This window comes from Gracilibacillus caseinilyticus (assembly GCF_022919115.1).
In the GTDB taxonomy this organism is placed as follows: domain Bacteria; phylum Bacillota; class Bacilli; order Bacillales; family Amphibacillaceae; genus Gracilibacillus; species Gracilibacillus caseinilyticus.
On record NZ_CP095072.1, the window covers coordinates 3,227,747 to 3,689,119 of the forward strand.

The following is a 461,373-nucleotide window of genomic DNA, read 5'->3' on the forward strand; positions in this document are numbered from 1 at the left end:
AATTAAGGAGGAAAAAGTTTTGCACGAAACGGTAGAGAATGGTAAAGTAAAATTAACTTTATATTTTACTGTACTAGAGGATATTGCAAAGAAACAACCATTGAGTCAAGGAGATTGATTATGACAGAAGACCTAAAAATGATTGATTTACAAATAGAAAATCCGAATGAGGCGTTAAGTCTTTTTGGCACGGAAGATCGTCACTTGAAACAATTAGAAGAACAATTACAGGTATCTATTACATCACGTGGCGAGCAAATTAGTGTGTCAGGAACCGATACTGATATATCCATCATACAGGATGTATTAAATGGGCTGCTGGGTATTATCCGCAAAGGAATTTCCATTAGTGAGCGGGATGTTATTTATGCCGTTGATTTAGCAAAGAAAGGTAAAATCAATCAATTAGAAACTTTATTTGAAGATGAGATTACCAAAACAGCTAATGGAAAATCCATTCGAGTCAAGACACTGGGACAACGACATTATTTGCAAACGATGAAACAGAATGACCTTGTATTTGGTATTGGCCCTGCAGGTACAGGGAAGACATATTTAGCTGTTGTAATGGCTGTACATGCTCTTAAGAACGGAAAAGTAAAACGAATTATATTGACAAGACCAGCTGTCGAAGCGGGTGAAAGCTTAGGCTTCCTGCCTGGTGACTTAAAAGAAAAAGTAGATCCATACTTACGTCCCTTATATGATGCATTGCACGATGTTCTTGGAACAGAACACACTTTGCGTTTGATAGAAAGAGGTACTATTGAAATAGCGCCGCTTGCTTATATGCGTGGAAGAACACTTGATGATGCTTTTGTCATACTTGATGAAGCTCAAAATACAACCAACGCTCAAATGAAAATGTTTTTAACAAGGTTAGGCTTCGGTTCGAAGATGGTTATTACAGGGGATGTTACTCAAATTGACCTACCAAAAGGCGTACTATCAGGGTTAACAGAAGCAAAAGATAAATTAGCAGGTTTGAAAGGGATCGGTATCGTCTACTTATCACAGTCTGACGTAGTTCGGCATCCTATTGTCCAAAAAATTATTGAAGCATACGAGCATTAAGAAGTATATGGGCCATAAAAGCTTGCGCATACATTCGTAAGTTTTTATGGCAACTATTGATTTTATAAGATAGGGGGTCGAAGGTCTTGAAACGAATTTCGGTCTGGAAACAATTTGTCACCTCTCTTTCTCAACACCGCATTCATCAACTGATAGCTAACTGCTCGGTAATTGCAGTTGTTTTTTTGCTTGTCAGTTTTCAAAACGTGCAATCCGAAACCTACGATTTTGAGAAATTAGCTGTTGCGAAAGAGACGATTCGATCCCCTATCACGATAGAAAATACAAAAGAAACTGAGAGACGGATTAGAGAAGTGGTTCAGTCAGTTGAGGATCATTATGAAATATCAGAAGAAGTCGTGGAAGAGCAAGTTACATATATTAATGAAATGTTTGATGCTATTAATAAAATAGAGAGTGGACAGGTTGATATCGATGAGGAACAATCTAATTTGGCCGACATATCTGATAGAATTACTTACCTCGAAGGACTCGTACAAGACGATATAATGGAAGCGGTAGACACAGATTCGCTTACAACGTTGTTCCAAGCTTCACATGAAGACCGTGTATTGGCAAAAGAATTAATCTCAACAGGGCTATATGATGTTTATCATAGTGGGATCAAATCAGAAGAAGTCGAACAAGCGATACAAACTGTGCAGCAAAAGCTTTCATTCTCCACTTTGGATTATTCTTTTGTACAGGCATTAAATCCATTAATAGCCGTCAGTATCAAGCCAAATTCTTTCTTCTCAGCAGACGAAACAAATCAGGCACAGCAACAGGCGAGAAACAGTGTAGAACCTGTTATGATACAAGCAGGAGAAGTACTGGTGGAAGAAGGTCAATTAATTACAAATGATATCTATGAACAGTTAGAGGTTGCAGGACTATTACACGAAGAACGTAATTATTATCCGCTAATCGGCTTGTGTTTATTAATACTATTAATTGGTTTATTTATTTTTTTAGAATGTCGCTATCAGGATATTCAGTCCAGTTTAAATGCTCGTAAATTAATGGCAATTGCAGCTTTGAGTATTTTTATCATGGTAATGATGAAGGTAGTCAGTGTGTATGCCACTTCAACCAATCCGTTATATTATGTGACGCCAGTTGCTGCGGTGTCCATGTTACTAAAAATATTAATAAATGAACGAATGGCACTAGTCATGTCCATTTATTATGCTATTATGGGCTGTGTTATTTTTAATTCGAATATTCCAGGTTTGCTGAATATGGAAGCTGGAATTTATATCTTATTTTCTCAATTGGCAGGGACGTTTTTTCTATCCGAAATTAAGGATAAGAGCTCTATTATTAAGAGTGGATTAGTTACCTCTGTCGTAAACATGGTTTCAATCTGTTTATTTTTATTCTTGTCATTTGAAAAATATGCATGGATAGATTACGTAACATTTAGTGGTTACGGCTTTTTTTCAGCAATGTTAGCAACCATATTAACGATTGGAATGTTGCCGTTTTTTGAATCAGGTTTACGAATATTATCTGATACAAAATTATTGGCTTTATCAAGTCCAAATCAACCATTATTAAGGAAATTATTAATTGAAGCACCTGGCACTTACCATCATAGTATCATGGTTGCGAATTTAAGTGAGGCATCCTGTGAAGCAATCGGAGCTAATGGACTGCTTGCAAGAGTAGCAGCCTACTATCATGACTTGGGTAAAACGATACGTCCTCATTATTTTATCGAAAATCAGATGGGGATGAAAAACCCGCATGATTATTTGGACCCTTATCAGAGTGCGGAAATCATTTTACATCATCCGTTAGACAGCGCAAAATTATTAAAGCAAAATAAGCTGCCAGTAGAAATCATCGACATTGCACAACAGCATCACGGAACGACGCTGTTAAAATATTTTTATTATAAGGCTAAAGAGCGTAGCGAACATGTCAAGGAAGAAGATTTTCGCTATGAAGGACCAAAACCATGTACGAAGGAAGCAGCAGTTGTATCCATTTGTGACTCGATCGAAGCGGCAGTTCGTTCGTTAGCGAATCCAGCACAAGAAGAAATCGAAAAGATTGTAACCTCTATATTCGAAGATCGATTATTAGATGGACAATTAAACGAAAGCACATTGACCTTTAAAGAATTAGAACAAATGAAATTAGTCATATGTGAGACACTAAAAGGAATTTATCACTCAAGAATTCAATATCCTAATGATTCGAAGATGAAGGAGGCGAAATAACAATGGAGATAGATTTTCAAGATGAAACCGGGAAAGTAAAGGAGACACACATGGATTTGATTCAGCAGTTGCTATTATATGCTGGAGAATATCAAAGCATATCACCTGATGCGGAGCTTTCGGTAACATTTGTTGATAACAATGAAATCAAGTTACTTAATAAACAATACCGGGGATTAGACAAGCCAACTGATGTATTATCATTTGCTTTGGAGGAAGAAGCAGAAGAAGAAATAAAGATAAAAGGAGCAGATATCCCCATCGCTTTAGGAGATATAATTATATCTGTAGATAAGGCTGAACAACAAGCTCAAGATTATAATCATTCCTATGACAGGGAACTTGGCTTTCTGGCTTTACATGGCTTCTTACATCTGCTTGGATATGACCATATGAATCCGGATGATGAGAAAAAAATGTTTTTAAAACAAGAGGAGATCTTAAATGGTTTCGGATTATCGAGGGAAAAATAAATTTCACATCGGTGCTAAATATGCATGGAATGGCTTAAAGGTTGCTGTACAAACAGAGCGGAATATCAAAATACATTTTGTCGCAGGCATTATGGCTTCATTGCTTGGTATGGCTGTGTCGATTTCTGTTATAGAGTGGGTACTTCTAATCCTAACGATCAGTGCAGTAATAAGTATGGAATTAATGAATACAGCATTAGAGCGAGCATTGAACCATCTTGAACCAGATCACCAGCCAGCGATCGGCATCGCAAAGGATTTGGCAGCAGCTGCAGTATTTATTACAGCAATCGCGGCTTTTCTAATCGGATGCCTTATTTTTATCCCTTATTTTTTCGAAATTTTTTAGAGAAACACGCATTTTTAAACTTTCTCACTAGTTTTGTCGAATGTATGAAATTTCACGGAAGATATAGTATCATTGAGGTACAGAATAAATCACAGCAAGATATATATAGCGGAGGAAAAGTTATGCATAACCAATTCAAATCAGGATTTGTAGCAATTATTGGAAGGCCGAATGTAGGTAAATCTACCTTTATGAATCACGTGATAGGTCAAAAAATAGCTATCATGAGTGACAAAGCACAGACAACAAGAAATAAAATTCAAGGTGTTTATACAGATGACACTAAACAGATTATATTCATTGATACGCCAGGTATTCATAAACCAAAGCATAAATTAGGCGATTTCATGGTGAAAATAGCTGAAAACGCGCTTAATGAAGTAGATGCTGTTCTGTTTATGATTAACGCTGACGAAGGGTATGGCAGAGGAGATCAGTTTATTATCGATCGACTGGAAACGATCAATAAACCTGTTTTTCTTGTCATAAACAAGATAGACCTTGTACATCCTGATCAGTTGTTACCTCTTATTGAGCAATATAAGGAAAAATATTCTTTTGAGGAGATCATTCCTATTTCTGCTTTAGAAGGTAATAATGTCAATCATTTAATGGATGTATTTACGGAGCATTTACCTGAGGGCCCTCAATATTATCCAGAGGATCAAATCACGGATCATCCGGAACGTTTTATTATTAGTGAATTAATACGGGAAAAGGCATTACATTTAACCAGGGAAGAAGTTCCGCATTCGATCGCGGTGATTATCGAAAAAATAGACAACCGTGGTGAAGATGAAAAGATTTTAGTCCAAGCTAGTATTATTGTGGAAAGAAAATCACAAAAGGGGATTATTATTGGAAAACAGGGAAAAATGTTAAGAGATATCGGAAAACGGGCGCGACAAGATATCGAACGTTTATTAGGTTCAAAAGTCTATTTGGAATTGTGGGTAAAGGTACAGGAAAACTGGCGGAATAAACCACATCAGTTATTCGAATATGGTTACAAACAGGATGAATATTAAGTAATTGTAACAAACGTCTCAACTTTAACAGATAAGTGCTAAGTTTGCAGATTCATACATGGTAAATATTTTTACTAATTGAATGTAGATTTTCAGGAAAATCTAATAATGAACACAATGAAAGATTACCAAAAGGAAAGGTGAGGTTTATTGTGATCGATGTACCATGGAAAATATTTAGTCAAACAGGAAATATTGAAGCTTATTTATGGATGAAAGAAGTTGAATCAGACGTTTATCAAGAGCCGGAAGACGAAAATGACCATACATTGTTTGAGGACACACATTTTTAGTTTGTAAAGGATAGGTGGAGCTTGTGTTTGAGAAAGTCGAAGGTTTTGTTCTGAAAACACAAGATTATGGGGAGACACATAAAATTGTGACATTGTTGACTCCGTCTTTAGGAAAAGTAGGCGCCATAGCAAGGGGAGCAAAAAAAACAAAAAGTCGAATGGCTGCTATTACGCAGCCATTTATTCATGGTTCTTATTTAATCCAGCCAAGTTCAGGGCTGGCAGTGATACAGCAGGGAGAAGTACTATCATCGTTTCGAAAAATACGTGAAGATATATTTAAAACGGGTTATATCAGCTATCTAGCAGAATTAACAGATAAATTACTTGACCCTAAGCAATACAATCCCTTTATTTATCAGCAGTTGCTACATACCGTTAATAAAATAAATGACGGTCAAGACGCCGAAATTCTAACCATGATTTATGAATGGAAAATGTATAAAGAAGCTGGTTTTGCACCAGTTGTAACCCAATGTGTTTCTTGTGGCAAGAAAGACCAGCTTAAAGCGTTTTCTATTTCCAACGGTGGATTACTTTGCCGGCAGTGCTTGTCCATTGACCCGAATGCGATGGCAGTCCCGGAGAAAGTAGCGAAATTAATGGCAGTATTCGCTTGGGTAGAAGTGGAACAAATCGGAAATATATCAGTTAAACCCGAGAATAAAATTATTCTTCAGCAAATTATGGAGCAATATTATGAGGAACATGGAGGATTTTACTTGAAATCCAAGAAGTTTTTAAAACAAATGAACAAATTGCAAGATAATTTTTCAATTGACAAGTAAGCGAATGTTTCGTATTATGGTTAAATGAAAAGAATATCTTGTTGCAATGAAAGAGAATAGTACTGTTTCGAATGTCTTACAAGCGAGTTCAGGATGGTGTAAGCTGAACAAGAATAGAAACAGGAAGGCGCTCTAGAGCGATAGTTCTTGAAAGTGGTCACCTGTACCGGTGACAAGTAGGGTGGAACCGCGGATGAACCCGTCCCTATGTCTTATCGTTGGTGATAAGACATAGGGACGGGTTTTTAATATTAGAAAAAGGTTCTATGAAAAATGTATATAAGAATTACCTTGGCTGGGCTCTACGTGGTACAGGTGCTCATAATACAGATTAGTCAACTAGCGTAGAGGTCATTTTGAAATGCAGTTAGTGATATGATTCCGCTCCGGCCAACCTCTTCGCGTCCTGCGGGAAACTACGTGGTTGGCCTACGCTATTTACGGGTTCCACAACTTATACAAGAGCTAGCACATTGAGCTGATTAATAAGATAGCATTCAAATTCTACATAACACAATACGCCTAGCACCACTGCTTTTAGCTGTTTCATACGTTGTAGCATTTCCTTAAGCGTAGGAAAACTCCGCATGCGTCAGCGCGAGCTGAAAATCCACTTTGTCTGTGCGTGTGTCTACAAGTATTGCTTCGAAGCGGAATTCCTCGGCACAAGGCAGCAAAGAAGCCGTGCTCCACAGGACGCGGAGCATATTTCCGGAGCTTTGTTCCAGCATAGTTAATACAGTATATAGTTCACATAATCTGTATTATACAAACCCTGTAACTTAGCAATTATTGGACGATTTTCGTAAAAGACAGGTAATCAAATAAATCAAAGTCAAGTAAAAAAAACTGTATAGGAGGATGAAAAGATTGAATATTCAAGAGATGATTTTAACGTTACAGAAGCATTGGTCCGATCAGAATTGTATTTTAATGCAAGCCTATGACGTCGAAAAAGGTGCAGGAACAATGTCACCAATGACCTTGTTGCGCAGCTTGGGTCCAGAGCCGTGGAATGTTGCGTATGTAGAACCGTCAAGACGACCTGCGGACGGGCGCTATGGACAGAATCCGAATCGCTTGTATCAGCATCATCAATTCCAAGTGATCATGAAGCCATCGCCAGACAATATCCAGGAATTGTATTTGCAATCATTAAAGAAGTTAGGAATTGATCCGGCTTATCACGATATCCGTTTTGTTGAAGATAACTGGGAAAACCCAACGTTAGGTGCAGCAGGTCTTGGTTGGGAAGTATGGCTTGACGGTATGGAAATTACTCAATTCACTTATTTTCAACAAATTGGCGGTCTTGAAGCGAAGCCAGTTGCAGTTGAGATTACGTATGGTATCGAGCGTTTAGCATCCTATATTCAAGATAAAGAGAATGTATTTGAATTGGAATGGACCAATGGCGTAACTGTTGGAGATATTTTCTATCAGCCTGAATATGAGCATTCAAAATACACTTTTGAAGAATCTGATACAGAGATGTTGTTTGAATTGTTTTCTACATATGAAAAAGAAGCAAAGAGAGCAATGGATAAAGATCTCGTATTTCCAGCTTATGACTACGTGTTGAAATGCTCGCATACTTTTAACTTATTAGATGCGAAAGGTGTTATTTCGGTCACGGAACGTACGGGCTATATCGGGAGAGTACGTAATCTGGCAAGGGAAATTGCTAAATTGTATGTGGCAGAGCGTGAGAGATTAGGCTTCCCAATGTTGAAAGGAGATATCGATCATGAAAACAACTAATGTATTATTTGAAGTTGGTCTGGAAGAAATGCCGGCTCGGTTTATGGACGATACCGAGAAACAATTAAAAGACAAAACAACTGCATGGTTAGAAAATATAAGACTGGATTATCAAAACCTTACAACTTATATTACTCCAAGACGCTTTGCTGTTTTAATCGAAGAGTTAGCATACAAGCAAGCTGATCAAGAGGAAGAAGCAAAAGGACCTGCATTAAAAATCGCTAAAGATGCAGCAGGTAATTGGTCAAAGGCAGCAATCGGATTTTCCAAAGGGCAAGGGAAATCAGTCGATGATCTATATACCAAAGAATTGAATGGAACAGAATACGTATTTGTTAATAAATTTATCGAAGGACAAACACAAGAACAGTTATTGCCAGGGTTTAAAGACATCATTTTAAGCCTTCAATTCCCTAAAAATATGCGTTGGGCTAATCAAGAATTACGCTACATACGACCAATCAAATGGCTGGTTGCATTGAAGGACGATCAGGTTATCCCATTTGACATTACTGGTGTGAAAACCGGGAATACAAGTGAAGGGCATCGTTTTCTGGGAGAGCAACTTACAATCACGAATCCATTAACTTATAAGGAACAGTTAAAAGCACAATATGTGATTGCTGAAACAGCTCAGAGAAAACAAATGATTGCCGATGGAATTAAAGAGCTTGAAAAGGAAAACGGATGGGTTATCCCGATAGACCAGGATTTATTGACAGAGGTCACACATCTGGTGGAGTATCCGACGGTATTCTATGGTCAATTTAGTGAAGCATTCTTGCATATACCGAAGGAAGTATTAATTACTTCTATGAAAGAGCATCAACGTTACTTCCCGGTACAAACGACATCAGAGAACTTATTAGCTTACTTTGTAGGTGTACGCAATGGTACGAAAGAACATATTGATTCCGTCGCCAAAGGAAATGAAAAAGTATTGCGTGCAAGGTTACAGGATGCACAATTCTTCTATGAAGAAGATCAAAAACAATCGATTGACGAGAATCTCAAAAAATTACACCGAATGGTATTCCAGGAGCAACTTGGAACAATAGCAGATAAAGTTAGTCGTGTTACAGATTTTAGCAAGATGATTGCAAACGAATTGCATCTATCCGGTCAAGTTCAGGAGAAAATTGAACGTGCTGCTCAAATTAGTAAGTTTGACCTGGTTACCAATATGGTGAATGAATTTACGGAATTACAAGGGATAATGGGAAGAAAATATGCGCTTATATTTGGGGAGGACGAAACTGTAGCAAAAGCGATTGAAGAGCACTATATGCCACGAAATGCACAAGATCAACTTCCTGAGAGCAACGTAGGATCTGTTGTGAGTATTGCTGATAAATTAGATACGATTGTAGGGTGTTTTGCTGTCGGTCTAATACCGAGTGGTTCACAGGATCCATATGCATTAAGAAGACAAGCGCTAGGTATTATGCAGATAATTCAAGAGCAACAGTGGGATTTAAATATTAATTCGTTAATTCAGAAAGTATATACCATTTTTGATGCAAAAAACATACCAACAGCAGAAAAATCAAAAGTGATCGATCAATTAGAATCATTTTTTAAACAGCGTACTGCATATATTATGAAGGAAGCGAATATTGAATCAGATATTATGGAAGCTGTTCTAATTAATCAACTATCAGATATCTCGTTCCTTTTAGAAAAAGCACGTTGGTTAAAAGACAAGAGGTTGGATCCTGCTTTTAAGGCGGAGCAGGAAGCATTTGTTCGTGTTATGAATCTTGCTGAAAAGGCGGAAGGGGATCACGAAGTAAATACTAATTTATTTGAGAACGAACATGAGAAATTATTATATGATACCTTTTTACAAATACATGATCGCTATAAACAAGCATTGGCTGATAAACAAGTGGGTAAAGCAATGGAACAATTCACTGTTATGGTCCAGCCAATCCATCAATTCTTTGACCATACGATGGTAATGGATAACAATCAGTCTATTCGACAAAACCGTCTGGCCTTATTAAAACTAGTAGCCACCGATCTTAATCAATTTGCAGATCTAACTAAAGTCCAATGGAAGCAGCAGACACAATCATAATGGACTTAGGAGGTCTAAACATCTATGGAAAAAAAGGTAATTTATGTCGTATCTGATTCTGTCGGTGAAACAGCAGAATTCGTAACAAAAGCTGCTCTTAGTCAATTTATTAACGAAAACGAATATGACATCTACAGAATACCCTATGTGGAAAATACAGAAGTTTTGCGTGGAGCAGTTTATCACGCAAAACAATTAGGAGCTATGATTGGTTTTACGTTAGTAAACAAAGATTTAAGAGCATTTCTGACAAAGGAAGCATTTGAAAAGAATGTGGAGTGTGTCGATATTTTAGGTCCAATGATTGAAGCGATGGAAAGAAAATTCAATCTGCAGCCCAAACAAGAACCTGGTTTAATCCATAAGCTAGATGAAGATTATTTTAAACGAGTGGAAGCGATCGAATTTGCCGTCCGTTATGATGATGGAAGAGATCCGCGAGGAGTAGCACAGGCTGATATTGTATTAATAGGGGTTTCAAGAACATCGAAAACCCCTTTATCACAATATTTGGCACATAAGCAGCTGAAGGTTGCCAATGTACCAATTGTTCCAGAAGTTGAACCACCGAAAACGTTATTTGAAATACCTTCTTATAAATGCATTGGACTGCGAATCAGCTCCGAAAAATTAAACGATATTCGTAAAGAACGCCTTAAAAGTCTAGGATTAGATGATAAAGCCTTTTATGCTAATTTGGATCGTATTGAAGCAGAATTATCTTTTTTTGATCAAATTATTCAACGGCTTAATTGTCCCGTTATCGATGTGTCGAATAAGGCGGTCGAGGAAACAGCTAATAGTATTATGAATATGATTAACCAGCCTTATTGGGATTTTCATGAACATCAGGCAAATAAATAAATCATCCCAAGCAAATATGTTGGAATTCTAATCATGTTTGTATTATAATAATAATTTGTGAAAATGTTTATATTATAAAGAAAATGTATATTACTGAGTAATAGATTGCTTTATTATTTAAAATTAACCAATAAATTCTGCTTTTTAGCCAACATTTTTTGAAAATTATTAGTTTTAAGCAGGAATTTGCTGATTAATGTAGAAATATTTATGCATGGACCTTTTGTAATGATAAGTATGAAACAATTACCGGAGGATTTTTCACAGTGTTTATTATCTGGTGTTAAGAGGTATTATGTTAACAAGAGGCTATCTGTTTTATAACACTCAGTTACTTACTAGGGTTATTAATGAGAAAATTGTCGAACTTTTAAAGAAGTATATGGTAGAAATGGTGATAAACAGTGGCTTACCAGGTTTCGGATGAAACGATTGAGTCGTTACGCAAGGCTAATGACGTCGTTGATATCGTTGGAGAGTATGTGCAATTAAAACAGCAAGGACGAAATTATTTTGGTCTTTGCCCGTTTCACTCTGAAAGTACACCATCTTTTTCTGTCAATCAGCAAAAGCAGATTTATCATTGCTTTGGTTGCGGTAAAGGTGGTAATGTGATCACCTTTGTAATGGAGATGGAAGGATACAGTTTTCAACAAGCTATTCGTTATCTAGCGGAAAAATCCGGCCAGTCGTTGCCTGAATTAAAGGGTATGACAGATAGAAAAACAAATAGTGAAGAACAGTCGAGTTTAGAAGCTTATCAATGGCTTGTGAAGCTGTATCATCACTTATTACGCCATTCCAAAGATGGTAAAGAAGCGTTGGAATATCTTTATAACCGAGGGTTTAATGATGAAGTGATCAACGAGTTTCAAATTGGTTACTCCCCCTCATCGCGAGATTTTGTTCCACAATTTCTTGAGAAAAAAGGATTCCATAAGCAAAAAATGGCAAATGTTGGTCTGTTAGCTACATCAAATGACGGACAGTATTATGATCGATTTCAGGGAAGAGTAATTTTTCCGATTCGAAATCATCTTGGTAAACCTATCGGATTTGGTGGAAGGTCCGTTCAGGGACAAGAACCAAAATATTTAAATAGTCCTGAATCAGCTTTATTCCAAAAGAGTAAACTGTTATATAACTTCGATCTAGCAAGAGCTGAAATTCGAAGGAAAGGTGAAGCAGTGCTGTTTGAAGGATATGCAGATGTCATTGCATCATACCAGGCTGGTGTAAAGAATGGTGTAGCATCATTAGGAACATCATTAACAGAAACGCATGCGAATTTATTAAGACGTTATGTTGACACTGTAGTCATCTGTTATGATGCTGATTCAGCTGGGCAGAATGCTACTTATAAGGCGATTCAGCTATTAAAGAAGGTTGGATGTCATATACGGGTTGCATCATTACCGTATAAATATGACCCAGACCAATATATTCAGGAATTCGGAGAAGAGTCATTCCGTACGAAAGTAATTGAATCAGCAGATACGGAAATGGTTTTTTTTCTACAATATTTAAAAAAAGATTTCAACTTATCACTCGAAGGAGATCGGCTGCAATATGTAGAGAAAGTAATAAGTGAAATTGCAAAATTGTCAAGTTCCATAGAACGGGATCACTATATTAGAGAAATTGCAGATGAGTTCAATCTATCCTACGATGCTTTATCACAAGAATTAATGTCTCGGATGCGAAATATCGAAAAAAGTAATGATAAGCCTAACAGGTTTGGTAATACTAATGATGGAAATCAACATAAACAAACCGTTCAATCATTACAAGTGATTCCTCCAGCTTTTCAAAATGCGGAACGCCGCTTACTCGCATATATGCTGCAAAATACGCATGTTGCTGAAAAAGTAAGAGAAATGATCGGGTCCCAGTTTAATCTCGAACAACACCAAATTATTGTAACCCATTTGTATGGATATTATGAAGAAGGTAATGAACCGGATCCAAGTCACTTCTTATCCTATTTAGATGATCCTGACTTGCAACGAATTGTGGTGGAATTGTCAATGATGGATAGTTCTTGGGAGATGTCCGACAAAGAATTGCAGGATTATATTTATTTTATACAATCTGAACAAACTGATAAGGCTAGTGTAAAACAACTACAACAAAAAATGAAACAATTAGAAAAAACAGACCCGAAAGAAGCTGCTAAAGTGGCAATGGAGATATTAAAGATAAAACAGAAATCGAAAAATTGGAGTTAGTCTTTGGAAGGAGGGGCACTCATGGCAGAAAATAAACCATCACGTTCAAAGGACCCTGAATTAACAATCGATCAGGCAAAAGATCAATTGCTCGAGCTAGGTAAAAAGCGTGGTGTCTTAGCATATGAGGAAGTAGCAGAAAGGTTATCAGGTTTTGATCTTGAATCAGATCAAATGGACGAATTCTATGAGTACTTAAATGAACAGGGAGTAGAAGTAATAGGTGATTCGGAAGAAGATCCTACCATGCAACAGCTTTCAAAAGAAGAGGAATTCGACTTAAATGATTTAAGTGTTCCTTTAGGAATTAAAATCAATGACCCTGTTCGTATGTACTTAAAGGAAATCGGTAGAGTAGATTTATTATCTGCTACGGAAGAGATAGAGTTAGCCAAGAAAATCGAAGATGGCGATGAATACGCTAAGAAACGATTAGCAGAAGCAAACCTTCGACTCGTTGTAAGTATTGCAAAGCGTTATGTTGGTCGTGGCATGTTATTTCTGGATTTGATTCAAGAAGGAAACATGGGATTAATTAAAGCAGTTGAGAAATTCGATTTCCGTAAAGGATTTAAATTTAGTACGTATGCCACGTGGTGGATTCGTCAGGCAATTACGAGAGCAATTGCCGACCAGGCGAGAACGATTCGTATTCCCGTACACATGGTGGAGACCATTAATAAATTGATTCGTGTACAACGTCAATTATTGCAAGATCTAGGGCGGGAACCGACGCCAGAAGAAATTGCAAAGGACATGGAATTGACTCCAGATAAAGTACGTGAGATTCTTAAAATTGCACAGGAACCAGTTTCATTAGAAACACCAATTGGTGAAGAAGATGACTCACATCTTGGTGATTTTATTGAAGATCAAGAAGCTACATCTCCTTCTGATCATGCAGCATATGAATTACTAAAAGAACAATTAGAAGATGTTTTGGACACATTAACAGACCGCGAAGAAAATGTGTTGCGTTTGCGTTTTGGACTTGATGATGGACGTACGAGAACATTAGAAGAAGTAGGTAAAGTGTTCGGTGTAACCCGTGAAAGAATTCGTCAAATTGAAGCAAAAGCTTTACGTAAATTACGTCATCCTAGTCGCAGCAAACGACTTAAAGATTTCTTGGAATAAGTCTCTGAGTGGTAACTGAACTGTCTGAAGTAACTTCAGATGGTTCAGTTACATTTTATTCATGATTATTTTAAAGGATATCATGATGAAGCCGATATAATTAGAAACGTGACTTATTCTTGGAGATGGTATGAATGAATCAAAGTCGAAAACAAATAATTGTAAATGAAATTCATTATTGGAAATCACACAAGCTGTTACCTGATCATTACTGTGATTTTTTGTTAGCTTTATATACGGAAGGGCATGGAGACGGGGAGAATCAAAAGTTAAAAAAGCAATCAGCATACATGCTGCTTTACTATTTCTTTGACTCTATATTGATTTTATTACCTATTCTGGTCTTTTTAGCAACAGATGAACTTTTTATACGAATGATTGGTATCGTTATCATTTGCACGCTAGCTTTGCTTATGAAGAAACAATTTTTCCGTTATCCTGAATTAAAATCAGCTTATGCGGTCATGATATTTTTTGTTGTCTGTCTGTTTAGTTCTCTTTTAATATTAGATGAATATGTAGGCAACAGTTGGATGACGTATTCATGGATGTTACTCAACAGTTTAACCTGGATTATAATCGGTAAAAGAAAGCAACAGCATTTCTTGCAAATCGCAGGTATTTTCGTCCTTATTATCATTTGTATCATGTTAGGATTTAACTTTTTATAATAATTTTATCGAATTTTAGTAGTATCACTTTTCTATTTGCTGATTTTGAAGTAAAATAGAGATGGTTTTCTTAATACATATATCTATGATTAGTTGGAACATTACTAATAATAACAACACTTGTCATTGAAGGAGGAACTAAAAAATGAAAAAAAATCCGATCATCCCTTTTGCTCTTATTGCTGTTCTCGGAATTATAGCCATGATTATTATATCTGCGGTAGGTGTAAATGAACAGGATAAAATTGCAAATGGTGGAGGTGAAACAGAGGAAGCTGCTGATCCACAAACACTAATTCAAAACTGTACAGGCTGTCATGGTGGTAATCTTGAAGGTGCTACAGGACCAAGCCTGCAAAATATCGGTGATACGTATTCAGTAGAAGAAATACAAGAAATCATTGTTAACGGTAGAGAAGATAAAGGAATGCCTGGTGGACTTGTTAGTAATGAAGAAGCCGCTGTATTGGCTGAATGGCTTGCAGAAGGTCAAGGTGGCGAATAAACAGATGAAAAAGCTTTCTGTGCAGACAGGAAGCTTTTTTGTTGGTTTAATCAAATTAATTGAAAGTATTCAGGAAAGGGACGAAAAGAATGTTATCCAAACGACTTCAAGTGTTAGCAACGTATTTACAGTCACCGGTACATTTTGCAGATATCGGCTCAGATCATGCCTACTTACCATGTTATGTCTGTTCAAAAGATCTTCAAGCAAAAGCTGTGGCAGGAGAAGTGAATCAGGGACCATATGAAAGGGCAATTCAAACGGTAGCTGATCAAGAGCTAGCAGACCGGATTTCTGTTCGTAAGGGAGATGGCTTAGCTGTCATCAGTCCAGGAGAAGTTAGGCAGCTCACCATTGCCGGTATGGGTGGTAAACTGATTTGTCAGATATTAAATAATGACAAAGATAAATTACAGGGTGTAGAAAGATTGATCTTACAGCCTAATGTTGATGCTCCTTTAGTAAGAGAATGGCTACAAACGCATCAATATAAGATTGTGGCAGAAGAGATCATTGAAGAAGACGGTTATATATATGAAGTGCTGATCAGCGATTATACGGGAGACAATCTATATTTAACGGATAAGGAAATTTTATTCGGTCCATTTTTGCTGGAAAAACAAAATGATGTGTTTAGACTAAAGTGGAAAAAGGAAATGGATAAACGTAACTATTTGATCAATCAAATGAAACTGGCGACAACTGCTCCAGAAGCAAAGATAACACAATTACAAAAAGAATGTCGATGGATTCAGGAGGTTTTAGCAGATGACAACGGTTAAGGATGTAATCAAACTGTTTGAGAAATGGGTTCCAATAACCCTTGCAGAATCATGGGATAATGTCGGGCTCCAAATAGGTTCTAAAAACCAGCCCGTACATAAATTAATGATCACACTAGACGTTGTTGAAGAAGTGGTGGACGAAGCGGTTGAAGGTGGAGTCGATATGATTATTGCACATCATCCTCTTTTGTTTAAAGGGATTAAATCTATTGATTTTTCCAGTCCGAAAGGGAGAGTCATTCAGAAGTTAATCCAACACAACATTTCCGTTTATGCTGCTCATACCAATTTGGATGTAGTGGAAGGTGGCGTGAATGATTGGTTAGCAGAAAGACTAGAATTACAATATACAAAGGTGTTAGTACCAACAACAGAAGAATCATTGCTCAAATTTGTTGTTTATGTACCACGTACACATGTGACAGAAATGTTAGCGGCACTTGGTGAAGCTGATGCGGGACATATTGGAAATTACAGTCACTGTTCCTATAGAGGAGAAGGAACCGGTGCATTCAAACCATTAGAAGGGTCGGATCCATTTATTGGAAAAGAGTATAAAATGGAAGAAGTAGAAGAGTCGAAGGTCGAAACCATTATTAAAAAAAGTCAGTTGTCTCAAGTGCTGCAAGCTGCTCAGAAGGCACATCCTTATGAAGAAATGGCATATGATTTGCTTCCACTTGCTAATAAAGGTGAGAAAAGGGGACTAGGACGTATCGGAACAGTCAAACAACCAATAACTTTAGCAAACTATGCATCATTAGTGAAAGAACAGTTACAGGTGCCAACACTGAGATATGTTGGTGATCCTGAACAGCTTATTAAGAAAGTTGCCGTACTAGGAGGAAGTGGAAAGGGTTTTATAGATGCCGCTAAACATGCAGGTGCGGATGTTTACGTTACCGGTGATTTGACTTTTCATGACGCGCAGGATGCTGAGCAAGCTGGTTTTTCCTTAATTGACCCAGGTCATCACGTTGAGGAAGTGATGAAGCAAGGTGTGAAACGATTTTTTTCTGACCATATGGAACAGTTGCCAAATAGAATCGAGATAAAAGCGTCCAAATTATCAACCGAACCATTTCGGTTTATCTAATTGATAAGAATAGGCAGCAGCATAGGTTAAAACGATACTGGGAAAAATAGACCTGTGTAAGTTGTTTTTTCTTCACAATTATCTGAACATGAAGATGGGGTCTTTATAATACGGAATATGTAAATTGGAACTGTCTGACATTGTGGACAATTTTGATAGATTCCATCTGCTTAGCAAAGCTCCGGAAATATGCTCCGCGTCCTGTGGGGCACGGCTTCAGCTAACAGTGGAAAGAAAATTCTTTTCTTTCCACTGTGGATCTTCAGCTCGTACTGATCCCACGGTCTCCACATGTTTTCTACGCTTAAGGGAAGTTCTACAACGTTTAAAACAGCTAAAAGCGTGATTCTAGGCATTATACGTCATTAGAATAAGGTATAAATCCTGCAGATAATGCTCCCTATCCTACCTGCCGCAATAATTGTAGCTAAACATGAGCGTAGGCCAATCACGTAGACTCGAGGTCACTGAAAAACATATTATGGAAATTTATTCTCCCACTAAGATAGCTATAAACAGGTTTAAAGTGGTTTCAATCCACCACTTTTATATGATATTTTGCATGAATTTTGGGATTCGATTTTCCTGTCGCAAATTTTTATGGACTTATTCAGTGGCCTCCGTAGACTCCCGCGGGACATGCAGGTGCTGAAGATCCACTACATCTGCACCTGTGTCTACTAGTATCGCTTCGATTAAGCTTCTTCGGTGCAAGGCAGCAAAGAAGTAATTCGAGTAGTAGCCTAGCTTCAGCCGTGCCCCGCAGGACGCGGAGTGGTTGGCCGGAGCGGTATGTCAGCACACTAAGCAGTTCAAAATGACTTCAACGCTAGTTGACATAATCCGTATTATAGGTAGTGTATATTATTTTTGTTAGTTAGGACCGGGAGAGCTTTCCCGGTTTTTCCTAAAACATATTAGAAAAGCCGAACATAACAGAAATCCTTTTTGATGAGATTTCAAGTTATGTTCGGCTTTTTATATTAGCTAACTTTATGTCGTGGACTCTTTTATTTTGCTTTTACTTTTGGCAAGATCTTATCTTTTTTAACTTTGGAAGTAATATCCCACGTTTCTTGATTGTTCGCATTGAAATTCTCAATAAATCTAATCACTTCTTTAGCAATTGGTGTTGGCGTTGATGCGCCTGCGGTTACAGCTACTTTCTCTACACCTTCTAGCCAATCGAGCTGGATCTCGGACACGTCAGCGATACGATAAGCTTGTGTTCCTGCCTTCTCAATGGAAACCTGTGCCAGGCGGTTTGAGTTATTACTTCTTGGATCGCCGACTACCAGCGTTAGATCTGCATCTTTCGCTTGTTCTGCAACAGCTTCCTGACGAACTTGTGTTGCCATACAGATTTCTTGTTCTAACTCAGTCTGTGGATACTTCTCTTGTACTTTCAACATGACATCGTGGACATCCCACTGACTCATTGTTGTCTGATTGGTAACTAATATTTTATCTGCATGTAATTCCAGAGTGTCAACATCTTCCATATTTTGAATCAAATGGACGTGTTCAGGAGCAACACCTACAGCACCTTCAGGCTCTGGATGTCCTTTTTTACCGATATAGACAATTTCATAATTATCTTTGACTTTTTCGCGGATCAAGTCATGTGTCCGGGTAACGTCTGGACAAGTTGCATCTAGAACTGTCAGACCCTTTTGTTCTGCACGTTGTTTCACTTCTGGTGACACACCGTGTGCGGTAAAAATGACAGTTCCGTCATTAATTTCTTCTAACAGCTCTGCTCTGTTTTTCCCATCTAAAGTATAAACGCCTTGTTCTTCAAAAGCGTTGGTTACATGCGAATTATGAACAATCATACCAAGAATATAAATAGGACGAGGTAGATTGGGATCCTTCACTGCATTTTGTGCAATGACCATTGCATCGACAACTCCATAGCAATATCCTCTAGGAGCGATCTTAATTACTTCCATTATGGTTCCCCCTCTGTACTTTCTACTAGAGATCAAGTAAAATGTGTAATAGTGGACGTATATATGTCCAATACTTATATTATAAAGGTATTTGCTGTAATTGACAAAGATATTTCATACAATGAAGGAGATTAACATGGAAAAGCACTTATTCAGACAATATGCATTGAATGACTGGATGTATGACGTCATAGGAGAACTTGATTTTTATGAACCGACAGCCATTCAAGCTAAAGTCATCCCTGAGGCATTAAGAGGTAAAGATATTATTGGACAGTCAGAAACAGGCTCCGGTAAAACACATGCTTTCTTAATTCCATTATTAAATAATATAGAGACAGATCGGTCACAAACACAAGTAATACTGACAGCACCTACGCGTGAGCTTGCTATTCAGATTTACGATGAAGTAAAGAAAATCACCGAATTTTCGGGGAAACAGGATCAATGGCGTGCCAAATTAATCATTGGTGGTACTGACAAGAAACGAATGGTAGAAAAAATGAAACAACCTCCGCATATCGTAGTCGGAACACCAGGGCGTATTCTGGATTTGATTAAAGATGGTGTGCTCGATATTTATGAGGCTAAATCATTTGTAATAGATGAAACGGACTTAATGCTTGAACTCGGTCTAATTGAAGAGATCGATAAAATATTGGTCCATGCTGATCGTGATATACAGCTGATGGTATTTTCCGCTACAATCCCGGAGAAATTACAGCCGTTCCTAAAAAAATATTTACATGCTCCAATATATGTGAAGATTGATGATCGATTGGCTCCAGAAAAATTAGAACATCGTTTAATAGACCGGAAACATCGAGATCCGGCATCCATTATTGCTGAAATCTCAACATTAATTCATCCTTATTTAGCAATTATATTTACGAATGGCAAGGAGAAAGCTAATCAATTAGCTGAGGAACTGCAAGCAAAAGGATTAGAAGTAGGTCTTATTCACGGTGGACTTAATCAGCGTGAACGGAAGCGGGCGTTAAAAGAAATTCAACAGTTGAAATATCAATATATTGTTGCAACAGATTTAGCTGCAAGGGGAATTGATATTAAAGGTGTCAGTCATGTCATCAATGCAGAGCTCCCTAAGGAAGAATCCTTCTATTTGCACAGAGTCGGCAGAACAGCTCGAGCAGGTATGGAAGGTACAGCAATCAGTATTTATCATGATGATGATATTGATTTGATTAAGATATTAGAGAAAAAAGGTTTAACCTTTACCTATTATGATGTAGTTAAAGGAGAATGGCGTGAAGCGAAAGCGTGGAATATCAGACAAAAAAGAGAAAAACAAGAATCAGAAATTGAAAAGAAAGCATGGAAGCAAGTGAGAAAACCGAAAAAAGTAAAGCCAGGTTACAAAAGAAAGATGAAGTATCAACAAGAGAAAGCGAAAAAGAAAATTAAACGAAATCAATTCAAGAAATAAAGAAAAGGTGAGAGGTAAAAATGTTAAAATTAGGTTCCCATGTATCAATGAGTGGAAAAAAAATGTTGTTAGCGTCAAGTGAAGAAGCGGTATCGTATGGTGCCAATACATTTATGATCTATACTGGTGCTCCACAGAACACAAGAAGAAAACCGATTGAAGAGCTTAATATTGATGCAGGAAAAAAACATATGAAGGATAATGGTATTGAGGAAATTGTTGTACATGCCCCTTATATTATCAATATAGGTAATGCTAAGAAAAAAGAAACATTTGATTTAGGCGTACGTTTCCTCAAAAATGAAATTGATCGGACAGAATCCCTTGGAGCCAAACAGATTGTGCTTCACCCAGGTGCACATGTAGGGGAAGGTGCCGAAGTAGGAATTGGCAAAATAATTGAAGGGCTAAATGAAGTACTTGACCCAAATCAGGATGTCCAAATTGCTTTAGAAACAATGGCTGGCAAAGGATCTGAAATCGGCAGAAACTTTGAAGAATTGGCAAAAATTATTGATGGTGTCACACACAACCATAAACTGTCAATTTGTTTCGATACTTGCCACGTCCACGATGCAGGATATCCGGTCGTAGCAGACTTTGATGGAGTACTCAATGAATTTGATAAAATTATTGGTTTGGACCGGCTGAAAGTAGTGCATATTAACGATAGTAAGAATGAATGCGGTGCAGGAAAAGACCGTCATGAAAACATAGGCTTTGGACACATTGGTTTCGATGCGATTCATAAAATTGTGCACCACGACCAATTAAAAGACCTGCCAAAGATTTTGGAGACACCTTATGTAGGCGAAGATAAGAAAAATAAAAAACCGCCATACCAATTTGAAATTGAAATGCTAAGACAAGGTTCTTTCGTTTCAGATCTCAAAGAAAAAATCGTTCAGCAATAATGCTAAAAGTTAGAACACTGATATTGTAAAGATATACTACGAAGTAAATTCATAAAAATACCATACTTTCCTCTTATATTTGGCTATTTTGAAATGATTTAAATGTGTAGCAAAGCTCCGGAAATATGCCCCACAGTAAGCGGAGTGGTTGGTCAGAGCGGTATTTTAGCACACTAAATCTGTCAAAACCAACTCAACGCTTGTTAGCATAAAGTTGTCATTACTTCGTAGTATTCTTCAACTTCATATTTCTTTAGTGACTTTCAACCATCAGTAATATCTCAAGAGAAAAGTCGAATCATAACTCGAATCTTACTTGATGACGTTTTATGTTCGGCTTTTAATTTGACTAAAATCCACTTTTCCCAGACTCTTTCCTGTCGTATGCATATTTTTTATATTTAAAATAAAACTATTACTGGAAATAGTGCTCCAAACCGTATTCTTTAATTAATTGTTGAAATAACTGCTGGCAAGCTTTTGCTGTTTTCAAATCGGTGAGCTGCGCTAATTTCTTGATCATTCTAGTTCGATCTTCAGCTTTTGTCGGATCGTAATTACTCGTGTTTAAATGAGCGGTAATGGAAGTTGCTTGCTCTGGTGAAATAGAAATGTTGTATTGTCGAGCGTATTTTAATACTTCATTTGTATCCAAATTTTTCAGCTTATTCATCATAAGTCGTTTCGTAAGTCCATTCATGAATATGGCTCCTTTCCATTCGATATTTCTATTTTATGCATCGATGTTTAGGTTTTGTGCATAAAGGTTATTAGTAGTGAGTGTTTATTATTTGCATTTCTCGACAAATTTAGCTAACATTATCCGCTGTAGGTAAAATGGCAACGTCGTGGTTGCATGCATTTACAAAGAAGGAGTGTACAATAAGGATGACGAAAAGAATACAATGGATTGGCATTGTATTGATTTTAGTGTTTGTAGCTTGGAGCTATTATCAAATAAATTCATATCAATCAAAAGTACAGACACTAGAAGAGGAAAATATTGAATTGGAACAGGATTTAAAAAAAATGGAATCCCAATCTCAATATATATTAAGCCAATCCACTCAAAAAGATGTTAAAATGACAAGAGAAAATTGGCCGAAATTCTTTGACTTAGCAGAGGTAATGGTCGAAGATAGTGAAGGGAAATTCTTACGACCATGGGCCATCTATCTTGTGAAAGAAGCAGAGGAGTATGATATAGATCCGTTTATTGCTTACGAATTGTTGAAGGTCGAATCCGGAAGCAGTTTTAATACAAAGTTAGTTGGCCCAGAAACAAAATATGGACATGCATACGGCATGGCGCAGTTTATGAAAAATACGGCACCATGGATTGCAGATATGGCGGAAATGCCCTATGATCAGGAAATGTTATTTGACCCGTATTATTCGATAAAATTGTCATTAGTGTACTTGGATTTTCTTTATGATCAATATAATAACTGGGATGAGACATTGACAGCTTATAATCGAGGGATGGCAGGATTAGAGCAGTACAAACTGCACAATGGGCATGCGAAAAGTTCGTATGCAACAAAAATCCAAAATAATGCAGGTGAATATCAAGAATTTGTTGCATTTGCCCAGTAGTTCCAAAGTAGAATTTACCACGTAAGTGCTAAGTCGAATGAGACATACTATGTTTGTACCTCTAAAAGAAAGGGAGGGTATATAGTATGCCAAATCATCAAGATGAACAGCATGTAGAGAATGCACCAAAGATTGATAATGGACACATCGATGAATCCCCGCAATCCAAACAATTTGTGGCGACGGATGAGTTATATGCAGTAGATGAGGCATATAAGAGAGAAGCAGAGACCTCTGCTGAATTATCAGCAAGTGAATTTAACCGTCCGGTCGCATCCGATGAACAAGAAACAGAGATGCAAACAAATGTTAATCCTGTTTATGGTTGGATCGGTTTAATTGCTGCCATTGCATCATTTTTTGTATGGCCACTTATAATGGCTATTGGTGCCATTGTTTTAGGATTTATATCCAAAAAACAAGGTGCAGATACACTTGGTAACTCTGCTATCGCAATCGGGATTATCTCGATTATATTATCGATGATTCTGATACCATTTTAGATAAGAATTAAAAAAGGCAAGCCTGTTACAGGCTTGCCTTTTTATTTATACTTCTTGAGCTTCTTCTTTTTGTTTTTGAATATATTCTTCTGCGATTTTGTCGACTTCTATTTTTAATTCTTCTACCATGGTTTCTTCTGGTACTTTACGAATAATTTCACCATGGCGGAATAATAATCCTTCTCCTCGAGCACCGGCAATGCCAATATCTGCTTCTCTAGCTTCACCTGGACCATTTACTGCACAACCGAGCACAGCAACTTTAATAGGAGCTTTGATGGTGGAAATATATTCTTCGACTTCATTCGCAATCTTAATTAAATCAATTTCAATTCGTCCACATGTAGGACATGAAATAAGTGTTGCAGCGTTAGACGCTAATCCGAATGTTTTAAGCAATTCTTTTGCAACTTTAACTTCTTCTACAGGATCAGCACTTAGTGAAATACGCATTGTACTTCCGATCCCTTTACTCAAAATAGCTCCCATTCCGGCAGCACTCTTTATACTTCCGGCAAATAGTGTACCAGACTCTGTGATACCTAAATGTAGCGGATAAGGAATAACTTCTGCTGCTTTTTCATAAGCCTCGATCGCTAAATTAACATCCGATGCTTTTAATGAAACGACAATATCATGGAAATCAAGATCTTCTAAAATTTTAATATGGTGTAATGCACTTTCAACCATACCATCAGCAGTTGGGTAACCATATTTTTCAAGAATATGTCTCTCTAACGAGCCAGCGTTAACACCAATCCGCATTGGAATCCCTTTTTCTTTCGCTGCATTGACCACAGCTTCTACTTTATCTCGTTTTCCGATATTACCAGGGTTGATACGAATTTTATCTGCTCCACCTTCAATGGCTTTCAAAGCTAATTTATAATTGAAATGAATATCAACAACGAGCGGTATTGAAATTCTTTTCTTTATTTCAGGAATAGCATTAGCGGCACGCTCATCTGGACAAGCAACTCGCACAATCTGACATCCCGCTTCTGCAAGACGTTCTATTTCTTTAACGGTTGCTTCGACATCGTGTGTTTTTGTCGTAGTCATCGACTGAATGACTACTTCATCTTTGCCACCAACCATTACATTCCCGACTTTTACCGGTCGCGTATCTTTTCGATGTATTAAAGCCATAAATAAAATCGCTCCTTTATTCCGATTTACAAAAAAACTCATGTAGAAAATTTTACGTTTTTTTAATTGATTTTAGACTTCATTATAAAAATATGGTTTTAGGTAACTTTATTACCACATTCCATTATAAAGGTTAAACCAATAAAAGAGAAGTATCAAACCTTATACTTCAATAAAAAATCATGAAAAAATAATATTTTGAAACGAAATAATTTCTTCATACGTATGATATGATAAGTAGAAAACAGAACGAGGTGAGGATAATGTTTACATTATCGGCAGATTGGATGAGTTTTGTCGTTGTTGGTTTGGCAACCCTCTTTCTAATAGGGGAACTTTTGGTAAATGCAAAAGGTATCTTTAGCTTGTTAGGTATCGGATTTATTTCGATATATTTTGCGTCTTATCTTGATCCGGCAATGTTTTTTGTCATGTTGGTGATATATTTTGTTGGTATTATATTCATATTAATTGATGGCAAAGTATTAAATGATGGTACACTGGCTGTTATTGGACTTGTATGTATGATCGTATCAGTCGGTTTTACAGCACCTAATTGGATTTCAGGACTCTATGCAGTCATCGGTGTATTTATTGGCGGGATTGCTTCCTTTGGATTTTTAAAAGTATTTCCTAAGCGTAAGATGTGGACAAAAATAACACTATTTGATCAATTAACAGAAGAAGCTGGCTATTCCAGTATGAACAGCACTCATCAATCCCTAGTAGGAAAGCAAGGACTTACTACAACGGATATGCGACCAATTGGAACAATATTAATTGAAGACACAGAGTATAGTGCCATATCGCAAGGAAAATGGATCAGCAAACAAACAGAAGTAGAAGTGGTCAAAGTAGATGGAACAAAAATTTTAGTGCAAGAAAAAAGAAAGTCTGCCGGATAACACCAGCAGACTTTTTCTTTTAAAAGTAAAGAACGCAACATAGAAGTCAGTCATAAAGCCGAATTACAGATTCATACTGAAGAAATATGGATTCTTATAATACGGATGATGTAAAGTGTAACTGTCTAACAATTAGGCTATTTTGAAATGTTTTATGGAAATATGCTCCGCGTCCTGTGGGCACGGCTTCGGCTCGCACTGACGCATGCGGAGTCTCCGCATATTTCCTACGCTTTAGTGAAGTGCTACTACGTACGTAACAGCTAAAAGCAGTAGTGCTAGGCATTACGATATTTAGAATTAGAATGGCATGACAATTATGGATATGCTCTATATGCTAGTTCTTGCAAAAGTTGCAGAGTTTTATCCTAGCGTAGGCTAACCACTTAGACTCCCGCGGGACTGCGGTGACCCCCATTTATTGGACAAGTTTTTAGCCTATCTCTACAAACTGATTTCAAAATTACCATTAAGCCAGTTGACACAATCCGTATTATAGATAGCTTAAGCCGGTGGGGGAAGCTCGTTTTTTCTTTATCTAGATCATATAGCCAGATTATATTTAATAAGGTGGTAAAGCAATATTGTTATCCTATAAAAAAGCAACCTGATTAATTTTACATTTCATAACCTTACAGGGAAAAGAATGTAACTAAAATTTCGTTAAACGCTTTCAATCATGGAATAACTTGGTACAATAAAAATAAGTGTTAATCTTTTGTAAATTTTATATAAAAAGCCTTTACAAAATATATACCTATCATTAATAATGAATTGGTGTGTGCGGAAAGTTTGTCAACTTATGTCGGAAATAAAAATGGATAAGAATTTTAAGCAATACTTTCGGCACAATGGTCATAATAAAAAGAAAGAAAAAGTTTTGTGAGAAGGGATGAACACTTTTGGATTTAAATGTACAAGCTATGATCTTGGAGTTTGTTGCTGGCTTAGGTATTTTTCTATTAGGTATTAAGTACATGGGCGAAGGATTACAAAAAACAGCCGGTGACCGATTACGAGATATTCTAGACAAATTCACCAGTAATCCTTTTATGGGTGTACTTGCCGGGATTATTGTAACCATCTTAATTCAATCCAGTTCGGGGACAACTGTATTGACGGTAGGATTGGTAAACGCAGGATTTATGACGTTGCGACAGTCAATAGGTGTTATTATGGGGGCAAACATCGGTACTACAGTAACAGCGTTTATTATCGGTTTTGACCTGGGTGAATACGCGCTGCCAATCATGGGTATCGGCGCACTACTTATATTCTTTATTAAAAATAGTAAAGTAACGAATATTGGGATCACCATTTTTGGTTTTGGATCATTATTCTTTGGACTGGAACTAATGAGTTCAGGCTTAAAACCATTACGTGATTTGCAAGCATTTCATGAATTAACGGTTGACATGTCCAATAACCCGATACTCGGTGTTATTATTGGAACAGTATTTACAGTTGTCGTTCAAAGTTCAAGTGCTACCATCGGTATATTGCAAAGCCTCATGATGGAAGGTGCTATCGAAATAAAAGCAGCCTTACCTGTATTATTCGGGGATAATATCGGGACAACCATTACTGCTGTGTTAGCATCTATCGGTGCAACAGTAGCAGCCAAACGAGCAGCATTAACTCATGTAATATTTAACGTAATAGGGGCTACAATAGTTATCATTTTCATCGGTGCTTATAGTAACTTTATAAGCTACATTCAAGGAGCACTGGAGTTAAATCCGTCGATGACTATTGCCTATGCACATGGTATATTTAATATGCTAAACACTGCCGTACAGTTTCCGTTTATCGGTTTATTAGCATTACTTGTAACAAAAATCATCCCTGGTGAGGATGTAGAAATAGAATATAAACCAAAACATTTAGATCCAATTTTTATTGAACAATCTCCTTCTGTCGCATTAGATCAGGCAAAAGCAGAAGTAATCAGAATGGGTGAGTATGCGACCAAAGGATTGGAAGAAACAAGTCTGTTCTTAAACAAACAAAATCCGAAGACCTCTGAACTTGCTATACAAATTGAAGGGGCATTAAATAATCTGGATAGGGAAATTACTTCTTATCTGGTAGACTTATCTAAGAAAGATTTCTCGGAATCAGAAATTAACAAACATTCAGCTTTAATTAATTCAGTTCGTGATATTGAGCGAATTGGTGATCACTTTGAGAACATTATCGAATTAGTCCATTTTAAAATGTCCAATAAAGTTGATATTACTGAGCAAGGAATGATCGATTTAAATGACATGTTTGATTTAACAATCATTACGGTTAAAGAGGCTATCAGAGCTCTGGACACTATGGACAGAGAAGCAGCCTTAAATGTTGTGCAAAAAGAAAATGAAATTGATAAAATGGAAAGAACATACCGTAAAAAACATATTATTCGGTTAAATGAAGGTGCATGTTCGGGTGCAGCAGGTATCGTGTTTGCTGATATTATCAGTAACTTGGAACGAATCGGTGATCATGCTGTGAACATTGCAGATGAGGTATTGGGAGAACGTTATAAACAATAAATAGTGGGAAATAGTCTGGGTGATTCCAGACTATTTTCATCTCTTATCGACAAAAAAATAAAAAATGCAATAAAACTATTGACGATCTAATATGGATATGGTAAATTATTAAATGTCGCTTCAGTAATTACATAATTTATTCCACAGTAGCTCAGTGGTAGAGCTATCGGCTGTTAACCGATCGGTCGTAGGTTCGAATCCTACCTGTGGAGCCATGGCGGTGTAGCTCAGCTGGCTAGAGCGTACGGTTCATACCCGTGAGGTCGGGGGTTCGATTCCCTCCGCCGCTACCAAACATAATGGCGGTCGTGGTGAAGTGGTTAACACATCGGATTGTGGTTCCGACATACGTGGGTTCGATCCCCACCGGTCGCCCCATTATATAATATACGTAACATAGGACCCTTAGCTCAGTTGGTTAGAGCTATCGGCTCATAACCGATCGGTCGCAGGTTCGAATCCTGCAGGGTCCACCAACTACATTCGGAGGAGTACCCAAGTCCGGCTGAAGGGAGCGGTCTTGAAAACCGCCAGGGGCTTCACGGCCCGCGGGGGTTCGAATCCCTCCTCCTCCGCCATATACATATTAGTTGGTTGAATTTCATAAAGGATTGGCTCGGTAGCTCAGTCGGTAGAGCAACGGACTGAAAATCCGTGTGTCGGCGGTTCGATTCCGTCCCGAGCCACCATTTCTAAACAAGCATTAGATAAAGCTTGTTTTTTTATTTGGCTACCCTTATTTTCCTCAGTGGCATTTTTCATATTTCAAGCTTCAGCTAGATAAAACTACATCGATTCTTGTATAAAATATATACAAAAAGGAATGCTAAATAGTTGCATTTCAATAAAATGATTTGATACCATTCTGAATAGAGAGATTTTTATACTTTCTAATTAAAAAATAGGAGGAATTAAACATGGCAAACTTTACATTACCAGAATTATCTTATGGATATGATGCATTAGAGCCTCATATTGATAAAGAAACAATGAACATTCATCACACTAAACATCACAACACTTATGTTACAAAATTAAATGCTGCACTTGAAGGTCATGATGATTTGGCTAGCAAATCAATCGAAGACATTCTTGCAAATCTTGACGCGGTACCTGAAAATATCCGTACAGCAGTGCGTAACAACGGTGGCGGACATGCTAATCACAGCTTATTCTGGACATTGCTATCTCCAAATGGTGGCGGTGAACCAACAGGTGAATTAGCTGACCAGATCAATGCGACATTTGGTAACTTTGATAAGTTCAAAGATGAATTTGCAGCTGCTGCAGCAGGTCGTTTTGGTTCAGGCTGGGCTTGGTTAGTAGTAAACAACGGTAACCTTGAAATTATCAGCACACCAAATCAAGACACTCCTATTTCAGAAGGTAAAGCACCAATCTTAGGATTAGACGTATGGGAGCATGCGTACTACCTTAAATACCAAAACAAACGCCCTGATTACATTGCAGCATTCTGGAATGTAGTGGATTGGGATAAAGTAGCAAGTCTATATAGTGAAGCAAAATAATCTCCATTAACATTAAAAGGACTATAGTTTGATACTATAGTCCTTTTGTTGTGTTTCCTTCTTTTCTCTATGATTCATATGTATAACTCCGCCTTTCTAGATCAAAATAAAGATTAGATTGTAGTGAGGTGTATACGATGAATCATAAGCCGAAATCTTCGACAAACCGATTACCCAACAGTAAAGATTTAAAAATACTCTTAACAATTGGCGGACTGTATTCGTTAGCTACTTTTTTATCGAATGCATTCGTAAATGTTTTTTTATGGAAACAATCAGGCAATTATGTAGATATAGCGGTATACAATTTATTTATTTACATATTACAACCGATTGCGTTCGTGATTGCAGGTAAATTTACTAAGAAAGTGGATCGAACTCTTATTATCCGTTTTGGTGTAACATTTTTATCTATATTCTACGTCACTGTATTGTTAGTTGGCGACCAAGCCTCGAAAATACCTTATCTTCTAGGGGCTATTTTAGGAATTGGATATGGTTTTTACTGGCTAGCATTTAATGTTTTAACGTTTGAAGTAACTGAGCCGGAATCTCGTGATTTTTTTAATGGTATTTTAGGGGTCTTACAATCATTAGGCGGCATGATTGGCCCCTTCGTTGCGGGATATATTATTTCGAAGCTGGATAATTTTCAAGGATATAGTATTATTTTCTTTATATCCTTTTTTTTATTTTTATTAGCAGTGGTTTGTTCGTTTTTCCTCAAAAAGCGAAAAGCAACTGGACGATTTCTGTTTCGGCATGTTGTAGAGGAAAGAAAATCAAACAGTAACTGGCGATTTATTCTTAATGCGCATATTTTTCAAGGTTTACGGGAAGGATTATTTATTTTTATTGTAGCAATTTGGGTATACATTGCTACGGACAGTGAATTTGCTTTAGGATCCTTTAATCTTCTTTTTTCTTTTTGTTCATTTGTTGGTTACTATGTGATCACGAAGCTAACAAAAAAAAGCAATCGAAAAAAGACAATATTTTTCGGTGGTTTATTGCTATATCTGGGAGTAGGTATCTTTGTATTTCAACCTGGCTTCTGGATGTTGTTATTGTACGGAGTGGTAGTAGGGGTGGCTTACCCAGTCTTTAACGTGCCGTTTATTTCCCTTACGTACGATATTATAGGTAAAGCCAAGGGAGCAAAAGAATTAAGAATAGAATATATAATTTTCCGAGAATTGTTTGTTAATATTGGCAGGGTATCCGCCATTTCACTATTTATTATTGGCGTATTAGTATTTGACCCGGAATTTATTATACCAATATTGCTGCTGACAATCGGATCTGGGAACCTTATTGCGTATTATTTTGTGCGCAAAACAGATTCTTCTATATATAACACTCCATCATAGTAAAAGCACAGATTTTCGTGTTATACTATAAAGGATGTTTTCATCAGGGGGAGTAGAACATGAAACTACATCTTAAATGGAGAAAAAAGAAAAAATTGAAAAAGAAAAAGGCGCAATTGCCTCTCCGGTTAAATATTTTATTTGTATCGGTTTTTCTTGTCTTTTCACTATTAATTATTCAACTTGGGGTCGTTCAGATCCTGAATGGAGAAGAGGCACAGCGGAAAATAAATCAGACTGATAATACACCTTCAGAAAAACCTGTGCCAAGAGGGAAAATGTATGATAGTAACTTTGATCTGGTAGTGGATAACCAGGCAGTTAAATCCATTATATATACACCTCCAAAAAATGGTGAATCTGCAACGGAAAGATTAGAACTAGCAAGGAAATTAGCTAAATACATCATGATTATTAAAGATGATGAAGCGTTACGTGATGAAATTACAGAACGAGATAAAAAAGAATATTGGTATTTAAACAATCAGGAGACGATCACTGATCGGTTGACCGAAGAAGAAAAAACATTGACTGCGAGTGAGCGGTATCAGATTGAATTGGACAGTATTACAGAGGAAGACCTTTCAACAGTTGATTGGACAAGCGAACTTAACAACATAATAGCTATTAAGAAGGAATTGGACTCTGCCTACGAGTTGTCACCACATGTTGTTGTAAATGAAGGCTTAACAGATGAAGAATATGCTAAAGTGGCCGAACATTTAACGGATTTACCTAACATTGATGCGGTAATTGACTGGGAACGTGAGCGTGAATATGAGGATACATTTAGCTCATTTATTGGTAATCTGACTTCTTCTGAAGAGGGCATTCCTCGTGATAATAGTGACTTCTATTTAGCAAATGGCTATACCTGGAATGACCGTGTTGGTACAAGTGGACTGGAGCAAGAGTACGAAAGTGTGTTACGTGGAAGAAAAGAACAAGTTCAGTACACGACTAATTCAGACGGAAATGTGGTCAATTCAGAAGTCGTAGTAGATGGGCAAAGAGGAAAAGACCTTGTGCTAACCGTAGATATGGAATTTCAGCAGGAAGTTGATAAGATTGTCCAGGAAGAGTTAGAAAAAGCCATTAACAATTCCGCTAGTAATAACGGTTATTTAAAGGATGCGATGGCTGTCGTCATGAATCCGCAAACAGGTGATATATTAGCTATGTCTGGTTACCGTTATGATAAGAAGAATGATGAATATCTAAATCAGGCATATCGCACAATTTATGATTCTCATGAGCCTGGTTCTGCAATAAAGGGTGCGACATTGCTAGCAGGTTATCAAGAGGGTGTAGTAGATATTGGCTCAAGGCTGAGTGATGTTCCGATTAAAATTAAATCGACACCTGAATTTGCATCGCACGCTTTTTTAGGTAGCAGCATTTCTGATCTTACTGCCTTGCAGGAATCTTCAAACGTTTATATGGCACGAATTGCTATTAAAATTGCCGGTGCAACCTATCGGTTAAATGAACCATTATACAACTTTGATTATAGCGCTTTTAATACGATGCGAAATTATTATAACCAGTTTGGATTAGGTGTTAAAACTGGAATTGATTTACCTTTTGAAGCAACAGGTGTGACTGGAGCGAACCCCGTACAGGGTAATCTGCTGCACTTGGCAATTGGCCAGTATGATACGTATACGACATTACAATTAGCGCAATATGTTTCAACTATCGCTAATGATGGCTATCGTATGAAGCCACGTCTTGTAAAGGAAATCAGAGAACCTGACAATAGCACAACTGGGACACCAGGAAAAATTATCGAATCATTCGAACCCGAAGTCTTAAATCGTGTTGAAATGGACGAAAAATATATTGAACAAGTCCAAGAAGGATTTAGAAGGGTTTATGAAAGTGGAACGGCTTCAACTCAATGGAGTGGGTTCCCTTACGAAATGGCAGGGAAAACAGGTACAGCAGAAAAACCACAGTATGAAAAACAGGAGGATGGGACCTATAAGAAAGTCGAGGATACGGATAATTTATCTCTGATCGGTTATAGTCCGTTTGAGAATCCTGAAGTCGCATTTGCAATCGTTGTTCCGGAAAATGGTACAGCCAATGGAAGACACCAGATTCATCATGCCATTGGTAAACGTATCATCGAAATCTATTATGAGTATAAAGAAGAGAAATCGGACGAAGAAAAAGAAGCCGAATCGGAAGAGAACTAGTCTTACTAGTTCTCTTTTTTTATGAGAAAGTATATAAGTACAGTCATAGAAATAATCATGCTAAACATGAAGGTGTGTCTGTATAACGATGTGCTAATATTGACATTTTTAGTGTGCGTAGCAAAGCTCCCGAAATATGCTCCGCGTCCTGTGGGGCACGGATTCAGCTAACTTAGGAAAGAAAATTCTGTTCTTTCCTAAGTGGATCTTCAGCTCGCGCTGATCCCACGGGAGTCTCCGCATATTTCCTCCGCTTAAGGGAAGTTCTACAACGCTTGAAACAGCTAAAAGCAGCGGTGCTAGGCATTATGATACATCAAAATGAGGAGGTCTAACTCATGCGATAGCTCTTCAAATACTTCCCGTAACATCTGTTGTATAGCAAACACCCTAGCGTAGGCCAACCACGTAGACTCGAGGTCACTAAAAAAACATATTATGGAAATTTATCCTCCCACTAAGATAGCTATAAACAGGTTTAAAGTGGTTTCAATCCACCACTTTTATATGATATTTTGCATGAATTTTGGGATTCGATTTTCCTGTCGCAAATTTTTATGGACTTTTTCAGTGGCCTCCGTACACTCCCTCGGAACATGCGGGGTGCTGAAGATCCACTACGTCTGCACCTGTGTCTACTAGTAACGCTTCAAAGTAGGCTTCCTCGGTGCAAGGCAGCAGAGAAGTGATTCGAGTAGTAGCCTAGCTTCAGCCGTGCCCCGCAGGACGCGAAGTGGTTGGCTGGAACGGTATCCCAGCACACACAATATATCAAAATAGTCCCAAGGTTAGTTGACATAATCCGTATTAAAGGAAGTTATATATAATTACGTTAGTTATGGTCGAACGAGGTTTTGCCCGGTTTTTCTTAGTTGTAAAGAAAAATTACCATTGCTTTTATTAAATATTTGCAAAATGAATGCTGCAATGAATTAAAACATAAGTGGAAGGCTTTTTATAATACGATAATGTAAACTATATTTACTTAATGTAGATGGAGGATTTGTTCGGTAATTGTTATTCGAAAATAGAACGTTTATTGGTGATAGATTGCAAAATATGTAGTATTTCATGTTAATTTCTATCAATCTGTCGAATTTACAATGTCTTTACAATAGGTTAATAGTACCTTAACAGTTGTGCGTTACGATGTAGTAGAAGCTTTCAAAGAGAGCTGAAAATTCTTAGATTGTAATAGGGGGAAGAAAGAATGAACAAGTGGAAGTTAATGATGTTAGTCGCGATTGCCGTACTAACAATGGGTGTTCTAGCTGCATGCGGTAATTCACCAGCAGAAGACGAAGAAGGCACGGGTGAAGAAACAACAAACGAAGCAAGTGCGAATGAAGGTTCTGACAATGCAGAAGAATCTAGTGATTCAGAAGAAGTTTCTGGTCCAGTAAATTTAGATGGTTCTTCTACTGTATTACCAATCATGGAATACTTGACTTATGAATATAATCAAGTTCAACCAAACGTTGAAACAGCTCTTAACTCTTCTGGTTCAGGAGGAGGTTTCAAAAAATCTACTGTTGGTGAAATTGATTTCAGTAATGCTTCCCGTCCAATTAAAGACGAAGAGAGAGCAACAGCAGAAGAGAACGGTATTGAGTTACTTGAATTAGAATTAGCATACGATGGTTTATCAGTAGTAGTTAGCCAAGAGAATGATTTCGTTGAGAACTTAACCGTTGATCAACTAAAAGAAATCTTTTTAGCTGATGGTTCTGCTACAAAATGGTCTGATCTAAATCCAGAATGGCCAGAAGAAGATATCATCATCTATAGCCCAGGACATGATTCTGGTACATTTGATTATTTTAATGAAGTAATCTTAGAAGAAAACCCAATGCGCGAAGGCGAAAACACAACATTATCTGAAGATGACAACACACTAGTTACAGGTATCAAAAATGATCCATATGCAATTGGTTACTTTGGTTATGCTTACTATTTAGAAAATCAAGATTCATTAAAAGTGCTAGGTATTGACAACGGAGATGGTAACCCAGTAAAACCTGATGGTGATACTATCCAGGATGGCAGTTACTCTCCGCTATCTCGTCCGTTATTCACATACGTAAACGTGGATTACATGAAAGAAAAACCACAAGTATTTGATTTCGCTAAATACGCACTAGAAAATGCAGGAGCAGCAGCTGAAGAAGTTGGATATGTTGCACTTCCTGATGAAAAATACCAAGAGCAAATAGATAAAATTACGGAAATGGTATCTGAGTAAGATAAAAATAATGTAATATGGGACAGACCCGCTTCTAGCGGGCAACTGTCCCATCATCTTTGTGAAGAAAGTGTAGGGGATTATCATGGCGAGCAATCAGATGAACAAAAATTTATCCGTTCAAGACATGATTAAACAAAATAAACAGAAAAAGAATCTAGGTAATGCCATTGAAAAAATAGTACCGATATTTTTATTATTATGTGCCGTTGTATCGATTTTAACGACAATTGGTATATTATTTACTTTGCTACGAGAATCTATCTTATTTTTTACGAAAGTACCATTGACTGATTTCTATTTTGGAACGAATTGGTCTCCTTGGACAGAACACTTTGGTGTGGCGCCATTAATTGCAGGAACATTATTAATTACAGCTATTGCTATATGTGTTGCTGTACCTATAGGTATTGCATGTGCTATTTATTTGAGTGAATATGCATCAGAACGAGCAAGAAAAATCATTAAACCAATATTGGAAATCTTAGCTGGTATTCCTACTGTTGTTTATGGTTTTTTTGCATTAACATTTGTGTCTCCGTTATTGATGAATATCTTTCCAGACATGCGAATCTTTAATGCGATGAGTGCAGGGCTAGTAGTTGGTATTATGATCATTCCGATGATTGCGTCATTATCAGAAGATGCAATGAGTGCTGTTCCGAAATCACTAAGAGATGGTGCACTTGGTTTAGGGGCCACTCGTTTTGAGGTTTCGATGAAAGTGGTATTACCAGCAGCATTATCTGGGATTATCGCATCAATTGTATTAGCCGTTTCTCGAGCGATAGGGGAGACGATGATCGTGACGATTGCAGCAGGAGCTACACCTAACCTGACGTTTAACCCGACTGAATCGATTCAAACATTGACAGCATTTATTGTACAGGGTGCTACAGGAGATACTTCTTATCATTCTACTATTTACAATAGTATTTATGCAGTAGGTATCACACTGTTTATCTTTACATTATTGATGAATATTTTATCACAATATATTTCGCGTCGATTTAAGGAGGATTATTAATGTCACAACATGTTAATACAAGTCAAATTAAAAGTCGTGTAAACATTAATAAAATTTTTAAGTATTTGTTTATATTTGCTATGGCTTTAGCGATGCTTTTTCTTGCTGCTCTAATCTACAGGATTGTTAGCCAAGGGATGGATTATGTAAGTATAGATTTTCTCAAGAATTTCCCTGCACCTTATATTGAGGAAGCGGGAATATTTGCAGGAATAATGGGTTCTATTTTTATGATGGCAATCACTGCGCCGGTATCGATTATCATTGGAGTATCTACAGCATTGTATTTGGAAGAATATGCGAAACAAAATAAATTTACACGTTTCATTCAAATAAATGTTCAGAATTTAGCAGGTGTCCCTTCTATTGTTTTTGGTTTATTAGGATTGACATTCTTCGTTTACATTATGGGATTTGGATATACATTGATCGCTGGTGCATTAACAATGAGTTTACTCGTATTGCCGGTTATCGTTGTTTCATCACAAGAAGCAATTCGTTCGGTGCCACAGGAAATTAGAGAGGCTTCAATTGGAATGGGGGCTACCAAGTGGCAGACGATTTGGAGGATCGTATTGCCAGCATCTATACCAGGTATTATAACGGGGGCAATACTTGCTTTATCCCGGGCAATAGGGGAAACAGCGCCATTAATTATTGTTGGGGCAGCGACTGCGATATATACTATTCCAGACTCGTTTATGTCGAAGTATACAGTGATGCCAATTCAAATTTACAGTTGGACAGCAAGACCGCAAGCGGAATGGCAATTTGTTGCTGCAGCAGGAATTATTGTTCTATTGGTAATATTACTATGTATGAACGCCGTAGCAGTGTGGATTCGTAACAAATTCCAAAACAGATATTAGAGAAAGAAGGGCTATTTATGACAACAGCAAATGCATTTAATATTGAAGATTTTAATTTATGGTATGGTAATGATCAAGCATTGTATCAAATAAATATGGATATTCCTAAAAAAGAAATTACAGCCGTTATCGGACCTTCTGGATGCGGTAAGTCTACACTATTAAAGACATTAAATAGAATGACAGAAACCATTCCGATCGTGAATACTTCTGGTATTATTAAATATAATGATAAAAACATCTTTGATAAAAAACAGCTCGTAGAAGAATTGCGTACACACGTGGGAATGGTCTTCCAAAAACCGAATCCATTTCCGAAATCTATCTATGAAAATGTTGCTTACGGACCGAAGATTCACGGCATAAAAAAGAAGAAAGTATTAGATGAAATAGTAGAAAAAAGTTTGCGTGGTGCGGCTATTTGGGACGAAGTGAAGGACCGTTTGAACCAAAATGCATATGGCTTATCTGGTGGTCAGCAACAAAGAATTTGTATTGCAAGATGTTTGGCTGTAGAACCGGAAGTAATATTAATGGATGAGCCAACGTCTGCTTTGGATCCTATTTCGACTCTTAAAATCGAAGAGTTAATAAAAGAGTTGAAAAAAGATTATACGATTGTTATTGTGACGCATAACATGCAACAAGCAGCACGGATCTCAGATAAAACAGCCTTCATGTTAAACGGTGAATTAGTTGAGTTTTCAGAAACAGATCAACTGTTCTCTAATCCAGGCGACAAACGTACTGAAGATTACATTACAGGTCGCTTCGGATAATTATTTTGTGGGAGGAAATGCAGTATGGTAGGTAGAGAGATATTTCAGAGTGAACTGAAAAAGGTTGAAGAATTAATTATTGAACTAGCGAGGAAGACGAAGGAGCAATTGCGTTCTGCAGTGGAAGTTTTGCATTCTAGTGACACAGAACAAGCTAGAGAAATCATTGAAGCAGATCGAAACTTGGACAAACTTGATTTCAAAATTAACGAAACGGCAATTTTATTAATTGCACGTCAACAACCGGTTGCAACTGATTTGAGAAGATTAGTTGTTGCAATTCGCATTTCTTCAGATTTGGAACGGATGGCTGACAATGCAAAAAACATCGCTAAATCTGCCATTCATCTGGGAGACAATCATGGGATTGAAATTCACAGCGCTATTAAAGAAATGCAGGAAATAGCTATCAAAATGATTGATCTAGCTATCAGTGCTTATGAAAATGAAGATATAACTCTGGCAAGGAAATTAGCAGATCTTGATGATATTATCGATGGTATGTATTCTTCCATGTTACAGGAATTACTAGAAGAAACAGCTACGAATCCACAAAAAATTCAGCATATTATGCAAATGGCTTTCAGTGGGCGTTATGTGGAAAGAATTGGCGATCATGCAACAAATATCGGGGAAGATGTTATGTATCTCGTCAAAGGTGAATCAGCAGATTTAAATGAATAAATTTAAAGAGTGAGCTATAATCAAGCTCACTCTTTTTTATCTTGAAATACATGTTCGATGCCATTCGACTGACAACATAACGAAACTGCAAATTCTGTTCCGTTTCACTTTACATATTGTATATGATCAAAGTTAGTATGTGATCAATTCGTAATCAACTTCGCAATATCTGATATTTTCATTTGATTGGAAAGTGTGAATTCTCCAATTTGAATGGAAGTCGATAGATCGTTATCTTCTACATATGTAATAAATGCCTCGCCGTCATTGATAATTCCATTGTCTACTAATACATCAGCAATTTCTTGCAGTGTCATACCCGACTCAATGCTAACGTTTGTAGTAATAACTTCTTGTTGTTGCGTTTCGTCAGATTCTTGATTGTCTTGTTGTGTTTGTAAGTTTGTCAGTTGTCCCTCTAATTTTTCAATTTCTAGATTTTTATTTTCCTGATAGACGAAATAGCCTTCTTTTTGAATTGCTTCGATACTATCTTCCGTCGATGTAGCGGAAGTGGAGCTGTTTGCAGCAGGTGATTCGATCCAATATGTAACTCCAATAATAATTGCAGCGGTGAGCAAACCTAAAGAGAAAGCTCTGATAGTTTGTTTCAAGATTATCCCTCTTTTTAAAATTGTTTAATCATTGTCATCACATCATATTCATTTAGTTGAACCTTTTCTGCAATATATGCTGTGTGATGGCCTTGTTGATGCAATTCCTTCACTTTTTGCATTACTGGTGTTTCGTTTTTAGAATAGGACATGGTTTGTTCGACTGTGACGTCATTAATTAAAAGTTCTTCTTCCAGAATACTTACTTTCTTTTTCAATTGATAAGTTTCCTGGAGGGTGGAGATAGAGAATTGCTCCAACTGATCTTCTAATTGTTTAAATTTATCCTGTGTAAAAAACGATAAAATCCATAGTATAATTGCTATAATGATAACTGCTCCAATTGCAAAATACATGCTTTTCCTCCTATTCCTTTCCATATCTAAATACAGTTATATCATAATTAACAGAACAATAAAACAGATACTTGAAATTCTTGTTTGTTTTTGCTATGATATTGTAGGTAATGATTCGATATGAATGATGTTATGATTTAGTTTGGAGGGAAAACCATGCGCGTTAACATTACTTTAGCTTGTACTGAAACAGGCGATCGTAACTATATTACGACTAAAAATAAACGTAAGCATCCTGAACGTTTAGAGCTGAAAAAATATAGCCCACGTTTAAAACGACACACGTTACACCGTGAAACAAAATAATGAACGGATAAAGCTCTTACCATCCATTGGTAAGGGTTTTTCTATTATGTACGGTCAATCAATTGAGATAAAGGGGGGGGGACAGGATGGAGGAGCTGAAAGCAAAACAAATGATTAGATCTGCAGTCTTTCATGCTTGGCGACAAATTAACAAGAGAAACGTGATAGAGAACCGTCTCCAAAAGCAGCTGTTTCAATCTTCAGAATGGCACCAATCCGATACGATTGCTATTACAATCTCCACTGCATTGGAATGGGATACCATAGAGATTATAAAAAAAGCTTGGAAGGAAGGTAAACGGGTAGCGATACCGAAGTGTTTTCCTCTAACGAAGGAAATGTGCTTTTATCAATACAATCCAGGCGATAAATTGCTTCCAATTTGGAAAGATATGCTGGAGCCAGTTGGTAATGCCAGATCACTAATAAAGAAATCAGAAATTGATTTAATTGTTGTTCCTGGCATTGCTTTCGATAAAGCTGGCTTCCGCATCGGATATGGAGGCGGATATTATGATCGATATTTACAAGGTTATCAAGGAATTTCAATGTCAATAGCTGCAGCTTTTCAATTATATTCATCGATTCCTACACAATCGCATGATGTACCCGTAGACATCATTATAACCGATTACTGCAAAGTCTATCAGCCAATACATAAAAAAGCGGCGAAAGGAAAAACTTCTTATATATAAGATAAGGAGTGATGGATATGAAAGTTGCAAAAATTCTCTTGTCATTCGCGACTCTGTTTTCCACTGTCTATTTTTTTCGCCATAATATAGCAAAGGGCTTAATAAATATTCCCTTCATACGAAGGTTCGGAGTGCGATCGGTTATGAAGATCCCATACTTCCGAAAAAAATTTATGCGTTCGATGTTTCAATAGTGAAAACACTCATTACTATTCCAATCATAAGGAAACATGATATGATTGGAATAGTAATAGGGTGGGTGAGTGAAAATGTATTTAAAAAACCAATTTGTTCGTCATCGATTAGTATTACATTTATTAGAGCATGAAGGATATGAAACGATTACTAAATCCTCTAATCGGGACGAAATTTTGTTATGGCGTAAAATGGATCGGACGACAAACATCGTTAGAATTGCATTAAAACAGTTTGATTGGGCTCGAGAGCTTGATCATTCTATCGAACAAATAGAGAGAAACTTTAGCAAAAACGTGCAGTTGCCATTGTTCCAGAAAGAAATCAATTTTCATCATGTTTGCATAGCAGATTATGTACCAGTAGATAGTTGGCAGCGACAAAAAGCTCCAAACATGAAAGCAATTGACCATACATATGTTTATATCTGGACGCCAGATCAAGATGAACAATTTGCCCGCTTTTTTAATAACGCAGGTATTGAGCAACCTTTAAGCTTTTCCATTCCGGAACAGCTTATGGAATTAGAGCAGCATACAAACTATTTAAAACAAAAAATTGATCAGATCGACTATCAAGCAAAAAAAGAAGTAGCTGACGTATTTAACAAGGCTAAACCAATTCTGTCCTACGTACTGATCGCAATTAATATTGCTGTTTTTGTACTGGTTGAGTTGATGGGAGGCTCCACTGATCCCGAAACATTAATAAAATTCGGCGCCAAATATAACCCGGCTATGATGGACGGTGAATGGTGGCGTATCTTATCGTCAATGTTTTTACATATTGGTGTTTTGCATATTGGTCTTAACATGATGGCCCTCTACTTTGTAGGAACCTTGGTGGAACGGATTTTTGGCAATTATCGTTTTCTTATCATCTATTTTTTAGCGGGTATCAGTGGAGGAATAGCTAGTTTCGCCTTTAATGCAAATGTGGCAGCAGGAGCTTCAGGTGCTTTGTTTGGTCTATTTGGAGCACTGTTATTATTTGGGTTAAAGAATCCTAAGATTTTCTTTAAAACTATTGGAATGAATGTTATTTTTCTAGTCATATTGAATATCATTTTTGGACTTTCTATTCAACAAGTAGACAATGGTGCTCACTTAGGCGGATTAATCGGTGGCTTCCTCGCAGCTGGAGTGGTTCAGCTGCCAAGCATGAAAAAGAACTGGAAGCAAAGTTTGTTTTTTTGCGCGTATTTGGTATACAGTGTTGGTTTATTGTTTTATGGTATCCAAAATGATCAGGTTCAATATAATGAAACAGTGCAGTTGCAGCATATTCAGCAATTAATAGAAGAAGAACGATATCAGCAAGTAACAGAGTCTGCGTCAAAATCTTTACCATATGCGGAGTATTATCAAGCAGAACTTTTGTTTTATCGATCTTTTGCCAATATCCAACTAGCGGAATATGATCAAGCGGAACAGGATTTAGAAGTAGCCGTTGATAAGAAGCCGGATTTCAAAGAAGCACTTTATAATTTGGCATTGATATACCAACAGGAAGAAAAGATGGAGGAAGCTCTGAAAATCTCCGAAAAACTAATAGAACTTGATCAAGATAATACGACTTATCAGACGTTATATCAGGAATTAACAAAAACGACGAATTAATGCCTTACTCGTCGTTTTTATTTTTATCTGTAATGGATAATTTTTGATACAGTTGTTCAAGTTGGTAATTTTCATTTTCAAATAATACGATTAAGTGATCATGATTTTTATCGATTAATATAATTGGCATCGTCTGGTTTTTTGTATTGGATTGATTGGAAATAGGTAAGATGTAATTTCTATACAACCCTTCCCATAATTGTCCCATGATACGATCCGTTTGTTCCTGAGTCAAGCCCTCCATAGGTGTATTCTCAAATTTACTGATTGAGGTTAAAGGATAAGCGGTGTAATGATTTATATCCAAATTTGACTCATTAATCCATTGTTTCCAGGCGAATTGTAATTGTTGAGTTGTGGTATGATCAATGGTTTCTTTCCACTCCTCTTGCATCGATGAATTCGGTTCTCGAAAAGATTCTAATGCAGTATAAGGTGAGTCAATTACATAAAGCTGATCCACAGTCATTCGTTGAATGCTTTTAATTTCATCATTGGGATAATGAATTTCACCATGATGAAAGCTGATTGCCTGGAAATGACTACTGTCACTTTCTTCAAAAAGTACTTCTAATGCAATATCCTTTTCATTTTCCTTCCACAGTCCTTTCATTCCCTTTAACTGCCCGTCCATATAAAGTAATGATACATCCTGTCTTAAATAGATTTCGTTATCCAAAGTGCTGCTAGCTGTCCACTTTATTCGATATTGATCATTACCGGTTTCATCTAAGAGTTGTAAATTAGTCTTGGCATCAACAAATGACGTATCCGTATCCAGTGGGAAATATTTAATCGTCTCTTCCGCAGAGTGTTTAGATAACAGTAACAACAACATACTTAGCATCATTAATATACATATAATAATATGTAATTTTCTTGATTTAATCATGAGTCATCCCTCTTTTGGTTAAATTCAACTTGTCCACCTTTCTTCCTGCATGAAACGATTGAAATGGAACAGACTATCCATTAATGGGATGATGAAGGAGGAATCGCATGGAACAAGAGAAACGTTTGTATCATAATTATGAGAAGAATGTCCAATATATACATGATTATTTGGCAGTAGATAAAAGCTTTGACCTTATACATTTAGATGTCAAGTATGCTGGAAAGAAAATGGCATTGTTTTTTATTGATGGTTTAATAAAAGATGAAATGCTTCATTATTTGATGCGTTTTCTCGCTGAGTTAGAAGAAGGTGATCTTGAACCAGAAACACTGCAAAAATTAATCAAGCGCTATATTCCCTATGTAGAGATTGATGTAGAAAAAGATATAAATAATGCAGCTGATTTTGTATTGGCAGGTCCTACAGCTTTAGTAGTAGAAGGACTTGATCATGTGATAATGATCGACGCAAGAACGTATCCTGTCAGAGGACCGGAAGAACCAGATTTGGAAAGAGTGGTGAGAGGCTCTCGTGATGGATTTGTGGAAACCATTATTTTTAATACGGCGTTAACAAGACGAAAGGTCAGAGACAGGTCACTGAGAATGGAATACATGTCCATTGGTCGCAGGTCAAAAACCGATATCTGTATTTGTTATTTGGAAGATATTGCAGATCCGAGGAGAGTAGAGACACTCAAAAATCACTTAGATAGTATTGATACCGATGGATTACCGATGGCAGAAAAGACGATTGAGGAATATTTGAGTGGAAAAACATGGAATCCTTATCCGACCATCCGTTATACCGAAAGACCCGATACTGCCTCTGAACATCTGTATGAAGGACACATCTTAGTGATTATCGATGGTTCACCAAGTGTCATGATTACACCAGCGACATTCTGGCATCACTTACAGCATGCAGAAGAGTATCGACAAAAACCATTTATCGGCGTCTATCTACGTATGGTTCGTTTTCTAGCGGTATTTGTGTCCTTATTTCTGCTGCCGTTTTATTTCCTATTGTCAACGGAGCCAGAATTATTGCCAGATGCAATAGCGTTCATTGGACCAAAAGAAGTTGGCTTAATTCCATTAATCGTTCAATTCCTGTTGGCTGAAGTTGGAATTGATGTATTGAGGATGGCAGCTATTCATACGCCATCGTCCCTGGCAACCGCTCTTGGACTTGTATCAGCTATTATCATCGGGCAAATTGCCGTGGAAGTAGGCTGGTTTTCTAATGAAGTAGTGTTGTATTTGGCAGCAGTTGTGATGGGTACTTTTGCCACACCAAGCTATGAATTAAGCCTGGCAAATCGAGTTACGCGGATTATACTGTTACTTGCTACAGCTATATTTGGTGTAAAAGGGTTTATTATATCCATAACAGTCTACATTTTGTATTTAACCAATTTAAAGACTTTTTACATCGGCTATTTTTGGCCATTCATGCCATTTGAACCGAAAGCTTTATTAAATGTTATCGTGCGACAGCCTATTCCATACGATCATCAGCGTCCATCTTTCTTAAACCCGAAAGATCCAGATAGATAAAAATAGTTTTTTATTTCCTTTTAGTATTCACTTTGATATAATGTTTTAGGTGATATCGAATGCAGAGTGTTTATGATATACGAAAACTATTATTGAAATTTGGAACGATCATCTATTTAGGTGATCGTTTAGCTGATTTAGAAATGATGGAAACAGAATTAGATGAACTTTTCCAAGTGAATATCATCACAAAAGAAGAATATTTAGAAGCTAAGCTGATACTCAGAAAAGAGAGAGAAAAAACTAAATAAAAGGGTGGAATACAATGGAGAAAGATTTGATGATTGGAATTGATATTGGTGGAACAACTGTAAAGCATGCAATCATTACGAGTAATGGGGAAATGGTTTCAAGTTGGGAAATTCCTACAAACCTGCAAAACGCAGGAATCAGTATTCCAACTGAAATTTGGGCTTCCATTGATTTAAAACTTAAAGAGTTAGACATTACTAAACAACAAATTTTAGGTATAGGAGTAGGTGCTCCAGGTTTCATTGAACCAGAAACGGGTATAGTTGCAATAGCAGTAAACATCGGTTGGAAGGATTTTCGCCTGAAAGACTTACTGGAAGATCTGTCCGGATTACCTGTTTTAGTAGATAATGATGCAAATATTGCTGCATTGGGTGAAAATTGGCAAGGTTCTGGTGATCAAGTTGACAACATGCTGGCTGTTACACTAGGTACTGGTGTCGGCGGGGGCATAATTGCAAATGGTCACATTCTAAGTGGAGCAAATGGTACAGGTGCAGAGATTGGCCATATGATCGTAGAACCTGACGGAGCACCGTGTAATTGCGGCCGTAATGGCTGTCTCGAAACTGTAACATCTGCTACAGGAATCGTAAGACAAGCAGAAGAGCTGATGGATGAAGGGAAAGCTGTCAAGCTGCAACAACGAAAGGCTAGATTGTCCAGTATCACAACGAAAGAAATATTCGAATGTGCTAGTGAAGGGGATCCAGATTGTCAGGCATTACTGCAGTATGTCTTCGATGTACTTGGTTTTTCACTAGCGAATGTAGCTGCAACTGTGAATCCTGCTAAAATATTAATTGGTGGTGGTGTATCAAAAGCAGGAGATGCTTTGTTGAAACCTGTAAAAGCTGCATTTGAGAAATATGCACTTGCTAGAGCAAATGAGGCTTGCACATTCGGAATTGCAGAACTAGGAAATAATGCAGGCGTGTACGGTGGTGCATACCTTGTGTTACAAAACAATTAAAAAAATGCATCTGACGTGAAATTCGTAAATTAATTGTAACTTTTTTTAAGATTTATGAAACTTTTATGTGATATCTTTCGTCTATAATAAATAGATATAGAAAAATAGAGATAGAGATTCAGGGTAATCATTTTGAGGAGGATATAGAAATGAATATGAAAAAGCTGCACATGCCATTATATATAATCGCAGCCTTATTATTTGGTCTAAAAACGTATATCATTTATCGATTTATATTCGATATAACACTTGAGAACACAATGCAGGAATTCATTTTAATAATCAACCCGTTTGTTACGGCGTTTTTTATTTTTGTTCTTAGTATATTTTTCAATGAGAGAAGACAATTAAAATACATTAAGTATGCTATGTTACTAGGGTCATTGATTCTGTTTTTCAATATTGTATTTTTCCGGAACTTCTCAGATTTTATAACAATTCCATTATTATTTCAGGGAAGCAATGCTGCTGACTTAGGAAGCAGTGTATTAGGTTTAATCGAAGGATGGGACATTGCCTTATTCCTGGATGTCGCTATCGTATGGATATTAGCGAGAAAATATGGTACAACATTAACATCATCATTCTCTAAACGGTATAAGCGACTAGCGATTGTTTTGTCTTTACTAATGATGGCGGGTAATTTTACTTTAGCTGAAATTGAGCGTCCTCAGCTGTTTCAACGTACGTTTGACCGAGAATATTTAGTGAAGAACATTGGTATTTTTAACTACCATATTTATGATGCAATCTTGCATTCAAAGTCCAAAGCACAGCGTGTTTTTGCAGATGGAAATGAGTTAACGGAAATCTCTGATTATATGAAAGAAGAAACAACTACTTCAGGTAGTGAAGAAATGGAAGGTATTGCAAAAGGTAAGAACGTTATTTTTGTCTCTTTGGAATCCTTGCAAAGTTTCGTGATTAACAACAAGATGAATGGCGAAGAAGTAACACCTTTCTTAAATGATTTAATTGGAGACAGTTATTATTTTGAAAACTTCTACCATCAGACAGAGCAAGGGAAAACGTCTGATTCAGAGTTTATTGTTGAAAATTCACTTTACCCATCACCAAGAGGGGCAGTTTATTTCACACATTCATCTAATGATTTTCATTCTTTACCAGAAATTATTGGTAACAATGGATACTATTCAACAGTATTTCATTCGAATAATAAAAGCTTTTGGAACCGAGATGTAATGTATGACAACCTTGGATACGATCATTTTTATTCTGAAACAGCTTTTGAAGTAACAGAAGAAAATTCAGTGGGCTGGGGCCTAAAAGACAAACCTTTCTTTAAACAGTCGATGAAATATTTACAACAACTGAACCAAAAGGAACAACCTTTCTATGCTAAATTTATTACGTTAACAAACCACTATCCATTTGAACTAAGCGAAGAGGATGCTACTATCGATCCATATGATTCTAACTCAAATACGTTGAATCATTACTTCCAGACAGTTCGTTATATGGATGAAGCAGTAGAAGAATTTTTCAATCATCTGAAGGAAACAGGTGTATATGAAGATTCAATCATCATTTTAATGGGGGATCACTATGGTATTAGTGATTTTCATAAGAAAGCAATGAGTCAATATCTAGATAAGGAATATACAGATTTTCAGCACGTACAGTTACAACGAGTACCGTTTATTGTCCATATTCCAGGTGAAGAAGGCAAAACATTTTCGAAGGTTGCTGGTCAAATCGATGTAAAACCAACTATTCTTAACCTATTAGGAATTGATGATAGTAATGACCTGTCATTCGGTACTGATTTATTCAGCGACGATCGTAAAGATTACGTAGCATTACGTGATGGTAGCTTTATTACGGATGATTATGTCTATACCAAAGATCAATGCTATAACAAGGATACTGGTGAATTAATAGAAGGTAACATCGAATCCAGTGACGACGAAGAAGCCAGTGCGTGTGGACCATATATGGAACAAGTAAATAAGGAACTTAATTATTCAGACCAAATTGTGTTTGGGGATCTATTCCGCTTTTATGACTTTGGTGATGAAGAATAAACAATAAAAAAAGGATGAACATAGCGTTCATCCTTTTTTGTGGCTCTATTATATATGTTGGGGTTTGAAAAAATTAAGCATAATAAAACACGCAAGCTCCTATATCCTTTACACTTGAATGGACTAGAAACAAACCAAAGGGATAGGAGATGCGTGTACATGCAGTTTAACATGAATTTACCAGGATTAGAAAGTGTTATTGTTACTAAGATGGAGGAGTTGGAGGGGGACTTTTACTTACATATAAAGTTGCCTGTTAAGAAACACCGTTGTCCTGCTTGTGGGGAAAGAACAAGCCACGTCCATGACTATAGAATACAAAAGGTACAACACTTAAAGCTCTTTGAACGAACATCTTATCTGTTTTATAGGAAGCGAAGATACGTTTGTACTTGTGGAAAGAGGTTTCCTGAGAAAAACCAAGTTGTAGGGCGATATCAAAGACATTCAAAGGAATGGAATCAAGCCCTAGGGCTTCGTGTTATCCAGGGGAAAAACTTTAAAGATACTGCTGGTCAGTTCAGAACTTCTCAAACAACAGCTATTCGTCGATTTGATCAACTAGCAGCTACTAGTTTAAAAGAAGTGGACACGTTACCACCAGTAATAGCTATCGATGAATATAAAGGGGATACAACAGAAGGTAAATACCAAGTAATCATCGCAAATGGAGAAACAGGTGTCCCGCTTGATATATTACCGAATCGCTCTGTACGTACGATTAAAAAGTACTTAGCCAAAAAAGGATCTCAAGTAAAGATGGTTGTCATGGATATGAGCTATAGCTTTAAGTCAGCAGTTCAAAAGGCTTTGGGGAACCCCATCATCATTGCAGATCGCTTCCACTTTTGTCGGTATATTTATTGGGCTTTAGAACGAGTGAGAAGACGTGTTCAAAAAGAATTCCATGATTACGACCGCAAAAAGTGCAAGCGTATGAAACACATTTTTTATAAACGATATGAAGAACTGAGTAGTAAGCAACACTGGTATTTAGACAGATATTTAGGCTTGTCGGAGGATTTACGACAGGCCTATGGTTTAAAGGAAGCATTCCGCTCCTGGTTTGAAGGAGCGAAAAAGGTTGGAACAAAAGATTTAGGTGAAGTAAAACAAGGACTGTATAACTATTACAAACAGGTAGAAAAAGCAGGACTAGATGAGTTCATCAAAGCCGCTGGTACACTCAAGAACTGGCAAGCAGAAGTTTTAAATAGTTTTTGCCTTTGACTACAACACTGGATTTGTGGAGGGCCTAAATAACCAAACAAAGGTTATTAAACGTAATGCATTTGGCTTTAAACGATACGATCGATTAAGGTTACGTGTATTACTGCATCATCAATTTAAAAACCTAGATTTTCAAGTTGGTTAAGGGATAGGAGCAAAGATTCCTACCCCAACATTTGACGCAGAACCTTTTTTGTATGCAAAGAAAGCACATAATCACAGTCATTAGGGAGAATTTCAGTAGTGCATCGCGCTCAAGCTTGAAAAGAATTCTTATAAAATGGATTATGTAAAATGGTACTGAATAACACTGTGGTAATTTTGATATGTGTACAGTGGTTAGTAAAGCTCCTGAAATTCGCTCCGCGTCCTGTGGGTGTGGGGCGCGAATTCAGCTAGGCTACTACTTGCAATGCTTCCCTGCTGCTCCTAGCTTCACAGCACATGAATCATTTCAAAATTACCGCTAAGCAGTTAGTTGACATAATCCATATTATACGTAGCATTCTTTATATACACTAAAGTTAGTAAGGGGTTGGCGGATTTGGCAAGTAATATGTTGCTGATGCTCAGCCCGAATGATATGAAGTGATTTTTTAATAAAAAAGAACAAGCTAGACTATTGTCGAACTTGTTCTTTTATGTAGGTGCATTCATAAGAAAGTAAATTGCTTAAGAATGCGTTTTAATTTTGAAATAATGGATGAATCAATTCCCAATATAATGTTGCAATGGAAAAGAATCCAAATACCAGTGTGGCAAGACCCGCAAATGCGACACCGAACATATTTTGCTTTTTCAATTCACGAAAAACTGCTAAAGCACAAAGGATTGTAACTACTAAAATAATAAATCCTAATTCCATTTTTTCCCCTCCTTACATCCAGTCCATCATTTTCATTCTACAACTGTTAACGTTATAATATGTATTAATAGATAATTCATACTTATTTTAAAACATAAAATGGATTTTGTCTATTAAAAGATGGGTAAGAGAAAGGATGTAATCGTAATGAATGTTGAACAGATGCCACTAGGCCCACTATCTACTAATTGCTATTTGGTTGTACAGGACAAAGAAGTAGTGATCATCGATCCATCTGGAGATGCCGAGCAAATCATCAATCAAATTGAGCAATTAGCAGTCGCTCCTGTAGCAATTTTGCTGACGCATGCACATTTTGATCATATTGGGGCATTGGATGTCGTGAGAGATCATTATCATGTGCCCGTTTACTTACATACAGCTGAAAAGGATTGGTTAGAAGATCCTGAGTTGAACGGTTCATCATTGTTTGGGATGGGGGAAATTATTGCTAAAGCTGCTGATCATTTGATAAATAACGGGGATGCGGAACTGCAAATTGGAAGCTTTTCGATTGAAGTTTGTCATACACCTGGACATTCACCAGGTGGCGTTGCGTATATATTTCACCATAATCGTCTTGTCTTTGGTGGAGATAGCTTGTTTGCTGGTGGTATCGGAAGGACCGATTTAATGGGCGGCAGTTTTGAACAGCTGGAACAAAGTATTAAAGAGAAGTTTTATCGTCTGCCTGATGACTATATTGTGTATCCTGGACACGGACCAGAGACGACGATTAAACTAGAAAAGGAATCTAATCCATTTGTACAAGGATAGCCAAAACGCTCTGATCGATTGTGATCAGAGCGTTTCCATTTTAATGTCCAAATCCAGGAACAAGAATAAAGTTGGTGTAGAATGTAAATCCAATAAAGAAAATGGTACAATAAGCTCCAAATAAATACATATACATTCTTTCGGATAATTTTAAATATCCAACACCTAGAAAGAATATTGTTTGTGCTAAAAATAAGTATGCCATCGTCATCATGTCTCCAACATAAAACATGACGGTAAATATAGCTGTCCAGAAGGCTAGCATGCGGAATACTCGATCCATTGTTCCCCCTCCTTTATTAATCAATATGTATCATGACTATTATAAACGACTCTTACCTAAATGTAAATTATTCTGGTAAAAAGAGCTAAATAATTGCTTACTCTTCATTATTTTTTCATAAAACCATCAATAATATGCATTAATCCGCTAAATTTGTTTTTATAAGACGATAGCCGCCATTCTTTGACTGAAGTTCAAAGCTGTAGATCGTGGTATTTTCGATCTTCTCAGCTGTAATTATTACAGTACCATCTGGAAATGAATAATGGATAGGAGGTGTCTGCGTCTCTTGAAGTAATTGTTGATAGCTTTTTTGATATAGCATTTCAAGCGTGAACTGCTGTTCATGAATTTGATGAAGGGCGACTAAATTCCTGTTCAGCATGATGAGATGAGTTGTAAATAGTAATAAAAGGACAATGACAATAGACGTTAAAGGAAACATAACTCCTTGCTGGTTACAGACCTTTTTTAAATAAATATTTTTCAAACGCTTCACCACTTTGTGTTTTAATTCGAATGACAATATCAAATTTACGATCGATTATTTCAAAATCTGAAATATCTCGTACTATTTCTTCTTGCCCTTTGCTATCTACCTGTCTGCGGATTTTGTAATTGTGATAAGAAATCGTTACTCTCTCTCCTGTGGTTTGAATAAAATAGAGCTGGTTGTGTTGAACTGATATGGATTCTGCTGTCTCAGCTTCCAATTCAATCAGATGATGAAAATGATAAACCTGTGGCAGACTGTCATTTTCATTTTGGTGCCATAAGATCAGAATTTGACCAAGCCAAATTAACATCATACTCAAGCAGATAGTTGAAAACATGACTTCGAATATCAGGTAGCCTTTTTCATTTTTGCTTACCATATAAGCATGTGGTTGTTTTTTGTTGTTTAACATTCGCCCACGATACACATCCTTCGAGTAAATCATTCGTTTGCTTCCAACTTATAGTTAGAGGAGAGCTGATGACATTGTCATACGTTTTATCAGAGGGAACGTCGGGTTGCATTATTGCTTCATGCATTTGATTCATAAGAAAATAAATTGCTTTATCTTCCTCATAAATTCGCTTTTTTTCTAGCAGTAATTGGTACTGAATTGGGAGAAGTGTGACACAAACGATGGAGAATAACAGAAAAGATAGCAAGGTTTCTATTATATAGAAACCTGCTTGCTTATTCTTTTTGTACATAACAACGCCCCTTTCCGAACGGACATTTAAACAAATATAAACGATACTGTGTTCTTATTTTCATGGTTCCAGGTCTTTTTAAATTGCCGTTATGGGAGAATTCGATTGGTTGTATAAGGGTGTTTGTGTCAATTTCCCAATCCTTACTATATACACGCTCCAGGACTTTCGTGCCCAATCCCCTTTTTCGAATCGTATATCGATGCAGGGATGTATCGATTTGTAAATAATAAGTTTCTTCTCGAGATAATGCTAATTGTTGCAAATAAAGTAGGTCACGATTAAATTGTTTTATAAATTGTTTGTATTGAACTGTATCATGTAATCTTAACCATGCACTGCCACTTATAAGGAGCAGTAGTGAGGTGATCGTTAATGCAATGAGAAGTTCAGGTAATGTAAATGCCAGATCATTCTTCTTCATCATTTTTATTACTGATCGTTAACTCGCCGGTTGTATTTTTGGTAATTTCTTTCTTACCGTTTGCGCATTCTGTAGTTTCCAGGTAATCATTATCGACCAGACTTTGGAGTGTTGCGGGTTCTTCGCCTTCTTCTAATTCATAACTGGCGAGTTGGTTTTCAGTCATTTGCAGTAAAGCGTCACAGCCTTTATTATTAATCGTTTGGCTTTTATCAGCTAAGTTTGGAATAAAGAGCAGCATTAAAATACTGATGACCGCCAATACAATAAGCATTTCAATAAGAGTAAAACCTTTTTGATTTTTCAATTTGATCTTCTCCTTTTTACATGGTTTGAATATAATCAAACATCGGCAACATAAGGGACAGATAGACGAAAACGATAAACAGAGCTAGAATACTTAATAATAATGGTTGTAAGAAACTAAGCCAGCTCTTAATGAATCGTTCCATAGCTGCAATTAAGTGTTCTGCATATAATGAGAATTCTTTTTGTAATTGATCTTGATTTCTTTCTTTGGTCATGATGCGATCTAACTGTGGTTCTAATAACTTACAATGAGGTAATATGGTTGAATATTGATAGCCATTTGCTAAGTGACTACTTATATGGGTAGCATAGTAATGAACGATATCTTCTTTCTGATTGTGTTTAATTATTTCTAAACATTCCTTCATTGTCAATCCACTCTTTAACAAGCTTGATAAGTGGGTAATTAGCAGGTAAGTCGTCTGCATTCGTTTGTATCGAAAGTAGATAGGGATTTTTTGGATTACTGCTATTTTTGTTTCTAAAGTGATGGAACGTTGGAAAGAGAAACGGAACAAAAATAGAAGCAAAAGGATCACTGAAAGAGTAATAATTCCATAGTAAATGATATTAATGACTGCTATTGCTTGTTGAAACACACCATTTTGGGAAGTTTGCAAAAGTTGTAATAAGGCTGGGAAAATGGAGGTTTTTAACAAGTGCAATAGGATAAAAAAGAAAATAAACAGAAAGAGGGGATATCTGGTTAAAGATCGCAGTTTTTTAGTGAAATTCATCCGTTGTTGTAAAAGATTGCAGCACTGAGTTAATCCGTCTGCTAAATTACCATGTTCAATTGCTGTTTCAAGAAATCGGACAATGTCATCATGAAAATGAGCACGGGATAATGCCGTAACAAAAGATTGTCCTAGCTCTAGCTGACGCTTAATAGTTCGTGCTGGCTGAACCATTTGTTTCTCCCATAGCAGAACATCAAGGGCATCATTTAGCATGTAGCCGTGTCTAAACAACAATTCTAAGCGATGCAGTAATTGATATTGGATCTGCAGTGACAGTGTTTCATGTCGCTTAAATGGAAGCAAGATATCCAAATGCATATGCTTTTCTCCTCAATTGTTCAAAACAGCTCGGATTTGTAAACGATTGATCATGCAGGATTTTTATAATATGTTGTTTTTCTAAAATATCTAAAATAGCTGCTCGTTGTTGTGCGAATTTACGTATGTGTAAGGTAACTAATTGAATAGAGGCAACTGCTTGCAGATTTTGTTCAATATCTACTGAGCTGATACCCATTTCCAATAACCGGTGGATCGTACCTTGCGCATGATTTGCGTGAAGCGTAGACAAAACTAAGTGACCGGTGTTGGCAGCATGAAAGGCAAATTTAGCTGTTTGTGCATCTCTGATTTCACCTATCATTAATATATCAGGGTCATGTCTCAGAGCTGCTTTCAGTCCCGCATCATAATTGATACCAGCTTTTTCGTTTACTTGTACTTGAACGATATTGTCTAATGGTTTTTCGATTGGATCTTCGAGCGTAATGATCTGTTTGTGCGAATTTTTGGCAAAAGCTTGCAGTAATGCATAAAGTGTCGTAGATTTACCGGAGCCTGTTGCACCTGTCAGAAGAATGAGTCCTGTTTTCATGGTTAACCAGGTTTCGACAGTTTGAAATTGATGATGGAAGAGAAATAAGCGTTGCAGGTCCTGTATATCTTGTTGAGGCAGGATACGGATCGCAAAACTTTCATTGTGTCGAACGGGTAATGTAGAAAAACGTAAAGAGTATGACTTTGTCCGGAAGGCATATGACAGTGCACCTTGTTGTGGAGAACGATTTTCACCAATGTCCATTTGACCTGCGAATTTGTAGTAGGCTAACACTAATGCGTACTGTTCTTTGGTAATGGAGGAGTGATAAATACGTGACCCGTTACAACGGAAAAAGATCTGAATATCTTGTTGACGAGGAATAAAGTGGATATCAGAAGCATGCGCCTCAATTGCTGCTTGAAGTATGTGGTTGGAAATTGCTGAGGCTTTGTTCAACTAATCATTCACCTCCTATTTTTATCATGGTACAATATTTATATTCGGCATCTATTCGCAAAATCCTGCAAAAAATACAATTTTTTTAAAAAGGGGGAAAAGGTAAAAGATGAAGAGCATTTATTTAGTTGGCTTTATGGGGAGTGGTAAAACAAGTATCGCGGAATGTTTGCATAAGGCATTAGGATGGGGACTTCAAGATACTGATCAGATGATTGTCGATTATTATCAAATGAGCATTCCTACCATTTTTGAACAAAAAGGGGAAGCTGTATTCCGTAAATACGAAGCGAACATGTTACATAACACAACTGCTGAAAATACGATCGTTGCAACAGGCGGTGGAATTATTGAGAATGAGGAAAACCGTCAATGGTTAATAAATCAAGGCAATATTATTTTTCTTCAAACATCCTGGGAAGAGATCGAGCGCAGATTACAGCATGACAGCTCCCGACCGATTTGGAATAATCAGTCACGTGATAAACAAAAACTTCTGGAAGATCGTACACCAAAATACTTAGAGGTTGCAAGTCATGTTATCCAAACAGATAATAAGACAGAAGAAATGATCGCATCTGAAATAATATCAAATATACATGCATAAAAAAAAGGTGGTCGGAAAAAATAACAGTAAATGATTAAAAAGGTGTGAGTAATATTGTCCAGTAACGATTATGTAAAGTATATGACTCAACGTATCGTTAAGTATATGGATACACCAAAGAATGAACGAAAGAAACAGAAGGCGGACAACAAGCCTGCAGCTGCTCATTCCAGCAAATGGTTTGGTGTGTTACCTTTCGCATTTCGTTTACTCATCCAAAAACGCAAAGATTCCTAAGGCATCCTGTATGAAGGCTGCGTCCATGATATTGGACAGCAGCCTTTTCATTGTCAGCAAAAAAATCTGTAAGAACGCAACGAAAGCATTGAATAGTTAAAAAAGTAATAAGTTTCTTAAAATACAGATTATGTCTAGCTTAGTGCTCATTTTGAAATGTTGTTAGTGCAAGGATATCGCTCCAGCCAACCACTTCGCGTCCTGTGGGACCGCGAACCTCTTTTTGCTTAATGATTGATCACTTGTTTACTTGTCTGTTCTGTTAAGTAGAAGAGTCCTGCATTAATTACTTCTAAATTAATTCTAGGTTCTAAACGATCAGTAAGTCTCTCTCTTTCCTTCTCTAGTAATTCTACATTGTCCTTCTGCTGATAGAAGTACTCCAATAAGTCAAGTTCTTCCTGTAACGTTTCTTTCGCTTCTTCAACCCAACTGAAATCCTCGATGAATAAATGATTCTCTACATACTGATAAGCACGTCTGAAGCCGCTGACTGGTTTAATAATAGGGGAGATCGTATAACTATAATCAGTCATTTGCCGGCTGAAAGAAAGTTGGTCAAAACGTTCCATCATGTTTGTCTGAATGACGCCGTTTATTAAATGAACACCAACTGAATATATGGCATCTCGTTTTTGTTTTCCGCAGTAATGAATCATCACATTAACGATCAGCCATGGCATCAGTGATGTCTTAGTCTGACCATTCGTTTCTTCATACAATATAGTAAATTTCGCATTTTGCTGGATGTGCTGAAAAATCTGATGGAGACGTGGACTGCCATAGTGAATCCATTCCTTTTGGTTATCCTTCTTTTCTAGACTTGTATCCAGATGAATGGACATAGGGTCTCCTTCACGGCCTAATTTATCCATATAATGCCAGTAAAAAGGCCGGTTCATCAATACTTGATCTAACTCCCGTGTTAATTTCACTTCCATCTCTGTAGTATTTTCTTGTATTACTTGACAATCATGTAATTCGAAGTATTCTGTTAAAAATGAATGTAGGTTGGAAATCATATTTGATTCTCCTTCAACTGATCGTCTTGCTGATAAGATTGGATTACAGATGTTAAATTATTTAATTTAATTCTTGATTCACCGATAGAATGAGATTGTTCAAATATTTGCTCTACTTCTTTTTCTAAATTATTCACATTTAAATCTGTTAAAATTTGTTCCAGGTGTCCTATTACGTTTTCAAATAGATGTATTTTATCATATAACAACTTCATGACATGCTCTTCAACAGTGTTCTCTAATGCGAAATTGTAAATCTTCACATCATTTTGCTGACCGAAGCGGTGTATTCGACCGATACGTTGTTCTAAGCGCATCGGATTCCAAGGTAAATCATAGTTGACAAGATGATGACAAAATTGCAAGTTAATCCCTTCACCCGCAGCTTCTGTCGCAATCATTACTTGTGCATGATTTTGAAATAGTTGGCGCATCCAGTCTTTTTTCCCTTTCTTAAAGCCGCCCCGATAGATAACAGAGGGAATTTGTTCCTGCTGCAATAGCCATTGTAAATAAATTTGTGTAGCGCGATATTCTGTAAACACAATAAATTTCTCATTAGATTGTTTGATTAATTCTATTAATTTTAATGCTTTTGCATGGTGAGGGAGTTGTTCAATAACTGATAGTATATCTTGAACATCCGTTTGTTCTGATTGCTCCATCCACTTTTTAATAGAAAGATAACAAGCTTCTCTTGAACTGCAAAATTCGCGAACATAGGTAATGGATGATATTGCTCGGTTTTGTTTGAAGTACTGATCGATTTGCTGATATGCATCCAATTCCTGCTCTGTAAAAGGAACCCAAATCGTTTCAATTTCACGCTTTGTCCACTCAATCCCGGTATCACCCCGACGGTTTCGTACCATCACTTTACTGATAAGTTGTTTTAGATAAGGGTCTTCATCCATTGTTTTATTTTGTTCTCGATATCGTTGCAGAAAATCTTCATATGTTCCAAGGTACCCAGGACGCAGTAACGTTATTAAGTTGAATATATCCGTTAATTTATTTTGAACTGGTGTAGCAGTTAAAAACAGACAATATTTTTTAGATAATTGTTGTACGAAATCAAAATTTTTTGTTTTATGGTTTTTTAATTTGTGTGCTTCATCTACAATAACAAAATCATAGTCTTGTTCTAAGATTGCCTGGCGATGACGAGCAGATTTGGCTGTATCTAAAGTTGTGATCAGAATATTAGTATTTTGCCAGTCCACACGTTTACCTGATGGAATTGCAGGTATTAGAAATTTTTGATTTAATTCTAATGCCCATTGGTTAACAAGAGAAGCGGGGACGAGGATTAGTATTTTTTGAGCCAGACCTCGCAGCATATACTCTTTTAAAATTAATCCCGCTTCAATTGTTTTGCCAAGCCCTACTTCATCTGCTAACAGAGCTCTTCCATTCATATCCTGAATAACTTTTTCTGCACTTTTCATTTGATGAGGCAAAAATTTAACATGTGGAAGAAAATTAGGTGCTACTAGTTCTTTGAAACTAGGGATTTGTAGTGTTTGAGCTACTTGATAAGATTTTTTGAATAACTGCCAATCAGCCATTTGCGAAGGATTTGCTGCAGCATCCTCGAATGTTTGTATAAATGTTTCATCTCTATTAATCGGGATATTGATCATATGGCATACTCCATCCTATCATGAATACAATTTGTTATGTTATTGTAATCAAATTTAAGGAGTTTATACATATTCTAAGCAGACAAATAACAGTTTTACTAAATCAATTCACACTTCCAAATGTTTTTTATTCAACTGAAAAAAACGAGTGGCAGTTGTTCCACTCGTTTTGTCTTGATTATTCTATTTTTTTGTTTTCTTAATTTTACCTGTCCACTTTTTGTAGCCACCTTGCAGTTGGTACAAATCTTTGTAGCCTTGTTTATCCAGGATTAATGCAGCTCGCATCGATCGTGATCCGGATTGACAGTAAAGATAAACTGGTTTATCTTTTCGAAGTTCTGTCAATCTTTGTTTCAGCTGGGTTAACGGTATGTTCCGGGCTCCAAGAATATGACCACCATCGAATTCTTTCGGTTCACGAACATCGATCAGCTGTGCTTTACGGTATCCTTCGCGAAAATCATTTTCGGAAAGCGCCTTTAAAATTCTTTTTTGTTTAAAGTATCGATACACGCTAAACAGAATAAAGGCAGCTAGGATAGCTAGTAAGATGTATAATTGTGTCATTTGTAATCCCCCATTGCTTTCTAATAAATCCTCTAAAAAGGATTATACCATTTAATATGCTGAAATAAAGCAAAAAATATTGAATTTGATATTTTAAGCAGGATGGCTTGTTTCATGTACCATTCTATTGTATGCTTTTATTTACATTATTAATTAAGGATGGGGGATTTATGATGCCTACACCTACTATGGAAGATTACATAGAACAAATATATATTTTAATGGAAACAAAAGGATATGCTCGTGTATCTGCGATTGCTGAAGCTTTACAAGTTCAGCCTTCTTCTGTTACGAAGATGGTTCAGAAGCTTGATAAAGATGATTATTTAAATTATGAGAAATATCAAGGTTTGATACTAACACCAAAAGGTAAGAAGGTTGGGGAAAGATTGGTTTACCGCCATGAATTATTGGAGAAATTCCTGCAAATCATTGGCGTGAATGAAGAAAATATCTATACAGATGTAGAAGGTATTGAGCACCATTTAAGCTGGAACTCTATAGATCGTATCGGGAGTCTTGTTCAATTTTTAGAAGATCCAGAAAGACTGGAGCAACTGAAAAACTTTCAAATGAATAAAGAATAGCCGTTTGGTTCTATCTGCTGGTTTTGATGTATATATATATTCTGAAACCATTCAGATAGGGTGATAGAATGAAAATAGATGGAGTTTTCTCTGGTGGTGGTGTCAAGGCTTTTGCGTTTATCGGTGCATTGCAAGCCTTAGAAGAACATAATATCCAGTTTGAACGTGTCGCTGGTACATCGGCAGGTGCGTTGTTCGCGACTTTTATAGCGGCTGGGTATTCCGCGGAAGAACTGCAAGAATTGTTCTTGGATTTACCATTAGAGAATTTTCTTGATCAGTCGAAGTTCGGTGCTGCATTTCCGATTATTAAATGGATAACGCTTTACCGGACAATGGGCTTGTATAGAGGAAACTATTTTCAATATTGGCTTGAAGAAAAGCTTCAAGAAAAAGGTGTAAAAACATTTTTCGATTTACCTACAGGAAAGCTGAAGATTGTATCTGCGGACTTAACCTTGAATCAGGTTGTTATTTTTCCGGATGATCTAGCTAAATATTATCACATTGATTCCACTTATTATACCGTTGCTAAAGCAGTACGAAGCAGTATTTCCATTCCATATTTTTTTCGCCCCTTTAAGCTAAATAATCCCCAAACAAAACGTAAAAGCTATATTGTAGACGGGATGATCTTGAGTAATTTTCCTTTGTGGTTATTTGACAGAGGGAAGCATACGAGAGTACGTCCGATTGTTGGTATGCAGTTATCAGATCCGAGGCAGAAGCAGCCGAAACATAAAATTAATAATTCGCTCGATATGTTGTTTGCCATGATGAATACAATGCGGAATGCTTATGATACACGTTATATAGCGGAGAATGTTGCGAAAGATATTATCTTTTTTCCGATTGAAGACATCAGTGCGACCGATTTTCAACTTTCACGTGACGATAAACTAAAATTAATTGAAATTGGCTACCAACGTACGAACAAATTTCTGAGAAAATGGTCAAAATAAAAAAGAACAGAGCGGTTTATAACGACGCTCTGTTCTTTTTATTTTTCTGTTTATTACCTTCAATGACGCGTAAATGTGTTGCAGATCGATTTGATGATTTCAGTGGGCGGATGGCTTTTTTGGTAGAAAAATTTGGTTTTAATGCTGACGATTTCGTTTTGAAGTTGCTTTGTTGTGTTTTGTATCTTTGCTTGGATTGTTTGACTGCTTTTCGGTATTTTTTTAGTTCGTCCGTTGAACGTTTTCTCATTAAGAAGAAATAAACTAATCCAAAAATAGCTGCACCTATTAATAAAGAGATTAGTAGTGAAGAAAGTAATCCAACTGTGTCATTGATTAATGCTGTTGCGAAACCCACTACGGCTAATCCTATTAAGACATAGACGAGACTAGAACCTATTTTTCGATTCAATTGTGATTCCTCCTTTAGTTCAAGTTTTTCGAAAAAAATGTTCTTTCTATAGTTATACCCGTTTTGAATTGGTTTTTATACAAAATATTTGAAATTGATGTTTACAAAGAGTTGTTAGTTCTATTGTATAAAAAAAAGAGTAAAATAACTAGGTCGTTTTTTACCAAAAGCATGAAATAGTGGAAATTGGTTAGCCTAATGCTGAGGTGATAAAAAGATGCGACGATTAAATACAGATGATGACAAAAAACAGAAAGTATCCTTACTGCCAAAAACAATTAGCATCGGTTTTTTTGGGGGGTTAATCTGGAGCACAGTAGCTGCTTTTGCAGGATTCTTTCACTTTACAACCATTACACCTAAAAGCTTTATACTACGTTCATGGCTGCAAAATTCCTGGTCTGATCAGTGGACGGGGGAATTAGTGTCCATTTTAGTGATCAGTTTGTTGTCGATTGGATTTGCGTGCTTATATTATCTTATGTTAAAAAAGTTTAATGGGATTCTGCCAGGTATCATTACTGGTATAGCTCTGTGGTTTGTTGTTTTTTGGCTGATGAAGCCGCTCTTTTCTAATATTCCAGCTTTCTTTGAACTAGATAGCGATACAATCGTTACAACTATGTGTTTGTTTATCTTATATAGTGTATTTATTGGATATTCGATTTCTTTTGCCTATCAGCAGCATTATGGTGAAAATAATTAATCAATTGTGTTACTATGGTAAAGAAAGCATGTTCAATGGGGTGAGTCGATGGGGAAGATATTATTGTTAAATGGTCCCAACCTTAACCGGTTAGGAAAGAGAGAACCTGAAGTTTATGGTCACGAAACATTGAAGGATGTTGAAGAACAGGTAAGACAACTCGTTGAAACGAAGCACTTTCATCTAGATGCGAAACAATCTAATCATGAAGGAGAATTAATCGATTGGATCCATGCAGCAGAAGGAGAATATGCTGGCATTATTTTTAATCCAGGTGCATATACACATACCAGCATCGCTATCAGAGACGCGATCAGTTCTGTTACTGTACCCGTTATTGAAGTACATATTTCCAATGTACATAAAAGGGAATCATTTAGACATATATCTATGTTAGCACCAGTCTGTGCTGGCCAGATCGTTGGATTAGGAACAACAGGATACCAATTAGCAGCAACCTATCTGTTAGAAGAAAAAGAACAAAAGGGGTGAATAGCGCATGAATCGCTTGGAGAAATTACGAGAAGTTTTAAATAATGAACAGTTAGATGGGTTATTAATTACCAGTCCAGTTAACAGAAGGTATATGACAGGTTTTACTGGAACAGCAGGAGTTGCACTAGTTACCGATAATGAGGCTATTTTTATTACAGATTTTAGATACACAGAGCAAGCAGCTGATCAAGTTAAAGAATTTACTATTAAAGAACATAAAGGACCAATTCAGGAAACCGTTGCAGCACTTGTGGATTCGTTACAACTGAAGAATCTTGGTTTTGAAAAAAAAGATTTGACTTATGCTCTATTTGAAACATATCAAAAAGCAGTAGCAACAAAGCTTGTGCCATCAGATGGATTGATTGAGAAATTGCGCTTGATTAAAGATCAAGATGAGATTAATATAATAAAGGATGCATGTAAAATTGCAGATGATGCCTTTGATCATATTTTACAGTACATAAAGCCAGGCGTAAAAGAGATCGATATTGCCAATGAATTAGAGTTTTTCATGCGAAAACAAGGTGCTACTTCATCTAGTTTTGATATGATTGTAGCTTCTGGCTATCGATCTGCATTACCTCATGGTGTAGCGTCATCAAAGGAAATAAAAGCAGGCGAATTAGTGACATTGGATTTCGGAGCATTATATAAAGGGTATGCTTCAGATATTACAAGAACGGTTGCAGTCGGAGAGATTTCAGAAGAGTTACAATCGATCTATCAAACTGTTTTGGATGCTCAGTTAAAAGGTGTAGCTGGAATAAAAGCTGGTATTACTGCAAAAGAAGCAGACGCCTTAACTAGAGACCATATCGGCGATAAAGGCTATGGAACATATTTTGGACACTCTACTGGCCACGGTTTAGGCTTGGATGTTCATGAAATGCCAGGGTTGTCTTTCCGTTCGGATGAGGTGTTACAACCAGGTATGATTGTAACTGTTGAACCAGGAATCTACATTCCAAATGTCGGAGGATGTCGTATCGAAGATGACATTCTTATTCAGGAAGATGGTAATGAGAGATTAACCAATGCACCAAAGGAACTAATTCAGTTGCCTGTATCGTAAATTACAGAGGAGGAATAAGATGATTTCAGTAAATGATTTCAAAACAGGTTTAACCATCGAAGTGGATGGTGGAATCTGGCAAGTAATGGAGTTTCAACACGTAAAACCAGGTAAGGGTGCTGCATTCGTTCGTTCAAAATTGCGTAATTTGCGTAATGGAAGTATCCAGGAGAAAACATTCCGTGGTGGTGAAAAAGTAAATAAAGCACATATTGAAAACCGTAAAATGCAATATTTATATGCTTCAGGTGATATGCATACCTTTATGGATACGAATACGTTTGATCAGACAGAACTGCCAGCTAATCAAATAGAACGTGAGCTTCAATTTATTAAAGAGAACATGGAAGTTAATATTTTAACGTATGAAGGGGAGACGATCGGTGTAGATCTTCCAAACAACGTTGAATTAACAGTAACTGAAACAGAACCAGGTATTAAAGGTGATACAGCAAGCGGTGGAACAAAGCCTGCAATACTAGAAACAGGGTTATCTGTACAAGTACCATTCTTCGTCAACCAAGGCGACGTACTGGTCATTTCAACAAACGACGGAAAATACGTTTCCCGTGCATAGTTCTATTTAAACTACTAAGTGATTGCACTTAGTAGTTTTTTTTGAATGAAGAAAGTATTTATAAAGGTGAATTCCAGAAGCAATCATGCTCAAAATGAAGTATAGGTTCTGATATTACGAGTGGTTGACCGGAGCGGTATCGTACCACTAACAGGATTTCAAAATAAGCACAGTGCTAGTTGACATAATCCGTATTATAGGTAGTTATATATACTTAAGTTAGAGGGTGGGTGTTTCTTTTAACATTCTTGAATCTTCCCCTCTAGTATAGGAAATATTGATATAGAGACAAGAGGACTGCACGCTTCCGAGCATAGCTACTTCGTCTTTCCAACTCAACTCATATCACCAAACTCAAAATTATACTGAAAGTCGTGTAGTTAACATATTCTATATTATCAAACATAGTATTTAAACTAAGAGAACCGGGCTGGCTATGCTCGGTTTTTGTTTGTCACTATTTTTACAGAGCTCGTACCTATCTATGGTTATATCTATCACGGAGTCGCATAGAATGTTTATAGAAAAAGCTTATGGAAAAGAGGAATATGTGATGGAAAGTGTTCTGCAAATTCTGCCCAATCATATTACAGACCATATCCATGCCGTACTTGAGGATAAAGACTTCGATGTTCAAGAAATCAGACTTAGAGTCAATCAGCCTGTTGAACTGAACAACGGAAGAGATGTTCGCTGGTTACAACAAACACACTTTAGCCAATCAGACGCAACCTTGTTTCTCAATAAAATAAGTGACTTTTCGTTATATCGGTTAGAGGAAGAATTACGTCACGGTTTTATTACCATTCAAGGCGGACATCGCATTGGCATTTCAGGTTCAGTTGTAGTCGAAAATAGACAAGTGAAGGCCATTCATCATATCAGTTCCTTTAACATTCGAATTGCTAAACCTCAATTCGGAGTTATCCATGCGTACACACCTTATCTGATCACAGATACAATTCAAAATACACTGATAATTGGTCCGCCACAATCAGGAAAAACGACATTGCTTAGAGATATAGCCAACTATTGTGGCAGCTCGAAGTTGCAGCTAAAAACCGCAATTGTGGATGAGCGTTCAGAAATTTGTGCATCTATTAACGGTGTCCCGCAACATTTATTTGCACCTAGAATTGACGTACTCGACCGCTGTCCTAAGGCAGAAGGTATGATGATGTTTGTCAGATCGATGTCACCGGAAGTGGTTATAGTCGATGAAATAGGCAGTGAACGAGATGCGGAAGCAATTGATGAAGTCATACATGCTGGAGTGCAAATAGTTTGCACCGTTCACGGGAAGTCGCTTGAAGATATTATGAAAAGACCAACGATGAAGAATATCTTAGAGAAAAATATTTTTCAGCGCTTTATGATTTTATCGAATCAACAGCGTGCAGGAGAAGTGACGGAGATACTTGATGCATCAGGACAATCTCTTTATAAAAGCCGTGTTAAAGTATGGTGAAACTATTGGCAAGCTTATTAATTGTCGGTTCTCTAACGTGGATTGGGCACGAATATGCTAGGAATCTAGCAAATCGTCCACGGATTATACGGATGTTGAAAAGTGCTTTGCAAATTCTTGAAGCTGAAATTGTCTACAGTCAATCTACCGTACAAGAAGCGCTATTCGCGGTATCTAAACAAATACCTCAACCAATATCGAGTCTGTTTCATGATTTGGCATCTGATATTGCACAAGAAAAAGAACAATTATACCCTGTGTGGGAGCTTCACATCAACCGTTTTCACCAAAAACAACCATTACAGGCAGAAGATAGAGAAATTCTCCAGCAATTTGGTCGAACGCTTGGCCAACATGATGTAACACAACAGCAAAAATATATTCGACTAGGGATTACTCATTTAGAAAGAAGCTTAGTGGAGGCAGAAGAAAGAAATCAACAATTTGGTAATATGTCTAGAAGTGTAGGCTTTTTGATTGGTATGTTTATCGTTTTACTCTTGCTATAGAGAGGAGTTATCGCGTGATTGGAGATACGAGTGTATTATTCCAGATTGCTGGTATAGGCATTATTGTAGCTATGATTCATACAATTTTAAAACAAATGGGAAAAGAAGAGTATGCACAATTCGTAAGCTTGGTAGGGTTTATTATCGTACTGCTTTTCGTTCTGAACAGCATATCTGAACTGTTCCAGCAAATCCAAGCTGTATTTTTTCTAAAAGGATAATGGTTTATGGAAATATTTGAAGTGATCAGTGTCGGAATTATTACCTCTGTACTATTCTTATTGCTGAAGGACAAGCAGCCTAGCATTGCTTTTCTAATAGTTGTGCTCACCGTTCTATACTTCTTTATATATGTGATGCAATATGTCCATGAAATCTTAAATCTGATCACATATTTGGGTGAACAAGCTAATATTGATGCGGTATATATTAAAACAATTTTGCAAATTATAGGTATTTCGTACATTACTGACATAGGCGCAAACATAGTAAAAGACGCGGGATTAGAATCGATAGCAGTAAAAATTGAAATGATCGGAAAAGTGTTTATTCTTATTTTGGCCATACCGATATTTAAGTCATTAATTGAGACCATCATAAATATTTTTCCAATCGCTTAGTTAGGAAGGATATACATGAGCTGGACAAAACTATGTACGATGCTGGTTCTCTTATTCATCGTCATTCCGGTACCGCTGCACGGCGATGCGAACACCAATCAAACCGAAGCCTACCGTTCTTTAATCGAAGGGAGCGAGATAGAAAGTTATTGGGAATACCTGGGACAAGAATACCAAGAGGCATTACCAGATCTGAACAAAAAAAGTTTGTGGTCGATGATAAAAGGAGATGGAAACGTCAGTGTGCAAGACTGGTTAAAAGGTTCACTACGTTACTTCTTCTACGAATTACTCGAAAATGGTAAATTATTAGCCACTTTAATGTTACTGACATTATTCTGTCTCCTACTGCAGACGATTCAGAATGCATTCGAAAAACAGGTTGTAAGTAAAGTTGCTTACGCCATTGTCTATATTATTTTAATTATAATCGCTTTGCAGAGTTTTCAACTCGCAGCTACTTATGTCGTCGACACAGTCAGAATGGCACAAAGCTTCTTGCTGGCGATTTTACCATTATTATTAGGGATTCTTTCTTCATTAGGACAATTGGTCACTATCTCTTTTTTTCATCCAATAATTATTACGCTAATACCAACTAGTGTATTTGTTATTTCTAAAATTGTCATTCCGTTGATTTTGATTTCAGCGATTTTACAAATTGTCAGCACGATCAGTCCTGAATACAAGGCCACAAAGCTTGCCAATTTAATAAAAAATGTTGCCATCAGTATTATGGGGATTCTGCTTACTGTATTTCTAGGTGTAATATCTGTCCAAGGAGCCGCAAGCGCCATTCAAGATGGAATTGCAATGCGGACAGCGAAATTTGTAACAGGTAACTTTATACCTGTTATCGGCAGAGTATTTACCGATGCGACGGATACCGTACTAAGTGCAACCATCCTGATAAAAAACGGGATCGGCATTATCGGTGTCGTGATTTTGATAGGAATTGTATTATTTCCAGCTATTAAAATTTTTGCTATTTCACTTATGTACAAAATTGCAACAGCTGTATTGCAACCTATTGGTGACGGTCCTGTGATTGAATGCTTAGATGTCATTGGCAAGCATATACTCTATTTATTTGCTGCATTGTTATTAGCTACATTTATGTTTTTCTTTACCATTGTTATTTTAATCATTTCCAGTAATTTAACGATGATGGTGAGATAAGGGGGGGTTGATCATTGAGTATATATCGAATTGGATATTACAAGTTATTATTTATATCATTTTAGCTATGCTTGTCGACCTGCTTCTCCCAAGTAATGCATTAAAACAATACGTAAAATTAGTGGTCGGTCTTCTTTTAATCCTGATCATCTTACAACCAATATTATCCGTATTTTCAATTGATGTATCACGCATAGTAGATAATTTGTTCCAAACTAGAGAAACGGCTTCTGTTGAAACTTCGATAGAAAATCAAATGAATCAGCAGAAAAGTGAAATAGAAAAGGTGCAAGCTGCATATGTATTAGAAGAGATGGTTGTCCAAATGGAAAATTTAGTAGAGGAGGAGTTGCAGCAGACCTATCAATATCAAATCGTTGATCTAGAAGTGAATTGGGCAAATGAAACTGCATCTCAAGCAAGCGAAATAGAGCATATAGATGTCCAGATCGCTGATGCGGAAGACACTTCCAACGATGTCCAAGAAGTGCAAATTCAAATTGGTGAGACACTACCTCAAACTTCTGAACCTCCAAGTGATCAGGATGAAGTGAAGCAATTTTTGGCTGATCAATGGGGTGTAGAGAAAGATGTCATTCAGATTGGATGGAAGGAGGAATAAGGTGCCTGGATGGATGGAAAAGTTTCTTTCAAATTTAAAAGCAAAAGATAAAAAACCTACAAAAATGCAGTATATTGCATTACTTGTATTAATAGCGGTTTTTGTTTTGTTAGTTAGCAACATTTTTAGTGATAATGATGAAAATCAATCATTAAATCAGCCACAAACCATGATTGAATCGTCAAACAATAATGATAACAATAGCACACCATCACCAGTTGAAGGCTCTAATGCTAGCTCTAAAATCTCGGATCTGGAAACGTCTTATGAAAAAGATTTAGTACCTTTACTTGAGAAAATAAACGGGGTATCTGAAGTAGAAGTAATGGTCAATCTCGATGCTACCAACGAACAAGTCTATCAAAAAAATTTAGTAATCGGATCACAAATCACCAGCGAAACTGATCAAAATGGTGGAACAAGAAAAATCGAAGATGAATCTAGAGAACAGACAGTAGTCGTTATTCGGCAAGGAGAACAAGAAGTACCATTATTAGTTCAGACGAAACGTCCGGAAGTTCGAGGGGTATTAGTGGTTGCAAATGGCGTGGACAATCTCGAGGTGAAGAAGTGGGTATTAGACGCAGTATCCAAAGTATTAGATGTTCCAGCACATCGGATATCGATAATGCCCAAAAGTAAATAAACAAATTTTTTAGGAGGGGATTTCATGTTAAGAAAACAAACTGTTTGGTTATTGACTATGTTAAGTTTAATGATTGTATTAAGTGTGTATTATTTGAATGCACCGAATGAAGGGGATTTAGCTTATAATATTGAGGATCAATCAGAAGATCAAACAACGTCTCTTGATCAAGTAAGCAATGAGACAGAGTCCGGTACCGAAGGAGCAAATGTTACAGAACAGTCGAGTGAAGAGCTAGATACATCCTCTATTAGTACGGATGAATATTTTGCAGCTGTGAGAATGGAGATTACGAATCAAAGAAGCTACGAAAAAGAGAGATTAGAAGATATTGTCGCATCGAGCGAAGCTACTTCTGAGGAAAAAAATGAAGCGTATGAAGCGATGAAAGAAATCGAGACATTAGACATGAAAGAATCCACTTTGGAAGAAGAATTAAAATCAGCAAAAGGTTATGAAGAAGTATTGGTTCGTAATATGGAAGATAACAACCTTGTAGTAACAGTCCAAGCAGATAGTTTATCAGCTGCAGATGCAAATGATATTATCCAACAGGCAAAAGAGGAGTTTGGTGAAATCAAAATTGATGTTGTCTATCAAGCCCAATAACATCCTTAATAGAAGACAGTATAAGCCCTTGAGTAAAATCGAGGGCTTTTTTTGCCAAGTTGGGAAGGATAGTTATGAATGGTTTAAAGCGATAAAGATGGTAACAAAGTATCGCAATTAAAATACTCCAAGTTGTAAAATTGGTTCTATCACTTATTACTTTTCATTAGCTGGCCATATTTGTACAATAAAAACAAAGGTTGCAGTTTCTCATTGGATTGCGTAAAATATTAGAAGGAGTTATTAGTACCTGTTATTAAATGTAACAAATATGAAGGGGTGCAGAAATGTTATCTGTAGAAGAAATCAATCAACTAATCGACAAATTAGATCAATCATCCATTGATGAATTTTCGTATGAAGCAAATGGTGCAAAAATTAAAATGAAGAAAAATACAGGTGTAGCTACTACCAATGTAGTCTCACAGCCAGTACATACACCGCAGCCGGTAGTACAGCCACAAACTGAAGAAGCACCGAAACAAGTGAGCAGTCAGGAAGAAGAGAGTAAAGAAGTTGCAGAGAATGTGTCTACGCCTGATTACGATCATGAAATTGTATCACCGATGGTAGGGACTTTTTACAGCTCACCATCTCCCGACAAACCAAACTATGTACAAACAGGTGACAACGTACAGGAAGATTCTATTGTCTGTATCGTAGAAGCAATGAAATTATTTAATGAAATAGAAGCAGATGTGAAAGGAACGATCACAGAAATTTTAGTGGAAAATGGTGAACTAGTGGAATATGGTCAGCCATTATTCCGAATTAAGAAGGCATAAGGGGATGAAATTGTGATTAAGAAACTGTTAATTGCTAACCGTGGAGAAATCGCAGTAAGAATAATTCGTTCTGCAAAAGAAATGGGCATTGAAACGGTAGCAGTATATTCAGAAGCTGATAGTGAAGCATTACATGTGCAATTAGCAGATGAAGCATATTGTATTGGTCCAAAATTAAGTAAAGACAGCTATTTAAATTTTACAAATATTATGAGTGTGGCTACATTAACAGAAACTGACGCGATTCATCCTGGGTACGGATTTCTTTCCGAGAATGCAGATTTCGCGGAGATTTGCGATGCATGCAATGTAACCTTTGTAGGTCCGAGCGCTTATGCCATTCAAAAAATGGGAACGAAAGATGTGGCCAGAGAGACGATGCGCGAAGCAGGTGTACCAGTTGTTCCAGGATCTAATGGTATTATTGATAATGAAGAAGAAGGTCTGGAAATCGCTCAACAGATCGGGTTCCCTGTTATCATTAAAGCAACTGCTGGTGGAGGCGGTAAAGGAATCCGTGTGGCTCGCTCTGAGGAAGAATTGCTGAAAGGTATCCGCGTAACACAAAATGAAGCGGAGAAAGCTTTCGGAAATCCGGGTGTGTATCTAGAGAAATTTATTGAAGACTTTCGTCACGTAGAAATTCAGGTGTTAGCAGATAATCACGGGAATGTCATTCACCTAGGTGAACGTGATTGTACCGTGCAAAGAAGGCTGCAAAAGCTTATCGAAGAAACGCCGTCTCCAGCTATTGATGACGCGATGCGTGCAAAAATGGGAGAAGCTGCCGTGAAAGCAGCAAAGGCTGTTGATTATTCAGGCGCTGGAACCATTGAATTTATTTTCGATAAAAAAGAAAATAAATTTTATTTTATGGAAATGAATACACGGATTCAAGTGGAGCATCCAGTTACAGAAATGGTGACAGGTGTAGATTTAATAAAAGAACAACTACACATAGCGAATAATGAGACATTACGTTATAAACAAGAAGATATTACGTTCCAAGGCTGGGCGATGGAATGCCGGATTAACGCAGAGAATCCAGCAATGGACTTTATGCCATCAGCTGGAACGATCGACATGTATCTGCCACCTGGAGGTTTAGGAGTAAGAGTTGATTCTGCTGTATATCCTGGATATCAAATTCCACCATACTATGATTCAATGATTGCGAAGTTGATTACGTATGGAAAAACAAGAAAAGAAGCGGTAGACCGAATGAAACGCGCACTAGATGAATATGTCATTGAAGGTGTATTTACTACAGTTCCTTTCCACCGTAAGATGATGACACACCCAGTGTTTGTTGAAGGCGATTTTAATACCAGTTTTCTTGATAAGTATAGTATAATGGAAGATAGTAAAGAAAAAAATTAACTAAAGGGGGTTCATCATGTCTGACAATCAATTATTGAATGTTGGTGAATCAACTCCGTTAGGGAAAGTAGAAATTTCTCCTGATGTCCTAGAAGTTATTGCAGGTATTGCAACAACAGAAGTTCCTGGTGTTTCAAGTATGCGTGGCAATTTTGCAACAGGCGTTGCAGAAAGACTTGGAAAGAAAACACACGGAAAAGGGATAAAAGTAGAACTGAAAGACGAAATGGTGCTAATAGATGTCTTTATAGTGGTTGATTATGGTCACACAATACCGACTGTAGCACAACAGATTCAATCGAATGTGAGACAAGCGATCAAAAATATGACAGCTATTCAAATTAAAGAAATCAACATCCATGTCGTAGGTGTCCATATGGAACAAATGAACGAAGACTTAGAAATTTAATCTCGTTTAAATGATAAAAGCCCTTCAGCTATAAGTCTGAGGGGCTTTTCGTTATCTGAATGATAATAATTCAGAAACGGAATGGATATAACTGTTGCAGGATTTTTACTAAATTTTTCTGATGACATTTGCTAAATTAATGCACAATTAAACTTTTTTTTGGTAATCCTATAGATAACGTGGTATCATTTGAAAGTGAAGAATCTGATCGTGATAAGGAGAAGTAATACGTAATGAAACGAAGAATCGCTCGTGAGAAAGCACTACAAATTTTATTTTCGTTAGATAACGAAGAATATGATGTAACGACAACGCTTGAGAACACATTATCGGAAGAGGAGCATGATCCTTTTTTATTTGACTTAGTACATGGGGTCGTGGATAAAAAAGTAGAAATAGATGAAAGAATCAAGCAACATTTGGTAAAATGGTCATTGACAAGATTGGCGGTAGTGGAAAGAACATTGCTCCGCATTGCAACATATGAATTATTTTACTTAAAAGACGCACCCGAAAGCGTTGTAATAAACGAAGCAATTGAAATTGCACATGTTTTCGGTGATGATAAATCAGGGAAATTTATCAATGGTGTATTGTCTAAAATGCTTTAAGGGGGAAATATCATGACTGCAGAAGTAATCTTTGGAAGTGAATTAGCGAAATCACTAAGAGATGAGATGAAGGAAGAAGTTACCGGGTTACGGGAGAAAAATATCGTACCTGGTTTAACCGTCGTATTAATAGGGGATGATCCTGCATCCAGGTCGTATGTGAAAGGGAAACAAAAAGCATCGGATTATGTAGGGGTAGACTCTGACTTAATAGAGCTCCCAACTGATACTACACAGGAGCAATTATTAAATTTGATTGATGAACTGAATCATAAAGATACGGTTCATGGTATTTTAGTTCAATTGCCATTACCAGCACATATCGATGAGCAAGTGATTATTGAAGCAATTTCACCAGAGAAAGATGTTGATGGTTTTCATCCGATCAGTATCGGCCGGATGATGACAGGTAAGGATACTTTCTTTCCTTGTACACCGTATGGGATTATCCAGATGATGAAATCAAAAGATATCTCATTGGAAGGAAAACACGCGGTAATTATCGGAAGAAGTAACATTGTTGGAAAACCAGTAGGCCAATTATTATTAAGTGAAAATGCGACGGTGACCTATTGCCATTCCAGAACAAAAGATATGGAAGCATACATAGCACAAGCAGATATTTTAATTGTTGCGGTCGGAAAAGCTCACTTTATTAATGGTGATCACATTAAGGACGGAGCGATTGTAATTGATGTGGGTGTCAATAGAGTGGAAGATGGTTCATTAACGGGAGATGTAGATTTTGATTCTGCGAAGGAGAAAGCCAGCTACATTACCCCAGTACCTAAAGGGGTTGGACCGATGACCATTACAATGCTCATGCATAACACGATTAAATCTGCCAAGAAAGCAAACGGACTAAGCTAGTTGCGTTTATACAGTTAATAATTAGGTCATTCTTTAAATAGGATGGCCTTCTTTTAAAGTATTAGCAAAAACAGATGGCAAATACTATATAAAATCGTCGGACAATGATAAAGAGGGATGGACACGTGGAAGATAAATATTTATCCGTTACAGCATTAACAAAATATATTAAGAAAAAGTTCGATGTGGATCAGCACTTAAATCATATCCTGTTGCGAGGAGAAATATCGAATTACAAGCATCATTCCAGAGGGCATATGTACTTAACCATCAAGGATGAACAAACCAGTATTCGTGCGGTGATGTTTCAACGCCAAAATCAAACGCTTAAATTCCGACCTGAAGACGGGATGAAAGTATTAATAACTGGGTATGTCAGCGTGTTTGAATCACAGGGGCAATACCAGCTCTACATACAGGAAATGGAGCCGGATGGCATTGGTGCACTGTATTTAGCTTTTGAGCAATTAAAAGAGAAACTTGCACAAGAAGGATTATTTGATCCAGCTTACAAAAAAGAGTTGCCTACCTATCCAAAGAAAATAGCAGTATTAACATCACCGACAGGAGCGGCGATTCGAGATATTCTTACTACATTGGAAAGGCGCTACCCGATTGCAAGTGTGTTAATTATTCCTGTACTTGTACAAGGAAAGCAAGCCGCTGCCTCTATCGTTTCTGCCATCGAACAAGCAAATGAGTTAAATGATCTAGATGTCATTATCCTAGGTCGCGGTGGTGGTTCACTCGAGGAATTGTGGAGTTTTAATGAAGAAGTGGTAGCAAGAGCAATTTTTCATTCAACTCTGCCGGTTATTTCGGCGGTCGGTCATGAAACAGACATTACAATCAGTGATATGGTTGCTGATTTAAGAGCAGCAACACCCACTGCAGCGGCAGAATTAGCAGTTCCGACTCAGGCAGAATTATTAGAACGTATTCACAAAATAGATCAAGGGATGGAGTCGATTGTTCATCATCAAATCAGACACTTAAACGAAAAATTGCAAAGGCTGCAAGGATCTTACGTCTTTAAATATCCAGGAAGGTTAGTCGAGGAGAAAGAGCAACGGTTAGATCGTGCCGTTGAGCGTTTATCCAACCAGTTAGTGACGATCTATCAAACGAAAAAAGATCAATATACTTATTTAGAAAAACGTTATGCTCGTATTCCTCTTCAGCGAAACATGAATCAGCGGCACCAGTCCATTCTGGAAATCCAAAAAAGGATGGATAGGGTGATTGCTCAGCAAATAGATCAGAAGAAGAATCAATTTACAAAGCACTTAACTCAGCTCGACTTGTTAAACCCTACCCGTATTATGAGTAGAGGATATTCGATAACATATAATGAAAATAACGACATTCTCCGATCGGTTCAGCAAATAGATCCAGAGGATGAATTACATATTCAGTTAACCGATGGCATCGTAAAGAGTAAGGTCCAACAAATCAGAAAGGATGAATAACCATGTCAGACCAAAAAACAGAATGGAGCTTTGAAGAAGCTTTGCAACAATTAGAAGAAATTGTAGAAAAAATGGAAGAAGGGGAGGTTCCTTTGGAAAAAGCTATGGAATATTATGCAGAGGGATCGAAATTATCAAAAATTTGTCATGATAAATTAGTGAATGCGGAAAAACAAATGAAAGAAATCTTAAATGAAGATCAGGAACGGGTAGGTTTTGAGATACAGGAGGAGAAATAATTGCAAAGATCAATTGACGATATTTTGAAGAGTGAACAGGATAATATCAATAACACCCTCCTGAAATACATTCATCAACTAGAGGTACCAGCTCGTCTGAAAGAATCTGTTCTATATTCCATTGAAGCTGGCGGAAAAAGATTGCGACCACTTTTAATGAAATTAACCTGTGAAGGACTTGGTGGAGAAGTTGACAAAGTATATCCGGCAGCCGTTGCATTAGAAATGATTCATACGTATTCATTAATCCATGACGATTTGCCGGCAATGGATGATGATATGTATCGTCGTGGTAAGCTAACAAACCATAAGAAATATGATGAAGCTACTGCGATCCTTGCTGGTGACGGTCTTTTAACGAATAGTTTTCATCTCATCAGTACGACCAAGGCCTATACAGATGTACAAAAAGTAAAGGTCATTACTGCTTTATCCAAAGCTAGTGGATTAGAGGGGATGGTAGCTGGTCAATATTTGGATATGGAAGCTGAAAATAAGTTAGTGTCAGTGACAGCTCTCGAACATATTCACCATTTAAAAACAGGAAGATTGATTTCTTCTGCCATTGAAATTGGCGCCTATCTTGCAGATGTGACCGAAGAGAAAAGAGAAATAATGAAACGATTTGGTGATTGCCTTGGACTTATTTTTCAAATTCAAGATGACATTTTGGATGTTGAAGGAGATCAGGAGTTAATTGGTAAACGCGTCGGAAGCGATATAGACAATGATAAGAGCACATACCCAGGGTTACTTGGGATTGAAGGGGCAAAGCAATATAAAGCAAGGCTGATGGTTGAAGCAGCAGATTGCTTACAAGAAACGGGTTTGGAAAATACAGATTTAGCGGTAATCAGCACATATTTGAGTGAACGTGATCAGTAAATATTGAGAAAAAATATAATTCATGTTATATTAAAGGTATGTTAAGGGATGGTGCAGTATTCTAGTCAATCCCCCGTTTCTGAAGGCGGGCCTAAAAATCCGCCAAAGGGCACATCGATGAAGTTCCTTGTGTTGGCTTGAGGCGCCCAGCCTTGGGTCGATGCTGGGAGTTAAGGTTGAAGGGCGATCCACAAAGGCATGTGGGCGACGACCCTTCTTCCGCGGAGGCCCATCTCTGTATAGAAGACTTAGCCAAGTATTCTGTATGGAATGGGGTATGAACCTATAAAATAAGGATCAGGGAATCCTTATTTGTAGCGTAGCCTGCCTTGAGTGGTACGAAGGGGATTATAGGCAACAAAGTATCTAAACTGGATGGCCACTAGCTTGGATATGTTTATCTATATGAAATTCGTACTGCAAAAGAGGCTAGGAAACGGCGAAAGATTGTCGAGGAAATCTCCTAGACTGTTCCATAAGGACATTTAAAAGGGATTATAGTGTGGACTAAGTGGTAATCCAGTCTAGCGTCGGGTGACTGCGCTAAGGCAGGTTTAAAGGGGAACCGCCAGAATGGCAACATTCGGTACCTGTTTGGGAAAACCTACTGGACCTAAGCCGCAGTTTTTACCTTTTAAATGACCATTCCATTTCCTTATACATAATGTAACCAATTGATGAGGTTTTTATATGGATAAAAAACAATTACAAAAGTCGATAAAATTTAGCTTAAGCATTGCCGTTATCACGTTTGTGTTAGCGGCTATTTTTTCCGTGGTGTCATCTTCTATTTTAAGCGGGGTTTCTTCCATAATTGGATTAACTATTGTGCTTATTATTGTATTTACTGGTGTGTTTTTTGATATGCTAGGAATAGCGGCTACAGCTGCAGATGAAGTACCATTTCATGCAATGGCAGCAGAGAGGGTAAGCGGTTCCAAGCAGGCGATTCTGGTTGTGCGTAATGCGGACCGTTTTGCGAGCTTCTGTAATGATGTTATTGGTGATATTTCGGGTATAATAAGTGGTACAGCCTCTGCAATTGTAATTCTGCAAATTGCCAATAATTTCGGATACAGTGAGGGCAGCACATTTCAATTAACAATTAACGTAATACTGACCAGTCTTGTTGCAGCACTGACAGTTGGAGGAAAAGCACTTGGGAAATTTTTAGCAATTAACTCTTCCACGAAAATTATCTTCTTCGTTGGTAAAATAATTGCATTTTCTGAAGAAAAATTTAAAATAAAGATATTGTCGAAATAGACAAAGTTTTGAAAAATAGTAGGGAGGATTCCTTTATGGATCTAACCAAGATGAAGAATCCAACATTTCTAAAAGAATTAAACAATGAAGAACTTGAGGTACTTGCACACGAAATCCGTCAATTTTTAATTCAAAAATTATCGGTTACGGGTGGTCATTTGGGAGCGAATTTAGGTGTCGTTGAACTTACATTGGCATTGCATAAGCAATTCAATAGCCCAACAGATAAATTTCTGTTTGATGTAGGACATCAATCGTATATCCACAAAATGCTAACAGGCAGAACGGACCAGTTTGATACGTTAAGACAGTATAAAGGTTTGTGTGGCTTTCCTAAAATGAATGAAAGTAAACACGATGTGTGGGAAGCTGGACACAGTTCCACTTCGTTGTCAGCAGCAATGGGAATGGCGATTGCCAGAGATATGAAAAATGAAAATTATTCAGTGATACCCATTATTGGTGACGGTGCTTTAACTGGTGGTATGGCATTAGAAGCATTAAACCATATTGGACATGAACAAAAGAATCTTACAGTAATTTTAAACGATAATGAAATGTCTATAGCAGGAAATGTCGGTGCGTTACATAATGCTTTAGGCAGAATGCGCAGTGCAGGCAAATATAACCGAGTAAAAGATGAATTAGAAGTACTCTTAAAAAGAATTCCTGCAGTTGGTGGCAAGATCGCACAAACTGCTGAGCGTGTAAAAGATAGCATGAAATATTTTATGGTTCCAGGCATGTTGTTTGAAGAATTTGGATTCACCTATTTCGGTCCTGTTGACGGACATGACTTTAAGGACTTAGAAGAAAATATTGCATACGCAAAAAAAACAGAAGGTCCTGTGATTGTTCATGTCATCACACAAAAAGGAAAAGGTTACCAGCCAGCTGAAACGGATCAGAAAGATAAATGGCATGGGGTTGGACCATATAAAATTGATTCTGGTGAGAAAATTAAACCGGCAAACGCTGCTCCTGCATGGAGTCAGGTAGTCAGTGATACCTTAGAAGAAATAGCAGGGAAGGATGATCGATTAGCCGTTATTACCCCTGCTATGATTTTAGGATCTAAGCTGGACAAGTTCCAGGAGAAATATCCAGACCGTTTGTTTGATGTCGGTATTGCGGAACAGCATGCCACCACTTTATCAGCGGGCCTTGCTACACAAGGAATGAAGCCATTTTTAGCAATTTATTCTACCTTCCTGCAACGTGGGTATGATCAATTGGTGCATGATGTTTGCCGTCAGAATTTAAATGTTGCCTTTGGGATTGACAGAGCAGGACTTGTTGGTGCAGATGGTGAAACGCATCAAGGTGTGTTTGATATTGCCTTTATGCGACACTTACCGAACATGGTTATTATGATGCCCAAAGACGAAAACGAGTGTCAGCATATGGTGTACACTGCTATTGCTTATGACGATGGTCCAATTGCTGTCCGCTTTCCTAGAGGAAATGGTTTAGGTGTAGAAATGGATCAAAGTCTGTCAACTATCCCGATTGGAAAATGGGAAGTATTAAGCGAAGGAACAGATGCAGTCATAGTAACTTTTGGTACGACTATAGAAATGTCTTTAGCCGCAAGTGACTATCTAAAAGAACAAGGGATTAACGTAGAGGTTGTTAATGCACGTTTTATAAAGCCACTTGACGAAGAGTTATTACATGATCGTATGAGTAAGAACGTTCCGATTCTAACAGTAGAGGAGGCAGTGCTGCAGGGTGGCTTTGGCAGTGCCGTACTTGAATTTGCTGAAGAGCATAATTATAAACCTACAATGAAAAGAATGGGTATTCCGGATAAATATATTGAGCATGGAAGTGTCAAAGAACTACTAAAAGAAATTAACTTAACAGAGGATCAAATTATCTCTGAATTACAACAATTGGTAACAATTAGTAATGATAAGCAAAAAAGGGCTTGAAGATTATGACAAAAAAAATCAGGTTAGATCAATTAATTGTGGATAGAGGGTTAAGCGAATCAAGAGAAAAAGCAAAAAGAACCATCATGGCAGGACTGGTATTTTCAGAGGGCCTCTGTTTGGACAAACCAGGTACTAAAGTAGCAGATGATATAGCGATTGATATAAAAGGAAAAGCTATTCCATATGTTGGCCGAGGAGGCTTGAAATTAGAAAAAGCGCTCGACTATTTCTCTTTGGATATACACGGTAAGGTAATGGTAGATGTTGGCTCATCTACTGGTGGTTTTACCGACTGTGCCTTGCAAAATGGTGTGAAACGCAGTTATGCGATCGATGTCGGTTATAACCAGTTAGACTGGAAATTACGCAACGACCCTCGAGTAATTGTTATGGAAAGAACCAATTTTCGCTATGTGACACCTGACATGCTGACGGAAGAAGTTCCTAATTTCGCTACTGTTGATGTTTCCTTTATTTCGTTACAATTGATCTTAGCACCACTTTATGAGTTATTAGCAAATGAGAGTTTTGTGGTTGTTCTTATTAAACCACAATTTGAAGCAGGGAAAGAACAAGTAGGCAGGAAGGGAATTGTTCGTGATCCTGCCGTTCATTTGCAAGTGCTGCGAAAAATATTGACTTTTGCTGAAACAACAGGTTTTCATATTATTGACGTAACTTTTTCACCAATTACTGGTGGAGATGGCAATATTGAGTATTTAGGTTTGTTAAAAAAATCTGCTGTGCAACAAGAAACACAAGACCTTTTAGCACTGTCAGAAAGCGTCGTGGCAGGTTCTCATCAGCAGCTAAGCAAATAAAATGGGGAGGACTACTTTTTTTGTAGTCCGTTTTCATATGAGAAATGATTGATGGAGGATGTTGAAATGAACAAAGCACAACGGCATATCAAAATACGAGAAATTATTACAGAGAACGAAATCGAGACGCAGGATGATTTAGTTGAAGAACTGCGTAGTCAAGGTTATGGAATAACCCAAGCGACTATTTCTCGCGATATTAAGGAATTGCACCTCGTAAAAGTACCAACACAAGATGGTCGCTATAAATACAGCTTACCTGCAGATCAGAAGTTCAATCCATTAAATAAGTTAAGACGATTTATTATGGATGCATTTATCAGTATAGACACTGCCACTCATTTTATAGTGATGAAGACTCTTCCGGGTAATGCGCAAGCAATGGGTGCTTTGATTGATAATTTAGGCTGGGAAGAAATTGTCGGATGTATATGCGGTGATGATACGATCCTGATTATTTGTAAAACAGTGGAAGATGCAGAAGCATTGAAAGACAAATTCTTAGACATGTTGTAAAAAAAAGGCGGTGGGTAGATGTTAACGGAATTATCGATAAAAAATTTTGCGATAATAGAGCAATTATCCATATCGTTTCAATCTGGATTGACAGTTTTAACCGGAGAGACTGGTGCTGGTAAATCCATTATTATTGATGCGCTTGGTTTACTGATTGGTGGAAGAGGATCGGTTGAATATGTACGTCATGGTGAGAAAAAAGCAGAATTAGAAGGGCTTTTTATTATAGAAGACCGTAGACACCCTGTTTACCAGAAAACAAAAGAATTAGGAATTGATATCAATGAGGACCAAATGCTTGTTATTCATCGAACTATTTCTCATTCAGGCAAGAGCATATGCCGTATCAACGGTAAACTAACGACATTAGCCATTTTAAAAGAGATAGGACAAAGTGTTCTTGATATCCATAGTCAGCATGAAACACAGGCATTATTAAATAAAGAGAAGCACTTGGAACTGTTAGACTTTTTTCATCAATCGAGTCATCCAGATTTCAAAAAATCCTATCAACACCTGTATAATCATTGGAAACAGCTGAAAGATAAGTATGAGGCAAGTAACAAAAATGAACAAGAATTGGCTCAGCGTATGGATTTATTGGATTTTCAATTAAAAGAAATCCAAAATGCTGATTTGCAGCCAGATGAAGATCAACTTCTGACAGAAGAACGAAATGAATTACAGCATTTTGAGAAAATCCACAGCAATTTAAATGATGCGTATAATGCTCTTCATGGAGAACAACGCGGTCTGGATTGGATGTCACATGCAGCCAATCATCTTGAGGAAGCTGGAGAACATCATCAAGCCGTTAAAAAAATGCATCAAGATTATATTGATCATTATTATTTAATGGAAGAGATCTCATACCAAATACGGCAACAACTTGAAAGTATGGATTATGAACCAGGTCGCTTAGAAGTGATTGAATCCCGTTTACATGAAATCGATCAGCTGAAGCGTAAATATGGGCAATCAGTGGAAGAAATTATGACGTACAGCGCAAAAATTGAAGAAGAATTGGATGAGATCACACATCGGGATCAGCATCTTGAGAATCTTTCTAATATGTTACAGGAAGCAGCTCATGATTTATTACTAGAGGCAAAAGAATTGTATCTGCTGAGAAAAAAAGCAGCTAAACAGTTAGAAAAAGCAGTTTTAGCGGAACTAAAGGATTTATATATGGATAAAACTGCGTTTGAAGTAGATATCTCTATACCTAGTCGTGAAAATGGTATTTCATTCGAAGGCAAAAAAGTTACGCCACATCCCCATGGGATCGACCAGGCAAGATTTTTAATTTCTACGAATCCAGGAGAACCTGTCAAGGATTTAGACCGTATTGCATCAGGTGGGGAAATGTCTCGGATCATGCTTGCTTTAAAAAATATTTTCTCAAAGCACCAAGGCATTACGAGTGTTATTTTTGACGAAGTTGATACCGGTGTAAGTGGCCGTGTTGCGCAATCAATGGCTGAGAAAATTCATAACATATCCAGTGGTTCCCAAGTACTTTGTATCACCCATTTACCTCAGGTTGCCTCAATTGCCGATACGCATTTAAGAATAGAAAAGATTGTAGAAAATAATCGTACCCATACAACATTGCAAGAACTAAGCTTTGAACAACGAATAGATGAAATAGGTAAAATGATAACCGGAGAAGAATTAACAACTGCATCCAAAACACATGCACGCGAACTTATCGAGATGAATCACAAACATAAATAATATTCCGAATAATCATTTCTTGAAGTGGAAAAGTTCACCCGATTTTGTTATGTTTAACGGGTTTAAAAAGCCCTCCTTAAGGTCAAATTAATGATACAGATCAAAAACAGTCTGTAAAACAAGGAGGGTCAAAACCAATGAAGAATAACTACGTAAGAAAATGTATAGGATTAATACTCCTTGTCATATTATTTGTACTCCCATGGTATTCACCATTTCAGATATACCTCTCCATCCCGAACCAAATCAAAACTTTTACACAGTCAAATGCAGTGTCTTTACCTACATTAGGTGATGACATTTCAATATCAGCAATGAACGATGATGCCGTTCAATATGCTACAGACTTAATGAATTACTCGCTTGAAGAGAGCGGTCAAGATGAAGTTACCTATACATTTGCCAATGTTCCGGTCAAAAAAGTGGATGTGGAAGTGTACGATGATTTCCGTCTTATTCCTGGTGGTCAATCGATCGGTATAAACCTGCAAACACAAGGTGTTCTGGTTGTAGGACATCATCTTGTGACCACGGAGGAAGGAACCAGTTCTCCAGGCGAAGATGCCAATATTCAAGTAGGGGATAATATTATCTCCATTAACGATAAAAAAATTACGAAAATGCAAGAAGTTGCTCCTATTGTGAAGAAAGCTGGGGAACAGCATGAATCATTAGATGTAGAGCTAAAACGTGGTGGTAAAACGATTGATACAGAGTTAACGCCGCAATATGATGTCAAAGAAGAAGACTATCGAATAGGCGTTTATATCCGTGATTCTGCAGCAGGAATCGGAACAATGACTTTTTACCATTCAGATTCAAAAAAATATGGCGCACTTGGACATATTATTTCAGATATGGATACAAGAGAGCCAGTAAAAATTGATAATGGAAGCATTGTAAGATCGCAAATCACTGATATTAAAAAAGGTGAGCATGGCGTTCCAGGTGAAAAACGTGCCGATTTCGTATTAGATGGAACAGAGATGGGTGATATTACGAAAAACTCTCCGTTCGGTATCTTTGGAACCCTCCATGAACCATTAAAAGGCGACAACTGGGCGAAACCAATGCCAATAGCCTTACCGAATGAAGTGGAAGAAGGACCGGCTAAAATTTTAACGGTTATTAATAAAGAAAAAGTGGAAGCATTTGACGTGGAGATTGTAAATGCTGTTAATCAATCTGCACCCGCAACAAAAGGGCTAATATTAGAAATAACAGATAAACGTTTATTAGATACTACTGGTGGAATAGTACAAGGTATGAGCGGTAGTCCCATCATTCAGAATGGAAAAATAATTGGTGCGGTTACACATGTATTTGTCAATGATCCTACAAGTGGTTATGGCGTTCATATTGAATGGATGCTGAACGAAGCAGGAATAGATATTTATAAATCAGAGAACAGAAAAGCAAGTTAGCGTAGAAAAGAAACAGCTATTTTAGCTGTTTCTTTTACATTATTAGTCACTAGGAAAATAATGGTTGCAGGTTATCTGATCTTTTGCTAAACTAAAAACAAAGATTTTTCGACAAACCGTGTAGAACGAAATTTTGTATATTTTTTGAACGAAAAGAAGGAATTCTATTCCTTTTGTCGAAAGTATTAATTAAGGTCAAAATAGTTAGCATAAGGTGAAGGAGGAACTTTTTGTGAAGAATTCGAATGTAATGTTGGTGGATGACAACCGTGAACTTGTTGATTTAATGAATGATTATTTAGAGGATCAGGATGATATTGCTGTGGTTGGGAGAGCATATAATGGAAAAGAATGCCTGGATTATGTAGAAGAGGTTAATCCGGATGTAATTATATTAGATATTATTATGCCTCATATTGATGGTTTAGCCGTACTATCTAAATTAAAACAAAATGAACGTACCAAGCACATAAATGTGATCATGCTCACGGCTTTCGGACAGGAAGAAGTGACGAAAAAAGCTGTCGGTTTAGGTGCGTCATATTTTATTTTGAAACCATTTGATTTAGAACACCTTGCGGAACAAATCAGGCAAGTACATGGTATCCAAACCTCTGTACATAATGATAAAAGATCTTCAGTGACAAACAGCAAAAGGTTTGATTTAGAAGCAAGTATTACGCATATCATTCATGAGATCGGTGTACCTGCTCATATTAAAGGCTATATGTATTTACGCGAAGCAATTACAATGGTGTACAAAGACATTGAATTATTAGGATCGATCACCAAAGTTCTATATCCAGATATTGCAACAAAATTTAACACAACTGCTTCGAGAGTAGAACGTGCCATTCGTCATGCTATTGAAGTAGCTTGGAGCAGAGGAAACATGGATTCTATATCATCCCTGTTCGGCTATACGGTCAGTGTATCCAAAGCAAAACCGACTAACTCAGAATTTATCGCAATGGTTGCAGACCGATTACGCTTAGAACATCGTGCTAGCTAACTAATATAATGAAACCCCCGAATTATATTCGGGGGTTTCACAATTATTGTTCATCGTCTTGTAAAGTATGCATATTGTGCATACTGCCTTGTTCAAAATATACTGAACGAGAGGGGAATGCAACAGATACATCTGCCTCTTCTAAGATCTCCATTATTTTATAATTAACATTTTGTTTTACTGTTAAATATTCATCCCAAACAATCGACTTCGTGAAAAAATAGAGCATAATATCAAGGCTGCTGTGATTATATTCGGTAAACCGGACAAATATGGTCTCTTGGTGTACGTCCTCATTATTCTCCAAATATTCTTGAATTTCATGAATGACATGCTGAATTTTCTCTTTAGATGTGCTGTATTCTACTCCAAGATTGAAGAATATTCTTCTTTTGTTCATTTCACTCCAGTTTGTAATCGGTTCATTTGATAAAGTTGAGTTCGGTATGGTAATGAGTGAATCAGCAAAGGTTCGAATGATGGTACTTCGGAAATTAATATCCTCTACAACTCCTTCAATACTGGGTGACTGGATCCAATCTCCAATTGTAAATGGTTTCTCGGTAATAATCACGACACCGCCAAACAAGTTTTTGATTACTTCCTGGGCAGCGAGTGCAAATGCTAGTCCACCTAAACCTAAGCCTGCTACAAATCCACTGACGTTATACCCGAATTCCTCTGCAATAATACTGATACTGATCATTACGATAATTACTCGTACTGCTTTGGATAAGAATGGAATTAGTATAGAATCCATTTCAAAATTTAATTTATTACTTATTTTCATGAACAAAAGTGACGTGCTTGATGACAGGTTAAACAGCCATGAAGAAATAGCGAGTATGATCGATATCTTCAATAAATGTTTATAGATATCCTTGTTTGCATCGATGTACGGAAAATAATGAATGGCGATGTAAACACCTATTATGACAAATAAGAAACGCAATGGGTGTTCGAATGCTTTTAAGGCATGATTAAGCAGTTCCGTTTTTCCTTTATTGGATAACTTTAAAAACAAGTAAAAAATGTATTTAATAAACAATTTTCGTAAAAGGATAGCCAGAAATATGACGCCGATACTAATGCCGATATTAATATAATCCTCATACGTGATAGCTTCCCAGAATCTCCAGTCCAACGTGTTACCCTCCATTTTTAGCGTTATATAAATACTTTATCATGATCAATATGTATTTCCAACTATTTATATATAGTTTCCTGCAGGTTGGACAATTTAAACACGTATAAATTTGGAGAGGACTGTTGAACGTGAGAAGAGTATTATTTGTGCTATTATTCGTTGTGTTATTTTTATTGCCGATGCAAACTGTATTTGCAGCCAGTACTTATACTGTGCAACCCGGTGACAGTTTGTGGAAATTGCTGTCAAATATCAGAAAGGATTATCCGAAATCATTGAAGCAAATGAACAAATCACAAATCCTGATTTAATTTATCCAAACCAACAAATTACGATTCCGACGATCGATGAAATTAAAAAAATCGAGCATCAAGTTATCCAATATACGAATGAGGAAAGAGAGAAAAATGGTCTTCCTAGCCTGCGAGCCGATTGGGAACTATCTCGTGTAGCACGATACAAATCGCAGGATATGCTGCAAAACCAATATTTTAGCCATACAAGTCCAACATATGGTTCACCATTTACGATGATGCAGAATTTCGGTATTTCATATTCATCTGCAGGAGAGAATATTGCGAAAGGCCAAAATACAGCATATCAAGTTGTGCAAGCATGGATGAACTCAAGTGGCCATCGCGCTAACATTCTAAATGAAAAATATACACATATAGGTGTAGGCTATGTAAAAGATGGAAATTACTGGACGCAAATGTTTATTGCGAACTAATCCAACAGACTCAAATACGCTCAATGCTTATTTGACAGTCTCTCGTCTTGAATTTTAATAAATGTACCATTGTATACATTCAAGCGCTGATATTCTCCGATATTTTTGCTTTTAGATGCTTATTTTGTTTAACAATTCAGACAAAAGTATGATAATATTTTTATGGTAGCAAAATAATTAATGGAGAGGTTAAACATGAAAGTAGCTAAATTTGGAGGAAGTTCAGTAGCAAATGCTGAGCAATTACAGAAAGTAGCATCTATTATTCAAGACGATAAAGATAGAAAAGTTATCGTCGTATCAGCACCAGGTAAACGATTTTCAGATGATATTAAAGTAACAGACATGCTTATTGAGCTTGGGGAAGCATTCTTTAATAAGCAACCGTACGACCAAAAATTACAAGCAGTATTAGAGCGGTTTCAATCGATAACAAATGAGTTAAACTTATCTGACCAGATCATCAAGGAAATTAAAGATGGGGTAGAAGGTGTATTGCATTCTGAAGATAGTGATGCTTTAAAGATGGATGCATTAAAAGCTACAGGCGAGGATTCCCTTGCAAAGGTTTTGAGTGCTTATTTACAATCGTTAGGGATTGAAGCAACATACTTAAATCCACAGCAAGCAGGAATTTTTGTAAGTGATCATCCTGGAGGCGCACAAGTGCTTGAAGAAAGCTATGATCATTTGTATCAGTTAAGAGGGCGTACAGAGATCGTCGTAATTCCTGGATTTTTTGGTTATTCCAAAGCAGGTAAATTAATAACTTTTTCACGTGGAGGATCTGATATAACAGGATCTATTGTTGCTGCAGGGGTAAAAGCGGATTTATATGAAAACTTTACAGATGTAGACTCTGTTTATTGTGTGAACCCGACAATTGTGGACAATCCAAAACAGATCACATCCTTAACGTATAAAGAGATGCGTGAATTGTCTTACGCAGGATTCTCTGTTTTTCACGATGAAGCATTGATTCCAGCATTTAAAGCAGACATTCCAGTTTGTATTAAAAATACGAACAATCCGAAAGCAATGGGAACGATTATTGTATCGAAAAAGGAACCACAACCGAATCCAGTAGTGGGTATCGCCAGTGATACAGGATTTATCAGTATCTATGTTAGTAAATACTTAATGAACCGTGAGTTAGGGTTTGGTCGTAAGCTGTTAACGATTTTAGAAGATGAAGATATCTCATTTGAGCACACGCCTTCTGGTATTGATGATATATCTGTCATTATCCGAGAGTCTAACATGACTCCTGAAAAAGAAGAACGTGTTATTACCAGAATTAAAAGAGAGTTAGATCCAGACACTGTCAGCGTTGAACGTGATCTTGCCTTGATCATGGTTGTTGGCGAGGGAATGGACAGTACAGTAGGCTTAGCAGATAAGGCAACGCATGCGTTTCATCAGGCAGATGTCAACATTGAAATGATGAACCAAGGGTCTTCTGAAGTTTCCATGATGTTTGGAATTAAAGCAGACAAAGTAAATGATTCTGTTAGAGCACTATATCGTATGTTTTTCGAATAATGGAAAAATACTTGACTAATTCTTAGTCAAGTATTTTTTGTGTTTTTAGAAGCTCTTTATTTTTTGTTTTAAATTTCTCGTTATGAGAGGATACCATGGCACTTTCATGGGACGAAGGATCAATAAATTGCTTTGCTTTATTCACTGCATTACAAGCATCTTGAAAGCATCCAGCAATTAAATGTAATTTGCTCTCGTGTTTCAGTATATCCCCAGCAGCATAGATGCCGGGAATATTCGTAGAACTGTCTGTGTTACCTTGAATTAATTGGTATTCATCCAATGCGATATTGATCGAACTATTTTCAAACAGGGAACGATCAATGACATAACCGTGGTTAATGATTACTTCGTCTATCTCATGCCACTGCTCAGTTTGGTGTTTTTTATTGTATAATAATGCTTTGCTGATATGGTCATTGTCTTGTTCGCTTACTAATTTTTCAATTGTTGTGTCCAAATGTATTTCTATGGAACTAGATAAGACTTTGTTAACTTCTGCCTCATGTCCTTTTAATTGTTCACTACGATAAACGAGAATGACTTTTTCAGCAATTGGCTCTAATTCATTTGCCCAGTCAACGGCTGCATTACCACCACCTGAAATCAACACTCGTTTGTGCTTAAATTGCTGCAACGATGGAACTATGTAATGGAGATTCGTTACCTCAAACTTATCGATTCCATCCAATTTAAGTTTTTGCGGATTTAATATTCCGCCACCAATAGCTACGATAACGGTTTTGGAATAATGTGTTTCTTTATTAGTGCTTAAGATAAAATAGTCTTCTTCTTTACGAATATCGGTAACCTTTGTATCTAAGGCAACAGTTGGAGAGAAAGTATGAGCTTGTTGTACGATTTGCTTTATAAAATCACCACCACTGATCGGTGGTTGACCACCTACATCCCAGATCATTTTTTCAGGATAGACATGAACCTTACCGCCTAAGTATGGCTGGTATTCAATTATTTTTGTCTTTAGGTCACGTAGACCGCTGTAAAAAGAGGCAAATAATCCTGCAGGGCCTCCGCCGATTATCGTGACATCATATATATCTTTCATACCTTGCACCTCCGAAAATGAAAATCATTCTCATTCAATAATACTGTAACCGCTAGTAATTTGCAACAACAAAAATCGCTCGATTCAAACTAACTTCGAAGAGCTAGCATATACTGTATGTCAACATAACTACATTTATATAAATCGTCTTATGAGCACACTTACTTTTTCAAGGTTAGGCGCGATTGATTCAGCTGAACATAAAAAAACAGATATTCATTAAGAAGAATATCTGTTACGCTTGCCGCCTTTATTTAATTGTCGTTTTTTATCGCGATGCAGGATAAAACCACCAATAAAATATAAACCGCCGACAAAAAGAACAAGTCCGATAATAAATTGAATCACAATATGAAAAAAGAGGAGATTCAATTCACCGAAGAAGGCATCTCTCATTAATTTAATACCATATGTTGCCAAAACAGCTGGTAAGACTAGTAACAATAACGCAATCAGTCTCAAAAGGTTTCCTCCTATAGTGTGGAAATACTTAAAGTATAGCAAAAAAGCTCGATAATTGAAAATAGCTTTATCTTGCAATATCTTGCAAGAAATTATACACTAGAAGCATGAAAAATAATGCAAGGTGTGATGAAAATAGCTTCAATTACGTCAATGAAATATGATCATGTGTTGCAGCAATTGCCAGTGGGTATTATGTTAATCAATAAAGACGATCGCATCGAATTTGCCAATGCAATGGCGCGAGAATTATGCGAGTTAGCCAATGACAACGATCTGCAGTCCTTGTCTGAAATCATTGATCATCCAGCTACGATCAATGTGAAGCAACTCCATCAACATGTTGAATCGATTGATACGATAAAAATTAATCAACAAAAAGTACTATCTGTTTATCGCCCATTTTTTAGCGAACAAGGGACATTAATGGGTATCATCTTAATGTTTGAGTCTCTACATACTTTTGATAAACAGGTACGTGAGTTTACTGACAAAAAGATGCTTGAAAGTATTATTGAAGAAAGTATGAAACATCATCATTATGATTTTCGAGTAGTTATGCCAGATAAGACGGAGTGGTTTGTTAGTCAAAAATGGCAACAATTAAGTAAGAAAGAAAAACAGTGGGTGGATCTGCTAGCTACAAAAGCTATCAATGCAAGACGAGAAATATCAGACCGTGTACAAGTTTCCTCTAACAGGGGCGGATCTTTAGAAATTATCTGCAAGCCTTTGTGGAATCATGGGAAAATAGCAGGCTGTATGCAATTTGTTAATAAGAGCAGTGAGCAGGAGACGGATGAAGAGTTAACAATTGCACGACAATTGATTCGTAAACTGGAATCCTCTTATCGAATGTCGGATATCATTGCTGTTTCCCCTGCAATGAATATAGCAAAGGAGCAAGCAAAGCTATATGCCAAAATGCATACCCCGATTATGATTAAAGGGGAAGTGGGAACAGGTAAGCAAATGATGGCACGAGCGATACATGATTTAAGTGAATGGAGAGACTATCCGTTTTATTTTATTCGTTTTTCTGAATTGCAAAACGCTATAACAAAAAAACTGCCTATTAAACAAAAAGGTACTTATTATATATATATGGATTCAAAGTTGACTCAGGACAGACAAGAACAACTGTTAGAAATAATGACCAAGCAGCACCATATCCGAATAATATTCGGTACTGCCACAGCCATCCATGCAACTGACTGGCTTGATGGTCTCTATGATATGTTGCAAAGATATGTCATGGTCTTGCCTAATCTTAAGGAGAGAAGCGAGGATTTTCAACCACTTATTATGTCAATAATAAATATGTTGAATCAAAAATATCAAAAAAATGTATCTGCTATCGATGATCATCTGCTCACGCATTGGATAAAGCAGGATTGGCCAGGAAACGTCATGCAGCTGGAACGAACGTTGGAAAAACAAGTCTTGCGTGTTAGTTTTGGGACTGAGGTACTTACGTTGGATCAGTTGGAGCAAGCAGATATCGATTCCCCAGTTCCATCAGTCACATTCCAGAACAGAAGCTTACAGGAAGCAATTGATCAATTTGAAAAAGATTATATTTTCTCTGCACTTAAACAGAATCAGTTTAATAAGTCTAAGACAGCTAGAGAGCTAGGTGTATCTGTGCGCAATTTATATTATAAAATGGAAAAATATAATATGGAAAGAGGTGCAAATTCATGACGTCAGAACTCTTTCGTATATTAGTTATTAATCCATTAGTCGAAGGAACAAGAATTGCCGTTTATGAAAATGAAGAATGCCTTTATGATAAAATGATTCCATTGCTAAACGAACAGTATGACCTGGAAACTCTCCAGCAGTTGAAAGATCGAAAAAAGGACATAACCGATACCATTCAAACAGTAGGATTTAATATTGCTCACTTTGATGCTGTTTGTGGGCGTGGTGGCCTGTTACGACCAATAGAAGGCGGTACTTATCAGATCAATCAACAGATGATTGATGACCTCAACAATCAAATAAATGGGGATCATGTATCCAATCTAGGTGCGTTACTTGCAGATGAAATAGCGCAGGACTGGAACTTACAAGCCTATATCGTTGATCCGGTTGTGGTAGATGAAATGTTTGACATTGCCAGAAAAACCGGAGTACCATCAATCGAACGTAAAAGTATTTTTCATGCATTGAATCAAAAATCAGTGGCAAGATCATTAGCAAGACAGTTACAGGCAAATTATGAGGATCTCTGCCTGATCATTGCACATATCGGTGGTGGTGTCACGGTAGGGGCGCATCAATATGGTCAAGTGATTGATGTGAATAATGGTTTTGATGGTGACGGTCCTTTATCTTTTGAAAGAGCTGGATCGATTCCTAATAAAAGCTTGATAGATCTCTGTTTTGAATCAGGTTTATCAAAGGGAGCAATCCAGGATAAAATTATCTACCAAAGTGGACTGAAATCGTATTTGGGTATCGAACGCAAAGCGGATCTCGATTGGTTATGGCATACATCACCAGAGAAAGTCGAAGAAGTATTTGATATATTAGGTTTTCAAATTGCAAAAGAGATTGGTAAGATGAGTACTGTGTTATCGGGTAATGTGAACGCAATTGCCTTAACAGGTGATTTGGCTGCTTATCCATATTTGAATGAAAAAATTATTCAGCAGGTCAGTTGGATTGCTGATACATATGTATTCCCAGGTGAGAATGTCATGCTTGCCTTAGCGCAGGGGACATTACGTGTATTAAACGGGAAAGAAACAATAAAGCATTATGATAAAGGAAGGAATGGCAAAAATGGCTCATAATTATGATCTGGTTATCCTAGGTGGCGGGACGGGAGGTTATATGACGGCAATCCGGGCCGTTCAGCTCGGCCTGAAGACAGCTGTAGTGGAAAAAGAGGCGTTAGGCGGCACTTGTCTGCATAAAGGTTGTATTCCTACGAAAGCATTACTGAAAAGTGCGTCCGTTTTTCAACAAGTTAAATCTGCCGCAACATTTGGTGTGGAAACCTCTGAACCGACATTTAATCTCATGCAAGCAATCGAGCGGAAAGACAACATAGTAGCTTCTTTACATGAGGGTGTAACACATTTGATGAAAACTAATCGAATAGATGTTTACGAAGGATATGGACGAATTTTAGGTCCTTCAATTTTTTCACCAATAGCAGGGACGATTTCTGTTGAGTATGATGATGATCGAGAGAATGATCTTTTAATTCCAAAGAATGTGGTTATTGCTACAGGTTCTTCCCCAGCTGTACTGCCTTCTATCAAATCTGATCACGAAGATATTCTCACGTCAGATGACTTAGTCAATTTAACTGAATTACCTGCTTCAATTGTTATCGTTGGCGGTGGTGTGATCGGAATCGAATGGGCCTCTTTTCTACATGATGCAGGGGTTGAAGTGACCATTCTGGAAGCACAGGAACACATTTTGCCAATGTTTGATCAAGAGATAACGAAGCAGTTGAAACGATCTCTTGAGAAAAAAGGAATCACTATTGTAGAGCAAGCAAAGATTGAAAGTGCAACGAAGACAGAAGCGACGAAATTACAGGTTCAGTATCAGAAAAAGGATCAAATACATCAAATGACAGCAGATAAACTATTGCTGGCAGTAGGAAGAAAGGCGAATACCTACAAAATAGGGCTTGAAAACACAGATATCCAAGTGGATCAAAAAGGTTTTATAAGTGTAAATCAAGATTTTCAAACAGAGGAAAGTCACATTTATGCAATTGGGGATGTTATAGGTGGCAGACAACTTGCTCACGTTGCCACTTACGAAGGAAAAAAAGCGGTGGAACACATTGCGGATGTTACAACCAGTACATTATCTGATCAGGAAATACCTTCTTGCATATACAGCAATCCGGAAGTAGCGATGATAGGATTTACGGAACAGGAAGTAAAGCAAAAAGGTTATGATTACCAAACAGAAAAAATATCACTTCAAGCCATTGGAAAAGCACATGTGAATGGTCATACGGATGGTTTTATGAAAATAATAATAGATACAAAAACAGATGATATATTAGGCATCCATTTATTAGGTGAACACGTAACCGAATTAATAGGACAAGCAAGTATCGCAAAGTACTTTGATAGTTCAGCACTAGAATTGTCAGAGGTTATGTACCCGCATCCATCCGTGGGTGAAATTTTTGGAGAAGCTGCACAAGCAGTACAAGGGAGGAAAATTCATGGTTAATCAAACAGTCGATATTAAGTCCGATAAAGAAACATTATTAAATATGTATCGGGAAATGTTATTAGCAAGAAGAATTGATGAAAGAATGTGGCTGCTAAATCGTTCAGGAAGCATCCCGTTCGTTGTATCCTGTCAAGGTCAAGAAGTGATGCAAATTGCAGCATCTTTTGCTTTGGATAAAGAACAAGATTATGCATTGCCATATTACCGGGACTTAGGAGTAGTTGTTCACTTCGGAATGACAACAAAGGAAATATTCCTGCAGGCTTACGCTAAAGCAGAAGACCCGAACTCAGGCGGTCGTCAAATGCCAAGTCACTTTAGTCAGAAGAAAAATCGAATTGTAACAGGCTCATCACCGGTAACGACTCAGGTACCACATGCAACTGGCTTTGCTCTAGCCAGTAAAATGGAGAAAAAGCCAGCGGTATCTTTCGTCACTTTAGGGGAAGGATCATCTAACCAAGGTGATTTTCATGAAGGGTTGAATTTTGCAGGAGTCCATAAATTGCCAGCTATTTTTATGGTAGAAAACAACAAATATGCGATTAGTGTGCCGCTTCATAAGCAGGTAGCTTGTGACAATATCTCTGATCGTGCCGTCGGTTATGGAATGAAAGGTATTAAAGTCGATGGTAACGATGCATTTGCTGTATACGAAGCAGTGAAAGAAGCACGGGACCGTGCTATTAATGGCGAGGGGCCAACACTGGTTGAAGCTGTTTCTTATCGCTTAACACCACACTCTAGTGATGACGATGACATGACATATCGAACAAAAGAAGAAGTAACGGAAGAAAAAACAAAAGATGGTCTTGCTGTCTTCAAAAAACACCTGGTAGAACAAGGATTTTTAACGGAAGCATTAGAAGAAGAGATCGAATCATCCATCAAAAACGAAATCAATGAAGCGACTGAATACGCAGAAAACGCACCATATGCAGACGCATCTACACTAGAACGCTATGTCTATCATGAAAAGGGGGCTAACTGATGGCTGTAATGACATATATTCAAGCTGTGAATCTGGCTTTGAAAGAAGAAATGGAACAAAACGACAAGGTTTTTGTACTAGGGGAAGATGTAGGAAAGCGAGGAGGAGTATTTCTTGCTACTGCTGGTTTGTACGATCAGTTTGGGGAAGAGCGTGTCATTGACACACCACTCGCAGAATCTGCCATTGCAGGAGTAGGGATCGGTGCAGCGATGTACGGTATGCGTCCGGTTGCGGAAATGCAATTTGCCGATTTTATATTACCGGCAGTTAATCAAATTATTTCGGAAGCAGCGAAAATAAGGTACAGATCGAACAACGATTGGGATTGCCCGATAACCATCAGAGCTCCATATGGTGGCGGCGTCCATGGGGCATTGTATCATTCACAGTCTATTGAAGCGATTTTTGCTAATCAGCCTGGACTGAAAATTGTCATGCCTTCAAGCCCGTATGATGTAAAAGGTTTATTAAAGGCAGCGATCCGTGATGATGATCCGGTATTGTTTTTAGAACATAAACGTGCTTATCGGCTACTGAAAGAGGAAGTACCGGAAGAAGATTATACTGTTGAGATCGGTAAAGCAGACATCAAACGTGAGGGAGAAGATGTCACTGTCATAACTTATGGCTTATGTGTCCATTTTGCGAAACAAGCTGCTGAAAAACTGGAACAGGAAGGTATTTCTACAGAGATTGTTGATTTGAGAACTGTATATCCACTAGATCAAGAAACGATTAAGCGGGCAGCATCCAAAACTGGAAAAGTATTGCTCGTTACAGAAGATAACAAAGAGGGAAGCATTATTGGTGAAGTAGCTGCTATTATTAGTGAGCATTGCTTATTTGATCTAGATGCTCCAATTAAACGGTTAGCTGGACCGGATGTACCAGCAATGCCATACGCACCGCCATTGGAGAAGGAATTTATGATGAATGCCGACAAAATCGAACATGCCATTCGAGAGCTGGCAGAATTTTAAGAAGGAGTGAGTAGTGTGACGGTCCAACGAATTAATATGCCCCAGCTTGGGGAAAGTGTCACGGAAGGGACTGTAAGTACCTGGCTTGTGAAACCAGGCGATTATATTGAAAAATACGATCCTATCGCAGAAGTCATGACAGATAAAGTAAATGCAGAAGTGCCATCTTCCTATTCAGGGGTGATTCAAGATCTGGTGGCAGAAGAAGGACAAACAATCGAAGTAGGGCAGCTGATGTGCTACATAGAAGTAGAAGGAACCCAGACAGAACAGGCTGCTCAGCCAGAAACTGCATCAGCACAGAAGAATGAACCTTCATCTGCCTCGTCTGATATGAAGCAACGGTATTCACCAGTTGTGATGCGTTTAGCTCAAGAAAATCAGATTGATTTAAATACCGTTAACGGTACAGGAAAAGGTGGCCGCATCACGAGAAAAGATATCGAGAAGGTTATCGCGGATGGAGCATCAAACAAAGAGGTATCAAATCCTGTGAAAGAAGAGCCAACAAACCAATCAGAGCAATCAGACGAGGAATTCACACCACCAATTATCCGCAGAAAGCAAGTGGAGGCCAACCCAGGTGACAAAGAAATTCCAGTAACGGGTCTGCGGAGAACGATTGCTCAGAATATGGTGCGCTCTAAAACAGAAATTCCACATGCATGGATGATGATTGAAGTGGATGTAACGAACCTTGTAGCTTATCGTAATGCCGAAAAAGACAGATTCAGGGAAAATGAAGGGTATAACTTATCATATTTTGCTTTCTTTTTAAATGCGGTGGCTAAAGCATTGAAGAAATTCCCTGAGTTAAACAGTTGCTGGGCAGGAGAGAAAATAATCCAGCGTAACGACATCAATTTATCGATTGCGGTAGCGCATGAACATGAACTATATGTACCAGTCATTAAAAATGTAGATGAAAAAAGTATCAAAGGGATTGCGAAGGAAATTGCACAGCTTTCCCAGAAAGCAAGAACGAATACATTGACACAAGAAGACATGGAGGGTGGTACCTTTACTGTCAATAACACAGGCTCATTTGGATCAGTGGAATCGATGGGTGTAATTAACTATCCGCAATCTGCTATTTTGCAAGTCGAGTCGATTGTGAAACGACCGGTTATTATTGATGATATGTTTGCGGCCCGAGACATGGTGAATCTTTGTTTATCACTGGATCATCGTGTGCTGGATGGTGTTATTTGCGGCGCCTTCATGTCCCATGTCAAAGCGATATTGGAAAATATTTCGAGCGACACAACGCCTATATACTAGACAACCTGTCATACCGATTATGCTCACAGAAGAATATAGTAGGTATGATAGAAATTTGGATATTAATATCTTTATCATTCTTGGGATAGATGGTAAAAAAACTGTTCCCATTTTCTGCGAAAAACAGTATACTAATAAAAGCAAGGGAAACCTACGATTAAAAACTGCAGGTTTCCCTTTACTTATTCTGAATTGGTGATGAGTATGCAACGTGTTACGAAAGTGATATATGATTTGATCATGATCGTGCTGGTCATGGTTACCATTTTGACGTTATGGGCAGAGAATGAAATTAATTCGGTCATCAATCTGATTGTCTGGCTGATCTTTTTAGTAGATTATATTGTACGGATTATAATGGCAGAACAAAAGTGGCAGTTTGTAAAACAAAATCCATTTCTGTTGATTGCTGTTATCCCGTTTGACCAGTTTTTTCAAGTTGCCAGAATTGTAAGATTATTATACCTGTTTCGTATCAAAACGATTACGAAATATTATATTTCACCTTATTTGAAGAAGTTATCCAATATTACACTTGTCCTTTTTTTTGCACTTATACCGATTTTGCTTAGCTTGGAAGCTGTGTTTATTTGGAAAATGGAAAATCAATTAAGCTATCTTAGTGCGTCATTTGCTGCCGTATTCAAACATTTGTTTATTTTTGCTGGAAGTATGGATACGATAGAACATTTTCCTACCATCGTCGTATTGACAATTACCTCATTTTTTGGTGTGATTATGCAAGGTGTCGTACTTCAATGGTTCTTTGAGAAGTTCGAAACGATGTGGATGAGGAGATGCAAGTTATTTTCTACATCACGAAATGGAGGGTAACCCATGTTATTGATTGAAACATTTGTATATATAGGTACCATTGCATTTGCTATTTCTGGTGCATTAATTGCAATAAAGAATAATTTAGATATTTTTGGAGTCATCTTACTTGGTTTAACCACAGCTTTAGCAGGTGGAGTCATCCGCGATATTATGATCGGTAATATTCCACCTACTAATTTAGCGGATCCGCAATATTTCTTGGTTAGTTTATTAGCGTGCTTGATCACTATACTATTTTTTGACAAGTTAAATAGATTTGAACACGCCATTGTATTTTCCGATGCAATTGGTCTAGGGGTGTTTACCGCTGTTGGAGCCAATGCTGCCATCTCTTTGGATTACTCGGAGCCATTCCTGATTGTTGCAATGGGTCTTGTCACAGGTATTGGCGGCGGGGTGCTGCGTGATGTTTTTGTGCGTGAAATACCACTCGTATTTCGCAAAGAGATCTACGGGATTGCATCGATTGCCGGCTCAATCAGTTTGATTCTAATGTATGAATTTGTCACGCCAAGTATTAGCTTGTATATTTGTTTAATTGTTACAGCTACTATTCGAATGTTGGCAGTAAAGTGGAAATGGAATGTTCCAATTGTACACAAGAATTCTGTTGTTAAGTAGTTTTAATGACTGCCGGAATAGTTTTCGTTGTTGGAAACATAGGCAGATACGACAACACCAATGGTTAGGATGAAACTTAGAATAATAGTTATCATGCCGGATTGTAATTGAAAAAAGTTAAACACGAAAGGTTCATGAATCATCATATCAACACCGGTGTACACTAAAATAGCCGAACCGATATACATGAGAAATGGATATTTCTTCAATAACAATACAATGAATTTGGCACCGAAAATCATTAATGGAATACTTACCATTACACCTAAGGCTAGCAGGGTGACACTTCCTTTCGAAGCGCCGGCTATCGCAACAACATTGTCCAAGCTCATGATCACATCCGCAATAATAATGGTCATCACAGCTTTATACAAGGATTGGTGGGAAGCGATATCTTGTGCTTCTTCTTCTTTTAACAGAATCTTGTATCCTATCCAAATTAATAATATACCACCAATCAAATAGATTAGCGGAAATTTAAGCAAGAAAATAATTCCGCTCGCAAAAGTAATACGAAGCAAAATAGCCCCCGCAACTCCAAATAATATTGCTTTGTTTTGGTGCCTTTTGTTCAAATTCTTCGTCGCCATGGCAATAATAAGTGCGTTATCACCTGACAAAATAATATCAATTGATATTACTTGCAACAAACTGATCCAGTCCAACTCTGCCCACAAATTACTGATCACCGAAATATCCTCCTTTTTAACCTCTGTCTTTTAACTATATGCTTGTCTATCTTATCAATATTCCAAGTATCAGGTAAAAATTTTGTCGAATTCGAAAGAAAATTGGAAAAGTATGTTCAAAACTTGTCTTTTTATGTATAATAATATTGTCAGTATTTACTAAGGGAGATGTTTTATGGGGACAAACAAACAACTAAAATACATCATTGCCTTTACATTAATTGTCTCATCTATTTTTATTATTTTTCTCATTTTTAAGGCTTCTCATATTTTAGAAAATTTAAATGCCTCTGCCAAAAAGGATGCTAAAGTACTCATACTCACTTCCGATAATTTGAACGATCAAAGCTGGGGTGGATTGGCATATAAAGGAAAAATATTAATTGAAGACGAATATAACATTTCCGCTGAAGTAATAGGTAGTGTGAACGAAAATAAAGATACCGCAGATTTGGTAAAGACATATGTTAACAAAGGCTATCAGTTGATTATTGGACATGGCAGGGAGTTTTCTGAACCATTTTACCGCTTGATGAATCAATACAAAGATGTACAGTTTGCAACAATTCATGGGCAATCTACAGGTGAGAATCTTTCTGTATATACGTTTAATCAGAATGAAGTTGAAGTTGTTGCGGGAATGGCGGCAGCTATGAAAACCGAAACAAATAGAATAGCAATAATTGACGCGGTAGATAATTATCATAAAGACTGGGGTTTTCCTGACGGTGTAGAAAAGATTAATCCTGACGTTTCTCTAACCTATAAATTGGTACCTGAACGAACAAATAAACAAAAAGCGAAAGAAGTAGCAGCATCATTAATTGATTCTGGCGTTGATGTGATCTATACGAAGGGTAACAGCTATAATCAAGCGGTTATTAATTACGCCAAAGAACAGGGAATTTATTTAATCGGCTATTTGGAAGATCAATCATATATGGCAGAAGAACTTATGCTTACCAGTGTTACAAATGATGTTCCAATGGCTTACAATGCAATTATAAAAGACTATCTAAGCGAGAAAGGATTGCCTCACAGTAAAAAAATGCTGAATGAGAGTGATGGGGTCTATGGTCTTGCTCCACTCGGACCGATGTTCACGGAGTATGAGATTGAACAAATGCAAACTGTAACAGATGTAGAGATCCCTTATTAATAAGGTCAAACGATGATAGGAGATATACCGAATGATAACGTTCTTTAACAACTTCTCACTTCGGAATAAGCTGTTATGCATTCTCCTCGTTGCGATTGTAATATTCAGTGGCTTTTCACTGCTGCTCATTCAATCGATTGAGAAAGTCAGTTCAGTGTCTAACACAATTCAAAATGAAAACATTCCGGAGATAGTCTGGTATAACCAATGGGAGAAAGAATTAGCCATTAAAAAACAAATCGTATTAAAAAGTATAGAGAATGGTTTTCAAAATGACTTTCAACAGGAATTTCAACAGTACAGCAGCAGTTCAGAAAGTGAAGAATTGAGTCAAGTACTAAAAACTACCGAAAAAGCAGAAGGGTTACATACCGAACTTATGTTACTTGAATTTATCATTACGAATAAAGTTTTCGGATTATTACAATATAACGATACAGAAGCGGCAGAAAATGTACTCCAACAGGAATATTTACCTGCATTGGAAGATTTGAGCGAGCGACTGCTTGCACAACGAAACGAGGAATTAAATGCCTTACAAAAGAATACGAATACATATCCAGAAATAATTGAGCAATCATTATATTTTTTAATTATACTTACCATTATAGGAATTCTACTTGCGATCTATTTTTCTTATAGACTTAGCAGAAGTATTACCAATCCAATTGAGAAAATGGTTGCGAAAGTTGATAATATCTCCAACGGGAGTTATGGAGAGACCGTAACAGATTTTGTTCAAGTCGAATTTAAAAGCTTGGCCAATTCAATCAACCGTATGTCGATGAGGTTACAGCAATCATTTCATCAGATTATGTCTGACAAAATTAAACATGAACAAATATTAAATTCGTTGCCTATCGGTATTATTACAAATGATTATAATGAAAAGACTTATTGGGTAAACTCCTGTGCACGCTATTTGTTCGAATTTGATCAAGATATGATATCGGATCGTGATTTAATCGAAAAACAAAAGCAGTACCCTATATTAAATATGCTATTGTCCAATAAAGTCGTTCATAATCAAAAGTTTCAATTTACTAGTCGTAACGAAGAATATGTTCTGCTGGCGTCACATACGAATCTCAAAGATTTAGATCGTCAAACAACAGGGAAGATTCTCTATTTTGTAAATATTACGGAATCTGAGATGCTTGAAAATCAAATTGTGCAGTCAGAGAAGCTCGCGCTAGTCGGGGAAATGGCTGCAAGTTCAGCTCATGAAATCAGAAATCCGTTGACTGTTATCCATGGTTTTCTGACACTGATGAAAGAGTCTATGTCTAATGAGGAAGCTGAAAAATATCATTTCCACTTGATGATGAAAGAAATCGATCGATTATATTCCATCGTGGAACAAATGCTTCTTATGTCGAATCATAAAAAGCCGGAAAAAGAAATGGTATTACTTTCGGAACTTCTACAAGAATTATTGCCTTTAATGTATAGTTCCTTAGAAGCAAAAAATATTAACTTAGTTACTGAAATTGCGGAAGAGTATATTCTAGCTGATCAGAAACAGTTGAAGCAAGTATTTCTGAATCTGCTCCAAAACAGTAAAGATGCGATTGGCGATAATGGAACGATAATAATTGAAAGTACGCTTGAGTTTAACCAATATGTCATCTATATTCGTGATACCGGTTCCGGCATTCCGGATACAATCAGACAAAGTTTATTCGAGCCTTTTTCAACATCTAAAGACAGTGGTACCGGTCTAGGTTTGAATGTAGTAAGAAGAATTATTGAAAATCATAATGGGTCTATTTCTATTTACAAAAGTGATCACAACGGTACCACCTTTAAAATGGCTTTACCACACGTGAAACAAAAAAGTTCAGTTGTTTGAAAATAACGACTTTTGTTGATATTATGAACAGAGAATTAATTTTATCATGGTAGTCATCGTCTGTAAGAACTCTCTACTGGAAATGAAAGTTAGTAGGAGGACTAGGAGACTGATGTCTATCGAAAGGGTTTCGAAACCTAAGGTGGGAGAATTACTTTATTAAGAGAGGGTTGATATATATGGATTTCAATTTATTTATGGGTGATATCGTCGAGTCCGCACGTAATGAAATTACCCAGGCGGGATACGATGAACTTAAAACACCAGAGCAAGTACAAGAAGCATTAAGTAAAAAAGGAACGACATTAGTGATGGTGAATTCTACCTGTGGTTGCGCGGGCGGAGTAGCACGTCCTGCAGCTGCTAGTGCAGTACATTATGACAAAAGACCAGATCAATTAGTAACTGTTTTTGCTGGTCAGGATCGAGAAGCAACGGAATTAGCTCGACAATACTTTGAAGGATATCAGCCTTCATCACCTTCCTTCGCTTTATTGAAAGATGGTCATATCATTAAAATGGTGGAGCGACATGAAATTGAAGGTCACAGCCCTGTAGAGGTCGTGAACAAGCTACAGGGATTATTTGAGGAATACTGTGAGGAAGTATAAAGTGTGAAAAGACACCCAACTGAACTGGGTGTCTTTTCCTGTGTGGTATTCATTGCTATACACATTTCAAAGAGTCAAAATTGATTTCATTCTTCTTTAATTAATAAACATTGCCAATCCAGCAGTAAAAGTAGATAAGATCATAGCTACAATCATTATATATACGATAATTTTTGTTCTTTTTTCACGTTTTGAAGCCATACTAAAATCCTCCTTTATGGGCGATACTAACATATATTTTACATGTAATTATAGAATAGGACAAGTGAAGATTTCACAAAAAAGGAGTTAGCAAATGAACAATCAAGATAGAATAGTCAAACAATTTATTGAACTAGTTCAAATCGATTCAGAAACAACGAAAGAACGTAAGATAGCAGATTATTTACTGCAATTATTCGAACAGTTAGGTTTAGAGGTGAAAGAAGATAATACCCATAAACAAACAGGGCATCAAGCTGGGAACATTATTGCCCGCCTCCAAGGAACTGATTCTGACATCCCAGCGATTTATTTCACTGCACATATGGATACAGTTGTACCAGGAGAAGCAATCAAGCCTGTGATCAAAGACGAATTCATTTATTCAGATGGGACTACAGTATTAGGTGCAGATGATAAAGTAGGGATTACTGCGATAGTTGAGCTTATCCATCTGTTGAAAGAACAGCCTCTGGTACATGGCGACATTTATTTTGCCATTATGAGCGGGGAAGAATCAGGACTTGTAGGTTCACAATACTTTGATGAGTCGCAATTACCAGTTTCTTTTGGCTATGCTCTCGACAGTGACGGAGAAGTTGGATCCATTATTACAGCAGCACCTTCACAAGCAAAACTATTTGCAACTATCAAAGGTAAAGCAGCTCATGCTGGTGTTCAACCGGAAAAAGGAGTGTCTGCGATCAGTATGACTGCAAAAGCTATCACAAAAATGCCGTTGGGTCGCATTGATGAAGAAACGACTGCCAATGTAGGTAGCTTTGAGGGAAAAGGTCCTACAAATGTGGTGTGTGACCGAGTCTTGTTAATTGCAGAAGCTCGATCATTGTCGAAGGACAAACTAGAAAAACAGGTGGAAGCAATGTGCACTGCGCTAAACGAAAGTACAGCGAATATGGGTGGAGAAGTAGACATTGAGATAAAGCATATGTACCCAAATTATCAATTTGATGAAAATGATCAAGTTGTTCAAGTAGCAATAAAAGCTGCATCTGCTCTTGGTAAAAAGTCTGCATTGAAAGTGAGTGGTGGGGGAAGTGATGCGAATCATCTGTCCGGTAAAGGCATTCCAACCGTTAATTTAGCAGTCGGCTATGAAAATATTCATACGAAAAATGAACGAATCAGTATTGCCAGTTTAAAGGAAGTTCCATTGTATATGTATGAAATTGTAAAGCAATTATCAAAATGAGTGTGATTACATGAAAGCATGGTATCCCAAAAACGGCCGGGTGATTTTACACGTTGACATGAATAGCTTCTATGCCTCTGTCGAAATCGTTGATCATCCGGAGTTAAAAGGCAAGCCATTAGCTATAGCGGGTAATCCTGATGAGCGAAAAGGTATCATCGTTACAAGCAGTTATGAAGCACGAAGTAAAGGTGTAAAGACCACGATGTCATTATGGGAAGCAAAAAAACGATGCCCTGATTTGATTGTGAAACGGCCGAATTTCCCACGTTATCGAGAAGTTTCGAGCCAATTATTTCGAATTTTAGAAGATTATACACCATACGTCGAACCGGTTTCAATCGATGAAGCATTTATGGACATAACCGATAGCTATGATATAGGAAGTCCGATTGAGATTGCCGAAGCCGTGCAACAGCATGTAGCGAATGACTTACAGTTACCCTGTAGTATTGGTATTGCTCCTAATAAATTTCTAGCAAAAATGGCATCGGATATGAAGAAGCCAAATGGCATTACGATTTTACGAAAAAGAGATGTAGCATCTAAATTGTGGCCATTACCTATTGATGAAATGTATGGTATCGGTATAAAAACTGCAGAGAAATTACGACGTTATGAGATCAACACAATCGAGGATCTAGTCGAAACCGATACCATGATGCTAAAGAGTATGTTAGGTGTAAATGGAGAAAAGTTAAAAACAAGAGCATTAGGGGAAGATCCACGTCCTGTCGATCCAGAGCGTGCGAGCAGTTTTAAAAGCATTGGTACTTCCAAAACATTTCCACAAGATATCGCGGATTATGACGCATTATCAGCACAGTTACATCAGTTGGCAGAAAGTGTGACGAAGCGGTTAAGGCGTAAATCTGCTTTAGGTAATACCATTCAGCTAACGATTCGATACAATGACAGAAAAACAATCACCAGAAGAACTAAAATAAATCAATATATTGAAAATGCTACAGATATTTATTTTTATAGCGAGCGTTTGTTAGAAGATCATTGGAACGGCACGCCTGTCCGTTTGCTTGGCATAACGGTTCAAAATACCGTAAAAAAAGATGATATGACGTATCAGATGAATTTGTTTGAATATATGAAAGGATTAGATTAGGAGAAGGGATTCTCTCCTAATCTTTTTCTTTATTGGTTGAAGCGGTATCACAACAATCATTTCAAAATTACCACTCTGCTAGTCGACATAATCCATAATATAGGTAGTTATATAAATACCTAAGTTAGTCAGATTCGGGCGGGGCTATGCCCGGTGTTTCTTATAAGCTAAGAAAGTATTTAGTAAGTCATTAAGAATATGCAGAGAGAATCATCTTTGTTTTAATCTATCGTTGCCTGGTAGAAGTCATGGGCGATTGTTGTATTGCTAAATAGTTGTTGAGCTTCTGTTTGCAGGACCTCCATATCTTCGTTTTGGAATCTGGAAGATATATGCGTCAAAATTAGCTTTTTAGTGCTAGCTTGTTGAGCTATGGTAGCAGCTTGGACTGTTGTCGAGTGAAAGTATTCATGTGCTAACGTTTCCTGATCTGCCGCGAAGGTTGCTTCATGAATTAGCAAGTCTACTCCCTGAACAAAGGGTATTATGGCGTCATGTGCTCTAGTATCACCTATAATCGCTAACCGTTTACCTGGTTTTGGTTTTCCGATATAGTCCTCAGATTTAACTGTATTTCCGTTTGCCAGATCAACGGTTTCATTTGACTTAAACTCTTGATAGATCGGTCCTGGTTCAATACCCTCTGCTTTTAATTTATCTACCAGTAACGGCCCAGGACTTTCCTTCTCCTCCATTAGAAAGCCGAAGCATTCGACACCATGCTGTAACTTCTTAGCAGAAACAATAAATTGCTGATCTTCAAAAATCACACCTTCCGTCAGTTCAATAATTTTAATAGGATAGGACAATTTTGTACAGCTAATCGTTAAACTCGTCTCTATAAATGCTTTAATACCCTTCGGCCCATATATTGTCACAGGATCAACACCACCTTGAAAGGAACGGCTGCTTAGCAAGCCTGGTAATCCAAATATGTGATCTCCGTGTAAATGTGTGATAAAGATTTTTTCTATTTTTCTCGGCTTGATCGACGTATGTAAAATTTGATGTTGCGTTGCTTCCCCACAATCAAACATCCAAAGCGCATTGCGTTCCTGTTCCAAATGAAGCATGATTGAGGTTACATTTCTATTTTTGCTAGGAAGTCCGGCCCCTGTTCCTAAAAACTCAACGTGCATGTATACCTTCCTCTCTATCGTGTGTTTTTTCTTAAATCGACAGCTAGTTTTGGGATATCAGTAAACATGGCATGACATTTCATACGAATAGCCCGTTTTATCGATAGTGGCAAATTAACTGTATATACAGCCACATATAAATTATGTTGTTGTGCTTCTGCTACCAGTCTATTGGAGAGTAGGCGGTTTTGAATATGAATACCTGCTGCATGAATAGATTGTGCAAACGGAACTAAATTTCTATCTCTCTTACTTGTTAGAAAAGCGTAATCTAGTTCATTTGACCATTGTTTTAGTTTAGCAATACTATCATGATTGAAGCTCGAGATCACAGTTTGTTTTACCATACTGTATTTTTGTAGCAGCTGATAAACAGTTTTCTCTAATCCAGAATAGGCGATTACATTATTTTTTAATTCGATATTCAGCTTTAGCTGCTTATCCTGATTCCAACGTAGTAAATCCTCTAAAGTTGGTATGACTGTGTTAGTGAACTTAGGAGATTTCCAGCTGCCAGCGTCTAGCTGGATTAATTCATCGTAAGTGTAGTCTTTGACAAACCCATATCCGTTGGTTGTGCGTTGCAGCTTTTCGTCATGGATCAAAACAGCTACACCATCCTTCGTTAACTGGACATCTGTTTCAATTCCATCAGCTTCATGTTTATACGCTAAATCAAATGCTGGCATCGTATTTTCTGGTGCATGTTTACTTGCTCCACGGTGTGCATAAATGATCATCCGTCACTTTCACCTCTCTTAAATAACCTCCTCATGATTGTCTAGAATATTATTGGAAAAGTCAATGGAATCGTACTAACATTTACTAATTCTTTAAAACTGTCACACTCAATGATACATTCTCGGTGCAAACAGCAAAATGTTCTGCCACATTTTCAAAATATGATATCATGAAGATGGAGTTGATCACATGAACAGATTACAAGATAAACATGTTTTAATAACAGGAGCGTCAAGTGGGATAGGAGAAACGTTGGCACATCATTTGGCAGCAAAAAGAGCTATACCAATCCTGGTGGCACGTACGGAAAGTAAGCTTGTACAAACAGTGAATGAAATCGAACAACGATATCACATAAAAGCTTATTATTATGCTGTTGATATCACTGACAGACAGCAGTGGAAAGAAACCCTTGATGAGATGTTGATGGAAATTGGAGAATTGGATGCGGTTATTAATAATGCAGGTCTTGGGTTTTTTGAACGCTTTGATCAATTGGATTGGTCAGAAATTGAAAAAATGATTCAACTCAATTTAAAGTCTTTATTTTTCACTACCTATCATCTGCTTCCGCATTTATTAAAAAATAAACCGGCGCATATTGTTAATATCGGTTCACAGGCGGGTAAGGTGCCTACTCCTAAATCATCCATCTACAGTGCAACCAAAGCTAGTGTTATTAGCTTCTCTAATGCGCTGAGAATGGAGTTGGAGGATAAGGTTTCTGTGACATCTGTCAATATCGGTCCAGTTAAAACGGCTTTCTTTGATCAAGCGGACCCGGATGGAACCTATCAAAAAAGTATACAAAGCATCATGCTAGATCCGAATGACGTAGCCGCTAAAATCACCACTGCTTTGTTCACAAAGAAAAGGGAAATCAATTTACCAGTATGGATGAATGCAGGGGGGAAGCTGTATCAAACCTTTCCTCGATTAATGGAGAAACTATTAAAACCTGCTTTTAATAAAAAATAACGAACGGAGGAATAGTATGAAATTAACCATAACAGAACAAGCACTAGAAAAGTTAAATACACTCGCAGCATCACCTTTTATTCTGGCATTAACATATGATACAGAAGGGTGTGGTTGTGGTGTTAATGGGATGCCGACGATTGCCATCAAAGATCAGCCGGATGACTATGATCAACCTGTAGAATGTGATCAGCTGGAAGTCGTGATCCATAAACAGCAAGCAACTTTCTTCAGCAATGAAATGAAATTGGATTATAACGGCACGACATTTCGACTATCAAGCCCAAATGAAATGTTAAACCCTTTTATCCATGTACATTCCGTAACAGCGTGAAGTTTTTACCTGTTTGCTATTCCATTTCATATGATTCATGGTGGAAAAACAGGCTGTCACATAACAAATGTGAGAATGTTGGATAACGAATAATTAATAAAAATAATAAATAACTACTGTTTTGGATACAAATAATATGAAGTTAAGGGAACTACGAAATAATGACAAATAGGTTAGGCTGCTTCATGCTAACTAGCGTTGAGACCATTTTGAAATGGAGTATGTGCTAGGATGCCGCTCCAGCCCAACCACTCCGCGTCCTGCATGTCCCGCGGGAGTCTACGTGGTTGGCCTACGCTAATGTGTAGGTTTTACAACTGACGCAAGAGGGAGCGTATTCACCAGTGCCCATACGTGATTCTAATGATGCATAATACTTAGCGTTTAGCTTCACTGCTTCTAGCTGTTCCAATCGTTGTGGAGTTTCACTTAAGCGTAGGAAATATGCGGAGACTCCGCATGTGTCGGCGCGATCTGAAGATCCACTTTGTCTGTGCCTGTGTCAGCTAGTATCACTTCGAAGTAAGCTTCCTCAGTACAGGGCAGCAAAGAAGCAGTTCAGTAGTAGCCTAGCTGAAGCCGTGCCCCACAGGATGCGGAGCATATTTCCGAAGCTTTGCTTAGCACTAATTACATTTCAAAATGGCAAATTGCTATATAACTGTAATTCATATCAGTTTAAATTAGAGTACTTTCGCAAGAATTTACTTCACAGAATATACATACTGCATCAGAATACGGCTGAATATAACGTGAATGTTTTTGATGCATTTAATGTTATATTCGGCCATAAATTTGACTAATATGTTGTCTTAGCTTCCATACTATTTTTATTTATCTGTGCTGATGATAAGTGTTTGCCAAGGCAATAGATTTTGTTTTGTCCAATTGTTCTTGATTAAAAGATTGATTTATTGCTTCTACATTTTCTCTCAGCTGTTCTGTACCGCTTGCCCCTGATACGACGGAAGTAACCGCTTGGTTATTTAATACATAATTCAACGCTAGTCCATTTAACGTCTGATTCGGTCTAAGCAATTGTTGCAATTGGGATACTGTATCGTTGAGATTTGACTGGTCATAGTCTAAATAGCCTTTATGAGCTTTCTGTTCAATAATGTCTGGTCCGTTTTGACTTAACATTCCTTTGGCTAGAGAGCCACGAGTGACGACACTGATCTGTTGATCTGCGAGCTCTTTTAGCATTATTTCTTCAGGTCTTCTGTCCAATATACTGTATTGCATCATCACACTTACAATATTGGATTTGTTCATGAATTCACGGATAACATTTGGTCGAATCGATGAAATGCCATAATAACGGATAACACCTTCTTTAACCAATTCCTCAAACGCCTCAATTGTTTCAGGAATAGGATCTTCGATTGTTCCACCATGTAACTGGTATAAATCAATATAATCAGTACGTAATCTTTTTAGGCTTTTTTTTACTTGTTCTTTTATATAAGATTTGCTAGGATCCCAGAACCAGCTGCCATCTTCTTTCAAATGATTCCCTACTTTAGTGGCTAGAATAATATCTTTCCGTTTGTTCTCTATCGCTTTTCCGACCATTTCCTCGTTTAATCCTTGATCATATAAATCAGCTGTATCAAGGTAATTGATGCCAAGATCGAGTGCCTCATCTATCACATTTACAGCTTGTTTAGAATCAGTTCCTAACGACATGCATCCTAGTGCAATGGAGGAGACCATTAAATCCGATTTACCTAGTTGTTTTTTTTCCACATTCGACACCCTTTCAAAAATAGTCTATATTTATTGTACAAATCACCATAAAGAAATACAATGAATGTGACTGTGAATAGAAAGGAAGAATTATGAATGACAAATTTCGAAGAAAAAACATTTCATTCTGAAACGATTTTTAATGGGAAAGTAATCAGTCTTCAGGTTGATGACGTATCTTTACCTGATGGAAAAACATCAAAAAGAGAACTGGTTAAACATCCAGGAGCTGTTGCGATCATTCCGGTTACAGAAGATAATAAAATCGTGTTTGTTAAACAATATAGAAAAGCATTAGAAAAAACAATAATCGAAATACCTGCGGGTAAATTGGAGCCAGGTGAAAAACCCGCAATTACTGCTTTAAGAGAGTTGCAGGAAGAAACAGGCTATACGACAGAGCACTTAACTTATGTTACATCATTCTACACCTCACCTGGTTTTGCAGATGAAATTATTTATCTGTATCAGACCCAATCGTTATCAAAGCTCGAACAGCCGTTGGAAACAGACGAAGATGAATTTGTTGAATTAATGGAATTGACGATGGAGGAAGCTGAAGCATTAGTCGAAAGTGAAGAAATTCATGATGCAAAAACGGCATATGCACTTCTTTATTTAAAGCTTAAAGGACTATTATAAAATGCTTAAGGATTATTATGCAGATTTACATATTCATGTTGGAAGAAACCAGTATGGTGGGCCAGTAAAAATAACAGCTTCGAAACACCTGACGATTGAGAATATTTTATTAGAGGCAAGTGAACGTAAAGGGATTGATATCGTAGGTGTGATTGATTGCCAGGCGCCGGCGGTTTTGGAAGAATTACAGCAATTGCTGTCTGATTCCAAAGCTGTTGAAAAAAAGGAAGGTGGCATTCAATTCGGCAACACGACATTGATGCTTGGTAGTGAAATCGAAATCTATGATCAAAACTGCGCAGGTCCGATCCATGTGCTTTGTTATTTTCCTTTTTTAAAGTCCATGACTATTTTTTCGAATTGGTTATCTGATCATATGAAAAATAGTCAACTAAGTTCACAACGTTTCTATGGAAGTGCAGTTGCTTTACAACAGAAAACCAAGGAGCTAGACGGGATTTTTATACCGGCACATGTATTTACACCTTTTAAAAGTTTGTTCGGTAAAGGTGTCAGACAATCATTAGAGGAAGTGTTCAATCCTGAATGGATAGATGCAATCGAACTCGGATTAAGTGCTGATACACATATGGCTGATCAGATTGCAGAGCTACACCGCTATACGTACGTTACCAACTCGGATGCCCATTCACTGGCTAAAATAGCTAGAGAATATCAACTTATTCGCATGGCAGAGCCGACTTTTAAAGAATTACAGATGGCATTCCATCAAATAGAAGAACGAAAAGTTATCAAAAATTTCGGAATGAATCCGAGATTAGGGAAATACTACACAACCGTTTGTCAAAAGTGTTTAAGACCCTATAAGGAATCACCGTGTCCACAATGCGAATCCGTCACATTTATAAAAGGAGTTGCTGATCGGATCGCAGAATTAAAAACATCTTCTCAGCCTCTATCCAACAGACCAGCCTATCTATACCAAGTGCCGTTGGAATACATACCAGCTTTAGGTCCTAAAACGTTAGATAAACTGATTGATCATTTTGGTAATGAGATGTCGGTGATCCATCATGTGAATAAAGAAGCTTTGATTCCTGTTATCGGGAATAAAATAGCAGAGATGATCATTCAGCTTCGAGAAGGAAAACTTTTAATAGAGTCTGGAGGTGGTGGGAAGTACGGTAAGATAGCTCATAAATGATTGTATTGGAAAACACATCTAGTTTAGTTCTATTTCGATCTAGCAATTCATAGATTGAAACGAGAACAAAATTAGAGGATGTGAAGCGATTGAAATTACCAAAAAATAAACACACCATCACCAATCATATTACGAAATACCATACCATCTATATATTTACGATTATTTTATTTATTACAGGTATCATTTTTGGTGCGATCATCGTGAATAGTATGACCTTTGTCCAAAAACAAGACTTATATTTCTATCTGGAACGCTTCTTTCTAGGATATTTACAAGATGAAAATCTGTCGAAACATGAGCTGTTAAAAAATGCAGCATTTTACCATATACAGTTTCTCTCATTACTATTCTTCTTAGGGTTAGCTGTCATTGGTTTACCTATTATCTGGGTTTTATTGTTTGTTAAGGGAGTCGCAATTGGATTTACGGTTGGTTTTTTTGTAAATCAGCTAGGCATGCAAGGTTTGTTATTCTCATTCTCAGCAATTGCACCGCAGAATTTGATAATCATTCCAATCTATATCATTGCGAGCAGTTTGGCTATGGTATTCTCATTATCATTGCTACAGAGTATTTTTTCCAAACGGTTTAAACATCCTGTTATGCAAATTTTCTTTCGCTATACCGCCATATTTATTGGTTTGATGGTGGTGGTAAGCCTAGCTGCTATTCTGGAATCAGCGGTATCCTTTGAGGCGATGAAATTAATATCGGACAGACTTATCAATTAATAATCATTATTAACTGATAATTATATATTCACTCTATTTATAATTATTTTAATTGACACCTTACATGGGACTATTTATAATGAGAATGTAAGGAGGTCTTCATATGGAACACCGATTAGATCGTATTAAAAAAGAATTACACGCACAAAGCTATAAATTGACTCCTCAACGAGAAGCGACTGTTCGTGTTTTATTGGAAAGAGAAGAAGATCATCTAAGTGCAGAAGATGTTTATTTGTTAGTAAAAGACAAAGCACCAGAAATTGGTTTAGCTACTGTGTATAGAACATTAGAACTGTTAACAGAAATAGAAATTGTAGATAAAATTAATTTTGGTGATGGAGTATCACGCTACGATCTTCGCAAAGAAGGAGCAAAGCATTTCCATCATCATTTAGTTTGTACAGAGTGTGGTTCTGTCGAAGAAATTACCGATGACTTATTAGAAGACGTGGAGGAAATTGTACAGACGGATTGGGGCTTTATCGTAAAAGATCACCGTCTAACCTTCCATGGCATTTGCCAAGTATGTCAAGATCGAATTTGCCGAAATTGTGAAGCGAAAAAATTGGCAGCAAAATAGGTATATTTTTCTCTAAAACTGGTATAAATTCTAATAGAATGTTTTCTATTAGGAGAATGCCATATGTCTTCCGTTTTTAAAATGTTAATGGAAATGATGAAGTTTTTTGTGATATTCGTTTTGTGTACAATGCTATTTTATTACGTTATTAAAGCGTTGCATCATGAATACGAAGATTTGCATCGTTACGAATATCCACAAGGTGACGCAGTAAAAGTATTTCAACCTCAAGAAGAAACAGATGTATGGGAAAGGCTTAGTATTTTTTTTCGATTGGGAGAATAGAAAATGAATGAGATGCAATATCCCGTGGAAGAATTTTTTCATTTTTTGAAAATTGAAAGAGGATTATCTGATAATACTTTGCAAGCCTATAAACGGGACTTGCTGAAGTATTATCATTATCTTCATACCGAACGGCAATTAACGGAATGGAATCAAGTCAGCAGAAACGACATCATGCAGTTTTTATACAGCCTGAATGATCAGGGGAGATCCTCAGCTACAATTGCTCGCATGCTATCAACGTTACGACTGTACCATCAATTTTTGATACGGGAATACCAAATAAAAGAAGACCCTAGTTTACATATAGAGACACCGAAAGCAAATCGAAAGTTACCGAAAGTATTATCAACCTCTGACGTTGATAAATTATTGAATATTCAGCCATCTGATAAATATACCGTTCGTAATAAGGCGATGTTAGAAACTCTCTATGCAACAGGATTGCGAGTTTCAGAATTAATCGACTTAAAGATGAATGATTTACACCTCACGATGGGCTTTGTACGATGCTTTGGAAAAGGATCGAAAGAACGAATCGTCCCATTAGGAGAGATGGCACGAGATGCTTTAGACAGATACATTCACACGGCCAGAAGCGATTTCGTTAAGAAAAAGTCGACGGAGACAGTGTTTGTTAATCATCACGGTAATCCATTGAGTCGACAAGGGTTTTGGAAGATTATGAAAGAACTTGCTAGAGAAGCGGGCATTGAAAAAGAATTATCTCCTCATACGTTGCGGCACTCCTTTGCAACACATTTGCTGGAAAATGGAGCAGATCTGAGAGCAGTTCAGGAAATGCTTGGTCATGTTGATATTTCCACAACACAAATTTATACCCATGTCTCCAAGTCACGTTTGAAAGATATTTATAAAAGTCATCATCCGAGAGCATAAAACGTCACGATCTGATCGTGGCGTTTTCTATACACGTAAGGAGAATTTTAGCAATGATGAAGCGCGAAGTAGTTAAAATTTAAAGAGGACCATTATAAGAAAATTACCTCGTTAATGTCGAATCACCAAATTTGCGCTTAAGCATAAGAAAATAAAAGTGCGGGTTCTTATAATATGGATTATGTCAAGCGTTGAAGTCATTTTGAAATGTTTAGTGTGCTGGTATACCACTCCGGCCAACCACTTCGCGTCCTGCGGGGCAAGGCTGAAGCTAACTTTGTGAAGAAGAACGCTTCACAAAGTGGATCTTCAGCACCTGCATGTCCCGAGGGAGTCTACGGAGGTCACTAAAAAACATATTTTGGAAATTTTTTCTCCCACTAATATAGCTATAAACAGGTTTAAAGTGGTTTTAATCCACCACTTTTATATGATATTTTGCATGAATTTGGATTCGATTTTCCTGTCGCAAATTTTTATGGACTTTTTCAGTGGCCTCGAGTCTACGTGGTTGGCCTACGCTCATGTATAGCTACAATTCATGCGACAGGTAGGATAGGGAGCATTATCTGCAGGATTTATACCTTATTCTAATGACGTATAATGCCTAGAATCACTGCTTTTAGCTGTTTCCTACGGTGTAAAACTTCCCTTAAGCGTAGGAAATATGCGGAGACTCCCGTGGGATCAGCGCGAGCTGAAGATCCACTTTGTCTGTGCCTGTGTCTACAAGTATCGCTTTGAAGCGGGCTTCCTCGGCACAAGGCAGCAATGAAGTTATTCAAGTAGTAGCCTAGCTGAAGCCGTGCCCCACAGGACGCGGAGCATATTTCCGGAGCTCGGATACACAGATAAAACATTTCAAAATTACTACATTGCAGTACAGTTTTTATTTTACATATTCCATATTATAGGTAGTTGTATATTATTTATGTTAATTAGGGCCGGGTGGGCTTTGCCGGTTTTTCTTATCTTTTAGATAACTGGAGATAAATCATTTCAATATGTCAAAAAAGTTATAATACAAGTTTACATAATGCAGATTATCTAATTCTGTTAAGTAGCTTTCCCTGGATCTTTAATTAAACGTTTTTCCATTAATCTAGTCAAGTTAGTACGGATATCATATAAACGGTTATATTACAATATTTTTGAAGCATATTAACAAGGTAGAAAGGGTATGGATTATTAGGAGGGATCGTAATTGACAACTTTTAATCGTATTTTTTTAATTGTAATGGATTCGGTTGGCATTGGTGAAGCCCCTGATGCGGCCGCTTTTAACGACAGTGGAGCAGATACACTCGGGCATATCGCAGCTCATCGAAATGGACTAAATATGCCAACAATGGCTCAACTTGGACTCAGTAATATACGACAAATAGAGGGGGTTGAAAAAGCTGAACATCCTAGAGCATATTATACAAAAATGCAGGAAGCATCTAATGGTAAAGATACGATGACAGGACATTGGGAAATCATGGGCTTGTACATCGATACACCTTTCCGTACATTCGAACAGTTCCCAAAAGAATTAATTAATGAAATAGAGAAAAGAACTGGACGAAAGGTTATTGGGAATAAACCTGCTTCCGGTACCGAAATTATTAAAGAACTAGGACCGCGCCATATCGAAACTGGAGATTTAATCGTGTACACATCAGCGGATTCTGTATTGCAAATAGCTGCACATGAAGAGGTTATCCCTGTGCAAGAACTATACGAAATTTGTAAAATTTGCAGAGAACTGACACTGGATGAAAAGTATATGATCGGTAGAGTTATTGCTAGACCGTTTGTGGGAGAACCCGGACATTTTGAACGGACAGCACACAGGCATGATTATGCATTGAAGCCATTTGGTTATACAGTAATGAATGCACTGAAAGATGGAGGCTTTGATGTACTTGCGCTAGGGAAGATTTCTGATATATACGATGGAGAAGGTGTTACGGAATCGATTCGGACAAATGATAATAAAGATGGTATGGACAAATTTATCGAATCGATGGAAAGTGAATTTACAGGTTTAAATTTTCTTAATTTAGTCGATTTTGATGCAAAATATGGTCATCGGAGAGACCCGGATGGGTATGGCGATGCTTTGGAGGCATTTGATCAACAATTGCCAGAAACTCTTGCTAAATTAAAGGACGATGACTTACTGATCATTACAGCAGATCATGGTAATGATCCAACCCATCATGGAACTGATCATACGAGAGAGTATGTACCATTACTTATCTACCATAACGGGATTGACAAAGGAGAAGATTTGCCACTTCGACAAACATTTGCTGATATTGGTGCAACTGTTGCCGATAATTTTGATGTAAAGATGCCAGAATACGGTGTTAGTTTTTTACAAGAAATTAAACCTTAAGGAGCGTATTCACGATGAGAATGGTAGATATAATTGCAAGAAAGCGTAATGGTAGTGAGTTATCTGAAACTGAAATTGACTATTTTATTTCGCATTACATGAAAGATGAGATTCCTGATTATCAAGTGTCCGCTCTGATGATGGCAATTTATTACAAAGGGATGTCAGGCACAGAAACGGCTTCGTTAACAAAAGCAATGGTTGAATCAGGTGATACCATTGATTTAAGCCCGATCAAAGGTCATAAAGTGGATAAACATTCTACTGGTGGAGTTGGTGACAAGACTACTTTTATCGTCGGTCCTTTAGTTGCTGCAGCAGGCATTCCAGTAGCCAAAATGTCAGGAAGGGGACTTGGACATACAGGGGGAACAATTGATAAATTAGAAGCCATTCCCGGTTTTCAAGTAGAGTTATCCAATCAGCAGTTCATCGATAATGTTAATCAGTTCAAGCTGGCAGTAGTCGGGCAAACCGGTAATTTAGCACCAGCAGATAAGAAACTGTATGCATTACGTGATGTTACTGCTACAGTCGATTCCATTCCGTTAATTGCCAGCTCGATTATGAGTAAAAAAATTGCATCAGGAGCAAATGGTATTGTACTTGATGTCAAAACTGGTTCTGGAGCATTTATGAAATCATTAGAAGATTCCAAACGATTAGCGAAAGAAATGGTGACAATCGGTAGTCAATTAGGACGCAATACAGTTGCTGTTATAAGTGATATGAATCAACCACTTGGTTACGAGATAGGCAATGCTAATGAAGTAAAAGAAGCGATAGAAGTGTTACAAGGTAGGAGAGTGGAGGATCTAAGGGAATTAGCTATTGAGCTTGCCGCCCACATGACGTTGATTGCTGGTATTTATCGTGATTATAATGAAGCAACAGAAGCTTTGGCAAAGTTACTGGATAACGGTAAAGCCTACGAATCCTTCTATCAGTTTGTCAAAGCACAGTCTGGTGATACATCCTATATTGAGGATCTGTCAAAATTATCAAGTGCATCTCATCAAATTGAAGTGAAAGCAGAGGAAGATGGATATGTGCATGAAATGGAAGCAGATGAGATAGGATTAGCAGCGATGCACCTTGGTGCAGGAAGAGCAAAGAAAGAAGACAAGATTAATCACGGCGTCGGTATCACGCTTCGTAAAAAAATTGCCGATCAAGTAAAAGAAGGTGACACATTAGCGATATTATACAGTGATCATGACGATGTAGAAGATATTGCAGGAATGGTAAAACAGGCGTATACAATCAAAAAAGAGTCAATAAATCAGCGGAAAATGATATATGAAGTGATCAAATAAGGTAGCAGATTTTCTGCTATCTTTATTTTTGTTTACAAGTTAAGAAAGCATATAATTCATCGTTAAAGTCGAATTGCAAAAGATATCGCTTAAGGTAAAGAAACGGGTTCTTATAATACGGATTTTCCTAAGTGGATCTTCAGTTCGCGCTGACTCCTCGGGAGTTTACATGGTTGGCCTACGCTATTGTTTCAGCTCTACAACTAATGTAAGAGCTAGTATATGGAACGGTATCTATAAGTTTCTAGAAGTGTTACCACCTGCTGCATGTAAAATATAATACAAAGCACAGCTGCTTTTACATGTACCAATCGTTGTAGAGCTCGTAGGAAATATGCGGAGACTCCCGTGACTCAGTCGTGTCCGGAAATGCCGCAGGAAAGTGCTTTTCTTTCAAAGGAAATTGAGGCCAACACCACAGGACGCGGAGCATATTTACGGAGCTTTGATAAGCAAATATAATATGTAAAAATTACCACATTGTTATACTGTTCCACTTTACATAATCCGTATTATAAGTAGCTATCATTAGCACCGAACGGGTTTATGCTCGGTTTTTCTTAAAAATATCTGCGCAAATGGTTATACCTTTGAATTTTTTTGGAAAAAATAGTGATGTTATTAATCGGAGGTGACGTTTGTGAAAAAGTTAAGTATTATTTCAGTTTTTTTATTATCAATGTTGATGAGTCAAAGTGTTGTGTTTGCGCAACATAATGACCAGCATATCTCAATGGAAGTTAATGAGAGCAGTTCACTTGACTTGGCTAAGAATTCGAAATCAGCCATTTTAATCGAACGAGATACAGGCAATATTTTATATGATAAGAATTCTGATGAAAAATTACCACCCGCTAGCATGACGAAGATCATGACGATGCTATTGATTATGGAAGCAATTGAAAAGGGAGAATTAACATTAGATGAGAAAGTGAAAGTCAGTGAAAAGGCCTCTTCTATGGGTGGATCGCAAATTTTTCTGGAAGAGGGCGAAGAAATGACAGTGGACGACTTGTTGAAGGGGATAGCTGTTGCCTCTGGAAATGATGCGAGTGTAGCTATGGCAGAGAGAATTGCAGGCAGCGAAGAAGCGTTCGTTGAAATGATGAATAAAAAAGTAAAGTACTTAGGTTTGACTTCAACAAAATTTCAGAATTCCACTGGATTACCTGCTGAGGATCATTACAGTACCGCTCATGACATGGCAGTTATGGCGAAAGCATTATTAAAATATGAAGCCATTACGAATTACACCAGCATCTATGAAGATTATTTACGAAAAGGAACCGAAAAAGAATTTTGGTTAGTTAATACGAATAAGTTAGTTCGCTTTTATGAAGGTGTGGATGGCTTAAAAACTGGTTTTACCAATGAGGCGAAATACTGTTTAACTGCGACAGCTGAGAAGGATGGAATGAGGACGATTGCAGTTGTTATGGGAGCGAAAACACCGAAAGACCGTAATAATGAAATCAGTAAGCTGCTTGATTATGCCTATGCCAAATTTGATACAAAACCACTATATGAAAAAAATCAAGTAGTAACTTCTTTTGAATGGTTAAAGGCTAATCAACAAAAAGTTGATGTCGTAACAAGTGATTCGGTATCGATCCTTTATCCAAAAGGTACAGATCTAGATAAAGTAGAGACCAAAATTACGATTTATAAGGATATTACGTTGCCATTGGAAAAAGGCACCGTCGTCGGAAAATTACAAGTGACAGATGGTGAGCAGGTAATGAGTGAAACAGATCTAATGATTTCGGAAGACGTAGAACATGCCAATTTGTTGCAGTTATTCAAACGAACATTTCAATCGTTTTTTTAAATGTTGATAAATACAGAATATTTTTGTTTTCGTCAATCGAAGTCGAAAATCGATTTATTTAGGCGATTTCGTTCTACTTTTGTCATAAAGCAGGAATATGCCCAACAAAAATAGAATTTGTAAGACAGAAAAGAACAGGGAGGGAAACTTTATGCAATTACAATCACAGTTTACAGTTGTGCAAAACGTTCTGATTGTCAGGCTAGATGGAGAGTTGGATCACCATTCTGCTGCTCGATTAAAAATTGAATGGCAGGATCAGCTTCAAAAGCAAGGAATTCAACACGTGATCCTGAATTTGAATGCACTTCACTTTATGGATAGCTCAGGGCTAGGTGTTGTATTAGGAAGATATAAAGAAGTAAAACAATTAGGTGGAGAAATGATTGTATGCTCTGTAAACCCAGCGGTGAAAAGACTGTTTGATATGTCCGGTTTGTTTAAAATTGTCCGTTTGGAATCCGATGAAGACTTTGCACTTTCCAGTTTGGGGGTGGCATCGTGAATAATGCCGTGGAATTAAAATTTAAAAGTGTCAGTGAAAACGAGGCTTTTGCCAGGGTTTCGGTCGCATCCTTTGTTTCTCAGCTTGATCCGACAATGGATGAATTAACAGAAATTAAGACAGTAGTATCTGAAGCCGTGACGAATGCGATCATACATGGTTATGAAGAAGACCCGGATCAATTTGTATATATTTCTTGTACATTAACGGATCGTTCCTTGTCTTTAGTTATTAAAGATGAGGGATCAGGCATTGACAATATTGATTTAGCGAAAGAACCCCTTTATACATCGAAACCGGAATTAGAACGTTCCGGAATGGGATTTACCATTATGGAAAATTTCATGGACAAGGTCGAAATATTATCACACCCAGGAGAAGGTACACAAGTGAAAATGACGAAAGATTTTCAGACAAGCAAAAGTATGAGTCATTAGGTGATGCCTATGAAAACTAAAATTTCGAACGCTTCACCATTGGATGATAAAGAGGTAAAAAAATACATTCAACTCAGTCAGCAGGGAGACGAAGAAGCTAGATCATTGTTAGTGGAAAAGAATATCCGTTTAGTATGGTCCGTTGTACAAAGATTCTTAAACAGAGGTTATGATCAAGACGATTTATTCCAAATCGGCTGTATCGGCCTATTAAAGTCGATAGACAAGTTTGATCTGGAGTACGAAGTAAAATTCTCTACCTATGCTGTTCCCATGATTATTGGTGAAATTCAGCGGTTTATCCGTGATGACGGAACCGTGAAAGTAAGTCGGTCATTAAAAGAGATCGGCAATAAAATTAGAAGAGTGACAGATGAACTAACTAAGGAATTATCAAGAGCTCCGACAATACAAGAAATTGCTGATAAGTTAGAATTATCACCGGAAGATATTATCCATGCACAAGAGGCAACCAAAAAACCACAATCCATTCACGAAACTGTTTATGAAAACGATGGGGATCCCATTACATTACTGGATCAAATTGCGGATGTGAATGATAACTGGTTTGACAAGCTCACGATGGAACAAGTCATTAAAGATTTAGATAAGCGTGAGCGTCTGATTGTATATTTGAGGTATTACAAAGACAAGACACAAACAGAAGTCGCCAATCGTTTGGGCATTTCACAAGTACAAGTATCGCGAATTGAGAAAAAAATATTGGAGAAAATAAAAGAAGAGATCATGAATTAAGGCTGCCTTAACAGGTAGTCTTTTTTTGTTGGCAAGGAAAATATCTAACATGTCCACACAAACCAAAAAAAGCCGACGATAGGTTCTTGAATATGGTAATGTCGAAGCTACCCTTACTTTCACATTATTTTTTGATGATCAAGTTCTTTTGGACGCTTTTCTTCTGAAACTAGCTTAAGTATTCATAAGTACTAGCTAACTATAAGCGCATCCGAATTTCGTCTTTTCTACCACAAAATGAATGAAAACTCCATTTCCTCTCATACTAAGAAAAACATTTCCTCTAAAGCCTATTAAGAAAAGGGATGATGAATATGAAGGAGGAAAAAGTATATCTTCGCCTGAAAAAGAAAATCGCCGTTAAAAAGCAGCATTTGATCCGACTTAGAGACCTTGCACATATTACCGGTAATATCGATTACCTGGAAAAACTGAAAGAGTTAAAAATTTATCAGATTACCGAAAAGGATAATAATGTTTCGGTCATTGACGGTTTTCAATTATTAGAAAAACTTGTTGCGCAGTATCCATTTTTAACTATTGAATTATTAGATTCGAATCAAACGATTATTGAGATTAAAAAAGAAGAGAAGAAAGCAAACTTGCTCCTCATTCTTGTGGTATGGCTACTGTTATGTATTGGCTCCGCGATGGCGATAATGAATTTTCATTATGATGTAAGTATGGAAGAAGTACATCAAGGTCTCTTCTATCTGCTGACCGGTGAAAAGCAAGAAAAGCCTTTATGGATCCAAATTCCCTACTCGATTGGTTTAGGTTTAGGTATGATCCTTTTTTTTAACCATATTTTCAAAAAAAGATTCAATGAGGAACCTAGTCCGCTCGAAGTTGAAATGTTTAATTACCAGCAAGACCTTGATCAATATTTAATCTATCATGAAAATGCTTTGAACAAACGCGATGAGTCTTGACATCCTTCATATTATTGCTGAAATTGCAATTGGCTTTGGATCAGGGTTAATGGTAGGGACTGGTTTTGTAGCATTTTTAACCGTGTTAGGAATCATTCCTCGATTAGTGCAACTCAGTAAATCAAATCATTGGCTGAAAAATTATCAAGCAAGCGTCATAATTGGTGCAATGATTGGAACGTACCTGACATTTACAGACAAGGTATTACACATACCAGCGATCTTTTTAGGGGTTTGGGGGTTATTACATGGCATTTTTATCGGAATGCTTGCAGCTGCTTTAACGGAAGTATTAAATGTTTTCCCGTTACTCATGAAAAGGCTGGGAATTGATAAAGAATTATTATGGTTATTGATGGCCATTGTGATCGGGAAAATTGTTGGCTCATTATTTCAATGGCTCATTTTTGTGGATATTATATAGTGAAGGAGTTCGTTATGGCTAAAAAGAAACAAGCAATTAATCGTTCCATAGAAAAGAACCAGGAATTTCTTAAAACAAAGCTGGGAATTGGTGTATCCTTTGATGTCGGTTTCCGAGAATTAACGATTTTAAAGAAAAAAGTGCAACTGTATTATGTTACAGGATTAGTAGACACCCAATACGTCATCGAAGTAATTAAGAAACTCATCTCTGTGAATGATAACGAGAATGTACATTCTGATCTATATGATGAAATAAATAATCGCATTGTTCACCAGCAGGTCGAGAAGAAGAAAACGATGGATGAAGCTGTTGATCAGTTATTGTCTGGCCTGCTGGTAGTATTTGCTGAAGGAGAAGAAGAATGCTTTATTGTCGATGTTCGTTCGTATCCTGGAAGACAACCGCAAGAACCGGATACCGAAAAAGTAGTCCGGGGGTCTCGAGATGGATATACCGAGAATATAGTAGAAAATACTGCATTGACAAGAAGAAGGATACGAGATGAACGACTGAGAAATGAGATGATGCAAGTTGGGGAACGTTCAAAAACGGATGTATGTATTTGTTATTTACAAGATGTTGCTGATCAAAATCTTGTAGATTTATTGAAAAATGAATTAGATCAAATTGATGTAGATGGGATTTCGATGGCAGATAAAACGATTGAAGAATTTTTAGTTCATCAAGGGATAAATCCTTATCCGCTCGTACGCTATACGGAAAGACCGGATGTTGCGGCAACTCACTTGTTTGAAGGTCATGTTATTATTATGGTGGATACGTCTCCGAGTATGATAATTACGCCGACTACATATTTTCATCATGTGCAGCATGCAGAGGAATATCGAGAATCTCCGTCGGTTGGAACGTTTGTACGATGGATTCGGTTTGTTGGGATTTTTGCATCATTGTTTTTGTTACCACTTTGGATGTTACTCGTGCTAGATCCATCACTGCTGCCGGAAAAATTACAATTTATTGGACCGAATGAAACGGGTAACGTCCCCATTATTGTCCAAATTCTACTTGCGGATATCGGGATAGAGTTTCTGCGAATGGCCGCTATCCATACACCGACACCTTTGTCAACAGCTATGGGCTTAATCGCGGCTGTATTGATCGGTCAAATAGCCATTGAAGTGGGGTTATTTAGTGCAGAAGTTATTCTTTATGTATCAATAGCGGCGATTGGTTCTTTTGCTACTCCCAGTTATGAATTAAGTGTTGCCAATAAAATGATGAGAATATTGCTAGTAATCATCACTTTTATATTCCAAATTAAAGGGTTTGTTATTGGCAGTACTGCTTATATCTTATTGTTGGCTGCAACAAGATCGTTACAGACACCTTATTTATGGCCGTTCATCCCATTTAATGATAAAGCTATTTGGCAAATTCTATTTCGTGTTGCAGTACCTTTATCGAAGACACGGCCAAGTATTGTAAAGCCGCAGAATAATCGAAAACAAACTTGATCTTGTAGAAATAATACTTGAAGAAATGACTTCCCTGTGATAAATTATCTTTATACTTTGTTACATTTTGTAGAAATGGGAATGGTCTCATCCCTTGTCTACCTGTCTTGCAGAAAAGACGGGGATAAGGGATTTTTGTTTGACAAATGGCTATAGCAGCTAATGGCAGGTGAGGTGAAAATGATGATACAACCGTTTACAGCAATTCATAATAATCAATTAACCATCGCTGGTATTGATGCAGTGGAATTAACGAAGAAATATGGCACTCCATTATTTGTGTATGATGTGGAAAAAATCCGACAAAATGCTAGAGCATTTGTAAGTACATTTAAAAAACATGGGATTAACGCACAAGTTGCATATGCGAGTAAAGCCTTCTCTTCTGTTGCGATGGTGCAAATTGCTAAACAGGAGAATTTAAGTCTTGATGTTGTTTCACAAGGTGAATTGTATACGGCAATTCAGGCAGAATTTCCTGTAGAAAAAATACATATGCACGGAAATAATAAAAGTTTCGATGAGATATCGATGGCAGTTGAATACAATATTGGTTGTGTAGTAGTTGATAATTTTCATGAAATTGAATTATTGGCACATATTTTAGAAGAACAACAACGTGAAATGGACGTTCTCATTCGAGTTACACCAGGAATCGAAGCACATACACATGATTACATTCTGACCGGCAATGAAGATTCTAAGTTTGGTTTTGATTTGACGAATGGGCAGGCAGAAGAGGCGCTTCAACGGTTACGTCAGATTGACCGCATTCATGTTAAAGGATTACATTGTCATATCGGTTCACAAATATTTGAAACAGACGGTTTTACAATGGCTATTGAAAGGTTATTTCATACGCTAAAGGTTTGGAAAGATCGTCATCATTTTGAATCAGAGGTTGTCAATCTGGGTGGTGGTTTTGGCATTAGATATACAAAGGAAGATGATCCACTTCCGCACCCAGCATACGTAGAAGCCTTAATTACCAAAGTCAAAGAAGAAATAGACCAGTACGATATGGCTTTCCCGGAAATTTGGATTGAACCAGGCAGATCGATAGTAGGAGACGCTGGAGTAACCTTATATACAATCGGATCTATTAAAGAAATTCCAAACGTCCGTAAATACGTTTCCGTAGACGGTGGGATGACTGACAACCTGCGTCCAGCGCTATACCAGGCTAAATATGAAGCCGTTATTGCCAACAAAGTAAATGGAACAGATGAAGAGGAAGTTTCGATAGCGGGTAAATGTTGTGAGTCGGGTGATATGTTAATATGGGATATAACCTTACCAAAGGTAGAGCCAAATGATATTTTGGCTGTTTTTTCAACAGGTGCCTATGGGTACTCCATGTCCAACCATTATAATCGATTTCCAAAGCCGGCTGTTGTTTTTGTCGAGAATGGTGAGGATAAATTAGTTGTACAACGAGAATCATATAAAGACATGACCCAAAATGATTTATCATACGAATAGGAGGAAAGAATAATGAAACAGGCAGTAATTGAATTTGAAAATGGAGAAAAAATTGTAATTGAAATGTATGACGAGGCAGCTCCGAATACCGTTGCAAACTTTGAAAAACTTGCGAATGAAAAATTTTATGATGGGGTTGTTTTCCACCGCGTAATCCCTGGATTTGTTGCACAAGGCGGAGACCCAACTGGAACAGGTATGGGTGGACCAGGATATACGATCAAATGTGAAACAGAAGGAAATCCTCATAAGCATGTTGCTGGTACATTATCAATGGCACATGCTGGAAAAGATACGGGTGGAAGTCAATTTTTTCTTGTTCATGAACCACAGCCGCATTTAGACGGTGTACATACTGTATTTGGCCAAGTAATCGAAGGTATGGATACGGTTCTTCGTATTCGTCAAGGTGATGCGATGCAGACTGTTCGAGTGACAGAAGTATAAAATCAGTATGATTTGTCTAATTCTGATAATGTTTGACAATGTATGACGTTTATACTATTGTAAAGTGGAAAGTGGCAATTGATTATATCATTCAAAGGAACGATACATATGCAGAAAAGAAACATTCTTCTTTTTGTGATATTGTTAGTCTTGGCTATTGCTTGGGGCTGTTTTTACTGGTTTGGAATTGTATTTTCTTCCTAGTGATTGGAAATAATAAACAGTAACGACTTTTGAATGAAAACATAACATATCAATAAATGAATTTGTTATGAATAATGAGGGGTTCAATATGTTAATTCGTTATAAAAAAAGGTTTGAAAAAATCGCTATGGGTTTACTATCCTTAATGCCAGATGAGAAAGAAGTAAAAAAGTTGCAGGATACCATCAAAGAGTATGAAACAAATGATGATTGGCAATTATTTTTATGGAAAGAAGAAGAGGACATTTTGGGTGCGGTTGGTGTATTCTTAAATCAAGAAACGAAGATAGCTGTTCTCCAGCATATAACAGTAAATCCATCACATCGTAATATTGGATTTGGAAAGAAAATGGTTAATGCGCTAAAGAATCATTATGGTACATCGTTTGACGTAGTCCCAAATGAATTAACGGATAGATTCTTGAAAAAATGTAATACAGAAGAGGATCAATAATACGTAAGAACCTTTGCTGATCAAATACTGGCAAAGGTTCTTTTCAATAACGGGAAAACAAGTCGACAGTTATTTTGAACACGGTGCTGTCATGATGAGTATTTATAGAATAATTTGGACAGGTAGTTTTCAAAAAATGAAATATGTAGACAGTCAGATTAATGAGAAAGCTTACCGCCTTTTACAGACGATAAGCTTTGATTAGGTTTGATCCTAGTACCAAGCTGCACCTACGATGATTAAAAGAATGAACAACACAACGATTAAAGCAAATCCACCGCCATATGAATATCCCATTTTCAAACCTCCTAAAGATTAATTAATCAATTATAAGAATTGATCTTTCTAGATTAATGTATGCAAGAATTGGATACGCGTATAGGCGTTTGTAATAAATCGCCCATAAAAAATGTATTTTTTAGGAGTTTTTTTATGCCGAACCATTACCAAGTGAAGTTAGAAAGCTTTGAAGGCCCTTTAGATTTACTCTTACACTTAATTAATAAATATGAAATCGATATATATGATATTCCAGTGGCTGAAATCACTTCTCAATATATGGTGTATATACATACTATGCAGCAGTTAGAATTGGATATTGCTAGTGAGTATCTGGTGATGGCTGCTACCTTGCTAGAGATCAAGAGTAAATTACTTCTCCCTAACCCCTCGATAGAAATTGAGGAAGAATATGAAGAAGATCCTCGTGAAGAATTAATGCGACGTTTAATAGAATATCGAAAATATAAAGAAGCTGCAGAGCATCTGAAGGATCGAGAAGTAGAACAGAGTCAGGTTCATACAAGACCTCCAATGCAATTTGAAGAAGAAGACCGTCAATTACCGGAAGGCGCTGCGAATATCTATGATATGATTGAAGCAATAGGTAAAGTGTTGGAGCGAAAGAAATGGAACCGGCCATTGGAGACATCCGTTCAGCGTCAGGAAATACCTATTGAACAGCGGATGGAAGAAATCATGGAGACAATCGATCAGGTAAATAAGCCGATTTCGTTTTTTGAATTGTTTCCCAGTAAAACAAGAACATACATCGTCGCAACCTTTATTGCGATTTTAGAGTTAATGAAACAAAAACGAATTCATTGTAAACAAGAGAAAAACCTGGACGAGTTGATCATTTCTCGTTACGAGTCGCACTGATGTTGATGGAGGTATAGAAGTTGGACATTAATGATATTAAGGCGATATTGGAAGGATTAATTTTCGCTGCTGGAGATGAAGGAATTCATAAAAAAGAACTAAGGAAGGTTTTGGATCTAGATAAGGATATGGCAGATCACCTGATCAATGAATTAAAGTTCGAATATGAGCATGCCAAACGGGGAATCATGCTGATGGAGTCACAAGATGTGCTTTTTTTAACAACAAAGCCAGAACATAGCGAATACTATTCTAAGCTGAAAGAGGCTAAGGTACATGCCAAATTGTCACAAGCTGCCCTGGAAACATTAGCAATTATAGCTTACTTACAACCTATTACACGAACGGAGATAGAGCAAATACGTGGGGTGAAGAGTGAAAGACCTGTACAAACCTTGACCTCGCGTGCGTTAATAGAAGAGGTGGGAAGGAAGGAAGGGGTTGGACGTCCGATCTTATTCGGTACCACTATTGAGTTTCTAACGTATTTCGGTTTGAGCTCAATCGATGATTTGCCACCACTGCCAGAAGATATTAATGAATTGGATATCGAACAAGAAGCAGATTTGTTTTTCGATCGTTTACAGAATATGAGTGATTAACCTTGTAGCATAAATTGTTACAAGGTTAATTTTTTTGGCATAAGGGTGGCTTGTCTGCATAAAATGTTACAAACGTATCTGGAAAAGTAGGAAGAGGTGTATCATGCGAAAAATAGGATATTGCATTATTGTCCTCATCAGTATTTTTCAGTTTATACCTGCTCATGTTATGGCGACAACTGATATACAGGTATCTGCGCAAAGTGCGATATTAATGGACCAGGAAACAGGCAGAGTATTATTTGAAAAGAATGCGGATGTACCGAGTCTGATTGCAAGTATTACAAAAATTATGACAGCCATTATAGCAATAGAATCAGGAAAAATGGACGAAAAGGTTAACGTAACTGATAATGCTATTAAAACAGAAGGTTCATCGATTTATTTAAAAAAAGAGGATGAAATTAGCTTAGAAGACCTTGTATATGGACTAATGTTACGTTCAGGAAATGATGCAGCTGTCGCGATCAGTGAGTATGTGGGAGGAAGTGAGGAAGGCTTTGCTTATTTAATGAATGAAAAAGCAAAGTGGATTGGCATGACTAACTCTCATTTTGATAATCCGCATGGCCTTGATTCCGACACACATTACTCCACTGCGTATGACATGGCATTATTAACGAAGTACGCGATGGATAATGAAGAGTATCAAAAGATATCCGGTACCACCTCCTACAAATCATCTTCCCGTGACTACCCTTGGAAGAACAAAAACAAGTTGCTTACGCAGATGTATAAATACAGTAGTGGAGGAAAGACGGGTTATACGAAAGCTGCAGGGAGAACCTTGGTCTCAACAGCTGAAAAAAATGGACAAACATTAATTATGGTTACATTAGATGCACCAAATGATTGGCAGGATCATATGCGATTATTTGAATGGGGGTTTGAAACCTATCCGCTTCAAAATATTCAAGATGAATCTACATTTGAACTTCAACTGGATCAGGATCAACGAATTACAGCGAGTATAGATGAAACGATTGATTATCCATTAACGAAAGCAGAAGCGAAAGCAGTAGACTATAAAAATTATTTGAGCGATACAGTCGGGGCTTTCGACCGGATCGGTAAAAGAGTATTCTATTTGAACGATGAGCCAATTACAACAACAAGTATATACCTGGGAGAGCCCCCTAGTAAGAAAAACTCTAATCTATGGACAAGTATTTGGCAGCAATTTCAACATTTTTTAGGTGATCAACGTGATTAATGTTATATGGGCATTAATGGCTGTTATTGGCATTGTATATGCAATGTTTAACGGAACGATGGAAGAAGTGAATCAAGCGCTGTTTGATGGGTCCAGTGAAGCTGTAACACTTGTAATCAGTTTATCCAGTGTCTTGATTTTCTGGCTGGGAATGATGAGAGTGGCAGAACGTGCAGGTATACTGGAAGCCTTCGCAAAATTAGCACGTCCTATAGTGAGACGGTTGTTTCCCGAAATTCCTGCAGGTCATCCAGCAATGGGTTATATCTTAGCTAATTTCTCGGCAAATTTATTTGGTTTAGGGAACGCGGCGACACCAATGGGGATAAAAGCGATGGAAGAAATGAAAAAAATAAGTCAATCGGACAGGGCAAGTAATGCAATGATTACATTTCTGGTCATTAATACATCAAGTATAACGTTGATTCCAACGACCGTTATTGCTATTCGGTTACAATATGGTTCCCAGGCTCCAACAGAAATTGTCGCCAGTACCATATTAGCAACAACGATTACAACTGTTTCAGCCATCTTCATCGATCGATTATTGCGCCGTTCACGAAGCCATTAAGCTATAGGGGGGGAAAGCCGTGGTCGAAGCAATGACAGTCATCAGTATATGGATTGTACCGGTGACAGTTATGTTTATCTTATTAGTAGCAATCATCAGAAAAGTACCAGCATATGAAGTGTTTGTGGAAGGTGGGAAAGAAGGGTTAAAAATGTCCGTTTCTCTTCTTCCTTTTTTGTTAGGAATGCTCGTAGCAATTGCGATTTTAAGAAGTTCTGGTGCGCTAGATGCCTTTATCCAGTTGTTAGAACCTATTCTTGTAAAAGTTGGCATACCGGCAGAAATAGCACCACTTGCTATCCTGCGTCCGATATCTGGTACTGCAGCATTAAGCGTAACATCGGAGATTATACAAGTGTATGGACCGGATTCTTTTTTGGGAAGATTGGCATCGACTATGCAAGGCAGCACAGATACAACTTTCTATATTCTCACTGTCTATTTTGGGGCTGTAGGTATTAAAAAAATGGGAAATGCTTTAAAAATTGGACTGATTGCGGATTTTATTGGTATAATAGTATCTGTGATAATAGTGACATGGTTATTCATGTAGTAGCGCTAAGGCAAGGTAAGCGCTACTGTTTTCATTTGGAAGCAAAAAACTACTTATAGTGCGTATTTAAAAAGGAGGACAAAAAGCGCAAAGGAATTCAAGGCGGCGTAGTTTCGAGTACTGGAATGTATGCTTATTAATACATGAGGAACGGAGAAGCATGCCAACGCAGAAATTCACAGCGATTTTTCCCGGACTTTTTGAACGACCTCTTATAAATTATAAAAAAGAAAGTGTGTGTATATGATGGAACGTCTGCAGAAAGTGATCGCTCAAAGTGGTATAACATCACGCAGGAAAGCGGAGAAACTAATTGAACAAGGCTTAGTAGAAGTGAATGGCACAGTTGTAACAGAATTAGGTACAAAGGTATCTTCTGAAGATGAAGTGAAAGTACAAGGTGTACCGATTGAAAAAGAAAAAAAGTTATATTTTCTTTTGTACAAGCCACGTGGTGTCATAACGAGTGTGTCGGATGATAAACATCGCAAGACCGTAGCGGACTTTTTTGAACAATATCAAGAGCGTCTGTTCCCAGTAGGGAGACTTGACTATGATACGTCAGGAATCCTGATCATGACGAATGATGGTGAATTTACGAACTTATTGTTGCATCCAAGTCACCAAATTAATAAAGAATATATTGTAAAGACGCAAGGAATTCCGGATAAAGAAAAATTACAATTATTTAAAAAAGGCATTAAATCAGATGGTGACGTGCTGAAGGCGAAATATGTCAAAGTAATGTCCGTCGACACCAAAAAGAAAACAGCAATAGTGAAGATCGTGTTGCACCAAGGGAAAAATCGTCAAATCAGAAGAATGTTTGAATGGTTAGGAACACCAGTTCAAAAGCTCAAACGCGAAAAATTTGGCTTTTTGACGTTAGATGGTTTAACAGCAGGTGAACACCGCGAATTAACACCTCAAGAAATTGCCGAGTTAAAAAAATTAGCTAAATAATTGTTGAATATCTGTCACATTTTCGACATGAAGTAAATGGTACAATGAGCGAAGGGAGTGAGTCGGATGAGTAAGATTGAACAGGCAAAACAAAACAAGAAATCAAAAAAACGAAATCGTTTTATTTTTCGGACGTCCATCCTGATTGTGTTGTTTGGTGCGCTTCTTTTCGCAGTTGTTTCCAATTTAACAGCAGAAGAAGACGCTGTTGTAGAAGTGGGTGATCAGGCACCAGATTTTCAATTAGAGCAGATAGCAACAGATGATTCATCAACGATTCAGTTGTCTGATCTAAGGGGAAAAGGTGTCATGCTGAATTTCTGGGGAACCTGGTGTAAACCATGTGAAAAAGAAATGCCTTACATGGAGCAATTGTACCCGGAATACAAGGAAAAAGGCGTCGAAATACTTGCGGTGAATTTAGATTCAACGAAGTTACCGGTACAGAATTTCGTCGATCAGTATAACCTTACTTTTCCTATATTATATGATGAACATACCGAAGTATTAGATACTTATGGAATCAAGCCTATACCGACAACCTATTTCATTGACGAAAATGGTATCGTTGTCGAACGCGTATTAGGTGGACTGACAGTAGAAAAATTACAAGGGTATCTAGATCAGATAGTTCCAGAAGGATCGTGAGGGGTTTGAATGAATACATTAAAATGTACTACATGTGGTCATGTTAATAACGAAGGGACGACGATTTGCGAAAAATGTGGAAAACCGTTAGATAATGACCAAAATGGAAAGTTATTAAATATGCGCTATGATGGAACAGCGATTCGTTCAAAGACGAGAAACCGGTCAATTGTTGATAAGATTTGGAATTTCTTTTCGTCTGTTAAAGTTGGGGTTACCTTAATTGCGATTACGCTCGTTGCATCCGCTTTAGGTACGATCTACCCACAGCAGATGTACATTCCACAAAATGTGGATCCTGCTGTTCACTATGAGGATCAGTATGGAATTACCGGGCAAATTTACTATCAGTTAGGGTTTCATAACTTATACGGGTCCTGGTGGTACCTTATCCTGGTAGCGCTTATTGGTATTTCTATTTTTATCGTCAGTATTGACAGAGGTGTGCCGTTATTTAAAGCGTTAAAGAATCAGGCAATAAAACGGCATTTGCACTTTTTGAAAAGACAAAAGTATTTCGTGGAAAACACTGATGTATCAGAACAAGATAGAACAGCTTTTATTCAAAACTTAAAAAAACATCGTTATAAAATAACGGAAAAGAACGGCCACCTTTTAGCGGAGAAGGGACGTTTTTCCCGCTGGGGTCCGTATGTCAATCATTTAGGACTTATTATTTTTCTAATTGGGACGTTATTTCGATTTGTACCGTTTATGTATGTCGATGATTTTGTGTGGGTTAGAGAAGGGGAAACAGCTGTTATTCCAGGTACAAACCAGCAATATTACATAAAAAATGAAGAGTTTATCTTTGAAACATATGGAGAGTCAGATGAAGACGATATCTTTCAGGCTGCATTAGATCGAACCAATGGTCCAATACCAAAACACTTTGAAACGAGGGCGACACTTTATGAAAATGTGTCAACAGATGTGGTTGGTTCAGAACCAGAGCTGAAGGAGGTTAAAAGCGGTGAAATCATCGTAAATGAACCGATGAAAATCAATGGTCTTGGCCTATATCAGGACAGTTATCAAATGAACGAATTTCAGACAATGACTTTTAAACTTCATCGAGCGGATGATGAAGAGGAAGAAGCTATTGTTGAATTTACGGTTGATTTAACCGATCCTCAGCGAGAATACACATTTGATAATGGGTATACGATAGAGTTAAACAAATATTATCCAGAATATGAACTTAATAATGGACAGCCACGCTCTGTATCGAATTATCCACGTAATCCCGGTTTTGTCTTTTTTGTCAAAGGGCCTGATATAGAAGAACAAGAAGCTAGTTTCCTTGCAATTGGACAAAATATTCCTTCTGGGGATAATCAATATAAGTTAGGTTTAGCAGATTTCACGGTACGTGATGTTAGCGGATTAAATGTAAAGAAAGATTTAACTTTACCAATACTAGGAGTTGGCGCTTTCATATTTATGATCGGTGTAATCCAAGGGATGTATTGGCAGCATCGCCGAATTTGGATTCATCCGGATGATAATAGTTTATATGTTGCCTGTCATACGAATAAGAACTGGTTTGGTTTTACAAGAGAGTTCGAGAAAATGATAAACGAAACCAACCTGAAAATGATTGAGGACCAAGAAACGAAAGAAAAAGAATAACTTCAAAGGGAATGTAAGGAGGAAAAAGCATGGATTTATTGTCGTTAAGCAGCGGCCTGTTATATAGTGCGTTTGTTATTTATTTGATCGCAACAGTACTCTTCGCAGCAACGATTAGAGACAAGCGGAAAGAAAAAGAATTCCGGTTCATAAACAAACTCGCGATCGGAGTTACGATATTGGGTTTTGTTGCACAAATCGGTTATTTCTTCACGCGTTGGGTAGCCAGTAAGCATGCACCAGTTAGTAATATGTTTGAGTTTGTTACATTTTTTGGTATGATGCTCGTCTTGGCATTTATTATCCTGTACTTTATCTATCGTATTGATTTATTAGGATTATTTGCATTACCGATAGCTTTACTGGTTATCGCCTATGCAAGTATGTATCCGAGAGAAATATCGCCATTGGTACCTTCCTTAAAGAGTCATTGGCTTTATATCCATGTTACAACAGTTGCGCTAGGGGAAGCGATTCTAGCAGTCAGTTTTATTGCTGGTATGATCTACCTGATTAGACAGATAGATCAAACAAAATCTACTGCAAGAACCAAGTGGCTCGAAATCATCATGTACTCCATTTTTGCCACTATAGGATTTGTAATGATTACTACTACTTTTTCAGCAATGGACTATCATGCGTCATTTTCCTATGTTGTTGATGAAAATGAAACAACCTTGGATTATGAATTACCAGCGTTGTTTGGACCTGGAAACGGAGAGCTATTAACTGAAAATCGAATGGATGCATTATTACAGACACCGGAATGGATGCATGGTGCAGAAGCGCCACGAAAATTAAACACGTTAGTCTGGTCATTGTTAATTGGATTAGTCTTATATTTATTGGCTAGAATAATATTACGAAAACGAGTAGCTGCGGCAATACAACCTCTTCTTAGAAAAGCAAATCCTGAATTATTAGATGAGGTTGGTTATCGCGCTATCACCATCGGTTTTCCTGTCTTTACACTTGGTGGATTGATTTTCGCATCCATTTGGGCACAAGAGGCTTGGAATCGTTATTGGGGATGGGATCCGAAAGAGGTGTGGGCACTCATAACCTGGTTCTTTTATGCTATATTCTTGCATCTCCGTTTGTCTCGAGGCTGGCATGGTGAGCGATCTGCATGGTTAGCTGTGGTGGGTTTTGCAATAATTATGTTTAACTTAATCGTGGTTAATCTCGTACTAGCTGGTTTGCATTCTTACGCATAACAAGACAGATGAAGGCCATTCATTTGTTAGTTCTGTCATTTACTTATATACTGTAGGTAGTGACAGGGGGGAGGTAAAGATGGAAACAGAAGGTAACAAAGTATTAGTAGTAGATGATGAGGAAAGAATTCGTCGTTTATTAAAAATGTACCTTGAACGAGAAGGGTATGAGATAGAAGAAGCAGAAGACGGCGAACAAGCATTAAAATTAGCTTTATCAAATGATTATGATGTCATATTACTCGATTTGATGATGCCTGGCAAAGACGGGCTTGAGGTTTGTAAAGAAATACGATTGCATAAAGCAACACCGGTTATGATGTTGACGGCAAAAGGTGAAGAGTTAAATCGAATTCACGGCTTTGAAGCTGGTACTGACGATTACATTGTCAAGCCTTTTAGTCCACGTGAAGTAGTATTACGTGTTAAAGCGTTATTAAGAAGGTCCTCTGCTTCAACGAATATCAATCAGTCGACTCGCTCGAAAGACTTGATTGAATTCCAACATCTCCTCATAGATAATGATGCACATCGTGTGCTAGCAGACAATCAAGAGGTAAGTTTAACACCAAAAGAATATGAATTACTCTTATTTCTAGCAAAATCACCGGATAAAGTATTCGAACGAGAAGCTTTATTAAAGGAAGTGTGGAAATATGAATTTTTTGGTGATTTACGAACAGTCGATACTCATGTAAAGCGACTACGTGAAAAATTAAACAAAGTATCTGCAGAAGCGGCAAAAATGATTGTTACTGTATGGGGTGTCGGTTATAAATTTGAAGTAACAAAACCGTAATAGAAGATTGTTTGATGGTGAGTATACTTAATAGGGAATCTGGTGGAAATCCAGAACTGTCCTCGCAACTGTAAGTGCAAACGAAACAGCAACAACCACTGTACGCAATATTTGATGTATGGGAAGGTGCTGGAGTAGAGTAAAGCACAAAGTCAGGAGACCTGCCATCTGACATGTATTCATGCTTCGGGGATTAAGCATGTAAAGTAGTGTTTTTCCATATATACATACTTGCAAAATGCTTGGATCCTCAAAGAGTTTACTATTGAGGAGAGAAGAATGTGAAACAGTTTAAACAACTATTAATAGTTATCATATTAGCGGTAGTAATGACAGCTTGTGGCAATACGGGAACCAATGTGGCCGAAGGAGATATTAACGTATCGCTAACGATAACGGATCAAATTACGAATAAGACAATTAGTGAAGAGTCCTACACGGTAACATCCGGAACAACATTAGAAGACCTTCTGCAGGATAATTATGAGGTAGAAGTGACGGAGGATGGATTCTTAACTTCCATTAATGGACATGAGCAAAATGTTGAAGAAAATGAGTATTGGACATATGAAGCAAACGGTGAAATGGTAAGCGAAGGAATTGCAGATTATGAAGTGCAGGATGAAGATGACATTACTTTTGATCTTCAAATAATAGAGTGATTCGTTGAATATCTATAAACTGACATTAATATCCTTATTGGCAGCAGTATGTGTGGCAGGCCGAATTTGTTTTCAATTTTTGCCGAATATTCAGCCGGTTACTGCAATTATTATTGTGGCAGGAGCATTACTCGGGGTGGTTCCTGCCATTTGTATCGCAATCGTTTCGACTTATGTGACAAATTTGTTTATGGGAATGGGTATATGGACGATTTGGCAGATATTTGCATGGTCTATCATCGGTTTACTAGCTGGACTGATCGGGAGGTATGTGCCTGCCAGATATCATCTGGTTATTCTCACAGGATTTAGTGTGCTGGCGGCTTTTCTTTATGGTTTGGTTCTTAACTTAGGCACCTTCACTTTCTCAGGCAGCTTTTTTGCCTACATGCTGGCAAGCATACCGTTTGACTTGATGCATGCAATTGGCAATCTTGTTTTTATGTTGATTTTATATCCCGTAATAAGAAGAGTTTTTCAGCAAAATTTAGAAAAAATAGAGCGATAACCTACCACAGTGTAAATGACTGTGGTATTTTTATTTTATAGTATAAGTTTTTGTAACTTTTGCTAGCGTTTATTCGACAAATAAAGTATCGGTGAGGGGGTCTTATGATGAAGACCACATTTGAGGATCTTTATGACAAATACCATCAAGATCTCTTCCAATATATCTTCTACCTGGTTAAGGACAAAGCACAAGCGGAAGACCTTATTCAAGAAGTTTATATTAAAGTGCTCAGTGCCTATTCTAGCTTTAATGGAGACAGCGCTGAAAAAACCTGGCTTTTTTCCATTGCCAGGCATACTACATTTGATTATTTTCGAAAGTTGAAGCGGAAACGCATGAAGATACAAGATTTTTTTAATTGGGAAGATGATGGTGAAAAGTTAACATCAACAATGGAGGAACCGGAAGATTCCATACTTCATAATGATGAGATGCATCAAGTCTATCATTGTTTGGATCAATGTACCGTGGATCAGAAGCAGGTCGTTATTCTACGGTACATACAGGAATTCTCTATTAAAGAAACAGCAGAAATATTAAAGTGGTCTACCAGCAAAGTGAAAACAACACAACATCGTGCATTAAAAGTTTTGCAAACCTGCATGATGACATCTAGTGAAAAGGAGGATGTTAATCATGAATAAAGACAAGGATTATGAAACACGTTTAAAAGAGCAGTTACGTTCCATGCCTAAAATTAAAGATGAGCGCACCAAAGAAGAAATATATCGGCAAATACAGCTACAAATGATAGAAAAAGAAGAAGCGAAGCAAAGAAAAAAACGATGGTTTTGGATACCTGCTATTTCAGCTGTCACTTGTGCACTTCTGGTATTTATAGTGTTTCTTTCACAAGACAGGTTGACACAGTTTGAACAATCTTCTTCACCTTCTGCCTCTGACGAAGCTCAAATAAGATTTGAGAGTCAGGAAAATTCTATTGAAAGCCGTGATAGTGAAGAAAGTGGACAAATGGAGGAAGCGTCAGAGGAATCAGATAACACGACAGAGGATAGCGTGCTTCAATATCAGTTGGAAATACTGCCGAAGGAGAAGATTAAAAAACTTGGTTTATTGACCACACCTCCGCAATATGTAGTGCCAATTACTATTTCAGAACAAAAAATAAAAGAACCATTCTCATTTAATAAGCTGGGGGACGAAATTGATCTAGCCGTAAATGGCTTACAGGATATCGGATTAAAGCATATGACGTTTACTAAAAAGGAGCAAATCGTTGTTGCTTCTGTTCAGCATGATTTTACAATTGAACCTGATACTGCAAGTCAACAGCTGTTCGACCAGTTAATGAACCTTATTTTTCAACCATTTAGGGTCAAACAGATACAGTTTGATCAGACAAACGATTTTATCGACCAAATTAATATGGTCGATAACACATATATATTAAAAGGCTCTGGCACTGTAGTCTATAAGCAATATCGATACAATGCACAAGCTTCAGGCTGGCTCGTTGCTACGAAGGTAGCGCAATTTGATTCAATCGAAAAAGCGTTGAACGAGATGAAAAAAGCAGAGCCACAGTATCATGTGAAGTCAACTATCCCAAATGATGCAGAAATAAAGGTTAAGCAAGCTGAAGATGATACACTAGAATTACAAATTGTTTCAGCGAAAACAGGTCAAAATCAGAAAACAGTCAACATGATCGAAGCAATTATTGCAACAGCATATTCTTTTGGTTTTCAAACCGTACAATTTGATATCGGCTATGAACAAGTGGGCAAATATGATTTAACAAAGCCAGTGCAGACAGACCAGCAAATTAACGTTATTTATCGATAAGTGGTAAGGAAAAAAATTGTCCAACGTAGATCATTCGACGTTGGACATTGGTTTAGGGGATGGAGGATAATTTTCTCTATTTTGCTTTCATTATATTGACGTATAGCATGTGCAAGAGTAGTTCCTGATCTTCGCTTTGTTTTGGGACCTGCTTAGTCAGAACTAACGCTTTGCTCACAACATGTGTCAAACTTACTACAGTAACACTATTTATAATTCCGGAGCTGTGAAAAGAATTTTTCCATTTATTTTTGCTTTTTCCTGTTTACTTTGACTGATTCGGTTGGGCAGCTCTCATGGGCGTCCAATAAATCATCGATGAGGTCAGAGGGAACTTCTTCATCGCCTTTGTTATCATCCCTGAGACCAAAGGCGATACCTTCATCATCATAATCAAACAATTCAGGAGCCGATGCTCCGCAGACTCCACAAGCAATACAAGTTTCTTTATTTATCCACGTAAAATATGGCATAAGCCACTTCCTTTATTGTTCGTTCTTCTGTTCTAGATTATCAGATCCTCCCGTTTCTGACAAATACCTAGTATCCAAATTCGACAAATCTTGTTAGAATAAGATTAGATAGATCGAGGTGTTGAAATGTTTGAATTTATATTGTTGGATTGTATGTTGAAATTAAATGGCGAACGGACGATGTATAATATATATCATTTATTGACAGCCAAAAAATCAACACAAACGATTCAGGACAGTAATATTTTTGGATTGACTGCTTATTTTGGTATATATAAATCAATGACCAGGAAACAGTTTGATGAAGAGGTGCAACGACTAGAAAAAAAGAATTGTATTGTAATGGAAGCAAGAGATACAGTAAAGCTTACAAATAAAGGGATGACGTTACATAAGCAGCAGGGGCAACATTATCTCCCTCTTCTAACATTAAATGGAATAGAGTACGAACAGCATGCGGAGAAGCTCTTGCAACATGTGATATTATTCGTGCAGACCATCACACATTTACATATGCGAAAACATAGTTTCATACCGATTGTTGACGATATAGCCACACAGCGATTTGTGAAGACAGTCTGGCGTAACAATCAGGTGCATGGAACTCAAAGGATGTTAGACCAGCTTTATGAAGATTTGTACCGATTATTGGAATTTTTCCCTAGTGATCATGCTGCAATATTTGTTGATCGTCTCTCAACCGATCAAAGAATAGGATTAAGCAGGTATCAATTAGCGGAGAAATTCCAAATGACTATCCACGATATTTCCATCATCAATATGAATATTATCCATAATCTATGCAGGATGATTGTCGCTAACGATAGTACATCGTTGTTAAAACAGCTCTATCCTGTACGCACGAAACAGCTTTTAATCAGTGATTCGGCCAATCAAACCTTATATTATGTAAAAAAAAAGCTATCTATTTCGGAAATATCAAGCATCAGGCGTTTGAAAGAAAGTACGATTAAAGATCATCTTATCGAAATCGCCTATGCCGCAAAGGAGTTTCAATGGCAGCATTATGTAAATCATCACGATTATCAACTGATCCAATCTGTAATTATTAATACAAATTCCAAAAAGTTAAAAGACTTAAAAGTACAATTGCCTACTAATATTAATTATTTCCAAATAAAGCTCGTACTAGCAATGGAACAACAAGGAGAGAGGAGGAAGGACGATGCATGATCATAAGTTAGAACAGTATTTACAGTATTATTTTGGATATAGCTCATTTCGAAAAGGGCAAAAAGCCATCATACAATCCGTATTGAATAAGGAACATGTATTTGCTGTTCTGCCTACTGGTACGGGAAAATCGATCTGTTACCAACTGCCAGCCATGATGCTGGATGGTACTGTCATCGTTGTTTCTCCATTACTCTCTTTGATGGAAGATCAGGTGAAACAGCTGAAAGCAAATGGTTTTAAAAAAGTTGCCGCATTAAACAGCATGTTAACGTATCAGGAGAAAGAATCAATCTTAAGCAGGATCGGCAGTTATAAATTAATTTATGTATCACCTGAAATGTTACAGAGTAATCGAATCATCCGAAAAATAAAACAACTGCAGATAAATTTATTTGTCATTGATGAAGCGCATTGTATTTCACAATGGGGGCATGAATTCCGACCAGATTATTTACGAATAACAGCTATACATCAAACGTTGGGAAACCCACCACTTTTAGCACTTACTGCAACGGCAACGCCAGATGTACAGCGTGACATTATAAAGGTTTTACAATTGGAGCAAGTGAGTACTTTCATCTACCCAATGGATAAACCAAATATCTCGCTAGTGTTGGAATCCGTCACGCAATTACATGAAAAACAAGAGCGTATCGCCGAATTAGTGAATACGTACCGAGTCCCAACTTTAATTTATTTCTCAAGCAGAGAAGAAACAGCAAAGGTTGCAGCCTATTTACAATCTGCGGTTAAAGATCGAAGTATTGCATTTTACCATGGTGGTTTGGATAATCAGGATCGCCTTTTAATTCAGCAACAATTTATGAACAATCAAATTGATATTGTTTGTTGCACAAATGCATTTGGTATGGGAATCAACAAGAAAGATATTCAACTTGTTATTCATTATCATATTCCAAGCCAAATTGAATCATTTATTCAGGAATTAGGAAGAGCCGGCAGAGAAGGCCAGGAAGTGGTAAGTCTTACATTGTTTCATGAAAGTGATGCTTTTATTCCGAGGCGATTAATAGAATCAGAACTTCCATCCTTATCATTGATTAAACAGCAACTTGACATCATTTATCAAACAGAACCAACATTTGAAGAAGTGAAACAATCATTTTTATTACAGGCAAATGGTGTAGAAAGCCAGTGGCGTTTCTTTCAATATCAATTAGAGAGATTAGGCCTATTACGACAAGCTAACTGGCAAGTTAAAACTATATCGCAACAGGATGTATTAGAAGCTTTAGAAATAACAATGACAGAGAGAATGGGATATAAAGAACGAAAACTGTCTGAAATGCTGCAATGGGTTTACACTGATCATTGTCGAAGAAATGCATTGTTCCGTCATTTCCAAAACGATGTACAAGAACCGACATTCATGTGTTGCAGTTTCTGTGATTTTAAGTGGGATCATTGGCAACCTGAAGAGATGGTGAGAGAAAAGACTGTTCAAGAGTGGCACCAACTGTTATACGAATTATTATATCAAGGAGATCAAAATGAAAAACAGTCAAGAACAACTGATTAAAAAACTTTCAAGTAAACAATTGAAACAACAGATTTGGCTTTCACAGGGATTACTGTTATTACTGGCCATTACATTAATGTTTATCTTTTTTGACAGTGCAGCTGCATTTTTTAATCTCTTATCCTGGTCATGGTCTCAAATTGTCTTCTATAGTCTGTTTTCTGCATTGATCATTGTGGGTATAGATATAATGACGATGTATATTTTTCCGAAGAAATGGTGGGATGATGGGGGAGTTAACGAAAAAATATTTAAACAAGGTTCCTATATCGAAATTATAGTCCTTTGTTTCTGTATTGCCTTGGTAGAAGAATGGCTATTTCGTGGTATTGTTCAAACACAGTTTGGACTTTGGATAGCAAGTATTATTTTTGCATTAGTTCACACAAGATATTTAGCGAAACCCTTTTTATTTATTGCTGTCATCTTGTTAAGTTTCTGGATTGGACTTGTTTATCAGTGGACGGGCAACTTAACAACCGTTATCGCTTTGCATTTTTTTGTCGATTTATTTTTAGCATTGTTAATTCGGACAAGGGGGGTTCAGCATGCGCGATGATAATATGAATGAAGATCAAGCAGCATCACTCAGAGACCAAATAGAACGGCAGCAAGGTCAAGAAAACGATGCATTGCCACCTAGAAGTGAGGTCCACAAAAATAAAAAACAAAAATCAAAATGGAAAATCTCCTTTCCTTTAATCCGTTTTATGCTTATTTTATTTATTGCAATTATTGTATTAATATGGACGATGCGTTACTGGGGAGAGGAGTATTTATCAAAAGCCGTACAAGAGAAGAGTGATCATAGCGTGGAAGAAGTAACGATAAAGAGTAAGTCCTCTACCGTTGAGCAGCTACATCAAGAAGTGGATTTAGTTACACATGTTGTCCGGAAGATGGATAGTTTATTTTCAATATCTGAACAATACTACGGGACGAGTGAATATGTTGATATTATTATCGAAGCAAATGATATTGAAAATCGTACATTGATTGTTGGTCAAGAAATTACTATTCCTAATATAAATGCAGATTCGATCAGTAGCAGTTTGACAGACTAAACGATGGTTAGCCCCGCCTCCATGAACGAGACGGGGTTTATTAATATCTAAAAAATTTTTTTTCGGTCTCGCTCTTCTTTCAAAATTTCTACAGCTTCATGGAATCGTTGCGAATGGACAATTTCCCGTTCGCGTAAAAACTTCAAGGAATCATTAATAAACGGGTCGTCAGAAATATCTATAATCCACTGGTACGTGGCACGCGCTTTTTCTTCAGCCGCTATATCCTCATATAAATCAGCAATCGGATCCCCTTTTGCTTGAATGTATGTTGCTGTCCAAGGTGAGCCAGCAGCATTTTGGTAATAGAGAGCGTGATCATGATTAACAAAGTGCGCACCAAGTCCAGCAGCCTCTAACTCTTCTGGCGTGGCATCCTTTGTCAGTTTATAGATCATCGTAGCTATCATTTCAAGGTGGGCGAATTCTTCGGTGCCAATATCGTTTAACAGTCCGACTACTTTGTCCGGAATCGTATATCGTTGATTTAGATAACGTAATGCAGCAGACAGCTCTCCGTCAGCACCACCATATTGTTCGGTTAAATATTTGGCTAACTTTGGATTACACTTACTAACTTTCACCGGATATTGTAATTTCTTTTCGTAATACCACATTTCTAACTCACTCCTCGCTTCTTAGACTTGCCATGGCCATGGAGCATCTTTCCAATTCCAAGGATAACCGGAATAGCTTTGGCCGAATTGCATTAACGGACCAAATTCTTCTTCGAACTTATTCTTTAATTGACGGCTCTGAAAAGCGGCTTGATTAAATTGATTGATTGCATCAACGTCATCAGGATGGGTGTCCAGGTACAAGGTTAATTCCACTAAAACAAAATCAATTGCCTGAATCTGTTCTAGTTGCTGATAATAACTATCTGGCATTGATCGGGAATGGGTCATGAATCACTACGCTCCTTTCTTGGTGGATAATCATCATACAAACAAGGCCACAAAGTTCCGGCAAAAAGTGCTTCTCTTGCAGTTGGAAATTGTTCTAGATTTTTTGGCTGGAATCCTATATATAAATTCGGCGGCGTGGAATAACATTTTGTTTTGATTGGCTTGCAAGGATCGAACTTACTCACATACGGTGAATAGCATTTCGTTGTTGTAAATGACATAGCGAATAACTCCTTCCTCATAAAAATCATATTTGCGCTTCAAAATTAGTTTATGGGCAATAGAAGTTGTCCTATGACGGAATGTCGATAATAATGAATGATTTCACATTTATGCTTACGATTGGGTATACTATAAACATCCAACAAATTTCGATTTTATAAACAAGCTAGTTAACGTTCTTTGAACAAACATGTTAATATATTATTGGGTAAAATTTTCCCTCGATATCGTGATCTTCTAAGGGAATTATACATAATAGCATCGTTTATTAAGATTGGGTGTAGAATTGAAGGAGTGTATCAAACCATGCAACAGGAAAAAGCTATTGTTATCGGTGCAGGACCTTGTGGAATGTCTGCAGCGATAGAACTGCAAAATATTGGAATAGATCCATTACTCATTGAAAAAGGTAATATCGTCGATGCGATATATCAATATCCAACACATCAAACCTTTTTTAGTTCCAGTGATAAATTAGAGATTGGAGATGTCGCATTTGTCACAGAAAAAAACAAACCCGTACGAAATCAGGCATTAGCATATTATCGTACGGTTGCGATAAGAAAAAAGCTGCGAATTAACAGCTTTGAAGAGGTAATCGCAATCGAACATGTCAACGATCAATTCGAAATAACAACGACAAATCAATACCAGGAAAAGAAAACTTACCATGCAACTTATTGTGTTATAGCAACCGGATATTATGGTCAACCAAATTACTTGGGTATTAAAGGAGAAGAGCTTGATAAAGTACACCATTATTTTAAAGAAGCTCATCCATTTTACCAGCAAAATGTAGTCGTGATTGGCGGAAAGAATTCGGCAGTAGATGCAACGATTGAGCTGCATAAAGCAGGTGCAAATGTAACAGTGTTATATCGAGGAAGTGAATATTCGAAAAGCGTGAAGCCCTGGATATTACCAGAGTTCGCATCGCTGGTGAACCATGAAAAAATAACAATGGAGTTCAATGCAGAAGTGGAAGAAATCTCCACACACCATATTACGTATCACGTTAATGGAGAACGAAAGAAAATAGATAATGATTTTGTCTTTGCGATGACTGGTTACCGACCGAACCACCCCTTCCTGGAAAAAGCAGGAATTTCTATTGAGGAAGATACAGGAAAACCAGCATATCAACCTTCGACAATGGAAACGAATGTGGAAAACATTTACATTGCAGGTGTCATTGCTGCTGGTTTTGACAACAACGGTATATTTATTGAAAATGGTCGTTTTCATGGAGGATTGATAGCGGCATCTGTTCAGGAGAAAGAAAATAGTTAACTGCTTTAATGGAATTCCTTATCAAGGAAATATATGGAAGGATAAACAATCCCCACGAAACTTTAAGTTTGTCGTGGGGATTGTAGATGATGATCAGTCTTTAAATGCATGGATCATTTCATGATGTGATGCATGGTTTTCCAGTAATAACATGAGTTTCAGCCTTGCTTTTGGACCATTTAAATGGTTGGCAAAGATAACTCCCTTGTCAACTAAGGTACGACCACCACCTTCATATTGATAGGTTGGCTGTACGATGCCTTTATAACATCTAGATACCAGCAGTACCACTACGTTATGCTGTAATAAATGCTGGATTGCTGGCACTATCGTTGGCGGGACATTACCTTGTCCTAAACCCTCAATAATCAGCCCATCCGTCTTAGCCGGATCCAACATTTCGATTAATTCTTTAGGCATGCCAGCATATGCTTTCAGTAGCAGTACATTTTTACTTACAGCTGATATATCAAAAATTTCTTCGTGATACGTCTTCTGATAATAATAGACATCTTGCTTCGTTACCATACCGACAGGTCCAAACTGAGGACTCTGGAACGTCGCCACGTTACTGGTGGATGTCTTCGTTACATATTGGGCTGTATGTATTTCATCATTCATGACAACGAGTACACCTCGTTGTTTGGATTTATGATGTGACGCGACACGAATGGCACATATTAAATTATATAAACCATCAGAGCCGATTTCATTGCTTGATCTCATTGCACCGGTAAAAACAATGGGAACGGTGGTGTTGACACAAAGATCAACGAAGTAAGCTGTCTCTTCCAATGTATCTGTTCCGTGTGTGACAACAATTCCTGCATACGTACCATTGCTTGCTTTTTCCTTAATATAATTGGCTAAAGTCAGCATATGTGGTGGTGTAATATGTGGTGATGGCAGATGAAAGACGTTCTCTTCTTCAATGGAATGAGTTTTTAATAAGTCTGCGTTGGACAATGGGTGTGAATCTGTTTCTACGACACTGCCATCTGGGTTCTCTTTCATAGAGATTGTTCCACCTGTATGGATCACTAATGTTTTTTTCATTTTCCATCTTCCTTTTTTGATTCTTTTAACAAATACATTAAATATTATGGCATAATTGATTGGAGGTAGAAAGTAGGTGACAAGTTTGTTTGCTCTTATTTCCGTTTCAATTGCACCGGCTTTTGCACTAATGTCGTTTTTCTATTTAAAAGATAAATACGAACTAGAGCCGGTTTATGCAATTTTTAGAACATTTATCTACGGAGCACTATTAGTATTTCCAATTATGTTTATTCAATATGCATTTCAGGAAGAAGGAATAGGGCAAACGCCTTTCTTTCAATCCTATTTCATATATGGCTTATTTGAAGAGTTCTTTAAATGGTTTATTTTCATGTTTACTACTTATAAATATTCGAAATTTGATACTGTTTATGACGGTATTGTTTATGGTGCAGCGATTAGCTTAGGTTTCGCGACATTAGAAAATATTCTTTATTTGTTTGCACATGGTATCGAATTTGCAATCGGCCGCGCCTTATTTCCGGTGTCATCACATGCTTTGTTTGGTGTAATCATGGGATATTATCTCGGAAGAGCGAAGTTCGCGAAGCGTTATACACCTCTATTAATCTGCTTGGCATTTCTGATTCCAGCATTTCTACATGGCACATATGATTTCATCTTAGAAATCATACAGAAACGATGGATATACGGTTTAATGCCATTTATGGTAATACTCTGGCTGTTAGGTCTTCGAAAAGTAAAAATTGCAAATGAAATCACACAACATCAAATTAATTGAAGAAGTCTTTAAATGAGACTTCTTTTTTTATGAATAAATTTTCTTTTTTATTAAAAGCTATCCATATCATCAATCCATTTTGACTAGTTATGGAGGGTCAACGAAAATGAAAAATAAAATATTAATATGTCTTTTCATACTTACCATTAGTTCGTTTGGTTTCATTAATTCAGAGAAAGATCAGCTGGATGCTTTTTCGAATCAAGTCATTCAACAAGGGGCAACAGGTGATGACGTAATTGAACTACAGGCAAGACTTCAATATTTAGCTTTTTATAATGGCAAAATTGATGGTGTATTTGGTTGGGGTACGTATTGGGCACTACGTAATTTTCAATATGAATTCGGAATGGAAATTGATGGTCTGGCAGGTGCAGCCACCAAGCAAAAATTAGCGGATGCGAGTGAATTTGACAGGGACTATGTATATGAACAAATTAGGAAAGGTAATGATTTTACTCATTACGGTGGAGTCGATAATGACAAACAGTCCAAACCTAATAACAACAATACATCGTCAGGATCTGGAAGTTCTGGAGGAACAAGTGGATCTGACTCTGGATCAGGTGATTCCGATCAGCAGCAGGATACGAATGAAACAACGGATGAAGACCTTGAACCAAGTGCTGTCAATATGCCACAAGGATTCTCGCAGAATGATATTCAAATCATGGCTAACGCCGTATACGGTGAAGCAAGAGGGGAGCCGTACGAAGGTCAGGTAGCAGTTGCTTCTGTTATTCTTAATCGCGTAGAAAGTCCAAGTTTTCCTAATACGGTTTCAGGTGTCATTTTTGAACCAAGAGCATTTACTGCTGTAAGTGACGGGCAAATATGGCTAACGCCAAATGATCAAGCAAAAAAGGCAGTACTTGATGCGATTAACGGATGGGATCCAACGGGAGAAGCGATCTATTACTTTAATCCAGATACTGCGACTTCGGCATGGATATGGTCGAGGCCACAAATAAAACGGATAGGTAAGCACGTATTCTGTATGTAATTTTTCGGAGGTGAAAACATGTTTCGATGGCTATTTATTACCGTATTGAGTATAGGAATTATCGGTGTCTCCGTATGGGGATACCAAGAACATCAAGAAAAAAATGCTGTATTAATCCAGGCAGAAAATAATTATCAACGGTCATTTCATGATCTAACCTATAATCTGGACTTGCTTCATGACAAAATCGGTTCCACGTTAGCGATGAATACAAGAGATCAATTATCTCCACAATTAGCAGAAATTTGGAGATTAACATCCATGGCACATAATGATGTTGGACAATTGCCACTAACGTTAATGCCATTTAACAAAACGGAAGAGTTTCTTTCCCAAATGGGGAATTTTAGTTATCGAACCGCTATTAGAGATTTAGAAAGCGAACCATTGTCAGAAGATGAGGTAGGCACACTAGAATCTCTCTATGAAATGTCAGGTAATATTGAATCAGAATTGCGAAAAGTACAAAACATGGTGTTAAATGATAATCTCAGGTGGATGGATGTACAGCTTGCATTAGTAAATAATGATGAGCAAGCGGACAACACCATTATTGATGGCTTTAAAACAGTAGAAAAAACAGTTGAAGGCTTTGAAGAAGGTAAGTTAAATGCAAGTATGATGGGAACTTCCAGCGATAAAGATGGATTTTCGATGTTAGGTGAATCGAAAATAACGGAAGAAGAAGCGAAACAGAAAATGAAGGATTTCCTGGAACTAAAGGATGATACAGAATTAACCATTGCTGCTACTGGTAAAGGAGCAAACGTCCCAATGTACAGTGGTTCATTCAAAGAATCGGAACGCTCCGGATATATAGATATTACTCAGCAAGGTGGTTACCCAGCCAGTCTCATGATTAACCGGGAAGTAAGTGACACTAAAATCAGCTTGCACGAGGCAATGAATATTGCCAAGGACTATGTGTCAAAATTAGACCTTGCTTCTGAGGTTGCAATGGTCGAGAGTAATCAGTATGACAATGTCGGTGTTTTTCAATTTGTTCCGAATGTAAATGATGTCTGGATATACCCAGATGCTATTCAGGTAAAGGTTGCCTTAGACAACGGCGATGTCCTAGGATTTGTAGCAAAAGATTATTTGGAGAACTATCATGAAAGAGATATTGCAGAACCTGCGATAACAGAGGAAGAAGCAAGTGATAAAGTAAATCCTAACCTGGAAATCCAGGAAAATCATATCGCGATTATTGAAGATGATATGGGAGAGGAAGTTCTCACATACGTATTTTTAGGGACGTTAAATCAGGACACGTACCGGATTTTTATCAATGCAGAAAACGGCAGTGAAGTTAGAGTAGATAAATTAAAGCAAGCTGAGATAAAATATTAAGAAAAGTGCAAGCGTCCGTTTAGAAACGTAGCGACTGGACGGCATTAACTGAGATAAAGGAATCATGGTGAGCAAGTGATGTAGATGATGACTTTCGCCCAAAGGCATAAGGGTGACTAGGCCTCTGGTTATTACCAATCGGCAAGTCTTCTTTATCGCAGGGCGATGCAGGAAGTCGCCTAGTTTCTGGGCGCCGGAGTGGACATGGCTGTTCATGTTAGAAAGTGATACAAAACCTTAAAATTTTATACTTTCTGGTAAAAAAGAAAGAAGGTCTTTTCCTTCTTTCTTTTTTTTGCGATAATAGGGACAAAGGATTATTCTCTAATTGCGTGTTTTTTAAATAATACATAGAAAGAGGTAAAAAATTGGTTAGAATTGGTTCCTTTATACAACTTGAAGAAGTAAAAAATAAAAATAAAACGTATAAATGCCGGGTGATTGATCGAAAACAAGATAAACTGTACATCGATTATCCAATTGATGTGCAAACAAATCGGACGCAGCTATTCCCGGTCGGCAGCGAATTCCAGGCACTTTTCACCGAAAATTATTCTCTGTTTAGTTTTCCATCACAAATTATCGGAAAAGCTAATATCAATAATATTCCAACCTTAATTATGAACTTTGATAAAGAACAATTGAAGAAGATCCAGCGCCGTGAATTCGTAAGGGTTGAATCACTGCTCGACATATCTGTGCGCAGCAGGAATCAGGAACCTTCATTTGTACCGTTTACATCGGTCACCCATGATATTAGTGGTGGTGGATTATCAATCTTAATTAAAAATAATTTGGTCATAAATGAAGGCGAAATGTTGGATATTATGTTAGTATTACCTTTAGATAATGAGATAGAATATCTTCATCTTATTGGAACGGCAATTCGTATACATAGCATTTGTGAAAATAACAACATACTATCGGTTAAATTTGTGGAAATTGATAAGAAGGATCAACAACATATTATCCGGTACTGTTTCATCAAACAACTAGAGAATCGCCGTAAAGGATTTATTCAGTAGGGAAGGAAGAAAAAAATGAACGAAAATAAGAAATTAGCCATCGCGATAGATGGACCTGCAGCTGCGGGAAAGAGTACCGTTGCAAAGCTGGTAGCCAAGCATCTCGGCTATGTTTATATTGATACAGGCGCTATGTACAGGTCTTTAACCCACTCTGTACTAAAACATAAAATCGATGTAAACAATCATGTACAAGTGGTGAACCACCTACATGAAATATCCATCGATATCGATCCAAAGCAGCAGGTGTATCTGGATCAAGCGAATGTGACAGACGATATCCGTACCGAAGAGGTTACCAATAGCGTTTCAGCTGTTGCTTCTATTGCGAAAGTAAGAGAAGAAATGGTATTACGACAAAGAAAGCTAGCAGAAAAGCGTGGAGTCGTGATGGATGGCAGAGATATTGGTACTCATGTAATACCAGATGCGGAGGTAAAGATATTTCTGGTAGCCAGTGTACAGGAAAGGGCACTGCGAAGACATGAAGAAAATCAGCAGAAAGGTTTCCATTCTGATTTGGAACAAATAAAAACTGACATTAAACAGCGGGATAAGATGGATTCTGAACGAGAAGTGTCTCCATTAAAAAAAGCATCAGATGCCATTGAAATTGATACAACATCATTATCTATTGAAAGTGTTACAGATCAAATTTTATCAATAGCACAACTAGCACAACAGAAAAAGAGGAATGACAAATGAGCTTTTATCAATTTGCTAAAACTGCAGTAAAAATATTTCTAAAACCGAAATATAAAGTTCAAAGCTTCGGAACGGAGAATATTCCAAAAGAAGGGCCTGTAATTATTTGTTCCAATCATATTTCCAACTATGATCCTCCGATTGTAGGAATAACGAGTCCAAGACCAATTCATTTTATGGCGAAAGAAGAATTATTTGATAACAAAGTCTTTGGATTTATATTACGCCATGTAAATGCCTTTCCGATCAAGCGAGGGATGAGCGATCGAAATGCATTACGAAGAGGGTTAGAAGTTTTGAAAGATGGACATGTTTTAGGTTTGTTTCCAGAGGGTACTAGAAGTAAGACAGGGGAAATAAAGCGTGGTCTTGCGGGAGCTGGTTTTTTTGCTTTACGCTCTAAAGCTACGATTGTTCCGTGTGCGATTATCGGGCAATATAAAAGCAAGAATCCGTTAAAGGTTGTGTACGGAAAACCAGTAAATATGGAATCGATGAGAGCAAATAAATCTTCTGCTCAAGAAGTAACGGATGCAATTATGGAAGAAATTAAAAAAATCAAAGAAAATCATTAAGTTTTGATTATATAACTTGACAAATCACGCTAAATATTAGAAGTTAGAAAAAAGCACATTTTATTGTTTTGTGTTGGAAATCGAAGGAGGTCTTTGTCATGGATGAAATGAATCAAGAAATTTCTGAGATTAACGAGCTTTCCGTAGGTGATATTGTACGGGGAAAAGTAGTTAAGGTAGAAGAGAAACACGTCCTAGTCGATATTGGATATAAAGTAGAAGGTATAGTACCGATTAGTGAACTTTCTCCACTGAGGATCGAGACTGCAAGTGATGCAGTCAATGAAGGTGACGAACTAGAATTGCAAGTGAAGAAAGTCGAAGAAGAAGAGGTAGTATTATCTAAAAAAGCAGTTATTGCTGAAAAAGCTTGGGAAGACTTACAAGCTAAATTTGATAATAGCGAAATCATTGAAGCAACAGTTCGCGATATTGTAAAAGGTGGTCTAGTTGTTGATGTAGGCATTAGAGGATTTATTCCTGCCTCATTAGTAGAAACACACTATGTAGAAGATTTCTCTGATTATCAAGATAAATCACTTGCATTAAAAATTGTGGAACTGGATAAAGAACAAAACCGAATTATTTTATCCCACCGTGCAGTGATTGAAGAAGAAGAGCAAAATAAAAAACGTTCTCTGTTAGATAAAATAGAAGAAGGGCAAGAAATTGAAGGAACTGTACAACGTATTACAGACTTTGGTGTTTTTGTGGATATAGGCGGATTGGACGGGCTTGTACATATATCACAACTTGCTCATACCCATGTAGACAAAGCTTCTGACGTAGTTTCAGAAGGAGATTCATTGAAAGTAAAAGTTCTATCAGTAGATAAAGATAATGAACGAGTATCTCTATCTCATAAAGCAACTTTACCAGGTCCATGGGATAATATTGAAGAAAAAGTAGCTATCAATGATGTTGTAGAAGGTACCGTAAAACGCCTAGTAAACTTTGGTGCCTTTGTCGAAGTACTTCCGGGTGTCGAAGGTCTTGTTCATATTTCACAAATCTCGACAGAGCATATCGGAACTCCTGGTGAAGTATTAGAAGTTGGTCAAACTGTACAAGTCAAAGTACTTGATGTCAGCGAATCCGATAAACGCATTTCTTTAAGCATCAAAGAGATTGAAGAAGAAAAAAGTCAACAAGAGATCAAACAATTTGAAGCGGACGATGAACAGTCCGGCTTTCAACTTGGTGATATGATTGGTGATAAATTAGATAAATATAAATGATTAATAGAAAGAAAAGGTTCATGTTCCTGCATGAACCTTTTTTTATTATTAGCAAAGGAAGTAGATAATAAGGCGATTTGCTGAAGTGAATAGCGGTTAAGATTGAAATAATGACTTATTATAATACAAATTATGTTAACTAGCTTAGTGGTCATTTTGAAATAATTCATGTGCTGGGATATCGCTTCTGCTATTGCTTAAGCTGTACAACTGTTGTAAGAGGTAACATATAAATCGGTATCTTTTAGTGTTCAGAAATGTTACCACCCTACGGCAAGCAATTCATAATGCAGAGCAACACTGCTATTACTTGACGCTAACGTTGTAGGACTTCCCTTAAGCTTAGGAATATGCGGAGACTCCCGTTGGATCAGTCGCGTCCGAAAATCCCGCAATAATATGCCTGTTTCTTCTAGGATCGCTTCGAAAGTAGGCTTATTAGACACGAAGCAGCGAAGAAACATGTTCAAGTAGTAGCTAAAAGATCGACGCTCCACAAGACGCGGAGCATATCTACGGAGTTTGCTTAGCAGGTAAATTATGTCTTAATTATCATATTCTGAAAAAGGTTTCCCAGTTAACATAATCTGTATTACAATTAGCTATTATATATTTAAGGCAGTGGTAGGGTAAGGAAACGTCTTTTTTCTTAGCAGTATTTTCTTTTAAATTTCTCGACTAAAGTTGTTCTTTTTCGTACATACTGTTAAAGGTGATGCAGATGTATTTATATATAACGGTGTATTTATGTTGGATTTTATGGTGTTTTGTTACTTTTTTTATGCGTAAGAACAGGAATCGATTAAAATATATGGTCTTACTTTATCTGTGTTTAATTCTTTTACCCATAAAACTAATAATAGGAGATTTACCCGTTAACGGTTTGTTTTTATTTTTGCTTATGTATGCAGTAATGATGGTAATATTGACTAAATTTCCTGTAAAAAGATATTTACTCGTTCTGTTTATAAGTTACCTCTACGCTGTTTACTTTATTTGGCGCATCACAAGTCCTGTTCTCGATGAAAATACTTTTATTATGATTGCCATTATTAGCGGATTTCTACTGATTCATCTATTCACGAAGAACAAAGATGAGCAAATCACGATAATAATAGCTGGATGCAGCTTTGGCCAATTGTTTTATCTGATCATTTGTAACAGTTATCACTTACAGTATACGGTCAATTATGAAACATACTTTACGATAATATTTGCCATTCTGTTCATTATCGCTATTCAATCTTGCTGGGAATATATAATGATAAAGATTGAAAGCTTTATCAAATCACTCGAGTACAAAAAGAGGTGGAATACGTGAATCCATTCATATATCCGATTCTATTCGGTATTATTATTGGGACGCTTGCTAGAATGGTTATGTTGAAAACGGATTACCGACAGTATCCTACCTATTTACACGGTAAAATCATTCATTTAGCATTAGGGTTTATCGCTGCCAATTTAGGTGCGGTAGCGGTACCTGCAATATTAGAAAAAGAATATACAGCCGTCACGTTTCTCACCATTGCTGCTTCACAATTTCGAGAAGTGCGTAACATGGAACGGAATACGCTGACAGAAATGGATAGTTATGAATTGGTGCCGAGAGGGAAGACATATATAGAAGGTATTGCCATAGCATTTGAAAGTCGAAATTATTTAGTTATTTTTACTTCGTTGCTTTCAACATTAACATACATAGCCTTAAATATATATGCAGCTGTTATTGTGGCGTTCATTTGTTATTTGCTTATTCACAAATATATGAGCGGATCAACGATGAAGGATATCGTTGACATTGAACTTTCTAAAATTTCCTTCGATGGAGCAGGTCTTTATGTAGACAATATTTACATTATGAATATCGGGTTACCAGAACGACAGGAGGAAATATTAAAATACGGAATGGGATTCGTCATGAAACCAAAAAACTTCGATGTCCGCTCGACCATTGCTAATTTAGGGCAGCGACAGGCCATCTTGCATGATATTTCCGTTTCATTGGGAGTTGTACGAGATTCGGGTACACCCGCACTGGTTCCGTTAATTAAACGTGATTTAGATGATGGCAGAATTGGTATTTTTATATTACCACAAGAGAAAGACAACAAGAAAGCCTTAAAAGTATTGCAATCCGTTCCTGTTCTCGAGAATGCTATTCGTATGCCATCTGAATCCAGTGCTGATAAAAGGAGTGGTGCATAATGGTGTTAGAGAAAGCGATATTAGCAACCATTACAACTGATGCCAGCAAAGTAACGGCAGGAGCATCCATTTTCATTTGTGAATCAAAAGAAGAAATGGACAAAGTAGCTGCAAACTTGGAAGCAATCTTGGATGGAATCAGTCATGCGTTAAGTGATGAAATTTATATTATAGTCAAACATTGATAGTTAGTAAACGATAATATTATTATGTAAACTAAATGAAATAAACTTGTTTTCATTGGTACAGTTGTGGTAATTTAGTAAAGTGATAATTTACACAAATTTAGCAGAAAATTAATTAGTAGGAAGGATGTGCCTTCATGAGAAGTTCTGTAGTAGCAATTGTAGGAAGGCCAAATGTAGGGAAATCTACCATCTTTAACCGATTGGTAGGAGAAAGAATTTCTATTGTAGAAGATATTCCAGGTGTAACACGGGATCGGATATACGCCAAAGCAGAATGGCTCAATTCCACTTTTCGTTTAATTGATACAGGTGGTATTGAAATTGGTGATGAGCCATTATTAATACAAATGCGTGAACAAGCAGAAGTTGCAATTCGTGAAGCGGATGTCATCATTTTTCTTGTCAATGGAAGAGAAGGGATTACAGCTGCAGATGAAGAAGTTTCCAAAATATTATATAAATCCAATAAACCAGTTGTACTGGCAGTAAATAAAGTTGATAATCCTGATATGCGTGAGCAGATTTATGAGTTCTATGCATTAGGATTTGGGGAGCCATACCCGATTTCTGGTACTCATGGACTAGGTTTAGGCGATTTATTAGATAGTGTCGTTAATTTATTTCCAGAACGGGAAAATGAAATAGTGGATGATGATATTATACATTTCAGCTTGATCGGAAGGCCGAATGTCGGGAAGTCATCTTTAGTCAATGCACTTTTAAATGAAGAACGTGTAATTGTCAGTGACATTGCGGGAACGACAAGGGACGCAATCGACACTAATTTTGAAAAAGATGATCGAGAGTTCGTGATCATAGACACAGCAGGAATGCGAAAACGAGGAAAAATCTATGAAACTACCGAAAAATACAGTATTCTCCGTGCTTTGAAGGCCATTGAACGGTCTGATGTTGTATTAACATTGATCGATGCTGAAACAGGTATTATTGAACAAGATAAAAAAATCGCCGGTTATGCTCATGATGCTGGTAAAGCAGTCGTAATTGTAGTCAACAAATGGGATACTATTTTGCAACATGATCAGGCGATTAAAGAATTTGAAGAAAAAGTACGAGCGCATTTTCAATTTTTAGATTATGCTCCCATCATTTATTTATCGGCAAAAACAAAAAAACGAATTCACACATTATTACCTAAAGTAATCCAGGCAAGTGAAAACCATACAAAACGGGTGGAAACAAACGTATTAAATGATGTAATCATGGATGCACTAGCGATTAATCCAGCACCATCTAAGCATGGAAAGAAATTAAAGGTTCTTTATGCGACGCAGGTGGCCGTAAAACCACCAACATTTGTGGTATTCGTCAATGATCCAGAGCTTATGCACTTTTCTTATGAACGCTTCCTAGAAAACCAAATTCGTGAAGCATTTGGATTCGAAGGTACCCCGATTAAAATCTATGCGAGAAAACGTAGTTAGAGGTGATCAGCATGTCAAAAGTAGCTGTAATTGGTGCGGGTAGCTGGGGAACAGCTTTAGCAATGGTGTTATGCGATAACCATCACGACGTTAGGATTTGGACACATAATACGGAGCAAAAGCAACGAATGGAGCAAGAAGGGAAGAACCAGAAATATCTTCCCGACATTCCATTACCGTCCTCTTTAACTATCCATGACGATTTAGCATTGGCAGTTGAAGAAGTAGAAGCAATTGTATTAGTTGTTCCAACAAAAGCTATTCGTGAAACATGTCAACGATTAGATCAGGTTCTGCGTCATCAGGTTGTTATGATTCATGCAAGTAAAGGTATTGAACCTGACAGTCATTACCGTATTTCTGAAATGATTAACGAAGAACTGGATAGTACTCATTATCAGGAAGTGGCCGTGCTGTCAGGGCCGAGCCATGCTGAAGAAGTAAGCTTAAAACATCCAACCACTGTAACAGCAGCTTCTGAAGATGAATCGTTAGCTTCGTTTACACAGGATTTATTTATGAATCAATATTTCAGAGTGTACACGAGTACGGATGTGATAGGAGTAGAATTGGGAGGCGCTTTAAAAAATATTATAGCTTTAGGTGCTGGTATTTCCGATGGGCTTGGCTATGGAGATAATGCGAAAGCAGCGCTCATTACAAGAGGGCTTGCTGAAATCACACGATTGGCATCTGTAAAGGGTGCTAATCCTTTAACTTTTATTGGATTGACAGGCGTTGGCGATCTCATCGTAACTTGTACAAGTTCACACAGCAGAAATTGGCGAGCTGGTAACTTACTCGGCCAAGGATTATCGTTAGATGAGGTCCTCAGTAAGATGGGGATGGTTGTAGAAGGAATTCGTACGACTGAAGCAGTGACTCAACTAGGCCAAGAAGAGAAAATAGAAATGCCGATTACGACAGGAATTTACGATGTCATTCACCAAAATAAGTCGCCAAAAAAAGTAGTAGATGAGTTAATGGCGAGAGACAGAACGACAGAAATTGATGATATTTCTGATATTCTCTTCAATCGAGATAAGGATTAACTGTTTAACTCCTCCCTGCATACTATAGGAATGACTATAGTAGTTAGGAGGAGTTATTTTGAGTGATTTTAAACAAAATATGTTCGATCAGATCCAGAAAAAATCAAATATTCAACCAGATCAAATCATGAAAGTGGCCCAATCGGTTCAGAGTGCTGATTTTTCTGATGAAAAAACAGTAAGAAAATTAGTGAAGCAATTGGCTCGCCTCTCCGGTAAACCTGTATCAAAGCAAAAAGAGGATAAAATTGTCAAGGCCATTATCAATAATAATATGCCTAAGGATATTGGTACTCTAAGTAAATTATTTAAAAATTAGTATTCATAGGCACATGAGGATGCAAGGTAATATTGCTTCGCATACAATAAACCGCACAAGCATTCACTTTCAGGGTGATAATGGGTATTTATTTAGTCATTAACCGGAGTAGATCTTCCCCTACTGCTTCGGTTTTTTTATTATTTATTAGTTGAATAAGCCCATTTATTGCAAGTTTGTCAGACTGCTAACATATAGTTATCTCTCTTTGAAAACTATGTTATAATATGTAGCGAATCTTTATCGAATTATGCCTAGAGAGGATGAAAAACAGTTGTCAGCTTCATTAATGAAAATGTGGATATCCTTTGGAGGGATGGGTGCACTCATTCTTGCAATGGTGTTAATATTATTAAGCAGATATAAATTGAAAGGTATACTATCCATCATAGTAGCAGTTATTGCATACGTTTGCTTATTCTTTGGTGGGATCATTATTGCCTTAGTTGTTTTAAGTGGACCTACGGGTGCCTGATAAGGAGGATGAGAAACGTAATGTTACATAAATTCACAGCGCTTTTATTAAGTGTTATTTTACTGGCCGGCTGTATGTATCCGGAAGAAAACCTAAGTGAAAATCAGATTTCAAATGATACTCAGCTTCAAACTGTACAACAAGCGATAAATCAATATTCGGAACAAACGGGAGGATTATTACCAATTCAGACAAAAGAAAATGACACGCCATTATATCAAAAATATGTGATCGATTTCAGCATGTTAAAACAAAACGGACTAATTCAATCGATTCCTGCCACTGCTTTTGAAAATGGCGGTAGTTATCAATATGTACTTGTCGATGTTGAAGAAAACCCTACGGTTAAAGTGATTGACTTGCATTTAACGGATGAGATTCGAACAATTCAACAACGACTTTTCATTTATCGTAGCGATCATACATATCCTCCATTCGGTAAGAAGGTAGCAGAAGGTATTTACGAACTGGACTATGAGAAACTAAACCTGGATGCAAAACCACAAGTGCACAGTCCCTATTCTGAAAACACGTTGCCTGTTTATATTACCGCTGAAGGTGAATTATTGATCGATTACCGGATTGACCTTTACCAAGCACTTCAAAGTAAAGAACACCAATATAATAACGGAGACGATATTCGTCCTATATTAATAAAAGATTATCCGGTTGTTCCTGCTTACAGTATTCCGTATACAATTAAAGATGGAGAACCAGTCTTTGCGCCTGATCTCGAGGAAGGCTGGTAATCAACGAAAAAAACTTATCCGATTGGGTAAGTTTTTTTCTTATATACGCAAAAGAATTGCCATTCTGATCGATTAAACAGGAGGTAACGTGGTTCATCTCATTCTGCGTTTAGAAAGCTTAAAGGCGAATTGCAGAAACAATCAGATATCGCTCAGGCAAATCACTTCGCGCCTGTGGGGCACGGCAAATCCCACGGGAGTCTACGTGATTGGCCTGCGCAAGAGTGCAGGCTCTACAACTGATGTCACAGGAAAGTATATACTCATTCAGATAATACATAATGTCTAGCACCACTTAACATAATCTGTATTATAGGTAGCTTTGTACATATTCAAGTTAGTTAGAACGCTCGGAGGGAGCAAATTTTTCTTTAAAAAGATAGTGAAGTATAATGCTTCATGTATCATATTGAAGTCATAACGAATTGGCCAAGTTTCAAATAAATGGGCATATTCAATGTTCCACTTTCATACCTTGTCATTAGTACTGGATAACTGAGTTGACGTATATTCCATGAAAGTTTATTTATTATGCGAATATCTTGCATAAAATAGTAGGACAACATCATAGAATAGAATTGTCAAAGATTCGAATGAATGATGAGGTCGAACAGATCGGGAGGGGATCATTTGGAAAGGGTAGATATCTTCAAGGATATTTCAAAGCGAACGAATGGTGATATTTATTTAGGAGTCGTTGGTGCAGTTCGAACAGGGAAATCAACATTTATTAAGAAGTTCATGGAAAAGACGGTCTTGCCTAATATCGCAAATGAAAGTGATAGACTAAGAGCGCAAGATGAATTACCACAAAGTGCAGCAGGAAAAACTATTATGACAACAGAGCCAAAATTTGTTCCAAACCAAGCTGTATCGTTAACAGTAGAAGAAGGATTAGAAGTAAATGTCCGATTAGTAGATTGTGTTGGGTATACGGTAAATAGTGCACAAGGGTTCGAAGATGAAAATGGTCCACGGATGATTCACACACCTTGGTATGAAGAACCGATTCCTTTTCATGATGCAGCGGAAATCGGAACTCGAAAGGTCATCCAAGAACACTCTACGATGGGTATTGTCGTTACGACAGACGGCTCGATTGGCGAGATCCCTCGTGAAGATTATGAAGAAGCAGAAAATCGTGTGGTGGACGAACTAAAAGAAGTAGGAAAGCCTTTCATCATGATCATTAACTCTGTCCAACCTTATAATCAGGAAACTGAATTATTAAGACAAGAACTATCTGAAAAACACGATATTCCAGTGTTGTCCATGAGTGTTGAAAGCATGTCAGAACATGATGTTAATAATGTTCTGCGTGAAGTTCTTTATGAGTTTCCAGTACTTGAAGTGAATGTTAATTTACCAAGCTGGGTACTAGTGCTTGATGAATCACATTGGCTTCGACAAAATTATCAGCTTGCAATCGAAGAAACGGTAAAAGATATTAGACGTTTACGAGATGTAGATCATGTTATCGGCCAATTTGACCAATTTGATTACATTCAGCAAGCTTCACTAGCAGGGATTGAAATGGGTGAAGGTGTAGCAGATATCGATCTTCACGCACCGGATGAATTATATGACCAAGTATTAAAAGAAATTGTAGGCGAAGAGATCCGCGGAAAAGATCACTTGCTTCAACTTATGCAAGAATTCACTAATGCAAAGCGAGAATATGATCAAATTTCAGATGCATTAAAAATGGTGAAGCAAACAGGCTATGGGGTAGCAGCACCTGCTTTAGCGGACATGGCATTAGAAGAGCCAGAGATTATTCGTCAAGGACCTCGCTTCGGTGTTAGATTGAAAGCTGTTGCACCTTCTATTCACATGATCAAAGTTGATGTGGAATCAGAATTTGCTCCTATTATCGGTACGGAAAAACAAAGTGAGGAATTAGTTCGTTATCTAATGCAAGATTTTGAAGAGGACCCGCTTTCCATCTGGCAATCTGATATTTTCGGACGCTCTTTAAGCTCTATCGTAAGGGAAGGAATCCAGGCTAAACTGTCATTAATGCCTGAAAACGCCAGATTTAAATTGAAAGAAACATTAGAGCGCATCATCAATGAAGGATCAGGCGGACTAATCGCCATCATATTATAACCATTTAGAAAAAAAGCGTTAATGTAGAGACATTACGCTTTTTTTGTTTGTGTATTCTTAGACACTTCCAAATGAATGTTAAGCAAGAATTTCGAAGAAAACCGGGGCATAAATTCCCGGTTTTTATTTTTGGATAAGTATAGTATATTAGCAAATGTTTTACTGGAACGATTTGCTATTTTCAAGAGGGACTTTAAAATAAACGAGAGATAGCGCTTATTCTCACGTTTTTACTGTATATTCAGCTAGTTATATGGCAATAATAGGTAATAGGAAACAATAAATCAGCAAAAGATTATTATATCAACGTTTGAAAACACTTGCATCGTAGAATTACATGTGATAACATTCAGGATAACTTAACAATAAATAGACAAAATATTATTTTTTTCTTGCTGAATAGCTATAAATTGTTGAATTATCTTTAAATCTCAGTTATGATAAGCCTTGTCATCCTTTAAAGATGGCAATTAGCTATAAATATTCCATTTGTTAAAAATTTATAGCTTACATTGGGAGGAGGTGAATATCATGAACAAAACAGATCTAATCAATGCAGTTGCTGAAAAAAGTGAACTATCTAAAAAAGATGCAACAAAAGCTGTAGATGCAGTTTTTGAATCTATCATGGATTCACTAAAAGATAGCGAAAAAGTTCAACTAATTGGTTTTGGTAATTTTGAAGTACGCGAGCGTGCTGCACGTAAAGGGCGTAATCCACAAACTGGGGATGAAATCGAAATTCCAGCAAGCAAAGTGCCTGCTTTTAAACCAGGTAAAGCCCTTAAAGATATCGTAAAATAATATGGTATTACATATGGGCAATAAAAAGGGTGCATACCGCACCCTTTTTTCTTACCTCTAAGCAATTGACCCCTCTATAAATATCCTTCCATCAATCGTAACATGTTTAATCTGGTCAGGATGATGTAAACTTATGTTATACTATGTTAAAATAGAATAGGATTTTGAAGAATTGCGGTGAGTATAATGACATATACAGAAACGATAAAATACTATACAAATTTAATACATCAGACCATCCAGCAAAGTTTTCTGAGCAAACACCTGAATAGTCCGGAACTGGATATACATAAAATCGTCGCTATCGATAACCTGGTAAAAGACAAACCGAACCAGGATGAATTAGTCCGGACTACAATGCTTGTGCAGATTGCCTTAAATACGCATGATCAAATCAATGTTCATTTTAACGAAGAAAATGTGATGGAGCAGCAATTAACTGTACTCGCTGGTGATTATTATTCTGGCATCTATTATCATCTTCTAGCTAATATTGAAAACATCAGCTTTATTCGACTACTTGCAGATGGCATCAATGAAATGACACAAGCGAAGATGACGTTTTACTACAGTAAATATCGTGACTTTAATCATTTTATGTCGGATTATAAAGAAATTGAATGTGTATTAATTGATAAGGTGGCGCAATATGTGAACAAATCGGATGATAACCATTATCTTAACAAATGGATCATTCTTAAGCGGCTTGAGTTTGAACTAGTCTCGCTTCAAAAAGGAAACAACAATTTCTTTCACCGCCTGGCAAAAGAAAATATCGCCACGATACAGGACAATCAGCAGCTTGCGAAAGCATTGAAAGAGTATATAAAAAAGGTATCTCATGAATTAGACACACTTACTGTTAATAATGAGCAAGTTATCATTCCTAAAGAGATTGATTTGTATCAGCTTAGATCAGAAAACACATGGAATTTGGTGCTGGAAGAAGGATTATCACAATGACAAAACAATCAAAAGAAGAAAAAGTACATCAAGTATTTGAAAAAATCTATAGTAATTATGATCATATGAACTCTATTATCTCTTTTCAACGCCATAAAAAATGGCGACAGGATGTAATGAAAAAAATGCAAGTTAAAAATGGGGAAAATGCATTGGATGTTTGCTGCGGGACAGGTGACTGGTCATTTGCTTTGTCAGAGGCAGTAGGTGAAAATGGGGAAGTAATAGGCCTTGATTTCAGTCAAAATATGCTATCAGTGGCAGAGGAAAGAAAACAGCAACACCCTCTCGAAAATGTTAAGTTTGTTCATGGTAATGCGATGGATCTGCCATTTGAAGATAATTATTTTGATTACATTACAATCGGTTTCGGGTTACGTAATGTTCCTGATTATTTACAAACTTTGAAGGAAATGCACCGCGTAGTAAAACCAGGTGGAAAAGTAGTATGTTTAGAAACTTCTCAGCCTACCGGTAAATTATTTCGCAAAATCTACTATTTCTATTTCAAAAATATCATGCCTTTATTTGGGAAAATTTTCGCAAAAAGCTATCAAGAATATGTATGGTTACATGAGTCTGCTAAAGATTTTCCAGGTAAAGAGGCACTGAAAAAGCTATTTGAAGATGCAGGCCTTATCAATGTGCAGTATAAAAGTTATACAGGCGGCGTAGCAGCCATGCATCTAGGTGAAAAACACGAAAAGAAATAAAGGTGACATTATATGAAGCTTGCAAAGACATATGCATTTATCAAAAAAGATTTATCCGTAATTGAAGATGCACTAGAAAAAACGGTACACGCAGACCAACCTGTCCTCCACGAAGCCTCTATTCAATTATTGAAAGCTGGTGGGAAACGTTTAAGACCGGTATTTGTTGTATTAGCCTCTAAATTTGGAGAATACAATCTAGACCATATAAAAAATGTGGCTAGTTCTCTTGAATTGATACACATGGCATCACTGGTGCATGATGATGTGATTGACGATTCCAATATGAGAAGGGGAAAACCCACCGTCAAAGCAAATTGGGATAATCAAGTTGCGATGCTGACTGGTGATTACATTTTTGCTAAAGCATTGCAGCAATTTACCGATATTAATAAGCCCAGAGCTCATCAAATCTTAGCAAAAACAATGATGGAACTGACCGTAGGCGAGATTGAACAAATTAAAGACAAATATAATCTTCAACAAAATTTGCGAACATACTTACGCAGAATCAAGCGCAAGACAGCACTGTTAATTTCATCAAGTTGTCAGTTAGGTGCCATCGTGGCGAATACGGATAAGCATACAGAGAAGGTTTTATTCCGGTATGGCTACTATATGGGGATGTCTTATCAAATTATTGACGACATATTGGATTTTACAGCATCTGAGAAAGAACTGGGTAAACCTGCGGGCAGTGACTTGATTCAAGGAAATATTACCTTACCCGTTCTCTATGCATTAGAAAATGATTACATAAAAAAAGATTTAGAAAAGGCATTTGAAAACAAGCATGAAGTAACACCAGAAAGAATGCGACCAATTATCGAGCAAATTGCTAACTCTGATGCTATTTCACAAGCAAGAACCGTAAGTGATCTCTATCTCAGAAAGGCGTATGATTCTTTAGAATTATTACCAGCCAATCAGGCTAAAGATGCTTTAGCTAGAATTGCAAATTATATAGGCAATAGAAAATTATAATGAGGTGATAACATGGAAAAAACGTTTTTGATGGTAAAACCAGATGCAGTACAACGAAATCTAATTGGGGAAATTGTAAAAAGATTTGAACAAAAAGGATTTAAACTATTAGCAGCTAAGCTTATGACAATCCCGGAAGAAACAGCAAAGAACCATTATGCAGAACATGAAGAAAAGCCTTTCTTTGGGGACTTAGTATCTTTCATCACTTCAGGACCAGTATTTGCGATGGTCTGGCAAGGGGAGAATGTAATTGAAACTTCTAGAAAAATGATGGGGAAAACAAATCCTCAAGAAGCTGCGGTAGGAACGATTCGTGGAGATTTTGGTATTATGACACACCGAAACATCATTCATGGGTCCGATTCACCAGAAAGTGCCGATCGAGAAATCCAATTATTTTTCAATCCTGAAGAAATACAGGACTATGCGAAAGATATAGATAACTGGTTGTCATAAATAGAAAAAAGCTATTGAGGGAGACGGAAGATGTCGGATTATCAAGTCTTTACTAGTCAAGTCTACAAAAAAACAGGCCTTGATTTGTCTTTATACAAAGAAGCACAAATGAAAAGGCGATTAACATCCTTGCGTAATAAATTGGGATTTCATTCATTTGATGACTTTTTTCAGGCGATTAACACAGATCAGCAAGTAATGAATGAGTTTCTTGATAAAGTGACGATCAATGTTTCCGAATTTTTTCGAAATCCTTCTCGATGGGAAGTGTTGGAGAATGAAATTTTTCCTCCGCTTTCCAAAAGGAAGAAACGAATTAAAATTTGGAGTGCTGCTTGTTCAACAGGGGAAGAACCGTACACCCTGGCAATCATCGCCAATCAATTCTGGAAAGTATCTGATATTGAGATCCTTGCAACCGATATTGACCAGAATGTTCTGGCAAGAGCAAAACAGGGCATTTACAAAGAAAGAGCATTACAGGAAGTGCCCCCCCATCTAAAAAAGCAATATTTTCACCGTGAAGGCGATACATATAAGATCGATGAAAAATTAAAGGAATCCATACGTTTCAAACAACATAATCTATTAGCAGATCCTTACCCAAACCAAGTGGATCTTATCGTTTGCAGAAATGTATTGATCTACTTTACGGAAGAGGCAAAGCGTACGATTTATCAGCAATTCAGTCAATCGTTGGATATAAATGGAATCTTTTTTGTTGGTAGTACGGAACAAATATTTTCACCAGATCAATATAGCTTGGAAGTTCTGGATACTTTTTTTTACAAAAAAATTAATTAACACAAAAATCAGAAAATTTACATACAATACTGATTTGCTATGGTATATTAATACAAAATTAATCATTAAGGGGGATATTCATGCGTTATTTAACAGCAGGTGAATCACATGGTAAACAGCAAACTACAATTATAGAAGGTTTACCGGCACGGATGCCATTGACACAAGATGATATTAATGATTCTCTTCTCCGCCGTCAGAAAGGACATGGAAGAGGGAAACGAATGCAAATAGAGAAAGATTTAGTAGATATTGTGGGAGGGGTTCGCCATGGCTACACGCTAGGTTCACCAATCGCCCTCGTTGTGCATAATGATGACTTTAAGCATTGGATCGATGTAATGGGAGAAGACCCTGTGGAGGAGGATCAAAAGATTCGCCGTGTTGTAACAAGGGCACGACCTGGTCATGCTGATTTGAATGGTGCTTTAAAATACGGTCATCGTGATATGCGTAATATACTGGAGCGTTCTTCAGCACGTGAGACAACTGCACGTGTTGCTGCTGGTGCAGTAGCTAAAACATTGTTAAAACATTTAGGGATTGAAATTGTCGGCTATGTAAAGGAAATTGCAGGTATAAAAGCAGAAGAAAAGCCTGATCTATCCATTAAAGAAAAGATTAAAATCTCAGAAGAATCACCAGTTCGTTGCTTGGATGAAACGGTAGGCAAGCAAATGATGGATGCAATAGATCTAGCGAAGAAAGATGGAGATTCTATTGGTGGTGTTTGTGAAGTTGCAATAGAAGGACTTCCGGCGGGAATTGGTTCATATGTACATTATGATCGCAAACTTGACGGACGTATCGCCGGTGCTGTACAAAGTATAAATGCTTTTAAAGGGGTAGAATTTGGAATCGGCTTTGAAGCGGCTCGTAAGAACGGAAGTGACGTTCACGATGAAATATTATGGTCAGAAGAGCGAGGTTTCTACAGAAAAACAAATCGTCTTGGCGGTTTCGAAGGTGGTATGACAACAGGAATGCCAGTAATTGTGAAGGGTGTTATGAAACCAATTCCGACCTTGTATAAACCGTTACAAAGTGTAGATATTGAATCAAAAGAACCTTTCAATGCAAGTATTGAGCGATCTGACTCCTGTGCTGTTCCTGCTGCTGCAGTTGTGATGGAGCATGTCGTAGCATTTGAAGTTGCCAAATCGATTCTAGAACAGTTTCCAAATGATCAATTCCCTAAATTAAAAGAAGCGATTGATCAATACCGTGAGGAAATCAGGTGCTTCTAATGCATAAACAGACAATCAAAACGGATACCAACGAATATGATGTGCTTGTCGGCAAAGCTATTATTAATCATATTGATCAATACTTGCCCAGGAAGTATTCAAACATTCTCGTGATAACAGACTCAGAAGTCCATTCCTTATATGCAGATAAAGTGGTTCGCCACTTATCTGCTGATACAAAGGTCCATGTCAGTGTTGTGCCTGCAGGAGAATCCTCCAAGAGTATAGAACAATACTATCAATTATTGACCGATGCAATTCAATATCAGCTTGATCGTAAATCATTAATAATCGCATTAGGTGGAGGAATGATTGGTGATTTAGCCGGATTTGTAGCAGCGACCTATATGCGAGGAATTGACTTTATTCAAGTACCCACTACAATTCTAGCTCATGATAGCAGTGTCGGAGGGAAGGTGGCCATAAATCATCCAGAAGGAAAGAATTTAATTGGCAACTTCTACCCACCACAAGCTGTTCTGTATGATATAGATACACTACATTCACTGCCAGATAAAGAAAAACGATCTGGTTATGCAGAGGTTGTGAAACATGGGTTTATTAGTAATGAGGCCTATTTGTCTGATATTCTAAAAGTTGATTTAACGAAAGAACTTCGACCAAAAGTATTGTCTGATCATATTCAAAAAGGTATCGCGGTAAAAGCAAGTATTGTTGAACAAGACGAGAAAGAATCAAATATAAGAAAGTTCTTGAATTTCGGTCATACATTGGGACACGCCATTGAATCAGAGTTAGGTTATGGACGAATTACCCATGGTGAAGCTGTCGCAATCGGAATGTTATTTGCCATTAGAGTAAGTGAGAATAAACTGGCTAGTAAACTACCATATAATGAATTGTTCTGTTGGCTGTCAAACAATCATTATCCACTTACTTTACCTCCACTGTCAGTGGATGATTTGATAAAGCGGATGAAGAAAGATAAAAAATCAGAAAATGCCAAAGTACAAATGGTTCTTTTGAAAAATATTGGTCATCCGATAACTGTAAACGTGGAAGATACGGAACTGACAGAACTACTTGAAAAATTCTTGAGAGAGTTGGATTCACGATGATACGAGGAATACGAGGAGCCGTTACGGTTGAACATAATGACGTAGATGAAATTATTCAGTCAACCAAACAATTAATTGAAGAAATGGCCTCACATAATGATATAGATCCTGAGACCATTGCACAGGTTTTGATCTCGGTAACAACAGATCTTAACGCAACTTTTCCTGCTAAAGCATTAAGGCTTTTGGAAGGGTGGAAGTATGTACCCGTTATGTGCATGCCTGAAATTGAAGTTCCAGGTAGTTTGCCGAAATGCATTCGTGTGATGATGACGGTGAATACAAACATGGCGCAGAAAGAAGTAGAACATATTTATTTAAATGATGCAGTGAAATTAAGACCAGACCTAGTAGAAAGCAATCATACGAAAGAAAGGAGATAAACCAGTGAAAGCAAAACAAGTATTTCAACAAATGTCACCATACACACCTGGAAAACAAATCGAGGATGTAAAAAAAGAATATGGCTTAACAAAAATAACAAAGCTAGCTTCTAACGAAAATCCCTTCGGCTATTCGCCAAAAGTGAAAGAACTTATTCCTACCATTATCGATCATCTAGAAATCTATCCTGATGGTTATGCTACGGAACTTCGCATAACTCTTGCTGAAAAATTGCAAGTTGATGAGAAACAACTAACGTTTGGCTGTGGCTCTGACGAAGTTGTGGATTTGATTTGCCGAACTTATCTAGAACCTGGTACCAATACGGTTATGGCCACACCGACTTTCCCGCAATATAAACATAATGCTGTGATTCAAGGAGCAGACATTGTTGAAGTGCCACTAACAGATGGTCACCACAATTTGGATGCAATGCTATCGGAAATTAATAATCAGACGCGAGTAGTATGGTTATGTTCACCTAACAACCCAACCGGTTCATTAATTAACCGAGATCAATTAGTATACTTCTTAACTAATTGTCCAGCAGATGTAATGGTTGTATTGGATGAGGCGTATTATGAATATATCGAATCAACCAATAACCCAGATAGTATCGACCTGCTTAACGATTATCCAAACTTAGTAATCTTACGCACTTTTTCAAAGGCATATGGTTTAGCGAACCTTCGTGTTGGTTATGGTGTATCTTCAGAAGAGATTGCTACAAACTTGAACATTACCAGAGGACCATTTAACACAACATCCGTTTCGCAAATTGCAGCTCGTTGTGCATTAGAAGATGAAGCATTTCTAATACATACATATGAAGAAAATTTACGAAACAAACAAGCTTTTATGGAAGCTTGCTCTAATTTAAATTTGAGTTACTATGACTCAGAGGCCAATTTTCTATTTGTGAAATTACCGTCATCAGGGGATGCACTGTTTGAATATTTGTTAACCAAAGGATTTATTGTTCGTTCTGGTGAGGCATTAGGTCATCCAAATGGTGTTCGTATAACGATCGGTTCTGCGGAACAAATGAAAGAATTAGAACAACATCTGAAAGAATTTTTAGCAACATTATAAAAGGAGAATAATCGTGAAGCAAACGGTTTTGATTGCGGGGCTCGGTCTAATCGGTGGCTCGCTCGCTTTAAATATAAAAGACACGGAAGGTATTACATTATTAGGCTTTGATACAAATCAAACCACCTTAGAGTATGCCAAAATGAATAAAATGGTGGATGATGTGTATGACGAATTTAAAGAGGCGGTTGTGCAGGCAGATATTTGTATTTTTGCAGCACCCGTTTCGGTGACTGTCGATTTAATTCACCAATTAAATCAGTTATCATTCGATAAGCACATTATTATGACAGACGTTGGGTCTGTTAAAGGGCCTATAATGGAAGCTGCAACACAAATTGAGTCTGATAACATTGCATTTATAGGCGGTCATCCAATGGCTGGCTCTCATAAAAGAGGTGTACAGGCAGCCAAAAAGCATTTATTTGAGAATGCCATTTACGTACTATCTCCAACAGGAAGCAGTTCTAATCAGGATCTTGATGTATTGCAAGCATTACTGGCACCGACAAATTGTAAATTTTTAATTTTGGAACCCGAAGAACATGATGAGATGACTAGTGTTATTTCTCATTTTCCCCACTTAATTGCATCTTCTCTCGTTCATCAGGCAAAAAATTGGCAAAAAACGCATCCATATATTCCTAAGCTTGCAGCTGGTGGTTTTCGTGATATTACAAGAATAGCGTCCAGTAATCCGTTAATGTGGAGAGATATATTTTTTCAAAACCGTTCGAAAATGAGTCGGTTACTTGGTGACTGGATCGAAGAAATGAAAGAATTAAAGACATTGATTGATACTAGTGAAAAAACACAAATTCAAGAATACCTCGAACAGGCAAGAGATTATCGCGACGGATTAGACAGCAGAAAACAAGGAGCGTTACTTTCATACTATGATATATATGTAGACATTTTTGATCAACCTGGTGCATTACTAAAGGTGATAGAACTATTGGCTAAACATGATATCAGTATTAATAATATTGAAATACTTGAAATAAGAGAAGGAATTACTGGAGTATTACGATTAAGCTTCCAAAATAAAAACGATCAGGAGCTTAGTCAAGCAATTCTAACAAAAAACCAATATGATACGGTTATTGAAGAATAGGAGAGGTGTAATTTGTCTCATAAAGTGTTAGCTTTTCAAAATCAAAAATTGTCCGGAAAAATTCGCGTACCTGGTGACAAATCAATATCCCACCGCGCAGTAATGTTCGGTGCATTGGCAGAGGGAAAAACAACCATCACCAATTTCCTTGTCGGAGAAGACTGCCTGTCTACTATAGGAGCCTTTCAAGCGATGGGTGTATCGATTCAGCGTGATCAACATACGGTCTGGATTGAATCAGCTGGATTTGAAGGATTAAATGAGCCGGTAGAACCGATAAACCTCGGTAATTCTGGTACAACTGCCCGCTTATTGATGGGCATTTTGGCTGGGTTACCACATCATTTCACACTATACGGTGATGCTTCCTTATCAAAAAGACCGATGGATCGTATTGCTGACCCATTGCGAGAGATGGGGGCTAAAATTGATGGACGTAACAACGGTCGTTTGTTACCAATGGCAGTTCGTGGTGGCGGTTTAAGTCCAATTACGTTTTATCCTGCTGTCAAAAGTGCTCAGGTTAAATCTGGTGTTTTGCTTGCTGGACTTCTGACAGATGGAGAAACAATCGTTGTAGAAGAAACAAAAACGAGAGATCATACAGAAAATATGTTAAAAGCATTTGGTGCAGATCTTTCGGTAGAAGGAAATGAGATAACTGTTCGAGGTAATCAAACGTTAAGAGGTTGTGATATCGAAGTACCAGGTGATATTTCCTCTGCTGCATTCTTCCTGGTTGCAGCATCCATTGCGCCTGACAGTGAAATTACGATTGAAAATGTCGGACTGAACCCGACTAGAACTGGAATTATTGATGTATTAGAATTAATGGGCGTTTCAATTATGGTGGAAGAAAAGAAGAATATCGGTGGTGAACCGATCGGTGATATTACAGTTCGTTCTTCAGAGCCAAAAGCAGCTGTTATAGAGGGAGATATCATTCCGCGTATCATTGATGAAATACCAATCATTGCGCTTTTAGCCACCCAGGCAAAAGGGCAAACCATAATAAAAGATGCGGAAGAACTGCGTTTTAAAGAAACGGATCGGATTGATTCTGTCGTTAAGACGTTAACGAAGCTAGGTGCTTCCATCACGCCGACGAATGATGGTATGGTAATCGAAGGTGGCACTTCCTTAAATGGTGGTGTAACTGAATCATTTGGCGACCATCGAATCGGTATGATGATCGCTATCGCGTCACTACTAATAGATGATAAGGTAGAATTACACGACGACGAATGTATTAATATATCCTATCCAACCTTCTTCGAAGACTTACACACACTATTAAACCAAGGACAATAATACAAAGATCCATGTTCGCTGCGAACATGGATCTTTTATGCCTTTCTCGTCACAAACTTCAGTATAATATATAGATTAGCAGCCGTGCCCCGCAAGACGCGAAATGGAGTGGTTGGCCGGAACGCTATCCCAGCAGTTGAATCATTTCAAAACTACCCCTTAGCTAGTTGACATAATCCGTATTATAGGAAATATTAATGCGCAGTATACTTTCAACATTCATCAGTTAGGCAAAATGATAGGATTTCTCTCGATTGTATAATAGTCGAATAAGTTTTCTAGTTGCTCGAACGGCTTGAATTAGATAAGATGAAAGGGAAGAAGTAAATGAGAAAGGTTGAATGGATTGAATAATACGATAGAACAAGCAATAGAAATGATTCATGCAGGTGAAGTTGCTGAAGCGTTGACGTTACTAAATGAAACAGCTACTTCCGCTGATGCAGATACAAAATTAGATATATGCCAAATATTTATCGAACTAGGTAATCATGATTTAGCCAAGAACCTATTAGAAAATATGCTGCTCACAGACCATAACAATAGTGAAGCAAAACTCTTGTTAGCCGATATCATGATCGACGACGAACGAGATGAAGCAGCTATCGAGCTACTAAATGAAATAGAAGAAAGTGACGGAAATTATTTGCAAGCCTTAGTCCAACTGGCTGATCTCTACCAAGCACAGGGACTTTTTGAAGTAGCAGAACGAAAGCTGTTAGCAGCAAAGAACATTGCACCAGAAGAACCGATTATCGATTTCGCATTAGGCGAATTACTATTTTCCTCAGGTGAATATCATAAATCAACGATCTATTACGAAAAATTAAAAAGAACATCCGATGAATTTGCTGGTGTGAATATTGCCAGCCGTTTGGCAGAAGCCTATGCCTTAAACGGAGAATTTGAAGAATCACTCGAATATTACCAGACGATTGAAACCGATGATCCTGAAACTCTGTTTCGATACGGCTTTCTAGCTTTCAAATCAGAGCGATACGAAATAGCTATCCAAATTTGGGAGCAGCTATTAGAGAAAGAATTAGAATATCCATCTGTATACTTGTATCTTACAAAAGCATATGAAGAAGAAGGATTGCTGGACGAAGCGTATCAAACAGCGAATCAAGGCGTAGAAATGGACCCGTTTAATAAAGAAATGTGGTTCCACGCTGGACGAATCACATTGAAATATGGTGACAGTCCAAAAGCGTTCGAATTAGTCAAAAAGGCTATTTCATTGGATAATGAATACCAGGAAGCATTACTATTTTTAGTCGAGTCTTACAAACAGCAGGAAATGTATGCTGAAATTATTGAACTGCTTTCGGATGATGTGGACATCGAACAGTTAGATGGTATTTTTGGCTGGGAGCTTGCGAAAGCCTATTATGAAGAAGAAGCGTATAAACAGGCATTAAATGCTTACCAAAATGCATACAATAAAATGAAAGGAGATATTGATTTCCTTAAAAATTATGGCTATTTCCTTGTGGAAGAAGGGAGGATTCACACCGCTATCGAAGTGTTCGAAGCATATTTATCCATTGATCCTTCAGATTTCGATATCGGTCAACATGTAGAACGTTTGAAAGAACAAAGTGATGATACTCTCTTTTAGTATGGGGGGAGGGATATAAACCTTGGAAACGTCAATTAAAATTGAGGATAAGAAATCTTTTATACAGTGGTTTCTTGGTAATTTTCAACTAAAAAAGAGAGAAAGTGTCTGGATTCTTAATTATTTGTTAAACCATGATCAATTGCTGGAACATGTCCATTTTGTATTGGAAGCTAGGTTTTGCCCACGAGCGATGATCATTTCCACGCATTGCTCCAAAGAAATCGCCTTTCGATTTTACAAAAAACATATCGTGACGACAGATGCAGATAAATCATTTCACGATATTCGGCTGCATGCACAGGAGCCTATCTATATTCAGCTCAATTTCAAAGATTCGAAGCAGAGTATACCTTACATGAAAGTGTTAGAAGATAATCCATTCATTCCGGATGATTATTTTCTAACCAAAAGTGATAAAAGGATGGCGGATGAATGGTTACAACATTCATTATATGAGTACAAAAAAGAAATGTTACTGCAACAAATCAATGAAGCGTTAGACGAAAAGAATCAAGAGCTTTTTGTATATTATTCAGAGCAATTGAAAAAATTAGAAACCTCCTATATTATTAAAAGTGAGTAGCTTGAAGAACGGAAGACCTTTAAGAGAGGTAAATTCCGTTTCTTTTTGTGGTTAGCTCGATTTTTTTCTTATATATAACAGAAGGTATAATGATACTAAAAAAGGAGACGGAAACAATGAAATGGACAAGTACTGACTTAGAGGTTTTTTATCAATCCAAAGAATTTATCGATACATTATGTATCCCATTAATACCACTTGACTTAGCTAATTCAGCTGATGTTCATAAATTAGCCAATCAAAAAACGTCTTTACAAATAATATCGGATGAATTAGAACGAAATTATACGGGCAGAATAATGTTGAGTCCCACTTATACATATGTACGGGGAACAGACTTTCAAATAGAATGTGATCGTGTAAACCAGTGGACAAGCAACCTTTCTGGAGATCACTTCCAACATATTTTTCTACTTTCATATGATGTGAATTGGAAACGATTTGAAAGAGATCTTGCTGGCAGCTTCGTTTGGTTAGCAGCTCCTTCAATCGATGATTTTAAGTCTGAGCACGCTCAAAAAGCAATTTCAAACCAGACGAATCAACTTAGTGAATTAATTGAAAGTTATTGGAAATAACTAAATTGAATAGAAAATAATAGATATTATAGAAGAGATTATATTGACCCTAGCAAAAGTTTGCGCTATCATAGTAATGTCCTAGTAATATAAGAGATAATGATCCATGAAGTCGGAATATGTGTAGAGGGGGGTAAATGATGGCAGAGAAAAGGCAACAAGTGTCCCGTCGCCAATTTTTAAATTATACGTTAACAGGTGTTGGGGGATTTATGGCTGCAGGTATGCTTGCACCTATGGTACGTTTTGCGATTGATCCAGTATTGCAAGCTTCAAGTAGTGAAGAAATGCATGCGGTAGTGGATGTGTCCGAATTAACGAATGAACCACAGCGGTTCGATTGGACGATCGAGCAGGTTGATGCGTGGTATACATCAAACGTAACTCATAGTGCCTGGGTTTATAAGGATGAAAATGATGAAATAATTGCTTTATCACCAACTTGTAAACACTTAGGTTGTGCGGTTAACTGGAATAGTAATCCAGATTTTCCGGAAGAATTTTACTGTCCATGTCATGGTGGGCGTTATTACAAGAGTGGTTTAAATGTACCAGATACACCACCTAATGCAGCACTTGATACATTCCAAATGGAAGTAAAAGAAGGAACTTTATATCTTGGAGATACAGTTCCAAATCCTGTCCAGGAAGGAGGAGCAAATTAGATGTTACAGAAAGTTTATGACTGGATTGATGAACGTGTAGATATTACTCCGATCTGGCGTGACATAGCAGACCACGAAGTACCGGAGCATGTAAACCCTGCACATCACTTTTCAGCTTTTGTATATTGTTTTGGTGGGTTAACTTTCTTTGTTACAGTAATCCAAATCTTATCAGGTATGTTTTTAACCATGTATTATGTTCCTGATATTGAAAATGCATGGCGTTCTGTTTATTACTTACAAACAGAGGTGGCGCATGGTCAGATAGTTCGAGGAATGCACCACTGGGGAGCTAGTGTAGTTATAGTAATGTTATTTTTACATACGTTGCGTGTTTTCTTCCAAGGGGCATATAAGAAGCCACGTGAATTAAACTGGATGGTAGGGGTATTAATTTTCTTCGTTATGCTTGCCTTAGGCTTAACCGGTTACTTATTACCATGGGATAACAAAGCATATTTTGCAACAGTTGTTACGCTTCAAATTGTGGAAGGGGTTCCTTTTATAGGCGAATTTGCTAAAACGCTTTTAAATGGTGATCCATCCATTGTCGGTGCTCAAACACTTGCAAGATTCTTTGCCATTCACGTATTTTTCTTGCCAGCTGCATTATTTGTTTTAATGGCTGTGCACTTTATAATGATCCGAAAACAAGGTATTTCTGGTCCATTGTAGAATTCAGACAGATAAGGAGGGATAGCGTTGAAACGAGGTAAAGGGATGAAGTTTGTCGGCGACTCACGTATTCGTGCTGACAAACCAAAGTTTATTCCAAAAGATTATTCAGAATATCCTGGTAGAACAGAGGCTTTTTGGCCAAACTTCCTGCTTAAAGAATGGTTAGTTGGTGCAGTATTCTTAGTTGGTTTCTTATGTTTAACAATCGCGCACCCGGCTCCATTAGAGAAATTAGCTGATCCAACAGATACAGCATATGTACCATTACCGGACTGGTACTTCTTATTCTTATATCAATTATTGAAATATAAATTTGCAAGTGGTGCTTTCAACGTACTAGGTTCCGTTGTTATTCCAGGTCTTGCTTTTGGTGCCTTATTCCTAGCACCTTTCTTAGACCGTGGAAAAGAACGCCGTCCTCATAAGCGTCCAATTTCAACAGGATTAATGCTACTAAGTATTGTGGCTATCTTCTGGCTAACATACGAAGCTGCTCATCATGTTGATTGGGAAGCAAAAGCAGAAAATAATAAACCGGAATTACCGGAGGAAAATGCGGTTGAAATTGATCAATCTGATCCCGGTTATGAAGTATATCAAGCGAACAGCTGTATTCAGTGTCACGGTGATGACTTATCAGGTGGTGCTGCAGCTCCTTCCTTAATTGGAACTGAGCACGGTGTTGATGAAATTAAAGATATCGCGGTCAATGGTATCGGAACTATGCCAGCAGATCAGTTCGAAGGTTCAGATGAAGAATTACAGCAGCTTGCTGAATTTATTGTGTCTGTCAACGAACAGGCTGCAGAAGGTGAATAACACATATTCGAAAAACCCTCGCTCTCACATATCGGGCGAGGGTTTTTATCACGGTATAAACCGGTAGTAATACATGTTTCAAAGATTACTGTGAGGTTCATTCATGATCTTACCAAATGTTAGGGGAAAAAAGATGATTAGAAAATTTTTATTTCAACCGAATATCATAGCTTTGTTGTTCATCGTAAATTTATTAGGGACAATCTATGGCTATTATTGGTATGGCAACCAATTGGCAGATACGCCGATTCCATTTCTGCTATTTGTTCCTGACAGCCCGACAGCAAGTTTATTCTTTACTATTTTCTTGTTTTTTATCTTAAAAGGAAAAAACGTCCCGCTTATTGAAGCGCTCGCCTTTACCACTCTAGTAAAATACGGCATTTGGGCAGTGATTATGAACATTCTGACATTAGTCGTTACTGGGGATTTAAGTTGGCAAGGGTATATGTTAATCGCTTCTCATGGTGCAATGGCTATTCAAGCGTTTCTCTATGCTCCACTGTACAAAATAAAATTAGTCCACTTAACCATCGCAGGAATTTGGCTGCTGCATAATGAAATGATTGATTATGTTTATGGAATGATGCCTGTATATGGCAGTTTATCGGATTACCAAACACATATCGGCTACTTTACGTTTTGGTTATCGGTTGTTACCATCCTAGCTGTTTATTTCTGGTCTGTTCATCGCAATGATCCATACCAAAAATTGGGTAACAAGCTTTAAAGCAAAACGGTTGCATATCTATCCACACTCCATCATACATTTTTAAAAAGAAAGATGGAAGAAGGGGTAGCTGTGCGTATTCGCGTGATGATCGTATTTTTTTTCTCTTTAATGATTATACAAGCATTTGTGCATAGTAATGTGTTGGCGCAGCAAGATGCACGATATATGTATACATTCGAAAGACTAGTGCAGGAACAGCGATATCATGTTGCACTGCAATTGATTGAGAATAATAAATCAACGATATTGGAAACTGCTGCAAGAGAAAAGAATGCATATAAAGATGTCATGCAGCAATATTTGGAAAGTGGAATCGACATTTTACAAGAAGACTCAGCAAGCTATACCGAAAAAAGAATTGCTGCACAGCAGATTTTAATTTTGTGGGATGCCATTCAGAATGAAAATGCTCCACTCTGGACGACATGGAAGCAAGAATTAGATAGAAAAATGGATCTTATTCTGTCTAAAGAATCAGTTAGTACTGAAGATGTGGAAGAAATTGCATACTATGTGCAGGTGATTTCTCCAGTTGCAAAATTGCATCTTGACGAGGAGCAATATCAGGATTATCAAGCATCCATCTCATTATTGACCAATGATCAAAAGGTATCTAATGAAAAAGAACTAGAGGAGACATTCTCACACATTTCCCAACTAAATAGTGATACGATGAATAAGGCGAATGCAGAATATACAAAATGGTTAATTTTTATCGTATTCGGTTTTATTTTCCTTAGTTTATCTTATGTCGCCTGGGCAAAATACAGAGGAGAAGCGGTATAATCATTACAATTGACACGTTGTCGGATTTTGACTAAAATTAATGTTATAAATGAATAAACTAATGGAGGATTGTACATGTTAGGGTATTTAATATATCTGGTTTTATTAATTGCTGTACCACTTTGGGCCCAATCCAAAGTAAAGAACACGTATAAAAAATATTCTCAAGTAATGAATGCAAACATGATGACCGGTGCAGAGGTTGCCCGTAAAATATTAAATGATAATGGGTTGTTTGATGTCAGGATAGAAGAGACAAAAGGTACCTTATCAGACCATTATGACCCCCGTAAAAAGGTCGTTCGATTATCGAGTGATAATTATCATGGTTATTCAGCTGCTGCTTCTGCGATCGCAGCCCATGAGGTAGGACATGCGATTCAGGACGCCGAAGCTTACGCATTCTTACGGTTTCGCCATACTTTAGTACCAATTGCAGGACTTGGTGACAAGATGTCCTTTATTTTTATCATTGCAGGAATACTGTTAGGGGCAATGAACTTAGTACTTGTTGGGGTTATTTTTATGTCATTCGCAGTATTGTTCCAACTAGTCACGCTGCCAGTTGAATTTGATGCTTCCAACCGGGCAATGAACCAATTAGTCTCAACTGGTATTATTCGCAATAATGAAGAACGTCAAACGAAAAAAGTGTTAAATGCTGCCGCGTTAACATATGTTGCAGCAGCACTGGTGGCAGTAGCGGAGTTAATCCGCTTTGCATCCATGTTTTTCCTTGCGAGTGATGAATAAGTTTTATTATGATGAAAGACAGATGTATAAACATCTGTCTTTTTATTTAACAATGGAGGGTGTTGAATGTATAATAAAGAAAGTATGGCGAACATGCAGCAACGAGTCGATCAATATATCTCACAATTCAAGGAAGGTTATTTTTCGCCATTAACTATGATGACTCGTTTTACCGAAGAAATCGGAGAATTAGCTCGCGAAGTCAATCACCTTTATGGTGAAAAACCGAAGAAAAATACAGAGAAAGACAATTCGATTGAAGCGGAGTTAGGAGACTTACTGTTCGTCATGATTTGCTTTGCTAACTCTCAAGGGATTAGCTTAGATGAAGCATTTGACCGAACAATGAATAAGATCGAAACAAGAGATAAAAATCGTTGGACAAGGAAAAACAGTCAGGAGGATCAGAATGAGTAAAGTGAAAGTTATTGTTGCTGGCCCGCGAGGAAAAATGGGCAGTGAAGCATTACGTATGATCGAGAAACAAGATGATTTAGAATTGATTGCCTGCTTAGATCATAAATTTGAAGGAAAGAAAGTTAGCGAATTCGAAGAGTTGCCCAATTTCGATGTAGACATTTACACAGATATTGAGCAATGTTTTCAGGCAGTCGATGCGGATGTATTAGTTGATCTTACCACTCCTGAATTCGGGTATTTACATACTAAAACTGCAATTAAATACGGAATCCGACCTGTTGTAGGTACAACTGGCTTTAGCGACGAACAACTTCAGGAGCTAACAGACCTAGCAGAAGAGAAAGGGATTGGTGTCATCATTGCACCTAACTTTGCTCTAGGAGCTGTATTGATGATGCAGTTCGCCAAATGGGCAGCGAAATACTTTCCAGATGTAGAAATTATCGAAAAGCATCATGATCGTAAATTAGATGCGCCTTCTGGAACAGCTGTCAAAACAGCACAATTAATTCAAGAAGAAAGGGAATCCAAAACACAAGGACACCCTGATGAAAAAGAAACGATTGCAGGAGCACGTGGAGCAGATGTGGATGGCATGAAAATTCACAGTATGCGGTTACCTGGTCTTGTAGCACATCAGGAAGTCGTATTCGGTTCCGCTGGGGAAAACTTAACGATTAAACATGACTCCTTCCATCGTGAGTCTTTTATGACTGGTGTGAAGCTTGCAATTGATCATGTGATGAAGTTGGACCTGCTTGTATATGGATTGGAAAACATTTTAGAATAGGGGAGATCATCTTGAAAATTGCCTTAATTGCACATGATAAAAAGAAACAGGATATCGTAAATTTTACTATTGCTTATACAGAAATTTTGAAGCATCATACCTTATTGGCGACTGGAACAACTGGGAAGAAAATCAGTGACGCTACCGGCTTGGAAATTCATCGCTTCCAATCAGGACCGTTAGGCGGTGATCAGCAGATTGGAGCGAGAATTGCTGATAATGAAATGGATTTGGTCATTTTCTTCCGAGATCCGTTAACTGCTCAACCACATGAGCCAGACATCAGTGCGTTGATGCGCCTTTGTGACGTCTATCAAATTCCATTAGTAACAAATCTTGGTGGTGCAGAAGTTATGATTAGAGCACTAGATGCAGGCTTCTTTGATTGGCGTAAATTATAAGATTAAAAATAAACGAGGTGGGTTGCCATATGCTTAAAATCGGAATTACATGCTATCCATCTGTCGGTGGATCTGGAATTATTGCGACTGAACTTGGAAAAATGCTGGCCAAACAAGGTCACGAAATCCATTTCATTACATCTAGTATCCCGTTTAGACTGGACTCATTTTATCCTAATATATTTTTTCATGAAGTGGAGTTAAATCATTATCCAGTGTTCCAATATCCACCATACGATTTAGCGCTGGCAACAAAAATGGCAGAAGTAATCGATACGGAACAGATAGATATTATTCACGCACATTATGCTGTGCCACATGCGATTTGCGCTATTTTAGCAAAACAAATGGCAAAGCATCCTGTCAAAATAGTGACAACGTTGCACGGTACGGATATTACCGTACTTGGTATTGATCATAGTTTGAAGAAAATGATTCAATTCGGTATTGAACAATCAGATGCTGCTACAGCAGTAAGCGAAAGTCTAGTTGGACAAACGAAGGAAATGCTCGGAGTTAAGTGTCCATTACATGTTATTTATAATTTTGTGAACGAGCTCGAATACGTGCCGAATCAAAAACATCATTTGAAACAGAAATACGGAATGGCGGATGATGATAAAGTACTGATCCATATTTCTAACTTCCGCAAAGTAAAGCGGCTGGAAGATGTAATTCATACGTTCCAAAAGGTCCATGAGAAAGAACCGTCCCATTTACTGCTGATTGGTGATGGACCAGAGTACGGACAGATTTATGATCTAGTGCGTGCATTAGGTCTTGAAGAGGTAGTTCACTTTCTCGGAAAACAAAAAAATATTCCGGAGTTACTTTCGATTGCAGATATTAAATTACTGTTATCAGAAAAAGAAAGCTTTGGGTTAGTTCTGCTTGAAGCAATGGCTTGCGGTGTGCCCTGCGTGGGTTCGAATATAGGTGGAATCCCAGAAGTAATTGCTGATGGCGAAACAGGTTTTATTGAAGAATTAGGAGATACAGAGGCGTTTGCTTCGAGAGTATTAGAACTGTTACAAAACAAGCAAAAATGGCAGCAATTCTCAGAGAATGCCATCGAAAGAGTGACACATCGTTTTTCATCGGAAAAAATCAGAAAACAATACGAAAGTCTATATTATCAAGTATTAGGTGAATAAGATGACAGATCCGTTATTTCTATTAGCACAGGAAATCGTCAAAAGAATAGAAGCACACCACTACCAGGCCTATATTGTCGGTGGCGCTGTACGCGATGCACTACTTCAACGACAAGTGGATGACATCGATATTACAACGTCTGCTCTGCCTCAAGAAATTCAACAAATTTTTCCGAAAGTGATTCCTACGGGGTTACAGCACGGGACTGTTACTGTAAGATTTCAACAAACGTCCTTTGAAGTGACGACATTTCGTACAGAAGGTAAATACAGCGATTTTCGACGACCGGACCAGGTTCAATTTGTTTCTGATTTGAAGGAAGATTTAGCTCGAAGAGATTTTACAATGAATGCTATCGCGATAGACTCATCCTTTAGGCCAATTGATCCATTTGCCGGGAGGAAGGACATCGAGGCTAACCTGATCCGAACGGTTGGCGATCCGAATCAGCGTTTTCTGGAAGATCCATTACGTATGATGCGAGCAATCAGATTTCAAAGTCAGCTAGGTTTTCTGATTGATGAATCAGCTTTGCAAGCGATCAGTGAGCACCGGAAGTGGCTTTCCAAAATTGCTGTCGAACGTATCTCTGTTGAATGGATGAAAACAGTCACTGGCAGTCATTTTCCTCGAGCAAAGCAAAGCCTAGTTGATACTAGGCTGATCGACTGCCTCCCAGTTATCGGAAGAAATGCAGCTATCCAACAAGTGATGGAAGAATTAGATTATTCCTATACAAGTATCGCTGCTTTTGTCGCCTATATGGAATTGCAGGTCCAGACTGTCCCGTTTTCTACCTGGAAAAGGGAATGGAAGCTTTCCAATCAAATCAAAAAAGATTGTGAAATACTATATAATAGTGTACTCGCCTATCCTGCGAATTCGCTAAGCTGGATTATTTATCAAGTAGAAGATCGTTTACTCACTGACTTTCAATTTCTCTGTCAGCTCTATCATCAGCAGCAATGGTCGATTTCTTTTTTGCAAAAGCAGAAAGAAAGATTACCAATACTAACACGTTCAGAGCTTGCTGTGAACGGGAAAGACATCATTACTTTATTCCCGGACAAGGAAAGAGGCGTCTGGATTCAGGAGATGTTGTCTGCAGTTGAAAAAGCTGTCGTTGAGAAACAAGTGCATAATAACAAAAATGATATAAGAGAGTGGTTGCAAAATTATGGTTTCCAGTAAACGTTATCAACTTATTTCCATATTAGCAGAGCAAGGCGATAATTATATTTCCGGTCAGATGCTTTCAGAACGCTTGAAAATTTCACGTACTGCAATATGGAAGCATATGAACGAATTGAAGAAAGATGGCTATCAATTTGAGTCGGCACCAAAGAAAGGCTATCGTTTAATTAAAAAACCTGACAATTTGAATGAGAGCACGATCAAGTGGGGGTTAAAAACAGATTGGCTCGGAAAACAGATTGAGTTTCAAGAGTCGATGACATCTACTCAGGATATTGCCCATGAATTAGCAAGAAAAGGCGCTGCACATGGTACGGTTGTTACCACTAACAATCAGCTGCAAGGTCGCGGCCGAATGGACCGAACGTGGCATTCGGATCACGATGGCGGTATTTGGATGAGTCTTATTTTACGTCCAGACATTCCTCCACACCAAGCATCCCAGATAACTTTATTTGTTGCAGTTACCTTAGTCGAATCATTAGAGAGACATACAGGGCTTGATATTCAAATCAAATGGCCAAATGATCTGTTTATTAATGGGAAGAAAATATCAGGCATTTTAACGGAAATGCAAGCTGAATTAGAATCCATTCAATATTTAATTATCGGATTTGGTATCAATGTCAATCAATCGATCGAACAACTTCCATCTGAGATTAACAAACTTTCCACCTCATTAAGAATTGAATCTGATCATAATTGGGATAAGCTGACATTAATCCAACAACTATTACAAGATTTTGAGAAAGCTTACGAAGTGTATTTAGAAACAGGCTTTGAGCCAGTTAAACAAAAATGGTTGAATCATGCGTATAAATTACACGAGATGGTTCATATAAAAACGTTTCAGGAAGAATATGATGCAGAGATTAAAGGGGTTTATGATGATGGAGCGCTAATCGTTCGCAAGCAAAATGGAGAAGATAAACGTATTTACAGTGCAGATATTACATGGTAAGGAAGTGTAATGATGAAAAACACGTTACAGTTGCAAAAAATGAAGAACAACAGCGAAAAAATTTCGATGGTGACAGCTTATGATTATCCGTCAGCAAAGATTGCAGAAGCTGCCGGAATCGATATGATCCTTGTAGGTGATTCACTAGGAATGGTAGTACTAGGCTATGATTCAACCATTCAAGTCACTGTCGATGATATGATTCACCACGGGAAAGCGGTACGTAGAGGAGCACCGGATACTTTTACTGTTATTGATATGCCCTTTATGTCTTACCACTTATCGTTAGAGAAAGCCTTAGAAAATGCACAATGGATCATGCAGCAAACCAATGCACAAGCATTAAAAGTAGAAGGAGCATCAACGGATACGCTACTGCTGGTTCAGTATCTTACTGAAGCAGGTGTGCCGATTGTTGGCCACCTTGGACTAACACCACAGTCCGTCCATGTGTTAGGTGGTTATCGAATTCAAGGTAAAGATAAACAAACTGCCGAGAAACTAATCACTGATGCTAAGCAATTAGAACAGTATGGAGCTGTTGCAGTAGTATTAGAGTGTGTGCCTGATCGATTAGCCAAACATGTTAGTCAGCGGTTATCTATCCCAACAATCGGTATCGGTGCAGGTAAAGATTGTGATGGTCAGGTTCTGGTTTATCATGATATATTACAATATGGTGTTGATTTTAAGCCGTCATTTGTTAAGGTATATAGTGAGATTAGTCCTATAGTTACAGATGCACTGGCAAAATACCATCAAGAAGTAAAGGAAAGAAAGTACCCTGATGACACTCATACATTCAAAATGGACGATCAATTAGCAAAGGAATTGAATCTGGAGGAATAACACTGTGAATGTAATACGTACTGTTAAGGAATTAACTTCTGTTACGAAAGAGCTTAAACAAAAACAGCATTCTATCGGCTTTGTACCAACAATGGGTTTTTTACATGAAGGACATACTACGCTGATGAATGAAAGTAAAAAATATGCGGACATATTAATCGCGAGTATTTTTGTCAATCCATTGCAATTCGGACCTGATGAAGACTTTGAACGCTATCCACGTAATGAAGAACGAGATCTACAGATAGCAGAAGCACATGGTGTCGACTATTTATTTATGCCAACTGTAGAGGAAATGTATCCAGACAGAGCAACAGTGACGGTAACAGTCCAAAATCGCGCAGATGTACTCTGTGGTAGAAGCAGGACTGGTCATTTTGACGGGGTAGCGACGGTCCTGACTAAACTGTTCCATCTTACGAAAGCAGACTTTGCTTTCTTTGGTTTGAAAGATGCACAACAAGTGGCCGTTGTAAAAGGTTTAGTTGATGATTTTAATTTTGATACAACCATTATCGCCGTTCCAACTGTAAGGGAGAAAGATGGGTTGGCAAAAAGCAGCAGGAATGTTTACCTTTCTGAGCAAGAACGGAATGAAGCTGTTCATTTGAACCAATCCTTACAAATCGGAAAACAATTAATCATTGACGGTGAAAGAAATACTGATATGATAAGAGAGAAAGTAAAAAAGTATATTTACGCCAATACAAGTGGCCAAATAGATTATGTAGAGGTATTAGCTTTCCCGTCGTTAACAGAAGCTGCTCCAATAAATCAACAAATCATTATTGCTGTAGCTGTTCAGTTTTCGAAAGCAAGATTGATTGATAATGTGATTGTCGATCAACAAGGGTCTTTGCCTAAAGCTAGTGTTTAGGAGGAACATACATGTTTCGTACTATGATGAAATCAAAAATTCATCGTGCACGCGTTACCGAAGCGAACTTGCAATATGTTGGCAGTATCACCATAGATGCGGATATTATCGATCAGGTTGGTATTCTACCACACGAAAAAGTGCAAATTGTAAATAACAATAATGGAGCACGGTTAGAAACATACGTAATCGCAGGTGAAAGAGGAAGTAAGGTCGTGTGTTTAAATGGTGCGGCTGCTCGATTAGTGCAACCGGATGATATTATTATAATTGTTTCCTATGGTATTTTCTCAGAAGAGGAATTATCGAATTTCAAGCCGAAAGTCGCCGTGATGGATGACAATAATAATATTCAGGAAATGTTAGAACAAGAACCACCATTAACTCGCGTATAGCACTAGATAACTCTTATCCCTCTTAGGTAAGAGTTTCTTTTATATAGAGGTGTTTTCCGGATTGAATTGGAATTTTTAGTATCGGAGATGATCGTTTTGCAAAAATATGTCGTATTAGATGTGGAAACAACAGGACAATCAGCAGCCAAAGGCGATCGAATCATAGAAATAGCAATTGTAATAATCGAAAATAATCAAATTACAGCACAGTATAATCAACTGATCAATCCGGAAAAGCCAATTCCCGCTTTTATTTCACAACTGACCTCGATAACGGATGAAGATGTAGCAACGATGCCGATTTTCGCTGAAGTTGTAGCAGATTTTATACATATGTTCGACGATGCGGTTTTCGTGGCTCATAACGTTTATTTCGATTTGACATTTTTGAATGAAGAATTAGAGCGGAACGGACATTCACCTATCAAACCAAAAGTTTTGGATACGGTCGAATTAGCAAGAATTCTATTACCGAAGGCTTCCAGTTATAAATTAAACGAATTAGCAGAATATTTGTTAATCAGTCATGAGAATCCGCACCGTGCGATATCTGACGCTCTAGTCACTGCAGACCTGTTCATCTTGCTGTTGCATAAATTACAATCATTGCCTCAGGTTGTAAAAGAACAATTACGCTACTTATCGAGACGGCTACGGTCAAATATCGATCAATTAGGAGAATTGCTCGATTCTCCAGTCCATCGCAATGATATTGATATTTTTCGTGGTTTTGCATTGAAAAGCACTGATTCGTATACACAACAACAAGATGACATATGTGACACATATGGTGATTTTCTGGAGAAGATGTACGGTGAAGATGGGCAATTAGCTTCTCTGTTTACCGAATATGAGAAGCGACCATCTCAGCAATTCATCAGTGAAAAAGTCTATGACCATTTTCGCACACATGAACATGCTCTCATTGAAGCGGAGACTGGACTGGGCAAAACAATCGCTTATTTAATACCAGCCGTATATGAATCATTGCATCACAATCAGCGTGTTGTCATCAGTACGACAAATACGAACTTGCAATCGCAATTAATTGAACAGGATTTAAAGAAGCTTCAGGTACAGGTACCAACTGTAATTGTCAAAGGGAAAAATCATTACTTGAGTTTGCAGAAATTTGAACAATATTATCATGATACCAGCTATTTTTCGTACCAGGATGTGTTGTTTAAATCGATGATCTTAGTTTGGTTGACGGAAACAACGACAGGAGATTTGGACGAAATTCAGTTTGCTGTTGATAAGCAACCCATATACCATCAGATTATTGTTAATCATGAAAGAACTTCGACTCCGTGGAAAGATTATTGTTTCTATCGAAGAATGCTCAAAAAAGCGGCTTCTGCATCGATCATCGTAACCAATCATGCATTATTGACGATTGACAGCAAGGCAGAACGTCCTATTTTGCCCAGCTACCATCGGTTAATTGTAGATGAAGCGCACCAGTTGGAACAAGTGGCGACAAATCATTCCGGTCTATCTTTGAGTTATTTCGAATTAACATCGTACCTACAGCTGCTGGAAAAGAATTACGGCAACCTAAGTGATATACCAACGAAGATTGAACATGTGAAATACGAAGCTGATATTTTATTTCGACAGCTGTTTCAAGTAGTAAAAGATGAGAATCAAAAACAAAAAGCAGTAACTGAAATTGGCAGGTTTAAGGCAGTATGGGAACCGAATGAACAAACGAAGGATAGTGTTGATCGAACAGTATTGATGCTTACAGAATTATGTGAACGATTGGAACAAATCGACGAGGAAGAACAAAAACAATTGATCCAGATAAAACAAAAGATGCATCGTTTGTTAGCTGTGGAAGACAACGCATCAGTTACTTGGTTGGAAATAGATCAAAATGGTGCAGAGAATGCGGTTTTTGTTCACCAGGAACCTTTTTCCGTTCAACAGCTTCTTCATGATCAATTATTTAACCAAAAAGAAGCGATCATACTAATTAGTGCAACATTAACCATGAATAAATCTTTTCAATATATTCGCAATAAATTAGGTATGAATACTTTAACGGCAAAAGAATATATGGTGGAACACCACTTTGATTACAAACATAATGTCGAGCTGTTAATTCCTGATGATTTACCAGCAATCCAATACCCGCGAAATGATGATTTTATTTACGCTGTCAATGAAGCGATCATTTCACTTTCTGAAAAAACAGATGGCAGAATGCTTGTACTGTTTACATCGTATGATATGTTACGCAAAAGTTATTATTTGTTAAAGGAATCAGATTATTTGTCTGATTACATGATCATTGGTCAAGGTGTTACTTCTGGAAGCAGAAATAGACTAATCAAACAATTTCAAGGATTTGATAAATCTATATTGCTCGGTACCAATGCATACTGGCAAGGCATTGACATACCTGGTGAAGACCTTTCATGTCTGATGATTGTTAAACTACCGTTTCAATCACCACAAGATCCCGTATATAAGAAAAAAGCTAATTATTATCAGGCCAAGGGAATTAACCCTTTCATGGAAATTGCACTTCCACAGGCTGTCCTGCAGTTTAAACAAGGGTTTGGAAGATTGATTCGCAAAAAGTCAGATCGTGGAGTTATCTTTGTGATGGATGACCGACTGATGACGAAGCGATACGGCAAAACATTTATGGGATCGATCCCTGAAATTTCAGTTCATTATGACCACTTTGAAAAATTGTTAAACCGAGTCAGTAAATGGTTATGATAAACTAATACATTTTGTGAGAACCTATCTAGTACAAATCATCGAAGAGGTAGGTGGGTTCTCCATGAAAATACGGTTGATGTGTAGCATGATTTTATACGTTATCATACTGGCTGCGTTCTCTCCAGTATATGCCATACCAGATGTTGAGATTCCGCAAATGAGTACAAATCAAATGGACATGGTGTTTTTCAATGTGCCTCACGGAGAGGCTAGTTTATTAACCAATTATCAAGGCGAACATATTTTAGTCAATACTGCCTCGAAAAAAAGTCAAAAAACTTTATTTGAAAATTTGTCCAAATTACAAGTAGATAAAATAGAAACCATTATCATTACCAATCAATCAGAAGAATATACAGGAAATCTGTTGTATTTTATCGAACATTACCAAGTAGAGAATGTCATTGTACCATCTAATATGAATGTCCAATCACTAGAAGAAGACGTGACGATACAGAAATGGAAACTAGATGATCAATTTCAATTGTGGGATGAATTGGCTTTGCGAACACTAGACGAAACAAAAGATGGCGACATTTCTTTCCTAATGGAGTATGGCCAGGAATCAATTTTGTTTTTAAATGATAAGGACACTGCTATCGAGCGAAAATTAATGAACCAGACAGTTGACGTCGATATCTTAAAAGTAGCAGCATTTGGAAGTGGAAATTCTCCGTCTCAGCGTTTTTTAGAGAAAATTGATCCTTATATGGGCATTATTTTTCCAAGTCAGACACATAGGATAAATGAGTCATTGATCGAACGATTAAATGCAACATGGATAGATGTTTATTTTTTAAAGCAGTCTGGAACTGTTTTTGTCCGTTTAAACAAGGATGATTACGAAATTCTAACCGAAAACAGCTCTGTAAGCTCCTTACACCGTTAAATTCGTAAATATAATTAAAAATCTGCCAAGTTTTCAGTTGAAAAATTACGGCATCTGCATCAAAATAAAGAAAGAAAAGAATTCTCTTAATCATCTCTGTCCAGATTACATCCCACATACATGAATTTATTACTGGAGGTGCTAACGTATGAGCCAATCAAAAATCACAACATTATCGACAGTGAAAATTGATCATGCCGATGATCTGTATAAAATAGTCGATAGCTTAAACAGGACGCTAAAAGAGGATAATTTGATGTTTGGATTAACATTAAGCGAGGATAATTATGAAAAAGCAATCTTTACCATTTATCGGACATAACAAATTATGGTTCACTGTGGCACTTATTGCCATTGTTGCACTGATCGCCATCTATTATTTTGTCTCACTGTATCAAGATGTAATCGAAAGTAAAACCAATCAATTTGAAGAAGTTCGGCAGTATACATTAAGTAACACCTCACTTGATCAAATACATAGTGTGGAAAGATATCATGGTGACCAATTGTACTACGTGCTAGAAGGGGAGAATGAACAACAACAAGATACCTTAGCATATGTTTTCCAAACGGAGGACGGTCAGTGGGATTATCAAATGTATAAAGAAGAATCGTTTTACTCAGAGAAAGAACTATTAACAGAATGGCGAGATCGTTGTACGGAATGCGAGTATTTAGGATCTGCGATTGGCATAGATGAAGAAATGCCAATTCTGGAAATTAAATATATGGATACGTCTGATCGTTTAGTTTATGAACATGTCTTACTAGAAGATAAAACACATTATCGATTAACATTAACTCCATCATTTCAATATTAGAAAGGTGATTAATTAATTATGGATTTAGCAAACAGAGTGCAAACACTAACCCCGTCATCAACCTTAGCCATTACGGCGAAAGCAAAGGAATTGAAACAGGCAGGCCATGATGTAATTGGCTTAGGAGCAGGTGAGCCGGATTTCAATACACCTGAACATATTCTTGACGCGGCATCGAAATCAATGTATGACGGATTTACAAAATATACACCATCAGGTGGTACCGTAGAATTAAAAAAAGCAATTCAGCAAAAAATGCAAGATGACCAAGGCTTGGCATACGACCTTGATCAAATCATTGTTACCATCGGTGCGAAACATGGTCTTTATACTTTATTTCAAGTACTGTTAAACAAAGGGGATGAAGTAATTGTTCCTGCACCATACTGGGTAAGCTATCCAGAACAGATTAAATTAGCAGAAGGAAAACCAGTCTTTGTTGATGCAAAGGAAGAAAATGAATTTAAATTAACCCCTGAGCAGCTAGAACATGCGATTACAGACAAAACAAAAGCAGTAATCATCAATTCACCAAGTAACCCAACAGGTGCTATGTATGATAAAGAAGAATTAGAAGCATTAGGAGAAGTTTGTTTAAAACATAATATTTTAATTGTTTCAGATGAAATCTATGAAAAATTAACTTATACATCAACAAAACATGTATCGATTGCCGAGCTTTCTCCTCAGTTAAAGGAACAAACGGTTGTCATTAATGGTGTTTCTAAATCCCATTCGATGACAGGCTGGAGAATTGGGTATGCAGTGGGGAACAAATCGATTATTAAAGCAATGACTAATCTGGCATCTCATTCTACTTCCAATCCGACATCAATCGCACAAGTAGCAGCAGAGGCTGCTTATACTGGTGATCAACAGCCGGTAAATATAATGAGAGAAGCTTTTGCCGATCGATTAGAAAAACTGTATGACTGGCTGGTAGCTATTCCAGGCATTGATTGTGTCAAACCTAAAGGTGCTTTCTACTTATTTCCAAATGTGAAAGAAGCAGTCGAAATGAACGGATTCGAAACAGTAGATGAATGGGTCACAGCTTTATTGGAAGAGGAAAAAGTAGCATTAGTTCCCGGAACAGGATTCGGTGCACCGGATAACGTCCGTCTTTCTTATGCCATTTCATTAGAGCAACTAGAAGAAGCTGCAAATCGTATTAAACGCTTTGTGGAAAATCACAGTTAAGTATGGATAGTGGAGGCAATAACATGAAAACAACTATTAATCAGGCAGCATCCAATGTGAATCAGGTAGTGACAATTGGAGCATGGCTTGCTAATAAACGTTCCAGCGGTAAAATCGCATTTTTACAACTTCGTGATGGAACAGGTTTTATCCAGGGTGTTGTCGTAAAAGCGGACGTATCAGAAGAAACGTTCCAATTAGCAAAATCGATAACACAGGAAACGTCTTTATACGTTACGGGTACGATTGTAAAGGATACGCGTTCACCGTTTGGCTATGAAATGCAAGTAAAAGAATTAGAAGTGATCCATGAGGCAACTGATTACCCCATTACACCAAAGGAACATGGTACAGAGTTCTTAATGGATCATCGTCATCTATGGTTGCGTTCGAAGAAACAGCATGCAATTATGAAAATTAGAAATCAAATCATTCAATCAACCTATCAGTTTTTTCAAAAAGAAGACTTTATGAAGATTGATCCACCTATATTAACAGGTGCAGCGGCAGAAGGAACGACAGAATTATTCCATACGAAGTATTTTGACGAAGAAGCTTATTTATCTCAAAGTGGTCAGTTATATATGGAAGCTGCTGCAATGGCATTCGGTCGTGTATTTTCATTCGGTCCTACATTCCGTGCCGAAAAGTCAAAAACACGTCGCCATTTAATTGAGTTCTGGATGATTGAACCTGAAATGGCTTTTGTAACACATGAAGAGAGTCTGGAAATTCAGGAAAATTATGTTGCATATGTAGTAGAGCAAGTTTTAGAGCATTGTCAATTAGAACTAACGACTTTAGAACGTGATGTTGATACATTGAAAAAGATAAAGGCACCTTTTCCACGTATTACGTATGATAAAGCAATCGAAATGCTGAAAAAGAAAGGCTTTACTGATGTAGAGTGGGGAGAAGATTTCGGTGCACCTCATGAAACTGCAATTGCCGAAAGCTTTGACCAACCAGTGTTTATCACGCATTATCCGAAAGACATTAAAGCATTCTATATGAAACCAGATCCTGAGCGTGATGATGTCGTGTTATGTGCGGATTTAATCGCACCAGAAGGATATGGAGAAATCATTGGTGGTTCGGCAAGAATCGACGACTTAGCTTTAATGGAACAACGATACCAGGAACATCACCTGTCAGGAGATGCTTATCAGTGGTACCTGGAATTAAGAAAATATGGAAGTGTTCCGCACGCCGGCTTTGGTCTGGGCTTAGAAAGAACAGTAGCCTGGATCAGTGGAGTCGAGCACGTTCGTGAAACGATTCCATTCCCACGATTGTTAAATCGTTTATACCCGTAATGGAATGATAATCCTTTGCATTCTCAATGCAAGGGATTATCGTATTTTACACGTTAAGAATAATAAACGGGCCCAAAAGATATATATCATAAAATTGTTTAGAAGGTGGTGATTAGATTTATGCGTGAAAAAATGCAAACAATATTATTTGATCAGGTCAATCTTCCAGCCCTCTTGATTGAACGATTTGCACAGTTAGGAATGAACGAAACACAACTTGCGATTATTTTACAAATCTATACCGCGCAACGTCGGGGAAATAATTTTCCTACACCAGAAGAACTGTCCGGACAGCTGACGATCAGTAGTGAATCTTGTTCTACTTTGTTACGTCAGCTCATACAGAAAGGGTTTCTTACGATTGAAGAAGACAAAGAAGACGATCAGATTATAAAAGAGACGTATTCATTTGAGCCACTGTGGGAAAAACTGTATCAAGCAGAAGAAAAACCAAAAAAACAGTCTGAAGACAAAGTGGGCGAGGTTTTCCAAAAGTTTGAACGCGAATTTGGCAGACCACTTTCTCCATTTGAAATTGAGATGATTAACAATTGGCTGGATGAGGACAGGCATGATAGGTCACTGATATATGCTGCTTTACGAGAAGCGGTATTAATGGGCAAAGTGAATTTTAAATATATTGATCGGATTTTAATGGAGTGGCACAAAAAAGGAATCAAATCTCTCCAGCAAGCTCAGCAGACGAGCCGCTCCTTTCATCAAAAACAATCGAACACAACTGCAAAGAAATCACATTCATATGATAAGTCGCTTTATTATAACTGGCTAGAGGAGTAAGATACATGTTAACAAAAAAAGATATAACCATTGTGCGGAAGGAATTAGAGAATATGTTTCCTGATGCCGAATGTGAGTTGATACACGAAAATCCATTTGAATTAGTAATAGCTGTTTTATTATCTGCACAATGTACAGATGCCCTTGTAAACAAAGTAACAAAAGATCTTTTTCAAAAATATAAAACACCAGAGGATTACTTGGCTGTTACACTAGAAGAGTTGCAGTCAGACATTCGATCCATTGGTTTATATCGCAATAAATCGAAGAACATTCGTAAGCTGTGCGAGACATTGATTGAAAAATACGATGGTATTGTCCCTAATACAAAAGAAGAGCTAGAGAGCTTAGCAGGAGTGGGGAGGAAGACAGCGAATGTAGTAGCTTCTGTTGCTTTTGGTGAACCGACCATTGCTGTTGATACCCACGTAGAACGTGTTTCTAAGCGACTTGGTATATGCCGCTGGAAAGACAGTGTTCTAGAGGTGGAAAAAACACTGATGCGGAAGATTCCAAAAGAAGAGTGGAGCGATACCCATCATCGAATGATTTTCTTCGGCCGGTATCATTGTAAAGCAAAAAGCCCGCAATGTGAGACCTGTCCATTATTAGATTTATGCCGGGAAGGTCAAAAAAGAATGAAAAAAAGCAGCAAGGTTATCGTATAAGCCTTGCTGCTTTTTTTGCTAATGATAAGCACTTATTTAAATATCTCTTATGGACTTAAAAGTAAAGGACCGGGTGTTTCCCGGTCCTTTACTACGATGCTTGATCTTGAATTGCGTTGTCTTCACCAGAATCACTATCTCCGTTATCTTCTGTTTGGTCATCTTCGACATTGTCATCTCCGGTGTTATTGCTGTCATCTTCTCCACCGGTCTCACCATCATTATTATTTCCTTGGCCATTACCGTTTCCTGATCCATCTTCACTACCGGATCCATTTCCATTACCTGTATCTCCGGTATCACCGCCGTCTTCTGGTTCTGCACTTTGTGTCGTTACTTGAATACTGGCAGCAGGACCACGTGCGTCATTATTCTTTTGAATAGGTGATACATGAATATTATAGGTCTTATCTGCCTGTAACTGACTAATATTTACTGATTTTTTATTAGTCGTAAATTGATCAACCGTTTGACCACCTTGTTCTACGACAACCTCATATTCAATTGGTCCTTGCTGGTCGTATTGCCAGCTGATTAATGCGGATCGATTGGCTGGGTCATACGTTTGCTGCAGCCCTGAAACCTGTGGTAATTCCTCAGGCTCATCGTCTGCCACTTCGACAGTTACTGTTTGAGGTTCACTTTCCATATCCTCATTTGCTGCAATGACTTCAATCGTATATGTTTTGCCTTTCTCCACATTCGAGATCTCAACTTGTTTGTCCTCAGTAGTCGTTAGATCCTTGAGTGATCCACCTGTTCCGGCCGATACTTTAAATTGAACGCCATCTTCATCATATTCCCAGTTCGCTGTTATCGTATCATTCTCTTTATCATAGTTAGCCGAAAGATTTGCGACTGGATCCAGTTGATCGTATTTCTCTGATACTGAATCTGGTTCTGTACCTTTGACAAATAGTTCTGTTACGATATTTGAGCTTGGTGTATATTCACTAGGTAATTTAGCTGGATTAGAACCTTTTTCAATTTGTACTTCAACGACAGAATCAGGTTTTGTGAAATCTTTTGTCTCTACACCCTCTGAAATATAGGACATCGTCTCTTTGAACAGTTGCTTCGCGATACCTGTTTCCTGAATTTCAGCCGGGTTAGGATATCCCGTCCAGACGGAGACGGTATAGTTAGTCGTATAACCGACAAACCAAGAGTTTGTATCGTCATTCGTTGTACCAGTTTTACCTGCCATCGGAAGCCCTGAGATATTAGCAGCTGTTCCTGTACCTTCTTGTACAACAGATTTTAACATATCCGTTACCATGTAGGCTGTAGAATCAGCCATTGCTACTTCTGATTCGGAAACCAATTCTTCTGAACGTTCATCAGAGTATTCAATTTTCTTCACAGCATATGGTTCATGATAAATTCCTTCGTTACCAAACGCAGAATAAGCACCCGCCATTTGCAATGAGGTAACGCCATTAGCTGTACCGCCAATCGCATCCCCAACCGCGAGACTTTGCTGGAATGAAATACCTAATCCTTCTGCAAATTCTTTAGCAGCACTTGCTCCAACTTCATCGAACGTTTTAACGGCTGGTACGTTTAATGATTGTTCCAATGCATATCTCGCTGATACCCAGCCATTGTAACTGCCATTCCAGTTACGGATAACTTTGTCAGTACCCTCAATAGGATAAGGTTGATCGTTATTAATCTGTTGATAAGTTGACCATTGTAAATTCTCAATTGCTGGTCCATAGGCCATTACAGGTTTCATAACAGATCCACCTTGACGGCCATCGCCATCTATAGCATAGTTCCAGCCATCATTTTCACGATTACGTCCACCACCAATCGCACGAATAGCACCTGTTTTCGTATCAACCACCGTTAAACCTGCTTGTAAGTCAGGATCCTGACTAAATGGTATAGGATTATCCTCACTGTCACTAAGCAGAAATTCAACTTGTTCCTGTGCATTTGGATCTAGTGTTGTATAGACAGTTAAACCATCTTTATAAATATCTGCACCTGTTTTTTCCTGAACTTCTTTACGGACTTGCTGGATAAAACCTTCATATTTAACATAGTCTTTTTTCTTGTCTGTCAGCAATTCTTCGATGTTTACATTTCTAGCTTCTTCTGCTTCTTGTTCACTAATTTTATTGTGTTGCACCATTAGGTTCAATACAGTATTCATACGTTCCTTCGTCAATTCAGGGTTAACAAAAGGATCATAGGCGCTTGGTCGTTGAGGGAGACCAGCTAATATGGCTGCTTCTGCTAAGGTTAATTCACTTAAATCTGTTTTACCAAAATAAACCTCTGCAGCAGTAGCAACACCATAGGCGCTAGCGCCATAATAAATTTTATTCACATACATCTCGAGTATTTCTTCTTTACTGTATTGACTATCTAATTTTAATGCTAGCCATTGTTCCTGAACCTTACGTTTTAATTTCTTGTCATTGCTCAGGAAGGATCCTTTTACGACTTGCTGGGTAATGGTACTGGCACCTTGAGAACCAAATCCATTCTTAAAATTGGCGATAACAGCGGCACCGATTCGTCTAAAATCGATTCCAATGTGATTGAAGAATCGAACATCTTCTGTCGCTAATATCGCATCTTCTAATTGTTGTGGTATGTCCTCATACGAAATTTTTGTTCGTTTTTCAGATCCTAATTTTGCAAATACATCACCATTCACATCTAACAGATTTGTAGAAGCTGGATCAGACAGCAATTCTGCATCGATATCTGGTGCTGTTGCAACATAATAGGTAAATAATGCTCCGACACCGAGGCCGATTAATAATACGGCTATTAGTGCGTATTTCATGATTTTCTTCCACGTAGAATTATTGTTCGTTTTCTTTTGTTTTCCTTGTTTTCTTCTTTCCATTCTTGACTGGCTTTTATCTGCCATGATGTCTTCCTCCGTTCTCCATATAATACTGGTCGATAACTGCTAGATAATCAACTTTAGCCTGATAACGAACCGGTACTATATAACCTTGCTTTTTCACAGTTTCATAACGAATAGATTTTCTGCCACCAGTAAATTGTTGTTCCCAATGTGTAATCAGATGTTCAGCAGGAAACAGATACGTTTCCTGATAAAGTGTGAAACGAATTAACAAAAAACAGATACCTCCATGCTCCACAATTTGTTTCATATGATCAATCTGATGCATATGTATGTTGCTAAGCGGAAATGACTGTTTATTTTTTGTTTCTTTTGCTTCAAAATCAACATGCTTTCCTTTGTAAATGCCATTATAATCTGTTGTTGATGCTTGTTTAAAATAAGCTTCCTTTATCACTGCTGCACTTCTTTTTGGATAATCGACATGTACGATTTGAACAGGAGTAGGTTTCTTATGGATTATCGCTATTTGCTGCGCGAGATAATAATGGTTGGTATCATTGATCTCTTCTTCTAGCGTCATTCCCCTGTTCGAATAAATTGTTTGACTGATAGATGGACGATAATGCTTCGCTGATGACTTTTTTCCGTTCGGATATTGCATCTGACTCCCTCCTATATCACCAACAACTCCATCATAACATCTTATGATGGATAGATACATCATACGTCAAGCGACCAAAATCTTCAATCAAAATGGCTAATAATCCCTGTGAACATAGGAAAGTCCTAACCTAACAATTCGAAAAATCGTAACATTTCATGGGGGTATCCAGAAGGTTCTCACTATGGATCCGTAACATACCTACATACTTGACGAATGTGGAACCTTAGATGTTTCTTAATTTCTTATAATTCCTGAAAAAGTCGACATCACGATGCCAGCGATGTCGACTTTTGTTCTAAGTTGCAGGACGGTTTGGCCCATTTAATTTTTTGTCATTTTGAGTCGGTATCTCTTTGTCATGCTGTTTTTCCCTTTGATTATTTAGTTTTCGCTTCTTGTTTACACGCATTAATATCCCTCCTTTGTCTGTTAGTTTGGCTATTTTTGTATAAAAAATACGTATTTTTCGTTGTTGTGTCAGCTTACTTCTAGTTTTGTCAAAGACAAAGGATTCCAAACATAAATATCGAATAGATAATATTAAAAGGAGGGAATGACATGAAAAATAATCATGTTGTTGTAAAGAAAGAAACCTGCGAACGTAAAATGGAGCATCTAATTGATATTATTGATCGTATCGAACAAGAATGGAATACACGACCTGCCAACCGGGAAAATAGTCCACATTGGCCATTTAATCTCCAATACAAACAAGAAGGTGCATAATAGAATATTAAAGGAAATCATGTTACAGTAATAATGGAACGCAAGGAGAAGAAAGGCGGTACTGCTGTTGTTACTGTTAGCATATATAGAAGAACTGGAACAAGAATTGAACGAATTAAAATCTTATTATCTGACACATGAGAAACCGGAAAACAAACGTGACCCCGAGTTTTTCGCTTTCGTTAAAGAACAAACAGCGCCAGTTTTCAAAAAAGTGGAAAACTGGTATCAAGAAGCATTACAGTTTGTAAAGAACCGACACGTAAATGTTCATCCACAGCAAATTGAATCGACTGAGGAAAATATTAAATTATTGTTATTACACAGCTATTATGTAGATGTTAGGCGGAAACGATACATGGAATTACATCAATCTGTAATCTATGTCTTCTCATTATTAAGAGATGATATCAAAAAAAATTAAAAAATATGCCAGTAATAGGTAGTTGTCTTAGACAAACTTCACTAGGTAACATACGCTAATATTGAATACAAAATAGTGAGGTGACTATGAATGAGACATCGAAGACCTTTTGGTTGTGTAAGTCCAGCTAACACCATTGTACACCCGACAAAATGTAAAGAAGTGCATACTTGCAGTGAAAGTGAAGTAAATCATATCCATCCGACACATACAAATGTAGTAAATCATCACTTAGTGAAGAACACACACTACTATCCGCAGACTACTTCATATCAAAACACAGTGGACCAAGTAAATACAGTTGGTAATCCCAACGCTGTAATGGGTGCTATGGATCCGGGTATGGGCAACGGAATGGGCAATGGTATGAATAATGGAATGGTTGGTGGAGCAGTAGATCCTGGTTTTAATCAACCACCTGCTGGTCACTGCTGCAAACCAAAAAAAATGTGGTAATAAGAGCTGGATCTATCTATTACTGTCATGTTACGATAAAATAAGCTGTCACAGAGCTTTCTGTGATGGTTTATTTTTTGTTTATCTAGATGATTCATTACTAGAAACTCGCAAGCATATCCTTTATACTAATACATACAGTTTCATCTGATGGAAGGTAGTGGAAACAAAGTGAAAGTAATAACGATAACCGGTAATAAACCAATGGAATTAAATATACGAAATGAAAAGGATCACCGGATTTTTTTCATTAAAGAAGCATTAAAGCAACGTCTACTTTCCTTAATTGATGATGGATTAGAATGGGTTATCGTGTCCGGCCAAATGGGAGTGGAATTATGGGCTGCACAAGTCGTTATCGATCTCAGAGAAGATTATAATATTCAATTAGGCATATTTCCACCTTTTTTAGAATACGAATCTAGATGGCCGGATATTTATCAGGAACTCTTTCTGGAAATAAAAGAACAAGCCGACTATTATCAACCATTATATGAAGAAACCTATAAAGCACCTTATCAATTAATAAACAAAGATCACTGGTTAATTGACAAAACAGAAGGATGCTTAATCCTTGCAGATGAAGAGTATCCTGGAAGTGCTGGATACATGTTAGACAAGCTAAAAAAAGCAGCATCTGAATCCAGCTATTCTATTTTATTTATCACACCAGAAGATTTAGAGGAAGTAGTAAGGTCGCATCAAGACTCCATCGACGGTTATTCGTAATAAAAATTGACAACTTCAGACTTTTTTGAAAAAATGAATTTAATGATTAAATGAGGTGGAAAGCATGGCAAATCAATTAAATGGAAAAGATATTCTAGAAAAAAACTTTAAAACCGCAATGAGAGGATATCATCAGGAAGAAGTCGACGAATATTTAGATGTTATTATTCAGGATTATGAGTATTTTCAGGATGAAATAGCACGATTACAGCAAGAAAATGAACGATTAAAAAGACAGGCAGAGCACACTCGTATTCGACCAACAACATCCAATCATCAAGTAAATTACGATATTCTTAAAAGACTGTCTAATTTGGAAAAAGCAGTGTTCGGTAAGAAATACGAAGAATAAACTTATCCGTTAATCTTTACCATTGACTATTGTTTTATTCGTGATACAATAATGAAGGCTTAAATAATTGCAATGAATGTTGTAGTAATCGCTGCACAGTTTCTGTGTAGAGGAAAGTCCATGCTCACACAGGCTGAGATGCTTGTAGTGTTCGTGCTTGACGAAATCATAAGTCAAGGTAACCTGAATCAGGTTAACGGCAGGAAAAACACCTAAGTCTGTTGATATGGTGTGACTACCTTGAAAGTGCCACAGTGACGTAGCTAAATAGGAAACTATTTAGGTGGAACGAGGTAAACCCCTCGAGTGAGCAACCCAAATATTGGTAGGGGCATCCTCTAGTAGGGAATTCAACCGAACGAGGGACAAGTATTCGTTACTTGTAGACAGATGATTACACCTTTGGTACGAGGCTGACCACCGTTTGCAGTACGAGAAGGACAGAACATGGCTTACGGACATTCATTCAGGTCGTAATGATGACGATAGACCCCTTTTCTTGGTGAAAGGGGTTTTGTTATACATATAAGAAAATGGTTCATTCTAAATAGTAATAACATTGAAAGGAATTTATAAGCAATGGGAAACTCAATTACATTAATAGCAACCGCTGCAATGGGCCTAGAAGCAATTGTAGCCAAGGAAGTACGTCAATTAGGCTACGAAGATGTCACAGTAGAAAATGGAAAGGTAATCTTTCAAGCCGATCATCAAGCTATAGCTTGTTGTAATCTATGGTTGCGTACAGCGGACCGTGTAAAATTACTGATCGGTGAATTTGAAGCGACGACATATGATGAGCTTTTTGAACAAACAAAAGCTTTACCGTGGGAACAATATATTCCGGAGAATGGGAAGTTTCCTGTAAATGGTAAGTCACACAAATCGAAGTTATACAGTGTCCCAGATTGCCAGGCCATTGTGAAGAAAGCGATCGTTGAACGATTAAAGCAAAAACACGGAATTGCTAACTGGTTAGAAGAGACAGGAGCGGAATATAAAATTGAAGCTGCTCTATTAAAGGATAAAGTAACGATTACATTGGATACATCCGGAGTCGGCCTGCATAAAAGAGGATACCGGACAGGACAAGGGGATGCACCGTTAAAAGAAACATTGGCAGCAGCTTTGGTTCAGTTAACCAATTGGCGCGGTGATCAGCCTTTTTATGATCTATTCTGCGGATCTGGAACAATTCCGATTGAAGCAGCACTTATTGGTCAAAACATCGCCCCTGGCTTTAACCGTTCATTCGCAGCAGAAGAGTGGGATTTCATTTCATCTGATATATGGGATAAAGCATTAGAAGAAGCAGAGGACTTGGCTAATTATGATCAGCCGCTATACATTTATGGTTCCGACCTTGACCCTAAAATGATTGATATCGCTAAGGAAAACGCCATGGAAGCAGGGCTTGCCGATCTTGTACAATGGAAGCAAATGCAAGCAACAGACTTTCATTCGACGCATGAGGGCGGTTATATCGTCAGCAATCCTCCTTATGGTGAGCGATTAGGTGATAAAGAAGCAGTAGAAGAGATGTATCGAAAGCTCGGAAGTGTATTGCGAAATTATCCGAGTTGGAATGTGTATATATTAACTGCAAATGAGAAATTCGAAGCGTTGTATGGTAAAGGAGCGTCGAAAAAACGCAAACTGTTCAATGCGTTTATCAGAACGGATTATTATCAGTATTTCGGTAAAAAACAAAGGTGAAAGGCAAGTACATACTTGCCTTTTTCCTTTTCCATTAGTTGGATCGCTTTGGATGGAAAAAGTTATATAGCAATTTAATAATAAATTTTATACACCAACTTAACAATGCTATGGTAACCCAAACATTAGATGAGATACTTTGTTCACTTGAATATAAAAGAGAAATGATTAACATAAATCAGTTGTACTTAATCTCATTTATATAAACGGAAGTGTATAATAAAGAAATTAGACTACTTTTCCGATGCCATCCGTCTATTAAATTATTTGTCTGCCGAATGTTGTAATTGAAAAAAGAAAACTAGACGATTGGTATAAATAAATCTATACTAGCCTTAGAGTATCTATACATAATTAGACAGAGAGAGAAGGACAAGCGGGGGATTAATGTGAAGGAAAGTGAACAGCTGGCATATTTTTTAGAAAATTTATGGACAAAAGGATTTAAATTAACCGATGAAGAGGTTCATTTTATTTATTTTGGCCATAAATATACCAATACTTCTATTATCCATGCCAAATTAGCGATTTCATTCACGTTGCAGATTCAAATGACGTTTGATCGCAGTTTTTATATTAGTTTGCTAGAATTGTTTGAGCGTCATCAAATCCAGACAAAAAAAGAAGCCATCTTGCTTTTAAAGCAAAATGACTTAATGCGTTAATACCGGTCGTTGGCTATTGCGTTCCGGGCTAATACATCTGCATGCTTATTTTGTTTCTCTGGAATCCATTTCATAAAGAAATAGGGGAAAGCAGCAGCTAACTGTATAATCTGATCGACATAAGGCTGGTACTGACTGTTTCGTACCATCTCTTTTTCAACCGAGTCAACAACCACTTTTGCATCCGATCGACAAGATACAATCTCATCCGGAAATTGTTGCTGGCACCATTCTAATGCTTTGATGACAGCGATAAATTCTGCCTCATGATTAGAGTACTTTCCGATAAAGTGTGACTGTTCCCAATGTTGTGTACCTTTTTTTATATAAATACCAACCCCGCTAGGACCAGGATTTCCTTTGCTTGCACCATCTGTGTATACTTCAATCATCCCATATACTCCTTATTCATCAAGTTTTGGTTTGATTCTCTTTGCTATATATAAAAACGGTGTGTCTAATGCTGCGACAGCAAATTTAATAACATACGTCGTCAATAAAATCTCTAACCAGACATCAAAGTCATGTAAATCATAAAATGCGATCGAACAGAATACTAACGTATCGACAAACTGGCTAATCATCGTACTACCATTGTTTCGTATCCAGAGCATCCGCTCAGAAGGCAGTAATTGCTTAATTTTACTGTAAATCCAAACGTCCAAGTATTGACTGATAACAAATGCAGCCATACTTCCCAGTGCAATGTTTGGCACAATTTCAAAGATAGTTTCTAACGCATCTTGAGAGATGTCGCTTGCGTGTGGCGTAAATCGCAATACGACCTGCATGACAATGGTCATGATGAGCAACGAAGCAAAGCCCAGCCAAACCGCTTTTTTTGCTTCTTTTTTACCGTGATTCTCATTCAGAATATCGGTCGCTAGAAAAATCGTTCCATAGGTGATGTTACCTAAAGTAGCAATAAGTCCAAGCATTTCTACTGTTTTGATTACTTGAATATTGGCGATGACGGTAGACATCCCAATCCAAACAAATAACCCAGCTTTGCCAAAAATTCTGTACATCACGATCAGTATGGCAAAATTTACGAGGGCAAATAATATCCATAACAATTCATTAGTCAAATTCGTTTCCAACCTTTCATTAATAACTGCTTGAAGTTGTGAGGAACTTATAGACGATTAACACTTGATAATCAGTATCGTCAATTAATAAAAATACCACATTTAATAGAAGAAAGTAAATGGAAATGTTCCGTTATGACATCCTTACAAGAGAACAGATCGCGTATATAGAACAGTTAACTATCTGCCTGACAATGGATCGATACCGGTACGAACTAATAAAGCAAATGTATCCATTTTCACCATAAGAAAAAGCGAGCATAAACCCGCCAGATCCGTAACGAACTTAAAAATATATAGGTACCTATAATATGGATGATGTAAAGTGGAACTGTGCTGTAATGTGGTAATTTTGTCATGTATTATCTGCGTAGCAAAGCTCCGGAAATATGCTCCGCGTCCTGTGGGGTAGGGTTCAGCTTCTTCGGAAAGAAACCAACTTTCCTGCGGGCTCTTCACACACGACCTGCGTCATGAGGAGTCTCCGCATATTTCCTACGCTTTAGAAAGTGTTACAATTTTTGAAACAGCTAATAGCAGTGGTGCTATGCATTATTTTGTAATTACATGTTTATTTTCTCAATCTTAAGCGTTTAGTAATGCGGCTTTATGAGGTAACTATACTATCGGCTTATTATAAAAGGCGATGATCATATCGGGATCATCGCCTGTAGTATATTTATTTTATTTTTTTTCTACGTTAGCTGCTTGTGGGCCTCTTTCACCTTCGACGATTTCGAATGTGACTTCTTGGCCTTCTTCTAATGTTTTGAAACCTTCTTGTTGGATAGCGGAATAATGTACAAAGACATCATTGCCTTCTTCTAATTGAATGAAACCGTAGCCTTTCTCAGCATTGAACCATTTTACTGTACCGTTTTCCATGTTATCTTTCCTCCTAAAAGCTTTCACGTATAACGTGGTAATACAAACAAGATGGGGAATAATGAAAAAGGTAGCAACCACAGAAGTATAGGATCACCATTCCATTTACTTCTATAGAAGCTACCAGATAATAATGAACCCAAAACATCTTCTTTGCTTGTCATTTACTATAGCTTATTTTTCCAAAAACGTCAAGATATAGATAGATGAAAATTCCTTTAGCTGCAACGATTAAAACCTTTTCATCACTCAAAAAAAATGGTAATGTATAGAACGAGAGGTGACAGAAATGACTGTTTTAATAGGCTTAACAGGATGGGGAGACCATCCATCTTTATATAAATCTAGTAAAGAAAGAAACCAGAAATTGAAAACATACAGTTCCCATTTTCCGGTAGTAGAAATCGACAGTTCATTTTATGCTATTCAATCTCAAGCTAATTACCGGAAATGGGTAGAGGAAACGCCCGATAATTTCTCCTTTGTGATTAAAGCATTTCAAACCATAACCGGCCATGATCGAAAAAAATTAACAAACCGTGAAGCAAAGGAATTAGTCGAAGCTTTTATCACATCCATTCAGCCTGTAATCGAAGCAGGGAAATTAAATACCGTGCTTTTTCAATTTCCACCTTGGTTTGATGTCAAACAACGGCATATTGATAAACTGAAAAAAATTAAACAGTGGATGGGGGATATTCCGATTGCGATCGAATTTCGTAATCGCTCTTGGTATGAAGCACACCAGCAAGAAACTGCAGATTTCCTTAAACAATTGCAGGTAACTCATACAATCTGTGACGAACCGCAAGCTGGACAAGGATCGATACCAATTGTTACCGACACGACAAATGACCGTGCATTAATTCGTTTTCATGGAAGAAATGTCCATGGATGGAATAATCACGGTCAAGAAGATTGGCGTGCCGTTCGTTTTCTTTATCGATACAATGAAGCAGAGTTACAGGAATGGATAGAACGCATTCAAACAATTAAAAAGCATGTAAAAGAAATAACGATCCTATTTAATAATAATTCCGGTGGAGACGCAGCTGATAATGCCAAACAGCTGTTAGCACTATTAAATATTCACTATAAAGGACTACATCCTAAACAAATAGACTTTTTTGACCTACTGTAACTGTATTCGCTTTGCACCTAAGTATCGCGGAGACCAATAACTGTTATCCATCTCACTTATTGCTACACCGTTGGACTCGCCGGCATGAATAAATTGACCATTTCCAATGTAAATACCAGCATGAGATGGACCAGGCTTATATGTTTGGAAAAAAACTAAATCACCAACAGCCGGCTGATCAACGGGTTTCGTAGCGTTCCACATGTCGCTGACTGTTCGTGGTAATGATACACCAAGCTGTTGGAATACGTATTGTAAATAACCGCTGCAATCAAATCCGGAAGTAGAAGTACCACCCCAAACATATGGAGTTCCCATGTAGTTTTTAGCCGTAGCCACAACGCCGCTGACTGTAACGGTTTTTTTAGCAGGAGTTGCTTTCTTCGTTGTTTTCGCTTCGCCTGGCTCTGAAGCAGCCTTAGCAGTTTCCGTAGATTGTGCTTGATCATTAACTACTTCTACTGCTGCTATTTGCCTTGTTTCGACCTTTTCTTCCTTTACTTCTGCTTCGATATGGTGAATTTCAAGTCCTTTATCCTGCTTATACGTTTCGATAGCTGCTTCGGTTTTTTCACCATATATTCCGTCAAGGTTGGCGCGATAATAGCCGAAGTACAATAAAGCTTCCTGTATTTGCAATACTTGCTGGCTACTTTCACCCATCGAGAATTCAAGGTCACTTTGATTCAATCGTTTCTGGTAAAAGTGCTCTTCTTTGTCCAGTATTGCTTGAATCGTCTTTTTATCTGATTTGCCTGTCTGTTCAAGGAAGTTGTCTTGCTGAAATTTCTTTAACGCATATTCTGTTAAAATGCCGAATTCTCCATCAACTGATGAGTCATAGTACGATAATTTTTGCAATTTATGCTGAAGCATGCGAACAGCCTCATGCTGCATACCATACTTGATGTCAGCCTGTTCCAACACATCATTTTGCATCATTGGGTAAGCATCAATATAAAAGATAAAAGGCTGGCTAAATGCAAAGCTGTATGCGACGGAGTGTTTTACTACCCGTGCTAATTGATCCTGTAACATCATAAAACCACCCCTTGCGAAATTATTACTTACGAAAAATTTATGTTAAAATAGGGGAAATATGATTTTTCGTGATGTTTGTTACGAATTTGTAATATATGTATCCAGGAAGGAAGGAAGACGACTGATGTCAAAAAGTGAACAACAATATTTAGATTTATGTAAAAAAGTATTAAAAGAAGGTACATCCAAAGAAGATCGTACTAATACCGGAACATATTCGATTTTCGGTCATCAAATGCGCTTTAATTTAGCGGAAGGTTTTCCATTATTAACAACCAAAAAAGTTCCTTTTCGCTTAATTGTTAGCGAATTACTATGGTTTATGAAAGGCGATACGAACATCCGGTACTTGCTGCAGCATAATAATAATATTTGGAATGAATGGGCTTTTAAAAACTGGGTCGAGAGTGAAGACTACCAAGGTCCTGACATGGATGATTTTGGCCACCGTTCTCTAACAGATCCAGCCTTCAAGCAGCAATATGACGAACAAATGGCGGTGTTTAAGAAGCAAATATTAGAAGACGATCAATTCGCTGCAACCTATGGTAACCTTGGATCTGTATATGGAAAGCAATGGAGACAGTGGCAAACATCGCAAAATGAAACGATCGATCAATTAAAAGAAGTGGTTGAAGCCATAAAACAAAATCCCTATTCAAGAAGACACATTGTTTCTGCCTGGAACCCGGAGGATGTGCCAACGATGGCTTTACCACCTTGTCATACGATGTTTCAGTTCTATGTAGCAGATGGTAAGTTAAGCTGTCAGCTCTATCAGCGCAGTGGTGATATTTTCTTAGGTGTTCCGTTTAACATTGCAAGCTATGCATTATTAACACTTCTAGTAGCACAAGAATGCGGTTTGGAGTCAGGTGAATTTATTCATACGTTCGGTGATGCACACATTTATTCCAATCACATCGAACAGGTGAAAGAACAGCTATCACGCGATCCGAAAGCCTTACCTTCTGTACATATTAAGGAAGGTGTATCGATTTTTGATATCGAGCTAAATGATATTACATTAGAGAATTATCAACCGCACCCGGCGATTAAAGCACCAGTCGCTGTATAACGTAAGGAGGAATGACGATGATTTCACTATTATTTGCTATGGGAAGTAATCGAGTAATTGGTAAAGACAATGATTTACCTTGGCATTTGCCAAAGGATCTGAAATTTTTCAAAGATGTGACGATAAACCAAACCATTATTATGGGACGCAAAACATTTGAATCAATGAATGGTCCATTGCCAAAAAGGGAAAATATTATTGTAACAAGAGATAAAAACTATACTGCTACAAACAGTCAGGTGATTCACTCGATTGCAGATATACAACAATTAAATGAAGAACAACCTGACAAAGAATGGTTTGTCATTGGCGGGGAGTATATCTTTGAACAAGTATTACCATTCGCCGATCGTATCTATATGACCTACATTGACGAAACGTTTGACGGTGATACGTTTTTCCCTGAATTTGATGAGTCAGACTGGCACCAGACGAAGAAAGAAAAAGGGATAAAAGACGAAAACAATAACTATGATTACTACTTCATTCAGTATGATCGGAAAAAATCGTAATATTTTTACTGTTAATAAAGACAAGGCATGCAAATCGTGATAAGATAAGAAATAAAGTGAGATTGCCATCAATAAAGGATTTACGGTGAAACACTCCAAATATTTTTAGATTTTAATTAAAGGGGCGCATTTTATGCTATCTCAAATTGGCTTTCCTGGACTGATATTGATCCTGATCATTGCTTTAATCATCTTCGGACCTAAGAAATTACCCGAGATTGGCAAAGCAACAGGGGACACGTTACGGGAATTTAAAAAATCAGCACGTGATTTGACAGATGATGAGAAAGAACAGAATGATACGGATACAACGAAGTAATCCTATAATGAGGTGAACGACATGTTTTCAAATATTGGCTTTCCTGGGCTAATTTTAATATTAATCATTGCCTTAGTTATTTTTGGACCTTCTAAATTACCGGAAATCGGTAAAGCAGTTGGCAGTTCACTGCGAGAATTCAAGAAGGCGACCAATGATATTATGAACGATGACAAAGACAAATCAGAAAAATAAGAGCAACAGCGTGGTACAAACGTGGCCGAAGCATTTTCGGTTACCTACATAGGAAATGCAGAATCCCTGTTTCTTCTTTTGAAACAGGGATTGCCTTTGGTACACTGTCTGACGATGAAGGGACGTTGAAAATGGAGGAAGATAAATCATTACCAAATGAAAAAGAGATGGGTTATCTCGAACACTTTGCCGAATTACGAAATCGTTTATTATGGACAGCCTTTATTTTTATATTATTTTTTATGGGCGGTTTGTACTTTGTGGAAGATATTCGTAATTTCTTTCTAAACGATATAGATATAACACTCAATCTTATTTCACCTGAAGAAATTATTTGGGTTATCTTTATGATTGCCTTTATTGTGGCACTTGCTGGAACATTACCTTTTCTCTGCATCCAAATATGGTTTTTTGTCAGACCTGGTTTAACGAAGAGGGAACAACAACTTTCCTTAATTTATATTCCAGTTGTTTTTCTATTATTTTTAGCAGGACTTGCGTTCGGCTATTACATTTTCATTAAACTGATCTTACCATTTGTTCTGTCACTAAATGACGGAATGTTTGAAACGATGTTTACGGTCGAGAATTATTTCCGTTTTATCTTTCGAGTGACTTTACCATTTGCGGTATTCTTTGAAGTGCCGGTAATCACGATGTTTCTAACTAGTTTAGGCATCGTTACACCTCAATTCTTATCGAAAACACGTAAGTACGGGTATTTCATACTGATCATTATCGGGACGATGATTTCACCTCCAGATTTTATTTTGCAAATCATCGTAGCAATCCCGTTAATTATTCTTTATGAAATCAGTATTATGTTATCACGGATGGTTTATCGAAAAAAACAAGACAAACATCGTGAATTCATGGAAAATGAATAAAGAGGATGAGCGAATACGATGAAATCTTTCTATCACTTTATGATGCGTTATCGGGGGAACAAACAATTAGATAATGCTAGAAAATTGGCAGATTGGATGTTTTATGAGCACGATTTCCCAAAACATTCCAATGATTATGATGACATCAGCCGTTACTTGGAATGGCATACACCGTTCCCAGAAGCTATATCAACATTTGATAATCTCTGGGACAGCTATATAGAAGAAGAAAAGCCATGAGTAACCTCATGGCTTTTACTTATGGTGAAAACGAAGCGATACGATTTGATCAAACCGTAACTTTAGCTTGTTATTTTGTGCTGTAAGTAAGTTCAATTGTCGTCCTATTAAATCAGCTTTTATAATAGTACCGACAGTTTTTTTATATGTTCCGTTATCCTTAAAGTCTATTTCGATAGCAGCTGATGTGTGTATGGCTTCCTGAATGGTATGCTCCATCTCTGCTGAGTCATCCTCGCTTAATATGGAAGGATCTACCGTATCTTCTTCTTCAAAAAAATCTTGCAACATCTTGACATGCTCCGGTAACATTAAAGATGCCCATTTTATATTACCTCGATCATTCATCAATGTAATCACCTCAATATACAGTGTACACAAACGGACGTTCTGTTTCAATGGACTTCGATCATTTGTTCGTGTATAATTATAAGTAAAATATGGAAAGGATGGTGCGTGTTAGGTGAAAATTATTCATACAGCAGATTGGCATTTAGGCAAAATCGTTCATGGTTTACATATGACAGAGGACCAGGGAGAGGTGTTAAGAGAGCTTCTCACTATTTTGGAGAAAGAAAAGCCTGATCTTCTGATTATAGCAGGTGACTTATACGATCGTGCTGTACCTCCGCGCGAAGCAGTAGATATATTAAATGCATTCTTAACGAAGGCATCCGTTGAATTAGAGATACCGATTGTAGCGATCTCAGGAAATCATGACAGTCCAGACCGTCTTGGTTTTGGTGCGAGCTTGTTTCGTTCCAAGCAATTATATGTAGCAACCACGATAGAAGATATTTTTCACCCTGTTCATTTACAGGACTCTGATGGTGATGTGTATATTCATATGGTCCCATATGTCGAACCAGAGCAAGTGAAAGCATATTTCCAGGATGCCACCATTCAAACGCATCAAGCTGCTATGGAATGTATTATTGCCCAATTGAGAGAAAAGATGACAGAGCACCCGGACGCACGTCATCTACTAGTTGGCCATGCATTTATCGCAGGAGGGATGGAGTCAGAATCAGAAGAAAGACTGACCATGATTGGAGGGACTCCCTATATCGACGCAAGCCTGTTTGATGCATTCGATTACGTAGCATTAGGGCACTTACACCAGCCACAAAAAATCAAAAGCGAGTATATCCGTTACAGTGGCTCTCTAATGAAATATTCTTTTTCTGAAGCCAATCACCGTAAATCCGTTACCTTGCTTGAACTCACAAATGAGGACAAGCAATTATCGACCATACCACTAAACGCGCCAAGAAATTTACGTGTGCTCGAAGGCTATTTTCAAGATCTGTTAGATGGAAAAATTGCAGAACCAACAGAAGATTATTTACAGATACGCTTGCTGGATGACGGACAAATCATGGATCCAGTCACTAAGCTCCGCAAACTCTATCCGAATATTCTTCGACTAGAACGAAAAAACCCATACGTACATCAATCGTTACGAGAGCTGCAATCCATTAAAGAGAAGCAAGAAATGTCGCATGAGCAATTATTTGCTGCCTTTTATAAAGAAATCAAAAAAACAGAACTGTCTGAAGAACGAGAAACGTATATAAAAAGAGTTATTCATCAAGTCATGACGGACGAAAGGAGGAAATAAGATGCGTGCGTTACAATTGGAAATGACAGCATTTGGTCCTTATCGTGAGAAACAGCTTATTGATTTTACCGAACTGGGTGCTGAACCGATCTTTTTAATTACTGGTCCTACAGGAGCGGGAAAGACGACGATCTTTGACGCTATCTGTTTCAGCTTATACGGCAGGGCAAGTGGTGCTGATCGAGATCAGGAAGCATTTCGAAGCCATTTTGCAGAGGTTGATAATCAAACGAACGTTCGCTTCACTTTCTTATTACACGGAAAAAAATATCAGGTAACGAGAAGTCCCAAACAACTTAAACCTAGGGCACGAGGAGAAGGATACACAGAAGAAGTAGCAAGTGCCAGTTTATATGTGTCTAATCAGCAGGAAGAATGGGAACTGCTTGTCTCCAAGATTAAAGAAGTGAACGAAACTCTTGAACAGATGATCGGATTGGATTATGAACAATTCAAGAAAATGATCATGATTCCACAAGGAGAGTTTCGCAAATTAATTTCTGAAAATAGTAAAGAGCGGGAGGAAGTATTACAAAAAATCTTCCGCACGTATCTGTATCGCAATATTACTGAAAAATTAAAAGAAGAATCTGCCGAAATAAAAGAACAAATAAGCAAGTTAGAATGGCGGCGTCAGCAAGAATTAGACAAGCTCCCTGAAGGAACAATAGATGAGCAATCAGACGCAAAGACAAAGGAACAACTAGAAGACCACCTCCTTAGCCTTGATGAACAAAAAGAAAATGGTAATCGCCAGTTAGAACAAATGACAGATCAATTAACGAATTTGCAAGAGACGTTCTACCAGCAAAAACAATTAGTAGACTATTTCACCGAATATGAGCAACTGAATATAAAACAACAGCAATTAGCAGAAATAGAGCCTGAAATAAAGCAACGGACAGAGCGGCTGGAGCTTGCGAAGACCGCTGATAAAATAAAACCAGTAGAAACATTACTGCAAACACGAAAACAAGAATGGCAGCAACACCAACAATCATTAACCACTTTGAAACAGCAATTAGAAACGAATCAGTCTCGTTATACACAAATCAAAGAAACTTATGAACAGGAACAAAAGAAGGAACCCGAACGAGAATCATTACAATTTCAGTTGAAAGAGCAACAAAAACTGTTAGATATGATGGATGAACTTGAAGCTATTTCTGAGAAACGTCATCAACTCGAGCAACAACGACAACAGGCATCTAAAGAATTAACGAATTCCGAGAAAAAAGTGACAGAACTCGAGCAACTAAGAGATGAGCATTATCGATTGAAGGATGCGATGCATGAGACTTCAGCAACTTTGCAAAATTTCGAGCATGAATTGGAACAAAATGTCCGTCAATCTCAGGAAATCCAAGAGTTAAAAACAGAATATCAGCAACTGCAAATCTTAAGAAAAGATTATCAGCAATATCAGCGCGTACAACAAAAATTACAGGATAAAGTTAACGATCAGACTAACCGTTGTGACCGTTTGGAACAAGAGCGAAAAGCGCACGTTGCCAGTGACTTAGCCTCATATTTGGAGACTGGACAAGCGTGTCCAGTCTGCGGTTCAGAACACCATCCGTCACCTGCTGCAAATCGTCAGCAAGGTATATCGGAAGAACAACTGGAGATGGAAAAGAAACAGTTGACAGATTTGCAGAATCAGACGAACGATATGCAAATGAAACTGTACCAAATAAAGGAACAAGGCGAAGCAAAACGACAAATTGTTAATCGTTTGTTAAGTACAATTGGAGCGGAAACAACACAAGATATAACGCAGTCAGAATTACGGAAACTTGAACAACAAATAATGGACAACCTGCGCAAACGAAGAGAAACTCAGAAGCAGGCAAATTCAATATGGCAGCAACAGCAGAAGGAAGAGGAGAAGATTTCCAACACACTAGCAGATTATACCCGTATCAAGCAACATACTGCCGATCTCCAAACCAAGCAGAAACAACTAGAAAGCGAGTATCAACAAATCCATGCTAAATACGCTCAACTAATGGAGCAATTACCAAATGATATTAACTCTGTTTCAGCATTTAAACAGCAGTTGAAGCAACTAGAAGAGCAGATGCAAAGTATGCATAACTCTTGGAAGCAAGTACAAGCAGATTATGAACAAGCTTTAGCAGATAAGCATAAACAAGAAACAAAATATAACGAGGCCATTGCTTACAACCAGCAATTAGAAGAGAAATACGAACAACAGCAGTCTGTTTGGCATCAAACTCTAGCAGACTATCATTTTGAAAATGAAACAAGCTTTAAAGAAGCTTTACTGTCAATAGACAAACAGCAAGAAATGGAACAAGAAATCAACCATTTCTATGAACAAAAGAATGTACAAGCAAATCGGTTAAATAGTCTGAAGGAATGGATCCGTGATCGTGAAAAACCAGATCTCGCCATTATACGTGAACAAATTGCGACGATGCAGCAGCAAAAGGATGAACATTCGAAGCATCTGCAATCAATTGATTTGTACCGGAAACAGCTTATCGAAGTCATCCGGAAAACAAATGAACTGACGGTGGAAATAGAAAAATTGCATAAAGATTATTACCATATTGGTGAACTAGCGGATCTTGCTAAAGGAGATAACACAGCGAGGTTATCATTTGAACGATTTGTACTGTCGACCTTCCTCGATGAAATACTGCTGCAAGCGAACATAAGGTTAGATAAGATGACCGATCATCGTTATCAGTTAATTCGAAGTGAAGAATTAGCAAAACGAGGTGCACAGAGTGGATTAGATCTGGAAGTGCTCGATCATTATACGGGTAGAAAACGATCGGTCAAAACACTCTCTGGTGGAGAAGGATTTAAAGCAGCATTAAGCTTAGCTTTAGGTATGGCAGATATTGTTCAATCCTATGCAGGAGGGGTCCAGCTAGATACGCTGTTTATTGATGAAGGATTTGGTACGTTAGACGAAATATCACTCGAGCAAGCGATCGCCTGCTTAAAAGACTTACAACGTGATCACCGCGTCATCGGGGTAATTTCCCACGTAGCACAATTAAAAGAGGAAATTAAAGCAAAATTAATTGTCGAATCCTCACCTGACGGATCTGCTGCAAGCTTCAAAATCGACTAATATCACGTTTTTTCACACAAAAACAACAGTTCACCTTGTATCTGTTGTCAAAACATGCGCTTGCCCAGGAAATAGTATAACCGTAATTCAGTATATTTCCTTTGCGCATGTGATAAAAAGGGCCTTGATCAGATAAGATCAAAGGCTCATTTTTATACATTAGGTATAAAATTTTTAGCGGTGAAGAAGCTCAAGGTGTTAAAAATTTAGAAATTCAAGAAAAACTTCAACACTCACTAAAAGACGAGGCGAATACCAGCTTTTCTACTATTTGAACAGCAGCATTTCACAAGATATCTTTAAAATATGATCGCAGCCTATAACAAGATTGTGCGAATCACATATACTGTATCACGAAATGATATCGAAAAGGAGGATGTTTATGTTTCGCCCACCAAATCAACCACCGCAATTCCCAATGCAACAAATGCCACCAGGCGGCGGTGGTGGTTATTTTCCAGGTTTTCAGTCAAGAGGACCAATGCCACCTATGGCAAATCAGGCGGCTAATAGCCAAAGCGGTTTACAAGGGCTGTTACAACGTTTCTTGCCTTCACAAGCATCATCTGCATCTCAAGTCTCCAACTTGGCATCGAGTGCAGGAGCTGGCGGCGGGAGTAATTTAATGGGAACATTGAATAATGTGCAGCAAGTATTGAAAGTAGCTCAACAAGCAACACCTCTAATAAAAGAATACGGACCCATGATAAAAAATGCACCGAAACTCATCAATATGATGAAAGCATTAAGTGAAATTAATGATGAGGATGACGAAGAATCAACAGATGTAGCAGTCGATGCGCAAGCAGATGAGGCCGATGAACTCAATATCGCTGGATCAGCGGATGATAACATGCAGTCAAATGCGAACAGAAGGCGAACAGCATTAAAATCACAACCAAAGTTATTTATCTAAATATAGGCTTAAAACAGACCACTTGCATTTTTAAGATTCTAGGAGCAAAATGAAAGTAGAATCGATGTGAACAGGAGGCTTTTACATGGCAGAGCAAGCGAATGAAAAAGCAATTTTTGCAGGTGGCTGTTTTTGGTGTATGGTGCAACCATTTGATGAACAACCTGGGATAAAACAGGTGGTTTCAGGCTATACAGGTGGAGACAAGCCCAATCCAACATACGAAGAAGTTTGTACCAACACGACAGGACATCGTGAAGCTGTCGAGATTACGTATGATCCCGACGTATTTCCTTATCAGAAGCTTTTAGAACTCTTTTGGCAACAGATAGATCCAACAGATCCTGGCGGCCAATTTAATGATCGTGGTGAATCGTACAAAACGGCGATCTATTATACGAACGAAAAACAAAAAGAATTAGCAGAACAATCAAAGCAAGCATTAGAAGCAAGCGGTAAATTTAAGCAGCCAATCGTAACAGATATCCTGCCAGCCAAACCATTCTATCCAGCCGAGGAGAAGCATCAGGATTATTACAAAAAGCAAAACTTTCACTATCAGCTTTATAAGAAAGGGTCCGGACGAGCGGATTTTATCAAAAAGCATTGGGGCACACACTATTCCAATGATGAACTAAAAAAATTCCTTTCACCAATCCAGTACCATGTAACCCAAGAAAATGGAACAGAGCGTCCATTCCAGAATGAGTATTGGAATAACGAGCAGGAAGGGGTGTACGTTGATATTGTAAGCGGAGAACCTTTATTCTCCTCAAAGGATCAATACGATGCAGGTTGTGGCTGGCCAAGCTTCACTAAGCCGATAAATCGACATTCCATTAACGAAAACATGGACACCTCACATGGTATGCGTCGAATTGAAGTAAGAAGTGATCAAGCTGATTCGCATTTGGGACACGTATTTGATGATGGCCCAATGGATAAAGGCGGTATGCGTTATTGTATTAATTCCGCAGCATTACGGTTTATTCCGAAAGACCAGTTAAAGAATGAGGGACTGGAAGAGTTCCTGCCATTATTCGAATAGCTTCCCGTGGACTAACGGGAAGTTTTCTTTACTAGAAGGTTGATAACATTGTACAAACAACTTATTCAATTATTTATCATGTATTTGCTGTCATTTCTTGGAGCAACTATGTTTTATTTCGCTCACATTCCGTTGCCGTGGATATTAGGGCCGTTACTGGCAACTTTCATTTACAACACCTATACCACGACAACATTAAGTCAGAATAAGTTCATATTAAATATCAGTTTTCTATTCACCGGCTGCCAAATAGGGGCTACTTTCACGACAACAACATTAGAAAAAGTGATTCCCTATTTCGTTCCTTTTTTTATCATAACTGTTTTGCTGATTTATGCATGCATGAAAAGTGGCGAACTACTTGCTAAATATGCCAGTATTGGCAAAACCACAGGTGTATTAGGAAGTATACCGGGCGGCTTGTCCGTAATGGTAGAAATGAGTGACTCATTGAAAGCCAATACTGGCTTGGTGGCAATCTTTCACACGATTCGCTTAATGGCGGTATTGATGATCGTGCCATTGCTTGCGTCGTTTATGTTTACACAAACCGACACTGCTACAATGGTATCTGATCGGATATCATTTAACGTTTGGACAGCTATACTGTACGGTTTACTGTTTATCTTGGCCTATTTATTACGTCGCAAAATACCAGCGCCATTCGTACTAATACCGATGATAATCATTGCTTGCTTCAAAATTAGTGGTATCGAAGTAGGAAATGTCCCGGTTAGTTTATATCATTTTGCACAAGTTTCAATTGGTATCCACTTAGGATTGTCCATCACCATGTCTGATATTAAAAAAGCAGGTAATTTTTCTTGGGTCTTCTTTTTATTTACTTGTGTGATTATCATGCTATCAGTCGGCTTAGGTTATATTTTCGCCTCGATGTCTAATCTAAGCTTCGCGACAGCAATGCTTAGTCTGGCACCAGGAGGATTAGTGGAAATGGCTATTACAGCAGGAGAGGTTAATGCAGATCCTGCAATCGTTGGTTCCTTGCAATTGGTTCGACTGTTATTTATTATTTTGATTCTTCCGTTTGCTTTGAAAAAATGGACCAAGTTTGACAGTTAACCATAATCATATTATGTAAACTATAGATAAATATCTTGTATAAGCTGTCATAAATCGTTATGATAGGAAAGAAGGAGGGGGTAATCATGATACATAAGAATTGGGAAAACAACCCAACTATTAAACAACTAAAATGTGTGCATACCAATGCAAAAAAATATAAAGTAAACTCCGTACTAACAGAAGGAAAAGTGTATGACGTAAAAAATGAAACCGAGGAATTTTATTTTGTGATTGATAATACGAACCGAATTGCTGGTTTAAAAAAAGACTATTTCGAAACCGTCTAAATATGTTTAAAATCGGGAAAACATGGGTAAAAATATAAGATAGGCTGATAGACTAAATTATCTACGCTTTTAACGATTCTCCATAGGAGTGATAAAATGAAAAGAATTCTTCTAATTCGACACTGCCATGCTGAAGGACAGCATCGTGACTCTCCACTTTCCAAAAGAGGCATTCAACAAGCCTACGAGCTAGCCAGAAAGTTGGAGCAGCTAAGCTATCCTATTGACAGAATCATTACCAGTCCATATATGCGGGCAAATGAAACAATCAGACCGTTTGCAGCAAGGCAGCAAATAAAGGTAGAAACAGATGAACGCTTAAAGGAACGATTATTAAGCGAACAGCCTGTTGATGATTGGATTGACATTTTGGAAGAGTCTTTTGAGAATTTCCATTTCAAACTGCCAGGTGGAGAATCTTCGAATGATGCATTTAAACGGGCAGATGAAGTGTTAGAAGAATGCTTACAGGATCCATTACATGAAAATATTATCGTTGTAACACATGGAAACTTATTAGCATTGATGCTGCAAAAATTCCATGTGGATTTTGGCTTTCATGAATGGAAAACACTTACGAATCCTGATGTGTTTTTAATTCAGAGAATTGGGGGAGAATATATTTCAGAGAGGATTTGGGAAGATTCAGAGTCCTATCATTACTGAGATATAACTTGAATTCTCTATCAAATCAGCTATAATGGTATTCGTGCATATAAAATTATGATAGAATGTTTTGTATAGAGACATAACGATTAATCGTTAAAGGAGGGGACCATCTTGGCATTTGTTATTACTTCACCTTGCGAACAAGAAAAGGCAGGGGAATGTGTAGAAGTTTGTCCAGTAGATTGTATAGAAGAAGGAAAAGATATGTTTTATATCGATCCCGACATTTGCATCGATTGTGGTGCATGTGAGGCGGTGTGTCCAGTAGAAGCAATCTACATGGAAGACGAAGTACCTGATGAAGAAAATGAATACATCGCATTAAACCGAAAATTCTTTGAAGAAGATTAATCATAAACAAAAACCGCTATGTAAAAATAGCGGTTTTTTAATACTTCACTTTAATACTTAATTTCGAATTTATTGAATTTATCAGATACGTTCTCTTCAGTAATCTCTAAATTCTTTACTTTAGCAAAGGTAGATGGGCCTTTTCGGATTTGATCTATAAAAGATTCTGTATCGTTATCTTCACCTTGTGCTTTAATCACAACCGATCCATCTTCTTGATTTTTTACAAAACCGACTATACGGTGCTCTGCAGCAGCCTGTTGGGCAAAAAACCGAAATCCTACCCCCTGAACTCTTCCTGATACAATGACATGAATCTGTCTCAACTTGATCACCTCTTACAGTCAATAGTAACATCGCCCATTTTCATTTTCAAAAGTTTGTTATCATACGTTTCTTAACCATTTTAATAATAATTCGGTCATTATTCCTAGCAATAAATTGCATTTGGTCACATACCTATAGTAAAGGATGATAAGTGTGTGCAAAAAATAACTGGAGTGGGGAACATGGAATGGAAAAAATACGTTATTTTATTAATACCATTCGTTATAGCTGGATTAATTCTAATATATGTATTGCCACGAAGTGACAGCCAGTATAGTCTGTTAACCGCCATTATTCTCTGGATTGTCTATTACGTATGGATTTATAAAAATAAAAAAGAAAAGGACAACAACTGATCGATGTGTTAATCTCTTCTATTTTGGTAATGCTACAACTATGATGGAAGAAGGAAGGGATTTTATGCATACACCGATCTGGTTAGAAACGGAAATGAAATCATTTGAGCCATTACACGATAGCCTCCAAACGGATGTTACCATTATTGGCGGTGGAATTACCGGTGTTTTAACAGCTTATCATTTAGCTAAACAAGGCGTTAAAGTCGTACTATTGGAAAGAGATCGTCTTTGTCAATCTACCACAGGCCATACAACTGCTAAAATAACCGCACAGCATGATCTTATCTATGATGAATTAATACAACATTTTGGTGAGGAAAATGCTGCACTTTACTACAACAGCCAAAAAGAAGCTATGGCATTTTATCGTAAAATAATAAGTTCATATCAGATAAACTGTCACTTTCAGCAAGAGCATGCGTATTTGTATACAAATCAGACGCAAAATCAGGAGAAATTGGAACGAGAAAGAAAGGCTTATCAGAAATTAGCAATCGAAGGAGCCTTAGTTGATCAAATTCCGTTTACATTTCCACATACAAAAGCGCTGAGAATGGATAACCAAGCACAGTTTCACCCGAGGGCCTTTTTAAAAACGATTGTACCCGAAATTGAAAAACATGATGGCCAAATCTATGAACAAACAACTGCTGTAGACATTGACTATCAACCCAAAACGATTGTAAGAACAGCTAGAGGACATAATATTATTACAGATAATGTTATCATAGCAAGTCAATTTCCGTTTTACGAAGGACAAGGATTTTACAGTACGAGAATGTATCCATCGAGATCGTATGTAATAGGATTCACATCTTCCGAATCCTATCCAGGAGGTATGTATTTAGATGTGGATCAGCCGGTTCGATCCATTCGACACATTCAAAACGAGGATCAGACGATCTGGTTACTTGGTGGTCAAGCCCATAAAACGGGACAACAGCAGCAACATACAGATCCATATGCACAACTAACCCAATTTGCAATTCGGTATCTGAACAGTCAAGCGTTTTATTACCAATGGTCAGCACAGGATTATGAAACACTTGATAAATTACCGTATATCGGACCGTTAAACAAGCGACATCCGAATGTCTTTGTTGCGACAGGTTATCGAAAATGGGGTATGACGAATAGCGCGGTAGCAGCACAGTTACTTGCGGACTTGATTATTGGAAAAGAAAATCCATATAAAAAGCTATATCAACCGCAGCGTTTTCACGCAGATCCTGATTTGAAGGCTTTTATGCGAAATAATTCAGACGTTGCAACAGAATTTGTTAAAGGAAAACTAAGTCCGACAGATCATATAAAACATTTAAAGCCGGATTCTAGTGCAAAGATTAAACAGAATGGTGCAACGGTTGGCGTGTATAAAGATAATGATCATCAACTACATGCAATTGATCCAACTTGCACACATTTAGGTTGTGAATGTAATTGGAATCAATCAGAAAAAAGCTGGGATTGTCCATGTCATGGATCAAGATTTAACTATGATGGAAAAGTAATCGAAGGTCCAGCAACGAAAAATTTAGATAAACTTAGCTTATAAAATTTTATTCCATCTCAATATCTTAAGTATACTTTGTGTATGAGATATTGAGATTGTTTTGTCCACAACTTCCCATAATATATATTATGTAAACTAGAAAAATATTTAGAAAATAAGGTGGATTTATTAGACTCCTCTATTCAGGTAAATTCTATCTGCTTCTTTACCTAATTCCAATTTGAATTCTCGTAATTCGTGTAAGAATTTCTATTGCGTATATTTCTTCCTTTACAGACTTTACAATAGAATCTGCTGCTAACTTGATTATTTTCGGCATCTCCCATGCACTTCGCAAGGCAAATGATACATAAAAACCGTATTTAGGTAACGTAGCATCCCCATTCCAACCAGATTCTCTAAGACCATCAATATAACTTGTAAACAGTACTTCCTTATAATATTCCCCTTTATCAATCGGAATATCTAGTAACACATTCATTTAAAGTGGATATGTTTAAGGCTTTTTGAATTTCAGGTAATGATTGGGTTCATTTCTACACCTCAGTTATTATAAATCATATATACTACTTCTTATTAATGAGCTAAGAGACTCTAGCTAAAATTCAATTGCTACCAATTCTTCACTTATTAATAATTGTGCATTCGTTAACAAGTTAGTGTTTTCTATCCCTTGACACTAACTTGATTGTAATTATCTATATGAATCATGGGTGGGAGAGAACAATTCTTCGTCAGCATTTCTGACAATAGAAAAGTGATCAACGTTATAATGACCGTGAAGTGTAGCATTATTATGTTCAATAGTGTCTGGTTCACATTATTTTCCCCTTCCGGCTATACAATTTATGAATCTGCGTTAGATTCCCAATCAATTTAATAGTAGCATAAAAAGTGTTTAATTCCTTTTGATTTTCCACAAATGTAAGAAAAACCTTACTAAATAGGAAATGTTATCTTAATATATCAAAATGGAGCCAATACTAGCGAACATTTGTAAGTAAATCGAATTAAACATCCAGATTATAAGAGCCCATACTTCATCTTGAGCATGAGTACTTCTGTAATTCGCCTTTATGGGGTCTCGGCAGAAAAAAGCGGAAAATATACGCTAAGACAATATTTGGAAATGAAAAGCCGATTTTCATTACTCTAAGGTATGAAAGCCGGCTTTTCATTTCATGTTAAGTGCGTAACTCTCTTAATTCCTTCTTTGTGTTTAAATTAAATTTGTATTCACCTAAAAGGTTGATATGTTCCCATGCTAATGGTGATACATGGGGAATTAGATCTTCTCGAAAAGTACCGTTCTGTTTTTGTACTTTAATTGCCTCTGATAAATAAACTGTATTCCATACACTTACAGCATTTATTAAAATATTAAGTGCACTCGCTCGTTGTAATTGCTGGTGTATACCTTTTTCACGTAATTCCCCACGTTTCCCAAAGAATAAAGCCCTTGCTAGTCCATTCATAGCTTCCCCTTTGTCTAACCCTTTTTGTATACGATGACGCAATGCTTCACTAGAAATGTAATCTAATATAAAAATAGTTTTTTCTATTCTTCCCATTTCTCTTAAAGCTGCTGCTAATTTATTTTGGCGAGCATAGGAACCTAGTTTCCCCATTATAAGTGACCCTGAAACGGTACCTTCTCGAATCGAATGAGCTAATCGTAATACATCGTCATAGTTATTTTCAATTAGCTTTAGGTTGATTCTTCCCCGAAGAATCTTTTCTAGATTGGGAAACTCATTTGGCTGATTGATAGTAAAAAGTTTAACATCTTAAGGGGTAGCATCAGAAAAATGGGCATAAAGTTGTAAATCCGCATTTTTCCTGACGGTACCTCAATAATGAATGGAAAAACAATGAAATTACAGTTGTTGTTGCTATGGAAAGAGCAAACATGTCTAAACCCACATTTTATAGAAAATATGAAAAAAGTTGCAACTTATAATCAATTTTATTCGACTGATAAAGAAAGGAGTGGTTATGTGAAAAAGTTATTTATTTTACTTTCAGTATTATTATTAATTACCGTAATATCCGCATGTCAAAGTAATAGCAATCAAGAAAGTTCATTTGATGGATCTCAACAAGGAGATTGGCCATCACTCTCATTAGATGAAATGATTGAAAGAGCAGATCTAATTGCTTTTGTAAAAGTTAAAGACACAAAAAAACAGAAAAAAGAGAATCAATTAAATGTTCAAATCTCAACATTAGAAGTGATTGAGACTATATATGGAAGTGTATCAGGTGAAATAAAACTAGATCAAACGAATGATTTTGTAAAACAAAGAAAAGAATATCTTGTTTTTCTTGAAAAGGATAAAAATGGATATCATTATTCCTTGAGTCCTTCTAGTGTTATCCAAGAACAAGACGGAAAATATATTAGTGACAAACTAGGAAGTAAAGGTGCATATACTAAGGCAGAAGTAAGAGAACTCATTTTAAAGTAACATTAAAAGCGTTAAACTTTCTCCTTCTCTACTCAAGTGAAGGGGTTTATTTTTTTTGAAGTATATATTGAATATATCAATCTATTGGCAATATCATAACAACACACATGGAAATCTAATAGAAAAAATGTAAAATCTAAGATAATAATAGCATGAGTTAGATATATCGATTATGATAGCGCTTACTGACGCTATTTCTATTCCTATCGTTTTCACACATATTACTCATCAATAGTAGAATTCTTGAAAATGGAGGTAGAAAATTGAAGAAATATAAAAACAAATTAATGATTGCAGTTGTAGCTTTATTGTCAGTATTTTTCCTTTCAACACCAGTATTTGCTCATTATTTGTCAACTGGTTATAGTGTGTATTCAGTTAATTATGATGTTGAAGCCGGAAGCTATTCAGTTTTTGATGATCCAGCATCTTGGTGGGAAGATGATGTAGGAACTAATTTTTATCGATCAACCTCTAGTCCAAATGATGTTTATTTACAGAGCTTGTCTTATTCATGGTTCGGGTTATATTCACCTACTGTAGGAAGTGATGGTAATACTGATTTTTTCGACATATATGTTAATAGTGAATCAATAAGAGAAGATCCTGATCATTATAATTATGTAGCTGCATATAAAAGTTCAGCTACCCATGAATTTGGACATGCATTATTCCTAGATGATTTAGAGAGTGGCTGGGGTAATAACTCTATTATGAGTTATGAGAGAAATCGAAATATTATTACACATCCACAGCCCCATGATATATCTGATGTTAAGTCTTATCAATAATTATTCGTTTTTCAGTCAGCTCAACAATATAAATAAGAGGTGATAATTTTGAAATATATATTAGGTACTGTGCTTATTACATGTATGATTATTGGTGGTGCGCTAACAACACATGTTCTTAAAAGTAACACCGCTTCAAGTGGTAATACATTTAATCCAGAAGTACATGCTGATTTTCCTACTTATGATGCAAAAAGACTCTTAGGGAAAACAGAACTTATAGCACTTGTAGAGCCCATTTCAAATCAACAAAAAGAAATAGTAGAAGGTATGCCGAAAGCAACACTTTCTAAACTTAAGGTTAAGAAAAATCTTTATGGAGAATCAGAATCTACAATTACATTGGATCAAGCTATTAACCCTGTCGAAATTGGTAAGGATTATTTACTCTTCTTAAAAGAAGAAAACGGATTATATTACTTAATGGATGGAAATTCCTTAATCCAAAGCAAAAATGGTAAATTCAAGGTTAAAACAGATGGTCTAGAGGGTACGTATACTTCTGGAGAATTAGATAAAAAGGTGAAAATCAAATTAAAAGATCTCGAAGAAAAATAATACTCTTCAATTAAAAACCCTGGAGCGCTGGTGCTCCAGGGTTTCTATTGAGGCAAATAATTGATTATTTAGCATTGGAACATATCAACCTTTTAAGTGAATACAAATTTAATTTAAACATAGAGAAGGAATTAAGAGAGTTACGCACTTAACATGAAATAATAAGCCGGCTTTGTACCTTAGAGTAATGAAAATCGACATTTCACTTCCAAATATTGTCTTATCGTGAAATTTACGCTTTTTTCTGCCGAGACCCCTTTATGACTGTTATATTTTTTCTTTACTCAAAAGAAAGACCAGTCATTCCTGCTAAATGATGAATGGCTGGTCACTTTCGACAATTTCTTATACAATTCACTGACAAATAATTGTTAACACCGTTCAAATACCGTATACCCAGCTTTAACCGTCTGATTAACTTGCCCGTCCTGCAGCAAAACAAAATCTGCGGGTGCTCCTTCTTCCAAACCTTTCTCAACCGATAAATTCATTAGTCTAGCCGGATGAATCGAGGCAGCATCCCATGCCTCTGCAAACGTACAAATACCAAAGTCCACAAGATTTTTAATACCATCTTGTAACATTTGTACCGATCCCGCTAGTAAATCCGGATTCTCTGCTAAATGAAGTTTTCCTGCTTCTGTGAGCACTACTTCACCGCCGATGTGTGTCTTATAAGTACCAGGCTCTAAACCACTTAAGAAAACAGCATCACTAACTAAAATCGCGCGCTCTTTTTTTACTTTGAAAATTACCTTTAATACAGACTCCGGAAGATGAAAACCATCAGCTATACAACAGTTCCAGAGCTCATCCTGGGCTAACTGCTCCCAAATATAATTAGGGTGTCGCGGCAGCATCAGATGGGCACCATTCCCTAAATGAGTAGACATTACAGCACCTGATTCTACAGCTGATCGAATTTGCTGGCTTGTTGCTGCTGTATGACCAACAGAAACTTTCACACCGCTATTTTCACATTGACGGATAAATTCCGATGCGTTTGACCACTCAGGTGATAATGTCAGCAGCTTAATGTTTCCGTTAGCTGCTGCTTGCCATTTCTTAAATAATGACCAATCTGGTGCTTTTACATATTCTTGGCCATGTGCTCCCCGTGGTCCATCCTCAGGGGAAATAAAAGGACCCTCCAAATGGATTCCTGCGACGGTTTTTGCTACTAATTCATCTTCGTCACAGGCTTGAGTTATTGTTTCTGCTGATTCTTTTATTTCTTGATCACCATTAGTGATAATAGTTGGATAATAGGAAGTAACCCCTTCTTTAAATAGTGCATAGGAAGCCTCTTTTATTAGCTGCTTAGACAAAGGATGAGAATTAAAATCCCTGCCTTCATACCCATTAATTTGAAGGTCTACAAGTCCGGGAGCAATGGTTGGCAATGAATCAGTGTTGGGATTTTTCACTTCTTTTATCGCAAGGATCTTCTCTTCCTCAACAGTTATTTCAATCGGTCTCCTTGATTTATAATGAATCCCTTTGATTACATTGCTAGACGCCATATGAATCACGATCCACATACATATTACAGTTGGGATGCTCTCTTAAAATCGTTGCTGGACATTTGGTTGAAATAGCTCCAGTTAATGTTTCTCTCACAGCTGTTGTTTTGGATGCGCCTGGAACGATACAGTACAAGAAAGCGCCTGACATCATGGCAGGAATCGTTAACGTTAGAGCATGTGTTGGTACCTTGTCAAAAGTATCGAAACAACCATCATTAACTTGCTGCTGTCTGCAAGAAGCATCAAGCTCGACTATTTTCATAATCTCTTTATCATCGAAATCAGCAACTGGCGGGTCATTAAAAGCAATATGTCCGTTTTCTCCAATTCCTAGGCAGATGATATCGATTGGTTCAGCACAAATAAGTTCTGCGTATCTTTGACACTCTTCCAAAGCGTCTTTGCTGCCATCAATGAGATGGACTTTTTTAAATGGGACTTTGTCAAAGATATGTTTTTTTAAAAATGCACTAAATCTTTGCGATGCCGCTTCTTCAAGACCAATGTACTCATCCATGTGAAAGGCAATAATCCGTTCCCATTCGATCTCTTTCTCTCGCAAAAGTGCTTGTAAAAACTCGATTTGTGAAGGAGCAGCTGCAAAAATCATTCGTACTGTTTCCTGTCGTTCTAATAATGTAACAATTTTGTTTGCAACTTCTTTTGCTGCTGCCTTCCCCATGTCTTCCCGGTTATCAAAAAGATGAAAATTTAGTTGATCGACTTTATCAGACTTTATATGCATTTCTTGTTCCACCACTTTCTTTAAGTTAAATCCAATTCTTTTACTAAACGGCTAGATTGATAAGTTCCCAATATAATTTCCAATGAATGCTGACCTTCTGTCCCTGGGATAATAGGGGGCCGCTTTTCCTGAACAGCTAATGCCATATCCCTGATCTGTAAACGATGCCCATCAGGAATTACTTCAAAATCTTCAAAATCTGGCAGCATGACCTGTTCCCCGTCAATTTCCAATTTAGTAATCGTATCCTCTTCTATTTCTAATGTTCCCTTTTCCCCATGTATCGCTAAACGTTGGCCTTTACCGTCGTAAGCTGTCGTTGTAATCTCTAATACGCCCATTGCACCGTTTTCAAACTGTAATAACGATAAAGCTGTATCTTCTACTTCTATATCACGCAAAACTGCATTCGTTTTTCCGTACAGTGATGAAACAGGACCTGCCAGCCATTGCAGCATGTCGACGGTATGAATGCCTTGATTCATCATAGCACCCCCACCATCAACCTCCCACGTACCTCGCCATCCAGCACTGTCATAGTATGCTTGATCCCGAAACAGCTTCACATATGCAGAACATAGACTTAGCTTGCCTAACTTCCCTTCTTGAATGAGTTGTCTAGCAAAATTAGCCTGAGGTGACATCCGTCGCGGAAATACAGTAGAAAGCAATACTTGATTCTCTTCACAAGCCTGAATCATAGCAGAAATGTCCACTAGTTTTATAGCCATTGGTTTTTCTACTAAAATATGTTTCTTCGCTTTTGCAACTTGAAGGGTTTGTTCTGCATGAATACCGCTTGGTGTACAGATACATACAACATCAATCGTATCCATATCAAGTAATTCCTCTAAGCTATGGCAGGAGATCGCTCCATGTTTATCCGCAAAAGTATCACTGACTTCCTGATTGATATCGTAAACAGCCTCTAATGATGCTTCTTCTGTTTCTGCGATTCCTTTAGCATGTATCTCTGCTATAATGCCACAGCCTAGTATTGCAAAACGCGTTTTCTTTATGTTTGACATTCCCTGTCATCCTCTCCATTCAAAGTACGATTCTTCATGTACGATTCACCTTATTTGCCTGTTCATCCGCTTTAATAGTCGCTTCTGTAGCTACAAGCAGATCCTGATGACCTATGAATCCATACTCTCCGCGAATCCGCTGCAAGAAATCTTCTGTAATCGTTACAGGAGGCTGGATTGTCGGTACTTTTGTTAAAACTTCGTCATCACTCACTCTTAACACTAAATCTGTATCAGAAATAAAAGGGTCACCTTCTAAACGAATTTCTGCCACTCCCTTTGTTCCGACTACATAAAGACGACAATCTCCCCACGTCCAGCTTTTGTCTGGCGTATGCCAATCTGCATATAATTGAGAGATTACCCCATCATTCATGACAATTTGCATCCCGGCAGCATCGTAAAAGGATGGATATTCAGGCAAAATGTTCTTGGCTGCATGACAAGAAATCGTATTGATTTCATCACCTGACAACCACCGCAGCAGATCGATGTCATGCACAAATAAATCAATGATAATACCTCCAGATTGTTCTTTAGAAAAATGCCATGGAGGACGTTTAGCAGGATTTAACTGGTGCGGTTTTCTCATCGAAATACTCACGATATCTCCTAAGCGTCCATCATCAATCTGCTTTTTTACTGTGTATATCGATGGTCTGAATCGCTCTGTGAGCAGCATACCAATTTGCATCTTGCCTCGTTCTGCTACAGCTTTTAGCCTTTCGAAATCTTTGCGATTTGTAACTGCGGGTTTATCGATCATGATATGTTTTTTATATTGCTCACACATCTCGATAATATTTATTTTGTCTTTGTTAATACTTGCACACCCAACAACTTCAACTGACTCATCTAATAAGAGATCAATATCATCCACCATTTTCAGATTATATTTCTCAGCGATTGTTTTGACTAAAGTCCTGTTTTCTGACTCATAAATCCCCACGCATTTATAACCTAAATCAAGCATTTCTTTAATAAATATACTGATGTGTGGGTGTTGACAACCTATAATCGAAAATTTCACTCGACCGCTCCTTTCCTACGAAAAAGAATTCCTTTTTACCATTTCCTGAACCTTCTTTAAATCAGCTTCTATTCTATCCTTTGGTGGATAGGGTGCAGCACATTCCAACGTAATCCAGCCGTTATACTCTATCTCGCACAACGTATCAAATAGTGGCTGGTGCTCTATCGCTCCTTCACCTAACAAACACAGCATGAACTGTTCATCCCCATGTTTTGTTTTATTCGTAAAGGAACCAGGCGCAGAAGATGATTCTCCTACTCTCTTTACATCCTTTACATGAAAATGAAAAAGATGCTCCCCTAAATTAAGGATAGAATCTCTTCCATAATCGGTATCTGTGATATACATGTTTCCTGCGTCATGAATCAAGCCAATGTTTTCATGATGGCCGATCGTATTGATTAATTTCTTGCTTTGCTCGACCGTTTCTATCAAACTTATATTATGAATTTCCATTATTACGTTTATCGAAAAGGCCTTTGCTTCCTTGACACACTGATTCAACCAAAAAGCTGCTTTCTCATAATGATAATCTTCTGCAAGGAAACCATTCGGGCCACCTGGAAATACCCGGACCATATCCGCTCCAAGAATTTCTGCCCATTTTAAAAGTTGCCTAAATTCCTGTAATGCTTTTGCACATTCCTGATCACTTGCAGTCGAAAAGTGTCCTGTGTACCCTGCCAGAACAGGAATTTCAAGACCCAAATGATCTGCTAAATCTTTCATTTCCTCTACTCTGGGAAGTGACGTACTTGAAGACAGGTGAGGCTCCCTGCAAGCAATCTCGATGCCATCAAAGCCCAATTCCTTCGTCATGACCATTGTTTGCTGAATACTGTAATCTATAAACGCTCCGCTGAAAGCTGCATATTTCATTAATTATTCAATCTCCCTTATAAAAAGTTTTACTTCAAGTAAGATCAAAGCACGTTCGGCGTGGCAATATGCTGGTACAAATTACAACGAACCAATTCGTTCTCCTTTGCTTCGTTTGCATAACTTAGCCGTTCTTGTTCCAGCTCTGGTATTGCTGTAATTGTTCCTTCCAAGAATTCACGCAAGCGCAGCATTGTTGTCTCAATACGTAGCATCAGACCACCATAGCGGATATCAAGTACCTCCCAGCCAAAGGGTTTGTTTGTCTCCATCCACTGCTTGTAGTGAAGTAGATGTAATCTCTTTACTTTTTGAAGCAATTCTGGAAGGTCTTTTTGAAGAATCTGATCCAGACCCGCTTTATCATTTTGCTCATATGCGGTTTTCATGTTGGTCCCTATCGTGCTTTTGATACTTAATGTCGCACATAATGCACCGGCATAATCAAATAAGCCTTGCCACTTACCAGTTTTAGTTTTAACCTGCAGCAGGTCTTTTTCAAGTTGTTGATAGCATGATGCAACCTTCTGATCCTCTATATAGTGATCAAACAATCCTACTAATGGATCTTGCCAAAGCAGAAATTTGGAAGGATTCACAGGCTCCAGATTTTTGCCAGGATGAATATAGGAATCGATACTCCCTAACTGCAAAAATGCATCCATCTCTGCACCTGTACAAAATCGAAAGCGAGATCTTAATTTTTCATTAGTGATTTCTTTTGTATATCCATGTTCTGCGTATAACTGAAGACCTAACAGAGCTGTGAATGGATTAGTCTCCGCTCCATCGTCTCCCCATAGCGTGACAAAAACTTCTGTAACACCTTCTTTCTTACAAGCACGTAAGGCTGCATGTGTGGAAGCAAAAGTCTTGTCATAATGAATGGTATTTCCATTAAACGTCCAAATTCCTCCTGCAAATAGTGGATTCATTCCAAATTCTTGATGTTTTCGTATATAGTCATGATAAAAATCTTGATCTTCATGATAATAATCCCAGTAGACCAACTGTACGTCATCGGGTTTTTGACGGATAATATCTTTAGGAATAGCAGCCTGCGTATCATAATAATCACCTTTATCAGAAGCGATCCGAAAGTACATATCGCTCCATATCATCGGTTGAAGATGATGCTTAGCGGTAATCTCCCTTACAGCTTGCAAATGGTCACTCATAATCTGAAAAGCAGATTGGTGTCCAAATCGCTCTATATAATTTCCTCTTCCAAGAAAATGGGCTTCATCCATACCGATATGAATTCTTCTCGATCGGAAGGGTTCACTAACTGATTGGATCATTTTTTCAATGAATTGATACGTTTTCTCCGAATTAGCCAATAAAATATCGTCTGTATCACGAATATCTTTTGTTACATCCCATCTAAGATAAGTAGATAAATGGGCAAGTGTTTGGATACATGGAATGACTTCTATCCCAAAAAGAGAGGCAAACTCATCGATCTCCTTTAATTCTTCCCTGCTGTACCTGCCTCGCATATAGCCGAAATAAGGTGCTGATTCAATTTCATACGTATCTTCCATATAAAGCAACAGTGTATTCAAGCCCATTCCTGCCATCAACCGTATCATTTCTTTGAGGAATTCCGTTGTTAACACAGCATTTCGTGAACAATCAAGCATCGGACCGTTCATCTGAAATTGCGGTACTTCTCTTACCTTCATTTCTTCTACCACTTGCATGTGTTCTAATAGCAGTCCTAAAGCTCGAAAAAACTGAACCGGATGATGATAGTGAATTTCTGCTTTAGAGTGATTAAAATTAACATAAATCTCATCAACATCTGTTTGTTCCACCTTTATGGGAACGCCATCCTTTGATTGAGAAAATGCCCACTGCTGCATTAGCTGGTCAATTCCATCCTGAAACTCCAGAATATCTCCTTCAAAGAAAAGTTCCATGCCTGCTCTCCCCCCTTACCTTCCTACTTAATGCCTGAATTCGAGAAGTTTTGCACAAAGTAACGTTCTGCAAATAAGAAAACGATTAAGATCGGAACTAAACTCATTAATGCAGCTGCGACCATGTATTGTTCATTACCAAACCACTGACCACCAAGTGATAATATCCCGATTGGCAATGTGAATTTCTCATTGGACGTTAAATAAATCGAAGGTGCCAAAATCTCATTCCATTTCGTCATAAAGGTAAAAATCGCAACAGTTGCCAGACTTGGTTTTACCATTGGCAAGTAGATTCGCCAATAGGTCTGAAATGGATTACAACCATCTAATTTGGATGACTCTTCATAGTCTTTTGGAATACTCAAAAACGTTTGTCGCATTAAAAATATCCCAAACGGTTGTGCCAGACATTCAAGAAGCCAGAGAGGCACGAGTGTATCTAACAGGTTCATTTGCTGAAAGATCATAAAATGCGGGATGATCACGACAATGGGTGGTATCATCATCGTTCCTAATACCATGACGAATAATGCATTTTTAAACGGAAATGTTAAACGAGCAAATGCATAGCCTACCATCGAACAGGAAATGACTGCACCTAAGACAGACAAACCGGTAACAATGAAACTATTAAAGGTGTAATCTAAGAAATTACCCAGCTTAAATACTTCTGGATAATTCGACCATTGGAACACCTCAGGTATCCATCTCGGAGGAACTGCTGTAAATTCAGCATACGTTTTTAATGAGTTAAATAGTGCGGTAACGAATGGCATCACCATAATCAGTGCACTAATCGTCAGGATAATGTAACCAATCTTTTTAGCTGATAAAAATTTGCGGTTTTTCATTTATATAGCCCCCTCCCTGTCACTTCACTATTTAATGATAATGCACCCACCGCTTTTGTCCCCATAACTGGAGCAGCGTGAGAATAAACAAGATAATAAAAAGAATCCACGCAATTGCGGAAGCATATCCCATATGCAAGAAAGAGAAACCTTCTCGGTACAGGTAGAGCATTAGTACTAAACTTGCATTGTTCGGACCACCAGCTGCAGAAATATCAGCGGCTCCCCCTGTCATAACATATATTTGTTCAAAAGCCTGGAAAGTAGTTATGGTACTCAGTACTATAACTAAGAAAGTAGTTGGTGATATTGATGGCAATGTAATGGATTTAAATTTCTTTATCGAACTGGCTCCATCCATTTCAGCCGCTTCATACAATTCATTCGGCACGTTCTGTAATCCAGATAAATAAATAATCATAATATAGCCGATCCCTTTCCAGACAGCCACCAGTACTAAAAGCGGAATAACCTGTTGTTCATCATTTAACCATTTTTGCGGTTCTAACTCTAGCTTGATAAGAAAAGAGTTTGCAAGTCCAAATCTTGGATTAAAAATGGCATCAACCACATACATAACGACAGTCCAAGATGATATAACTGGTATAAAATGAGCCATGCGGTACAGCTTTAATGCTTTTATTTTCTGATTAAGTGCAACCGCTAACAACAAGGCAAGAAATGCTTGTGCTGGTACGAATAAAATAGCAAAATAAAGCGTATTCCAAAGCGATTTATAAAATAAAGGTTCGTTAAACAGCTTTTCGTAGTTTTCTAAGCCAATCCACTGTGGAGCATTTAACATATCATATTGGGAAAAACTGAAATATAAAGAAGCGATCAGCGGTGCAATTACAAACATGATGAATTGAATGAGGTAAGGGGAGACTAAAAGAAGTCCCCACTTCCCTTCATACGATATTAACTTACGTTTCTTTGCAGGTATGATGGTGGTTGCAGAATTCTTACGATTAGTCTGCATCTTATATGGCTCCTTTCATTTATTATTCGTTATAAAAATCAGTCAGAATCTTTTGCACATCTTTATCTGCATTTTCTAATGCCTCTTCGATCGGTTGTTCCTCGAGGAAAGCTCGTCGGGCATGTTCATTAAATTTCGCAACCCACTCACTCCATACTGCATTGGTATCAAGGCTTCCTGCAAAATCAAAACTTTCTAAGAATGCCTGTTTATTTTCTGGTTTGTCAGTTGAATTTAAGAACGTATCCGATTGAGCCACAGATTTCTTAACAGGTACCGCTTCTCCAAGTGCTGCCCACTCTTTTTGCACTTCATCTTCCGTTGCCCAAAACTTCACCCATTCCCAGGCAGCTTCTGCTTTCTTATCACTTGTACTGTTATTAATTACCCAAGAGTTTGTTATGACAGGAGAGAATCTCTCACCGTCCGGACCTTTTGGCAGTACGGTGACATCATAGTTTAATCCGGCTTCATTTGCAGCTAACACACGAGCATAAATGCCAATTCTCATTGCAGCTGAACCGCTAGGAAAGACGGCCATCGGACTTTGGAAACTATTCAGATCAGCAGGGTCTGTAATGATCCCCTTGCTCATACCATCTACCATCCACTCGAATGCTTGTTTATTTTCTTCAGAATTAATAACTGAATTATTTAAAGATTCATCCAGGATGCCTCCACCATACGATTTAAGAACGGAGAACCATCCCTCAGTGATACTAAAAAACGTTAAACCAAATTGTTTGATATTTTCGCTGTTAAATCCGTCTTCGTTTGGTTTCTTATCGGAAGCATCTAATGTTAACTTAGCAGCAGCTTCTTTTAAATCCTCCCAAGTCCAATCTTCACTTGGATATTCTACTCCGGCTTTATCGAAGAGCTCTTTGTTGTAATACAAAGCGCCAATCTGAATCCCTTGTGGTACGCCCCAATACTTTCCATCTGTATCCTGATTAGAATCTAATCCGTAATAATCCTCTTTGTTCAAATCACGATTAATCCATTCTGTTAAATCTTTAATTGCTCCACGCTCTGCGTACTTCATGACTAGTACACCATCAGATAACCACACATCTGGAGCTTCATCAGCAGCAATCTGTGTGTCAAGCTTCTGGAAGAATTGGCCATAAGGTGAACTCTGAGTCGTGATCTTAATGTTCGGATGCTGCTCCATAAATCTATTAATCAACTCTTGCATTTTTTCATCGGATTTACCACCCGAATAATACCCAAGGTTAATGGTGACTTGTTCTGAATCGGAATTTTCTGTATCATTTCCAGTAGGTGAGTCACCGGAACAACCCGCAAGCAATAATGACAATATAAAGACAAATGAAAGGAAAGCAGGTAGTAATTTTTTCTTCATTCTTATTACCTCCTAATATTTAATATTTGTGAAAAGCTTACAGAAATTAAAGCCACGATGGAATGGGTTTTTTTTATTTACTTGTCCTTTTTTGATCTTAGTAAGAAAAACACATGACTCCTTGCTAAATAACTTCACCAGAATAATACTGAATAAGACATGGATAAGCTATTGTATACATATATTAGTTATTACTATTCACTACTTTTCCCCATTATTTAAAGCAATTATTTTTAATAACAAGGGATGTGTCATAAATGCATACACATTCAATTAAGAAGAAGCTTTTTTTAATCTTTACCTTTTTTGTCTGTTTACCGATCTCGATCATCGGCATGATATGGTACGAATCCTCCACGAATACGATTGAACAAGAAGCAATCCAATCGAATAAAAAATTAATTCAACAAGCAAATGAGTACTTGAACATGTATATTAAGGAAATAGAAAATTCTACTTATCCTTTTATCACTAATCCTCAGATTCAGTGGTATATCAATAATGACAACCTAAGTAAATATGATTCTTTTATTCTGTCGGAACAAATAGAATTGGAGCTATTCACGCAATTGATGAACGGCAGGTCAGATATTGTCGGTATATCTTTGGTCAGCCAAAAACACAGCCAGATAAATTTCTATCAGAGCAAAGAGTTACTAGATATGGACCGGATAAGAAATAGAAATGATAATCTTTTTAACAACGGGAAGGATATGGACAACTTTAACGTAATAGGATTGCGAAAAATTGGTTCCCAGCCCGTTATTACCGTATCGAGAAAGATCCATAGCACCAGTTCTTATCTATATAAAGCTTTATTAATTATAGATATTAATCTGCATCAACTCTCCACAATCAGTGATAATCTGTCTATTGAGAATTCTAATGTTCTAATAATGGATGATACCGGACAAACGATTTTTCATACAGATCCAGATCGAATTGGGAAATATGTTGATACCTCATTAAAAGAGCGGTATATATCGAGTGAAAGTGATGTGTTTACAACGACGAAGAACGATGAGAAAGAAATTCACATATATGAGCAATTCAAAGATACGGATTGGGTATTAGTGGCACAGCTCCCCCATAACAAAATTATTGGCGATTTAGTTCAAATGAGAACGATAACGATTATATTAGGTGCATTTATCGTAGTCGTAGCACTTACGGTATTTGGAGGGTTCGCCTTATCACTCACTGGTTCACTCTCCACTCTTCAACGTATGATGAAAAAAGTAGAATCAGGAAATTACACTGTTCAGAATACGGGGATGAAGGGACGACGAGATGAAATTGGCAATGTATTTCGAAGTTTTAACGCGATGGTAAATGAACTGAAGAGACTGCACGAAGAAGTGCATATAGCGCAATTACAAGAAAAACAATTGCAGATTAAACAAAAAGAATCTGCACTTCGAGCAATGCAGGCACAAATTAACCCACACTTTCTCTATAACACGCTTGGGATTATTAATTCCCATGCGATCCTGGATAATAACATGGTGATCAGCAAAATAACTACCTCTTTAGCGCAAATGTTTCGTTATAACCTTAGTGAGGCACGACAAGTAGTGCAGCTAAGAGAAGAGATGAACCATATCCATTCGTATTTAGAGATCCAACAAGAAAGACATCGGCATTTGACTGTAGATATCCAAATCGATGATCAATGTCAGGATTCTATTTCTTTAATACGCTTTTCCCTTCAGCCATTAGTAGAGAATGCCTTTTTACATGGCTATCAAAAACGCAAATTGAAAGCCACCTATATTGGTATTCGAACGTATAAACAAAAAGAATACTATGTTATTCAAGTAATTGATAAAGGTTATGGCATTCAGCCCGATATTAAAGAGGCTTATAACCAGGCTTTTACAAATCTGAATGAGCAACTCATCCATGATTATGAAAAAGAATATAAAAGTATCGGATTATGGAATGTGCATGAAAGAACACGCTTAGCGTTTGGTTCTCCTTATGGATTACACATTAAAGAATGGAAGGCAGACAGAGGAACCATCGTGGAACTTAGACTTCCTTATCAGGAGGAGGATAAAGAATGTACAATGTTATAATAGTAGATGATGAACACATGATTCTATTAAGTTTACAAAAGCTGTTGGAAGGGTTGGAAGATAAATTTTCTATAGCAGGTGTAGCTGAAGATGGCCAAGAAGCATTGCATTTACTTGATAACCACTCCATCGATATTGTCATTACAGATATTTGTATGCCAGAAATGGATGGGCTTGAGTTGATAGAAAAAGCCAGAAATATAGATTCAAAAATAAAGTTCATCATCATTTCTGGCTATGATGATTTTAGTTATGCTCAAACAGCTATTCGTTTTGGGGTTTCTGACTTTATATTAAAGCCTATCGTGCCCGATCAAATACTCTCTATCATGGATAACATGTATAGCCAGATGCAAACAAACAAACGTTCCTATGCCGAGAATAATGATTGGATATTACTTCTCGAAACTTATAAGAAAGAACTTGTTGAACATATTTGGACATTTAATAAAGCAGAAACTTTTGAAAAAATAAACGATGTTGTTGAAGGGCACAACCGGATCCCTAATCACCCACTGTCTCTTTCGCAATTATTGGAGGATCTTTTAAGAGATATAGAAAATGAATTAATAAATAGAAACCCAAACTTACCTAACCTGCTACCTGAACAAATTACATGGTCTAATATGATGACTGATACGACGGAAATAGCAAAACAAGCGGTTAGTCGTATGATAGATTTTGTTCAAGGCAGCAGAAATTTAGGTTCACGTCAAAATATTTTAAAAGCTGTGGAATATATAGAAGCGTATTTTGCATCGCCAGATTTTTCCTTACAAGAAGTGGCTGATTATATCGGCGTTTCCGAGTCTTATTTCAGCCGTTCTTTTAAAGAAGAAATGAACATTAGCTTTATTAAATACGTTATCCATATCAGAATGGCAAAGGCGAAAGAATTAATTCAAAACGCTGACATGAGCATTACGAAAATCGCATTTGAAGTTGGGTTTAGCGATTATCCGCATTTTAGTAAATCATTCAAAAAGTATTATGGTCTGACACCGAACGAATACCGTAAGCAGCTTTAGCACCTGCCATATTGTCAGAATACATTTATTGTATGACCAGATAAGCAGGATTTTTGTTTTCTTTACTGTCTATCATGATCAGACTGTCTTTTGCGGCTTGGTCAGATAATCTGAATGATGCCACTTTGTCTTCCATTTGACTGTTAATAAAGTTTGTTACATCCATACTGTACCATCCTGCATTGGAGACATCGATCGATCCTATAATGGCTGAGTCATTTAGAACAGGTTGATTATTCCACGTGATACTGTTTTCCATCCAGCTATCCGTACTCAGCCCCGCTATCGTTACAGGCAAATTGGTAACCGACGCACTAGTATAAAAATACAATACTGCTGATGTTATTGCATTGCCTGAAAAACTAGAAAGGTCAAATTTGAAGAAACCGAGTCGATCATAATAATTTGATCCTGATACATCTTTGATTTGAATAGCTGTATCTGCACCGAAGTTCATATCTGCATAACTTCCTCCACGGACATGGGCGTCTTCCGCAACTGTGTATATTTCCTGAGACCATGTTGTGGACGTTTGGTGCGGATGATCATATGCTTGTGCCCAATAATAGCCATCTGCTACGATCCTTCTCGGTTCAAATCCTATCTCACCCCAATTTTCCACTACGGATTCACTCATAGCGAAAGCAGTCCCTTTTTCATCTGTTGTAACGCTAATATATTTTCCTGCCATATGCGTAAATCGTCCATGAACTTCAGCCTGAATCCCTTCTAGCGTGTCTTTGTCTACGACTTGCAGTGTTACATTACCCTTGCTTTCATTATAACTAACATCCATACTATCAATAATCATCGGTTTTAATGTCGTATCGTCCGTAACGGCAGAGGCTTCATCAGAAATAGGACCGATGTTGCCTTGGACATCCACCGCAGCTACTTTATAGTAATATTTCGTATTCGGAAGTAAACCATTGTCTGTATAGGATAACCCTCTTGCTGTTCCTGCCAGATTACTATCGTCCGGTGTAAAATCACTGGAGGTACTGCGGTAAATGTTGTAAGATTCTACTTCGGTATTATCGAATGCTCTTCCGTATTCTATACCGATACTTTGAAAATCAAAACCAGTAGCGGCTGGATTTTCACTGATTGCTGAAGGAGCAGTTGAATCTGCAGGCGGTTCCCAAAAATAACCGTTTGGTCCCCAGGCAGACGGTAATGCTCTGATTTCATCATAATGATGCAGTGCAATACCTCCGAAGGCTTCTTCTCCATTAAAAGCTTGATAAACCTTATCTAATTCTGCTTCCATATAAGTTCGACCCTCTTCACGGAAAGAAATCGTCTCTGGATCCCCACTATTGGCAATATCTTTTGTTTCTACACCTATAATGACAGAGTTTGGTTTTCCTATAAGATTTGCATAATCTATCTCACTTTGTGCGTCTGGTATGATACCTGGACTATCATCTGCCACATCCCAGTAATCCATAATCGAAATATAATCAGCAATGTCCTGGATGTGTTGAGACATCCATTTTGTATCGCCGTTCCAATCTATATTCTCAGCACTAGAAGAAGAATCATACCATCTCGGAATGGCCGCACCTACTAATAGATTATATCCTGCCGTATCACGTCGTTGCATGAGCTTTTCAAAATAGTCTAAATATTGTATCTGTACGGAGGGATAGGCTGATTTAAAATCTGGTAAAATATAAGGCTCTGTATCTACATTTACTCCGTCAAATCTCTCGTTTGAAGAGGAAGAAATATTATAATTAAGAACTTTTTCGAATTCTTTAATGGCTAAATCATGATACCTCGTGTAGGCTCCAAAATAAGGTGGATTGGTCCCGCCTGCAATGAGTGCATGTATTTTATAGCCACTATCATGAGCCCAGCTCACAAAGTCTCTTACTTTTTCCCTTTCGTCTTCCAGCATATCCATTCCGTTAAATGTATCGACACCAAAATAAAGTGTTGTAATCGGATCCTGATCAAATGTAGTGGTATCTTTCGCCATTGCATCTAAAACTTTTCTTGAACCGGGATTAAGAAGTAAATTATAGCTAGCCTTCTCCCATATCCACATCGAACGGTCCTGATCTACTGCGGATGTGGTCTCATTCGTTCCCTCTCCTACTTTTACATAAGTTGTCGAGCTTTTTCCTACATTACCTCGGGAATCGATTGCTCTTGTTTCTATACTGCTTGTTTTATCACCAATGCCAGACGTGTCCCACTTGTATTTATAGTGTTTATTATTTAAAGAAGCTTCTTTCCAAGCACCTCCATTCATTCTTACTTCCACACGCTTTATATTATTTTTGGCTTCTACTGCAATCTTTATATTAACATTGCCCTTGACACTACTTCCGTCAGCTGGATAGTCAATAGAAACAGTTGGAACGTTTGCTGCAGCATTATCTACGTTTACATGAAGAATGGACCATGCATTGCTTCTGGACACAGTATCCTGCCCCTTGACCATTAGCTCTATTTCTCCATCATAATTGGAGGTGTCCAAATCATAATACCAGATACCAGTATCGTCACCATTAGGATCATCCGTCTGCACTTTCACAATCTTCTTACCATTAATCACTATTTCCATATTATAAGTCTTCGTATATGTTCCAGAAATGCGTTCCACTCCAACAGGTACAGACTGCCCCTCAACATGAGAGTCAATGGTAATTGCTGACGATGCATGGACAGTATGTGCTTGAAGAACCATAAAAAAAAGTGAGAATGCGATCAAAAGAATCATCAGAGCTAAACTTCGTACGTTTTCCAGTTTCATTTTACCCAACATAAAACGAACCTCCTATCTTTTTGAAGCGCTTTCAATAAAGTATACAGACGAAACAATATATTGAACATGTATTTATTTGTTGTACTTGTTTTCTTTTGTTCGAACGTTGCAGTATTTCGGAAAAATAAAAAAAAGAACTAAACCCGCCCAGTTTTTATTAAACTTTATCATACATAAAGCTACCTATAATACGGATTATGTAAAGTGGAATTGTTAAACGATTTGGTTATTTTGAAATGTTTTATGTGCTTAGCAAAGCTCCGGAAATAAGCTCCTCGTCCTGTGGGGCACGAAGTGGTTGGCGGGAGCGGTATCCCTGCACATGTATCATTTCAAAATGATCACTAAGCAGTTAGTTGACATAATCCGTATTATGAGAACACAAAAAAGCACCCCATAACCACTGGAGTGCTTTTACTGGAGACTGTTTATGATTTCTTTTTCCGGTTCATTAGTGCGAGCTTCATGCCGCCTCCAATCAGCAATAAACAGACGATGCTAACTTGGAAATAGGAGTTATAGTAATGCCAGAAATTATTGCCTAGCAGATTACCCAGTACTGGAAGAAGCACATGATCAAATAAATAAAATAATCCAAGTACGACTAATCCAATACCGAGCCACTTTTGGTTGTTCTTAATATTCTTAAAGATCGGCACGTCTTCCACGTTTTCATATTCCATTCGATTTGCCGCTTGCATCGTATCAAAGAAACTGTAAAACCAGACGATCGGAATCAGGAATAAGAAGAGTGATAAGTGTAATACGTCTAAAATATAAATAGCAGACAAGAATACAGCCATCAACTGAAGCCCACGCTTCTGCAAGCCAAGGTACAAGTGGCCAGCACCTGGGAAGATAGATAAAATAACGGCTAAAACACGGCTTTTGTTTTCACTATTTCGCGCACGTTCAAAATCATCTAATATCGTTTTATCTTCTAATACTTCGCCAGCTTGTTTGCGATTTAGAAGTTGAATCACATCAAATAAACTATAGACCCAAATAATTGGCAGGATTAATAAAAAGATTAAAAATACACCACTGGTTAAGATGCTGATAAAGAATACAATGGTGATGATTCCGATAAAAGCTGATAATAGCGTAAGACCGCGGTATGTTAATCCTATGTAAAAATGGCCAACACCAGGAATAACGGAAAAAATAATGGTCTTCACTCTTTCATTATTGAGATTTGTCTCGTGATCATCAACTTGTGCATTCCCAACTCCAGTTGGTTTTGCATGTAAAATCGTGACGATCATATCGAGGAAATTGATGAACCAAATGATAGCTAGTAAAAGAAACATTAATATATAAAATTCACTATAACCAACAACCCCCGTAAATGCTGAGAATAACGAAACAAACACCCCACCGAAAAAGGCTAACATATATATAATTCCTCGGAATATACGGCCCCAATAAATATGACCAAACCCTGGGAAAAAGCTTAAGAAAAATGCTAATACTGCAGATTTGTTATTCATTCCTTACCCTCCCCTTTTAATTTTTCGATCCATTGATCTGTTTTTAACATTAGATGCTCTGAAATAGATGGCTTTTGTTCCATTTGTTGATCGTTTGTTGCTTGCATCACACCTTGGAAAACCCCAGATACTGTTAGAAGCACTGTGAATCCAGCGGCTATCGCATAATGAATGAGTGCACGATTTGTTCGATCCTTCGAAGGTGTTACGACAGTTTTGTTCATGTGTTGCATGAATGTATCGGTAAAATCAGAAGATGGTGCGGCTTCATATGTTTGTTCGTCTATAACAATAAGATATAATTCCATACAGCTGTCACACGTTAATAAATGATCTTCCATTTCCTTTCTATTATCGATAGTTTGTTCTACATACGCGATAACTTTTTCTTTCGAAAGATGGCTCATCTAAAATCTTCCTCCTTCCAATTTTCCTTCATCCATTTTCTGGCTCTGTACAGCCTGGTCTTCACCGTCGTTCCTTCCAGACCATAACGATCCGCTATTTGTTTATAGCTCAATTCCTCGAAGTAATACGCATGGACCACTAATTGAAATTTAGCAGGCATCTGCTTGATCCGCTGTTGGATAATAGTGAATTGATCTTTAGCCATCACCTCTTCTTCCACATTCAACTTCTTGTCTACAGGGTGAAAAGCTTCAAACGTATGTAATTCTTCCCGCTTTCGTTTCCTCTGGCGCTGATGATCAATTGCTTTATGCAAAGCGATTCTTGATAACCATGTTTTAAACCCTTGATTCTGATAAGTTGGAAGGGCATCGAGCATTTTGATAAATGTTTCCTGTGCAAGATCCTCTGCAATTTCTTGGTCACGAACGACACTATATGTTACTTTAAAAACATGGTGCTGATAACGTTCTACGATCATCCGAATTGCATGTTGATTACCAGCTTTCATTTTATCGATCAGTTTCGTCTCATCAATCATGCTCTCCCCCCTTCTATACGACTACACCATAATGGACGACACCAAGGAATAAAAAGTATACAAAATTATTCAAGTTTTTAATGCTTAAATTTTTCCAGATCGTGCTATAATGGTTACTATTAGATAACAAGCAGTCAGGAGTGAAAAATTGAGGAAGTTAAGAGCACTTATATCCTTGCTACTTATTGCTGGTATAGTAGGCTTTATATATAGTGATGACTATCAGGAAAATGGCATAAACGGTGTCTGGCAGCAATTAACCACCGATGTAGATAACATTAAAAATAATCCGCAGCTGTTAAGTACGATTGAAACGATGAAGTACAAGCTTGAGGATGTCTTCGAACGATTGACTGAATCGAATACAGAACCACCTGTACCATCTGATGCGGAAAAACCCGAACTCACAGCGCCAAGCGAACAATCGTTCTCGATCCATAATATCGAATTGTCCCAGTCAAAAGCAAGCGTAACGGAGCAATTAGGAGAAGCGAAACGACAAAGTCTGAATGAATATGGCGTTGATTGGTACAGCTATCATGACAATTTTCAAAATTTCCTTATGGTAGCCTACAATGAGCAAGACCAGGTAGCTGCTCTGTATACCAATCAGGATTTAATCTCATCCACAAAGAATATTACACTTTCAAGCAACAAAACAGACGTTCGCGATGCGTTTGGAGAACCATTAGATTCGATTCGAAAAGGTTTTACCCGGTATAAAATAAATGATAGTGAGGAGCAAGATACGTTCCTTATTGATGAAAGTTATGTTACTTTCTTCTATGATGTCCACCAGGGTAACCAATTAGCAGCGATTCAGATTGTTGCGAAGTCATTAGAGAATCAAAAGCAGGATTTCTTCGGTGGAACGGGTGACTCCTTAAAAGAAGGATTCGAATACCAATTATTTGATCTGACAAATGCATCCAGAGTCAAGTTCGGTCTACCTGTTCTGCAGTGGTATGAAGAAGCACGAACAACCGCTCAAAACCACAGTACCGATATGGCCGAAAATAATTACTTTGGTCATAACAATCTCGACGGTCAATCTCCATTTGATCGCTTAAAAGAGGACGGTATTTCCTTCCAATTAGCTGGTGAAAATCTGGCAGCTGGTCAAGCGAGCAGTATCTTTGCACATCAAGGTTTAATGAATTCGGAAGGTCATCGAAAGAATATATTACATGCTGATTTTCGTCTTATGTCGGTAGGTGTTGCCATGAAAGAGGATGGTCAGCCTTTCTATACAGAGAGTTTTATCACGAAATAAAGCTTACCCGCGGGTAAGCTTTATTTTTTACTCTTTATCTTTTTTGTGATGATGTTTGTGATCCCACTTCGGAACAAATTGATTCTCTTCGAGCATTTTGTATTTCCTATCAAGATGCTCGAGAATATTCTTCCCTTTTTCCTCCGTCAGCACGCCATATTCCACATACTTATTAATAATTGTTTTTTCTTTTTCTACCAATTCCTGCTGTAAGGTCTTCATTTCAGCGATTTGTTTATCTGTTAACGTTACATCGTTCGTTTCTGCTTGTACAGGTGAAATTGTGATACCTGCCAGCAGCGACATCATAAACCCAGCGATTAGCCATTTCTTCCATAATCTAATCATGCAATCACTCCTTTTACTCTTAGTGTGACGTAAAGCCCATCATTTATACGAAAAAAAGGAGTGGAAAAACTAGACGGTTGTCATCCAATTAATTAATAAATCTTCCTGATACAAATCATCAGGATACTGTACCATCGCAGTGTCTTCCTCAGCATATAAATACTGTAATAATTCATTAAATGCACCCATGTACTCCTGGTATAGAAATTCATAGCTGATCGTTTCTTTCGGCATTTCATTGTTCTTACATACAGCAGGATCCGTATAATTCACATAGGTTCTGCATGGCAATGGCCTGATTTCGTATGCAAGACATTGATTGGATTCTGTATCGAGCATTACACAAGGAAGCCCTGCTTTTTTTATAATTGTATTTAGCATCAGCGTCAGATACTACGTCCAGTTTGCCTAATTTCTCTACCTTCTGTCCATAAGTCTCATAGTATTGTTTGATATGATCGTTAATCTTGTTTTTACGGGATGCAGGCAACTGATCAAACGAATTCCGAATTATTTTCGCCTCCATTTTATTAATAACAATCGGGAAATAGCAGCAGAACGCACAGCCCATTTGACAAGTCGGTTGCAATGAAACGGCTGCTTCCATCTGTTCCATCTCCATCGATACAGCTTTCATCAATTGCTGGTATCCCTCGATTATTTTCTGCTTAGTGGGCAAATCACTATCTATCAATTGATCAACTACCTGGTAAAACGTTTCTTCATCTATACTATATTTTTCATTTAACGCCGCACATTTCGTTAAAATTTCATCATATGTTACATAACTCTCCATTAAGATAAACTCCTACTAGTTTTGATATCTTCAACTAGTATAACAGATCACCGCACATTTTCTACTGGAAATAGTGAAAATTCCATACTGATATACAAAGTCGCAAGCATCCACATGATTAGCAGACAGACAAATAGAAGATCGTGCAGAGAAATCGACATTTTGTAATAAAAAGTTCTAGCCGTTTGTTTGGTAAATTGTTTGGCTTCCATTGCGACAGCGATTCGGTGTGCTCTTCGAATACTTTGTGCCAGTAATGGAATACTGTATTGTTTCACTTTCTGATACATGCCTTTAACGCCTCGTGGAAATACGACTCCTCTTACTCTCATGGCTTGTCGTAATGTTTGGAATTCTTCGAGCATAATCGGCAGCATACGAATGCCGGCCATGAAACTATATGCATATGCTGGCTTTACTTTCATTTGCTGCATCACAGAATAGAACAGATAGACCGGTCTGGTTGTTAAAGCAAAAATCAGACTTAAAATCCCAAACACCGTACTTCTTAATCCTAAGTGGAGTCCACGATAGAAGCTTTCTTCTGTAATATGAATCAGACCAAACTGATACCATGTCGTCTCCCCTTCGCCAAAAAAGATCATGGCAGTAGCTGAGGACACGAATATTATCACTAATGGCAACGCCAGCAATCCGATCACTTTCCCCGTATGCCCAGTAGCAAATAAATAAATCAGGGTGGCGCCGATTATAAAATAAAGAAGAAAATTGGGATTATGAATAAATAATAAGCCAATAAATAATGATAGAAAAGCGATTAATTTCATACTAGGATTTAATCGATGCAGCCATGTTGCCTGATACGTTATCTCTCCGATCATTTGTCTCACCCTTCACGTTGAATTGGCAATGGATATGCCGTCATTTCCTGAACTTGCCCCTCTTGCACGCGCCATTCTCTTGTCGCAAAATGCCTGACAATTTCATTTTGATGGGTAACCATCACAATCGTTATCCCATTTTTGCGACATGCGTCTAACATATCGAGCATGGCAAAAGTGTTTTTAGCATCCTGTCCGAATGTAGGCTCATCCAGGAGTAAGACATCAACATTAGCGATCGTAGCAGTAGCAACACTTAACCTTCTCTTCTGCCCGACCGATAATTCGTATGGATGTTGATCTTTGACTTGAAATAAGTGATATCTTTTTAAGTGCTGTTCAATTGTTTCAGGAAGCACTTCCTCTTCACTATTCACTAAGGATTGAGCCAGCTCCTCATACACAGAATTTGCAATAAATTGTAATTCCGGATTTTGAAAAACATAGCCCATTTTCTGATAGTTACAATTCGTTGATTTCTCTGACAAATAATAATAGATATTCCCTTTTGTACGAATCAATTGCATGATGGCAAGTAATAGTGTGCTTTTGCCAGAGCCATTCTCACCAGTAACTGCCAGCCAGTCCCCTTGATAAATGGTTGCCTTTTCCACTTCCATTTTTAACTTTTTCAGATGGTAACCTTTTAAGGAGTCGAGACGAATTACCGGCAGATCTAGTATATGCGTAGAAGGTTTGGGATTGGCTCGTTGCGCAAGAAAATCATGCCAAATTTTCGGATACCAAACACCATAACGATAAAGCTTCTCGCGAAATTTTGTGAAAATGGCTTCTGGTGTGTCATCTCCCAGTATATTGCCTGACTCATCTATCATGATGACTCGATCCACAAAGGATAAAATATGCTCAATTTTGTGTTCGACAATGATAATGGTTTTATTGGCTGCCACTTTTTTTATCGTATCCCACACATCTACAGTACCTTGATCATCTAACATTGCGGTAGGTTCATCCAAAAAGATTACGGACGGCTCCAACGCCAGAACGGTGGCAATCGCAAGTCGCTGCTTCATACCACCTGATAAATGTTGAATCGGAATATGATTGTCAGCAAATGATAAGCCGACTTGCTCGAGATACTTGGTAATCAAATCTGGCATTTTTTCACGAGCGACACCTCGATTTTCAAGAACAAACGCTATTTCCTCATCGACATATGGCATACAAAATTGTGCATCCGGATCCTGAAAGACAATACCGTAAGCATCAGGTAAAGTACGAGATTGATATTTCAATGGAATTTCAATAACCTCTGGAATTAACCCGGCTAATATTTGCATGATAGTTGATTTACCGGAACCCGAAGGACCAATCAGTAAGACCTTTTCCTCCTCTTGGATGGATAAGGAAAAGTCGTTGATAATCGTCCTTGACTGGCCAGGATATTTTGCTTTTAAGTGATTAATTTCGATCATACTAAGACCCCGTTTCTTCATCGGAAAAGTGATAATCTTTTTCTGATAATGGCCGGATCATCTTGGTTACTCCTGTTTTATCCAATGCTAAAACTAAATAATAAGCAAAAACGCCAGTAATCACGATAGCACCGATCGTTCGATTGACGATTAACAACGTAACATTCCACCATGCTAACGTATCGATATAGCCATAAAACACATCCAGTATTAACGAACCTATTGTAGCGCCGACAGCCGCCAGACAGGTGACGAACAATCGATAGCTTTTGTAACGAACCATCGCAAACACAAGTTCACAGCCTAGTCCTTGCAAAATGCCATAAAGTAATAATGAAATCCCCCAGGAGCCCCCGAATAGAAATTCCCCCTGAGCTGCCGCCACTTCTGCTAATAAGGCAACACCCGGCTTTCGAATAATGAGGAAAGCAACCGTAGCCGCCATAAACCACATACCATATACAAGTTGATCGACATGCAAGCCGACCACAGATATCACGCTGTACACTGGTCCCCATACTCGGTAAATCACACTAAAAATAAAAGCAATGACAATCGTAATTAAAATGTCCACCAATGTTAACTTTTTCTTCATGTACTCCCACTCCTTCTACATATTTGTTATCCAAAGCACAAAAAAGCCACCTTCTCGCACGCAAGAAAGTGGCTATACTTATACTTATTCAAATCATATGTATAGGAATAGTTGCCACTTCCCTACGCTGGTATAAACCAGATCAGGTTCTAAGGGTCTTAAAGTATCACTTTAATCTCAGTCTTGTTAAGACACCCCTAGTGGATGTGTTTCGTATATTAATTTCGACTTTATCATATCAGATTTTTCCAGATTGTCAAGAGCATACCCATATTTATTGAAATAATAATCGTACGACGTTTCAATCTTTCTCAAAATATTGATCAGTATAATTTGTCACTAATGAGAAAAAATAAGCTAACATTGCAGGCAGTCTTAATGGAGAAAATATTGGGAGGGATTATAGATGACGCAGCCTTATAAATGTCCAAAATGTAAAACGAACCGGTCTCGCTTTAATGTGATTGAGCAAGTGGCAAAGCCGGTGAAATTAGACATGGATACCGGAGAAATAGTAAATGATTACGCAAAAGAACCGCTCGAGATTTTTCACATCGCCTACAATGGGCCAAACCAGAGAATACAGTGTGGTGTATGCGGATTGATTGAAAATGAAGAAACCTTTATTAAATATGCTAAATCACTAAACTGATGAAGGAGGATAACTATAATGGCTAAAAATCGAAAAGGACCAAAACAGTCTGAACAACCTGATTTACCAAAAAGTCCAACTCAGCCTTACGGAGAACCGATGGCAGGCTCTCATAAAGTAAAGAACCAGAATCATTCTAGACAAAAACATAATAAGTCGCATGATATGTAATTTAGTAAAAATTAATAAAGTGGTTAGTGTAACAAACTCGCGAATTATGTTACACTAACCCCCTCTTTATATTCAAACTCTACATGAGCCTCGAAAACCTCTGGCAGCATAATAGGAGTCTGCCCCATTATGATAAGTGAATACGGTATCATAACGACGATCACAAAAGATCGCCCCACCGCGATTTCTAATTTTCTCAGGTGTTTTTACCCAACTGGATGTTTTCTTATCGAATTCACCTAGTTTTTGCAACTCTCGATATTCTTCCTCTGTTAATAGTTCAATGCCCATGTCAGCGGCCATATCCACAGCCGTATTTTCAGGTTTGTGTTTTTTCCTCGACTCCAGTGCTTCTCGATCATAGCAAACACTTCTGCGACCTTTAGGACTTTCAGCGGAACAGTCGAAAAATAGGTATGCCTTTGTGTTTTCGTCAAATCCAACGACATCCGGTTCACCGCCTGTCTCTTCCATTTGGTTAAGCGACCACAATCTATTCGGATCAGCTTCCAGCTTGGCTTCAATTTTATCCCAATCTAATCCTTGATGGCGTTCCGTATTTTTTTCAAAACGGTCTTTCAACAAACTTATTAATTCTTCCCGTTTCTCAAGCGACAATTCATTATTTTTGGTCAATTTCTTTTTCTCCTTTCTAAAGATCATTATATGCCTCGTAGAAATAGTAACATAATTATGAATAATAGCGCTAAAGGCCGAATGAAAATTTTTAGTCGCTTTTAAACTTTACTGCTCTCGTAGCAATAAAAGTTTTGATATGTTCGTCCAATATTATGCTACCACCAAAATCATCTTCATAAAAATCAATTATCGCAAAACCAGCGACAATTTGTCCTTGAATTTGATCGTACAAGAAAAACAACTAAACGCTGTGATAAGAGTAATATAGCTAATTATACTGTGCATTCTTGATACTTTCTGTTCGTTATGCATCACAGCACCTCATCCTAACATTAACATAAATATCCAGTAATGCAGGTTTAAATCTTAAAAAGAATGTAGAACAACAATTTATAGGAAGATTCGCTAATTTAAAATTCTCCATTGCAATCCAGTTCGTTTTTTGTTATAGTGGGAAACAACATAAAACAATTTAATATTTTACTTCAATTTTTTTATTGAAGTGAGAATAGAGGAGCAAAGACCAATAGTACATAATCGGAGGAAGATGTTACCTGTGATGATTATGGAAAGGGGAATTTGCCGAAGTAATGAAAGCAGACATCAGCTGTTATTACTGGTCCATCATTAAATAAATGCTGGGCTGTCATATAGTGAATAACTATATGGAGGGCTATCTCACGCATCGAATCCAATCATTCAAGATGCAACAATGATAGCCACATTGTTGCATCTTTTTTAATTGGGGATGAGATACCCTCTATTCAATGGAATGTCTCAATTGTTTTAAATCTTTGAATAGAGGTGGATAATAATGAATTTCGGACGTATTTTAACGGCAATGGTGACACCTTTTGATCAACAAGGCCAAATTGATTATAACAAAGCAGAACGATTAATTAATTACTTATTACAAAATGGAACTGATGCAATTGTAGTGGCGGGAACCACAGGTGAATCCCCAACCCTGTCAAAAGAAGAAAAGATTTCTTTTATTAAATTCGTAGTGAAAACCGTTAGCCGTCGTGTTCCAGTAATAGCAGGTACAGGCTCTAACAACACACAGGAATCGATTGAATTAACAAAAAAAGCAGAAACAATTGGTGCTGACGGCGTACTATTAGTTGCTCCTTACTATAACAAACCTTCTCAGGAAGGGCTGTATCAACATTTTAAAGTGATTGCTGAAGCAACGACATTACCCGTTATGCTCTATAACATACCAGGAAGAACAAGTGTCAATGTTAATCCGGATACGATCATTGAGCTGGCAAAGATTGATAATATCGTTTCGGTTAAAGAAGCTAGTGGTAATTTAGATGCAATGACAAAAATTATTCGCGAAACCAATGATGATTTTTCCTTATATTCAGGAGATGACACATTAACTCTACCAGCGGTAGCGATTGGTGCTGCAGGTATCGTATCCGTTTCATCTCATATCATTGGCAATGAAATGAATGAGATGGTTGCAGCCTGCCAAACTGGAAACATTGTACGCGCCCAAGAATTGCACCAGTACTTAGTACCGATTATGAAATCGATGTTTATGGCACCAAGCCCCGCACCAATCAAATCAGCACTTGGTATGTTTGGTGTTGACGTTGGAGAAGTAAGATTACCACTCGTTCCACTTAATGAACAGGAAATGACACTCTTGCAACATGAACTTCATTTCTTACAGAAAAATTATTATGCAGGATAAAGAAACGGGAAAGTCCTCCCGGTCCTAACTAACATAAATAATAAACAACTACCTATAATATGGATTATGTAAAGTAAAACTGACTGACATTGTGGTGATTTTAAAAGGCTTCATCTGCTTTGCAAAGCTCCGAAAATATGCTCCACGGACGCGGCTTCAGCTAGGCTACTACTTGAACTACTTCTAAAAGCAGTGATTCTTGGCATTATACGTCATCAGAGTAAGGCATAAAGCTGCAGTTAATGCTCTCTATCCTACCTGTCGCATTAACTGTGGAGTTAAACTTGAGCGTAAGCCAACCACGTAGATTCCTGCGGGACGTGTAGGTGCTGAAGCTAACTTTGTGAAGCGTTCTTCTTCACAAAGTTAGCTTCAGCCGTGCCCCGCAGGACGCGAAGTGGTTGGTTGGAGCGGTATCCCAGCACACTAAACATTTCAAAATTATTTCAACGATAGTTGACATAATCCATATTATAAGAACCCATTTTTATGTTCAGCATGATTACTTCTATGACTGTACTAGCGGTACGAAGTTTTGAAAAATTTGCTTTCTTACAGGTTAAAAAAACTTGCCCCTCTGTTTTTTATAATAGAAAGGGCAAGTTTTTTAGTTTTTATTAATAAAACTTAATATGATATTCTGAAGTAAAGGTTTCTCCTTTTTTAAGTTTTTGCACACCTAACTTCTCCTTCATATCTCCTGTAGCATCATAGGTGTCGGCTATACCGTACCAAGGTTCAATACATACAAACGGTGCTATTTTACCGTCTTCCCCATACGGTGACCAAACCCCTACAAATGGAAAGTTTCCAAAAAGTACTTCTACACCATTTTCTGATTTATGAGAAGCAAGTTTCACCTTGTCTATATTGCTGTAGACGAGTGCATCATTTTTAAATAATGAATTAGAAAGCGGAATTTCCTCTATATCATTAGCAGCTCCCTTCTCATGAATCAGTGCATCCTTCAGTTCGTATTCGATTACTTCTTTATCTTTGGCAGGTGTAATATGCAAGCTGTAGTCTTCCATTGTTTCATCTTCTATCAGAGGTAATCGGAATGCAGGATGTGCCCCAATTGAAAAATACATCTCCTCAGCATTTTTATTGATAATTTCCCAGCGAACAGCTAGTGATTCGCCCTGTAATGAATAATGTATGTATGCTGTAAATTCGTACGGGTACATATGACGAAATTGTCCATCAGAGTGAAACACGAATGAGATACTGTTTGTTGTATGTTTATCCACCTCAAATTCCACATCTCTCAGAAAACCGTGTTGTGACATGGTGAATGTCTTTCCATTAAGCTGATACTGATCTTCTTTTAATCTTCCTACAATCGGAAACAATACCGGAGAAACACGTCCCCAATAGGTTTTATCTCCAGTCCACATGTAGTCTAAGCCATTTTCCATGTGCTTTACTTTACGTATTTCTGCTCCTTGTTTTGCAATTTCTACTTTCAACACTTCATTTTGAATTTCCAAAGCCATTTAGATCCCTCTTCTTTTTCTTTCTTGTTTACGATTTTTCTATACCTTTATTATTATAACATTTGATATCTTTAGGTTCACATGTGACAGATTGTAGTAAAAAAAGAGCTAACTTTGTAGCTCTTTTTACTCTTCCTCTTCTGTTTGTTGATTATCTTTCATTTCGTAGTATGTTTTAATAATACGTTTACCGATTGCATGATGAATTTGATGTCTGCCTGATCCAGTACCATTTTCAGGTACCATGATGGCAAAGGCAACTTTCGGTTCATCTAGTGGTGTATATCCAATTAATGCTAAATTGTCGGTATAAGTTTCAACTCCATTGTCGACGATAGGCTTTTCTGCTGTACCGGTCTTCCCAGCCATTTCATAAGGAAAGCCACTCCACTGACCACTTGCCGTTCCTCGAGAACCAGCATACACTCTTCTAAAACCTTCTTGTACTCTCTCAATATACTTCTGATCCATTTCCACTCTGTTCAGAACTTCCGGCTCAAATGATTGAATGATTTTACCAGGAGCACTCTCCTCGCCACTAGGTTCTCTTATTTCTTTCACAAGGCGAGGTTTCATGCGATAACCATCATTCGCAATGGTCGACACATATTGAGCTAACTGTAGCGTTGTATACGTATCGTATTGTCCGATAGCTAAATGCATTAAATTTTCTGTACTAGGTTCACCAGTTAATCCTGTTGCTTCATACGGTAAATCAATACCTGTCTCGACACCTAGGCCAAACTGACTGTAATAATTTCTCAGCTTATTAAACGTTTCCGGTTCATTAATATTTAATGGTTCATTTTGCCGATAAACACCATTTCCAATTTTAATAGCTACTTTTGCCATGTACACGTTAGACGACCGTTCTAAAGCAACCAAATCTGAAATTGCCCCCATTGCTGAACCATGGGATGAGAATGATGGTGAACCTTTAATTTTAATCGGTGCATCCACCAGTGTCGAACCAATGCCTACTACACCTTCCTGATATCCAGCCAGCAAGGTCGCCCCCTTTATGGAGGAACCTGGTTCATGTGCATCATAAACTGTTCGGTAAGCTTGATTCATAAACTCATTTGTTTCACGGTCATAACGAAATCCGGACATTGCAAGTATATCACCGGTTTGCGGATTCATTACTACAGCTAATGCATCTTTTAAATAACCATTGTTACTAGCAGGGTTATGAATCGCCGTTTCCAGCTCTTCTTTCACAATCTTATCCACTTCTTGCTGAAATTCCATATCCGTAGTCAAGACAAGATCTTTACCCCTTTGTCCTTCCACCACAACTTCTGAACTAATAACATTTCCGTCTGCATCCGTGGTATAGTTCACTTTCTCTTTTCTTCCTCTTAAAACATGTTCATACTCCTGCTCTAATCCACTTTCACCAACACGATCATTCCTCGTATAGCCATTAGATAAATAAAACTGACTGTTGTCTCTTGGTATCCCTTGTTCAGAAGTAGAGATACCACCGATAAAAGAGCTGATCGTATTTTCATACATGTTTTTCCTTTCCCAATCAATCATCGCGTTGATTCCTTCCAGATGATAGAGGTTTTCTGCTACTTTCGCATACTCCTCATCTGTTAACCCTTCATTAACGACGATATGTGGTGACAATTCATATGCAGCGGCAAGCTCTTTCTTGATCGCGATAATGTTTAATAAATCAGCATTCCAGTCTACTTTGTCTAAATCTTCCTGTGTGATCTTCTTTAGTTCCACCTTATATTGTTCACTACTGTCAAGTGCCTTTTCTTCTTTTGTTAACCTCTCCGCTACTGTGTCACGATTCTCGAGATACCAATATTCTTTTTTATCTCTTTCGCTGATTGATTCTGTTAATTCTTCTTCATCTTTGATAATCGTGATATATGCCGCTAACTCTTCAGCTAATTTTAACAGGTCTTCTGCAGACTCCCCGTTCTTAGGCGGTGTATACGTAATCGCTTTTACCGGTTCGTTATCTAAAATTAAATCATGATTGCTGTCATACATTTTCCCTCTTGGCACAGCTTTTTCTGTAGGTGTATTAGCGGTTTCATTAATTTCCCGCTGTGCTTCTTCCCCATTCAGAATTTGCACAATACCTAACTGAACAATTAGTAGTGAAAAAATCAGAAAGACAAAGGCAAATAATATATTTAAACGAATAGGCAATTGCGATCGTTTCTTTTTTGGCTTTTTCTTTAATATAGCATTCGGCTTCATCCTGTATTCCCCCTCATTGTATACAGTATAACATGTTTCATGGAATATTTTATACTCATTAACACAAATAGCCATTTATGTAAGTCAACTATCTTATTTTAAGCTGTAAAAAATTTAGAAGTTAGTTTAGAAAGTAAAGGTCTTCGTGTAAAGTATTTCAATCCTTGCCAACATTCGTTATGCTTAACTCGAAGCGCCAAAGTAAGCGTTATCATATATTTAGGAGGTGGAACTGACTTACTGCAATACGACACTTTTCAAAAGATAAGGAGGAATTTGCGAGTGAAACAGCACCAAAAAAGATACCTTATTACCACATTACTTTGCTTTATCCTGATGGTTCCGGCAGTGAATGTACATGCCGCAGTAACAAGCAATGATACAGGTACCCATGATGGTTATGATTATGAGTTCTGGAAAGACAGTGGCGGTTCAGGCAGTATGACGCTTAATAGCGGTGGAGCATTTAGTGCGGAATGGAGTAACATTAACAACATATTGTTTCGTAAAGGGAAAAAGTTTGATCAGACACAAACCCACCAGCAAATTGGCAACATTTCGATTAATTATGGGGCGACTTATCAGCCGAACGGCAACTCATACTTGTGTGTATACGGTTGGACAGTGGATCCACTGGTAGAATATTATATTGTCGATAGCTGGGGCGATTGGCGTCCACCTGGAGCAACAGCAAAAGGTACTATTACCGTAGATGGTGGAACGTATGACATTTATGAAACGACCAGAACGAACCAGCCGTCCATAGAGGGAACAGCAACATTCCAGCAATATTGGAGTGTGCGCAGAACAAAACGTACAAGCGGGACCATCTCTGTCAGTGAGCATTTTAAAAAATGGGAAAGCTTAGGCATGGAAATGGGAAACATGCATGAAGTAGCACTTACAGTAGAAGGCTATCAAAGCAGCGGTACGGCTAATGTGTACAGTAATACACTAACGATCGGCGGCGATGAAAGTGGCAGTACGACCAGAGTAGAAGCAGAGACCATGACGAAAAGTGGACAGTATACCGGAAATATCAGCTCCCCTTTTAACGGAGTCGGGTTATACGGCAACAATGATTCCGTTAAATACACGCAATATTTTGCAAACGGTACGCACAGTTTTTCACTAAGAGGTGCATCCAATAATTCGAACATGGCCAGAGTTGATTTGAAAATTGGCGGACAGACAAAAGGTACATTTTATTTTGGTGATAGTTATCCTGCTGTTTATACATTAGACAATGTCTCTCACGGAACTGGTAATCAGGAGATTGAGCTCGTAGTTACGAGTGATGATGGGCAATGGGATGCATTGATCGATTTTTTAGAAGTCGAGTAACAACACTTTCTAGCCCCAACGGTATAATGGACCGCTGGGGCTGCTTTCATGTGTATTTTACTCCTGCCATTTAGCATATGAGAATCCTTTATAAATACTCCATACTAAGGCTATGGCCAACAATGTCATCACCCATCCACCTATTTGCACGCTGATTTGAATAGAAATTTTTTCGGCTGCAACACCTATCAAAGTAGTAACCAACATAATGAGGACAGCCTCAAAAAATTGAAACATACTAGCAATTCTTCCCATCATATAGACCGGAATATTATATTGAAAGTATGTAAGAATGCCTGTATTTGCAAAGGAAATGAAAAACGCGAGACTAAAAAATCCAACCGATGCCGACAAGAATGAACTAGAATAAGCATAGATGATGTACCCGATGGAAACAAAGATCGTGCCAGCCCCAATTAAAATATATATAGCGACTTTACTGCCAATGAGTGTATTAATGAGTGCTCCGACAACAATTCCCATGCCAGCAATGGATACCAGGATACTATATTCACTATTGGATAAAGACAGTACCACTTTTGTAAAAGACACTTCGAGAGAATCAATGCCACTCGGCAGTATGACCATTACACAGCTGCTTAGTAAATAAATACCCATAATGTGCTTATGTTTTTGACTGAATGTGAACACCATATGCCAATCTTCTCTTAATAGCTTTGAGGAAAATTTTTTATTCATCGAATCTTTTCTTTGATCCATGTCTACGTTTGGCAGCAGCCAAGTGATCATACCTGAAAATAATAATGCTACCGCATTGATTAAAATCGCCATTTCTGGGTCACTTATTAAAAATAGTAGACCTGAAATCGCTGGCCCGATAAAGAATGCACCCGATGTCACTAAACTTAAAATAGAATTAAACTGTTGTCTGCTGGTTTCTGGTATTAATTTCGTCATATAAGTGATCGATACTGGTTCGAATATTGCGCTTGACATGTTGACGATAAGTACAGCTGCGTAAATGGTGATAAGATCCTCTGTGAATAGTAATGAAAATATTACCAGTACTCTAAATAAATCAAGAAAGATCATTAAGTGACGCTTATTTAATCGATCTATCAAACTTCCAGCCCAAAGATTTGTCAATAACGTTGCGATAGGTTTTATTAAGTATAAGCCAGTAACTGCAAGTGGTGAGGATGTCTTATCTAACACAATCAAGTTTAAAGCAAGAAAGTATATCCATTCGCCAATATTTGATATGCCAATACCTAAAAGTAATAGAAATGCATAATATTTCATGTTGATTCCCCCCTGTTTCACGGCTATTTCTGAAACAAAAAAATCTCGCCCCAAGACTGTGTCTTAGGGACGAGATTTATTCACCGTGGTACCACCCATATTCGTTAATATATCACTATATTAACCTCTTCAAGTACAACAACTCTCTGCATATACTCTAGCTCTGTAACAGGAGCTCCTGTCACGCCATCATCTTTAAAGAAATCCAACGCGATACTCTGAGGCTTGTTTCAATAAAGTCATACATACCCCTTTTCAGCAGCTGGGGCTCTCTAATATGAATGGTTCTTTATTTACTCTTCTCTTCTATGTATGTAAGTATTAATTTTGTATATATTACCATTTAACAAGGTCCGATGCAAGACAATTAGATGTTACTTTTTCAGTAATCCTGTGAAGACAACGCCAACTATTATAAATCCTAATACAATCGGAATCAATAATTGACTGAGATAGTTGTAGACATTCATAAAGAGTTGTTGTAATGGTATGTCAAATAGAATTGCTAGGATGAGTAGAACTAAAATGGCTACTAACCATTTCCTCATTATCGACACACCGCCTCCCATAAAAAATGTTGTCACTCAGGATCTACTGCTTACATATTTGTACGTTTATATACCGTTAAAAATCCAACCTTAGCCGGATCATATCTCTGCATATAATACCATTTTCGTAAATTTTCTGTTGATAGTTTCGTATAAAAAAATCTTTATCAATTGCAGCTAATCTAAAACCACATTTTTGATAAAGTGCTAGTTGGTTTATGCTCGAGTTACCAGTACCAACTTCGATCGACTTGTAACCAGCTTTATATGCTCGCTGAATAGCATCCTGTACTAATTGTTTTCCCAATCCTTGACCACGATATTTATCTGCAATGGCAATATTCACTAATTCTACTGCAGAATCTCCTGCCGAGACTAACACATATACGCCGATGATCTTTCGGTTGTGTTCCATGACATAACATTCGCCATTCTTTAAATACTCTTGAACAAGGTGTGGAGACGGATCTGCTTCTACTAGTAATTCCATCGGTGGTACTTCATTGTTCGTTAATCGTCTGACTTCCATTTCTCACCCACCCTTCCTTTATTTATTCAGTCGGATTTTTCTTATCAGCTAATAAAGCAATACAACGGATACTATGGGTACTATCCACGTGATAAACAAGCCAAGTAACACTGAAATAATCGCTGATAAATTCATTTGTCATCCTCCTTTTTCATTATAAGAAAAAAGGGGAAAGCCCCAGCCGGTTCTAACTAACATAAATAATATACAACTACCTATAATATGGATTATGTAAAGTGGAACTGTCTGACGTTATGGTAATTTTGATATATTTCATCTGTTTAGTAAAGCTACTAAAAATTGCTTCACGTCCTTTAGGGCGAGGTTTTAACTAGCCTAATACTCGCACTACTTCTTTACTGCCTTGTGCCAAGGAAGGTTACTTCGAAGTGATTCCTGCAGACACAGGCACAGACAAAGTGGATCTTCAGCTCGTACTGACGCATGCGGAGCGGAGTCTCCACACATATTTCTTCCGTGAAGTGCTACAACGTATGGAACAGCTAAAAGCAGTCGTGTTGGGCATTGTATGTCATCAAATTAAGGTATAAATCTTGCAGATAGTGCTCCATATCCTACCTGTTGCATTATTTGTGGAGCTATACATGAGCGTAGGCCAACCACGTAGACTCCCGCGGGACGTGCAGGTGCTGAAGATCCACTTTGTGAAGTGCTTTTCTTCACAAAGTTAGCTTCAGCCGTGCCCCGCAGGACGCGAAGTGGTTGGCCGGAGCGGCATTCCAGCACATTAACAATTTCAAAATTACCATTAATCAGCTAGTTAACATAATCCATATTATAAGAACCCATCTTCATGTTCAGTATGATTACTTCTATGACTGTACTTATATGCTTTCTTAACGTATAAGAAAAAGTCCGCCTGATTGGAAAAGCGGACTTATCAACTTACAGCTTTAATACTTTGCTAACTCATTAATGACATGTGCTAACAATAACGTACGTGGTACAAATGAATCTAATTCGAGGTATTCACTTTCACGATGTGCCCTTCCGCCGACCGGTCCTAAACCATCGACTGTTGGAATGCCTAGCGCTGAGGTGAACGAAGCGTCTGATCCACCACCTGTTTCGGTGTCCTTAATAAATAAGTCTAACTCATCGCCCACTCGTTTTATAATTCGTAACAGCTTTTCGGTTTGTTCCGTTTTCTCCATAGGCGGACGATTAATGTCACCTTCTAATTTGACTTTAGTCCCATCTACTTCTGTACTGGCAATGATCTCAGCCATTTGTTCTTTAATTTCTTCTGCCTGTTCCTGTGTACGGAATCGCACATCAATTTGTGCAGTAGCATGGTCAGATACAGTATTAACTGACGTACCGCCTTCGATTAAGCCGACATTAACATGAATTCCCTCTTCTTCATCAGTGATTTCATACAATTGGATAATCTTATAGGCCAATTCCTCAATTGCACTTCTACCCTTTTCAGGTTCGATTCCTGAATGGGCTGCTTTCCCGAGTACCTCTAACGTATATTGTCCTTTTCCTCTTCTGGCTGACACGATCGCTCCGTTTTTGCGGGCTGGCTCCATAACGAGTGCAAATTTTTTGCCAACCGCGTGTTTTTCAATTAGTTCCCTGGATGTTGGTGAACCAATTTCCTCATCGCTGGTTAATAAAATTTCCACTTTGCCACAAGCATCGTTCTGACTATGAAGCAAGGCTTTGACAGCATAAATGACCGACACGATACTCGCTTTCATATCGATCACACCTGGACCATATGCCCGATTCCCCTCGATCTTAAAAGGCCTGGTGCTGGCTGTACCTTTTTCAAAAACAGTATCCATATGGGCAAGAATTAAAATAGTTGCGTCTGATGGATTTCCGCTTTTACTAACGATAAAATGATTTCCGAGGTCCGCCTGTTCTACTTTATGGACATGAAAATCTAATTCCTGATATATATCACGGAGTAGATGACCAACTTGATTGACCCCATCTTTATCATTGGAACCACTATCGATATTAACTAATTTCTCTAATAACTGCAGCATTTCATCTCGATGTTCTTCCAGATATCTTTTCATTTATTTCCCTTACTTTCCTTTTATACTAAGAAAATCATACTATAATTTAGGTCATTTTGCTATACTATTGATACACTGTTTATAGAAAAAGGGGTGGTAAGATGAAAATTTTTGTAGATGCAGACGCTTGTCCAGTTGTAGATATTATTATAGAAGAAGCAGGACGATATGATCTCGATGTCGTGTTAGTCAGGAGCTACAGTCATTTCTCGATGAAAGACTATCCGAAGCATGTCGAAGTGAAATATGTAGATGATGGTGCAGATGCTGCAGATTATCAAATTGTCAGAATGGTTAGTAAAGAGGATGTAGTTATTACACAAGACTATGGACTTGCGGCTTTATGCTTACCAAAAGGCAGCTACGTAATGCATCATATCGGCTTTCGTTACACCAAGGAAAAAATCGATCGCATGCTTCAGGAGCGACATCTCAATGCAAAAGCTAGAAAGGCAGGGCAACGAACGAAAGGACCGAAAAAATTTACAGAGGAACAAAAAGAAAGCTTCCGGTGTAAATTCCGAAAGCTGCTGGAAACAGTTTAGTCCTGCTGTTTCTCTTCTTCTACGACCTCTGCAATTCTGCTTACCTGCCAGCGTTGTGCTGTTTCATTATTTACCTCATATACTTTACCTGCCCGTAATAATTCTTTATTATAAGTTGATTGGACAAGCATTTTAACCTTTGCCAATTTACTCACCACTTTCTGCTATATAACCTGATAACCATCTGAGACATGCATTCTTCCAGTCTTTCGTGTAATTATGGTCATCTGCAAGGCCTAAACCATGTCGGCCATCCTGATAAATATGCAGTTCATAAGGAATCTGATAATGTTGTAGTGCATCTGCATAATGCAAGCTGTTCATTGATATAACTGCCTGATCATTCGCCGTAGACCAAATAAATGCTGGCGGTGTCTCGCTATGTACCATTTTCTCACACGAGTAAGTGTCAATCAATTCTGAGGCAGCATCAGGTCCGAGTAAATTATCTCTGCTTCCTTCATGTGTAAATTCCCCCATTGTAATCACTGGATAGCAAAGGATTTGAAAATCAGGTCTGGAGTTCATGTTCTGATTAACTTGATAACGGTTACTTATGACAGCAGTTAAATGACCGCCAGCAGAAAAACCTAATACCCCGACTTTATTATTTCCGGATAAGCCCCATTCTTTACGCTTCGTTTTAACAGTTATGATTGCTTCTTGTGCCTGAAGAATGGTCTCTTGATCTTTAATCGGTGCTACTTGATAACGCAACACACAGGCATGATAGCCATTTTCGTTTAACCATTTTGCCACTGGTTCGCCTTCGTGGTAAGCTCGGTGTCCATATCCCCCACCAGGAACAACTACTATGATTGGTGCATCTTGCTCACCATCGATTAAATATGGTGTCAAGCTTGGACAATCTTCATGTAAATACTCGTCTTCCCACTTCACATGTGTTTTTTCAATAATTTTCAATGAAACTACCATCCTCTTTTATATTTTATTTTTATGAAAATAGGTGAATACCCCTATCCTAAATTGTACCCGTTGCATAGGCTACTATCAAGTGATGAAAGAATCCAGTCAGAGAGGAGAATGCATTATGCATCATCACCAGTTCGAGATGGCACCACCTCATTTTCGCCATCCACAACAGCCATATCAAGATGAACGATTCTTCGGACCAATCGGACCACTGGGCGCTGGGTTGTTAGGATTTGGCCTTGGCTTCTTAGGAGGAGAGTTAGCAGGAGCACCAGGACCATATCCATACCCGCCTTATTATAACTATCCACCATACGGTCCGCCTTACGGACAGCCGTATCCTCCATATTGTCCAGGACCATACTGCGGGCCAGGCCCTTATTAAGATCAAATTAGTGCTTAGAACTCTCTTCTAGGCACTAATTTAATTTATCTTGGTATAATATGTTTCCATCTTCATCTAATCCCCTTATTTCTATTATGTAGGAGTTTTTGCCTTCCCAATTAATGAGAAACATACCATCTTCATTCACTTGACCTTGATATGTCTGGATTTCATTTCCCACTTTCTTTTTCATATATACCTCTTCTGCATGTACATCCACTTCAATGTCTGTAACTCTTGGATTATTTTTCACTCCATAATCAACTGTAAACTACAATATTTCCTGTCTATTATAATGGATCTTCTTATGATTTTCCCCATTTACATAAACCTCACATTCTTTTCATGTGGTTACCTTTTTGGAACAAATTTACATTTAATTAGGAGTTTTTAGGTGAATGTTCCTTACAATAAGTTATAAAAGCTTCGCCATATAATATTCATCGATAAATTCTCCATTAATCCTCAAAGAATCTTTTTTGGTTCCTTCCACTTCAAAACCCATTTTCTTATATAATGATATAGCGTGTTTATTTTTCGTTACTACAGTTAATTCCAACCTATGTATGACATGATCGTTGGCCCATTCCACTAGTTTATTTATGAGCAAATTGCCAATCCCTTGCCCTCTAAATTTATTGAGCACACCTATAACGATATAAACGGTATGCTTATTTCTGTTGGCATTTCCGCCTATTGCCATTACATACCCTGTCAGCTCTTTCTCTTCTGCCACAAGTATTGTTGCGTTTTCTTTATTTAATATATTTTCTATAACCTTTGATTGACTAGAAGTGTTTACTTCTCTTTCCCCTGGCTCCCATAGCATATATTGCGCTTCCTGTTCCACCTGACGTATCAATTTAGCGAATGGCTCTGCATCTGTATGCTTGATTTCTCTAATTAGCACTTTACTTCCTCCCCTTCCTAACTAGCATCATTATAAATAAGGCTTCCAATAATACGGATTATGTAAAGTAGAACTGTTTGTAATGTGGTAATTTTGAAATGGTATATATGCGTAGCAAAGCTCCGGAAATTTACTCCGCGTCTTGTGGGGCACGAAGTGGTTGGCCGGAGCGATCTCCTTGCACATAAAACATTTTCAAAATGGTCTTATCGATAAAATTTCTAGTTGACATAATCCGTATTAAAAGAACCGACCTTAAAGACATTGACTTCTGTCATTTGTTCTACGTCTGTAATTATATGCTTTCTTTACATACAAGAAAAGGAGATTAACTCCGCTTTAGGAATTAACCTCCTTTGCATTTTGATTATAAGTTTTTAACTGCCTCTTCAATATCAGTGTCGCCATTGATTAAATCAAATGACTGATTAACTGCATTGTCTGAAAGCAGACTTGCAATAATCGTATCCGCAACGTCTTCACGTGTCACAGATCCTGGTTCTAGGTTTTCTGCGATGCTAATTTTACCTGTACCAGCATCATTTGTTAATGCGCCAGGACGAATAATGGTATGGTCAAGCGTGCTTTCCTCTAAGATACGGTCTGCGTGATGTTTAGCGACAAAGTAATGCTTGATCTGCTCACTCCAATTTTTACGGTTATGTGCTTGGAAGGCACTTACCATCACGAAGCGTTTCACACCTTTGTTTACTGCTGCTTCTACCGCTTTGGCCGCACCGTCAAGGTCTATCAATAGTGTTTTATCAGCGCCTGTTTTCCCACCGGAACCGGCTGCAAATACAACGGCATCGATACTATCCATTGCATCTGCTATATCTGCTACGCTTCCTTCAAGATCAACAAGTGTTGTTTCTATGCCTTGTCCTTGGAATTTTTCTACTTGTTCTTGTTTACGGACCATTGCGACAGGATTCGTACCTTGCTGTGTATTTAATTTCTGTACAACATGAGTACCAATTTGTCCATTTGCTCCAATTACTAAAACATTCATCTGAAAAACTCCTCCTGTTGTTTAGAATAAATGCATACTCAAATACCGCTCTCCTGTATCCGGTGCAATACAAACAACTTTTTTGCCTGTTCCAAGTTTTTTGGCAACTTGAATAGCTGCAAATACAGCTGCACCGGCAGAAGGGCCAACGAAGATACCTTCCTCTGCTGCTAAACGTTTAAACGTATTAACAGCATCATTGTCAGCTATTTGAATAATTTCATCATATACGGTTGTATTGAGAATGTCCGGGACAAATCCTGGACTTGTCCCTACTAGTTTGTGTTTACCCGGCTTTCCGCCAGATAAAACAGGAGATCCTTCCGGTTCAACAACCGCAATATGTATATTGGGCAAACACTCTTTCAATGTTTCGCCAGTTCCGGTAATGGTCCCACCCGTTCCAGCAGTCGCTACAAATCCATCCAAATCTTGTTCCATCTGTTCTAATATTTCCATTGCCGTCGTAGTTCGATGAATAGCCGGATTCGCTAAATTCTCAAATTGTTGAGGCATGAAACTATCAGGGATTTCTGCAACTAATTCTTTCGCCTTTTGAATCGCGCCAGGCATTTTTTCCGAACTAGGTGTTAAGACTACTTCCGCTCCATATGCTTTCAATATATTGATTCGTTCTTTCGTCATATTGTCAGGCATAACTAGAATCGCTTTGTATCCTCTTGCAGCAGCTGTCATAGCTAGTCCGATCCCAGTGTTACCACTAGTCGGTTCAATGATCGTTGATTTTTCTGTAAGCAATCCTTCCTTTTCCGCTTCCACAATCATATTGTAGGCAGCACGATCCTTAACACTTTTCGAAGGATTAAACATTTCTAATTTTACATACACTTCAGCGGCATGCTCTGGTACAATTCGATTTAATTTCACAATCGGAGTATTTCCGATTAAATCTGTCATATTTTCATATACATTCATGGATTTACTTGATCCCCTTCCTAATACATCTACCAATATCATATCAACCAGCAAAGGAGAAATCCAATTTAGAGTCCTTTTCCACCTTCTACAGCAAAGGTATGGATTCGTTGCACATCTTTTAGAATAGGTTTTGCTTTTGCTATTAATTTTTGATTTACTTCAAGCGATAACGAGGCTTTGTGCGCATTGACAGAACGCCAAATTTCAAAAACGTAGACAGCTTCAGGATTTTCCTGTGCCGTTTGTATAACATATACTTTACAATCATCAATATATTCCATCGATGTTGCCGCTTCTAGTAAGATGCCTCTCAGCTTTTCCTGCTCCCCGCTATTAGCTGTAAATTCTGTCAATAAACCGAATTCACTCATCATCAATTCCACCTTTTTTACGATTTTTGATCTTAAATTGAAAACAGTATGTTATATACTAAGGAGTATTATAATCTTACCATAATGCAACTAATAAGACAGCGTTATCATCAAACATTAATCCAAATATAACGCTTATGTATAGGCAATTGCTCCTGCCATAAAAGAAGAACAGTCTTCTTCAGCTTCAAAGAGGACTGCTCTACGATATTTTATAAATCATCTACTACAATATATGCAGTGTGAATCGGCCCATGTACACCAACCACTAAGTTCATCTCAATATCCGCACTATTACTCGGACCAGTGATGAAGTTAATGCAGGATGCAATATCTTTTCCATCTTCGGCTAACTCATGAATCAAATCGGTAGCTTGTGTCATTCGTTTCACAATCGAAGACTTTGGCACAATTGCAACATAGTTCGTCGGGAGTAAGCTGATCGAACGTCCTTGGAATTTCTCATTTAACAAAACGACCGTTCCTGATTCAGCCAATGTCATATCACTGAACGTAATCCCGACATCTGCTTTTTCCGCAAATTCTACAGATCCATTTCTATCCTGATTATCCCATTTGCAGGAATCTAGTTCTTCCATATACTTGTCTAGTCCAACATTAGTAAATCGAGAATCATCCGGATATATAACTGATGACGATGCATATTGCTCCATAATAGATGAAATCGTATCTGCTAAATCGTTTGTAGTTGTTTGAAAAAAGTCAGTGTGAATTTCCTTGCATTGCTCTCGCAATACTGTTACTAATTGATCCTGATCATATCCCACTAGCACGTTCTTTTGAGGGGTTACAGACCACTGAGGTTTCTCGATCGGCTTATCAGCTGAAATACCTCCAATTTTTTCACGGACATTAGCCAAAAATGAGTCTCGATTTGTAATACTTCCTTTAGGCATTTTTGTCACCCCGCTTCTCGCGATTAGCAAACCAGTCTCGGAATCGTTCATTTGCTGGCATTGGAAAATCTCTGGCATGGGTCCAATGCTTCAATGGCCCAGGTCCTTTGGAGATTACATTATTTTTGGCAAAAGGTGTCGTGAGAAATGGCGCCATTTTGGTCGCTGTTCGATAAAAATTGGCGGAATGCATCACTTGTTCAAAACCTTTCATAACAAAACGCTCTGCCAACGGTGTTCGTTTTTCCTCTTCGACAATTTTTTTTCGGTGCATAATCAGTTGTTCATGTAATGGAATTTTTACAGGACAAGCTTCTGTACATGCTCCGCATAAGGAAGAAGCATAAGGCAATTCTTTGTACTCATCATAATCCGATAATAACGGCGATAACACGGCACCAATTGGCCCCGGATAAATTGAACCATATGCATGCCCGCCGACATGGCGATAAACGGGGCAAACATTGATACAGGCTGCACAGCGGATACAATGCAACGCTTCCTGAAATTCTGTCCCTAAAATTTTGGAACGGCCATTATCTACAATGACAAGGTGAAATTCTTCAGGACCGTCTGCTTCCCCTTCTTGTTTCGGACCAGTTAATGCAGTAATATAACTTGTCAGCTTCTGACCAACTGCTGCTCGTGTTAATAAACTGACCACAATATCTAACTCTTCCCAGCCTGGGACAATTCGTTCCATCCCCATTACAGTAATTTGTGTTTTCGGAAGTGTAGACACCATCCGAGCATTTCCTTCATTGGTTACTAATGCAAAGGAGCCGGATTCCGCTACTGCAAAGTTACAGCCGGTAATACCTAGATCCGCCTCTAAAAATTCTTCACGAAGTTTTTCACGTGCAAATAACGCTAATTCTTCCGGCTTTTCAGATTTTAAATAGCTTAATTTTTCCTTGAATACATCACGGATTTGCTCTTTATTTTTGTGCAGTGCTGGTGCAACGATATGGGATGGTGGATCGTGATCGTCGATTTGCAGAATGTATTCTCCTAAATCGGTTTCAATTACTTCGCAACCTATTTCCTCCAATGCTTCATTCATCGAGATTTCTTCGGTTACCATTGATTTGGATTTCGCAATTTTCTTTGCGTCTTTCTCTTTGGCAATTTTTTTGATATATTCATTTGCCTCTTCGCCAGTTTCCGCAAAGAAGACATGTCCACCCAACTCAGCGACTTTCTCGCTTAACTGGTGCAAGTAGTAATCTAAATGCTCAATCGTATGACTGCGTATTTCCGATCCAAGTGTTCTCCAGTCTTCCCAATCACCTAATTCTTCTGACGCGGTTGCCTTTTTGTCTCTTAGTCTTCCTTGAGCCGAGCGAACAGCACCACGCATGAAATCATCTTCAATTCCTTTTGTTACCCTTTTTTTAAAGTCTTTTTCCCCAATGTGCATCGGCATTATACGTCACCTCTGCTATTTAATATTTCTGCAATATGTTTTACTTCTACCGGACTTCCGTTACGAGACAATCTTCCTCCGATATTCATCAGACAACTGCCATCCGCACCTAATAATAAATTCGCCTTCGTTTCTTCAATATGATGTACTTTTTCGTCGACCATCTGCTCCGAAATATCACTCATCTTCACGGAAAAAGTTCCCCCAAATCCACAACAATCATGACGGTTAGGTAAATCAATCATCTCTAACCCTTTGACATTGTTTAAAAGGCGAAATGGTGCTTCGTTCACCTTTAATAACCGTGTCATGTGACAAGATGTGTGGTAGGTTGCAACCGCATCGTAACTGGCGCCTACATCCTCTACTCCAAGTAGGTCCACAATAAATTGTGTTAATTCATATGTTTTTTCTTTTAATTTGATTGCTCGTTGCTGCCATTCAGAACCTTCTTCGAATAAGTGCACATATTCGTGAATCATGTAAACACATGAGCCAGAGATACCGACAACATACTCAGCATGTTCAAATGTTTCGACCAAATGCTTTGCCACTTCTATTGTTTCTCTCTGATAACCACTGTTATAAGCAGGCTGACCGCAACACGTTTGTGTTCTAGGAAAATCAACCTCACATCCAAGATGTTCTAATAATTCGACAGCAGCTTTGCCTGCATTGACATAGAACATATCCCCTAAACATGTGATGAAAAATGATACTTTCATTTTGTATACTCCCCTTTTAGGAACATCGCAATCCTCTTGCAATCTATTTTAACAGCTATCCGCTAATAAGAGAATGGATAAACCCTCCTAAAGAGGGTTTATCCATTTCCAATCATTATCCTGGGCTAACTGTTTAGTAAGACAGTACAGTCTCACATTATCTAGTGAAGGCTGCTGCGACCCCACCATCAACCGTTACCATACAACCAGTTGTTTTGGCTGCTTTGGAGGATGCTAGGAATGCAATTGATTCTGCAATATCCTCTGGTAAAATATTCACGTTTAAAATCGTACGTTTACGATAATGCTCTTCTAAATCATCTGTACCAATCCCGTAAGAAGAAGCACGCTCTTTCTTCCAGGATGAATCCCAAATCTTAGATCCACGGATAACGGCATCTGGTAATACGGAATTAACACGGATTCCAAGTGAACCACCATCTGCTGCAATTGTTCTTGCTAAGTGAACCTCAGCAGCTTTTGCTGTACTGTATGCTGCTGCATTCTTTCCGGCATAAATGGAGTTCTTAGAACCGATAAATACCATGCTTCCACCGATTTCTTGTTCCTTCATTAGCTTGAATACTTCACGTGCAACAAGGAAATAACCAGTTACTAATACGTTGATATTTAGATTCCATTGATCCATTGTTGTTTCTTCAAATGGTGCAGAGCTAGCTAATCCAGCGTTGTTCACTAAAATATCAATTCCCCCGTACTGTCGGATAGAAGTCGCTAATGCTTCCTGCACTTCTTCTTCTTTTGTTACGTCCATCTTTACCGCAAGTGCTCGGTTTGCTCCGTACTTTTCGTTTACTTCATTTGCAAGGCTTTCTGCACCTTCTAAGTTAATATCAGCAATCACAACGTGTGCACCTTCATTAAGCAAACGATACGTAGTAGCAGAACCGATTCCACCAGCACCACCTGTTACAAATGCTATTTGACGAGAAAATTCTGCTTCTGGCGGAGCTAAGCTTAATTTATATAATTCTAATGGCCAGTATTCGATCAAATAGGATTCCTCTTCATTTAGTGACACAAAGTTACCAAGAACTGTCGCACCGCTCATTACCGCTATAGCGCGATGATACAATTGTTCACTAATATTTGCTGACTTCCAATCCTTACCGGTATTCACCATACCTAAACCAGGAATTAGAATAATACGTGGAGCTGTTTCTACGATTTGATCGCCTTCACTCTTATTTCTTTCAAAGTAAGCAACATACTCTTCTTTATACGCTGCTACTCCTGTTTTGATTTGTTCTTTTAGTGTATTAATATCACCGGACTGTGGATCCCAATCAATGAATAACGGTACACGTTTTGTATGGACTAAGTGGTCCGGGCATGCTGCGCCAACTTGGGAAAGCTCTTCTGCATCATGACTGTTAACAAATTCTAATACTTTGGTATCATCATTGTAAGTCGTAAGCATTTTCTTATCATTGCTAACTTGTCCACGAATGACTGGCATGATTTCTGCAAAAAGATTTTTTCTTTCATCATCAGATAGTGACTGGTATTTTGCACCACCAAACAGTGCCTGGTCCTCTGCTTTTTGATTAATAAAGCTTTCAGCCTCGTTAATCACTTCAATTGTTTTATTGTAGCTTTCTGTCGATGTTTCGCCCCATGTAACCAGTCCATGTTTCTCCATGATAACTAATTCAGCATTCGGGTTATTCTTTACACCTTCAGCAATCATTTTAGATAATTTGAAACCAGGACGGATGTACGGTACCCATACAAATCGATCTCCATAGATTTCTTCTGCAATTTCTTTTCCGTTATCTGCACAAGCAATGCTGATAATCGCATCTGGATGCGTATGATCTACTTGCTTAAATGGTAGAAATGCATGAAGTAATGTTTCTATCGAAGAACGTGGATGCTTGGCATCAATCATACAATGTGATAGATATTCCACCATTTCTTCATCAGACATGTCTTCTCTTTCTAGTAATGGACGAATATCATCTAGTTTTAAACCAGTGAAATTGTGAGATTTCATCGTAGCTAAATCAGATCCGCTACCTTTCACCCACATAACTTCGATGTCGTCCCCTTTAAAGTCCTTTTCGATTGTTTTAGAAGACGTATTACCTCCACCGATATTGACTACTGCGCGATCTGATCCTAGAAGATTAGAACGGTATACTAGTGTTTCTAACCCTTCTCCTTGTGTTACTTGACTATCGTCCCATTTGTTTTGTACCAATGAAATTTCCTCCCCTAGCCATCTTTGTTTTGTTTGATTTAGTTGGTTGTTTCTGTTTTTATTATACTACAAACCAAAAATAAATCAACACAAACAAAGACGATTACCGTTTATTATTAGCTGTTACGCTTAGATAAAACGTTTTCTTCGTATTCTTTTACTTCTTGTAACCAGTTCTCTTGAGCCGGAACTCCCATTTGCTCACAATAATGATCCCAAATCGCACCGAATGGATAGGTTTTAAATTCTTCCATTAAGGCAAGGCGATCTGTGAAGTTACCTTCTTCTTGTAACTGTTTTAAATGTTCATTAGGTAATAATAGTGCATATAATAATGATTTGATCATATTACGTGTTCCGATTGTCCATGCCGCTACACGATTGATACTGGCATCGAAGAAATCCAGCCCGATCATGACTTTATCCAATGCATCGTTGCGAACAATCTCTAAACCGATTTCGCGCAATTCATCATCAAGAATTACTACATGGTCACTGTCCCAACGAACTGGACGTGATACGTGCAATGCAAGTTTATCGCTAAATAATAGTAATGATGAAATTTTGTTTGAAATAACTTCTGTTGGATGGTAATGTCCGGAATCTAGCAAGCACAATTTATTATTTTTCATTGCATAGCTCATATAAAACTCATGGGAACCAACTACATAAGCTTCTGAACCAATACCGAACAGTTTACTTTCCACCGCATCGATATTTAATGATTCATCCACATCTGCAGCAAAAATTTCATCTAATGAATCTTTTAAACGCTTACGCGGTGTTAACCGGTCACTAGGAATATCTTTATACCCATCTGGAATCCAAATATTATTTAAAGCGGGCTGACCTAATTCGCGAGCAAAATATTCGCCAATTTTGCGTGATTGAATGCAGTGCTGGATCCAGAAATCACGAATTTCTTTATCTGGATGAGCTAATGTTAAGCCGTCTGCTGCCTTAGGGTGTGAGAATAAAGTCGGATTAAAATCAAGTCCTAAATCGTTTTCTTTTGCCCACTTTACCCAGTTCTCAAAATGTTTAGGTTCCAATTCATTCCGATCAACCACTTGTCCATTTGTTTCTGCATAAATAGCATGCAGATTTATCTTGTGCTTACCAGGAATAAGCGATAACGCTTTCTCCAAGTCACTACGTAACTCTTCAGGAGTTGTTGCTTTTCCAGGATAATCTCCTGTTACATCAATTCCACCTGATAATTCTTGCTGATCTACTTCAAATCCGCCAATGTCATCGCCTTGCCAGCAATGGATCGAAATCGGTACCTTTTTTAGTTTGGCAAACGCATCTTCTACAGATACTCCCCATTTTTCATATTGTGCTTTTGCTCTTTCGAAATTTTCTTTTACGCTCATTATCGTCACCTCTTCATTAAAATTTTTGAATATCAAATGAATTATTGATAATCTCTTTGGATGCTTCTATCGTTGGTAATTGTCCAGTCGCTAACATTTGAGCAATTAAATTACCAATTGCCGTTGCTTCGGATGGTCCTGTGAAAATAGATTTACCAGAAACTTCTGCTAATTTTTTATTCATGTAATTATTTTTACTTCCACCGCCAATGATATGAATAGAGTTGTAGGTTTTGCCTGTTAGTTCTTCAATTTCTTTAGCGGTTTCATCATAACATTCAACTAAACTGTCATAAATACACTTTGCAAATTGTCCTGGTGTTTCTGGTAGCTGCTGATTAGTCTCCTGGCAGTACTCTTGAATAACTTGTTTCATACTCTCAGGGCTTAAGAATCGCTGATCATTGACATCGACCTTCGAAGTGAAATTCGCTTCCTGTTCAACGAGCTCAACAAACTCGGCAAAGCTGTACTGTTCGTTATATTCCCTTCTAACCTCTTGTATCATCCAAAGCCCCATAATGTTTTTCAGAAAGCGAATGTTCTCGCTTGCTCCACCTTCATTAGTGAAATTATACTGAAACGCTTGTGGTGAACTGATTGGTGAATCATGCTCCACACCCATTAACGACCAAGTACCTGAACTAATGTAAATCGTATCTTGTGCTGGTACGGATACAACTGCAGATGCAGTATCGTGTGTCCCAGGTAATACAACATCTAGATTAAAACCAAGTTCTTTCTGCAGTTCATCGGTAAGGGAGCCGATCGACTGCATCGGCATCGTCGGTTCGGAAAATAGCTTATCTGGTATTCCGATCTTCTCAAGAAATGCTTTTTCCCATTGTTGGGTACCTGCATTCAATAACTGAGTAGTTGTTGCATTGGTATATTCGTTCGTTATTTTTCCTGTTAGTAAATAATGCAGATAATCAGGCACCATTAAAAAATAGGCTGCTTTATCAAAAATTTCAGGACTTTCCTGCTTTAACGCATGCAACTGATAGATTGTATTAAAGGGTTGAAACTGAATCCCTGTTTGTTGGTATATTTCTTGCTGATCAATGCGCTGAAACACTTTCTCCATGGATCCATCTGTTCGATGATCGCGATAAGCAACAGCGTCAGTAATTCTGTTTTTCTGCTCATCTAAAAGGACGAAGTCAACTGCCCATGTATCAATCCCGACAGTCTGAGGCTGATACTTCATTTCAACACTCTTTCTTAGACCTGTTTTAATTTCGCTAAATAATCGGTCAATATCCCAACACAGGTGTCCATCTTTTTTGATCATATTATTGTCAAACCGATGAATCTCTTCAAGCAACAGCTGATTATTCTCAAGATAACCAGCAATAACCCGACCACTGGAAGCACCGATATCAACAGCTAAATTACATTTTTGCAATAGGTTCACTCCTTTATGAAAGCGGTTTATACATTAATCATAAACGAATGAGAAATAAGATTTAATATCGAAAATTATTTTATTATTGTCTTTTTTTGCAACGCCCTTCAAATTACCAGGATTTGCATTAAAAACCCACTCGTTTTTTTGCCAAAGTATATAAGAAGTCTTACTAAACTCTATTTTTTAATAATTGTACCTTATTCATCTTTCTGGCTACTAAAAAAGAGAGACAAGCTACTGGTTGATTGTCTCTCTTTCTGCTATTTAATAGGATATTGTTAGATTTGAGATTACTGGATAATGATCACTTGGGAATTGTCCATTTTTATAATCGTTGATGATCTTCGTTTTATGTGTGAATATGTTCCCCTTGCCCAATACCCAATCTATGCGGCTATCAGGACCTCCGCCTGTTCTATCATCGAAACCGTTGAAAGTACCGAGATTTTCATTAATGGTGACATTTGCCGTTTTAAGTAAATCGTCGAAAGCACCTTCACTTGTCAGCGTCTCATATGGAATGCTATCAGGACTTGCGTTAAAATCTCCAGTTAACAATACTGGCAGTTCTGGGTCGAATTCTTTTATCTTTTCATTGATCAATACCGCACTCTTTTCTCTAGCGTTTGCAGATTGGTGATCGAAATGAGTGTTCACTACATAGAAGCTTTGTTTGCTCTCTTGATCAAAGAATTTTGCCCAAGTAACCATACGCGGTATACTGTTTCCCCAGCTTGTTGAGCCTATAACATCTGGCGTATCTGATAACCAAAAATGATCATACTCTAGAGGAATATAGCGATGTTCATTATAAAATATAGCTGAATACTCTCCTTTACTTCTACTTCCTCCTTCTCGCCCTAATCCAATCCAACTGTAATGATTTAACGTTTTTTCTAAATCCGTTATTTGCTGATAGACTGCCTCTTGAGTGCCTATAATGTCTGGGTGATTTTTTCGTATAAGTTTTTTAATAGCCGGAAGTCTCTCTTCCCAAGTATGTGGCGACGGGTCACTGTCATTTAAATACCTTAGGTTATACGTCATAACATTTAACTGTACTTCTGAAGCTGCTGCAGATTTTTCTGAAGCTTCTAATTTTGATGTACCTAGAAATACATTACTCGCTAATACTGTGACCAAACTACAAAGGATAATAGAATAGAATATTTTTTTCAACTTGATTTCCTCCTTTTTGTTTTACAATTACAGTGTAACGAGTACTTGTAAAGCCATTATTAATTTCTATTTTCATTTTGATAAAAAATAGAATTAACGGAGGAAATCCCATCCTAATAAGGGATTGAAAGGAAAAATTGAGAATATGATTCTATTAAATGTTAGTGTTTTGTAAAAATTCCAGATATAAAATGCCCATCAAATACTGAACTTTCTTTGTTTTTCTATGTTTTTACATTTGATTAGTTAATCACTACTATTAATGTTTCATCACAGATTAAATCAATTGGTATGAAACAAAAAAGTCCTGTTTTCCTATTAATATAATTTATTTGTATAACTTATTTGCAATCTGTTAGAGATAGATTCTTCCGTCATGCCCGGAAGCTTAGCATGTTCGGAAACTATTTTTGCAGCAGAGGGTAATGTTGTTCTATCCAGCCAAGTCTCTGGATTCCATAACTTAGAACGGATTAATGCTTTCGCACAATGAATAAAACATTCATCTACCTCCACTCCAATACCAAGGATCGGGCTTTTTCCACGACACTTCATCTCGTTGAGTAATACTTCGTCTGTTACTAATGTTGCTTTACCGTTTACTCTTAAGGTTTCTCCTAATCCTGGAATAAAGAAAATCAAACTGATAGCGGGATGTGATAAAATATTTCGCATGGAGTCTATTCTCTTATTTCCTGGACGTTCCGGAATGATAAGATGTTTTTCATCTAATACTTTGACAAAACCGATCTCATCCCCTCGGGGTGAAGCATCACTAAAACCCGATTCGTTCATAGTACCCATAACCAGAAAAGGTGATTTGCTAATAAAATCTTTACAATTCGAATCTAAATGGTTTATCACTTTATTATTAACTAAATCACTTGGAAAACCAACTAGTGATCGAAGTTCTTCTTCTGTTTTTATTGTTTCACCGAAAGGATTTGTTTTATTCATTTGCTCACCTCTAAACTAAATAATGTACTATTTTCTTGAAGAATGTTATATCATAATTGTTCTATCTTACGGTCTTGACTTTTATTCACTTTTATTAACACCTATTATTAAACCAATCAACATTAATAGTGAGCCAATTATGTTGAAATTTTTCAGTAACAGAAAACCTCCAGAAACAGTTAGGTGCATACCGAATAACTGAAGTTGTATTACGGTTGGCTTTATAAAATCAAACAAATAAAAAATGAGCAAAAATATTATTGAAACCACTAATACACTAATGCCAATTATCTCTATCAAAATCTCACCCTATGCAATTAACCCTTCATCAATTGTGATTTTACCACAATATCATACAAGGATTGTTTCTTTTTGGTAAAAATGGCTGTCAATATATATGTGAATATCAGCGCATAGATAAATCCGCCAATCAGATAGTAAGCGAAAGGCACTGCTCCATCCCCTATATAAATCAGTCAATAAGTCAGGAAATGCGACAACTCCCAAGGTAAAAACTTTAGCAAGGTTCTTATAGTTATATGCAGTAGTGACAATGATTCTCCGTTATTCCCAACAACCCGGATACCTGTTTTTCTTTTTCCGTAGGACTGTTTACCAACCTTCGAATCACTAATTATAAAATAGAGTGAGACAGGAAAAGTCACCAGCAAAAAAACAGCAAATTGCGCCATTAGTAGTGAGCCCTGAAAGAAATGCTGCAAGGATGGAAAGAGATATACACTAATAATAAAGAGAACAGCCAGATATACAAGAATAAGTATGTAATCAATCATAAAAGCTTTGAATCGGAGTAGAAAGGAAGCATTCATCAACAAAACCTCTTTTCGATAGGAAATGTTCGAATAATTAAGATGTAACCTTATCTAACAAAGACTATAATTGGATGATGTAATTCATTCCAAAATTTGACCACTATTACATCTGACATCTAAAAGCAATACAACTCGTTATTCTTTCTTTGCATCTAAAATTAATGGACTAACCAGATGCTCACCCTGATTTCGCTTATCAAACTTTTTCGAACGGAAGATGAGTCCTTTTTTCTCATCCCAGTCATGATAGTGAAATTCACCTTCTTCGTCACAATACTCTACTAGTCTGACATTAAACCCAGCTGATTGGAACAGTTTAGATAGAGTTTGATAGTTATATATCTCTTAAACAATGATGGAGTAAAGAAAAACCAACTCCTTTTATTCTGTTTTGTGAGGAAACACCCATTGGTCCAAATAGTCCCTTTTTTTTCCTAACAATGTCGTAAGCAGCAAAGCCAATTATTTCGTCATGATCATCAAAAGCAATGTATATAGTTGTTTTTCCAGGCTTTATAGCATTTTGAGTTGTCTTCAACCAATCTTTGGCAAAATTTTTATTAATGAAATCATATAAATATTCATCATTCTTCGATGTTAACTTTTTTATGTTTTCAAGTAATTATCGGGAAATTGGTATTCTCTGAGAGAGGTTATCATATCTCGTGGTTTGGAAAGGTTGCGAACAATAATCGATCTAGTTTCATCGCTTAAAAAATTATCGAACAATGCAGAAAATATTAGTGCTTTCAATAAGTGTCCTTCATTTAGAAAAACTTGATGATATCTTTCCATATACTTTACTGCTTCGTCAAATATTTGATGAACATCCTTCGTTATCAGAACGCCTTCTTCATAATCATTTGAGGGCTTCTTTGACATATCATCTAGTAGCTTTGAGCCATTTCTCAAATGAATTAGATCAAAATCACATGTAAGAAATACCTCAGCAAGCGCTCCACTTCTTTCATTTACACTACCTAATAATAAGTGAAAAGGATTTAATAATTGGCACTCTGTCATTACCCTTTCTTTCTCAGCCAGCCTTATGATTCTTTGCACTCTGTCTGTGTATCGCCATTCTTTAACGCTCATTTCCATTCACCCCGGATTAACTAAGTATTCTTCATTCTTAATTTTATGCAGACTTAGAGGAATTCAATAAAAATAGTAGTATGAAAGTGATGAATAGAGCCTGGGCACCGCAAATTACTAAGTCAATCTTCCAATATGTTTTCCAAACGGAGACCATTTACCTCCCAATACACTAAATAGCCTTGCAATCTCAAAAACGCACAGCCATATACTGAAGAAAATAAATATTAGACCCATCATTTATCTCCTTTTATAATACAGTATATGATAAATTATTAAACTTGCTTTCTCGTAACTAACGTAAGTGCATTCGTTCTTAATAAAACTTGTTGATTATTTCTTTCAATTTGAAATTCAAGTGGTCTTACTGATTCTTTTAATATCTGCCAATCCTCATGGTAGATTTTGTTTAATTTCTTCTTCATACTTTCTGATGAGAGGATCTAACTTTTCTCCTGTCTCCATAAGTGTTTCTTCTACTTCCGTGTTTGCAATAATGCAATGAATACCGTCTACTTTAGTACCTACCGCCATCTTTTATAGCACTTCTTCCAAAATATCTTCTGATACAAGATGTTCCAGACTTGATACTGCTATAATAAGATCAAATTCATTCTCATTAATTGTATAATTGCCAATGTCAGACCTCACTGATTCAATGAATTCTTCCACTTCAAATTTATGACTGTAATATTCTAATTTTTCTATAGCAGATGGCAATAAATCAACACAGACAACTGTTCCTTTGTTTAACCGTTGGGCAATTGGAATACTGTTTCTTCCTACTCCACAACCCAAATCTAATACACGGACGTATCCTTGATCTTTTAGTAATGGCAATTGATTCATCACTGTCTGGACTGGTTTACTTAACCAAGATCCTTTTTCAAACAGCTTAAAATGATTATAAAAACTATCGTGATAATTCTTCTCTTCTTATGTAATCCAGTCTATCCATTTGATTCAGCTCCATCTCCAAATTCTAATTAACATTGAAGGCAATACAATTCACTATTTATCCATAAAGATTTTAAAATAGCTTTTCAGTTAAAAGGCTGGTGATATTTCTCTCGCATTTTTGAATAAAAAAGGCACCCTCCCATGTTCCACACCCCATCCTGAGAAGTACGCGACTTATCAAGAAAAAACGACTTTTACTTAATATTTTAACTAGCTATAATATAGATTATGTAAAGTGGAACTGTAATACAAGGGGGTTATTTTGATAGGTTTTATCTGCTTAGCAAAGCTCCGGAAATATGTTCCGCGTCCTGTGAGGGCGGCCTCAACTAGAAGCCCACTTTCCTGCGGGATTTTCGGACACGACTGATCTGACGGGAGTCTCCGCATATTTCCTATGCTTAAATAAAGAGCCACAACGATTGGAACAGATAAAAGCGGTGGTGCTAGGCATTATACATCTCTAGAATGATATGTAAATAGCGTTCCATATACTAACTGTCACACTAGTTGTAGAGCAAACACAATAGCGCAGGCCAACCACATAGACTCCCGTGGGATCAGCACGAGCTGAAGATCCACTTTGGAAAGAAAAGAATTTTCTTTCCAAAGTTAGCTGAAGCCGTGCCCCACAGGACGCGAAGTGGTTGGCCGGAGCGGTTTCCTAGCATTTGAACCATTTCAAAATGAATACTAAGCTAGTTTACATAATCTATATTATAAGAATCTATAAGCTGTAATGGCTGTTCGTTATTCCTCCATCAACTGTTTCTTATAGGCTTTGGGAGTCTTCCCATATTTTTGTTTAAATAACCGATAAAAATAGCTAATGTTTTCATAACCTACTTCTTCCGCAATGGCTTGCATCGAGAGATCACTGTACATTAATAAATTTTTGGCCACTAACAGTCGTTTTTCCTGAACGAGGTCTTTAAAGTTCTGTTTGGTAATCGCTTTTACTTGTTTGCTGACCCAATAGGCTGTTTGGTTTAATTTATTGGCCAGCGCATTTAAATTGGCATCCTGATAGTTATCCTCAATATAGCGGAACACCTCTGTCAAAAACGACTGATGATTAGTTTGAGAAGGATCTTGCTCAAACTGATTTGTTTGTTCAACTAGTTCTAAAATTAATAATCCCATCAAAAATTTTATTTTCGATTTGGACAGGATAGAATCTTCCATCATTTCCTTAAGAAGCTGGTCCATGATATCCTGTACTCTTTCTGACTCTGCAACTGGATAAAAAAGAAATTGTGCTGTCTGGTTATAGGAAAACATACTGCTCATCAGAAATTGGAGCATCTGGCTTTGAATAAATCCCGTCGATAAATTGGAAAGAATATAGTCAAAAAAAGCTGGGTGAATAATGAAATTGATGACGATATCTTCCTTACCACAAGCAGAAAGTTCATGATCGATGTACTGATTCAGTAATAGAATATCGCCTTGTTTCAAGTTAATTTTCTTATCTGCTACCTGCTGCTGAAAAGAACCGTGAAATACATAATTCATTTCGATATAATCATGTGAATGTCTGGGAAAATCAATATACCTGGGATGCTTACGGATCATAATTAGATCGTCTTTGAGAAATTTTTCACTTTGGATGACGAAATCTGATGTTAAATCCGTATAAATTTGTTTGTTCACAGCCTGATTGCCCTCTAATATGGCCAATTCTTCATCCGTTTCTTTCATTAAATCTTGATATAGCTCTCGATCCAACTGCATCGCTCCTGTTCAGAAGTATTAAAAACTAGGCTAGGAAGCCGCCTGGTCGTAATGAACTAAAATATCCACAGCTTCCTATAATACGGATTATATCAACTAGCTAGACCATTTATCGATACGACCATTTTGAAATGGAGTATGTGCTAGTATACCGCTTCGCCCAACCACTCCGCGTCCTGCGGGGCACGGCTGAAGCTAACTTTGTGAAGAAGGGCACTTCACAAAGTGGATTTTCAGCACCTGCACAATCCCGCGGGAGTCTACGTGGTTGGCCTACGCTAGGGTTGGTACTCTACAACTTTTGAAAGAGGTAGGATTTTGAGCGCATCCATAATTGTATAATAATAGCGTTCGATAGAATAACATATGCTAGCACCACTGCTTTTAGCTGTTGTGGTACTTCCCTTAAGCGTAGGAAATATGCGGAGACTCCTCATGCGTCAGCGCGAGCTGAAGATCCTCTGTGCCTGTGTCTACTAGTATTGCTTCAAAGCAAGCTTCCTCGGCACAAGGCAGCAAAGAAGTTGTTCAAGTAGTAGCCCTAGCTGAGGCTGTGCCCACAAAACGCGGAGCATATTTCCGGAGCTTTGCAAAGCAGATGAAGTCTATCCAAATTACCACAATGTCAGACAGTTCTACTTTACATAATCCGTATTATAAGAACTCACACTTCATCTTAAGCATGATTACTTCTGCTATTTTCATTAAAATCTACTTTCTTAAGGTGTAAGAAAAGGAAGCGACTGTCCGCTTCCTTTCACTTAGATCAACAATTGGAATAATTGCTCATCCTTATTGATTTCGATATAAGTAAAGCCTTTACTCTCCATACGTGAAATAATTAAATGATAATCTTCCGCATGTTTTAATTCAATTCCAACGAGTACAGGTCCTCTATCACGATTGTTTTTCTTTGTGTATTCAAACCTTGTTATGTCATCTTCTTTTCCGAGAACATCATCCATGAATTCACGTAATGCACCTGCACGTTGTGGAAAATTAACGATAAAATAATGCTTAAATCCTTCATAAATTAAGGAACGTTCTTTAAAATCTTGCATCCTATCAATGTCATTATTACCGCCACTTACCACACAAACAATATTTTTACCTTTGATTTCTTCCCGGTAATAATCAAGAGCTGAAACTGGTAAAGCGCCTGCTGGTTCTGCAACAATGGCATTCTCGTTATAAAGATCTAACAATGTACTGCATAACTTCCCTTCCGGCACAACAGCAACGTCATCAATAAATTCTTTGGCAATATCAAACGAAATATCACCGACTTGTTTCACACTTGCACCATCAACAAATTTATCGATTTTGTCCAATTTAACAATTTCGCCTTTATTTAAAGCTGCTTGCATCGAAGCTGCACCTTGTGGTTCAACACCAATAATTTTTGTATCAGGGCTAATACTGCTTATGTAGGATCCAACACCAGAAATTAATCCTCCACCACCGATTGCCATAAAAACATGGGAAATAGGTTCTTCCATTGCATCTAAAATCTCTAAACCGATTGTCCCCTGTCCGGTAATCGTTCTCGTATCATTAAATGGATGAATAAAGGATGACTGGTGCTGATTGCAATATTCCATTGCTTCTTCGAAGGAATCGTCAAATGTATCACCAGTTAAACGGATTTCCACAAAAGGACCGCCGAAAAATTCGACACGGTTTACTTTTTGACGAGGTGTCGTACTCGGCATAAAGATAACACCTTTAACACCTAAAGCTTTACAAGAGTAGGCTACACCTTGTGCATGATTACCCGCACTGGCACATACAACTCCATTAGCTAATTCTTCTTTTGTTAATCCTTGCATTAAGTTATACGCTCCACGAATCTTAAACGAACGGACAACTTGTAAATCTTCTCTTTTTAAATATACGTTACAATCATATTTATCCGATAATATTGTATCACGTTGTAGAGGTGTTTTCACCACGACATCTTTTAACACTTGATTTGCTATAATGATATCTCTTACTTGGATTGGATTGACTTTTGTACTCATTCTACGAACCCTTCCTACTTCAATTGTTAAATTTATACTAACATAAAGAAGCAGAATAGAAAATAAATTTACTCAATTTTTCAAAATCTTATGACAGCTACATCTGTACCACTAACCGTTATTTCATCTGATACATCTGTTTTTTGTAAACAATTTTCGTATAATTTGTTCGGCTCCAGCGAAATAGTGACAGGATCTTCATTATAATTTAATATAAACAAAAAGGTTTTTTCATTCTTTTTACGCTCGACTATTTCCACATTTTCCGGTGCATCAAGCGGTGCCTTAATGTCTGACTGTTGGAATATACCTGCCAATAAGCTGGCTAAGCATTCACTTGCTAGATTTGTTCCAATATAAACGGATTTCCCCTTTCCATAGCGGTGAATTGTCACTGCTGGTTTGCCTTTATACCAGTTATCCTTAAAATGAGCGACAGCTTTTGCACCTTCTAACCGGATAATATCCGCCCATGTATCCACAGTAGTAATCTCACCATTGGCGACGATTCTGTTGGTCTCGTCATCTGCCATCGGTGCAAACTCCTCGACAGTCATACCTAACAGGTTTCGAAGCGGTGCTGGATATCCCCCTAAATGAATGTGATCTTGCTCATCTACAATTCCACTGAAAAAGCTGACAATTAGTGTGCCACCATTTTTTACGAACTCCTCTAGATGCTTCTCTTCCCCATTGCGGATCATGTAGAGCATCGGAGCCACTATGACTTGATAGGTTGATAGGTCACTGGTCGTTTCAACAAAATCAACGGCGATATTTTGTTCGTAACATACCTGATAATATGAATAGACTTGATCTAAATAAGATAATTTGTTGTGCGGTTTTCCTTCATGCTCAACAGCCCACCAATTTTCCCAATCGAAAATAATGGCTACTCTAGCCGTACCTCTGGCACCTGCTAAGCCATCCAATTGCTTTAACTCTTGACCAAGCTGTTTAACCTCTTGGTAGACCCGGCTGTTTGGATCATTCGAATGCTGAACCATCGCACCATGAAACTTCTCAGCGCCTGCTCTTCCTTGACGCCATTGGAAATACATCACGCCATCTCCACCACGTGCTACGGTTGAATAACTCCATAGACGCATTTCGCCTGGTTTCTTGGTCAGGTTGATATCTCGCCAATTAACATGAGAGGTCACTTGTTCCATTAGATAAAATGGCTGTCCATTCTTTAAGCTTCTCATCAAATCGTGATGCATGGCATGTCGATATGGTCTCCCTTCTCTTGGATCCGGATAGGAATCCCAAGTAACCAAATCCATTTCTTTTGCCCATTCGAAATAATTTAACGGTTTAAATTCATACATAAAATTCGTGAATACCGGTACTTCTGGTGTTACATCACGTAATACTTCTTTCTCAATTTTATATAAATCAAAAATCGCGTCGTTCATAAACCGTTCGTAATCTAATCGTTGACTCGGATTATAGAAAGTTGGCAGATTAACAGGAAATTGAATTTCATCCCAGTCATTATAACGTTGACTCCAAAAGTTCGTTCCCCACTTTTGATTCAGTTGTTCTATCGTCTCGTAACGATTTTTTAGCCAATCACGGAATGTTTCTAAGCTCTCTTGACTGTAACATTCAGCGAGATGGCATGCATATTCATTATTGATATGCCACATTTTTAATGCAGGATGATCTTTATAGCGATTGGCCATTTCGGTTACCAGTCGTTTAACGGCATAACGGAATCGCTTACTATTGGGCGAATAGTGCTGTCTTGAACCAATTTGATAGGGGACACCATTTGCTTGAACCGCTAATACTTCCGGATAGTCTTTCGATAACCAAGCAGGAGGTGAAGCAGTTGCTGTAGCTAACGAAACGCCAACACCGTGTTCGTGTAGAATATCCAGTACACGGTCCAGCCAATGAAAATCAAATTCTCCTTCTTTCCTTTCGATTACGGACCAGCTGAAAATAGCAACAGAAACAAGGTTGACCCCAGCTTCTTGCATCAATTTCGCATCCTCTAACCATACAGATTCATCCCATTGCTCAGGATTGTAATCGCCACCAAAAGCAATTTGCGGCATAACATCTTCAATTGCTTTGACCATCTTCTCCACTCCTCATCACTCTCTATGTATTGATACGTACATCTTATAAGAAAACGCTGTCACAATCAAGTTATGTACTCTGTTTTCTAAACAGATATCGTTGAATTACATAAACTAATAGCAGTATATGAAAAGCAGGTGAGATTCATGGTTACGAAAGAGCAGCAGCAATTAGGCGGTTGGGTGCAGGCAGCAGGCACTGTCTTAGCTGCGATTGGCAGTACGCCTGAATTTAAATTATCAACAGATCTCCAGCAAAATCTTCAATTAATTGGTAATGTCATGCAAGCAACAGGAAATGCGATACAGGTAGATGAGATTTCCATCACTGATTGGGATAGTATGGCGAATGAAATACAAGCAGCCGGCAACATTACAGAAATTGCAGCCTTACAGCTTAATATTGATGAGTACATGCAAAACCAACTCAATACACAAGGTAATTTAATGCAGGCATTAGGCGGCTCGATCAGTTTCACTCAAACTTGGCAACAGCCATTGTCCACTGAAATCATGTATAGTGGCTACGGTAATTTATTGCAAGTAATTGGAAACAGCCTTCAAGCACTGTCTACCCAACTAAAGCAGCAAGCCGAAAATGTAAATACGATCGGTAACTGGATTCAAGCGATCGGCGCTATTATGACAGCCCTTGCAAATGAACTGGATTAGTATACATCGATAACTCCATAATGAAACAAAGCGGTTTTCCTTATTTGTTGTTCAAATCCAAATTCAGCGAATCGCTTACTTTTATAATGGTCTTTTAATACAACCCGCTTTCGTGCAACACGTTTGGCTTCTGCTATCGTATGCTCTGTTATCGCTTCCGTTATGGATCTGGAACGCAACCCTTTTATCCCATCGGAAGTGTCTATTCTTTCCTCGAACATCGGATCAAAATAAATGACATCATAAGCATTTGTCTCCGTGTGCTGCAGAAATTGTAAATGCATTGCATGCTTTACTTCGATTTGTTTCATAGCAGTATTAATTGCCGCATTAGCAGATTGATAATGTTGCAGCCCCTCCTTAACTAACAGATATAATGGAAAGCTTCCTTCCACACCTGTCACTACACCGCTTGGACCGACAGCAATACTTGCGATGATTGCATCTGACGCTAGACCTAATGTACAGTCCAAATAAGACATTCCGGATCTTAGCCCTGTTGCCTGAATAAATGGATCCCCTTCACCTTTTAGTAACCGTTTTGCCCGCACCATTGCCATATTAGGATGAAAAAAGACATCCGTTTGCAGTTCTTGAGGAGATAGGTTTAATCGATTTTTCCCTACCACCAGCACATCTGTGTGATACCGCTTTTTTAACTGCTCTACCGATACGCCTTTCCGTTCGACATATGGGAAGTGATATTGCTCTGCTAATACTTGTGCTTCTCGGATAAAAATGTCAGTAGTTCGACCTGCTGTAGTGATAATCATCTGGATCCCCTTATTCGTGAAAAAGAGGTATTATCGATGATAATACCTCTTTCACCAGTCTTATTAAAATATATTTTGTAAATTTGGCACAACTTGTTTCTTACGAGACACTACGCCCTTTAAAGTAGCAGTCGAATCATCTAAGGTCACATCAAATGCTTCTGCTACTTTATCGCCAGCTTCACCCACTGTTAACACAACCGAATCGTTATTTAAAATGTCCGTAATTAAAAATACAAATAGCTTCAAGCCTTTGTCTGCTACTGTTTTTTCAATAACAGGCTCAATTTCGCTTCTCAATGAAAGGACATCATTGATATCTACCGTGTTGACTTGAGCGATTTCTACTTTGTTACCATTCATATCGAATTCTTTTGCATCAAGACTAATTAATTCTTGGGGCGTCTTATCGCTGAGATCAGCACCAGCTTTTAACATGTCAAGACCATAGCTATCCGCATCTACACCAGCAATTTCAGCTAATTCTTTAGCAGCTGCAACATCCTGGTCCGTACATGTTGGAGATTTAAATAATAAAGAATCAGAAATAATAGCAGAAAGCATCAAGCCTGCAGTTTCTTTTTTGATCTCTACATTATGTTCTTTATAGATTTTATTTAGAATAGTCGCTGTACAGCCAACTGGTTCCGCACGATAGTACAATGGATCATTTGTTTCAAAATTGGCAATACGGTGATGATCAATTACTTCTAATACTTGAACACGATCAATATCTTCCGCACTTTGCTGACTTTCGTTATGGTCAACCAAAATTACCTGATCGACTTCATCAGACACGTTTTCCACCATACGTGGTGCTGCTTGTTTAAAGTAGTCTAAAGCAAATTGTGTTTCCCCGTTCACTTCACCAAGTCGAACAGCTTCTACATCTTCCCCTAAAGCCGTCTTTAATTCGGCATAAGCAATTGCTGAACAGATCGTATCTGTATCCGGATTTTTGTGTCCAAAAATTAATGTGTTTGCCATGTCTCATACTCCTTTATTTACCATATATTTATATCCAACCCCATTATACAGGAATTGTTGCAAAAGAAAAATAATTTACTTAATTTGTCCAGTACCATGTAACAAATATTTTGTAGAGGTTAAGGCTTCTAGTCCCATAGGCCCTCGGGCATGCAGTTTTTGAGTACTGATTCCTATTTCCGCACCAAAACCGAATTCAAATCCATCGGTAAATCTGGTGGAAGAATTATGGTAAACTGCAGCAGCATCAACTTGATTCATAAATGTCACAACATGTTCTTCATCTTCAGAAATAATCGATTCAGAATGACTGGTACCGTAATGATTAATATGCTCAATTGCTTCATCTAGCTTATCAACGACTTTGATTGCTACGATTTTATCTAAATATTCCGTACCATAATCTTCGTCCGTTACTGCAATTACATGATCAGCAGCCTGCTGTGTGAAACGATCCCCATGGATTTCCACATCCGCTTGCTGCAGAGATGTCACAAGATCTGTCATATACTTATCTGCCCAATTTCGATCGACCAAGATTGTTTCGATCGAATTGCAGACAGAAGGACGTTGAGTTTTGGCATTGATCGCGATCTCGATGGCCATATCCTTTTGTGCCGTTTCGTCGATAAACAGATGACAATTCCCTGCTCCTGTTTCAAGTACTGGAACAGAAGCGTTCGCAACGACAGTATCAATCAGTTTTTTGCCACCTCTAGGAATAAGCACGTGTAAATATTTATTGAGCTTAAACATTTCTGAAGCTGTTGCTCTGCTGGTATCCTCCACCAATTGAACAGCATCATTTGGTAATGCCGATTGACGTAGAGCATCATGAATTACGTTGACTAGAGCTATGTTTGAATAAATAGCAGATGAGCTACCCCTTAACAAAACAGCATTTCCTGTTTTTAAACATAGGCTGGCTGCATCTACTGTCACATTTGGACGAGCTTCATAAATCATACCAACTACACCAATAGGAACACGCATTTTTTGAATGTTCAAACCATTTGGTCTTGACCATTCTTCTAAAATAGCTCCAACTGGATCGGCTAATTCTACTAATTGCAGCATCGCATCCGCCATTTCTTCTATTCGTTGTTCATTTAGGACAAGTCTGTCAATTAATGACTCATGCAGACCATTGCTGCGACCTTTTTCGATATCACGGTTATTCTCTTCCATAATGAATTCTTTCTGATTACGTAATTCTTCTGAGATGAGTCGTAGTGCTTCATTTTTTTGCGCTGTACTTGCGGATGCTAAGTCTGTTGTTGTCGCATGCACAAGTTGCGCTTTCTCTAATAAATCACTCATAATTGTATGCCTCCTCTATCGATAATACGAGTCTGTCCCGATGAACAGCTTCCGGCCTGTTACTGGCCGATTGCTTCATAGCGACTTTACTCTGTTCTCCTTTAGATTGAATCAGTTCGGTTGCAGAATAGTTTACTTGCCCCTTCGCGATAATATGATCGTTATAGACAATATCTACAACATTACCGATCTCAAAGTCACCTTCTACCCACTTGATTCCAGCTGGCAGCAGGCTTTTACCATGATGAAGGATCGCCTCACTTGCCCCTTGATCGACGTGCAATCTGCCAGAAACTTTAGAATGAAATGCGATCCATTGTTTTTGTTTGCGGTAACTGTTACTCAGTTCTTCGCCAATATACGTCCCATCTCCGTGTTCTTCCATTATCTGGATTAATTTATCCTTTCCAGAACCTGTTCCGACAAACACTTTTACTCCTAGCGATAACGCGGTTTTGGCAGCAAGCAATTTCGATTTCATACCACCTGTTCCGACTTTCGATCCAGTTTCATGCTTCGTTTGTTGCAGAATCTCTGCCGTTAGCATTGGCAGTCGCTCATATTTATTAGCAGTTGGATCAGTTTTCGGGTTCTTATCATATAAGCCATTGATATCCGTCAGCATTATTAAGAAATCGGCATGCACAAGCCCACTTACCAAAGCAGATAACATGTCATTATCGCCAAAGGTTAATTCGTCGATCGCAACCGTATCATTCTCATTAATAACCGGAATCACATCTCGCTTTAACAGCTCCGTTAACGTCTGATACACATTACTGTATTGTAATTGATTTGAAAAAACATCCTTTGTTAACAGTAATTGAGCAGCAACCATATCATATTCTTTGAACGCATCGTTATATGCCTGGACGAGCAACCCTTGCCCCACTGCAGCAGCTGCTTGTTTTCCTGATACCGTTACTGGTCTCGACGGGTATCCTAAATCATAAAATCCGGCAGAGACCGCGCCAGACGAGATTAAGATGACTTCATAATGCTGTTTTTTCAATGCTGCGATGGCTGCTGTATGTTCTTTTAATTTCAACAAATCAAGTCCACCATTTTTATTGGTGAGGGAACTACTTCCTATTTTCACCACAATCCGCTGTTTTGCCATAACTTCCACGCCTTCATTTGAAATAGTCAAATCTGCATCATACCAAACAAAAAACTCCCCCATCCCTTATCAAAAAGGACGAAAGAGCTTTCCCGCGGTACCACCTTTATTTGATCATACATTTGGTATGATCCTCTCAACTCTTTAACGCAGAGTAACGTTTAAGTTTATCCTTAACAGTTCCTAGAGTAGGTTCATCAGGATAGTGGATGATGGAATCTCTCAGCCAATGAATTCCATTCTCTTCTCATCATATCACTCACTACTGGCTCTAGTCATAACTTTTTATTTATTCTAATGTTATTATAGTGAATAGCTTTGTAAATCTCAAGTGTTATTGCCTATTTATAACTAACTTTTGTCGTCCAATTAAAAATGTCATCTTCCGTTCCATACTGAATACCGGTTAAGGTTTCATATAAACGCTTCGCAATAGGACCAGTTTTACTTTCATTGATAACCATTTGGTGACCTTCCCAAGCAAGCTCACCAATCGGTGAAATAACAGCTGCCGTACCGGAACCGAACGCTTCTTCTAATGCACCATCCTGGTAATGCTGATATAGTTCTTCCATTGTAATTTTTCGTTCTGTTACAGGAAGATCCCAGTGTTTCAACATTTGGATTACGGAATTTCTAGTGACACCCTCTAAGATACTTCCGTTCAGTTCAGGTGTGACAATTTCACCATTTATTTTAAAGAAGACATTCATACTTCCGACTTCTTCAATGTATTTTTTCTCTACACCATCTAACCATAAAACTTGAGCATATCCTTCTTTTGAAACAATTTCCTGAGCTTTCAAGCTGGAAGCATAGTTTCCTGCCGTTTTCGCTTCTCCTGTTCCACCTTGTACAGCACGAACAAATTGATTTTCGACAGCAATTTTTACTGGGTTAATCCCTGCTTCATAATAAGCACCAACTGGTGAAAGAATGACAATAAATTGGTAGGTAGCAGATGGTGACACACCTAAATATGGTTCTGTTGAAATCACGAACGGTCGGATATATAGAGATGTACCTGGTGCATCCGGTACCCATTCCTGATCAATATGTACAAGATGTTTAATCGCATCGATAGCAAATTCTTCATCGATCTGTGGAATACATAATCTATCGTTCGAGCGATTCAAACGTTCCATATTTTTATCCGGTCGGAATAATTGGATGTTATCACGTTTCGTACGATATGCTTTTAACCCTTCAAAAACAGTCTGACCATAATGAAAAACAATCGCTGCAGGATCAAGCGTTAGTGGCTGATATGGTACAATTCTCGGATTATGCCATCCACGGTCTGGATTATAATCTTGGATAAACATGTGATCTGTAAAATATTTGCCAAAAGAAAGCTGATCAGATTGTGGTTTTTCTTTTGGATTTTCATTCTTGATATAAGTTATCGTATACTCTGACATAAAAAAAGACTCCTTATTTGTATGAATTCGATCATTTTTCGGCAAAATAACCTATAACTTTTATTTTATTACTAAACAAGTAAAGATGACAACCTTTTTATTCTGACAATTCGCAATCAATTAAAGGAGAAATACATCATGGATGAAGCACGATCTGCACGATTCGAAGCTGCTTTTAATCAAATACACGATAAATTGTGTGATTACGCACAAGAACAGAACAACCATTCATCATTCACAGAAGTCTTGACCAAAGCCAAATACCACCATGCTGTTATTGAACAATATTATCATATACTAAAGCAATGCAGTAAATTAAGAAATGCCATGGTCCATCGAAAAATCAAAGAAGATTTTTACATAGCTGAGCCGCACGAACAAGTAGTAAAAGAAATAGAGCAGCTTGCAGCGATACTGACAGAGCCGCCATTAGCCGTCACAATCGCGTCAAAACCAGTAGAATTTTTTGAACTGAAGTCAACTGTTCCCAAATTATTCGACTGTTTACAGGAAAAAGGCTACTCACAATATCCCATTTATCAGGAGAATAAATTTGTTGGCTTGTTAACAGACGGTGAAATTGCAAATACTGTTATCCGACATATGGATCAGCTGCCAGAAGATAAGGAACAGACTATCGGCGATTTATTTGAAATCACGAAAGAAGAAAATGTCGCGATCGTAGGTAGTGATGCTACTGTAATGGATGTCGAAGTACTATTTCAAGCTCATTTACAAAAAGGGATTAAATTAGAAGCGATTCTTCTTACCGAAACAGGTTCTGCTGCAGAATTACCAGTCGGGATCATCTCTTCCTGGGACCTTATCCGTTTGCGAACGTACGATTTTCCTTTATTGCGTCATACGTAATGTACTAACTTCCAATTCCTTTGTAGAGTCCAAACATTAGCGTAGGCCAACCACGTAGACTCCCGCAGGACGCGAAGTGGTTGGCCGGAGCGGTATCCTAGCACATTAAATATTTCAAAATAAGCACAAAGCTAGTTAACATAATCTGTATTATGTCGACTAGCTATTTACTTCAGTCACTAGCTACGTTTATTTATTAGTTTTCTTCATTCCTCTTTCTTATAATAGGAAAAGTCCCGACTTTACCGGGACTTTTCTTCGCTACATATTCGCTACTGACGGCAATGCTGTGTCGCCCATTAAATATTGGTCTACCTGATAGGCTACTTCTCTACCTTCGTTAATAGCCCATACGATAAGACTTTGACCACGTCGAGCGTCACCTGCTGCAAATACATGTTCCACATTCGTACGGAAATCACCGTATTCTGCGCTGACACGATTGCGTTCTGTTTCTACATCAAATGCTTTCAACACTGGCTGCTCAGCCCCTTCAAAACCGATCGCGATTAAGACTAATTGAGCTGGCCATACTTTCTCCGTTCCAGGAATTTCTTCAAATACGAACATGCCTTTTTCGTCGCGAGTTTTCTTCATTTCAACTGTGTGAAGTTCTTTTAGCTTGCCATTCTCATCTGTAACAAATTTCTTTGTTTGGATGGAATATTGGCGAATATCTTCACCGAATTTTTCTCTCGCTTCTTTATGTGCGTATTCTAGACTGAAGACCTGTGGATATGCTGGCCATTGATTATCATCATTACGTTTAATCGGTAGTTGAGGGTGTTTACCAAATTGTGCGATACTTTTCGCACCTTGACGAAGTGCTGTTGCGATACAGTCGGCACCAGTATCCCCGCCACCAATAACAATGACATCTTTACCATCAGCATCCAATTCTTCTTCTACTTCGACGGAATCATCTAAAATACTTTCCGTCGCTCTTGTTAAATAATCCATTGCAAAACGTACACCTTTACCCTCACGGCCTTCTAACGGAAGGTCACGGTGTTTTTGAGCACCCGTACACAGAATTACAGAATCATATTTTTCTTTAATTTCTTCAGCAGAAATATCTTTTCCTACTTCCGTATTTAACTCGAAGGTCACACCTTCTTCACGAAGTAATTGTACACGACGTTCCACAACTTCTTTATCTAATTTCATGTTAGGAATACCGTACGTAAGCAATCCGCCAGCTCGATCTGAGCGTTCGTAAACTGTAACCTCATGTCCTGCCTGATTTAATTGATCGGCAGCAGCCATTCCAGCTGGTCCAGAACCGACAATTGCAATGGTTTTACCAGTGCGATGTTCTGGTACACGTGGTGTTATCCAACCTTCTTCAAAACCTTTATCGATAATTTTTTGCTCGATATTTTTGATCGTCACAGCTGGATCATTAATTGCCACGGTACAAGAACCTTCACATGGTGCAGGACATACTCTTCCCGTAAATTCAGGAAAATTATTTGTTTTCATTAAACGATCTAAGGCCTCTCTCCATTTCCCCTTGTACACCAAGTCATTCCACTCGGGAATTAAGTTGTAGACAGGGCAGCCTGAAGTTGCCCCATCTATATCCATCCCGATATGACAGAATGGTGTACCACAGTCCATACAACGTGCTCCTTGTGTTTTTGCCACTTCATCTGAGAAAGGAGCAGAGTATTCTTTCCAATCATGAATTCTTTCCGCAGGATTACGTTCATTTGCTGATTGTCTTTCTATTTCCATAAAACCTGTTGCTTTCCCCATATCATCTGTCTCCTTTCTATTTGGTCAGAACTTCTTCCTGATTTAGTGTAACTGTCATTTTGTCATCTTTCTTAGCCATAAACGCTTCGTAACGAGCATCGTCATCTGATAATCCTTGAGATGCGAACCAATCAATCTGACGTAACATTAACTTGTAATCAGTTGGAATTACTTTAACAATTTTGCTTAGCTCTGCATCCCAATTCTGTAATGTTACAGCAGCTTTATCACTGTTCGTATACTCATAATGGTTAGTAATCATTTCTTTTAATTCTGCTATTTCTAGTTCATCTGAAACCTCTTCAAATTGGACCAATTCATCGTTACACAGGTGTTTAAACTGATCCATATTGTCAGGTTTCACATAAGCTACTCCGCCTGACATACCTGCTGCAAAGTTTTTGCCGACATTACCTAGTATAACAACACGGCCACCAGTCATATATTCACATCCGTGATCCCCTACGCCTTCTACAACGATTTTTGCTCCACTATTTCGGACAGCAAAACGTTCGCCAGCATATCCTTGGATATAAGCTTCACCACTTGTAGCGCCGTAGAATGATACGTTACCAGCAATAACATTATTACCTGGATCAATGGTTGTTTTATCAGAAACACGAACAATTACTTTACCACCAGATAAACCTTTACCTACATAATCATTCGCGTCGCCTGTTACCGTCATCGTCATTCCGGATGGCGTAAATGCACCGAAACTTTGACCTGCTGATCCTGTAAAGTGAAGGTTGATCGTGTCAGCTGGTAAACCTTGTTCACCATATTTTTTAGAAATTTCACTACCGACAATCGTACCTACAACTCGATCAGTATTTTTGATCGGATAGGATGCTTCAACCTTTTCACCTGTCTCGATGGCATCTTTAACAGCCGGCAAAATATATTTTAAATCAAGTGATTCATCTAGTTTGTGATCTTGTTTGGTTGTATTAATACGAGTTCCTTCAGGCTGATACAACAATGTTGATAAATCCAGATGCTGAGCCTTCCAGTGTGACTTCGCACGTTCTGATACTTCTAATACATCCGTTCTGCCAACCATTTCGTCAATAGTGCGGAATCCTAATTCTGCCATAATTTCTCGTACTTCATTGGCGATAAACGTCATATAATTAACTACATGATCCGGATCACCTGTGAACTTCTTACGTAATTCAGGGTTCTGTGTCGCTACCCCTACCGGACATGTATCTTTTTGACATACACGCATCATGACACAACCAACTGCAACTAATGGCGCTGTTGCAAAGCCATATTCTTCTGCACCTAATAATGCTGCCATTACGACATCTCTACCTGTTAATAGCTTACCGTCTGTTTCTAATATGACACGGTCACGCAAATTGTTAAGCATCAAGGTTTGATGTGCTTCTGCTAGGCCTAATTCCCATGGTAGACCCGCATGTTTGATACTAGTTTTAGGAGATGCACCTGTACCACCATCATAACCGACAACTGAAATAACATCTGCATTTCCTTTTGCAACACCTGCAGCAATGGTACCAACACCTGATTTCGCAACAAGTTTCACACTAATTCTTGCATCACGATTAGCATTTTTTAAGTCGTGGATTAATTGTGATAAATCCTCAATTGAATAAATATCATGGTGTGGCGGCGGTGAAATCAAGTCAACACCTGGAGTGGAACCACGCACGTCTGCTACCCATGGGTATACTTTCATACCTGGTAATTGACCACCTTCACCTGGCTTCGCACCTTGGGCCATCTTAATCTGCAATTCTTTCGCATTTACAAGGTAATGACTCTTCGCACCAAAACGCCCAGATGCAACCTGTTTGATCGCACTGGAGCGTAAGTCACCATTTTCATCTCTAGTAAATCGGTCAGGGTCTTCGCCACCTTCACCACTATTACTTTTACCGCCAATGCGGTTCATGGCTATTGCTAATGCTTCGTGTGCTTCTTTACTAATGGAACCGAATGACATGGCTCCTGTTTTGAATCGTTTGAAGATCGATTCTATTGATTCTACTTCTTCAATCGGAATCGCATTTGATTGCTTAAAGCTGAATAAATGTCGTAGTGAGCCTATATTCCCATCATTTGCTGCTTTGGAGAATTTCTTAAATAAGCTGTAATCACCGCGTCGACAAGCCCATTGCAAGGTATAAATGGTCGTAGGGTTAAATGCATGATGTTCCCCTACTTTACGCCATTGGAAATCACTTCCTGGTTCTAATGATTCCTCGATCGCTTCTTTATATCCTTCCTTGTGGCGTTTCTCCGTTTCTTCTTGAATAACTGATAAACCGATACCGTCAATTTGTGAAGCAGTTCCAGTAAAATGATCCGCAATTACTTGCTTACTGATACCGACTGCTTCAAAAATTTGCGCACCTCTATAACTTTGTACCGTTGAGATACCGATTTTTGACATAACCTTGATAATACCTTCTGTAGCAACACTAATATACTTGACTTGTACGTCTGCAAGCGTCAGGTTCATACGGTTATTTAAAATCGATTCATAATACGTTTGATACACAAGGTATGGATGAATTGCATCAACCCCATATCCTAGCATTGTAGCAAAATGATGCACTTCTCGTGCTTCACCGGATTGTGCGATAATGCTTGCTCGTGTACGGATACCCTCACGTACTAAATATTGGTGTAAACCACTTACCGCTAACAAGACTGGAATGGCTTTCTTGTTTGCATCCATGTTTTTGTCACTAAGAATAAGGATATTGCTTCCAGATTCAATCGCAGTTTTTGCTTGTGCAAACACATCTTCTAAAGCTTCTTCCATATTATTTGTAAATAATGTTTCAATAACCGTTGATTTAAAATAATCAATTTGATTATTTTCTAATTTATCAAGCTGTGTGTTCGATAAAATCGGAGAATCCAAACGAATTCTGCTATTTTTCGTTTTTGCAGGGTGCAGGATATCTCCTTCGCCACCGATCCAGGTCAGCATGGAGGTAACCAATTGCTCACGATATGCATCTATCGGTGGATTCGTAACCTGTGCAAATAATTGTTTGAAATAATTAAACAAGCTTTGCGGACGTTGTGATAAAACCGCTAACGGCATATCATTACCCATTGCTCCGATCGGGTCTTTTCCTTCTTCTACAAGCGGAATCAGATATTTTTCTACATCTTCCGTTGTGTAACCAAATGCCTTTTGTTTCTGAATAAGTTGCGGGTCAATATAGTCGTCATTTTCAGCATCTACTTCTAACCTTACAATTTGTTCATCCAGCCATTCACCGTATGGTTGAGTACTCGCGATCTCTTCTTTAATTTCTTTGTCGGAAATAATGCGTCCTTCTTCTATATCTACCAGAAGCATTTTCCCTGGACTTAAACGCTCTTTTAACAGTACATTTTCCTCTTCATAGTCGATAACACCAACCTCTGAAGAATAAATGATATAGTCATCTTTTGTTACATAGTAACGAGCTGGACGTAAACCATTACGGTCTAGAATCGCACCGATTTGTTTTCCATTTGTAAACGTAATGGAAGTAGGCCCATCCCATGGCTCCATCATCATACTGTGATACTGATAGAAGGCACGTTTTTTCTCCTCCATGTTTGCATTCTTATCCCACGGTTCCGGAATAAGCATCATCGCTGCATGTGCAGGCTTACGTCCTGCAAGTGTGAAGAATTCCAATGCGTTATCTAATGTAGCAGAGTCACTTCCGCCACCATTGATAATTGGCAGAATTTTGTCTAAATCATCGCCAAATGCTTCAGAAACAAACTGTTGTTCACGAGCACGCATCCAGTTCACGTTTCCACGCATTGTATTAATTTCCCCGTTATGAATTAAATAACGGTTCGGGTGTGCTCTTTCCCATGATGGGAATGTATTCGTACTGAAACGAGAGTGTACGAGAGAAAAAGCAGACACAAACGCTTCATCTTGTAAATCAAGATAAAATTTATCTACCTGGTCAGGTGTTAATAATCCTTTGTATACAATTGTGCGGTTCGATAAACTTGGGAAATAGAAGCGAATTCCTTGTTCATTTGCCCAGTTTTCCGCTTGTTTTCTAATAATATATAATTTCCGTTCGAACGCTAAATCATCATCTAATTGGTCATTCGCTTCAATAAATACCTGAAGAACGTTCGGTAATGTTTCAATTGCTCCTTTACCAATATGTGTCGGATCGACAGGTACATCACGCCAACCAATTAATTTCTGACCTTCTTGTTCGATCAATCCATTAATTTTGTTTATTGCATCTTTGTTTTCATTCTCATCTTGAGATAAGAACAACATTCCAACTCCATAGCGTCCAACAGCTGGCAGTTGAAAGTCTTTGCATTCTCTTCTAAAATAACTATCAGGGATCTGTACCATTAGTCCAGAACCATCACCTGTCAGTGGGTCTGCTCCCTGTCCACCACGGTGTTCTAGTTTACATAACATGTCAAGACCTTTTTTTACAATTTCGTGTGTTTGCTTCCCTTTTATATGTGCATATAAGCCAATACCACAAGCGTCGTGTTCATAATCGGGATGATACAACCCTTGAGCTTCAGGCAAGTCACGATATGTCATATGTGTCGCCCCCATTCAATATACTTTTAAGGTGTCTATTTATATTGTAAGTTTTCTTATCAATCTAAACAATATATAATATATATATGATCGTTCTAATATTGATATATATCACGAGGTGAAAAATGTGGAATTAAGACAATTACGTTATTTTGTGGAAGTTGCAGAAAGAGAACATGTGTCAGAAGCGGCAGCTGTTCTGCATGTGGCACAATCAGCCATCAGCAGACAGATCTCCAATCTTGAAGCAGAGCTTGGTGTCGAGTTATTTGAACGCGATGGCCGCAATGTACGATTAACCCATATCGGGAGAATATTTCTCACACATACCAAATCAGCTTTAAAAGCGATTGATCATGCCAAAAAACAAATCGATGAATTTATTGACCCTGAAAGAGGCTCGATTAAGATCGGATTTCCAACGAGTCTTGCCGGAAATATGCTGCCAACAGTTATTTCTGAATTCAAAAAGAAACACCCAAAAATAGATTTTCAATTAAGACAAGGCTCTTACAATTTCTTAATTGACGCTGTCAAAAACAGAGAAATAGATGTTGCGTTTATCGGTCCCGTCCCAGACGATCTTCCAGACATCAAAGGTGAAGTATTGTTCAATGAGAATTTTTATGCATTGGTGCCGATATCGCATCCTGCTGCGACGAAAGGTGTAATTGATTTACCGACACTTAAAGACGAGTCTTTCGTATTATTCCCAAAAGGGTATGTTTTACACCAGCTTGTTATTGATGGCTGTATAAGAGCAGGGTTTAATCCGATCGCTACGTCACAGGGAGAGGATTTGGATGCAATTAAAGGACTGGTCGCTGCCGGTATCGGAATTACATTATTACCAGAAAGTGCATTTAACGATTTGAATCCATTTTACAGTGCTAAAGTAGCAATCAAAAATCCAGAATTAACCCGAACAGTCGGTGTTATTATTCCGAAAAAAAGAAAACTGGCCCCATCTGAACAAGTCTTTTACGAATTTATTATCGAATTTTTCTCGCTTATGCAAAAGATGCAATAGGAGTTTTGGGAAAATACATGTGAATAAGTTAAGATTCAGCTGACGTGACCATAAACCTTTGACAAAAGAATTTTAATCAAAAAAAACCGAATATAACAAGCAATCCCATCAAAAAAGGATTCATGTTATATCCGGCTTTATTCTAGTGCTGCAAAGTAACTTCTCAAGAAAATACTTTTTAATCAATTGATGTGAAATAAAGATGTACATCAAATTGGCTATTTTGAAATGTTTTAATTGCTTAGCAAGGCCGATATGCTTCGCGTCCTGTAGGGTGGGGTTCAGCTTCCTCGGAAAGAAATACACTTTCATGCGAGATCTTCAGCCGTGCCCCGTAGGACGCGAAGTGGTTGACCGGAGCGGTATCCCAGCACATTATCTATTTCAAGATGGCATCAACGCTTGTTAGCACAAGAAGTCTCAACAAATTGTCATTACTTCGCAGCTTGCTTCAAAATCGTGTTACTTCTAAACTGACACGAAATAATTATATCTAGATCATTCATGTTCTAATATACACTCTTTTGTTATATTCCAGCCTTTTTCCCGTAAGGCTGTCCATTATGAAGAAGCTTGTAATTTATCTAACCAGCGCCCTGGATTTTGAAATTCCAATTCGGTTTGTAAATAGCTGTGAATCGTACTAAAATCTTTATTGAATAAAGCTTCCTCAATCGAAAATGTAAGCGGAACTTCGGTATAAATGGCTGCCAGCTTACGAGACATTTCGAGATCCTCGGCATACTGCTCCAGCTTTTTCTGCATCCCTTTTGTTAGATTCTCTTTATCTGCTAACATATTATCGATTGTTTCATATTGTTGTAACAGTTTCATTGCTGTCTTTTCACCAACACCTTTGATCCCTGGATAATTATCGGAAGAATCACCCATTAATCCTTTTAAATCAATAATTTGACGGGGGGTCAATGATTTTTTTTCATAAAAATTATCAGCAGTGAATACATCGTAGTTACCTTGACCTTTTTTCATGATTGCAATGTTAATGTTCTCATCCACCAGCTGTAACAAGTCCTGATCACCCGTTACAACAGTTACTTCGTGTTCCTTGTGTAATTGTTTGGCAAGTGTTCCTATACAATCATCTGCTTCAAATCCAGTCACTCCAATATTCGGTACTTGAAAAGCAGTCACCAATTCTTTTGCTAAATCAAATTGTGGAATCAGTTCTTCTGGTGGCGCATCACGATTGGATTTGTAGCCATCGTATAATTCATTGCGAAACGTTTTACTTCCCATATCCCAACAACAAACAACATGAGTTGGTTGAAAAGTTTCCATTGAGTTCGTGAAATAATTTAAAAAACCAAATAATCCATTTCTAGGTACACCTTTGCTGTTGTGCATAAAATTACCTGTAAATGATGTTGCAAAAAAACCTCTAAACAATAACGCCATGCCGTCTACGACAAGAATATGACCTTTATCAGACATCTATTTCACCCTTTGAGTTTTATTCATTTACTTCTATTAACATAACTTGTATATTAAATGCTACAGAGTGATTTTGCAATATGAAGGAGTAATTTTAATGGAGAAAAATTTTAACAAAGCAACATTTGCAGGGGGATGCTTCTGGTGTATGGTCAAACCGTTTGATCAATGGGATGGGGTGGAAAGTGTCATTTCTGGATACACTGGTGGACATATAGACAATCCCAGCTATGAAGATGTCAAAACAGGAAACTCTGGTCACTATGAAGCTGTCCAGATTATATATGAACCAGACAAGATTTCTTATCAGCAAATATTAGATTTATACTGGCCACAAATTGATCCAACAGATGATGGTGGACAATTCCATGACCGTGGCCCTCAGTACCGAACAGCCATTTTCTATCATGATCAGGAGCAACAACAGTTGGCAGAAGCTTCTAAACAAGGATTACAAGCTTCTAATCGCTTTAAAAAAGACATCGCAACAGAAATCCTGCCTGCATCAACTTTTTATCCTGCAGAAGCGTATCATCAGGATTTTTATAAAAAAAATAAACAGGAATACGAAGAAGACCGTGCAAAATCAGGCAGAGATGCATTCATCGAAGAGAATTGGGATTAAACAGACAAAAGAACTTATAGTCAAATGAATAGCCGAACGCAACACGGAATGTTATCAAACAACATTCATGTTGCGTTCGGCCTTTCTTTTAAGTTGTCATAAAATGAAAATTAACAATTTGGTTTTGATAAAAATTCATTTATTATATTAATATTATTGATAATAAGTGGGTTTGTCATTGGAAAACTGTATAATACTAAAAGCACCTCCAGAAAACTATTTTAGAGGTGCTTCGTTTCCGGTTAATACATTATTATTTTACCACTTCTTAATCTCAGATCGATCTCCTTTGCTGTTCCCCTTCTTTGCAAAGCGATTCGCTAACTCCTGCTTTACATCTTGTAAGGATACGCCTTGATTTGCCAGCATAACGAACGTGTGGTACAGTAAATCACTGACTTCATTAGTTATTTCCTGTTTCTCATCATTTTTAGCCGCAATCACAACTTCGCCAGCTTCTTCGATCAGCTTTTTACCTATCTTATCTACACCTTTATCAAATAAATAATTCGTATAAGAATTTTCTACCGATACCGATTTTCGTTGTTCAACTTCCTTCATAACGTGCTCGATGATGGAATTGTCAACGGTATCCTCTTTCTCTGCTATCCGGTTAAAAAAGCAGGTTTGTTCACCAGTATGACAAGCTGGACCAGCCGGAATTACTTGAATCAGCAATGTATCCTTGTCGCAATCCAGATCAATCGACTGCACATCTTGTGTGTTTCCTGATGTAGCCCCTTTATGCCACAGTTCCTCACGTGAACGAGAATAAAACCAGGTCTGTTTTGATTCCAGCGTTTTATCGTATGCTTCCTCGTTCATGTAGGCTACCATTAAGACTTCTTTCGTATCATAATCTGTTATTACTGCTGGAATTAATCCTTTTGAAAAATCAGGCCTCACGAATGTTCACTCCTTGTTGTTTACATACATCTTTTACTTGTTTAATCGTAAAGGTATTTTCATGAAAAATGGATGCTGCTAATCCTGCCGAAACATCAGTTTGATTAAAGACTTCAGGAAAATGCTCCGGTTTGCCAACTCCTCCTGAAGCTATAACGGGTATACGAACTGCTTGCACCACTGCTTCCGTTAACGCAAGGTCAAATCCGTCTTTCACCCCATCGGTATCTACACTTGTTAATAAAATTTCTCCTGCGCCTCTTTTTTCTGCTTCTTTGACCCATTCAATGGCGTCCATTCCGGTGTCCTTTGAACCGCCATGTGTCATCACATGCCATTTATCCCCTGTACGTTTCGCATCAATGGCTACAACCGTGCATTGCGCACCAAAGCGGTCAGAAGATTCTGTGATAAGTTGAGGATTCTCAACTGCAGCTGAATTCATGCCAACTTTATCTGCACCTGCTTTTAAAAGACGATTTACATCTTCAATTGTCCGGACACCGCCACCAACAGTAAAAGGTACAAATACTTGTTCTGCTGTACGTCTAACAATATCGACCATTGTCTGTCGGCCTTCATTTGTTGCAGAAATATCTAAAAATATGATTTCATCCGCACCAGCCTTTGAATAACTAGAAGCCATTTCGACAGGATCACCAAGTTCGCGTAATCCGACGAAGTTTGTTCCTTTGACTACTTTCCCTTCCTTTACATCTAAACACGGAATAATTCGCTTAGCTATCATGATTGAACGCCCCCATCCATCGTCGTTTCTTGCATAAACAGTTTCAACAATTCCACTCCTGCTTCCCCACTTTTTTCCGGGTGGAATTGCATACCGTATACATGACCGTTTTGAACGATAGCTGGTATTTTTGTTCCATAATCGGCAGTAGCGACAAGATAAGATTGTTCCGTTTGTGCCTGGAAGGAATGAACAAAGTAGACATGTTTACCCTCTAATGGTGCAAATCTTTGTTTTTGATTTTCAATTTGCAATTGATTCCAACCAATATGTGGCAAAATATATTCCGTTTCTATCACATTGACGTCACCTGGAATCAATCCGAGCCCATCTGAAATACCATTTTCATAGCCTGTTTCAAATAATAGCTGCATACCTAGACAAATTCCTAGAAAAGGTTTTTCTTTCGCCAGTCGGATTAATGGTTCCTTTAATTGACGTTGTTCGATTTCATCCGCTGCCGCTTGAAATGAACCAACTCCCGGTAATATAATGTGACTTGCTTGTTCTAATTGTTCGATTGAGTCAGTAATTATAACTTGATAACCTAATCGTTCAAAAGCAGTTTTAACACTTGCGACATTACCCATGCCATAATCTACAATTGCAATCATTCGATTATCCCCTTTGTAGAATTTACTCCTTTAATATCTGGATTGATTCGAATAGCTTCCCCTAACGCTCTTCCCAATGCTTTAAACACAGCTTCGATCTTATGATGCGTATTATCACCGTATAAGACTTTCGCGTGGAGGGTAATAGCAGATTGAAACGCAAATGCTTGTAAGAATTCCTGTACTAACTCGGTATCAAAGTTGCCTAAACGCTGGTTGGAAAAATGTGCATCAAAAACGAGATATGGCCTTCCACTAATGTCGAGCGCAACAAATCCTAACGCTTCATCCATCGGAACGTAGGCACTGCCAAAACGATTAATGGATTGTTTATCACCTAATGCTTCTTTGATCAATTGACCGAGTACGATTCCTACATCTTCTACAGTGTGATGACTATCGATGTGTAAATCACCCTCTGCTTTTATCACCAGACCGATGCGGCCATGACGAGCAAAGGCTTCGAGCATATGATCAAAAAAACCAACACCTGTTTCAATAGATACTTCTGTTGGATCATCCAGATTAACTGAGATGTCAATCGATGTTTCGAATGTTTTACGCTGTTTAGTCGCTGTTCTCATTATTCATCCTCCAAACGTTTTGTCACTGCAATACCATGTCCCTCTAGTTCTTCCTGATTTGCAATTGTTACGACATCATTTCCGGCCTGCTTCAGTGCTTGTTTCGAATAATATAAATAAGTCGTCTTCTTGACAAAATCATCAACAGATAACCCGGAGGAAAATCGTGCGGTACCAGATGTAGGCAGAACATGGTTTGGCCCAGCATAATAATCACCAAGCGCTTCTGGTGTATATTCCCCTAAGAAAACAGATCCAGCGTGGCGTACATTTCCTAAACTTGCTAAAGGATCTGCTACTTGTATTTCCAAGTGCTCTGGCGCAATTTGATTAGATAGTTGGAAAGCTTCCTCTAATGTCTCCACAATGACACAAGCACCTTTTTGGGTTAATGATGCAGATGCAATGGATTTACGCGGAAGTTGACTGCATTGTACTTCTAATTCAGATTGTACTTTTGCTACAAGTGGTGCCGATGTTGTAATCAGAAAAGCACGAGCGTTTACATCGTGTTCTGCCTGTGCGATTAGATCTGCCGCGATGTATACTGGGTTGGATGTTTGATCGGCAATGATCGCTACTTCACTTGGGCCTGCGATCATATCGATACCTACATCCCCATATACTAATTTTTTCGCTGCTGCCACATAAGCATTCCCTGGTCCAACTATTTTATCTACTTTCGGAATCGACTCTGTTCCATAAGCAAGTGCTGCAATCGCCTGCACACCTCCAACTCGATAAATGTGGTTAACTCCTGCAATATCAGCTGCGACTGCTAGGATAGGTGCTATTTCTTCTCCGTCCTTCACAGGCGTTACCATATTCGCTTCACTGACTCCTGCTAATACAGCAGGAATAGCATTCATTAATACGGAAGAAGGATAAACGGCTGTTCCACCAGGTACGTAGATTCCCACTCGCTCAATCGGTTGGTATAGTTGCCCGGCCATTACATCTCCATCTGCTTGCATAATCCGCGAATTACTCAATTGTTTTCTGTGAAAATCCCGGATATTATCAGCAGCTCTTTGCAAGGAACGGATAACCTGGTTATCGACTTTATCCCATGCTGCTTGTCGTTCTTCTTCAGTTACGAGAAATTGCTTTGGTGGTGTTCCATCAAATTTATCAATGTAAGATCGGACAGCTTCATCTCCTCCCTGCTGTACATCAGCAATGATAGCAGATGCTGCTTGCAAGTATTGCTGCTGGTCCTGACTGTTCGCTCGACCCGGTAATGCTTTCTCTAAAAAAGCATCAGCTGTTAATACTGGAATCATCGTTGTTTAGCTCCTTCCTTAAATCGTTCGATCACCGGTACTAATTGATTTCGTTTAATCTTCAATGAGGATCTGTTTGCGATCAATCTCGCACTGAATGATAAAAATTCATCTTGAATGACAAGCCCATTTTCTTTTAATGTGGTGCCAGTTTCGACGATATCGACAATCGCATCCGCTAAACCTAAAATCGGCGCAAGCTCTACTGACCCTTCTAACCGAATGATATCAACCGATTCACCTTTTTCCTTAAAATATTTTTTCGTAATATTGGTAAAGGTACTGGCAATTCGCTTCTTCTGATCGGGCCATTGATAATTTTTTTTTGTAGCCAATGCCATTCTGCAATGACCAAACGGAAGCGGAAATAAGTTATACACATCTGGTTGATGCTCAATCAAAATATCTCCACCAACGACGCCAATATCCGCTATGCCATTCTCCACATAAGTGGTAACATCGACACCTTTAGCGAAAAATATTTCAAACTCTTCTGTTTCAATTTGCAACTTTCTTCCCTTCTCTTTCAATGGTGCCACATCGAATCCTAGATTCTCAAAAAACTGTAAAAATTGTTTTTCTAAGCGACCTTTAGTTAATGCAATAACTGGTTTCATCGTTCGACCACCTTATATTCATTGTCCTTTTCTACCACTTGATAGGTTCGGTGGTATTTAACGCCCACTTTCAACTCATATTGGATATCCACTACCTGTTCATCCAGTTCCATGCGAAATTGTTCGGCAATGGCATGTGTCTTAGGTGAAGCAAGAATACAAATTTTTTCCGGCTCTGTTTCAGCTTTCATATGCTTCGCTAGCACATCTACGTAAAAGGCAAGACCTACTGCCGAAGTCTTCTGTTCGAATTGTTCATACAGACGGTCATATCTGCCTCCTGAAAAACAAGTTGATCCATCGTTTGTCAAAAAGCCACGGAACATAATACCATCGTAATAAGGCAAGTTCTTCACACGACCTAGATCTACAATGACTTCCGTTACCCCAGATGCTTCCAATAAATCTATTAATCTTTCTATATGTGTTAATATCGCGGTTAAATCATCGTGGCCGGCCCAACGTTTGCGATAATCATCAATAATTTCTTTAGAACCGTAAGCGTCTATTAACGCGAGCAATGAATCTGAAAGCTGTTCATGACCTGCCTTCGTCACAATCTCTTCTACAACATCGGCTCGCTTATCATGCATAGCTATTAACAATGCATCTTTTTGTTTATCTGAAAAAGAATAATCTGTTATTAATGTCTCAAAAATGCCGGTATGACCAAGCTCGATCACATACGAATCGATCGCTAAATTCTTTAAATAAGCTACAGCTGTCAAAAGACTTTCTGCTTCACCAAAAAAACGATCCGCATGTACAATTTCAATCCCCGCTTGACGACTTTCTGTTTCTTCCTTATCGAAACGAAAAACACTGCCCTGATAGGACCACTTCTGTTCTGAAGGATGCTGGCCGGCAATCGCGCGTGCAACAGCTGCAGTCCAGTCTGGCCGTAACACTTCGATCTCACCTTCACCATTAAACCATTTAAGCATGGAATGTAGGTCCATACCTGCAACATCGTTCGTAAATGTGTCTGCATACTCCACTACCGGAGTAGAGATTGATTTGAAATTACGTTTTTTGGTTACAAGACGAAAAATCTCTGACGCGCGTAACCTATTTGATATTTGATTTCCTGTTTCGTCCTGGCTTCCTGCTGGTAAAAACATGTCCGTTCACATCCTATTACGCTTTATTGTTTTACCGCTCTACTGCAGTAAAGTGTTTGGTTGACTTTAACATTATCATAAGCGCTGTTATTTTGTCAATAAGTGCTTTTCATTTTACATTAAACCATATACAATAGAAAGAACATTCAAAAGCAAAAGGAGGATTTTCATGAATATTACTGGCGATTATCATGTACATACCGCATTTTGTCCCCATGGTTCTAACGACAAAATCGAAGCATATATTGAACAAGCGATAAATAAAGGTTTAACTGAATTAAGTTTTACAGAACATGCGCCTCTTCCAAAAGCCTTCACTGATCCCACACCAGATAAGGACAGTGCCATGAAGTGGGCTGATCTGGACGGATATATTCAAACCATCGAAAAAGTAAAAAAAGACTATCAAGCTCAGCTAAAAATTAACGTAGGTTTTGAAGTGGATTATATCGAAGGCTATGAATCAGCAATTACAAGCTTTTTAAATGATTATGGCAGCGTGATCGATGATGCGATCCTTTCTGTGCATATGCTAAAAACAAATACTGATGATTATGTATGTGTAGACTTCAGTGTTGAAGAATTTGCTCGGATAATCCAATTATTTGGAAGTGTAGAAGCAGTCTATGACAGCTATTATCAGACATTAGAAAAAGCGATAGTTGCTGATCTAGGTCCTTTCAAACCAAATCGGATTGGTCATTTGACCTTGATCCACAAATACCAACGTAAATATGCGGTGGATCAAGGTTACCAATTAACGATTGAACGTTTGTTAGACTTAATGAAAAAAAATAAATTAGAGCTTGATGTGAACACTTCGGGCTTGTATAAAGAGGAATGCTTGGAACTGTATCCCCCACAAGCCATTGTTGATCTTGCTTTACAAAAAGGTATCCCTCTCAAACCTGGTTCAGACAGCCATACCGCTAAGACGATCACCAGAGGATTCAATAAGCTCTTACCTCTTGAAAATTAGTAAGAACCTTAAAATAGACTAAACACCTAGTTTACATAATAAATATTATGTAAACTAGAGTGGCTGATATTTTTCGTCTGTCTCAAGTATCTTCAAAAAATAGAAATTCCACGCCATACGTAAAAATTAGAATGTACCAAGTAAGAAAAACTTCGGCACTCGCTAAAAGACAATGCGAATGCCGTTTTTTAAAAAAATTGGTAAAACAATTCATTCAACAAAACTGACTTATATAATGTTTCTATTTTGAAGAATTCGTGTGATCTGTTGTTCAACCTCCAGTAATTCTTCTTTATTTTGTTCAGATTGCTGCTGTCCGTCAATGATTTGCTGGTAATATCCATTCGCTTCTGTTACATACTCAGCCCAAAGATCTTGGTCTAACTGCACCCATTGATCATAATAAAACTTGCTTAATTGTTCTTTTTTCTCTTCCACTGCTATTTTCCATTGTTCCATCAAAACAGGAGCAATTTGATCCTGTAATTGATCTCTGCCACCTTGTGCAAAGAATGTTTTTGAGTCTTTATATTGATTCGCCCATTTGTCAATAGATTGTCGCTCTAAATTAAGTCCTTGTTCTGCTATTTCTGGCTGTTCCAGGTCCACATTTTCAAGTTGAGAGAAGGAAAATCCTTGATCCACTTGTTTTGCTTCTTTCTGCAAATCAACATGTAGCTGTTGTAAGGACTGCAGGAAGACTTGTTCCAGACGAATAACAATCGCTTGAAATTCATGTAAAAATCGCTGATTTAACGCTTTGATTAAGTGATCTAAGCCCTTTTCTAGTTCTTTTTTTCCTTTTCGTCCATTCGATTGAATAGCTCCGGGATGGATATGATTCTTAAACACATCCGTAAATTGGATCGATAGTCGTTGAATTACATAAAAGATTTGCTTCTGCAGCTTTTGATTAATCTGTTCGTAGTATCCCTCACTATCACGATTTGTGATGATCGTGATAATATCGTTCTGATGTTGACTATTTTGTGAAATAATTTGTTCTTTTTCCTGCTGGCCACCATTAATGAAAGTTAGCCAATTCGAGACTAGACCGTGCGCCCTTTGCATATCCGTATATATCGACCGCATGTTCATTTGCGCTAAATCTTCTTTTACAAAGCGGTAAAAACGTTCCTCGAATTGTAGAAATCCTGTAATTTCGTCCTTATGTTCGATGGCCGACTTACTTGATACCGCAAACATTCTTGGATTCGTTAGTTGAAATTGTTGCAATTGCTTGCGAACATAATTCATCACCAGCTGTTGCTCGGTCTCATCTTTTGCAAGATCAATCGCATTAATAATAAAGAACATCTTATCAAGTTCAAAAGCGTCCTTTACACTTCCTAATCGTTCCAGGAATTGTTGATCCGGTTTTGAGAATGGGTGATTATAATACGTAACAAACAAAATAGCATCTGCATTTTTAATATAAGAAAATGCTAAATCTGTATGACGTGCATTAACAGAATCCGCGCCCGGGGTATCGACTAATGATATATTCTGTCTGGTTAAAGCACAATCATAAAAAAGCTCCATCTCTTTGACAAAGCACGCGATTGATTCTTCTCTCACATATCGTTGAAAATCATTGTAACCGATAATGTATGTGGAACCTATCCGATCTTCCATGTCAGGATATCCTTGATAAATTGCTTGCAGGAACGACTGGTGTTGATCAGCAATATCTAATGCAGCAAGCTTTGTTCTCTTAATCCATTTATAAGCGTCCTGCAACGATTGAAAATTATTGTCCGTTATCGCTTGGATATCGTTAAGCAATTCTTCCTCTTGCTTCATTACCACTAGTATTTCTTTATGCTTAAACTGATCTCTCGTTGGACTAATCTTGTTGATCGCAGCAGTGGTCGGATTAGGGGAAACAGGTAACACTTTCTCTCCTATCAATGCATTTGCAAAGGATGATTTACCTGCACTAAATGCACCGAATAACGCAATCGTAAATAAACGAGTTTCAAGACGATATTTTTTTCTTAATAAGTCATTACGTAATGACTCCAATCCATCCACTTTGGCAAAAAGAGTTGCTGCCTCATTGACATCTTCGACGGTGTTGTTGTGTGACAGTAGAGATGCTTGATCTTGCTTAAATTCTGTTTCTTCGATCGTTTCAGTTGCTACATTTGCCGTCGTTGTATCGTTTAATTCCTGCACGCGGTAGGATTGACTTTCATGAAGCGCCTCTTCGATTTTTTTACAGTTTACCTGATTGATCTCACTTTCTCTTGTTACCAACGACTCTAGCTCAGTCTTGTAATGTTGAAATCTTTGCTCTTCGTAGTCACGTTCTTCCAGTAATCTTTTATTGGATTCAAGTTGTTGCATATTAGCCTTCAAATCCGTCAATTCTTTATTAATCGGTTCAAAAACGTCTGCTGATAATTGTTGCCATTTAGCCTTATAATATTGTCGGTACATTTTCTTGATTGATGCCGACACTTGATCACAGTACACCAGCAAGTACTCATTATTAACTGTTGCACCTTCATTCATCAACTTAAGTAAGGATTCTGGTTGAAAATGTTCTTGAAAAATAGCTTCTGAGAAAGTAACCGATACATAAGGCTTTAAAAATTCCGACAATTTATCTCGTAATTTCCATTCCAAACTGACTTCTGTTTTTTCTTGTAACGCTTGATAAAAAAGCTTTAATCGCTCTCTTCTCTCTGCTTCAATTTTTTTGCGATTTTTAAACAGGCCCACTTTAAATTTAGGATCATGCGCAGCAAGAAGTGCCTCTGCCTTCTCACGAATTTCATAAGGTATTAATTGCGCATTTTTGGTTGTTTGTTCCAATTCATACAAAAAATCTTTTTCCAAACGCTTGGTGCTGTTTTGCAGTTCATTGTAACGTGTTTCAAGCTGCTGATAGGATTCTTCCGGCAGGTCAAGTTCACCGAGCTTCTCATCTAACTGTTGCAGGCGTGTATCAAGTACTTGTTGCTCATGATCAACACTGGTTTGGACAGTATGACGAATTCCGTGAGATAAGGTCTCTTCTAACAGTGCTTGATGATTTACCGTCATCAGTTGATGCAACGCACCTTTTACCTGATCGAATTGATTAATAGTATCCACACTTTCTTGCATGGAAGTATAATATACAGCTGTTGGCTCTATGTCCCAATGACTAAATACCTGTGATAAACTTTGTTGAAAATCTGTAAAGCTGATTTCCGATTCATCATGTTTATCCATTTGATTGATGATCACGTAATACGGTTTATGCATATCATCCAGTTGTTTTAAGAAAGTTGCATTTACTTCTGATTGCACGTGATTATAATCCATCACATAAAAAACTGTATCAACCTGATGAAGCGCAGACTCTGTCATCAAACGATCTGCATCATTAGCTGCATCTATGCCTGGTGTATCCATTAATGTAATACCCGCAGGCAAATCCTTCATCATTTTATATATTTCAATTTTTTTTACTTCATCACCGTTCGTACAAAGCTGATGCAAAACATCCATCGACGGCAGTGTTTTCATTTCAATCGGTGCCCGTTCTTTAAAATGGACAATAACCGCATTGTCGCCTTGTTTGATTTCTACTATGTTTGCACTTGTTGGAATTGGACTTTGTGGCAGCAAGCTCTCACTCATCAAGTGATTAATTAAGGTTGATTTACCTGCTGAAAAATGTCCGCTAAAACATATATGAACCATTTGCTGATCCCATTTGGCAAAATAATCAAGTATTTGCTCCTGATAGAGCTTTTTTTCTTGCACTTGAAAAAAATGAAAAAGATCAGCTAATTTTTGTTTATCTACCAGTGGCTTACTAGTTGTCAACATATTCTAAACTCCTTGAAAATTCATTCTTTTTTCATTATACTGATTTTTTCCATATAACGCTAATGCTTTTCTTAAAAACCAATGAAAATCCACTATCCTTTATGCAGATTGAATGAAAAGAGCTTCTGACAAAAAGGATTATGTAAAGTGGAACTGTGTATCAATATGGTAACTTTGAAATGATTTAACTGCGTAGCAAAGCTCCGGAAATATGCTCCGCGTCCTGTGGGGTCGTCGATCTGCTTCCTCGGAAAGAAGCCTGTTTTCCTGTGGGATTTTCGGACACGACTGATCCCAGGGAAGTCTCCACATATTTCCTTATCTGAAGGGAATTTCTGACAATTGAAACAGCTAAAAGCAGTGGTTCTATGCAAGTATACATGATTAGTAGGACATATGGTTACAGACAAAATACTACCTGTGACACTAGTTGTAGAGTCTGCACTCTAGCACAGGCCAACCACGTAGACTCCCGCAGGACGCGAAGTGGTTGGCCGGAGCGATATTTTAGCACATTAGTGATTTCAAAATTACCATTAAGCTAGTATTACATCCGTATTATAAGCACTCTAACTTCTCAATCTTAGGTACAATACGCTTTGTAATTTCGCCTTAATCACTGTAAAGATTTTTTATAAAATAAATAGACACCCAAGATCGATCAGGGTGTCTATTTTTTGTTTATTCTTTTTCGCTGTCGAACGGTTTATTCAATTCGCGCTGATTTTTGACCATGGTCACCTCGCCTGCAATATCGCTATCCAATACATAGGATCCATTGCTATAACGGTCACTGAGCGGTAATTCCATCGGTTTGACTTGATGTGTTTCTCCCTTTGCCGTAAATAATTGCATGGTATCTTTGTTATCCACAAGTTCAAAACCGACAATACGATGCGGTTTTGTTTTCAATTCACGAAGCATTACTAAACCTTTTTTGGCACGAGAAGATTTTTCAAAACGATCGAGTGACATCCGTTTGCATGCCCCGCGTTGAGTCGTTAAAAACAGTTGACGTTTCTCGTGCAATTCATTTGGCAAGACAGCATTGACAACAAATTCTTCACCCTTGAGCTGAATTGCTTTCACACCAGCTGCACGCTGTCCAATGACAGATATTTCTGATTCATGATACCAAAGGCCATAGCCTTTATTCGTTGCAATAAACACATCTCGATTCCCATCCGTTAAATAGACATTGATTAATTCGTCACCTTTTTTAAGATTCAGAGCAATCAGTGGTCGTGAGAACCGTTGAGAGAAATAGAGATCGAGTGTACTTTTCTTGACCATGCCATTTTGTGTAAAGAAGGTTAAGTATTTGTCTTTCGCAAACTCCCTGATGGGAATTACTTTAACGATGGTCTCCTCTTTGTCAATTGAAGCTATATTTGATAAGTGCTGTCCAAGCTCTTTCCAGCGGATATCCGGCAATTGGTGGACTGGTAATGGAATATAGCGTCCTTTATTCGTAAACAGCAATAAATGATCGGTTGTGTTTAATTCTAATAATGAAATTAAATGATCGTCTTCTTTCATCGAAAAGTCTTCGTCACTAGAAGCAGTATAAGATCTGATACTAGTACGTTTGACATATCCATGTTCTGTTACAGAAGTAATTACATCTTCACTTGCCACGGTAACTTCCACATTAATTTTTAATTCTTCGATTTTTTCTTCAATCTTTGTACGGCGATCGTCCGCATATTGTTTCTTCATTTGACGCAAATCTTTCTTGATAACCGAAATTAATTTCTTATCATCAGAAAGTATTGTACGATAATCCGCAATGGCAGATTGTAATTCAGTCGCTTCTTTCTCTAAAGCGGTAATGTCTGTATTCGTTAAACGGTAAAGCTGCAAGTTCACAATTGCTTCGGCCTGTGGCTCTGTAAAGCCATATGCTTCCATGATCCGCTTCTTCGCATCCTGTTTATCATTCGATGCACGAATGGTTTGAATCAATTCATCCAAAATAGAGACGGCTTTGATTAAACCTTCTACGATATGGGCACGTTTTTCAGCTTTATTCAAGTCAAATCGTGTTTGTCTTGTAACTACTTCTCGCTGGTGTGCGATATAGGCATCAATAATCTCGATAAGGCCTAATAATTTTGGCGTCTTATCCTTGATCGCTACCATGTTAAAATTATAGGTAATTTGCAAGTCCGTGTTTTTGTATAAATAGTTTAATACACCTTGGCTATCAGCATTCTTTTTTAATTCGATAACGATTCTGAGTCCAGTACGATCTGTTTCATCTCGGACTTCTGCAATACCCTCTACTTTGCGATCTACTCGTAATTCATCCATCCGCTTAACAAGTGAAGCTTTGTTTACTTCGTATGGAATTTCATCAATCACGATTTGTTCGCGATTTCCTTTCAATGGTTCGATTTCCGCTTTACCGCGAACAACAATTTTACCTTTACCAGTTTGATAAGCTTTTTTTAGCCCTTCATACCCTTGAATAATTCCGCCAGTAGGGAAATCAGGACCTTTCACTATTTCCAATAACTCCTCTACCGTTATTGTCGGTTTATCAAGGCGTCTCATGATCGCCTCGATTACTTCTCCTAGATTGTGTGGCGGAATTTCCGTCGCATAACCTGCAGAAATTCCAGTAGATCCGTTCACTAATAAATTAGGAATTCTAGCAGGCAGCACCACTGGTTCGTTGATCGTATCATCAAAATTGGGAATGTAGTCGACCGTTTCTTTATCAATGTCTCTAATTAATTCAGATGAAATCGCAGACAAGCGTGCTTCCGTATAACGCATAGCTGCAGGAGGATCTCCATCGACACTACCGTTATTTCCGTGCATTTCTACTAATACATTCCGTACTTTCCAAGTCTGACTTAAACGTACCATGGCCTCATAAACCGATGAATCACCATGCGGATGATAATTCCCAATAACAGTACCAACTGTTTTGGCCGATTTACGATGTGCTCTATCATGCGTGTTCTTCTCTTCATGCATTGCAAAAAGAATGCGGCGTTGTACCGGTTTTAGACCATCTCGCACATCTGGTAACGCACGGTCCTGAATAATATATTTACTGTATCGCCCAAATCGATCACCCATTACATCTTCAAGCGGGAGATCTAAATACTTCTCTTCCACTGCCAACGGTATTCCTCCTAAACAACCCTATATTTGAATATTTTCATTATCAATAATATTTTCGTCTTCTTCAAGACTGAATTGCACATGTGACTCAATCCATTTTCTCCGAGGTTCTACCTTATCCCCCATTAACGTCGACACACGGCGCTCTGCTCTTGCCAAATCATCGATTGTAACACGGATAAGCGTTCGTGTATCAGGATTCATCGTCGTTTCCCATAATTGATCTGCATTCATTTCGCCTAAACCTTTGTATCGTTGAATTTGATAACCATTTTTGAATTTTCTCGTGATTTTTGCTAACTCTTCTTCTGTCCAGCAATATTCACTCTGTGCTTTAGCACCCTTTCCTTTCGAAACCAAATATAGTGGAGGTAATGCGATAAATACCTTACCAGCTTCAATTAATGGGCGCATGTAACGGTAGAAAAATGTTAATAATAAGACCTGAATATGAGCACCATCTGTATCGGCATCTGTCATGATAACGACTTTGTTATATTGCACATCATCAATCGAAAAATCCGCCCCAACGCCAGCACCTATTGTATGAATAATAGTAGATATTTCTTCATTTTTTAAAATATCAACGAGTTTAGCTTTTTCTGTGTTGACGACCTTACCTCTTAGTGGGAGGACGGCTTGAAACTTACGATCTCTCCCCTGTTTAGCTGAACCACCAGCGGAGTCACCTTCTACAAGATATAATTCATTCTTCTCTGCGTTACGTGATTGTGCAGGAGTAAGTTTACCACTTAGCAGCGCGTCTTTACGGCGTTTCTTCTTACCGCTTCTCGCTTCTTCTCTAGCTTTCCTTGCTGCAAGTCTTGCATCTTTTGCCCGGATGGCTTTTTTTATGAGCATTGAGGCGATATCAGGATTCTCTTCTAAGAAATATTGCATCTGCTCTGCAACGATTGCATCTACAATCGAGCGTGCTTCAGCCGTTCCGAGCTTTCCTTTTGTTTGTCCTTCAAACTGTAGTTTTTCTTCTGGAACTTTTAAAGACACAACAGACGTAAACCCTTCTCGAATATCGTTACCCTCTAAGTTTTTCTCTTTTTCTTTTAACAGGTTCACCTTGCGAGCATATTCATTAAAAGCTCTCGTGATAGCTGTTTTTGCACCAGATTCATGGGTACCGCCATCTTTAGTACGCACATTATTAACAAACGATAAAATATTTTCAGCGTATCCATCGTTAAATTGAAATGCGAAGTCAAGCTCCATTCCATGTTGCTCACCATCAAACGCCACTACCTCATGCAAAGCATCTTTCTCTTCGTTTAAATAGGTGACAAATTCCTTTAAACCATCTGGGTAATGATAGGTTTCTTTCACAAGTTCTTTTCGTTCATCCTTCAAATCAATAGTAATTCCCTTTAACAAAAATGCTGCTTCTCGCAACCGCTCTGCTAAAATGTCAAACTGAAAAGCCTCCGTTGAAAAAATCGACCGATCTGGTTTGAAGGATATCGACGTACCGGACTTTTTCGTTTTACCTTTCTTTTCAAGCGTGGTGACAGGTTTTCCACCATTTTCAAAGCGTTGATAGAACACGCCACCATCACGATGAATAGTTACTTCCAGCCATTCTGACAGGGCATTCACAACCGAAGCCCCTACACCGTGAAGACCACCACTTGTTTTGTATCCGCCCTGACCAAATTTACCACCAGCATGCAAAACCGTCAAAATTACTTCAGGGGTAGGTCTGCCTGTTTGATGCATACCAGTAGGCATTCCTCGGCCACTATCAGCTACAGTAATACTTTGATCCTCATGAATGATCACTTCGATTTTTTCTCCAAAACCGGATAATGCTTCGTCTACGGAATTATCCACAATTTCAAATACGAGATGATGCAAACCTCTTGCATCTGTACTCCCAATATACATACCTGGTCTTTTTCTTACTGCTTCCAGTCCTTCTAATACTTGAATTGATTCATCATTATATGTTGGCTTATTACTCATTACTTCCTCGATACTCCTTCCCAGCAATCACTTCAAATGCCTATCGACTTCATATCCTTACTTATGAAATATAGAACATTCGTTCTAATTTGTAAAGTTATTTCATTAAGACAGCATGCGCTACCTTAATACATCTATCCATTATAACTTTTTTATTATGCTTTACTAATATATCATATGCTTCTGAATCAGTGACGCCTTGCTGCATCCAAACATATTCTGCATCCGCTTTGACTATTTCTTCTGCAAGAGCTTTGACATAGGCAGACCTTCTAAATACATTAACTAATTCATATGGTTCATTAATAGCTGCAAGACTGTCATATGCTTTTTCACCCAACACTTCCTCTATATTTGGGTTGACAGGGATAATGCGATACCCTTCCTTCTGCATTGCTTTAGCAATTTGATACGAGGTTCTGTATGGTTTATCAGACAAACCGACAACAGCAATTGTTTTCGTATTTTCTAGTATTTCCTGCATCGTATGCTGTTCATTTTCTTTATTCATTGTTACACCTCATTTTTATTGATTAAACCATTTAATGCAAATTGACGCAAGTCTACTGATAAATTTCTACCAATGGACAGGTATTTATTGTTAAACAAACCATTACTATCTATTACAATAACAAAATTTACATCAACCGTGTACTTTTTTACAAATAACATGCTAAAATAGAGACATCAATGAAGTCTATCAGAGATTGAGGAGTTTGATAATGGAATATTTTATTTTTATCATAATTGCGTACATACTAGGCTCCTTTCCTACCGGATTAATCGTAGGAAAGGCAGGCTATAAGAAAGACATACGTGAACACGGCAGCGGTAATTTAGGTGCTACCAATACATTTCGGGTACTTGGTGTAAAAGCTGGCATTATCGTGGTCACGGTCGATATTCTAAAAGGGACGCTAGCAGCTGCATTACCGGTCCTTTTCCACGCAGATGTCTTTCCATTGCTAATAGGTATCTTTGCTGTAGTTGGCCATATGTATCCACTGTTTGCCAATTTTAAAGGTGGTAAAGCCGTCGCGACATCAGCTGGAGTTATTTTAGGTGTAAATCCATTGGTTTTTGTAATTATGATTTTAAGTTTTCTTGTGATTTTGTACTTATCAAAGTATGTATCATTGGCTTCGATGTTGACTGGAATTATTACGATTGTGGTTACTCTAATAATGCAGGAAACCGGTCTAACCATCGTTACGGCTGTCTTGACGATATTTGTCATATACCGGCACCAGGCAAACATTAAACGGATTATAAACAAAACCGAACCGAAAATTAAATGGATGTAACGGGGTCTAATGAATCATTAGATCCTCTTTTTCGAGATTTTTAAATTGAATATTACTTAATGTTTAAGTATACTTTGAAATAGTTGATGACGAAAGGGGTCTAATCATGAAAGATATAAACACCAACCAACTGCCAAATAAAGCAGATCGACATAAATTGTTCGGGTCAGTTGAACCAGGTGAAAAGACAAAACCTACTGAAAAAGAAAAAATGCCTGATTTACAAAATACTAAGAAAGATTTTTTGTTTGATATAGATCATGTCGGGATTGCCAATGTTAAGCAACCTGTTCAAGTAGAGAGTCAAGTTAGTCCGGTTACCCAGACAACGATCGGTACGTTTGAAATGACTTCCTCTATTAAGAAAAATCATAAAGGGACGAATATGAGCAGATTTACGGAAATGATCCAAGAATCCAGTAATAACAGCCCTTTTCCACTTTCGATTAGTTCGTTAAAAGCATTTACGAAAAAGATGGCTGAACGTTTAGAGCAGAATGATAATCAAATCACCATTAAATTTCCTTGGTTTTTTGAACGCAGAGGTCCTGCATCAGATATGCCGGGAATGAACCATGCGGAAGCATCAATAAAAATAAATTATGACCGTCATGCTGGCTATCAAATCACTGTATCGCTTGAAGGGACAGTTACTACCCTTTGCCCGTGTTCGAAAGAAATTAGTGAATACAGTGCCCATAATCAAAGAGGAATTGTCAAAATGACAGCGGAACTCGCTGGTAACTTTGATGAAGAGATCATTGACTGGAAGCAAGCATTATTAGAGGCTGCTGAAAGTAATGCCAGCGCTCGCGTACACCCTGTATTAAAACGTCCAGATGAAAAAATGGTGACAGAACAAGCTTATGAGAATCCACGGTTTGTAGAGGATATGGTACGATTAGTAGCTGCAGATTTATATGAAATGCCATTTGTCGAAAAATTTACGGTGACGTGTCAAAATGAAGAATCAATTCACCTGCATGATGCAATCGCATCAATTACCTATGATAAAGCATTGGACCGTTGAGGTGAGTGCTAGTGAAAAAATTGATCATGCTATTGATTCGATTTTATCAACAATTTATTAGCCCAATGTTTCCACCGAGCTGTCGATTTCAACCGACCTGCTCCCAATATAGTCTGGAATGCTTTCAACGCTTTAACGTGTTGAAAGCTTCCTATCTATCGGTCATACGCATTCTAAAGTGTCATCCCTTTCACCCAGGAGGATTCGATCCTGTCCCTGATAAAAAAACAAAACACTAACTTGAAAGAGGCATGGAGAATTTCCATGCCTCTTTTCTTTGTACGTTCAGAAAGTATAAAATTTTAGCGATGAAGCAGATCGACGTAGTGAAAATGTAGAACGTACAAAGTATAAGTAAAACTTCGGCACTCACTATAGACGAGGCGAATGCCGAGTTTTTCTAAACAGGTAAGAAAGCATTCCTGTAATAAAGCAAAATGAGGATTGAATAAAAAAAGCCCCCTTGGTATGATACGAGGTGTCCAGAGCTGATCAGCAAAAAGGACCCTTAAATAAACCAAGGAGGACTATCATGCATTATAAACAAAATGAAAAGATATTACAACTGTCTGAACAAACTTTGATTATTGGAGTGGATATAGCCAAAGAAAGGCATGTTGCTCGCGCTCAAGATTACCGAGGCATACAATTTGGAAAAGTGCTGTATTTTGACAATAGTTTGGAAGGCTTCCAACGATTTGAGTGTTGGAGAAAAGAGTTAGCGGGGCAGCACAATAAAAGTGATTGGATCATCGGTATGGAGCCTACCGGCCACTATTGGCTGCCATTCGCCTATTGGTTAATGGAAAAGCAATATAAAGTTGTAGTTGTTAATCCAGCACATGTGAAGAAGTCAAAAGAGCTGGATGATAATTCACCAACGAAGAATGATGTAAAAGACGCTCGAGTGATTTCGCGCTTGATTCAAGATGGACGCTACGCTGATCCGCACTTACCAGAAGCCATTTATGCAGATCTTCGGGAAGGGATGAATATGTATGAGCAGTTAATGAAAGATCTTCAAGCTGTTCAAGGGCGTGTTCATCAATGGTTGGATCGGTATTATCCAGAATATACGAAAGTCTTTGCGAATTGGGAAGGAAAAGCATCGATTCAACTATTGAAGCTGGGATTATTCCCGGAAGAGGTAGCCAAAATGGATGAAGAACGCCTTCTACTAGAAATGCGCAAAGAAGTGAAACGAGGAATTGGGTTAAAAAAGATCCGCCATCTAAAAGAGGTATCAAGTGAATCTGTGGGGATCAAAGAAGGATGGCGAGGGTGAAAATCCACACCTTGATGGATCAATATGCCCTCCTCCATCAAAAGATAAATGAAGTGTTGGACATGGTAAAAGAATTAATTAGACCGATTCCTGGTGTGAAAGAAATGACAGATATAAACGGAATAGGCGAAATAACGGTTGCCTCATTCCTCGCAGAAACCGGGGAACTAAACAAGTATACCCATCCCGAACAGATCATTAAGTTAGCAGGGTTAAACTTAAAGTTAGCTACGTCAGGTAAATATAAAGGCCAAACCGTGATTACGAAGAGGGGACGTCCTAAATTACGAGCCCTATTATTTAAAGTCGTGTTGCCTTTAGTTCATCATAATCCTGCATTTAAAGCATTACATGGTTATTTTACGACCAGAAAAGAGAATTCGTTGAAGAAAAAGCAATCCTTGATAGCCCTATGTTGTAAATTGATTCGCATATTATTTACAGTTGGAACAAAACAAGTGCCATTTAGTCCCGAGAAGATGTTGCATGATATTCCGCATTTTCGATTACAACATGTAGCCTAAAGACATAAGGATGTCACCTGTACAAAGTGAAGCTTGATTAGACGTTTATTTGGAATAGAATCATCCCTAATAATAGAAGCACGGAGCAGCTGGAAAGTTTTATACAAACGGGCAATGACCCTGCAGGAAAGCATCGCCGGCCCCACTTCATGGATAGACCGAACGAAGGAATGTATGCGCAAAGACGCGGTGAGATGTGGGAGGGTTTGTCGCCATGAGTATTGTGGGAATTAAAGGTGCGATCATATCAATAATTCCTATTTTTTCTCAAAAAGAGGAGAATGGTTTATTAAGTGCACCCTTCTACACAAAAAACGTTCTCTATATCCATAAAAAGGTAATAGATTCTTGATAAATAAACTGAAATTCTAAGCTAAACAGAGAAAACAAGAGATTTCGTTAGAATAAAGAGGGAGTATAAAATTTTTAGGTTTCGTACTGCTTTCTAACGTGAACAGCCATGTCCACTCGGGCGCCCAGATACTAGGTGACCTCCTGCATCGCCCTAAGATAAAGAAGACATGCCGATTGGTGATAACCAGAGGCCTAGTCGACCTTATGCCCTTGGGCGAAAGTCATCATCGACATCACTTGCTCACCGTGATTCCTTTATCTCAGTTAATGCCGTCCAGTCGCTACGTTTCTAAACGGGCGCTTGCGCTTTTCTTATTATAACTTAAATTTGTTAATGTGGTGCCATTGTTTTTCTTGTTGCAAAATTGCTTTCTGCCGTTCACCGAACAGGTCAAAATGGGGATAATCGGGGTCATGATGTATCCATTCTTGTTTCAATCCATACTGTTCACCCCAAGCAATCAATTTGCGATAATCATTGCATCCTACTTTCGTTACAGTCGTGCATCCCGGAAATCGGTCATCTATCCAATAGTGGGTTAAAAACGCTATATTTCCGTGTAACACTTCCTGCTTCCATTGCCGCAGGGTTTGACGATCTAAACCAAATGCCATTATGCGTCCTCACTCTGTAATGCACGTTGGTATGCTTCATGCCAATTAGGAAAATGCTTTTTTAAAGATAGAGGACGAAAATTATCTTTTTTGACAATTACGTGCTGCGTTTCCCCTGTAACAGCCACTTCCCCATTCTGATCAGTAATCCTGTAACCATACGTTGTTCTTATCCCATTATATTTAACAAGCCATGTTTCCACATATGCATCGTGTCCATATCGGATTGGTTGTTTAAACTGAATATTGACATCAATAACTGGAGAGACGACACCTTCTGACTCCATATCATGGTATCTGAAACCCAGTTCTTCAATAAAAGCAGTTCTGCCAATTTCAAACCAAATTAAATAATTGGCATGATACACTACTCCCATTTGGTCTGTCTCTTGATATCTGACTTTTATCGGTGTAGTTACTTTCATGATTAATTTGTCCTCCTCATTGAATTCCAAGCTAATGCAAAGTCTTTCTCCGTTAACCATTCAAAGGAATCAACTTCATCTGTTTCTAAATCCAGTCGAAGTGCCTGGTATTGGATCGCTTCATTGATTAAATTGACAATAAACCGACCGTTGCCAGTGATTTTCGTATTGTCAAATTGCTCCAATAGAAATGGAATAACTGCTTCTTCCAATTTATATTGATATTCATGGGCATGAAATCTTGTCATATCCATTAATTGCTCTCTCGTATAGTCTTGGAAATGGAAATATTTCTTAAAACGGGATTCCAACCCAGGATTACTAGAAATGAATGATTCCATTTCTCGCTGATAGCCAGCCAAAATAATGACCAGGTTCTCATTATGTCGCGTCATTTCATCTACGAGTGTATCGATTGCCTCTTTGCCAAAATCTTTTTGACCACGGTTAAGGGCATAGGCTTCATCGATAAACAATACGCCACCAAGAGCTTCTCGTACTTTATTTTTTGTCTTGATCGCGGTTTGGCCAACGTAGCCGGCAACGAGGTCACTTCTTGATGCTACCACTAGGTGTCCACGTTTTAATAAACCGCATTGTTTTAGAATCTGAGCATACAATTTGGCAACAGTAGTTTTTCCTGTTCCAGGATTTCCTGAAAATACTGCATGCAATTGAATTGGTACTTTTGGAAGCTGTAATGATTTCCGTTTCTGCTGAACTTGCACAAATGCTGATAATTTTTTCACTTCTTCTTTCACATTATCGAGCCCTATTAATTGATCTAACTGCTCCATCGGTTTATTCAAAGTGTCCTGTTGATCGTCTAAGTCTACTACATCCTGCTCGGTAATCCGCATATGAGACAGCCAACTACCTTCCAATGGCAATAGATGTTTCGCACCAATATGAAAAATAACTTTTAAGACTAAATCTTTTACCGTTCTAGCGTTACCAAAAGATTCATCGACACGAGACTTCTCTATTAAGGAAATAAATTGGTTAATTGCTTTTTCCGTAAAAAAGTAATCATTCTGCAACGCTGTATCTTCTGCGATTTGGGCAAGCTCATTATTCGAAAAATCAGGTAAATGGATGAAGTTGCCGTCTGGAAATCGGCTTCTGAGTCCTTGATTCGACCAGAGAAAGTGTTCCATTTCTTCTGGATAACCTGCTATAATCACAGCAAACTGATTCGCATAGTCTGAACTTGTCATACTGGAAACCAGCGTATCAATGACAGCTTGTCCATAATCATTGCCAGTCTGGTCTTCTCGTTTTAAGTTATACGCTTCATCGATAAACAGGACACCACCAACAGCTTTTTTTACATAGCTTAATGTATTTTCTTCACTTTGCCCCATAAAGGAGCCAACAAGCTGCGAACGGTTTACTTCCACAACATGGTTATTTTTCAATAACCCAAGCCGGTAATATATATTAGCCAGTAACCGGGCTATCGTCGTTTTCCCCGTACCTGGGTTACCCGTAATCACCATGTTTAAGCCTTGTTCATCTACCATTTGGAAGCCCGCTTCTTTTCGGCGTTGCTGATACTTTAAATAATGGTAGTATTGATTGATATACTGTTTCACATCCTGAAGTCCAACCATTTGATGTAATGCATCTAACGGATCTTCACTGGACTCGTCTTTCATAAAATCAGGTAACCTGTCATGAAACAGCGTGATATAATGACGCAGTTTCTCGATGGCATCATTATAAGGCTGAATCTCTTTTGTCGATTTTCGTTGTTCAAGTGCAAAGATCAGTCCTTCTGCCAGGTCTTCTAATTCCTCGATTTGAACAAATATTTGATCATATACTTTTTTTAAGTTACTTGTGCTCCCCGTTCCACCTACTTGCAATTTCGCTAGATCAATTAGTTCCGTTACTAAAGCCTTCGCTTTTTTTAATTTCACCGGATCAAAATCTGTTTCGCGCATCTGATACTGCGTTAAATCAACATGTGCCAATTCTTGATAAACCGATAAATAATGTTTCAGTGACTGGACCTCTCCGACCATCGGATGTTCACTATCCTGTTTCAGTTGTTCAAGATGATGATTCAAATGATCGTCTGTTACATTACGTTTCAAGCGAAAAAAAGTCAGCATACTGTATAACAACGCCTCTGTACCTTTGGATAACGAATAAGACGATTGCTCGACTTCCTCGAGCAATCGCAGTATTTCAATCTCATTAAATGGAGGAATGTCGTCAAGCGAATTCCAACTTTGAATTTTTTGCTCTATCTCTGTCCACTGTTGCATAGTCACGTAACTACTCCTTCCCCCGTCTTTAACTGCTCTGAGCATCTTCTAAATACTTTTGCATTTGTTCAAGCGTCATTGACCCATTGATTCGTTTCAATATTTTAAGGTCACTGGTTCTGATCAATAAGGATGTGGGCATATTGATAATAGAATATCCGTCATAGACGATGTCTTCCTCGTCAAATAATATGGGGTATTCGAATGTACCATTATCAAGGAAATCATAGACCACTTCTTTTGATGTTTCGGTATTTGTGACATTTACAGCCACAACTTGTACCGTTTCGGCATTTTGTTGCTGGAACTTTTGTAACGCTGGCATTTCTTCCACACATGGCGGACACCAGGTTGCCCAGAAATTAACCAACGTGTACGGCTTATCATGGTCGAAGGCTTGCTGCTCTTCCCCTTCACGATTTTCCAGGGTGAAATTTGGCGCTTCTTCCCCTTCGTTTACTTGATAAGCGTTCGGCGCGCTTATCGAACCGCCTTCTACGGACGTATCACCGGTTACATCAATAATATTAGGTTTGTGCTCATCTTGGCCGATATTTGTAAAATTGGTCACAATAAATATGCCAACCAACAGTATAATAATCGAAATGGAAATAATGTTTTTCCACATATTTCTTCATCCTTTACTTTTACACTAAATACTATTATATCGAATTATTGTGACAGCGTCTAATTATCAAATTATGTAGATAAAGTGAAAAACTTGCTCACATCCCTAGTTGACATAATATATATTATGTCAACTAGGGATGTATAACAATTTGGCTATTATGAAATTTTTTATGCGCTTAGCAAAGCTCCGGAAATATGCTCCGCGTCCTATGGGGCACGAATTCAGCTAGGCTACTACTTGCACTACTTCTTTGCTGCCTTGTGCCGAGGAAGCTTACTTCGAAGCAATACTTGCAGACACAGGCACAGACAAAGTGGATCTTCAGCCGTGCCCCGCAGGACGCGAAGTGGTTGGCCGGAGCAGTATCCCAGCACATGAATAATTTCAAAATTACCACTAAGCAGTTCGTATACATAATCCGTATTATCAGCTGTATTTCAATTACGTGAATGGATGTGTATACAATTTTCTTTTGATGATAATGATAAAAAAAGATAGCCTGTGGTTGCAGGCTATCTTTTGGTTTATATATTAAGCTAGTTTGTTACGTAATACCATTTGAAGGATACCACCGTGACGATAGTAGTCTACTTCGACGTCACTATCAAAGCGAGCGATGACTTCGAATGAAGTTTGCTTGCCATCTTCGTCTGTAGCTGTAACTTTTACAAGATCACGAGGTTTTACTGTTTCGTCAATTTCCACTTCAAATGTTTCTTTACCACTTAAACCAAGAGAATCTGGGCCGTCGCCTTCTTGGAACTGTAGAGGTAATACACCCATCATAACAAGGTTAGAACGGTGAATACGCTCAAAGCTTTGTGCGATAACCGTTTTAATACCTAATAGATTTGTACCTTTGGCAGCCCAGTCACGCGAGCTTCCCATACCGTAATCATTACCTGCTAATACAACAAGTCCTGTACCATCTTCCTGGTATTTCATTGCTGCATCATAAATAGGCATGACATCTCCAGTTGGCCAGTAAGTGGTAAATCCACCTTCTGTACCTGGTGCAAGCTGGTTTTTAATACGAATATTTGCAAACGTACCACGCATCATAACTTCGTGGTTACCACGTCGAGAGCCATAAGAGTTAAAGTTACGAGGAGACACTTGCTTATCCTGCAAATATTTACCTGCTGGCATATCTTTTGCGATCGCACCTGCTGGTGAGATGTGATCCGTCGTAACAGAATCTGCAAACTTACCAATTGCCCGCATACCAGACAATGTTTCTACCTTACCAGCATCCTTCGATAATCCTTCAAAGAATGGTGGGTTCTGAATATAAGTAGAGTCATCATTCCAGGAATATAATGGTTCGTCCGTTGTTTCGATAGCGTTCCATTTTTCATTAGACTCAAATACATTCTCATATTCTTTACGGAAGATTTCAGGTGTTACTACTTTCTTAACTTGATCGCGCACGTCATCCATAGATGGCCAAATATCATTAAAGAATACATCGTTGCCATCTTTATCTTGACCAATAGGATCGTTATTCAAGTCAATGTCAACCGTACCAGCTAATGCATATGCTACTACTAATGGTGGTGATGCTAAGTAATTAGCCTTCACTAATGGGTGAATACGTCCTTCAAAGTTACGGTTACCAGATAAAACGGATGAAACGGTTAGGTCACTGTCTGCAATGGCTTTCTCAATTTCTTCACGCAATGGACCTGAGTTACCGATACAAGTTGTACAACCATAACCAACCAAGTTGAATCCTAGTTGATCAAGATACGGCATTAAGCCAGAATCTTGTAAATAACCCGTTACTACTTTTGAACCTGGAGCCAATGATGTCTTCACATATTCAGGAACTTCAAGTCCTTTTTCGACAGCATTTTTCGCAAGTAGACCTGCTCCTAACATAACGTAAGGGTTAGAAGTATTCGTACAAGATGTAATGGCTGCAATGGCAACAGCACCTGTTTTCATAACAGATTTGTTGCCATTTGGATGATCGATTTCTACTTCTTTGTCAAATTCAGATGCATCCAAGCCAAATCCTTGGTTACCAGCTGGAGCTGTGATTGCTTTATTAAATGATTGCTGCATATCAGATAATGGAATTAAATCTTGTGGACGTTTCGGTCCTGACAAGTTTGGTTCCAGATCAGAAAGGTCAATTTCTACTAGCTCTGTAAATTCTGCATCAGGCTGATCAGAAGAATACCATAAACTGTTTTCTTTACAATATTTCTCAACCAATGCAATTTGCTCTTCACTTCGACCAGTTAAACGAAGATAGTTCAACGCCTCCGCATCAACAGGGAAGAATCCACAAGTTGCTCCGTATTCTGGAGCCATGTTGGAAATGGTAGCACGGTCAGCTAACGGCATATCTTCAAGACCAGGGCCGAAGAATTCAACAAATTTACCAACTACTTTCTTCTCACGAAGTACCTGAGTTACCTTTAACGCCAAGTCTGTTGCTGTTGTCCCATTAGGGAAACTTCCAGTAAACTTAACACCAATTACTTCAGGTGCAGGGAAGTAAGAAGGTTGTCCAAGCATTCCAGCTTCCGCTTCGATACCACCAACACCCCAGCCTAACACACCTAGACCGTTTATCATGGTTGTATGAGAATCTGTACCGACTAATGTATCAGGGAATGCATCCACTTCACCATCCCCATTATCAATAGCATGTACCACATTTGCGATGTACTCCAAGTTAACTTGGTGTACAATACCAGTTGCAGGTGGAACAGCACGATAATTATTGAATGCCTTCTGAGCCCAATTTAAAAATTCATAACGTTCTGCATTACGTTCAAATTCTAACTCCATATTTGCCTGTAATGCATTTTTAGTACCATATTCATCAACTTGTACGGAGTGGTCAATAACTAGATCCACTGGTACTTCCGGATTAATTTTATCAGGTGATCCGCCCATATCTACCATTGCTTTGCGTAATGAAGCAAGGTCTACAACTGCCGGCACCCCAGTAAAATCCTGTAAAATAACTCGTGAAGGTTTAAAAGGTACATCTTCCCCTTTTTCTTTCCCCCAGTTTGCTAAACTCTTTACATGCTCATCCTTAATAACATGTCCATCATGCTGACGAATTAACGATTCTAGTAAAACACGAATCGAAAAAGGTAAGCGATCGATATTACCAATCCCTGCTTCTTCTAATGCTTTTAACTGGTAATAATTATACGTTTTCCCGTTCAGATCAAATTGCTTTTTTGCTTGAAATGGATTCTGATTAGTCATTCCTAGCGTTACCCCCTTCAAAAATGTTAGACCGAAATACAATCTCTCATATCTCTAAATACTATGTAACATAGTACGCACCATACTATTTTAAATGAAATCGGTTTATAAGTAAAATGTTTCACAACAAAAAAATGAAATAATAGCTATAAATCTGTCAGAACATTTACTAGACAGATTTACTTTTATTCGGTAGGTAAGAAAATTTTAAACGTACTTCCTTGCCCTTTCTCTGATTCAATTTCTAATCGTCCATGATGGTTATCAATAATTTGATTGGATATCATTAGACCAAGACCAGTCCCGTTCTTTTTCGTGGTAAAAAAAGGCTCCTTTAGTTTATGGATCAAATGCTTCGGTATACCAGGACCTTGATCTTTAATCGCAATCATGCATTCTTTCCCTCGAAGTTCAACCAAGACATGGATCATGCCCCCATTTGCCATTTCTTCAATTGCGTTCTTAATTAAATTAATAAATACTTGCTTGATTTGTGAACGATCACAAAGTACCAGGCAATCTTGCTCTGCTTCTAATACTAGATCGATATCGTATAAATTTGCTTGTGTACGAAGCAAGGTCATGACGTCATGCAGAAGATCATTCACATTCTCATTATTCTTATCGTCTGTCATTGGTTTGGAAATGAATAATAATTCAGAAGTGATGGCATTTATCTTATCAATTTCCTCAATCATAATCTTATAATATTCCTCTTTACTTGTGATACCACCTTGTAACAGCTGGACGAAGCCTTTCAGAGAAGTTAGAGGGTTTCTTATTTCATGTGCAATACCAGCAGCTAATTGACCAGCGATCGACATTTTCTCAGACCTTATTAACATTTCTTCCGCTTGCTTTTTATCAGAAATATCTTTCGCTAAAGCCAGGATTTTCTTTTCTCCATGCCAATCCATTATTTGTATTGCAACTTCAAATATGATAAATCTGCCAATCTGATTCCGAATATGTATGAAAAATTTTTGATCTTGTAGGGTAGTTATATCTAAGTAGGCCCGTAAATATTTTTGATCTTCTCTCATAATATAACGAAATACTGATTTTCCCATTAATTGTGATTTATGAAAACCTAACACCTTTTCAATCGAACTTGTAATATAATTAATTTTCCCAGCGTAATCGCTAATACAGATAAAATCAAATCCGGTTGTTTCTAATTTATTGAGAATAGGCTTTGGTAAGTCTGCAAGCATGATCGTTTGTTCACTTTCATCACTTACACTCCTACCCTCAGGCTGGTCGGCGAAATTAAGCAAGGTTCTCCCCCCTAACAATTTCAAAATCGTTTTCTAAAAAAGTCTAATCATGCTATAATATCAACGATCTAGTAAATTATATGAGAAATTTAGATAATCATGACTGAATATACGATTCAATGTTATATTACTATATTTTCAAAAAAATTAAAATGTCATTCTTTAAGATCAAGAAGAAAAAAATGGTAGGTGAGGATAAGTTGTCTTTTGAATTTATGACGTTTATCGTGTTGTGGACCTTTGTTTTGTTAGGCTTAATTGCCATAGGCGGTTATTTTATGTTTCGGAAATTTTTAAAAAGTTTACCTAAAGATGACGGAAAATCTGATTTGGATTGGCAGCAACATTATATCGACCAATCAATCCATTTATGGAAAGATGCTGAAAAGCAATTTCTCGAGGAATTAGTAGCTCCTGTTCCTGAATTGTTCCGTGATGTCGCGAGGCAAAAAATTGCCGGCAAAATTGGTCAGATTGCATTGGAAAAAAATGAGCAAGCAATTACGCAGGAAACCTTAATACAAGGGTATATCATGGCAACACCAAAAAGAGACCATAAATTTTTACGAAAAAAACTTAAAGAAAAAGAAATAGACGTCACTCCATACGAGCGTTTTTTTCAATTTTCCCCAGAAGATTATCAAAACAAAAAATACGCAGCAAGAACACGTTAATCATATGATTACGTGTCTTTGCTGCGCAAAATTATCGATCACTTGATATGGTCAGGACAATGGTCATGGTAACACCAATAACTGTTAAATAAACTCCCAAATCAAATAAAAGAGCAGTAGCTAATTCAATATCACCGAAAAACGGGAAATGAAAATGGTCAAATGTTTGACTTAAAAAAGGCTCTCCAAAGAAGAAGGAACCAACAGCCGTAGCAATTGCAATTAACAAGCCAATTGCTAACACTGTACGATAATTAAAAGGTAATACTTTATTCATCGCACGTTCACCATATGCCATATACATCAGCACAATAGCCGCAGAAGTCATTAACCCGCCAATAAATCCTCCGCCTGGCGCGTTATGCCCTGCCAAAAATAAATTGACTGCAAATCCAAATAAAATAAAAGAAATTAACACAGTCATCGTTCGTAAAATCAAATCATTTTTTACTGCCATACTACACCTCCAGTTGAACTCGAAATACTAAAACCCTTGAAAACCGAAAAATCCGGAGAGAAAGGATGTTAATTTTGTCATAAGATCGAAGAACAGAAAGAATCCCATGAATATCATCACAGATCCACCTATTTTTACAAGCTTCGGGCCATTTTGTCGTATCCATTTCATTTTACCAATAAAAAAGGCAAGAATAAAGAATGGAATTGCAAAACCGAGTGAATAAGCCGACATTAAAATCATACCTAATTCAGTATCGGTTGCTGCGAGTGATATGACTGCCATCAAAATGGGACCGGTACAAGGCGTCCATCCTAATGAAAAAGCCATACCGATAATATAGGAACCAAAAAAACCTGCTGGTCTATTTTTAAAATGAAATTTTCTTTCTTTCATCAAGAAATCAAAATTTAAAGCACCAACAATTACAAGCCCAAAGAATACAATCAATATGGCACCAACCTGTCGAATCAGATCATCCCATCTTGTCAGAAATTCTCCGACATAACTTGTCGTGAAACCAAGCAGAATAAATACACTTGAAAATCCGATTAAAAAGAACAAAGTATGTAATACGCTTTTGTAATTGAACATTGCTTTTTCTTCTTTAATATCATTTACACTCATGCCAGTAATATAAGATAAAAATGCTGGATAAAGTGGTAATACACAGGGTGAAATAAAAGATAAAAAGCCTGCTCCAAAAGCAATAAAAATATTTACTTCACTCAATCTCTCCCCTCCAATCCTTCAACTCTCTATAAATATAATAAAACCCTTGCTTGAATGAAGCAAGGATTCTAATTCGACAATTATGTTACAATGCGTGTTTATTTATTATCCATCTGATTGTTCATTGAACGCATCATTTGTTTAATTTTCTTTTGTGACGGTTTTTGTCCCATCTGCATCATCATTGTTCTTAGCATTTGCTCATTAATTGGTGGGTTTTTCTTTAAATAGTTCATCATATAAGGGTTTTGAGAGGTTTTCTTAACCACTCTTTCTTGAGTAAAATATAGCATAAATAGCACAAAATAACAAGAAAAATTTGATCTAGGTTGAATTTTTCGGGGTGAATTTTGCTTTATCTTTCTTTGAGGAGAAAAATCAACCGAGTTTCTTCCTTATATATATTTATAAAATCATTAATCATTAAATTACTATATAAATAAAAACTTAATCAGAAAAATATGGTAATATTATGAGAGGAGGGATTATATGACTATTCCTACAAACGAGCTTCTTATAAAGACTATCGAAGAAAATAGCTTGATTCCAATAGAAGTAAATACTATGAAAATATCTAACCAAATTCAACTTAATATAAATGAAGTTGATGATTTTTTTCAGATTGTGAAGAACTCCAATTGCTATAATGTTTATTACTATTACACCTACTATGATTCTGAAGAATACATTATTCCATTTGATTGGTACAGTGAGTATTTAGATGAATTCAAAAAAATAGTAAGTAAACACAATAAAATGATTAAATCACTAAATTTTGATATTCCAAAATCTTTAACACTATTTATGCTTCAGAACGGTACTTTTGTTGGAATACAACTAGAAAATCCTTGGATAGAAAATCAGGGAATATATGTGGCAGAAGCAGCAATTGAAGAAATTGAAGACAGTTTTGATCATGAGGTAAAGAGAGTTGTTGCAGACAAAGAAGAGAAACGAAAGCAAGATGAAAAAGAATTAAGAGAAATAATCTTTAACGATCCAGAATTTAAGTATAATTGTAAAAATCAACAACTGAGACATCGTTATTTAGCAAATTTAATTCAAAAAGAAGGTATGGAAAAATTTGATTACCTTGTCGAACCTTTTGGTGCACCTCATATTGGTAATGCAAAGATGTTTATGGATCTGACTTATGAATTATACAAAGAATTAAATAATAAATTTTGATAAGGATATTGAGAAAGTATCACGGACAATAAAGGAGATCATATGAGTATTAAATCAAGAATCTATAAAATATTGAGAATATGGAATGATGTGGACGCTGTAAGAAAAGGAAGAATTGGAAAGCGTATGGGAAGACGTGTTTCGGGGAAAATTGCAGGGAAAGCTATGAGGAAGTTATTTAAATGAAGAACTATTTAAATAAATTACAATCTGTAAGTATGATAACATTTATGAAACAAATGTTACATGCCCTTACTTATTTGGTTGCTCTGTCTCTTATCACAACAATTCCTTTTTCAATTATTAGTTCAGCGTTAAAAATAGATTTAACCAAAGAGATATTTTGGTTTTTAGAATTTAAACATGTAATGGCAGTTACTTATATAATAATATTCATATATACAGGTTTTATTAAGTTTGACTTATTAGATGTAGATAAGCAATTTAAGAATACCAAGAAATACTATAATGTTCCCTTAGTTAAAAAGATTGCTATAACATTTACTTTTGCTGGAGTAATATCAAGTCTATTATTATTTTTATTTTTAATAAATGCTGAGCAACTAGGGGTTGTATTAACAACTATGGATATATTCTCTGTATTTGGACTAATTTTTGGTGTATTAAGTGTGTTTTATAGTATTTATTCTAATTTACTTGCTGATTTGCAAAAATATGATCCAAATTCTTCTGGAAATACTATCGAAAATATTGCTAGAAACAATATGGATATAAAATTAAGTTTAATCAGAATTGAGTCTAAAACGAGAGCAAATCCAAGAAATAAAAGGAAGATTTCCAATCGCTGATTCTAATAAATGTATAACACAGAGAGGATGATATTTTTGAAAAAATGTATGCTCTTATCATTACTATTAATGCTAACTGCTTGCTCCAATAATGAAGCTGAACAAACGATAGCTAACCAATCAGATACTATAAAAGATTTAGAAAATACAATTGAAGAACAAGCTAACACTATAGAATCACAAAAAAATACAATTGCTGAACTTGAAGATTCAATGACAGAAGATAATCATGAGTCAGAAGATCTTGTTAATAAGAATGAGAATGGGACAAATGAAGAAATACCTACTTTAGCATTAGGAGAAACTTATTCGGATGATGAAATAGAGGTAACTATTCATAATGTGGAATATTTATCAGACGGTGTGGAAGTTTTCTTTGAAGTACATAACAAATCAGAAGAACCTCTTGAAAAAGCTGGTTCGTTAAAGTTTACCTTAGATGAGGAACAATTTGAAGAAGAATTTAATAGACTTGGATATGGTATGAACTTTGATAATACTGGATATATCTATGAGGGAGAAAAAAGAAAAGGTAGCTACAATTATATATATGATAGAGATGTAACAATCAAAGAAATAAAATATCATTATTCTAAGAGTGGTGTTACAACTGATCTTGTAGCTACATGGAGAGTAGAATAAAAACAAAAAACCCCATCCAAATTAATGGACAGGGTTAAATGATTAATTAAAATCGTACACCTAAATCTTTTAAATTATCAATAAATGTATCGTATATTTCATCTGCGTCAGTATTACTACCACTAACTTCAATGTTTACACTAAAGTTGTTGTTGGTATTATTAGTATTATTGTTATTGTTGGTAGTATTACCTTTATTCATATTGTTAGCAAGACGCTTATATACGGCATCAGCAAACGGATTCATTTGTTTCCCAACCAAAGGAACAACAGCTTCTTTTCCTGCTTCCCCTACACCAATAACACTAGGAGAATCAAAGAAACCACCGTTTTTATGCCAATCAATATCAAATTTTGGTATAGGTATACCTAGACTGTTCTTCTTAGTTGTTACATTAACTTTAGGTAATTTTAACTTTGGCAATGACCAATCAAAGTCAAAAGCACCTTTAATTTTTCCAACTAAATTTTTAACGGTGCTAACTGCTTTTTCTACAGGTGAAGTAATAGCACTTTTCACCCTATTAAAAACACTACTAGCAATCGATTTAATACCATTAAATATGGATGATACTCTGCTTTTCATGCTGTTAAATTTAGAACTAACATTGCTGACTATGTTCGATATCACAGAACTAACAACTGATTTTATGCCATTCCATATACTAGAAAACACACTTCTAACAGCCTTTAAACCAATATTTATGTATGTTTTTATTAAATTAATACCTTGATTTACTACACCTTTGATAATATCCCAAGCACCACTAAGGATTTGCTTGACACCTTCCCATGCTTTAGACCAATCACCAGTAATAATACCTGTAACCGTTTTAATAATACCTTTTATAACATTAAGAACACCTGATATAATGGTTTTAATATTATTAAAAGTATTTTTAGCATAGGCAAGCAAATCTTCACCGTAATTTTTCCATATATTTTTAGCTAATGTAACAAAGCCTTTAAATAAGTCTTTAACTAGGTTGAAGAAGTCTTGAAATCCTGTTTTGATCGTATCAAGGGTAGATTGATTATCATTAATCCAATTTTTCAACCAAGAAATGAAACGTTGTACCCACTCTATACCTGTTCCAATTACCGTTTTGATAACTGAAAACACAGTTTTCATAGTAGCTTGAATTTGTGGCATATTGGCAATAACCCAATCAACGAGATTTTGGAATACAGGTAATAATTCAACTGCTATAGAGTTAAATAAGCCTTGTGCCATGTTTTTCATTTTATCTACAGTATCAGCCCATAAAACACCTGATTCGACACCATCTTCACCTATTACCGCACCTAACTCATGCGCCTCATCTCTTAGATCAGCAATGGAGTCTCCTCCTGCTTGAATAGCTGGCATTAACTCTCTGGCTGTTTTAGTGCCAAAGATTTCTTGTGCTAATGCAGCTTGTTCAGTAGAATCTCCAACCTCATGTAAAGATTGAATGGTTTCCATGAACACTTCATCTGCATCTCTTGTCTTACCACTTGCATCTTCTGTAGCAACCCCTAAATCTTGTATAGCCGTCCTATACTTCTCGTTACCATCCGTATCGGCTAATCGTTGATTTAATCGACCAATAGACTTTTCCATTGTGCCACTATTTACACCAACTTGACCCATTGCAAATTCTAATTCTTGAAATGCGTCAGTGGATATACCTAACTTCATAGATGTTTTATCAATTCTATCTGCACTATCGGAGAATTTATTTGCCATAGCTATACCAGCAGCACCAGCACCAACGGCAGCAGCACTAATACCAGCAATAGCACCAGCAGCCATTTTCCCCATTTTTCCACCAAAGGATTTCATTCCACCCTCTGATTTTTTCATTTTCCCATCTACATTAGACATACCTTTATCAAATTTAGATGTATCAAGAACAACTTCCGCACCAAATTGCCCTAAGTCCATACTTGCCATTATTTATCACCTACCTTTTGTGTGGAATATCCACCAAATGCACGAATAGCAGAATAATCAGCATGAGTACGAGGATTATTTACACGCTCAAATCGTTTTAGAATGTCTCTTCCTTCTTCTGTTTCTTGCATGTCCATCGTGACATTGTGCTTTAAAAAGGCTAAATAATGGCTATGTGGCAACTTCCACACATCATTTGGTGTAATGTTCATTCTTCTTGATAAATAGGTAACGTTTCCAAAAATATCAAAATAAGATGCCCCACGACCTCGATTGCTAGATTTAGCTTGTGGGTCATAGGGCACTTTTAGTTTGGGTTATTGTTGTTCTCCATCATTTGATTTTGATAAATTTGAACAATTGCTTTCATTTGTGATTGATGTATGTTTTTACGTACAAACTCTGCCGTTACATCTTTACTTTCATCTTGATTCAAAATCATAACAGCCATATCAATAAGTAAATCAAATTGCTCTTTAGAAGTTTCTGCATTTGCTGATTTCTCTTCAAACTCTAACAATTTATAAGTAAAATCTAATTTTGGATCAGCAGGAATGGTAAATTGCTCATCCTCTGAAAATTTCAATACTAACGGTTCTTGTGTAACTAACGATAAATCTTTAATGTTTGCCATTATTTCAGCTCCTTTAAAATTTCAATGTATTATTTGAACAAATAAAAAAAAGGCATCTCCATACGAGACACCTGAACGATTTGAATATGTATTAAATTTCTTCTACAATTTCAACTGTGTTATTCTTTTCTGAATCGTGCATTAATCTAAATTCAAATGGGAATGAAGTTGCTTCTTCGTTGTTGAATGTCCATTCAAGACCAGCCACGTTTGTAGCTTTATGCATGGTCATAGTGATAGTTTTACCATCTTCCTTATAATGGACAAACTTTAATTTGTTAACGTTTACTTTGAAGTCTCCACCTAGTTCTAATTTACGTGTACCTTCTACTTCATCTTCTGTGAATTTAGAATCTAGAAAGTTACCAATTTCTTTTAAATCATAAGTAATGATACCAGCATTAAAGGTAATGTTTTCACTTGTTTTAAAGACTTTTAATAACTTATTATTCTTATCCCCACGAACATCTACCGTTTCATATTCAATATTTAATGCTGCTTCTCCATTTGATAAACCAATTTTCGTTTCTACTTCTACCATTGTGCCTGATCCATCATCTTCTTCGGTAACAATAAATAAGTCACCAGTACCAAACAAAATTTCTTGTTCTTCTGCCATATGTAATCATCCTTTATTTTTAAATTTTGTTGTATAATTCAAAACTTGCTCAAATACTTTAGTTGTTTTTTCATCACCAACATTAACTTGACCTTCATCATCAAAATTAAATAAATAACCACTCCCAGTAAATGAAGAGTGGAATAATGTTTCATTATTTAATTGAATAGCATTTCTATTCCTAAAGTTCATTAGTTGATTAACTCGTCTTTCTAACGGTTCAACCAATAATTGATCATCTGTTACTATACGTATCTCACATCTATATTCATCAATGACAATTCCAAAATTACTTGGATTCATTGTTACAACGATATAAGGATAATCATTTTTATCATGTGGTTCATAAGCTGTTATTTTAGGTTTATTTTTTGTATGACCAAGCAATGAAACTAACTCATCATCTGATCTAAGATAATCCAAGATTGTAGATATCATCATTTGAAAGACAATCCTTTTTTAATCATATTTGCAATGGGGTTTTTATTATCCTCAATTGCTGGTCTATGATGAGGTTGTGCAGGAATATTTTGAGATACACTTCCTAATTCAATAACAGGATCATATTCAACATTAGAACCAACTTTAATAACAGATTTATTTTCTTGATTGTCGATATCATGAGTCGTATTTCGCCTCAGATTACCAGTTTTAACAGGTGTTCTTAGTTTCGATTCAGCTTCAGCAAAAACACCAATAATTTTCGCAGTTTCCTCTCTCTTCTGTTTCATTTCTTTTTGAAATTTCTTTGCATTGGACTTATACAATGTCATCAGCCCTTTTTAATTAATACTTCATAGTGTTTGTCGTATCTCAATAACTCAGTAATTTTATAATTTCCACTACCATCATATTTTATTGGAACATTAAGTTTTAACAAATCATTTGGATAGCAAAAAGCACGATGAGTAACATCTACAGTTAATCCAAGCCTTGTCCTAGCCAACTCACTAGAATATGGCTCAATCTCACACCTAATGGGGTGATAGATTATCTCGCCTTCACCATAAATTGGATTTCCTAATGGGTCTAAATCAATGACTTCTCTTTCACTTTTATCTATAACATACATTGTTTTGGTTAGTCTCATACTACCCTTACATTCCTTGCTTGTTTATCAAGTTGTTCCAATATATCTGAAGGCAATGTACTTTTATATGTTTCTGATAAACTACCCTTGCTTTCGGATGTAATGTTTTCCACACCACGATTTCTATATTTATAAATAGCGATATCTGGATAGGTTACACTTAGTTGGACAAATTCGTTAAGGTCATATAGACTTAGTTAATTAAAATTAATTCGGTGAGGAGAAATCATTATGGCCAAACGAGAAAGAAGAAGTTTTTCCAAAGAATTTAAAGAACAAATTGCTCAGTTATATGCTTCTGGAAAGCCCCGTTCTGAAATTATTAAAGAATACGAGCTGACGCCATCTACCTTTGATAAGTGGGTTCACCAACATAAATCAACTGGATCGTTTGAAGAGAAGGACAATAGATCGCCAGAACAGGAAGAGTTAATCAGGCTTCGGAAAGAGAATCAAAAACTTTCAATGGAAAATGATATTTTAAAGCAAGCCGCGCTGATCATGGGACGAAAGTAGAGGTGATTCGTAATAACAGTCACAAATACTCGGTATCAGCAATGTGCACCGTCCTACAAATCTCTAGAAGTACGTATTATTACGAAGCAAAAATCCGAGATAATCAGAATGAAGAATTAACAGCTTTAATTGTTGAAATCTTTAAAAACAGTCGCAATATATACGGTCAGAGAAAAATCAAAAAGGAACTCCTAAAGCTAGGATGGAAGGTCTCACGTCGCCGAATTAGCCGAATAATGAAAGAGCAAGGACTCGTTTCTAAGTACACAGTAGCTCAATTTAAGCCTAGAAAAACAACAGTTAATGAATCTGAAGTTGGAAATACACTTAATAGAGAATTCAATCCAGATAAAGAATTAAAAGTAGTTGTGAGTGATTTAACATACGTTCGAGTAAACCAAAAATGGCACTACATCTGTGTTTTAATAGACTTATATAATCGTGAAATTATTGGCTACAGCGCTGGTCCTAATAAGAGTGCTGAGCTAGTTCACCGTGCCTTTTCGACAGTGAAGTATAATCTAAATCGCCTCGAATTATTCCATACTGACCGAGGAAGCGAGTTTAAAAATAAACTGATAGATGAAGCATTAGAAACGTTTAGTATTGAAAGATCGCTAAGCGAAAAAGGAACACCCTATGATAATGCCGTTGCCGAGGCAACGTTTAAAACGATTAAGACAGAATTCGCTAGTGGCAGCGTTTTTACTAGTCAACAAGAACTTGATCTTGAATTATTTGATTATGTGAATTGGTTTAATAATATTCGTATTCATGGATCTTTAGATTATTTAACACCAGCTGAATACAAACAAGAATAGACCTTTAAAAATTTGTTCAGTTTAGTGTTGACATTCCAATCTTCCACTACATCTGATAAAGCATTAGGAATTTCATCAATACTTAAATAATTTTTCACGTAATTCTTTGCTCTAATTATGTATAGATTGATCAGTCCATCCATCGATGTATCATCTTCTTCAATTTCTAAAATCATTTTAATATTATCTAGTGAAGCCATTAATAATCACCTCACTTTTCAGTTGTAGTTTGTTTCGTATTTGTTTTCTTCGCTTGAGTCTTATTCCCATTAGTTTTGGTAGTTTTAGAAGTTGTTTTCTTCTCAGCTACTTTTTCATAATCTTTATTACTTTGTAAACGTTTGATATGTGTTTCGTTGTTTATATCCCACACAATACCTGTCTTTTTATTTTTAAATTTCATACAGTTATAACACCTCATTTAATAGTATCCATAATAATAGAATTCCATATCTTTATATAAACCATCATTATCTGTTTCAAGGCTATGTCCGTGACGACACACTTTAAATGACCAAATTGGAAAATCTTTAATCTCAAATGGTTGTGTGTATTGTTTTGGTATAGAAATACCTTCTTTAGAACCGTTCAGATAAATAATACAACTATCTACAGCCATAAAGTTGAAATATTCTAAAGGCATATCAAATTTAATGAACCTTTCTGTATCTTGCTCCATTTGTATTGCACCATTAGAAGAAACTATCTTACCTTGCAATATAGATCACCAACTTTTAATATTTAAAAAGGGCAGGAAAATCCCACCCTTAATAGTTTGTTATTTATGCGATTGTTGCTGTTAATACTGCTACACCTTCAGGTCGCAATACAGTACCACCATATACCGCAAGTCCACGGATACCATCTGCAAATTTAGATTCTAAGCGCATAGCTTCCATTTCATCGATTTGCTTACCGTAACCAATTGCACCTTTATGATTTGCTACAATATGTAATGTTCCATCAGTAGTATTCAACTCTTCAGAAACCACAACTTGTAAACCATTGATTTTTTGACCTTCTACAATACCATTTTCTAATACTACTGGTTGACGAGTGAAACGATCATCTTTAGATAACAATCCTAATACATCAGAATTAATGGTTACATAACGATCAGTTTTAGGTGCTTTCTTTTTATTTAATTTAGTACCAAGATCAACAATAAAATCATATACATTATCTTTAGTAAGTGACTCTGGAGCTGCATCAGTTCCAATTGTATTGTCTGCATGTGCATCAGTATATAATCCTAATACAAATGAATCTGTTTCTTCTTGTACACCAGTAGAAGCATTTTGCACATGACCATCTACTAAGTCACCTGCTGCTTGAACTGCATCTACATCATTTACTGTAAATGCAAAGTATTTTTGTTGATCCATTGTTAAATCAACATCAGTAGTATCAATTTCATCCCAAGCCACTGTACCTGTATAATCTTTTACATTAACTGCACCAGCTTTATTAAATTTCATTGTTTTACCTTCAATGCTTGATGGTGCAGTTGTAATAACCTCTGCAATTGATGCTTTAGAATAATTAGTTAATAGACGTGCTTCCCATACTGTTTTCAAAAATGTGTTTACTGCCATATTTATCACCTTTACCTTTTCTAATAATTTTTATTTTTTATAATTTAGTTATTTTTCATTGATTCTTGAACAGCATCCCAATTCTCATTAATTTCTTCCTGAGACATTGACTGGATTTGTTCAAGTGTAAATGTAGTAGGTTTAGAACCTTTACTAATGGTTGTACCATCAGATTTCAGTTTAGATTCAACCGCATTTTGTAATTGAGTAGTAAATACTTCTTCAAATTGTTCCAAATTAGATAACGTAGTTTCCTCATCATTAGACACTAAAACATCTACTAAATTAGATGGTAATTTCTTATCATTCAAAATAGTTAATGCTTTATTCTTCAAAGCTTCACGTGTCTTTTCTTTAGACATTGTTTCAAATTGTTGTTCTAATTCTCTAATGCGCTTTTGTTCTGGAGTCTCTTCAGGATTTTTCTTATTTAACTCATCATTAACGAGTTTTTGTAAGTTTTTCTCTTTCCAAGTCTCTAAACCTTTTGAAAAATACTTATCTAACTTAGGTTGAAGTAGCTTTTTACCCTCATCACTTTCCAGAAATGTTTCCACTCTATCAGGTGTTACTTCAGATAACCCCTCAATATAGCTTTTAACATCTTCTTGATCTTGGTTTTCCTCTAAGAATTTCTTTACTTGTTCTAAATCCATATTTTTAACCTCCATCAATCCATAAAGTGTTATTTAACCCTCTATGTATTGGTAATATAATTTTTTTGGTTTTCTTTATTACGCCTATCACCAATAAAAAGGCATATAAAAAAAGCCACCTAAGAAGTGACTAAATTAGATTGGTATATTATTTTGTTCTGCCCATTCATCAAACGTTTTGTAAGTTTCAATCTGTTTGTTTTCGTTATTTTTACGTCTTTCTGGATTATATTCCTCATAAGGAACTCCAATCCATGTACATCTACAATTCGGGTGTCTTGGAATAGTCGGCTTAGAAGGATTATCTAATTTAAATCGTTCACCATCTAAGTTTGCACATTCTTCACAAGTGTTTTCTTCTAATGTAGCCACCCATTGAACATATTTGACTACACCACTATCTTGATAAATTTCTTGTTGTGCTTGGTCTATTACCCTAGCTGTTTCTGTTCTTAGCAATCTTTGAGCTTGATAGGCTTTAGAATTAAATTGCTTGTTTAGTCGTCTGCCCATTTTATCGATTCCATCACCGTCAATAAAACCCCTGGTAATCTCAGTTCTTAAATTTCTAACTAATCCATTTCGATTTTCCCATATACGTTCTGAAAAGGGTATTCCTGACCAATCATAGTTAACTGCATTATCAATAAATTCTTTCTTTAGTAACTTAAAATCAATACCAACCTCAAATGAAGATTCCATTTGATAAGCAGACTTATAGTAAGTAGTTGCAAATACAGTTGCAAGAATAATTGGAGTTAAATTCACTTCATTTTGTGCTATTTGTTCAGCTTCTTCTTCAATCACAGTTTGCAATTGATCAATTGAACCATTATTTCTAAGTTGGTTGATATCTAACTTTCCATTATTGCCATATTCCATATAAAGATTAGCAATAAACTGTTTAATATTATTCCTTGAATCTCGATACATTTTCAATACTTCTTTATATTCCTTATCTGATAAAGTATAGATAGAATCGATCATCTCAAGAAGTTGTTTCTCAAAATCATTCATTGTTATCTAACCCTATACTATCCAAGTCCATATCATCAGTTTCCTCATTTAACTTTTCAATGGACGCAGAAGGATTAGTAACACGTGGCAACCATGAAATTAACTCTTCATTCGGTAAGATACCTTGTAAATCACGTACCATTGTCGCTATAGATGCTTCATCAACAGGAACATTTCGACTAAATGTAACTGAAACGTCTCGCCAATCATATTGTTGGTTTTTAGCTTTATCCAACCATTCGCAGAACAGTTTTAACCGTTTCTTTAAAGCCTTCTCAAAGATTGCTTCTTTTATGGCACTAATATTCTCTAACTCTTGTAGTTTTAAACGAATACTTACACCACTCGTATTAGATTGGAAGTTTTCATTCAAATTAACTTGATTAGTTTGGATATAAATTTCATCCTGCCAATCTTTTAGCATATCCTTAACAAAAGCACCGTTACTATTTTTGGTAGCCCAATACACTTTTGAACCAGGAGGAACTAATAAGATACCATTTTCCTTCATCTTCTCTGCTTCTTCTTGAGTTAATTTAGCATTTTCAACTACAAGGTAAGCTTGTCGATGATCGATAATTTCATTTGCCGCTGTAGATTGAATCTTATTATACATATCAATTATCGGAATAATGTCTGCAAACGCTGATTTCTTTACATCATTATTATCCACTTCCATAACTGGACATCTGGAAAAGAAATGATTTTTTTGATTAATTATTTTGAGAGATCTTCCTTCCAACAAATAAGTTGTAAAGTGAGTATGATCCCACACATCCACATATTTGTTCTCATCATATTCCAACTCATATTTTCTAACCGCTACACTGATATTTTGATCAACTGAACCATCATTCATTGCAATCATTTCCAATGGATTAAAAATAGTTGATTGAAATTGTCCATCTTGATTGATATATGATACCTCATAGGCATGACCAAAAATTTCAGTTTGTTGTTTTAAATTGATATTGTGTTCTTTCTCCCAGTAACTATAATACTTTTCAATTTCATCAATAAATGATTTATCGTTGGATTTAGAAGTATAATTGACTGGTTTACCCAAAAGATAGCCTGTATAATTCTGAACAGTTTTACGGCAATAGTTGAAAAAAGCACGTTCATCCGATCTAGTTTTATCTAACTTTGCTTTGCCATATAAAATATCGTGTTCCCCATTATAATATTTTTGTAATTTAGTGTACTTCGGCTTTTGTTTATCTAGTTCATCTAATAACTTTAGAATTAATTTATCTTTAACCAAACTTTCACCCCATTAAAAAAGCCATCCTCTAGGGATGGTTGTAATATTCTTCATTATTTCGATTTCATCAATTCTATTTGCAAATTCACTCAAGCAATCCGCTGCATCATCATGTAAAGAAAACCTCTGACCAGCAAATGACATCACTTGATCCAAGAATGATTGCTCTACTCTTTCTTCACAAAAAATGATACGACCATTATTGACCGCATCCACAATTGTAGATATTTTATCGTCTTTATTTTTACGTTGCATTTCATTAATAAAAGTAATGTCTCTTTTCATTAATTCGGAATGTTTTACCATTTCACTTTTAATAGCATCTACATCCAAACCGTTATATGTATTTTTCTCTATGTAAACATGAGTTATATCCTCATTTTCTTTCAATAAACTAATTACATGCTTAATGTACTCATCAAACTCTTTAAACTTTCTAAGGTGTGCTTGCCGTACATATTTAAAATCATTATCCGCTAATGAACCAACAACAAACGCAAAGTAATCGGAACGTTTAGCATCTTTATTTTTAACACCAGCCGTATCAATGGTGAGCATTGTTTTAATAAATGTATGATTTTCTATTTCTTTCATTGGCATAGTACGATTACTCTTAAACCAACTATCACCTACATTATCAACATCACACATTAACTCTTGCATAAATACTAACTTTTTATTGAAATATTTCTTAGCCAATTCAAAGTGACTGTATTTTTCCCAAATTGTTTCAAATGCCATATATTCTTTATTTGCTTCATAATATTCTTTAGCATCTTGTAAAGGATTTTCACGTTTATTATCAAAGAAGATTTCTTTAAACTTTTGCCAATATGTATGATTTTCAAAATACTCATCTGGATCAAAAGGAACAACAGATTTGTGAAACACTTTATATTCTGGATCATTCTTGATACTGTCTATGAAGTCACCTTTTGCTAATGGAGTACCTAACACAATAAACTTTGTACCTGATTTGATTAATTTTCCATTCCGATATACTGGATCATCCCCAGCTTCTTCAACTTCTTTTTGCCACTTAATATACTTCTTTTCTTTACTTTCATCCGATAGAATATCCGCTTCAGATATGTAATCATCCGCTATAAAACAAGTCACCCTGTTCTTACCTTTAGAAGATGTATAAGAAGTACCACGAACAGATGAACCGCTTGAATAGGCTTGAATTTTTGTATCGTTATCTAACTCTAATTCCAATTTATTGACTGTTCGTTTACGTGGTTGAACCAATTCACCAAATGTATTTTTAATGTAAGGAGTTTGTAATGCTATCTTTGTTTGTTCCACAAAGTTAATAGCGTCTAATTCCCTATTTGCGAGTACAACCGTATAAATACTCTCACGATAACAATGCAGCCAGCAACTTAATGCCATATCTATAATAGAAGTCTTTGCACAACCTCTTGGTAATATAAACTGTTGCTTATCATGAGTATGATGGATAAATATATCTTCTAACTCTCTCCATATGTCATAATGAACAGGTGCTAAGTCTCTTACTGTGTTATCATCTTTTGGTACAAAGTAATCTTGTAAGAAATATAAGCAATAGAATACGATTGATCGTTTACCAAGCGAATAAGCAAGTGAGTTATTGCCGAATAAATTATCTTTATGCTTAAACATTAATTCTTTTGCTTTTTCTTTACCGTACATTTTAATGAGATATTTATATAATAGTTGCCTATTTTCTTTTGTATTTATTTCTGTAATGTCGTCCACCTCCAATCTTTGTGATATAATTACCATAATAATGTAAAAGGAATGATATATAGTGTATGACTTTGAACTTATAAAAAAAGCAGTAAATGATGCTTTACGTATTATTGAAACCCTACCTCAAGCAATGGAAATTATCTATTCTAATACATCAGCTGTATTCCGCTATTTGAGTGACAACGAAGACAAAATTAAAAATTTTATCAACGACATTCCAAAACTACAACAATTTACTGATATACGACTTAAAAATATTCCAACTAATGAAACTATTAATCTTGTTACTCATTTAGTTAAACAAAATAAAATACAAATAAATGAGGATTGGAGTATCTCACTTGTTGAACAAAAACCTTCAAATATTGGTTTGTCTGAACAGAGACTAAATACTTTAATTGGGATAATCAGCTTAACATTTACTTTAAATACAGCTTCTGGAACGACTAATAATTATGATATAGAAAACAAAATACACATAGATAATTCAACAACGAATTATTATATAGAAGAAACTACATACTTGGAAAACAAATTTATAACAACAAAAGAAGATTTGCCCTTATATGAAGACGAAAGTAGTGATGAAATAATTCATACTGTTCCAGTAGGAACTACCGTTTTTACCATAACTAACGAAAATGATAAAAATTTAATAGTAATATTAGATAAAGATAATCAGATTGAATATTCTGGTTGGGTTGACTCCAAGTATATTACCCCAATTGTTGATTAACTTTGAACTTGCAAAATTTATTATAAAATTGTAGAGGTAGCTGTAGCGCTCTCAGTCTCCATCAAAACAGAATGCCTACCCCTACCTCTATCAGAATACTTCTAATTTATTTTTCGCTACAAATCTTATGTATTATATATTCATTTATATGTATTTTACATAATGTAAATTATCGGAATGGAATATATTACCACTCTATTAAATCAACAATTATAGCGTTATATTAACTTAAAATAGCACTTTATAAAACGATGAATAAGCAATTGTTTCATACATTCATTGAATATGCATTTAATTGCTAATATTATGCTGATATTCCTCTATATTCTGTAATAATTCTGCATAAAATATTGCATAAAATTACTCTTCCCCATCCTCTAACTCAGCCAACTCTTGCTCTAATACATCCTCATTAACAGTTTCCTTGTTCATGTCTGCTGTAATCTCATGCTTAGATGTTGGTCTACCAAGCGATCTATCAGCTAGATAAGTTAATACACTCGCTTGAACACGCTTATTTGAATTGTCACTAGCCAACTCATAAAGTTTATCAATGACAAATTCTAACTTCCCGTCAATCATTTTTTGTACTGAAACTTTACGACCATGTAAGCGTCTGTCTAATTCAGCCCTAAATTCTTTATTTTCAAGCCAATCATATAATGTTTGTCTACTTACTCCAATTTTTGTAGCAATATCCTTTTTTGTTAACTCACCATCTGCTAATAATTCTATAGCTAAATATTTTCTATCATCCATCATCCTTCAAGTATACCCCCTTTACACCTTTACGAAATGCTGGCAATTAACCCATAAAAAATAACAGCCTAAGAAGACTGCTATCCTTTATTTTTAAATATTTTTGTTGAATCAATAGGAATAATTTTTACATAACCATTGTCATGTTCTACAATGTGATAATTATTACGCATATCAACTACTTTATCTTTTTCAAGTCTTTGGTCTAATGTTTCAATTGGAAAAGGAGTATTGGACTTTTTTGTAAAATTTGTCTTAACTTTAACAAACCTAGCCATAATAAACCTCCTTTGTTTTATTGCATTAATTGCTTTAAATGCTTATATGCCTCTTCTTTACTAGTATATTCATTATTGCACCATTTAGTCACTTTGCGACTATTTCCATCACTTTTTCTTATTTTTTCTCCAAAAGTAACCCAATTATTTGACTCTTTAAATAAATTCAATTTAAAAATATGAGTATCATTTTCTTTTGTCCATTGGGAACTTTTGTTTGTATCTTCAGTATAAACCCAATTTGCTTCTTCTTCAACCCCGCTTATATCATTTATCATATCCAAAACAGTTTCGTATCTACTTTTAACATCAGGTATTAATGCTTTCTTAATAATTCTTTGAAATTTATCTGGTATGTGAGGTAAAAAAGAATCTCGCTTCGGAAATTTGCCTTTTTTTATCGCTTCACCTAATTCACCATTGGTGTTTATATTTAATTTATTCAATTGATCTTTAAAAAAATCATCACCATTACACATTCTATATATAGTTAAGCCGGCTTGATAAACATCTGTAAAGAATGATTGTTTACCAAATACAAATGCTTCTGGCGGAATGTGAAGAGGATATAATTTATCTGGTGTTGCAAAACCACTATCATTAAGATATTTCGATAGTCCAAAATCAGTGACCACAGCTTTATTAGAGTTACTAATTAAAATATTCGTAGGCTTAATATCAAAATGAATCAATTTCTTAGTATGCATAAAATGAATACCGGACAAAAACTCTAAAGAATATTTAATAATTTCTTTTACAGTTAAGTACCTTTCATTCATTAATGAATTTAATGATCCATTTTTGAAATATTGCATTGCTAAGTAAATATTTTTTTCATCCTGAGAAGCGTATTTAACTTCCATTATATTAGGGTGTTGTGTTGCATACAACATTTGTGCTTCCTTGAAAAAGTCATCTTCATTATTAAAGTCCGACTTGTCAATTATTTTAACTACTAAATCAGCATTTAATTGTGGATCGTAAGCAATATGTACATCTGAATTTCTTCCTTCATCCCCTATATCTTCTTTAAACTCTAAACTTAATAATGTATCAACCAATAACATATACTATTCCCCTTATAAACATGATGAAGCAACACTAGCTAATATTGATTCTCGTTCTTCTTGTTTATATGATTTCCAATCATTATCCTCAGCAAATATCTTCTTTGCTTCAATATAATCCTTTATATGTTTGTCTTCAAGAAGCCTACTCATTTGTGGTATTTTCAATACTGAGTATTTTTGAATTGAGCTATTAGCAAACAATTCTTGAATCACACCCTCGATATGCATTCTATATACTGAAGGGGTTTGTGCTATTGATTCTGATATACGCAAACCAGCATGAGTGACTTCAAATTCAAGTATGATTGCTAAAAAATTAGTTCTAATAAATGCTAGCTGTTCAGGAACATCAATAGAAACAGGAATATTTAAAAATGAATTCCTAACAACTTCAAATTCATCACCATCTATTTTAACCACAGCATAATAGATTTTGGGTGTCTTTTTCGTAGGTAACACCCTAATACCAATACTATACATAACAATCCATCCTTTTATAGTAATACAACTATTTTACTATAAAAAGAAAGAATTTACATTAATAAACTATTATTAATATCCTTGTCTTCAATTTCGTCTTATGATCATAACAAAAACACTACAGCTAAGTAGTGTCGGTTACTCTCCTAATTCTATTATTTCAATTCCTGGATGATTCTTTGATAAACCAACAACTATTGATTCTATTTCATTAAATGAGTCTTTAGTTATTCCGCTACCGTATACTTGTTTGTAATATGGTCGCTCCTTTAGATAACTCTGAACTTTATCACTATTCCCATAAACAATAAATTCCTCATTATTATCAGGATCTTTGAGCTTATAAATAGAGTACATTTTATTCCACCTCACTAGAACATATTTCCTGTATTCTAACATATTCTTACTAATCTTTTATTTTATACACTATCTTTTTTACCATTTCAGCATCATATACATTTGTTATGTCTCTTATATCACCAATATTGATTATATGGTCTTTTTCAAAAGACTTTTTCAAAGCTATTCTGTATTCTTTTTAAAACTCAAAGAATTTTCTTTTGTAAAATAAAGCTTTAAATGGGGCTTTAGTGTAATTTTCTCTTGATATTGGATGAGGATAATTCATTTCATCATAATAATTTACAGGTTTTCTATCAAACGGTATATCTGACTTTTTTAATGTACTATCTAACCTATCAAACAATTCAGGTGCATCAAACCCTATTAATTTTCTATCTTTAAATTGTTCATATAGACTATTAGCAATTTCTGATTTCAAAGTGTAGATATTGTTTTGCTCAGCAAAGTCATTATTTAGTGACAACATCACAAAACAACAGATTGGTATATTTCTTAATCCATCAAAAGATTCATGCAATGATCCTTGCTTCACAATAAAATCAAAACTTTCTCCACTTTCTGGAGTAAGAGTTATTTTACTTCCTTCTTCCATATTTCTACTCCATGAACCCTCTCTTGCATCCCCTATACCCTTTTTTTGTTGTTCTTTTTCAAGGTCTATAAAATTACCACATCTACTAAAGTATAAATTTCCATCCAATGTACTTTCTAAAAACTGTTTTTCAACAAACTTTAATATTAAGAGTACATCTTCATTTTCGTCCATTATAGAAACCACCTTCACAAATGATTACTACAATGATACCATGTAAAATCAATTCAAAACGAATCAATGTATCTTTACCGTCTGTACTTCTAACAAACACTTGCGCTCTATCATCATCAATAAAATTAATGTCATTTGGCTTCAACTTGATTTCGTCTTTAATATTCGGAAAATACTTCTTCAACGTTCTAAAATATTGTGGTTGGTTAACTGGATTATCTTTATTCTCGCCAATATGTGCCACCATAAAGAAGAACATCAAATCATCATTGTTCAGCAGTGTTGCAAATCCATTAAATGTCTCATTAATTCTTTGGATGTCAATTAAACTACCATCAAATATTACGACTTCATTGATTCGCTTCAATTACATCTCCACCCTCTTCAAATTAGTCCATATGTACTAATTCGTCAAAAAAGTGAATTATCCTTCAAATTTACCCATATTTTACAATAGTGAAATGCAACGGAATCGCACCGTTATCATAGCTACTTGCCATTTCAAAAAATAAAGAGAAAATTAATTCTCTAAAACTAAGGTAACTTCCTTTTAATATGTAAGCCGTGTAACTTTCGCCAGTTATTGCTTTTACCATCACTTATAGACTCATAATATTCTAACTCATCTCTTTTTAATTCTCGTTTGATTCCAACAAAATTAATATTGGAAACATACTCAATAAAGCTTTTAATTGCATTAACACAATACTCAGCTACCTGTTGGAATAATGACTTAATCTGATTCCATATATCTTTTACAGTTTGATAAACCATTTCTTCAATTTCTTTTTTCGTGTAAGTTTGACCATTTATATCAATAGTTTCATCCCCTAAAATATCATCAACATAGTTCACTTAACATACTCCTTTTTCTCCTAGTTTTAATGCCCTATTAACAATTTCTTGTATATTTTCTTCAACAGTTGTAAGCTCTCTTTTATGTTGACTTGCTTTGATAATTGTATCTATATCATGAAATACTAACTTATATTTATTAAGAATTGCTTCACTTTCTTTATTTTTATCAAAAACAACTGAAGCACCATATGTACCTATGTCAATATCTCTCATTTACCCTACACCCCTATACTTTTTACTTTCTTCATGCTCTGACCATCTAACACCACTAAATATCTGACTAATAGCTGGCTGACTAACACCAAAATGTTTCGCTATTTCTGTCCTAGTCAACCCTTTTCTTGCCAAACTAAATATTTTAGTAACATCATCATAATTTAACTGCTTACTATTACTCGCAGAACGTTCCAATTTACTCTTATAAATTTTAGGTTTCTTCGGTACTCTCGGTCTACCTACACCTAATCCATTTTTAACTGCTCTTTGTGTGTTTTCCTTGTGACTAACCCATTCTAAATTTGTAATATGACAATTTAAACTGTCACAATCCTTGTGATCAATAAAATATCCCTCTTCATATCCATCAATGAAAGCAAGACCAATCAATCTATGTAAATATAACCTTTTAACGCTACCATCTTTAGTTGATAACTGATACTTGAAATAACGGCTTCTTTTATCACCTATACTCGGCTTTAAATATCTGTATCTTTCACGATTAAATACTCCAGCATGACCATCCACAAATAAATGGACCTCGTAATTATCTTTTACGCTTGTTAAGTCTGGCAACTTACATATCATTGCTACCTTGTCAACAGCTACTTTCCTTCTAATCTTATCCGTATAATACTCTGCATCCTTGTATGTATATTCCAACCTGTTAATCTCCCTATCCCACAATATAAAAGCTAAAAGTTAATGCTAAAATACTTGCAATAGTAATGGATGTAAATTGCAACTTATGATTATCGTCTCTTTCACCAATAGCACCCATACCAAATATTACGATTAGCACGAACATTAAAATTTGAAATGCTAATAACATTATTTATCCCCTCTCCAATGCTTAGTCACTTAAATCAATTCCTTCAGATTCTCCCCAACCATCGATTAAACCATTTTCATAAGCTTCAACATCAGGATTATAGTATTTAGAGTTCCGGATTGCATCATAATCTGCATCTTTTCTAATTGTTTCATTAACAGTGTTGTGATATTCCTCTATTTCAAATGAAGAGATATGACTAGGATTTATCCATACTTCTGATTCGTCATATAATACAAAGTGTCTCAATCCATTAACTAACACTTTTGCACCGAATGCCATTTCATTGTATAATCTTGATTCAAATTCATTAAGTGTTTTTGACTTCAATTCATACTCTTGCCCATTAATCATGGTTATTATAATTTTATATGCCATCTTTATTTTATCTCCTTTTTTATCCATAATAAAAAGACACCGATTATTCGATGCCTCAAAACAATTTTTTAAGTTTCTTGATTTCTTCGCTTTTTTGATTAAATAGTTCAGTTAAATAATCATGATAATTATAAAAAGAAGCTGTAATTTCACCATACATTCTATCTTCTACTAATCTTGCTTGAATAACATCATTGTTACTATGTTTATCATGATATTCATTTAACTCTTTTTGCTCTTTAGTTTTTTCAGTTAGTTCATCATGAAATAAAAATGTTTCTGTAAAGTCTATGATTTGTCTTAATCTATTTTTAGTTTTTATATATGCTTCATAGAATTCATATGGTATGTAATTGTCATTAATACTTTCAATTGTATTTTGAATCAGTTTTAATTCATCATTAACTTCAATAATTTTTAAAAGTGCTAATTTAGCTAATCCTCTATTATCAGTGAATTTTCGTATATCTTCTCCTTCATAGATATTCATATCATGTTCTCTATTCAAATGCTCATGCATTAAATTAATTAGTGATGCTCTATTTCTATTTCCATAATTAAGTAATATACTTAGATCCTTGAATATGGGATCTAATACATAGTAAACTTTAAAAAAATTCTTAATTTCCTCAATTTGAGAATCTTTTCTCATTCGATTAATTTGAATCCATGCTGCACCAAATGCCACTAGTCCACCGATTAATGCACCAAAATAACTACCAAAAAAACCTATCCAATCATTTGAAGTCACTGTATTTCCAAAACTCATTAACCAGTTGACACACATTGGAACAGCAATGACAAACACTATTGTTAAAATAACTACTAGCATTTTTTTGTTTTTTATTATACTCATATCTCTATCACCTCATGATAATACTACCATAAGATGACATTTTCATTCATTTTAATCCTTTTTCTCTTTTTCTGACTCATGTGTATCAGTAACTAATTGCTTAAAGTAAATAGCTGTTGATCGTTCTAATCTACTATCACCTATTTTACTTGTAATGAGTAAAAATACTATGACTGCTATAATAAAAGATCCTAAACTTGCACCAGTTTCTCCCATAATAATTGTTGCAAATGAAGAATATGAACTAATAAATAGTACTATAAGTGCAATTATTCCACCTAAACCTTGCCATGCATTATATCCTTCTTCTAATTTACTTAATCTAGCAACTAATGTATTCCTAGTATCATGATCTATTTTCTTTAATGTGTCAAGGTTGTTTCTATATCTAGATACTGGAATGTTTCCATTCTGTTCAAAATTGTCTCGAATAAAATTAATTAACTCTTTATTGTCTTTTTTATAAATTGCATCTTTTAATTCTTTGACTTTCAATGTATCCCCTCCATAGTAATATAATACTACAAAAGGGTATTTTTTACCATTTAATCAATTATGTAAATTTTACACTTCTTTAACACCGTTCACATAAACACCATCAGGCTTTAACTCCAAATTATTATTACTATCAGCTATAGTAATTAATCCTGGCTTTACTGTCGTATATGTATTATTATCAACGTTCTCTAAGTGAAACTCATCACTAAAAAGATGCATCAAATAAGTAATATTATCAATGGATTCGTTATTTTCAATGTTAGAATTACTAATATCAGAATTATTAATCTCTGAGTCATTGAACGTTCCATCTGTAAAAGTTTTATTCCCAAAACTACCACTTTCAACTTGTGATGGTGTTACATTACCAGTATATTGACCTGTATCAGATAGCTTACTTATCTTAGGTGAGTCAGCAGGTAATGCATCGATGTCATCACTCGTATACGTTGGCTTATTCACATTCGACCAATTCACCTCGCCACCGTTAACATAGAAATTTCCACTAATAGACAGATCTCCTGACTCATCTGCAAAAAATGAGTCGACCCAAGCATTACCATCATTTTTTTGAATCCGTATTCCGTCAATTGGATTTATGATTACACGGCTCTGACCATCATTATTTATTATGGCAATATTGCCATTGATGACATCGATACCATCTTCATCTATTCTCACCGTGCCACCATCATTCTCTATTACCAAATTTTCACCAGCTAGTAAGCGACCAAGTATTTTCTCTGCTCGTATTCCTTTTGCATCTAGAGCTGTTCCCCATGTTTCAGATCCATCCTCAGATAATGCAATTACACCACTTTGCAAAATAATTACTTCTTCTTCATTTTTAGGATTTCTTATTTTAATCCCACGTCTATCAACCGTAACACTTTGATCTGCTCCAGCAACTATCTTTTTATTGGTAAGTTCAATATTTTCTTGCATCATTTTATCTAACTCTGTTGTTTTTTCTGAAGATTCATTCCATTTGCTTTCATTTTTATTTAATTTGTTTGAAGTAGAAACTGCATTATTATATATTAATTCTGCAAACTTTTCTTTGGAATCGCTATAAACTACATTGGATACAGTAAGATCAAGACTATTGCTATCAAACCCAATTTTCATTTCACTAATTATAGATTTAAATTCCACATCCAACGGTTCATAATCAGCACGAAAAACATACCCTAGACCAATCCTATCCCAATCGTTTTGGGCATCAATCACTTTCAGAAATTGAATTAAGCTAAATTTTAATTCTCTTTGAGGTTCTTTGTTTGCATTTAATTTCTTAACAGCAGCATTATATAACTCTTCAACGACTGTATAACGATTATCTTCCCAAACATCTTCTACAACAAAGATTTCTTTTTCTTTTAATTGTTCAGAAGTAAAATTATTTTCTTCAGATAACTCATTATGTATAGTCTCAATAGCATCTTGAATATCAGACATTTCTTCTTCTATAGCATAAATTTCAACTTGTTTATCATCAATTTCACTTTGCTTATTATTAAGGTTATTAATCAATTCATTTGTGTCTTCTTCATTAGCTTTAGCTGTATCAATATCATCAAGTATCTTCTCATACTCTTCTTGTAACTCTTCCATGTCATCTAACAATGGATTCAATTGCTCCATAAATGGTTGTCTCTCTTCAATTAAAGAATCATATTCAGCTTGTTTGCTTTGAATTAAATTATTATAATCAATAATTGCTTGACATAATCCATCTGACATATAAGGAGATGAACTAATCACATTTCCGTTATTGTCTACCTCATAACCTTTCAAATAATGGCTAAAATCCTCTATATATTCATTACCAGTTGGTTGAACATCACTAATACTAAGACCATCTTTGCCGTATACATATAACCTTGTAATTACACTTTCAGCATCTGTCTGATCTTCGAGTGACTTAATATATTTACCATATGAAGCACTTAAACCATAATCATATTGCATATTCTCTGGAGTATAAATGCTAACCGTTCTATTAAACGTATCAAAACTCAAAACACCGCCAAATGATTCTGCGATTTTATACAACAGATTCAAAGAGGTAATTTTAGTTTCGTCAAATGACCTTTTCTGATTTAAAAACTCAGTATCAACATGATCTAAAGTCCAATTTGTACTAGTAACAGCAATATTAATTAATTCGTCTACTGTTCTTGATCCACTTTCAACAGTACGAATAATTTTATTGTTTAACTCATATTGCCTTGATTTTAGTGATAGTTGCTTAACAGGCATAGCACTCTTAGATTTCTTTATTTTAGTAACAATCAAGTATTCCGAGAACATATTGCCATATGTAGCTTTAACCAAGTATTTATCTCTAGCTAACTCAAACGGTTTATATTTAACTTTTTGATGTTTTCTGTGTACATATTTAGGAATAGTTATTTCTAACTCTTTAAAATCGCCAAATTTAAACGTTCCTGTACGATCATAGGCATCAGTTAAATTTTCTATCTGAGTGCCATCGGGTCTATGCAAAGACAACTCTAATTCAGGTATTGGCTTATTACTATCGATTGTAAATCTAGTCAAGTTCCCACTCCTTTCCTTTTTAAAATTTGGCAAAATAAAAACAGCCATTGTTTTGGCTGCTTAGAATTTTTATTTATATTTTTTTGAAATTAAATAATTCACTCTAATTAAAGTATTGAAAGTATTTAGATCTTCTTTTAGCCCATAAAATTCATATAATCTTCTGATTGTTTCTAATAAAAATAATCCAACCATGTGTATGTGCATGGTCAAACCTTTATTACTATAAACCATATGAACCTGATTTTCTTCAAATTCCCAACGTTTTAAAGCATCCATTGAATGTACTTCATTAGATAAAAGCTTATACATAATTTCATACTCTGCTTGTAAACCTTGTTTTTTACACAATTGTTCAAAGTTTTTTGTTTTTCCATCTATATTGTACCACTTTTGATTTATAAACCTCTTGTTGAAAACATCGGGATATTTTTCTTTTAAATCATCTTCGTTGAGAATATTTGCTTCATTATCCATTTCATCAATATTTGGATTATCCAATAATCTTCTTATCTCATTTCCTTTTTTGCCGGGCATTTTAATCATCTCGTAAAGCTTGAACTCTTTATACTTTTTGGAAACAAAGTAAGATTGAGCTAACAATTCATTATTATCCGATAATAACACTTTTAAGTAAACATAATTTTCCATTACACTTCTAGCTATTGTATCTATTGAAGCATCTTGTTTGTTTTCAATTAACAGAATCATAGATTCAATTTTTTTAACCATATCTTCAAATAAACCTAATGTTATAGCTTCAGGAAAATCAAATTCTTGATTATTTTCACCTATAGATTTAACAATTACTTTTTCTACAGATTCATTTGCTTCTTTAAGAACCTTTTTAAGTATTTTCATTATTCATTCTCCCCAAAATAAATATAGTAAAATTATACCATATCATTTTAGGAAGCAACACTATTTTAAATTATAGTGGATCTGACAGGACTCGAACCTGTAATATAACTACACTGTTTGTGTGATCGCTTGACCAATTTGCATACAGATCCAAAAAATAAAAAAGACATTATAAATGCCTATAAATATGTATGTATTTAATTTGCTTTCTTATAATATTGCCTAATCGCCTTTTCTCTTGTTCTTCGATAATGTCTTACCTCGTCATTTGGTAGAAACTTGCCTTCTTTATTTTGAATTTCTTGTCTTACTCGGTAAATTGAAGAGATATTTAATTGTCCATCTTCTAAGTCATTTAAAGAAGTTGCTCCCAACTCTCGGTATGCTTGAATGAATAACTTGTTATCACTATTCCTTGTTTCAGGATAGTTTTCTAACACATAATAAAGCAACTTTTTAAGGTTTCCAAACTTTTCTTTTATCTTTTCCAATAAACATTCTCCTTTTCTATTCTTTAATTAATTCACCATTTTCTTTAATCTTCCAATTTGTTTGGTAATCATCTAACATGAACATCATTTCAACAAAATTATCTTTATCATTTTTCCTAATCAATTCAAAAAGCGTATCTTGAAAGTTCGATTTTGATATAGTATCTAAAGCTTGATCGATAGGCATATTTAGATATTTTTCTTGAATCTCTTTTTCCTCGCTCATCTCATGTAAAAATTGATTGACCGCCTTCTCTAATGTTTCTTCTTTTACAATCTTAACTAGACCACCATTAATAAATTTATAGATTTTCAATGTATCAGTCCTCTTCTTTATAATCTATCAAATTCCTTTTCCATATCATCAAATATTTCTTTACCAGTATTAATCACTAGCAATGAGTAAATTAGTTCCAAAAAGAATAAAGCAAATACAACGCTTCCAATTAATATAATGCTTATGCTTAAACCTAAAGTAGCATTTAACAACCAAACAATGCCTAATACTACTGCTTCTGCAAACACCAATTTTAAAAACCATCCGAACAACCCAATTGTTAAAAAGTTTTTCATTTTTTATCTCCTTCATTATCGATAACAATAGCATCGAGTTGATAATTTAACCTATGTAATATTCCGTGCATGTATTTATCTACATATATTCCATTCTCTTGAATTTCAATAAGTTTATCGATGTATTTAAAATATAGTTCAAAATCATCTTTTCTAATGTATTTTTCACCTTTTAAATCTATTTCTTTGATGTTACTATTTTTCATTTAATCATTCTCCTTTATATAAATAAAAAAACTACCTTTTTCATTTCTAACTTTACAAAATTCATGAAATTTTTCTTCATTAAATGTAATCTCAAATTTAATGAAAGGATATTTAACACGAAACTTAGATATCGAATCTAATAACTTATTTACATCATTTTTAAAATTGTCGATATCAACATGTACTTCAATTTCTCCCAAATTCATTATTCATTCTCCTTTTTTAATCATTAATTTTAAATATGATTTAATATCATCCAATTCTTTTAGTATTTGCTTGCGCTCATCCTATGCTTCTCGTATGTAAGGGTAGATCCCACCAAATAATAGATCATTTGTTTTTTTTCTTTGATTAAAAATGATATCTTCAATTTGATTCAAATCGTCCTGAGATAAGTAGTTAATTGTATTAGCTTCAAATTTATTCTTGATTTCTTCTACCTTCTCTTTCATATAATCTTGACCGCCCTTCCAGCTTGCTTTTATTTCTTTGTTTAACAGTCTTGTTCTTCCGATTTCCATCTTTTAATGCATTTCTTAGCATCTTTTCAAAATATGTAAATAATTAATGAAATTCTCGAATCGAAAGGTTTCATTTCACTTTTCAACATTAACAGTAAATGGATATTTTGAAGTGAAATCCTCGAGTATTTTTCACTTCAAATCGTGAAATGAAAAGGTATATATATATATATAATTTCCGTTTCACTCCCTGTCGGTCATAGAGAAAAAAGGTGGTGGGCTTAAGCTCTGCCCGCCACTCACTTTTCTCTTTACTATGACAAAGAAAATTTTCAAAATCAAAAATAGACATAAATGGAAGTGATAAAATGACGACTGAGTTTTTTATGCCATTTAAAAAAGTACCTTCAGTGACTCATCAACAAAAGCAAGTTCACGTGGTAAATGGTAAACCGATATTTTACGAGCCAGAAGGGTTAAAGGTAGCACGAGCGAAATTAATGGCACATCTAGGACAACATGTTCCTAAGCAACAGTATAAGCATTCAGTGCGATTGATGGTGAAGTGGTGCTTCCCTATTACTGGGAAGCATCAAGATGGCGAATATAAATATACACGACCAGATACTGATAACCTCCAGAAATTATTAAAGGACTGTATGACAGATTGTGGATATTGGAAAGATGATGCGTTAGTAGTTTCAGAGATTGTAGAAAAGTTTTGGGCACAGATGCCAGGCATTTATATAAAGATCGAGGCGATTTGATGAACTATCAACAATTCTATGCTGATGTTGCTGAGTGGATCAATCAGAGTAATCAGATGGCCGTAAAGCACGGATTACAGAGTAATGAGTTTTGGATATGGGCTGTAAATTCAGCTGGCCAACTTAGTGAAAAATACAACAACGAACCATTAGTCATTAAACAAGTCATGATGCTGATCAATTGGCTTGAGGATATCTATACAGGAAAGCAGTAACGTAAAATATTAAGGAGGTATCGTTCATGCAAGAATTACAAATCACCAAGACCACATTTAAAAAGGTTGAATCTGAATGGTTTAATTATTATAAAACGTTGAGGGAAATAAAGTTGTTAGAAGAATCTATTCTTCACCCATTTGATGAGGATCCAGCTGATCCAACAATTCTTAAGGGTGTAAATTCTGTACGAATACCAGGTAATCCAACAGAACGAACTGCAACAAGACTTACAACTCATAAGCAGTTAAACTATTTGAGGGAAATAAAAAATGCAATTGAAATGGTTTTCAATAGTTTACCTTTAGAATATAAGCATTTTGTTAGGTGTAAGTATTGGTCGTACGAAAAAAATCATGGATTCAGATTGCACAAGAATGTAGTCTGAGCAAACGACAAGCTATGAGATGGAGAGATCAAATTATTAGAGACACTATAGACCATCTCGGATGGAGATAAAGATCAAAATACAATACTTTTTAAAAATTATTATAGTTAGAAATTTAATCTTACTAGCTAGATTATATTCCCTCTCATTTTTTCGCAAAATGAGAGGGAAGCATATTCTAATAGAATTATTCATTATCTTCAGTTAATCTAATTTCTATAATTTTTTTGTCTTTTGTAGGAGTGTAATTAAGAGATTTAAGTTTTCTCCCCCTTACATTCTGTTGATTTTTTTCATTCAAATATTCATCCATTGTTTTAACATTGGTTTTAAATACACTAATCTTGTAATTTGTATTTGTGTTTAAACTTACTATTGTCTCTTTATTTTTATCAATAATTACCATTTCTGTTTGTGGTAGAATTGCTTTATTACCAATTTGTTTTCCTCTAGTTGTTAATTCCACTAGGTAGTTTTGATATTTTTGATCATCAATGATTTTAATTTTAAAGTCTTTCATTTCAACAGACTTCCCTTTCTCTTCTTTATCTTTTATATCGTTTGCACTTGAACAGCTAACTAAAAAGACTATAAGAAGCAAAACTACAATTTTTTTGCTAATATTAACACTTCCTTCCATAGAAATTTTTGACATTGTTTTGTAATTATTATACAATAATTATTGTATTATTCAAATTTATTCAATTGAAGGGAGAATTTATGAAACTATGAAAACAAAGTTGATTTCAGTGTTTTTCGTTTTATTTTTCTTGTGTTTGTTTAGTCCTATTACAAGCATGGCAGTAGAATCGCCAAATGAAAGTGACACAACTAAAATCGAAATTTCTGATAGTTTCGACGTAACTAAAGTAGAAGAAGACTTAGTTCCAATTTTGGAGGACAAGTTAGAAAAACATAAAGAAAAACTTCCAAAGATTAATAATTATAGTTCGAATAAGGTAAAACAAATCATAAACAACTACAGTGAGTTTGATTCTCTAAGCTCTCAAGGGAAAGTATTAGAAGGACCTAATGAACCAATAGTTAAAAAGTCTAATGAAGTAATTAATTTAAATCTTAGTCCACTAGCAACAGATAATAGGGTTAAAATTACAAATACGACAACAAACCCTCATAATGCAATGGCTCATGTGGTTTATTCTAGTCCAAATGGAGATTGGTATACATGTTCTGGAACATTTTTAGATGAAGATACTGTTATCACCGCTGCCCACTGTGTATATAATACATACACCAATCAATTTAATCAATTTTGGTATGTGTATCCAGGTCAGAATGGTTCAGCCAATCCTTATGGAGGTTGGGCATCAGCTAGTGCTTATGTAACATTAGGGTGGGTTGATGCAGCTCCAACAGAACCGGGAATAGTGTACTTTACTGATGTTCAGCATGATTTTGCAGTTATAAAATTGGATACTACACATTCACATAACTTATCAGTTAGTTCAAATTCTTCTTTTGGAGATTCTATAACATCTTATGGATATCCAGGAGATAAAGCGACCTCAAGTGGATATTATTTATATAAATCTACTGGATCGATATTAGACATTGAGTACGACGCTCTTGTCCATTCCACTTATGTAACTGGTGGAATGAGTGGAGGACCAATATTAAAAAACAATAATGTTATTTCAGTTAATAGTACGGCAAGTTGGGGACCACAATTAACATCTACACACATTGATCTGATCAATCAATGGAAAAATAATTGATATTTTTAGATTGTCACTATTATGGCATTTTTAAGTCTATAAATCGTGTTAAAATAATAGTATGTATAATTATATCTATGTTAAAAAAGCACTTATTCAGGATGATCTGAGTGGGTGCTTTTTATTTTCATTTTTTCCAAAAATAAATTATAATAAGAACAAGAGTTCTGTTTTAATTGTGATAATGGGTAATTTGTCATTTGATTGTTAGGAAAAGCAGGAATATTTACCCTTTTTGTCGAAAAAGTTATAAACGACACAAGAGGGGGAATAGATATGAATATGTACAGAAAAGTTAAATTTGAGTATTTTCAAGTAACAGTTAGAAAAATTGGAGAAACCAAGGAAGAGTTATTTGATCTAACTCGCTGGATGGACGTTGTAAATAAAATCTCTTTGGAAAAAAGAGCAAGAGAATATCTAGGAGAAAGAGCACGTTTAGAAGAAGCTTATTTTGATGAAGATTTAGACTATTATTTTTTACACTTTGTCCGTTTAAGAGCAACTAATATTCCGTCAAAAGCTAAGATAGACACAAATGTAGAGCCATTCGAATTAGAAGATGACGAATATTTGGGGGAAGAAGTTTCAGCATTGTATGATGATAACAAGAGTATCTTAATGCTACAAAGAAATAAATTTAGTTTAGGACCAAGCGGGATCGCAGACTATCTAAACATAATTTGGGCAAATGATAATGAAACTATTTGCATAAGATCAATCCCTATACCTGACGCATTTCAGCTTGCTAGAAAGCCTAAGATATATAGAAAAGTAAATTTACGATTAGCTAATATTAATAGTGCAGTCGATCAAGGGTTTGTTGATAAATTAAAATCTCCATTAGGCCCGATAATAAAATCTTATGGTGAGTATGGTGGTGTAAATGCTCAAATCACTATAACAGTGGGGATGAAAAAAGACGGTGAGTTAAATGAAGATATTTCTTTTTCTCATTTTAATCACCTTTTCAAAATAATAAGGAAGGGGCACGAACCAAACATGCTCATGCCCCCAAGAGGAAATATAATGACTAAATTAGCATTCAGACTAATTTAATCCTTACAATTCGGTATCATAGATACCTATAGGAGTTGACACTGATTTATTTTTTTGGTCGCTCTAAAGTGTGAATGGTTGTATTTGACCAGTGTACGACCAGTACAAATGTACTCTATTGAATTAAATAATCTATATTAAACCTGCAAATACAGGATTAACATCTTTCAAATGGTTTATTTTCTATGTATTGCTTTATTTTTATTTCATTTTCTTCAGTTATCTTTAACCTAAAATTGAAAAACCTTGAGATTGTTCCAGCTGATAAACCAACAGCAGAACCTAACTCTTCATTTGTAATTTTTTTGCGTTGTTTTTTTGCATACAAATACATTATATTACGTTCTGATAGCATCTCTACCTCCTCACTTTCAGTTTAAATCATATTTATAACGTTACGTTTATGCTCCTAATCCAAAAAAATAGACAACCTAAAAGGTTGCCTACTTCATAACGGAATGAGAGAATAATAAAATTTTTGGTGTAAATTTTATGGTGATAAGTATTACCCTATCTATTATTATTAGACTTGACTTTTCTATTTTTTATGTTATGTAACGATTTACATACAAATAATAAATTATACTATTTATTCATGTTAATGTCAAGTGATTATGCATACTTTTTCCTTTTAATATTATTACATGCCTTACATTCCGATCTAAAACCGTTTTTACCCTTATTATCTTTTGCCCAATTATCATTGATCAGTAGCTTCTCTTTCCCACAACAGCCACACTCTTTACTGTCTATACCGTCTTGAATAGCTTGATATGTATTAGCAATCTTTCTTGCAATCGTTTTATGTATAAATTTGACTAATTGAGCCTTGGATCTCTTCTTGCCATATTTTTCGTTTATAAATTTGTTTAAAATCTTATACGGATCAACTGTGACCCCATTATTGTAAATATTAAACACTTTGTGCTTATCCATCAGCAACAACACAATTTCCTTTTCCTCATTACTCAGATCTGTTTTCATAATAGCATTCCTAAACTGTTCCAATGCCCAATATGTAAATGATTCAACGTTATCTAAATATTTAACTTCTAACCCTTGATATACCGGTAAATACTCTCTGTCTTCTTTCATGATTGATAATAAGCCACTAACATGGTCAACGTCACCTAGATTTAATGTTTCCTCTAATACGTCATCCTGTTCTCTTGTCGTGTCAAATGAGCGTTCAACTGGATTACTATATATCGTATCTTTTAAACTATTAAGTAGTATAGTTAGATCATATCCATCGGCGTTGTACATTTTATTAATCAGATACAGCCTTTGCTTTGGACTATACATATTTTCTTCTTCAGCAAACTTATTCATCAAATATTGCCGATATGATTCCTTTTCTTCATTAGTGTAAGATTCATCTAATCCATACTTTAACCCTAATTCCTTCCATGTATCATATCTTTCTTTTAACTCTGGATAATTGTCTAAGTTATCAAGTACATCTTGTCTACGTTCTTGTCTTTTTACATCTTCTGATTTATTAATTTTATTACTGCTAATCTGCTCGTCTAACATATCAACATGCATCTCATGTCCATTTATAACTGATTTTGGTAAATCCTCTTTCTCATTAAATACATCGGTATTAATCCCTATAACCATTTTATTTTTACCATCTTCTTTATCTTTCTCCACCCGATACTTGGACATTATAGGGTAATCTAAGTAATTAGCATTCTCAAAATTTTTATATTGTTTTAATATGTATGTAGATAGCTTTTCCATGTTTTTGGAGTATGGTACTTCATCTGATAACGGATCACCATTCTTGCCTACTTTTAAATTTACAAAGTTAGTTTTAAAGTAGCTGCCATCATCCCAATTTACGTAATCCTTCAATTCATCATTGTTTGCAATTTGATCTTCGACTAATTCTATTCTTGTAAATGGATCAACTTCATTATAGTCTAATTTACTAGTAATCTCTTTAAATATTTCCTGTACTGATTTCCCTTCATATTTTTCCTTCTCTTTCATTTAATAAAATTTCCCCTTTTATTTTAAATTTGTTATATTCTTCTTTGACACCAACTACCAAAAACACAAATCGTTTTTGCTACCTGCCCGCAAAGAAGCAAACGGGCATAATATTTTAACTTTCTTCTAACAACTAACTATCAATCAAACGGAATTACAACTGGAACACACTTTTACAACTGGAACATGGTTGGAACACGCTTTTTTGAAAGTATGTTCCACCTCCATCCCTTGTGCCCCAATGGTTTCAACCAAAGTGGAACACAGGTGCACAAAATTTCTTAAATTGATATATATTATAAATATTTATAATAATATGTAATAAACTATATATATTTCTCAAACTATCTCCGACTTAGAAAAAAGTATGTTCCTATGTTCCAGTTAGTCTATATCCCTTGTGGCTCTAAGTTTAGAGGTGGAACATGGTTTTTAAAAAGTATGTTCCAGTGCCCTAAAGTGTGTTCCATTTAAAAAAAAGTATGTTCCACCTTAATTTAGACTAATGCCTTTCCAAGTTGGTTTTTTGTTATTCTTGTTTGGTCTGTATTGCTCTAATTTTAAATTGGCTTTTATGTATCTATTAAACTTTATTTTTGTAAGAGGTTTATATCCGTCTTCATCACAATATGTTTTATATGCTTTATACAAAGTATCGCCTATTATTTCAGCATCTTCATTGATATTACAAACTTCATCAATAAATAATGAAATAGGATTAGACTCCTTCATATGATTCGTTTTTAATTCTTCTGTATGTTGGTTTTCTGAGAATCGGTAATTATTAGATCTCAATCTATCTAATCCATCTAAGGCTAGATTTAATAATGTTGATAGTGATTCTTCGGTTGTTAATTTATCTGGTAATTGTTTATCTTCATTTTTTCCGCCTCTAAACCTATTTGGCAAAGGAATCATGATCCACCTATCCGACCAAGCTTGTGACATATCGTTAGAATCAGGTATAGTGTTCATACAAAAAATATGCTTAGCAGTTGGTTTAATGATTTCTTGCGGCTTTCCTTTTTCCTCCACTAAGATTTCTCCACCTGTTACAGAAGATTTAAACTTTCCTGTATCCGAAAACCTTTGTTTCTTTAAATCATCAACTACGTTCAATATTTTCCCTTTTAAACGGATGGCACTAAATTTATCAGCGTCTATGTCTTGAGCAGGAACAGTGCTGTAATTTCCATTACCAACAAATGCTTGCAACATAGTAACCATTACTGATTTGCCACTACCCCCACCACTTTGGAGTATAAATGCCTTCTGCGCTTTAGTATCACTTGTTAGAATGTAACCAATCATTTCATGAATCAATGGAACAGATTCTTTATGTACCACACTTTCAATAAAATTATTTACTGTAGGGTTGTTGGCTTTCGGATCGTATGTGACAGGTAACTGAACAGTAGAAATTCTTTTATATGTATGATCTTTCAATTCTTTTGTCTTTAAATTTAACAAGCCGTTATTTACGTTAATCCACCCATCATTAGGATTGATTTTAGTTGTATTTGTCCTAATATCATTATTAGTTTTAATCCAATCAATTACTTCACGCTTTCTATGTGCTGAACTTTCTTCTTTTAATATGTTTTGGATGATTTTATTAATCTTCGGCTCACCGTTAGGCAAATACACACCATCTCGGTAGTAGTAAAGCGTACCACCATCAAAGAAAGTTTTTATTTTGCTGTTTATTGCTCTTCCTAATTTTGATGGTAAAAATTTATTCTTTTCTTTACTGAAAAAATTTCTTACATCCCATTCATCTTGTTTATTTCCTTTATCATCATTTGATTTTTTTGTTTCCTCTTTTTCATTATGTATTGGCTTTTCAAATTCAGGCTTCCACTTTTCAACAAATTCCCGGACAACTTCTTTTCTATTTTTATAATCATCCTTAGTTAAAATACCATCCCATTCGTAATCTTTATCATGGTATATGGCAATTTGTTTTTCGTATTCCTCTGGATATAATTTTTTGACCTTTTCAGCTTTAATTTCCTCCATTCCTTCTTTGTACTTCCATCCACCAAAAGGATTAATTGTCACATTTTCCTTATTTTGCATTAATTAATTTCCCCCATATATTCATTATTGATATTGCTTCTTATATTGCGCCAGTACCTCTCTCAAACGATCATCCTTTTCAAAAAGAGTGTAGTACAACCCATTCTTTGGATTGATAGATTTTGTTATGTAAGATATTCCATTTCGTTTGATTTCCTTGCTCAAATCTGGACTGTAACAGAAAAAATAATTATTTTCCTTTTTCATTTGTATTATTCTCCTTTTATTTATCAATCTACTTACACCCTTTATAAAGAGTGCATCTCACTAAAATATTTGAACTCCAAGTTTTTGTAATTCTTTAAATATTATTTCGTATGATTCATCTTTAATTGGATATTCAGTGTCACATGATTTACACTTAACTATATCCTCGGAAAATCTTACTTCTACAGTGGTTTCTTCATTACAATTCTCACATTCATACTTTTTTCTATCACTTTATTTTCAAATTGTTTCTTAATAATATCTTTAACTTTACTATCCATTTTTTATTTATCCCCTTTTATTTAATTTAATTATCGCTTTACTAACCATCTATATCAGCTTTGAAATAATCAAGCGCATCACCCTTTCCATGTTCATTGGATTAATCTAAGTATCCAATATTCGATCCTTTGCTAATTTCGTATTCATCCTGAAGTTCAGGAAAGGAATCTGCATCTATTACATCAATATTTAAAAATGTTTCGGCTGCCTGTTCGTACCAATAGTTAAAACCTTCATTTTGCTTTTCTTTCATAAACTGAATGACTTCTTCATCTAAGCCCTTCTCAGAAATAAAATTCACTAATAATTCAACTTTTTTAGTCAGTAAATTGTTTTCTTGTTCTTTTTCTGCAAATGCATTCATCAATCCTTGCGCTGCTTCTCTTTCTTCTTCGTTTAATTGGTAATCGTTTAAGTTCATTTTTATCAATCTCCCTTTTTATTTATTTATAGTTTTTTCTCACTTATCTAAAATAAGCGATTTGTTTACGCACTGACATTCTTTGCAAGTTCGTCACTTAATAATGAAAATAAAGACTCATATAACGAACGACTGAACCTACTCTTAATACTTTGATATGTAGTTTTGGTACATTCTTTCTTTCTCTGGACTCATGTTGGTTTTACCATTCTCGTATAAAGATATGTGTGCCTGTGTGCAGTCCAGTACTTCTGCCAGCATTTGGTGAGTGATCTTCTTCCTTTTCCGTTTTAACATCCATAATTCTCGATCATTTACTTCCAATAGCCATCATCCTTTCATTTATTTTTATAAGTGTGTTGCAAAATAAAATCATCCTCTACTTATTACTATACTGCCATTCACAATTGATGAAAGTAGCATTAAAAAAATTTTCATTTTTTTATTGACAGTTATACGATTTGTGGTATTATTATATATAGATTGACAGTTAAATATAATAGAGTTCAATTTATAGACACAAAAATAACAACCTTACACTATGTATTATAATGTTATTTGATAAATTCTGCAAGTAAACCCCAAAACTTTTTAAAATAAATATAGATTAGCACCTCGAATCCCTATTATATCAAGGATTCGAGGTTCTATTTTTTTATTAAATCATTAATTTTTCTTCTATTGTTTCAGGTTCTTTAGATTCTTTATCCAGTAAGTCCCAACTTTTAAGTAAAGGTAGCAGCGTATACTCTGGATGATTTACGGTCTTAGTGTATAGGTCTGAGAGGCTTATATTAGCTTTTCTGAGAGCTTCTAACTCAATATGATTAATTGGTTGTTGTAGTAGTTTTTCAAGCGCCTGTTGCTTATTTGTAGCGAATAGATGCATGAATTGTTCCTCTGTCATGTTACTAGCATTTCTTTTGTTAATTCTAAATTGATGAATTGCCTGAGTAAGATTGCCTGCTTCAATTTTAAAGTAATTTCTGTGAAAACTACTAAGATCATCATCAGACTTGATCAAAAAATCTATCAATCTCAAATGTTCTTCATGTACTTCTCCGTTTAAGATTTCCATTAATTCTTGTTTTTGTTCTTTTAGATTTGTCATTTTAATTCCTCCATTTTTATAATTTTATACTTAATGATATTCTACTTTTAATAGATTATTACTGTTTTAATCTTAGTTTTGATAGACTCTCTTCCATTACTTACTTTTACTGTGTCTATTACAAACAATACAACGATCTGAATAAAAATCGTATCTATGTTTGTTTCTGATGCGACAATCAATCCAGTGTTTTAATCTTCTTAGCATTTATTCACCCTCCTCAGACGTGACATCTTTCCTTAACACTCTTAACAATGCCTTGCTCTTCTGTCTGAGTCATGATGATTAATCCTTTATCTAACTCGAATCTAATTGGCTGATTATCGATATAATAAATTGTTCTGTATGGTGTTTTAGTTAGTCTAAGTTGACTTTCTAAATCTGAAACTTTTGCTAAATCAAACATAAAATGATCTTGTTCAGGTGTAAAAATCACCCACTTTTCCTGCATTTTTATCACCTTTCTTTTTTGCTTTTCATTAAAATCTAAATTTAGACAATGGACTACTACTGTTTGCCTTTACCTTTAACTTTTCATCGGTCAAAGACTGTAAATATCTCTGAGTAGTCGATATATCGGCATGTCCAAGCAAACGAGATAAGCTATAGATATCCATATTTGCTTTTGTATTGCTTACAACCTCAGTTGAGTAAAAATGCCTAAATTTGTGTGGATGAGCGTCTTTTACTCCTGTTCTATCAGCAGCTTCCTTCACAATGTTATGAACAGTAGCATGTGTGATTGGATCACCCTTATAGTTTAAAAAGTAATGAGGGTCATCATATCCTTTGGATTTTAAAAATTGTTTTCTAATTCGTTCATATTTAACCAAAATACGCTTTAATTGATGAGAGGCAAATACTACTCTTTCCTTGTTTCCTTTTCCTCTAATAAGTATTGTCGTATCTCTAATATCGTCTACGGTCATTCCTCTGACTTCCATTGCTCTTAATCCTAAGTCTGCCATCATGGCTACCATTGTCTTCCCTCTCATCTCTAGATAACTTTTATCCGACCAGCACCTAATCATCCTATATACTTCATCTTCTGTAAATCCCTGTTTTGTTTTCTTTGGTACTTTGGGTAAAGTTACTTTGTCCATTGGATTTGCCATCAAATATTCCTCTTTTACACACCAATTGAAAAAAGCAATAATTTGTTTCGCCATACTTACAATAGATTGAGGTTGCAAGCCTGACTTTTGCTTTTGATACACATAAGCTTTTAGATCATGATGTGTAATTTGCTCTAATTTTGTAATGGATCTTTTTTTAGTTAGATACTTTTTTAGTTGCTTATATTCTTGATGCTTATTTTTCATGGTCTTATCTGTGAAATTTCTAGCCAAACAATAGTATTTGTATTCTTCGAATGCATCTTCTAAAAACACGAAAAAACCACCCCCTCTGCTTTAATTTTTCTTACAGAAAGAGTGGTTTGAAAAACTAACCTATAAAGTTGAGAAAACTTCTACAAATCCCTATATGACGGCATTTAAACCCTATTTATTATCCATTTGGTTGTTCATAGAACGCATCATTTGCTTGATTTTCTTTTGTGACGGTTTTTGTCCCATCTGCATCATCATTGTTCGCAACATTTGTTCGTTAATAGGTGGGTTTTTCTTTAAATAGTTCATCATGTATTTTCTTGCGATAAAGAAGCCTAATGCTACCCCAGCAATCAGACAAGCAATCGCAATTAATACGACCCAGATTGTACTCATTCGCTAGTTTCCTCCTTAAACATATCTCTTATACAGTATAGTAAAAACTATCTAATAATACAAGCACTTGTTTCACGATTATGTAAGCATTGATCCGCTCAACTGTTATGCTATATTTGTAAGACTTACTGGTGATATGATTATTAAAAAAACATCACTACCGCCAAAAAACTACCTGATTAAAAATGAGACGAGGATCAGCTCCGTCGTCCCATTTCGCTTCATTAATTAGAATAATTCGTTCACGTGATTAACAACATTCTCCACAGTGAAGCCATATTCTTCAATAATTTTGTTTCCATTTGCAGATGCACCAAAGCGATCGATTGAAATAATCTTACCTTCGATACCTACGTAACGCTCCCAACCTAATGAAGAAGCCATTTCAACTGCAACACGTTTAGTTACTGCACTAGGTAATACAGATTCTTTGTAAGCAGCATCCTGCTTATCAAAGCGATCCCATGAAGGAATACTTACAACACTTACGTCTTTTCCTTCTTCTTTCAATTGTTTTTGTGCTTTTACCGCTAGCTGGACTTCAGAACCTGTCGCTACAAGAATTGCATCCGGTGTTTCTTTAGAAGCTGGACTTACAACATATCCACCTTTTTTCACACCTTCGTATGCTTTTTCTGCAGTACCATCTAGTGTTGGCAGGTTTTGACGAGTTAAGACTAATGCAGTCGGCTGAGATGTTGATTCTACAGCTAATCTCCATGCAGCCTGCACTTCGTTACCGTCTGCTGGACGAATAACAGAAAGGTTCGGCATTGCTCGGAAAGCAGCTAATTGTTCAACCGGTTCGTGAGTTGGTCCATCTTCCCCTACAGCAATGGAATCATGTGTTAATACATAAGTTACAGGTAGGTTTTGGATCGCTGATAAACGAACAGCTGGACGTAAATAGTCACTAAATACGAAGAATGTACCACCGAACACTTTTAATCCGCCATGTAATGCCATACCATTTAAAGCTGCTGCCATCGCGAATTCGCGTACACCGAACCAAATATTGCGGTTTTCTGGTGTTGCCGCAGAGAAATCTCCAGCATCTTTCAAATTAGTTTTGTTAGAACCTGCTAAATCGGCACTACCACCGAATAAAGTTGGGACTGTTTTGGCAATAGCATTTAACACTTCACCTGATGTAGCACGTGTTGCTGCTTCATCTTTTCCAGTTTCATATACTGGTAATTCTTTTTCCCAGCCTTCAGGTAATCTCTCATTGATCGCGTCATCTAATTCTTTTGCTAATTCTGGATGAGCATTTTTATAAGCGTCGAATAGTTCGTTCCATTTCTGCTCTTTCTCTTTACCATTGTCAACGATTTTTGTTTTGAAATCTTGGTAAACTTCTTCAGGTACATGGAATGCTTCATGTTCCCAACTATAGAATTCTTTTGTTAAGGCAACTTCTTCCGCACCAAGTGCTGCACCGTGAGAAGCTGCAGATCCTGATTTATTTGGGGAACCATAGCCAATTACAGTTTTCACTTCGATTAAAGTAGGCTGCTCTGTATTTTGTTTCGCTTCTGCAATCGCATTAGAGATTGCTTTCGTATCATTACCATCTTCCACACGAATTACTTGCCAGCCATATGCTTTGAAACGACCTTCTACATTTTCAGAAAATGATTTATTCAATTCCCCGTCTAATGAAATATCGTTGGAATCGTATAAAGCAATAAGTTTGCCAAGTTTCAGGTGACCTGCTAATGAAGCAGTCTCATGAGAAACACCTTCCATTAAGTCACCGTCACTGACAATAGCATAAGTGTGATGATCTACCATGTTATAGTCATCTTCGTTGTATTTAGCTGAAAGATGTTTCTCAGCCATTGCCATACCAACACTCATAGCAATACCTTGTCCTAATGGTCCGGTAGTTGCTTCTACACCATCAGTATGGTGAACTTCCGGGTGACCTGGAGTTCTGGAATCCCATTGACGGAATCCTTTAAGGTCTTCAATCGTTACATCATAACCAGATAAATGAAGTAAGCTATAAAGTAACATAGAACCGTGACCTGCAGAAAGTACGAAACGGTCTCTATTAAACCATTTAGAACTTTTTGGGTTATGGTTCATATGCTCAGTCCAAAGCGTATATGCCATTGGAGCAGCACCCATTGGTAAGCCCGGGTGTCCGGAATTTGCTTGTTCAATTGCGTCTATCGACAATGTTCTGATTGAATTAATAGACAATTGTTCAGTTTGGTTTGACATGATTTTTCCCCTTTCAATATCAAAAAAATATGTACGCACATCTATAATCCTATAACGAAATCCGCTATATGACAAGTATATTAAAGTTAAAACACGATAATTTTCGTTAGAATTATCAGTTTTTTCACCGAAATTCAACTTGTATGGTCGCTCCAGAACAAGTAGTTAAAGAAGAAGAAGTAACTACTTCTTCTTCTTTAACTGTTTTAATTTTTCTGGAGTAACGTCATCGCCATTCGGATCAACGACCGTCATTCCTTTTAATTGATTTTTAAAAGATTTCCTAACATTTTTCAAATAAGCTTCTCGTAATTCTTTTTGTTCTTTTTTTTCTTCTTCTGTTAAACCTTCTGATTTAGATTTTTTCGATAACTCATTAATACGAGCAATTTTATCTTGGGAAAGCATAATATATACACCTCGATTTCTTTTCCATCATTTTTATTCAGACATGAATGCATGTATTTTACCATGAAAAAAAGAGTATACATAACTTGTATACCCTGTCCTTCTATTTTAATCTTCCTTCATAGACTTTTCAAGTGATTGGTATTCCTGATAACGCCGATGGACCGTGGCTTTCGAAACATTATATCCCATCCCTCGTAAGACAGATGCAATTTCATGAAAGGTCAGATTATTTTTTCTCAGCCGTTTCACTTCTTCGATCGGAAAATGTTTGCGTTCTCTTCCTTTCGCAAGGTGTTGATTGGACAGATTCTCCGCTGGATTAAATCCGTTATCAACAGCTTTTCTCATGCCTCGTTTGATTTTAGCGTTATGTAATTTAAGTTGATATTCTTCCACAATCGAGACGATTTGTAATACCATCGAATCTCCTTCTGACAATTGCAATTCGCCATTCTGTGCTAAGCAAAAGATGGATACATCTAACCGTTGTAGCTGATGCAGTAAAGCGATCTTCGTATTTCCTCGCCCTAATCTCGTTTCATCTTGGATAAGTAATGTATCTGCTGTGTTGTTTTGAAATGCTTCGAGGAGAGTAAAGACACCTTCCCTTTCGATTTCATAACCGCTCTGTTTCTCTTCTATTACTTGCACAACCTCCATCTCATATCGGGATGCAAAATAACGCAATTCTTCCTTTTGCCGTTTGATTGAAGTCTCTTGTGTGTCTTTACTTGTACTTACCCGACAATAAATAATGGCTCTAGACATAAAACGTACACCTACAATTCTACAAGTTTGATACTGCTGAAAAATAAAAAAATGCAATACCTAGTATAAATGCTATCAAATAAAAAATGTCAACTTTCGATAAATTTTTTAACAACTTGCATCCCTCCCAGAACTTTTGTTCGTAATTTCATTATACACGAACAAGTGTTCATGTCAACTCTTTTTTCGAACGAATGTTTGTAATGCTATTCTATATATGCTATACTTTGATTAATAAATAATACGTGTTAGGAGATTGAAATATGACAAATCTATCAAAGCGACAAGAGGAGATTTTAGCTTATATTAAAGAACAAGTAGAGTTAAAAGGATATCCACCCTCTGTTCGCGAGATTGGAGAGGCAGTCGGTCTAGCATCTAGCTCAACGGTACACGGACATCTCGCGCGATTAGAGAAGAAAGGATATATTCGCAGAGATCCTACGAAACCAAGAGCAATTGAAGTATTGCCACAAGATGGCGATTTAGAAATCCCTAAGACAGAAGCAACCTTTGCTCCCGTAATTGGTAAAGTAACAGCAGGGCTTCCAATTACAGCAGTAGAAAATATTGAAGAATACATCCCAATCCCACATAATGAAATGCATGCAAGTGAACAGTTGTTCGTATTGATTATTGAAGGGGACAGTATGATTGAAGCCGGTATTCTCAATGGAGACAAAGTGATTGTCAAACAGCAAAACACAGCTGAAAACGGGGATATCGTAGTTGCCATGACAGAAGAAAGCGAAGCAACGGTAAAACGTTTCTTCAAGGAAAAGGATCATATTCGACTGCAGCCTGAAAACGCGACAATGGATGCGTTAATCTACGATAATGTTAGCATTCTTGGTAGAGTTGTCGGCTTATACCGCAGCTTATAATAGATTCAAAAAAAGCCTTTGGCGATACTACCAAAGGCTTTTTACACCAAGATATACACCCCCCTTCTTTTCACTTGTTAAAAATTCCTATATTTTTTCTTTGATTGGTTTGAAGTCTATCAAAATAGGTAATATATATAACAAAACCTTCTTTCGATTGCAGACATTGGATACCGACACATCAACTATCACCCACAGGACAATTAAACTAGCAATCACAGCCTATTATCTCCAAATTATTACAACAATATTAAAATCAGTAAATCTAGTAAACTTTTCCAACCTAATTACATACCTTATATAGAGAGGGTAAATTTTAAAGGAGTGAATTATAAAATGGTACAAAATAAGGTTCACTTAATTCCTTATACGATTCAATCGATTGAGGATTCCAAAAATGAGACCCCAGAAGGCGTTCAACTAGTACAGGCCCCTGCCTTGTGGGAAAAAGGTTTTGAAGGAGAAGATATAGTAGTTGCAGTGATAGACACTGGAATTGAGTCAGATCATCCAGACTTTAAAGATCAAATTATTGGCGGACGAAATTTTACAAGCGATTATAATGGAGACCAAAACAACTTTGAAGACAATAACGGTCACGGAACACATGTATCAGGAACTATTGCAGCAAGTCTTAATGGCGATGGGGTTGTGGGTGTTGCTCCAAAGGCTAAAATATTAAGTCTAAAAGCTTTGACTGGAGAAGGTTCAGGTGAGTATGACTGGATCATTAATGCGATAAACTATGCAGTTGAATGGCGCGGTCCGAACAACGTACGGGCACGAGTTATTTCCATGTCCTTGGGTGGGCCTAATGATATCACTGAAATGCATGAAGCCATTCAAAATGCAGTCAGTAAGGATATATCTGTCGTTGTCGCTACGGGAAATGAAGGAGATGGAAATGAGGAAACTCCTGAATATGCTTATCCTGGAGCGTATAACGAGGTCATTAGTGTAGGTGCTGTTGACTTAAACTTACAGATTGCTCCATTTTCGAATACTAATAATGAGGTAGATCTTGTAGCTCCAGGAGTAGATATTTTATCAACTTATTTAGATAGTAAGTTTGCTAAACTATCAGGAACATCTATGGCTGCTCCCCATGTAGCAGGTGCTTTAGCTTTAATCATTAATTTAAGTGAAAAAGAGTTTGAAAGATCTGTTATTGAGTCAGAAGTTTATGCTCAACTTGTTAGACGTACCCTACCACTTGAATTTCAAAATAGCGCTGAAGGTAATGGCTTTCTTTTGCTTAATCTGGTTGACCAACTAGATAGAATTATTGCTCCAAATGTAAACGAAACGAATAAAACTTCAAAGAAATAAAGAATCATTCTCCACCCATCGTTGTAACATCATTTTTGTAGGTTGCTATTAAGCACCTATCTTTCTATCCATTTCTTATGTCATAAAGAAAGGGGAAAATCATGAACAAATTGGAAGGTGAAAAATTAAAAAACACATTGCTGAAATTAAGAATTAATCAAAAGAAAATTAAAAATACGAAAGAATACTATGATGAAGAGGAAGATTTACGCATTATCAAAGAATATTATCGATACATTAACTTTGACGATGCAGACCCAACTAACTTATATGAGCAACTAAATAGATTAACGACAAGTACACATGAAAATCAACTTCCTTATAATTCTGAAACGCGTGATTATCTTTATTCTACAATTGATCTCCATATGGACGGGAACTTAAAAAGTATCTATTCAGGAAGCCACAAAGATCCTGAACAAACCATCAAAGAAGATCATGAAACAGTACAACTAAGGCAACAAGAGTATGAAAAATTGTCAAGTTATAAATCAGAAGAGGATGATTTGTGGATCAAATCATTAGCAAAAATTGAACGTGACAACATGTTTAATTGTGAACATGTCGTTCCTCAGTCATGGTTTGATGAAGATAATCCAATGAGAGGCGATCTACACCATCTTTTCACATGCGACAAAAAATGTAATTCGACCAGATCCAATTATCCTTACGTTGATTTCAAAGACTACACACCAGATATGGACATTGAGACAATAAAAACACAATGCGGAAAATACGAAAAAGAAAAATTTGAACCCGAAAGCGGCAAAGGTGAGGTTGCCAGAGCAACATTATACTTTTTGATAAGATATCCTGGGATAATTAATCAATACAACGATCTAGATATTGAAACCCTTCTAAATTGGCATCAAAAATTTGAAGTGTCCAAACACGAAAAACACCGTAATAAAGAAATATTCCATATTCAAAAGAATAGAAATCCCCTCATTGATTTTCCTGAATACGCAGATAGAATTAATTTCAAGCTAAGCAAAGATAGCAATTAATGGTTGTCATTATAAACATATTTTAACACCCTACTACCCTACTCCATAAATTTTCATGGATGAGTAGGCGAACTTCTCAAGATTTTTAACAGTCTGTTGGAGAGCATTCTCGCTAAGAATGCTCTTTTTTTATATGAAAAGAGAGTCCAATAAAAACTATCATGAAGAATAGGGACAGAAGCAAATCGTGCTCAATAGTAGCATTGTTCTTATTTTTAAATTTTTAAAGTACTGGGACATCGCTCCTCGCGTCCTGCGGGCTACGGGAGTCTACGTGGTTGACTTACGTTGATCAGATGATCATTTACGGGGGACGGTCTCGAGGTGGATAAATATAACTACGAAAAAGAAAAACCCCCAACACCAACAGTGCCAAGGGTTTCTGCTTATTAATATGATTGGATGTATTGTTCTCTTTCCCAAGGGTGTACTTGCGTACGGAACATATCCCATTCGATTTCTTTAGATTCAATAAAGTGCTCGAATAAGTGCTCTCCAAGCGCTTCGATGATTGTTTCATCTGTTTTTAATTGATCTAAAGCATCAGCAAGAGTTGCTGGTAAATCCTGAACGCCATTAGCTTCACGCTCTTCTTTATCCATTACATAGATATTGCGGTCCACTGCTTTAGGTGCTTCTAATTGATTTTCGATACCATCTAAACCAGAAGCTAATAAAACAGAAAGTGCTAAGTATGGATTCGCAGATGGGTCTACACTACGTACCTCAACACGAGTACTCAAGCCACGAGAAGCTGGCACACGAATTAATGGACTACGGTTAGAACCAGACCATGCCACATAACAAGGTGCTTCATATCCTGGCACTAAACGTTTGTAAGAGTTTACTGTAGGGTTTGTTACAGCAGTGAAAGAAAGCGCGTGTTTAATGATACCAGCGATGAACTGATACGCCGTTTCACTTAGTTGTAATGGGCCATTTTCATCTAAGAAAGTATTTGTTTTCCCTTTAAATAATGACATATTACAGTGCATACCAGAACCGTTCACACCAAATAATGGTTTAGGCATGAAGGTAGCATGTAAACCGTGTTTACGTGCAATAGTTTTTACTACAAGTTTAAATGTTTGAATATCATCTGCATGCTTTACTGCACCAGAATATTTAAAGTCAATTTCATGCTGACCAGGTGCCACTTCGTGGTGAGATGCTTCAATTTCAAAGCCCATCTCTTCTAGCTCTAATACGATATCACGACGGCAGTTTTCGCCAAGGTCAGTTGGCGCAAGGTCAAAGTATCCACCTTTATCGTTTAATTCTAATGTTGGCTCTCCTTGTTCATCTAGTTTAAATAAGAAGAATTCTGGTTCTGTACCAATATTAAACGCAGTAAAACCTAAATCTTCTGCTCTTTTTAGGTTTCTTTTCAAGTTATAGCGTGGGCATCCTTCAAAAGGTGTACCATCTGTATTATAAATATCACAGATAAAACGTGCTACTTTTCCTTTTTCAGAAGTCCATGGGAACACAACGAATGTATCAATATCTGGATGAAGTTTCATATCAGATTCTTCGATACGTACGAAACCTTCGATGGATGAACCATCAAATACCATTTGGTTATCTAACGCTTTATCCAATTGGCTTAATGGAATCTCAACGTTTTTGATTGTCCCTAGTAAATCTGTGAATTGTAGACGGATAAATTTTACATTTTCCTCTTTGATTCTTTGCTTTACTTCTTCTTTAGTTAATCCCATTGCTATTTCTCTCTCCTTTTTATTTTAATGGAAGAATCGTGATAATTCTCCCTGTCTTAACGAGGTTTTACCAAGTCTTCCAGCATCCATCAACTCTTTATGTAGGAGTTTCCGTAATTCTTTTTCAGATATTTCGGAGTTCCTTTCCTCTGGTATGCTTTCATCAGTTATTGGCATCTTTTTCATTTCCAACACTTGCTTAATACCCGCCAGATTCAGGCCCTTTTCGATCAATTCCTTAATTTCTAACAAACGATCAACATCATTAAATGAAAAAAGTCGTTGATTCCCCTCTGTTCTGGACGGATGTATTAACTGATGCTGTTCATAATAACGAATTTGTCTCGCGGATAAATCAGTTAGAGATTTGACAATGCCGATAGAAAACAAGGGCATAGAACGTCTATCTATTTCGCTCATTATCTTCACCCCTTTCTTGCGTTTTCTATAATTCTATTATACATCATGCACATTTGGTGTCAAGCAATGTTAAGTAAGTTGACATAAAGAATTTTTATATTAATCTTCAACTCCCAATGCTTTGACTGCCTTGCTTACCGCGATTTTTACATGATTATACGTTAACCCACCCTGAACAAATGCTGTATATGGTTCCCGTATAGGACCATCTGCTGTCAACTCCAGGCTAGCACCCTGAATAAATGTACCCGCAGCCATTATAACCTTATCATCGTATCCCGGCATCGGTGCTGGATATGGTACAACATGAGAATTGACAGGTGATTGCCTCTGAATTTCCTGACAAAATGCTACCATTTGATCCGCAGTATGAAAGGTTACGGATTGGATCAAATCTGTACGCAACTCATCATAGCTAGGCGTAGTCATATAGCCTAATTCGTTTAAATAACAAGAAGTAAAGACAGCCCCTCGCAATGCTTCACTAACTGTATGTGGTGCTAAGAATAAACCTTGATACATTTCCTGTAACATACCAATGCTTGCTCCCACTTCTTTTCCGATCCCTGGTGCTGTCAGCCGATGTGCTGCCATTTCGACGTATTTGTTTTTACCAACGATGTATCCACCCATTCTGGCAATTCCGCCACCCGGATTTTTAATCAAAGAACCCGCAATAAGGTCTGCGCCAATTTCCGTTGGTTCTTTTGATTCTACAAACTCACCATAACAGTTATCCACGAAGATTATGATATCTTCTTTTACTTCTCTTACTTGTTTAATGACTTCCTCCATCTCATTCATCGTCATCGATGGTCTGTCATCATACCCCTTTGAACGTTGCAATGCGACAACCTTCGTCCGATCTGAAATCTCTTCACGAACAAGTTCCATATTGACACGTCCATCTTTCAAGTCCACATACTGATAATGGATGTTGAAATCTGTCAATGATCCCGGTACGTACTGGCTGTGACCTATTACTTTTTGTAATGTATCATAAGGTCTTCCTGTGATATAAAGCAATTGATCTCCCGGTCGCAATACTCCAAAAAGCGCTGTACTGATCGCGTGAGTACCTGAGGTGATCTGCGGTCTGACCAGCCCCGCTTCAGCCTTAAACACAGTAGCATATACATCTTCCAATTTATCTCTTCCAAAATCATCATAGCCATATCCTGTGGTTGGGTTAAAATCACTATCACTGACCTGATGCGCTTGAAAAGCAGCTAACACTTTGGCTTGATTATAATTCTCCCGCTCTTCTATCTTTTCCAATACGGGGTTAATTTTATTCTCGACTTCCCTGATTAATGTATCGTTCATTCTTGCTGAAACTCCTTTATTTCTCTCATAATTGGATGTTGTGGATCAACGTAGCCATTCACATAATATCCTTCTTTTGATTCGTGGTATTCTTCTTTGTCCAAAATAGTATGTTGACGAATTTTTGCTAATTTTCTTGCATTCTCTTCTGGAATAAAACCTCGATAATGCTGCCATTGTTCTTTCATTAATCTTTCTGTTTCTTGTTTCACGGTATGAATGCTGTTATCTTCCAATGCACTAATCAATACGTATGGATAAGAAGATGGTACAAAATGTTCCTCATCTATTAAGTCTTTTTTATTGTAAATAGTCAGTACTGGTATATCATCTGCTTCGAGTTCTTGAAGTAAATGATATACAGTTCGTTCTTGTTTATCACGATTAGAAGCTGCAGCATCAATTACATGCAAAATGAGATCTGCTTCACGTACTTCTTCCAAGGTAGACCGGAATGCAGCAATTAATGCTGTTGGTAAATCTTGAATAAAACCCACCGTATCAGTTAACAGCACCTCAAAGTGGGATGGCAGCTTCATTTTCCTTGATAATGGATCTAAAGTTGCAAATAACTGGTCTTCCTGAAATGAATCACTTTTGGATAAATTATTAAATAATGTTGATTTTCCCGCGTTGGTATACCCAACAACAGCTACTTGAAACAACTGTTGTCTTCGACGGTTTTCACGGTATTGTTCCCGCTGATTAACTACTTGCTTTAACCGGCGTTTTATATCATCCATTCTGTTTCTAATATGCCGACGGTCCGTTTCTAACTTCGTTTCCCCTGGACCTCTTGTTCCAATACCACCACCAAGTCTAGATAACGCCGCACCTTGACCATGTAACCTGGGTAGCACATATGTATATTGTGCAAGTTCTACTTGCAGTTTCCCTTCTTTCGTGCGAGCTCTCGCGGCAAAAATGTCAAGAATTAGCTGACTGCGGTCGATGACACGTATGTCTAACTCTTCTTGCAGACTTCTTGCTTGTCCACCTGATAATTCTTCATTTGCAATCACAAGTTCTATTTCTTTTTCTACAATAATTGCTTTCATCACTTCTAATTTTCCTTCCCCAACATAATATCTCCGATGAGGGGATGGACGTTTTTGAACAATCTTATCAATTACCACTCCCTGAGCTGTTTTCACTAGTGCTTCAAGTTCTTGCAAAGAATCATAAAATTGTTCTTCTCTATCTTGTTGATGCATGATTGCCATCAATAACACTTTCTCGATGTCGATCACCTACTGTTTTTCTATTTAGTATTTCTCCAATGGACAGATTGATGCATTAAAAACTGAACATAATCCCTCTGTCCTCTATCCTCGATAAACCAGATTATGTGAACTAGCATTGGAATCATGCTGAAATATGTTGTTAGTAGTATGATACCGCTCCTGCCAACCACTTCACGTCCTGTGCTAATGTATAGGCACTCCAACGGATATAAGAGATAGCATATAGGTTGGTATCTGTAAGTGCCCAGACATGTTACTACTTTACTGCATACCAATCATCATGCAAAGCACAAAATTCACAAAATAATATTATGGAATTATAGCTTTACTTTACATAATCAATATTAAGAAGCTTTACTATTTTAAATTATTGCCACATGCATTTGTACAACTAATGTTAATAATAGTAATTGCATGCTTTACTTACTCATAAAAAAGGCGCTACCTTCAAAATAGCGCCATCATTTTTTCTTTATTCCTTATCTAGATTCACATTTTTGGATGGTGCAAAAGTAGAAATCGCATGCTTGAAGATAAGCTGTTGTTTACCTTCTGTTTCAAGCAGTACGGTAAAATTATCAAACGCCTTAACTACTCCGCGTAACTGGAATCCGTTAGTTAGAAACACGGTAACAGGCAAACGTTCTTTTCTTAATTGATTTAAATACTGATCCTGGATATTGACAGATTGTGACATGGTCGTACCTCCTCTAATTTCTCTATAGTTTAATATTCTATCTTTTTGCAAAGAATCCTTCTAAATCTGATAAAATATTTTGAAAAACCTTATGTTTGGTTTCAGGTGTGATGGAATACCAGTCAACTGGCATCTTATTTTTGAACCAGGTAAACTGTCTCTTTGCAAACCTTCGCGAATTTCTCTTTAATAGTTCTGTTGCTTCCTCTAACGTCTGTTCACCTTTTAAGTAAGGAATAATTTCTTTGTAGCCTATTCCCCTCATGGATTGGCAGTCTTCCAATCCAGCTTGATACAAACGTTCAACCTCTGCTAGCAAGCCTTGGTCAATCATCATATCTACACGCTGATTAATGCGCTGGTATAATAATTGCCGGTCCATTTCTAACCCAATAATGCGAAAATCATACACCGACTCCTGTTGCTGGCTGCTTTGATATGCTGTCATTGTCAGTCCGGTTCGATCATACACTTCCAGTGCTCTGATTAATCTTCGTTTATTATTAGGATGGATTTTTCGGGCTTGTTCAGGATCTACCCGTTCTAAGCGTTTATACACGTTGTCGATGCCGTCACGTTCAATTTCTTCTTGAATAAGCTTCTGAAAATCCTCTGATCGTCGGTTATCCGAAAATAGATAACCATATATGACGGATTGAATATAAAGACCCGTCCCACCAGCGATAATTGGTAGCTTAGCCTGGTTAGAGAGGGTTTGAATGGATTGATCAACAGCTTGTTGGAAATCAGCGACAGAAAAAGATTGATCGGGTTCAACAATATCGATCATGTGATGTGGAACACCTTCTTTTTCTGTCTCCGTAACCTTGGCAGTGCCAATGTCGAGTCCGCGATAGATCTGCATCGAGTCACCGCTGATGACTTCACCACCAAATCTTTTAGCTACTTGGATGGAGAGGGCTGTTTTTCCTACCGCTGTAGGTCCGACTATAACAATTAATTTCTGTTTCAACTAAATCACTTCCTGATGCTAGCAATGCTTTCTTACAGTATACATTAGTTCTTTTGATACTTCATCTATTACATAATTCGTTTGAACATTTTTTCCATCTCGTAAGTAGTATATTGAATAATTATTGGTCTGCCATGTGGACAAGTAAATGGCTCTTCGCACGTTCTTAATTGATCAAGTAAATGCTGCATATCTTCTAAATTCAAGTAATGATTTGCCTTAATTGATCGTTTGCATGACATTAATATCGCTGCCTCTTCCCTCAATTTGTGCAAATCAACACGTTTATCCTGTATTAATTGTTCAACCATATCACGTATGATGGATTCCTCTTCATCACGTGGAAACCAATTGGGATGAGACCTTACGATATAGGCATTTTGGCCAAACGGTTCAAAAAATAAACCAACATTTTGAAGTTCTTCTTGATATTGCTCGATAAACAGAATTTCCTGCTGTGTAAATTCAAAAGTTAATGGCACTAACAAATCTTGCACATGACTTTCCACGTTCCCAATTTTATCACGGAAATATTCATATTTGATCCGTTCTTGTGCAGCATGCTGATCAATAATAAACAGAGCATTTTCATTTTGGGCTAAGATATAGGTGCCATGATGCTGTCCAATAGGATACATGACTGGAACCCGTGGCTGATCCTCTTCCTCTTGGATCTCATCCTGTAAGTCCACGCCAGTCTCCTCTTCTGCTAGTAACGATGATTCAACTTCCTCTCCCACCGGTGATGAACCAATTGAGTCATGAATTGGCGTTGATTCACGAACGACTTCCTCCAAAGCTTGCACATTCTGCTCTCGTTCTGATGAAGAGTGAGCTGGCAGCCTATCTTGTTGTGTTACAGAATGTTGTACGTCAAATGAAAATTGAGGCTGTTCTGTCTTTTCTTTATTAATTGTTTTTGTCTGACCTGATGGAATTAATCGTTGCTGATGAAGAGCATCTTTAATCATTTGCTCAACTGCTTGAAATAATTCTTTTTCCTTACTAAATCGAACCTCTAATTTTGTCGGATGCACATTGACATCAATTAGGTATGGATCCATTGTAATTGCTAAGATCACAACTGGCTGCCGACCAATCGGAAGAAAGGTATGAAAACCATTCGTAATCGCTTTTGCCAGACCAATGCTTCTAATATAACGCCCGTTTACAATAGTAGAGATATAGTTTCTGCCTGCCCGGTTCACTTCGGGCTTCGCAATAAAACCTTTTATCTGATAATCCAATGTATTAATTTCTACTGGAATCATCTGCTTCGCGACTGCCATTCCATAGACAGAAGCAGCAATTTGACGGATATCTCCTTTTCCAGTTGTTTGAAAAATCTGTTTGCCATTATGTGTTAATTCAAATCGAATATGCGGATGTGAAAATGCCATTCGATTCATAATATCAGTAATATGACCTAATTCCGTGTGCACCGTCTTTAAATATTTTAATCTTGCCGGCGTATTAAAGAAGATGTCCTGTACCGTGATCTCCGTTCCTTGCCGTGCATCACTGCGTCCATCTTCTTTAACATGTCCACCTTCTAGTACCATTTTTGTACCTGCTTCTTCACCTGTAGAAGTCTTAATTATAAGGCGACTAACTGCAGCAATACTTGCAAGTGCTTCACCACGAAACCCTAGTGTGTGGACGTGAAACAGATCCGTTTCATTCTTTATTTTACTTGTTGCGTGACGTAAGAATGCTTTCTTACACTGGTCATGCGGAATGCCTGATCCATTATCAGACACTTTTATTTCTTGCAGACCCGCTTCTGCAATGTCTACTTTAATCCACGAACTATTAGCATCAACGCTGTTTTCGACTAACTCTTTGACAACAGAGGCCGGACGTTCCACTACTTCTCCTGCTGCAATTTGGTTAGCTAGATGATCCGGCAATTGGTTGATTTGCATTTAGTTTCGCCCCTTTAATTCTTCTACTTTCCTCTGAAGTTGATAAAGTTGATTCATCGCATCCATTGGTGTCATTTCCAATAGATTTATTTTGTTCAAACGTTGAATTATCTCATTGTCTTTTTTCGATGGCTGTTGTTTGACTGGTTCTTCTGTCGCAAAAAACGCCATTTGTTCCATCGAATAATCACTGGATTTCTTTTCTGGAACTGAGTGCACAGATTGTTCAGAACCCTCTAACTGAGACAGTATTGTGTTCGCTCGATGAATTAACGAATCTGGTAACCCTGCTAGTTGAGCAACATGTATACCATAACTTTCATCCGCCGCTCCTTCATGAATCTGATGAAGGAAGACCACTTTTCCTTCGATTTCTTCTGCACGAACATGGATGTTTTTCAATGCACTTAGACTCTCCTCAAGACTTGTTAGCTCATGATAGTGAGTGGAGAACAACGTTTTGGCATGAATATGATCATGAATATATTCAATAATGGATTGGGCAAGCGCCATTCCGTCGTACGTGCTCGTGCCTCTTCCGATTTCATCCAGTAAAATTAAACTATTTTCAGTCGCATGCTGAATCGCATGATTGGCCTCAAGCATTTCGACCATAAACGTACTTTGACCAGATACGAGATCATCCGCAGCACCTATCCTGGTGAAAATCTGATCTACAATTGCCAATTCCGCCTGAGTTGCCGGTACGTAACAACCGACTTGGGCCATGATTACTGTCAAAGCTAATTGTCGCATATACGTACTCTTACCAGACATGTTTGGTCCTGTAATGAGTAACAAATGCTTATCATCAGCAAGATCAATAGAATTAGGAACAAACTGCTCACCCTTCATCACTTTTTCGATGACAGGATGTCGACTTTCTTCAAGACGAATGCGACGCACATCTGAAAATGTTGGTCTTACAAAATTATTTTCCTCACTAACCGTGGCAAAGCTTTGCAGCACATCTACCTCACTAATGAGATCAGCCAGACGCTGCAATGCTGGAATATATTGTTTTACCTTTTCTCTGATTTCAAGGAATAATTGATATTCTAATGCTACACTTTGTTCCTCTGCTTCTAGAATCAGTGTTTCTTTTTCTTTCAATTCCTCTGTAATGAACCTCTCTGCATTCGTTAACGTTTGTTTCCGCTGGTAACGCCCTTCCGGAATCATCGGCAAATTTGGACGTGTTACTTCAATGTAATAACCAAATACTTTATTAAAGCCAATCTTCAACGATTTAATTGACGTTTCTTGTTTTTCTTTCTGCTCCAATTCTGCTATCCAGTGCTTACCATTCCTTGAAGCATTACGGTATTGGTCCAATTCGTTATGATAGCCATCTTTCAAAATATTGCCGTCTGTAATCGAAATCGGTGCATCTTCTGAAATACTTGTCTCCAATAATTGGTACAGATCTGGTAATGGATCGAGATTACGAGCTAAATCATGGAGTGCGTGATCATCAAATTGCTGCAACTGTTCTTTGATCATCGGGACCTTAGATAATGAACGTTTTAATTGGATTAAATCTCTTGCATTAACGTTACCGAATGAAACTCGACCTGACAATCGTTCCAAGTCATAGATGGATTGCAGCGCCTCTCTGATTTCTTCGCGCTCAAAAAACTGCTGATAAAAACCAGTAACCAGATCTAAACGATGTTCGATTAAGGACTTGGTTAGTAATGGACGTTCGAGCCATTTTTTTAATTTTCTTGCGCCCATCGCCGTCACAGTTCGATCAATTACCCATAGCAAGCTGCCAAATTTCTCTTTTCGCATCAATGAATTTGTAATCTCTAAATTGCGCTGGGAATACATATCCAATGTCATATACTCGGCTAATTCGATTACTTGTGCTTTCTTTAAATGGTCGATGGCTCGTTTTTGTGTGTGAAACAAATATTGATATAGCAAAAGACATGTATTTCGTAGGTTAGTGTCTGTAATTTCTTCTATTAACACAGCCATACTGTCATCTTGAGTGGATGGTTTTGCAGTAGAGACTGGAAACTGTAGTTTATCTTTTAAATCATCAACGTATGGTTTGTTGAAATCCTCTTCCACCACTATTTCCTTAATTGGTCGGTTGACTAATTCGCTTAGCACGGCATTCCAGCCATTATGGATCGCCATGACAAATGTCTCACCCGTGGACATGTCCGTATATGCTAATGAAAAGTGACCTTCTTCTTTTTCCGTCACAATGGCAAGGTAATTGTTTTCTTCATCATCAAGCATGGCACCTTCCATTACCGTACCAGGTGTAATTAACTGTACCACTTCTCGTTTCACAACGCCTTTAGCTGATTTCGGATCTTCGACCTGTTCGCATATTGCGACTTTATAGCCTTTTTCTACTAACGATTTAATATAATTTTCTGCAGAATGAAAAGGAACACCACACATCGGTATCCTCTCTTCACCACCACCATCACGGCTTGTTAATGTTATTTCAAGTTCTTGTGCTGCCCTTTTTGCATCCTCAAAGAACATTTCATAAAAATCACCTAATCGAAAAAATAAAAAGCAGTCTTGATAATCTGCTTTGATTTTTAAATATTGCTGTATCATTGGCGTAAAACCCATTATTGTATCCCCCAACATTCTTTCATTCTCGTCATATTATAGCATAGAAAAAGATAAAGGATAAAGAAAGAGTTCAATCATTACAGTTGCTGATCTCAGCTGATAATTTACTTCGGCTGAATCATCTCCACCCGATTCCCAAACGGATCCCGAAACTCAAACCGGTCAAAACCTGAAATAGGTACCGCTTCTACAATCTTTATTTGCTCTTTTTCCAAAATTTTTTTCCAATATGGTAAATTATCTACCTGATAGGCGATATGTGCCTTTGTAGAATAACGGTCAAAATCTGATTCAGTTCCTACGTGAACATCCCGATCACCAACCTCCAGCCAGAAACCACCTCGTCCTTGTAATGCTTCAGGTTTTTCTTTTTCTGGTAATCCTAGTAACCCGCAGTAGAATTTCTTTCCTTCTTCCTCCGCATCTTTTGGTATGGTTATTTGTACATGATGTACGCCTTTGATCATTTAATCTCCTCCTACTATAAATTCTAACTTTATTTTACCAAAGGCTGTGTATTATGGTAATTATAATCTGAACAAGGTGAGTACATTTCGTGCATTTATTTTTTAGTTAAAATGTCATCATGGCAATAACCAGAAAATAAGTCCACTCTCCTTAGAACTAAAACATGGGTGCATTGTCATTCCCGACCACAGTAACATTGCTGGGTAGCTTCCGAGATCAATATTAGGGCTTTTTTTCCTTCTGATTTATTTCACACGTACACATTTCTAGGCTTTTGCATAGGATATTGTAGGTTCTATAGCCAGACATTTTTATGAAGAATGGTTGCACTATAGACGAATGTCTCGCATATGATGTAATTGAAATTAGAGGGAGGTTATAATTCGATGTCTTATTTAGACCAACAATACCGAGAAATTATAACAAAAGCGGTTATTGGCAAAGGAAGAAAGTTCAAACAGGATACAAATACAATCACACCAGCTCATCGTCCGTCAAGTATCTTAGGTTGCTGGATCATTAACCATATCTATCAGGCAAAATTAACTAAAAAAGATACTGTTGAAATTCGTGGAAGCTACGACGTGAACATCTGGTATGCCTATAATGATAATACCAGAACAGAAGTAGTAACAGAAAAGGTGGAGTATTGTGACTATGTACCACTTTCAATTCGTGACAAACACCATATCGGAGACGACTGTGAAGTCATTGCCAAAGTAATTCAACAGCCAAATTGCTTAGAATGCAGCATAGAAACACATGGCAATAAAATCGTAGTCGATGTGGAACGAGAATTTATTGTCGAAGTAATTGGAGAAACAAAAATCTGTGTAAAAGTAGATCCACATGGAAAGGTACATGATGATGACGATTGGGATTTTGATGTTTCCGATGATGAGCTAGACGAAATCGATCCAGACTTTTTAGATGATTACGAAGAAGAATAATGATTACAGTGTGGGGCATGCTCACACTGTATTTTTTTATTTAACTTTAGCAAATATAAAGTTTCCTATAATACGGATTATGTAAAGCTGGGCTGTATGTCAATGTGATAATATTGATATGTTGTATATGCTACTAAGTAAAGCTCCGGAAATATGCTCCGCTTTCTGTGGGGTCGGGATCAGCTTCCTAGGAAAGAAAAACCTTTCCTCTGGGATCTTCACACTCGACTTGATCCACCTTGTGAAGCGATCTTCTTCACAAAGTTAGCTTCAGCCGTGCCCCACAGGGCGCGAAATGGTTGGCCGGGGCGATATCCTAACGCATAAATCATTTCAAAATTAGCACTAGGCTATTTAACATAATCTGTATTATAAGTATCCTTACTTTTATTTTTTCAATCCTTTACATGACATCTTGCTGTACATCACCTGAAAGGCTTCAACTGTATATTTTCCCACAAAAAAATGACCAACAATTTTGCTGGTCATTTTTACATTTAGCAGGAGTGACTGCTGTTTTTTCTTTTGGATCCTGTTTCGCCTGATAACAAATCTCCATCTGTTGAGCGAATCACTTCGTTGGTTATTTCTCTAGCAATTGTGTTAGTTACCAGCTGAAGCAGATCGTTAATCACAACTTGAGAATCTTTGAATTCTTGCACAACAGGAATTTCATCAATCTCTTTCTGGAGACGATCAATTTCTTCCTCTACTCGCTTTAATGCTTCTTGTTTTCCATATGCTTGAAAGTTAACAGCTTGCTTTTGCAGTGCTTTGATTTTTTTGATGGAGCTTTGTACTTTGTTGTTTTCGTTTAATTTCGCTTCTAATTGTTTGAAACGGTCAATTTCATCAATATTAGCCATTTTTTCTGCAAGATTACGTGCCTCTTGAAGCACTTCTGCTCTTGTATAATTCACCATTTAATTCACCTCAACTGCTGATTCAACTAATTCTCCATCCAGTGTCCATGTTTTTGTGTTAGTAATTTTCACTTCCACAATGTCACCGATAATAGATTTTGGTCCTCTAAAATTAACTAATTTATTACGTTCAGTATAGCCAGACAAGACATCAGGATCTTTTTTACTTTCCCCTTCGACTAATACCTTAACTGTTTCGCCTTGGTATGTTTCCATAGCCTCTGCTGATTGTTTATTCACAATTGCATTTAAGCGTTGCAGACGTTCTTTTTTCACTTCCATTGGAATATTGTCTTCCCAACGTGCAGCAGGTGTACCTTCTCTTGGTGAATAGATAAATGTGTAGGCACTCTCAAATCCTACTTCTTCCATTAAAGATAAAGTCTCTTCAAATTGTTCGTCTGATTCATTTGGAAAACCAACAATAATATCTGTTGTTAACGTTGCATTTGGCATCGCCTTTCTAATTTTACCAACAAGTTCAAGGTAGTCTTCTCTTGTATAACGACGTGCCATCACTCGTAAAACATCAGAACTGCCGGATTGTACTGGTAAATGAATATGATCTAACAGATTACCCCCCTGTGCCAACACTTCTATGAGACGATCGTCAAAGTCTCTTGGATGAGAAGTAGTAAAACGGACTCTCGGAATATCAATTTTACTTATTTCTTCCATTAAGTCACCTAATCCATATTCAAACTCCAAGTCTTTACCGTATGCGTTTACGTTCTGTCCTAATAAGGTAATTTCTTTATAACCTTGAGCCGCAAGGTGGCGAACCTCCTGAATAATATCATCAGGCATACGGCTTCGTTCTTTTCCTCTTGTATAAGGCACAATACAATAGGTACAGAATTTATCACATCCGTACATAATGTTCACCCATGCCTTGATCTTGCCTCGGCGTGCCTTCGGAAGGTTTTCAATGATGTCACCTTCTTTTGACCAAACCTCAACAACCATCTCTTTACCGAACATCGCTTCATTAACTAATTGCGGTAAACGGTGAATATTGTGCGTTCCAAAGATCAAATCGACAAATGGGTGCTTCTTCAATATGCGATTGACAACAGACTCTTCTTGAGACATACAGCCACAAACTCCAAGAATTAAATCTGGCTTTTCCAGTTTTAACGGCTTAAGATGCCCTAATTCGCCAAACACTTTGTTTTCCGCGTTCTCTCGAATTGCACATGTATTCAGCAGAATGATATCCGCTTCATGGGTATCATCGGTTGATGTGTACCCCATTTGAGTCAAAATCCCTGCCATTATTTCCGTGTCATGCTCATTCATTTGGCAGCCGTATGTGCGGATCATGAATTTTTTCCCTTTACCCACCGCTTTCATTTCTAGTGGAATATCAAAATCATAATGAATATCGACATCTTTTTTCAAACGCTTTTTTGCTTTACGCATATTCGGTGGTTCATATGTCGTCTGAAAATATTTAGAAATCAAGTCATCACTTGACATGTTTTTTAAACGATCTAAGTTGTCATTCGTATCGGATTTTACGTCCGGCGAATTTGACTGTTTGATTTGTTGATTTTCTAATCGTTGTTTTTCATTCATGTTTTTATCTCCTTTCTTACCCCAATATCCAATCCAACAAAAGATAAAACTACTTCATCTATTATAGGGGATAAAACAGCGAAATACAAAGCGTATTTCTCGAATTTTTGTATTTAGTTGGGGAAATGTGCGAGAAAGTTCTGAAATAGTATTTTTTTGTTAACTCCTTTAGGAAAAGTTTGTCGCATTTTCCCTTGTAGAAAGTGATAATCTTCAATCGACTGTACTCGATCAATAAGATGATCTGTACCATCAAAATCCGAACCGAAAACGAGATGATTCTCGCACCCTAATTGTAGAAAATAGTGGATATGCTCAAAAAGGTCATTGATGGTAACAACAGATTTATCCGCAACAAAATCACGTACAAATGTCAGACCAACCAAACCATCTTTGGCAACGATCGCTTGTATTTGCCGGTCAGTTAAATTACGCGGATGCGGCATGACCACTCTACTATTGGCATGAGACACAATAATGTGATCTGCAAGTTCTACGGCTTCGTCAAATCCTTGTTCCGATATATGAGCAAGATCTATCCAGGTTTTTGTTTGATTGGCAAGTTCAATTACTTTTCTGCCCAAATCAGTCAGGCCGCAACCACGCTGTTCACCGATCCCATCTACAGCCAGATTCGGATTATTCCAAGACATTCCGATCATTTTTACACCTAACTGTATCAGTGTTCGAAGCTTGAACAATTCATATCCGATGCAATCTAACCCTTCTAATGTGAGTAATGCTCCTTTTTCCTGTAGCTCCAATGATTCCATATCTCTCACCGACTGTACAATTCGAATATTACGATAAGGCTTAATAATTCGTTCATAAAATATATCAATCATATGTAAAGCAACCGTGAATTTAGCCTCTGTCGGCACATGTTCAGGAATATAAATGGCGAAGCATTGCACCTGTGCCGGGCTGTTCATCCACCTTGGGTAATTGACATGTAAACGCTGATCCAGAAAATCGGTATCGTATAACCACATTTTCATTAACGCATCACAATGACAATCTATGAGCATCTTCTACACCTCTGTTAGTAGAATACATAAAAACCTGTTTGTTAAAAAACAAACAGGTTACTATATTTCCTTATTACCTTGGTTCAACAATCAGTTTAATAGCTGTTCTTTCTTCATTATCGATGATAATATCTGTAAAAGCTGGAATACAAATGAGATCGACTCCACTCGGAGCAACAAAGCCACGTGCGATTGCAACTGCCTTCACTGCTTGATTAAGTGCACCAGCACCTATTGCCTGGATTTCCGCTGAACCACGTTCTCGTAATACATTTGCAAGTGCGCCTGCTACAGAATTCGGATTCGATTTTGCTGAAACTTTTAATATATCCATTCCTGGTACCTCCTTCAAATGCTATTGTTATCCCACTTTTACTATATTCATGATAATGAAAGATATTCCATATTATTATGAAGGATAATGGACAAAATTTCAAATTATTCGGTAGTAGCAAGGCTTAAGAAAAGAATGGATGATCATCATTTATTAAGATACGATCCATTTGTTTTGCTTTGCCAGTTGCAGTATCGATATCTATTAATACTCCACTTAATTGTGAACGTCCTGTTTTAGGCACTTCAAACCGAACAGGTAATCCTGTAAGAAATTTTTTGATTACTGATTCTTTTTCCATTCCTAATATTTCATCATATGGTCCTGTCATACCAACATCTGTGATGTATGCTGTACCACCTGGTAATATTCGGTTATCAGCCGTTTGTACATGGGTATGCGTTCCAACAACCACGCTCGCTTTTCCATCGGCGTACCAGCCAAATGCCTGTTTTTCACTAGTAGCTTCCGCATGGAAATCGACAAAAATAAGATTTGTACGTTTTTTTGCTTCGTGAACCAATTGATCCAATTTGCGAAAAGGATCGTCAACGGGCTGCATAAATGTCCGCCCTAATAAATTAATGACAGCAATTTCCTTACCATTCGATTTTATATAGACGATTTCCTTTCCTGGTGTATCTGGAGGTAAGTTTCCTGGACGAACCATATATGTGGCATCATCAATAAAATTAAAAATTTCACGTTTATCCCACGTATGGTTCCCCATTGTTAACGCTTGTGCTCCACATTCCAATAAGCTTTTATAAATTTTTTCTGTTATACCTTTTCCAGCAGCCGCATTTTCCCCATTAATAATCGTGACGTGCGGCTGGTATTTCGCTTTTAATTTAGGTAAATATTCTTGTACCATCGTTCTTCCTGGTGAACCTACAACATCACCAATAAATAAAATCTTCATGAAGTGTTCTACCTTTCTATTATAGTACCCATAGTCTTGCATACAATGTTTCAAAAGTCAAAAATTGCTCATACATCTTATATATGCATCTACCGATAATACGGATTATGTAAACTAGAACTTTTTTTAGTATGGTAATGTTGACAAGAGTATGTGCGTAGCAAAGCTCCGGAAATAGGCTCCGCGTCCTGTGGGCACGGCTTCAGCTAAATTAGGAAAGAAAATTCTTTTCTTTCCTAATTGGATCTTCAGCTCGCGCTGATCCCACGGGAGTCTCCGCCTATTTCCTACGCTTGAGGAAAGTGCTACAACGTATGTAACAGCTAAAAGCAGTCGTGCTAGGCATTGTATTTCATCAAACTAAGATGTAAATCTCGCAGATAGCGCTCCATATCCTAGCTGTTGCATGAATTGTGGAGCTATACATCAGCGTAGGCCAACCACGTAGACTCCCGCGGGACAGGCAGGCGCTGAAGATCCACTTTGTGAAACGATTTTTCTTCACAAAGTTAGCTTCAGCCGTGCCCCGCAGGACGCGAAGTGGTTGGCCGAAGCGATATCCCAGCACATATATTATATCAAAATGATCGCAATGCTAGTTAACATAATCCATATTATGAGAAGCTTTACATTTATTCTGAAGCTAGATTCTATTCTGCTATTTGCCTATGACAAAAAATAGAGAGACTAGAACCTAGTCTCTCTATTTCGCATATTCAACTGAACGAGTTTCTCTAATAACAGTTACTTTGATATGTCCTGGATAATCCAGTTCATCTTCTATTCGTTTTCGAATATCACGTGCGATTTTGGTCGATTCAGCATCATCAATTTCATCTGGTTTGACGATGATACGAATTTCTCTACCAGCTTGAATAGCAAAAGATTTCTCAACGCCAGCGTAGGACTCAGAGATCTCTTCCAGCTTTTCTAATCGCTTAATATAGTTCTCAAGTGTCTCGCTTCTTGCTCCTGGTCGAGCAGCAGACAGTGCATCCGCGGCAGCGACAATAACTGAGATAACAGATGTCGCTTCCTCATCACCATGGTGAGAAGCAATGGCGTTGATTACTATATCATTTTCCTTGTATTTCGTCGCTAGCTCCTTACCGATCTCAACGTGGCTACCTTCTACTTCATGGTCAATAGCCTTACCAATATCGTGTAATAAACCGGCACGTCTAGCAAGTGTTTGATCTTCTCCGAGCTCAGCAGCTAATAGACCGGATAAATAAGCCACTTCTGTAGAGTGTTTTAATACATTCTGTCCATAGCTTGTTCGATATTTTAATCGACCTAATATCTTCACTAAATCAGGATGAAGACCATGAACGCCTATTTCAAAAGTTGTCTGCTCTCCAAATTCTCGAATATATTCATCGACCTCTCGTCTCGATTTATCCACCATTTCTTCAATTCTAGCTGGGTGAATTCGCCCATCTTGCACTAGTTTCTCAAGCGCAATTCGAGCAATTTCCCGACGAATTGGATCGAAACCAGATAAGATAACTGCTTCAGGTGTATCATCAATGATTAAATCAATACCTGTCAGTGTTTCTAAAGTTCGAATATTTCGACCTTCACGACCAATTATTCGACCTTTCATCTCATCATTCGGAAGATTGACAACGGAAACAGTCGTTTCGGCGACGTGATCAGCGGCACAGCGTTGCAATGCAAGCGATAAAATATTTTTAGCTTTTTTATCTGCTTCCTCTTTTGCACGATTTTCAGCCTCTTTAATGATCACTGCTGATTCATGTGTGACTTCTTCTTCGACACGTTGTAAAATAATTTGTTTTGCTTGTTCTGTTGTGTATCCTGAAATCCGTTCTAGTTCTGCTTCTTGCTCGCTTAACATTTCTCCAACTTTGCTTTCCATTTCTTCAATTTGTTGTTGTTTTTCTGTCAGCGAACCTTCTTTTTTCTCTAGCAATAGCTCACGCTTGTCTAGTGTCTGATCTTTACGATTAAGATTTTCTTCCTTTTGCATGAGACGACTTTCAAGCTTTTGAATCTCTGCCCGACGTTCTCTGAGCTCTTCATCAGCTTGTTGACGAATTTTGTGGTTTTCGTCTTTTGCTTCCAGTAATGCTTCTTTCTTTGCAACCTCAGCGTTTTTATAGCCCTCTTCTACAATTTGTTTTGCTAATTCTTCTGCACTCGAAATCTTCTTCTCAGCAATTTGTTTTCGAATCAGATAACCAACAACAATACCGACAAATGTAAGCAAAATGGAGATGACAATGTTATAGTCCATACTTTCACCTCCTCTTGCTATAAACTTGTACAACTGTTTTAAGTCGGCATGTACAATAATACGCATAAAAATAAATAACTGTATAATAGTATGTTTTAATTATACATGTTAATTTTAATCTTCTATGACAAGGATGTCAAGGATTGTAAAGATTTTGCATTCTATTTGTGAATAGCAATAACAAGCAGCAGCATGTCTGCTCCCCATTCAAGTGAACACGTTCAGTCTCTTCTGCAAAAAACCGCAGCCATAAAATGACTGCGGTTTTTTCGATTATTCCTCTAGCAAGCTATCTTGCATTTCTTTATTATCATCCGCTTCTTCACTCGCATCACCGATATCGTAATGCGCACGAATTGCTTGATAGATTTCGTTTAATACTTCTGGGCGTTCTTTCAGGAATTGCTTCGCATTTTCCCGTCCTTGTCCAAGTCTTTCATCATTATACGAATACCAGGCACCACTTTTGACAACGATGTCCAAGTCCGAACCAATATCTAATATTTCACCTGGACGTGAAATACCTTCTCCGTACATGATATCTACTTCTGCTTGCTTGAAAGGTGGTGCCACTTTATTTTTGACAACCTTAATTCTTGTTCTATTCCCGACCATTTCATTCCCGACTTTTAACGTTTCGGCACGTCTTACTTCCAGACGAACAGACGAATAGAATTTAAGAGCTCTACCACCTGGCGTCGTTTCCGGGTTCCCGAACATAACCCCTACTTTTTCACGAATTTGGTTAATGAAGATCGCAGTTGTTTTGGATTTATTAATGGCACCAGACAATTTACGCAATGCCTGTGACATTAAACGCGCTTGAAGCCCAACATGCGCATCACCCATTTCCCCTTCGATTTCTGCTTTAGGTACTAACGCTGCTACCGAATCAATAACAAGCATATCAACCGCACCACTTCGAACAAGTGCTTCAGCAATTTCCAAAGCCTGTTCTCCCGTGTCCGGCTGAGATAGTAATAACTCATCAACATTTACTCCTAGATTTCTCGCATAAACTGGATCAAGTGCATGCTCCGCATCGATAAAGGCAGCCTGTCCACCAGCACGTTGCGCTTCAGCAATGGCATGTAAAGAAACCGTAGTTTTACCAGAAGACTCTGGACCATATATTTCAACAACTCGGCCTCGCGGATAACCGCCAACTCCTAAAGCAACATCGACAGCAATTGACCCACTTGATACTGTTGCAATCTTTTGTTCCGCTTGCTCACCAAGCTTCATGATTGAACCTTTACCGAACTGTTTCTCAATTTGTTTTAACGCCATATCCAAGGCTTGTTTTCTATCACTCACAATTATTCCTCCTTCATATTGCTAATTCTATCTTACAATCTTTTACCCTTTTTCACAAGTAAAAAACGAATAAATGTTCCCGTTTTTTTCAAAAAAATGCGAACCTAAATCAGTTTTTTGACGGTAAAAAAGCATTTCCCCTGTCAAAATCATAGGAAAAATGCTTTTTCTTAAATATTAAAAAATTTGTTTCACTTTTGCAAATGGTAAAACAGTAGTTCATATCCTTTTTTTACCGAACGACTTCGGATCGTTTGCCGGTTTCCTTTAAATTGAAAACGTTCTGTCACGAACTGATTGTTAGCATCACAAATCGAAATGTAAACAGTGCCGACAGGCTGACCTTCTAATTCATCTGGACCAGCAACTCCGGTAAAACTGATCCCTATGTCGGATTGATACAGATGTTTGACCTTTTCTGCCATCGCTTCCGCACAGGCTTTGCTAACGGTACCGTGCTCTGCTAACAAGTTATGATCTATGTTCAGTACCGCCTCTTTTGCTAACGATTGATAGACTACTGCAGCACCATTAAAAACAGCAGATGCACCACCCTCTTCAACAATACTAGAAGCAAATGCACCACTTGTCAGGCTTTCTGCACTGGCTATTTTCAAATTTTGTTGTACTAACTTTGCATACACTTGTTGGGCAATATTTACCTGATCGTAACCATAGAGATACTGACCAACTCGTATTGAAATCTGTGCTTCCACATCGTCAATCAATTGTTCAGCTTCAGCATTATTACTGGCTCTTGCTGTAAGCCTTAAGGCTACTTCCCCTTCAGAAGCTAGCGGCGCAATTGTTGGATTAGTTTGCGCCGCAATGAGGTCACGTAATTCATGCTCAAGTTGTGACTCTCCTATTCCGATAAAACGAAGCATTCTTGAGAAAATCACCGTATTTAACTGCAGTTTTTCTTGTAAGTAAGGTAACACTTCTTCTGCCATAATCGCCTTCATTTCTCTTGGAACACCAGGCATAAACACCCAATTGATTTGCTCATGTTCGACAATGATGCCTGGTGCAATACCAACCGAATTCCGCAAAACCTTCGCCCCTTCAAAAATGTGTGCCTGCTTGCGGTTGTTCGGTGTCATAACACGATTGTTTTTCGAGAAAAATGCTTCCATTTTGTCAATAGTGGATCGATCCTCGACAATTGCCAGCCCTGACAGGTTATGAAAGGCTTCTCTAGTTAAATCATCCTCAGTTGGGCCAAGACCACCGGTTATTAGTATAAGATCTGACCGCTTTTCTGCTTCTTTAAGCACATTGGTCAGTCTGGATAAATTATCGCCCACAACGGTGTGATAATAAACAGAGATTCCTTTATCCGCCAGCTGTTCAGATATCCAGGCAGCATTAGTATTAACAATTTGCCCTAACAAAAGCTCTGTACCTACTGATATCAGTTCCGCCTTTACTTCAGTCATTATTTCGAATCTCCCATCACATGCCAGTTTTTAATAAAATATTCCAAACCAGAAACGATAGTAAAGATTAGCGCAACATACAACAAGATTATATCTACTGGTACGTCAACCGCAGAAAACGGAACATTATGCAGCAATAATACGATAATGGCGAGTATTTGGAAGACTGTTTTTAACTTACCAAGCTGCCCTGCTGCCAATACCACTCCTTCGCCAGCTGCGACTAGTCGTAACCCGGTAACGGCAAATTCACGACTAATAATAATAATCACGATCCAGGCTGGCGCAATTCCTAATTCTACTAACAGGATAAATGCAGCTGACACTAATAATTTATCCGCCATAGGATCAAGGAACTTCCCTAAGTTAGTTACGAGTTGATATTTTCTCGCATAATAACCATCTAACCAGTCAGTAGCCGAAGCAATAGCAAAAATGATAACTGCTGCAAGGTGCGAAATCGGAATCGACTGTTCTGCGACTTCCCAGATCCCCCACTCAAATGGATAAGATAATAGCAATATAAAAATAGGGATTAATAAAATACGTGATAGCGTAATTTTGTTTGGTATATTCATGTTCTCCACTCCTTATGTCGTAAAAACAAACCCTCTTTATTAAGAGAAAAAGAGGGTTTGTCATATTTTCATTGTTTTTCAATGGTAAACCAAGCTTCCTGCACGCCTGCTTGAATATCTTCAGATAATGGGACAGATTGACCATTGATATTAATATTAATATCTTCTGGCGCACCAAACCGCAAATAAAGTTCTTCTATATTTGTTATATCTACTTCGACAGGGCCAGCATCTTTGGTTAACGTCTTATTATAGTAACTTTCACCACTTTGATCCTCAATCTCTAACCAGTTTTTATTATTTGTTGTAATTTCCAGCGTAAGCTGCTCTTCTGAAGTTGTGATCGTATAGTTGCTCTCATCATTTTCATAACTGTCAAGGACTATACCAGTAGTTGGTTCATCGACTTCCGTTTCGTCGACTTGATCGTTTTCCTGGTTTGTACCCTCTTCACTATTGCTTTGCTCTTCACTTTCACCATTGCTTTCTTCGTTGCCTTCCTGTGTTGGAGGAAGCTCTACCTCCTCACCTGCACTGTTGTCATTATTGTCTGCCGGTGTGCTGTTGTTATCATCTTCTTCCCCAAAAATCCCCTGTCGAAACAGCCAGATCATTGCAACAATACCGATGATTAGCAATACCACAATCACACTCGGCAAAAATGAAAAAATAGTCGGGGTTTTCACAGATGTACTGTTCTTTTTACTGCTGTTCACACGTGAAAGCGAAACTTGTTCTTCCTGATCAAAAGGTAAATCTTTTTTATATTCTTCCATTAATTCATCGGGATTTATTCCTAATATCGTTGCATATTCTTTAATAAAAGCCCGTACGTAAAAAGAACCAGGCATAACGTTAAACCGTTCCTGTTCAATTGCATCTAAATAACGTACTTGTATTTTCGTCATGGTTTGGACATCTTGTAATGTCATGTTCTGCCGTTCGCGTTCCTCTTTTAATCTTTCTCCAATACCCATATGTAACACCATCCATAAAATCATTTGTCAATATTACGCTTAGTAAGTTTATTTGTATTCTTACACAATATATATGACGTATCGTATATTCCATTTGTTTCAATATGAAAACAATATATTCTTATCATATCTTAAAATATTCCAATTGAAAAGTGATATTTTATCGAAAAGAAAATTTAATAAAGGTAGAAAGATCCAAGAAGTGAAAAACCCTATAAACCATTATCAGAAATGATTTATAGGGCCAACCGCTAAATTATTTTGAACCTTCGTTTTGAACAAGCTTTACCATAATGTTAGCAATGGCATGCTGCTCTTTTTGATCCGCTGCATTCCATAGGTCACGTAGAATTTTTTCCTGCTCGTTTTTCGCTTGCACTTCTGTTGATAAATAGTTACCAATATCATAGGCAAGTTCTGAAATAGCTGCATTACTGATCCCATTGTTCTGTGCATCATGCAAACGATCACCTAGAAAGTCTTTCCATGAATCAAAATTATCAATAACAGACATGTTCATTCCTCCTTTATCAGCATACATGATTAGCATTCGATTTTACCTCGAAAATTATGCACACAAATAAAGACAAAATATAAAGAAGAAATTAACTAAACGCACCATTTACACCAATTACTTCTCCTTGAATATAGGAGGATTGATCACTGCATAAAAAGCTGACAGCGCCTGCGACATCTTCTGGAAGTCCAGCTCGTTGTAATGGTATGTCTTCTACAAGTTGTTGTTTTTCCATATCTGTTAAATGATTGTTCATTCTGGTATCAATAAAGCCAGGGCTCACTCCATTTACATAAATTTGGCTTGGTCCAAGCTCCTTTGCTAATGCTTTTATAAAAGTATTCTGTGCACCTTTCACAGAAGAATAAGCCACTTCACAGCTAGCACCATGTTGTCCCCAAATGGACGTAATCAATACAATTTTGCCAAATTTCCGCCGAATCATCTCTGGTATGAGCGCACGAGTAATCTTCCATGGTGAAGTAACATGAAGCTGCAGCATCATTTCCATTTCATCATCTGTCATGTCCTGAAATAATCCGTAATAAGCTGCGCCGCTTGTCATTACCAGGTGAGTGATCTCCTCTGGTATATAATCCAGAAAGTAACTTAATCCGGCAGCGGTTGATAAATCGGCCTGGACGCCACCGATTATACAATCATCAGATAACTGCTGACATAATTGTTCTATAGCTGCATGATTCTGGTTGTAGTGTAGGAACAGCTGGTGTCCTTCGCTAGCTAGCTTCATTGCAATAGCAGCTCCTATTTCTCCACTGGCACCAGTAATAATTGTTCGTTTCTCCATAGCAAATCTCTATTCGTTCGGTTTCACAAAGCAAGTGGAAAGTTGTGCTTCAACTATCCAATTTTTTGTGAATTCGACCGTTTCTTCATACGTTAATTGTTCTAGCCATTCTACACTTTCAAAAAAGTCGATTCCAAGCAATTGATAATGGGAGTATTGATTAGCGATAAATTCTAATGAATTCATCGCACGTAATAATTGACCGATTTTTTTCTTTTTAATCCGTTCGAAGCCTTGCTGGTCAATTGGGTTGCTTGACAGTTGCAGCAATTCATCTTTAATAAATTCTGCTAATTTATCCGGATTCTTCGAATTTCCTCCGATGATGCTAAATCCAAAATTACGCTCCAAATGTGATTCACTGCTAAATGATTGGTCAATTAATCCTTCATTGTAGAATTGCTCATACGCTGTACCACTTCTGGAAAATAAATAATCCATGACAATATCCATCATCCACTCTTTTTTCATAAAGGCTTTTGGTTCTTTCGGAATAATGGCCTCTTTAATCCCAACAAGTGCTTTCGGAACTGCTACTGGCATATTAATCGTTTTTTCTTTTTCCGCAACAGCAACAGGCTCATCCGGGAATTTTCTCGTAATCGGATTCGGAGCTGCAAATGTTTTTTGGTCCTGGTTGTTTTTTATCAAGGTCATCGTCTCTTCGGCATCCACATTCCCTGCTACAAATAACGCCATATTACTTGGATGGTAAAACGTATGGTAGCAGGTGTACAAATCATCTTTCGTTATGTCTGCAATCGATTCGACGGTACCAGCAATATCAATTTGAACAGGGTGTTTATGATACATGCTTTTGATCGTACCAAAAAAGGCGCGCCAGTCTGGTTGATCATCATACATTTTAATTTCCTGTCCAATAATCCCTTTTTCCTTCTCAACAGATTGTTCAGAAAAATAAGGATCTTGAACAAAGTCAATCAATGTCGTTAAGTTCTCCTCTATCTTAGCAGTAGCGGAAAATAAATAAGCGGTTTTCGTAAAAGAAGTAAACGCATTAGCGGATGCACCAAGCTTTGAAAAATCTTGAAACACATCGCGGTCTTCTTTCTCAAATAATTTATGCTCAAGAAAGTGTGCGATCCCATCTGGTACTGTTTGAATATCCTGCTGATTCAACGGAACGAAACTTTGATCAATGGAGCCATAATCAGTTGTAAAGATAGCGAATGTTTTTGCCATTTCCTTTTTTGGCAGAATAAATACACGTAATCCATTCGGTAATGTTTCTTGATAAATTGATTCGGCAGTTTGCTGATATTGTTTATGCTTCATTTTGCTCGGCCTCCTTGCTAGTTAACAAGTAAATCATATCTAATTCAATCTTCTTCGCTACCTGCACCACTTGTTCTCTCGTCACAGCCTTCACATCGTTTAATAATTGCTCTGGAGAGAGAGTAGATTGTGCCAGAACACGTTGATAATGCAGTTCAATCATACCTTGCGGGTTATCAAGTGTTTCACGTAATTGATTGATAGTCATTTCTTTCGTTTCAGCCAGTTGATTGTCCGTGAAATCACCAGCCCTCATCTGCTCCATTTGTTCAAGAATTATGTCTCTTGCTTTCTGATATTGATCAGGAGCAATCCCGCTAAACACGAACATGAGACCTTTATGACTTTCTATTCTGGAAGCGGCATAATAGGCCAAGCTGTGCTTTTCACGCACATTCATAAATAGCTTAGAGCTTGGGAACCCACCAAATAATCCATTGAATACATGTAAGGAGGCATATGCTGGATCACTGTAAGTAATACCAGTCCGATAACCAAAATGTAATTTGGCTTGCTGAATATCGTCAGATTCTACAAGCGTCTGATCATTCCCTCCGCTTTTAACAGGGCTATTCTCGATCTTTCGTTGCTGTCTTTCTGTAATCAGGGAGGACATACGATCCTCTATCTGCAAATCATTTATATCGCCAACAACAAATACATCCAAATGATCCTGTTTGAGTATGTCCTGGTAATACGCAAAAAGATTTTCTGCGGTGATCTGATTCAGATCTTCCTCATAACCATGCACTCGCAAATGATACGCTTCGTCTTTACACATTTCTTCAATCATTCGGGTATTTGCATAACTCATTTTATCTTCTTTCAATGCCTCGATTTTACTTAGTAAGGTCTGCTTTTCCCTTGCAACAATGCTTGAGTCGAAGGCTTGTGCATCTACCTTTGGATGGTAGATGACTTCTTTAAGAAAAGAAATCGCTTCATCAAGCAGATTTTCTGACCCAGCGATATATTGTTCGTTTGGCAATTCTAAACGTATGGTAAGAATGTGGTGTTCTCCTTTTTTACTGCTGTCTATCGACAGTACTGTACCATACAATTCATCTAAGTGCTGTCTAAGCTGAATAGCTGTAGGATAGCGACTTGTACCTTGTTGCAGCACGTAAGGTAACAGTGCTCTTTTCGTCACATGCTCCCTCGCTAACTTGGAAGTGAACTTTAACGACACGTGAATCGTTTTAAACTTCTTTGTATGTAGTAAATGTAAATCATAACCGTCTTTCGGGATAATCTTTTCGATTGTATCTGCCATAACTAAACCCCTTTGTCATTTTAGTCTCTTGTATATTCTATCAAAAATACTAAGTATTATGCTAATTGACAAGCCTGGCCATCTTTTATTCTTTCGTGCAGAGTCAGACAACGGACTAACAGTACAAAAATGAACAAAAAACCTGTCTTTTCATGAACCCATTAACAAGGTATGCATAATGTTAACTAAATACGCTTTAGTGAGGTTCTACAACGTTAGAAACAGCTAAAGCAACAGTGCTATGCATATAGTATAGAGAATGAAGCAGATATTATGGATCGTCACATGAGGATACCAATCAATACGCTATCTCATGCCTCCATTGTAGATCTAAACCTTAGCGCAGACCAACCACGTAGACTCCCACGGGATCAGCGCGAGCTGAAAATCCACTTTGTCTGTCACTGTGTCCACAAGTATCGCTTCGAAGTGAGCTTCCTCGGAACAAGGAAGAAAAGAAGTAGTGCAAGTAGTAGCCTAACTGAATCCGTACCCGCGAAGTGGTTGGCTGGAGCACACACAATATATCAACAAAGCTAGTTACATAATCTGCATTATAAGCAGGTTTTATAAAAAAACCGAGCGAATTGGCTCGGTTTTGTTGTTATCCTTGTGCAGGCGTTACATTCTTTTTCTTAATACGTAAAAACTGAATACATCCGCTCTAAAAAAATTAGCAGAATATAAAACAGGTTCATTATCTTTTGTATAGTGCATTTGTCTCAATAATAACAGTGCCTGATCTGGTTCACAATTTAAAATTGGTGAAATTCGTTCATGATAACCAATTGGTTCGATATAAGCGATGGCGTAATCAATTTCTTTCTTAGCAAATGTCTTTAATGCTTGAAAGATTGATTCCTGCCGCTGAATTTGTTCCACTGGTAAAATCCGGTGATCTATCCTGTCGATACAATAAACCACTGGCTCGCCGTCAGCCGTCCTAACTCGTTCCAATTGAGCAAATTTTTCGATTTCTACAGGATCGAAACGTCGTTTGTCCTCATCAGTCGGCTCAGTAAGCTCGGCAGATATATACTGCACTCCAGGCTGTTTACCTGATTGTTTGATCATTTCCGTCACACTGCCCAGCTGTTCAATTCCTGAAGACAGAATTGGCTGTGCATGTACAAACACACCGACGCCAGGCCGATGGATGAGGATATTTTCTTCTTGCAGAATAGAAACGGCCTTTTGTATTTCTTTTCTTGGAACACCTAAATCTTTCGCTAATTCGTATTCTGTTGGTAATTTTTCCTTTTCTTTGTAGTAACCATCTTCGATCAGCTTTTTAATATGCTGTACGACAGTAACTGCTGAATCAGTATTTAAATTAGATATCATAGCGTCCCCCAACCCATTCTATATCCAATGTAATTTTGTATTACAAATAAATATAACACTTTTAATTCAAAATATAAAGAATATTTCTGAGTTTGATTGAATGGATTAGAATATTTCCTTAAGTTGAATGGGTTGGCTGATCATCTGCTGGCTGACTTTGTAAGACCGTTCTTGGTTTTGAACCTTCGTATGGTCCCACTATTCCTCTATCCTCCATCGCATCAATCAGACGTGCTGCTCTTGTATATCCGATGCGGAAACGACGTTGCAGCATGGATACACTTGCGCTTTGCATTTCTAATACCAATTGAACAGCATCATCATATACATCATCATCTACTTCTTGCATCACTTCCGTTTCTTCCTCAGGAATCATTTCATCTTGATATTGCGCTTTTTGCTGTTCCACACAATGATCAACTACTCGTTCAACCTCATCATCGGACAGGAACGCACCTTGGATTCGCACCGGTTTTGATAATCCAACTGGAATAAATAGCATATCGCCTCGGCCTAATAATTTCTCAGCACCACCAGAATCCAGAATCGTCCGTGAATCTGTTTGGGAAGAGACACTGAAAGCGATTCGTGAAGGAATGTTTGCTTTAATGACACCTGTTATGACATCAACTGACGGTCGCTGTGTTGCAATAATTAAATGAATGCCAGCGGCACGGGCCATTTGTGCTAATCTGGTTATGGCATCCTCCACTTCGTTCGAAGCTACCATCATCAAGTCCGCAAGCTCATCGACAATAACGACGATATATGGCAATTGAGGTTGCTGTTCTTCTGCATCAGCGTTATAACGCTTAATATATTCGTTATAACCTTCGATATTTCGAGTCCCTGTTTCGGAAAATAAGTCATACCTTCTTTCCATTTCAGAGACGACTTTCTTTAAGGCACGTGATGCTTTTTTAGGGTCGGTTACGACTGGCGTCAGCAAGTGTGGAATCCCATTATAAACATTCAACTCTACTTTCTTCGGATCAATCATCATCATTTTCACTTCATGAGGCTTGGCCCTCATCAAAATACTAGTAATAATACCATTAATACAGACACTCTTACCACTTCCAGTTGCACCAGCAACTAGAATATGCGGCATTTTATTTAATTCAGCTATAACAGCTTCACCGGCAATGTCTTTACCTAAAGCGAAGCCGAGCTTGTTTTGCACCTGGTTTTTCTTCGATTCTAGTACTTCTCTCAAGGTAACCATAGCGGTTTCTTCATTTGGCACTTCAATACCGACAGCCGACTTTCCTGGAATTGGTGCCTCAATTCGAATATCTTTGGCAGCTAAGGCTAATGCCAAGTCGTCGTGTAGGTTAACAATCTTGCTTACTTTCACCCCTGCCTCCGGATACACTTCATATTTGGTTACAGATGGTCCGACATGTACTTTTGTTACTCGTGCCTTAACTCCGAAACTTTGGAATGTTTTCTCTAGTTTACGAACAACTCGTTGGATATAGGTTTTTTCTTGTTGTTTTCCAAAGTTTTTCGGAAGTTCTAATATATTCATAGTCGGTAACTGATAATCCTGATTCTCAAATTCAGTTGTCGGTAATTCCTCAGATGCCGTGGAAGTGCTCCATTGTTCATCAGGTGTTTCCCCATCATTCTTGATGCTGTCTTGTGCCGTTTCAGAATCTGATACACTAGGCGGTTCCGGTTCGATTACTTCCAGTTCATCTTGCGCATAGGCAATGGCCGGCATCTCTTCTTCCGTGTGCTGTTCTTCTTTCGGAGATTCCTGGTCTTTCTTTTCAAGTTTCTGCTGTTTTTGTTTACTTGACCAATCAGAAAGTCGTTCCTTGTTGTTTACCAAGCCCACTCGTAATCTTTGAAACCCCTTTGCAAAAACATCGCCTAAAGAGAGATTACAAAAAATAATGACACCTATAATCATGGAGAAAAACGCTAGTATGTAAGCGCCAGCTTTAGCAAACAGGAAATAACTGATCGCAAATAATAAAGCAGCATACATTCCCCCACCTAGATATGCCTCACTTCGCTGTCCTTGGAGATATTCGGTGTAATACGTAAAGGACGTACCAATAATCGATGAATTATTCTCAGGGAAAACTGTTGATGTATGTGTCCATAACAACAGGCCTGTCAATATTAAAAATGTTCCCACCCATTTTCTCGTCTTCAACTCGGGCCATTTTCGTTTGATCATCACAAATAAACCTAAAAATAAGAAAAATAATGGTACAATAAAATACCAGGTCCCGAAGAAAAAACGAAAGACATTCTCTAATAAAGAAGAAACTGCTCCTTCATCAATCAGAGATGCACCACTTCCAAAAATAGCTAGGAAAATAAATAAGAGGCCGATCAGCTCTTTTTTTATATTAGCTTTTAACGATTGCTTCTTTTTCCTTTTTTTTCGTTTAGCCATCTCATACACTCCTCAAATTTCAAACCTAACCAACAAGTCTTGTTATGTATGAAACACCCTTGCTTGTTTGACTCAGCAAGGGTGCCCTTTTATCTATCACCTTTACCATTATAGCATAGTTTGTGCAATAGAACGAATATTCTATTTGTACTATTTTAGCTTGTCGAGATGATTGTACCAGGTGTGAATTGTTCATGAAGATAATCACTTGGATTGGTAGATAATAATTGGATTAGTCGAAGATCTCCGTTTTCCAATCGTTCAGCATAGCATGGCCGTGCCTGATAAGTTATCAGTTCATACTGTTGATAATCAGCATCTGTCACATGTATATCTTCATAGGAAAGTGGTGTATAAAGAATCACTGGATCATCTCCTGTGACTGTTTATTTTGCTCAATCAATTCATTTAATTTCGACATCGCACCGCTAATACCGCCAACTTCATTTATCAATCCATATTCCACTGCATCTGCACCAACGACATTAGTACCAATATCTCTTGTTAAATTACCTTTATCGAACATAAGATCTTTAAACTTTTCTTCTTTAATATTAGAATGGCTTGTGACAAATTGGATGACACGCTCCTGCATTTTATCAATATACTCAAATGTTTGCGGTACACCAATCACGAGACCAGTTAATCGGATCGGGTGAATGGTCATCGTTGCAGATGGTGCGATAAAGGAATAATCCGTAGCGACTGCAATTGGAACACCGATTGAATGACCTCCACCTAACACAACAGATACGGTCGGTTTGGATAACGACGCAATCATTTCTGACAAGGCTAAGCCTGCTTCCACATCGCCACCTACGGTATTAAGAATGACCACTAACCCTTCAATTTTTGGATTTTGCTCAATTGCAACAATTTGTGGGATCAAGTGCTCATATTTGGTTGTTTTATTTTGTGGCGGTAACTGAACATGTCCTTCGACTTGTCCAATAATCGATAATACATGAATATTAGAATCTGGCGCATTGGGAACCGAAGATTGACCAAGCTGTTGGATTTTTTCCACCAGTGAAGAGGATGTTGATTCTTTTTCATTTGGTGATTGTTTTTCGTTCATAGCTAACGACCCCTTTTCTCCATATTACTATGTAGTATGAACGAGCTAGCTGATTTCATTCTAATCCGTATAAAAAGAAGGATAAATTCCGTTTATTAGACATATGAATATGGATACACAGGAGATAAAGAGAAGGTAACCATAAGTCGACAATAATCGTTTGGAGAAGCCTAAACCCGCCTGTCCCAAAACAAACTAATATAATATAGCTACCTATAATATTGATTATGTCAACTAACTGCTTAATGGTAATTTTGAAATGATTCATGTGCTTGCACCGCTCCAGCCAACCACTTCGTGTCCTGCGGGGCACGGCTGAAGCTAAGATGCAGACTCTACACCTTATGTAAGAGTTAGCATATGGAGTGTAATCAACCATATTTATAAATTAAATATATAAAACAATATGCCTAGCACCACTGCTTTTAGCTGTTCCATCGTTGTAACACTTTACTGAAGCGTAGGAAATATGCGGAGACGTCAGCGCGAGCGGAGGATCCACTTTGTCTGTGCCTGTGTCTACAAGTATTGCTTGGAGTAGGCTTCCTCACCACAAGGCAGCAATGAAGTAGTGCAAGTAGTAGCCCAGCTGAAGCCGTACCAGCCGGACGCAGAGTGGTTGGCTGGAGCGAAATCCTTGCACATAATACATTTCAAAATGGTCATATCGATAAAATTGCTAGTTGACATAATCCGTATTATAAGAATCTACACTTTTATTTTCTCAGTCTTAAGCGGCTTTTATGAGGTTATTATATACTCTCTTTGCTTTGCTTATAAAAAAGAGCAATCTAAATTAAAGTGTACCTGCTGGAAGGAACATTTTAAGTAAGAAAGCTCTTTTTGATCACTTCTTTATATAGTATAGATCTTACTGTAATTTTTTTACTGAACAGAGTCAAGAACTCTGAACAAGTTCTGCTCCTCGAACGGAGAGAGAGGTACTAAAGGTAAACGAACAGAACCTACATCAATATCTTTATATTTCAAAGCCGATTTGACTGGTGAAGGAGATGGTGCCATGAACAATGCACGCATAATCGGTAACAATTGTCGATGAAGCTGAGCGGCTTCCTTTACGTTGCCTTGCTCATATAACATAATCATCTCTTTCATTTCTTTTCCGATAATGTGAGAAGAAACAGATACGATTCCTGTTCCACCGATTGATTGAATTGGCAACGTTAACGAATCATCGCCACTGTACACAGTAAAGTCTGCTTCCACTTGGTTAAGAATAGAAGCGATACTGTCAAGGTCACCTGTCGAATCTTTTATAGAAACAATATTATCTATTTGAGAGAGCGCAACTACTGTCTCTACATTCAGTCGCACAACTGCTCGTGAAGGAATGTTATAAAGCATAATTGGCAGCTTGGTCTGACCCGCAATCGCTGCAAAATGCTGGTACAATCCTTCCTGATTCGGTTTGTTGTAGTATGGAGTGACTATTAACGCCCCGTCAACTCCTAATTGCTCCGCCTCTTTCGTTAATTCAATTGAGGCCTGTGTATTATTACTCCCTGTACCCGCAATAATAGGTACACGACCGTTTACTACCTTAATGACATGTTGAAACAGGTCTATTTTTTCTTGGTGGCTTAACGTAGGGGATTCCCCTGTAGTTCCGGCGACAACAAGACCATCTGTACCAGACGCAATTAAATGTTCCACTAATTGTGTCGTTATATTAAAATCAATTTGATTATGCTTATCAAAAGGTGTCACCATTGCGGTTAACATTCTTCCGAAATCCATAATGTCACCATCTCCTTTCCAATCTCCTTCACCTAATTTTACAAGTATTAACGATTCAAAGCAGATTTAGTACTGTATCGTTTGCTGTATGTTAGGACTAAATGGCTTCTTTATATAAATGGCGATCATAATTATGCCATGAAATGACGATTTCATCAATAGATTTTCGCAATTAATTTTCTAAATCAAATGCCACATGTAACGCATTTAATGCGGACTCCAAATGCTTACTTTGAATTAGCACCCAAATAGTCCGGTGACTATCAGCTGATTGCAATATTGGAATATCTTTATTAGTCAAGGTCTGAACAATTTTTGACGTGACGCCAGGTACTCCTGACATCCCTGCACCTACCAGTGAAACTTTCGCACAGTCTTTATTAAATTCCGGCTGCAGACCTAAAGATTCCAGTACTTTTTTAGCAAGTATTTCGTCTCGTTCAAAAATAGTATAAATAACACCATTTGGTGAAATGTTGATAAAGTCCACCGATATACCCGCTTCAGCCATTGCTTTAAAAACTTTGACATGAATTTGTTGTGGTTCTTTTAATTCTTTAATCTTAATTTGCGTAATATGATTAACATATGCAATACCTGTAACCAAACGATCCTGTACACTGCCAGGATATTCAGAATCTGACAGATTTGTAATCAGTGTTCCTTTATCTCTAAGCATGGTTGAACGAACCCGGATTGGCACATTCGCTTGCATTGCAATTTCTACTGCACGTGGATGAATTACTTTAGCACCTTGATAGGCCAAATTACAAATTTCTGTATAAGAAATAGCATCTAATCGTTTCGCATTTGTGACAACTCGCGGATCTGCTGTCATAATCCCGTTTACATCAGTGAAAATATCTACATATTCAGCATCTAATGCTGCCCCTAAGGCAGTGGCAGAGGTATCGCTCCCTCCCCTGCCAATGGTTGTCACTTCATACTTCTCTGTTCTTCCTTGAAAACCGGCTACTACAACTACCTGATGGTCGGTTAACAATTGAAAGAGATGATTGGATTCGACAGTTTTAATTTGGGCATTTGTAAAGGTGTCTGTCGTGATGATTCCAGCTTCACCACCAGTAATACCTACTGCATTAATATTTCGTTTTAATAGTTCATGCGAGAATACCGTGGCAGAGATGGTTTCCCCACAAGACATTAGTAAATCTTTTTCTTTATTGCTTAACGCCGTATCATTCCCATCAATTAAGGATAATAATGAATCCGTCGAATATGGATCAGGAAAACGCCCCATTGCAGACACAACAACTACTACTTTAAAGCCTTCTCGTAATGCATCCTCAATATGATGTACCGCGTGTTCCCTCATTGTTTTATCTTTTACTGATGTTCCACCGAACTTTTGAACCAATACCCGCATTATTACACCTCTTTTACTTACTTAGCCAGTTATTTTTAATTAGAGACTCAGCGATTTGTACAGAATTCCAGGCAGCACCTTTTAATAAGTTATCAGATACAACCCATAAATGGAATCCTTTCTCATTATCTAAGTCTTTACGGATACGGCCAACAAATACATCACTTTTACCTGCTGCTTCTAAAGGCGTAGGGTAAACCTGATTTTCCGGGTCATCTTCTAATACGATGCCATCTGCTCTCTTAATTGCTTCTTTCAATTGTTCTGCCGTCACACCTCCGTTGTTAACTTCTACATAAACACTTTCTGCATGTGAAGTAAAGAATGGTAAACGTACACAAGTAGCAGCCACTTGAATTGCCTCATCATGCATGATTTTTTTCGTTTCATTGATCATTTTCATTTCTTCAAATGTATAGCCATTCTCTTGAAAGACATCGATTTGCGGCAATGCATTAAAGGCAATCGGATAATGCTTCTTTTCTCCGGATACAGGTAACAGATCCGCTTGCATTTCTTCACCCTCTAAGAAAGATTTTGCTTGATTACGAAGTTCATCTACTGCTTCGTTACCAGCACCAGAAACAGCTTGATAAGTGGAAACAATCACTCTGGTTAAACCAAATTGCTCTTGAACTGGTTTTAATGCCGCCACCATTTGGATAGTCGAACAGTTCGGGTTAGCAATAATTCCGTTATGCTGTTGGATATCTCCTTCATTAACTTCTGGTACAACTAATGGTACTTCAGGATCCATACGGTAAGCACTCGTATTATCTACTACTACTGCACCACGTTTCACCGCTTCTGGTGCTAGTTTCTTAGATACGGAACCGCCAGCAGAAAACAGTGCAATATCTACACCTTCAAAGCTTTCAGGTGTTGCTTCATGCACCGTATACGTATTCCCTTTAAATTCTACTTGTTTCCCTGCAGAACGTTTTGATGATAATAAAAGTAATTCTTTTATAGGAAAGTTCTTTTGCTCCAATGTTTCTAACATTTTTACACCTACTGCACCGGTAGCTCCAACCACCGCTACATTATATTGTTGTTCTGTTGTCATGTTATTAGTCCCCTTCCATTGCGCTACTATTTATTTGATTGACTAGTTAATCATAACATATATTGCGTTTTTCTTTAATTAATTCACCATATTACTTTTTGTTTCGTTCAATAATTACTGGTTGAAACTGTTTGAATTCTAAGGCGTGCTGAACCGTTTCGGGAATTAATGTCATATCCGACACCATAGAATTGGGTTTCTTAACGGGATCATCCTGACCAAACGGAACAAAGTACATAAGCTTCGTTGCCATCAATCTCATCAAGTTGACGCCGTTAAGTCCTAGAGCATCATTTGTTGATACCCCGATTACTACAGGGTTTCCATTTCTGATTGTTGCTTTTGTAGCCATTAGTACTGCACCGTCCGTAATAGCATTTGCTAATCTGCTCATTGAATTACCTGTTAATGGAGCTAAAACCATCAAATCTAAAGGCTCTATCGGTCCAAGAGGCTCTGCATCAACAATTGTAGCAATTGGTTCTCTTCCTGTAATTTCTCGAATTTGATCCATATGATCCGCTGCTTTACCAAATTTACTATCCGTGTCTTTAAATGTATTCGAAACTACTGGCACTATTTCCGCCCCTAAATCAATTAATTTTTCCATTTGAGGAAAAACCGCTGCATAAGTACAATGAGATCCTGTTAAACCAAAGCCGATTTTTTTCCCTTTTAAATCCATCTAAATACCTCCTATACTGTCTTAAATATGCCAAAATTCTTAGCAAAAACATGGGCTTACGATATATGCCCATTATATGCCCAGAAGGTTTAGGTGTTACTTTCAGGAAGCAAATAGTAATTTGGCAATGGTGTTAGCGAGTATTTCTCCAGCGGTTTTCGGAGCTACCATGCCCGGCAAGCCTAATGCATGGATAGCCTCGATCCCCCTTGTTTTGGCGAAATCAAAATCAATACCACCTGGTTTTGAAGCTAAATCGATAATGATTGCTTGATTATTCATTTTTTCCAACAATTTCTTATCCACTACTTTCGCTGGAATAGTGTTGATTAATATTTGACAATCATCCATATAATCTTCTACTTGCGCTAAGTGATATGCTTGCCATCCTTTTTCATAAATTCTTGCCAGTTCTGATTCATCTTTAGAAATAACGGACACATTTGCTCCAAGTCCTGCAAAGCTGCTTGCTGTTGTCTGACCTACCCGGCCAAATCCAAAAACAAAAACATTGGCATGATGAATCGTAAAATCGGTATGTTTAATAGCGAGCATGATCGCTCCTTCTGCTGTTGGAATCGAGTTGTAGATCGCAACGTCATCTCTATTCATTAGTGTTTCAAGGGAAAGGTTATACTTATTAATATAGGTATCGAGTTTCGAAGTGGCAATTCCGGTGAATATTTTACAGTGGGATGGTAATGATTTAAACCATTCTTCCGTCAGTTGAATCTTCTCACCAGAAAACATCGTTTCTACAAAACCATTGTCATCTATGCCTGTTATAGGCAAAATAATACCATCTAATTGTGATGTTACTAGATTATCTATTGTCGATTGCATTACACCAGTATAGCTTTGTTCAACCTGATCAAAGCCTAGAATCTGAATTCTGAGATCATCTATCTTATTAAGCGCATGAATTAAAGGCAAATATCGCGCATCGCCCCCAATAATTGCAATGTTTTTTTTCTTTTGCATGTTGTCACCTCACCATTATCTATACAATTCCAATTCTAACTTATCATATGTAAACACGGTACAGAAGTGAAGAGGCAAATATCACAGGTTTTGAAGAGAAATTGCGATTTTACAGTTTTTTTTATGGACGTTGTAAAAAATAGCTTTTTAGGTCCTTCATCACAACTCTTATAGAGAAAATTATGTTTCTTAAGAAAAAACGGACTTCCTTCCCCGCCCTAACCTAACAAACTATATAAAGCTACCTATAATACGGATTATGTAAACAGTAGATTAGTGGTAATCTTGGAATTATTCATACGCTAAGACATCGCTCCGGCCAACCGCTTCGCGTCCTTCTGCGGGACACGGCTGAAGCTAGCTACTACTTGAACTGCTTCTTCACTGCCTTGTGCCGAGGAAGCCTGCTTCGAAGCGATACTTGTAGACACTGGCACAGACAAAGTGGATCTTCAGGACGAGGAGTATATTTCCGGAGCTTTGTTATGCAGATAAAACATGTCAAAATTACCACATTGCCATTCCACTTTACATAATCCGTATTATAAGAACCCAAATTCCTTCTAGGGCATGATTCTGCAATTCGTCTTTATAAATGTAATTATATAGTTTCTTTGCTTATCCAATAAAAAAACGAAGCTGCTAGGGCTTCGTTTTACACTTCATCTGTTTGAACTATGATCATATCGTCCCCGACTTTTTTGATTTGTTTCCATTTAATTCGGGAATATGATTCGGATTTTCTTAAGCCAAACATACTGTACTGCGGGATAGTAAAGGATAATATTTGACCTGTTTTTTCATCTATCTCAAGATCGGTCTGTCCTAATACTCCCAACCTCGAACCGGTTGTTAAATCAATTAATTCCTTACTGCCCAAATCGTTAAAACGCATCCTCTTTACCTCCAATCTAGATATTAGGAGAAATAACTGCGATAGCCGATTGATCAGCCTGCAACCTGTGAAGAATTGCCTCTACATCCTCTAATCGAACACGATCAATTTGATTCATATCTTGTTCTAATGACGGATGATCGTGTAACAATAACTCATTTCTTGCATTTCTGCTCATTTTACTATTCGTACTTTCCAGGCTAAGCATGTATAAACCTTTCAACTGCTCCTTACTGATTCCCCATTCTTTTTCAGTCAGACCACCTGTTCTTAGCTGATCCGTTACAGTGAAAATTTTATCTTGCACATGTTCCAATTGATGTTTAGATGTTCCTGCATAAATAGTTAAGAGACCACTGTCGATAAAAGCACTGTGATAAGAAAAGATCGAGTACGCCATCCCGTCTTTCTCACGGATTTCTTGAAACAGTCTGGAGCTCATACTTCCTCCTAACACATTGTTAACGATCATCATTGCATGTATCGATGTGTCTGTGACATCTACTCCATTAAAACCGATACAAAGGTGCGCTTGTTCCGTCTCTTTCTGAAACATCGCTTTACCTGTATGAAATGCAGGTGTAATAAGCTGCTCTTGATTTGATGTTAACGTACTTGTTTCAAATTGCAGATATTCTTCGACAGTATTCATAAAATTTTGATCTGTGTTGCCAGCTATTGAAATGACTATATTATCTGGCCGATAGTATTGCTGCATATAACTGGATAGTTGCTGCTTGGTTAATTCCCCCACAGTTGTTTTGGAACCAAGTATCGGTTTCGCCAGCATGTGATCCTGATAGATCAGCTCATGTAGTTTGTCGTGGATGATATCGTCTGGTGTATCCTCTGTCATATTGATTTCTTCTAGAATAACTTTCTTTTCCCTGTCCAATTCGATGGAATCCAAATTCGAATGAAGGATCATATCTGCTAAAATCTCAATTGCCATGTTCTGATGTGTGTCGAGTACCTTCGCATAATAACAAGTATATTCTTTAGACGTGAATGCATTTATTTCTCCGCCTATTCCGTCGAAAGCCTCAGCAATTTCCTGTGGAGTATGGTTTTTTGTTCCTTTAAACAACATATGCTCAATAAAATGAGATATGCCATTTGATAACTCTGTTTCATTACGCGATCCTGTTTTTACCCATATACCAATCGTAATGGATCGAACTGTTGTAATTTGCTCCAATACGATCCTTAAACCATTCTGGCATTCCTTTCTATGTAACAAATGAAATCCTCCTAAACCTTTATTAATTCTATATTTCTTTTATTACCATTTCAAACGTATATATACCACTTTAGTTAACATAATGTAGATTATGTCAACTAGCGAGTGGTAATTTTGAAATGATTCATGCGCTTGGCATACCACTCCGGCCAACCACTTAGCGTATGCGTAACATATTTCTGGAGCTTTGCTACGCACTTAAAACATTTCAAAATAGCTAAATTGTTATACAGTTACACTTTACATAATCTACATTATAACTAACCATACTTTTACTTCAAATTGATTGGAAGTGTGTTTATGAGCTTAAAAAAAAGAAACTGGTTAGCCAGCTTCTTTTTTGTTTAATCGTTTTGTTTTTGTGCTTTTTCGTCGATAAGAACTGCTTTTCTGGACAGATTCACGCGGCCTTGACGATCGATTTCTTTTACTTTCACCATGATTTGGTCACCAATCTTAACGACATCTTCGACCTTGCCAATGCGTTCTTCTGCCAACTCAGAAATATGCACAAGACCTTCTTTTCCTTTAAACAATTCAACAAAAGCGCCGAATTTCTCAATACGTTTTACTGTACCTAAGTACATCTGGCCAGCTTCCACTTCCCGTACGATATCTTCAATTAACTGTTTCGCTTTGTTGTTCATTGTCATATCCGTTGAGGAGATAAAGACATGTCCATCTTGTTCGATATCAATTTTGACACCTGTTTCTTCGATGATCTTGTTAATCTGTTTACCACTTGGTCCAATGACATCACGGATTTTATCAGGATTAATTTCCATCGTAAGAATTTTCGGTGCATAATCAGAAAGTTGCTCTTTTGGTTCGTTAATTGTCTCTAGCATATGAGCAAGGATATGCATACGCCCTTTTTTCGCTTGTGTTAGAGCTTCTTCTAAAATTTCGCGAGACAGACCATCAATTTTAATATCCATTTGCAGTGCAGTAACACCTTGCTCAGTACCAGCTACTTTAAAGTCCATATCCCCTAGGAAATCTTCCATCCCTTGAATATCACTTAAAATCGTGTAGTCTTCACCGGATTTGACAAGACCCATGGCAATACCTGCTACAGGTGATTTAATTGGGACACCAGCATCCATCATTGCTAATGTACTGGCACAAATACTGGCTTGCGATGTAGAACCATTGGATTCTAATACTTCTGATACAAGACGAATCGTATATGGAAATTCTTTTTCATCTGGAACTACTTTTTCTAGTGCGCGCTCGCCTAGAGCACCGTGACCAATCTCACGACGACCTGGACCACGAATCGGACCTGTTTCCCCAACACTGAAGGATGGGAAATTATAATGATGCATAAACCGTTTGGATTCTTCTGCATCTAATCCGTCTAGAATTTGTACATCTCCCAATGCACCTAGTGTACAAATGCTTAAAGCTTGTGTTTGTCCACGAGTGAATAATCCGGATCCGTGTGTACGAGGTAACACACTGATTCTTGATGAAAGTGGTCTGATTTCGTCAATTTTTCTTCCATCAGGACGAACCTTTTCTTTCGTGATCAATCGACGTACTTCTTCTTTGACAATCTTATCAAGAACAGCAGACACTTGTTTCAGTTTGTCTTCCGTTCCATCATCTTCTTGTTCTTCATATTCTGCTTTAATGTCTGCTTTCACTGCATCAATTGCTTCTTCACGAGCATGCTTTTCTTGTACTTGGATCGCTTCAACAAGACGTTGCTTCGCTTTCGATTCAACTTCTTCCACAATTGCTGCATCTAAGTCAAACAGTTTAATTTCCATTTTTTCAACTTGTAATGCTGCAATGATTTCCTCTTGAAAAGCAATCAGGCGTTTAATTTCTTCATGACCAAACATGATGGCTTCCAGCATGATTTCTTCCGGTACTTCATTCGCACCAGCCTCCACCATGTTAATCGCATCTTTCGTACCCGCTACTGTTAAGTCGATATCGCTTTTTTCACGTTCATCTAGTGTCGGGTTAATAATGAATTGCCCATCTACTCGTCCTACAACAACCCCTGCAATAGGACCACCAAATGGAATATCCGATACACTTAGCGCAATGGAAGAACCGATCATTGCCGCAATTTCTGTCGGTAAATTCTGATCCACACTCATCACTGTACTGATGACCTGCACTTCATTTCGGAAACCATCTGGAAATAAAGGACGAATCGGACGATCAATCAAACGGGAAGTCAAGACAGCTTTTTCACTAGGACGACCTTCACGCTTAATAAAACCACCAGGAATTTTACCTACCGCATATAAACGTTCTTCATAGTTAACGGTTAATGGGAAAAAAGGTAAGTCCTTTGGTTCCTTTGATGCAGTTGCTGTTGCCAATACTGCTGTATCACCGTAGTGCACCATACATGCACCGTTTGCCTGTTTCGCCAATTCTCCAACTTCCACACGGAATGGTTGGCCGGCAATTTCAGTTGAAAATACTTTCTTTTCCTCTGCCATTATAGAACTCCTCTCAAAACAACTATACTTATAGCCACTAATTGCTATTTTAGCATGTTGTTGGTACATATGTAACTAGTAGCATTTATTAAATCAATCCAGTATGTCTATAGTATTTTCTAAATTCCTAAGGATTAATCAAATAAACTTATTTTTTTGCATACAGAAAAAGCGGGATGACTCCCGCTTTCCTTGACTTATCGACGTAAGCCTAATTTTTGAATTAGAGTACGATAACGCGCAACATCTTTATTACGTAGGTAATTTAATAAGTTACGACGTTTACCAACCATCTTTAAGAGACCACGACGAGAATGGTGATCTTTCTTATGAATACGTAAGTGATTATTCAAATTATTGATTTCCTCTGTAAGGACAGCAATTTGAACTTCTGGAGATCCAGTATCGTTCTCATGTGTTTTGTATTCACTGATGATTTCGTTTTTACGATCTTGAGTGATAGCCATCCTATTCACCTCCTGTACTAATTTCTTGAAACCCCAATCCCCTAGCAGTCGTCGGAGACTCGAATTGCCAAGCGGATGGTTCCATATTAAAGATTACAACTTTCCAGAATAAATTGCAAGTAGTTTCAATGATTTATTGCAAAAAATTCTCTGCTAACGTGCTCATCTTCTTTCAATTTGTCCACCAATTCTTCAATACCTGTAAATTTCTCTTCATCCCGGATATATTTTTTCCAATACACGGTCACATTGTCTCCATATATGTTCTCATTAAAATCAAAAATATGCACTTCTATTTTTGTGTTCTCCCTGTCATCGGTGAAAGTTGGATTATAGCCGAGATTTGCCATGCCATAATAAAATGTTTCACCAATCTGTACCTCTACAGCATAAACACCGATTTTTGGCAAGAAATAGTTGTCAGCTATTTTCAAATTTGCAGTGGGATAACCGATAGTTCGGCCGCGCTTATCCCCGTGAACCACTTCTCCTGTCAAAGCAAAAGGTCTTCCCAATAATACCTCGGCTTTCTCCATCTCACCATACTGCAAGGACTCACGAATTCTTGTGGAACTGATTTTTTCTTCTTGGTGATCAAATCTTGATATTTTGGTGATGGCTAATTCGTTTGCTGTGTAGCTGTGAATGTTATCCATATTACCGGCTCCTTTATGACCGAAAGTAAAGTCATAGCCTGCCACCAGGTGAGAAATGTTCAAACCTACAATAAAGTGTTCAATAAATGCTTGTGGCGACAGTTGAGCTAATGGTTGATCAAAACGAATAATATAAAGATTATCCACCCCGAGCATTTCCATTCTTTTTATTTTGTGTTCTATTGGTGTAATATATTTGACTTGATCTTTCTTCTGTTGCAAGACAACAGATGGGTGTGGATCAAAGGTTATCACTGCTGCATGCTTGTTTTCATCATGGGCAATCTGCTTTGCTTTATCAATAACTTTTTGATGACCTTTGTGCACACCATCAAAAAATCCAATTGCTGCAACAGCAGCTGGCAGCTGATTAGTTTGTAAGGAATGTGGATAGTAAAGAGATGTTACTTCCATCTGTCTCACCTACTTTCTTTCGTTGAATCTGAATACCCGGGCCGGTTTGATCTGGTGCTTGTCATTAAGTGTTTGATAAATAGCAATCGTATTCTGCTGATACACCATTCGGAAAAATGTGGTGCTTGGCACGGGTTCCGGCATCGGAAACTTCTGTCCATGTAATACCTTAACCTTCGTGCTTTCAGATATATCGATTTTATCCATATGAGCTAATGCTCGATCAATCGTTAACAATGGGATCATACTGTCTTCTTCTGTCAGTAACTGCAATTGAGCTAATGTGTACGTTTCATGCTCTGCAATATGCCCTGTTGCAGTTCGGACAAGGTGTGCCATATGTGCTGGATATCCTAGTGCCTTTCCTATATCAACGCATAATGTGCGAATGTATGTACCTTTTGAACAGGTAACTTCAAATTCTATTGTTTGTGTCTTTTCTACTTTATCATATGTTGTAGCTAAAAAACGAATATTGTGAACTGTAATCCTTCGAATTGGACGTTCAACTGGTTCGTTCGCACGTGCATACTCGTATAACTTTTTACCTTTTACTTTAACCGCAGAATATAACGGTACCTGTTGCTCTGTTTCACCGACAAACTGCTCTAATGCGGCTAAAATAGCATCATCCTCTAACAGCTTATTTACGTTGTCTTGCTGCGTCACAGTTCCTGTCTGATCTTCCGTATCCGTCGAAAAACCAACTTTTGCAACAGCACGGTATGTTTTGGTCGTATCTGTGAGGTATGGAACAATTTTGGTAGCTTCACCAATACAAATTGGTAATACACCTTCTACTTCTGGATCTAATGTTCCAGTGTGTCCCACTTTTTTCGTCCGAAGCAGCTTTCTCACTTTAAATACACAATCATGAGATGTCATGCCTTTTGTTTTCCATAATGGTAAAATCCCGTCCATATGTCACCTCTTTTAAGCGTTGATGCTGTGTGTTCGAATCAGACAGTGAGAAAACCCTTGTGATGACAAGGGTTTTCCACATGTTAGTCTTCTTCATTTGTTTCGTTCAATTCACGCAAGATATGCTCAATTCGATTACCACGTTCAATCGTATCATCAAAGTCGAACATCAATTCCGGCGTTTTTCTTAATCGAATTCGTTTGCCGATCTCTGATCGGATGAATCCTTTCGCTTTGGCAAGTCCGATTAAGGTTTCCTGACGCTTATTTTCGTCACCTAATACAGATATAAAAACTTTCGCTTGCTGCAAATCACCGGTCACTTCTACATCAGTGATGGTTACAAATCCAACTCGAGGGTCTTTGATTTTTCGAGAGATTATATCACCAAGCTCTTTTTTCATTTGTTCGGCGACTCGATTAGAGCGTAATTCCCCCATCCGTATCACCTCTTTCTATAATCCGTTAGTTATCTTATTTCTACATTTGTAATGGTTCGTTCAATTTCTGTGAAGGAATCAAAGACTTTGCAGGCTTGCTGCATTACTTGTTCTCCCAGTTCGACAGTAGTCGTGACCGTTACGATGGCGAACTTCGATCGTTGCCACAAGTCTTGATAATCGATTTCGGCAATCGCGACATTTAGTTGTTTCTTTAACCGATTTTGTATTCTTTTTAGTACAGAACGCTTATCTTTCAACGAATGACATTCATAAAGAATAAACTCAACCTCGGCATAGGTAATCATTAGATTTCCACTTCTTCCATTACATATGCTTCGATTACATCGCCTTCTTTAATATCATTGTAATTCTTGATCGTGATACCACACTCATAGTTTTGAGCTACTTCTTTCACATCATCTTTATAACGTTTGAGCGTATCGATTTCACCCTCATACACTACTACGCCGTCACGGATCAAGCGGATACCAGAGTCTCTTGTGACTTTACCATCTGTTACATATGCACCAGCGATGGTACCAATTTTGGAAACTTTAAAGATTTCTCTTACTTCTACTTGACCGATTACTTTCTCTTCAAATTCTGGATCCAGCATACCTTTCATTGCTGCTTCCACTTCTTCAATAGCTTTGTAAATGACGCGGTGTAGACGAATATCTACCTTTTCTGATTCCGCTGCTTTTTTAGCATTGTTGTCAGGACGAACATTAAAACCGATGACAATAGCGTTTGATGCAGATGCCAAAATAATATCAGACTCTTTAATCGCACCTACACCTGTATGAATAATGTTCACTTTAACTCCTTCAACATCGATTTTTTGTAACGATGCTGCCAATGCTTCTACTGACCCTTGCACATCTGCTTTCAGAATAACGTTGATGTCTTTAATATCACCTTGTTTAATTTGTTCGAAAAGATCATCCAGGCTGACTCGAGATTGTGAACCACGTTTTTCTTCCAGTTGTATTTCTTGACGCATTTCTCCAATTTGGCGTGCTTGTTTTTCATCTTTGAATACAACAAAGCGATCGCCAGCCAACGGAACATCATTTAATCCTGTAATTTCAACAGGTGTTGAAGGTCCAGCTGATTTAATACGTTTGCCAAGGTCATTTACCATTGCACGAACACGGCCAAATGTATTACCAACTACGATTGGATCTCCTACTCTTAGTGTACCATTTTGCACTAATAATGATGCAACAGAACCGCGACCTTTATCTAATTGCGCTTCAATTACAGTACCATCTGCTAATCGATCCGCATTTGCCTTCAATTCTTCCACTTCTGAAACAAGAAGGATCATCTCTAATAAGTCATCAATGCCTTCTCCTTTTAGTGCAGATAAGTTTACAAAGATAGTGTCACCGCCCCAGTCCTCTGGGATTAACTGATATTCTGTTAATTCTTGCATTACGCGATCAGGATTAGCACCTTCTTTGTCCATTTTGTTCACTGCCACAATAATTGGCACTTCTGCTGCTTTCGCGTGGTTAATTGCTTCAATTGTTTGTGGCATTACACCATCATCAGCCGCGACAACTAAAATTGCAATATCTGTAATTTGTGCACCACGTGAGCGCATGCTGGTAAAGGCAGCGTGCCCCGGTGTATCGAGGAATGTAACTTTCTTATCATTCTCTCTTATTTGATAAGCCCCAATATGCTGAGTGATTCCACCTGCTTCACCTTCTGTCACCTTTGTATTACGGATTGAATCCAATAAAGTTGTTTTACCATGATCAACGTGACCCATAATAGTTACTACCGGAGGACGCTCTTCTAATTTTTCCGGATCTTCTTCTGCAATATAATTTGTTAAATCTGATTTATCAACTTCTACTTCCTCTTCGACTTCTACGCCATACTCACCACAGATTAATTCTAACGCATCTTCATCAAGATCCTGGTTTTTAGTTGCCATTACTCCTAAGAACATGAGCTTTTTAATGATTTCATTTGTTTCTTTATTTAGTTTTTCGGCAAGCTCACCTACTGTAATGGAACCAGTATACGTAATTTTTTCTGGCTGTTTTGGCTTTGTATTTGCCCTTTTCGGTTCTTGTTTTGGTGCTTCTTTTTTTGGATTATCGTGTTTTTTCTGTTTCTTTTTATTTTTATTGAATGCCTTACTCGACTGCTGTCCAGAACCTTTTTTGTTATCTGGTTTTTTAGATTCTTGTTTTTGCTTTGGCTGTTCTTTCGATGATGCTTTAAATGTCTGATCTAATTTCTTAATCGTTTCGTCCGAAATAGTCGCCATATGATTGGACACTGGTGTATTCAGTTCACTTAATTTATTAATAATATCTTTGCTTGTTTTATTTACTTGCTTTGCGTATTCATATACTCGTATTTTTGACATACGTTCACCCCCGAAAATTTTCATCAAGCAGTGTAATCAATTTCTTCGCAAATCCTTGCTCATGAATCGAAACAGCTACACGACCTGATTTACCTACCGCTTGTGAAAGTGTATCTCGATCGTCGACAAAGAAAAATGGGATGTGGTAATACATACATTTATCCGTTAATTTCTTTCTAGTCTGATCTCCGATATCACTTGCGATTAGAACTACTCTTGCTTTCCTTGACTGAATTTCTTTTACGATTAATTCTTCCCCAAACGTACATTTACCTGCACGATTGGCTAAACCAATAATATTTAAATATGCTTTGTTCACCTTATTCGCCTTCAATCTCATGACGTAAGTGTTGATACACTTCGTCTGGGATTTTTATCTCCAAATGTTTTTCGAGTGCACCATTTTTTTGTGCCTGATCGATAACTTGGACGTCTTTGGAAACATAGGCACCTCGACCATTCTTCTTTCCAGTCGGATCCACAAATACTTCGCCTTCCTTGGTTTTAACCACCCGAATTAACGATTGTTTCGGCTTCATTTCTTGTGTAATCACACATTTTCTAAGCGGAAGTTTGCGCTTTTTAGCCATTTGAATTCCTCCTTACTTAAACAGATCTTCATCCATATTTTCGTAGGATTCTTCAAAGTCCAGGCTATCGTCCTCATATTCTAATCCTTCAAGGCTTTCATCCGCTTGTTCTTCTGAAATCATACCTTCTTCCCTTGCTTCTGATTCACTCTTAATATCGATTTTCCAACCTGTTAATTTGGCAGCCAGTCTTGCATTCTGACCACGTTTACCAATTGCAAGTGACAATTGATAGTCAGGTACAATAACCGTCGTAGCTTTTTCTTCCTCATCGACAAGGACTTTGACAACCTTTGATGGACTGAGTGCGTTGGATACATAGACAACAGGATCTTCAGACCATTCCACGATATCTATTTTTTCCCCTTTTAATTCATCGACGATCGTTTGTACTCTTTGCCCTTTTTGTCCGACACATGAACCTACCGGATCAATCTCAGGATCTTCTGCATGCACTGAAATCTTCGAACGGTCCCCCGCTTCACGTGCTACAGATTTCACTTCAACTGTACCATCAAAGATTTCAGGGACTTCCATTTCGAATAATCTTTTTAATAAACCTGGATGTGTTCTCGAAACAAAAATATTAGGTCCTTTATTCGAATTTTCCACTTTCGTCACGTAAACTTTAATTCTATCATGGACCTGATATGTTTCGGTAGGCATACACTCGGATTCCGGTAATTTTGCTTCTACTTTACCCAAGTTGACATAAATGAAGCGGCCGTCCATACGTTGAATCGTACCATTCATAATATCATCTTCACGATCAATATATTCATTAAAGATAATGCCTCGCTCTGCTTCACGTACACGTTGTGTCACTACTTGTTTAGCAGCCTGAGCAGCGATTCTTCCGAAATCTTTTGGTGTAACTTCCACCTCTACTACATCCCCCACTTCATAGGAAGGGTTAATGTGATGTGCTTCTTCTAGCGACATTTGCTGTTGATGATCCACAACTTCTTCCACAATCTCTTTCTGAGCAAATACTCCCATGGAACCAGCTTCTTCATTTATATCAACTCGCACATTTGTTGCGGACTTAAAGTTTTTCTTATAAGCGGATATTAAAGCTGCTTCTAAGGCTTCCATCAAAATATCTTTGTTAATTCCTTTTTCCTTTTCTAAATAATTCATTGCATCGAACAATTCTCTGTTCACCCTAATTTCCCCCTTTAATCAAAAGTAACGGCTAAACGCGCTTTAGCAATTTTATCGAATGGTATTTCCACTTCTTTCTTTTGGTTTTTTTCCTTATATTGAATGGTTGCATAGCCATTTTCAAAGTGAGTAAGATCACCTGTGAATTCTTTTTCACCTGCAACCGGTTCATACAACTTCACATAGACATGATGTCCGACATGCTTTTCGAAATCCTCGCTTTTTTTGAGCGGACGTTCAACTCCTGGAGAAGATACTTCCAGGAAATACGCTTCTTTGATTGGGTCAGCTTCATCCAGTTTTGTACTTAGTTTTTCTGAAACCAGACCACATTCTTCAATATCTACGCCACCGTCTTTATCAATATAAACCCGTAAAAACCAATTAGGACCTTCTTTCTCATATACGATATCAACTAGTTCTAAAGAAAGCTCTTCTAAAATAGGTGTTACAAATTCTTCTGTCTGTTGTGCAATATTGAGTGCCAATTTCATTACCTCCTCTGCTGCATTTTGTTCTTTAGAATATATTTCCCATAATTGTGAAACGATACACACCGTTCATTTTAGTGTGAAAGTTGCAAAGGGAATGATAAATCCCTTGCCACAATTGGCAAGGGATTTGTATCAAACCATATCCTTACTTTACATGACAGCTAAGAAGAAAGAGTGGGTTTACCCACTCTTTCTTCTGTCCGCATCAAATGAAATCTGTTTAAAATATAGCATGAATCGGCGTACAATGCAAGGATTATGATATATTTATCCAATAAATGTGTAATTTGTGGAAAGGTCAACCAAAAATCTAAAGATGAAGAGATTACTGCTGACCGGCAAATTATCGCCTTTTGCTGTTAGAATAAAGACAGCTGGTTCTTGTCAGCCATTCCTTCTAGACAGCCATGTTGATCTAAATATTCCAGTACTGTTTTTGAAATCCTGCTTCGCTCACGTAAATCTTCTTTTGATAAAAATTCACCGTCCTCACGCGCTTTTTCAATGTTAATCGCAGCATTTGTCCCTAAACCATCTACTGCATTAAATGGCGGGATCAAACTGTTATCTTCAACAAGAAATTCTGTCGCAGATGACCGGTAAAGATCTACCTTCTGAAAATGGTAGCCCCTTTCATTCATTTCCAATGCCAATTCCAAGACTGTAAGTAAACTTTTCTCTTTTGGCGGGGCATCATTACCTTTTTCTAAAATCTCTTTCACTCGTTTGCGAATAGCTTCTGATCCTTTAATCATCGTATCTAATTCAAAATCATCCGCTCTTACTGTGAAATAAGCAGCATAGAATAATATAGGATGATGCACCTTGAAATAAGCAATACGAATCGCCATTAATACATACGCAGCAGCGTGTGCTTTAGGGAACATATATTTAATTTTTTTACAGGAATCGATGTACCAGTCCGGCACATCATGTTTTTTCATTTCCTCAATCCACTCTGGATCAAGTCCTTTCCCTTTACGAACAAACTCCATGATTTTAAAAGCAAGGGATGCATCGAGACCTTTGTGCATCAAGTAGACCATGATATCATCACGACACCCGATAACATCTGGCAAGCCACAAATACCATTGTTAATCAATTCCTGTGCATTACCTAACCATACATCTGTACCGTGACTCAGTCCGGAAATAATAACAAGCTCAGCAAACGTTTTTGGCTTTGTATCCTCCAGCATCTGGCGAACGAATCGGGTACCAAATTCCGGTACCCCCAAAGTACCAGTCTTACACATAATTTGTTCTGAAGTTACGCCTAACACTTCCGGTCCGGAGAAAATTTTCATTACTTCCTCATCATCGGTCGGAACTGTCTGAGGATCTATTCCACTTAAATCCTGTAACATTCTGATAACTGTTGGATCATCGTGTCCAAGTATGTCTAATTTCAATAGGTTATCATGAATAGAATGGAAATCAAAATGTGTTGTTCTCCATTCGGAGTTACGGTCATCTGCCGGAAACTGTATTGGTGTAAAATCATAAATTTCTTTGTCATCCGGTACAACAATGATACCACCTGGGTGCTGGCCGGTCGTCCTTTTCGCACCGGTACAACCTTTCACAAGTCGATCAACCTCAGCTTGTTTCAAGGTCATCTCCTTATCACTTGCATACCCTTTAACATAACCGTATGCTGTTTTCTCCGCAACTGTACCTATTGTTCCGGCACGATATACGTTATCTTCACCGAATAAGACTTTCGTATAGTTATGCGCACGCGGCTGATATTCACCAGAGAAGTTCAAATCAATATCGGGTACTTTATCCCCTTTGAAACCTAAGAACGTCTCAAAAGGAATATCCTGACCATCTTTCTTTAATGGTACGTCACAATTGGAACAATTTTTATCAGGTAAATCGAAGCCGCTCCCCACAGAGCCATCATCGAAGAACTGACTCTCTTTACATTCCGGACAGACGTAGTGAGGCGGTAACGGATTTACTTCTGTAATCTCGGTGAAAGTCGCAATTAATGATGAACCTACGGATCCCCGTGAACCAACTAAATAACCATCATCGAGTGACTTCTTCACCAGCTTCTGTGAAATTAAATAAATGACCGCAAACCCATGCCCAATAATACTTTTCAGTTCTTTTTCTATCCGTTTTTCAACAATTTCTGGTAATTCATCACCATAGACTGAGCGGGCAAAATTATAACTTAAATCTCTAATTTCTTGTTCCGCACCATCAATGTTTGGTGTATATAAGTCTTCTTTGACAGGTTTAATGTCTTCCAATTGATCTACGAGCGCATTAGGATTATCAATCACAATTTCTTTCGCTTTCTCATCACCTAAAAAGGAAAAAGCATCCATCATTTCTTTTGTTGTCCGGAAATATGCGTTTGGCAGTGTTTGCCTACTTAACGGATTACCACTTTGTGAGGCAATCAGTATTTGACGGTATATTCGATCATTTTCGTTAATGTGATGAACATTTCCTGTCGCCACGCATGGTTTATTAAGATCATTAGCTAATTGAACTATATTTCGGATAATATCGTATAACTGTGCTTCATTCTGCACTAATTCTTTGTCATATAAATGAACAAAATTGGCTGGCGGCTGAACCTCAATATAATCATAAAATTTCGCTGCTTTCTCAGCCTGTTCCTTTGATTTTTGCATCATCGTTTCAAAGACTTCCCCTTGATCACAAGCAGTTCCAACTAATATGCCTTCTCGATACTGCTGTAGCTTGGACCTTGGAATTCTTGGTACACGATAAAAATAATTGATATGTGCCATCGATACCAGCTTATAAATATTTTTCAAGCCTTCCTGGGTCACGGCAAGCAACGTCGCATGGAAAGGTCTCGAACGTTGATACGCATTACCTTCCCCCATATGCTGATTATATTGATTGTGATTGGTAATTCCACGTTCTATTGATAGTTTCACAAATTTCCACAACAAATAACCTGTTGCTTCTGCATCGTAAATCGCCCGGTGATGCTGGGTTAATTCAATATCAAGCTTTTTACAAAGTGTATTCAGACGGTGATTTTTCAATTCAGGGAAAAGTAATCTAGCTAATTCTAATGTATCAATTACAGGATTACTTGCCTCATCATATCCAATCCGCTTAAATCCAGTATTTAAAAAGCCCATATCGAAGTCTGCATTATGAGCAACCAGAATCGCATCGCCCATCCAAGTATGGAATTCCTTCAATACATCTTCCACTTCTGGAGCATCCTTGACCATATCATCGGTTATACCCGTTAAATTCGTTGTCGTTTCGGACAGCGGATGATGAGGATTGGCAAACGATTCATAACGGTCCACAATCTCTCCGTTTTTTATTTTCACTGCTGCAAGTTCAATAACGGTATCGTATATAGCTGATAAACCAGTTGTTTCCACGTCAAATACAACATACGTATCCTCTGCCAAATCACGATCTGCTTCATTATAGGCAATCGGCACACCGTCATCGACAATATTCGCTTCGACACCGTAGACGATTTTTACTCCATGCTTTTGTCCTGCTGCATATGCCTCAGGATAAGCTTGTGCGACAGCGTGATCCGTAATGGCAATAGCTTTATGTCCCCATTTACCAGCTTGCTCGACTAATTTGGAGGCTGACACCACTGCATCCATCTGACTCATTAATGTGTGCGCATGGAGTTCTAAACGTTTCTCCCCGTTCAAACCAGGATCGTCTCTTGTGATCGTAGGAGCTTGTTGAATGTCCTTTGCCATCATCGTTAATTCATTAGTGAAATTATCGGTCTGAATCATACCTTTTGCCTTAATCCAAAGTCCTTCTTTTAATTGTTTAAATTTCTCAACATCCTGATCACCTTTGGAAAACATTTTAATCTGGAAGGAATCCGTGTAATCTGTCACCTTCAAGATAAGCAAATGCCTGCCGGATCGTAATTCACGGATGTCGGCATCAAATAGATAGCCTTGAAAGACAATACTTTTCTCTTCTTCAAAAATATCTCTCATTGGTACAGGTTGTTCTTTAATCGGATAGCCGAGTTGAACAGGGCCCGTATCAGTCTCCTGTTTTGATTCCTGCGCGCGTTTTTCTTGTTGTTTAAAGGCTTCTTCGACCTTTTTACGATCTTCCATCGCTTTTTCCTGTTGGAATTTCTCTAATTCCTCCTGCTGGTCAGCTACTTCCATTTTGATAAATTGCTTGGCAAGTCCAGCTTTTGTACAAAATTGATCAAGATGTCCCTGGATGTTTTTCCCCCATTGTGCTTCAATCTGGTTACTTACAGTTAACATAATATTATTATCGTTAAATAATGGCTTTTTATTTTCAATTGCACGGTATTTTGGGGATTCATTCACCAATTCTGATAAAAAGATTTGCCAATAATCAAAGCGTTCTTTCTCGCTGAGCTGATCTTGCTGCACTTGTATCGACCAGGTAACCTTTGCAATGGAAGAAAATGCTTCCGTTAGTTTCAATATAAACAACTGATAAATATCAGCAGGAACCGATTGGGCAAGCTGAAAGTGAAAATGCCAGCGCTGATCAGAACGAAATACTTCTAGTTTTTCGATACTTCCTTCTTGAAAATACTTATTTTTCATGTCGTCCGCTATTCCAATTTGATCCATTAAAAGTCGGAATTTCTCATGATTAGAGATACTCATGCCCGATCTCCTTTACTTGTTAATCTTTCCAATATAGCTTACATAAAGATAATTCCCTTGTCTGTTTGGTGGAGACAAGGGAATTGTATTAGTTAAACATTGCATGTAATTTCGGAAGCAAATCTGATAGATGAAGATCTTCTTGTTCCCCATTCTCTCTCAACTTGCATTCTACATAACCATCTGCAGCTTTCTTGCCGACTGTTACACGGACTGGTAATCCTATTAAGTCACTGTCAGCAAATTTTACACCAGGACGTTCTTTACGGTCGTCATATAAAACAGAGATGTTATTTGCTTCTAATTGTTGATAGATTTCTTCTGCCAATTCCGATTGTTCATCGTTTTTTGGATTTACTGCTATTAAATGGACTTGATATGGAGTTATTGCTTTTGGCCATTTTATCCCATTTTCATCATTGTATTGCTCTACGATAGCAGCAATTGTACGAGAGACACCGACTCCATAACATCCCATTGTCATCGTTTCTTGTTTGCCTTGCTCATTTAAAAAAGAAGCACCTAGTTTCTCTGCGTAGAACATACCTAATTTGAAGACCTGTCCCACTTCGATGCCTTTTGCAAAATGAATCGTTCCTTGTCCATCTGGAGACGGATCGCCTTCCTGGATAAAGCGAAGGTCGTGGTATGCTGATATGTTAAAATCACGATCAGGATTAGCATTTTTATAATGCTTATCATTTTCATTGGCACCGCAGTACGTATTTTTCATAACTGCAACAGCATGATCAGCAATGACTTGTATTTCTTCTGGTACAGAAACTGGACCAATTGATCCTACTTCTGCTCCGAATAATTGCTTCGTTTCTTCCTGTGATGCCAGTTCTACTTCTGTTGCACCCAGAGCATGCTTTAATTTAATATCATTTATCTCATGGTCTCCACGTGACAGCACTAATACAAAGCGCTCGTCAACTTTAAATAAAAGAGATTTGATCCCTTTATCCAATGGTTCTTGTATAAATTGTGATACTTGCTCCATTGACTTGTAACCAGGTGTATCTATTATTCCTAATTCCTGCATTGCTTCCGTATTTTCCGGATAGTCAATATTGACTGCCGCCATCTCAATATTTGCCGCAAAGTCAGATGTATCTGAATAGGCAATTGTATCCTCTCCGACCTCAGACAATGCCATAAATTCATGCGTATCCTTACCACCCATCGCACCGGAATCGGCGATAACCGCTCGGAAATTCAATCCGCAGCGAGAAAAAATATTCTGATAGGCGGAATAAAATTTTTGATAGGTTTCGTCAAGACTTTCCTGTGACGTGTGGAAAGAATATGCATCCTTCATCACAAACTCACGTCCACGTAATAACCCAAAACGAGGTCTTCTTTCATCACGATACTTCGTTTGAATTTGGTACACACTTAGCGGAAGTTTTTTATAACTTTTCACTTCATCTGCAATTAGACTAGTGGTTACTTCTTCATGTGTCGCCCCTAAGGCAAACTCTCGGTCATGGCGATCATTCAGTCGCATTAGTTCTCTTCCGTAGCTGTCCCATCTGCCTGTTTCTTTCCAAAGTTCAGAAGGTTGGAGTGCAGGCATCAGCATCTCTACGGCTCCTATTTTTTCCATTTCCTCACGGACAATTTTTTCTACATTTTTCAGAACTTTATTCCCTAATGGTAACAAACTGTATATACCTGATGCAGTTTGACGGATATATCCCGCTCGAACTAATAACTGGTGACTTCTGATTTCCGCATCTGCTGGTACCTCTTTTAAAGTTGGGATAAGTGTTTTACTATGTCTCATTTGCAAATATCACCTCAATGATTTCAATCAAAATTAGTAAACTATTTCATCCATCTCAGGCGTCTTGTCCCATAGATGGTTAGCGAATCGCATCAGGATGTTAGCCTTCCCGCTATAACCCGCTTCACCGCTTAAAGTAAACAGTGTTGGACTTAAACTCTTTCTTATAAGAATAATCGCTGGATATCATTCCACGTGACAACAATCATCAGCAGCATTAACAAGGCAAATCCGATAAAGTGCACGATGCCTTCTTTTTGGGGATCAATAGGCTTTCCTCTAACTGCTTCTAATCCGACAAATATCAGTCTTCCACCGTCAAGTGCAGGTAATGGCAATAAGTTCATAATACCTAAGTTAACGCTTAGCACCGCGGTCCACGTCATAAAATTCATGAGACCAGTTTTTACCACTTGGTCGGTTGCATCATATATTCCAACCGGGCCTGATAACACATCAATCGAAAATTGACCGGTGATTAACTTCGTTACATTTGTCAGGATTAAGGTAGACCAGCGATAGGTCTCTTCCAAACTATATGGAATAGCACGGAGAAATGATTTCTCTAAGGCTAGCGTCACCCCAACCTGACCAATTGTATCTTCAGCCGTCTCCACAGCAGCTGGAGTCACTTCAACTGCTACTTCCTCGTCATTTCTAAGTACTGTCATCTCTAATGATTCATTTGGACTGGATTGCACGATCTCCTGAAATTCATCCCAGGAACTGATTGATGTACCTTCAATACCAATCACGGTATCATTGGCCTGTAATCCTGCTTCTTGTGCCGGACTGTCATTCACCACAGATCCTATTCGGACATCATCGACTGGTACCCCTTGAATATTTGCAAGCACGATGAAAATCACAATCGTTAAGACGAAATTCATTAATGGACCTGCGAATAATTGTAAGGCACGCTGCCCAACAGATTTGGAACCGAACTGACGATTGTATGGTGCAATTTGCGTGGATCGTTCATCCATAATAAAATCAGCTTTTTCATTTACACGGAAGGAGTACTTTTTCTCTTCATCTATTTCATAACCCTCAATCGTCAAATTATGATCAAGGTCAATATGCTCCACCTCGATAATGAAAGCATCAGGATGTTTCGCTTTGTTATTTACGATGATCTGATTTACTTCACCATCATTATTAAACGTTAATCCTATATGTTGTCCTGGTTTAATATCAATAATCTCGGGATCTTCCCCAGCAACTCGAACATAGCCACCCATAGGCAATAAGCGGATCGTATATAAGGTTTCATTTTTTACAATCGAGAATACTTTTGGGCCGAACCCGATCGCAAACTCCCGAACAAGCATGCCTGTCTTCTTGGCAACATAAAAATGACCAAATTCATGAACAAAAACAAGCAAACCGAACATTAATATAAAGGCAATAATGGTCGTCAATCAAAGCACTCCTTCCCTCACACTCGTAATCAAAATTTTTCATAGATTTGCTGTCGCACTTCCTGATCGATCTTCTGAATAGCAGAGATATCAGGCTGATCGATAAATGGATAATGAGCCATTGCATCGGCAATCACTTCTTCAATTTCTAAAAAGGTAATTTTTTCTTTTAAAAACAAGTCAACTGCTGCCTCATTGGCTGCATTTAATACAGTAGGTAACGAGCCACCTTTATTACCTGCCTCATAGGCAAAACCAAGACATGGAAAGCGTTCAGTATCCATTCTGTCAAAATGCAAAGTGCTAATCTCCACTAAGTCGAGACGCTTAGAAGCCGGCAAAGCTAAACGATCAGGATAAGTCAAAGCATACTGAATCGGCACGCGCATATCTGGTGTACCTAATTGTGCAATCACACTGTTATCAACATATTCGACCATGGAGTGGATAATGCTTTCTTTATGTTGAATGACATCAATCTTGTCATAAGCCATATCAAATAGCCAATGTGCTTCAATAACTTCCAACCCTTTATTCATCATCGTAGCTGAATCGATCGTAATTTTTGCACCCATACTCCAATTGGGATGGTTTAGAGCATCGTTTACTGTTACCCCATGAAGCTCTGAACGTTTTTTATCGCGGAAACTTCCACCTGATGCTGTCAGAATGAGTTTATGTACATCTTTCGCATGTTCACCATTTAACGCCTGATAAATGGCAGAGTGCTCACTATCAACTGGAAGCAAGTCCACCCCATATTTTTTCGCTTCTGCCATCACAATGTGACCGGCAGTTACTAATGTTTCTTTATTAGCTATGGCAATCTGTTTCTTATGTCTGATTGCTGTAATTGTCGCGCTGAGACCGATACTACCCATGACAGCATTGACTAATACGTCGGTATCAGGGTCTGCACTAATCTCTTCCATTCCTTCGTTTCCAAGTAAAATGGTTAATTGATCATTATATGATAACAACTTCTGTCTGATTGATTCCTCTTGCACCACAATTTTTTTAGGCTGAAAGGATTCAATAATGTCAATTGCCTTATCTACATTTTTTCCAAACGCAATAGCAAATAATCGAAATTCATCGTTATGTTCGCGGATTATATCCAATGTCTGCAACCCAATCGATCCGGTCGCACCTAATAATGTGATATTTTTCATAGTAGAACGCTCCAACTTTTATTAGTTTATGATATGAAATGGATAAAATGTAATAACGGAAATACAAATAACCAACTATCAAATCGATCAAGAATTCCGCCGTGACCTGGTAACAGCTTACCTGAATCCTTCACATCATAATGTCGTTTAATCGCCGACTCCACTAAATCACCAATTTGTGCAAATATTGATGAAAGTATCGTCACGATAATTAGTTCAATCAGAGAACCGGGCACAAGAAAAAAGTAGTCAAATACTACCGCTACAACACAAGCAAGCAGTATTCCGCCTAAAGCACCTTCTACCGTTTTTTTCGGGCTGATTTTCGGCCATAGTTTATGCTTTCCGAATGCTCGTCCAAAGAAATAGGCACCTGAATCCGTTGATAATATCACAAGAATAACATAAAAAATATAGACTAGTCCATTATCGACCTCTCGTGTTTCAATCACGTAATAGAAGCCTAACCCTACATAAATAGATGCCAATATCAAAAAGCCAGCATCTTCAAATGTAAATTTATTCTTTACCAGGACAGTATAGCCTAATAAAATCAGAACAAAAAACATAAGGAGTTCAAGCCCTGAAGAAAAGTATAAGAATTCATCGTACACTAACAACGCCCAAAGAAAGGCTACTCCTAAAAACGTAGGAATAGGAAATCTTGTCATATTTCTCATATGTAACAATTCTAAAAAACCTATCGTTGTAATGATATACATCACTATTTTAAACGTTAATCCACTTAAAAAAATGATGGGAAAAAAGAGCAATATTGCTACGATAGCCGTTATAATTCTAGTTTTCATGATAATCTCACACCCTATATACCGCCATAACGACGTTTTCTTTTTTGATAGTCGCGGATAGCCTCTTCAAACTCTTCTGTATGAAAATCTGGCCAAAGTGTTTCGGTGAACCACAACTCTGAGTATGCAGCCTGCCAAAGCAGGAAATTACTCAGTCTCAGTTCGCCACTTGTACGAATTAATAAATCCGGATCATCCAACTGTGAAGTATACATATGATGGCTTAACGTATTTTCTGTAATTTCATCAATCCCATACTTGCCTTCCTGGACTTCTTCACAAATTTCTTTAATGGAACGGATCATTTCAAATCGACTACCATAATTAATTGCAATATTTAAAATTAGACCTGTGTTTTCAGCTGTTTGCTGCTTTGCATTGAGAATGGCTTTTTGAGTGTTAGCAGGTAAATCTTGTACTTCTCCGATCGTCTGCACGCGGACATTCTCCTCGACTAGTTCAGGTAAGTAATGCTGCAGGAAATCAATTGGCAATCTCATCAAATATTCTACTTCATTCGAAGGTCGCTTCCAATTCTCTGTTGAAAAAGCATAAAGTGTTAATACTTCCACCTGAAGCAGATTCGCTGCTTTTACAATCCTTTTGACATTATCCATCCCTTCACGGTGACCAGCAATGCGCGGCAACCCACGTTTCTGTGCCCATCTGCCATTACCATCCATAATAATCGCAATATGTTTCGGAATATTTTCTGATAGGTCCGTTGAGATTTCGACGTTTTTCTCTTTTTTATTGTTAAAAGGAAGTTTAAACAAACGCATAAGTATCCTCCATTATGTAAGACCGGTTCTTTTTATTTATTATACTATATAAAGTGGAAAAACCCTCTTCTTAGCAAGAGGGCCTCTACACTCAACATATATTCTACCTTTTTTTTGCTTATACTTCCATAATTTCTTGTTCTTTTTCTTTGGTTAATTCGTCTATCTTCTTAATTTGTGCATTTGTTTCTGTCTGCACATCATCTTGGAAGCCTCTTAAATCGTCTTCTGTAATATCACCGTTTTTCTCATCTTTCTTTAATTGGTCGTTTGCGTCACGACGAATGTTACGAATTTGTACTTTCGCTTCTTCTGCATACTTTCCAACTACTTTGACTAGTTCTTTACGACGCTCCTCTGTTAACGGTGGGATACTAATACGAATCACATTACCATCATTGGAAGGTGAAAGACCTAAATCTGCTTTCTGAATTGCTTTTTCTATATCAGAAACTGATGACTTATCAAATGGTGTAATTACTAATAATCTCGCTTCTGGTACTGAAATAGAAGACAATTGATTTAATGGTGCTAACGCGCCATAGTATTCTACTTGAACACTATCAAGTATTGCCGGGTTTGCTCTTCCAGCTCTAACTGTTGCTAAACTTTTTGAGTAAGCTTTGGCCGCTTGACTCATCTTTTCTTTTGTTTCTTTAAGTAATTGTTCAGACATGTTTAACTCCCCTTTATAATTGTTCCGATATTTTCACCAATTACAGCTTTTTTAATATTTCCTTCTTCTGAAATCGAAAATACAAGCAATGGGATATTGTTATCCATACATAATGAAGAGGCGGTAGAATCCATTACACCTAATCCTTCATTCAAAATTTCCAGATAGGATAATTCGTCATACTTTCTGGCATCTTTGTCGAGTTTCGGGTCTGCTGTGTAAACACCGTCGACATTATTCTTCGCCATCAATATAACATCTGCTTCTATTTCGGCTGCTCTTAATGCTGCCGTTGTATCTGTTGAGAAATATGGATTACCAGTACCCGCTGCGAAAATAACAACACGTTTTTTCTCTAAATGACGGATTGCTTTTCTTCGAATATACGGTTCTGCCACTTGACGCATTTCAATAGATGTCTGCACACGTGTCGGAATACCTACATTCTCTAAGCTGTCTTGCAGCGCTAATGAATTCATTACTGTTGCAAGCATTCCCATATAATCAGCGTTAGCGCGATCCATACCCATTTCACTGCCAACTTTACCACGCCAAATATTGCCACCACCAACAACAATTGCAACTTCTACACCTAGTTCAACAATATCTTTCACTTGTTTTGCGACAGATTGAATGATAGATGGCTCAAGGCCAAATCCTTGAACACCACTCAGTGCTTCACCACTTAATTTTAGAACGATTCTTCTGTAGTTAGCAGTAGCCATAATTACCTCCATATATGTAAATATTATAAAGAAAAATTAGTTGCTCGCCAAGTAATAGGCGGTAATTTTCAATTATTCTTATCAAAAAGTACGTACATTAATCGTTGGATGTTTGCTTTCAAAGAAAAGGGACACCATGTGCCCCCCCTCTTCACTTCCAGCTTATTTTTTATTAACTTGACTCATTACTTCTTCTGCAAAGTTATCTTCGCGTTTCTCGATACCTTCACCAACTTCATAACGTACAAATGAAGCTACTGTCGCATTATGATTTTTAGCAATTTGTTTTACTTTTTGATCAGGATCTTTAACGAAGCTTTGTTCTAAAAGACAAATTTCTTCAAAGAACTTATTTAATCGGCCTTCTACCATTTTTTCAACAATATGCTCTGGTTTTCCTTCGTTTAATGCTTGTGTTTTTAGAACTTCACGTTCTTTTTCTACATCTTCTGCAGAAACTGCATCACGAGATAAGTATTTAGGATTAACAGCAGCTGCGTGCATAGCGATATCTTTCGCAACTTGCTCATCCGTAGTTCCTTCAAGCACAGTTACAACACCGATGTTACCACCCATATGGATGTAAGCACCAAATGCATCGTTATCTGTTTTGCTAATTAATTCAAAACGACGTAAAGATAATTTCTCACCGATTTTTGCAATATTAGCATTAATAAATGCTTCTACTGTTTCACCGTCACCATTTAATGGCTGTTGTAAAGCTTCTTCCACAGTAGCTGGCTTCTGAGATAAGATATGATTCGCAAGCTCTTGCGCTAATGTTTTGAACTGGTCGTTTTTCGTTACGAAATCTGTTTCACAGTTCAATTCTAATAATACTGCTTTATTACCAGAAACTTCTACAAATGCAGTACCTTCTGCAGCAATACGATCTGCTTTTTTAGCTGCTTTTGAAATACCTTTTTCACGAAGGTAATCAACCGCCTGATCGATATTACCGTCAGTTTCTTGAAGTGCTTTTTTACAATCCATCATACCTGCACCAGTTTTTTCACGTAATTCTTTTACCATTTGTGCTGAAATTGCCATTAGAGATTCCTCCTTGAGTTCATATATTGCTGAAAAAAAGGTGATAAAAGGTCTCCCTCTTATCACCAAAACCTTTCATTACTCGCTTGCAGATTCGACTGCTGTTTCTTCCGCAGTTTCTGCTTTTTCTGCAGCTTCTTCTGTTACTTCTCCTTGCTTCGCTTCTAAAATAGCATCTGCCATTTTACCAGTAAGAAGTTTCACAGCACGAATTGCGTCATCATTTGCAGGAATTACATAATCAATCTCATCAGGATCACAGTTAGTATCTACAATCCCTACAATCGGAATGTTTAGTTTATGTGCTTCTGCAACAGCAATACGCTCTTTTCTTGGGTCAATAATGAATAAAGCATCAGGAATTTTATTCATTTCTTTAATTCCGCCTAAGAATTTCACTAAGCGTTCTTTTTCTTTTAGAAGACCTACAACTTCTTTTTTCGGTAATACTTCAAAAGTTCCGTCTTCTTCCATTTTTTCGATATCTTTCAAACGATTGATACGTTTACGAATAGTTTCAAAGTTAGTTAACGTTCCGCCTAACCAACGTTGATTAACGAAGTACATACCAGAACGGATCGCTTCTTCTTTCACAGATTCTTGTGCTTGTTTTTTCGTACCTACAAATAAAACAGTTCCGTCGTTCTCAGCGATTTCTTTAACGAAATTATACGCTTCTTCTACCTTTTTCACTGTTTTTTGTAAGTCGATGATGTAAATGCCGTTACGCTCTGTAAAGATATATTTCTTCATTTTAGGGTTCCAACGGCGTGTTTGATGTCCGAAATGAACACCAGCTTCTAGTAGTTGTTTCATTGAAATAACTGCCATTACTTTTTCCTCCTATAAGATGGTTTTTTTATCCTCCATTTGTTTCATACGACACGAGGACTATATCAATAGCACCTCTCGTATCCTCCACAAACGTGTGTATTTAACACCAAAAACTAATATACCACAACGTGCAGCGTCAATCAAGAGAAATTCATTTTTTTTGTTGAAATTTCAAGATTAATTCTACTTCTGTTTGGCCTTTGTTCAATTGTTTCGCTATTTGATTAACGGCAAGCCCTTGTTGACGCAGGTGCAGGATAGAAGCAGCAAGGGAATGTTCCACGACATCTTCTACCTGATCAGTTGCCGAAATTGGTATATAATTTTCTGATTGCTTTGTATTATACTCTGAATCTGTCGAAGGCGAGTTCTTCGGCTTATTCTTTGTTGATGAATGTTGAGTATTCATTATATCTTGGATGAATTGCTCGTTTTCTTCTTTAATTTCTACTAAATAAAGGGCTAATGTGTCTTCTATACTTTTAACTTGAGCATCGACTCTTTCTTCAACTGCGTGCATATTATCTATTCTGTTTTTTAAGTGCCTGATGATAATAAATGTTATAATATGAATAATAAAACTGAATAAAATTAAATATTGCATTATCTACCTCTTAACCGTTAATATCAAATTTATTTCCTAAATACGGGTGTCTAACCGGAGAATACTGCGGCTCTGAATGATTGGATGATTCCGTTTGCTGATCTTGCTTATCGTCATCAGATGGTTGTTTATTATTTTTGAGATGGCTTGCTTCCTGTTGCTCCGTTACTTTTGTTCGCTTCCGCAACTCTTCATGCAACAATGCCTGCTGCATCTGGTTCTGATCAACCCTGCCTTGTTGCTGCATTTGATCCTGCACCTTGCCCGCATCCTGCACTCTCGGCAATGCGACTTGCATCTCTACCGATTTCCAACTCATCCAATCAGTCCTCCTGTAGGATTATTCAATCCAAGTATAACAAGGATGCCAAAAAAAACCGAGCAAATACTGTTATAAAACGCATTCACCGTTACAAATTGTTTAGATGATGCTTTACTTACCAGTTGAGGATTGAATCACAATTTCCTTCTCATCTAAAAATGCTTCAAAACAAACATGTTCTTGGCTCAATAATCGTTTATATTTACCAAAGATAAGTTCTACGTTGTCAAAGGCCCTACCTTTGACGATAAGTTTTAGACCGGAAAAGTTACTTACCTCAAATTGCAGTTCACTTAATTCATCTGCAACTTGCTGTAATTGCTCTGTCGTAAGCTGAAGCATGTTACGTTGCTTTAATAACATAATCCGTTCTTTAGCTGGTAAATCACCTACTGCTTTTTTCTTTTCAATCAATTGGTCTCCAAGCATTCGCAATTTCTGTTTATTGTCTTCTAATTCTTGGCGTTTTTTATTTAGAATATTTACACGGTCTAAAATCTTTTTACTTACCCCGAAGGAGAGCACCGTTTTTAAATTTGCCATATTGCCAAGATTCTTCAGCTCAATGATTTTCCCGGCTGAACAACTCCCGCCAATAATATTGCCGTTTGGACAAAATATATTTTCCTGTGCTTCACAATGAGATTGCATGATCGATTTTTTTACTTTTAGATCGCGGCCAGCCGTCACTTCTGCTTGGTTAATATAGGCAACTTCGATATCTCCCGCTGCATGAATTTTTGCTTTATCCATCCCTGCAATACCTTCTCTGATGGTAATATTACCTTCTGCGGACAAAAAAGATCCTTCTACAATACCGTAAACTATAATGTCACCCTTTGCTTTAACTCGGTATCCGCTCGGAACATTCCCCTTAATGCTAACCGATCCATTAAATTCTATATTACCTGTTTTCAATGACAAATCACCATTCACTTCATATAAAGGATGAACTTGAATGACTTGGTTGGCAATCGATAATTGTCCTGCGGCTGAGGCGAAATACGATAGTTGCTCCTTGTCAAAAGTAACATTTTGACCAGCAGTAATCGGTAATGGTTTCCCTCTTTTGGGGCGAAGCGTTTTTTCGAATACGTCCATTCCAGCTTCTCCATCTGTCGGTGGAACCACTTGTGCTAACAGGTCGTTCTCTTCCACCATAGGGATCTTATGAACATCACGAAAAGAAGACTTCTCTTCTTCTTCCAGCTCGTTCTCAGTTGATTGACGAATTAGCAATTTGCCATCCTCGCCATCTACCGGTTTTTTCCCTTTTGCAATAACGATCATTTGCTCCTCTTTCAATTGTTTCTTCCAATTGATCTTGTTTAAATCAAGTATTCCATATGTAATATTGTTCTCGTTCATCACGTCTTGCATTTCTTCAAAAGTGAGCGTATCAACAAGCTCTGATTTCTTTAATAGTAAGGTAGCAGATAAGCGATCATGACTTACTTTTATCACGATATTTTCTTTTAATTCACTCATTTCAAGCCCCGCCTATTTATTTATTTTTTGATACAATTGACGAACTTTTACAATGGCTTGTTTATGAATTTGTGAAATCCTTGACGTCGTTAATTCTAAGATTTTCCCTATCTCCGTAAAGGTTAACTCCTTATCATAAAATAAGCTTAGTACCAATTGTTCATTCTCATTCAACTGTCGAATACAGGTTGTTAACTCACGATAGTTCTCTTGCTGAATCATTTTCCCTTCTGGTAGAGGTTCACGATCATCCGCGATTAAATAACCGATTCCTTCTTTGGACTCTTCGTTGTTTCTATTTTTTTCTTCTATTGAAAGTAAATGGGAGAAAAAACTATCCTTGATAATTTCTTCGACCTCATCAACCGGTAGCTCCAGATGTTCGGCTACTTCACTTGTCGTAACATTACGCTGCAGGTTCTGTTCCAATAATATGGTAGCCTGATCGACTTTTTTTACTTTATCTCGTGTTGATCGGGGCAGCCAGTCTTCTTTTCTTAGTCCATCAATTATGGCACCTTTCACTCGAAACGAGGCATACGTATCGAATTTCAAATCACGACTATTATCAAATTTCAGTATGGCATCATATAGACCAATTAAGCCCAAACTTCTAATATCTTCTTTGTTTACATTTTTGGGAAGGTTCACTGCGATTCGTTGGACATGATAATGTACCAGGTACATATAGTTTTCTATTAACTCATTGGCGTTGTCATCACTTTTATTTCGCAACCATTTACTCCACAACTTTTTTTCTATTGATATATCTTTGACCATCGAATCACCTCTCCCTTGTATGTTGGCGTTATATTTCTACGATACCACTATTGACTGTCCGTATTTTAAGCATACTCGTTTCAATATTAAACTCAATTGTTCTTCCTTTCGATCCACCTACGTCCTGTGCTATTAATGGAATATGATACTGCTCTAATTTTGCTAAGACTGCTTCCACATTACGATCTCCAATTTTCAGCATGCTGTTATTGGACTGAAAAGAGAACATGTGAGCACCACCGGCGATTTTGGCTTGCAGATTTGACCGACGCGCTCCTTCCAGTAACAAGTGCTCGACCAACAAATCAATTGCGCTATCGGCATATTTCATTGGATTGGAAGGTTGTTTTTTAGAGGAATTCGAGTCGGGAAGCATCACATGTGCTAACCCTGCCAGCTTCCGACTATAGATGACCACACCAACACAAGAACCTAATCCAGATGTCTTTAATGAATGGGGGACATTTGTAATTTTTAAGTCTGCTATTCCAACTTTCACAATTGGTTCTGTTATGATCATTTGTCCTCTACTCCTAATGAAGAAAAAATCTTTTCAAAGGATGCTGGGTCAGGCAGCAAGAAAAAATGTCCTCTCATTGATGAAGAACTTTCACCTTCCTCTTCAATGGTTGTATCTATCATTATTGCATAATCACTTTCTATCGAAATTTCGACTAATCCTTGCATTAATATTGCGGCAGCCATATCGATACTTAAGTTTGGTACAGTAGGTTGCATGTTTATCGATGTAAAGTCAGATAACGCAGATAAGTAGGAACCAGACAGAATATTACCGATCTCTGAAATGACGGACAAAGCTAACTCGTCATTCGTTAAATCATCGCAATCACTACCGGTTAGCTGCTCTACCAGAGAATTAGCTTCATCTGGTGACAATACAAAAAACATACTTCCAGGAGCCTCTCCCTGAATTCGAAGGAAAACACTGACAATCACTTGCTCAGGTCCTCCGACATCATCAATTAGTTCGTTAAACTCTACTATTTTAATAGCTGGGATCTTCATGTCTATTTTTTTATTTAATAATGCTGAAAGGGCCGTCGCTGCATTACCTGCTCCGATATTACCTATCTCCTGCAATACATCCAGGTGGTGTTGGGATAAATTCTCCATATGAACCATCGTTTAGCCCTCAAATTCTGTTGATTTCGCTGCCTGATAGGATTCATGTGATAACACTTTCTCCAAGTCCAGCATAAGAATAAGCCGTTTATCCACTTTTGCTACTGATTTAATATAATCCGCATCAACCGTACCGATAACTTGTGGCGCTGGTTCTATTGATTCTTCAGGAATATCGAGTACATCATATGCAGCATCGACGATAAAGCCAACATTGAATTGCCCCATATGAACGATAATGATACGTGTGCTTTCTGTGTATGCAACAGACTCCATTCCGAAGCGTTCTCTTAAATCGATGATCGGGGTAACGACACCTCGAAGGTTGATCACTCCTTTGACAAAAGAAGCTGTTCGTGGCACCCTCGTTATATGTTGGATTCGCTCAATCGCTCCGACAACATCTACTGGAATGGCATATTCTTCTTTTTCCAGTTCAATAATGATAGATTTATAATTACTTGTTTCTTCCTTCATGCTGACACCTCCTAATTAATTAATGAATGAATTGGTATCAATAATAAGAGCAACTTGACCATCTCCTAAAATGGTGGCGCCGGAGATAGCAAATACATCACCTAAGTACTCTCCTAAGGATTTCAATACCACTTCTTGCTGACCAATAAAACGGTCTACAATTAACCCAGCCATTTTGTCCCCTTTTCTAATAATGACAACGGAATAAAATGTTTCTTCTTCTTCCTCTGCAGGCACTTCAAAGATTTGCTTTAAATTAATTAACGGTACGACTTTCCCACGAAAATCAATCACTTGCTTATTATGTGCATTCAAAATGTCCACTTTGTTAATAATCGCGGTCTCAATAATCGATGAAAGTGGAACTGCATACTTTTCTCGTACTACTTCTACCAAAAGTACAGGAATAATGGATAAGGTTAATGGCAGCTGAATCGAGAATAAAGATCCCTTTCCCTCTTCCGATTCTATCGTGATCGTACCGCCAAGTGATTCAATCGTATTTTTCACAACGTCTAATCCGACACCCCGGCCGGAGACATCACTGATTTTATCCGCTGTTGAAAACCCGCTTGACATAATTAGCTGATAAACCTGTTTGTCCGTTAGGTGGCTTGCCTCTTCTTCTGTAATGACTTGATTGCTAACAGCCTTCTTAATAACTTTATCTCGATTAATGCCAGCACCATCGTCTGATATCTCGATAAAAACATGATTACCGCTATGGTAGGCTTTTAATAATAACTGGCCTTCTTCATTTTTTCCATTTTGTTTTCGTACAGCTGGTGTTTCCACGCCATGATCCAACGCATTTCGAATTAAGTGAACGAGCGGATCTCCAATTTCGTCAATAACTGTTCGATCTAATTCCGTCTCAGCACCGATGATCTCCAGATTAATTTGTTTCCCTAAATCTTTTGATAGTTGACGAACCATCCGTGGAAAACGATTAAATACCTGTTCAATAGGAACCATTCGCATATTGAGGATGATATTTTGCAAATCACCCGATATTCGTGTCATTCTCTCGACAGTTTCCTGTAATTCTGCATGTTTTAGATTAGCTGAGATTTGTTCCAGTCGTCCTCTGTCTATCACTAATTCTTCAAAAAGATTCATCAGACCATCCAGACGATCGATATTGACACGAATGGTTTTATTCGATACTCCACTGGTTTTCTTTTTCTGATTTACTTCCTGCTGTTTATCTTGTTTGGATGACAAGGATTCATTCGCTTCCTGTCTATCTGCATTTTCGCCTGAAGCTGAATCAGCCTGATCTGCTTGTTCTTGAACAGATGAAAAGCTTTCTGTGATTACCTCTTCTATTTCGGAAACTTTTAAAATCTTCTGTTTCACAAGGTCAGCCGTATCCTTTGTCACTAGTAAAACGTGAAAAGTTAAGTCGAAATTTTCTTCTTCAAGTTCCTGTACAGTTGGATTTGATTTAATTACTTCGCCTATCTGCTCTAATACTTCAAATACCATATAAACTCTTGCTGCTTTTAACAGACAATGTTCATTTAACTTAATAGTAACTTGTAAATTTTGAAATCCATTTTCACTTGATTGATCTAATATTGCTAGTTCAAATTGGTCAAGCTGGGCAAAAGCAGATGCCTGATTTAAAGCTGTTTCAACAGTTGCATGAGCATTCGCCGGTATCGCTTCAATTACTTCCTGATTTTGCTCAATTGCTTGCAAAGTATGGACTAGTTCCTTAACATCTGCTGCCCCATTTCCACCTTCTGCTATATCAAAGACCATTCCTTCTAACTGATCGACTGCTTGGAATAGTACATCTATTATCGGAGAAGTAATGTTTACATGATGATTTCGCACAGCATCCAAAACATTCTCCATCTTATGAGTTAGATCGGCAAGATCTTGAAATCCCATCGTTGCGGCCATACCTTTTAACGTATGGGCGGAACGAAAAATTTCACCGATCGTATCCATATTGGCTGGTTCATTTTCTAATATTAATAACTGATCATTAAGTGACTGAATATGTTCCTTGCTCTCTTCAATAAACACTTCAAGATACTCATTATTCTCCATTGACAGTTCACCTCTTTTTAGGGATTTTTTGTACCAAAACTTTATGTATGTCTTCTATATTGTGTACATAATCTACTAAACTTGTTTTTTCTGCTGCTTGAGGCATCCCATATACAACACAGGTTGCTTCAGATTGTGAGATTGCAATCGTTTTAGGATGGTGTCGCTTTAATTGAATAATCCCTTTCGATCCATCACTCCCCATGCCAGTTAGAACTACTGCAATCGGATGACAGTTTTTCAGGTTAGCAATGGAATCGAATAGAACGTCTACTGATGGCTGATGGCCCTTTACCGGTTCTTCCTGTCTAACACTTGCTACCATTTGCTGTCCTTTACGGATTATTCTGAAGTGTTTTCCTCCTGGAGCTAAATAGACTTTTCCTTTCTTGATTACATCTTGGTCTTCTACTTCGTTGACTGGTAAAGCAGACAGTTTATCAAGTCGTTCTGCGAGTGATTTTGTAAAACCTTTCGGCATATGTTGAACAATCACGACAGGAGCGTGGAAATCAGCAGGTAATTTCGTAATCACTTGCTGTAATGCTCTTGGTCCCCCTGTAGAAGAACCGATCGCTACAATTGGCTTGTCACTTTGGATCGGTTTGTAGTGATCTGTTACAAGTTGTGAGGGACGACGATTGGTTAACTTTACATTGGCATTGGCTGCATTCTCAACCTTCTGAATAATTTCCGTCTCAATGTTCTTTATATCTAATGATATAGAACCCGACGGTTTTGCAATCACGTCGACAGCTCCCAATGACAAAGCTTCAATCGTTTTATCCGCACCTGATTTCGTAAGACTGGAAAGCATCACTACCGGAGTCGGCTTTATTCGCATGATCTCCGACAAGGTAGTAATCCCATCCATGATCGGCATCTCTACATCCAATGTGATCACATCTGGTTTCCACTTCTCTAGTTTCTTTAATGCATCTTCACCATTTCTGGCAGTGTCAACACATTCCAGAGAATCAGATAAACGAATAATATCGGAGATCATTTTACGCATGAATGCTGAATCGTCTACCACTAATACACGCTTTTTTATCATTGATTTCTACCTTTCTGTTAAAAGTCTTTTTAGTTTGCTCAAAAATCCTACGTTGTCCTGATTCTTAACGGACTCCCCTACATATTGACTAGCAATAGTTGTGACAGCACTAGATGCTTTGGATTGCCTGTTGTGTAGTATGAAAGGCTGCTGTGCAATGACTGCGCTGGTAACACTCGTATCATCTGGAATAATTCCTAACGGATGTAAATCGTGTTGCAAAAATCGTTTGGCCACATTTGCCATTCGGTTCATCATTTCCATACCTTGCTTCTGATTTGTTGCCCGATTCATAATTAAGTGAAAAGGTACACTTTGATGGTGCAGTACTTGTTTCACCATGGAATACGCATCAGTCATGGCTGTCGGTTCTGGCGTGGTGACGAGAATACATTCATCCACAGCAAGTATATAATGAATGGTTTCTCTGGTAATGCCTGCTCCCATGTCAAAAAGAATGTAATCATACTCCGTCATTATTAGTTCCAATTGCTCAAGAAAATACGTTAATTTATCATCATCCAGAAAAAAGATATGATTATGTCCACTGCCGCCTGCGATATAAGACAGGGAATTTGGACCTACTTCTATAATATCATAAATCGACATTTTATTCTCTAAAAGATTAAAAATGGAATACTTAGCATTTTTACCTAATAATATGTCTATATTACCCATACCAACATCTAAATCAAACAGTAATACTTTTTTCCCTTTGTCAGCTAATGATATGGAAAAATTCAGTGCGAAATTAGATTTGCCAACACCACCTTTTCCACTGACGATAGCCATTGTTTTCGCATGAGACGATTGCTGGATGCCTTTTAATCTTTCTCTGAGCTTCGCTGCTTGATCAACCATTTTTTATTCACCAACTATTAATTTTGCAATTTTTTCAATGGACATTTCTTCAATATCATCCGGAACATCCTGACCAATCGTCATATAAGCTACACCGGTATTATATTTTAAGCACATATTCAACACTGATCCATATGTACTAGTTTCATCTTTTTTGGTAAAGATAAGTTGTTTGATCGGTATTTTGTCAAATTGCAAATATATCCCTTCTACATCTGTTGCTCTTGTCGTTAAAGACATTACTAAATACGTATTTACTTCATGGTTCAAGTCTACAATCTTACCTAACTCTCGAATATACTTTTCATCTTTAAAGTTTCTTCCTGCTGTATCGACAAAGATATGATCATAGTCCCTGAACTTCTCTTTAGCACTCTGATAATCCTCTACATTATAGGCAATCTCTATTGGTACATCTAATATCTTCGAGTAAGTCTTTAATTGTTCAATTGCGGCTATCCGGTAGGTATCCGTTGTAATAAAAGCTACTTTCTTACGCTTGTTCAAGACGCAATGTGCTGCCAACTTTGCTATGGTGGTTGTTTTACCTACGCCAGTCGGGCCAACGAGGTGAATGATTTGTTTATCAAAAATCTCACCCCCGAAAGTGCCTTTATTCGCTAATCGGTGCTTTATTTCAAATGCCAGTTGCTGCCATAGCTTACTTTCTTCAGAAAATTGTGGATGACACCTTTCCTGTACGGTTTGAATGAACGAATGGACAATGTCATGATCGATTTCGTGGCTGATCATTTTGTCATACAATGGCTGCAATGCCTCAGGAAGCATTGTTTCGTTTGGTTGTGAGACATTTTGTTGCAACCATTGTTTCATTTGACGCAATTCCTGTAGGACTGCGTCATTCGATTCGTTCGTCTCTGGCTTATACTTAGACACTTGTTTAGTTAATGATGTTGATGGTGGCGACTCTTTTCTTACTGGCTTGTCCATATGGTCCACTGCAGCTAACACTTCTAGTTTTCGCTTCTTGAAGAGCCCGAGAAAACCACCTTCATGGACAACCTTCGAATTTAGGATAACAGCATCTGCACCTAATTCCTTGCGAACAACGTGCATCACTTCCGGCATTGTTGATCCTTTAAATTTTTTTACTTTCATGCTACTTTCACCACCCCGATGCTTTGAATTTCAGCAGTTGGCTCAATTTCATTATAAGAAAGGACTACAACATGTGGATAAAAACGGTCCAACAGTTGTTTAAAATACATTCGGATCGTCGGCGAGCACAATATAACTGGCATTTCTTCTTGCAAACTCATATTTTCCACATTTTCAGCAACCGAATGAACGACACGTTGCTGGGTATCTGGATCCATTGCTAAATAGCTTCCATGCTCCGTTTGCTGAATATGTTCTGCGATTAATTTTTCTACTTCACCTGATACCGTAATGACTTTCAGCTGTGGTCTCCCTTGAACAATTTCATTGGTAATTTGAGCAGATAACGATTGTCTTACATACTCTGTCAATAAATCAGTATCTGTGGTCATCTTGGCAAAATCAGCTAACGTTTCAAATATTACAGGTAAATTCTTTATGGAGACTTGTTCACGTAACAATTTCGCTAATACTTTCTGTACATCTCCGACAGATAATGGATCTGGTGTTACTTCTTCTACTAGAATCGGATTCATTTCTTTTAAATGATCGATGAGTTGCTGTGTTTCCTGTCGCCCTATTAACTGGTGGGCATAACGTTTCACTAATTCGGTAATATGAGTTGACACAACCGATGGCGGATCCACCACTGTATATCCAGACATCTCAGCATCATCCTTTGCTTCTTCCGTAATCCATTTCGCCGGAAGTCCAAAAGCTGGCTCAACGGTATCAATACCGTCAAGCTCATCTTCATCAATACCTGGACTCATCGCTAAATAATGATCGAGAAGTAATTCTCCTCTAGTTACTTCATTTCCTTTGATTTTCAAACGGTACTCATTCGGATTTAACTGGATATTATCTCTAATTCGTACAACCGGAATGACAAGCCCTAATTCGATTGCTAGCTGACGTCGGATCATAACAACACGGTCTAATAAATCACCGCCTTGATTCGAATCTGCTAACGGAATCAGTCCATATCCAAATTCAAATTCAATCGGATCCATATTAATAAGACCAACGACATTTTCTGGTAAACGCATTTCCTCTGAATCGGATTCATCAATTTGTTCTTGCGTTGGTTCTGCTTCTTCCTGCGATTTCCTTGACAACGAAAATGCACTAAAAATCAGTACAGCTGCTATCACTGTCGTTAATAGAAAATTTATAGGTGTCAATCCTAATAAAAAGATTGTTCCGCCTGCAATATAAAGTAAAGTTGGATAGCGTAACAACTGCTTACTGACATCTGCACTCAAATTACCGTCTGAGGCAACCCTTGTGACGACAATACCTGTCGCCGTTGAAATTAACAGGGCTGGAATTTGACTTACAAGTCCATCCCCAACTGTCAATCGCATATAGACGTCAATTGCTTCATTAAAGCTTAACCCTAATTGTGCTACACCAATTATCAAGCCAAAAATTATGTTAATTAAAACAATAATAATCCCTGCAATAGCGTCCCCTTTTACAAACTTACTGGCACCATCCATTGCTCCGTAGAAATCGGCCTCGTGCTCGATTTTCTCTCTTCGATCTTTCGCTTGCTGTTCATTTATCATACCTGCATTCAAATCTGCATCAATACTCATTTGTTTCCCTGGCATTGCATCCAAGGTGAAACGGGCAGCAACCTCGGATACACGCTCACTACCTTTAGTAATAACGAGAAATTGAATGATAATTAAAATAACAAACACCACAAAACCGACGAGCGGGTTATTACCAATGACGAACGTCCCGAAAGTTTCTACCACTCCGCCTGCATTTGCTTCTGACAAGATCGATCTCGTTGTCGAAACATTCAAACCGAGTCTGAACAATGTCAGTAGTAATAATAACGAAGGAAAGACGGAAAATTGCAGTGGTTCTGTCGTATTCATCGAAACTAGTATCACGATTAATGCTAGAGATATGTTGATTAAAATTAATATACTTAATAACCACCCTGGAAGTGGTATGACTAACATGATAATAATAGAAATAACGCCGAGTAAAACAGAGAAATCTCTAGCCTTCATCTTGACAACTCCTTTTAAGAAAAACTAAAAAAACCGATCCGTACTTGCTAAATTAGATTGACATAATCCGAATTAAGTCAATTAGATCTCTATGACGATGTGGTAATTTTGATATTTTTATAGTGCTCCGGAAATAGGCTCCGAGTCTTGTGGGGCACGGAGTGGTTGGCCGAAGCGGTATTCAAGCACCCTAACTATTTCAAAATGATCAATAACACGAGCCAATGATTGTTACACTTTTTTCTGGATGCGGTAAACATAGGCTAATATTTCAGCTACTGCCTGGAAGAATTCCTCTCCAATAATTTCACCCATCTCGACTTGATCATATAATGCTCTTGCTAAAGGTCGATTTTCTACTGTTACCACATCATGATGCCGTGCGATATCTTTGATTCGTTGGGCAACGAAATCGACTCCTTTCGCAACAACATATGGAGCGTCTGCTTTTGCCTCATCGTACTTGATCACAATCGCATAATGGGTTGGGTTGGTTATGACGACATCCGCATTCGGCACTTCACTCATCATCCGCTGCATCGCCATCTGGCGCTGTCTTTCTTTCATTTTCGATTTAATGAGCGGGTCACCTTCAATATTTTTGTATTCATCTTTAATATCGTTTTTGGACATTTTATTTTGTTTCTCAAAATCATATTTCTGATAGGCATAATCAATCACGGAAATGATCAATAAACCTATCGCTGCTGCTATACCCATTTCAATCGTCATTTCACCAAAAAACGCTAACGAATTATTAACTTCTTTATCCGCAAGCATCATCATTTCATCACGATTCATCCAAATAATCGAAAAGGTAATAACACCGACTACTACAATTTTTAATAATGATTTCACTAACTCAACTAACGCTCTGGCTGAAAAGATTCGCTTAGCACCTTGAATCGGATCAATTTTATTTAATTTCATTTTCAATGGTTCCGCCGTGAATAAAAAACCAAATTGCAAGAAATTCGAAGCTAAACCTGCTACTATTGCAATCAGCATAATAGGTGCAATTGCCAGACTGATTTCCATTAATACGTCTTGTAACATACTGAATACTTCCACCTCTGTTACTTCATGGTGAATGTATTCGGTAAAAAACTTTTCATACATGGCAGTCATTGAATCTTTTAGACTACTTCCTGTTACAAATAAAATAGTAAATACAAAGAATAATAAAATGGCAGTATTCACATCTTGACTTTTCGCAACCTGGCCTTTTTTCCTGGCATCTTGTCTTTTTTTCGGAGTTGCTTTTTCGGTTTTCTCGCCAGCGAAATATTGTAGATCCAACCTTAATTTCATTGATCAAGCACCTCCGAACATTTGTATAAGGCTTTGCATCGCTTGCAGCGTGAACTGAAACAATTGCTTGCAAATTGCAATATAGAAAGGAATAAAAACAAATAGCACAGCAAAAGAAACAAGTATTTTTAATGGCAAGCCTACCACAAACACATTTAACTGTGGTACGGTTCTGGCAATGATCCCGAGAGCGACATCTACTAAAAATAAGCAACCGACAATCGGCAATGCTAGTTGAAAGGCCATAAGAAACATCTTGCTGAACGTTTGTAGGATAAGATCAATATTGCTAAATTGCATCATCTGATCCAGTGGTAACTCCTCATAGCTGTACATTAACCCACTTAGTAATAAATGGTGTCCATCCACAGTCAACAAAAATAAAATGGCGATCGTATAAAAATATTGACCAATTAAGGGACTTTGCGCACCGGTTTGCGGGTCAACAACATTGGCAATGGCAAAACCCATTTGAAAATCGATAAATCCACCTGCTATCTGAATTGCCGCCATAATGATATATGCCAATAATCCCATCAGTAAGCCAACAACCGCTTCTTTCATCACCAACAGCAAAAAAATACCGTCAAAGCTTAGATCAGGAATATCCAACGTATAAAACATCATCCAAGCGATAAAAAATCCCATGCCGATTTTGAACTGTGTTGGTATATTCCGGTATGAAAAAATCGGAACAGTCGATAAAAAAGTCAATACTCTGACTAAAATTAAAATAAATGCTGGAAAACGATTAATATCTATTAATTCAAACATAAATTATCCTATAAATTGATTAATATTTTGAAATAAATTAGCTGTAAACTCGACCATGGTAGTTAACATCCATGGTCCAAACACTAGAATTCCAAGCAATACAGCAACAATCTTGGGGATAAACGCCAACGTTTGTTCCTGAATTTGAGTGGTTGCCTGGAATATACTGACCAGCAGCCCAACGACAAGGGCCAATATCAATAGTGGGCCTGTTACCATCAGAATTGTATAGATTCCCTGTTTCGCCAGTGAAATGACAAATTCTCCGCTCATTATGCCTGTCTCCTCTCTCCTAGGATGGTATATAGCCATCCAATAATGCATGTGTGATCAAGTACCATCCATCCACCAGAACAAACAGTAATATTTTAAATGGTAAAGATATCATAACGGGAGGCAACATCATCATCCCCATCGACATCAAGACACTGGCAACGGCCATATCGATCACCAGGAACGGGACAAAAATCATAAAACCCATCTGAAAAGCGGTTTTCAGTTCACTGATCGCAAATGCAGGTACTAACGATGTTAACGGAATTTCCTCAATCGATTCAGGTCTCTCGATTTCTGCATAATTCATAAACAACGCTAGGTCCTTCTCTCTAGTGTACTTAGCCATAAA

The 461,373-nt window shown here is 37.3% G+C and carries 478 protein-coding genes, 7 tRNA genes, 1 other RNA gene, 8 pseudogenes, 3 riboswitches and 3 other annotated features (2 of these 500 only partly in view); of the genes and pseudogenes, 247 read left to right on the forward strand and 247 right to left on the reverse strand.

Annotation, left to right across the window (positions count from 1 at the left end; all coding sequences use genetic code 11):
* The 17 genes from yqfD to MUN88_RS15315 all read left to right on the forward strand — a co-directional run.
* Nucleotides 1-118, forward strand: partial view of a sporulation protein YqfD gene (gene yqfD, locus MUN88_RS15235; RefSeq protein WP_244716517.1) — the 3' portion only. The gene continues 1,097 nt to the left of window position 1, outside the view; only the last 118 of its 1,215 coding nucleotides appear in the window; its start codon lies off the left edge, out of view; the stop codon is at nucleotides 116-118.
* A 2-nt stretch (nucleotides 119-120) separates the two neighbouring features.
* On the forward strand, nucleotides 121-1,074 hold the full coding sequence (locus MUN88_RS15240; protein WP_244716519.1) for a PhoH family protein: 954 nt from the start codon (nucleotides 121-123) through the stop codon (nucleotides 1,072-1,074).
* Between the two features lie 86 nt (nucleotides 1,075-1,160).
* Nucleotides 1,161-3,302 (forward strand): HD family phosphohydrolase, encoded by a 2,142-nt coding sequence (locus MUN88_RS15245; protein ID WP_244716521.1) that lies wholly within the window; start codon nucleotides 1,161-1,163, stop codon nucleotides 3,300-3,302.
* 2 nt (nucleotides 3,303-3,304) lie between these two features.
* On the forward strand, nucleotides 3,305-3,775 hold the full coding sequence (ybeY, locus tag MUN88_RS15250) for an rRNA maturation RNase YbeY (RefSeq protein WP_244716523.1): 471 nt from the start codon (nucleotides 3,305-3,307) through the stop codon (nucleotides 3,773-3,775).
* A complete protein-coding gene (locus tag MUN88_RS15255) occupies nucleotides 3,747-4,124 on the forward strand; it encodes a diacylglycerol kinase (RefSeq protein WP_244716525.1) in 378 nt (125 codons plus the stop codon). The genes ybeY and MUN88_RS15255 overlap by 29 nt, the downstream gene beginning before the upstream one ends.
* Before the next feature lie 122 nt (nucleotides 4,125-4,246).
* Nucleotides 4,247-5,152 (forward strand): GTPase Era, encoded by a 906-nt coding sequence (gene era / locus MUN88_RS15260; RefSeq protein ID WP_244716527.1) that lies wholly within the window; start codon nucleotides 4,247-4,249, stop codon nucleotides 5,150-5,152.
* Between the two features lie 152 nt (nucleotides 5,153-5,304).
* Entirely contained in the window at nucleotides 5,305-5,445 is a 141-nt protein-coding gene (locus tag MUN88_RS15265) for a YqzL family protein (protein ID WP_244716529.1), read from the forward strand.
* 23 nt (nucleotides 5,446-5,468) lie between these two features.
* Nucleotides 5,469-6,233 carry a DNA repair protein RecO gene (gene recO, locus MUN88_RS15270; RefSeq protein WP_244716531.1) on the forward strand — a complete coding sequence of 255 codons (765 nt, stop codon included), beginning with the start codon at nucleotides 5,469-5,471 and terminating at the stop codon, nucleotides 6,231-6,233.
* 37 nt (nucleotides 6,234-6,270) lie between these two features.
* Nucleotides 6,271-6,443 (forward strand) — a binding site (T-box leader).
* A gap of 660 nt (nucleotides 6,444-7,103) precedes the next feature.
* Nucleotides 7,104-7,994 (forward strand): glycine--tRNA ligase subunit alpha, encoded by an 891-nt coding sequence (gene glyQ, locus MUN88_RS15275; RefSeq protein ID WP_244716533.1) that lies wholly within the window; start codon nucleotides 7,104-7,106, stop codon nucleotides 7,992-7,994.
* Nucleotides 7,981-10,077, forward strand: a complete 2,097-nt coding sequence (gene glyS, locus MUN88_RS15280) for a glycine--tRNA ligase subunit beta (protein WP_244716535.1) — start codon at nucleotides 7,981-7,983, stop codon at nucleotides 10,075-10,077. Before glyQ ends, glyS begins: the two co-directional genes overlap by 14 nt.
* A 24-nt stretch (nucleotides 10,078-10,101) precedes the next feature.
* The gene (locus MUN88_RS15285; RefSeq protein WP_244716537.1) at nucleotides 10,102-10,941 is read left to right on the forward strand and encodes a pyruvate, water dikinase regulatory protein; all 840 of its coding nucleotides are present in this window, start codon (nucleotides 10,102-10,104) and stop codon (nucleotides 10,939-10,941) included.
* Nucleotides 10,942-11,345: 404 nt separating this feature from the next.
* Nucleotides 11,346-13,169, forward strand: coding sequence for a DNA primase (gene dnaG, locus MUN88_RS15290; RefSeq protein ID WP_244716539.1), 1,824 nt, complete (start codon nucleotides 11,346-11,348; stop codon nucleotides 13,167-13,169).
* A 21-nt stretch (nucleotides 13,170-13,190) separates the two neighbouring features.
* Nucleotides 13,191-14,306: an RNA polymerase sigma factor RpoD gene (gene rpoD / locus MUN88_RS15295; protein ID WP_244716541.1), complete on the forward strand. Its 1,116-nt coding sequence runs from the start codon at nucleotides 13,191-13,193 to the stop codon at nucleotides 14,304-14,306.
* Nucleotides 14,307-14,440: 134 nt separating this feature from the next.
* Complete coding sequence (locus tag MUN88_RS15300) at nucleotides 14,441-14,977, forward strand: hypothetical protein (RefSeq protein ID WP_244716543.1); 537 nt, start codon at nucleotides 14,441-14,443, stop codon at nucleotides 14,975-14,977.
* Between the two features lie 145 nt (nucleotides 14,978-15,122).
* The gene (gene cccA / locus MUN88_RS15305; RefSeq protein WP_244716545.1) at nucleotides 15,123-15,482 is read left to right on the forward strand and encodes a cytochrome c550; all 360 of its coding nucleotides are present in this window, start codon (nucleotides 15,123-15,125) and stop codon (nucleotides 15,480-15,482) included.
* 89 nt (nucleotides 15,483-15,571) lie between these two features.
* Entirely contained in the window at nucleotides 15,572-16,264 is a 693-nt protein-coding gene (locus MUN88_RS15310) for a tRNA (adenine(22)-N(1))-methyltransferase (RefSeq protein ID WP_244716547.1), read from the forward strand.
* Nucleotides 16,251-17,363, forward strand: coding sequence for a Nif3-like dinuclear metal center hexameric protein (locus MUN88_RS15315; RefSeq protein WP_244716549.1), 1,113 nt, complete (start codon nucleotides 16,251-16,253; stop codon nucleotides 17,361-17,363). The genes MUN88_RS15310 and MUN88_RS15315 overlap by 14 nt, the downstream gene beginning before the upstream one ends.
* A 1,010-nt stretch (nucleotides 17,364-18,373) precedes the next feature.
* On the opposite strand, the gene MUN88_RS15320 is transcribed toward MUN88_RS15315, so the two are convergent.
* Entirely contained in the window at nucleotides 18,374-19,315 is a 942-nt protein-coding gene (locus tag MUN88_RS15320; protein ID WP_244716551.1) for a 4-hydroxy-3-methylbut-2-enyl diphosphate reductase, read from the reverse strand.
* 136 nt (nucleotides 19,316-19,451) lie between these two features.
* Between MUN88_RS15320 and MUN88_RS15325 the strand changes: the two genes are divergently transcribed.
* A complete protein-coding gene (locus MUN88_RS15325; protein WP_244716553.1) occupies nucleotides 19,452-20,762 on the forward strand; it encodes a DEAD/DEAH box helicase in 1,311 nt (436 codons plus the stop codon).
* A 20-nt stretch (nucleotides 20,763-20,782) separates the two neighbouring features.
* Nucleotides 20,783-21,676 (forward strand): deoxyribonuclease IV, encoded by an 894-nt coding sequence (locus MUN88_RS15330; RefSeq protein ID WP_244716555.1) that lies wholly within the window; start codon nucleotides 20,783-20,785, stop codon nucleotides 21,674-21,676.
* A gap of 415 nt (nucleotides 21,677-22,091) precedes the next feature.
* Here MUN88_RS15330 and MUN88_RS15335 read toward each other — a convergent pair whose 3' ends face one another.
* On the reverse strand, nucleotides 22,092-22,376 hold the full coding sequence (locus MUN88_RS15335; protein WP_244716557.1) for a DUF2624 family protein: 285 nt from the start codon (nucleotides 22,374-22,376) through the stop codon (nucleotides 22,092-22,094).
* 188 nt (nucleotides 22,377-22,564) lie between these two features.
* Between MUN88_RS15335 and MUN88_RS15340 the strand changes: the two genes are divergently transcribed.
* Both MUN88_RS15340 and MUN88_RS15345 read left to right on the forward strand, forming a co-directional pair.
* The gene (locus MUN88_RS15340; RefSeq protein WP_244716559.1) at nucleotides 22,565-23,272 is read left to right on the forward strand and encodes a lytic transglycosylase domain-containing protein; all 708 of its coding nucleotides are present in this window, start codon (nucleotides 22,565-22,567) and stop codon (nucleotides 23,270-23,272) included.
* Between the two features lie 86 nt (nucleotides 23,273-23,358).
* Nucleotides 23,359-23,775: a DUF4190 domain-containing protein gene (locus tag MUN88_RS15345; RefSeq protein WP_244716561.1), complete on the forward strand. Its 417-nt coding sequence runs from the start codon at nucleotides 23,359-23,361 to the stop codon at nucleotides 23,773-23,775.
* Nucleotides 23,776-23,820: 45 nt separating this feature from the next.
* Here MUN88_RS15345 and ispG read toward each other — a convergent pair whose 3' ends face one another.
* Complete coding sequence (gene ispG / locus MUN88_RS15350; protein ID WP_244716563.1) at nucleotides 23,821-24,924, reverse strand: flavodoxin-dependent (E)-4-hydroxy-3-methylbut-2-enyl-diphosphate synthase; 1,104 nt, start codon at nucleotides 24,922-24,924, stop codon at nucleotides 23,821-23,823.
* A 263-nt stretch (nucleotides 24,925-25,187) separates the two neighbouring features.
* On the opposite strand from ispG, the gene MUN88_RS15355 reads away from it, so the two are divergent.
* From MUN88_RS15355 to phoU, 16 genes are all read left to right on the forward strand, one after another.
* Nucleotides 25,188-25,829 (forward strand): NfeD family protein, encoded by a 642-nt coding sequence (locus tag MUN88_RS15355; protein ID WP_244716565.1) that lies wholly within the window; start codon nucleotides 25,188-25,190, stop codon nucleotides 25,827-25,829.
* A gap of 902 nt (nucleotides 25,830-26,731) precedes the next feature.
* A complete protein-coding gene (locus tag MUN88_RS15360; RefSeq protein WP_244716567.1) occupies nucleotides 26,732-28,369 on the forward strand; it encodes a Na/Pi cotransporter family protein in 1,638 nt (545 codons plus the stop codon).
* A gap of 140 nt (nucleotides 28,370-28,509) precedes the next feature.
* Nucleotides 28,510-28,584: transfer RNA gene (locus MUN88_RS15365), tRNA-Asn, on the forward strand.
* 1 nt (nucleotide 28,585) lies between these two features.
* A tRNA-Met gene (locus MUN88_RS15370) sits at nucleotides 28,586-28,662 on the forward strand.
* Between the two features lie 9 nt (nucleotides 28,663-28,671).
* A tRNA-His gene (locus MUN88_RS15375) sits at nucleotides 28,672-28,747 on the forward strand.
* 21 nt (nucleotides 28,748-28,768) lie between these two features.
* Nucleotides 28,769-28,845: transfer RNA gene (locus MUN88_RS15380), tRNA-Ile, on the forward strand.
* A gap of 9 nt (nucleotides 28,846-28,854) precedes the next feature.
* Nucleotides 28,855-28,947 (forward strand) — tRNA-Ser (locus tag MUN88_RS15385).
* A gap of 35 nt (nucleotides 28,948-28,982) precedes the next feature.
* Nucleotides 28,983-29,058 (forward strand) — tRNA-Phe (locus MUN88_RS15390).
* Between the two features lie 228 nt (nucleotides 29,059-29,286).
* The gene (sodA, locus tag MUN88_RS15395; protein WP_244716569.1) at nucleotides 29,287-29,898 is read left to right on the forward strand and encodes a superoxide dismutase; all 612 of its coding nucleotides are present in this window, start codon (nucleotides 29,287-29,289) and stop codon (nucleotides 29,896-29,898) included.
* A gap of 137 nt (nucleotides 29,899-30,035) precedes the next feature.
* Complete coding sequence (locus tag MUN88_RS15400) at nucleotides 30,036-31,268, forward strand: MFS transporter (RefSeq protein WP_244716571.1); 1,233 nt, start codon at nucleotides 30,036-30,038, stop codon at nucleotides 31,266-31,268.
* Between the two features lie 59 nt (nucleotides 31,269-31,327).
* On the forward strand, nucleotides 31,328-33,469 hold the full coding sequence (locus tag MUN88_RS15405) for a peptidoglycan D,D-transpeptidase FtsI family protein (RefSeq protein ID WP_244716573.1): 2,142 nt from the start codon (nucleotides 31,328-31,330) through the stop codon (nucleotides 33,467-33,469).
* Between the two features lie 1,210 nt (nucleotides 33,470-34,679).
* Nucleotides 34,680-35,711, forward strand: a complete 1,032-nt coding sequence (locus tag MUN88_RS15410; protein WP_244716575.1) for a PstS family phosphate ABC transporter substrate-binding protein — start codon at nucleotides 34,680-34,682, stop codon at nucleotides 35,709-35,711.
* Between the two features lie 85 nt (nucleotides 35,712-35,796).
* Nucleotides 35,797-36,738, forward strand: coding sequence for a phosphate ABC transporter permease subunit PstC (gene pstC / locus MUN88_RS15415; protein ID WP_244716577.1), 942 nt, complete (start codon nucleotides 35,797-35,799; stop codon nucleotides 36,736-36,738).
* Nucleotides 36,738-37,607 (forward strand): phosphate ABC transporter permease PstA, encoded by an 870-nt coding sequence (gene pstA, locus MUN88_RS15420; RefSeq protein WP_244716579.1) that lies wholly within the window; start codon nucleotides 36,738-36,740, stop codon nucleotides 37,605-37,607. Before pstC ends, pstA begins: the two co-directional genes overlap by 1 nt.
* A 17-nt stretch (nucleotides 37,608-37,624) precedes the next feature.
* Nucleotides 37,625-38,386, forward strand: a complete 762-nt coding sequence (gene pstB / locus MUN88_RS15425; RefSeq protein WP_244716581.1) for a phosphate ABC transporter ATP-binding protein PstB — start codon at nucleotides 37,625-37,627, stop codon at nucleotides 38,384-38,386.
* 24 nt (nucleotides 38,387-38,410) lie between these two features.
* Nucleotides 38,411-39,070: a phosphate signaling complex protein PhoU gene (gene phoU / locus MUN88_RS15430; RefSeq protein ID WP_244716583.1), complete on the forward strand. Its 660-nt coding sequence runs from the start codon at nucleotides 38,411-38,413 to the stop codon at nucleotides 39,068-39,070.
* Between the two features lie 143 nt (nucleotides 39,071-39,213).
* Here phoU and MUN88_RS15435 read toward each other — a convergent pair whose 3' ends face one another.
* The gene (locus tag MUN88_RS15435) at nucleotides 39,214-39,684 is read right to left on the reverse strand and encodes a hypothetical protein (protein ID WP_244716585.1); all 471 of its coding nucleotides are present in this window, start codon (nucleotides 39,682-39,684) and stop codon (nucleotides 39,214-39,216) included.
* Between the two features lie 14 nt (nucleotides 39,685-39,698).
* The gene (locus MUN88_RS15440; RefSeq protein ID WP_244716587.1) at nucleotides 39,699-40,040 is read right to left on the reverse strand and encodes a hypothetical protein; all 342 of its coding nucleotides are present in this window, start codon (nucleotides 40,038-40,040) and stop codon (nucleotides 39,699-39,701) included.
* Between the two features lie 156 nt (nucleotides 40,041-40,196).
* Between MUN88_RS15440 and rpmG the strand changes: the two genes are divergently transcribed.
* From rpmG to MUN88_RS15455, 4 genes are all read left to right on the forward strand, one after another.
* A complete protein-coding gene (rpmG, locus tag MUN88_RS15445; RefSeq protein ID WP_018933855.1) occupies nucleotides 40,197-40,346 on the forward strand; it encodes a 50S ribosomal protein L33 in 150 nt (49 codons plus the stop codon).
* An 86-nt stretch (nucleotides 40,347-40,432) separates the two neighbouring features.
* Nucleotides 40,433-41,041 (forward strand): 5-formyltetrahydrofolate cyclo-ligase, encoded by a 609-nt coding sequence (locus tag MUN88_RS15450; protein WP_244716589.1) that lies wholly within the window; start codon nucleotides 40,433-40,435, stop codon nucleotides 41,039-41,041.
* Nucleotides 41,042-41,058: 17 nt separating this feature from the next.
* Complete coding sequence (yqgO, locus tag MUN88_RS21970; RefSeq protein ID WP_501993625.1) at nucleotides 41,059-41,235, forward strand: protein YqgO; 177 nt, start codon at nucleotides 41,059-41,061, stop codon at nucleotides 41,233-41,235.
* Between the two features lie 75 nt (nucleotides 41,236-41,310).
* On the forward strand, nucleotides 41,311-42,855 hold the full coding sequence (locus tag MUN88_RS15455; RefSeq protein WP_244716591.1) for a rhomboid family intramembrane serine protease: 1,545 nt from the start codon (nucleotides 41,311-41,313) through the stop codon (nucleotides 42,853-42,855).
* A 4-nt stretch (nucleotides 42,856-42,859) separates the two neighbouring features.
* On the opposite strand, the gene MUN88_RS15460 is transcribed toward MUN88_RS15455, so the two are convergent.
* On the reverse strand, nucleotides 42,860-43,747 hold the full coding sequence (locus tag MUN88_RS15460) for a hypothetical protein (protein WP_244716593.1): 888 nt from the start codon (nucleotides 43,745-43,747) through the stop codon (nucleotides 42,860-42,862).
* A gap of 107 nt (nucleotides 43,748-43,854) precedes the next feature.
* Between MUN88_RS15460 and MUN88_RS15465 the strand changes: the two genes are divergently transcribed.
* The 5 genes and pseudogenes from MUN88_RS15465 to MUN88_RS15485 all read left to right on the forward strand — a co-directional run bounded on the left by MUN88_RS15465 (nucleotide 43,855) and on the right by MUN88_RS15485 (nucleotide 49,954).
* Complete coding sequence (locus MUN88_RS15465; RefSeq protein WP_244716595.1) at nucleotides 43,855-45,309, forward strand: spore germination protein; 1,455 nt, start codon at nucleotides 43,855-43,857, stop codon at nucleotides 45,307-45,309.
* A gap of 59 nt (nucleotides 45,310-45,368) precedes the next feature.
* Nucleotides 45,369-45,560 (forward strand): YqgQ family protein, encoded by a 192-nt coding sequence (locus MUN88_RS15470; protein ID WP_244716597.1) that lies wholly within the window; start codon nucleotides 45,369-45,371, stop codon nucleotides 45,558-45,560.
* 14 nt (nucleotides 45,561-45,574) lie between these two features.
* Nucleotides 45,575-46,534 (forward strand): ROK family glucokinase, encoded by a 960-nt coding sequence (locus MUN88_RS15475; RefSeq protein WP_244716599.1) that lies wholly within the window; start codon nucleotides 45,575-45,577, stop codon nucleotides 46,532-46,534.
* A gap of 149 nt (nucleotides 46,535-46,683) precedes the next feature.
* The gene (locus MUN88_RS15480) at nucleotides 46,684-48,579 is read left to right on the forward strand and encodes an LTA synthase family protein (RefSeq protein WP_244716601.1); all 1,896 of its coding nucleotides are present in this window, start codon (nucleotides 46,684-46,686) and stop codon (nucleotides 48,577-48,579) included.
* A 153-nt stretch (nucleotides 48,580-48,732) separates the two neighbouring features.
* A pseudogene (locus MUN88_RS15485) lies at nucleotides 48,733-49,954 on the forward strand (ISL3 family transposase).
* A gap of 540 nt (nucleotides 49,955-50,494) precedes the next feature.
* Here MUN88_RS15485 and MUN88_RS15490 read toward each other — a convergent pair.
* Nucleotides 50,495-50,674, reverse strand: a complete 180-nt coding sequence (locus MUN88_RS15490) for a DUF2759 domain-containing protein (protein ID WP_244716603.1) — start codon at nucleotides 50,672-50,674, stop codon at nucleotides 50,495-50,497.
* 147 nt (nucleotides 50,675-50,821) lie between these two features.
* On the opposite strand from MUN88_RS15490, the gene MUN88_RS15495 reads away from it, so the two are divergent.
* Nucleotides 50,822-51,451 carry an MBL fold metallo-hydrolase gene (locus MUN88_RS15495; protein ID WP_244716605.1) on the forward strand — a complete coding sequence of 210 codons (630 nt, stop codon included), beginning with the start codon at nucleotides 50,822-50,824 and terminating at the stop codon, nucleotides 51,449-51,451.
* 40 nt (nucleotides 51,452-51,491) lie between these two features.
* Here the strand turns inward: MUN88_RS15495 and MUN88_RS15500 are convergent, their stop codons facing one another.
* The 8 genes from MUN88_RS15500 to comGA all read right to left on the reverse strand — a co-directional run bounded on the left by MUN88_RS15500 (nucleotide 51,492) and on the right by comGA (nucleotide 55,686).
* Entirely contained in the window at nucleotides 51,492-51,734 is a 243-nt protein-coding gene (locus MUN88_RS15500; RefSeq protein ID WP_244716607.1) for a DUF2626 domain-containing protein, read from the reverse strand.
* Between the two features lie 139 nt (nucleotides 51,735-51,873).
* Complete coding sequence (locus tag MUN88_RS15505; RefSeq protein WP_244724707.1) at nucleotides 51,874-52,224, reverse strand: hypothetical protein; 351 nt, start codon at nucleotides 52,222-52,224, stop codon at nucleotides 51,874-51,876.
* Nucleotides 52,193-52,642, reverse strand: coding sequence for a ComGF family competence protein (locus MUN88_RS15510; RefSeq protein ID WP_244716609.1), 450 nt, complete (start codon nucleotides 52,640-52,642; stop codon nucleotides 52,193-52,195). The genes MUN88_RS15505 and MUN88_RS15510 overlap by 32 nt, the downstream gene beginning before the upstream one ends.
* Nucleotides 52,593-52,937, reverse strand: coding sequence for a type IV pilus modification PilV family protein (locus tag MUN88_RS15515; RefSeq protein WP_244716611.1), 345 nt, complete (start codon nucleotides 52,935-52,937; stop codon nucleotides 52,593-52,595). The genes MUN88_RS15510 and MUN88_RS15515 overlap by 50 nt, the downstream gene beginning before the upstream one ends.
* Entirely contained in the window at nucleotides 52,921-53,364 is a 444-nt protein-coding gene (gene comGD, locus MUN88_RS15520; protein ID WP_244716613.1) for a competence type IV pilus minor pilin ComGD, read from the reverse strand. Before comGD ends, MUN88_RS15515 begins: the two co-directional genes overlap by 17 nt.
* Nucleotides 53,348-53,668 carry a competence type IV pilus major pilin ComGC gene (gene comGC, locus MUN88_RS15525; protein ID WP_244716615.1) on the reverse strand — a complete coding sequence of 107 codons (321 nt, stop codon included), beginning with the start codon at nucleotides 53,666-53,668 and terminating at the stop codon, nucleotides 53,348-53,350. The genes comGD and comGC overlap by 17 nt, the downstream gene beginning before the upstream one ends.
* A 16-nt stretch (nucleotides 53,669-53,684) precedes the next feature.
* Nucleotides 53,685-54,728 (reverse strand): type II secretion system F family protein, encoded by a 1,044-nt coding sequence (locus MUN88_RS15530; protein WP_244716617.1) that lies wholly within the window; start codon nucleotides 54,726-54,728, stop codon nucleotides 53,685-53,687.
* Nucleotides 54,700-55,686, reverse strand: coding sequence for a competence type IV pilus ATPase ComGA (comGA, locus tag MUN88_RS15535; RefSeq protein ID WP_244716619.1), 987 nt, complete (start codon nucleotides 55,684-55,686; stop codon nucleotides 54,700-54,702). Before comGA ends, MUN88_RS15530 begins: the two co-directional genes overlap by 29 nt.
* Before the next feature lie 109 nt (nucleotides 55,687-55,795).
* Between comGA and MUN88_RS15540 the strand changes: the two genes are divergently transcribed.
* Together MUN88_RS15540 and MUN88_RS15545 are read left to right on the forward strand one after the other, a co-directional pair.
* Nucleotides 55,796-56,293, forward strand: a complete 498-nt coding sequence (locus tag MUN88_RS15540; RefSeq protein ID WP_244716621.1) for a shikimate kinase — start codon at nucleotides 55,796-55,798, stop codon at nucleotides 56,291-56,293.
* A 54-nt stretch (nucleotides 56,294-56,347) separates the two neighbouring features.
* A complete protein-coding gene (locus MUN88_RS15545; RefSeq protein WP_244716623.1) occupies nucleotides 56,348-56,530 on the forward strand; it encodes a YqzE family protein in 183 nt (60 codons plus the stop codon).
* Between the two features lie 227 nt (nucleotides 56,531-56,757).
* Here MUN88_RS15545 and MUN88_RS15550 read toward each other — a convergent pair whose 3' ends face one another.
* The 3 genes from MUN88_RS15550 to MUN88_RS15560 all read right to left on the reverse strand — a co-directional run bounded on the left by MUN88_RS15550 (nucleotide 56,758) and on the right by MUN88_RS15560 (nucleotide 59,765).
* Nucleotides 56,758-57,552: a YqhG family protein gene (locus MUN88_RS15550; protein WP_244716625.1), complete on the reverse strand. Its 795-nt coding sequence runs from the start codon at nucleotides 57,550-57,552 to the stop codon at nucleotides 56,758-56,760.
* Nucleotides 57,549-59,195 (reverse strand): DEAD/DEAH box helicase, encoded by a 1,647-nt coding sequence (locus MUN88_RS15555; RefSeq protein WP_244716627.1) that lies wholly within the window; start codon nucleotides 59,193-59,195, stop codon nucleotides 57,549-57,551. The genes MUN88_RS15550 and MUN88_RS15555 overlap by 4 nt, the downstream gene beginning before the upstream one ends.
* A 183-nt stretch (nucleotides 59,196-59,378) precedes the next feature.
* On the reverse strand, nucleotides 59,379-59,765 hold the full coding sequence (locus tag MUN88_RS15560) for a rhodanese-like domain-containing protein (protein ID WP_244716629.1): 387 nt from the start codon (nucleotides 59,763-59,765) through the stop codon (nucleotides 59,379-59,381).
* Nucleotides 59,766-59,938: 173 nt separating this feature from the next.
* Here MUN88_RS15560 and mntR point away from each other — a divergent pair, with 173 nt between their 5' ends.
* Together mntR and MUN88_RS15570 are read left to right on the forward strand one after the other, a co-directional pair.
* Nucleotides 59,939-60,352, forward strand: coding sequence for a transcriptional regulator MntR (mntR, locus tag MUN88_RS15565; protein WP_244724566.1), 414 nt, complete (start codon nucleotides 59,939-59,941; stop codon nucleotides 60,350-60,352).
* A gap of 68 nt (nucleotides 60,353-60,420) precedes the next feature.
* A complete protein-coding gene (locus MUN88_RS15570; RefSeq protein ID WP_244716631.1) occupies nucleotides 60,421-61,314 on the forward strand; it encodes a patatin-like phospholipase family protein in 894 nt (297 codons plus the stop codon).
* A 16-nt stretch (nucleotides 61,315-61,330) separates the two neighbouring features.
* Here the strand turns inward: MUN88_RS15570 and MUN88_RS15575 are convergent, their stop codons facing one another.
* Nucleotides 61,331-61,726, reverse strand: a complete 396-nt coding sequence (locus MUN88_RS15575) for an SA1362 family protein (protein WP_244716633.1) — start codon at nucleotides 61,724-61,726, stop codon at nucleotides 61,331-61,333.
* 217 nt (nucleotides 61,727-61,943) lie between these two features.
* Between MUN88_RS15575 and MUN88_RS15580 the strand changes: the two genes are divergently transcribed.
* From MUN88_RS15580 to spo0A, 27 genes are all read left to right on the forward strand, one after another.
* Nucleotides 61,944-62,432, forward strand: a complete 489-nt coding sequence (locus tag MUN88_RS15580; protein WP_244716635.1) for a YqhR family membrane protein — start codon at nucleotides 61,944-61,946, stop codon at nucleotides 62,430-62,432.
* Nucleotides 62,433-62,480: 48 nt separating this feature from the next.
* Nucleotides 62,481-62,924 carry a type II 3-dehydroquinate dehydratase gene (gene aroQ / locus MUN88_RS15585; protein WP_244716637.1) on the forward strand — a complete coding sequence of 148 codons (444 nt, stop codon included), beginning with the start codon at nucleotides 62,481-62,483 and terminating at the stop codon, nucleotides 62,922-62,924.
* A 7-nt stretch (nucleotides 62,925-62,931) separates the two neighbouring features.
* Nucleotides 62,932-64,002 carry a M24 family metallopeptidase gene (locus MUN88_RS15590; RefSeq protein ID WP_244716639.1) on the forward strand — a complete coding sequence of 357 codons (1,071 nt, stop codon included), beginning with the start codon at nucleotides 62,932-62,934 and terminating at the stop codon, nucleotides 64,000-64,002.
* Nucleotides 64,003-64,021: 19 nt separating this feature from the next.
* Nucleotides 64,022-64,579 (forward strand): elongation factor P, encoded by a 558-nt coding sequence (gene efp, locus MUN88_RS15595; RefSeq protein ID WP_244716641.1) that lies wholly within the window; start codon nucleotides 64,022-64,024, stop codon nucleotides 64,577-64,579.
* A gap of 514 nt (nucleotides 64,580-65,093) precedes the next feature.
* Complete coding sequence (gene spoIIIAA, locus MUN88_RS15600) at nucleotides 65,094-66,047, forward strand: stage III sporulation protein AA (protein WP_244716643.1); 954 nt, start codon at nucleotides 65,094-65,096, stop codon at nucleotides 66,045-66,047.
* Nucleotides 66,044-66,556, forward strand: a complete 513-nt coding sequence (spoIIIAB, locus tag MUN88_RS15605) for a stage III sporulation protein SpoIIIAB (RefSeq protein WP_244724569.1) — start codon at nucleotides 66,044-66,046, stop codon at nucleotides 66,554-66,556. Before spoIIIAA ends, spoIIIAB begins: the two co-directional genes overlap by 4 nt.
* A gap of 14 nt (nucleotides 66,557-66,570) precedes the next feature.
* Entirely contained in the window at nucleotides 66,571-66,777 is a 207-nt protein-coding gene (gene spoIIIAC, locus MUN88_RS15610) for a stage III sporulation protein AC (protein ID WP_244716645.1), read from the forward strand.
* 6 nt (nucleotides 66,778-66,783) lie between these two features.
* Complete coding sequence (gene spoIIIAD / locus MUN88_RS15615) at nucleotides 66,784-67,176, forward strand: stage III sporulation protein AD (RefSeq protein WP_244716648.1); 393 nt, start codon at nucleotides 66,784-66,786, stop codon at nucleotides 67,174-67,176.
* Nucleotides 67,177-67,191: 15 nt separating this feature from the next.
* Nucleotides 67,192-68,355 (forward strand): stage III sporulation protein AE, encoded by a 1,164-nt coding sequence (gene spoIIIAE, locus MUN88_RS15620; protein ID WP_244716650.1) that lies wholly within the window; start codon nucleotides 67,192-67,194, stop codon nucleotides 68,353-68,355.
* A gap of 7 nt (nucleotides 68,356-68,362) precedes the next feature.
* Nucleotides 68,363-68,977, forward strand: a complete 615-nt coding sequence (gene spoIIIAF / locus MUN88_RS15625; RefSeq protein WP_244716652.1) for a stage III sporulation protein AF — start codon at nucleotides 68,363-68,365, stop codon at nucleotides 68,975-68,977.
* A gap of 1 nt (nucleotide 68,978) precedes the next feature.
* Nucleotides 68,979-69,623: a stage III sporulation protein AG gene (spoIIIAG, locus tag MUN88_RS15630; RefSeq protein ID WP_244716654.1), complete on the forward strand. Its 645-nt coding sequence runs from the start codon at nucleotides 68,979-68,981 to the stop codon at nucleotides 69,621-69,623.
* A gap of 24 nt (nucleotides 69,624-69,647) precedes the next feature.
* A complete protein-coding gene (locus tag MUN88_RS15635) occupies nucleotides 69,648-70,232 on the forward strand; it encodes a SpoIIIAH-like family protein (RefSeq protein WP_244716656.1) in 585 nt (194 codons plus the stop codon).
* Nucleotides 70,233-70,519: 287 nt separating this feature from the next.
* The gene (gene accB / locus MUN88_RS15640; protein WP_244716658.1) at nucleotides 70,520-71,017 is read left to right on the forward strand and encodes an acetyl-CoA carboxylase biotin carboxyl carrier protein; all 498 of its coding nucleotides are present in this window, start codon (nucleotides 70,520-70,522) and stop codon (nucleotides 71,015-71,017) included.
* Nucleotides 71,018-71,029: 12 nt separating this feature from the next.
* On the forward strand, nucleotides 71,030-72,397 hold the full coding sequence (accC, locus tag MUN88_RS15645; protein WP_244716660.1) for an acetyl-CoA carboxylase biotin carboxylase subunit: 1,368 nt from the start codon (nucleotides 71,030-71,032) through the stop codon (nucleotides 72,395-72,397).
* Between the two features lie 16 nt (nucleotides 72,398-72,413).
* Nucleotides 72,414-72,806: an Asp23/Gls24 family envelope stress response protein gene (locus MUN88_RS15650; RefSeq protein ID WP_244716679.1), complete on the forward strand. Its 393-nt coding sequence runs from the start codon at nucleotides 72,414-72,416 to the stop codon at nucleotides 72,804-72,806.
* A gap of 233 nt (nucleotides 72,807-73,039) precedes the next feature.
* Entirely contained in the window at nucleotides 73,040-73,417 is a 378-nt protein-coding gene (gene nusB / locus MUN88_RS15655; RefSeq protein WP_244716681.1) for a transcription antitermination factor NusB, read from the forward strand.
* A 12-nt stretch (nucleotides 73,418-73,429) separates the two neighbouring features.
* Nucleotides 73,430-74,287 carry a bifunctional methylenetetrahydrofolate dehydrogenase/methenyltetrahydrofolate cyclohydrolase FolD gene (folD, locus tag MUN88_RS15660; RefSeq protein WP_244716683.1) on the forward strand — a complete coding sequence of 286 codons (858 nt, stop codon included), beginning with the start codon at nucleotides 73,430-73,432 and terminating at the stop codon, nucleotides 74,285-74,287.
* A gap of 125 nt (nucleotides 74,288-74,412) precedes the next feature.
* Nucleotides 74,413-75,756, forward strand: a complete 1,344-nt coding sequence (gene xseA, locus MUN88_RS15665) for an exodeoxyribonuclease VII large subunit (RefSeq protein WP_244716685.1) — start codon at nucleotides 74,413-74,415, stop codon at nucleotides 75,754-75,756.
* Nucleotides 75,757-75,758: 2 nt separating this feature from the next.
* Nucleotides 75,759-75,995, forward strand: coding sequence for an exodeoxyribonuclease VII small subunit (xseB, locus tag MUN88_RS15670; protein WP_244716687.1), 237 nt, complete (start codon nucleotides 75,759-75,761; stop codon nucleotides 75,993-75,995).
* Entirely contained in the window at nucleotides 75,996-76,880 is an 885-nt protein-coding gene (locus MUN88_RS15675) for a polyprenyl synthetase family protein (RefSeq protein ID WP_244716689.1), read from the forward strand.
* A 690-nt stretch (nucleotides 76,881-77,570) separates the two neighbouring features.
* Nucleotides 77,571-78,146 carry a hypothetical protein gene (locus tag MUN88_RS15680; protein ID WP_244716691.1) on the forward strand — a complete coding sequence of 192 codons (576 nt, stop codon included), beginning with the start codon at nucleotides 77,571-77,573 and terminating at the stop codon, nucleotides 78,144-78,146.
* A 35-nt stretch (nucleotides 78,147-78,181) separates the two neighbouring features.
* Nucleotides 78,182-80,080, forward strand: a complete 1,899-nt coding sequence (dxs, locus tag MUN88_RS15685; RefSeq protein WP_244716692.1) for a 1-deoxy-D-xylulose-5-phosphate synthase — start codon at nucleotides 78,182-78,184, stop codon at nucleotides 80,078-80,080.
* 5 nt (nucleotides 80,081-80,085) lie between these two features.
* A complete protein-coding gene (locus tag MUN88_RS15690) occupies nucleotides 80,086-80,904 on the forward strand; it encodes a TlyA family RNA methyltransferase (RefSeq protein WP_244716694.1) in 819 nt (272 codons plus the stop codon).
* Nucleotides 80,905-80,970: 66 nt separating this feature from the next.
* A complete protein-coding gene (gene ahrC / locus MUN88_RS15695; RefSeq protein ID WP_244716696.1) occupies nucleotides 80,971-81,420 on the forward strand; it encodes a transcriptional regulator AhrC/ArgR in 450 nt (149 codons plus the stop codon).
* Nucleotides 81,421-81,438: 18 nt separating this feature from the next.
* The gene (gene recN, locus MUN88_RS15700; RefSeq protein ID WP_244716698.1) at nucleotides 81,439-83,157 is read left to right on the forward strand and encodes a DNA repair protein RecN; all 1,719 of its coding nucleotides are present in this window, start codon (nucleotides 81,439-81,441) and stop codon (nucleotides 83,155-83,157) included.
* A gap of 137 nt (nucleotides 83,158-83,294) precedes the next feature.
* On the forward strand, nucleotides 83,295-84,581 hold the full coding sequence (gene spoIVB / locus MUN88_RS15705; RefSeq protein ID WP_244716700.1) for a SpoIVB peptidase: 1,287 nt from the start codon (nucleotides 83,295-83,297) through the stop codon (nucleotides 84,579-84,581).
* 232 nt (nucleotides 84,582-84,813) lie between these two features.
* Nucleotides 84,814-85,593, forward strand: coding sequence for a sporulation transcription factor Spo0A (gene spo0A, locus MUN88_RS15710; protein ID WP_244716702.1), 780 nt, complete (start codon nucleotides 84,814-84,816; stop codon nucleotides 85,591-85,593).
* A gap of 43 nt (nucleotides 85,594-85,636) precedes the next feature.
* On the opposite strand, the gene MUN88_RS15715 is transcribed toward spo0A, so the two are convergent.
* Complete coding sequence (locus MUN88_RS15715) at nucleotides 85,637-86,737, reverse strand: mechanosensitive ion channel family protein (protein WP_244716704.1); 1,101 nt, start codon at nucleotides 86,735-86,737, stop codon at nucleotides 85,637-85,639.
* 182 nt (nucleotides 86,738-86,919) lie between these two features.
* On the opposite strand from MUN88_RS15715, the pseudogene safA reads away from it, so the two are divergent.
* A pseudogene (safA, locus tag MUN88_RS15720) lies at nucleotides 86,920-87,470 on the forward strand (SafA/ExsA family spore coat assembly protein).
* A gap of 195 nt (nucleotides 87,471-87,665) precedes the next feature.
* Complete coding sequence (locus MUN88_RS15725) at nucleotides 87,666-89,012, forward strand: aspartate kinase (RefSeq protein WP_244716706.1); 1,347 nt, start codon at nucleotides 87,666-87,668, stop codon at nucleotides 89,010-89,012.
* Between the two features lie 22 nt (nucleotides 89,013-89,034).
* Here MUN88_RS15725 and MUN88_RS15730 read toward each other — a convergent pair whose 3' ends face one another.
* On the reverse strand, nucleotides 89,035-90,078 hold the full coding sequence (locus MUN88_RS15730) for an NAD(P)/FAD-dependent oxidoreductase (protein ID WP_244716708.1): 1,044 nt from the start codon (nucleotides 90,076-90,078) through the stop codon (nucleotides 89,035-89,037).
* Nucleotides 90,079-90,297: 219 nt separating this feature from the next.
* Nucleotides 90,298-90,540 (reverse strand): DUF2627 family protein, encoded by a 243-nt coding sequence (locus MUN88_RS15735; protein WP_244716710.1) that lies wholly within the window; start codon nucleotides 90,538-90,540, stop codon nucleotides 90,298-90,300.
* Between the two features lie 129 nt (nucleotides 90,541-90,669).
* Between MUN88_RS15735 and MUN88_RS15740 the strand changes: the two genes are divergently transcribed.
* The 8 genes from MUN88_RS15740 (at nucleotide 90,670) to MUN88_RS15775 (ending at nucleotide 99,471) form a co-directional block, all read left to right on the forward strand.
* Nucleotides 90,670-92,244: a helix-turn-helix domain-containing protein gene (locus MUN88_RS15740; RefSeq protein ID WP_244716712.1), complete on the forward strand. Its 1,575-nt coding sequence runs from the start codon at nucleotides 90,670-90,672 to the stop codon at nucleotides 92,242-92,244.
* Entirely contained in the window at nucleotides 92,241-93,341 is a 1,101-nt protein-coding gene (gene buk / locus MUN88_RS15745; RefSeq protein WP_244716714.1) for a butyrate kinase, read from the forward strand. The genes MUN88_RS15740 and buk overlap by 4 nt, the downstream gene beginning before the upstream one ends.
* Complete coding sequence (gene lpdA, locus MUN88_RS15750) at nucleotides 93,331-94,755, forward strand: dihydrolipoyl dehydrogenase (protein ID WP_244716715.1); 1,425 nt, start codon at nucleotides 93,331-93,333, stop codon at nucleotides 94,753-94,755. The genes buk and lpdA overlap by 11 nt, the downstream gene beginning before the upstream one ends.
* Nucleotides 94,748-95,749 carry a thiamine pyrophosphate-dependent dehydrogenase E1 component subunit alpha gene (locus tag MUN88_RS15755; protein ID WP_244716717.1) on the forward strand — a complete coding sequence of 334 codons (1,002 nt, stop codon included), beginning with the start codon at nucleotides 94,748-94,750 and terminating at the stop codon, nucleotides 95,747-95,749. Before lpdA ends, MUN88_RS15755 begins: the two co-directional genes overlap by 8 nt.
* Complete coding sequence (locus MUN88_RS15760; RefSeq protein WP_244716719.1) at nucleotides 95,749-96,732, forward strand: alpha-ketoacid dehydrogenase subunit beta; 984 nt, start codon at nucleotides 95,749-95,751, stop codon at nucleotides 96,730-96,732. Before MUN88_RS15755 ends, MUN88_RS15760 begins: the two co-directional genes overlap by 1 nt.
* Nucleotides 96,733-96,747: 15 nt before the next feature.
* Nucleotides 96,748-98,013 carry a dihydrolipoamide acetyltransferase family protein gene (locus MUN88_RS15765; protein ID WP_244716721.1) on the forward strand — a complete coding sequence of 422 codons (1,266 nt, stop codon included), beginning with the start codon at nucleotides 96,748-96,750 and terminating at the stop codon, nucleotides 98,011-98,013.
* Between the two features lie 204 nt (nucleotides 98,014-98,217).
* Nucleotides 98,218-98,847, forward strand: coding sequence for a transporter (locus MUN88_RS15770; RefSeq protein ID WP_244716723.1), 630 nt, complete (start codon nucleotides 98,218-98,220; stop codon nucleotides 98,845-98,847).
* A gap of 3 nt (nucleotides 98,848-98,850) precedes the next feature.
* The gene (locus tag MUN88_RS15775; RefSeq protein ID WP_244716725.1) at nucleotides 98,851-99,471 is read left to right on the forward strand and encodes a trimeric intracellular cation channel family protein; all 621 of its coding nucleotides are present in this window, start codon (nucleotides 98,851-98,853) and stop codon (nucleotides 99,469-99,471) included.
* A 2-nt stretch (nucleotides 99,472-99,473) separates the two neighbouring features.
* On the opposite strand, the gene MUN88_RS15780 is transcribed toward MUN88_RS15775, so the two are convergent.
* A complete protein-coding gene (locus tag MUN88_RS15780) occupies nucleotides 99,474-100,160 on the reverse strand; it encodes a TerC family protein (RefSeq protein ID WP_244716727.1) in 687 nt (228 codons plus the stop codon).
* A gap of 175 nt (nucleotides 100,161-100,335) precedes the next feature.
* Here MUN88_RS15780 and MUN88_RS15785 point away from each other — a divergent pair, with 175 nt between their 5' ends.
* The 3 genes from MUN88_RS15785 (at nucleotide 100,336) to MUN88_RS15795 (ending at nucleotide 103,782) form a co-directional block, all read left to right on the forward strand.
* Entirely contained in the window at nucleotides 100,336-101,319 is a 984-nt protein-coding gene (locus MUN88_RS15785; protein WP_244716729.1) for a BMP family ABC transporter substrate-binding protein, read from the forward strand.
* Between the two features lie 31 nt (nucleotides 101,320-101,350).
* Complete coding sequence (locus MUN88_RS15790; RefSeq protein WP_244716731.1) at nucleotides 101,351-103,171, forward strand: sensor histidine kinase; 1,821 nt, start codon at nucleotides 101,351-101,353, stop codon at nucleotides 103,169-103,171.
* Between the two features lie 173 nt (nucleotides 103,172-103,344).
* The gene (locus MUN88_RS15795) at nucleotides 103,345-103,782 is read left to right on the forward strand and encodes a BrxA/BrxB family bacilliredoxin (RefSeq protein WP_244724572.1); all 438 of its coding nucleotides are present in this window, start codon (nucleotides 103,345-103,347) and stop codon (nucleotides 103,780-103,782) included.
* A gap of 96 nt (nucleotides 103,783-103,878) precedes the next feature.
* Here the strand turns inward: MUN88_RS15795 and prli42 are convergent, their stop codons facing one another.
* A complete protein-coding gene (gene prli42, locus MUN88_RS15800; RefSeq protein WP_244716733.1) occupies nucleotides 103,879-103,983 on the reverse strand; it encodes a stressosome-associated protein Prli42 in 105 nt (34 codons plus the stop codon).
* 94 nt (nucleotides 103,984-104,077) lie between these two features.
* Here prli42 and MUN88_RS15805 point away from each other — a divergent pair, with 94 nt between their 5' ends.
* Both MUN88_RS15805 and MUN88_RS15810 read left to right on the forward strand, forming a co-directional pair.
* Nucleotides 104,078-105,196: a M20/M25/M40 family metallo-hydrolase gene (locus MUN88_RS15805; RefSeq protein ID WP_244716735.1), complete on the forward strand. Its 1,119-nt coding sequence runs from the start codon at nucleotides 104,078-104,080 to the stop codon at nucleotides 105,194-105,196.
* Between the two features lie 10 nt (nucleotides 105,197-105,206).
* Entirely contained in the window at nucleotides 105,207-106,316 is a 1,110-nt protein-coding gene (locus MUN88_RS15810; RefSeq protein WP_244716737.1) for a DNA polymerase IV, read from the forward strand.
* Between the two features lie 221 nt (nucleotides 106,317-106,537).
* Here MUN88_RS15810 and rnz read toward each other — a convergent pair whose 3' ends face one another.
* Entirely contained in the window at nucleotides 106,538-107,455 is a 918-nt protein-coding gene (rnz, locus tag MUN88_RS15815; protein WP_244716739.1) for a ribonuclease Z, read from the reverse strand.
* Between the two features lie 14 nt (nucleotides 107,456-107,469).
* The gene (locus MUN88_RS15820; RefSeq protein ID WP_244716741.1) at nucleotides 107,470-108,195 is read right to left on the reverse strand and encodes a glycerophosphodiester phosphodiesterase; all 726 of its coding nucleotides are present in this window, start codon (nucleotides 108,193-108,195) and stop codon (nucleotides 107,470-107,472) included.
* A gap of 190 nt (nucleotides 108,196-108,385) precedes the next feature.
* Between MUN88_RS15820 and MUN88_RS15825 the strand changes: the two genes are divergently transcribed.
* Entirely contained in the window at nucleotides 108,386-109,174 is a 789-nt protein-coding gene (locus MUN88_RS15825) for an SDR family NAD(P)-dependent oxidoreductase (RefSeq protein ID WP_244716743.1), read from the forward strand.
* Nucleotides 109,175-109,190: 16 nt separating this feature from the next.
* On the forward strand, nucleotides 109,191-109,508 hold the full coding sequence (locus MUN88_RS15830) for an iron-sulfur cluster biosynthesis family protein (RefSeq protein WP_244716745.1): 318 nt from the start codon (nucleotides 109,191-109,193) through the stop codon (nucleotides 109,506-109,508).
* Nucleotides 109,509-110,342: 834 nt separating this feature from the next.
* Here the strand turns inward: MUN88_RS15830 and MUN88_RS15835 are convergent.
* Nucleotides 110,343-111,257 carry an aldo/keto reductase gene (locus MUN88_RS15835; RefSeq protein WP_244716747.1) on the reverse strand — a complete coding sequence of 305 codons (915 nt, stop codon included), beginning with the start codon at nucleotides 111,255-111,257 and terminating at the stop codon, nucleotides 110,343-110,345.
* 96 nt (nucleotides 111,258-111,353) lie between these two features.
* On the opposite strand from MUN88_RS15835, the gene MUN88_RS15840 reads away from it, so the two are divergent.
* From MUN88_RS15840 to MUN88_RS15925, 18 genes are all read left to right on the forward strand, one after another.
* Nucleotides 111,354-111,899, forward strand: coding sequence for an NUDIX domain-containing protein (locus tag MUN88_RS15840; protein WP_244716749.1), 546 nt, complete (start codon nucleotides 111,354-111,356; stop codon nucleotides 111,897-111,899).
* A 1-nt stretch (nucleotide 111,900) separates the two neighbouring features.
* Entirely contained in the window at nucleotides 111,901-113,064 is a 1,164-nt protein-coding gene (locus tag MUN88_RS15845; protein ID WP_244716751.1) for an endonuclease Q family protein, read from the forward strand.
* Nucleotides 113,065-113,144: 80 nt separating this feature from the next.
* Nucleotides 113,145-113,798, forward strand: coding sequence for a stage II sporulation protein M (gene spoIIM / locus MUN88_RS15850; protein ID WP_369809890.1), 654 nt, complete (start codon nucleotides 113,145-113,147; stop codon nucleotides 113,796-113,798).
* Between the two features lie 103 nt (nucleotides 113,799-113,901).
* Complete coding sequence (gene fur, locus MUN88_RS15855) at nucleotides 113,902-114,381, forward strand: ferric iron uptake transcriptional regulator (protein ID WP_244716755.1); 480 nt, start codon at nucleotides 113,902-113,904, stop codon at nucleotides 114,379-114,381.
* Between the two features lie 63 nt (nucleotides 114,382-114,444).
* The gene (locus tag MUN88_RS15860; protein ID WP_244716757.1) at nucleotides 114,445-114,666 is read left to right on the forward strand and encodes a DUF4227 family protein; all 222 of its coding nucleotides are present in this window, start codon (nucleotides 114,445-114,447) and stop codon (nucleotides 114,664-114,666) included.
* Between the two features lie 12 nt (nucleotides 114,667-114,678).
* The gene (xerD, locus tag MUN88_RS15865; RefSeq protein WP_244724575.1) at nucleotides 114,679-115,566 is read left to right on the forward strand and encodes a site-specific tyrosine recombinase XerD; all 888 of its coding nucleotides are present in this window, start codon (nucleotides 114,679-114,681) and stop codon (nucleotides 115,564-115,566) included.
* Nucleotides 115,567-116,803: 1,237 nt separating this feature from the next.
* Nucleotides 116,804-117,949: a phosphopentomutase gene (gene deoB / locus MUN88_RS15870; protein ID WP_369809999.1), complete on the forward strand. Its 1,146-nt coding sequence runs from the start codon at nucleotides 116,804-116,806 to the stop codon at nucleotides 117,947-117,949.
* A gap of 14 nt (nucleotides 117,950-117,963) precedes the next feature.
* A complete protein-coding gene (locus tag MUN88_RS15875) occupies nucleotides 117,964-119,265 on the forward strand; it encodes a pyrimidine-nucleoside phosphorylase (protein ID WP_244716761.1) in 1,302 nt (433 codons plus the stop codon).
* Nucleotides 119,266-119,998: 733 nt separating this feature from the next.
* The gene (locus MUN88_RS15880; protein ID WP_305852505.1) at nucleotides 119,999-121,093 is read left to right on the forward strand and encodes a D-alanyl-D-alanine carboxypeptidase family protein; all 1,095 of its coding nucleotides are present in this window, start codon (nucleotides 119,999-120,001) and stop codon (nucleotides 121,091-121,093) included.
* A gap of 151 nt (nucleotides 121,094-121,244) precedes the next feature.
* Entirely contained in the window at nucleotides 121,245-121,598 is a 354-nt protein-coding gene (spoIIAA, locus tag MUN88_RS15885; RefSeq protein WP_244716765.1) for an anti-sigma F factor antagonist, read from the forward strand.
* On the forward strand, nucleotides 121,595-122,035 hold the full coding sequence (gene spoIIAB, locus MUN88_RS15890) for an anti-sigma F factor (protein WP_244716767.1): 441 nt from the start codon (nucleotides 121,595-121,597) through the stop codon (nucleotides 122,033-122,035). The genes spoIIAA and spoIIAB overlap by 4 nt, the downstream gene beginning before the upstream one ends.
* Before the next feature lie 3 nt (nucleotides 122,036-122,038).
* The gene (gene sigF / locus MUN88_RS15895) at nucleotides 122,039-122,791 is read left to right on the forward strand and encodes an RNA polymerase sporulation sigma factor SigF (protein ID WP_369809891.1); all 753 of its coding nucleotides are present in this window, start codon (nucleotides 122,039-122,041) and stop codon (nucleotides 122,789-122,791) included.
* 314 nt (nucleotides 122,792-123,105) lie between these two features.
* Nucleotides 123,106-123,723, forward strand: coding sequence for a stage V sporulation protein AA (locus MUN88_RS15900; RefSeq protein ID WP_244716771.1), 618 nt, complete (start codon nucleotides 123,106-123,108; stop codon nucleotides 123,721-123,723).
* Nucleotides 123,713-124,147, forward strand: coding sequence for a stage V sporulation protein AB (locus MUN88_RS15905; protein ID WP_244716773.1), 435 nt, complete (start codon nucleotides 123,713-123,715; stop codon nucleotides 124,145-124,147). The genes MUN88_RS15900 and MUN88_RS15905 overlap by 11 nt, the downstream gene beginning before the upstream one ends.
* A gap of 14 nt (nucleotides 124,148-124,161) precedes the next feature.
* Nucleotides 124,162-125,625 carry a spore germination protein gene (locus tag MUN88_RS15910; RefSeq protein ID WP_244716774.1) on the forward strand — a complete coding sequence of 488 codons (1,464 nt, stop codon included), beginning with the start codon at nucleotides 124,162-124,164 and terminating at the stop codon, nucleotides 125,623-125,625.
* A gap of 180 nt (nucleotides 125,626-125,805) precedes the next feature.
* Nucleotides 125,806-127,107, forward strand: a complete 1,302-nt coding sequence (gene lysA / locus MUN88_RS15915) for a diaminopimelate decarboxylase (RefSeq protein ID WP_244716776.1) — start codon at nucleotides 125,806-125,808, stop codon at nucleotides 127,105-127,107.
* A gap of 12 nt (nucleotides 127,108-127,119) precedes the next feature.
* Nucleotides 127,120-127,554 (forward strand): peptidylprolyl isomerase, encoded by a 435-nt coding sequence (locus MUN88_RS15920; RefSeq protein ID WP_244716778.1) that lies wholly within the window; start codon nucleotides 127,120-127,122, stop codon nucleotides 127,552-127,554.
* Between the two features lie 292 nt (nucleotides 127,555-127,846).
* Nucleotides 127,847-128,212, forward strand: coding sequence for a GNAT family N-acetyltransferase (locus tag MUN88_RS15925; protein WP_244716780.1), 366 nt, complete (start codon nucleotides 127,847-127,849; stop codon nucleotides 128,210-128,212).
* A 213-nt stretch (nucleotides 128,213-128,425) separates the two neighbouring features.
* Here MUN88_RS15925 and MUN88_RS15930 read toward each other — a convergent pair whose 3' ends face one another.
* Nucleotides 128,426-128,509 carry a YjcZ family sporulation protein gene (locus tag MUN88_RS15930; protein WP_244724578.1) on the reverse strand — a complete coding sequence of 28 codons (84 nt, stop codon included), beginning with the start codon at nucleotides 128,507-128,509 and terminating at the stop codon, nucleotides 128,426-128,428.
* A gap of 135 nt (nucleotides 128,510-128,644) precedes the next feature.
* On the opposite strand from MUN88_RS15930, the gene MUN88_RS15935 reads away from it, so the two are divergent.
* The 14 genes from MUN88_RS15935 to MUN88_RS16000 all read left to right on the forward strand — a co-directional run bounded on the left by MUN88_RS15935 (nucleotide 128,645) and on the right by MUN88_RS16000 (nucleotide 140,550).
* Nucleotides 128,645-129,373, forward strand: coding sequence for a segregation/condensation protein A (locus MUN88_RS15935; protein ID WP_244716782.1), 729 nt, complete (start codon nucleotides 128,645-128,647; stop codon nucleotides 129,371-129,373).
* A gap of 20 nt (nucleotides 129,374-129,393) precedes the next feature.
* Nucleotides 129,394-129,975, forward strand: coding sequence for an SMC-Scp complex subunit ScpB (gene scpB / locus MUN88_RS15940; RefSeq protein ID WP_244716784.1), 582 nt, complete (start codon nucleotides 129,394-129,396; stop codon nucleotides 129,973-129,975).
* Nucleotides 129,976-130,078: 103 nt separating this feature from the next.
* Nucleotides 130,079-131,188 carry a D-alanyl-D-alanine carboxypeptidase family protein gene (locus tag MUN88_RS21735; RefSeq protein WP_305852472.1) on the forward strand — a complete coding sequence of 370 codons (1,110 nt, stop codon included), beginning with the start codon at nucleotides 130,079-130,081 and terminating at the stop codon, nucleotides 131,186-131,188.
* The gene (locus tag MUN88_RS15950) at nucleotides 131,181-131,759 is read left to right on the forward strand and encodes a nucleoside recognition domain-containing protein (RefSeq protein WP_244716786.1); all 579 of its coding nucleotides are present in this window, start codon (nucleotides 131,181-131,183) and stop codon (nucleotides 131,757-131,759) included. The genes MUN88_RS21735 and MUN88_RS15950 overlap by 8 nt, the downstream gene beginning before the upstream one ends.
* A 19-nt stretch (nucleotides 131,760-131,778) precedes the next feature.
* Nucleotides 131,779-132,312: a spore maturation protein gene (locus MUN88_RS15955; protein ID WP_305852473.1), complete on the forward strand. Its 534-nt coding sequence runs from the start codon at nucleotides 131,779-131,781 to the stop codon at nucleotides 132,310-132,312.
* 246 nt (nucleotides 132,313-132,558) lie between these two features.
* Nucleotides 132,559-133,275 (forward strand): pseudouridine synthase, encoded by a 717-nt coding sequence (locus MUN88_RS15960; protein ID WP_244724583.1) that lies wholly within the window; start codon nucleotides 132,559-132,561, stop codon nucleotides 133,273-133,275.
* Between the two features lie 66 nt (nucleotides 133,276-133,341).
* Nucleotides 133,342-133,923 (forward strand): thiol-disulfide oxidoreductase ResA, encoded by a 582-nt coding sequence (gene resA / locus MUN88_RS15965; protein ID WP_244716788.1) that lies wholly within the window; start codon nucleotides 133,342-133,344, stop codon nucleotides 133,921-133,923.
* A gap of 9 nt (nucleotides 133,924-133,932) precedes the next feature.
* Nucleotides 133,933-135,555 carry a cytochrome c biogenesis protein ResB gene (gene resB / locus MUN88_RS15970; protein ID WP_244716790.1) on the forward strand — a complete coding sequence of 541 codons (1,623 nt, stop codon included), beginning with the start codon at nucleotides 133,933-133,935 and terminating at the stop codon, nucleotides 135,553-135,555.
* A 29-nt stretch (nucleotides 135,556-135,584) separates the two neighbouring features.
* Nucleotides 135,585-136,772, forward strand: a complete 1,188-nt coding sequence (gene ccsB / locus MUN88_RS15975; RefSeq protein ID WP_244716792.1) for a c-type cytochrome biogenesis protein CcsB — start codon at nucleotides 135,585-135,587, stop codon at nucleotides 136,770-136,772.
* Between the two features lie 79 nt (nucleotides 136,773-136,851).
* On the forward strand, nucleotides 136,852-137,571 hold the full coding sequence (locus MUN88_RS15980) for a response regulator transcription factor (RefSeq protein WP_244716794.1): 720 nt from the start codon (nucleotides 136,852-136,854) through the stop codon (nucleotides 137,569-137,571).
* Nucleotides 137,570-137,754, forward strand: a riboswitch (cobalamin riboswitch). (Overlaps the previous gene by 2 nt.)
* Before the next feature lie 98 nt (nucleotides 137,755-137,852).
* Entirely contained in the window at nucleotides 137,853-138,233 is a 381-nt protein-coding gene (locus tag MUN88_RS15985; protein ID WP_244716796.1) for a DUF4430 domain-containing protein, read from the forward strand.
* Between the two features lie 4 nt (nucleotides 138,234-138,237).
* Nucleotides 138,238-138,741, forward strand: a complete 504-nt coding sequence (locus tag MUN88_RS15990; protein ID WP_244716798.1) for an ECF transporter S component — start codon at nucleotides 138,238-138,240, stop codon at nucleotides 138,739-138,741.
* 104 nt (nucleotides 138,742-138,845) lie between these two features.
* Nucleotides 138,846-139,388, forward strand: a complete 543-nt coding sequence (locus tag MUN88_RS15995) for an RNA polymerase sigma factor SigX (protein ID WP_369809892.1) — start codon at nucleotides 138,846-138,848, stop codon at nucleotides 139,386-139,388.
* Nucleotides 139,381-140,550 carry a hypothetical protein gene (locus MUN88_RS16000; protein ID WP_244716799.1) on the forward strand — a complete coding sequence of 390 codons (1,170 nt, stop codon included), beginning with the start codon at nucleotides 139,381-139,383 and terminating at the stop codon, nucleotides 140,548-140,550. Before MUN88_RS15995 ends, MUN88_RS16000 begins: the two co-directional genes overlap by 8 nt.
* A gap of 245 nt (nucleotides 140,551-140,795) precedes the next feature.
* On the opposite strand, the gene MUN88_RS16005 is transcribed toward MUN88_RS16000, so the two are convergent.
* Nucleotides 140,796-141,023, reverse strand: coding sequence for a ferredoxin (locus MUN88_RS16005; protein ID WP_244716801.1), 228 nt, complete (start codon nucleotides 141,021-141,023; stop codon nucleotides 140,796-140,798).
* A gap of 126 nt (nucleotides 141,024-141,149) precedes the next feature.
* Here MUN88_RS16005 and MUN88_RS16010 point away from each other — a divergent pair, with 126 nt between their 5' ends.
* The 4 genes from MUN88_RS16010 to MUN88_RS16025 are packed head-to-tail and all read left to right on the forward strand — an operon-like array spanning nucleotide 141,150 to nucleotide 144,824.
* The gene (locus tag MUN88_RS16010; RefSeq protein ID WP_244716803.1) at nucleotides 141,150-142,217 is read left to right on the forward strand and encodes a YpbB family protein; all 1,068 of its coding nucleotides are present in this window, start codon (nucleotides 141,150-141,152) and stop codon (nucleotides 142,215-142,217) included.
* On the forward strand, nucleotides 142,210-143,760 hold the full coding sequence (locus tag MUN88_RS16015; protein WP_244716805.1) for a RecQ family ATP-dependent DNA helicase: 1,551 nt from the start codon (nucleotides 142,210-142,212) through the stop codon (nucleotides 143,758-143,760). The genes MUN88_RS16010 and MUN88_RS16015 overlap by 8 nt, the downstream gene beginning before the upstream one ends.
* Entirely contained in the window at nucleotides 143,732-144,319 is a 588-nt protein-coding gene (locus MUN88_RS16020) for a CPBP family intramembrane glutamic endopeptidase (RefSeq protein WP_244716807.1), read from the forward strand. The genes MUN88_RS16015 and MUN88_RS16020 overlap by 29 nt, the downstream gene beginning before the upstream one ends.
* Nucleotides 144,309-144,824: a LysM peptidoglycan-binding domain-containing protein gene (locus MUN88_RS16025; RefSeq protein ID WP_244716809.1), complete on the forward strand. Its 516-nt coding sequence runs from the start codon at nucleotides 144,309-144,311 to the stop codon at nucleotides 144,822-144,824. Before MUN88_RS16020 ends, MUN88_RS16025 begins: the two co-directional genes overlap by 11 nt.
* Before the next feature lie 47 nt (nucleotides 144,825-144,871).
* On the opposite strand, the gene MUN88_RS16030 is transcribed toward MUN88_RS16025, so the two are convergent.
* The 3 genes from MUN88_RS16030 to MUN88_RS16040 are packed head-to-tail and all read right to left on the reverse strand — an operon-like array spanning nucleotide 144,872 to nucleotide 145,953.
* Nucleotides 144,872-145,441 (reverse strand): manganese catalase family protein, encoded by a 570-nt coding sequence (locus MUN88_RS16030; RefSeq protein WP_244716811.1) that lies wholly within the window; start codon nucleotides 145,439-145,441, stop codon nucleotides 144,872-144,874.
* Nucleotides 145,442-145,462: 21 nt separating this feature from the next.
* Complete coding sequence (locus MUN88_RS16035) at nucleotides 145,463-145,732, reverse strand: spore coat protein CotJB (RefSeq protein WP_244716813.1); 270 nt, start codon at nucleotides 145,730-145,732, stop codon at nucleotides 145,463-145,465.
* Nucleotides 145,729-145,953 (reverse strand): spore coat associated protein CotJA, encoded by a 225-nt coding sequence (locus MUN88_RS16040; protein WP_244716815.1) that lies wholly within the window; start codon nucleotides 145,951-145,953, stop codon nucleotides 145,729-145,731. The genes MUN88_RS16035 and MUN88_RS16040 overlap by 4 nt, the downstream gene beginning before the upstream one ends.
* A 307-nt stretch (nucleotides 145,954-146,260) precedes the next feature.
* Between MUN88_RS16040 and MUN88_RS16045 the strand changes: the two genes are divergently transcribed.
* Nucleotides 146,261-147,244, forward strand: coding sequence for a YpdA family putative bacillithiol disulfide reductase (locus tag MUN88_RS16045; RefSeq protein ID WP_244716817.1), 984 nt, complete (start codon nucleotides 146,261-146,263; stop codon nucleotides 147,242-147,244).
* A gap of 93 nt (nucleotides 147,245-147,337) precedes the next feature.
* Here MUN88_RS16045 and MUN88_RS16050 read toward each other — a convergent pair whose 3' ends face one another.
* The gene (locus MUN88_RS16050; RefSeq protein WP_244716819.1) at nucleotides 147,338-148,300 is read right to left on the reverse strand and encodes an asparaginase; all 963 of its coding nucleotides are present in this window, start codon (nucleotides 148,298-148,300) and stop codon (nucleotides 147,338-147,340) included.
* Between the two features lie 85 nt (nucleotides 148,301-148,385).
* Here MUN88_RS16050 and prsW point away from each other — a divergent pair, with 85 nt between their 5' ends.
* The 54 genes from prsW (at nucleotide 148,386) to nth (ending at nucleotide 197,132) form a co-directional block, all read left to right on the forward strand.
* Nucleotides 148,386-149,045, forward strand: coding sequence for a glutamic-type intramembrane protease PrsW (gene prsW / locus MUN88_RS16055; protein ID WP_244724587.1), 660 nt, complete (start codon nucleotides 148,386-148,388; stop codon nucleotides 149,043-149,045).
* Nucleotides 149,046-149,151: 106 nt separating this feature from the next.
* Nucleotides 149,152-150,048, forward strand: a complete 897-nt coding sequence (gene sleB / locus MUN88_RS16060) for a spore cortex-lytic enzyme (protein WP_244716821.1) — start codon at nucleotides 149,152-149,154, stop codon at nucleotides 150,046-150,048.
* An 18-nt stretch (nucleotides 150,049-150,066) separates the two neighbouring features.
* Nucleotides 150,067-151,401, forward strand: coding sequence for a germination protein YpeB (gene ypeB, locus MUN88_RS16065; RefSeq protein WP_244716823.1), 1,335 nt, complete (start codon nucleotides 150,067-150,069; stop codon nucleotides 151,399-151,401).
* Between the two features lie 368 nt (nucleotides 151,402-151,769).
* Complete coding sequence (locus tag MUN88_RS16070; RefSeq protein ID WP_244716825.1) at nucleotides 151,770-152,426, forward strand: flagellar brake protein; 657 nt, start codon at nucleotides 151,770-151,772, stop codon at nucleotides 152,424-152,426.
* 15 nt (nucleotides 152,427-152,441) lie between these two features.
* The gene (gene cmk / locus MUN88_RS16075; RefSeq protein WP_244716827.1) at nucleotides 152,442-153,131 is read left to right on the forward strand and encodes a (d)CMP kinase; all 690 of its coding nucleotides are present in this window, start codon (nucleotides 152,442-152,444) and stop codon (nucleotides 153,129-153,131) included.
* Nucleotides 153,128-153,706 carry a lysophospholipid acyltransferase family protein gene (locus MUN88_RS16080; RefSeq protein ID WP_244716829.1) on the forward strand — a complete coding sequence of 193 codons (579 nt, stop codon included), beginning with the start codon at nucleotides 153,128-153,130 and terminating at the stop codon, nucleotides 153,704-153,706. Before cmk ends, MUN88_RS16080 begins: the two co-directional genes overlap by 4 nt.
* Nucleotides 153,707-153,804: 98 nt before the next feature.
* The gene (gene rpsA, locus MUN88_RS16085; protein ID WP_244716830.1) at nucleotides 153,805-154,944 is read left to right on the forward strand and encodes a 30S ribosomal protein S1; all 1,140 of its coding nucleotides are present in this window, start codon (nucleotides 153,805-153,807) and stop codon (nucleotides 154,942-154,944) included.
* Nucleotides 154,945-155,725: 781 nt separating this feature from the next.
* Nucleotides 155,726-156,265: a YphA family membrane protein gene (locus MUN88_RS16090; protein ID WP_440136860.1), complete on the forward strand. Its 540-nt coding sequence runs from the start codon at nucleotides 155,726-155,728 to the stop codon at nucleotides 156,263-156,265.
* Nucleotides 156,262-157,152, forward strand: coding sequence for a YIEGIA family protein (locus tag MUN88_RS16095; RefSeq protein WP_244716833.1), 891 nt, complete (start codon nucleotides 156,262-156,264; stop codon nucleotides 157,150-157,152). The genes MUN88_RS16090 and MUN88_RS16095 overlap by 4 nt, the downstream gene beginning before the upstream one ends.
* The gene (locus MUN88_RS16100; protein ID WP_244716834.1) at nucleotides 157,152-157,337 is read left to right on the forward strand and encodes a capping complex subunit for YIEGIA; all 186 of its coding nucleotides are present in this window, start codon (nucleotides 157,152-157,154) and stop codon (nucleotides 157,335-157,337) included. Before MUN88_RS16095 ends, MUN88_RS16100 begins: the two co-directional genes overlap by 1 nt.
* Nucleotides 157,338-157,474: 137 nt before the next feature.
* Entirely contained in the window at nucleotides 157,475-158,785 is a 1,311-nt protein-coding gene (der, locus tag MUN88_RS16105; protein WP_244716835.1) for a ribosome biogenesis GTPase Der, read from the forward strand.
* 11 nt (nucleotides 158,786-158,796) lie between these two features.
* On the forward strand, nucleotides 158,797-159,837 hold the full coding sequence (locus MUN88_RS16110) for an NAD(P)H-dependent glycerol-3-phosphate dehydrogenase (protein ID WP_244716837.1): 1,041 nt from the start codon (nucleotides 158,797-158,799) through the stop codon (nucleotides 159,835-159,837).
* Between the two features lie 58 nt (nucleotides 159,838-159,895).
* The gene (locus MUN88_RS16115; RefSeq protein WP_244716838.1) at nucleotides 159,896-160,156 is read left to right on the forward strand and encodes a stage VI sporulation protein F; all 261 of its coding nucleotides are present in this window, start codon (nucleotides 159,896-159,898) and stop codon (nucleotides 160,154-160,156) included.
* A 274-nt stretch (nucleotides 160,157-160,430) separates the two neighbouring features.
* Complete coding sequence (locus MUN88_RS16120; RefSeq protein ID WP_244716839.1) at nucleotides 160,431-160,631, forward strand: DUF2768 domain-containing protein; 201 nt, start codon at nucleotides 160,431-160,433, stop codon at nucleotides 160,629-160,631.
* Between the two features lie 20 nt (nucleotides 160,632-160,651).
* Nucleotides 160,652-161,380, forward strand: coding sequence for a YphF family lipoprotein (locus MUN88_RS16125; RefSeq protein ID WP_244716841.1), 729 nt, complete (start codon nucleotides 160,652-160,654; stop codon nucleotides 161,378-161,380).
* Nucleotides 161,381-162,010: 630 nt separating this feature from the next.
* The gene (spoIVA, locus tag MUN88_RS16130) at nucleotides 162,011-163,489 is read left to right on the forward strand and encodes a stage IV sporulation protein A (RefSeq protein WP_244716842.1); all 1,479 of its coding nucleotides are present in this window, start codon (nucleotides 162,011-162,013) and stop codon (nucleotides 163,487-163,489) included.
* Nucleotides 163,490-164,020: 531 nt separating this feature from the next.
* Entirely contained in the window at nucleotides 164,021-164,293 is a 273-nt protein-coding gene (gene hbs, locus MUN88_RS16135) for a non-specific DNA-binding protein Hbs (protein ID WP_244716843.1), read from the forward strand.
* A gap of 186 nt (nucleotides 164,294-164,479) precedes the next feature.
* Nucleotides 164,480-165,256 (forward strand): heptaprenyl diphosphate synthase component 1, encoded by a 777-nt coding sequence (locus MUN88_RS16140; protein ID WP_244716845.1) that lies wholly within the window; start codon nucleotides 164,480-164,482, stop codon nucleotides 165,254-165,256.
* Entirely contained in the window at nucleotides 165,253-165,969 is a 717-nt protein-coding gene (locus MUN88_RS16145) for a demethylmenaquinone methyltransferase (protein ID WP_244716846.1), read from the forward strand. Before MUN88_RS16140 ends, MUN88_RS16145 begins: the two co-directional genes overlap by 4 nt.
* Nucleotides 165,970-165,981: 12 nt before the next feature.
* Nucleotides 165,982-166,953 (forward strand): heptaprenyl diphosphate synthase component II, encoded by a 972-nt coding sequence (hepT, locus tag MUN88_RS16150; RefSeq protein WP_244716848.1) that lies wholly within the window; start codon nucleotides 165,982-165,984, stop codon nucleotides 166,951-166,953.
* A gap of 12 nt (nucleotides 166,954-166,965) precedes the next feature.
* A complete protein-coding gene (gene ndk, locus MUN88_RS16155; protein ID WP_244716850.1) occupies nucleotides 166,966-167,412 on the forward strand; it encodes a nucleoside-diphosphate kinase in 447 nt (148 codons plus the stop codon).
* 30 nt (nucleotides 167,413-167,442) lie between these two features.
* Nucleotides 167,443-168,216 (forward strand): CheR family methyltransferase, encoded by a 774-nt coding sequence (locus MUN88_RS16160; protein WP_244716852.1) that lies wholly within the window; start codon nucleotides 167,443-167,445, stop codon nucleotides 168,214-168,216.
* 80 nt (nucleotides 168,217-168,296) lie between these two features.
* The gene (gene aroC, locus MUN88_RS16165; RefSeq protein WP_244716854.1) at nucleotides 168,297-169,463 is read left to right on the forward strand and encodes a chorismate synthase; all 1,167 of its coding nucleotides are present in this window, start codon (nucleotides 168,297-168,299) and stop codon (nucleotides 169,461-169,463) included.
* The gene (gene aroB, locus MUN88_RS16170; protein WP_244716857.1) at nucleotides 169,463-170,542 is read left to right on the forward strand and encodes a 3-dehydroquinate synthase; all 1,080 of its coding nucleotides are present in this window, start codon (nucleotides 169,463-169,465) and stop codon (nucleotides 170,540-170,542) included. Before aroC ends, aroB begins: the two co-directional genes overlap by 1 nt.
* A complete protein-coding gene (gene aroH, locus MUN88_RS16175; protein ID WP_244716859.1) occupies nucleotides 170,539-170,925 on the forward strand; it encodes a chorismate mutase in 387 nt (128 codons plus the stop codon). Before aroB ends, aroH begins: the two co-directional genes overlap by 4 nt.
* A gap of 4 nt (nucleotides 170,926-170,929) precedes the next feature.
* Nucleotides 170,930-172,018 carry a histidinol-phosphate transaminase gene (hisC, locus tag MUN88_RS16180; protein ID WP_244716861.1) on the forward strand — a complete coding sequence of 363 codons (1,089 nt, stop codon included), beginning with the start codon at nucleotides 170,930-170,932 and terminating at the stop codon, nucleotides 172,016-172,018.
* A 13-nt stretch (nucleotides 172,019-172,031) separates the two neighbouring features.
* On the forward strand, nucleotides 172,032-173,132 hold the full coding sequence (locus tag MUN88_RS16185; RefSeq protein WP_244716863.1) for a prephenate dehydrogenase: 1,101 nt from the start codon (nucleotides 172,032-172,034) through the stop codon (nucleotides 173,130-173,132).
* Between the two features lie 12 nt (nucleotides 173,133-173,144).
* A complete protein-coding gene (aroA, locus tag MUN88_RS16190) occupies nucleotides 173,145-174,443 on the forward strand; it encodes a 3-phosphoshikimate 1-carboxyvinyltransferase (protein ID WP_244716865.1) in 1,299 nt (432 codons plus the stop codon).
* A 346-nt stretch (nucleotides 174,444-174,789) separates the two neighbouring features.
* A complete protein-coding gene (locus MUN88_RS16195; protein ID WP_244716867.1) occupies nucleotides 174,790-176,064 on the forward strand; it encodes a tetratricopeptide repeat protein in 1,275 nt (424 codons plus the stop codon).
* A 22-nt stretch (nucleotides 176,065-176,086) separates the two neighbouring features.
* Nucleotides 176,087-176,650 carry a ReoY family proteolytic degradation factor gene (locus tag MUN88_RS16200; RefSeq protein ID WP_244716869.1) on the forward strand — a complete coding sequence of 188 codons (564 nt, stop codon included), beginning with the start codon at nucleotides 176,087-176,089 and terminating at the stop codon, nucleotides 176,648-176,650.
* Between the two features lie 116 nt (nucleotides 176,651-176,766).
* The gene (locus MUN88_RS16205; RefSeq protein WP_244716871.1) at nucleotides 176,767-177,228 is read left to right on the forward strand and encodes a DUF2487 family protein; all 462 of its coding nucleotides are present in this window, start codon (nucleotides 176,767-176,769) and stop codon (nucleotides 177,226-177,228) included.
* A 140-nt stretch (nucleotides 177,229-177,368) separates the two neighbouring features.
* Nucleotides 177,369-177,893 (forward strand): QcrA and Rieske domain-containing protein, encoded by a 525-nt coding sequence (locus MUN88_RS16210; protein ID WP_244724589.1) that lies wholly within the window; start codon nucleotides 177,369-177,371, stop codon nucleotides 177,891-177,893.
* Nucleotides 177,894-178,568, forward strand: a complete 675-nt coding sequence (gene qcrB, locus MUN88_RS16215; protein ID WP_244716873.1) for a menaquinol-cytochrome c reductase cytochrome b subunit — start codon at nucleotides 177,894-177,896, stop codon at nucleotides 178,566-178,568.
* 27 nt (nucleotides 178,569-178,595) lie between these two features.
* Entirely contained in the window at nucleotides 178,596-179,390 is a 795-nt protein-coding gene (locus MUN88_RS16220) for a menaquinol-cytochrome c reductase cytochrome b/c subunit (RefSeq protein ID WP_244716875.1), read from the forward strand.
* A 133-nt stretch (nucleotides 179,391-179,523) separates the two neighbouring features.
* Nucleotides 179,524-180,120, forward strand: coding sequence for a lipoprotein heptaprenylglyceryl N-acetyltransferase LhaT (lhaT, locus tag MUN88_RS16225; protein ID WP_244716877.1), 597 nt, complete (start codon nucleotides 179,524-179,526; stop codon nucleotides 180,118-180,120).
* 72 nt (nucleotides 180,121-180,192) lie between these two features.
* Complete coding sequence (locus MUN88_RS16230; RefSeq protein ID WP_244716879.1) at nucleotides 180,193-180,909, forward strand: sporulation protein YpjB; 717 nt, start codon at nucleotides 180,193-180,195, stop codon at nucleotides 180,907-180,909.
* A 75-nt stretch (nucleotides 180,910-180,984) separates the two neighbouring features.
* Nucleotides 180,985-181,662, forward strand: a complete 678-nt coding sequence (locus tag MUN88_RS16235) for a zinc metallopeptidase (RefSeq protein WP_244716881.1) — start codon at nucleotides 180,985-180,987, stop codon at nucleotides 181,660-181,662.
* Between the two features lie 66 nt (nucleotides 181,663-181,728).
* Nucleotides 181,729-182,079 (forward strand): nucleotide pyrophosphohydrolase, encoded by a 351-nt coding sequence (locus MUN88_RS16240; RefSeq protein ID WP_244716883.1) that lies wholly within the window; start codon nucleotides 181,729-181,731, stop codon nucleotides 182,077-182,079.
* Nucleotides 182,072-182,872, forward strand: coding sequence for a 4-hydroxy-tetrahydrodipicolinate reductase (gene dapB / locus MUN88_RS16245; protein ID WP_244716885.1), 801 nt, complete (start codon nucleotides 182,072-182,074; stop codon nucleotides 182,870-182,872). The genes MUN88_RS16240 and dapB overlap by 8 nt, the downstream gene beginning before the upstream one ends.
* 11 nt (nucleotides 182,873-182,883) lie before the next feature.
* Complete coding sequence (gene mgsA / locus MUN88_RS16250) at nucleotides 182,884-183,273, forward strand: methylglyoxal synthase (protein WP_244716887.1); 390 nt, start codon at nucleotides 182,884-182,886, stop codon at nucleotides 183,271-183,273.
* A 29-nt stretch (nucleotides 183,274-183,302) separates the two neighbouring features.
* Nucleotides 183,303-184,427, forward strand: coding sequence for an N-acetyl-alpha-D-glucosaminyl L-malate synthase BshA (gene bshA, locus MUN88_RS16255; protein WP_244716889.1), 1,125 nt, complete (start codon nucleotides 183,303-183,305; stop codon nucleotides 184,425-184,427).
* Nucleotide 184,428: 1 nt separating this feature from the next.
* On the forward strand, nucleotides 184,429-185,619 hold the full coding sequence (locus MUN88_RS16260) for a CCA tRNA nucleotidyltransferase (protein ID WP_244716891.1): 1,191 nt from the start codon (nucleotides 184,429-184,431) through the stop codon (nucleotides 185,617-185,619).
* On the forward strand, nucleotides 185,606-186,583 hold the full coding sequence (locus MUN88_RS16265) for a biotin--[acetyl-CoA-carboxylase] ligase (protein ID WP_244716893.1): 978 nt from the start codon (nucleotides 185,606-185,608) through the stop codon (nucleotides 186,581-186,583). The genes MUN88_RS16260 and MUN88_RS16265 overlap by 14 nt, the downstream gene beginning before the upstream one ends.
* 12 nt (nucleotides 186,584-186,595) lie before the next feature.
* Nucleotides 186,596-187,432 carry a 3-methyl-2-oxobutanoate hydroxymethyltransferase gene (gene panB, locus MUN88_RS16270; RefSeq protein WP_244724590.1) on the forward strand — a complete coding sequence of 279 codons (837 nt, stop codon included), beginning with the start codon at nucleotides 186,596-186,598 and terminating at the stop codon, nucleotides 187,430-187,432.
* A gap of 4 nt (nucleotides 187,433-187,436) precedes the next feature.
* Nucleotides 187,437-188,309 carry a pantoate--beta-alanine ligase gene (panC, locus tag MUN88_RS16275; RefSeq protein ID WP_244716895.1) on the forward strand — a complete coding sequence of 291 codons (873 nt, stop codon included), beginning with the start codon at nucleotides 187,437-187,439 and terminating at the stop codon, nucleotides 188,307-188,309.
* Nucleotides 188,310-188,320: 11 nt separating this feature from the next.
* Complete coding sequence (gene panD / locus MUN88_RS16280) at nucleotides 188,321-188,704, forward strand: aspartate 1-decarboxylase (protein WP_244716897.1); 384 nt, start codon at nucleotides 188,321-188,323, stop codon at nucleotides 188,702-188,704.
* An 87-nt stretch (nucleotides 188,705-188,791) separates the two neighbouring features.
* The gene (gene dinG, locus MUN88_RS16285) at nucleotides 188,792-191,437 is read left to right on the forward strand and encodes an ATP-dependent DNA helicase DinG (protein ID WP_244724592.1); all 2,646 of its coding nucleotides are present in this window, start codon (nucleotides 188,792-188,794) and stop codon (nucleotides 191,435-191,437) included.
* 64 nt (nucleotides 191,438-191,501) lie between these two features.
* Nucleotides 191,502-192,329 carry a ComEC/Rec2 family competence protein gene (locus MUN88_RS16290; RefSeq protein WP_244716899.1) on the forward strand — a complete coding sequence of 276 codons (828 nt, stop codon included), beginning with the start codon at nucleotides 191,502-191,504 and terminating at the stop codon, nucleotides 192,327-192,329.
* A gap of 148 nt (nucleotides 192,330-192,477) precedes the next feature.
* A complete protein-coding gene (locus MUN88_RS16295; RefSeq protein ID WP_244716901.1) occupies nucleotides 192,478-192,651 on the forward strand; it encodes a YpmA family protein in 174 nt (57 codons plus the stop codon).
* Complete coding sequence (locus MUN88_RS16300; protein ID WP_244716903.1) at nucleotides 192,617-193,150, forward strand: cell wall elongation regulator TseB-like domain-containing protein; 534 nt, start codon at nucleotides 192,617-192,619, stop codon at nucleotides 193,148-193,150. The genes MUN88_RS16295 and MUN88_RS16300 overlap by 35 nt, the downstream gene beginning before the upstream one ends.
* A gap of 18 nt (nucleotides 193,151-193,168) precedes the next feature.
* Nucleotides 193,169-194,350, forward strand: coding sequence for a pyridoxal phosphate-dependent aminotransferase (locus MUN88_RS16305; RefSeq protein ID WP_244716905.1), 1,182 nt, complete (start codon nucleotides 193,169-193,171; stop codon nucleotides 194,348-194,350).
* A gap of 23 nt (nucleotides 194,351-194,373) precedes the next feature.
* Nucleotides 194,374-195,666: an asparagine--tRNA ligase gene (asnS, locus tag MUN88_RS16310; protein ID WP_244716907.1), complete on the forward strand. Its 1,293-nt coding sequence runs from the start codon at nucleotides 194,374-194,376 to the stop codon at nucleotides 195,664-195,666.
* Between the two features lie 120 nt (nucleotides 195,667-195,786).
* On the forward strand, nucleotides 195,787-196,464 hold the full coding sequence (locus tag MUN88_RS16315; RefSeq protein WP_244716909.1) for a DnaD domain-containing protein: 678 nt from the start codon (nucleotides 195,787-195,789) through the stop codon (nucleotides 196,462-196,464).
* Nucleotides 196,465-196,469: 5 nt separating this feature from the next.
* Nucleotides 196,470-197,132, forward strand: a complete 663-nt coding sequence (nth, locus tag MUN88_RS16320) for an endonuclease III (RefSeq protein ID WP_244716911.1) — start codon at nucleotides 196,470-196,472, stop codon at nucleotides 197,130-197,132.
* 91 nt (nucleotides 197,133-197,223) lie between these two features.
* Here nth and MUN88_RS16325 read toward each other — a convergent pair whose 3' ends face one another.
* Nucleotides 197,224-200,022 carry a transglycosylase domain-containing protein gene (locus tag MUN88_RS16325; protein WP_244716913.1) on the reverse strand — a complete coding sequence of 933 codons (2,799 nt, stop codon included), beginning with the start codon at nucleotides 200,020-200,022 and terminating at the stop codon, nucleotides 197,224-197,226.
* Nucleotides 200,012-200,626 (reverse strand): Holliday junction resolvase RecU, encoded by a 615-nt coding sequence (gene recU, locus MUN88_RS16330; RefSeq protein ID WP_244716915.1) that lies wholly within the window; start codon nucleotides 200,624-200,626, stop codon nucleotides 200,012-200,014. Before recU ends, MUN88_RS16325 begins: the two co-directional genes overlap by 11 nt.
* Nucleotides 200,627-201,187: 561 nt before the next feature.
* Between recU and MUN88_RS16335 the strand changes: the two genes are divergently transcribed.
* From MUN88_RS16335 to MUN88_RS16370, 8 genes are all read left to right on the forward strand, one after another.
* Nucleotides 201,188-201,355 (forward strand): hypothetical protein, encoded by a 168-nt coding sequence (locus tag MUN88_RS16335; protein WP_244716917.1) that lies wholly within the window; start codon nucleotides 201,188-201,190, stop codon nucleotides 201,353-201,355.
* A 67-nt stretch (nucleotides 201,356-201,422) separates the two neighbouring features.
* Nucleotides 201,423-201,779: a DUF1798 family protein gene (locus tag MUN88_RS16340; RefSeq protein ID WP_244716919.1), complete on the forward strand. Its 357-nt coding sequence runs from the start codon at nucleotides 201,423-201,425 to the stop codon at nucleotides 201,777-201,779.
* 90 nt (nucleotides 201,780-201,869) lie between these two features.
* Complete coding sequence (locus MUN88_RS16345; protein WP_244716921.1) at nucleotides 201,870-202,235, forward strand: spore coat protein; 366 nt, start codon at nucleotides 201,870-201,872, stop codon at nucleotides 202,233-202,235.
* Between the two features lie 171 nt (nucleotides 202,236-202,406).
* Nucleotides 202,407-202,964 carry an SLOG family protein gene (locus MUN88_RS16350; RefSeq protein ID WP_244716923.1) on the forward strand — a complete coding sequence of 186 codons (558 nt, stop codon included), beginning with the start codon at nucleotides 202,407-202,409 and terminating at the stop codon, nucleotides 202,962-202,964.
* Between the two features lie 64 nt (nucleotides 202,965-203,028).
* Entirely contained in the window at nucleotides 203,029-203,316 is a 288-nt protein-coding gene (gene gpsB / locus MUN88_RS16355; RefSeq protein ID WP_244716925.1) for a cell division regulator GpsB, read from the forward strand.
* Between the two features lie 75 nt (nucleotides 203,317-203,391).
* An RNA gene (gene rnpB, locus MUN88_RS16360) (RNase P RNA component class B) lies at nucleotides 203,392-203,776 on the forward strand.
* Nucleotides 203,777-203,895: 119 nt separating this feature from the next.
* Entirely contained in the window at nucleotides 203,896-205,032 is a 1,137-nt protein-coding gene (locus MUN88_RS16365) for a THUMP domain-containing class I SAM-dependent RNA methyltransferase (RefSeq protein WP_244716927.1), read from the forward strand.
* Nucleotides 205,033-205,421: 389 nt separating this feature from the next.
* Nucleotides 205,422-205,697: a DUF6123 family protein gene (locus tag MUN88_RS16370; protein WP_244716929.1), complete on the forward strand. Its 276-nt coding sequence runs from the start codon at nucleotides 205,422-205,424 to the stop codon at nucleotides 205,695-205,697.
* On the opposite strand, the gene MUN88_RS16375 is transcribed toward MUN88_RS16370, so the two are convergent.
* The 3 genes from MUN88_RS16375 to MUN88_RS16385 all read right to left on the reverse strand — a co-directional run bounded on the left by MUN88_RS16375 (nucleotide 205,694) and on the right by MUN88_RS16385 (nucleotide 207,670).
* The gene (locus tag MUN88_RS16375) at nucleotides 205,694-206,089 is read right to left on the reverse strand and encodes a ribonuclease HI family protein (protein ID WP_244716931.1); all 396 of its coding nucleotides are present in this window, start codon (nucleotides 206,087-206,089) and stop codon (nucleotides 205,694-205,696) included. The two genes, MUN88_RS16370 and MUN88_RS16375, sit on opposite strands and share 4 nt — an antisense overlap.
* Before the next feature lie 12 nt (nucleotides 206,090-206,101).
* Nucleotides 206,102-206,785, reverse strand: a complete 684-nt coding sequence (locus MUN88_RS16380) for a queuosine precursor transporter (protein ID WP_244716933.1) — start codon at nucleotides 206,783-206,785, stop codon at nucleotides 206,102-206,104.
* A 684-nt stretch (nucleotides 206,786-207,469) separates the two neighbouring features.
* Complete coding sequence (locus MUN88_RS16385; protein WP_204667074.1) at nucleotides 207,470-207,670, reverse strand: cold-shock protein; 201 nt, start codon at nucleotides 207,668-207,670, stop codon at nucleotides 207,470-207,472.
* Nucleotides 207,671-207,959: 289 nt separating this feature from the next.
* On the opposite strand from MUN88_RS16385, the gene MUN88_RS16390 reads away from it, so the two are divergent.
* On the forward strand, nucleotides 207,960-208,811 hold the full coding sequence (locus tag MUN88_RS16390; RefSeq protein ID WP_244716935.1) for a DUF72 domain-containing protein: 852 nt from the start codon (nucleotides 207,960-207,962) through the stop codon (nucleotides 208,809-208,811).
* On the opposite strand, the gene MUN88_RS16395 is transcribed toward MUN88_RS16390, so the two are convergent.
* Nucleotides 208,803-209,852, reverse strand: a complete 1,050-nt coding sequence (locus MUN88_RS16395) for a C40 family peptidase (protein WP_244716937.1) — start codon at nucleotides 209,850-209,852, stop codon at nucleotides 208,803-208,805. The two genes, MUN88_RS16390 and MUN88_RS16395, sit on opposite strands and share 9 nt — an antisense overlap.
* A 124-nt stretch (nucleotides 209,853-209,976) precedes the next feature.
* On the opposite strand from MUN88_RS16395, the gene MUN88_RS16400 reads away from it, so the two are divergent.
* The 6 genes from MUN88_RS16400 to MUN88_RS16425 all read left to right on the forward strand — a co-directional run bounded on the left by MUN88_RS16400 (nucleotide 209,977) and on the right by MUN88_RS16425 (nucleotide 213,083).
* Nucleotides 209,977-210,930: a thymidylate synthase gene (locus MUN88_RS16400; protein WP_244716939.1), complete on the forward strand. Its 954-nt coding sequence runs from the start codon at nucleotides 209,977-209,979 to the stop codon at nucleotides 210,928-210,930.
* 17 nt (nucleotides 210,931-210,947) lie between these two features.
* The gene (locus tag MUN88_RS16405) at nucleotides 210,948-211,442 is read left to right on the forward strand and encodes a dihydrofolate reductase (RefSeq protein ID WP_244716941.1); all 495 of its coding nucleotides are present in this window, start codon (nucleotides 210,948-210,950) and stop codon (nucleotides 211,440-211,442) included.
* A 133-nt stretch (nucleotides 211,443-211,575) separates the two neighbouring features.
* Nucleotides 211,576-211,761: a twin-arginine translocase TatA/TatE family subunit gene (tatA, locus tag MUN88_RS16410; RefSeq protein WP_244716943.1), complete on the forward strand. Its 186-nt coding sequence runs from the start codon at nucleotides 211,576-211,578 to the stop codon at nucleotides 211,759-211,761.
* A 21-nt stretch (nucleotides 211,762-211,782) separates the two neighbouring features.
* The gene (locus MUN88_RS16415) at nucleotides 211,783-211,956 is read left to right on the forward strand and encodes a twin-arginine translocase TatA/TatE family subunit (RefSeq protein WP_244716945.1); all 174 of its coding nucleotides are present in this window, start codon (nucleotides 211,783-211,785) and stop codon (nucleotides 211,954-211,956) included.
* 131 nt (nucleotides 211,957-212,087) lie between these two features.
* Nucleotides 212,088-212,843: a twin-arginine translocase subunit TatC gene (gene tatC, locus MUN88_RS16420; protein ID WP_244716947.1), complete on the forward strand. Its 756-nt coding sequence runs from the start codon at nucleotides 212,088-212,090 to the stop codon at nucleotides 212,841-212,843.
* An 18-nt stretch (nucleotides 212,844-212,861) separates the two neighbouring features.
* Nucleotides 212,862-213,083, forward strand: a complete 222-nt coding sequence (locus MUN88_RS16425) for a YozE family protein (protein ID WP_244716949.1) — start codon at nucleotides 212,862-212,864, stop codon at nucleotides 213,081-213,083.
* A 15-nt stretch (nucleotides 213,084-213,098) separates the two neighbouring features.
* Here MUN88_RS16425 and MUN88_RS16430 read toward each other — a convergent pair whose 3' ends face one another.
* Nucleotides 213,099-213,431 (reverse strand): YolD-like family protein, encoded by a 333-nt coding sequence (locus MUN88_RS16430; protein ID WP_244716951.1) that lies wholly within the window; start codon nucleotides 213,429-213,431, stop codon nucleotides 213,099-213,101.
* Nucleotides 213,432-213,546: 115 nt separating this feature from the next.
* On the opposite strand from MUN88_RS16430, the gene MUN88_RS16435 reads away from it, so the two are divergent.
* From MUN88_RS16435 to MUN88_RS16470, 8 genes are all read left to right on the forward strand, one after another.
* The gene (locus MUN88_RS16435; protein ID WP_244716953.1) at nucleotides 213,547-214,704 is read left to right on the forward strand and encodes an exonuclease SbcCD subunit D; all 1,158 of its coding nucleotides are present in this window, start codon (nucleotides 213,547-213,549) and stop codon (nucleotides 214,702-214,704) included.
* Between the two features lies 1 nt (nucleotide 214,705).
* Complete coding sequence (locus MUN88_RS16440) at nucleotides 214,706-217,813, forward strand: AAA family ATPase (RefSeq protein WP_244716955.1); 3,108 nt, start codon at nucleotides 214,706-214,708, stop codon at nucleotides 217,811-217,813.
* Between the two features lie 382 nt (nucleotides 217,814-218,195).
* Complete coding sequence (gene vrrA / locus MUN88_RS16445) at nucleotides 218,196-218,729, forward strand: VrrA/YqfQ family protein (protein ID WP_244716957.1); 534 nt, start codon at nucleotides 218,196-218,198, stop codon at nucleotides 218,727-218,729.
* An 85-nt stretch (nucleotides 218,730-218,814) separates the two neighbouring features.
* Nucleotides 218,815-219,777 (forward strand): peptide-methionine (R)-S-oxide reductase MsrB, encoded by a 963-nt coding sequence (gene msrB / locus MUN88_RS16450; protein ID WP_244716959.1) that lies wholly within the window; start codon nucleotides 218,815-218,817, stop codon nucleotides 219,775-219,777.
* A gap of 48 nt (nucleotides 219,778-219,825) precedes the next feature.
* Entirely contained in the window at nucleotides 219,826-220,860 is a 1,035-nt protein-coding gene (locus tag MUN88_RS16455; RefSeq protein WP_244716961.1) for an AbrB family transcriptional regulator, read from the forward strand.
* Nucleotides 220,861-220,946: 86 nt separating this feature from the next.
* Nucleotides 220,947-221,150, forward strand: coding sequence for a DUF6501 family protein (locus MUN88_RS16460; protein ID WP_244716963.1), 204 nt, complete (start codon nucleotides 220,947-220,949; stop codon nucleotides 221,148-221,150).
* Between the two features lie 96 nt (nucleotides 221,151-221,246).
* A complete protein-coding gene (locus MUN88_RS16465) occupies nucleotides 221,247-221,816 on the forward strand; it encodes a histidine phosphatase family protein (protein ID WP_244716965.1) in 570 nt (189 codons plus the stop codon).
* Between the two features lie 114 nt (nucleotides 221,817-221,930).
* Complete coding sequence (locus tag MUN88_RS16470; protein ID WP_244716967.1) at nucleotides 221,931-222,170, forward strand: ferredoxin family protein; 240 nt, start codon at nucleotides 221,931-221,933, stop codon at nucleotides 222,168-222,170.
* Between the two features lie 50 nt (nucleotides 222,171-222,220).
* Here MUN88_RS16470 and MUN88_RS16475 read toward each other — a convergent pair whose 3' ends face one another.
* Nucleotides 222,221-222,496, reverse strand: coding sequence for an acylphosphatase (locus MUN88_RS16475; RefSeq protein ID WP_244716969.1), 276 nt, complete (start codon nucleotides 222,494-222,496; stop codon nucleotides 222,221-222,223).
* Between the two features lie 183 nt (nucleotides 222,497-222,679).
* Between MUN88_RS16475 and MUN88_RS16480 the strand changes: the two genes are divergently transcribed.
* Both MUN88_RS16480 and MUN88_RS16485 read left to right on the forward strand, forming a co-directional pair.
* The gene (locus MUN88_RS16480) at nucleotides 222,680-222,853 is read left to right on the forward strand and encodes a hypothetical protein (RefSeq protein WP_244716971.1); all 174 of its coding nucleotides are present in this window, start codon (nucleotides 222,680-222,682) and stop codon (nucleotides 222,851-222,853) included.
* 64 nt (nucleotides 222,854-222,917) lie between these two features.
* Nucleotides 222,918-224,411 (forward strand): FAD-dependent oxidoreductase, encoded by a 1,494-nt coding sequence (locus MUN88_RS16485; RefSeq protein ID WP_305852474.1) that lies wholly within the window; start codon nucleotides 222,918-222,920, stop codon nucleotides 224,409-224,411.
* A 163-nt stretch (nucleotides 224,412-224,574) separates the two neighbouring features.
* On the opposite strand, the gene MUN88_RS16495 is transcribed toward MUN88_RS16485, so the two are convergent.
* The 3 genes and pseudogenes from MUN88_RS16495 to MUN88_RS16505 form a co-directional block, all read right to left on the reverse strand.
* Nucleotides 224,575-224,850 (reverse strand): hypothetical protein, encoded by a 276-nt coding sequence (locus tag MUN88_RS16495; RefSeq protein ID WP_244716973.1) that lies wholly within the window; start codon nucleotides 224,848-224,850, stop codon nucleotides 224,575-224,577.
* 213 nt (nucleotides 224,851-225,063) lie between these two features.
* Nucleotides 225,064-225,174, reverse strand: a pseudogene (locus MUN88_RS16500) (cysteine hydrolase); the annotation flags it as partial.
* A 379-nt stretch (nucleotides 225,175-225,553) separates the two neighbouring features.
* Nucleotides 225,554-226,156 (reverse strand): annotated as a pseudogene (locus tag MUN88_RS16505) (Tn3 family transposase); the annotation flags it as partial.
* A gap of 84 nt (nucleotides 226,157-226,240) precedes the next feature.
* Between MUN88_RS16505 and MUN88_RS16510 the strand changes: the two are divergent.
* The 3 genes from MUN88_RS16510 (at nucleotide 226,241) to MUN88_RS16520 (ending at nucleotide 228,186) form a co-directional block, all read left to right on the forward strand.
* Complete coding sequence (locus MUN88_RS16510) at nucleotides 226,241-226,837, forward strand: hypothetical protein (protein WP_244716975.1); 597 nt, start codon at nucleotides 226,241-226,243, stop codon at nucleotides 226,835-226,837.
* Nucleotides 226,838-227,100: 263 nt separating this feature from the next.
* A complete protein-coding gene (locus tag MUN88_RS16515; protein WP_244716977.1) occupies nucleotides 227,101-227,628 on the forward strand; it encodes a hypothetical protein in 528 nt (175 codons plus the stop codon).
* 48 nt (nucleotides 227,629-227,676) lie between these two features.
* Entirely contained in the window at nucleotides 227,677-228,186 is a 510-nt protein-coding gene (locus MUN88_RS16520; RefSeq protein WP_244716979.1) for a hypothetical protein, read from the forward strand.
* A gap of 371 nt (nucleotides 228,187-228,557) precedes the next feature.
* Here MUN88_RS16520 and MUN88_RS16525 read toward each other — a convergent pair whose 3' ends face one another.
* From MUN88_RS16525 to MUN88_RS16565, 9 genes are read right to left on the reverse strand one after another with little or no spacing between them, the layout of a single operon-like run.
* Complete coding sequence (locus MUN88_RS16525) at nucleotides 228,558-229,709, reverse strand: N-acetylglucosamine-6-phosphate deacetylase (RefSeq protein ID WP_244716981.1); 1,152 nt, start codon at nucleotides 229,707-229,709, stop codon at nucleotides 228,558-228,560.
* Complete coding sequence (locus MUN88_RS16530) at nucleotides 229,699-230,457, reverse strand: glucosamine-6-phosphate deaminase (protein WP_244716983.1); 759 nt, start codon at nucleotides 230,455-230,457, stop codon at nucleotides 229,699-229,701. Before MUN88_RS16530 ends, MUN88_RS16525 begins: the two co-directional genes overlap by 11 nt.
* 20 nt (nucleotides 230,458-230,477) lie before the next feature.
* Complete coding sequence (locus MUN88_RS16535; RefSeq protein WP_244716985.1) at nucleotides 230,478-231,485, reverse strand: Gfo/Idh/MocA family protein; 1,008 nt, start codon at nucleotides 231,483-231,485, stop codon at nucleotides 230,478-230,480.
* Between the two features lie 34 nt (nucleotides 231,486-231,519).
* Nucleotides 231,520-232,515, reverse strand: coding sequence for a Gfo/Idh/MocA family protein (locus MUN88_RS16540; protein ID WP_244716987.1), 996 nt, complete (start codon nucleotides 232,513-232,515; stop codon nucleotides 231,520-231,522).
* 15 nt (nucleotides 232,516-232,530) lie between these two features.
* The gene (locus tag MUN88_RS16545; protein ID WP_244716989.1) at nucleotides 232,531-233,397 is read right to left on the reverse strand and encodes a sugar phosphate isomerase/epimerase family protein; all 867 of its coding nucleotides are present in this window, start codon (nucleotides 233,395-233,397) and stop codon (nucleotides 232,531-232,533) included.
* A 44-nt stretch (nucleotides 233,398-233,441) separates the two neighbouring features.
* Complete coding sequence (locus MUN88_RS16550) at nucleotides 233,442-235,319, reverse strand: beta-N-acetylhexosaminidase (protein ID WP_244716991.1); 1,878 nt, start codon at nucleotides 235,317-235,319, stop codon at nucleotides 233,442-233,444.
* Nucleotides 235,320-235,342: 23 nt separating this feature from the next.
* Nucleotides 235,343-236,173 (reverse strand): carbohydrate ABC transporter permease, encoded by an 831-nt coding sequence (locus MUN88_RS16555; RefSeq protein WP_244716993.1) that lies wholly within the window; start codon nucleotides 236,171-236,173, stop codon nucleotides 235,343-235,345.
* Nucleotides 236,174-236,204: 31 nt separating this feature from the next.
* Entirely contained in the window at nucleotides 236,205-237,155 is a 951-nt protein-coding gene (locus MUN88_RS16560) for a carbohydrate ABC transporter permease (RefSeq protein WP_244716995.1), read from the reverse strand.
* Between the two features lie 22 nt (nucleotides 237,156-237,177).
* Nucleotides 237,178-238,521 (reverse strand): ABC transporter substrate-binding protein, encoded by a 1,344-nt coding sequence (locus MUN88_RS16565; protein ID WP_244716997.1) that lies wholly within the window; start codon nucleotides 238,519-238,521, stop codon nucleotides 237,178-237,180.
* Between the two features lie 257 nt (nucleotides 238,522-238,778).
* Between MUN88_RS16565 and MUN88_RS16570 the strand changes: the two genes are divergently transcribed.
* Complete coding sequence (locus MUN88_RS16570; RefSeq protein WP_244716999.1) at nucleotides 238,779-240,599, forward strand: sensor histidine kinase; 1,821 nt, start codon at nucleotides 238,779-238,781, stop codon at nucleotides 240,597-240,599.
* Nucleotides 240,584-241,627 carry a response regulator gene (locus tag MUN88_RS16575; RefSeq protein WP_244717001.1) on the forward strand — a complete coding sequence of 348 codons (1,044 nt, stop codon included), beginning with the start codon at nucleotides 240,584-240,586 and terminating at the stop codon, nucleotides 241,625-241,627. The genes MUN88_RS16570 and MUN88_RS16575 overlap by 16 nt, the downstream gene beginning before the upstream one ends.
* A 25-nt stretch (nucleotides 241,628-241,652) precedes the next feature.
* Here MUN88_RS16575 and MUN88_RS16580 read toward each other — a convergent pair whose 3' ends face one another.
* The 4 genes from MUN88_RS16580 to MUN88_RS16595 all read right to left on the reverse strand — a co-directional run bounded on the left by MUN88_RS16580 (nucleotide 241,653) and on the right by MUN88_RS16595 (nucleotide 246,842).
* The gene (locus tag MUN88_RS16580; RefSeq protein WP_244717003.1) at nucleotides 241,653-244,403 is read right to left on the reverse strand and encodes a CBM96 family carbohydrate-binding protein; all 2,751 of its coding nucleotides are present in this window, start codon (nucleotides 244,401-244,403) and stop codon (nucleotides 241,653-241,655) included.
* A 428-nt stretch (nucleotides 244,404-244,831) separates the two neighbouring features.
* Nucleotides 244,832-245,893, reverse strand: coding sequence for a hypothetical protein (locus tag MUN88_RS16585; protein WP_244717005.1), 1,062 nt, complete (start codon nucleotides 245,891-245,893; stop codon nucleotides 244,832-244,834).
* Complete coding sequence (locus MUN88_RS16590) at nucleotides 245,890-246,300, reverse strand: hypothetical protein (RefSeq protein WP_244717007.1); 411 nt, start codon at nucleotides 246,298-246,300, stop codon at nucleotides 245,890-245,892. Before MUN88_RS16590 ends, MUN88_RS16585 begins: the two co-directional genes overlap by 4 nt.
* Nucleotides 246,297-246,842 (reverse strand): RNA polymerase sigma factor, encoded by a 546-nt coding sequence (locus MUN88_RS16595; protein WP_244717009.1) that lies wholly within the window; start codon nucleotides 246,840-246,842, stop codon nucleotides 246,297-246,299. The genes MUN88_RS16590 and MUN88_RS16595 overlap by 4 nt, the downstream gene beginning before the upstream one ends.
* Before the next feature lie 148 nt (nucleotides 246,843-246,990).
* On the opposite strand from MUN88_RS16595, the gene MUN88_RS16600 reads away from it, so the two are divergent.
* Nucleotides 246,991-248,115 carry a CAP domain-containing protein gene (locus MUN88_RS16600; RefSeq protein WP_244717011.1) on the forward strand — a complete coding sequence of 375 codons (1,125 nt, stop codon included), beginning with the start codon at nucleotides 246,991-246,993 and terminating at the stop codon, nucleotides 248,113-248,115.
* A gap of 27 nt (nucleotides 248,116-248,142) precedes the next feature.
* On the opposite strand, the gene MUN88_RS16605 is transcribed toward MUN88_RS16600, so the two are convergent.
* The 6 genes from MUN88_RS16605 to MUN88_RS16630 all read right to left on the reverse strand — a co-directional run bounded on the left by MUN88_RS16605 (nucleotide 248,143) and on the right by MUN88_RS16630 (nucleotide 252,132).
* Nucleotides 248,143-248,463, reverse strand: a complete 321-nt coding sequence (locus MUN88_RS16605; RefSeq protein ID WP_244717013.1) for a YckD family protein — start codon at nucleotides 248,461-248,463, stop codon at nucleotides 248,143-248,145.
* A gap of 69 nt (nucleotides 248,464-248,532) precedes the next feature.
* Nucleotides 248,533-248,802 carry a YkgJ family cysteine cluster protein gene (locus MUN88_RS16610; RefSeq protein WP_244717015.1) on the reverse strand — a complete coding sequence of 90 codons (270 nt, stop codon included), beginning with the start codon at nucleotides 248,800-248,802 and terminating at the stop codon, nucleotides 248,533-248,535.
* The gene (locus tag MUN88_RS16615) at nucleotides 248,708-249,259 is read right to left on the reverse strand and encodes a hypothetical protein (RefSeq protein WP_244717017.1); all 552 of its coding nucleotides are present in this window, start codon (nucleotides 249,257-249,259) and stop codon (nucleotides 248,708-248,710) included. Before MUN88_RS16615 ends, MUN88_RS16610 begins: the two co-directional genes overlap by 95 nt.
* Before the next feature lie 47 nt (nucleotides 249,260-249,306).
* Nucleotides 249,307-250,101, reverse strand: coding sequence for an energy-coupling factor transporter transmembrane component T family protein (locus MUN88_RS16620; protein WP_244717019.1), 795 nt, complete (start codon nucleotides 250,099-250,101; stop codon nucleotides 249,307-249,309).
* A gap of 5 nt (nucleotides 250,102-250,106) precedes the next feature.
* Nucleotides 250,107-251,537, reverse strand: coding sequence for an ABC transporter ATP-binding protein (locus tag MUN88_RS16625; RefSeq protein ID WP_244717021.1), 1,431 nt, complete (start codon nucleotides 251,535-251,537; stop codon nucleotides 250,107-250,109).
* 1 nt (nucleotide 251,538) lies between these two features.
* Nucleotides 251,539-252,132: an ECF transporter S component gene (locus MUN88_RS16630; protein ID WP_244717023.1), complete on the reverse strand. Its 594-nt coding sequence runs from the start codon at nucleotides 252,130-252,132 to the stop codon at nucleotides 251,539-251,541.
* 102 nt (nucleotides 252,133-252,234) lie between these two features.
* Nucleotides 252,235-252,341: riboswitch (TPP riboswitch) on the reverse strand.
* Nucleotides 252,342-252,538: 197 nt separating this feature from the next.
* On the opposite strand from MUN88_RS16630, the gene MUN88_RS16635 reads away from it, so the two are divergent.
* Nucleotides 252,539-252,784 (forward strand): DNA alkylation repair protein, encoded by a 246-nt coding sequence (locus tag MUN88_RS16635; RefSeq protein ID WP_244717025.1) that lies wholly within the window; start codon nucleotides 252,539-252,541, stop codon nucleotides 252,782-252,784.
* Between the two features lie 18 nt (nucleotides 252,785-252,802).
* Complete coding sequence (locus MUN88_RS16640) at nucleotides 252,803-252,955, forward strand: small acid-soluble spore protein P (RefSeq protein ID WP_244717027.1); 153 nt, start codon at nucleotides 252,803-252,805, stop codon at nucleotides 252,953-252,955.
* A gap of 72 nt (nucleotides 252,956-253,027) precedes the next feature.
* Here the strand turns inward: MUN88_RS16640 and MUN88_RS16645 are convergent, their stop codons facing one another.
* On the reverse strand, nucleotides 253,028-253,591 hold the full coding sequence (locus tag MUN88_RS16645) for a DUF4256 domain-containing protein (protein WP_244717029.1): 564 nt from the start codon (nucleotides 253,589-253,591) through the stop codon (nucleotides 253,028-253,030).
* 91 nt (nucleotides 253,592-253,682) lie between these two features.
* Nucleotides 253,683-253,826: pseudogene (locus MUN88_RS16650) on the reverse strand (SAM-dependent methyltransferase); the annotation flags it as partial.
* 269 nt (nucleotides 253,827-254,095) lie between these two features.
* Nucleotides 254,096-254,278, forward strand: a riboswitch (Lysine riboswitch).
* Between the two features lie 130 nt (nucleotides 254,279-254,408).
* Here MUN88_RS16650 and dapA (MUN88_RS16655) point away from each other — a divergent pair.
* On the forward strand, nucleotides 254,409-255,299 hold the full coding sequence (gene dapA, locus MUN88_RS16655; protein ID WP_244717031.1) for a 4-hydroxy-tetrahydrodipicolinate synthase: 891 nt from the start codon (nucleotides 254,409-254,411) through the stop codon (nucleotides 255,297-255,299).
* A gap of 617 nt (nucleotides 255,300-255,916) precedes the next feature.
* Here dapA (MUN88_RS16655) and MUN88_RS16660 read toward each other — a convergent pair.
* Together MUN88_RS16660 and MUN88_RS16665 are read right to left on the reverse strand one after the other, a co-directional pair.
* A complete protein-coding gene (locus MUN88_RS16660) occupies nucleotides 255,917-256,795 on the reverse strand; it encodes an aldose 1-epimerase family protein (protein ID WP_244717033.1) in 879 nt (292 codons plus the stop codon).
* A gap of 126 nt (nucleotides 256,796-256,921) precedes the next feature.
* Nucleotides 256,922-259,021, reverse strand: a complete 2,100-nt coding sequence (locus MUN88_RS16665) for a peptidoglycan D,D-transpeptidase FtsI family protein (RefSeq protein ID WP_244717035.1) — start codon at nucleotides 259,019-259,021, stop codon at nucleotides 256,922-256,924.
* 336 nt (nucleotides 259,022-259,357) lie between these two features.
* Here MUN88_RS16665 and MUN88_RS16670 point away from each other — a divergent pair, with 336 nt between their 5' ends.
* On the forward strand, nucleotides 259,358-260,365 hold the full coding sequence (locus tag MUN88_RS16670; protein WP_244724593.1) for a glycoside hydrolase family 11 protein: 1,008 nt from the start codon (nucleotides 259,358-259,360) through the stop codon (nucleotides 260,363-260,365).
* 57 nt (nucleotides 260,366-260,422) lie between these two features.
* Here the strand turns inward: MUN88_RS16670 and MUN88_RS16675 are convergent, their stop codons facing one another.
* The 4 genes from MUN88_RS16675 to MUN88_RS16690 all read right to left on the reverse strand — a co-directional run bounded on the left by MUN88_RS16675 (nucleotide 260,423) and on the right by MUN88_RS16690 (nucleotide 264,759).
* Nucleotides 260,423-261,628 carry an MFS transporter gene (locus MUN88_RS16675; RefSeq protein WP_244717037.1) on the reverse strand — a complete coding sequence of 402 codons (1,206 nt, stop codon included), beginning with the start codon at nucleotides 261,626-261,628 and terminating at the stop codon, nucleotides 260,423-260,425.
* A gap of 62 nt (nucleotides 261,629-261,690) precedes the next feature.
* Nucleotides 261,691-261,946 (reverse strand) — a binding site (T-box leader).
* Between the two features lie 56 nt (nucleotides 261,947-262,002).
* Complete coding sequence (locus MUN88_RS16680; RefSeq protein ID WP_244717038.1) at nucleotides 262,003-262,176, reverse strand: hypothetical protein; 174 nt, start codon at nucleotides 262,174-262,176, stop codon at nucleotides 262,003-262,005.
* 76 nt (nucleotides 262,177-262,252) lie between these two features.
* Nucleotides 262,253-262,705: a GNAT family N-acetyltransferase gene (locus MUN88_RS16685; RefSeq protein ID WP_244717040.1), complete on the reverse strand. Its 453-nt coding sequence runs from the start codon at nucleotides 262,703-262,705 to the stop codon at nucleotides 262,253-262,255.
* A 914-nt stretch (nucleotides 262,706-263,619) separates the two neighbouring features.
* Nucleotides 263,620-264,759, reverse strand: coding sequence for a M20 family metallopeptidase (locus tag MUN88_RS16690; RefSeq protein WP_244717042.1), 1,140 nt, complete (start codon nucleotides 264,757-264,759; stop codon nucleotides 263,620-263,622).
* Nucleotides 264,760-264,860: 101 nt separating this feature from the next.
* On the opposite strand from MUN88_RS16690, the gene MUN88_RS16695 reads away from it, so the two are divergent.
* A complete protein-coding gene (locus MUN88_RS16695; RefSeq protein WP_244717044.1) occupies nucleotides 264,861-265,304 on the forward strand; it encodes a YaiI/YqxD family protein in 444 nt (147 codons plus the stop codon).
* On the opposite strand, the gene MUN88_RS16700 is transcribed toward MUN88_RS16695, so the two are convergent.
* Nucleotides 265,301-265,450, reverse strand: coding sequence for a hypothetical protein (locus MUN88_RS16700; protein WP_244717046.1), 150 nt, complete (start codon nucleotides 265,448-265,450; stop codon nucleotides 265,301-265,303). The two genes, MUN88_RS16695 and MUN88_RS16700, sit on opposite strands and share 4 nt — an antisense overlap.
* A 1-nt stretch (nucleotide 265,451) precedes the next feature.
* Nucleotides 265,452-266,228, reverse strand: coding sequence for an alpha/beta hydrolase (locus MUN88_RS16705; protein WP_244717048.1), 777 nt, complete (start codon nucleotides 266,226-266,228; stop codon nucleotides 265,452-265,454).
* Between the two features lie 127 nt (nucleotides 266,229-266,355).
* On the opposite strand from MUN88_RS16705, the gene MUN88_RS16710 reads away from it, so the two are divergent.
* Nucleotides 266,356-266,622, forward strand: coding sequence for a hypothetical protein (locus tag MUN88_RS16710; RefSeq protein WP_244717050.1), 267 nt, complete (start codon nucleotides 266,356-266,358; stop codon nucleotides 266,620-266,622).
* A gap of 34 nt (nucleotides 266,623-266,656) precedes the next feature.
* On the opposite strand, the gene MUN88_RS16715 is transcribed toward MUN88_RS16710, so the two are convergent.
* The 23 genes and pseudogenes from MUN88_RS16715 to MUN88_RS16810 all read right to left on the reverse strand — a co-directional run bounded on the left by MUN88_RS16715 (nucleotide 266,657) and on the right by MUN88_RS16810 (nucleotide 288,802).
* Entirely contained in the window at nucleotides 266,657-266,875 is a 219-nt protein-coding gene (locus MUN88_RS16715) for a hypothetical protein (RefSeq protein WP_244717052.1), read from the reverse strand.
* Nucleotides 266,876-267,037: 162 nt separating this feature from the next.
* The gene (locus tag MUN88_RS16720) at nucleotides 267,038-267,532 is read right to left on the reverse strand and encodes a GNAT family N-acetyltransferase (protein WP_244717054.1); all 495 of its coding nucleotides are present in this window, start codon (nucleotides 267,530-267,532) and stop codon (nucleotides 267,038-267,040) included.
* 367 nt (nucleotides 267,533-267,899) lie between these two features.
* Nucleotides 267,900-268,544 (reverse strand): SDR family oxidoreductase, encoded by a 645-nt coding sequence (locus MUN88_RS16725; protein ID WP_244717056.1) that lies wholly within the window; start codon nucleotides 268,542-268,544, stop codon nucleotides 267,900-267,902.
* Nucleotides 268,545-268,565: 21 nt separating this feature from the next.
* Entirely contained in the window at nucleotides 268,566-269,480 is a 915-nt protein-coding gene (cysK, locus tag MUN88_RS16730; protein WP_244717058.1) for a cysteine synthase A, read from the reverse strand.
* Nucleotides 269,481-269,548: 68 nt separating this feature from the next.
* Entirely contained in the window at nucleotides 269,549-269,857 is a 309-nt protein-coding gene (locus tag MUN88_RS16735) for a putative quinol monooxygenase (protein ID WP_244717060.1), read from the reverse strand.
* A gap of 209 nt (nucleotides 269,858-270,066) precedes the next feature.
* On the reverse strand, nucleotides 270,067-270,771 hold the full coding sequence (locus MUN88_RS16740; RefSeq protein WP_244717062.1) for a LutC/YkgG family protein: 705 nt from the start codon (nucleotides 270,769-270,771) through the stop codon (nucleotides 270,067-270,069).
* On the reverse strand, nucleotides 270,764-272,197 hold the full coding sequence (locus MUN88_RS16745) for a LutB/LldF family L-lactate oxidation iron-sulfur protein (RefSeq protein ID WP_244717064.1): 1,434 nt from the start codon (nucleotides 272,195-272,197) through the stop codon (nucleotides 270,764-270,766). The genes MUN88_RS16740 and MUN88_RS16745 overlap by 8 nt, the downstream gene beginning before the upstream one ends.
* Nucleotides 272,197-272,922: a (Fe-S)-binding protein gene (locus MUN88_RS16750; protein ID WP_244717066.1), complete on the reverse strand. Its 726-nt coding sequence runs from the start codon at nucleotides 272,920-272,922 to the stop codon at nucleotides 272,197-272,199. Before MUN88_RS16750 ends, MUN88_RS16745 begins: the two co-directional genes overlap by 1 nt.
* A 157-nt stretch (nucleotides 272,923-273,079) precedes the next feature.
* Complete coding sequence (locus MUN88_RS16755; RefSeq protein ID WP_244717068.1) at nucleotides 273,080-275,146, reverse strand: bifunctional aldolase/short-chain dehydrogenase; 2,067 nt, start codon at nucleotides 275,144-275,146, stop codon at nucleotides 273,080-273,082.
* A gap of 116 nt (nucleotides 275,147-275,262) precedes the next feature.
* On the reverse strand, nucleotides 275,263-276,522 hold the full coding sequence (rhaA, locus tag MUN88_RS16760) for an L-rhamnose isomerase (protein WP_244717070.1): 1,260 nt from the start codon (nucleotides 276,520-276,522) through the stop codon (nucleotides 275,263-275,265).
* 16 nt (nucleotides 276,523-276,538) lie between these two features.
* The gene (rhaB, locus tag MUN88_RS16765; RefSeq protein ID WP_440136855.1) at nucleotides 276,539-277,939 is read right to left on the reverse strand and encodes a rhamnulokinase; all 1,401 of its coding nucleotides are present in this window, start codon (nucleotides 277,937-277,939) and stop codon (nucleotides 276,539-276,541) included.
* A gap of 258 nt (nucleotides 277,940-278,197) precedes the next feature.
* Nucleotides 278,198-279,112: an endonuclease/exonuclease/phosphatase family protein gene (locus tag MUN88_RS16770; RefSeq protein ID WP_244717074.1), complete on the reverse strand. Its 915-nt coding sequence runs from the start codon at nucleotides 279,110-279,112 to the stop codon at nucleotides 278,198-278,200.
* 318 nt (nucleotides 279,113-279,430) lie between these two features.
* Entirely contained in the window at nucleotides 279,431-280,069 is a 639-nt protein-coding gene (locus MUN88_RS16775) for a pyridoxamine 5'-phosphate oxidase family protein (RefSeq protein WP_244717076.1), read from the reverse strand.
* 317 nt (nucleotides 280,070-280,386) lie between these two features.
* Nucleotides 280,387-280,521 carry a hypothetical protein gene (locus MUN88_RS21675; RefSeq protein WP_256463971.1) on the reverse strand — a complete coding sequence of 45 codons (135 nt, stop codon included), beginning with the start codon at nucleotides 280,519-280,521 and terminating at the stop codon, nucleotides 280,387-280,389.
* 24 nt (nucleotides 280,522-280,545) lie between these two features.
* A complete protein-coding gene (locus MUN88_RS16780) occupies nucleotides 280,546-280,899 on the reverse strand; it encodes an RDD family protein (protein ID WP_369809894.1) in 354 nt (117 codons plus the stop codon).
* A 138-nt stretch (nucleotides 280,900-281,037) separates the two neighbouring features.
* Nucleotides 281,038-281,244 (reverse strand): annotated as a pseudogene (locus MUN88_RS16785) (class I SAM-dependent methyltransferase); the annotation flags it as partial.
* Nucleotides 281,237-281,440, reverse strand: a complete 204-nt coding sequence (locus tag MUN88_RS21895; RefSeq protein ID WP_369809895.1) for a GNAT family N-acetyltransferase — start codon at nucleotides 281,438-281,440, stop codon at nucleotides 281,237-281,239. The pseudogene MUN88_RS16785 and the gene MUN88_RS21895, both read right to left, overlap by 8 nt.
* 68 nt (nucleotides 281,441-281,508) lie before the next feature.
* Nucleotides 281,509-281,997: a Clp protease N-terminal domain-containing protein gene (locus MUN88_RS16790; protein WP_244717078.1), complete on the reverse strand. Its 489-nt coding sequence runs from the start codon at nucleotides 281,995-281,997 to the stop codon at nucleotides 281,509-281,511.
* A gap of 393 nt (nucleotides 281,998-282,390) precedes the next feature.
* Nucleotides 282,391-282,531: a hypothetical protein gene (locus MUN88_RS21900; RefSeq protein ID WP_369809896.1), complete on the reverse strand. Its 141-nt coding sequence runs from the start codon at nucleotides 282,529-282,531 to the stop codon at nucleotides 282,391-282,393.
* 3 nt (nucleotides 282,532-282,534) lie between these two features.
* On the reverse strand, nucleotides 282,535-282,846 hold the full coding sequence (locus MUN88_RS21905) for a class I SAM-dependent methyltransferase (protein WP_369810001.1): 312 nt from the start codon (nucleotides 282,844-282,846) through the stop codon (nucleotides 282,535-282,537).
* A gap of 861 nt (nucleotides 282,847-283,707) precedes the next feature.
* Nucleotides 283,708-284,691, reverse strand: a complete 984-nt coding sequence (locus tag MUN88_RS16800) for an AraC family transcriptional regulator (RefSeq protein ID WP_244717080.1) — start codon at nucleotides 284,689-284,691, stop codon at nucleotides 283,708-283,710.
* 761 nt (nucleotides 284,692-285,452) lie between these two features.
* Nucleotides 285,453-286,712: a threonine ammonia-lyase IlvA gene (gene ilvA, locus MUN88_RS16805; protein WP_244717082.1), complete on the reverse strand. Its 1,260-nt coding sequence runs from the start codon at nucleotides 286,710-286,712 to the stop codon at nucleotides 285,453-285,455.
* Nucleotides 286,713-286,792: 80 nt separating this feature from the next.
* Nucleotides 286,793-288,802, reverse strand: a complete 2,010-nt coding sequence (locus MUN88_RS16810; RefSeq protein ID WP_244717084.1) for a beta-galactosidase — start codon at nucleotides 288,800-288,802, stop codon at nucleotides 286,793-286,795.
* Between the two features lie 147 nt (nucleotides 288,803-288,949).
* Here MUN88_RS16810 and MUN88_RS16815 point away from each other — a divergent pair, with 147 nt between their 5' ends.
* Entirely contained in the window at nucleotides 288,950-289,474 is a 525-nt protein-coding gene (locus tag MUN88_RS16815) for a DUF6944 family repetitive protein (RefSeq protein ID WP_244717086.1), read from the forward strand.
* Here MUN88_RS16815 and MUN88_RS16820 read toward each other — a convergent pair.
* From MUN88_RS16820 to MUN88_RS16840, 5 genes are all read right to left on the reverse strand, one after another.
* Nucleotides 289,471-290,247: a class I SAM-dependent methyltransferase gene (locus MUN88_RS16820; RefSeq protein ID WP_244717088.1), complete on the reverse strand. Its 777-nt coding sequence runs from the start codon at nucleotides 290,245-290,247 to the stop codon at nucleotides 289,471-289,473. The two genes, MUN88_RS16815 and MUN88_RS16820, sit on opposite strands and share 4 nt — an antisense overlap.
* A 63-nt stretch (nucleotides 290,248-290,310) precedes the next feature.
* Nucleotides 290,311-291,234: a manganese-dependent inorganic pyrophosphatase gene (locus MUN88_RS16825; RefSeq protein WP_244717090.1), complete on the reverse strand. Its 924-nt coding sequence runs from the start codon at nucleotides 291,232-291,234 to the stop codon at nucleotides 290,311-290,313.
* 75 nt (nucleotides 291,235-291,309) lie between these two features.
* Nucleotides 291,310-292,554, reverse strand: coding sequence for a glutamate-5-semialdehyde dehydrogenase (locus tag MUN88_RS16830; protein WP_244717092.1), 1,245 nt, complete (start codon nucleotides 292,552-292,554; stop codon nucleotides 291,310-291,312).
* A complete protein-coding gene (proB, locus tag MUN88_RS16835; RefSeq protein WP_244717094.1) occupies nucleotides 292,547-293,674 on the reverse strand; it encodes a glutamate 5-kinase in 1,128 nt (375 codons plus the stop codon). The genes MUN88_RS16830 and proB overlap by 8 nt, the downstream gene beginning before the upstream one ends.
* A gap of 71 nt (nucleotides 293,675-293,745) precedes the next feature.
* Nucleotides 293,746-293,962: a binding site (T-box leader), on the reverse strand.
* A 53-nt stretch (nucleotides 293,963-294,015) separates the two neighbouring features.
* Complete coding sequence (locus tag MUN88_RS16840) at nucleotides 294,016-295,095, reverse strand: branched-chain amino acid aminotransferase (RefSeq protein ID WP_244717096.1); 1,080 nt, start codon at nucleotides 295,093-295,095, stop codon at nucleotides 294,016-294,018.
* A gap of 138 nt (nucleotides 295,096-295,233) precedes the next feature.
* Here MUN88_RS16840 and MUN88_RS16845 point away from each other — a divergent pair, with 138 nt between their 5' ends.
* On the forward strand, nucleotides 295,234-295,965 hold the full coding sequence (locus MUN88_RS16845) for a CBS domain-containing protein (protein ID WP_244717098.1): 732 nt from the start codon (nucleotides 295,234-295,236) through the stop codon (nucleotides 295,963-295,965).
* A gap of 261 nt (nucleotides 295,966-296,226) precedes the next feature.
* Here MUN88_RS16845 and MUN88_RS16850 read toward each other — a convergent pair whose 3' ends face one another.
* Both MUN88_RS16850 and gltB read right to left on the reverse strand, forming a co-directional pair.
* Nucleotides 296,227-297,723, reverse strand: coding sequence for a glutamate synthase subunit beta (locus MUN88_RS16850; RefSeq protein WP_244717100.1), 1,497 nt, complete (start codon nucleotides 297,721-297,723; stop codon nucleotides 296,227-296,229).
* Between the two features lie 16 nt (nucleotides 297,724-297,739).
* Entirely contained in the window at nucleotides 297,740-302,293 is a 4,554-nt protein-coding gene (gene gltB, locus MUN88_RS16855) for a glutamate synthase large subunit (protein WP_244717102.1), read from the reverse strand.
* A 127-nt stretch (nucleotides 302,294-302,420) separates the two neighbouring features.
* Between gltB and gltC the strand changes: the two genes are divergently transcribed.
* Nucleotides 302,421-303,323, forward strand: coding sequence for a glutamate biosynthesis transcriptional regulator GltC (gene gltC / locus MUN88_RS16860; protein ID WP_244717104.1), 903 nt, complete (start codon nucleotides 302,421-302,423; stop codon nucleotides 303,321-303,323).
* A 561-nt stretch (nucleotides 303,324-303,884) separates the two neighbouring features.
* On the opposite strand, the gene MUN88_RS16865 is transcribed toward gltC, so the two are convergent.
* Nucleotides 303,885-304,775, reverse strand: coding sequence for a 5'-3' exonuclease (locus tag MUN88_RS16865; RefSeq protein ID WP_244717106.1), 891 nt, complete (start codon nucleotides 304,773-304,775; stop codon nucleotides 303,885-303,887).
* Nucleotides 304,776-304,872: 97 nt separating this feature from the next.
* Here MUN88_RS16865 and msrA point away from each other — a divergent pair, with 97 nt between their 5' ends.
* Nucleotides 304,873-305,400, forward strand: coding sequence for a peptide-methionine (S)-S-oxide reductase MsrA (msrA, locus tag MUN88_RS16870; protein ID WP_244717108.1), 528 nt, complete (start codon nucleotides 304,873-304,875; stop codon nucleotides 305,398-305,400).
* Nucleotides 305,401-305,658: 258 nt separating this feature from the next.
* Here the strand turns inward: msrA and hisIE are convergent, their stop codons facing one another.
* The 7 genes from hisIE to MUN88_RS16905 are packed head-to-tail and all read right to left on the reverse strand — an operon-like array spanning nucleotide 305,659 to nucleotide 311,273.
* A complete protein-coding gene (gene hisIE, locus MUN88_RS16875) occupies nucleotides 305,659-306,306 on the reverse strand; it encodes a bifunctional phosphoribosyl-AMP cyclohydrolase/phosphoribosyl-ATP diphosphatase HisIE (RefSeq protein ID WP_244717110.1) in 648 nt (215 codons plus the stop codon).
* Nucleotides 306,296-307,054, reverse strand: coding sequence for an imidazole glycerol phosphate synthase subunit HisF (gene hisF / locus MUN88_RS16880; protein ID WP_244717112.1), 759 nt, complete (start codon nucleotides 307,052-307,054; stop codon nucleotides 306,296-306,298). Before hisF ends, hisIE begins: the two co-directional genes overlap by 11 nt.
* Nucleotides 307,051-307,668: an imidazole glycerol phosphate synthase subunit HisH gene (hisH, locus tag MUN88_RS16885; RefSeq protein ID WP_244717114.1), complete on the reverse strand. Its 618-nt coding sequence runs from the start codon at nucleotides 307,666-307,668 to the stop codon at nucleotides 307,051-307,053. Before hisH ends, hisF begins: the two co-directional genes overlap by 4 nt.
* A complete protein-coding gene (gene hisB / locus MUN88_RS16890; protein WP_244717116.1) occupies nucleotides 307,665-308,252 on the reverse strand; it encodes an imidazoleglycerol-phosphate dehydratase HisB in 588 nt (195 codons plus the stop codon). The genes hisH and hisB overlap by 4 nt, the downstream gene beginning before the upstream one ends.
* Complete coding sequence (hisD, locus tag MUN88_RS16895) at nucleotides 308,252-309,535, reverse strand: histidinol dehydrogenase (RefSeq protein WP_244717118.1); 1,284 nt, start codon at nucleotides 309,533-309,535, stop codon at nucleotides 308,252-308,254. Before hisD ends, hisB begins: the two co-directional genes overlap by 1 nt.
* On the reverse strand, nucleotides 309,532-310,152 hold the full coding sequence (hisG, locus tag MUN88_RS16900; RefSeq protein WP_244717120.1) for an ATP phosphoribosyltransferase: 621 nt from the start codon (nucleotides 310,150-310,152) through the stop codon (nucleotides 309,532-309,534). Before hisG ends, hisD begins: the two co-directional genes overlap by 4 nt.
* On the reverse strand, nucleotides 310,149-311,273 hold the full coding sequence (locus MUN88_RS16905; protein WP_244717122.1) for an ATP phosphoribosyltransferase regulatory subunit: 1,125 nt from the start codon (nucleotides 311,271-311,273) through the stop codon (nucleotides 310,149-310,151). The genes hisG and MUN88_RS16905 overlap by 4 nt, the downstream gene beginning before the upstream one ends.
* Nucleotides 311,274-311,442: 169 nt before the next feature.
* On the opposite strand from MUN88_RS16905, the gene hisJ reads away from it, so the two are divergent.
* Nucleotides 311,443-312,252, forward strand: coding sequence for a histidinol-phosphatase HisJ (gene hisJ, locus MUN88_RS16910; RefSeq protein WP_244717124.1), 810 nt, complete (start codon nucleotides 311,443-311,445; stop codon nucleotides 312,250-312,252).
* 228 nt (nucleotides 312,253-312,480) lie between these two features.
* Here the strand turns inward: hisJ and MUN88_RS16915 are convergent, their stop codons facing one another.
* From MUN88_RS16915 to MUN88_RS16930, 4 genes are all read right to left on the reverse strand, one after another.
* On the reverse strand, nucleotides 312,481-316,077 hold the full coding sequence (locus MUN88_RS16915) for a dynamin family protein (RefSeq protein ID WP_244717126.1): 3,597 nt from the start codon (nucleotides 316,075-316,077) through the stop codon (nucleotides 312,481-312,483).
* A 681-nt stretch (nucleotides 316,078-316,758) separates the two neighbouring features.
* Nucleotides 316,759-319,212, reverse strand: coding sequence for a DNA topoisomerase IV subunit A (parC, locus tag MUN88_RS16920; protein WP_244717128.1), 2,454 nt, complete (start codon nucleotides 319,210-319,212; stop codon nucleotides 316,759-316,761).
* Nucleotides 319,213-319,233: 21 nt separating this feature from the next.
* On the reverse strand, nucleotides 319,234-321,186 hold the full coding sequence (gene parE, locus MUN88_RS16925; protein WP_244717130.1) for a DNA topoisomerase IV subunit B: 1,953 nt from the start codon (nucleotides 321,184-321,186) through the stop codon (nucleotides 319,234-319,236).
* A 97-nt stretch (nucleotides 321,187-321,283) separates the two neighbouring features.
* On the reverse strand, nucleotides 321,284-321,697 hold the full coding sequence (locus tag MUN88_RS16930; protein WP_244717132.1) for a CoA-binding protein: 414 nt from the start codon (nucleotides 321,695-321,697) through the stop codon (nucleotides 321,284-321,286).
* A 211-nt stretch (nucleotides 321,698-321,908) separates the two neighbouring features.
* Between MUN88_RS16930 and plsY the strand changes: the two genes are divergently transcribed.
* The 4 genes and pseudogenes from plsY to MUN88_RS16950 all read left to right on the forward strand — a co-directional run bounded on the left by plsY (nucleotide 321,909) and on the right by MUN88_RS16950 (nucleotide 325,329).
* A complete protein-coding gene (plsY, locus tag MUN88_RS16935; protein WP_244717134.1) occupies nucleotides 321,909-322,490 on the forward strand; it encodes a glycerol-3-phosphate 1-O-acyltransferase PlsY in 582 nt (193 codons plus the stop codon).
* 106 nt (nucleotides 322,491-322,596) lie between these two features.
* Nucleotides 322,597-323,520 (forward strand): GTP cyclohydrolase FolE2, encoded by a 924-nt coding sequence (gene folE2 / locus MUN88_RS16940; RefSeq protein WP_244717136.1) that lies wholly within the window; start codon nucleotides 322,597-322,599, stop codon nucleotides 323,518-323,520.
* Nucleotides 323,521-323,546: 26 nt separating this feature from the next.
* Entirely contained in the window at nucleotides 323,547-323,759 is a 213-nt protein-coding gene (gene yidD / locus MUN88_RS16945) for a membrane protein insertion efficiency factor YidD (protein WP_369810002.1), read from the forward strand.
* Between the two features lie 293 nt (nucleotides 323,760-324,052).
* A pseudogene (locus tag MUN88_RS16950) lies at nucleotides 324,053-325,329 on the forward strand (IS110 family RNA-guided transposase).
* A 669-nt stretch (nucleotides 325,330-325,998) separates the two neighbouring features.
* On the opposite strand, the gene MUN88_RS16955 reads toward MUN88_RS16950, so the two are convergent.
* The 6 genes from MUN88_RS16955 to MUN88_RS16980 all read right to left on the reverse strand — a co-directional run bounded on the left by MUN88_RS16955 (nucleotide 325,999) and on the right by MUN88_RS16980 (nucleotide 334,138).
* A complete protein-coding gene (locus MUN88_RS16955; protein WP_244717140.1) occupies nucleotides 325,999-326,298 on the reverse strand; it encodes a hypothetical protein in 300 nt (99 codons plus the stop codon).
* Complete coding sequence (locus MUN88_RS16960) at nucleotides 326,298-326,723, reverse strand: acyl-CoA thioesterase (protein WP_244717142.1); 426 nt, start codon at nucleotides 326,721-326,723, stop codon at nucleotides 326,298-326,300. Before MUN88_RS16960 ends, MUN88_RS16955 begins: the two co-directional genes overlap by 1 nt.
* Before the next feature lie 2 nt (nucleotides 326,724-326,725).
* Entirely contained in the window at nucleotides 326,726-328,996 is a 2,271-nt protein-coding gene (locus tag MUN88_RS16965; RefSeq protein ID WP_244724595.1) for an AAA family ATPase, read from the reverse strand.
* 28 nt (nucleotides 328,997-329,024) lie between these two features.
* Complete coding sequence (locus MUN88_RS16970) at nucleotides 329,025-329,624, reverse strand: TlpA family protein disulfide reductase (RefSeq protein WP_244717144.1); 600 nt, start codon at nucleotides 329,622-329,624, stop codon at nucleotides 329,025-329,027.
* Between the two features lie 534 nt (nucleotides 329,625-330,158).
* Nucleotides 330,159-332,861, reverse strand: a complete 2,703-nt coding sequence (acnA, locus tag MUN88_RS16975; RefSeq protein WP_244717146.1) for an aconitate hydratase AcnA — start codon at nucleotides 332,859-332,861, stop codon at nucleotides 330,159-330,161.
* Between the two features lie 185 nt (nucleotides 332,862-333,046).
* Nucleotides 333,047-334,138 (reverse strand): ATP-binding protein, encoded by a 1,092-nt coding sequence (locus MUN88_RS16980; protein ID WP_244717148.1) that lies wholly within the window; start codon nucleotides 334,136-334,138, stop codon nucleotides 333,047-333,049.
* 182 nt (nucleotides 334,139-334,320) lie between these two features.
* Between MUN88_RS16980 and MUN88_RS16985 the strand changes: the two genes are divergently transcribed.
* Nucleotides 334,321-334,812 carry a DUF2621 domain-containing protein gene (locus MUN88_RS16985; RefSeq protein ID WP_244717150.1) on the forward strand — a complete coding sequence of 164 codons (492 nt, stop codon included), beginning with the start codon at nucleotides 334,321-334,323 and terminating at the stop codon, nucleotides 334,810-334,812.
* Between the two features lie 31 nt (nucleotides 334,813-334,843).
* Here the strand turns inward: MUN88_RS16985 and MUN88_RS16990 are convergent, their stop codons facing one another.
* The 3 genes and pseudogenes from MUN88_RS16990 to MUN88_RS17000 form a co-directional block, all read right to left on the reverse strand.
* The gene (locus MUN88_RS16990; protein ID WP_244717152.1) at nucleotides 334,844-335,269 is read right to left on the reverse strand and encodes a Na(+)/H(+) antiporter subunit B; all 426 of its coding nucleotides are present in this window, start codon (nucleotides 335,267-335,269) and stop codon (nucleotides 334,844-334,846) included.
* A 27-nt stretch (nucleotides 335,270-335,296) separates the two neighbouring features.
* Nucleotides 335,297-336,001 (reverse strand): cytochrome c biogenesis CcdA family protein, encoded by a 705-nt coding sequence (locus MUN88_RS16995; protein ID WP_244717154.1) that lies wholly within the window; start codon nucleotides 335,999-336,001, stop codon nucleotides 335,297-335,299.
* A 98-nt stretch (nucleotides 336,002-336,099) separates the two neighbouring features.
* Nucleotides 336,100-336,243, reverse strand: a pseudogene (locus MUN88_RS17000) (YneF family protein); the annotation flags it as partial.
* Nucleotides 336,244-336,490: 247 nt separating this feature from the next.
* Between MUN88_RS17000 and MUN88_RS17005 the strand changes: the two are divergent.
* From MUN88_RS17005 to MUN88_RS17015, 3 genes are all read left to right on the forward strand, one after another.
* Complete coding sequence (locus tag MUN88_RS17005) at nucleotides 336,491-337,189, forward strand: hypothetical protein (protein WP_244717156.1); 699 nt, start codon at nucleotides 336,491-336,493, stop codon at nucleotides 337,187-337,189.
* Nucleotides 337,190-337,371: 182 nt separating this feature from the next.
* The gene (locus MUN88_RS17010) at nucleotides 337,372-337,998 is read left to right on the forward strand and encodes a hypothetical protein (protein ID WP_244717158.1); all 627 of its coding nucleotides are present in this window, start codon (nucleotides 337,372-337,374) and stop codon (nucleotides 337,996-337,998) included.
* A 36-nt stretch (nucleotides 337,999-338,034) separates the two neighbouring features.
* Nucleotides 338,035-338,640, forward strand: a complete 606-nt coding sequence (locus MUN88_RS17015) for a hypothetical protein (protein WP_244717160.1) — start codon at nucleotides 338,035-338,037, stop codon at nucleotides 338,638-338,640.
* 46 nt (nucleotides 338,641-338,686) lie between these two features.
* Here MUN88_RS17015 and MUN88_RS17020 read toward each other — a convergent pair whose 3' ends face one another.
* From MUN88_RS17020 to MUN88_RS17050, 7 genes are all read right to left on the reverse strand, one after another.
* Nucleotides 338,687-340,576, reverse strand: a complete 1,890-nt coding sequence (locus tag MUN88_RS17020) for a phage tail protein (protein WP_244717162.1) — start codon at nucleotides 340,574-340,576, stop codon at nucleotides 338,687-338,689.
* A complete protein-coding gene (locus tag MUN88_RS17025; protein WP_244717164.1) occupies nucleotides 340,576-340,788 on the reverse strand; it encodes a hypothetical protein in 213 nt (70 codons plus the stop codon). Before MUN88_RS17025 ends, MUN88_RS17020 begins: the two co-directional genes overlap by 1 nt.
* A 95-nt stretch (nucleotides 340,789-340,883) precedes the next feature.
* The gene (locus MUN88_RS17030) at nucleotides 340,884-341,210 is read right to left on the reverse strand and encodes a hypothetical protein (protein ID WP_244717166.1); all 327 of its coding nucleotides are present in this window, start codon (nucleotides 341,208-341,210) and stop codon (nucleotides 340,884-340,886) included.
* Nucleotides 341,211-341,301: 91 nt separating this feature from the next.
* Nucleotides 341,302-341,829 carry a hypothetical protein gene (locus MUN88_RS17035; protein ID WP_244717168.1) on the reverse strand — a complete coding sequence of 176 codons (528 nt, stop codon included), beginning with the start codon at nucleotides 341,827-341,829 and terminating at the stop codon, nucleotides 341,302-341,304.
* A 6-nt stretch (nucleotides 341,830-341,835) separates the two neighbouring features.
* Nucleotides 341,836-342,270, reverse strand: coding sequence for a hypothetical protein (locus MUN88_RS17040; RefSeq protein WP_244717170.1), 435 nt, complete (start codon nucleotides 342,268-342,270; stop codon nucleotides 341,836-341,838).
* On the reverse strand, nucleotides 342,267-342,596 hold the full coding sequence (locus MUN88_RS17045; RefSeq protein WP_244717172.1) for an HK97 gp10 family phage protein: 330 nt from the start codon (nucleotides 342,594-342,596) through the stop codon (nucleotides 342,267-342,269). Before MUN88_RS17045 ends, MUN88_RS17040 begins: the two co-directional genes overlap by 4 nt.
* Before the next feature lie 5 nt (nucleotides 342,597-342,601).
* Nucleotides 342,602-342,919 (reverse strand): hypothetical protein, encoded by a 318-nt coding sequence (locus tag MUN88_RS17050; RefSeq protein WP_244717175.1) that lies wholly within the window; start codon nucleotides 342,917-342,919, stop codon nucleotides 342,602-342,604.
* Nucleotides 342,920-343,150: 231 nt separating this feature from the next.
* On the opposite strand from MUN88_RS17050, the gene MUN88_RS17055 reads away from it, so the two are divergent.
* Nucleotides 343,151-344,256, forward strand: a protein-coding gene (locus MUN88_RS17055) for an IS3 family transposase (protein ID WP_244717177.1) whose coding sequence is annotated in 2 segments (ribosomal slippage) — nucleotides 343,151-343,400 and nucleotides 343,400-344,256 — 1,107 coding nt in all. Because the reading frame shifts where the segments join, the coding sequence is not laid out codon by codon here.
* Here MUN88_RS17055 and MUN88_RS17060 read toward each other — a convergent pair.
* The 8 genes from MUN88_RS17060 to MUN88_RS17095 all read right to left on the reverse strand — a co-directional run bounded on the left by MUN88_RS17060 (nucleotide 344,223) and on the right by MUN88_RS17095 (nucleotide 350,531).
* Nucleotides 344,223-344,456: a head-tail connector protein gene (locus MUN88_RS17060; protein ID WP_244717179.1), complete on the reverse strand. Its 234-nt coding sequence runs from the start codon at nucleotides 344,454-344,456 to the stop codon at nucleotides 344,223-344,225. The genes MUN88_RS17055 and MUN88_RS17060 overlap by 34 nt on opposite strands.
* A gap of 11 nt (nucleotides 344,457-344,467) precedes the next feature.
* Nucleotides 344,468-344,659 (reverse strand): hypothetical protein, encoded by a 192-nt coding sequence (locus MUN88_RS17065; protein WP_244717181.1) that lies wholly within the window; start codon nucleotides 344,657-344,659, stop codon nucleotides 344,468-344,470.
* A gap of 18 nt (nucleotides 344,660-344,677) precedes the next feature.
* Nucleotides 344,678-344,974: a hypothetical protein gene (locus MUN88_RS17070; RefSeq protein WP_244717183.1), complete on the reverse strand. Its 297-nt coding sequence runs from the start codon at nucleotides 344,972-344,974 to the stop codon at nucleotides 344,678-344,680.
* A gap of 64 nt (nucleotides 344,975-345,038) precedes the next feature.
* Entirely contained in the window at nucleotides 345,039-345,851 is an 813-nt protein-coding gene (locus tag MUN88_RS17075; protein WP_244717185.1) for a phage major capsid protein, read from the reverse strand.
* A gap of 44 nt (nucleotides 345,852-345,895) precedes the next feature.
* Nucleotides 345,896-346,507 carry a DUF4355 domain-containing protein gene (locus tag MUN88_RS17080; RefSeq protein ID WP_244717187.1) on the reverse strand — a complete coding sequence of 204 codons (612 nt, stop codon included), beginning with the start codon at nucleotides 346,505-346,507 and terminating at the stop codon, nucleotides 345,896-345,898.
* Nucleotides 346,508-346,642: 135 nt separating this feature from the next.
* Nucleotides 346,643-347,524, reverse strand: coding sequence for a minor capsid protein (locus MUN88_RS17085; RefSeq protein ID WP_244717189.1), 882 nt, complete (start codon nucleotides 347,522-347,524; stop codon nucleotides 346,643-346,645).
* Nucleotides 347,517-348,788, reverse strand: coding sequence for a phage portal protein (locus MUN88_RS17090; RefSeq protein WP_244717191.1), 1,272 nt, complete (start codon nucleotides 348,786-348,788; stop codon nucleotides 347,517-347,519). The genes MUN88_RS17085 and MUN88_RS17090 overlap by 8 nt, the downstream gene beginning before the upstream one ends.
* A 12-nt stretch (nucleotides 348,789-348,800) precedes the next feature.
* Nucleotides 348,801-350,531 (reverse strand): hypothetical protein, encoded by a 1,731-nt coding sequence (locus MUN88_RS17095; RefSeq protein WP_244717193.1) that lies wholly within the window; start codon nucleotides 350,529-350,531, stop codon nucleotides 348,801-348,803.
* Between the two features lie 52 nt (nucleotides 350,532-350,583).
* Here MUN88_RS17095 and MUN88_RS17100 point away from each other — a divergent pair, with 52 nt between their 5' ends.
* Nucleotides 350,584-351,261: a hypothetical protein gene (locus tag MUN88_RS17100; RefSeq protein WP_244717195.1), complete on the forward strand. Its 678-nt coding sequence runs from the start codon at nucleotides 350,584-350,586 to the stop codon at nucleotides 351,259-351,261.
* Nucleotides 351,262-351,621: 360 nt separating this feature from the next.
* Here MUN88_RS17100 and MUN88_RS17105 read toward each other — a convergent pair whose 3' ends face one another.
* The 22 genes from MUN88_RS17105 to MUN88_RS17210 form a co-directional block, all read right to left on the reverse strand.
* On the reverse strand, nucleotides 351,622-352,023 hold the full coding sequence (locus MUN88_RS17105; RefSeq protein ID WP_244717197.1) for a phBC6A51 family helix-turn-helix protein: 402 nt from the start codon (nucleotides 352,021-352,023) through the stop codon (nucleotides 351,622-351,624).
* Nucleotides 352,024-352,100: 77 nt separating this feature from the next.
* Entirely contained in the window at nucleotides 352,101-352,298 is a 198-nt protein-coding gene (locus MUN88_RS17110) for a hypothetical protein (RefSeq protein ID WP_244717199.1), read from the reverse strand.
* A 17-nt stretch (nucleotides 352,299-352,315) separates the two neighbouring features.
* Nucleotides 352,316-353,365, reverse strand: coding sequence for a serine/threonine-protein kinase (locus MUN88_RS17115; protein WP_244717201.1), 1,050 nt, complete (start codon nucleotides 353,363-353,365; stop codon nucleotides 352,316-352,318).
* Between the two features lie 12 nt (nucleotides 353,366-353,377).
* Complete coding sequence (locus MUN88_RS17120; RefSeq protein ID WP_244717203.1) at nucleotides 353,378-353,848, reverse strand: hypothetical protein; 471 nt, start codon at nucleotides 353,846-353,848, stop codon at nucleotides 353,378-353,380.
* A 138-nt stretch (nucleotides 353,849-353,986) separates the two neighbouring features.
* Nucleotides 353,987-354,205 carry a hypothetical protein gene (locus MUN88_RS17125; RefSeq protein ID WP_244717205.1) on the reverse strand — a complete coding sequence of 73 codons (219 nt, stop codon included), beginning with the start codon at nucleotides 354,203-354,205 and terminating at the stop codon, nucleotides 353,987-353,989.
* A 181-nt stretch (nucleotides 354,206-354,386) separates the two neighbouring features.
* Entirely contained in the window at nucleotides 354,387-354,977 is a 591-nt protein-coding gene (locus MUN88_RS17130; RefSeq protein WP_244717207.1) for a hypothetical protein, read from the reverse strand.
* Nucleotides 354,964-355,344, reverse strand: a complete 381-nt coding sequence (locus MUN88_RS17135) for a hypothetical protein (protein WP_244717209.1) — start codon at nucleotides 355,342-355,344, stop codon at nucleotides 354,964-354,966. The genes MUN88_RS17130 and MUN88_RS17135 overlap by 14 nt, the downstream gene beginning before the upstream one ends.
* A gap of 167 nt (nucleotides 355,345-355,511) precedes the next feature.
* Nucleotides 355,512-355,832: a hypothetical protein gene (locus tag MUN88_RS17140; RefSeq protein ID WP_244717212.1), complete on the reverse strand. Its 321-nt coding sequence runs from the start codon at nucleotides 355,830-355,832 to the stop codon at nucleotides 355,512-355,514.
* Nucleotides 355,833-356,048: a hypothetical protein gene (locus MUN88_RS17145; RefSeq protein ID WP_244717214.1), complete on the reverse strand. Its 216-nt coding sequence runs from the start codon at nucleotides 356,046-356,048 to the stop codon at nucleotides 355,833-355,835.
* Nucleotides 356,049-356,714, reverse strand: coding sequence for an HNH endonuclease (locus MUN88_RS17150; protein ID WP_244717216.1), 666 nt, complete (start codon nucleotides 356,712-356,714; stop codon nucleotides 356,049-356,051).
* A gap of 190 nt (nucleotides 356,715-356,904) precedes the next feature.
* A complete protein-coding gene (locus MUN88_RS17155) occupies nucleotides 356,905-357,288 on the reverse strand; it encodes a hypothetical protein (protein ID WP_244717218.1) in 384 nt (127 codons plus the stop codon).
* Between the two features lie 28 nt (nucleotides 357,289-357,316).
* Complete coding sequence (locus MUN88_RS17160) at nucleotides 357,317-358,117, reverse strand: hypothetical protein (protein ID WP_244717220.1); 801 nt, start codon at nucleotides 358,115-358,117, stop codon at nucleotides 357,317-357,319.
* A gap of 51 nt (nucleotides 358,118-358,168) precedes the next feature.
* The gene (locus MUN88_RS17165; RefSeq protein ID WP_244717222.1) at nucleotides 358,169-358,612 is read right to left on the reverse strand and encodes a YomK family phage-derived protein; all 444 of its coding nucleotides are present in this window, start codon (nucleotides 358,610-358,612) and stop codon (nucleotides 358,169-358,171) included.
* 69 nt (nucleotides 358,613-358,681) lie between these two features.
* On the reverse strand, nucleotides 358,682-361,177 hold the full coding sequence (locus tag MUN88_RS17170; protein WP_244717224.1) for a phage tail family protein: 2,496 nt from the start codon (nucleotides 361,175-361,177) through the stop codon (nucleotides 358,682-358,684).
* A 69-nt stretch (nucleotides 361,178-361,246) separates the two neighbouring features.
* On the reverse strand, nucleotides 361,247-362,038 hold the full coding sequence (locus tag MUN88_RS17175; protein WP_244717226.1) for a DUF5677 domain-containing protein: 792 nt from the start codon (nucleotides 362,036-362,038) through the stop codon (nucleotides 361,247-361,249).
* Between the two features lie 76 nt (nucleotides 362,039-362,114).
* Nucleotides 362,115-362,190 (reverse strand) — tRNA-OTHER (locus MUN88_RS17180).
* 45 nt (nucleotides 362,191-362,235) lie between these two features.
* Entirely contained in the window at nucleotides 362,236-362,529 is a 294-nt protein-coding gene (locus tag MUN88_RS17185; RefSeq protein WP_244717228.1) for a hypothetical protein, read from the reverse strand.
* 16 nt (nucleotides 362,530-362,545) lie between these two features.
* Nucleotides 362,546-362,845: a hypothetical protein gene (locus MUN88_RS17190; protein ID WP_244717230.1), complete on the reverse strand. Its 300-nt coding sequence runs from the start codon at nucleotides 362,843-362,845 to the stop codon at nucleotides 362,546-362,548.
* Nucleotides 362,846-362,862: 17 nt separating this feature from the next.
* Nucleotides 362,863-363,102: a hypothetical protein gene (locus MUN88_RS17195; protein ID WP_244717233.1), complete on the reverse strand. Its 240-nt coding sequence runs from the start codon at nucleotides 363,100-363,102 to the stop codon at nucleotides 362,863-362,865.
* Complete coding sequence (locus MUN88_RS17200) at nucleotides 363,099-363,308, reverse strand: hypothetical protein (protein ID WP_244717236.1); 210 nt, start codon at nucleotides 363,306-363,308, stop codon at nucleotides 363,099-363,101. Before MUN88_RS17200 ends, MUN88_RS17195 begins: the two co-directional genes overlap by 4 nt.
* Entirely contained in the window at nucleotides 363,309-363,515 is a 207-nt protein-coding gene (locus MUN88_RS17205) for a hypothetical protein (RefSeq protein ID WP_244717239.1), read from the reverse strand.
* An 81-nt stretch (nucleotides 363,516-363,596) separates the two neighbouring features.
* Nucleotides 363,597-363,830 (reverse strand): hypothetical protein, encoded by a 234-nt coding sequence (locus MUN88_RS17210; RefSeq protein WP_244717242.1) that lies wholly within the window; start codon nucleotides 363,828-363,830, stop codon nucleotides 363,597-363,599.
* A 308-nt stretch (nucleotides 363,831-364,138) separates the two neighbouring features.
* Between MUN88_RS17210 and MUN88_RS17215 the strand changes: the two genes are divergently transcribed.
* Genes MUN88_RS17215 through MUN88_RS17225 form a run of 3 tightly spaced genes read left to right on the forward strand, consistent with a single transcriptional unit; the run spans nucleotide 364,139 to nucleotide 365,141 of the window.
* Nucleotides 364,139-364,537, forward strand: a complete 399-nt coding sequence (locus MUN88_RS17215; protein WP_244717244.1) for a RusA family crossover junction endodeoxyribonuclease — start codon at nucleotides 364,139-364,141, stop codon at nucleotides 364,535-364,537.
* Nucleotides 364,537-364,752: a hypothetical protein gene (locus MUN88_RS17220; protein WP_244717246.1), complete on the forward strand. Its 216-nt coding sequence runs from the start codon at nucleotides 364,537-364,539 to the stop codon at nucleotides 364,750-364,752. Before MUN88_RS17215 ends, MUN88_RS17220 begins: the two co-directional genes overlap by 1 nt.
* A 26-nt stretch (nucleotides 364,753-364,778) precedes the next feature.
* Nucleotides 364,779-365,141 carry a transcriptional regulator gene (locus tag MUN88_RS17225; RefSeq protein WP_244717248.1) on the forward strand — a complete coding sequence of 121 codons (363 nt, stop codon included), beginning with the start codon at nucleotides 364,779-364,781 and terminating at the stop codon, nucleotides 365,139-365,141.
* A 187-nt stretch (nucleotides 365,142-365,328) separates the two neighbouring features.
* Here the strand turns inward: MUN88_RS17225 and MUN88_RS17230 are convergent, their stop codons facing one another.
* Complete coding sequence (locus MUN88_RS17230) at nucleotides 365,329-365,796, reverse strand: hypothetical protein (protein WP_244717250.1); 468 nt, start codon at nucleotides 365,794-365,796, stop codon at nucleotides 365,329-365,331.
* Nucleotides 365,797-365,869: 73 nt separating this feature from the next.
* Between MUN88_RS17230 and MUN88_RS17235 the strand changes: the two genes are divergently transcribed.
* Nucleotides 365,870-366,877: a trypsin-like serine peptidase gene (locus MUN88_RS17235; RefSeq protein WP_244717252.1), complete on the forward strand. Its 1,008-nt coding sequence runs from the start codon at nucleotides 365,870-365,872 to the stop codon at nucleotides 366,875-366,877.
* A 276-nt stretch (nucleotides 366,878-367,153) separates the two neighbouring features.
* Nucleotides 367,154-367,936, forward strand: a complete 783-nt coding sequence (locus MUN88_RS17240; RefSeq protein ID WP_244717254.1) for a DUF6731 family protein — start codon at nucleotides 367,154-367,156, stop codon at nucleotides 367,934-367,936.
* Between the two features lie 157 nt (nucleotides 367,937-368,093).
* Here MUN88_RS17240 and MUN88_RS17245 read toward each other — a convergent pair whose 3' ends face one another.
* The 13 genes from MUN88_RS17245 to MUN88_RS17305 form a co-directional block, all read right to left on the reverse strand.
* Nucleotides 368,094-368,291 (reverse strand): hypothetical protein, encoded by a 198-nt coding sequence (locus MUN88_RS17245; RefSeq protein ID WP_244717256.1) that lies wholly within the window; start codon nucleotides 368,289-368,291, stop codon nucleotides 368,094-368,096.
* A gap of 257 nt (nucleotides 368,292-368,548) precedes the next feature.
* Nucleotides 368,549-369,934 carry a hypothetical protein gene (locus MUN88_RS17250; RefSeq protein ID WP_244717259.1) on the reverse strand — a complete coding sequence of 462 codons (1,386 nt, stop codon included), beginning with the start codon at nucleotides 369,932-369,934 and terminating at the stop codon, nucleotides 368,549-368,551.
* 492 nt (nucleotides 369,935-370,426) lie between these two features.
* Nucleotides 370,427-372,013 carry a DNA primase family protein gene (locus tag MUN88_RS17255; protein WP_244717262.1) on the reverse strand — a complete coding sequence of 529 codons (1,587 nt, stop codon included), beginning with the start codon at nucleotides 372,011-372,013 and terminating at the stop codon, nucleotides 370,427-370,429.
* Nucleotides 372,014-372,037: 24 nt separating this feature from the next.
* Nucleotides 372,038-372,220, reverse strand: coding sequence for a hypothetical protein (locus tag MUN88_RS17260; RefSeq protein ID WP_244717265.1), 183 nt, complete (start codon nucleotides 372,218-372,220; stop codon nucleotides 372,038-372,040).
* A 382-nt stretch (nucleotides 372,221-372,602) separates the two neighbouring features.
* Nucleotides 372,603-372,923, reverse strand: coding sequence for a hypothetical protein (locus tag MUN88_RS17265; protein ID WP_244717268.1), 321 nt, complete (start codon nucleotides 372,921-372,923; stop codon nucleotides 372,603-372,605).
* A gap of 144 nt (nucleotides 372,924-373,067) precedes the next feature.
* Nucleotides 373,068-373,247 carry a helix-turn-helix domain-containing protein gene (locus tag MUN88_RS17270; protein WP_244717271.1) on the reverse strand — a complete coding sequence of 60 codons (180 nt, stop codon included), beginning with the start codon at nucleotides 373,245-373,247 and terminating at the stop codon, nucleotides 373,068-373,070.
* Nucleotides 373,248-373,581: 334 nt separating this feature from the next.
* The gene (locus MUN88_RS17275) at nucleotides 373,582-374,034 is read right to left on the reverse strand and encodes a hypothetical protein (RefSeq protein WP_244717273.1); all 453 of its coding nucleotides are present in this window, start codon (nucleotides 374,032-374,034) and stop codon (nucleotides 373,582-373,584) included.
* Nucleotides 374,035-374,254: 220 nt separating this feature from the next.
* Nucleotides 374,255-374,485 (reverse strand): hypothetical protein, encoded by a 231-nt coding sequence (locus MUN88_RS17280; RefSeq protein ID WP_244717276.1) that lies wholly within the window; start codon nucleotides 374,483-374,485, stop codon nucleotides 374,255-374,257.
* A 28-nt stretch (nucleotides 374,486-374,513) separates the two neighbouring features.
* Nucleotides 374,514-375,425: a tyrosine-type recombinase/integrase gene (locus MUN88_RS17285; RefSeq protein WP_244717279.1), complete on the reverse strand. Its 912-nt coding sequence runs from the start codon at nucleotides 375,423-375,425 to the stop codon at nucleotides 374,514-374,516.
* 111 nt (nucleotides 375,426-375,536) lie between these two features.
* Complete coding sequence (locus MUN88_RS17290; RefSeq protein ID WP_244717282.1) at nucleotides 375,537-375,761, reverse strand: YneF family protein; 225 nt, start codon at nucleotides 375,759-375,761, stop codon at nucleotides 375,537-375,539.
* A gap of 228 nt (nucleotides 375,762-375,989) precedes the next feature.
* Nucleotides 375,990-377,990 carry a transketolase gene (tkt, locus tag MUN88_RS17295; RefSeq protein WP_244717285.1) on the reverse strand — a complete coding sequence of 667 codons (2,001 nt, stop codon included), beginning with the start codon at nucleotides 377,988-377,990 and terminating at the stop codon, nucleotides 375,990-375,992.
* 183 nt (nucleotides 377,991-378,173) lie between these two features.
* On the reverse strand, nucleotides 378,174-378,398 hold the full coding sequence (locus tag MUN88_RS17300) for a DUF896 domain-containing protein (protein ID WP_244717288.1): 225 nt from the start codon (nucleotides 378,396-378,398) through the stop codon (nucleotides 378,174-378,176).
* Between the two features lie 108 nt (nucleotides 378,399-378,506).
* Nucleotides 378,507-379,169, reverse strand: a complete 663-nt coding sequence (locus tag MUN88_RS17305; RefSeq protein ID WP_244717291.1) for a YneB family resolvase-like protein — start codon at nucleotides 379,167-379,169, stop codon at nucleotides 378,507-378,509.
* A gap of 263 nt (nucleotides 379,170-379,432) precedes the next feature.
* Between MUN88_RS17305 and lexA the strand changes: the two genes are divergently transcribed.
* The 3 genes from lexA to MUN88_RS17320 all read left to right on the forward strand — a co-directional run bounded on the left by lexA (nucleotide 379,433) and on the right by MUN88_RS17320 (nucleotide 382,389).
* Nucleotides 379,433-380,053: a transcriptional repressor LexA gene (gene lexA, locus MUN88_RS17310; RefSeq protein ID WP_244717294.1), complete on the forward strand. Its 621-nt coding sequence runs from the start codon at nucleotides 379,433-379,435 to the stop codon at nucleotides 380,051-380,053.
* 336 nt (nucleotides 380,054-380,389) lie between these two features.
* Nucleotides 380,390-381,382: a S8 family peptidase gene (locus tag MUN88_RS17315; protein ID WP_244717296.1), complete on the forward strand. Its 993-nt coding sequence runs from the start codon at nucleotides 380,390-380,392 to the stop codon at nucleotides 381,380-381,382.
* Nucleotides 381,383-381,483: 101 nt separating this feature from the next.
* Nucleotides 381,484-382,389 (forward strand): endonuclease I family protein, encoded by a 906-nt coding sequence (locus MUN88_RS17320; protein WP_244717298.1) that lies wholly within the window; start codon nucleotides 381,484-381,486, stop codon nucleotides 382,387-382,389.
* Nucleotides 382,390-382,778: 389 nt separating this feature from the next.
* On the opposite strand, the gene glnA is transcribed toward MUN88_RS17320, so the two are convergent.
* From glnA to MUN88_RS17365, 9 genes are all read right to left on the reverse strand, one after another.
* Entirely contained in the window at nucleotides 382,779-384,110 is a 1,332-nt protein-coding gene (gene glnA / locus MUN88_RS17325) for a type I glutamate--ammonia ligase (RefSeq protein WP_244717302.1), read from the reverse strand.
* 24 nt (nucleotides 384,111-384,134) lie between these two features.
* A complete protein-coding gene (locus MUN88_RS17330) occupies nucleotides 384,135-384,530 on the reverse strand; it encodes a MerR family transcriptional regulator (protein ID WP_244717305.1) in 396 nt (131 codons plus the stop codon).
* 99 nt (nucleotides 384,531-384,629) lie between these two features.
* Nucleotides 384,630-385,856: a methionine gamma-lyase family protein gene (locus MUN88_RS17335; RefSeq protein ID WP_244717308.1), complete on the reverse strand. Its 1,227-nt coding sequence runs from the start codon at nucleotides 385,854-385,856 to the stop codon at nucleotides 384,630-384,632.
* Complete coding sequence (gene hflX / locus MUN88_RS17340; protein ID WP_369809897.1) at nucleotides 385,853-387,106, reverse strand: GTPase HflX; 1,254 nt, start codon at nucleotides 387,104-387,106, stop codon at nucleotides 385,853-385,855. Before hflX ends, MUN88_RS17335 begins: the two co-directional genes overlap by 4 nt.
* A gap of 466 nt (nucleotides 387,107-387,572) precedes the next feature.
* The gene (gene hfq / locus MUN88_RS17345) at nucleotides 387,573-387,797 is read right to left on the reverse strand and encodes an RNA chaperone Hfq (protein WP_244717311.1); all 225 of its coding nucleotides are present in this window, start codon (nucleotides 387,795-387,797) and stop codon (nucleotides 387,573-387,575) included.
* Between the two features lie 37 nt (nucleotides 387,798-387,834).
* Nucleotides 387,835-388,770 (reverse strand): tRNA (adenosine(37)-N6)-dimethylallyltransferase MiaA, encoded by a 936-nt coding sequence (gene miaA / locus MUN88_RS17350; RefSeq protein ID WP_244717314.1) that lies wholly within the window; start codon nucleotides 388,768-388,770, stop codon nucleotides 387,835-387,837.
* 68 nt (nucleotides 388,771-388,838) lie between these two features.
* Nucleotides 388,839-390,695, reverse strand: a complete 1,857-nt coding sequence (gene mutL, locus MUN88_RS17355; RefSeq protein ID WP_244717317.1) for a DNA mismatch repair endonuclease MutL — start codon at nucleotides 390,693-390,695, stop codon at nucleotides 388,839-388,841.
* Nucleotides 390,696-393,296: a DNA mismatch repair protein MutS gene (mutS, locus tag MUN88_RS17360; RefSeq protein WP_244717320.1), complete on the reverse strand. Its 2,601-nt coding sequence runs from the start codon at nucleotides 393,294-393,296 to the stop codon at nucleotides 390,696-390,698.
* 107 nt (nucleotides 393,297-393,403) lie between these two features.
* A complete protein-coding gene (locus tag MUN88_RS17365) occupies nucleotides 393,404-393,766 on the reverse strand; it encodes a VOC family protein (protein ID WP_244717323.1) in 363 nt (120 codons plus the stop codon).
* 387 nt (nucleotides 393,767-394,153) lie between these two features.
* On the opposite strand from MUN88_RS17365, the gene cotE reads away from it, so the two are divergent.
* Nucleotides 394,154-394,717, forward strand: a complete 564-nt coding sequence (gene cotE / locus MUN88_RS17370) for an outer spore coat protein CotE (protein ID WP_244717325.1) — start codon at nucleotides 394,154-394,156, stop codon at nucleotides 394,715-394,717.
* A gap of 497 nt (nucleotides 394,718-395,214) precedes the next feature.
* Here the strand turns inward: cotE and MUN88_RS17375 are convergent, their stop codons facing one another.
* From MUN88_RS17375 to fliP, 63 genes are all read right to left on the reverse strand, one after another.
* Nucleotides 395,215-395,640, reverse strand: coding sequence for a YlbF/YmcA family competence regulator (locus MUN88_RS17375; RefSeq protein ID WP_244717327.1), 426 nt, complete (start codon nucleotides 395,638-395,640; stop codon nucleotides 395,215-395,217).
* The gene (gene miaB / locus MUN88_RS17380) at nucleotides 395,641-397,218 is read right to left on the reverse strand and encodes a tRNA (N6-isopentenyl adenosine(37)-C2)-methylthiotransferase MiaB (RefSeq protein ID WP_244717329.1); all 1,578 of its coding nucleotides are present in this window, start codon (nucleotides 397,216-397,218) and stop codon (nucleotides 395,641-395,643) included.
* 113 nt (nucleotides 397,219-397,331) lie between these two features.
* Nucleotides 397,332-398,216, reverse strand: a complete 885-nt coding sequence (locus MUN88_RS17385) for a dipeptidase (RefSeq protein ID WP_244717331.1) — start codon at nucleotides 398,214-398,216, stop codon at nucleotides 397,332-397,334.
* A gap of 103 nt (nucleotides 398,217-398,319) precedes the next feature.
* Nucleotides 398,320-398,580 carry a stage V sporulation protein S gene (locus tag MUN88_RS17390; protein WP_244717333.1) on the reverse strand — a complete coding sequence of 87 codons (261 nt, stop codon included), beginning with the start codon at nucleotides 398,578-398,580 and terminating at the stop codon, nucleotides 398,320-398,322.
* A gap of 124 nt (nucleotides 398,581-398,704) precedes the next feature.
* Entirely contained in the window at nucleotides 398,705-399,502 is a 798-nt protein-coding gene (gene ymdB / locus MUN88_RS17395; protein ID WP_244717335.1) for a 2',3'-cyclic-nucleotide 2'-phosphodiesterase, read from the reverse strand.
* Between the two features lie 703 nt (nucleotides 399,503-400,205).
* Complete coding sequence (gene rny, locus MUN88_RS17400; RefSeq protein WP_244717337.1) at nucleotides 400,206-401,762, reverse strand: ribonuclease Y; 1,557 nt, start codon at nucleotides 401,760-401,762, stop codon at nucleotides 400,206-400,208.
* A gap of 273 nt (nucleotides 401,763-402,035) precedes the next feature.
* Entirely contained in the window at nucleotides 402,036-403,079 is a 1,044-nt protein-coding gene (recA, locus tag MUN88_RS17405; RefSeq protein WP_305852475.1) for a recombinase RecA, read from the reverse strand.
* A gap of 191 nt (nucleotides 403,080-403,270) precedes the next feature.
* Nucleotides 403,271-404,518: a competence/damage-inducible protein A gene (locus MUN88_RS17410; RefSeq protein ID WP_244717339.1), complete on the reverse strand. Its 1,248-nt coding sequence runs from the start codon at nucleotides 404,516-404,518 to the stop codon at nucleotides 403,271-403,273.
* Nucleotides 404,518-405,096 carry a CDP-diacylglycerol--glycerol-3-phosphate 3-phosphatidyltransferase gene (gene pgsA, locus MUN88_RS17415; RefSeq protein WP_244717342.1) on the reverse strand — a complete coding sequence of 193 codons (579 nt, stop codon included), beginning with the start codon at nucleotides 405,094-405,096 and terminating at the stop codon, nucleotides 404,518-404,520. The genes MUN88_RS17410 and pgsA overlap by 1 nt, the downstream gene beginning before the upstream one ends.
* A 68-nt stretch (nucleotides 405,097-405,164) precedes the next feature.
* Nucleotides 405,165-406,073: a helix-turn-helix domain-containing protein gene (locus MUN88_RS17420; protein ID WP_244717345.1), complete on the reverse strand. Its 909-nt coding sequence runs from the start codon at nucleotides 406,071-406,073 to the stop codon at nucleotides 405,165-405,167.
* A 256-nt stretch (nucleotides 406,074-406,329) separates the two neighbouring features.
* A complete protein-coding gene (locus tag MUN88_RS17425) occupies nucleotides 406,330-406,587 on the reverse strand; it encodes a DUF3243 domain-containing protein (RefSeq protein WP_244717348.1) in 258 nt (85 codons plus the stop codon).
* 91 nt (nucleotides 406,588-406,678) lie between these two features.
* Nucleotides 406,679-407,398 (reverse strand): elongation factor P 5-aminopentanone reductase, encoded by a 720-nt coding sequence (gene ymfI, locus MUN88_RS17430; RefSeq protein ID WP_244717351.1) that lies wholly within the window; start codon nucleotides 407,396-407,398, stop codon nucleotides 406,679-406,681.
* A 9-nt stretch (nucleotides 407,399-407,407) separates the two neighbouring features.
* Entirely contained in the window at nucleotides 407,408-408,694 is a 1,287-nt protein-coding gene (yfmH, locus tag MUN88_RS17435; protein ID WP_244717355.1) for an EF-P 5-aminopentanol modification-associated protein YfmH, read from the reverse strand.
* Nucleotides 408,684-409,967, reverse strand: coding sequence for an EF-P 5-aminopentanol modification-associated protein YfmF (gene yfmF, locus MUN88_RS17440; RefSeq protein ID WP_244717358.1), 1,284 nt, complete (start codon nucleotides 409,965-409,967; stop codon nucleotides 408,684-408,686). The genes yfmH and yfmF overlap by 11 nt, the downstream gene beginning before the upstream one ends.
* Before the next feature lie 621 nt (nucleotides 409,968-410,588).
* Nucleotides 410,589-411,311, reverse strand: a complete 723-nt coding sequence (locus MUN88_RS17445; RefSeq protein ID WP_244717361.1) for a GntR family transcriptional regulator — start codon at nucleotides 411,309-411,311, stop codon at nucleotides 410,589-410,591.
* A gap of 118 nt (nucleotides 411,312-411,429) precedes the next feature.
* The gene (locus tag MUN88_RS17450) at nucleotides 411,430-413,724 is read right to left on the reverse strand and encodes a DNA translocase FtsK (protein ID WP_244717364.1); all 2,295 of its coding nucleotides are present in this window, start codon (nucleotides 413,722-413,724) and stop codon (nucleotides 411,430-411,432) included.
* A 155-nt stretch (nucleotides 413,725-413,879) separates the two neighbouring features.
* Nucleotides 413,880-414,089 (reverse strand): YlzJ-like family protein, encoded by a 210-nt coding sequence (locus MUN88_RS17455; RefSeq protein ID WP_244717366.1) that lies wholly within the window; start codon nucleotides 414,087-414,089, stop codon nucleotides 413,880-413,882.
* Entirely contained in the window at nucleotides 414,086-414,802 is a 717-nt protein-coding gene (locus MUN88_RS17460) for a ClpP family protease (protein WP_244717369.1), read from the reverse strand. Before MUN88_RS17460 ends, MUN88_RS17455 begins: the two co-directional genes overlap by 4 nt.
* Nucleotides 414,803-415,687: 885 nt before the next feature.
* Nucleotides 415,688-416,560, reverse strand: a complete 873-nt coding sequence (dapA, locus tag MUN88_RS17465) for a 4-hydroxy-tetrahydrodipicolinate synthase (RefSeq protein WP_244717372.1) — start codon at nucleotides 416,558-416,560, stop codon at nucleotides 415,688-415,690.
* Between the two features lie 172 nt (nucleotides 416,561-416,732).
* Nucleotides 416,733-417,947, reverse strand: a complete 1,215-nt coding sequence (gene dapG / locus MUN88_RS17470; protein ID WP_244717375.1) for an aspartate kinase — start codon at nucleotides 417,945-417,947, stop codon at nucleotides 416,733-416,735.
* A 13-nt stretch (nucleotides 417,948-417,960) separates the two neighbouring features.
* Complete coding sequence (gene asd / locus MUN88_RS17475) at nucleotides 417,961-419,013, reverse strand: aspartate-semialdehyde dehydrogenase (RefSeq protein ID WP_244717378.1); 1,053 nt, start codon at nucleotides 419,011-419,013, stop codon at nucleotides 417,961-417,963.
* A 91-nt stretch (nucleotides 419,014-419,104) separates the two neighbouring features.
* Nucleotides 419,105-419,698, reverse strand: coding sequence for a dipicolinate synthase subunit B (locus MUN88_RS17480; RefSeq protein ID WP_244717381.1), 594 nt, complete (start codon nucleotides 419,696-419,698; stop codon nucleotides 419,105-419,107).
* 102 nt (nucleotides 419,699-419,800) lie between these two features.
* On the reverse strand, nucleotides 419,801-420,679 hold the full coding sequence (gene dpaA / locus MUN88_RS17485; protein ID WP_244717384.1) for a dipicolinic acid synthetase subunit A: 879 nt from the start codon (nucleotides 420,677-420,679) through the stop codon (nucleotides 419,801-419,803).
* A 302-nt stretch (nucleotides 420,680-420,981) separates the two neighbouring features.
* The gene (locus tag MUN88_RS17490) at nucleotides 420,982-421,122 is read right to left on the reverse strand and encodes a hypothetical protein (RefSeq protein WP_244717387.1); all 141 of its coding nucleotides are present in this window, start codon (nucleotides 421,120-421,122) and stop codon (nucleotides 420,982-420,984) included.
* 212 nt (nucleotides 421,123-421,334) lie between these two features.
* Complete coding sequence (locus tag MUN88_RS17495; protein WP_244717390.1) at nucleotides 421,335-421,574, reverse strand: YlmC/YmxH family sporulation protein; 240 nt, start codon at nucleotides 421,572-421,574, stop codon at nucleotides 421,335-421,337.
* A gap of 16 nt (nucleotides 421,575-421,590) precedes the next feature.
* On the reverse strand, nucleotides 421,591-422,814 hold the full coding sequence (locus MUN88_RS17500) for a M16 family metallopeptidase (protein WP_244717393.1): 1,224 nt from the start codon (nucleotides 422,812-422,814) through the stop codon (nucleotides 421,591-421,593).
* 344 nt (nucleotides 422,815-423,158) lie between these two features.
* Nucleotides 423,159-425,279, reverse strand: coding sequence for a polyribonucleotide nucleotidyltransferase (gene pnp, locus MUN88_RS17505; RefSeq protein WP_244717396.1), 2,121 nt, complete (start codon nucleotides 425,277-425,279; stop codon nucleotides 423,159-423,161).
* Between the two features lie 197 nt (nucleotides 425,280-425,476).
* Nucleotides 425,477-425,746 carry a 30S ribosomal protein S15 gene (rpsO, locus tag MUN88_RS17510; protein ID WP_244717400.1) on the reverse strand — a complete coding sequence of 90 codons (270 nt, stop codon included), beginning with the start codon at nucleotides 425,744-425,746 and terminating at the stop codon, nucleotides 425,477-425,479.
* 125 nt (nucleotides 425,747-425,871) lie between these two features.
* Complete coding sequence (locus MUN88_RS17515; RefSeq protein WP_244717403.1) at nucleotides 425,872-426,816, reverse strand: bifunctional riboflavin kinase/FAD synthetase; 945 nt, start codon at nucleotides 426,814-426,816, stop codon at nucleotides 425,872-425,874.
* Between the two features lie 9 nt (nucleotides 426,817-426,825).
* Nucleotides 426,826-427,737: a tRNA pseudouridine(55) synthase TruB gene (gene truB / locus MUN88_RS17520; protein WP_244717406.1), complete on the reverse strand. Its 912-nt coding sequence runs from the start codon at nucleotides 427,735-427,737 to the stop codon at nucleotides 426,826-426,828.
* Between the two features lie 83 nt (nucleotides 427,738-427,820).
* Entirely contained in the window at nucleotides 427,821-428,177 is a 357-nt protein-coding gene (rbfA, locus tag MUN88_RS17525; protein ID WP_244717409.1) for a 30S ribosome-binding factor RbfA, read from the reverse strand.
* A gap of 29 nt (nucleotides 428,178-428,206) precedes the next feature.
* Complete coding sequence (locus MUN88_RS17530; protein ID WP_244717412.1) at nucleotides 428,207-428,485, reverse strand: DUF503 domain-containing protein; 279 nt, start codon at nucleotides 428,483-428,485, stop codon at nucleotides 428,207-428,209.
* Nucleotides 428,485-430,569 (reverse strand): translation initiation factor IF-2, encoded by a 2,085-nt coding sequence (gene infB, locus MUN88_RS17535; RefSeq protein WP_244717414.1) that lies wholly within the window; start codon nucleotides 430,567-430,569, stop codon nucleotides 428,485-428,487. Before infB ends, MUN88_RS17530 begins: the two co-directional genes overlap by 1 nt.
* A gap of 4 nt (nucleotides 430,570-430,573) precedes the next feature.
* Nucleotides 430,574-430,888 (reverse strand): YlxQ family RNA-binding protein, encoded by a 315-nt coding sequence (locus MUN88_RS17540; RefSeq protein WP_244717417.1) that lies wholly within the window; start codon nucleotides 430,886-430,888, stop codon nucleotides 430,574-430,576.
* A gap of 1 nt (nucleotide 430,889) precedes the next feature.
* Entirely contained in the window at nucleotides 430,890-431,159 is a 270-nt protein-coding gene (gene rnpM / locus MUN88_RS17545; protein WP_244717420.1) for an RNase P modulator RnpM, read from the reverse strand.
* Between the two features lie 12 nt (nucleotides 431,160-431,171).
* Nucleotides 431,172-432,323, reverse strand: a complete 1,152-nt coding sequence (gene nusA, locus MUN88_RS17550) for a transcription termination factor NusA (protein WP_244717423.1) — start codon at nucleotides 432,321-432,323, stop codon at nucleotides 431,172-431,174.
* Between the two features lie 14 nt (nucleotides 432,324-432,337).
* Nucleotides 432,338-432,811, reverse strand: a complete 474-nt coding sequence (gene rimP, locus MUN88_RS17555) for a ribosome maturation factor RimP (RefSeq protein ID WP_244717426.1) — start codon at nucleotides 432,809-432,811, stop codon at nucleotides 432,338-432,340.
* Between the two features lie 365 nt (nucleotides 432,812-433,176).
* Nucleotides 433,177-437,463 carry a PolC-type DNA polymerase III gene (locus MUN88_RS17560; protein WP_244717429.1) on the reverse strand — a complete coding sequence of 1,429 codons (4,287 nt, stop codon included), beginning with the start codon at nucleotides 437,461-437,463 and terminating at the stop codon, nucleotides 433,177-433,179.
* Between the two features lie 88 nt (nucleotides 437,464-437,551).
* Nucleotides 437,552-439,252 (reverse strand): proline--tRNA ligase, encoded by a 1,701-nt coding sequence (locus MUN88_RS17565; protein WP_244717432.1) that lies wholly within the window; start codon nucleotides 439,250-439,252, stop codon nucleotides 437,552-437,554.
* A 164-nt stretch (nucleotides 439,253-439,416) separates the two neighbouring features.
* The gene (rseP, locus tag MUN88_RS17570; protein WP_244717436.1) at nucleotides 439,417-440,673 is read right to left on the reverse strand and encodes an RIP metalloprotease RseP; all 1,257 of its coding nucleotides are present in this window, start codon (nucleotides 440,671-440,673) and stop codon (nucleotides 439,417-439,419) included.
* Nucleotides 440,674-440,702: 29 nt separating this feature from the next.
* Complete coding sequence (dxr, locus tag MUN88_RS17575) at nucleotides 440,703-441,845, reverse strand: 1-deoxy-D-xylulose-5-phosphate reductoisomerase (protein WP_244717438.1); 1,143 nt, start codon at nucleotides 441,843-441,845, stop codon at nucleotides 440,703-440,705.
* Between the two features lie 26 nt (nucleotides 441,846-441,871).
* Nucleotides 441,872-442,654 carry a phosphatidate cytidylyltransferase gene (locus tag MUN88_RS17580; RefSeq protein ID WP_244717440.1) on the reverse strand — a complete coding sequence of 261 codons (783 nt, stop codon included), beginning with the start codon at nucleotides 442,652-442,654 and terminating at the stop codon, nucleotides 441,872-441,874.
* A 14-nt stretch (nucleotides 442,655-442,668) separates the two neighbouring features.
* Complete coding sequence (uppS, locus tag MUN88_RS17585) at nucleotides 442,669-443,436, reverse strand: undecaprenyl pyrophosphate synthase (RefSeq protein WP_244717442.1); 768 nt, start codon at nucleotides 443,434-443,436, stop codon at nucleotides 442,669-442,671.
* Between the two features lie 118 nt (nucleotides 443,437-443,554).
* Nucleotides 443,555-444,112: a ribosome recycling factor gene (gene frr / locus MUN88_RS17590; protein ID WP_244717444.1), complete on the reverse strand. Its 558-nt coding sequence runs from the start codon at nucleotides 444,110-444,112 to the stop codon at nucleotides 443,555-443,557.
* A gap of 2 nt (nucleotides 444,113-444,114) precedes the next feature.
* The gene (pyrH, locus tag MUN88_RS17595) at nucleotides 444,115-444,837 is read right to left on the reverse strand and encodes a UMP kinase (RefSeq protein WP_244717446.1); all 723 of its coding nucleotides are present in this window, start codon (nucleotides 444,835-444,837) and stop codon (nucleotides 444,115-444,117) included.
* A 162-nt stretch (nucleotides 444,838-444,999) separates the two neighbouring features.
* Nucleotides 445,000-445,887: a translation elongation factor Ts gene (tsf, locus tag MUN88_RS17600; RefSeq protein WP_244717448.1), complete on the reverse strand. Its 888-nt coding sequence runs from the start codon at nucleotides 445,885-445,887 to the stop codon at nucleotides 445,000-445,002.
* A 78-nt stretch (nucleotides 445,888-445,965) separates the two neighbouring features.
* Nucleotides 445,966-446,718 carry a 30S ribosomal protein S2 gene (gene rpsB, locus MUN88_RS17605; protein WP_244717450.1) on the reverse strand — a complete coding sequence of 251 codons (753 nt, stop codon included), beginning with the start codon at nucleotides 446,716-446,718 and terminating at the stop codon, nucleotides 445,966-445,968.
* 154 nt (nucleotides 446,719-446,872) lie between these two features.
* Nucleotides 446,873-447,325, reverse strand: a complete 453-nt coding sequence (locus tag MUN88_RS17610; protein WP_244717454.1) for a DUF6115 domain-containing protein — start codon at nucleotides 447,323-447,325, stop codon at nucleotides 446,873-446,875.
* Between the two features lie 10 nt (nucleotides 447,326-447,335).
* On the reverse strand, nucleotides 447,336-447,644 hold the full coding sequence (locus tag MUN88_RS17615; protein WP_244717457.1) for a hypothetical protein: 309 nt from the start codon (nucleotides 447,642-447,644) through the stop codon (nucleotides 447,336-447,338).
* Between the two features lie 114 nt (nucleotides 447,645-447,758).
* Entirely contained in the window at nucleotides 447,759-449,135 is a 1,377-nt protein-coding gene (locus tag MUN88_RS17620) for a flagellar assembly protein A (protein WP_244717459.1), read from the reverse strand.
* A gap of 12 nt (nucleotides 449,136-449,147) precedes the next feature.
* Nucleotides 449,148-449,915, reverse strand: coding sequence for a FliA/WhiG family RNA polymerase sigma factor (locus MUN88_RS17625; protein WP_244717461.1), 768 nt, complete (start codon nucleotides 449,913-449,915; stop codon nucleotides 449,148-449,150).
* Nucleotides 449,916-449,943: 28 nt separating this feature from the next.
* Nucleotides 449,944-450,435, reverse strand: a complete 492-nt coding sequence (locus MUN88_RS17630) for a chemotaxis protein CheD (protein ID WP_244717463.1) — start codon at nucleotides 450,433-450,435, stop codon at nucleotides 449,944-449,946.
* Entirely contained in the window at nucleotides 450,432-451,058 is a 627-nt protein-coding gene (locus tag MUN88_RS17635) for a chemotaxis protein CheC (RefSeq protein ID WP_244717465.1), read from the reverse strand. The genes MUN88_RS17630 and MUN88_RS17635 overlap by 4 nt, the downstream gene beginning before the upstream one ends.
* Before the next feature lie 3 nt (nucleotides 451,059-451,061).
* A complete protein-coding gene (locus tag MUN88_RS17640; RefSeq protein ID WP_244717467.1) occupies nucleotides 451,062-451,535 on the reverse strand; it encodes a chemotaxis protein CheW in 474 nt (157 codons plus the stop codon).
* Between the two features lie 15 nt (nucleotides 451,536-451,550).
* Nucleotides 451,551-453,596 carry a chemotaxis protein CheA gene (locus MUN88_RS17645; RefSeq protein WP_244717469.1) on the reverse strand — a complete coding sequence of 682 codons (2,046 nt, stop codon included), beginning with the start codon at nucleotides 453,594-453,596 and terminating at the stop codon, nucleotides 451,551-451,553.
* Nucleotides 453,597-453,603: 7 nt separating this feature from the next.
* Nucleotides 453,604-454,653, reverse strand: a complete 1,050-nt coding sequence (locus MUN88_RS17650; RefSeq protein WP_244717471.1) for a protein-glutamate methylesterase/protein-glutamine glutaminase — start codon at nucleotides 454,651-454,653, stop codon at nucleotides 453,604-453,606.
* A gap of 6 nt (nucleotides 454,654-454,659) precedes the next feature.
* Nucleotides 454,660-455,514 (reverse strand): MinD/ParA family protein, encoded by an 855-nt coding sequence (locus MUN88_RS17655; RefSeq protein WP_244717473.1) that lies wholly within the window; start codon nucleotides 455,512-455,514, stop codon nucleotides 454,660-454,662.
* Nucleotides 455,515-455,517: 3 nt separating this feature from the next.
* Entirely contained in the window at nucleotides 455,518-456,633 is a 1,116-nt protein-coding gene (flhF, locus tag MUN88_RS17660; protein WP_244717476.1) for a flagellar biosynthesis GTPase FlhF, read from the reverse strand.
* On the reverse strand, nucleotides 456,630-458,663 hold the full coding sequence (gene flhA, locus MUN88_RS17665; RefSeq protein WP_244717480.1) for a flagellar biosynthesis protein FlhA: 2,034 nt from the start codon (nucleotides 458,661-458,663) through the stop codon (nucleotides 456,630-456,632). The genes flhF and flhA overlap by 4 nt, the downstream gene beginning before the upstream one ends.
* A 231-nt stretch (nucleotides 458,664-458,894) precedes the next feature.
* Nucleotides 458,895-459,974 carry a flagellar biosynthesis protein FlhB gene (flhB, locus tag MUN88_RS17670; RefSeq protein ID WP_244717483.1) on the reverse strand — a complete coding sequence of 360 codons (1,080 nt, stop codon included), beginning with the start codon at nucleotides 459,972-459,974 and terminating at the stop codon, nucleotides 458,895-458,897.
* 3 nt (nucleotides 459,975-459,977) lie between these two features.
* The gene (fliR, locus tag MUN88_RS17675; protein WP_244717485.1) at nucleotides 459,978-460,748 is read right to left on the reverse strand and encodes a flagellar biosynthetic protein FliR; all 771 of its coding nucleotides are present in this window, start codon (nucleotides 460,746-460,748) and stop codon (nucleotides 459,978-459,980) included.
* Nucleotides 460,749-460,751: 3 nt separating this feature from the next.
* Nucleotides 460,752-461,021 carry a flagellar biosynthesis protein FliQ gene (gene fliQ / locus MUN88_RS17680; protein ID WP_244717487.1) on the reverse strand — a complete coding sequence of 90 codons (270 nt, stop codon included), beginning with the start codon at nucleotides 461,019-461,021 and terminating at the stop codon, nucleotides 460,752-460,754.
* 19 nt (nucleotides 461,022-461,040) lie between these two features.
* Nucleotides 461,041-461,373: the 3' portion of a flagellar type III secretion system pore protein FliP gene (gene fliP / locus MUN88_RS17685; RefSeq protein ID WP_244717489.1), read on the reverse strand. The gene runs 345 nt beyond the window's last position; 333 of the gene's 678 nt are visible here — the last part of the coding sequence; its start codon lies beyond the right edge, outside the window; the stop codon is at nucleotides 461,041-461,043.

What these genes read in the sequence shown, in the direction of transcription:
- MUN88_RS15240 (WP_244716519.1), top strand. Translation starts at nt 121, where the DNA reads ATGACAGAAGACCTAAAAATGATTGATTTACAAATAGAAAATCCGAAT.
- ybeY (WP_244716523.1), top strand. Translation starts at nt 3,305, where the DNA reads ATGGAGATAGATTTTCAAGATGAAACCGGGAAAGTAAAGGAGACACAC.
- MUN88_RS15255 (WP_244716525.1), top strand. Translation starts at nt 3,747, where the DNA reads ATGGTTTCGGATTATCGAGGGAAAAATAAATTTCACATCGGTGCTAAA.
- era (WP_244716527.1), top strand. Translation starts at nt 4,247, where the DNA reads ATGCATAACCAATTCAAATCAGGATTTGTAGCAATTATTGGAAGGCCG.
- glyS (WP_244716535.1), top strand. Translation starts at nt 7,981, where the DNA reads ATGAAAACAACTAATGTATTATTTGAAGTTGGTCTGGAAGAAATGCCG.
- MUN88_RS15285 (WP_244716537.1), top strand. Translation starts at nt 10,102, where the DNA reads ATGGAAAAAAAGGTAATTTATGTCGTATCTGATTCTGTCGGTGAAACA.
- rpoD (WP_244716541.1), top strand. Translation starts at nt 13,191, where the DNA reads ATGGCAGAAAATAAACCATCACGTTCAAAGGACCCTGAATTAACAATC.
- MUN88_RS15300 (WP_244716543.1), top strand. Translation starts at nt 14,441, where the DNA reads ATGAATCAAAGTCGAAAACAAATAATTGTAAATGAAATTCATTATTGG.
- cccA (WP_244716545.1), top strand. Translation starts at nt 15,123, where the DNA reads ATGAAAAAAAATCCGATCATCCCTTTTGCTCTTATTGCTGTTCTCGGA.
- MUN88_RS15310 (WP_244716547.1), top strand. Translation starts at nt 15,572, where the DNA reads ATGTTATCCAAACGACTTCAAGTGTTAGCAACGTATTTACAGTCACCG.
- MUN88_RS15315 (WP_244716549.1), top strand. Translation starts at nt 16,251, where the DNA reads ATGACAACGGTTAAGGATGTAATCAAACTGTTTGAGAAATGGGTTCCA.
- MUN88_RS15320 (WP_244716551.1), bottom strand. Translation starts at nt 19,315, where the DNA reads ATGGAAGTAATTAAGATCGCTCCTAGAGGATATTGCTATGGAGTTGTC.
- MUN88_RS15325 (WP_244716553.1), top strand. Translation starts at nt 19,452, where the DNA reads ATGGAAAAGCACTTATTCAGACAATATGCATTGAATGACTGGATGTAT.
- MUN88_RS15330 (WP_244716555.1), top strand. Translation starts at nt 20,783, where the DNA reads ATGTTAAAATTAGGTTCCCATGTATCAATGAGTGGAAAAAAAATGTTG.
- MUN88_RS15335 (WP_244716557.1), bottom strand. Translation starts at nt 22,376, where the DNA reads ATGAATGGACTTACGAAACGACTTATGATGAATAAGCTGAAAAATTTG.
- MUN88_RS15340 (WP_244716559.1), top strand. Translation starts at nt 22,565, where the DNA reads ATGACGAAAAGAATACAATGGATTGGCATTGTATTGATTTTAGTGTTT.
- MUN88_RS15345 (WP_244716561.1), top strand. Translation starts at nt 23,359, where the DNA reads ATGCCAAATCATCAAGATGAACAGCATGTAGAGAATGCACCAAAGATT.
- ispG (WP_244716563.1), bottom strand. Translation starts at nt 24,924, where the DNA reads ATGGCTTTAATACATCGAAAAGATACGCGACCGGTAAAAGTCGGGAAT.
- MUN88_RS15355 (WP_244716565.1), top strand. Translation starts at nt 25,188, where the DNA reads ATGTTTACATTATCGGCAGATTGGATGAGTTTTGTCGTTGTTGGTTTG.
- sodA (WP_244716569.1), top strand. Translation starts at nt 29,287, where the DNA reads ATGGCAAACTTTACATTACCAGAATTATCTTATGGATATGATGCATTA.
- MUN88_RS15400 (WP_244716571.1), top strand. Translation starts at nt 30,036, where the DNA reads ATGAATCATAAGCCGAAATCTTCGACAAACCGATTACCCAACAGTAAA.
- MUN88_RS15405 (WP_244716573.1), top strand. Translation starts at nt 31,328, where the DNA reads ATGAAACTACATCTTAAATGGAGAAAAAAGAAAAAATTGAAAAAGAAA.
- MUN88_RS15410 (WP_244716575.1), top strand. Translation starts at nt 34,680, where the DNA reads ATGAACAAGTGGAAGTTAATGATGTTAGTCGCGATTGCCGTACTAACA.
- pstC (WP_244716577.1), top strand. Translation starts at nt 35,797, where the DNA reads ATGGCGAGCAATCAGATGAACAAAAATTTATCCGTTCAAGACATGATT.
- pstA (WP_244716579.1), top strand. Translation starts at nt 36,738, where the DNA reads ATGTCACAACATGTTAATACAAGTCAAATTAAAAGTCGTGTAAACATT.
- pstB (WP_244716581.1), top strand. Translation starts at nt 37,625, where the DNA reads ATGACAACAGCAAATGCATTTAATATTGAAGATTTTAATTTATGGTAT.
- phoU (WP_244716583.1), top strand. Translation starts at nt 38,411, where the DNA reads ATGGTAGGTAGAGAGATATTTCAGAGTGAACTGAAAAAGGTTGAAGAA.
- MUN88_RS15440 (WP_244716587.1), bottom strand. Translation starts at nt 40,040, where the DNA reads ATGTATTTTGCAATTGGAGCAGTTATCATTATAGCAATTATACTATGG.
- rpmG (WP_018933855.1), top strand. Translation starts at nt 40,197, where the DNA reads ATGCGCGTTAACATTACTTTAGCTTGTACTGAAACAGGCGATCGTAAC.
- MUN88_RS15450 (WP_244716589.1), top strand. Translation starts at nt 40,433, where the DNA reads ATGGAGGAGCTGAAAGCAAAACAAATGATTAGATCTGCAGTCTTTCAT.
- yqgO (WP_501993625.1), top strand. Translation starts at nt 41,059, where the DNA reads ATGAAAGTTGCAAAAATTCTCTTGTCATTCGCGACTCTGTTTTCCACT.
- MUN88_RS15455 (WP_244716591.1), top strand. Translation starts at nt 41,311, where the DNA reads ATGTATTTAAAAAACCAATTTGTTCGTCATCGATTAGTATTACATTTA.
- MUN88_RS15460 (WP_244716593.1), bottom strand. Translation starts at nt 43,747, where the DNA reads ATGATTAAATCAAGAAAATTACATATTATTATATGTATATTAATGATG.
- MUN88_RS15465 (WP_244716595.1), top strand. Translation starts at nt 43,855, where the DNA reads ATGGAACAAGAGAAACGTTTGTATCATAATTATGAGAAGAATGTCCAA.
- MUN88_RS15470 (WP_244716597.1), top strand. Translation starts at nt 45,369, where the DNA reads ATGCAGAGTGTTTATGATATACGAAAACTATTATTGAAATTTGGAACG.
- MUN88_RS15475 (WP_244716599.1), top strand. Translation starts at nt 45,575, where the DNA reads ATGGAGAAAGATTTGATGATTGGAATTGATATTGGTGGAACAACTGTA.
- MUN88_RS15480 (WP_244716601.1), top strand. Translation starts at nt 46,684, where the DNA reads ATGAATATGAAAAAGCTGCACATGCCATTATATATAATCGCAGCCTTA.
- MUN88_RS15490 (WP_244716603.1), bottom strand. Translation starts at nt 50,674, where the DNA reads ATGGAATTAGGATTTATTATTTTAGTAGTTACAATCCTTTGTGCTTTA.
- MUN88_RS15495 (WP_244716605.1), top strand. Translation starts at nt 50,822, where the DNA reads ATGAATGTTGAACAGATGCCACTAGGCCCACTATCTACTAATTGCTAT.
- MUN88_RS15500 (WP_244716607.1), bottom strand. Translation starts at nt 51,734, where the DNA reads ATGGATCGAGTATTCCGCATGCTAGCCTTCTGGACAGCTATATTTACC.
- MUN88_RS15510 (WP_244716609.1), bottom strand. Translation starts at nt 52,642, where the DNA reads ATGTTAAACAACAAAAAACAACCACATGCTTATATGGTAAGCAAAAAT.
- MUN88_RS15515 (WP_244716611.1), bottom strand. Translation starts at nt 52,937, where the DNA reads ATGTACAAAAAGAATAAGCAAGCAGGTTTCTATATAATAGAAACCTTG.
- comGD (WP_244716613.1), bottom strand. Translation starts at nt 53,364, where the DNA reads ATGATGAAGAAGAATGATCTGGCATTTACATTACCTGAACTTCTCATT.
- MUN88_RS15530 (WP_244716617.1), bottom strand. Translation starts at nt 54,728, where the DNA reads ATGCATTTGGATATCTTGCTTCCATTTAAGCGACATGAAACACTGTCA.
- MUN88_RS15540 (WP_244716621.1), top strand. Translation starts at nt 55,796, where the DNA reads ATGAAGAGCATTTATTTAGTTGGCTTTATGGGGAGTGGTAAAACAAGT.
- MUN88_RS15550 (WP_244716625.1), bottom strand. Translation starts at nt 57,552, where the DNA reads ATGATTTCCAACCTACATTCATTTTTAACAGAATACTTCGAATTACAT.
- MUN88_RS15555 (WP_244716627.1), bottom strand. Translation starts at nt 59,195, where the DNA reads ATGATCAATATCCCGATTAATAGAGATGAAACATTTATACAAACATTC.
- MUN88_RS15560 (WP_244716629.1), bottom strand. Translation starts at nt 59,765, where the DNA reads ATGACACAATTATACATCTTACTAGCTATCCTAGCTGCCTTTATTCTG.
- mntR (WP_244724566.1), top strand. Translation starts at nt 59,939, where the DNA reads ATGCCTACACCTACTATGGAAGATTACATAGAACAAATATATATTTTA.
- MUN88_RS15570 (WP_244716631.1), top strand. Translation starts at nt 60,421, where the DNA reads ATGAAAATAGATGGAGTTTTCTCTGGTGGTGGTGTCAAGGCTTTTGCG.
- MUN88_RS15580 (WP_244716635.1), top strand. Translation starts at nt 61,944, where the DNA reads ATGCGACGATTAAATACAGATGATGACAAAAAACAGAAAGTATCCTTA.
- aroQ (WP_244716637.1), top strand. Translation starts at nt 62,481, where the DNA reads ATGGGGAAGATATTATTGTTAAATGGTCCCAACCTTAACCGGTTAGGA.
- MUN88_RS15590 (WP_244716639.1), top strand. Translation starts at nt 62,932, where the DNA reads ATGAATCGCTTGGAGAAATTACGAGAAGTTTTAAATAATGAACAGTTA.
- efp (WP_244716641.1), top strand. Translation starts at nt 64,022, where the DNA reads ATGATTTCAGTAAATGATTTCAAAACAGGTTTAACCATCGAAGTGGAT.
- spoIIIAA (WP_244716643.1), top strand. Translation starts at nt 65,094, where the DNA reads ATGTTTATAGAAAAAGCTTATGGAAAAGAGGAATATGTGATGGAAAGT.
- spoIIIAD (WP_244716648.1), top strand. Translation starts at nt 66,784, where the DNA reads ATGGAAATATTTGAAGTGATCAGTGTCGGAATTATTACCTCTGTACTA.
- spoIIIAE (WP_244716650.1), top strand. Translation starts at nt 67,192, where the DNA reads ATGAGCTGGACAAAACTATGTACGATGCTGGTTCTCTTATTCATCGTC.
- MUN88_RS15635 (WP_244716656.1), top strand. Translation starts at nt 69,648, where the DNA reads ATGTTAAGAAAACAAACTGTTTGGTTATTGACTATGTTAAGTTTAATG.
- accB (WP_244716658.1), top strand. Translation starts at nt 70,520, where the DNA reads ATGTTATCTGTAGAAGAAATCAATCAACTAATCGACAAATTAGATCAA.
- MUN88_RS15650 (WP_244716679.1), top strand. Translation starts at nt 72,414, where the DNA reads ATGTCTGACAATCAATTATTGAATGTTGGTGAATCAACTCCGTTAGGG.
- nusB (WP_244716681.1), top strand. Translation starts at nt 73,040, where the DNA reads ATGAAACGAAGAATCGCTCGTGAGAAAGCACTACAAATTTTATTTTCG.
- folD (WP_244716683.1), top strand. Translation starts at nt 73,430, where the DNA reads ATGACTGCAGAAGTAATCTTTGGAAGTGAATTAGCGAAATCACTAAGA.
- xseB (WP_244716687.1), top strand. Translation starts at nt 75,759, where the DNA reads ATGTCAGACCAAAAAACAGAATGGAGCTTTGAAGAAGCTTTGCAACAA.
- MUN88_RS15680 (WP_244716691.1), top strand. Translation starts at nt 77,571, where the DNA reads ATGGATAAAAAACAATTACAAAAGTCGATAAAATTTAGCTTAAGCATT.
- dxs (WP_244716692.1), top strand. Translation starts at nt 78,182, where the DNA reads ATGGATCTAACCAAGATGAAGAATCCAACATTTCTAAAAGAATTAAAC.
- MUN88_RS15690 (WP_244716694.1), top strand. Translation starts at nt 80,086, where the DNA reads ATGACAAAAAAAATCAGGTTAGATCAATTAATTGTGGATAGAGGGTTA.
- ahrC (WP_244716696.1), top strand. Translation starts at nt 80,971, where the DNA reads ATGAACAAAGCACAACGGCATATCAAAATACGAGAAATTATTACAGAG.
- recN (WP_244716698.1), top strand. Translation starts at nt 81,439, where the DNA reads ATGTTAACGGAATTATCGATAAAAAATTTTGCGATAATAGAGCAATTA.
- spoIVB (WP_244716700.1), top strand. Translation starts at nt 83,295, where the DNA reads ATGAAGAATAACTACGTAAGAAAATGTATAGGATTAATACTCCTTGTC.
- MUN88_RS15725 (WP_244716706.1), top strand. Translation starts at nt 87,666, where the DNA reads ATGAAAGTAGCTAAATTTGGAGGAAGTTCAGTAGCAAATGCTGAGCAA.
- MUN88_RS15730 (WP_244716708.1), bottom strand. Translation starts at nt 90,078, where the DNA reads ATGAAAGATATATATGATGTCACGATAATCGGCGGAGGCCCTGCAGGA.
- MUN88_RS15740 (WP_244716712.1), top strand. Translation starts at nt 90,670, where the DNA reads ATGAAAATAGCTTCAATTACGTCAATGAAATATGATCATGTGTTGCAG.
- buk (WP_244716714.1), top strand. Translation starts at nt 92,241, where the DNA reads ATGACGTCAGAACTCTTTCGTATATTAGTTATTAATCCATTAGTCGAA.
- lpdA (WP_244716715.1), top strand. Translation starts at nt 93,331, where the DNA reads ATGGCTCATAATTATGATCTGGTTATCCTAGGTGGCGGGACGGGAGGT.
- MUN88_RS15755 (WP_244716717.1), top strand. Translation starts at nt 94,748, where the DNA reads ATGGTTAATCAAACAGTCGATATTAAGTCCGATAAAGAAACATTATTA.
- MUN88_RS15760 (WP_244716719.1), top strand. Translation starts at nt 95,749, where the DNA reads ATGGCTGTAATGACATATATTCAAGCTGTGAATCTGGCTTTGAAAGAA.
- MUN88_RS15770 (WP_244716723.1), top strand. Translation starts at nt 98,218, where the DNA reads ATGCAACGTGTTACGAAAGTGATATATGATTTGATCATGATCGTGCTG.
- MUN88_RS15775 (WP_244716725.1), top strand. Translation starts at nt 98,851, where the DNA reads ATGTTATTGATTGAAACATTTGTATATATAGGTACCATTGCATTTGCT.
- MUN88_RS15785 (WP_244716729.1), top strand. Translation starts at nt 100,336, where the DNA reads ATGGGGACAAACAAACAACTAAAATACATCATTGCCTTTACATTAATT.
- MUN88_RS15790 (WP_244716731.1), top strand. Translation starts at nt 101,351, where the DNA reads ATGATAACGTTCTTTAACAACTTCTCACTTCGGAATAAGCTGTTATGC.
- prli42 (WP_244716733.1), bottom strand. Translation starts at nt 103,983, where the DNA reads ATGGCTTCAAAACGTGAAAAAAGAACAAAAATTATCGTATATATAATG.
- MUN88_RS15805 (WP_244716735.1), top strand. Translation starts at nt 104,078, where the DNA reads ATGAACAATCAAGATAGAATAGTCAAACAATTTATTGAACTAGTTCAA.
- MUN88_RS15810 (WP_244716737.1), top strand. Translation starts at nt 105,207, where the DNA reads ATGAAAGCATGGTATCCCAAAAACGGCCGGGTGATTTTACACGTTGAC.
- rnz (WP_244716739.1), bottom strand. Translation starts at nt 107,455, where the DNA reads ATGCACGTTGAGTTTTTAGGAACAGGGGCCGGACTTCCTAGCAAAAAT.
- MUN88_RS15820 (WP_244716741.1), bottom strand. Translation starts at nt 108,195, where the DNA reads ATGATCATTTATGCACACCGTGGAGCAAGTAAACATGCACCAGAAAAT.
- MUN88_RS15825 (WP_244716743.1), top strand. Translation starts at nt 108,386, where the DNA reads ATGAACAGATTACAAGATAAACATGTTTTAATAACAGGAGCGTCAAGT.
- MUN88_RS15830 (WP_244716745.1), top strand. Translation starts at nt 109,191, where the DNA reads ATGAAATTAACCATAACAGAACAAGCACTAGAAAAGTTAAATACACTC.
- MUN88_RS15840 (WP_244716749.1), top strand. Translation starts at nt 111,354, where the DNA reads ATGACAAATTTCGAAGAAAAAACATTTCATTCTGAAACGATTTTTAAT.
- MUN88_RS15845 (WP_244716751.1), top strand. Translation starts at nt 111,901, where the DNA reads ATGCTTAAGGATTATTATGCAGATTTACATATTCATGTTGGAAGAAAC.
- fur (WP_244716755.1), top strand. Translation starts at nt 113,902, where the DNA reads ATGGAACACCGATTAGATCGTATTAAAAAAGAATTACACGCACAAAGC.
- MUN88_RS15860 (WP_244716757.1), top strand. Translation starts at nt 114,445, where the DNA reads ATGTCTTCCGTTTTTAAAATGTTAATGGAAATGATGAAGTTTTTTGTG.
- xerD (WP_244724575.1), top strand. Translation starts at nt 114,679, where the DNA reads ATGCAATATCCCGTGGAAGAATTTTTTCATTTTTTGAAAATTGAAAGA.
- deoB (WP_369809999.1), top strand. Translation starts at nt 116,804, where the DNA reads ATGGATTCGGTTGGCATTGGTGAAGCCCCTGATGCGGCCGCTTTTAAC.
- MUN88_RS15875 (WP_244716761.1), top strand. Translation starts at nt 117,964, where the DNA reads ATGAGAATGGTAGATATAATTGCAAGAAAGCGTAATGGTAGTGAGTTA.
- MUN88_RS15880 (WP_305852505.1), top strand. Translation starts at nt 119,999, where the DNA reads ATGGAAGTTAATGAGAGCAGTTCACTTGACTTGGCTAAGAATTCGAAA.
- spoIIAA (WP_244716765.1), top strand. Translation starts at nt 121,245, where the DNA reads ATGCAATTACAATCACAGTTTACAGTTGTGCAAAACGTTCTGATTGTC.
- sigF (WP_369809891.1), top strand. Translation starts at nt 122,039, where the DNA reads ATGCCTATGAAAACTAAAATTTCGAACGCTTCACCATTGGATGATAAA.
- MUN88_RS15900 (WP_244716771.1), top strand. Translation starts at nt 123,106, where the DNA reads ATGAAGGAGGAAAAAGTATATCTTCGCCTGAAAAAGAAAATCGCCGTT.
- MUN88_RS15905 (WP_244716773.1), top strand. Translation starts at nt 123,713, where the DNA reads ATGAGTCTTGACATCCTTCATATTATTGCTGAAATTGCAATTGGCTTT.
- MUN88_RS15910 (WP_244716774.1), top strand. Translation starts at nt 124,162, where the DNA reads ATGGCTAAAAAGAAACAAGCAATTAATCGTTCCATAGAAAAGAACCAG.
- lysA (WP_244716776.1), top strand. Translation starts at nt 125,806, where the DNA reads ATGATGATACAACCGTTTACAGCAATTCATAATAATCAATTAACCATC.
- MUN88_RS15920 (WP_244716778.1), top strand. Translation starts at nt 127,120, where the DNA reads ATGAAACAGGCAGTAATTGAATTTGAAAATGGAGAAAAAATTGTAATT.
- MUN88_RS15925 (WP_244716780.1), top strand. Translation starts at nt 127,847, where the DNA reads ATGTTAATTCGTTATAAAAAAAGGTTTGAAAAAATCGCTATGGGTTTA.
- MUN88_RS15930 (WP_244724578.1), bottom strand. Translation starts at nt 128,509, where the DNA reads ATGGGATATTCATATGGCGGTGGATTTGCTTTAATCGTTGTGTTGTTC.
- MUN88_RS15935 (WP_244716782.1), top strand. Translation starts at nt 128,645, where the DNA reads ATGCCGAACCATTACCAAGTGAAGTTAGAAAGCTTTGAAGGCCCTTTA.
- MUN88_RS21735 (WP_305852472.1), top strand. Translation starts at nt 130,079, where the DNA reads ATGCGAAAAATAGGATATTGCATTATTGTCCTCATCAGTATTTTTCAG.
- MUN88_RS15960 (WP_244724583.1), top strand. Translation starts at nt 132,559, where the DNA reads ATGGAACGTCTGCAGAAAGTGATCGCTCAAAGTGGTATAACATCACGC.
- resA (WP_244716788.1), top strand. Translation starts at nt 133,342, where the DNA reads ATGAGTAAGATTGAACAGGCAAAACAAAACAAGAAATCAAAAAAACGA.
- resB (WP_244716790.1), top strand. Translation starts at nt 133,933, where the DNA reads ATGAATACATTAAAATGTACTACATGTGGTCATGTTAATAACGAAGGG.
- ccsB (WP_244716792.1), top strand. Translation starts at nt 135,585, where the DNA reads ATGGATTTATTGTCGTTAAGCAGCGGCCTGTTATATAGTGCGTTTGTT.
- MUN88_RS15980 (WP_244716794.1), top strand. Translation starts at nt 136,852, where the DNA reads ATGGAAACAGAAGGTAACAAAGTATTAGTAGTAGATGATGAGGAAAGA.
- MUN88_RS15995 (WP_369809892.1), top strand. Translation starts at nt 138,846, where the DNA reads ATGATGAAGACCACATTTGAGGATCTTTATGACAAATACCATCAAGAT.
- MUN88_RS16000 (WP_244716799.1), top strand. Translation starts at nt 139,381, where the DNA reads ATGAATAAAGACAAGGATTATGAAACACGTTTAAAAGAGCAGTTACGT.
- MUN88_RS16005 (WP_244716801.1), bottom strand. Translation starts at nt 141,023, where the DNA reads ATGCCATATTTTACGTGGATAAATAAAGAAACTTGTATTGCTTGTGGA.
- MUN88_RS16010 (WP_244716803.1), top strand. Translation starts at nt 141,150, where the DNA reads ATGTTTGAATTTATATTGTTGGATTGTATGTTGAAATTAAATGGCGAA.
- MUN88_RS16015 (WP_244716805.1), top strand. Translation starts at nt 142,210, where the DNA reads ATGCATGATCATAAGTTAGAACAGTATTTACAGTATTATTTTGGATAT.
- MUN88_RS16020 (WP_244716807.1), top strand. Translation starts at nt 143,732, where the DNA reads ATGAAAAACAGTCAAGAACAACTGATTAAAAAACTTTCAAGTAAACAA.
- MUN88_RS16025 (WP_244716809.1), top strand. Translation starts at nt 144,309, where the DNA reads ATGCGCGATGATAATATGAATGAAGATCAAGCAGCATCACTCAGAGAC.
- MUN88_RS16030 (WP_244716811.1), bottom strand. Translation starts at nt 145,441, where the DNA reads ATGTGGTATTACGAAAAGAAATTACAATATCCGGTGAAAGTTAGTAAG.
- MUN88_RS16035 (WP_244716813.1), bottom strand. Translation starts at nt 145,732, where the DNA reads ATGACCCATTCCCGATCAATGCCAGATAGTTATTATCAGCAACTAGAA.
- MUN88_RS16040 (WP_244716815.1), bottom strand. Translation starts at nt 145,953, where the DNA reads ATGTCATTTACAACAACGAAATGCTATTCACCGTATGTGAGTAAGTTC.
- MUN88_RS16045 (WP_244716817.1), top strand. Translation starts at nt 146,261, where the DNA reads ATGCAACAGGAAAAAGCTATTGTTATCGGTGCAGGACCTTGTGGAATG.
- MUN88_RS16050 (WP_244716819.1), bottom strand. Translation starts at nt 148,300, where the DNA reads ATGAAAAAAACATTAGTGATCCATACAGGTGGAACAATCTCTATGAAA.
- sleB (WP_244716821.1), top strand. Translation starts at nt 149,152, where the DNA reads ATGAAAAATAAAATATTAATATGTCTTTTCATACTTACCATTAGTTCG.
- ypeB (WP_244716823.1), top strand. Translation starts at nt 150,067, where the DNA reads ATGTTTCGATGGCTATTTATTACCGTATTGAGTATAGGAATTATCGGT.
- cmk (WP_244716827.1), top strand. Translation starts at nt 152,442, where the DNA reads ATGAACGAAAATAAGAAATTAGCCATCGCGATAGATGGACCTGCAGCT.
- MUN88_RS16080 (WP_244716829.1), top strand. Translation starts at nt 153,128, where the DNA reads ATGAGCTTTTATCAATTTGCTAAAACTGCAGTAAAAATATTTCTAAAA.
- rpsA (WP_244716830.1), top strand. Translation starts at nt 153,805, where the DNA reads ATGGATGAAATGAATCAAGAAATTTCTGAGATTAACGAGCTTTCCGTA.
- MUN88_RS16090 (WP_440136860.1), top strand. Translation starts at nt 155,726, where the DNA reads ATGCGTAAGAACAGGAATCGATTAAAATATATGGTCTTACTTTATCTG.
- MUN88_RS16100 (WP_244716834.1), top strand. Translation starts at nt 157,152, where the DNA reads ATGGTGTTAGAGAAAGCGATATTAGCAACCATTACAACTGATGCCAGC.
- der (WP_244716835.1), top strand. Translation starts at nt 157,475, where the DNA reads ATGAGAAGTTCTGTAGTAGCAATTGTAGGAAGGCCAAATGTAGGGAAA.
- MUN88_RS16110 (WP_244716837.1), top strand. Translation starts at nt 158,797, where the DNA reads ATGTCAAAAGTAGCTGTAATTGGTGCGGGTAGCTGGGGAACAGCTTTA.
- MUN88_RS16125 (WP_244716841.1), top strand. Translation starts at nt 160,652, where the DNA reads ATGTTACATAAATTCACAGCGCTTTTATTAAGTGTTATTTTACTGGCC.
- hbs (WP_244716843.1), top strand. Translation starts at nt 164,021, where the DNA reads ATGAACAAAACAGATCTAATCAATGCAGTTGCTGAAAAAAGTGAACTA.
- MUN88_RS16140 (WP_244716845.1), top strand. Translation starts at nt 164,480, where the DNA reads ATGACATATACAGAAACGATAAAATACTATACAAATTTAATACATCAG.
- MUN88_RS16145 (WP_244716846.1), top strand. Translation starts at nt 165,253, where the DNA reads ATGACAAAACAATCAAAAGAAGAAAAAGTACATCAAGTATTTGAAAAA.
- hepT (WP_244716848.1), top strand. Translation starts at nt 165,982, where the DNA reads ATGAAGCTTGCAAAGACATATGCATTTATCAAAAAAGATTTATCCGTA.
- ndk (WP_244716850.1), top strand. Translation starts at nt 166,966, where the DNA reads ATGGAAAAAACGTTTTTGATGGTAAAACCAGATGCAGTACAACGAAAT.
- MUN88_RS16160 (WP_244716852.1), top strand. Translation starts at nt 167,443, where the DNA reads ATGTCGGATTATCAAGTCTTTACTAGTCAAGTCTACAAAAAAACAGGC.
- aroC (WP_244716854.1), top strand. Translation starts at nt 168,297, where the DNA reads ATGCGTTATTTAACAGCAGGTGAATCACATGGTAAACAGCAAACTACA.
- aroB (WP_244716857.1), top strand. Translation starts at nt 169,463, where the DNA reads ATGCATAAACAGACAATCAAAACGGATACCAACGAATATGATGTGCTT.
- aroH (WP_244716859.1), top strand. Translation starts at nt 170,539, where the DNA reads ATGATACGAGGAATACGAGGAGCCGTTACGGTTGAACATAATGACGTA.
- MUN88_RS16205 (WP_244716871.1), top strand. Translation starts at nt 176,767, where the DNA reads ATGAAATGGACAAGTACTGACTTAGAGGTTTTTTATCAATCCAAAGAA.
- MUN88_RS16210 (WP_244724589.1), top strand. Translation starts at nt 177,369, where the DNA reads ATGGCAGAGAAAAGGCAACAAGTGTCCCGTCGCCAATTTTTAAATTAT.
- qcrB (WP_244716873.1), top strand. Translation starts at nt 177,894, where the DNA reads ATGTTACAGAAAGTTTATGACTGGATTGATGAACGTGTAGATATTACT.
- lhaT (WP_244716877.1), top strand. Translation starts at nt 179,524, where the DNA reads ATGATTAGAAAATTTTTATTTCAACCGAATATCATAGCTTTGTTGTTC.
- MUN88_RS16235 (WP_244716881.1), top strand. Translation starts at nt 180,985, where the DNA reads ATGTTAGGGTATTTAATATATCTGGTTTTATTAATTGCTGTACCACTT.
- MUN88_RS16240 (WP_244716883.1), top strand. Translation starts at nt 181,729, where the DNA reads ATGTATAATAAAGAAAGTATGGCGAACATGCAGCAACGAGTCGATCAA.
- dapB (WP_244716885.1), top strand. Translation starts at nt 182,072, where the DNA reads ATGAGTAAAGTGAAAGTTATTGTTGCTGGCCCGCGAGGAAAAATGGGC.
- bshA (WP_244716889.1), top strand. Translation starts at nt 183,303, where the DNA reads ATGCTTAAAATCGGAATTACATGCTATCCATCTGTCGGTGGATCTGGA.
- MUN88_RS16260 (WP_244716891.1), top strand. Translation starts at nt 184,429, where the DNA reads ATGACAGATCCGTTATTTCTATTAGCACAGGAAATCGTCAAAAGAATA.
- MUN88_RS16265 (WP_244716893.1), top strand. Translation starts at nt 185,606, where the DNA reads ATGGTTTCCAGTAAACGTTATCAACTTATTTCCATATTAGCAGAGCAA.
- panB (WP_244724590.1), top strand. Translation starts at nt 186,596, where the DNA reads ATGAAAAACACGTTACAGTTGCAAAAAATGAAGAACAACAGCGAAAAA.
- panD (WP_244716897.1), top strand. Translation starts at nt 188,321, where the DNA reads ATGTTTCGTACTATGATGAAATCAAAAATTCATCGTGCACGCGTTACC.
- dinG (WP_244724592.1), top strand. Translation starts at nt 188,792, where the DNA reads ATGATCGTTTTGCAAAAATATGTCGTATTAGATGTGGAAACAACAGGA.
- MUN88_RS16290 (WP_244716899.1), top strand. Translation starts at nt 191,502, where the DNA reads ATGAAAATACGGTTGATGTGTAGCATGATTTTATACGTTATCATACTG.
- MUN88_RS16295 (WP_244716901.1), top strand. Translation starts at nt 192,478, where the DNA reads ATGAGCCAATCAAAAATCACAACATTATCGACAGTGAAAATTGATCAT.
- MUN88_RS16300 (WP_244716903.1), top strand. Translation starts at nt 192,617, where the DNA reads ATGAAAAAGCAATCTTTACCATTTATCGGACATAACAAATTATGGTTC.
- MUN88_RS16305 (WP_244716905.1), top strand. Translation starts at nt 193,169, where the DNA reads ATGGATTTAGCAAACAGAGTGCAAACACTAACCCCGTCATCAACCTTA.
- asnS (WP_244716907.1), top strand. Translation starts at nt 194,374, where the DNA reads ATGAAAACAACTATTAATCAGGCAGCATCCAATGTGAATCAGGTAGTG.
- MUN88_RS16315 (WP_244716909.1), top strand. Translation starts at nt 195,787, where the DNA reads ATGCGTGAAAAAATGCAAACAATATTATTTGATCAGGTCAATCTTCCA.
- nth (WP_244716911.1), top strand. Translation starts at nt 196,470, where the DNA reads ATGTTAACAAAAAAAGATATAACCATTGTGCGGAAGGAATTAGAGAAT.
- MUN88_RS16325 (WP_244716913.1), bottom strand. Translation starts at nt 200,022, where the DNA reads ATGGCAGATAAAAGCCAGTCAAGAATGGAAAGAAGAAAACAAGGAAAA.
- recU (WP_244716915.1), bottom strand. Translation starts at nt 200,626, where the DNA reads ATGCAATATCCGAACGGAAAAAAGTCATCAGCGAAGCATTATCGTCCA.
- MUN88_RS16335 (WP_244716917.1), top strand. Translation starts at nt 201,188, where the DNA reads ATGAAAAATAATCATGTTGTTGTAAAGAAAGAAACCTGCGAACGTAAA.
- MUN88_RS16345 (WP_244716921.1), top strand. Translation starts at nt 201,870, where the DNA reads ATGAGACATCGAAGACCTTTTGGTTGTGTAAGTCCAGCTAACACCATT.
- gpsB (WP_244716925.1), top strand. Translation starts at nt 203,029, where the DNA reads ATGGCAAATCAATTAAATGGAAAAGATATTCTAGAAAAAAACTTTAAA.
- MUN88_RS16365 (WP_244716927.1), top strand. Translation starts at nt 203,896, where the DNA reads ATGGGAAACTCAATTACATTAATAGCAACCGCTGCAATGGGCCTAGAA.
- MUN88_RS16375 (WP_244716931.1), bottom strand. Translation starts at nt 206,089, where the DNA reads ATGATTGAAGTATACACAGATGGTGCAAGCAAAGGAAATCCTGGTCCT.
- MUN88_RS16385 (WP_204667074.1), bottom strand. Translation starts at nt 207,670, where the DNA reads ATGGAAAACGGTACAGTAAAATGGTTCAATGCTGAGAAAGGCTACGGT.
- MUN88_RS16390 (WP_244716935.1), top strand. Translation starts at nt 207,960, where the DNA reads ATGACTGTTTTAATAGGCTTAACAGGATGGGGAGACCATCCATCTTTA.
- MUN88_RS16395 (WP_244716937.1), bottom strand. Translation starts at nt 209,852, where the DNA reads ATGATGTTACAGGATCAATTAGCACGGGTAGTAAAACACTCCGTCGCA.
- MUN88_RS16400 (WP_244716939.1), top strand. Translation starts at nt 209,977, where the DNA reads ATGTCAAAAAGTGAACAACAATATTTAGATTTATGTAAAAAAGTATTA.
- MUN88_RS16405 (WP_244716941.1), top strand. Translation starts at nt 210,948, where the DNA reads ATGATTTCACTATTATTTGCTATGGGAAGTAATCGAGTAATTGGTAAA.
- tatA (WP_244716943.1), top strand. Translation starts at nt 211,576, where the DNA reads ATGCTATCTCAAATTGGCTTTCCTGGACTGATATTGATCCTGATCATT.
- MUN88_RS16415 (WP_244716945.1), top strand. Translation starts at nt 211,783, where the DNA reads ATGTTTTCAAATATTGGCTTTCCTGGGCTAATTTTAATATTAATCATT.
- tatC (WP_244716947.1), top strand. Translation starts at nt 212,088, where the DNA reads ATGGAGGAAGATAAATCATTACCAAATGAAAAAGAGATGGGTTATCTC.
- MUN88_RS16425 (WP_244716949.1), top strand. Translation starts at nt 212,862, where the DNA reads ATGAAATCTTTCTATCACTTTATGATGCGTTATCGGGGGAACAAACAA.
- MUN88_RS16430 (WP_244716951.1), bottom strand. Translation starts at nt 213,431, where the DNA reads ATGAATGATCGAGGTAATATAAAATGGGCATCTTTAATGTTACCGGAG.
- MUN88_RS16440 (WP_244716955.1), top strand. Translation starts at nt 214,706, where the DNA reads ATGCGTGCGTTACAATTGGAAATGACAGCATTTGGTCCTTATCGTGAG.
- vrrA (WP_244716957.1), top strand. Translation starts at nt 218,196, where the DNA reads ATGTTTCGCCCACCAAATCAACCACCGCAATTCCCAATGCAACAAATG.
- msrB (WP_244716959.1), top strand. Translation starts at nt 218,815, where the DNA reads ATGGCAGAGCAAGCGAATGAAAAAGCAATTTTTGCAGGTGGCTGTTTT.
- MUN88_RS16460 (WP_244716963.1), top strand. Translation starts at nt 220,947, where the DNA reads ATGATACATAAGAATTGGGAAAACAACCCAACTATTAAACAACTAAAA.
- MUN88_RS16465 (WP_244716965.1), top strand. Translation starts at nt 221,247, where the DNA reads ATGAAAAGAATTCTTCTAATTCGACACTGCCATGCTGAAGGACAGCAT.
- MUN88_RS16480 (WP_244716971.1), top strand. Translation starts at nt 222,680, where the DNA reads ATGGAATGGAAAAAATACGTTATTTTATTAATACCATTCGTTATAGCT.
- MUN88_RS16485 (WP_305852474.1), top strand. Translation starts at nt 222,918, where the DNA reads ATGCATACACCGATCTGGTTAGAAACGGAAATGAAATCATTTGAGCCA.
- MUN88_RS16495 (WP_244716973.1), bottom strand. Translation starts at nt 224,850, where the DNA reads ATGAATGTGTTACTAGATATTCCGATTGATAAAGGGGAATATTATAAG.
- MUN88_RS16510 (WP_244716975.1), top strand. Translation starts at nt 226,241, where the DNA reads ATGAAATTACAGTTGTTGTTGCTATGGAAAGAGCAAACATGTCTAAAC.
- MUN88_RS16525 (WP_244716981.1), bottom strand. Translation starts at nt 229,709, where the DNA reads ATGGCGTCTAGCAATGTAATCAAAGGGATTCATTATAAATCAAGGAGA.
- MUN88_RS16530 (WP_244716983.1), bottom strand. Translation starts at nt 230,457, where the DNA reads ATGCATATAAAGTCTGATAAAGTCGATCAACTAAATTTTCATCTTTTT.
- MUN88_RS16535 (WP_244716985.1), bottom strand. Translation starts at nt 231,485, where the DNA reads ATGTCAAACATAAAGAAAACGCGTTTTGCAATACTAGGCTGTGGCATT.
- MUN88_RS16545 (WP_244716989.1), bottom strand. Translation starts at nt 233,397, where the DNA reads ATGAAATATGCAGCTTTCAGCGGAGCGTTTATAGATTACAGTATTCAG.
- MUN88_RS16550 (WP_244716991.1), bottom strand. Translation starts at nt 235,319, where the DNA reads ATGGAACTTTTCTTTGAAGGAGATATTCTGGAGTTTCAGGATGGAATT.
- MUN88_RS16555 (WP_244716993.1), bottom strand. Translation starts at nt 236,173, where the DNA reads ATGAAAAACCGCAAATTTTTATCAGCTAAAAAGATTGGTTACATTATC.
- MUN88_RS16560 (WP_244716995.1), bottom strand. Translation starts at nt 237,155, where the DNA reads ATGCAGACTAATCGTAAGAATTCTGCAACCACCATCATACCTGCAAAG.
- MUN88_RS16565 (WP_244716997.1), bottom strand. Translation starts at nt 238,521, where the DNA reads ATGAAGAAAAAATTACTACCTGCTTTCCTTTCATTTGTCTTTATATTG.
- MUN88_RS16570 (WP_244716999.1), top strand. Translation starts at nt 238,779, where the DNA reads ATGCATACACATTCAATTAAGAAGAAGCTTTTTTTAATCTTTACCTTT.
- MUN88_RS16575 (WP_244717001.1), top strand. Translation starts at nt 240,584, where the DNA reads ATGTACAATGTTATAATAGTAGATGATGAACACATGATTCTATTAAGT.
- MUN88_RS16580 (WP_244717003.1), bottom strand. Translation starts at nt 244,403, where the DNA reads ATGTTGGGTAAAATGAAACTGGAAAACGTACGAAGTTTAGCTCTGATG.
- MUN88_RS16585 (WP_244717005.1), bottom strand. Translation starts at nt 245,893, where the DNA reads ATGAATAACAAATCTGCAGTATTAGCATTTTTCTTAAGCTTTTTCCCA.
- MUN88_RS16590 (WP_244717007.1), bottom strand. Translation starts at nt 246,300, where the DNA reads ATGAGCCATCTTTCGAAAGAAAAAGTTATCGCGTATGTAGAACAAACT.
- MUN88_RS16595 (WP_244717009.1), bottom strand. Translation starts at nt 246,842, where the DNA reads ATGATTGATGAGACGAAACTGATCGATAAAATGAAAGCTGGTAATCAA.
- MUN88_RS16605 (WP_244717013.1), bottom strand. Translation starts at nt 248,463, where the DNA reads ATGATTAGATTATGGAAGAAATGGCTAATCGCTGGGTTTATGATGTCG.
- MUN88_RS16610 (WP_244717015.1), bottom strand. Translation starts at nt 248,802, where the DNA reads ATGCTCGATACAGAATCCAATCAATGTCTTGCATACGAAATCAGGCCA.
- MUN88_RS16615 (WP_244717017.1), bottom strand. Translation starts at nt 249,259, where the DNA reads ATGGAGAGTTATGTAACATATGATGAAATTTTAACGAAATGTGCGGCG.
- MUN88_RS16620 (WP_244717019.1), bottom strand. Translation starts at nt 250,101, where the DNA reads ATGATCGGAGAGATAACGTATCAGGCAACATGGCTGCATCGATTAAAT.
- MUN88_RS16625 (WP_244717021.1), bottom strand. Translation starts at nt 251,537, where the DNA reads ATGATCGAAATTAATCACTTAAAAGCAAAATATCCTGGCCAGTCAAGG.
- MUN88_RS16630 (WP_244717023.1), bottom strand. Translation starts at nt 252,132, where the DNA reads ATGAAGAAAAAGTTAACATTGGTGGACATTTTAATTACGATTGTCATT.
- MUN88_RS16635 (WP_244717025.1), top strand. Translation starts at nt 252,539, where the DNA reads ATGACGCAGCCTTATAAATGTCCAAAATGTAAAACGAACCGGTCTCGC.
- MUN88_RS16640 (WP_244717027.1), top strand. Translation starts at nt 252,803, where the DNA reads ATGGCTAAAAATCGAAAAGGACCAAAACAGTCTGAACAACCTGATTTA.
- dapA (WP_244717031.1), top strand. Translation starts at nt 254,409, where the DNA reads ATGAATTTCGGACGTATTTTAACGGCAATGGTGACACCTTTTGATCAA.
- MUN88_RS16660 (WP_244717033.1), bottom strand. Translation starts at nt 256,795, where the DNA reads ATGGCTTTGGAAATTCAAAATGAAGTGTTGAAAGTAGAAATTGCAAAA.
- MUN88_RS16665 (WP_244717035.1), bottom strand. Translation starts at nt 259,021, where the DNA reads ATGAAGCCGAATGCTATATTAAAGAAAAAGCCAAAAAAGAAACGATCG.
- MUN88_RS16670 (WP_244724593.1), top strand. Translation starts at nt 259,358, where the DNA reads ATGGTTCCGGCAGTGAATGTACATGCCGCAGTAACAAGCAATGATACA.
- MUN88_RS16675 (WP_244717037.1), bottom strand. Translation starts at nt 261,628, where the DNA reads ATGAAATATTATGCATTTCTATTACTTTTAGGTATTGGCATATCAAAT.
- MUN88_RS16680 (WP_244717038.1), bottom strand. Translation starts at nt 262,176, where the DNA reads ATGAGGAAATGGTTAGTAGCCATTTTAGTTCTACTCATCCTAGCAATT.
- MUN88_RS16685 (WP_244717040.1), bottom strand. Translation starts at nt 262,705, where the DNA reads ATGGAAGTCAGACGATTAACGAACAATGAAGTACCACCGATGGAATTA.
- MUN88_RS16690 (WP_244717042.1), bottom strand. Translation starts at nt 264,759, where the DNA reads ATGAAAAGATATCTGGAAGAACATCGAGATGAAATGCTGCAGTTATTA.
- MUN88_RS16695 (WP_244717044.1), top strand. Translation starts at nt 264,861, where the DNA reads ATGAAAATTTTTGTAGATGCAGACGCTTGTCCAGTTGTAGATATTATT.
- MUN88_RS16710 (WP_244717050.1), top strand. Translation starts at nt 266,356, where the DNA reads ATGCATCATCACCAGTTCGAGATGGCACCACCTCATTTTCGCCATCCA.
- MUN88_RS16725 (WP_244717056.1), bottom strand. Translation starts at nt 268,544, where the DNA reads ATGAATGTTTTAGTAATTGGAGCAAATGGACAAATTGGTACTCATGTT.
- cysK (WP_244717058.1), bottom strand. Translation starts at nt 269,480, where the DNA reads ATGAATGTATATGAAAATATGACAGATTTAATCGGAAATACTCCGATT.
- MUN88_RS16735 (WP_244717060.1), bottom strand. Translation starts at nt 269,857, where the DNA reads ATGATGAGTGAATTCGGTTTATTGACAGAATTTACAGCTAATAGCGGG.
- MUN88_RS16740 (WP_244717062.1), bottom strand. Translation starts at nt 270,771, where the DNA reads ATGCCTAAAGGAAGTATTACAAATCGAGACTCATTTTTGGCTAATGTC.
- MUN88_RS16745 (WP_244717064.1), bottom strand. Translation starts at nt 272,197, where the DNA reads ATGCCGATGCACATTGGGGAAAAAGACTTTAAAAAAAGGGTAACAAAA.
- MUN88_RS16750 (WP_244717066.1), bottom strand. Translation starts at nt 272,922, where the DNA reads ATGAAAGTATCATTTTTCATCACATGTTTAGGGGATATGTTCTATGTC.
- rhaA (WP_244717070.1), bottom strand. Translation starts at nt 276,522, where the DNA reads ATGAGCGTAAAAGAAAATTTCGAAAGAGCAAAAGCACAATATGAAAAA.
- MUN88_RS16775 (WP_244717076.1), bottom strand. Translation starts at nt 280,069, where the DNA reads ATGAATAAAACAAATCCTTTCGGTGAAACAATAAAAACAGAAGAAGAA.
- MUN88_RS16780 (WP_369809894.1), bottom strand. Translation starts at nt 280,899, where the DNA reads ATGAATGCTTCCTTTCTACTCCGATTCAAAGCTTTTATGATTGATTAC.
- MUN88_RS16790 (WP_244717078.1), bottom strand. Translation starts at nt 281,997, where the DNA reads ATGAGCGTTAAAGAATGGCGATACACAGACAGAGTGCAAAGAATCATA.
- MUN88_RS21900 (WP_369809896.1), bottom strand. Translation starts at nt 282,531, where the DNA reads ATGGCGGTAGGTACTAAAGTAGACGGTATTCATTGCATTATTGCAAAC.
- MUN88_RS21905 (WP_369810001.1), bottom strand. Translation starts at nt 282,846, where the DNA reads ATGAATCAATTGCCATTACTAAAAGATCAAGGATACGTCCGTGTATTA.
- MUN88_RS16800 (WP_244717080.1), bottom strand. Translation starts at nt 284,691, where the DNA reads ATGCAGTTGGATCGAGAGCTATATCAAGATTTAATGAAAGAAACGGAT.
- ilvA (WP_244717082.1), bottom strand. Translation starts at nt 286,712, where the DNA reads ATGAGTACAAAAGTCAATCCAATCCAAGTAAGAGATATCATTATAGCA.
- MUN88_RS16810 (WP_244717084.1), bottom strand. Translation starts at nt 288,802, where the DNA reads ATGGTCAAAGCAATTGAAGATGTTATGCCGCAAATTGCTTTTGGTGGC.
- MUN88_RS16815 (WP_244717086.1), top strand. Translation starts at nt 288,950, where the DNA reads ATGGTTACGAAAGAGCAGCAGCAATTAGGCGGTTGGGTGCAGGCAGCA.
- MUN88_RS16820 (WP_244717088.1), bottom strand. Translation starts at nt 290,247, where the DNA reads ATGATTATCACTACAGCAGGTCGAACTACTGACATTTTTATCCGAGAA.
- MUN88_RS16825 (WP_244717090.1), bottom strand. Translation starts at nt 291,234, where the DNA reads ATGGCAAACACATTAATTTTTGGACACAAAAATCCGGATACAGATACG.
- MUN88_RS16830 (WP_244717092.1), bottom strand. Translation starts at nt 292,554, where the DNA reads ATGAGTGATTTATTAGAGAAAGCGCAACTTGTGCATGCGACAACAACA.
- proB (WP_244717094.1), bottom strand. Translation starts at nt 293,674, where the DNA reads ATGGCAAAACAGCGGATTGTGGTGAAAATAGGAAGTAGTTCCCTCACC.
- MUN88_RS16840 (WP_244717096.1), bottom strand. Translation starts at nt 295,095, where the DNA reads ATGTCAGAGTATACGATAACTTATATCAAGAATGAAAATCCAAAAGAA.
- MUN88_RS16845 (WP_244717098.1), top strand. Translation starts at nt 295,234, where the DNA reads ATGGATGAAGCACGATCTGCACGATTCGAAGCTGCTTTTAATCAAATA.
- MUN88_RS16850 (WP_244717100.1), bottom strand. Translation starts at nt 297,723, where the DNA reads ATGGGGAAAGCAACAGGTTTTATGGAAATAGAAAGACAATCAGCAAAT.
- gltB (WP_244717102.1), bottom strand. Translation starts at nt 302,293, where the DNA reads ATGACATATCGTGACTTGCCTGAAGCTCAAGGGTTGTATCATCCCGAT.
- MUN88_RS16865 (WP_244717106.1), bottom strand. Translation starts at nt 304,775, where the DNA reads ATGTCTGATAAAGGTCATATTCTTGTCGTAGACGGCATGGCGTTATTG.
- msrA (WP_244717108.1), top strand. Translation starts at nt 304,873, where the DNA reads ATGGAGAAAAATTTTAACAAAGCAACATTTGCAGGGGGATGCTTCTGG.
- hisF (WP_244717112.1), bottom strand. Translation starts at nt 307,054, where the DNA reads ATGATAGCTAAGCGAATTATTCCGTGTTTAGATGTAAAGGAAGGGAAA.
- hisH (WP_244717114.1), bottom strand. Translation starts at nt 307,668, where the DNA reads ATGATTGCAATTGTAGATTATGGCATGGGTAATGTCGCAAGTGTTAAA.
- hisB (WP_244717116.1), bottom strand. Translation starts at nt 308,252, where the DNA reads ATGAGAACAGCGACTAAACAGCGTAAAACATTCGAAACATCGATTGAC.
- hisD (WP_244717118.1), bottom strand. Translation starts at nt 309,535, where the DNA reads ATGATTCCAGTATTAACAGCTGATGCTTTTTTAGAGAAAGCATTACCG.
- hisG (WP_244717120.1), bottom strand. Translation starts at nt 310,152, where the DNA reads ATGAAACCAGTTATTGCATTAACTAAAGGTCGCTTAGAAAAACAATTT.
- MUN88_RS16905 (WP_244717122.1), bottom strand. Translation starts at nt 311,273, where the DNA reads ATGTTTTTACCAGCAGGAAGCCAGGACGAAACAGGAAATCAAATATCA.
- hisJ (WP_244717124.1), top strand. Translation starts at nt 311,443, where the DNA reads ATGAATATTACTGGCGATTATCATGTACATACCGCATTTTGTCCCCAT.
- MUN88_RS16915 (WP_244717126.1), bottom strand. Translation starts at nt 316,077, where the DNA reads ATGTTGACAACTAGTAAGCCACTGGTAGATAAACAAAAATTAGCTGAT.
- parE (WP_244717130.1), bottom strand. Translation starts at nt 321,186, where the DNA reads ATGAGTAATAAGCCAACATATAATGATGAATCAATTCAAGTATTAGAA.
- MUN88_RS16930 (WP_244717132.1), bottom strand. Translation starts at nt 321,697, where the DNA reads ATGAATAAAGAAAATGAACAGCATACGATGCAGGAAATACTAGAAAAT.
- plsY (WP_244717134.1), top strand. Translation starts at nt 321,909, where the DNA reads ATGGAATATTTTATTTTTATCATAATTGCGTACATACTAGGCTCCTTT.
- folE2 (WP_244717136.1), top strand. Translation starts at nt 322,597, where the DNA reads ATGAAAGATATAAACACCAACCAACTGCCAAATAAAGCAGATCGACAT.
- yidD (WP_369810002.1), top strand. Translation starts at nt 323,547, where the DNA reads ATGCTATTGATTCGATTTTATCAACAATTTATTAGCCCAATGTTTCCA.
- MUN88_RS16955 (WP_244717140.1), bottom strand. Translation starts at nt 326,298, where the DNA reads ATGGCATTTGGTTTAGATCGTCAAACCCTGCGGCAATGGAAGCAGGAA.
- MUN88_RS16960 (WP_244717142.1), bottom strand. Translation starts at nt 326,723, where the DNA reads ATGAAAGTAACTACACCGATAAAAGTCAGATATCAAGAGACAGACCAA.
- MUN88_RS16965 (WP_244724595.1), bottom strand. Translation starts at nt 328,996, where the DNA reads ATGCAACAGTGGACAGAGATAGAGCAAAAAATTCAAAGTTGGAATTCG.
- MUN88_RS16970 (WP_244717144.1), bottom strand. Translation starts at nt 329,624, where the DNA reads ATGTGGAAAAACATTATTTCCATTTCGATTATTATACTGTTGGTTGGC.
- acnA (WP_244717146.1), bottom strand. Translation starts at nt 332,861, where the DNA reads ATGACTAATCAGAATCCATTTCAAGCAAAAAAGCAATTTGATCTGAAC.
- MUN88_RS16985 (WP_244717150.1), top strand. Translation starts at nt 334,321, where the DNA reads ATGGTAGGTGAGGATAAGTTGTCTTTTGAATTTATGACGTTTATCGTG.
- MUN88_RS16990 (WP_244717152.1), bottom strand. Translation starts at nt 335,269, where the DNA reads ATGGCAGTAAAAAATGATTTGATTTTACGAACGATGACTGTGTTAATT.
- MUN88_RS17005 (WP_244717156.1), top strand. Translation starts at nt 336,491, where the DNA reads ATGACTATTCCTACAAACGAGCTTCTTATAAAGACTATCGAAGAAAAT.
- MUN88_RS17010 (WP_244717158.1), top strand. Translation starts at nt 337,372, where the DNA reads ATGAAGAACTATTTAAATAAATTACAATCTGTAAGTATGATAACATTT.
- MUN88_RS17020 (WP_244717162.1), bottom strand. Translation starts at nt 340,576, where the DNA reads ATGGCAAGTATGGACTTAGGGCAATTTGGTGCGGAAGTTGTTCTTGAT.
- MUN88_RS17025 (WP_244717164.1), bottom strand. Translation starts at nt 340,788, where the DNA reads ATGAACATTACACCAAATGATGTGTGGAAGTTGCCACATAGCCATTAT.
- MUN88_RS17030 (WP_244717166.1), bottom strand. Translation starts at nt 341,210, where the DNA reads ATGGCAAACATTAAAGATTTATCGTTAGTTACACAAGAACCGTTAGTA.
- MUN88_RS17035 (WP_244717168.1), bottom strand. Translation starts at nt 341,829, where the DNA reads ATGGCAGAAGAACAAGAAATTTTGTTTGGTACTGGTGACTTATTTATT.
- MUN88_RS17040 (WP_244717170.1), bottom strand. Translation starts at nt 342,270, where the DNA reads ATGATGATATCTACAATCTTGGATTATCTTAGATCAGATGATGAGTTA.
- MUN88_RS17050 (WP_244717175.1), bottom strand. Translation starts at nt 342,919, where the DNA reads ATGAGACTAACCAAAACAATGTATGTTATAGATAAAAGTGAAAGAGAA.
- MUN88_RS17060 (WP_244717179.1), bottom strand. Translation starts at nt 344,456, where the DNA reads ATGGCTTCACTAGATAATATTAAAATGATTTTAGAAATTGAAGAAGAT.
- MUN88_RS17065 (WP_244717181.1), bottom strand. Translation starts at nt 344,659, where the DNA reads ATGAAATTTAAAAATAAAAAGACAGGTATTGTGTGGGATATAAACAAC.
- MUN88_RS17075 (WP_244717185.1), bottom strand. Translation starts at nt 345,851, where the DNA reads ATGGCAGTAAACACATTTTTGAAAACAGTATGGGAAGCACGTCTATTA.
- MUN88_RS17080 (WP_244717187.1), bottom strand. Translation starts at nt 346,507, where the DNA reads ATGGATTTAGAACAAGTAAAGAAATTCTTAGAGGAAAACCAAGATCAA.
- MUN88_RS17085 (WP_244717189.1), bottom strand. Translation starts at nt 347,524, where the DNA reads ATGAATGATTTTGAGAAACAACTTCTTGAGATGATCGATTCTATCTAT.
- MUN88_RS17105 (WP_244717197.1), bottom strand. Translation starts at nt 352,023, where the DNA reads ATGATGGATGATAGAAAATATTTAGCTATAGAATTATTAGCAGATGGT.
- MUN88_RS17110 (WP_244717199.1), bottom strand. Translation starts at nt 352,298, where the DNA reads ATGGCTAGGTTTGTTAAAGTTAAGACAAATTTTACAAAAAAGTCCAAT.
- MUN88_RS17115 (WP_244717201.1), bottom strand. Translation starts at nt 353,365, where the DNA reads ATGTTATTGGTTGATACATTATTAAGTTTAGAGTTTAAAGAAGATATA.
- MUN88_RS17120 (WP_244717203.1), bottom strand. Translation starts at nt 353,848, where the DNA reads ATGTATAGTATTGGTATTAGGGTGTTACCTACGAAAAAGACACCCAAA.
- MUN88_RS17125 (WP_244717205.1), bottom strand. Translation starts at nt 354,205, where the DNA reads ATGTACTCTATTTATAAGCTCAAAGATCCTGATAATAATGAGGAATTT.
- MUN88_RS17130 (WP_244717207.1), bottom strand. Translation starts at nt 354,977, where the DNA reads ATGGACGAAAATGAAGATGTACTCTTAATATTAAAGTTTGTTGAAAAA.
- MUN88_RS17145 (WP_244717214.1), bottom strand. Translation starts at nt 356,048, where the DNA reads ATGAGAGATATTGACATAGGTACATATGGTGCTTCAGTTGTTTTTGAT.
- MUN88_RS17155 (WP_244717218.1), bottom strand. Translation starts at nt 357,288, where the DNA reads ATGGATAAAAAAGGAGATAAAATAAAGATGGCATATAAAATTATAATA.
- MUN88_RS17160 (WP_244717220.1), bottom strand. Translation starts at nt 358,117, where the DNA reads ATGAGTATAATAAAAAACAAAAAAATGCTAGTAGTTATTTTAACAATA.
- MUN88_RS17175 (WP_244717226.1), bottom strand. Translation starts at nt 362,038, where the DNA reads ATGAAAATACTTAAAAAGGTTCTTAAAGAAGCAAATGAATCTGTAGAA.
- MUN88_RS17195 (WP_244717233.1), bottom strand. Translation starts at nt 363,102, where the DNA reads ATGAAAAACTTTTTAACAATTGGGTTGTTCGGATGGTTTTTAAAATTG.
- MUN88_RS17200 (WP_244717236.1), bottom strand. Translation starts at nt 363,308, where the DNA reads ATGAAAAATAGTAACATCAAAGAAATAGATTTAAAAGGTGAAAAATAC.
- MUN88_RS17205 (WP_244717239.1), bottom strand. Translation starts at nt 363,515, where the DNA reads ATGAATTTGGGAGAAATTGAAGTACATGTTGATATCGACAATTTTAAA.
- MUN88_RS17210 (WP_244717242.1), bottom strand. Translation starts at nt 363,830, where the DNA reads ATGGAAATCGGAAGAACAAGACTGTTAAACAAAGAAATAAAAGCAAGC.
- MUN88_RS17215 (WP_244717244.1), top strand. Translation starts at nt 364,139, where the DNA reads ATGACGACTGAGTTTTTTATGCCATTTAAAAAAGTACCTTCAGTGACT.
- MUN88_RS17220 (WP_244717246.1), top strand. Translation starts at nt 364,537, where the DNA reads ATGAACTATCAACAATTCTATGCTGATGTTGCTGAGTGGATCAATCAG.
- MUN88_RS17225 (WP_244717248.1), top strand. Translation starts at nt 364,779, where the DNA reads ATGCAAGAATTACAAATCACCAAGACCACATTTAAAAAGGTTGAATCT.
- MUN88_RS17230 (WP_244717250.1), bottom strand. Translation starts at nt 365,796, where the DNA reads ATGTCAAAAATTTCTATGGAAGGAAGTGTTAATATTAGCAAAAAAATT.
- MUN88_RS17235 (WP_244717252.1), top strand. Translation starts at nt 365,870, where the DNA reads ATGAAAACAAAGTTGATTTCAGTGTTTTTCGTTTTATTTTTCTTGTGT.
- MUN88_RS17240 (WP_244717254.1), top strand. Translation starts at nt 367,154, where the DNA reads ATGAATATGTACAGAAAAGTTAAATTTGAGTATTTTCAAGTAACAGTT.
- MUN88_RS17245 (WP_244717256.1), bottom strand. Translation starts at nt 368,291, where the DNA reads ATGCTATCAGAACGTAATATAATGTATTTGTATGCAAAAAAACAACGC.
- MUN88_RS17250 (WP_244717259.1), bottom strand. Translation starts at nt 369,934, where the DNA reads ATGAAAGAGAAGGAAAAATATGAAGGGAAATCAGTACAGGAAATATTT.
- MUN88_RS17255 (WP_244717262.1), bottom strand. Translation starts at nt 372,013, where the DNA reads ATGCAAAATAAGGAAAATGTGACAATTAATCCTTTTGGTGGATGGAAG.
- MUN88_RS17260 (WP_244717265.1), bottom strand. Translation starts at nt 372,220, where the DNA reads ATGAAAAAGGAAAATAATTATTTTTTCTGTTACAGTCCAGATTTGAGC.
- MUN88_RS17265 (WP_244717268.1), bottom strand. Translation starts at nt 372,923, where the DNA reads ATGAACTTAAACGATTACCAATTAAACGAAGAAGAAAGAGAAGCAGCG.
- MUN88_RS17275 (WP_244717273.1), bottom strand. Translation starts at nt 374,034, where the DNA reads ATGACAAATCTAAAAGAACAAAAACAAGAATTAATGGAAATCTTAAAC.
- MUN88_RS17280 (WP_244717276.1), bottom strand. Translation starts at nt 374,485, where the DNA reads ATGCAGGAAAAGTGGGTGATTTTTACACCTGAACAAGATCATTTTATG.
- MUN88_RS17290 (WP_244717282.1), bottom strand. Translation starts at nt 375,761, where the DNA reads ATGAGTACAATCTGGGTCGTATTAATTGCGATTGCTTGTCTGATTGCT.
- tkt (WP_244717285.1), bottom strand. Translation starts at nt 377,990, where the DNA reads ATGTCAAACCAAACTGAACAATTGTCTATTAATTCAATCAGAACATTG.
- MUN88_RS17300 (WP_244717288.1), bottom strand. Translation starts at nt 378,398, where the DNA reads ATGCTTTCCCAAGATAAAATTGCTCGTATTAATGAGTTATCGAAAAAA.
- MUN88_RS17305 (WP_244717291.1), bottom strand. Translation starts at nt 379,169, where the DNA reads ATGTCTAGAGCCATTATTTATTGTCGGGTAAGTACAAGTAAAGACACA.
- lexA (WP_244717294.1), top strand. Translation starts at nt 379,433, where the DNA reads ATGACAAATCTATCAAAGCGACAAGAGGAGATTTTAGCTTATATTAAA.
- MUN88_RS17315 (WP_244717296.1), top strand. Translation starts at nt 380,390, where the DNA reads ATGGTACAAAATAAGGTTCACTTAATTCCTTATACGATTCAATCGATT.
- MUN88_RS17320 (WP_244717298.1), top strand. Translation starts at nt 381,484, where the DNA reads ATGAACAAATTGGAAGGTGAAAAATTAAAAAACACATTGCTGAAATTA.
- glnA (WP_244717302.1), bottom strand. Translation starts at nt 384,110, where the DNA reads ATGGGATTAACTAAAGAAGAAGTAAAGCAAAGAATCAAAGAGGAAAAT.
- MUN88_RS17330 (WP_244717305.1), bottom strand. Translation starts at nt 384,530, where the DNA reads ATGAGCGAAATAGATAGACGTTCTATGCCCTTGTTTTCTATCGGCATT.
- MUN88_RS17335 (WP_244717308.1), bottom strand. Translation starts at nt 385,856, where the DNA reads ATGAACGATACATTAATCAGGGAAGTCGAGAATAAAATTAACCCCGTA.
- hfq (WP_244717311.1), bottom strand. Translation starts at nt 387,797, where the DNA reads ATGTCACAATCTGTCAATATCCAGGATCAGTATTTAAATCAATTAAGA.
- mutL (WP_244717317.1), bottom strand. Translation starts at nt 390,695, where the DNA reads ATGCAAATCAACCAATTGCCGGATCATCTAGCTAACCAAATTGCAGCA.
- mutS (WP_244717320.1), bottom strand. Translation starts at nt 393,296, where the DNA reads ATGGGTTTTACGCCAATGATACAGCAATATTTAAAAATCAAAGCAGAT.
- MUN88_RS17365 (WP_244717323.1), bottom strand. Translation starts at nt 393,766, where the DNA reads ATGATCAAAGGCGTACATCATGTACAAATAACCATACCAAAAGATGCG.
- cotE (WP_244717325.1), top strand. Translation starts at nt 394,154, where the DNA reads ATGTCTTATTTAGACCAACAATACCGAGAAATTATAACAAAAGCGGTT.
- MUN88_RS17375 (WP_244717327.1), bottom strand. Translation starts at nt 395,640, where the DNA reads ATGGTGAATTATACAAGAGCAGAAGTGCTTCAAGAGGCACGTAATCTT.
- miaB (WP_244717329.1), bottom strand. Translation starts at nt 397,218, where the DNA reads ATGAATGAAAAACAACGATTAGAAAATCAACAAATCAAACAGTCAAAT.
- MUN88_RS17385 (WP_244717331.1), bottom strand. Translation starts at nt 398,216, where the DNA reads ATGAAAATGTGGTTATACGATACCGATTTTCTGGATCAGCGTTTACAT.
- MUN88_RS17390 (WP_244717333.1), bottom strand. Translation starts at nt 398,580, where the DNA reads ATGGATATATTAAAAGTTTCAGCAAAATCGAATCCGAATTCTGTAGCA.
- ymdB (WP_244717335.1), bottom strand. Translation starts at nt 399,502, where the DNA reads ATGAAGATTTTATTTATTGGTGATGTTGTAGGTTCACCAGGAAGAACG.
- rny (WP_244717337.1), bottom strand. Translation starts at nt 401,762, where the DNA reads ATGGACTATAACATTGTCATCTCCATTTTGCTTACATTTGTCGGTATT.
- MUN88_RS17410 (WP_244717339.1), bottom strand. Translation starts at nt 404,518, where the DNA reads ATGACTGAAGTAAAGGCGGAACTGATATCAGTAGGTACAGAGCTTTTG.
- pgsA (WP_244717342.1), bottom strand. Translation starts at nt 405,096, where the DNA reads ATGAATATACCAAACAAAATTACGCTATCACGTATTTTATTAATCCCT.
- MUN88_RS17420 (WP_244717345.1), bottom strand. Translation starts at nt 406,073, where the DNA reads ATGGGTATTGGAGAAAGATTAAAAGAGGAACGCGAACGGCAGAACATG.
- MUN88_RS17425 (WP_244717348.1), bottom strand. Translation starts at nt 406,587, where the DNA reads ATGTCTGTTATTGATAATTTTGATTCATGGAAAGACTTTCTAGGTGAT.
- ymfI (WP_244717351.1), bottom strand. Translation starts at nt 407,398, where the DNA reads ATGGAGAAACGAACAATTATTACTGGTGCCAGTGGAGAAATAGGAGCT.
- yfmH (WP_244717355.1), bottom strand. Translation starts at nt 408,694, where the DNA reads ATGAAGCATAAACAATATCAGCAAACTGCCGAATCAATTTATCAAGAA.
- yfmF (WP_244717358.1), bottom strand. Translation starts at nt 409,967, where the DNA reads ATGGCAGATACAATCGAAAAGATTATCCCGAAAGACGGTTATGATTTA.
- MUN88_RS17445 (WP_244717361.1), bottom strand. Translation starts at nt 411,311, where the DNA reads ATGATATCTAATTTAAATACTGATTCAGCAGTTACTGTCGTACAGCAT.
- MUN88_RS17450 (WP_244717364.1), bottom strand. Translation starts at nt 413,724, where the DNA reads ATGGCTAAACGAAAAAAAAGGAAAAAGAAGCAATCGTTAAAAGCTAAT.
- MUN88_RS17460 (WP_244717369.1), bottom strand. Translation starts at nt 414,802, where the DNA reads ATGAACGAAAAACAATCACCAAATGAAAAAGAATCAACATCCTCTTCA.
- dapA (WP_244717372.1), bottom strand. Translation starts at nt 416,560, where the DNA reads ATGGATTTCGGAAGAATGTTAACCGCAATGGTGACACCTTTTGATAAG.
- dapG (WP_244717375.1), bottom strand. Translation starts at nt 417,947, where the DNA reads ATGCGGGTATTGGTTCAAAAGTTCGGTGGAACATCAGTAAAAGATAAA.
- asd (WP_244717378.1), bottom strand. Translation starts at nt 419,013, where the DNA reads ATGACAACAGAACAACAATATAATGTAGCGGTGGTTGGAGCTACCGGT.
- MUN88_RS17480 (WP_244717381.1), bottom strand. Translation starts at nt 419,698, where the DNA reads ATGGATTTAAAAGGGAAAAAAATCGGCTTTGGTTTAACAGGATCTCAT.
- dpaA (WP_244717384.1), bottom strand. Translation starts at nt 420,679, where the DNA reads ATGCAAAAGAAAAAAAACATTGCAATTATTGGGGGCGATGCGCGATAT.
- MUN88_RS17495 (WP_244717390.1), bottom strand. Translation starts at nt 421,574, where the DNA reads ATGCGTTTTAACGATTTGGGCAGTAAGGAATTAATTGATTTAACAACC.
- pnp (WP_244717396.1), bottom strand. Translation starts at nt 425,279, where the DNA reads ATGGCAGAGGAAAAGAAAGTATTTTCAACTGAAATTGCCGGCCAACCA.
- rpsO (WP_244717400.1), bottom strand. Translation starts at nt 425,746, where the DNA reads ATGGCTATCACTCAAGATCGTAAAAACGAAATCATCAGTGAATACAAA.
- MUN88_RS17515 (WP_244717403.1), bottom strand. Translation starts at nt 426,816, where the DNA reads ATGGAAGTAACATCTCTTTACTATCCACATTCCTTACAAACTAATCAG.
- truB (WP_244717406.1), bottom strand. Translation starts at nt 427,737, where the DNA reads ATGGACGGGATTTTACCATTATGGAAAACAAAAGGCATGACATCTCAT.
- rbfA (WP_244717409.1), bottom strand. Translation starts at nt 428,177, where the DNA reads ATGGGGGAATTACGCTCTAATCGAGTCGCCGAACAAATGAAAAAAGAG.
- MUN88_RS17530 (WP_244717412.1), bottom strand. Translation starts at nt 428,485, where the DNA reads ATGATTACCTATGCCGAGGTTGAGTTTATTCTTTATGAATGTCATTCG.
- infB (WP_244717414.1), bottom strand. Translation starts at nt 430,569, where the DNA reads ATGTCAAAAATACGAGTATATGAATACGCAAAGCAAGTAAATAAAACA.
- rnpM (WP_244717420.1), bottom strand. Translation starts at nt 431,159, where the DNA reads ATGGCTAAAAAGCGCAAACTTCCGCTTAGAAAATGTGTGATTACACAA.
- MUN88_RS17560 (WP_244717429.1), bottom strand. Translation starts at nt 437,463, where the DNA reads ATGAGTATCTCTAATCATGAGAAATTCCGACTTTTAATGGATCAAATT.
- MUN88_RS17565 (WP_244717432.1), bottom strand. Translation starts at nt 439,252, where the DNA reads ATGAGACATAGTAAAACACTTATCCCAACTTTAAAAGAGGTACCAGCA.
- dxr (WP_244717438.1), bottom strand. Translation starts at nt 441,845, where the DNA reads ATGAAAAATATCACATTATTAGGTGCGACCGGATCGATTGGGTTGCAG.
- MUN88_RS17580 (WP_244717440.1), bottom strand. Translation starts at nt 442,654, where the DNA reads ATGAAAACTAGAATTATAACGGCTATCGTAGCAATATTGCTCTTTTTT.
- uppS (WP_244717442.1), bottom strand. Translation starts at nt 443,436, where the DNA reads ATGCGTTTGTTTAAACTTCCTTTTAACAATAAAAAAGAGAAAAACGTC.
- frr (WP_244717444.1), bottom strand. Translation starts at nt 444,112, where the DNA reads ATGTCTGAACAATTACTTAAAGAAACAAAAGAAAAGATGAGTCAAGCG.
- pyrH (WP_244717446.1), bottom strand. Translation starts at nt 444,837, where the DNA reads ATGGCTACTGCTAACTACAGAAGAATCGTTCTAAAATTAAGTGGTGAA.
- tsf (WP_244717448.1), bottom strand. Translation starts at nt 445,887, where the DNA reads ATGGCAATTTCAGCACAAATGGTAAAAGAATTACGTGAAAAAACTGGT.
- rpsB (WP_244717450.1), bottom strand. Translation starts at nt 446,718, where the DNA reads ATGGCAGTTATTTCAATGAAACAACTACTAGAAGCTGGTGTTCATTTC.
- MUN88_RS17610 (WP_244717454.1), bottom strand. Translation starts at nt 447,325, where the DNA reads ATGCAATATTTAATTTTATTCAGTTTTATTATTCATATTATAACATTT.
- MUN88_RS17615 (WP_244717457.1), bottom strand. Translation starts at nt 447,644, where the DNA reads ATGAGTTGGAAATCGGTAGAGATGCAAGTCGCATTGCCGAGAGTGCAG.
- MUN88_RS17620 (WP_244717459.1), bottom strand. Translation starts at nt 449,135, where the DNA reads ATGAGTGAATTAAAAGAAAATATCGTGATAAAAGTAAGTCATGATCGC.
- MUN88_RS17625 (WP_244717461.1), bottom strand. Translation starts at nt 449,915, where the DNA reads ATGGTCAAAGATATATCAATAGAAAAAAAGTTGTGGAGTAAATGGTTG.
- MUN88_RS17630 (WP_244717463.1), bottom strand. Translation starts at nt 450,435, where the DNA reads ATGATCATAACAGAACCAATTGTGAAAGTTGGAATAGCAGACTTAAAA.
- MUN88_RS17635 (WP_244717465.1), bottom strand. Translation starts at nt 451,058, where the DNA reads ATGGTTCATATGGAGAATTTATCCCAACACCACCTGGATGTATTGCAG.
- MUN88_RS17640 (WP_244717467.1), bottom strand. Translation starts at nt 451,535, where the DNA reads ATGAAGGAAGAAACAAGTAATTATAAATCTATCATTATTGAACTGGAA.
- MUN88_RS17645 (WP_244717469.1), bottom strand. Translation starts at nt 453,596, where the DNA reads ATGGAGAATAATGAGTATCTTGAAGTGTTTATTGAAGAGAGCAAGGAA.
- MUN88_RS17650 (WP_244717471.1), bottom strand. Translation starts at nt 454,653, where the DNA reads ATGATAAAAAAGCGTGTATTAGTGGTAGACGATTCAGCATTCATGCGT.
- MUN88_RS17655 (WP_244717473.1), bottom strand. Translation starts at nt 455,514, where the DNA reads ATGGTTGATCAAGCAGCGAAGCTCAGAGAAAGATTAAAAGGCATCCAG.
- flhF (WP_244717476.1), bottom strand. Translation starts at nt 456,633, where the DNA reads ATGAAAGTAAAAAAATTTAAAGGATCAACAATGCCGGAAGTGATGCAC.
- flhA (WP_244717480.1), bottom strand. Translation starts at nt 458,663, where the DNA reads ATGAAGGCTAGAGATTTCTCTGTTTTACTCGGCGTTATTTCTATTATT.
- flhB (WP_244717483.1), bottom strand. Translation starts at nt 459,974, where the DNA reads ATGAAATTAAGGTTGGATCTACAATATTTCGCTGGCGAGAAAACCGAA.
- fliR (WP_244717485.1), bottom strand. Translation starts at nt 460,748, where the DNA reads ATGTTTGAATTAATAGATATTAATCGTTTTCCAGCATTTATTTTAATT.
- fliQ (WP_244717487.1), bottom strand. Translation starts at nt 461,021, where the DNA reads ATGAGCGGAGAATTTGTCATTTCACTGGCGAAACAGGGAATCTATACA.